General features: G+C 60.3%; 429 protein-coding genes, 4 tRNA genes, 11 pseudogenes and 1 riboswitch (2 of these 445 cut by a window edge). Of the genes and pseudogenes, 246 read left to right on the top strand and 198 right to left on the bottom strand.

The genetic code is table 11. The features are described 5' to 3' along the window. Window positions 1-34 carry the 3' end of a cold-shock protein gene (locus QOM08_RS05430; protein WP_003184959.1) on the top strand. It extends 176 nt beyond the left edge of the window, so 34 of the gene's 210 nt are visible here — the last part of the coding sequence; its start codon lies off the left edge, out of view; its stop codon occupies window positions 32-34. A gap of 177 nt (window positions 35-211) precedes the next feature. On the opposite strand, the gene QOM08_RS05435 is transcribed toward QOM08_RS05430, so the two are convergent. From QOM08_RS05435 to dapE, 3 genes are all read right to left on the bottom strand, one after another. Continuing rightward, window positions 212-589, bottom strand: coding sequence for a hypothetical protein (locus QOM08_RS05435; RefSeq protein WP_047227549.1), 378 nt, complete (start codon window positions 587-589; stop codon window positions 212-214). An 82-nt stretch (window positions 590-671) separates the two neighbouring features. Next, window positions 672-1,481 carry a putative RNA methyltransferase gene (locus QOM08_RS05440; RefSeq protein ID WP_047227550.1) on the bottom strand — a complete coding sequence of 270 codons (810 nt, stop codon included), beginning with the start codon at window positions 1,479-1,481 and terminating at the stop codon, window positions 672-674. Next, the gene (gene dapE, locus QOM08_RS05445) at window positions 1,481-2,632 is read right to left on the bottom strand and encodes a succinyl-diaminopimelate desuccinylase (protein WP_047227551.1); all 1,152 of its coding nucleotides are present in this window, start codon (window positions 2,630-2,632) and stop codon (window positions 1,481-1,483) included. Before dapE ends, QOM08_RS05440 begins: the two co-directional genes overlap by 1 nt. 399 nt (window positions 2,633-3,031) lie before the next feature. Between dapE and tcdA the strand changes: the two genes are divergently transcribed. Further along, on the top strand, window positions 3,032-3,844 hold the full coding sequence (gene tcdA / locus QOM08_RS05450) for a tRNA cyclic N6-threonylcarbamoyladenosine(37) synthase TcdA (RefSeq protein ID WP_003198205.1): 813 nt from the start codon (window positions 3,032-3,034) through the stop codon (window positions 3,842-3,844). A gap of 117 nt (window positions 3,845-3,961) precedes the next feature. Here the strand turns inward: tcdA and QOM08_RS05455 are convergent, their stop codons facing one another. From QOM08_RS05455 to QOM08_RS05470, 4 genes are all read right to left on the bottom strand, one after another. Then, window positions 3,962-4,366, bottom strand: a complete 405-nt coding sequence (locus QOM08_RS05455) for a SufE family protein (RefSeq protein WP_316912668.1) — start codon at window positions 4,364-4,366, stop codon at window positions 3,962-3,964. Continuing rightward, complete coding sequence (locus QOM08_RS05460; protein ID WP_107321566.1) at window positions 4,363-5,568, bottom strand: aminotransferase class V-fold PLP-dependent enzyme; 1,206 nt, start codon at window positions 5,566-5,568, stop codon at window positions 4,363-4,365. The genes QOM08_RS05455 and QOM08_RS05460 overlap by 4 nt, the downstream gene beginning before the upstream one ends. A gap of 76 nt (window positions 5,569-5,644) precedes the next feature. Further along, window positions 5,645-6,679, bottom strand: coding sequence for a 2,3,4,5-tetrahydropyridine-2,6-dicarboxylate N-succinyltransferase (gene dapD, locus QOM08_RS05465; protein WP_173407343.1), 1,035 nt, complete (start codon window positions 6,677-6,679; stop codon window positions 5,645-5,647). Window positions 6,680-6,711: 32 nt separating this feature from the next. Beyond that, complete coding sequence (locus QOM08_RS05470) at window positions 6,712-7,074, bottom strand: ArsC family reductase (RefSeq protein ID WP_047227555.1); 363 nt, start codon at window positions 7,072-7,074, stop codon at window positions 6,712-6,714. 319 nt (window positions 7,075-7,393) lie between these two features. Between QOM08_RS05470 and QOM08_RS05475 the strand changes: the two genes are divergently transcribed. Beyond that, window positions 7,394-9,040 carry a Na+/H+ antiporter gene (locus QOM08_RS05475; protein WP_288912101.1) on the top strand — a complete coding sequence of 549 codons (1,647 nt, stop codon included), beginning with the start codon at window positions 7,394-7,396 and terminating at the stop codon, window positions 9,038-9,040. A gap of 9 nt (window positions 9,041-9,049) precedes the next feature. Here the strand turns inward: QOM08_RS05475 and QOM08_RS05480 are convergent, their stop codons facing one another. Beyond that, window positions 9,050-9,445, bottom strand: coding sequence for a type II toxin-antitoxin system PemK/MazF family toxin (locus tag QOM08_RS05480; RefSeq protein ID WP_210643046.1), 396 nt, complete (start codon window positions 9,443-9,445; stop codon window positions 9,050-9,052). A 483-nt stretch (window positions 9,446-9,928) separates the two neighbouring features. On the opposite strand from QOM08_RS05480, the gene QOM08_RS05485 reads away from it, so the two are divergent. Further along, complete coding sequence (locus tag QOM08_RS05485; RefSeq protein WP_316912669.1) at window positions 9,929-10,291, top strand: DUF6124 family protein; 363 nt, start codon at window positions 9,929-9,931, stop codon at window positions 10,289-10,291. 316 nt (window positions 10,292-10,607) lie between these two features. On the opposite strand, the gene dapC is transcribed toward QOM08_RS05485, so the two are convergent. The 3 genes from dapC to map all read right to left on the bottom strand — a co-directional run bounded on the left by dapC (window position 10,608) and on the right by map (window position 15,468). Further along, window positions 10,608-11,807 (bottom strand): succinyldiaminopimelate transaminase, encoded by a 1,200-nt coding sequence (dapC, locus tag QOM08_RS05490; protein WP_047227558.1) that lies wholly within the window; start codon window positions 11,805-11,807, stop codon window positions 10,608-10,610. Between the two features lie 133 nt (window positions 11,808-11,940). Then, the gene (locus tag QOM08_RS05495; protein WP_316912670.1) at window positions 11,941-14,643 is read right to left on the bottom strand and encodes a [protein-PII] uridylyltransferase; all 2,703 of its coding nucleotides are present in this window, start codon (window positions 14,641-14,643) and stop codon (window positions 11,941-11,943) included. Window positions 14,644-14,685: 42 nt separating this feature from the next. Then, window positions 14,686-15,468: a type I methionyl aminopeptidase gene (gene map, locus QOM08_RS05500; RefSeq protein WP_047227560.1), complete on the bottom strand. Its 783-nt coding sequence runs from the start codon at window positions 15,466-15,468 to the stop codon at window positions 14,686-14,688. A gap of 349 nt (window positions 15,469-15,817) precedes the next feature. On the opposite strand from map, the gene rpsB reads away from it, so the two are divergent. The 23 genes from rpsB to ispD all read left to right on the top strand — a co-directional run bounded on the left by rpsB (window position 15,818) and on the right by ispD (window position 41,989). Beyond that, window positions 15,818-16,555, top strand: coding sequence for a 30S ribosomal protein S2 (gene rpsB, locus QOM08_RS05505; protein ID WP_003198231.1), 738 nt, complete (start codon window positions 15,818-15,820; stop codon window positions 16,553-16,555). A 191-nt stretch (window positions 16,556-16,746) separates the two neighbouring features. After that, window positions 16,747-17,613, top strand: a complete 867-nt coding sequence (gene tsf, locus QOM08_RS05510; protein WP_047227561.1) for a translation elongation factor Ts — start codon at window positions 16,747-16,749, stop codon at window positions 17,611-17,613. A gap of 210 nt (window positions 17,614-17,823) precedes the next feature. After that, window positions 17,824-18,567 carry a UMP kinase gene (gene pyrH, locus QOM08_RS05515; RefSeq protein WP_024779012.1) on the top strand — a complete coding sequence of 248 codons (744 nt, stop codon included), beginning with the start codon at window positions 17,824-17,826 and terminating at the stop codon, window positions 18,565-18,567. After that, complete coding sequence (gene frr, locus QOM08_RS05520; RefSeq protein ID WP_047227562.1) at window positions 18,564-19,121, top strand: ribosome recycling factor; 558 nt, start codon at window positions 18,564-18,566, stop codon at window positions 19,119-19,121. The genes pyrH and frr overlap by 4 nt, the downstream gene beginning before the upstream one ends. Window positions 19,122-19,134: 13 nt before the next feature. Continuing rightward, window positions 19,135-19,890: a polyprenyl diphosphate synthase gene (uppS, locus tag QOM08_RS05525; RefSeq protein WP_047227563.1), complete on the top strand. Its 756-nt coding sequence runs from the start codon at window positions 19,135-19,137 to the stop codon at window positions 19,888-19,890. Then, window positions 19,890-20,696, top strand: a complete 807-nt coding sequence (locus QOM08_RS05530; RefSeq protein ID WP_047227564.1) for a phosphatidate cytidylyltransferase — start codon at window positions 19,890-19,892, stop codon at window positions 20,694-20,696. Before uppS ends, QOM08_RS05530 begins: the two co-directional genes overlap by 1 nt. Next, window positions 20,693-21,883 (top strand): 1-deoxy-D-xylulose-5-phosphate reductoisomerase, encoded by a 1,191-nt coding sequence (ispC, locus tag QOM08_RS05535; protein ID WP_076386735.1) that lies wholly within the window; start codon window positions 20,693-20,695, stop codon window positions 21,881-21,883. Before QOM08_RS05530 ends, ispC begins: the two co-directional genes overlap by 4 nt. 52 nt (window positions 21,884-21,935) lie before the next feature. Further along, entirely contained in the window at window positions 21,936-23,288 is a 1,353-nt protein-coding gene (gene rseP, locus QOM08_RS05540; RefSeq protein WP_316912671.1) for an RIP metalloprotease RseP, read from the top strand. Between the two features lie 74 nt (window positions 23,289-23,362). Continuing rightward, window positions 23,363-25,738 carry an outer membrane protein assembly factor BamA gene (gene bamA, locus QOM08_RS05545; RefSeq protein WP_139051056.1) on the top strand — a complete coding sequence of 792 codons (2,376 nt, stop codon included), beginning with the start codon at window positions 23,363-23,365 and terminating at the stop codon, window positions 25,736-25,738. Window positions 25,739-25,783: 45 nt separating this feature from the next. Then, window positions 25,784-26,287, top strand: coding sequence for an OmpH family outer membrane protein (locus tag QOM08_RS05550; protein WP_047227567.1), 504 nt, complete (start codon window positions 25,784-25,786; stop codon window positions 26,285-26,287). A 3-nt stretch (window positions 26,288-26,290) separates the two neighbouring features. Beyond that, on the top strand, window positions 26,291-27,346 hold the full coding sequence (lpxD, locus tag QOM08_RS05555) for a UDP-3-O-(3-hydroxymyristoyl)glucosamine N-acyltransferase (protein WP_139051055.1): 1,056 nt from the start codon (window positions 26,291-26,293) through the stop codon (window positions 27,344-27,346). A gap of 108 nt (window positions 27,347-27,454) precedes the next feature. Next, entirely contained in the window at window positions 27,455-27,895 is a 441-nt protein-coding gene (gene fabZ / locus QOM08_RS05560) for a 3-hydroxyacyl-ACP dehydratase FabZ (RefSeq protein WP_047227569.1), read from the top strand. After that, window positions 27,892-28,668 (top strand): acyl-ACP--UDP-N-acetylglucosamine O-acyltransferase, encoded by a 777-nt coding sequence (gene lpxA, locus QOM08_RS05565; protein ID WP_047227570.1) that lies wholly within the window; start codon window positions 27,892-27,894, stop codon window positions 28,666-28,668. The genes fabZ and lpxA overlap by 4 nt, the downstream gene beginning before the upstream one ends. Window positions 28,669-28,670: 2 nt before the next feature. Beyond that, on the top strand, window positions 28,671-29,801 hold the full coding sequence (lpxB, locus tag QOM08_RS05570) for a lipid-A-disaccharide synthase (protein WP_316912672.1): 1,131 nt from the start codon (window positions 28,671-28,673) through the stop codon (window positions 29,799-29,801). Window positions 29,802-29,812: 11 nt separating this feature from the next. Beyond that, window positions 29,813-30,457, top strand: a complete 645-nt coding sequence (rnhB, locus tag QOM08_RS05575; protein ID WP_160891751.1) for a ribonuclease HII — start codon at window positions 29,813-29,815, stop codon at window positions 30,455-30,457. Window positions 30,458-30,553: 96 nt separating this feature from the next. Next, window positions 30,554-34,075, top strand: a complete 3,522-nt coding sequence (gene dnaE, locus QOM08_RS05580) for a DNA polymerase III subunit alpha (RefSeq protein WP_305467543.1) — start codon at window positions 30,554-30,556, stop codon at window positions 34,073-34,075. Window positions 34,076-34,226: 151 nt separating this feature from the next. After that, a complete protein-coding gene (locus QOM08_RS05585; protein WP_047227574.1) occupies window positions 34,227-35,174 on the top strand; it encodes an acetyl-CoA carboxylase carboxyltransferase subunit alpha in 948 nt (315 codons plus the stop codon). Between the two features lie 131 nt (window positions 35,175-35,305). After that, window positions 35,306-36,607, top strand: a complete 1,302-nt coding sequence (gene tilS / locus QOM08_RS05590) for a tRNA lysidine(34) synthetase TilS (protein ID WP_316912673.1) — start codon at window positions 35,306-35,308, stop codon at window positions 36,605-36,607. Between the two features lie 298 nt (window positions 36,608-36,905). Beyond that, complete coding sequence (locus tag QOM08_RS05595; RefSeq protein WP_188251266.1) at window positions 36,906-38,537, top strand: CTP synthase; 1,632 nt, start codon at window positions 36,906-36,908, stop codon at window positions 38,535-38,537. 4 nt (window positions 38,538-38,541) lie between these two features. After that, window positions 38,542-39,387 (top strand): 3-deoxy-8-phosphooctulonate synthase, encoded by an 846-nt coding sequence (gene kdsA, locus QOM08_RS05600; RefSeq protein ID WP_188251265.1) that lies wholly within the window; start codon window positions 38,542-38,544, stop codon window positions 39,385-39,387. A 159-nt stretch (window positions 39,388-39,546) separates the two neighbouring features. Then, window positions 39,547-40,836, top strand: a complete 1,290-nt coding sequence (eno, locus tag QOM08_RS05605; protein WP_047227578.1) for a phosphopyruvate hydratase — start codon at window positions 39,547-39,549, stop codon at window positions 40,834-40,836. 170 nt (window positions 40,837-41,006) lie between these two features. Further along, complete coding sequence (gene ftsB, locus QOM08_RS05610) at window positions 41,007-41,285, top strand: cell division protein FtsB (protein ID WP_047227579.1); 279 nt, start codon at window positions 41,007-41,009, stop codon at window positions 41,283-41,285. Beyond that, entirely contained in the window at window positions 41,282-41,989 is a 708-nt protein-coding gene (ispD, locus tag QOM08_RS05615) for a 2-C-methyl-D-erythritol 4-phosphate cytidylyltransferase (RefSeq protein WP_316912674.1), read from the top strand. Before ftsB ends, ispD begins: the two co-directional genes overlap by 4 nt. Window positions 41,990-42,124: 135 nt before the next feature. Here the strand turns inward: ispD and QOM08_RS05620 are convergent, their stop codons facing one another. Continuing rightward, complete coding sequence (locus QOM08_RS05620; RefSeq protein WP_047227581.1) at window positions 42,125-43,021, bottom strand: LysR substrate-binding domain-containing protein; 897 nt, start codon at window positions 43,019-43,021, stop codon at window positions 42,125-42,127. Between the two features lie 107 nt (window positions 43,022-43,128). Between QOM08_RS05620 and QOM08_RS05625 the strand changes: the two genes are divergently transcribed. From QOM08_RS05625 to rpoS, 8 genes are all read left to right on the top strand, one after another. Next, window positions 43,129-44,241: an S-(hydroxymethyl)glutathione dehydrogenase/class III alcohol dehydrogenase gene (locus tag QOM08_RS05625; RefSeq protein WP_139051048.1), complete on the top strand. Its 1,113-nt coding sequence runs from the start codon at window positions 43,129-43,131 to the stop codon at window positions 44,239-44,241. 82 nt (window positions 44,242-44,323) lie between these two features. Next, window positions 44,324-45,178 carry an S-formylglutathione hydrolase gene (gene fghA / locus QOM08_RS05630; protein WP_171061420.1) on the top strand — a complete coding sequence of 285 codons (855 nt, stop codon included), beginning with the start codon at window positions 44,324-44,326 and terminating at the stop codon, window positions 45,176-45,178. A 94-nt stretch (window positions 45,179-45,272) separates the two neighbouring features. Beyond that, window positions 45,273-45,746 (top strand): 2-C-methyl-D-erythritol 2,4-cyclodiphosphate synthase, encoded by a 474-nt coding sequence (gene ispF / locus QOM08_RS05635; RefSeq protein WP_188251263.1) that lies wholly within the window; start codon window positions 45,273-45,275, stop codon window positions 45,744-45,746. Beyond that, window positions 45,743-46,801 carry a tRNA pseudouridine(13) synthase TruD gene (gene truD / locus QOM08_RS05640; RefSeq protein WP_047227584.1) on the top strand — a complete coding sequence of 353 codons (1,059 nt, stop codon included), beginning with the start codon at window positions 45,743-45,745 and terminating at the stop codon, window positions 46,799-46,801. Before ispF ends, truD begins: the two co-directional genes overlap by 4 nt. Beyond that, complete coding sequence (gene surE / locus QOM08_RS05645) at window positions 46,789-47,538, top strand: 5'/3'-nucleotidase SurE (RefSeq protein WP_047227585.1); 750 nt, start codon at window positions 46,789-46,791, stop codon at window positions 47,536-47,538. Before truD ends, surE begins: the two co-directional genes overlap by 13 nt. Window positions 47,539-47,579: 41 nt before the next feature. Next, on the top strand, window positions 47,580-48,215 hold the full coding sequence (locus QOM08_RS05650; RefSeq protein WP_171061419.1) for a protein-L-isoaspartate(D-aspartate) O-methyltransferase: 636 nt from the start codon (window positions 47,580-47,582) through the stop codon (window positions 48,213-48,215). Window positions 48,216-48,441: 226 nt separating this feature from the next. Then, window positions 48,442-49,287 carry a peptidoglycan DD-metalloendopeptidase family protein gene (locus QOM08_RS05655; RefSeq protein WP_047227587.1) on the top strand — a complete coding sequence of 282 codons (846 nt, stop codon included), beginning with the start codon at window positions 48,442-48,444 and terminating at the stop codon, window positions 49,285-49,287. Between the two features lie 106 nt (window positions 49,288-49,393). Next, window positions 49,394-50,401, top strand: a complete 1,008-nt coding sequence (gene rpoS, locus QOM08_RS05660) for an RNA polymerase sigma factor RpoS (RefSeq protein ID WP_047227588.1) — start codon at window positions 49,394-49,396, stop codon at window positions 50,399-50,401. Window positions 50,402-50,897: 496 nt separating this feature from the next. On the opposite strand, the gene fdxA is transcribed toward rpoS, so the two are convergent. The 3 genes from fdxA to QOM08_RS05675 all read right to left on the bottom strand — a co-directional run bounded on the left by fdxA (window position 50,898) and on the right by QOM08_RS05675 (window position 54,962). Continuing rightward, the gene (gene fdxA, locus QOM08_RS05665; RefSeq protein WP_076386173.1) at window positions 50,898-51,221 is read right to left on the bottom strand and encodes a ferredoxin FdxA; all 324 of its coding nucleotides are present in this window, start codon (window positions 51,219-51,221) and stop codon (window positions 50,898-50,900) included. A 142-nt stretch (window positions 51,222-51,363) separates the two neighbouring features. After that, window positions 51,364-53,943, bottom strand: a complete 2,580-nt coding sequence (mutS, locus tag QOM08_RS05670; RefSeq protein WP_316912675.1) for a DNA mismatch repair protein MutS — start codon at window positions 53,941-53,943, stop codon at window positions 51,364-51,366. Between the two features lie 659 nt (window positions 53,944-54,602). Continuing rightward, window positions 54,603-54,962 (bottom strand): DUF6124 family protein, encoded by a 360-nt coding sequence (locus QOM08_RS05675; protein ID WP_316912676.1) that lies wholly within the window; start codon window positions 54,960-54,962, stop codon window positions 54,603-54,605. A gap of 780 nt (window positions 54,963-55,742) precedes the next feature. On the opposite strand from QOM08_RS05675, the gene QOM08_RS05680 reads away from it, so the two are divergent. The 36 genes from QOM08_RS05680 (at window position 55,743) to QOM08_RS05855 (ending at window position 84,800) form a co-directional block, all read left to right on the top strand. Beyond that, window positions 55,743-56,477, top strand: a complete 735-nt coding sequence (locus QOM08_RS05680) for a helix-turn-helix transcriptional regulator (RefSeq protein WP_047230040.1) — start codon at window positions 55,743-55,745, stop codon at window positions 56,475-56,477. A 515-nt stretch (window positions 56,478-56,992) separates the two neighbouring features. Further along, the gene (locus tag QOM08_RS05685; RefSeq protein ID WP_047229987.1) at window positions 56,993-57,343 is read left to right on the top strand and encodes a phage holin family protein; all 351 of its coding nucleotides are present in this window, start codon (window positions 56,993-56,995) and stop codon (window positions 57,341-57,343) included. A 47-nt stretch (window positions 57,344-57,390) separates the two neighbouring features. Further along, window positions 57,391-57,903: a hypothetical protein gene (locus QOM08_RS05690; protein WP_316912677.1), complete on the top strand. Its 513-nt coding sequence runs from the start codon at window positions 57,391-57,393 to the stop codon at window positions 57,901-57,903. A 3-nt stretch (window positions 57,904-57,906) separates the two neighbouring features. After that, window positions 57,907-58,518, top strand: coding sequence for a phage baseplate assembly protein V (locus QOM08_RS05695; RefSeq protein WP_316912678.1), 612 nt, complete (start codon window positions 57,907-57,909; stop codon window positions 58,516-58,518). A gap of 11 nt (window positions 58,519-58,529) precedes the next feature. Then, window positions 58,530-58,862, top strand: coding sequence for a phage baseplate protein (locus tag QOM08_RS05700; protein ID WP_316912679.1), 333 nt, complete (start codon window positions 58,530-58,532; stop codon window positions 58,860-58,862). Then, window positions 58,859-59,854 (top strand): baseplate J/gp47 family protein, encoded by a 996-nt coding sequence (locus tag QOM08_RS05705; RefSeq protein WP_047229991.1) that lies wholly within the window; start codon window positions 58,859-58,861, stop codon window positions 59,852-59,854. The genes QOM08_RS05700 and QOM08_RS05705 overlap by 4 nt, the downstream gene beginning before the upstream one ends. Continuing rightward, a complete protein-coding gene (locus QOM08_RS05710; RefSeq protein ID WP_316912680.1) occupies window positions 59,851-60,486 on the top strand; it encodes a phage tail protein I in 636 nt (211 codons plus the stop codon). Before QOM08_RS05705 ends, QOM08_RS05710 begins: the two co-directional genes overlap by 4 nt. Continuing rightward, complete coding sequence (locus tag QOM08_RS05715; protein WP_316912681.1) at window positions 60,487-62,439, top strand: phage tail protein; 1,953 nt, start codon at window positions 60,487-60,489, stop codon at window positions 62,437-62,439. It begins immediately after the preceding gene. 2 nt (window positions 62,440-62,441) lie between these two features. Beyond that, window positions 62,442-62,870, top strand: a complete 429-nt coding sequence (locus QOM08_RS05720; protein WP_316912682.1) for a phage tail assembly chaperone — start codon at window positions 62,442-62,444, stop codon at window positions 62,868-62,870. 98 nt (window positions 62,871-62,968) lie between these two features. Further along, on the top strand, window positions 62,969-63,178 hold the full coding sequence (locus QOM08_RS05725; protein WP_316912683.1) for a hypothetical protein: 210 nt from the start codon (window positions 62,969-62,971) through the stop codon (window positions 63,176-63,178). Window positions 63,179-63,180: 2 nt separating this feature from the next. Then, entirely contained in the window at window positions 63,181-64,347 is a 1,167-nt protein-coding gene (locus tag QOM08_RS05730; RefSeq protein ID WP_160891670.1) for a phage tail protein, read from the top strand. Then, entirely contained in the window at window positions 64,347-64,853 is a 507-nt protein-coding gene (locus QOM08_RS05735; protein ID WP_047229996.1) for a phage major tail tube protein, read from the top strand. The genes QOM08_RS05730 and QOM08_RS05735 overlap by 1 nt, the downstream gene beginning before the upstream one ends. A gap of 184 nt (window positions 64,854-65,037) precedes the next feature. After that, the gene (locus QOM08_RS05740; protein ID WP_316912684.1) at window positions 65,038-65,613 is read left to right on the top strand and encodes a phage tail assembly protein; all 576 of its coding nucleotides are present in this window, start codon (window positions 65,038-65,040) and stop codon (window positions 65,611-65,613) included. Window positions 65,614-65,741: 128 nt separating this feature from the next. After that, window positions 65,742-67,901: a phage tail tape measure protein gene (locus tag QOM08_RS05745; RefSeq protein ID WP_316912685.1), complete on the top strand. Its 2,160-nt coding sequence runs from the start codon at window positions 65,742-65,744 to the stop codon at window positions 67,899-67,901. Beyond that, entirely contained in the window at window positions 67,901-68,284 is a 384-nt protein-coding gene (locus tag QOM08_RS05750; protein ID WP_316912686.1) for a phage tail protein, read from the top strand. The genes QOM08_RS05745 and QOM08_RS05750 overlap by 1 nt, the downstream gene beginning before the upstream one ends. After that, window positions 68,277-68,489, top strand: a complete 213-nt coding sequence (locus QOM08_RS05755; protein WP_047230001.1) for a tail protein X — start codon at window positions 68,277-68,279, stop codon at window positions 68,487-68,489. The genes QOM08_RS05750 and QOM08_RS05755 overlap by 8 nt, the downstream gene beginning before the upstream one ends. Before the next feature lie 9 nt (window positions 68,490-68,498). Then, window positions 68,499-69,515: a contractile injection system protein, VgrG/Pvc8 family gene (locus QOM08_RS05760; protein ID WP_160891676.1), complete on the top strand. Its 1,017-nt coding sequence runs from the start codon at window positions 68,499-68,501 to the stop codon at window positions 69,513-69,515. A gap of 139 nt (window positions 69,516-69,654) precedes the next feature. Next, window positions 69,655-70,239 carry a hypothetical protein gene (locus QOM08_RS05765; protein WP_274090927.1) on the top strand — a complete coding sequence of 195 codons (585 nt, stop codon included), beginning with the start codon at window positions 69,655-69,657 and terminating at the stop codon, window positions 70,237-70,239. Continuing rightward, window positions 70,236-70,418 carry a DUF2635 domain-containing protein gene (locus tag QOM08_RS05770; protein ID WP_047230004.1) on the top strand — a complete coding sequence of 61 codons (183 nt, stop codon included), beginning with the start codon at window positions 70,236-70,238 and terminating at the stop codon, window positions 70,416-70,418. The genes QOM08_RS05765 and QOM08_RS05770 overlap by 4 nt, the downstream gene beginning before the upstream one ends. Next, window positions 70,418-71,914: a phage tail sheath subtilisin-like domain-containing protein gene (locus QOM08_RS05775; protein ID WP_047230005.1), complete on the top strand. Its 1,497-nt coding sequence runs from the start codon at window positions 70,418-70,420 to the stop codon at window positions 71,912-71,914. The genes QOM08_RS05770 and QOM08_RS05775 overlap by 1 nt, the downstream gene beginning before the upstream one ends. 67 nt (window positions 71,915-71,981) lie before the next feature. Next, window positions 71,982-72,329: a phage tail tube protein gene (locus QOM08_RS05780; RefSeq protein ID WP_003198314.1), complete on the top strand. Its 348-nt coding sequence runs from the start codon at window positions 71,982-71,984 to the stop codon at window positions 72,327-72,329. Then, the gene (locus QOM08_RS05785) at window positions 72,326-72,622 is read left to right on the top strand and encodes a phage tail assembly protein (protein WP_047230006.1); all 297 of its coding nucleotides are present in this window, start codon (window positions 72,326-72,328) and stop codon (window positions 72,620-72,622) included. The genes QOM08_RS05780 and QOM08_RS05785 overlap by 4 nt, the downstream gene beginning before the upstream one ends. Before the next feature lie 130 nt (window positions 72,623-72,752). After that, the gene (locus QOM08_RS05790) at window positions 72,753-74,327 is read left to right on the top strand and encodes a phage tail protein (protein ID WP_316912687.1); all 1,575 of its coding nucleotides are present in this window, start codon (window positions 72,753-72,755) and stop codon (window positions 74,325-74,327) included. Further along, on the top strand, window positions 74,314-75,552 hold the full coding sequence (locus QOM08_RS05795; protein ID WP_316912688.1) for a DNA circularization protein: 1,239 nt from the start codon (window positions 74,314-74,316) through the stop codon (window positions 75,550-75,552). The genes QOM08_RS05790 and QOM08_RS05795 overlap by 14 nt, the downstream gene beginning before the upstream one ends. A gap of 3 nt (window positions 75,553-75,555) precedes the next feature. Next, window positions 75,556-76,596, top strand: a complete 1,041-nt coding sequence (locus QOM08_RS05800) for a phage baseplate assembly protein (protein ID WP_316912689.1) — start codon at window positions 75,556-75,558, stop codon at window positions 76,594-76,596. A gap of 251 nt (window positions 76,597-76,847) precedes the next feature. Then, on the top strand, window positions 76,848-77,357 hold the full coding sequence (locus QOM08_RS05805) for a phage baseplate assembly protein V (protein ID WP_047230010.1): 510 nt from the start codon (window positions 76,848-76,850) through the stop codon (window positions 77,355-77,357). Then, complete coding sequence (locus tag QOM08_RS05810) at window positions 77,357-77,755, top strand: phage GP46 family protein (protein ID WP_047230011.1); 399 nt, start codon at window positions 77,357-77,359, stop codon at window positions 77,753-77,755. Before QOM08_RS05805 ends, QOM08_RS05810 begins: the two co-directional genes overlap by 1 nt. Next, the gene (locus QOM08_RS05815) at window positions 77,745-78,785 is read left to right on the top strand and encodes a baseplate J/gp47 family protein (protein ID WP_316912690.1); all 1,041 of its coding nucleotides are present in this window, start codon (window positions 77,745-77,747) and stop codon (window positions 78,783-78,785) included. The genes QOM08_RS05810 and QOM08_RS05815 overlap by 11 nt, the downstream gene beginning before the upstream one ends. After that, the gene (locus QOM08_RS05820) at window positions 78,773-79,372 is read left to right on the top strand and encodes a YmfQ family protein (RefSeq protein ID WP_047230013.1); all 600 of its coding nucleotides are present in this window, start codon (window positions 78,773-78,775) and stop codon (window positions 79,370-79,372) included. Before QOM08_RS05815 ends, QOM08_RS05820 begins: the two co-directional genes overlap by 13 nt. An 11-nt stretch (window positions 79,373-79,383) precedes the next feature. Continuing rightward, the gene (locus tag QOM08_RS05825) at window positions 79,384-80,547 is read left to right on the top strand and encodes a phage tail protein (protein ID WP_316912691.1); all 1,164 of its coding nucleotides are present in this window, start codon (window positions 79,384-79,386) and stop codon (window positions 80,545-80,547) included. Further along, on the top strand, window positions 80,544-81,053 hold the full coding sequence (locus QOM08_RS05830; RefSeq protein ID WP_316912692.1) for a phage tail protein: 510 nt from the start codon (window positions 80,544-80,546) through the stop codon (window positions 81,051-81,053). Before QOM08_RS05825 ends, QOM08_RS05830 begins: the two co-directional genes overlap by 4 nt. A 26-nt stretch (window positions 81,054-81,079) precedes the next feature. Continuing rightward, on the top strand, window positions 81,080-82,177 hold the full coding sequence (locus tag QOM08_RS05835) for a phage tail protein (protein ID WP_316912693.1): 1,098 nt from the start codon (window positions 81,080-81,082) through the stop codon (window positions 82,175-82,177). Window positions 82,178-82,184: 7 nt separating this feature from the next. Beyond that, a complete protein-coding gene (locus QOM08_RS05840) occupies window positions 82,185-82,745 on the top strand; it encodes a tail fiber assembly protein (RefSeq protein WP_316912694.1) in 561 nt (186 codons plus the stop codon). A 121-nt stretch (window positions 82,746-82,866) separates the two neighbouring features. Then, entirely contained in the window at window positions 82,867-83,766 is a 900-nt protein-coding gene (locus QOM08_RS05845) for a phage tail protein (protein WP_316912695.1), read from the top strand. Beyond that, a complete protein-coding gene (locus QOM08_RS05850) occupies window positions 83,767-84,216 on the top strand; it encodes a phage tail assembly chaperone (RefSeq protein WP_316912696.1) in 450 nt (149 codons plus the stop codon). It abuts the gene before it with no gap. A 20-nt stretch (window positions 84,217-84,236) separates the two neighbouring features. After that, window positions 84,237-84,800, top strand: coding sequence for a glycoside hydrolase family 19 protein (locus tag QOM08_RS05855; protein WP_316912697.1), 564 nt, complete (start codon window positions 84,237-84,239; stop codon window positions 84,798-84,800). On the opposite strand, the gene QOM08_RS29035 is transcribed toward QOM08_RS05855, so the two are convergent. Beyond that, window positions 84,785-85,039, bottom strand: coding sequence for a hypothetical protein (locus QOM08_RS29035; RefSeq protein ID WP_410479126.1), 255 nt, complete (start codon window positions 85,037-85,039; stop codon window positions 84,785-84,787). The genes QOM08_RS05855 and QOM08_RS29035 overlap by 16 nt on opposite strands. A 97-nt stretch (window positions 85,040-85,136) precedes the next feature. On the opposite strand from QOM08_RS29035, the gene rz1 reads away from it, so the two are divergent. The 4 genes from rz1 (at window position 85,137) to recX (ending at window position 87,500) form a co-directional block, all read left to right on the top strand. After that, window positions 85,137-85,271 carry a lysis system o-spanin lipoprotein Rz1 gene (rz1, locus tag QOM08_RS29040; protein WP_410479135.1) on the top strand — a complete coding sequence of 45 codons (135 nt, stop codon included), beginning with the start codon at window positions 85,137-85,139 and terminating at the stop codon, window positions 85,269-85,271. Between the two features lie 116 nt (window positions 85,272-85,387). Next, window positions 85,388-85,888, top strand: coding sequence for a CinA family protein (locus QOM08_RS05865; RefSeq protein WP_047230022.1), 501 nt, complete (start codon window positions 85,388-85,390; stop codon window positions 85,886-85,888). 83 nt (window positions 85,889-85,971) lie between these two features. Beyond that, on the top strand, window positions 85,972-87,024 hold the full coding sequence (gene recA, locus QOM08_RS05870) for a recombinase RecA (RefSeq protein ID WP_047230023.1): 1,053 nt from the start codon (window positions 85,972-85,974) through the stop codon (window positions 87,022-87,024). Between the two features lie 8 nt (window positions 87,025-87,032). After that, on the top strand, window positions 87,033-87,500 hold the full coding sequence (gene recX / locus QOM08_RS05875) for a recombination regulator RecX (RefSeq protein ID WP_107321595.1): 468 nt from the start codon (window positions 87,033-87,035) through the stop codon (window positions 87,498-87,500). Between the two features lie 46 nt (window positions 87,501-87,546). Here recX and QOM08_RS05880 read toward each other — a convergent pair whose 3' ends face one another. Then, the gene (locus QOM08_RS05880) at window positions 87,547-88,665 is read right to left on the bottom strand and encodes a TIGR00730 family Rossman fold protein (RefSeq protein ID WP_139051024.1); all 1,119 of its coding nucleotides are present in this window, start codon (window positions 88,663-88,665) and stop codon (window positions 87,547-87,549) included. 451 nt (window positions 88,666-89,116) lie between these two features. Here QOM08_RS05880 and QOM08_RS05885 point away from each other — a divergent pair, with 451 nt between their 5' ends. Continuing rightward, window positions 89,117-89,311, top strand: coding sequence for a hypothetical protein (locus tag QOM08_RS05885; protein WP_160891688.1), 195 nt, complete (start codon window positions 89,117-89,119; stop codon window positions 89,309-89,311). Here the strand turns inward: QOM08_RS05885 and QOM08_RS05890 are convergent, their stop codons facing one another. Then, entirely contained in the window at window positions 89,312-89,734 is a 423-nt protein-coding gene (locus QOM08_RS05890) for a PA3611 family quorum-sensing-regulated virulence factor (RefSeq protein ID WP_047230027.1), read from the bottom strand. A 181-nt stretch (window positions 89,735-89,915) separates the two neighbouring features. On the opposite strand from QOM08_RS05890, the gene QOM08_RS05895 reads away from it, so the two are divergent. The 3 genes from QOM08_RS05895 (at window position 89,916) to QOM08_RS05905 (ending at window position 91,969) form a co-directional block, all read left to right on the top strand. Then, window positions 89,916-90,659 carry a tRNA-uridine aminocarboxypropyltransferase gene (locus QOM08_RS05895; protein ID WP_316912699.1) on the top strand — a complete coding sequence of 248 codons (744 nt, stop codon included), beginning with the start codon at window positions 89,916-89,918 and terminating at the stop codon, window positions 90,657-90,659. Window positions 90,660-90,883: 224 nt separating this feature from the next. Beyond that, window positions 90,884-91,537, top strand: coding sequence for a response regulator transcription factor ErdR (gene erdR / locus QOM08_RS05900; protein ID WP_047230029.1), 654 nt, complete (start codon window positions 90,884-90,886; stop codon window positions 91,535-91,537). 69 nt (window positions 91,538-91,606) lie between these two features. Further along, entirely contained in the window at window positions 91,607-91,969 is a 363-nt protein-coding gene (locus QOM08_RS05905) for a diacylglycerol kinase (protein ID WP_139051022.1), read from the top strand. An 11-nt stretch (window positions 91,970-91,980) separates the two neighbouring features. On the opposite strand, the gene QOM08_RS05910 is transcribed toward QOM08_RS05905, so the two are convergent. Further along, window positions 91,981-92,907, bottom strand: coding sequence for a LysR family transcriptional regulator (locus QOM08_RS05910; protein ID WP_160891692.1), 927 nt, complete (start codon window positions 92,905-92,907; stop codon window positions 91,981-91,983). Between the two features lie 121 nt (window positions 92,908-93,028). Between QOM08_RS05910 and fpr the strand changes: the two genes are divergently transcribed. Next, entirely contained in the window at window positions 93,029-93,808 is a 780-nt protein-coding gene (gene fpr, locus QOM08_RS05915) for a ferredoxin-NADP reductase (protein WP_003184787.1), read from the top strand. Window positions 93,809-94,015: 207 nt separating this feature from the next. On the opposite strand, the gene tsaA is transcribed toward fpr, so the two are convergent. From tsaA to rimO, 5 genes are all read right to left on the bottom strand, one after another. Continuing rightward, a complete protein-coding gene (gene tsaA, locus QOM08_RS05920) occupies window positions 94,016-94,714 on the bottom strand; it encodes a tRNA (N6-threonylcarbamoyladenosine(37)-N6)-methyltransferase TrmO (protein WP_139051066.1) in 699 nt (232 codons plus the stop codon). A gap of 71 nt (window positions 94,715-94,785) precedes the next feature. Next, window positions 94,786-95,247, bottom strand: coding sequence for a DUF1456 family protein (locus QOM08_RS05925; RefSeq protein ID WP_092401030.1), 462 nt, complete (start codon window positions 95,245-95,247; stop codon window positions 94,786-94,788). Between the two features lie 62 nt (window positions 95,248-95,309). Continuing rightward, window positions 95,310-96,020 carry an rRNA pseudouridine synthase gene (locus QOM08_RS05930; protein ID WP_047230034.1) on the bottom strand — a complete coding sequence of 237 codons (711 nt, stop codon included), beginning with the start codon at window positions 96,018-96,020 and terminating at the stop codon, window positions 95,310-95,312. Window positions 96,021-96,093: 73 nt separating this feature from the next. Then, a complete protein-coding gene (locus QOM08_RS05935; protein WP_047230035.1) occupies window positions 96,094-96,567 on the bottom strand; it encodes a GNAT family N-acetyltransferase in 474 nt (157 codons plus the stop codon). A gap of 157 nt (window positions 96,568-96,724) precedes the next feature. After that, entirely contained in the window at window positions 96,725-98,065 is a 1,341-nt protein-coding gene (rimO, locus tag QOM08_RS05940) for a 30S ribosomal protein S12 methylthiotransferase RimO (protein ID WP_047230036.1), read from the bottom strand. Window positions 98,066-98,399: 334 nt separating this feature from the next. On the opposite strand from rimO, the gene QOM08_RS05945 reads away from it, so the two are divergent. After that, the gene (locus QOM08_RS05945; protein ID WP_410479136.1) at window positions 98,400-100,241 is read left to right on the top strand and encodes a potassium transporter Kup; all 1,842 of its coding nucleotides are present in this window, start codon (window positions 98,400-98,402) and stop codon (window positions 100,239-100,241) included. Window positions 100,242-100,280: 39 nt separating this feature from the next. On the opposite strand, the gene QOM08_RS05950 is transcribed toward QOM08_RS05945, so the two are convergent. The 5 genes from QOM08_RS05950 to QOM08_RS05970 form a co-directional block, all read right to left on the bottom strand. Next, a protein-coding gene (locus tag QOM08_RS05950; RefSeq protein ID WP_316911973.1) for an IS3 family transposase occupies window positions 100,281-101,503 on the bottom strand; the annotation gives its coding sequence in 2 pieces (ribosomal slippage) (window positions 100,281-101,152 and window positions 101,152-101,503; 1,224 coding nt in all). A 253-nt stretch (window positions 101,504-101,756) separates the two neighbouring features. Next, the gene (locus QOM08_RS05955) at window positions 101,757-103,040 is read right to left on the bottom strand and encodes a virulence factor family protein (protein WP_316912701.1); all 1,284 of its coding nucleotides are present in this window, start codon (window positions 103,038-103,040) and stop codon (window positions 101,757-101,759) included. Continuing rightward, window positions 103,040-105,682, bottom strand: a complete 2,643-nt coding sequence (gene mprF, locus QOM08_RS05960) for a bifunctional lysylphosphatidylglycerol flippase/synthetase MprF (RefSeq protein ID WP_316912702.1) — start codon at window positions 105,680-105,682, stop codon at window positions 103,040-103,042. Before mprF ends, QOM08_RS05955 begins: the two co-directional genes overlap by 1 nt. A 152-nt stretch (window positions 105,683-105,834) precedes the next feature. Continuing rightward, window positions 105,835-105,911: transfer RNA gene (locus QOM08_RS05965), tRNA-Met, on the bottom strand. A 254-nt stretch (window positions 105,912-106,165) separates the two neighbouring features. Further along, a tRNA-Met gene (locus tag QOM08_RS05970) sits at window positions 106,166-106,242 on the bottom strand. Window positions 106,243-106,524: 282 nt separating this feature from the next. Here QOM08_RS05970 and dinB point away from each other — a divergent pair. Then, window positions 106,525-107,586: a DNA polymerase IV gene (gene dinB / locus QOM08_RS05975; RefSeq protein ID WP_139051016.1), complete on the top strand. Its 1,062-nt coding sequence runs from the start codon at window positions 106,525-106,527 to the stop codon at window positions 107,584-107,586. Between the two features lie 177 nt (window positions 107,587-107,763). On the opposite strand, the gene QOM08_RS05980 is transcribed toward dinB, so the two are convergent. The 4 genes from QOM08_RS05980 to QOM08_RS05995 all read right to left on the bottom strand — a co-directional run bounded on the left by QOM08_RS05980 (window position 107,764) and on the right by QOM08_RS05995 (window position 112,571). Beyond that, window positions 107,764-108,717 carry a hypothetical protein gene (locus QOM08_RS05980; RefSeq protein ID WP_139051015.1) on the bottom strand — a complete coding sequence of 318 codons (954 nt, stop codon included), beginning with the start codon at window positions 108,715-108,717 and terminating at the stop codon, window positions 107,764-107,766. 17 nt (window positions 108,718-108,734) lie between these two features. Beyond that, window positions 108,735-110,450, bottom strand: a complete 1,716-nt coding sequence (locus QOM08_RS05985; protein ID WP_316912703.1) for a proline--tRNA ligase — start codon at window positions 110,448-110,450, stop codon at window positions 108,735-108,737. Between the two features lie 130 nt (window positions 110,451-110,580). Next, window positions 110,581-112,146 carry an AmpG family muropeptide MFS transporter gene (locus QOM08_RS05990; protein WP_047228430.1) on the bottom strand — a complete coding sequence of 522 codons (1,566 nt, stop codon included), beginning with the start codon at window positions 112,144-112,146 and terminating at the stop codon, window positions 110,581-110,583. Window positions 112,147-112,190: 44 nt separating this feature from the next. Beyond that, a complete protein-coding gene (locus tag QOM08_RS05995) occupies window positions 112,191-112,571 on the bottom strand; it encodes an MGMT family protein (RefSeq protein ID WP_171061418.1) in 381 nt (126 codons plus the stop codon). Window positions 112,572-112,708: 137 nt separating this feature from the next. Here QOM08_RS05995 and QOM08_RS06000 point away from each other — a divergent pair, with 137 nt between their 5' ends. Next, window positions 112,709-113,716 carry a DUF481 domain-containing protein gene (locus QOM08_RS06000; RefSeq protein WP_316912704.1) on the top strand — a complete coding sequence of 336 codons (1,008 nt, stop codon included), beginning with the start codon at window positions 112,709-112,711 and terminating at the stop codon, window positions 113,714-113,716. Window positions 113,717-113,910: 194 nt separating this feature from the next. Here the strand turns inward: QOM08_RS06000 and QOM08_RS06005 are convergent, their stop codons facing one another. Beyond that, entirely contained in the window at window positions 113,911-114,120 is a 210-nt protein-coding gene (locus QOM08_RS06005) for a cold-shock protein (protein WP_002554837.1), read from the bottom strand. Between the two features lie 354 nt (window positions 114,121-114,474). On the opposite strand from QOM08_RS06005, the gene dcd reads away from it, so the two are divergent. Together dcd and QOM08_RS06015 are read left to right on the top strand one after the other, a co-directional pair. Then, complete coding sequence (dcd, locus tag QOM08_RS06010) at window positions 114,475-115,041, top strand: dCTP deaminase (protein WP_003184751.1); 567 nt, start codon at window positions 114,475-114,477, stop codon at window positions 115,039-115,041. A 104-nt stretch (window positions 115,042-115,145) separates the two neighbouring features. After that, a complete protein-coding gene (locus QOM08_RS06015) occupies window positions 115,146-115,361 on the top strand; it encodes a hypothetical protein (protein WP_047228427.1) in 216 nt (71 codons plus the stop codon). 95 nt (window positions 115,362-115,456) lie between these two features. Here the strand turns inward: QOM08_RS06015 and pdeM are convergent, their stop codons facing one another. The 8 genes from pdeM to QOM08_RS06055 all read right to left on the bottom strand — a co-directional run bounded on the left by pdeM (window position 115,457) and on the right by QOM08_RS06055 (window position 124,388). Next, on the bottom strand, window positions 115,457-116,113 hold the full coding sequence (pdeM, locus tag QOM08_RS06020) for a ligase-associated DNA damage response endonuclease PdeM (protein WP_316912705.1): 657 nt from the start codon (window positions 116,111-116,113) through the stop codon (window positions 115,457-115,459). Further along, window positions 116,113-118,599 (bottom strand): ligase-associated DNA damage response DEXH box helicase, encoded by a 2,487-nt coding sequence (locus QOM08_RS06025; RefSeq protein ID WP_316912706.1) that lies wholly within the window; start codon window positions 118,597-118,599, stop codon window positions 116,113-116,115. The genes pdeM and QOM08_RS06025 overlap by 1 nt, the downstream gene beginning before the upstream one ends. Before the next feature lie 223 nt (window positions 118,600-118,822). Further along, window positions 118,823-119,587, bottom strand: coding sequence for an ABC transporter ATP-binding protein (locus QOM08_RS06030; RefSeq protein ID WP_047228424.1), 765 nt, complete (start codon window positions 119,585-119,587; stop codon window positions 118,823-118,825). 13 nt (window positions 119,588-119,600) lie between these two features. Further along, window positions 119,601-120,719 (bottom strand): succinylglutamate desuccinylase/aspartoacylase family protein, encoded by a 1,119-nt coding sequence (locus QOM08_RS06035; protein WP_047228423.1) that lies wholly within the window; start codon window positions 120,717-120,719, stop codon window positions 119,601-119,603. 27 nt (window positions 120,720-120,746) lie between these two features. After that, entirely contained in the window at window positions 120,747-121,457 is a 711-nt protein-coding gene (locus QOM08_RS06040) for an ABC transporter permease (protein ID WP_047228422.1), read from the bottom strand. Then, the gene (locus QOM08_RS06045; RefSeq protein ID WP_047228421.1) at window positions 121,454-122,182 is read right to left on the bottom strand and encodes an ABC transporter permease; all 729 of its coding nucleotides are present in this window, start codon (window positions 122,180-122,182) and stop codon (window positions 121,454-121,456) included. The genes QOM08_RS06040 and QOM08_RS06045 overlap by 4 nt, the downstream gene beginning before the upstream one ends. Before the next feature lie 57 nt (window positions 122,183-122,239). Then, window positions 122,240-123,022 carry a transporter substrate-binding domain-containing protein gene (locus tag QOM08_RS06050; protein ID WP_047228420.1) on the bottom strand — a complete coding sequence of 261 codons (783 nt, stop codon included), beginning with the start codon at window positions 123,020-123,022 and terminating at the stop codon, window positions 122,240-122,242. A 217-nt stretch (window positions 123,023-123,239) separates the two neighbouring features. Beyond that, the gene (locus QOM08_RS06055) at window positions 123,240-124,388 is read right to left on the bottom strand and encodes an acyltransferase family protein (protein ID WP_107321602.1); all 1,149 of its coding nucleotides are present in this window, start codon (window positions 124,386-124,388) and stop codon (window positions 123,240-123,242) included. 462 nt (window positions 124,389-124,850) lie between these two features. Here QOM08_RS06055 and QOM08_RS06060 point away from each other — a divergent pair, with 462 nt between their 5' ends. Next, complete coding sequence (locus QOM08_RS06060) at window positions 124,851-126,761, top strand: hypothetical protein (RefSeq protein ID WP_316912707.1); 1,911 nt, start codon at window positions 124,851-124,853, stop codon at window positions 126,759-126,761. A 36-nt stretch (window positions 126,762-126,797) separates the two neighbouring features. Here QOM08_RS06060 and QOM08_RS06065 read toward each other — a convergent pair whose 3' ends face one another. From QOM08_RS06065 to QOM08_RS06080, 4 genes are all read right to left on the bottom strand, one after another. Beyond that, the gene (locus tag QOM08_RS06065; protein WP_188251224.1) at window positions 126,798-128,489 is read right to left on the bottom strand and encodes an ATP-dependent DNA ligase; all 1,692 of its coding nucleotides are present in this window, start codon (window positions 128,487-128,489) and stop codon (window positions 126,798-126,800) included. Beyond that, window positions 128,486-129,511 carry a ligase-associated DNA damage response exonuclease gene (locus tag QOM08_RS06070; protein WP_316912708.1) on the bottom strand — a complete coding sequence of 342 codons (1,026 nt, stop codon included), beginning with the start codon at window positions 129,509-129,511 and terminating at the stop codon, window positions 128,486-128,488. Before QOM08_RS06070 ends, QOM08_RS06065 begins: the two co-directional genes overlap by 4 nt. A gap of 154 nt (window positions 129,512-129,665) precedes the next feature. Then, the gene (locus QOM08_RS06075; RefSeq protein WP_316912709.1) at window positions 129,666-132,116 is read right to left on the bottom strand and encodes a penicillin acylase family protein; all 2,451 of its coding nucleotides are present in this window, start codon (window positions 132,114-132,116) and stop codon (window positions 129,666-129,668) included. Window positions 132,117-132,274: 158 nt separating this feature from the next. After that, window positions 132,275-132,919, bottom strand: a complete 645-nt coding sequence (locus QOM08_RS06080; protein WP_047228414.1) for a glutathione binding-like protein — start codon at window positions 132,917-132,919, stop codon at window positions 132,275-132,277. 140 nt (window positions 132,920-133,059) lie between these two features. On the opposite strand from QOM08_RS06080, the gene QOM08_RS06085 reads away from it, so the two are divergent. Next, entirely contained in the window at window positions 133,060-133,617 is a 558-nt protein-coding gene (locus tag QOM08_RS06085; RefSeq protein ID WP_316913216.1) for a cysteine hydrolase family protein, read from the top strand. A gap of 177 nt (window positions 133,618-133,794) precedes the next feature. Here the strand turns inward: QOM08_RS06085 and QOM08_RS06090 are convergent, their stop codons facing one another. The 4 genes from QOM08_RS06090 to QOM08_RS06105 form a co-directional block, all read right to left on the bottom strand. Further along, window positions 133,795-133,998 carry an SEC-C metal-binding domain-containing protein gene (locus tag QOM08_RS06090; protein ID WP_047228413.1) on the bottom strand — a complete coding sequence of 68 codons (204 nt, stop codon included), beginning with the start codon at window positions 133,996-133,998 and terminating at the stop codon, window positions 133,795-133,797. A gap of 5 nt (window positions 133,999-134,003) precedes the next feature. Next, the gene (locus QOM08_RS06095) at window positions 134,004-134,489 is read right to left on the bottom strand and encodes an LEA type 2 family protein (RefSeq protein ID WP_047228412.1); all 486 of its coding nucleotides are present in this window, start codon (window positions 134,487-134,489) and stop codon (window positions 134,004-134,006) included. A 67-nt stretch (window positions 134,490-134,556) separates the two neighbouring features. Beyond that, window positions 134,557-135,033, bottom strand: coding sequence for a YchJ family protein (locus QOM08_RS06100; RefSeq protein ID WP_047228411.1), 477 nt, complete (start codon window positions 135,031-135,033; stop codon window positions 134,557-134,559). Window positions 135,034-135,047: 14 nt separating this feature from the next. After that, the gene (locus QOM08_RS06105; RefSeq protein ID WP_316912710.1) at window positions 135,048-135,545 is read right to left on the bottom strand and encodes a DUF6231 family protein; all 498 of its coding nucleotides are present in this window, start codon (window positions 135,543-135,545) and stop codon (window positions 135,048-135,050) included. 192 nt (window positions 135,546-135,737) lie between these two features. On the opposite strand from QOM08_RS06105, the gene QOM08_RS06110 reads away from it, so the two are divergent. The 4 genes from QOM08_RS06110 (at window position 135,738) to QOM08_RS06125 (ending at window position 138,418) form a co-directional block, all read left to right on the top strand. Beyond that, the gene (locus QOM08_RS06110; protein WP_047228409.1) at window positions 135,738-136,433 is read left to right on the top strand and encodes an OmpA family protein; all 696 of its coding nucleotides are present in this window, start codon (window positions 135,738-135,740) and stop codon (window positions 136,431-136,433) included. A gap of 90 nt (window positions 136,434-136,523) precedes the next feature. Further along, window positions 136,524-137,249 (top strand): OmpA family protein, encoded by a 726-nt coding sequence (locus QOM08_RS06115; protein WP_139051004.1) that lies wholly within the window; start codon window positions 136,524-136,526, stop codon window positions 137,247-137,249. 145 nt (window positions 137,250-137,394) lie between these two features. Beyond that, window positions 137,395-137,667, top strand: coding sequence for a DUF1145 domain-containing protein (locus QOM08_RS06120; RefSeq protein ID WP_139051003.1), 273 nt, complete (start codon window positions 137,395-137,397; stop codon window positions 137,665-137,667). Next, the gene (locus QOM08_RS06125; protein ID WP_139051002.1) at window positions 137,660-138,418 is read left to right on the top strand and encodes a collagen-like protein; all 759 of its coding nucleotides are present in this window, start codon (window positions 137,660-137,662) and stop codon (window positions 138,416-138,418) included. Before QOM08_RS06120 ends, QOM08_RS06125 begins: the two co-directional genes overlap by 8 nt. A gap of 124 nt (window positions 138,419-138,542) precedes the next feature. Here the strand turns inward: QOM08_RS06125 and QOM08_RS06130 are convergent, their stop codons facing one another. Continuing rightward, entirely contained in the window at window positions 138,543-139,007 is a 465-nt protein-coding gene (locus QOM08_RS06130; protein ID WP_047228405.1) for a CopD family protein, read from the bottom strand. Between the two features lie 99 nt (window positions 139,008-139,106). Here QOM08_RS06130 and dinG point away from each other — a divergent pair, with 99 nt between their 5' ends. From dinG to pdxH, 4 genes are all read left to right on the top strand, one after another. Beyond that, on the top strand, window positions 139,107-141,251 hold the full coding sequence (gene dinG / locus QOM08_RS06135) for an ATP-dependent DNA helicase DinG (RefSeq protein WP_047228404.1): 2,145 nt from the start codon (window positions 139,107-139,109) through the stop codon (window positions 141,249-141,251). Between the two features lie 161 nt (window positions 141,252-141,412). Further along, window positions 141,413-142,558, top strand: a complete 1,146-nt coding sequence (locus QOM08_RS06140) for a serine hydrolase domain-containing protein (RefSeq protein ID WP_047228403.1) — start codon at window positions 141,413-141,415, stop codon at window positions 142,556-142,558. A gap of 116 nt (window positions 142,559-142,674) precedes the next feature. Beyond that, window positions 142,675-143,787, top strand: a complete 1,113-nt coding sequence (locus QOM08_RS06145) for an OmpA family protein (RefSeq protein ID WP_316912711.1) — start codon at window positions 142,675-142,677, stop codon at window positions 143,785-143,787. 24 nt (window positions 143,788-143,811) lie between these two features. Further along, window positions 143,812-144,459: a pyridoxamine 5'-phosphate oxidase gene (gene pdxH, locus QOM08_RS06150; protein ID WP_047228401.1), complete on the top strand. Its 648-nt coding sequence runs from the start codon at window positions 143,812-143,814 to the stop codon at window positions 144,457-144,459. Here pdxH and QOM08_RS06155 read toward each other — a convergent pair. Further along, the gene (locus QOM08_RS06155; RefSeq protein ID WP_107321608.1) at window positions 144,456-144,692 is read right to left on the bottom strand and encodes a hypothetical protein; all 237 of its coding nucleotides are present in this window, start codon (window positions 144,690-144,692) and stop codon (window positions 144,456-144,458) included. The genes pdxH and QOM08_RS06155 overlap by 4 nt on opposite strands. Before the next feature lie 172 nt (window positions 144,693-144,864). Here QOM08_RS06155 and QOM08_RS06160 point away from each other — a divergent pair, with 172 nt between their 5' ends. Next, window positions 144,865-145,329 carry a glycine zipper 2TM domain-containing protein gene (locus QOM08_RS06160; protein ID WP_047228399.1) on the top strand — a complete coding sequence of 155 codons (465 nt, stop codon included), beginning with the start codon at window positions 144,865-144,867 and terminating at the stop codon, window positions 145,327-145,329. A gap of 1,058 nt (window positions 145,330-146,387) precedes the next feature. On the opposite strand, the gene nhaA is transcribed toward QOM08_RS06160, so the two are convergent. Beyond that, on the bottom strand, window positions 146,388-147,578 hold the full coding sequence (nhaA, locus tag QOM08_RS06165) for a Na+/H+ antiporter NhaA (RefSeq protein ID WP_047228398.1): 1,191 nt from the start codon (window positions 147,576-147,578) through the stop codon (window positions 146,388-146,390). A gap of 263 nt (window positions 147,579-147,841) precedes the next feature. Between nhaA and QOM08_RS06170 the strand changes: the two genes are divergently transcribed. After that, complete coding sequence (locus QOM08_RS06170) at window positions 147,842-148,939, top strand: PLP-dependent cysteine synthase family protein (RefSeq protein WP_171061417.1); 1,098 nt, start codon at window positions 147,842-147,844, stop codon at window positions 148,937-148,939. A 154-nt stretch (window positions 148,940-149,093) separates the two neighbouring features. Here QOM08_RS06170 and QOM08_RS06175 read toward each other — a convergent pair whose 3' ends face one another. The 3 genes from QOM08_RS06175 to QOM08_RS06185 form a co-directional block, all read right to left on the bottom strand. Beyond that, window positions 149,094-150,707, bottom strand: coding sequence for an NAD(P)/FAD-dependent oxidoreductase (locus QOM08_RS06175; protein WP_047228396.1), 1,614 nt, complete (start codon window positions 150,705-150,707; stop codon window positions 149,094-149,096). 74 nt (window positions 150,708-150,781) lie between these two features. Beyond that, window positions 150,782-151,456, bottom strand: a complete 675-nt coding sequence (locus QOM08_RS06180) for a COG3650 family protein (protein ID WP_047228436.1) — start codon at window positions 151,454-151,456, stop codon at window positions 150,782-150,784. Window positions 151,457-151,515: 59 nt separating this feature from the next. Continuing rightward, entirely contained in the window at window positions 151,516-152,115 is a 600-nt protein-coding gene (locus QOM08_RS06185; RefSeq protein WP_188252306.1) for a short chain dehydrogenase, read from the bottom strand. A gap of 104 nt (window positions 152,116-152,219) precedes the next feature. On the opposite strand from QOM08_RS06185, the gene QOM08_RS06190 reads away from it, so the two are divergent. Then, window positions 152,220-153,134: a LysR family transcriptional regulator gene (locus tag QOM08_RS06190; RefSeq protein WP_316912712.1), complete on the top strand. Its 915-nt coding sequence runs from the start codon at window positions 152,220-152,222 to the stop codon at window positions 153,132-153,134. A 125-nt stretch (window positions 153,135-153,259) separates the two neighbouring features. Here the strand turns inward: QOM08_RS06190 and QOM08_RS06195 are convergent, their stop codons facing one another. The 9 genes from QOM08_RS06195 to QOM08_RS06235 all read right to left on the bottom strand — a co-directional run bounded on the left by QOM08_RS06195 (window position 153,260) and on the right by QOM08_RS06235 (window position 160,917). Next, a complete protein-coding gene (locus QOM08_RS06195; protein WP_139050994.1) occupies window positions 153,260-153,736 on the bottom strand; it encodes a DoxX family protein in 477 nt (158 codons plus the stop codon). Further along, window positions 153,733-154,503, bottom strand: a complete 771-nt coding sequence (locus QOM08_RS06200) for a DUF2063 domain-containing protein (protein WP_139050993.1) — start codon at window positions 154,501-154,503, stop codon at window positions 153,733-153,735. Before QOM08_RS06200 ends, QOM08_RS06195 begins: the two co-directional genes overlap by 4 nt. Then, the gene (locus tag QOM08_RS06205; RefSeq protein WP_139050992.1) at window positions 154,500-155,369 is read right to left on the bottom strand and encodes a DUF692 domain-containing protein; all 870 of its coding nucleotides are present in this window, start codon (window positions 155,367-155,369) and stop codon (window positions 154,500-154,502) included. Before QOM08_RS06205 ends, QOM08_RS06200 begins: the two co-directional genes overlap by 4 nt. A gap of 25 nt (window positions 155,370-155,394) precedes the next feature. Then, a complete protein-coding gene (locus QOM08_RS06210; protein WP_139050991.1) occupies window positions 155,395-155,700 on the bottom strand; it encodes a DUF2282 domain-containing protein in 306 nt (101 codons plus the stop codon). Window positions 155,701-155,917: 217 nt separating this feature from the next. Beyond that, window positions 155,918-156,619, bottom strand: coding sequence for an ABC transporter ATP-binding protein (locus QOM08_RS06215; RefSeq protein ID WP_047228389.1), 702 nt, complete (start codon window positions 156,617-156,619; stop codon window positions 155,918-155,920). Continuing rightward, entirely contained in the window at window positions 156,620-157,387 is a 768-nt protein-coding gene (livG, locus tag QOM08_RS06220; protein ID WP_047228388.1) for a high-affinity branched-chain amino acid ABC transporter ATP-binding protein LivG, read from the bottom strand. Next, a complete protein-coding gene (locus QOM08_RS06225; protein WP_139050990.1) occupies window positions 157,384-158,640 on the bottom strand; it encodes a high-affinity branched-chain amino acid ABC transporter permease LivM in 1,257 nt (418 codons plus the stop codon). Before QOM08_RS06225 ends, livG begins: the two co-directional genes overlap by 4 nt. Continuing rightward, window positions 158,637-159,560 carry a high-affinity branched-chain amino acid ABC transporter permease LivH gene (gene livH / locus QOM08_RS06230; RefSeq protein ID WP_047228386.1) on the bottom strand — a complete coding sequence of 308 codons (924 nt, stop codon included), beginning with the start codon at window positions 159,558-159,560 and terminating at the stop codon, window positions 158,637-158,639. Before livH ends, QOM08_RS06225 begins: the two co-directional genes overlap by 4 nt. Window positions 159,561-159,789: 229 nt before the next feature. After that, the gene (locus QOM08_RS06235) at window positions 159,790-160,917 is read right to left on the bottom strand and encodes a branched-chain amino acid ABC transporter substrate-binding protein (RefSeq protein ID WP_092397014.1); all 1,128 of its coding nucleotides are present in this window, start codon (window positions 160,915-160,917) and stop codon (window positions 159,790-159,792) included. Between the two features lie 339 nt (window positions 160,918-161,256). On the opposite strand from QOM08_RS06235, the gene QOM08_RS06240 reads away from it, so the two are divergent. Next, entirely contained in the window at window positions 161,257-161,562 is a 306-nt protein-coding gene (locus tag QOM08_RS06240; RefSeq protein WP_047228384.1) for a DUF2288 domain-containing protein, read from the top strand. A gap of 297 nt (window positions 161,563-161,859) precedes the next feature. On the opposite strand, the gene QOM08_RS06245 is transcribed toward QOM08_RS06240, so the two are convergent. Continuing rightward, entirely contained in the window at window positions 161,860-164,037 is a 2,178-nt protein-coding gene (locus tag QOM08_RS06245; protein WP_047228435.1) for a hypothetical protein, read from the bottom strand. A 364-nt stretch (window positions 164,038-164,401) separates the two neighbouring features. Between QOM08_RS06245 and QOM08_RS06250 the strand changes: the two genes are divergently transcribed. Then, window positions 164,402-165,751 carry a spinster family MFS transporter gene (locus tag QOM08_RS06250; RefSeq protein WP_107321615.1) on the top strand — a complete coding sequence of 450 codons (1,350 nt, stop codon included), beginning with the start codon at window positions 164,402-164,404 and terminating at the stop codon, window positions 165,749-165,751. A gap of 138 nt (window positions 165,752-165,889) precedes the next feature. Here the strand turns inward: QOM08_RS06250 and QOM08_RS06255 are convergent, their stop codons facing one another. After that, the gene (locus tag QOM08_RS06255; protein WP_171061415.1) at window positions 165,890-167,425 is read right to left on the bottom strand and encodes an MDR family MFS transporter; all 1,536 of its coding nucleotides are present in this window, start codon (window positions 167,423-167,425) and stop codon (window positions 165,890-165,892) included. Window positions 167,426-167,476: 51 nt separating this feature from the next. After that, a complete protein-coding gene (gene pobA / locus QOM08_RS06260; protein ID WP_139050987.1) occupies window positions 167,477-168,667 on the bottom strand; it encodes a 4-hydroxybenzoate 3-monooxygenase in 1,191 nt (396 codons plus the stop codon). Between the two features lie 163 nt (window positions 168,668-168,830). Here pobA and QOM08_RS06265 point away from each other — a divergent pair, with 163 nt between their 5' ends. Next, on the top strand, window positions 168,831-169,724 hold the full coding sequence (locus tag QOM08_RS06265) for a helix-turn-helix domain-containing protein (RefSeq protein WP_139050986.1): 894 nt from the start codon (window positions 168,831-168,833) through the stop codon (window positions 169,722-169,724). Window positions 169,725-169,731: 7 nt separating this feature from the next. On the opposite strand, the gene QOM08_RS06270 is transcribed toward QOM08_RS06265, so the two are convergent. The 6 genes from QOM08_RS06270 to arcD (QOM08_RS06295) form a co-directional block, all read right to left on the bottom strand. Then, on the bottom strand, window positions 169,732-169,908 hold the full coding sequence (locus QOM08_RS06270; RefSeq protein WP_188252312.1) for a hypothetical protein: 177 nt from the start codon (window positions 169,906-169,908) through the stop codon (window positions 169,732-169,734). A 231-nt stretch (window positions 169,909-170,139) separates the two neighbouring features. Next, on the bottom strand, window positions 170,140-170,499 hold the full coding sequence (locus tag QOM08_RS06275; protein ID WP_316912713.1) for a DUF5064 family protein: 360 nt from the start codon (window positions 170,497-170,499) through the stop codon (window positions 170,140-170,142). Between the two features lie 64 nt (window positions 170,500-170,563). Next, a complete protein-coding gene (gene arcC, locus QOM08_RS06280) occupies window positions 170,564-171,493 on the bottom strand; it encodes a carbamate kinase (RefSeq protein WP_047228379.1) in 930 nt (309 codons plus the stop codon). A gap of 180 nt (window positions 171,494-171,673) precedes the next feature. Continuing rightward, window positions 171,674-172,684, bottom strand: coding sequence for an ornithine carbamoyltransferase (locus QOM08_RS06285; RefSeq protein WP_047228378.1), 1,011 nt, complete (start codon window positions 172,682-172,684; stop codon window positions 171,674-171,676). A 71-nt stretch (window positions 172,685-172,755) separates the two neighbouring features. Then, on the bottom strand, window positions 172,756-174,012 hold the full coding sequence (gene arcA / locus QOM08_RS06290; RefSeq protein ID WP_076386060.1) for an arginine deiminase: 1,257 nt from the start codon (window positions 174,010-174,012) through the stop codon (window positions 172,756-172,758). Between the two features lie 31 nt (window positions 174,013-174,043). Further along, the gene (arcD, locus tag QOM08_RS06295) at window positions 174,044-175,471 is read right to left on the bottom strand and encodes an arginine-ornithine antiporter (RefSeq protein WP_047228376.1); all 1,428 of its coding nucleotides are present in this window, start codon (window positions 175,469-175,471) and stop codon (window positions 174,044-174,046) included. 395 nt (window positions 175,472-175,866) lie between these two features. Between arcD (QOM08_RS06295) and arcD (QOM08_RS06300) the strand changes: the two genes are divergently transcribed. After that, entirely contained in the window at window positions 175,867-177,294 is a 1,428-nt protein-coding gene (arcD, locus tag QOM08_RS06300) for an arginine-ornithine antiporter (protein ID WP_047228375.1), read from the top strand. Window positions 177,295-177,382: 88 nt separating this feature from the next. Here arcD (QOM08_RS06300) and QOM08_RS06305 read toward each other — a convergent pair whose 3' ends face one another. The 7 genes from QOM08_RS06305 to gap form a co-directional block, all read right to left on the bottom strand. Beyond that, window positions 177,383-178,729: a CoA transferase gene (locus QOM08_RS06305; RefSeq protein WP_316912714.1), complete on the bottom strand. Its 1,347-nt coding sequence runs from the start codon at window positions 178,727-178,729 to the stop codon at window positions 177,383-177,385. 27 nt (window positions 178,730-178,756) lie between these two features. After that, a complete protein-coding gene (locus QOM08_RS06310; RefSeq protein ID WP_107321622.1) occupies window positions 178,757-179,191 on the bottom strand; it encodes a YbaN family protein in 435 nt (144 codons plus the stop codon). A 135-nt stretch (window positions 179,192-179,326) separates the two neighbouring features. Next, window positions 179,327-179,917 carry a biliverdin-producing heme oxygenase gene (locus QOM08_RS06315; RefSeq protein WP_139050982.1) on the bottom strand — a complete coding sequence of 197 codons (591 nt, stop codon included), beginning with the start codon at window positions 179,915-179,917 and terminating at the stop codon, window positions 179,327-179,329. A 167-nt stretch (window positions 179,918-180,084) separates the two neighbouring features. Beyond that, complete coding sequence (locus QOM08_RS06320) at window positions 180,085-182,679, bottom strand: TonB-dependent receptor (RefSeq protein WP_316912715.1); 2,595 nt, start codon at window positions 182,677-182,679, stop codon at window positions 180,085-180,087. Between the two features lie 118 nt (window positions 182,680-182,797). Then, window positions 182,798-183,703, bottom strand: coding sequence for a FecR family protein (locus tag QOM08_RS06325; protein WP_218575611.1), 906 nt, complete (start codon window positions 183,701-183,703; stop codon window positions 182,798-182,800). A gap of 169 nt (window positions 183,704-183,872) precedes the next feature. After that, entirely contained in the window at window positions 183,873-184,391 is a 519-nt protein-coding gene (locus QOM08_RS06330) for an RNA polymerase sigma factor (protein WP_188252316.1), read from the bottom strand. Between the two features lie 171 nt (window positions 184,392-184,562). Further along, window positions 184,563-185,564, bottom strand: a complete 1,002-nt coding sequence (gap, locus tag QOM08_RS06335) for a type I glyceraldehyde-3-phosphate dehydrogenase (protein WP_047228368.1) — start codon at window positions 185,562-185,564, stop codon at window positions 184,563-184,565. Window positions 185,565-185,783: 219 nt separating this feature from the next. Here gap and edd point away from each other — a divergent pair, with 219 nt between their 5' ends. From edd to QOM08_RS06390, 11 genes are all read left to right on the top strand, one after another. Further along, window positions 185,784-187,610, top strand: a complete 1,827-nt coding sequence (gene edd, locus QOM08_RS06340; protein WP_047228367.1) for a phosphogluconate dehydratase — start codon at window positions 185,784-185,786, stop codon at window positions 187,608-187,610. Then, entirely contained in the window at window positions 187,607-188,566 is a 960-nt protein-coding gene (locus QOM08_RS06345) for a glucokinase (RefSeq protein WP_139050979.1), read from the top strand. Before edd ends, QOM08_RS06345 begins: the two co-directional genes overlap by 4 nt. A 178-nt stretch (window positions 188,567-188,744) precedes the next feature. Beyond that, on the top strand, window positions 188,745-189,476 hold the full coding sequence (locus QOM08_RS06350) for a response regulator (protein ID WP_047228365.1): 732 nt from the start codon (window positions 188,745-188,747) through the stop codon (window positions 189,474-189,476). Then, window positions 189,466-190,935: an ATP-binding protein gene (locus tag QOM08_RS06355; RefSeq protein WP_047228364.1), complete on the top strand. Its 1,470-nt coding sequence runs from the start codon at window positions 189,466-189,468 to the stop codon at window positions 190,933-190,935. The genes QOM08_RS06350 and QOM08_RS06355 overlap by 11 nt, the downstream gene beginning before the upstream one ends. Before the next feature lie 244 nt (window positions 190,936-191,179). After that, the gene (locus tag QOM08_RS06360) at window positions 191,180-192,439 is read left to right on the top strand and encodes an AGE family epimerase/isomerase (RefSeq protein ID WP_188252318.1); all 1,260 of its coding nucleotides are present in this window, start codon (window positions 191,180-191,182) and stop codon (window positions 192,437-192,439) included. Between the two features lie 116 nt (window positions 192,440-192,555). Further along, on the top strand, window positions 192,556-193,857 hold the full coding sequence (locus QOM08_RS06365) for an ABC transporter substrate-binding protein (protein WP_047228362.1): 1,302 nt from the start codon (window positions 192,556-192,558) through the stop codon (window positions 193,855-193,857). A gap of 117 nt (window positions 193,858-193,974) precedes the next feature. After that, complete coding sequence (locus tag QOM08_RS06370) at window positions 193,975-194,883, top strand: carbohydrate ABC transporter permease (protein ID WP_047228361.1); 909 nt, start codon at window positions 193,975-193,977, stop codon at window positions 194,881-194,883. Then, window positions 194,876-195,721: a carbohydrate ABC transporter permease gene (locus QOM08_RS06375; protein ID WP_047228360.1), complete on the top strand. Its 846-nt coding sequence runs from the start codon at window positions 194,876-194,878 to the stop codon at window positions 195,719-195,721. Before QOM08_RS06370 ends, QOM08_RS06375 begins: the two co-directional genes overlap by 8 nt. Window positions 195,722-195,723: 2 nt before the next feature. Further along, window positions 195,724-196,884, top strand: coding sequence for an ABC transporter ATP-binding protein (locus QOM08_RS06380; protein ID WP_047228359.1), 1,161 nt, complete (start codon window positions 195,724-195,726; stop codon window positions 196,882-196,884). Window positions 196,885-197,028: 144 nt separating this feature from the next. Continuing rightward, window positions 197,029-198,375 carry a carbohydrate porin gene (locus QOM08_RS06385; protein ID WP_047228358.1) on the top strand — a complete coding sequence of 449 codons (1,347 nt, stop codon included), beginning with the start codon at window positions 197,029-197,031 and terminating at the stop codon, window positions 198,373-198,375. 282 nt (window positions 198,376-198,657) lie between these two features. Continuing rightward, a complete protein-coding gene (locus QOM08_RS06390; protein WP_047228357.1) occupies window positions 198,658-199,512 on the top strand; it encodes a D-hexose-6-phosphate mutarotase in 855 nt (284 codons plus the stop codon). Window positions 199,513-199,653: 141 nt separating this feature from the next. Here the strand turns inward: QOM08_RS06390 and QOM08_RS06395 are convergent, their stop codons facing one another. After that, window positions 199,654-200,514, bottom strand: coding sequence for a MurR/RpiR family transcriptional regulator (locus tag QOM08_RS06395; RefSeq protein WP_171061416.1), 861 nt, complete (start codon window positions 200,512-200,514; stop codon window positions 199,654-199,656). Between the two features lie 196 nt (window positions 200,515-200,710). On the opposite strand from QOM08_RS06395, the gene zwf reads away from it, so the two are divergent. From zwf to QOM08_RS06410, 3 genes are read left to right on the top strand one after another with little or no spacing between them, the layout of a single operon-like run. Next, window positions 200,711-202,180, top strand: coding sequence for a glucose-6-phosphate dehydrogenase (gene zwf, locus QOM08_RS06400; RefSeq protein ID WP_047228356.1), 1,470 nt, complete (start codon window positions 200,711-200,713; stop codon window positions 202,178-202,180). After that, window positions 202,167-202,880 carry a 6-phosphogluconolactonase gene (pgl, locus tag QOM08_RS06405; RefSeq protein ID WP_316912716.1) on the top strand — a complete coding sequence of 238 codons (714 nt, stop codon included), beginning with the start codon at window positions 202,167-202,169 and terminating at the stop codon, window positions 202,878-202,880. The genes zwf and pgl overlap by 14 nt, the downstream gene beginning before the upstream one ends. Window positions 202,881-202,897: 17 nt before the next feature. After that, entirely contained in the window at window positions 202,898-203,563 is a 666-nt protein-coding gene (locus QOM08_RS06410) for a bifunctional 4-hydroxy-2-oxoglutarate aldolase/2-dehydro-3-deoxy-phosphogluconate aldolase (RefSeq protein WP_047228354.1), read from the top strand. Window positions 203,564-203,806: 243 nt separating this feature from the next. On the opposite strand, the gene QOM08_RS06415 is transcribed toward QOM08_RS06410, so the two are convergent. Together QOM08_RS06415 and QOM08_RS06420 are read right to left on the bottom strand one after the other, a co-directional pair. Continuing rightward, the gene (locus QOM08_RS06415; protein WP_316912717.1) at window positions 203,807-204,994 is read right to left on the bottom strand and encodes an aminotransferase class V-fold PLP-dependent enzyme; all 1,188 of its coding nucleotides are present in this window, start codon (window positions 204,992-204,994) and stop codon (window positions 203,807-203,809) included. A 12-nt stretch (window positions 204,995-205,006) separates the two neighbouring features. Beyond that, window positions 205,007-205,243: a DUF3820 family protein gene (locus tag QOM08_RS06420; protein WP_047228352.1), complete on the bottom strand. Its 237-nt coding sequence runs from the start codon at window positions 205,241-205,243 to the stop codon at window positions 205,007-205,009. A gap of 205 nt (window positions 205,244-205,448) precedes the next feature. Between QOM08_RS06420 and QOM08_RS06425 the strand changes: the two genes are divergently transcribed. From QOM08_RS06425 to QOM08_RS06440, 4 genes are all read left to right on the top strand, one after another. After that, a complete protein-coding gene (locus QOM08_RS06425; protein WP_047228351.1) occupies window positions 205,449-205,913 on the top strand; it encodes a ferritin-like domain-containing protein in 465 nt (154 codons plus the stop codon). 160 nt (window positions 205,914-206,073) lie between these two features. Next, on the top strand, window positions 206,074-208,074 hold the full coding sequence (locus QOM08_RS06430; protein ID WP_316912718.1) for an FUSC family protein: 2,001 nt from the start codon (window positions 206,074-206,076) through the stop codon (window positions 208,072-208,074). Continuing rightward, window positions 208,061-208,267 (top strand): DUF1656 domain-containing protein, encoded by a 207-nt coding sequence (locus QOM08_RS06435; RefSeq protein ID WP_047228349.1) that lies wholly within the window; start codon window positions 208,061-208,063, stop codon window positions 208,265-208,267. Before QOM08_RS06430 ends, QOM08_RS06435 begins: the two co-directional genes overlap by 14 nt. A gap of 10 nt (window positions 208,268-208,277) precedes the next feature. Further along, the gene (locus QOM08_RS06440) at window positions 208,278-209,141 is read left to right on the top strand and encodes an HlyD family secretion protein (RefSeq protein ID WP_316912719.1); all 864 of its coding nucleotides are present in this window, start codon (window positions 208,278-208,280) and stop codon (window positions 209,139-209,141) included. 170 nt (window positions 209,142-209,311) lie between these two features. On the opposite strand, the gene QOM08_RS06445 is transcribed toward QOM08_RS06440, so the two are convergent. Together QOM08_RS06445 and QOM08_RS06450 are read right to left on the bottom strand one after the other, a co-directional pair. Then, a complete protein-coding gene (locus tag QOM08_RS06445; protein ID WP_003184579.1) occupies window positions 209,312-209,782 on the bottom strand; it encodes a MaoC family dehydratase in 471 nt (156 codons plus the stop codon). A 40-nt stretch (window positions 209,783-209,822) separates the two neighbouring features. Beyond that, window positions 209,823-210,767 carry an alpha/beta hydrolase gene (locus QOM08_RS06450; protein ID WP_316912720.1) on the bottom strand — a complete coding sequence of 315 codons (945 nt, stop codon included), beginning with the start codon at window positions 210,765-210,767 and terminating at the stop codon, window positions 209,823-209,825. A gap of 246 nt (window positions 210,768-211,013) precedes the next feature. On the opposite strand from QOM08_RS06450, the gene fadD2 reads away from it, so the two are divergent. Next, window positions 211,014-212,702 carry a long-chain-fatty-acid--CoA ligase FadD2 gene (fadD2, locus tag QOM08_RS06455; protein WP_047228346.1) on the top strand — a complete coding sequence of 563 codons (1,689 nt, stop codon included), beginning with the start codon at window positions 211,014-211,016 and terminating at the stop codon, window positions 212,700-212,702. Window positions 212,703-213,070: 368 nt separating this feature from the next. Continuing rightward, window positions 213,071-214,762: a long-chain-fatty-acid--CoA ligase FadD1 gene (gene fadD1 / locus QOM08_RS06460; RefSeq protein ID WP_076386040.1), complete on the top strand. Its 1,692-nt coding sequence runs from the start codon at window positions 213,071-213,073 to the stop codon at window positions 214,760-214,762. 216 nt (window positions 214,763-214,978) lie between these two features. Here the strand turns inward: fadD1 and QOM08_RS06465 are convergent, their stop codons facing one another. Further along, window positions 214,979-215,356, bottom strand: a complete 378-nt coding sequence (locus QOM08_RS06465) for a hypothetical protein (protein WP_030139341.1) — start codon at window positions 215,354-215,356, stop codon at window positions 214,979-214,981. 195 nt (window positions 215,357-215,551) lie between these two features. Between QOM08_RS06465 and QOM08_RS06470 the strand changes: the two genes are divergently transcribed. The 3 genes from QOM08_RS06470 (at window position 215,552) to def (ending at window position 217,405) form a co-directional block, all read left to right on the top strand. Further along, window positions 215,552-215,743, top strand: a complete 192-nt coding sequence (locus QOM08_RS06470) for a CsbD family protein (RefSeq protein ID WP_047228344.1) — start codon at window positions 215,552-215,554, stop codon at window positions 215,741-215,743. Window positions 215,744-215,918: 175 nt separating this feature from the next. Then, the gene (locus QOM08_RS06475; RefSeq protein WP_047228343.1) at window positions 215,919-216,863 is read left to right on the top strand and encodes a YihY/virulence factor BrkB family protein; all 945 of its coding nucleotides are present in this window, start codon (window positions 215,919-215,921) and stop codon (window positions 216,861-216,863) included. Window positions 216,864-216,865: 2 nt separating this feature from the next. Further along, complete coding sequence (def, locus tag QOM08_RS06480; protein ID WP_047228342.1) at window positions 216,866-217,405, top strand: peptide deformylase; 540 nt, start codon at window positions 216,866-216,868, stop codon at window positions 217,403-217,405. A gap of 121 nt (window positions 217,406-217,526) precedes the next feature. Here the strand turns inward: def and QOM08_RS06485 are convergent, their stop codons facing one another. From QOM08_RS06485 to QOM08_RS06495, 3 genes are all read right to left on the bottom strand, one after another. Next, window positions 217,527-217,949 (bottom strand): GNAT family N-acetyltransferase, encoded by a 423-nt coding sequence (locus tag QOM08_RS06485; RefSeq protein WP_139050969.1) that lies wholly within the window; start codon window positions 217,947-217,949, stop codon window positions 217,527-217,529. 281 nt (window positions 217,950-218,230) lie between these two features. Continuing rightward, window positions 218,231-218,785: a hypothetical protein gene (locus tag QOM08_RS06490; RefSeq protein ID WP_076386038.1), complete on the bottom strand. Its 555-nt coding sequence runs from the start codon at window positions 218,783-218,785 to the stop codon at window positions 218,231-218,233. A 159-nt stretch (window positions 218,786-218,944) separates the two neighbouring features. Then, the gene (locus QOM08_RS06495) at window positions 218,945-219,976 is read right to left on the bottom strand and encodes a LacI family DNA-binding transcriptional regulator (RefSeq protein WP_139050967.1); all 1,032 of its coding nucleotides are present in this window, start codon (window positions 219,974-219,976) and stop codon (window positions 218,945-218,947) included. Between the two features lie 215 nt (window positions 219,977-220,191). On the opposite strand from QOM08_RS06495, the gene QOM08_RS06500 reads away from it, so the two are divergent. Together QOM08_RS06500 and QOM08_RS06505 are read left to right on the top strand one after the other, a co-directional pair. Beyond that, window positions 220,192-220,725 (top strand): gluconokinase, encoded by a 534-nt coding sequence (locus QOM08_RS06500; protein WP_076386036.1) that lies wholly within the window; start codon window positions 220,192-220,194, stop codon window positions 220,723-220,725. A 92-nt stretch (window positions 220,726-220,817) separates the two neighbouring features. Next, window positions 220,818-222,170: a GntP family permease gene (locus QOM08_RS06505; protein ID WP_047228337.1), complete on the top strand. Its 1,353-nt coding sequence runs from the start codon at window positions 220,818-220,820 to the stop codon at window positions 222,168-222,170. A 158-nt stretch (window positions 222,171-222,328) separates the two neighbouring features. Here the strand turns inward: QOM08_RS06505 and alaC are convergent, their stop codons facing one another. Continuing rightward, window positions 222,329-223,546: an alanine transaminase gene (gene alaC / locus QOM08_RS06510; RefSeq protein ID WP_076386034.1), complete on the bottom strand. Its 1,218-nt coding sequence runs from the start codon at window positions 223,544-223,546 to the stop codon at window positions 222,329-222,331. Between the two features lie 210 nt (window positions 223,547-223,756). On the opposite strand from alaC, the gene QOM08_RS06515 reads away from it, so the two are divergent. Next, window positions 223,757-224,422, top strand: a complete 666-nt coding sequence (locus QOM08_RS06515; protein WP_188252324.1) for a LysE family translocator — start codon at window positions 223,757-223,759, stop codon at window positions 224,420-224,422. 75 nt (window positions 224,423-224,497) lie between these two features. After that, a complete protein-coding gene (locus QOM08_RS06520) occupies window positions 224,498-224,986 on the top strand; it encodes a GyrI-like domain-containing protein (RefSeq protein ID WP_047228334.1) in 489 nt (162 codons plus the stop codon). A 133-nt stretch (window positions 224,987-225,119) separates the two neighbouring features. Here QOM08_RS06520 and QOM08_RS06525 read toward each other — a convergent pair whose 3' ends face one another. Beyond that, window positions 225,120-225,605 carry a GNAT family N-acetyltransferase gene (locus tag QOM08_RS06525; protein ID WP_139050966.1) on the bottom strand — a complete coding sequence of 162 codons (486 nt, stop codon included), beginning with the start codon at window positions 225,603-225,605 and terminating at the stop codon, window positions 225,120-225,122. Window positions 225,606-225,747: 142 nt separating this feature from the next. Between QOM08_RS06525 and QOM08_RS06530 the strand changes: the two genes are divergently transcribed. The 4 genes from QOM08_RS06530 to QOM08_RS06545 all read left to right on the top strand — a co-directional run bounded on the left by QOM08_RS06530 (window position 225,748) and on the right by QOM08_RS06545 (window position 228,333). Then, a complete protein-coding gene (locus QOM08_RS06530) occupies window positions 225,748-226,182 on the top strand; it encodes a YybH family protein (protein WP_047228332.1) in 435 nt (144 codons plus the stop codon). A 67-nt stretch (window positions 226,183-226,249) separates the two neighbouring features. Beyond that, window positions 226,250-226,594 (top strand): YciI family protein, encoded by a 345-nt coding sequence (locus QOM08_RS06535; RefSeq protein ID WP_173407298.1) that lies wholly within the window; start codon window positions 226,250-226,252, stop codon window positions 226,592-226,594. A gap of 27 nt (window positions 226,595-226,621) precedes the next feature. Next, the gene (locus tag QOM08_RS06540; protein ID WP_047228330.1) at window positions 226,622-227,098 is read left to right on the top strand and encodes an SRPBCC family protein; all 477 of its coding nucleotides are present in this window, start codon (window positions 226,622-226,624) and stop codon (window positions 227,096-227,098) included. Next, on the top strand, window positions 227,098-228,333 hold the full coding sequence (locus tag QOM08_RS06545; protein WP_188252326.1) for an RNA polymerase sigma factor: 1,236 nt from the start codon (window positions 227,098-227,100) through the stop codon (window positions 228,331-228,333). Before QOM08_RS06540 ends, QOM08_RS06545 begins: the two co-directional genes overlap by 1 nt. Before the next feature lie 213 nt (window positions 228,334-228,546). Here the strand turns inward: QOM08_RS06545 and QOM08_RS06550 are convergent, their stop codons facing one another. From QOM08_RS06550 to QOM08_RS06565, 4 genes are all read right to left on the bottom strand, one after another. Continuing rightward, window positions 228,547-229,881 (bottom strand): imelysin family protein, encoded by a 1,335-nt coding sequence (locus QOM08_RS06550; RefSeq protein WP_047228328.1) that lies wholly within the window; start codon window positions 229,879-229,881, stop codon window positions 228,547-228,549. Window positions 229,882-230,145: 264 nt separating this feature from the next. Further along, on the bottom strand, window positions 230,146-232,197 hold the full coding sequence (locus tag QOM08_RS06555) for a putative bifunctional diguanylate cyclase/phosphodiesterase (protein ID WP_047228327.1): 2,052 nt from the start codon (window positions 232,195-232,197) through the stop codon (window positions 230,146-230,148). Between the two features lie 305 nt (window positions 232,198-232,502). Continuing rightward, on the bottom strand, window positions 232,503-233,099 hold the full coding sequence (locus QOM08_RS06560) for a superoxide dismutase (protein ID WP_047228326.1): 597 nt from the start codon (window positions 233,097-233,099) through the stop codon (window positions 232,503-232,505). A 175-nt stretch (window positions 233,100-233,274) separates the two neighbouring features. After that, entirely contained in the window at window positions 233,275-233,877 is a 603-nt protein-coding gene (locus QOM08_RS06565; protein WP_047228325.1) for a LysE/ArgO family amino acid transporter, read from the bottom strand. A gap of 97 nt (window positions 233,878-233,974) precedes the next feature. On the opposite strand from QOM08_RS06565, the gene QOM08_RS06570 reads away from it, so the two are divergent. The 3 genes from QOM08_RS06570 to QOM08_RS06580 all read left to right on the top strand — a co-directional run bounded on the left by QOM08_RS06570 (window position 233,975) and on the right by QOM08_RS06580 (window position 236,911). After that, window positions 233,975-234,868: a LysR family transcriptional regulator ArgP gene (locus QOM08_RS06570; protein WP_047228324.1), complete on the top strand. Its 894-nt coding sequence runs from the start codon at window positions 233,975-233,977 to the stop codon at window positions 234,866-234,868. Between the two features lie 57 nt (window positions 234,869-234,925). Continuing rightward, entirely contained in the window at window positions 234,926-235,918 is a 993-nt protein-coding gene (locus QOM08_RS06575; protein ID WP_047228323.1) for an NAD-dependent epimerase/dehydratase family protein, read from the top strand. Between the two features lie 108 nt (window positions 235,919-236,026). Further along, window positions 236,027-236,911 (top strand): ATPase, encoded by an 885-nt coding sequence (locus tag QOM08_RS06580; protein ID WP_047228322.1) that lies wholly within the window; start codon window positions 236,027-236,029, stop codon window positions 236,909-236,911. A 231-nt stretch (window positions 236,912-237,142) separates the two neighbouring features. On the opposite strand, the gene rapA is transcribed toward QOM08_RS06580, so the two are convergent. Then, complete coding sequence (gene rapA / locus QOM08_RS06585; protein WP_316912721.1) at window positions 237,143-239,989, bottom strand: RNA polymerase-associated protein RapA; 2,847 nt, start codon at window positions 239,987-239,989, stop codon at window positions 237,143-237,145. Window positions 239,990-240,237: 248 nt separating this feature from the next. Between rapA and QOM08_RS06590 the strand changes: the two genes are divergently transcribed. The 3 genes from QOM08_RS06590 to ccoM all read left to right on the top strand — a co-directional run bounded on the left by QOM08_RS06590 (window position 240,238) and on the right by ccoM (window position 241,098). Next, window positions 240,238-240,579 (top strand): hypothetical protein, encoded by a 342-nt coding sequence (locus QOM08_RS06590; protein ID WP_047228320.1) that lies wholly within the window; start codon window positions 240,238-240,240, stop codon window positions 240,577-240,579. 94 nt (window positions 240,580-240,673) lie between these two features. Next, complete coding sequence (locus tag QOM08_RS06595; RefSeq protein ID WP_171061412.1) at window positions 240,674-240,835, top strand: hypothetical protein; 162 nt, start codon at window positions 240,674-240,676, stop codon at window positions 240,833-240,835. Window positions 240,836-240,981: 146 nt separating this feature from the next. Next, window positions 240,982-241,098 carry a cytochrome c oxidase subunit CcoM gene (gene ccoM, locus QOM08_RS06600; protein ID WP_025212288.1) on the top strand — a complete coding sequence of 39 codons (117 nt, stop codon included), beginning with the start codon at window positions 240,982-240,984 and terminating at the stop codon, window positions 241,096-241,098. Window positions 241,099-241,355: 257 nt separating this feature from the next. Here ccoM and QOM08_RS06605 read toward each other — a convergent pair whose 3' ends face one another. After that, window positions 241,356-242,831, bottom strand: coding sequence for an inorganic phosphate transporter (locus QOM08_RS06605; RefSeq protein WP_047228319.1), 1,476 nt, complete (start codon window positions 242,829-242,831; stop codon window positions 241,356-241,358). Window positions 242,832-243,193: 362 nt separating this feature from the next. Then, window positions 243,194-243,394, bottom strand: coding sequence for a hypothetical protein (locus QOM08_RS06610; RefSeq protein ID WP_047228318.1), 201 nt, complete (start codon window positions 243,392-243,394; stop codon window positions 243,194-243,196). A 562-nt stretch (window positions 243,395-243,956) separates the two neighbouring features. Between QOM08_RS06610 and pcaR the strand changes: the two genes are divergently transcribed. From pcaR to pcaC, 10 genes are all read left to right on the top strand, one after another. Then, window positions 243,957-244,799, top strand: coding sequence for a pca regulon transcriptional regulator PcaR (gene pcaR / locus QOM08_RS06615; RefSeq protein ID WP_092397150.1), 843 nt, complete (start codon window positions 243,957-243,959; stop codon window positions 244,797-244,799). A 292-nt stretch (window positions 244,800-245,091) separates the two neighbouring features. Continuing rightward, on the top strand, window positions 245,092-246,438 hold the full coding sequence (locus QOM08_RS06620; RefSeq protein ID WP_316912722.1) for an MFS transporter: 1,347 nt from the start codon (window positions 245,092-245,094) through the stop codon (window positions 246,436-246,438). 292 nt (window positions 246,439-246,730) lie between these two features. Further along, window positions 246,731-247,588: a CoA transferase subunit A gene (locus tag QOM08_RS06625; protein WP_047228315.1), complete on the top strand. Its 858-nt coding sequence runs from the start codon at window positions 246,731-246,733 to the stop codon at window positions 247,586-247,588. Beyond that, the gene (locus QOM08_RS06630) at window positions 247,585-248,367 is read left to right on the top strand and encodes a CoA-transferase subunit beta (RefSeq protein WP_171061413.1); all 783 of its coding nucleotides are present in this window, start codon (window positions 247,585-247,587) and stop codon (window positions 248,365-248,367) included. Before QOM08_RS06625 ends, QOM08_RS06630 begins: the two co-directional genes overlap by 4 nt. Beyond that, window positions 248,364-249,569 (top strand): 3-oxoadipyl-CoA thiolase, encoded by a 1,206-nt coding sequence (gene pcaF, locus QOM08_RS06635; RefSeq protein WP_171061411.1) that lies wholly within the window; start codon window positions 248,364-248,366, stop codon window positions 249,567-249,569. Before QOM08_RS06630 ends, pcaF begins: the two co-directional genes overlap by 4 nt. Before the next feature lie 37 nt (window positions 249,570-249,606). Continuing rightward, window positions 249,607-250,311 carry a protocatechuate 3,4-dioxygenase subunit beta gene (pcaH, locus tag QOM08_RS06640; protein ID WP_316912723.1) on the top strand — a complete coding sequence of 235 codons (705 nt, stop codon included), beginning with the start codon at window positions 249,607-249,609 and terminating at the stop codon, window positions 250,309-250,311. A 1-nt stretch (window position 250,312) separates the two neighbouring features. Next, a complete protein-coding gene (gene pcaG / locus QOM08_RS06645) occupies window positions 250,313-250,879 on the top strand; it encodes a protocatechuate 3,4-dioxygenase subunit alpha (protein WP_047228311.1) in 567 nt (188 codons plus the stop codon). Between the two features lie 210 nt (window positions 250,880-251,089). Then, window positions 251,090-252,454: a 3-carboxy-cis,cis-muconate cycloisomerase gene (locus QOM08_RS06650; RefSeq protein WP_076386018.1), complete on the top strand. Its 1,365-nt coding sequence runs from the start codon at window positions 251,090-251,092 to the stop codon at window positions 252,452-252,454. 12 nt (window positions 252,455-252,466) lie between these two features. Continuing rightward, the gene (gene pcaD / locus QOM08_RS06655) at window positions 252,467-253,267 is read left to right on the top strand and encodes a 3-oxoadipate enol-lactonase (protein ID WP_316912724.1); all 801 of its coding nucleotides are present in this window, start codon (window positions 252,467-252,469) and stop codon (window positions 253,265-253,267) included. 11 nt (window positions 253,268-253,278) lie between these two features. Then, complete coding sequence (pcaC, locus tag QOM08_RS06660; RefSeq protein WP_139050959.1) at window positions 253,279-253,671, top strand: 4-carboxymuconolactone decarboxylase; 393 nt, start codon at window positions 253,279-253,281, stop codon at window positions 253,669-253,671. 476 nt (window positions 253,672-254,147) lie between these two features. Here the strand turns inward: pcaC and QOM08_RS06665 are convergent, their stop codons facing one another. From QOM08_RS06665 to QOM08_RS06680, 4 genes are all read right to left on the bottom strand, one after another. Continuing rightward, window positions 254,148-255,401, bottom strand: coding sequence for an OprD family porin (locus QOM08_RS06665; RefSeq protein ID WP_316912725.1), 1,254 nt, complete (start codon window positions 255,399-255,401; stop codon window positions 254,148-254,150). A 1,480-nt stretch (window positions 255,402-256,881) separates the two neighbouring features. Then, window positions 256,882-258,339, bottom strand: coding sequence for an AdeC/AdeK/OprM family multidrug efflux complex outer membrane factor (gene adeC / locus QOM08_RS06670; protein WP_047228033.1), 1,458 nt, complete (start codon window positions 258,337-258,339; stop codon window positions 256,882-256,884). Beyond that, window positions 258,336-261,500 carry an efflux RND transporter permease subunit EmhB gene (emhB, locus tag QOM08_RS06675; RefSeq protein WP_139050950.1) on the bottom strand — a complete coding sequence of 1,055 codons (3,165 nt, stop codon included), beginning with the start codon at window positions 261,498-261,500 and terminating at the stop codon, window positions 258,336-258,338. The genes adeC and emhB overlap by 4 nt, the downstream gene beginning before the upstream one ends. Window positions 261,501-261,503: 3 nt before the next feature. Then, window positions 261,504-262,661, bottom strand: coding sequence for an efflux RND transporter periplasmic adaptor subunit (locus tag QOM08_RS06680; RefSeq protein WP_188252078.1), 1,158 nt, complete (start codon window positions 262,659-262,661; stop codon window positions 261,504-261,506). 265 nt (window positions 262,662-262,926) lie between these two features. Between QOM08_RS06680 and QOM08_RS06685 the strand changes: the two genes are divergently transcribed. Beyond that, complete coding sequence (locus QOM08_RS06685; protein ID WP_139050948.1) at window positions 262,927-263,559, top strand: TetR family transcriptional regulator; 633 nt, start codon at window positions 262,927-262,929, stop codon at window positions 263,557-263,559. Between the two features lie 211 nt (window positions 263,560-263,770). On the opposite strand, the gene QOM08_RS06690 is transcribed toward QOM08_RS06685, so the two are convergent. The 4 genes from QOM08_RS06690 to QOM08_RS06705 form a co-directional block, all read right to left on the bottom strand. Continuing rightward, window positions 263,771-264,277, bottom strand: coding sequence for a hypothetical protein (locus QOM08_RS06690; RefSeq protein WP_316912726.1), 507 nt, complete (start codon window positions 264,275-264,277; stop codon window positions 263,771-263,773). Between the two features lie 328 nt (window positions 264,278-264,605). Then, complete coding sequence (locus tag QOM08_RS06695) at window positions 264,606-265,655, bottom strand: alkene reductase (protein WP_076386007.1); 1,050 nt, start codon at window positions 265,653-265,655, stop codon at window positions 264,606-264,608. A gap of 32 nt (window positions 265,656-265,687) precedes the next feature. Beyond that, window positions 265,688-266,854, bottom strand: coding sequence for an MFS transporter (locus tag QOM08_RS06700; protein ID WP_047228027.1), 1,167 nt, complete (start codon window positions 266,852-266,854; stop codon window positions 265,688-265,690). Between the two features lie 17 nt (window positions 266,855-266,871). Then, complete coding sequence (locus tag QOM08_RS06705; protein ID WP_047228026.1) at window positions 266,872-267,174, bottom strand: ArsR/SmtB family transcription factor; 303 nt, start codon at window positions 267,172-267,174, stop codon at window positions 266,872-266,874. 156 nt (window positions 267,175-267,330) lie between these two features. Between QOM08_RS06705 and QOM08_RS06710 the strand changes: the two genes are divergently transcribed. Then, window positions 267,331-267,915 (top strand): ACP phosphodiesterase, encoded by a 585-nt coding sequence (locus QOM08_RS06710; protein WP_047228025.1) that lies wholly within the window; start codon window positions 267,331-267,333, stop codon window positions 267,913-267,915. A gap of 144 nt (window positions 267,916-268,059) precedes the next feature. On the opposite strand, the gene QOM08_RS06715 is transcribed toward QOM08_RS06710, so the two are convergent. Next, window positions 268,060-268,851 carry a lysophospholipid acyltransferase family protein gene (locus QOM08_RS06715; RefSeq protein WP_047228024.1) on the bottom strand — a complete coding sequence of 264 codons (792 nt, stop codon included), beginning with the start codon at window positions 268,849-268,851 and terminating at the stop codon, window positions 268,060-268,062. After that, entirely contained in the window at window positions 268,851-269,606 is a 756-nt protein-coding gene (gene olsB / locus QOM08_RS06720) for an L-ornithine N(alpha)-acyltransferase (protein ID WP_047228023.1), read from the bottom strand. The genes QOM08_RS06715 and olsB overlap by 1 nt, the downstream gene beginning before the upstream one ends. Before the next feature lie 145 nt (window positions 269,607-269,751). On the opposite strand from olsB, the gene QOM08_RS06725 reads away from it, so the two are divergent. From QOM08_RS06725 to QOM08_RS06745, 5 genes are all read left to right on the top strand, one after another. Beyond that, the gene (locus tag QOM08_RS06725; protein ID WP_139050945.1) at window positions 269,752-270,624 is read left to right on the top strand and encodes an acyl-CoA dehydrogenase; all 873 of its coding nucleotides are present in this window, start codon (window positions 269,752-269,754) and stop codon (window positions 270,622-270,624) included. Between the two features lie 169 nt (window positions 270,625-270,793). Next, window positions 270,794-271,888, top strand: a complete 1,095-nt coding sequence (locus QOM08_RS06730) for a serine hydrolase (protein WP_316912727.1) — start codon at window positions 270,794-270,796, stop codon at window positions 271,886-271,888. Then, a complete protein-coding gene (locus tag QOM08_RS06735) occupies window positions 271,885-272,196 on the top strand; it encodes an amidase (RefSeq protein ID WP_316912728.1) in 312 nt (103 codons plus the stop codon). The genes QOM08_RS06730 and QOM08_RS06735 overlap by 4 nt, the downstream gene beginning before the upstream one ends. Before the next feature lie 100 nt (window positions 272,197-272,296). Then, window positions 272,297-272,887: a YceI family protein gene (locus tag QOM08_RS06740; RefSeq protein WP_047228019.1), complete on the top strand. Its 591-nt coding sequence runs from the start codon at window positions 272,297-272,299 to the stop codon at window positions 272,885-272,887. Window position 272,888: 1 nt separating this feature from the next. Continuing rightward, window positions 272,889-274,046 (top strand): phospholipase D-like domain-containing protein, encoded by a 1,158-nt coding sequence (locus QOM08_RS06745; protein ID WP_047228018.1) that lies wholly within the window; start codon window positions 272,889-272,891, stop codon window positions 274,044-274,046. A 126-nt stretch (window positions 274,047-274,172) separates the two neighbouring features. Here QOM08_RS06745 and bglX read toward each other — a convergent pair whose 3' ends face one another. Next, window positions 274,173-276,464: a beta-glucosidase BglX gene (gene bglX / locus QOM08_RS06750; RefSeq protein ID WP_188252083.1), complete on the bottom strand. Its 2,292-nt coding sequence runs from the start codon at window positions 276,462-276,464 to the stop codon at window positions 274,173-274,175. A 262-nt stretch (window positions 276,465-276,726) separates the two neighbouring features. Between bglX and QOM08_RS06755 the strand changes: the two genes are divergently transcribed. The 6 genes from QOM08_RS06755 to QOM08_RS06780 all read left to right on the top strand — a co-directional run bounded on the left by QOM08_RS06755 (window position 276,727) and on the right by QOM08_RS06780 (window position 281,390). Continuing rightward, a complete protein-coding gene (locus QOM08_RS06755; protein ID WP_047228016.1) occupies window positions 276,727-277,335 on the top strand; it encodes a LemA family protein in 609 nt (202 codons plus the stop codon). 107 nt (window positions 277,336-277,442) lie between these two features. Further along, entirely contained in the window at window positions 277,443-278,150 is a 708-nt protein-coding gene (locus QOM08_RS06760) for a TPM domain-containing protein (protein WP_171061409.1), read from the top strand. A gap of 28 nt (window positions 278,151-278,178) precedes the next feature. Then, window positions 278,179-278,796, top strand: coding sequence for a TPM domain-containing protein (locus tag QOM08_RS06765; protein ID WP_076386005.1), 618 nt, complete (start codon window positions 278,179-278,181; stop codon window positions 278,794-278,796). Window positions 278,797-278,946: 150 nt separating this feature from the next. Beyond that, a complete protein-coding gene (locus QOM08_RS06770; protein ID WP_160891792.1) occupies window positions 278,947-280,164 on the top strand; it encodes a class I SAM-dependent methyltransferase in 1,218 nt (405 codons plus the stop codon). Between the two features lie 231 nt (window positions 280,165-280,395). Then, entirely contained in the window at window positions 280,396-280,977 is a 582-nt protein-coding gene (locus tag QOM08_RS06775; protein ID WP_047228012.1) for a DJ-1/PfpI family protein, read from the top strand. 68 nt (window positions 280,978-281,045) lie between these two features. Next, window positions 281,046-281,390 carry a YegP family protein gene (locus tag QOM08_RS06780; RefSeq protein WP_047228011.1) on the top strand — a complete coding sequence of 115 codons (345 nt, stop codon included), beginning with the start codon at window positions 281,046-281,048 and terminating at the stop codon, window positions 281,388-281,390. A gap of 96 nt (window positions 281,391-281,486) precedes the next feature. On the opposite strand, the gene QOM08_RS06785 is transcribed toward QOM08_RS06780, so the two are convergent. Beyond that, window positions 281,487-282,506, bottom strand: coding sequence for a DUF4917 family protein (locus QOM08_RS06785; protein ID WP_316912729.1), 1,020 nt, complete (start codon window positions 282,504-282,506; stop codon window positions 281,487-281,489). Between the two features lie 140 nt (window positions 282,507-282,646). Here QOM08_RS06785 and yiaY point away from each other — a divergent pair, with 140 nt between their 5' ends. Then, window positions 282,647-283,795 carry an L-threonine dehydrogenase gene (gene yiaY, locus QOM08_RS06790; RefSeq protein ID WP_316912730.1) on the top strand — a complete coding sequence of 383 codons (1,149 nt, stop codon included), beginning with the start codon at window positions 282,647-282,649 and terminating at the stop codon, window positions 283,793-283,795. Here yiaY and QOM08_RS06795 read toward each other — a convergent pair. Then, window positions 283,792-284,955, bottom strand: a complete 1,164-nt coding sequence (locus QOM08_RS06795; RefSeq protein WP_316912731.1) for an MFS transporter — start codon at window positions 284,953-284,955, stop codon at window positions 283,792-283,794. The two genes, yiaY and QOM08_RS06795, sit on opposite strands and share 4 nt — an antisense overlap. Window positions 284,956-284,967: 12 nt before the next feature. Then, window positions 284,968-286,203: an aminotransferase class I/II-fold pyridoxal phosphate-dependent enzyme gene (locus QOM08_RS06800; protein WP_047228007.1), complete on the bottom strand. Its 1,236-nt coding sequence runs from the start codon at window positions 286,201-286,203 to the stop codon at window positions 284,968-284,970. 267 nt (window positions 286,204-286,470) lie between these two features. On the opposite strand from QOM08_RS06800, the gene QOM08_RS06805 reads away from it, so the two are divergent. The 5 genes and pseudogenes from QOM08_RS06805 to QOM08_RS06825 all read left to right on the top strand — a co-directional run bounded on the left by QOM08_RS06805 (window position 286,471) and on the right by QOM08_RS06825 (window position 290,233). Continuing rightward, window positions 286,471-286,887, top strand: a complete 417-nt coding sequence (locus QOM08_RS06805) for a VOC family protein (RefSeq protein WP_076385997.1) — start codon at window positions 286,471-286,473, stop codon at window positions 286,885-286,887. Window positions 286,888-286,900: 13 nt separating this feature from the next. Then, window positions 286,901-287,020, top strand: a pseudogene (locus tag QOM08_RS06810) (LysE family translocator); the annotation flags it as partial. Window positions 287,021-287,105: 85 nt separating this feature from the next. Beyond that, window positions 287,106-288,455 (top strand): diguanylate cyclase domain-containing protein, encoded by a 1,350-nt coding sequence (locus QOM08_RS06815; RefSeq protein WP_047228038.1) that lies wholly within the window; start codon window positions 287,106-287,108, stop codon window positions 288,453-288,455. 289 nt (window positions 288,456-288,744) lie between these two features. Next, on the top strand, window positions 288,745-289,248 hold the full coding sequence (locus QOM08_RS06820; protein ID WP_288912355.1) for a DUF4142 domain-containing protein: 504 nt from the start codon (window positions 288,745-288,747) through the stop codon (window positions 289,246-289,248). Between the two features lie 76 nt (window positions 289,249-289,324). Next, window positions 289,325-290,233, top strand: coding sequence for an SDR family oxidoreductase (locus tag QOM08_RS06825; protein WP_173407280.1), 909 nt, complete (start codon window positions 289,325-289,327; stop codon window positions 290,231-290,233). Between the two features lie 47 nt (window positions 290,234-290,280). On the opposite strand, the gene QOM08_RS06830 is transcribed toward QOM08_RS06825, so the two are convergent. After that, complete coding sequence (locus tag QOM08_RS06830; RefSeq protein WP_047228003.1) at window positions 290,281-290,694, bottom strand: low affinity iron permease family protein; 414 nt, start codon at window positions 290,692-290,694, stop codon at window positions 290,281-290,283. A gap of 166 nt (window positions 290,695-290,860) precedes the next feature. Between QOM08_RS06830 and QOM08_RS06835 the strand changes: the two genes are divergently transcribed. After that, the gene (locus QOM08_RS06835) at window positions 290,861-291,007 is read left to right on the top strand and encodes a hypothetical protein (RefSeq protein WP_316912732.1); all 147 of its coding nucleotides are present in this window, start codon (window positions 290,861-290,863) and stop codon (window positions 291,005-291,007) included. 137 nt (window positions 291,008-291,144) lie between these two features. Here the strand turns inward: QOM08_RS06835 and QOM08_RS06840 are convergent, their stop codons facing one another. Both QOM08_RS06840 and QOM08_RS06845 read right to left on the bottom strand, forming a co-directional pair. After that, window positions 291,145-291,555, bottom strand: coding sequence for a type II toxin-antitoxin system HicB family antitoxin (locus tag QOM08_RS06840; RefSeq protein ID WP_047228002.1), 411 nt, complete (start codon window positions 291,553-291,555; stop codon window positions 291,145-291,147). 182 nt (window positions 291,556-291,737) lie between these two features. Further along, window positions 291,738-292,367, bottom strand: a complete 630-nt coding sequence (locus QOM08_RS06845) for a LysE family translocator (protein ID WP_316912733.1) — start codon at window positions 292,365-292,367, stop codon at window positions 291,738-291,740. 145 nt (window positions 292,368-292,512) lie between these two features. On the opposite strand from QOM08_RS06845, the gene QOM08_RS06850 reads away from it, so the two are divergent. The 3 genes and pseudogenes from QOM08_RS06850 (at window position 292,513) to QOM08_RS06860 (ending at window position 295,108) form a co-directional block, all read left to right on the top strand. Then, window positions 292,513-292,992, top strand: coding sequence for an Lrp/AsnC family transcriptional regulator (locus tag QOM08_RS06850; protein WP_047228001.1), 480 nt, complete (start codon window positions 292,513-292,515; stop codon window positions 292,990-292,992). 6 nt (window positions 292,993-292,998) lie between these two features. Next, a pseudogene (locus QOM08_RS06855) lies at window positions 292,999-293,220 on the top strand (hypothetical protein); the annotation flags it as partial. A gap of 676 nt (window positions 293,221-293,896) precedes the next feature. Next, window positions 293,897-295,108, top strand: a complete 1,212-nt coding sequence (locus QOM08_RS06860) for a hypothetical protein (protein WP_316912734.1) — start codon at window positions 293,897-293,899, stop codon at window positions 295,106-295,108. 112 nt (window positions 295,109-295,220) lie between these two features. Here the strand turns inward: QOM08_RS06860 and QOM08_RS06865 are convergent, their stop codons facing one another. Then, window positions 295,221-296,213 carry a TerC family protein gene (locus tag QOM08_RS06865; RefSeq protein WP_076385991.1) on the bottom strand — a complete coding sequence of 331 codons (993 nt, stop codon included), beginning with the start codon at window positions 296,211-296,213 and terminating at the stop codon, window positions 295,221-295,223. A 179-nt stretch (window positions 296,214-296,392) separates the two neighbouring features. Here QOM08_RS06865 and QOM08_RS06870 point away from each other — a divergent pair, with 179 nt between their 5' ends. Continuing rightward, complete coding sequence (locus QOM08_RS06870) at window positions 296,393-296,815, top strand: hypothetical protein (RefSeq protein ID WP_316912735.1); 423 nt, start codon at window positions 296,393-296,395, stop codon at window positions 296,813-296,815. A gap of 113 nt (window positions 296,816-296,928) precedes the next feature. Here the strand turns inward: QOM08_RS06870 and QOM08_RS06875 are convergent. Continuing rightward, a pseudogene (locus QOM08_RS06875) lies at window positions 296,929-297,357 on the bottom strand (GNAT family N-acetyltransferase); the annotation flags it as partial. 214 nt (window positions 297,358-297,571) lie between these two features. Here QOM08_RS06875 and QOM08_RS06880 point away from each other — a divergent pair. Both QOM08_RS06880 and QOM08_RS06885 read left to right on the top strand, forming a co-directional pair. Further along, a complete protein-coding gene (locus tag QOM08_RS06880; RefSeq protein WP_160891802.1) occupies window positions 297,572-297,985 on the top strand; it encodes a hypothetical protein in 414 nt (137 codons plus the stop codon). A gap of 503 nt (window positions 297,986-298,488) precedes the next feature. Beyond that, the gene (locus tag QOM08_RS06885) at window positions 298,489-298,935 is read left to right on the top strand and encodes an NUDIX hydrolase (protein ID WP_160891804.1); all 447 of its coding nucleotides are present in this window, start codon (window positions 298,489-298,491) and stop codon (window positions 298,933-298,935) included. Window positions 298,936-298,980: 45 nt separating this feature from the next. On the opposite strand, the gene QOM08_RS06890 is transcribed toward QOM08_RS06885, so the two are convergent. After that, window positions 298,981-299,343, bottom strand: a complete 363-nt coding sequence (locus QOM08_RS06890; protein WP_173407270.1) for a DUF6124 family protein — start codon at window positions 299,341-299,343, stop codon at window positions 298,981-298,983. A 753-nt stretch (window positions 299,344-300,096) separates the two neighbouring features. Between QOM08_RS06890 and QOM08_RS06895 the strand changes: the two are divergent. Further along, window positions 300,097-300,312: pseudogene (locus tag QOM08_RS06895) on the top strand (IS3 family transposase); the annotation flags it as partial. Between the two features lie 61 nt (window positions 300,313-300,373). On the opposite strand, the gene QOM08_RS06900 reads toward QOM08_RS06895, so the two are convergent. Continuing rightward, window positions 300,374-302,245, bottom strand: a complete 1,872-nt coding sequence (locus tag QOM08_RS06900; protein ID WP_160891808.1) for a UvrD-helicase domain-containing protein — start codon at window positions 302,243-302,245, stop codon at window positions 300,374-300,376. Further along, window positions 302,242-304,539, bottom strand: a complete 2,298-nt coding sequence (locus QOM08_RS06905; protein WP_160891810.1) for an AAA family ATPase — start codon at window positions 304,537-304,539, stop codon at window positions 302,242-302,244. Before QOM08_RS06905 ends, QOM08_RS06900 begins: the two co-directional genes overlap by 4 nt. A gap of 145 nt (window positions 304,540-304,684) precedes the next feature. On the opposite strand from QOM08_RS06905, the gene QOM08_RS06910 reads away from it, so the two are divergent. Together QOM08_RS06910 and QOM08_RS06915 are read left to right on the top strand one after the other, a co-directional pair. Continuing rightward, window positions 304,685-305,719, top strand: coding sequence for a DUF6685 family protein (locus tag QOM08_RS06910; protein ID WP_256676720.1), 1,035 nt, complete (start codon window positions 304,685-304,687; stop codon window positions 305,717-305,719). Window positions 305,720-305,831: 112 nt separating this feature from the next. Beyond that, window positions 305,832-306,329 (top strand): hypothetical protein, encoded by a 498-nt coding sequence (locus QOM08_RS06915; RefSeq protein WP_160891812.1) that lies wholly within the window; start codon window positions 305,832-305,834, stop codon window positions 306,327-306,329. 35 nt (window positions 306,330-306,364) lie between these two features. Here the strand turns inward: QOM08_RS06915 and QOM08_RS06920 are convergent, their stop codons facing one another. From QOM08_RS06920 to QOM08_RS06980, 13 genes and pseudogenes are all read right to left on the bottom strand, one after another. Further along, on the bottom strand, window positions 306,365-307,855 hold the full coding sequence (locus tag QOM08_RS06920) for a Shedu immune nuclease family protein (RefSeq protein ID WP_160891814.1): 1,491 nt from the start codon (window positions 307,853-307,855) through the stop codon (window positions 306,365-306,367). Window positions 307,856-308,297: 442 nt separating this feature from the next. Then, a tRNA-Gly gene (locus QOM08_RS06925) sits at window positions 308,298-308,371 on the bottom strand. Between the two features lie 258 nt (window positions 308,372-308,629). Next, the gene (locus QOM08_RS06930) at window positions 308,630-309,514 is read right to left on the bottom strand and encodes an alpha/beta fold hydrolase (protein WP_281459465.1); all 885 of its coding nucleotides are present in this window, start codon (window positions 309,512-309,514) and stop codon (window positions 308,630-308,632) included. Between the two features lie 309 nt (window positions 309,515-309,823). Then, the gene (locus QOM08_RS06935) at window positions 309,824-310,516 is read right to left on the bottom strand and encodes a pseudouridine synthase (protein ID WP_316912736.1); all 693 of its coding nucleotides are present in this window, start codon (window positions 310,514-310,516) and stop codon (window positions 309,824-309,826) included. Between the two features lie 36 nt (window positions 310,517-310,552). Next, window positions 310,553-310,771: a cysteine-rich CWC family protein gene (locus QOM08_RS06940; RefSeq protein ID WP_316912737.1), complete on the bottom strand. Its 219-nt coding sequence runs from the start codon at window positions 310,769-310,771 to the stop codon at window positions 310,553-310,555. Beyond that, window positions 310,764-311,375, bottom strand: a pseudogene (locus tag QOM08_RS06945) (GGDEF domain-containing protein); the annotation flags it as partial. The gene QOM08_RS06940 and the pseudogene QOM08_RS06945, both read right to left, overlap by 8 nt. Window positions 311,376-311,676: 301 nt before the next feature. After that, the gene (atzF, locus tag QOM08_RS06950) at window positions 311,677-313,461 is read right to left on the bottom strand and encodes an allophanate hydrolase (RefSeq protein WP_316912738.1); all 1,785 of its coding nucleotides are present in this window, start codon (window positions 313,459-313,461) and stop codon (window positions 311,677-311,679) included. Between the two features lie 22 nt (window positions 313,462-313,483). Continuing rightward, the gene (uca, locus tag QOM08_RS06955; protein ID WP_316912739.1) at window positions 313,484-317,113 is read right to left on the bottom strand and encodes an urea carboxylase; all 3,630 of its coding nucleotides are present in this window, start codon (window positions 317,111-317,113) and stop codon (window positions 313,484-313,486) included. Between the two features lie 303 nt (window positions 317,114-317,416). Then, window positions 317,417-318,058 (bottom strand): urea amidolyase associated protein UAAP2, encoded by a 642-nt coding sequence (locus QOM08_RS06960; protein WP_107322078.1) that lies wholly within the window; start codon window positions 318,056-318,058, stop codon window positions 317,417-317,419. A gap of 11 nt (window positions 318,059-318,069) precedes the next feature. Next, window positions 318,070-318,795 (bottom strand): urea amidolyase associated protein UAAP1, encoded by a 726-nt coding sequence (locus QOM08_RS06965; protein ID WP_316912740.1) that lies wholly within the window; start codon window positions 318,793-318,795, stop codon window positions 318,070-318,072. A 13-nt stretch (window positions 318,796-318,808) separates the two neighbouring features. Beyond that, window positions 318,809-319,597 (bottom strand): ABC transporter ATP-binding protein, encoded by a 789-nt coding sequence (locus tag QOM08_RS06970; protein WP_047227987.1) that lies wholly within the window; start codon window positions 319,595-319,597, stop codon window positions 318,809-318,811. Then, complete coding sequence (locus tag QOM08_RS06975) at window positions 319,594-320,409, bottom strand: ABC transporter permease (RefSeq protein ID WP_047227986.1); 816 nt, start codon at window positions 320,407-320,409, stop codon at window positions 319,594-319,596. The genes QOM08_RS06970 and QOM08_RS06975 overlap by 4 nt, the downstream gene beginning before the upstream one ends. 15 nt (window positions 320,410-320,424) lie before the next feature. Continuing rightward, the gene (locus QOM08_RS06980) at window positions 320,425-321,492 is read right to left on the bottom strand and encodes a putative urea ABC transporter substrate-binding protein (protein ID WP_139050921.1); all 1,068 of its coding nucleotides are present in this window, start codon (window positions 321,490-321,492) and stop codon (window positions 320,425-320,427) included. A gap of 60 nt (window positions 321,493-321,552) precedes the next feature. Next, a riboswitch (guanidine-I (ykkC/yxkD leader) is annotated at window positions 321,553-321,654 on the bottom strand. A 305-nt stretch (window positions 321,655-321,959) separates the two neighbouring features. On the opposite strand from QOM08_RS06980, the gene QOM08_RS06985 reads away from it, so the two are divergent. Beyond that, window positions 321,960-322,364 carry a hypothetical protein gene (locus QOM08_RS06985; RefSeq protein WP_107322081.1) on the top strand — a complete coding sequence of 135 codons (405 nt, stop codon included), beginning with the start codon at window positions 321,960-321,962 and terminating at the stop codon, window positions 322,362-322,364. Between the two features lie 197 nt (window positions 322,365-322,561). On the opposite strand, the gene QOM08_RS06990 is transcribed toward QOM08_RS06985, so the two are convergent. After that, entirely contained in the window at window positions 322,562-323,674 is a 1,113-nt protein-coding gene (locus QOM08_RS06990; protein WP_047227984.1) for an enoyl-CoA hydratase/isomerase family protein, read from the bottom strand. A gap of 131 nt (window positions 323,675-323,805) precedes the next feature. Between QOM08_RS06990 and ung the strand changes: the two genes are divergently transcribed. Then, entirely contained in the window at window positions 323,806-324,498 is a 693-nt protein-coding gene (gene ung, locus QOM08_RS06995; protein ID WP_047227983.1) for a uracil-DNA glycosylase, read from the top strand. A 111-nt stretch (window positions 324,499-324,609) separates the two neighbouring features. Here the strand turns inward: ung and QOM08_RS07000 are convergent, their stop codons facing one another. The 5 genes from QOM08_RS07000 to QOM08_RS07020 all read right to left on the bottom strand — a co-directional run bounded on the left by QOM08_RS07000 (window position 324,610) and on the right by QOM08_RS07020 (window position 328,866). Beyond that, window positions 324,610-325,647, bottom strand: a complete 1,038-nt coding sequence (locus QOM08_RS07000; RefSeq protein ID WP_047227982.1) for an AbrB family transcriptional regulator — start codon at window positions 325,645-325,647, stop codon at window positions 324,610-324,612. Beyond that, window positions 325,640-327,154, bottom strand: coding sequence for a tripartite tricarboxylate transporter permease (locus tag QOM08_RS07005; protein ID WP_139050920.1), 1,515 nt, complete (start codon window positions 327,152-327,154; stop codon window positions 325,640-325,642). Before QOM08_RS07005 ends, QOM08_RS07000 begins: the two co-directional genes overlap by 8 nt. 1 nt (window position 327,155) lies before the next feature. Then, window positions 327,156-327,614 (bottom strand): tripartite tricarboxylate transporter TctB family protein, encoded by a 459-nt coding sequence (locus tag QOM08_RS07010; protein ID WP_092397315.1) that lies wholly within the window; start codon window positions 327,612-327,614, stop codon window positions 327,156-327,158. Between the two features lie 57 nt (window positions 327,615-327,671). Then, complete coding sequence (locus QOM08_RS07015) at window positions 327,672-328,649, bottom strand: Bug family tripartite tricarboxylate transporter substrate binding protein (protein ID WP_047227979.1); 978 nt, start codon at window positions 328,647-328,649, stop codon at window positions 327,672-327,674. A gap of 91 nt (window positions 328,650-328,740) precedes the next feature. Next, window positions 328,741-328,866, bottom strand: a complete 126-nt coding sequence (locus QOM08_RS07020) for a hypothetical protein (protein WP_316912741.1) — start codon at window positions 328,864-328,866, stop codon at window positions 328,741-328,743. A gap of 235 nt (window positions 328,867-329,101) precedes the next feature. On the opposite strand from QOM08_RS07020, the gene QOM08_RS07025 reads away from it, so the two are divergent. Then, window positions 329,102-329,773, top strand: a complete 672-nt coding sequence (locus tag QOM08_RS07025) for a response regulator (protein ID WP_047227978.1) — start codon at window positions 329,102-329,104, stop codon at window positions 329,771-329,773. Then, complete coding sequence (locus tag QOM08_RS07030) at window positions 329,766-331,157, top strand: sensor histidine kinase (RefSeq protein ID WP_047227977.1); 1,392 nt, start codon at window positions 329,766-329,768, stop codon at window positions 331,155-331,157. Before QOM08_RS07025 ends, QOM08_RS07030 begins: the two co-directional genes overlap by 8 nt. Before the next feature lie 135 nt (window positions 331,158-331,292). Here the strand turns inward: QOM08_RS07030 and QOM08_RS07035 are convergent, their stop codons facing one another. Then, window positions 331,293-332,114 carry an HDOD domain-containing protein gene (locus tag QOM08_RS07035; protein WP_047227976.1) on the bottom strand — a complete coding sequence of 274 codons (822 nt, stop codon included), beginning with the start codon at window positions 332,112-332,114 and terminating at the stop codon, window positions 331,293-331,295. A gap of 36 nt (window positions 332,115-332,150) precedes the next feature. Continuing rightward, window positions 332,151-333,092 carry a folate-binding protein YgfZ gene (locus QOM08_RS07040; protein ID WP_316912742.1) on the bottom strand — a complete coding sequence of 314 codons (942 nt, stop codon included), beginning with the start codon at window positions 333,090-333,092 and terminating at the stop codon, window positions 332,151-332,153. A 149-nt stretch (window positions 333,093-333,241) separates the two neighbouring features. Between QOM08_RS07040 and QOM08_RS07045 the strand changes: the two genes are divergently transcribed. Together QOM08_RS07045 and QOM08_RS07050 are read left to right on the top strand one after the other, a co-directional pair. After that, window positions 333,242-333,496 (top strand): succinate dehydrogenase assembly factor 2, encoded by a 255-nt coding sequence (locus QOM08_RS07045; protein ID WP_007930227.1) that lies wholly within the window; start codon window positions 333,242-333,244, stop codon window positions 333,494-333,496. Next, window positions 333,480-333,932, top strand: a complete 453-nt coding sequence (locus tag QOM08_RS07050; protein ID WP_316912743.1) for a protein YgfX — start codon at window positions 333,480-333,482, stop codon at window positions 333,930-333,932. The genes QOM08_RS07045 and QOM08_RS07050 overlap by 17 nt, the downstream gene beginning before the upstream one ends. On the opposite strand, the gene nadB is transcribed toward QOM08_RS07050, so the two are convergent. Further along, the gene (gene nadB, locus QOM08_RS07055; RefSeq protein ID WP_316912744.1) at window positions 333,901-335,517 is read right to left on the bottom strand and encodes an L-aspartate oxidase; all 1,617 of its coding nucleotides are present in this window, start codon (window positions 335,515-335,517) and stop codon (window positions 333,901-333,903) included. The two genes, QOM08_RS07050 and nadB, sit on opposite strands and share 32 nt — an antisense overlap. 554 nt (window positions 335,518-336,071) lie before the next feature. Between nadB and rpoE the strand changes: the two genes are divergently transcribed. From rpoE to QOM08_RS07075, 4 genes are all read left to right on the top strand, one after another. After that, window positions 336,072-336,653: an RNA polymerase sigma factor RpoE gene (gene rpoE, locus QOM08_RS07060; RefSeq protein WP_003172477.1), complete on the top strand. Its 582-nt coding sequence runs from the start codon at window positions 336,072-336,074 to the stop codon at window positions 336,651-336,653. Window positions 336,654-336,683: 30 nt separating this feature from the next. After that, a complete protein-coding gene (locus QOM08_RS07065; protein ID WP_047227972.1) occupies window positions 336,684-337,271 on the top strand; it encodes a sigma-E factor negative regulatory protein in 588 nt (195 codons plus the stop codon). Between the two features lie 9 nt (window positions 337,272-337,280). Continuing rightward, a complete protein-coding gene (locus tag QOM08_RS07070) occupies window positions 337,281-338,228 on the top strand; it encodes a MucB/RseB C-terminal domain-containing protein (protein ID WP_139050917.1) in 948 nt (315 codons plus the stop codon). Between the two features lie 226 nt (window positions 338,229-338,454). Further along, entirely contained in the window at window positions 338,455-339,882 is a 1,428-nt protein-coding gene (locus QOM08_RS07075; protein WP_047227970.1) for a DegQ family serine endoprotease, read from the top strand. Window positions 339,883-339,945: 63 nt separating this feature from the next. Here QOM08_RS07075 and QOM08_RS07080 read toward each other — a convergent pair whose 3' ends face one another. Continuing rightward, on the bottom strand, window positions 339,946-341,379 hold the full coding sequence (locus tag QOM08_RS07080; protein ID WP_076385958.1) for a M48 family metalloprotease: 1,434 nt from the start codon (window positions 341,377-341,379) through the stop codon (window positions 339,946-339,948). A gap of 98 nt (window positions 341,380-341,477) precedes the next feature. Here QOM08_RS07080 and QOM08_RS07085 point away from each other — a divergent pair, with 98 nt between their 5' ends. Both QOM08_RS07085 and QOM08_RS07090 read left to right on the top strand, forming a co-directional pair. Beyond that, window positions 341,478-341,717 carry a sulfurtransferase TusA family protein gene (locus QOM08_RS07085; protein ID WP_047227968.1) on the top strand — a complete coding sequence of 80 codons (240 nt, stop codon included), beginning with the start codon at window positions 341,478-341,480 and terminating at the stop codon, window positions 341,715-341,717. A gap of 29 nt (window positions 341,718-341,746) precedes the next feature. Further along, window positions 341,747-342,817, top strand: coding sequence for an AI-2E family transporter (locus QOM08_RS07090; RefSeq protein ID WP_274090342.1), 1,071 nt, complete (start codon window positions 341,747-341,749; stop codon window positions 342,815-342,817). A 128-nt stretch (window positions 342,818-342,945) separates the two neighbouring features. Here QOM08_RS07090 and QOM08_RS07095 read toward each other — a convergent pair whose 3' ends face one another. Then, window positions 342,946-343,419, bottom strand: coding sequence for a peroxiredoxin (locus tag QOM08_RS07095; RefSeq protein ID WP_047227966.1), 474 nt, complete (start codon window positions 343,417-343,419; stop codon window positions 342,946-342,948). Between the two features lie 10 nt (window positions 343,420-343,429). Further along, complete coding sequence (locus QOM08_RS07100; protein WP_047227965.1) at window positions 343,430-343,990, bottom strand: glycine cleavage system protein R; 561 nt, start codon at window positions 343,988-343,990, stop codon at window positions 343,430-343,432. Window positions 343,991-344,306: 316 nt separating this feature from the next. Here QOM08_RS07100 and dapA point away from each other — a divergent pair, with 316 nt between their 5' ends. From dapA to QOM08_RS07125, 5 genes are all read left to right on the top strand, one after another. Then, window positions 344,307-345,185, top strand: a complete 879-nt coding sequence (dapA, locus tag QOM08_RS07105) for a 4-hydroxy-tetrahydrodipicolinate synthase (protein WP_076385956.1) — start codon at window positions 344,307-344,309, stop codon at window positions 345,183-345,185. A 17-nt stretch (window positions 345,186-345,202) separates the two neighbouring features. Beyond that, complete coding sequence (bamC, locus tag QOM08_RS07110) at window positions 345,203-346,318, top strand: outer membrane protein assembly factor BamC (protein ID WP_047227963.1); 1,116 nt, start codon at window positions 345,203-345,205, stop codon at window positions 346,316-346,318. A gap of 4 nt (window positions 346,319-346,322) precedes the next feature. After that, window positions 346,323-347,081, top strand: a complete 759-nt coding sequence (locus QOM08_RS07115; protein ID WP_047227962.1) for an MBL fold metallo-hydrolase — start codon at window positions 346,323-346,325, stop codon at window positions 347,079-347,081. A gap of 28 nt (window positions 347,082-347,109) precedes the next feature. Beyond that, on the top strand, window positions 347,110-347,823 hold the full coding sequence (gene purC / locus QOM08_RS07120; RefSeq protein ID WP_025212375.1) for a phosphoribosylaminoimidazolesuccinocarboxamide synthase: 714 nt from the start codon (window positions 347,110-347,112) through the stop codon (window positions 347,821-347,823). Between the two features lie 83 nt (window positions 347,824-347,906). Next, window positions 347,907-347,996: transfer RNA gene (locus tag QOM08_RS07125), tRNA-Ser, on the top strand. A gap of 173 nt (window positions 347,997-348,169) precedes the next feature. On the opposite strand, the gene QOM08_RS07130 is transcribed toward QOM08_RS07125, so the two are convergent. Next, window positions 348,170-348,586, bottom strand: coding sequence for a type II toxin-antitoxin system YafO family toxin (locus QOM08_RS07130; RefSeq protein WP_316912745.1), 417 nt, complete (start codon window positions 348,584-348,586; stop codon window positions 348,170-348,172). A gap of 296 nt (window positions 348,587-348,882) precedes the next feature. Then, window positions 348,883-349,149, bottom strand: coding sequence for a short-chain dehydrogenase (locus QOM08_RS07135; protein WP_316913217.1), 267 nt, complete (start codon window positions 349,147-349,149; stop codon window positions 348,883-348,885). 346 nt (window positions 349,150-349,495) lie between these two features. On the opposite strand from QOM08_RS07135, the pseudogene QOM08_RS29045 reads away from it, so the two are divergent. The 3 genes and pseudogenes from QOM08_RS29045 to QOM08_RS07145 form a co-directional block, all read left to right on the top strand. Continuing rightward, window positions 349,496-350,269, top strand: a pseudogene (locus tag QOM08_RS29045) (MCP four helix bundle domain-containing protein); the annotation flags it as partial. 78 nt (window positions 350,270-350,347) lie between these two features. Then, window positions 350,348-351,127 carry a methyl-accepting chemotaxis protein gene (locus QOM08_RS29050; protein WP_372241368.1) on the top strand — a complete coding sequence of 260 codons (780 nt, stop codon included), beginning with the start codon at window positions 350,348-350,350 and terminating at the stop codon, window positions 351,125-351,127. Between the two features lie 11 nt (window positions 351,128-351,138). Beyond that, entirely contained in the window at window positions 351,139-351,912 is a 774-nt protein-coding gene (locus QOM08_RS07145) for a phytanoyl-CoA dioxygenase family protein (RefSeq protein WP_316912746.1), read from the top strand. 32 nt (window positions 351,913-351,944) lie between these two features. Here QOM08_RS07145 and QOM08_RS07150 read toward each other — a convergent pair whose 3' ends face one another. The 3 genes from QOM08_RS07150 to QOM08_RS07160 all read right to left on the bottom strand — a co-directional run bounded on the left by QOM08_RS07150 (window position 351,945) and on the right by QOM08_RS07160 (window position 353,561). Then, window positions 351,945-352,316 (bottom strand): cupin domain-containing protein, encoded by a 372-nt coding sequence (locus tag QOM08_RS07150; protein ID WP_316912747.1) that lies wholly within the window; start codon window positions 352,314-352,316, stop codon window positions 351,945-351,947. Window positions 352,317-352,418: 102 nt separating this feature from the next. After that, entirely contained in the window at window positions 352,419-353,225 is an 807-nt protein-coding gene (locus QOM08_RS07155; RefSeq protein ID WP_316912748.1) for an AraC family transcriptional regulator, read from the bottom strand. Between the two features lie 144 nt (window positions 353,226-353,369). Then, on the bottom strand, window positions 353,370-353,561 hold the full coding sequence (locus QOM08_RS07160; protein ID WP_047227955.1) for a YegP family protein: 192 nt from the start codon (window positions 353,559-353,561) through the stop codon (window positions 353,370-353,372). A gap of 337 nt (window positions 353,562-353,898) precedes the next feature. On the opposite strand from QOM08_RS07160, the gene QOM08_RS07165 reads away from it, so the two are divergent. The 5 genes from QOM08_RS07165 to QOM08_RS07185 all read left to right on the top strand — a co-directional run bounded on the left by QOM08_RS07165 (window position 353,899) and on the right by QOM08_RS07185 (window position 358,632). Continuing rightward, window positions 353,899-354,867 (top strand): glycosyltransferase family 2 protein, encoded by a 969-nt coding sequence (locus tag QOM08_RS07165; protein WP_139050911.1) that lies wholly within the window; start codon window positions 353,899-353,901, stop codon window positions 354,865-354,867. 2 nt (window positions 354,868-354,869) lie between these two features. After that, the gene (locus tag QOM08_RS07170; protein ID WP_139050910.1) at window positions 354,870-355,577 is read left to right on the top strand and encodes a class I SAM-dependent methyltransferase; all 708 of its coding nucleotides are present in this window, start codon (window positions 354,870-354,872) and stop codon (window positions 355,575-355,577) included. Next, entirely contained in the window at window positions 355,574-355,957 is a 384-nt protein-coding gene (locus QOM08_RS07175; protein ID WP_076385942.1) for a GtrA family protein, read from the top strand. The genes QOM08_RS07170 and QOM08_RS07175 overlap by 4 nt, the downstream gene beginning before the upstream one ends. Then, entirely contained in the window at window positions 355,954-358,038 is a 2,085-nt protein-coding gene (locus QOM08_RS07180) for a DUF6311 domain-containing protein (RefSeq protein WP_316912749.1), read from the top strand. The genes QOM08_RS07175 and QOM08_RS07180 overlap by 4 nt, the downstream gene beginning before the upstream one ends. Before the next feature lie 228 nt (window positions 358,039-358,266). Next, the gene (locus QOM08_RS07185; protein WP_047227950.1) at window positions 358,267-358,632 is read left to right on the top strand and encodes a 5-carboxymethyl-2-hydroxymuconate Delta-isomerase; all 366 of its coding nucleotides are present in this window, start codon (window positions 358,267-358,269) and stop codon (window positions 358,630-358,632) included. A gap of 106 nt (window positions 358,633-358,738) precedes the next feature. Here the strand turns inward: QOM08_RS07185 and QOM08_RS07190 are convergent. After that, window positions 358,739-359,041, bottom strand: a pseudogene (locus QOM08_RS07190) (LysR family transcriptional regulator); the annotation flags it as partial. Window positions 359,042-359,563: 522 nt separating this feature from the next. On the opposite strand from QOM08_RS07190, the gene QOM08_RS07195 reads away from it, so the two are divergent. The 8 genes from QOM08_RS07195 to QOM08_RS07230 all read left to right on the top strand — a co-directional run bounded on the left by QOM08_RS07195 (window position 359,564) and on the right by QOM08_RS07230 (window position 368,072). After that, window positions 359,564-360,946, top strand: coding sequence for a glutamine synthetase family protein (locus QOM08_RS07195; protein WP_139050908.1), 1,383 nt, complete (start codon window positions 359,564-359,566; stop codon window positions 360,944-360,946). Window positions 360,947-361,137: 191 nt separating this feature from the next. Then, window positions 361,138-362,787, top strand: coding sequence for a phosphoethanolamine transferase (locus QOM08_RS07200; protein ID WP_139050907.1), 1,650 nt, complete (start codon window positions 361,138-361,140; stop codon window positions 362,785-362,787). Between the two features lie 70 nt (window positions 362,788-362,857). Next, window positions 362,858-363,499, top strand: a complete 642-nt coding sequence (locus QOM08_RS07205; RefSeq protein WP_047227946.1) for a class I SAM-dependent methyltransferase — start codon at window positions 362,858-362,860, stop codon at window positions 363,497-363,499. 121 nt (window positions 363,500-363,620) lie between these two features. Further along, window positions 363,621-364,754: a ribonuclease D gene (rnd, locus tag QOM08_RS07210; protein WP_139050906.1), complete on the top strand. Its 1,134-nt coding sequence runs from the start codon at window positions 363,621-363,623 to the stop codon at window positions 364,752-364,754. Further along, the gene (locus tag QOM08_RS07215) at window positions 364,751-365,044 is read left to right on the top strand and encodes a YcgL domain-containing protein (protein ID WP_047227944.1); all 294 of its coding nucleotides are present in this window, start codon (window positions 364,751-364,753) and stop codon (window positions 365,042-365,044) included. The genes rnd and QOM08_RS07215 overlap by 4 nt, the downstream gene beginning before the upstream one ends. A gap of 122 nt (window positions 365,045-365,166) precedes the next feature. Beyond that, on the top strand, window positions 365,167-366,099 hold the full coding sequence (locus QOM08_RS07220) for a D-2-hydroxyacid dehydrogenase (RefSeq protein ID WP_316912750.1): 933 nt from the start codon (window positions 365,167-365,169) through the stop codon (window positions 366,097-366,099). 262 nt (window positions 366,100-366,361) lie between these two features. Then, window positions 366,362-366,811, top strand: coding sequence for a YcgN family cysteine cluster protein (locus QOM08_RS07225; protein ID WP_047227942.1), 450 nt, complete (start codon window positions 366,362-366,364; stop codon window positions 366,809-366,811). A gap of 31 nt (window positions 366,812-366,842) precedes the next feature. Then, window positions 366,843-368,072 carry a hypothetical protein gene (locus QOM08_RS07230; RefSeq protein WP_274090336.1) on the top strand — a complete coding sequence of 410 codons (1,230 nt, stop codon included), beginning with the start codon at window positions 366,843-366,845 and terminating at the stop codon, window positions 368,070-368,072. 98 nt (window positions 368,073-368,170) lie between these two features. On the opposite strand, the gene QOM08_RS07235 is transcribed toward QOM08_RS07230, so the two are convergent. From QOM08_RS07235 to QOM08_RS07250, 4 genes are all read right to left on the bottom strand, one after another. After that, window positions 368,171-368,548 (bottom strand): DUF2892 domain-containing protein, encoded by a 378-nt coding sequence (locus QOM08_RS07235; RefSeq protein ID WP_047227940.1) that lies wholly within the window; start codon window positions 368,546-368,548, stop codon window positions 368,171-368,173. A gap of 76 nt (window positions 368,549-368,624) precedes the next feature. After that, window positions 368,625-369,095: an RNA methyltransferase gene (locus QOM08_RS07240; RefSeq protein WP_003198862.1), complete on the bottom strand. Its 471-nt coding sequence runs from the start codon at window positions 369,093-369,095 to the stop codon at window positions 368,625-368,627. Between the two features lie 253 nt (window positions 369,096-369,348). Continuing rightward, window positions 369,349-369,723, bottom strand: a complete 375-nt coding sequence (locus tag QOM08_RS07245; protein ID WP_003184246.1) for a YajD family HNH nuclease — start codon at window positions 369,721-369,723, stop codon at window positions 369,349-369,351. A 48-nt stretch (window positions 369,724-369,771) separates the two neighbouring features. After that, complete coding sequence (locus QOM08_RS07250) at window positions 369,772-370,458, bottom strand: spermidine synthase (protein ID WP_047227938.1); 687 nt, start codon at window positions 370,456-370,458, stop codon at window positions 369,772-369,774. Window positions 370,459-370,536: 78 nt separating this feature from the next. Here QOM08_RS07250 and QOM08_RS07255 point away from each other — a divergent pair, with 78 nt between their 5' ends. Further along, complete coding sequence (locus QOM08_RS07255) at window positions 370,537-370,821, top strand: hypothetical protein (RefSeq protein ID WP_316912751.1); 285 nt, start codon at window positions 370,537-370,539, stop codon at window positions 370,819-370,821. Window positions 370,822-370,980: 159 nt separating this feature from the next. On the opposite strand, the gene QOM08_RS07260 is transcribed toward QOM08_RS07255, so the two are convergent. Both QOM08_RS07260 and QOM08_RS07265 read right to left on the bottom strand, forming a co-directional pair. Continuing rightward, window positions 370,981-371,454 (bottom strand): cyclic nucleotide-binding domain-containing protein, encoded by a 474-nt coding sequence (locus tag QOM08_RS07260; RefSeq protein WP_047228036.1) that lies wholly within the window; start codon window positions 371,452-371,454, stop codon window positions 370,981-370,983. 150 nt (window positions 371,455-371,604) lie between these two features. After that, complete coding sequence (locus QOM08_RS07265; protein ID WP_047227936.1) at window positions 371,605-373,659, bottom strand: S9 family peptidase; 2,055 nt, start codon at window positions 373,657-373,659, stop codon at window positions 371,605-371,607. Window positions 373,660-373,838: 179 nt separating this feature from the next. Here QOM08_RS07265 and QOM08_RS07270 point away from each other — a divergent pair, with 179 nt between their 5' ends. The 3 genes from QOM08_RS07270 to QOM08_RS07280 are packed head-to-tail and all read left to right on the top strand — an operon-like array spanning window position 373,839 to window position 375,702. Then, the gene (locus tag QOM08_RS07270) at window positions 373,839-374,336 is read left to right on the top strand and encodes a hypothetical protein (RefSeq protein WP_047227934.1); all 498 of its coding nucleotides are present in this window, start codon (window positions 373,839-373,841) and stop codon (window positions 374,334-374,336) included. Between the two features lie 33 nt (window positions 374,337-374,369). Then, entirely contained in the window at window positions 374,370-375,146 is a 777-nt protein-coding gene (locus QOM08_RS07275) for a class II glutamine amidotransferase (protein ID WP_047227933.1), read from the top strand. A 13-nt stretch (window positions 375,147-375,159) separates the two neighbouring features. Further along, window positions 375,160-375,702 carry a DUF2937 family protein gene (locus QOM08_RS07280; RefSeq protein WP_047227932.1) on the top strand — a complete coding sequence of 181 codons (543 nt, stop codon included), beginning with the start codon at window positions 375,160-375,162 and terminating at the stop codon, window positions 375,700-375,702. A 109-nt stretch (window positions 375,703-375,811) separates the two neighbouring features. Here QOM08_RS07280 and QOM08_RS07285 read toward each other — a convergent pair whose 3' ends face one another. The 3 genes from QOM08_RS07285 to QOM08_RS07295 all read right to left on the bottom strand — a co-directional run bounded on the left by QOM08_RS07285 (window position 375,812) and on the right by QOM08_RS07295 (window position 379,090). Then, entirely contained in the window at window positions 375,812-376,990 is a 1,179-nt protein-coding gene (locus QOM08_RS07285; RefSeq protein WP_316912752.1) for a VWA domain-containing protein, read from the bottom strand. Window positions 376,991-377,026: 36 nt separating this feature from the next. Beyond that, on the bottom strand, window positions 377,027-377,872 hold the full coding sequence (locus tag QOM08_RS07290; RefSeq protein ID WP_003184225.1) for an AAA family ATPase: 846 nt from the start codon (window positions 377,870-377,872) through the stop codon (window positions 377,027-377,029). A 141-nt stretch (window positions 377,873-378,013) separates the two neighbouring features. Beyond that, window positions 378,014-379,090: a DUF748 domain-containing protein gene (locus tag QOM08_RS07295; protein WP_047227930.1), complete on the bottom strand. Its 1,077-nt coding sequence runs from the start codon at window positions 379,088-379,090 to the stop codon at window positions 378,014-378,016. A 129-nt stretch (window positions 379,091-379,219) separates the two neighbouring features. Between QOM08_RS07295 and cysK the strand changes: the two genes are divergently transcribed. Continuing rightward, complete coding sequence (cysK, locus tag QOM08_RS07300; protein ID WP_047227929.1) at window positions 379,220-380,194, top strand: cysteine synthase A; 975 nt, start codon at window positions 379,220-379,222, stop codon at window positions 380,192-380,194. A gap of 169 nt (window positions 380,195-380,363) precedes the next feature. Here cysK and QOM08_RS07305 read toward each other — a convergent pair whose 3' ends face one another. Further along, a complete protein-coding gene (locus QOM08_RS07305) occupies window positions 380,364-381,281 on the bottom strand; it encodes a DMT family transporter (RefSeq protein ID WP_076385920.1) in 918 nt (305 codons plus the stop codon). Window positions 381,282-381,411: 130 nt separating this feature from the next. On the opposite strand from QOM08_RS07305, the gene aceK reads away from it, so the two are divergent. The 7 genes from aceK to QOM08_RS07340 all read left to right on the top strand — a co-directional run bounded on the left by aceK (window position 381,412) and on the right by QOM08_RS07340 (window position 392,503). Beyond that, window positions 381,412-383,133: a bifunctional isocitrate dehydrogenase kinase/phosphatase gene (gene aceK / locus QOM08_RS07310; protein WP_139050903.1), complete on the top strand. Its 1,722-nt coding sequence runs from the start codon at window positions 381,412-381,414 to the stop codon at window positions 383,131-383,133. Window positions 383,134-383,340: 207 nt separating this feature from the next. Continuing rightward, entirely contained in the window at window positions 383,341-387,252 is a 3,912-nt protein-coding gene (gene hrpA, locus QOM08_RS07315) for an ATP-dependent RNA helicase HrpA (RefSeq protein ID WP_316912753.1), read from the top strand. Between the two features lie 324 nt (window positions 387,253-387,576). Then, window positions 387,577-388,698 (top strand): beta-ketoacyl-ACP synthase III, encoded by a 1,122-nt coding sequence (locus QOM08_RS07320; protein WP_047227926.1) that lies wholly within the window; start codon window positions 387,577-387,579, stop codon window positions 388,696-388,698. 163 nt (window positions 388,699-388,861) lie between these two features. Continuing rightward, window positions 388,862-389,473 (top strand): RNA polymerase sigma factor, encoded by a 612-nt coding sequence (locus QOM08_RS07325; protein WP_047227925.1) that lies wholly within the window; start codon window positions 388,862-388,864, stop codon window positions 389,471-389,473. Next, on the top strand, window positions 389,467-389,703 hold the full coding sequence (locus QOM08_RS07330; RefSeq protein WP_316912754.1) for a zf-HC2 domain-containing protein: 237 nt from the start codon (window positions 389,467-389,469) through the stop codon (window positions 389,701-389,703). The genes QOM08_RS07325 and QOM08_RS07330 overlap by 7 nt, the downstream gene beginning before the upstream one ends. 221 nt (window positions 389,704-389,924) lie before the next feature. Continuing rightward, entirely contained in the window at window positions 389,925-391,235 is a 1,311-nt protein-coding gene (locus tag QOM08_RS07335; protein WP_316912755.1) for an OprO/OprP family phosphate-selective porin, read from the top strand. 143 nt (window positions 391,236-391,378) lie between these two features. Next, window positions 391,379-392,503, top strand: coding sequence for a GNAT family N-acetyltransferase (locus QOM08_RS07340; protein WP_316912756.1), 1,125 nt, complete (start codon window positions 391,379-391,381; stop codon window positions 392,501-392,503). A 16-nt stretch (window positions 392,504-392,519) separates the two neighbouring features. On the opposite strand, the gene aqpZ is transcribed toward QOM08_RS07340, so the two are convergent. The 5 genes from aqpZ to QOM08_RS07365 all read right to left on the bottom strand — a co-directional run bounded on the left by aqpZ (window position 392,520) and on the right by QOM08_RS07365 (window position 397,748). After that, window positions 392,520-393,209, bottom strand: coding sequence for an aquaporin Z (aqpZ, locus tag QOM08_RS07345; protein WP_316912757.1), 690 nt, complete (start codon window positions 393,207-393,209; stop codon window positions 392,520-392,522). 312 nt (window positions 393,210-393,521) lie between these two features. Next, complete coding sequence (locus QOM08_RS07350; protein ID WP_076385916.1) at window positions 393,522-395,354, bottom strand: ABC transporter ATP-binding protein; 1,833 nt, start codon at window positions 395,352-395,354, stop codon at window positions 393,522-393,524. An 84-nt stretch (window positions 395,355-395,438) separates the two neighbouring features. After that, window positions 395,439-396,002 carry a peptidylprolyl isomerase gene (locus QOM08_RS07355; protein WP_076385914.1) on the bottom strand — a complete coding sequence of 188 codons (564 nt, stop codon included), beginning with the start codon at window positions 396,000-396,002 and terminating at the stop codon, window positions 395,439-395,441. A gap of 4 nt (window positions 396,003-396,006) precedes the next feature. Then, on the bottom strand, window positions 396,007-396,810 hold the full coding sequence (locus QOM08_RS07360) for an alpha/beta fold hydrolase (RefSeq protein WP_047227918.1): 804 nt from the start codon (window positions 396,808-396,810) through the stop codon (window positions 396,007-396,009). A gap of 14 nt (window positions 396,811-396,824) precedes the next feature. Further along, a complete protein-coding gene (locus QOM08_RS07365; protein ID WP_107322098.1) occupies window positions 396,825-397,748 on the bottom strand; it encodes a LysR family transcriptional regulator in 924 nt (307 codons plus the stop codon). Window positions 397,749-397,798: 50 nt separating this feature from the next. Between QOM08_RS07365 and QOM08_RS07370 the strand changes: the two genes are divergently transcribed. The 3 genes from QOM08_RS07370 to QOM08_RS07380 all read left to right on the top strand — a co-directional run bounded on the left by QOM08_RS07370 (window position 397,799) and on the right by QOM08_RS07380 (window position 400,079). Further along, a complete protein-coding gene (locus QOM08_RS07370; protein ID WP_047227916.1) occupies window positions 397,799-398,113 on the top strand; it encodes a hypothetical protein in 315 nt (104 codons plus the stop codon). A 151-nt stretch (window positions 398,114-398,264) separates the two neighbouring features. After that, entirely contained in the window at window positions 398,265-398,864 is a 600-nt protein-coding gene (locus QOM08_RS07375) for an FMN-dependent NADH-azoreductase (protein ID WP_047227915.1), read from the top strand. A gap of 348 nt (window positions 398,865-399,212) precedes the next feature. Next, window positions 399,213-400,079 (top strand): carboxylate/amino acid/amine transporter, encoded by an 867-nt coding sequence (locus QOM08_RS07380; protein WP_139050898.1) that lies wholly within the window; start codon window positions 399,213-399,215, stop codon window positions 400,077-400,079. A 117-nt stretch (window positions 400,080-400,196) separates the two neighbouring features. Here the strand turns inward: QOM08_RS07380 and QOM08_RS07385 are convergent, their stop codons facing one another. Next, window positions 400,197-401,495, bottom strand: coding sequence for a mechanosensitive ion channel family protein (locus QOM08_RS07385; RefSeq protein WP_316912758.1), 1,299 nt, complete (start codon window positions 401,493-401,495; stop codon window positions 400,197-400,199). Window positions 401,496-401,688: 193 nt separating this feature from the next. Here QOM08_RS07385 and QOM08_RS07390 point away from each other — a divergent pair, with 193 nt between their 5' ends. Continuing rightward, window positions 401,689-403,035, top strand: coding sequence for a DEAD/DEAH box helicase (locus tag QOM08_RS07390; protein WP_188252111.1), 1,347 nt, complete (start codon window positions 401,689-401,691; stop codon window positions 403,033-403,035). Window positions 403,036-403,271: 236 nt separating this feature from the next. Here the strand turns inward: QOM08_RS07390 and QOM08_RS07395 are convergent, their stop codons facing one another. Continuing rightward, entirely contained in the window at window positions 403,272-403,547 is a 276-nt protein-coding gene (locus QOM08_RS07395; RefSeq protein ID WP_139050863.1) for a hypothetical protein, read from the bottom strand. A 290-nt stretch (window positions 403,548-403,837) separates the two neighbouring features. Here QOM08_RS07395 and QOM08_RS07400 point away from each other — a divergent pair. Continuing rightward, window positions 403,838-404,755, top strand: a pseudogene (locus tag QOM08_RS07400) (ShlB/FhaC/HecB family hemolysin secretion/activation protein); the annotation flags it as partial. A 33-nt stretch (window positions 404,756-404,788) separates the two neighbouring features. Further along, the gene (locus QOM08_RS07405; RefSeq protein WP_188252112.1) at window positions 404,789-405,154 is read left to right on the top strand and encodes a hypothetical protein; all 366 of its coding nucleotides are present in this window, start codon (window positions 404,789-404,791) and stop codon (window positions 405,152-405,154) included. 62 nt (window positions 405,155-405,216) lie between these two features. On the opposite strand, the pseudogene QOM08_RS07410 reads toward QOM08_RS07405, so the two are convergent. Continuing rightward, window positions 405,217-406,110 (bottom strand): annotated as a pseudogene (locus QOM08_RS07410) (IS4 family transposase). Between the two features lie 255 nt (window positions 406,111-406,365). Between QOM08_RS07410 and QOM08_RS07415 the strand changes: the two are divergent. Next, window positions 406,366-406,635 (top strand): hypothetical protein, encoded by a 270-nt coding sequence (locus tag QOM08_RS07415; RefSeq protein WP_054916221.1) that lies wholly within the window; start codon window positions 406,366-406,368, stop codon window positions 406,633-406,635. Between the two features lie 113 nt (window positions 406,636-406,748). On the opposite strand, the gene QOM08_RS07420 is transcribed toward QOM08_RS07415, so the two are convergent. The 4 genes from QOM08_RS07420 to QOM08_RS07435 form a co-directional block, all read right to left on the bottom strand. Further along, a complete protein-coding gene (locus tag QOM08_RS07420; RefSeq protein WP_188252113.1) occupies window positions 406,749-407,048 on the bottom strand; it encodes an addiction module antidote protein in 300 nt (99 codons plus the stop codon). After that, window positions 407,041-407,343 carry a type II toxin-antitoxin system RelE/ParE family toxin gene (locus QOM08_RS07425; protein WP_188252114.1) on the bottom strand — a complete coding sequence of 101 codons (303 nt, stop codon included), beginning with the start codon at window positions 407,341-407,343 and terminating at the stop codon, window positions 407,041-407,043. The genes QOM08_RS07420 and QOM08_RS07425 overlap by 8 nt, the downstream gene beginning before the upstream one ends. Before the next feature lie 117 nt (window positions 407,344-407,460). Further along, window positions 407,461-407,733 (bottom strand): hypothetical protein, encoded by a 273-nt coding sequence (locus tag QOM08_RS07430; RefSeq protein WP_003198952.1) that lies wholly within the window; start codon window positions 407,731-407,733, stop codon window positions 407,461-407,463. Between the two features lie 409 nt (window positions 407,734-408,142). Further along, window positions 408,143-408,874 carry a DUF899 domain-containing protein gene (locus QOM08_RS07435; protein ID WP_188252115.1) on the bottom strand — a complete coding sequence of 244 codons (732 nt, stop codon included), beginning with the start codon at window positions 408,872-408,874 and terminating at the stop codon, window positions 408,143-408,145. 187 nt (window positions 408,875-409,061) lie between these two features. Between QOM08_RS07435 and QOM08_RS07440 the strand changes: the two genes are divergently transcribed. Then, window positions 409,062-409,454 carry a transcriptional regulator gene (locus QOM08_RS07440; RefSeq protein ID WP_076385904.1) on the top strand — a complete coding sequence of 131 codons (393 nt, stop codon included), beginning with the start codon at window positions 409,062-409,064 and terminating at the stop codon, window positions 409,452-409,454. 136 nt (window positions 409,455-409,590) lie between these two features. On the opposite strand, the gene QOM08_RS07445 is transcribed toward QOM08_RS07440, so the two are convergent. From QOM08_RS07445 to QOM08_RS07455, 3 genes are all read right to left on the bottom strand, one after another. Next, on the bottom strand, window positions 409,591-410,457 hold the full coding sequence (locus tag QOM08_RS07445) for a DUF6279 family lipoprotein (RefSeq protein ID WP_188252116.1): 867 nt from the start codon (window positions 410,455-410,457) through the stop codon (window positions 409,591-409,593). Between the two features lie 96 nt (window positions 410,458-410,553). Beyond that, window positions 410,554-411,270, bottom strand: a complete 717-nt coding sequence (locus QOM08_RS07450; RefSeq protein WP_076385900.1) for a TorF family putative porin — start codon at window positions 411,268-411,270, stop codon at window positions 410,554-410,556. A gap of 194 nt (window positions 411,271-411,464) precedes the next feature. Then, entirely contained in the window at window positions 411,465-411,653 is a 189-nt protein-coding gene (locus QOM08_RS07455) for a hypothetical protein (RefSeq protein ID WP_018607615.1), read from the bottom strand. A 352-nt stretch (window positions 411,654-412,005) separates the two neighbouring features. Here QOM08_RS07455 and QOM08_RS07460 point away from each other — a divergent pair, with 352 nt between their 5' ends. Both QOM08_RS07460 and QOM08_RS07465 read left to right on the top strand, forming a co-directional pair. Further along, window positions 412,006-412,842, top strand: coding sequence for a S1 RNA-binding domain-containing protein (locus tag QOM08_RS07460; RefSeq protein ID WP_047227905.1), 837 nt, complete (start codon window positions 412,006-412,008; stop codon window positions 412,840-412,842). Between the two features lie 421 nt (window positions 412,843-413,263). Then, complete coding sequence (locus QOM08_RS07465) at window positions 413,264-414,709, top strand: NCS1 family nucleobase:cation symporter-1 (protein ID WP_076385898.1); 1,446 nt, start codon at window positions 413,264-413,266, stop codon at window positions 414,707-414,709. Here the strand turns inward: QOM08_RS07465 and QOM08_RS07470 are convergent, their stop codons facing one another. After that, complete coding sequence (locus QOM08_RS07470; RefSeq protein WP_188252117.1) at window positions 414,710-415,882, bottom strand: MFS transporter; 1,173 nt, start codon at window positions 415,880-415,882, stop codon at window positions 414,710-414,712. Between the two features lie 103 nt (window positions 415,883-415,985). Here QOM08_RS07470 and ptrR point away from each other — a divergent pair, with 103 nt between their 5' ends. Further along, window positions 415,986-416,879, top strand: coding sequence for a putrescine utilization regulator PtrR (gene ptrR, locus QOM08_RS07475; protein ID WP_316912759.1), 894 nt, complete (start codon window positions 415,986-415,988; stop codon window positions 416,877-416,879). A 140-nt stretch (window positions 416,880-417,019) separates the two neighbouring features. Beyond that, window positions 417,020-417,148 carry a PA1414 family protein gene (locus QOM08_RS07480; protein WP_256222727.1) on the top strand — a complete coding sequence of 43 codons (129 nt, stop codon included), beginning with the start codon at window positions 417,020-417,022 and terminating at the stop codon, window positions 417,146-417,148. A gap of 313 nt (window positions 417,149-417,461) precedes the next feature. Here QOM08_RS07480 and QOM08_RS07485 read toward each other — a convergent pair whose 3' ends face one another. The 4 genes from QOM08_RS07485 to speB form a co-directional block, all read right to left on the bottom strand. Then, window positions 417,462-418,850, bottom strand: a complete 1,389-nt coding sequence (locus QOM08_RS07485) for a sodium:solute symporter (RefSeq protein ID WP_316912760.1) — start codon at window positions 418,848-418,850, stop codon at window positions 417,462-417,464. Window positions 418,851-418,984: 134 nt separating this feature from the next. Beyond that, window positions 418,985-420,499, bottom strand: coding sequence for a cytosine permease (locus QOM08_RS07490; protein ID WP_316913218.1), 1,515 nt, complete (start codon window positions 420,497-420,499; stop codon window positions 418,985-418,987). Window positions 420,500-420,550: 51 nt separating this feature from the next. Further along, entirely contained in the window at window positions 420,551-420,976 is a 426-nt protein-coding gene (locus QOM08_RS07495; protein WP_076385888.1) for a YybH family protein, read from the bottom strand. Between the two features lie 9 nt (window positions 420,977-420,985). Continuing rightward, on the bottom strand, window positions 420,986-421,936 hold the full coding sequence (gene speB / locus QOM08_RS07500) for an agmatinase (RefSeq protein WP_003198979.1): 951 nt from the start codon (window positions 421,934-421,936) through the stop codon (window positions 420,986-420,988). Between the two features lie 341 nt (window positions 421,937-422,277). On the opposite strand from speB, the gene QOM08_RS07505 reads away from it, so the two are divergent. Then, window positions 422,278-423,171, top strand: coding sequence for a LysR family transcriptional regulator (locus QOM08_RS07505; RefSeq protein WP_047227898.1), 894 nt, complete (start codon window positions 422,278-422,280; stop codon window positions 423,169-423,171). A gap of 9 nt (window positions 423,172-423,180) precedes the next feature. Further along, on the top strand, window positions 423,181-423,777 hold the full coding sequence (locus tag QOM08_RS07510; protein WP_310663045.1) for a tRNA-uridine aminocarboxypropyltransferase: 597 nt from the start codon (window positions 423,181-423,183) through the stop codon (window positions 423,775-423,777). Window positions 423,778-423,929: 152 nt separating this feature from the next. Here the strand turns inward: QOM08_RS07510 and QOM08_RS07515 are convergent, their stop codons facing one another. The 3 genes from QOM08_RS07515 to QOM08_RS07525 form a co-directional block, all read right to left on the bottom strand. After that, complete coding sequence (locus tag QOM08_RS07515; protein ID WP_316912761.1) at window positions 423,930-425,294, bottom strand: HlyD family type I secretion periplasmic adaptor subunit; 1,365 nt, start codon at window positions 425,292-425,294, stop codon at window positions 423,930-423,932. 68 nt (window positions 425,295-425,362) lie between these two features. After that, complete coding sequence (locus tag QOM08_RS07520) at window positions 425,363-427,522, bottom strand: type I secretion system permease/ATPase (RefSeq protein ID WP_188252119.1); 2,160 nt, start codon at window positions 427,520-427,522, stop codon at window positions 425,363-425,365. A gap of 27 nt (window positions 427,523-427,549) precedes the next feature. Further along, window positions 427,550-428,908 carry a TolC family outer membrane protein gene (locus QOM08_RS07525; RefSeq protein WP_047227895.1) on the bottom strand — a complete coding sequence of 453 codons (1,359 nt, stop codon included), beginning with the start codon at window positions 428,906-428,908 and terminating at the stop codon, window positions 427,550-427,552. Between the two features lie 452 nt (window positions 428,909-429,360). Between QOM08_RS07525 and QOM08_RS07530 the strand changes: the two genes are divergently transcribed. Then, entirely contained in the window at window positions 429,361-436,476 is a 7,116-nt protein-coding gene (locus QOM08_RS07530) for a retention module-containing protein (protein ID WP_316912762.1), read from the top strand. Between the two features lie 126 nt (window positions 436,477-436,602). Here QOM08_RS07530 and QOM08_RS07535 read toward each other — a convergent pair. The 3 genes and pseudogenes from QOM08_RS07535 to QOM08_RS07545 form a co-directional block, all read right to left on the bottom strand. Continuing rightward, a pseudogene (locus QOM08_RS07535) lies at window positions 436,603-436,710 on the bottom strand (DUF6124 family protein); the annotation flags it as partial. Between the two features lie 27 nt (window positions 436,711-436,737). Further along, a complete protein-coding gene (locus tag QOM08_RS07540; RefSeq protein WP_316912763.1) occupies window positions 436,738-437,133 on the bottom strand; it encodes a YbaN family protein in 396 nt (131 codons plus the stop codon). Window positions 437,134-437,141: 8 nt separating this feature from the next. Further along, complete coding sequence (locus QOM08_RS07545) at window positions 437,142-437,729, bottom strand: YecA family protein (RefSeq protein ID WP_047226200.1); 588 nt, start codon at window positions 437,727-437,729, stop codon at window positions 437,142-437,144. Window positions 437,730-438,149: 420 nt separating this feature from the next. On the opposite strand from QOM08_RS07545, the gene recQ reads away from it, so the two are divergent. From recQ to QOM08_RS07560, 3 genes are all read left to right on the top strand, one after another. Further along, window positions 438,150-440,276 (top strand): DNA helicase RecQ, encoded by a 2,127-nt coding sequence (gene recQ, locus QOM08_RS07550; protein ID WP_107322112.1) that lies wholly within the window; start codon window positions 438,150-438,152, stop codon window positions 440,274-440,276. A gap of 118 nt (window positions 440,277-440,394) precedes the next feature. Then, complete coding sequence (locus tag QOM08_RS07555; protein ID WP_047226202.1) at window positions 440,395-440,829, top strand: MarR family transcriptional regulator; 435 nt, start codon at window positions 440,395-440,397, stop codon at window positions 440,827-440,829. A 93-nt stretch (window positions 440,830-440,922) separates the two neighbouring features. Then, window positions 440,923-442,848, top strand: a complete 1,926-nt coding sequence (locus QOM08_RS07560; RefSeq protein ID WP_316912764.1) for a FimV/HubP family polar landmark protein — start codon at window positions 440,923-440,925, stop codon at window positions 442,846-442,848. A 126-nt stretch (window positions 442,849-442,974) separates the two neighbouring features. Here the strand turns inward: QOM08_RS07560 and QOM08_RS07565 are convergent, their stop codons facing one another. Continuing rightward, on the bottom strand, window positions 442,975-445,176 hold the full coding sequence (locus QOM08_RS07565; protein WP_316912765.1) for a patatin-like phospholipase family protein: 2,202 nt from the start codon (window positions 445,174-445,176) through the stop codon (window positions 442,975-442,977). Window positions 445,177-445,247: 71 nt separating this feature from the next. Between QOM08_RS07565 and QOM08_RS07570 the strand changes: the two genes are divergently transcribed. Then, window positions 445,248-445,535, top strand: a complete 288-nt coding sequence (locus QOM08_RS07570; protein WP_047226205.1) for a SelT/SelW/SelH family protein — start codon at window positions 445,248-445,250, stop codon at window positions 445,533-445,535. Here the strand turns inward: QOM08_RS07570 and QOM08_RS07575 are convergent. Continuing rightward, the gene (locus QOM08_RS07575; RefSeq protein WP_076385870.1) at window positions 445,529-446,422 is read right to left on the bottom strand and encodes a DMT family transporter; all 894 of its coding nucleotides are present in this window, start codon (window positions 446,420-446,422) and stop codon (window positions 445,529-445,531) included. The genes QOM08_RS07570 and QOM08_RS07575 overlap by 7 nt on opposite strands. A gap of 92 nt (window positions 446,423-446,514) precedes the next feature. Continuing rightward, complete coding sequence (locus tag QOM08_RS07580) at window positions 446,515-447,264, bottom strand: helix-turn-helix transcriptional regulator (RefSeq protein ID WP_076385868.1); 750 nt, start codon at window positions 447,262-447,264, stop codon at window positions 446,515-446,517. Window positions 447,265-447,398: 134 nt separating this feature from the next. Between QOM08_RS07580 and QOM08_RS07585 the strand changes: the two genes are divergently transcribed. Next, a complete protein-coding gene (locus QOM08_RS07585; RefSeq protein ID WP_047226208.1) occupies window positions 447,399-448,217 on the top strand; it encodes a UDP-2,3-diacylglucosamine diphosphatase in 819 nt (272 codons plus the stop codon). A 123-nt stretch (window positions 448,218-448,340) separates the two neighbouring features. Here the strand turns inward: QOM08_RS07585 and QOM08_RS07590 are convergent, their stop codons facing one another. Continuing rightward, window positions 448,341-448,931: an HD domain-containing protein gene (locus QOM08_RS07590; protein ID WP_188251126.1), complete on the bottom strand. Its 591-nt coding sequence runs from the start codon at window positions 448,929-448,931 to the stop codon at window positions 448,341-448,343. 20 nt (window positions 448,932-448,951) lie between these two features. After that, window positions 448,952-449,263, bottom strand: coding sequence for a DUF962 domain-containing protein (locus tag QOM08_RS07595; RefSeq protein ID WP_047226210.1), 312 nt, complete (start codon window positions 449,261-449,263; stop codon window positions 448,952-448,954). 161 nt (window positions 449,264-449,424) lie between these two features. On the opposite strand from QOM08_RS07595, the pseudogene QOM08_RS07600 reads away from it, so the two are divergent. Further along, a pseudogene (locus QOM08_RS07600) lies at window positions 449,425-450,481 on the top strand (AraC family transcriptional regulator). On the opposite strand, the gene QOM08_RS07605 reads toward QOM08_RS07600, so the two are convergent. After that, a complete protein-coding gene (locus tag QOM08_RS07605; RefSeq protein ID WP_076385864.1) occupies window positions 450,438-451,892 on the bottom strand; it encodes a TrkH family potassium uptake protein in 1,455 nt (484 codons plus the stop codon). The pseudogene QOM08_RS07600 and the gene QOM08_RS07605 sit on opposite strands and share 44 nt — an antisense overlap. Window positions 451,893-452,075: 183 nt before the next feature. On the opposite strand from QOM08_RS07605, the gene QOM08_RS07610 reads away from it, so the two are divergent. Next, window positions 452,076-452,645, top strand: coding sequence for an NAD(P)H nitroreductase (locus QOM08_RS07610; protein ID WP_139050839.1), 570 nt, complete (start codon window positions 452,076-452,078; stop codon window positions 452,643-452,645). Between the two features lie 97 nt (window positions 452,646-452,742). Here QOM08_RS07610 and QOM08_RS07615 read toward each other — a convergent pair whose 3' ends face one another. From QOM08_RS07615 to QOM08_RS07630, 4 genes are all read right to left on the bottom strand, one after another. Continuing rightward, on the bottom strand, window positions 452,743-453,936 hold the full coding sequence (locus QOM08_RS07615; RefSeq protein ID WP_076385860.1) for an amino acid aminotransferase: 1,194 nt from the start codon (window positions 453,934-453,936) through the stop codon (window positions 452,743-452,745). Then, window positions 453,936-454,292 (bottom strand): 4a-hydroxytetrahydrobiopterin dehydratase, encoded by a 357-nt coding sequence (locus QOM08_RS07620; protein WP_003184087.1) that lies wholly within the window; start codon window positions 454,290-454,292, stop codon window positions 453,936-453,938. The genes QOM08_RS07615 and QOM08_RS07620 overlap by 1 nt, the downstream gene beginning before the upstream one ends. A gap of 99 nt (window positions 454,293-454,391) precedes the next feature. Continuing rightward, on the bottom strand, window positions 454,392-455,177 hold the full coding sequence (phhA, locus tag QOM08_RS07625) for a phenylalanine 4-monooxygenase (protein WP_047226214.1): 786 nt from the start codon (window positions 455,175-455,177) through the stop codon (window positions 454,392-454,394). 147 nt (window positions 455,178-455,324) lie between these two features. Next, window positions 455,325-455,516, bottom strand: a complete 192-nt coding sequence (locus QOM08_RS07630) for a hypothetical protein (protein ID WP_188251127.1) — start codon at window positions 455,514-455,516, stop codon at window positions 455,325-455,327. On the opposite strand from QOM08_RS07630, the gene QOM08_RS07635 reads away from it, so the two are divergent. Then, window positions 455,515-456,143, top strand: the beginning of a protein-coding gene (locus tag QOM08_RS07635; RefSeq protein WP_076385858.1) for a sigma-54-dependent transcriptional regulator. Its footprint extends 931 nt past the window's final position; 629 of the gene's 1,560 nt are visible here — the first part of the coding sequence; its start codon is at window positions 455,515-455,517; the stop codon falls past the right edge of the window. The genes QOM08_RS07630 and QOM08_RS07635 overlap by 2 nt on opposite strands.

The following is a 456,143-nucleotide window of genomic DNA, read 5'->3' on the forward strand; positions in this document are numbered from 1 at the left end:
GGGCTTGCAGGCTGAGGATGTGGTGGGGTTGTAACCCGCATTCACTGGCGACACAAAACCCCTTGTGGGAGCGAGCCTGCTCGCGATAGCGGTGTGTCAGTCACTTCTAATCTGGCTGATCTACCGCTATCGCGAGCAGGCTCGCTCCCACATGGGTTGTGCTTTTACCTTTGTATCTGCGGCGGGCATCGCGAGGGTGGCCCTCAGATAGTCACGCCGTCTTCCAGGTAATCTCTTCTTCCCCATCGGCGCTGATGCGAATCCAGCGATCCGCCGACTCTTCACCTTCTTCCTCCACCCACGACCCAGGTGCGCAGCGCACTTCGACGTTCAGCGCGGCAAAGGCTGCACGGGCGCAGGCGATGTCGTCTTCCCACGGGGTCTGGTCGCTTTCCAGGTACAGGCTGTTCCATTTACCCACAGCCTTGGGTAGCCAGGTCACCGGGATATCGCCGGCCTTGCACTTGTAAGTCTGGCCTTTCTGGACCCAGTCGCTGCACGGGCCCAGGGCCTGGCCGAGCCACGCGGCAATGGCCTTGTGATCGACGTCGGCGTCTTTGAGGTAAATCTCGATATCGGGTTGGCGCATGGATGTCCTCACTGCGGTCTTGAAAAATCCATTCGCGGATTTAACTGGCCTCTGGCGGTTGCCCGAGGCCGGGAATTAAAAGTTATTGAAGAACGAAATAATCGTAGCGCATCGACACGGTGACCTCGAACGGCTCGGCCTGCTCGATCACGCTGGCGCGGCGTTCGGCACTGGCGCGCCAGCCGTGGGGCGTCATCGCCAACAGGTTGGCGCGGTCCTGGCCACTTATGAGTGTGAGCTTGAACTCGAGGGTTTCGCTGTGATCGAGCACCATGCCCGACGGCACCAGGGCCAGGTGTTTGTCATCCGTGTACTGGCGCACTTCGTCGTACAGTCGCTCGCGCAATTCCATCAGGTGGCCGCTGGTCGGGCCGACCTTCATCAGGCCGCCACCGGGGCTGAGCAGGCGTTTGGCCTCCTGCCAGTCCAGCGGGCTGAACACGCTGGCCAGAAACTGGCAGCAGCCGTCCGCCAGCGGTACGCGGGCCATGCTGGCGATCAACCAGGTCAGCCGTGGATCGCGTTTGCAGGCGCGTTTGACCGCCTCGCGGGAAATGTCCAGGGCGTAGCCATCGGCATCCGGCAAGGCGTCGGCGATCTGCGCGGTGTAGTAACCCTCGCCACAGCCGATGTCCAGCCAGCGACCGGGCGCGCGCTCGGCGGCCAGTTCGGCCAGGCGCCGGGCGACAGGGGCGTAATGCCCGGCGTTGAGGAAGTCGCGGCGGGCTTCGACCATCGCCTGGTTGTCGCCGGGATCGCGGCTGTTCTTGTGCTGCACCGGCAGCAGGTTCAGGTAACCCTGCCGCGCGCGGTCGAAGCGATGGCCGGCCGGGCACACCACGCCGTTGTCCACCGCGTTCAGCGGTTCACTGCAGATCGGGCAGGCGAGCATCAGGCGAGCAACTTGATCAGCGTCTTGTAGTAGATCTCGGTCAGTACGTCGAGATCGGCCGCCAGCACGCGCTCGTTGACCTGGTGGATGGTCGCGTTGACCGGCCCCAGTTCCACCACTTGGGTGCCCATGGTGGCGATGAAGCGGCCATCGGAGGTGCCACCGCTGGTGGAGGCTTTTGTCTCGCGACCGGTGACATCCTTGATGCTCGAAGACACGGCATCCAGCAACGCGCCTGGTTCGGTGAGGAATGGCAGGCCCGACAACGCCCAATCGATGTGCCAGTCCAGTTGATGCTTGTCGAGGATATCGGCGACGCGTTTTTGCAAGCCTTCGACGGTGGACTCGGTAGAGAAGCGGAAGTTGAACACCGCCACCAGGTCGCCAGGGATCACGTTGGTCGCGCCAGTGCCGGCGTTGAGGTTGGAAATCTGGAAACTGGTGGGCGGGAAGAAGTCGTTGCCGTGGTCCCAATGCTCGGCGGCCAACTCTGCCAGGGCCGGCGCGGCCAGATGGATGGGGTTCTTCGCCAGGTGCGGATAGGCCACGTGGCCTTGCTTGCCGCGCACCGTCAGTTTGGCGCCGAGGGAGCCGCGGCGGCCGTTCTTGACCACGTCACCCACCAGGGTGGTGCTCGACGGCTCGCCGACGATGCACCAGTCCAGGCGTTCCTGGCGGGCCTTGAGGCGCTCGACCACGGCCTTGGTGCCGTGGTGGGCCGGGCCTTCTTCGTCGCTGGTGATCAGAAAGGTGATCGAGCCTTTGTGGTCCGGGTAGTCGGCGACAAACCGTTCCGCTGCCACCACCATAGCCGCCAGGCTGCCTTTCATGTCTGCCGCGCCACGGCCACAGAGCATGCCGTGTTCATCGATGACCGCATCGAACGGGTCGAGCTGCCAGGCTTGAACCGGACCGGTCGGCACCACGTCGGTGTGCCCGGCGAAACACAGCACCGGGCCGTCATGCTTGCCATGGCTGGCCCAGAAGTTATCCACATCCTCGATGCGCATCGGTTCGAGCGTAAAGCCCGCGCTGCCCAGGCGCTGCATCATCAGTTTCTGGCAATCGGCATCCACCGGCGTCACGGACGGACGGCGGATCAGGTCGCAGGCGAGTTGCAGGGTCGGCGAGAGGTCGGCGTGGGCCGTCATGGAAAACTCCGAAAGCTGGAAAGGAGATCACAGTCCATGTGGGAGCGGGCTTGCTCGCGAAGCTTTTAGCGTCAGTGATGACGCCTTCGCGAGCAAGCCCGCTCCCACAGGTCCTGAGTTCGACCGTTGGATTGTATTCGGTCGAGGCTTACAAAATGGCGGTTATCTTATAGCAAAACGACCCCGGTGGGCCCCTGGTGCTGGTCAGTTGGACCACGAAACCTGTGGGAGCGAGCTTGCTCGCGATGGCGTCGGATCAGCCGCATCAATATTGACTGACACACCGCTATCGCGAGCAAGCTCGCTCCCACAAGGGAAATTGGTCGGATTCATTTCGCGACCGGCTCGAATTGCCGCAGCAAAGCCCTATAATGCGCGCCGGTTTTTGGGGTAATGGTCATGAGTACAGAAGATCCACGGTTTGCCGGTATCGCCCGTTTGTATGGCATCGAAGGCCTGGAGCGCCTGCGGGCGGCCCATGTGGCGATTGTCGGGGTGGGCGGCGTTGGTTCCTGGGCGGCGGAAGCCATCGCCCGTTGCGGCGTGGGCGAGATTTCGCTGTTCGACCTGGATGATGTCTGCGTCAGCAATGCCAACCGCCAACTGCACGCCCTGGACAGCACCGTCGGCAAACCCAAGGTCGAGGTGATGGCCGAGCGCCTGCGCGGCATCAACCCCGACTGCACGGTGCATGCCGTGGCGGATTTCGTCACCCGCGACACCATGGCCGAATACATCACGCCGAACATCGATTGCGTGATCGACTGCATCGACAGCGTCAACGCCAAGGCGGCGCTGATCGCCTGGTGCAAGCGCCGCAAGATCCAGATCATCACCACCGGCGGCGCGGGCGGGCAGATCGACCCGACGTTGATCCAGGTGTGCGACCTGAACCGCACGTTCAATGATCCGCTGGCCTCGAAAGTGCGTTCTACCTTGCGCCGCGATTACGGTTTTTCCCGTACCGTGACCCGCCATTACAGCGTGCCCTGCGTGTTCTCCACCGAGCAACTGCGCTACCCGAAACCGGACGGCAGCATTTGCTTGCAGAAGAGCTTTGTCGGCGATGGCGTCAAGCTCGACTGCGCTGGCGGGTTTGGTGCGGTGATGATGGTCACGGCGACGTTCGGCATGGTCGCGGCGACCAAGGCTGTGGATAAGATTGTGGCGGGTGTGCGGCGGCCGGCGGACCGGGTTAAGCCTCAGGTTTGAGCACTGGGGCTGATGGCCTCATCGCGAGCAGGCTCGCTCCCACATTGGATCTCATGGAACACAAGTTTTGTGTACGACACGGATCCCCTGTGGGAGCGAGCCTGCTCGCGATGGCGATCATTCAGTCAACTCAAACATCCGCTTCAACACCGCATTCAAACCATTGCTGCGCGAAGGCGACAACTGCCGTGACAATCCCAACTGATTGAACCACCCCGGCAAATCCACCTGCTGCAACTCGTCAGCCGACAAGCCGTTGACCCGCGCCAGCAGCAACGCCACCAGCCCACGAATCAACCGCGCATCGCTGCTGGCGGCAAACTGCCAATGTCCGTCCTGCAGCCGTCCCACCAACCACACCTGACTTTCACAACCATGGACGAGATTGGCGTCGCACTTATCCGCATCGCTCAAGGGCGGCAGGCGCTCGCCCCATTGCATCAGTAGCCGGGCGCGTTGTTCCCAACCCGATGCGTCCTGAAACACTTGCAGCGCTGTGGCCGCGTCGGCCGGCAGGCTCATCGGAGCATCTCCAGGGCCTGGTCCAGAGCCTCGAAGAAGCGTTCGATATCGGCGGAGTCGTTGTACAGCGCCAGCGACACGCGAATCGCCCCCGACAGCTTCAGATGTTTGAACAGCGGCATGGCGCAGTGATGCCCGGCGCGTACAGCGATGCCTTGTTCGGTCAGCAAGTGGGCCAGGTCGGCGTTGTGCACGCCTTCGACCACGAAGCTGACCAGGGCCAGGCTCGGATTGCCCACCAGGCGGACGCCATTGCGCGCCAGCAGCCCGTGGAGCAGGTAGTCATGCAATGCAGTTTCATGGTCGCTGACTGCCTGCGGGTCGAGGCCGGACAGGTAGTCGAGGGTCGCGCCCAGGCCGATCACACTGGCAATCGGCGGCGTGCCGGCTTCGAAGCCCAGTGGCGCCGGACGGAACGTGGCGCTGTGGTAGTCGGCCTGTTGCACCATCTCGCCGCCGAACTGCCAATGACGCAGTTGATGAAGCGCTTCGGTGCGGCCGAACAACACGCCCAGTCCTTCGGGGCCATAGAGCTTGTGGCTGGAAAATACATAAAAGTCGCAGCCCAGTGCCTCCACATCGTGACGGCCATGAACCACACCCTGGGCGCCATCGATCACCGTCAGCGCGCCTTGGACCTTGGCCAGGGCCAATAGCGCTGGCAAGGGCTGCCAGGTGCCCAGCACGTTGGACAGCTGGCTCACCGCCAGCAGGCGCGTACGTGGGCCGATCAGTTCGGCGGCGGCGCTGATATCGATCACCCCGTCGGCACCCAGCGGCAACACCACCAGCGTCAACGCACGACGCTCGGCCAGTTGTTGCCACGGCAGCAGGTTGGCGTGGTGTTCCAGGGCGCTGATGACGATTTCATCGCCCGGATTGAAAAGATGTTCCAACCCATAGGCCAGAAGATTCAGCGCCGAAGTGGCGCCATGGGTGAAGACGATTTGCCCGCAATCCCCGGCATTGAGCCATTGCGACACTTTGAGTCGGCTGTCTTCGAATGCTTGGGTCGCATGGGCGCCCGGCAGATGCTGTGCGCGGTGCACGTTGGCCGCGCCATTGGCGTAGTAATGCGCCAGGGCGTCCAGCAGGGCTTGGGGTTTTTGCGTGGTGGCGGCGTTGTCCAGGTAAGTCTGGCCTTGCCGTTGCAAGGCGGCGATGGCCGGGAAGTCGGCGCGCCAGGGAGAGGGAATCAACATGCTTTCGGGCCCTGCTGGAGTTACGCCGGACCCTGTGGGAGCAAAGTTGCTCCCACAGGTGATGGTGTGAAGCGGCTTAGTTGTGGGCGTGCAGTGCTTCGTTCAGCTCGATGGCCGATTTATGGGTTTTGCATTCCACCGCGCCGGTCTCGGAGTTGCGGCGGAACAGCAGATCGGGCTGGCCGGCCAGCTCGCGGGCCTTGACCACCTTGACCAGTTGGTTGTTCTCGTCCAGCAGCGCCACCTTGGTGCCGGCGGTCACGTACAGGCCCGACTCCACGGTGTTGCGGTCGCCCAGCGGAATGCCGATGCCGGCGTTGGCACCGATCAGGCAGCCTTCACCGACCTTGATCACGATGTTGCCGCCGCCCGACAGGGTGCCCATGGTCGAGCAACCGCCGCCCAAGTCCGAACCCTTGCCAACGAACACGCCAGCCGATACACGGCCTTCGATCATGCCCGGGCCTTCGGTGCCGGCGTTGAAGTTGACGAAACCTTCGTGCATCACTGTGGTGCCTTCGCCTACGTAGGCGCCCAGGCGGATCCGCGCGGCATCGGCGATACGCACGCCGGCCGGGACCACGTAGTCAGTCATTTTCGGGAACTTGTCCACCGAGAACACTTCCAGCAGCTCGCCGCGCAGACGGGCTTCGAGCTGGTGCTCGGCCAGTTCGCCCAGGTCGATTGCGCCCTGGCTGGTCCAGGCCACGTTCGGCAGCAGCGGGAAAATACCGGTCAGGTTCAGGCCGTGAGGCTTGACCAGACGGTGGGACAACAGATGCAGCTTGAGGTAGGCCTCGGGCGTGGTGCTCAGTTGGGCGTCTTCAGCCAGCAGAGTGGCGACCAGCGGCTTGTGGCTCTCGGCCAGACGGGTCAGCAACGCGGCTTGCCCGGCATCGACGCCCTTGAGCGCGTCAGCCAGTTGCGAAGCCTGGGCGGTGGTGAAGGTGATGGCCTGGTTGCCTTCGCTATAGCCCAGAATCGGCGCGATGGCCTTGACGATCTCGGCCGAAGGGTTGAGCAACGGTTGGGCGTAGAACACTTCCAGCCAGCTACCTTGACGGTTTTGCGTGCCGACACCGAAGGCCAGGCTGAACAGAGTATTGGACATGAAATTACCTCTACAAAATGGACTGGGCAGGCTTACTTGATTTCTGCCGCATATATATCTGGCTTGAAGCCAATCAGGGTTCGGTCACCGAGATCAAGCACCGGGCGCTTGATCATCGAGGGTTGGCCGAGCATCAGTTCGATGGCTTTCGTCTGGTCGAGATCGGCTTTGCGTTCGTCGTCGAGTTTGCGAAAGGTCGTACCGGCACGGTTCAACACCACTTGCCAGCCATGCTCGTTGCACCATTGGGTCAGGTGCTCACGGTCGATGCCGGCGGTCTTGTAATCGTGAAAGTCATAGTTGACAGCGTGTTCATCGAGCCAGGTGCGCGCCTTTTTCATCGTGTCACAGGCTTTGATACCGAAAAGGTGCAACGTTTTACTTGAATCGGTCAAGGAATTGCCCCCTTTGCAGGTGCTGGAAATAAAAGGTCAAGGATTATGCCATGACCGGACGGTTTCGCGACGCCAGATCGGCATGCACCCAAACCTGTGGGCGAGTCTGTGGGAGCAAAGCTTGCTCGCGATACAGGCGACACGGTTCAACTGCAAGACTGCGCCATCGTTCATCGCGAGCAAGCTTTGCTCCCACAGGCTCATTCCACAGGGCTGACTGCGACATAGGTGTAACGGCCAAGTTAATGCTAGGCGGTTAATATGGCACTTCAACGGCAAGCTGTTGCCGGATGTGTGTCGCTGTAAATGGAAACTCGTTATGCAAAGCGCTTATACCGTGCTGATTCTGTTGACGCTGGTGGGTGTTTCGCGGCTGATCGGACGGTTGATTCCGCTGCCGTTGCCCTTGGTGCAGATCGGCGCAGGGGCGTTGCTGGCCTGGCCATCCCTGGGTTTGCATGTAACGCTCAATCCGGAGTTGTTCCTGTTTTTATTCCTGCCACCGCTGCTGTTCTCCGACGGCTGGCGTATGCCCAAGCGCGAATTCTGGCGCCTGCGCGGGCCGATCCTGACGCTGGCGGTGGGGCTGGTGCTGTTTACGGTGGTGGGCGCCGGTTATTTCATTCACTGGCTGCTGCCGAGCATCCCGCTGCCGGTGGCGTTTGCCCTGGCGGCGGTCCTGTCGCCGACCGACGCGGTGGCGGTGTCGGCGATTGCTCGCGACCGCTTGCCCGGCCCCCTGATGCACATGCTCCAGGGCGAAGCGCTGATGAACGACGCCTCGGGCCTGGTCACCTTCAAGTTCGCCCTGGCGGCGGCCATCACCGGGGTGTTTTCCCTGGCCAACGCGAGCCTGGCCTTCGTGCTGGTGGCGATCGGTGGACTGCTGGTCGGCGTGGCCTTGAGTTGGCTGGTGGGCCGTATGCGGGCCTGGATGATCGGGCGCGGCTGGGACGACCCGGCCACCCACGTAGTGTTCATGTTGCTGTTGCCATTCGCGGCCTATGTGCTGGCTGAACGTTTGGGCGCTTCGGGGATTCTCTCGGCAGTGGCGGCCGGCATGATGCAGAGCTGGCTCGACCTGCTGCCGCGCCAGACCGGCACGCGGTTGCTCAACCGCAGCGTCTGGTCACTGCTGGAGTTCGCCTTCAACGGCTTGATCTTCCTGCTGCTGGGCCTGCAATTGCCGGACATCGCCAAGGCGGTGACCAGCCACGAAACCACATTGTGGCCGACGCTGTTCTACCGCTGCCTGGACGTGGTGGCGATTTTCCTGGTGTTGCTGGTGCTGCGGTTTGTCTGGGTGCAAAGCACCTGGCGCCTGTCCGGGCTATTGCGCCGCTGGCGTGGCAAGGGCGAGCTGACGCTCGTGCCGACTGCGCGCTCCTGCTGGTTGCTGACCTTCGGCGGGGTGCGCGGAGCGGTGACACTGGCGGGCGTGCTGTCGGTGCCGATGCTGTTGGCGGCGGGTGAGCCGTTTCCCGAGCGAGACTTGCTGATCTTCATTGCCGCCGGGGTGATTCTGCTGTCATTGATCGCCGCCTGCATCGCCCTGCCATTGCTGCTGCGAGGTATCGAGAAAAGCCCCGATGACAAGCGCCGCCACGAAGTGCGCGATGCCTGGCGCAAAACTGCTGAAGCGGCGATCCATGCATTGGAAGTGGACGGAACGAGCGAGGCTGCCAGCGCGCCCGACGCGACCCAAGCGGCGCTGGCGACCGAGGTCAAGGCGCGGTTGATGTCTGAATATCGCCATCAGTTGGAGGTGTTCAACGACTCCGCCGAAGCCCAGGCGCTGGCGTTTGAGATGGACCTGCTGGAACGCCGGCTGCGCTTGAAGGCCTATCGGGCGCAGCGGCTGGAGTTGTATCGCCTCAGCCGTCATCACCAGATTGGGGATGATGTGCTGCGAGAGGTGCTGGGGGAGTTGGATCTGGCGGAGGCGAATTTGGGGTTGGGTAAATAACGGTTGGGGTTAGAGCGGAAGGTAGGCCTTCACACCGGCGATCACGCCTTGCATGTCTTCAGAGCCCAGGCGAGGAACGAAGTACTCTCGGCCCTTGGATCGAGTCTTTTTATGCAGCTTGTCCAGACGTTCAAAACTCACGGTATAAATCATGTCGCACTTCACCCACAGCTCTTTGTAGCCATCGGACTGGAGGGGGTTGGTGCGGAGCAGGTGGTGCCAGTCCTGCTGAGTTTGTGGAGTTGTGGAGGAAATCGGCACCACAGTGCAGAGCTTGCGACTGTGTGTGGCAGTAGGAGAGATCACCACCACCTTGCGGATCTTCAGCATTTCAGGCGCAACAAAGCCCCGCGTGAAGTCGCAAAGAAGAACATCGCCTTGCTTGGGATGGTAATAAAGAGGCATTCCTTATCCTCATAAAAAAGCAAAGCCGCCCGAAGGCGGCTTCAATCGACACGCAGTTGAGCTTGCTTCGCCCTTTCTGCGCCGCTGGGTCAACCTCGAGAGGGACCCAGACTCCTGCCAGCTTTCGCTGGTGACGGGGAGGATTATGGCTACAGGGGATAGCGAATTCAAGCCAGCTTGAACCCTCGTAACAGGGTTGAATGAGATCTTTCGGTGTACAAAGTAAGCGAAATCAACGGCTTGGCGTTCGCGGTACGTTTATGTCTTTTCTTGTCTGAGCAGACAGACCGTGGTCTGTCAGACGCGCCGAAGTTTCCGACAAGTTTTTAAGGTTGTCCGTCGGAAGCGAGGGCTCTAGCCTCTGGGTGTCGCTGCCAATTCAGCGACCGGACGTGAGAATCCGAACAAAACCTCTAGGAGCACGGGCTTCTGCGCTATCCAAGCGCGGGGCTTTACATACTTCAGCTCTAGGGAGCAATTTTGATGGACAACAAAGAGACTCAAAACGCACCAAAGCCCGCATCCACTTTCCCCTACGGCGATTACGCACCCGAAAAACTGCAAGAAGCCGCTGATCGTGTGCTGGATCACTATCTCAAACCTGACGACAGCGAGTCAGAATCCAAGCCCTCAGTACAGCTATTCACTGTGGCTGACGGTATCGACACCGAAGTGTTGCTGGCCAATCTCAGCGAAACCCTGGCTTCGGCCAATGCAATGCTCAATGACCTTGCCTTCGATCAGGACGGCTCGCGACGACATGTAGCATTGGGAGTGGCCCAGATGATTGAGTTGGGGATGTTGTTGGCGAACAAGTGCCTGGATCGGGTAGAGCTTCGGGCTTGATGTAATAGTGCCGTCCTCATCGCGAGCAAGCTTTGCTCCCACAGGATCCGGTATCGATCACAAACTTTGTGAACAACACCAAACCACTGTGGGAGCAAAGCTTGCTCGCGATAAATCGAAAGGCAAACACAAAAATCCCGGCAGAGCACTAAACCTGTGGCGAGGGAGCTTGCTCCCGCTGGGGCGCGAAGCGGCCCTGAAACCGCACAAATCGGTATGTCAGGCAGATTGAGTTGACTGCTTTGGGGCCGCTACGCAGCCCAGCGGGAGCAAGCTCCCTCGCCACAACAGCGTCCGCTTCGGCGGGATATAGCCATCAACCCCGACGCTGAATGAACGCGCGAATCCGCTCCGCCGCTTCCACACATTCAGCCAATGGCGCGACCAGGGCCATGCGCACGCGTCCGGCGCCTGGGTTGACGCCATCCACTTCGCGGGACAGGTACGAGCCCGGTACCACGGTCACGTGTTCCTGTTCGAACAGGTCACGGCAGAACGCCGCATCATCGCCCGCTACGTTCGGCCACAGGTAGAAGCTACCGTCGGGGCGTTGCACGTCCAGTACCGGGCTGAGGATTTCCAGTACCGCGTCGAACTTTTCCCGGTACAGCGCGCGGTTGGCCCGTACGTGCACTTCGTCGTTCCATGCGGCGATGCTCGCCAGTTGGGTCTGAACCGGCATCGCGCAGCCGTGGTAGGTGCGATACAGCAAGAAGCCCTTGAGGATGTCCGCATCGCCGGCCACGAAACCGGAGCGCAGGCCTGGCAGGTTGGAGCGTTTGGACAGGCTGTGGAACACCACGCAGCGCTTGAAATCCTGGCGGCCGAGCTCGACGCAGGCGCTGAGCAGCCCTGGTGGCGGGGTCTGTTCGTCGAAGTACAGCTCGCTGTAGCACTCGTCCGCGGCAATCACGAAGTCGTGCTCGTCGGCCAGGGCAATGAGCCTCTTCAGCACATCCACCGGGATCAGCGCACCGGTCGGGTTGCCCGGGGAGCACAGGAACAGGATCTGGCAGCGTTTCCAGATGTCCGGCGAGACCGCATCGAAATCCGGATTGAAGCCGTTTTCGTCCAGGCACGGCAGGTAGTGTGGCTTGGCTCCGGCCAGGAACGCGGCGCCTTCATAGATCTGATAGAACGGATTCGGGCTGACCACCAGGGCGTCGTCGCCACGGTTGACCACGGTCTGGGTGAAGGCAAACAGAGCTTCACGGGTGCCATTGACCGGCAGCACGTGGCGCGCCGGGTCCAGCCAGCCGTTCGGCACGTTGAAGCGGCGCTCGCACCAGCCGGTGATGGCTTCACGCAATTCCGGGATGCCGAGGGTGGTCGGGTACACGGCCATTTTTTCCAGATTGCTGGCCAGGGCTTCAGCCACAAAGCTTGGCGAGCGGTGCTTGGGCTCGCCGATGGACAGCGCGATGGGGCGTTTGTCCGGGTTGGGCGTGACGCTGCCCAGCAGGGCGCGGAGCTTTTCGAACGGGTAGGGCTGCAACTGGTTCAGAGCGTTGTTCATCGGGGGCCTCGTCAATGTGGGCGCGGTCCTTGTGGGAGCGAGCTTGCTCGCGATAGCGGTGGGTCAGCAGAATCGATGCCGGATGTTCCGTCGCTATCGCGAGCAAGCTCGCTCCCACAGGGGGAGCGTTGATTCAGATATTGATACGCGTCAGGTTGGCATCAGGTTCCTGGTTGACGCTCAACTGCCGGACAATCGCGTCCTGCAAGCGGCTGCACAGCTGCGGATCGGACAGCGGCTGGTTATGCGCGTCAGTGATGAAGAACACGTCTTCCACCCGTTCGCCCAAGGTGGCGATCTTGGCGTTCTGCAACGACAGGTCGAACTCCAGGAATATATGTCCGACCCGCGCCAGCAGGCCCGGGCGGTCCGGGGCGCTGAGCTCCAGCACCGTGACCTGACGCTGGGCGTCGTTGTGGATCGTTACCTGGGGAGCGAAGGCGAAGTGCTTGAGCTGGCGCGGGACCCGGCGCTGGATGATGGTCGGGTAATCCGCCGGGTTGCGCAGGGCCTCGGTGAGACCGTCGCGGATCTGTTTGACCCGCGTCGGGTTGTCGCCAATCGAATCGCCATCGGTGTCGAGCACAATGTAGGTGTCGAGGGTGAACTGGCTGCTGGAGGTAATGACCCGGGCGTCGTGAATGTTGAGGTTGAGCTGGTCCATCGCCGCCACAGTCACGGCGAAGAAGTCGTGCTGGTCCGGGGCGTAGATGAAAATCTGCGTGCCGCCCTCGAACTCGCGCTGGGTGGTTTCCTTGATCAGCACCAACGGCCCGCCATCGGCCGGTTGCTGCAGAATCGCGTCGCTGTGCCAGGCGACGTCGCCGGCAGTGTGGCGCAGGAAATAGTCATCGCCCAACTGCGACCAGAGCTGTTCGACGTCGTCCGGATCGGTGCCGCCGCGCACCAGGATGTCCAGGGCGGCAGTCTGGGTGCGACGGATCTGCTCTTCGCGGTCCACCGGGTTTTCCAGGCCGCGGCGCAGGGCACGCTTGGTCTCGGTGTAGAGCTGGCGCAACAGGCTGGCGCGCCAGGAGTTCCACAGGCTCGGGTTGGTGGCATTGATATCGGCCACGGTCAGCACGTAGAGGTAATCCAGACGTGTTTCATCACCGACGATCTGGGCGAAGTCGTGGATCACCTGCGGGTCGGACAGGTCCTTGCGCTGGGCGGTGGTCGACATCACCAGGTGATTCTGCACCAGCCAGACGATCAGCCGGCTGTCCCATACCGGCAGTTGATGGCGCTGGCAGAACGCCTCGGCATCCACCGCGCCGATCTCGGAGTGATCGCCTTGGCGACCCTTGCCGATGTCGTGGTAAAGCCCCGCCATGTAGATCAGTTCGGGCTTGGGCAGCTTGCCCATGAGCTTGCTGGCCAGTGGGAATTTTTCCGATACCTGGGTGTATTGCAACTTCCGCAGGTGCTTGATCAGGTTCAGCGTGTGGGCATCGACCGTATAGATGTGGAACAGGTCGTGCTGCATCTGACCGACGATGAAACCGAACTCCGGCAGGTAGCGCCCCAGAATGCCGTAACGGTTCATCCGCCGCAGGTTGCGATGCACCCCGATCCTGCACTTGAACAGCTCGATGAACAGGCTGGTGTTGCGGATATCGTGGCGGAAGTCGTCATCGATCAGGTGACGGTTTTCCCGCAGCAGGCGAATGGTGTCGGCGCGCACCCCCTTGATTTCCGGCTGCTGGGCCATGAGCACGAAAATCTCCAGCATGGCGAACGGCGTACGGCGGAATACATTGGCGTTGCGCGCTTCGATGTAACCATCGTGGAGCTGGAAGCGTGAGTTGATCGGCTGCGGCGGTTCTTCGTCTTCGGGGGCGAGGATGACCTCTTCGAAGTGCTGGATGATCAGTTCGCTGAGCTGGGCGATGCTCATCACCACCCGGTAGTACTGCTGCATGAAGTTTTCGATGGACTGCTTGGCATCCTGGCCCTCGAAACCCAGCAAGCCCGCGATGGAGCGCTGGTGATCGAACAGCAAGCGGTCTTCGGAGCGCCCGGCAAGCATGTGCAAGGCGTATCGCACTTTCCACAGGAATTCCTGGGACGAGGCCAGCAGGGCATTTTCGCTTTCCACCAGGAAGCCTTCGCCAGCCAGGGCGCGCAGGTTCAGGGTGCCGTACTGGCGACGGGCAACCCACAGGATGGTCTGGATGTCCCGCAATCCGCCAGGGGAGCCTTTGACGTTGGGTTCCAGGTTGTATTCGGTGTCGTTGTACTTGTGGTGGCGGGCCTTTTGTTCGGCGTGCTTGGCCAGGAAAAAGTCCTTGCTGGGCCACATGTGCGCGGTGCTGGTGACTTCGAGCATACGCTGGCGAAGGCGCTCGGGACCGGCGATGGTGCGGCTTTCCATCAGGTTGGTGATCACCGTCAGGTCGGCGCGGGCCTCGTCGGCGCATTCCTGCACCGAGCGCACGCTCTGACCGACTTCCAGGCCGATGTCCCACAGCAGTGTCAGGAAACGCTCGATGGAGTCGCGGAAAACTTCATGGTCGGCGCTGTCCAGCAGGATCAGCAGATCGATGTCGGAGTAAGGGTGCAGCTCACCGCGCCCATAGCCGCCCACCGCCACCAGGGCAATGTCGGCATCTTCGCTCCAGTTGAACTGCTCCCAGGCCTTTTGCAGGATGTTATCGACGAACCAGGCACGGTCTTCGATCAGCCGGCGAATATCCCGGCCACTGCGAAAGCGCTGGTCGAGCACTTCATGAGCCTGGCGGATCGCCTTCTTGAAGGCCGATATGGGGCTTGCCTTCAGGGCCAGTTCAGCCTGGAACTGGCCGCGGTCGAAGAGTTCGGGATCCACCTGCGGCATCGAATGGCTTTCCTTTCTTTCTATCTATAGCTGGGTTGTGGATCAGGCGGAAACGCGAGCGATGGTGTCATCGCTGCGCAGGGTGAAGATCTCGTACCCAGTCTCGGTAACCAGCAAGGTATGTTCCCACTGGGCCGACAGCTTGCGGTCCTTGGTGATGGCGGTCCAGCCGTCGCCCAGTACCTTGGTGTCGGCGCGACCCTGGTTGATCATTGGCTCGATGGTGAAGGTCATGCCCGCTTGCAGCTCCATGCCGGTGCCGGCACGGCCGTAGTGCAGGATCTGCGGTTCTTCATGGAACACTTTGCCGATACCGTGGCCGCAGAATTCGCGCACCACCGAAAAGCCGTTCTTCTGCGCGTGTTTCTGGATCACTTCACCGATGTCTCCCAGGCGGCAGCCCGGTTTCACCAGTTCGATGGCCATGTACATGCATTCCTGGGTGACTTTCGACAGGCGCTGGGCCCATTCCGGCACGTTGCCGACATGGAACATGCGGCTGGTGTCACCGTGGTAGCCATCCTTGATGACGGTAACGTCGATGTTCAGGGTGTCGCCATCCTTCAACGGCTTTTCGTTGGGGATGCCGTGGCAGACCACGTGGTTGATCGAGGTGCAGATCGACTTGGGAAAGCCTTTATAGTTGAGCGGGGCAGGGATGGCTTTCTGCTCGTTGACGATGTAGTCGTGGCAGATCCGGTCCAGTTCTTCGGTGGTAACGCCCGGCTTGACGTGTTCGGCAATCATTTCCAGCACGTCGGCGGCGAGTTTGCCGGCGACACGCATTTTTGCGATGTCCTCGGGGGTCTTGAGGGTGACGGTCATACAGGCTCTCTCTGCGCCCGGCGGCGCTGTTCAAAACGAAATGGGCGGCGGATGATGAGCAGCCGGCCCTGAAAGAGGCGATTCTAACAGACGATCAGCGCAATGAACCCTATCGCCTGGATGGAACTCTGTGGCGAGGGGATAAAACCCCTTCCATAGGGGGTTTCAGAATCCGTGTTCCGTTTTCGCCCTTGCTGTGGTATAAAATGCGCCGCTTTCCGGGGATGACCCCGCAAGCTTAAATCCACACACGTGTCGACACGATGACCTGGGTGCCTTCGGCTTATATAGGCCGCTGGTTGGTCATTGGGATACGTGGAGGCCAAACCCGACTTATCAAGGAACTATCATGTCCCAAGTCAACATGCGCGATATGCTGAAGGCCGGTGTGCACTTCGGTCACCAGACCCGTTACTGGAACCCGAAAATGGGTAAGTACATTTTCGGCGCGCGTAACAAGATCCACATCATCAACCTTGAAAAAACCCTGCCGATGTTCAACGAAGCACTGACCTTCGTAGAGCGCCTGGCCCAGGGCAAAAACAAGATTCTGTTCGTCGGCACCAAGCGTTCCGCTGGCAAGATCGTTGCTGAAGAAGCAGCACGTTGCGGTTCGCCGTACGTCGATCACCGCTGGTTGGGCGGCATGCTGACCAACTTCAAGACCATTCGCGCTTCCATCAAGCGTCTGCGTGACCTTGAAGTGCAGTCCGAAGACGGTACTTTCGCCAAGCTGACCAAGAAAGAAGCGCTGATGCGCACTCGCGATCTTGAGAAGCTGGACCGCTCCCTGGGCGGTATCAAGGACATGGGCGGTCTGCCTGACGCACTGTTCGTGATCGACGTTGACCACGAGCGCATCGCGATCACCGAAGCCAACAAGCTGGGTATCCCGGTCATCGGCGTTGTCGATACCAACAGCAGCCCGGAAGGCGTTGACTACATCATCCCAGGCAACGATGACGCCATCCGCGCCATCCAGCTGTACATGGGTTCGATGGCTGACGCTGTTATCCGTGGTCGCAACAATGTTAATGGCGGCACCGAAGTCTTCGCTGAAGAAGCTCCGGCAGCAGCCGCTGAGTAATTGACGCCCTGGCGTTGACTCAGTAAGCAAAAAGGGGGCTTGGCCCCCTTTTTGCCACCTCGAAAACCATTTGTCAGCAGCGCAGCTACAGCATCTGTAACGTGCAGCGGCTAACAAGGGTGGTTCGGGAAGAATTGCACGCCCGTTCAATCGGGTGGAATGGTTGAAAACCTATCCAAGAGGATTTTGAAATGGCAGAGATTACTGCAGCGTTGGTCAAAGAACTGCGCGAGCGTACCGGCGAAGGCATGATGGACTGCAAGAAGGCCTTGACCAAGGCTGGCGGCGACATCGAGAAAGCCATTGATGACATGCGTGCTTCGGGCGCCATCAAGGCTGCCAAGAAAGCCGGCAACGTCGCCGCTGAAGGCGCCATCGCCATCAAGGACGACGGCAAGGTCGCCGTTCTGCTGGAAGTCAACTCCCAGACCGACTTCCTGGCTCTGCAGGATGACTTCAAGGCATTCGTCGCTGCCAGCGTCGAAAAAGCCTTTGCTGACAAACTGACTGATGTCGCTCCGCTGATCGAAGCTCGTGAAGCTGATCGTCTGGTTCTGGTCGGCAAGACCGGCGAGAACGTCAACATCCGTCGTCTGGCTCGCGTTGAAGGTGACGTGGTCGGTACTTACCTGCACGGTAACAAGATCGGTGTTGCAGTTGTCCTCAAGGGCGGTTCCGTTGAACTGGCCAAGGACATCGCCATGCACGTAGCGGCCAGCAACCCTGAGTTCCTGCTGCCATCGCAAGTTTCCGCTGAAGCCATCGAACGCGAAAAAGCCGTGTTCATGAGCCTCAACGAAGACAAGATGAAAGGCAAGCCAGCTGAAATCGTTGAAAAAATGATCGGCGGCCGCATCAGCAAGTTCCTGGCTGAAGCCAGCCTGGTTGAGCAAGCTTTCGTCAAGGACCCGGAAATCACCGTGGGTGCCCTGGCCAAGAAAGGCGGCGCTGAAATCGTTTCCTTCACTCGCTTTGCGGTAGGTGAAGGCATCGAGAAGCCAGTCGACAACTTCGCTGACGAAGTTGCTGCTCAGGTAGCGGCTGCTTCCAAGCAATAAGACGGTTTTTTTAACTGTCGCCCTGAAGAGGCTGCCCGCTTACGCGCGCAGCCTCTTTTTGGATGGGATGCCGATTTTTATTGGTTTCCTGTCGGAACTGGCTTACAAAGCCGTGTTTCGATGGCGCTGTGTCAGCGTCAAGCTAGAGTGAACGCAGGCTGCAAACAGCCTGAAAGAATTTTCGAAAATACGCCGCAGGAGAGATTCGCAATGGCTCAGCAGGGCAGTGGTTATCAGGCTCGCTATAAACGCATTCTACTCAAGCTTAGCGGCGAGGCCCTGATGGGCTCGGAAGAGTTCGGGATCGATCCGAAAGTGCTGGATCGCATGGCGCTGGAAGTCGGCCAGTTGGTCGGAATTGGCGTTCAGGTCGGCCTGGTTATCGGCGGCGGCAACCTGTTCCGCGGCGCAGCGCTGAGCGCGGCCGGCATGGATCGGGTTACGGGCGACCACATGGGCATGCTGGCCACTGTGATGAACGCCCTGGCTATGCGCGATGCGCTGGAGCGTGCCAATATCTCGGCCATCGTAATGTCGGCCATTTCCATGGTCGGCGTGACCGATCACTACGACCGCCGCAAAGCCATGCGCCACCTCAATGCCAAGGAAGTGGTGATTTTTGCCGCCGGCACCGGCAATCCGTTCTTCACCACGGATTCGGCCGCCTGCCTGCGAGCGATCGAGATCGATGCCGATGTCGTGCTCAAGGCAACCAAGGTCGATGGCGTCTATACCGCTGACCCGTTCAAAGATCCGCATGCCGAGAAGTTCGATCATCTGACCTACGATGAAGTACTGGATCGCAAGCTGGGTGTCATGGACCTGACGGCTATCTGTCTGTGCCGCGACCACAAGATGCCGCTGCGCGTCTTTAACATGAACAAGCCCGGCGCCCTGCTGAATATCGTGCATGGCGGCGCCGAAGGAACACTGATCGAGGAAGTACAACAATGATCAACGAAATCAAGAAAGACGCTCAAGAGCGCATGCAGAAATCCGTGGAATCGCTGGCACACAACTTCGGTCGCATTCGTACCGGCCAGGCGCACCCAAGCATTCTCGAAGGCGTGATGGTGCCGTACTACGGCGCTGATACGCCGATCAAGCAAGTGGCCAACATCACCGTCAAGGATGCCCGGACCCTGCAAGTCGTTGCCTTTGAGCGCAACATGCTGGGCGCGGTCGACAAGGCCATCGGCAGTGCCGGCCTGAACCTGAACCCGACCAACCTGGGTGAGTTGCTGCTGATTTCCATGCCGGCCCTGACCGAGGAAACCCGTAAGGGCTTCACCAAGCAGGCCCGTGATGTGGCTGAAGACGCTCGCGTCGCCGTGCGCAACATCCGTCGTGATGCCAACAGCCAGCTCAAGGATCTGGTCAAGGAAAAGGAAATCAGTGAAGACGAAGAGCGTCGCGCCGCTGGCGAGATTGATGATCTGACCAAGAAGTACGTGGCTAAGATCGATGCGGATTTGGCGCAGAAAGAAAAAGACCTGATGGCCGTATAAGGGTCTCGTTTTCATGGAAAAGACCAAACAGGCCGTGCCGTTTGCGATTCCGCGTCACGTGGCGATCATCATGGATGGCAATAATCGCTGGGCCAAGAAGCGCTTTATGCCTGGCGTGGCCGGGCACAAGGCGGGGGTCGATGCAGTTCGCGCGGTCATCGAGGTGTGTGCCGAGGCCGGGGTCGAGGTGCTGACCCTGTTCGCCTTCTCCAGCGAGAACTGGCAGCGTCCGGCCGATGAAGTCAGCGCCTTGATGGATCTGTTCCTCAAGGCTCTGCGGCGTGAGGCCAAGCGCCTCAACGACAACAGCATCAGCCTGCGCATCATTGGTGACCGCTCGCGCTTTCATCCCGAGTTGCAGGCTGCGATGCGCGAAGCCGAGGCCGCCACGGCGGGTGCCAATCGGTTCGTCCTGCAAATTGCCGCCAACTATGGCGGCCAATGGGACATCGCCCAGGCAGCCCAGCGGCTGGCGCGGGAGGTCCAGGCCGGGCATTTGCGGCCGGAAGACATCACGCCTGAGCTGCTGCAGACCTGTCTGGCCACTGGCGACTTGCCGTTGCCGGACCTGTGCATTCGTACCGGTGGCGAGCATCGCATCAGTAACTTCCTGCTCTGGCAGCTGGCTTACGCCGAGCTGTATTTCTCCGACCTGTTCTGGCCGGACTTCAAACACGAAGCCATGCGCACGGCGCTGGCCGATTTCGCTTCCCGTCAGCGTCGTTTCGGTAAAACGAGCGAGCAGATCGAAGCTGGAGCCCGGGTTTAATGCTTAAACAACGAATCATCACCGCTCTGATCCTGTTGCCCATCGCCCTGGGTGGATTTTTCCTGCTTGAAGGTGCCAGTTTCGCGCTGTTCATCGGGTTGGTCGTGACCTTGGGGGCATGGGAGTGGGCGCGCTTGGCGGGCTTCCCGGCGCAGTCTGCGCGCGTGGCCTATGCCGTGGCCGTGGCGGCGATGCTGTTCGTCATGTACCTGGTGCCGGGTATCGCGCCCTGGGTTCTGGGGGCAGCGGTATTGTGGTGGGCCACGGCGACCTTCCTGGTGTTGACCTATCCGCGGACCACGCATCATTGGGCAGGTGCTGCCGCGAAGCTGGTGATTGGCCTGCTTATCCTGCTGCCGGCCTGGCAAGGGCTGATCTGGATCAAGCAAGGCCCGTTGGGCAACTGGCAGATCATGGCTGTGATGGTGTTGGTCTGGGGGGCGGATGTCGGTGCCTATTTCTCCGGACGGGCGTTTGGCAAGCGCAAGCTTGCTCCCAAGGTCAGTCCCGGCAAGAGCTGGGAAGGGGTCTATGGAGGCCTGGCCTTGAGCCTGGTGATCACAGCGGTGGTCGGCGTCGTGCGGGAGTGGAGTGCCGGGCAGTTGCTGATGGGCCTGTTTGGGGCTGCTCTCATCGTATTTGTATCGGTGGTCGGCGACCTGACCGAAAGCATGTTCAAGCGTCAGTCCGGCATCAAGGACAGCAGTAATCTGCTGCCCGGCCATGGTGGCGTGCTGGATCGCATCGACAGCCTGACCGCTGCGATTCCGATCTTTGCCGTGCTGCTATGGATGGCGGCATCGTGAGTCGCCCTCAACAAATTACCGTCCTGGGTGCTACCGGTTCGATCGGCCTGAGTACGCTTGATGTCATCGGCCGTCACCCGGAGCGCTATCAGGTATTTGCCCTCAGTGGTTTTACTCGCTTGAGTGAGCTGCTGGCGCTGTGCATACGCCATACCCCGCGTTTCGCCGTGGTGCCTGAGGCTGGCGTTGCCCGAGCCTTGCAGGACGACTTGCGCGCGGCAGGCTTGCCTACCCGTGTGCTGGTGGGGGAGGAAGGGTTGTGTCAGGTCGCCTCCGATCCTGAAGTCGACGCGGTGATGGCGGCGATTGTCGGCGCGGCGGGTTTGCGTCCAACGCTAGCGGCGGTAGAGGCAGGTAAAAAAATCCTGCTGGCCAATAAAGAAGCACTGGTCATGTCCGGCGCGCTGTTCATGCAGGCCGTGCGCAAAAGCGGTTCGGTGCTGCTGCCCATCGACAGCGAGCACAATGCGATTTTTCAATGCATGCCGCAGGACTTTTCCCGCGGCCTGGGCGCAGTGGGGGTCCGGCGGATTTTGCTGACGGCTTCCGGCGGTCCGTTCCGGCAGACTCCGCTGGAAGAGTTGGTGCATGTTTCACCCGAGCAGGCTTGTGCTCACCCGAACTGGTCCATGGGTCGCAAGATTTCCGTGGATTCGGCCAGCATGATGAACAAGGGCCTGGAACTGATCGAGGCCTGCTGGTTGTTCGATGCCAAGCCGTCCCAGGTGGAAGTGGTGATTCACCCGCAGAGCGTGATTCACTCCCTGGTGGATTACATAGACGGTTCGGTGCTGGCTCAATTGGGCAACCCGGATATGCGTACTCCGATCGCCAATGCACTGGCCTGGCCTGCGCGGATTGATTCGGGCGTGGCGCCGCTGGACCTGTTCGCCATTGCCCGCCTGGATTTCCAGGCGCCTGATGAGCAGCGCTTTCCATGCCTGCGTCTGGCGCGACAAGCGGCTGAGGCAGGCAACAGTGCTCCGGCCATGCTCAATGCTGCCAATGAAGTGGCGGTTGCAGCGTTTCTCGACGGACGTGTCCGTTACCTCGAGATCGCGAGTATCATCGAGGAGGTCTTGAACCTCGAGGCTGTGGTTTCGCTCGATGACCTCGATGCGGTATTCACGGCGGACGCCAGGGCTCGTGAGCTGGCGGGCCAATGGTTGAAGCGCCACGGGCGTTGAGGCTGCGGTACGTTAGCCAGGGTTGTCCTGGGCAGGATTGCGGAGAAAACAGATGAGCGCGCTCTATATGATTGTCGGCACCCTGGTTGCATTGGGGGTGTTGGTCACTTTTCACGAATTCGGTCATTTCTGGGTCGCGCGGCGCTGTGGCGTCAAGGTTCTGCGTTTTTCCGTCGGTTTCGGCATGCCGCTGCTGCGCTGGCATGACAAAAAGGGCACCGAATTCGTTGTGGCAGCCATTCCGCTGGGCGGCTACGTGAAGATGCTCGACGAGCGCGAAGGTGAAGTGCCGGCCGATCAGGTCGACCAATCCTTCAACCGCAAGACCGTCCGTCAGCGTATTGCCATCGTGGCGGCGGGGCCGATAGCCAACTTTTTGCTGGCCATGGTTTTTTTCTGGGCCCTGGCCATGCTGGGCAGCGAGCAGGTGCGTCCGGTCATCGGTGGGGTGGAGGCCGGCAGCGTCGCCGCCCGTGCCGGGCTGGGTGTCGGGCAGGAAATCGTTGCCATCGATGGGGAGCCGACATCGGGCTGGGCGGCGGTCAACCTGCAACTGGTGCGTCGCCTGGGTGAGAGCGGTTCGTTGCAATTGATGGTGCGCGAGCAGGGTTCCACGGTGGATTCGCCTCGCGAACTGATCCTGGACAACTGGCTCAAGGGCGCCGACGAGCCGGATCCGATCCGTTCCCTGGGGATCAAGCCATGGCGTCCGGCCTTGCCGCCGATACTCGCCGAACTCGACCCGAAAGGCCCGGCCCAGGCTGCAGGCCTGAAGACCGGTGATCGGCTGCTGGCGCTCGATGGCCTGCCGGTCAGTGACTGGCAGCAGGTGGTCGATTCGGTTCGTGTACGTCCGGACAGCAAGATAGTGCTGCGCGTCGAGCGCGATGGTGCGCCGATCGACGTCCCGGTAACCCTGGGCGCCCGTGGCGAGAGCAAGGCGCCGACCGGCTATCTGGGTGCCGGCGTCAAGGCTGTCGACTGGCCGCCGGAAATGATCCGCGAGGTCAGTTTCGGCCCTGTGGCGGCGATTGGCGAGGGCGCGCGTCGTACCTGGACCATGAGCATCCTGACCCTCGATTCGCTCAAGAAAATGTTGTTCGGCGAGCTCTCGGTAAAAAACTTGAGTGGACCGATAACCATTGCTAAAGTGGCGGGCGCTTCTGCCCAGTCGGGCGTCGCTGATTTCCTGAATTTCCTTGCTTATCTGAGCATTAGCCTGGGGGTTCTGAATTTGCTGCCCATTCCGGTACTGGATGGGGGGCATTTGTTGTTTTATCTGATCGAGTGGGCGCGTGGTCGTCCCTTGTCGGATAGGGTGCAAGGTTGGGGGATACAGATCGGTATCAGCTTGGTGGTCGGGGTGATGTTGCTTGCCTTGGTCAACGATCTGGGTCGTCTGTAACGCTTCGCTGAATTGCGAATCTGCCGCATTTTGCGGCAGTTTGTTTATTGCCAGTTGGAATAAGAAAGGACTTCATGAAACGTCTGCTGCTAACTGCGGTTCTCACCGTATTGATGATCGCCGAAGTTCACGCCGAGTCCTTCACTATCTCTGATATTCGCGTCAATGGCCTCCAGCGGGTCTCCGCGGGTAGTGTCTTTGGTGCCTTGCCGTTAAACGTCGGCGAGCAGGCGGATGATCGGCGTCTGGTGGAATCCACTCGCGCGCTGTTCAAAACCGGCTTCTTTCAGGATATCCAGCTGGGTCGTGATGGCAATGTACTGGTCATCACGGTAGTTGAGCGTCCATCGGTTGCCAGTATCGAGATCGAAGGCAACAAGGCGATCTCCACTGAAGACCTGATGAAGGGCCTCAAACAGTCCGGCCTGGCCGAAGGCGAGATCTTCCAGCGCGCCACCCTCGAAGGTGTTCGTAACGAGCTGCAACGCCAGTACGTTGCCCAGGGCCGTTACTCGGCCACCGTCGACACCGAAGTGGTGCCGCAGCCGCGCAACCGCGTAGGCCTGAAGGTCAACATCAATGAAGGCACGGTGGCGGCGATCCAGCACATCAACGTGGTGGGCAACACCGTTTTCCCTGATGAAGACCTGATCGACCTGTTCGAACTCAAGACCACCAACTGGCTGTCGTTCTTCAAGAACGACGACAAGTACGCCCGTGAAAAGCTCTCCGGTGACCTGGAACGTCTGCGTTCCTACTACCTGGACCGCGGCTATATCAACATGGATATCGCTTCGACCCAGGTGTCCATCACCCCGGACAAGAAGCACGTCTACATCACCGTCAACGTCAACGAAGGCGACAAGTACACCGTTCGTGACGTCAAGCTCAGCGGCGACCTGAAGGTGCCGGAAGACCAGGTCACCTCGCTGCTGCTGGTGCAGAAGGGCCAGGTGTTCTCGCGCAAGCTGATGACCACCACTTCCGAACTGATCACCCGTCGTCTGGGTAACGAGGGCTACACCTTCGCCAACGTCAACGGCGTGCCGCAACCGCACGATGAAGACCATACCGTCGACATCACCTTCGCCGTGGATCCGGGCAAGCGTGCCTACGTCAACCGCATCAACTTCCGTGGCAACACCAAGTCCGAAGATGAGGTGCTGCGCCGTGAAATGCGCCAGATGGAAGGTGGCTGGGCGTCGACCTACCTGATCGACCAGTCCAAGACCCGTCTGGAGCGCCTGGGCTTCTTCAAGGAAGTCAACGTCGAGACCCCGGCAGTACCGGGCGTCGATGACCAGGTCGATGTGAACTACAGCGTTGAAGAGCAGGCGTCCGGCTCGATCACCGCCAGCGTCGGTTTCGCCCAGAGCGCCGGCCTGATCCTCGGTGGTTCGATCACCCAGAACAACTTCCTGGGTACCGGTAACCGGGTCAGCGTTGGCTTGACCCGCAGCGAATACCAGACCCGCTACAACTTCGGTTTCGTGGACCCCTACTGGACTGCTGACGGTGTGAGCCTGGGCTACAACGCCTTCTATCGCACCACTGACTATGATGAGCTCGACTCCGACATCTCCAGCTATGCCGTGGATAGCCTGGGTGCAGGCGTAAACGTGGGTTATCCAATCAGCGAGACTTCGCGTCTGACGTTCGGTCTCACCGCACAGCAGGACGAGATCAGCACCGGGCGTTATACCGTTGACGAGATTTTTGACTTCGTTGAAAAGGAAGGCGACAAGTACCTGAACTTCAAGGCGTCTGTCGGTTGGTCCGAATCGACCCTGAACAAAGGTGTGCTGGCGACCCGTGGTCGTTCCCAGAGCCTGGTATTGGAAACTACCACCCCTGGCAGCGACCTCTCGTTCTTCAAGCTCGACTATCGTGGCCAACTGTTCCAGCCGCTGTCTGATAATTACACCATGCGCCTGCACACTGAGCTGGGTTATGGCGACGGTTATGGTTCCACCGACGGCTTGCCGTTCTACGAGAACTACTATGCTGGTGGTTTCAACTCGGTCCGTGGCTTCAAGGACAGCACCCTTGGCCCGCGCAGTACGCCAAGCAAGGGCACCAACCCGGGAACCATACGTGATCCGGACCAGGATCCGCTGCCGTTCGGTGGTAATGTCCTGATCCAGGGCGGTGTCGAGCTGTTGTTCCCGATGCCGTTCGTCAAGGATCAGCGCTCCTTGCGTACCTCGGTATTCTGGGACGTGGGTAACGTATTCGACTCTTCGTGCGAGGACACCACCAACGCCGACGGCACCAGGTCCAATACCAAGTGCAACGACATCAGCCTGAGCAACATGGCAAGTTCCGTGGGCGTGGGTGTGACCTGGGTCACCGCGCTCGGTCCATTGAGCTTCGCCCTGGCGATGCCGATCAAGAAACCGGATGACGCTGAAACCCAAGTGTTCCAATTCTCCCTCGGCCAGACGTTCTAAGCGTCTGACCCAAGATAACGACAATGGATTTTGTAGGAGTACATCGTGCGTAAGTTGACTCAATTGGTTCTCCTGGCGACCTTGATGGTCGCAGGTCCGGCTTTTGCCGACATGAAGATTGCCGTACTGAACTATCAGATGGCCCTGCTGGAATCCGACGCGGCGAAGAAATACGCCGTGGATGCCGAGAAGAAGTTCGGCCCGCAACTGACCAAGCTCAAGAGCCTGGAGAGCAGCGCCAAGGGTATCCAGGATCGTCTGGTCTCCGGTGGCGACAAAATGGCCCAGGGCGAGCGTGAGCGTCTGGAGCTTGAGTTCAAGCAAAAGGCTCGTGACTTCCAGTTCCAGTCCAAGGAGCTGAACGAAGCGAAAGCCGTTGCCGACCGCGAGATGCTCAAGCAGCTCAAGCCAAAGCTCGACCGGGCGGTGGAAGAAGTCATCAAGAAAGGTGGTTTTGACCTGGTGTTCGAGCGTGGTGCAGTGATTGACGTCAAACCCCAGTACGACATCACGCGCCAGGTTATCGAGCGCATGAATCAGCTGAAGTAATCCATGACAGCGATTATCAAGCTCGGCCAACTGGCTGAGTTCCTCGGCGCCACCCTGCGTGGCGACCCGGAGAAGGTCATCACTGGGCTAGCCACTTTACAAGAGGCTGGCCCAGCTCAGTTGAGCTTCCTGGCAAATCCTCAATATCGCAAATACTTGGCCGACAGCCGGGCCGCAGCGCTGTTGCTCAAGCCTGCCGATGCCGACGGGTTTGCAGGCGATGCGCTGATCGTGCCGGATCCCTATCTGGCGTATGCGCGGATTTCCCACCTGTTCGACCCCAAGCCCAAGTCGGCCCCCGGCATTCATCCCAGCGCGGTCATCGCGGCGGATGCGGTGGTTGATCCCACGGCCAGCATCGGTCCTTTTGTCGTCATTGAAAGCGCCGCCCGGGTCGGCCCGGGCGTCACGCTGGGCGCCCATTGCTTCATCGGTGCGCGCTGCGAGATCGGTGAGGGTGGCTGGCTTGCTCCGCGGGTCACGTTGTATCACGACGTGCGTATCGGAAAGCGGGTGGTGATCCAGTCGGGCGCGGTACTGGGCGGTGAGGGTTTCGGTTTTGCCAAGGAGAAGGGGATCTGGCAAAAGATCGCCCAGATCGGCGGCGTGACCATCGGTGATGACGTGGAAATCGGTGTCAACACCGCGATCGACCGTGGTGCCCTGTCTGATACGGTCATCGGCAATGGCGTCAAGCTCGACAACCAGATTCAGATCGCTCACAACGTCCAGGTCGGTGATCACACCGCCATGGCCGCCTGCGTAGGCATTTCCGGCAGCACCCGGATCGGCAAGCATTGCATGCTCGCCGGTGGTGTGGGGCTGGTGGGGCACATTGATATTTGTGACAACGTATTCCTCACCGGAATGACCATGGTGACCCATTCGATCACCGAGCCGGGTGCTTATTCTTCCGGCACGGCGATGCAACCGGCGGCCGAATGGCGCAAGAGCGCGGCCCGAATCCGCCAGCTCGATGACATCGCGCGGCGTTTGCGTCAGTTGGAAAAGCGTGTAGGGGACGTGACCCCTGACGGTAATGCTTCATCAGATGGCTGATACCATTTCCATATCAAGTGTGCACAGCCGCTAGACTGCCTCCTTGATTTGCTAGAGGGGCGCGCGTCGATCGTGCGCTTCCAATCTTTACATAGGCTTCCCCCCGAAATGATGGACATCAACGAGATTCGCGAATACCTGCCTCACCGTTACCCGTTCCTGCTGGTGGACCGGGTGGTGGAACTTGACGTTGAAGGCAAGCGGATTCGCGCCTACAAGAATGTCAGCATCAACGAACCGTTCTTCAATGGTCACTTTCCCGCGCATCCAATCATGCCCGGCGTGCTGATCATCGAGGCAATGGCTCAGGCTGCCGGGATCCTTGGTTTCAAAATGCTCGACGTGAAGCCTGCCGACGGCACGCTTTACTACTTCGTGGGCTCCGACAAGCTGCGTTTTCGCCAGCCGGTCACCCCGGGCGATCAGCTGATCCTCGAAGCCACATTCATCAGTTGCAAGCGCCAGATCTGGAAGTTCGAATGCCAGGCTTCGGTCGACGGCAAGCCAGTCTGCTCCGCTGAAATCATCTGTGCGGAACGCAAACTATGAGTTTGATTGACCCTCGCGCAATCATCGATCCGGCGGCAGTCCTGGCCGCCGATGTCGAGGTCGGCCCATGGTCGATCATCGGCCCAGGTGTGGAAATCGGCGAGGGTACGGTGATCGGGCCACATGTAGTTCTCAAGGGTCCGACCCGGATCGGTCGGCACAACCGCATCTACCAGTTTTCTTCGGTAGGCGAGGACACGCCCGATCTCAAGTACAAAGGTGAAGAAACCCGGCTGGTCATTGGCGATCACAACGTGATCCGCGAAGGCGTGACGATTCACCGTGGCACCGTTCAGGATCGTTCCGAAACGACTCTGGGCAACCATAACCTGATCATGGCCTACGCCCATATCGGTCATGACAGCGTCATTGGCAACCATTGCATCCTGGTCAACAACACCGCGTTGGCTGGCCACGTGCATGTGGACGACTGGGCGATCCTGTCCGGTTTCACCTTGGTCCATCAATATTGTCATATCGGCGCCCACAGCTTCTCGGGCATGGGCACCGCCATCGGCAAGGACGTACCGGCCTATGTCACTGTGTTCGGTAACCCGGCCGAAGCCCGCAGTATGAATTTCGAAGGCATGCGCCGTCGTGGTTTCAGCGAAGAGGCGATCACGGCATTGCGGCGCGCCTACAAGGTTGTGTACCGCCAGGGGTTGACCGTCGAACAGGCCCTTGTCGAGCTGGCCGAGGCTTCGGCGCAGTTCCCGGAAGTTGCGATATTCCGTGACTCCATCCAGTCCTCGACTCGCGGCATCACTCGCTAACCATGGCTAACTTGCGTATAGCACTGGTGGCGGGAGAGGCTTCCGGTGACATTCTGGGTGCCGGTCTGATGCGCGCGCTCAAGGCGCAGCACCCAGCAGTGGAGTTCATCGGTGTCGGTGGCCCCTTGATGCAGGCCGAAGGGCTGGCGTCATATTTCCCCATGGAACGCCTGTCGGTGATGGGGCTGGTTGAGGTGCTCGGACGTCTGCGCGAACTGCTGGCTCGCCGCAAGAAGCTGATCGCGACACTGATCGACGAAAAACCGGATGTATTCATCGGCATCGATGCGCCGGATTTCACTCTCAATATCGAACTCAAGTTGCGTCAGGCCGGTATCAAGACGGTGCATTACGTCAGCCCCTCGGTCTGGGCCTGGCGGCAGAAGCGCGTGTTGAAAATCCGCGAAGGCTGCGACCTGATGCTCACGCTGCTGCCGTTCGAAGCCCGATTCTACGAAGAGAAGGGCGTGCCGGTACGGTTTGTCGGCCATACCCTGGCCGATACCATTCCCCTGCAAGCGGATCGTGACGCGGCGCGTCAGACGTTGGGCCTGCCCGACGGCCCGCTGGTGGCCTTGATGCCCGGTAGCCGTGGCGGCGAGGTCAGTCGCCTGGGAGGCTTGTTCTTCGACGCCGCCGAGCGTCTGCGAGCAATGCGTCCCGGCGTGCGTTTTGTTCTGCCCTGTGCCAGCCCGCAACGACGGGCTCAGCTTGAAGCGCTGCTGGCCGGGCGCGATCTGCCTGTCACATTGCTCGATGGCCGCTCTCATCTCGCACTGGCTGCGTGTGACGCCGTGTTGATTGCTTCCGGCACTGCTACCCTTGAGGCGTTGCTGTACAAACGCCCGATGGTGGTCGCCTATCGCTTGGCGCCGTTGACGTTCTGGATCCTCAAACGCATGGTCAAGAGCCCTTACATCTCCTTGCCCAATCTGTTGGCCCAGCGCTTGCTGGTGCCTGAATTGCTGCAGGACGAGGCAACCGCCGATGCGCTGGCCAGTACGCTGTCGCCCTTGATCGACGGTGGCCAGGAGCAGACCCGGGGCTTTGATGACATTCACCGTACCTTGCGCCGCGATGCCTCCAACCAGGCCGCCGACGCAGTATTGACCCTGATCGGCGCCAAACCATGAGTAACGTGAAATTGCAGATGGGCCTGGACTTCAATCTGGTGGCTGAAGTTGAAGAACTGGTGGCCGGTGTTGATGAGGTCGGTCGTGGTCCGTTGTGCGGCGCAGTGGTGACGGCAGCAGTGATTCTCGACCCGAACCGACCCATTCTGGGTCTCAACGACTCCAAGAAGCTCACCGAAGCCCGTCGCGAAAAGCTCTACGACGAAATCTGTGAGAAAGCCCTGAGCTGGTGCATTGCCCGGGCTGAAGTGGAAGAGATCGACGAGTTGAATATCCTGCACGCCACCATGCTTGCGATGCAGCGTGCCGTGGAAGGCCTGCACATCACCCCGAAACTGGCGATGATCGATGGCAATCGGTGCCCGAAGCTGTCTATGCGCGCCGAAGCAGTCGTTCAGGGGGACGGCAAGGTGCCGGCCATTGCGGCGGCATCGATTCTGGCCAAGGTCAGCCGTGATCGGGAAATGAGTGCCTTTGAATTGATTTACCCGGGCTACGGCATCGGCGGCCACAAGGGCTACCCGACGCCCGTTCATCTGGAAGCGCTGGCGCGCCTTGGGCCAACGCCGATCCATCGGCGCTCGTTCGCGCCGGTGCGGCTGGCTTATGAAGCCCGTGAGGGTTTGATCGTAAGTCATCAGACTGCGGTCTCTTGATGCAGGCTTTTGTGGCAAGGCAATCATGCTGATGTTTTACCCAAGGCTCGGTACAATCCGGGCCTTGTTGTTTTCATGACTTAACGCAGGATCACTATGCCGGCTTCATTCGTTCATCTACGCCTGCACACTGAATACTCCCTGGTCGATGGCCTGGTGCGGATCAAGCCACTGGTCAAGACCCTGGTGGGCATGAACATGCCTGCTGTGGCGGTCACCGACCAGAACAACATGTGTTCGCTGGTCAAGTTCTACAAAAATGCCATGGGCGCCGGGATCAAGCCGATCTGCGGGGCCGACCTGTGGCTGTCGAACAAAGACCCGGACGCGCCGCTGAGCCGCATCAGCCTGCTGGTGATGAACGCCGTGGGTTACCGCAACCTCACCGAGTTGATCTCCCGCGGTTTTATCGATGGCCAGCGCAACGGCTCGATCATCATCGAGCGCGAATGGGTAGCTGAGGCCAATGAAGGTTTGATCATGCTGTCGGCGGCCAAGGAAGGTGAAATCGGCCTGGCCCTGCTCAGTGGCAATCCAGAAGAAGCCGAAGTGCTGGCCCGCGATTGGATGGCGGTGTTCCCGGACCGCTTCTACATTGAAGTGCAACGCACCAATCGCCCTAACGACGAAGAACACCTGCATGCCGCCGTGGCCCTGGCCGACCGGATCGGCGCGCCGCTGGTGGCGACCAACGACGTGCGCTTCATCAAACAGGAAGATTTCGAAGCTCACGAAACCCGCGTCTGTATCGGTGAAGGCCGGGCGCTCGATGATCCGCGTCGTCCGAAAAACTACAGCGATCAGCAATACCTCAAAAGCGCCGAGGAAATGGCCGAGTTGTTCAGCGACCTGCCGGAAGCGCTGGAAAACACCGTCGAGATTGCCAAGCGCTGCAACATCGAAGTGAAGCTGGGCAAGCACTTCCTGCCCAACTTCCCGATCCCCGATGGCATGACCATCGACGAGTATTTCCGCAAGGTGTCCTTCGATGGCCTGGACGAACGTCTCAGCGTTCTCTTGCCCAAGGACACCACCGAAGATTACGAGGCCAAGCGCCAGGTCTATGTCGACCGGTTGAATTTCGAGCTGGATATCATCATCCAGATGGGCTTCCCCGGTTACTTCCTGATCGTGATGGACTTCATCCAGTGGGCCAAGAGCAACGGTGTGCCGGTGGGGCCAGGCCGGGGGTCGGGTGCAGGCTCCCTGGTGGCTTACGTGCAGAAGATCACCGACCTCGACCCGCTGGAATATGACCTGCTGTTCGAACGTTTCCTCAACCCGGAACGGGTGTCCATGCCCGACTTCGACGTCGACTTCTGCATGGACGGTCGCGACCGGGTGATTGATTACGTGGCCGAGAAGTACGGTCGCAATGCGGTGAGCCAGATCATCACCTTCGGTTCCATGGCCGCCAAGGCTGTGGTGCGTGACGTGGCGCGGGTGCAGGGCAAGTCCTACGGTTTGGCGGATCGTCTGTCGAAGATGATCCCGTTCGAAGTCGGCATGACCCTGGAAAAAGCCTACGAGCAGGAAGAAATCCTGCGGGACTTCATCAAGGTCGATGAAGAAGCCGCGGAAATCTGGGAGATGGCCCGCAAGCTTGAAGGCGTGGTGCGTAACGTCGGCAAGCACGCCGGGGGCGTGGTGATCGCGCCGACCAAGCTGACTGACTTCTCGCCGATCTATTGCGATGAAGAGGGCGACGGCCTGGTGACCCAGTTCGACAAGGATGACGTCGAGGCGGCGGGCCTGGTGAAGTTCGACTTCCTCGGCCTGCGGACCCTGACGATCATCGACTGGGCGCTGAAAACCATCAACCGTGATCGGGCCAAGGTCGGCGATGCGCCGCTGGACATCGCGTTTATTCCGCTGGATGACAAACCGACCTACAGCCTGTTGCAAAAAGCCGAAACCACGGCGGTGTTCCAGCTTGAATCCCGGGGTATGAAGGAGCTGATCAAAAAGCTCAAGCCCGACTGCCTCGAAGACCTGATCGCACTGGTGGCCCTGTTCCGTCCGGGCCCGCTGCAATCGGGCATGGTGGATGACTTTATCAATCGTAAGCACGGGCGCGCCGAGCTGGCGTACCCGCACCCGGATTATCAGTACGACGGCCTCAAGCCGGTACTGGCGCCGACCTACGGCATCATCCTGTACCAGGAACAGGTGATGCAGATTGCCCAGGTGATGGCCGGTTACACCCTCGGCGGCGCGGACATGCTGCGTCGGGCGATGGGTAAGAAAAAGCCCGAGGAAATGGCCAAGCAGCGCGGCGGTTTCATTGAGGGTTGTGCGAACAACGGCATTGATGCGGACCTGGCCGGTAACATCTTCGACCTGGTGGAAAAATTCGCCGGTTACGGCTTCAACAAATCCCACTCGGCCGCCTATGGTCTGGTGTCGTACCAGACCGCGTGGCTGAAGGCCCACTACCCGGCGCCATTCATGGCCGCGGTACTGTCGGCGGATATGCACAACACCGACAAGGTCGTGACCTTGATCGAAGAAGTGCGGACCATGAAGTTGCGCCTCGACGCGCCGGACGTGAACGCTTCGGAGTTCAAGTTCACGGTGAACGACGAAGGCCGCATCATTTATGGACTGGGGGCGATCAAGGGCGTGGGTGAAGGACCGGTGGAAGCCATCACCGAAGCCCGTCAGGACGGACCGTTCAAGGACCTGTTCGATTTTTGCGCCCGGGTCGATCTCAAACGCATCAACAAACGTACCCTCGACGGTTTGATCCGCAGCGGTGCATTGGACCGTCTGGGCCCGTACTTCCAGGATGAACCCAAGGCCTACCAGGCCAACATCGACCGCAACCGCGCGGTGCTGCTGGCGGCCATGGAAGAAGCGATCAAGGCGGCCGAGCAAACCGCTCGGACCCATGACAGTGGTCACGCCGACCTGTTTGGCGGGTTGTTTGTCGAGGAAGATGCCGATGTCTACGGTAATCACCGCAAGGCCAAGGAGCTGACGCTCAAGGAGCGTCTCAAGGGTGAGAAAGACACCTTGGGCCTGTACCTCACGGGTCACCCGATCGACGAGTACGAAGGCGAGATCCGCCGGTTCGCCCGTCAGCGCATCATTGATCTGAAGCCGGCGCGTGACACGCAGACCGTCGCCGGTATGATCATTGCCCTGCGGGTAATGAAAAACAAAAAGGGCGACAAGATGGGCTTTATCACCCTCGACGACCGCTCCGGGCGCATCGAGGCGTCGTTGTTTGCCGATGCGTTCCATTCGGCCCAGTCGCTGTTGCAGACTGACGCGATGGTTGTGGTGGAAGGCGAAGTCAGCAACGACGATTTTTCCGGTGGCCTGCGGCTGCGGGTCAAACGGGTGATGAGCATGGAAGATGCCCGGACCAACCTGGCCGAGAGCCTGCGCCTGAAATTGCAGACCCAGGATCTCAAGGGCGATCAGCTACGCTGGCTGGGGGAGTTGTTCAAGCGCCATCGCGGTGCTTGCCCGATTACCATGGAGTACGTGCGCCCCGACGCCAAGGCTGTGCTGCAGTTCGGCGAAGGCTGGCGGATCGATCCGGCGGATGCGTTGATTCAAGCCTTGCGTGACCAGTTCGGCAAAGACAACGTCTTCCTCCAATACCGTTGACGGCCAGGTGCCACTCCTGAACCTTGGAGCGGCCCTGATCTCGACCCGAATTTTTAATCTCGACCTGAACGCGCCTCTCCCTTAAGGTAGGGCGCGAATAGACAACCGGCCGGCCCAAGCTCTCTTGGACGTCGACCCAAGACGGACGCCTATGAACCCGAATTTTCTAGATTTCGAACAGCCGATCGCCGACCTGCAAGCCAAGATCGAAGAGTTGCGCTTGGTCGGTAATGACAATTCGCTGAATATCGGCGATGAAATCTCTCGTCTGCAGGACAAAAGCCGCACGCTGACCGAAGACATCTTTGGCAAGCTGACCAGCTGGCAGATCGCCCGCCTGGCGCGTCATCCGCGTCGTCCCTACACCCTGGACTATATCGAGCACATCTTCACTGAGTTCGATGAGCTGCACGGCGATCGGCATTTCTCCGACGACGCCGCGATCGTGGGTGGCGTCGCCCGTCTGGACGACCAGCCAGTGATGGTCATCGGCCATCAGAAAGGCCGCGAAGTCCGCGAAAAGGTGCGCCGCAACTTCGGCATGCCGCGTCCGGAAGGCTATCGCAAGGCGTGCCGCCTGATGGAAATGGCCGAGCGCTTCAAGATGCCGATCCTGACCTTCATCGACACGCCGGGCGCTTATCCGGGCATCGACGCCGAAGAGCGCAACCAGAGCGAAGCGATCGCCTGGAACCTGCGCGTAATGGCACGACTGAAAACCCCGATCATCGCCACCGTGATCGGCGAAGGCGGTTCCGGCGGTGCGCTGGCCATTGGTGTCTGCGATCAGCTGAACATGCTGCAATACTCCACCTACGCGGTGATCTCGCCGGAAGGCTGCGCCTCGATTCTGTGGAAAACCGCCGAGAAGGCGCCGGATGCCGCCGAAGCCATGGGCATCACCGCTGAGCGTCTCAAAGGCCTGGGTATCGTGGATAAAGTGATCAGCGAGCCTGTAGGCGGCGCTCATCGTGATCCGGCCGCGGCTGCGGCGCTGATTCGTGCCGAGCTGAGCTCGCAACTGTCGATGCTCAAGAAGTTCGACAACGAGGCGCTGCTGGCCCGTCGCTATGAGCGGCTGATGAGCTACGGTCTCTGATCCGACCGCAATACCCATGTGGGAGCGAGCCTGCTCGCGATACGGTTTAACATTCAACAAATGAGTTGACTGATATACCGCCATCGCGAGCAGGCTCGCTCCCACAGTTGTTTGTGCCAAGGCTGACTCCTATGAACTCAAGCGCGGATCTGCCAACCCGGCTCCTCACACAGCTATCCCCCTGGCGCAACGCCGTCACCTGGCGCATCGCCTTCTCCGGTGGCCTCGATTCCACCGTCCTGCTGCACCTGCTCGCGTCTCTCTCCAAAACCCAAACCCTGCCACCGCTACGTGCTGTCCATGTCCATCATGGCCTTCAGGCTGTGGCCGATGCATGGCCGGACCATTGTCGCTCGGTCTGCAAGGCCCTTGGGGTGCCGCTGGAAGTAGTGAACGTGCAAGTCCGGGCCGGTGCCAGCGTCGAGCGTGCCGCCCGGGAGGCGCGTTATGCCGCCTTCGTGGCGCTGCTCCACAGCAATGAAGTGCTGCTCACCGGTCAGCATCGCGACGATCAGGCTGAAACTCTGTTGTTTCGTTTGTTGCGCGGGGCAGGGGTGAGGGGCTTGTCGGCGATGCCTCGGCAGCGTCCTCTGGGCCAGGGGTACTTGCTGCGACCCTTGCTCGATGTGTCCCGGGCGGAGCTGGAAGCCTACGCGACGCAACAGGGCTTGAACTGGATCGAAGACCCTTCCAACGACGATCACCGGTACGCGCGCAATTTCCTGCGCCAGCGAGTTTTCCCGGTATTGACCGAGCAGTGGCCCCAGGCCTCGACGACCCTCGCTCGCAGCGCTGCGCACCTGAGTGAGGCGCAAGGCTTGCTGGATGACCTGGCGCGAATCGATCTGGATCGAGCCATCACGCCCTGCGCGTTCGACTGGCTTGGGTTGCGGTCGCTTGAGTTGGCCCCGTTGCGAGCCTTGTCGCCGGCCCGTCAGCGTAATGCGTTGAGTCATTGGCTGGTTTCAATGACAACGCTGCCCGACAGTGATCATTGGTCTGGCTGGGACTCGTTGCGCGATGCAGCGGACGACGCCCGGCCGATCTGGCGGCTGGCCGGTGGTGAACTGCACCGCGCCGGCGGACGCGTCTGGTGGTTATCCGACCGCTGGCTGCGACCGGCCGCAGGCCCCGTAGAATGGACGCTGACTGCTCAAGCATTGACCCTGCCAGACAACGGCACGGTGGCCCTCGACGGTAAAATGCCCGACGGACCGCTCTGCGTCCGCTATCGTCAGGGAGGTGAAGCCATGATGTTGCCTGGTCGTGGTCACCGGGACCTCAAGCGTTTGCTCAACGAAAGAGGCGTGCCGGCGTTTGCGCGCGGTCGATTGCCGCTGCTGTATCGGGACGAGCAATTGCTGGCAGTGGCTGGCTTGCCAGGACTCGACAGCGGCATTGATGGCAACTGGCAACTGATCTGGCAGCCATGAAACCAAGATCTGGGTTTGAGCTGAAAGGGGCTTTCCGGTAGACTACGCTCCCTTCTTGATACAACTTCTGTGGATTCGCCTGAATTGCAGGAGTTGCCGATTACCAAGCAGTCTTTGCTGGGCGATTCCAAAAAATGTGTAGCGAGCAACGTACCGGTGATTTCACTTCCGGTCTGTCCCAACGCGGCGGTTTTTTTGAAAGGTGCACTGTGATTAATGCAGGTGATCGGGGGCTTCGGCCTTCCTTCGCTTTCCCCGGCGGCTCGGACCGCTTTAACGCAGACTTCTAGGGTTTTTCATGACGCGCTACATATTCGTCACGGGCGGTGTTGTTTCTTCATTGGGGAAAGGCATTGCCTCGGCTTCATTGGCGGCCATCCTGGAGGCGCGGGGACTTAAGGTCACCATGCTCAAGCTGGACCCGTACATCAACGTCGACCCGGGCACCATGAGCCCGTTCCAGCACGGTGAAGTGTTCGTCACCCACGACGGCGCCGAGACCGACCTGGACCTGGGCCACTACGAGCGGTTCATCCGCACGACCATGACCCAGAACAACAACTTCACCACCGGCCGTGTCTACGAGCACGTGCTGCGCAAAGAGCGCCGTGGTGATTACCTGGGGGCGACCATCCAGGTCATCCCGCACATCACCGACGAAATCAAGCGCCGCATCATCAAGGGTGCCGGCGACGCCGACGTGGCGATGGTCGAAATCGGCGGCACTGTGGGTGACATCGAGTCCCAGCCGTTCCTCGAAGCCATCCGCCAGTTGCGTTTCGAAATCGGCGCCAAGCGCGCGATGCTGATGCACCTGACCCTGGTTCCGTACATCGCCACCGCTGGCGAAACCAAGACCAAGCCCACCCAGCACTCGGTCAAGGAACTGCGCTCCATCGGCCTGCAGCCGGATGTGCTGATCTGCCGCTCCGACCACCCGATCGATATTTCTTCGCGGCGCAAGATCGCCCAGTTCACCAACGTTGAAGAGCGTGCGGTGATCGGCCTGGAAGACGCTGACACTATCTACAAGATCCCGGGTATCCTGCACTCCCAGGGCCTGGACGATTTCGTCGTCGAGCGTTTCGGCTTGCAGTGCGCCAGCGCCGACCTGTCCGAATGGGAAGCGGTGGTCGATGCCAAACTCAACCCGGAACACGAAGTCACCATCGCCATGGTCGGCAAGTACATGGAGCTGCTGGATGCCTACAAGTCGCTGATCGAGGCGATGAGTCACGCCGGTATCAGCAACCGTACCAAGGTCAACCTGCGCTATATCGACTCTGAAGACATCGAGAACCAAGGCACCGGTCTGCTCGAAGGCGCCGATGCGATCCTCGTGCCGGGCGGCTTTGGCCTGCGGGGCGTGGAAGGCAAGATCACCGCTGTTCAATACGCTCGCGAAAACAAGGTGCCTTACCTGGGCATCTGCCTGGGCATGCAAGTGGCGGTCATTGAGTTCGCCCGTAACGTGATGGGCTGGAAGGACGCCAACTCCACCGAATTCGATCGCGCCAGCGGTCACCCGGTCGTGGGCCTGATCACCGAGTGGGAAGATGCCACCGGCGCTGTGGAAATACGCACCGAAGCCTCCGACCTGGGCGGCACCATGCGTCTCGGTGCCCAGGAATGCCTGCTTGAAGCCGGCTCCAAGGTGCACGATTGCTACGCCAAGGATGTGATCGTCGAGCGTCACCGCCATCGCTACGAAGTGAACAACAACCTGCTGCCGCAACTGATCGAGGCCGGCCTGAAAATCTCCGGTCGTTCCGGTGACGGCGCGCTGGTGGAGGTGGTCGAAGCCCCGGATCATCCATGGTTCGTTGCTTGCCAGTTTCACCCCGAGTTCACCTCGACGCCACGGGACGGCCACCCGCTGTTCAGTGGTTTCGTGAAAGCCGCATTGGCTCAACACCAGAAGAAGGCATAAAACGATGGCCCAGAAGATCATTCGCGTCGGCGACATCGAGATTGCCAACGACAAGCCCATGGTGCTGTTCGGCGGCATGAACGTACTGGAAAGCCGTGACATGGCGATGCAGGTCTGCGAGGAGTACGTGAAGGTCACCCAGAAGCTGGGCATCCCTTATGTCTTCAAGGCCAGTTTCGACAAGGCCAATCGCTCGTCCGTGACCTCTTACCGTGGCCCTGGCCTGGAAGAGGGCATGCGCATCTTCCAGGACATCAAACAAGCCTTCGGCGTGCCGATCATCACCGACGTCCACGAGCCTGAGCAGGCCGCGGTGGTCGCCGAGGTCTGCGACATCATTCAGTTGCCGGCCTTCCTGTCGCGCCAGACCGACCTGGTGGTCGCGATGGCCAAGACCGGTGCGGTGATCAACATCAAGAAAGCCCAGTTCCTCGCGCCCCAGGAAATGAAGCACATCCTGAGCAAATGCGAAGAGGCCGGCAATGACCAGTTGATCCTCTGCGAGCGTGGTTCGAGCTTCGGCTACAACAACCTGGTGGTGGACATGCTTGGCTTCGGCATCATGAAGCAGTTCGAATACCCGGTGTTCTTCGACGTGACCCACGCGCTGCAAATGCCCGGTGGTCGTTCCGATTCCGCAGGGGGGCGGCGCGCCCAGGTCACCGACCTGGCCAAGGCCGGCATGAGCCAGTCCCTGGCAGGTCTGTTCCTCGAGGCCCACCCGGACCCGGACAATGCCAAGTGTGACGGCCCTTGTGCCTTGCGCTTGAACAAGCTGGAACCCTTCTTGTCTCAGCTCAAGGCGTTGGACGAACTGGTCAAGAGTTTTCCGACGATAGAAACCGCGTAACGCGGTTTTCTCCGGTAAAGTACCGCTCGATTATCGCTCTGGCCCGCTGGCCGCACTGCTTTTGTGGGAGCATGGCTTGCCAGCGATGACGTCCTTCGGGACCGTCGTCGGCAAGCCTTACTGTTACAGCGTTTCGTCAACTTTGGAGTGTTTACAACAATGGCAAAAATCGTCGACATCAAAGGTCGTGAAGTTCTCGACTCCCGTGGCAACCCCACTGTTGAAGCGGACGTGCTTCTCGACAACGGTATCATCGGCAGCGCCTGCGCGCCGTCCGGTGCTTCCACTGGCTCGCGCGAAGCGCTGGAGCTGCGTGATGGCGACAAGAGCCGTTACCTGGGCAAGGGCGTGCTCAAAGCCGTCGCCAACATCAACGGTCCGATCCGTGACCTGTTGCTGGGCAAGGATCCTGCCGACCAGAAAGCCCTTGATCACGCGATGATCAAGCTCGACGGTACGGAAAACAAAGCCACCCTGGGCGCCAACGCGATCCTCGCCGTGTCCCTGGCCGCTGCCAAGGCTGCCGCCCAGGACCAGGACCTGCCGCTGTACGCACACATCGCCAACCTCAACGGTACCCCGGGTGTCTACTCGATGCCGGTGCCGATGATGAACATCATCAACGGTGGCGAGCACGCCGATAACAACGTCGACATCCAGGAATTCATGGTCCAGCCAGTGGGCGCCAAGTCCTTCTCCGAAGGCCTGCGCATGGGCACCGAGATTTTCCATCACCTCAAGGCTGTGCTGAAGGCCCGTGGCCTGAGCACTGCCGTTGGCGACGAAGGCGGTTTCGCACCGAACCTGGCGTCCAACGAAGACGCGCTGAAAGTGATCTCCGAAGCCGTGGCCAACGCCGGTTACAAGCTGGGCACCGACGTGACCCTGGCCCTGGACTGCGCGGCCAGTGAGTTCTTCGAAGACGGCAAGTACAACCTGTCCGGTGAAGGCCAGGTGTTCACCGCCGAAGGTTTTGCCGACTACCTCAAGGGCCTGACCGAGCGCTACCCGATCATCTCCATCGAAGATGGCCTGGACGAGTCCGACTGGGCCGGCTGGAAAATCCTCACCGACAAGATCGGCGAAAAAACCCAGCTGGTAGGCGACGACCTGTTCGTAACCAACACCAAGATCCTGAAAGAAGGCATCGACAAGAAGATCGCCAACTCGATCCTGATCAAGTTCAACCAGATCGGCACCCTGACCGAAACCCTGGAAGCCATCCAGATGGCCAAGGCCGCCGGCTACACTGCCGTGATCTCCCACCGCTCCGGCGAAACCGAAGATTCGACCATTGCCGACCTGGCCGTGGGCACTGCGGCAGGCCAGATCAAGACCGGTTCGCTGTGCCGTTCCGATCGCGTCTCCAAGTACAACCAACTGCTGCGTATTGAAGAGCAGTTGAACGGCAAGGCCAAGTACAACGGTCGTGCCGAGTTTCGCGGTTAAGCGGTAGATGGTAAAAAGACACCGGATGATGTCGAAAAAGTCGCAATAGCGGCGGTTTTGCCTCTAATCTGATGCCTTATCAAGCACAAGCCTGGTTTTTCCAGGCTTCGTGCTATCAGACGCTTCAAAGTGTGGCATGGCTGTCTTTTTCACTGGAAACCTGAGATTCGATGCGCAGTCCCAATTGGTTGTTTCTTGTCTTGCTCCTGTTGCTGGCTGGCCTGCAGTACCGCCTTTGGGTGGGTAATGGCAGCCTGGCGCAAGTGGCGGACCTGACTCAGCAGATTGCCGAACAGCATGCCGAAAACGAGGCGTTGCTGGAGCGTAACCGGGTGATGGACGCCGAAGTCAGTGAACTGAAAAAAGGCATGGAGACCGTTGAAGAGCGGGCTCGCCATGAACTGGGCATGGTTAAAGAGGGCGAAACCCTCTACCAGTTGGCCCAATGAGTATCCGTTTGCCGGCCTTCTGGGCCGTGATTCCTGCCGCGGGCGTTGGAGCCCGTATGGCTGCGGACCGTCCCAAGCAATACCTGCAACTGGGCGGACGCACAATTCTCGAACACAGCCTTGGCTGTTTCCTCGATCATCCGACCGTAAAAGGCGTGGTGGTCAGTGTTGCCCACGATGACCCTTATTGGCCGACCCTGGCCTGCGCCAGCGATACACGCATCCAGCGCGTGGACGGTGGCGAACAACGTTCGGATTCGGTGCTCAATGCCTTGCTGCATCTTCACGGACAGGGTGCCGATGATCACGACTGGGTCTTGGTGCACGACGCCGCCCGGCCCAACCTGGCCCGGGACGATCTGGACACATTGCTCAGGGAACTGGCGAATGATCCGGTCGGCGGCCTCCTGGCTGTGCCGGCGCGTGACACCCTCAAGCGAGTCGACAAGCACGGCCGTGTAGTGGAAACCGTTGACCGCAGCGTCATCTGGCAAGCCTATACACCGCAAATGTTTCGTCTCGGTGCCCTGCACCGGGCCCTGGCGGACAGCCTGGTGGCCGATGCCGTGATTACCGATGAAGCGTCCGCCATGGAATGGGCAGGGCAAGCGCCACGCCTGATCGAAGGGCGGGCCGATAACCTCAAGGTCACACGCCCTGAAGATCTGGAGTGGTTGCGCCAGCGTTGGGCGAATCGCCATTAAGTGGAATCGCCATCGCGAGCAGGCTCGCTCCCACAAGGGACTTTGGCTGTACACAAAATTTGTAGCCGCTGAAGATCCAGTGTGGGAGCGAGCCTGCTCGCGATGGCAATCGCTCAGGTCACATGAAAACCAGTGTTACCCCCGATACTCCGGCCGCTGCGCCAACCCCTCCTTCAAGTAATCCACCAACTTGCGCACCTTCGGCGACAAATGCCGTTGCTGCGGATACAACGCCCACACCGCTGTATTCGGCGGCTGGTGAGCCTCTAACAGCGATATCAACGCCCCGCTGTGCAAATGCTCCAACACGTAATAATCCGGCAACTGACACAATCCCACCCCTTGCAAAGCCGCATCCAGCACCGCCTGCCCGCTGTTACAACGCCAGTTTCCCTGCACTCGTTGGGAAAATTCCCGCCCGTTCTGCTCCAGTTGCCAGAGGTCGGAGCTGCCGATCAGGCAATTGTGGCGGCTCAATTCCGACAAGCTATGGGGGCGACCGTAGCGCTCCAGGTAGGACGCCGATGCGCACAGGTACATGCGCCGTGGCGCCAGGCGCGTGGCAACCAGGCGCGAGTCCTGCAAACGGCCCAGGCGAATCGCCAGGTCCAGGCCTTCGTGAACCAGATCGAGGGGGCGGTTGCTCAGTTCGATGTCCACCCGCAATTGCGGATAAAGCGTCATGAACCGTGTCACCAGCGGCACAATGAACCGCTCGCCGTAGGCCACGGCACAGGTCATGCGCAACATGCCCTTGGGTTCGCTGGTGAGGTCGCCCACCGCTCGCAGTGCTTCTTCACGTCCGTCCTGCAGGCGCTGGCAATGCTGCAAGAACGTCTGGCCGGCCTCGGTCAGGGTGACCCGGCGGGTACTGCGATACAGCAGTCGTGTCTGCAGACGCTCTTCAAGCCGTACGATTTGTCGACTGATGTGGGAAGACGAAACGCCCAGGCGTTCGGCTGCGGCGGTGAATTGGCTGCATTCGGCCACGGCGACGAATTCGTCAATGCCCTCCCAGCGGTTATCGGACATGAATGATTATCCCTGTGCAGCAATAATGTTTTGCTTTTGGTTGGATTATTCATCGTCCGGTGAGGGATTACACTCCCTGTCTTGTTTTTATTTGCTGGAGACTCCCCATGATCAAGTCACGCGCGGCCGTTGCCTTCGAGGCCAAGAAACCCCTGGAAATCGTTGAAGTCGACGTCGCCATGCCCAAGGCGGGCGAAGTGTTGCTGCGCGTGGTGGCCTCGGGTGTCTGCCACACCGATGCCTACACCTTGTCGGGCGCCGACCCGGAAGGGATCTTCCCGTCGATCCTCGGCCATGAAGGCGGCGCCATCGTCGAAGCTATCGGCGAAGGCGTGACGTCGGTTGCGGTGGGCGATCACGTCATTCCGCTGTATACGCCGGAGTGCGGCCAGTGCAAATTCTGTAAGTCGGGCAAGACCAACCTGTGTCAGGCGATTCGCGCCACCCAAGGCAAAGGCCTGATGCCAGATGGCACCTCGCGCTTTTCCTACAAGGGTGAGACGATTTTCCACTACATGGGGACCTCGACGTTCTCCGAATACACCGTATTGCCAGAAATTTCCGTGGCGAAAATCCCCAAAGAAGCGCCGCTGGAAAAAGTCTGCCTGCTGGGTTGCGGCGTCACCACCGGTATCGGCGCGGTCCTCAACACCGCCAAGGTCAAGCCGGGTGACACCGTGGCGATCTTCGGCCTGGGCGGCATTGGCCTGTCGGCGGTGATTGGTGCGGTGAAAGCCAAGGCATCGCGCATCATTGCCATCGACATCAACCCGGCCAAGTTCGAAATCGCCAAGCAACTGGGTGCCACCGATTGCGTCAACCCGAAGGATTTCGACCGTCCGATCCAGGAAGTCATCGTCGACATGACGGACGGCGGCGTGGACTTTTCCTTCGAGTGCATCGGCAATGTGCAACTGATGCGCGCCGCATTGGAATGCTGCCACAAGGGCTGGGGCGAGTCGGTGATCATCGGTGTGGCCGGGGCCGGCCAGGAAATCGCCACCCGTCCATTCCAGTTGGTGACCGGGCGCGTCTGGCGCGGTTCGGCGTTTGGCGGCGTGCGCGGGCGCAGCGAATTGCCAAGCTACGTGGAAATGGCCGAGAAGGGCGAGATTCCGCTGGATACCTTCATCACCCACACCATGGGCCTGGAAGATATCAACAAGGCGTTCGACCTGATGCATGAAGGCAAGAGCATCCGTACCGTTATTAATTTCTAAGGAGCAGCCATGAGCTTCAAGCCACAAGCTGCAAGTCGGTACACCGCCACTTGCCGCTTGAAGCTTGTCGCTTGCAGCTGAAATGCCAATGAACCTTGAAAACATTTCCTGCCAGAAAAGCTTCGGCGGCTGGCACAAGCGTTACCGGCATCGTTCCGAAGTGCTTGGTTGTGACATGGTGTTTGCCGTGTACCTGCCGCCCCAGGCCGAGCAGGGCGGCAAGTTGCCTGTGGTGTATTGGTTGTCCGGGTTGACCTGCACCGACGAGAACTTCATGCAAAAGGCCGGCGCCCAGCGCATGGCTGCCGAACTGGGCCTGATTATTGTCGCGCCGGACACCAGCCCGCGCGGCGCCGACGTGCCGGGCGATCCGGACGGTGCCTGGGACTTTGGCCTGGGTGCGGGGTTTTATCTGAACGCCACGCAGGAACCGTGGGCGCGGCACTATCGGATGCATGACTACGTGGTGCAGGAATTGCCGGCCTTGGTCGAAGCGCATTTCCCGGCCTCGGATAAGCGCGGCATCAGTGGTCACTCCATGGGTGGCCACGGCGCGCTGGTCTGCGCTTTGCGTAACCCAGGGCGTTACCGCTCGGTGTCGGCATTTTCGCCGATCAACAATCCGATGGATTGCCCGTGGGGCCAGAAGGCGTTTTCTCGTTATCTGGGGGAAGACCGCTCGAAGTGGCGTGAGTGGGATGCCTGTGCATTGATCGCCGAAGCTGGCGAAAAGCTGCCGTTGCTGGTGGATCAGGGCGATCGCGATGATTTCCTGGCCAACCAGCTCAAGCCCGAAGCCTTGCAGCAAGCGGCCAAGGCTGCCGGTCATCCGTTGGAGCTGCGCCTGCAACCGGGCTACGACCACAGCTACTTCTTCATCGCCAGCTTCATTGAGGATCACTTGCAACATCATGCCCACGCTTTAGGGGGCTCTTAGTCCGTTTCCCCTTGGCGAGGGAGCTAATTGAGGGCGCTCCCCACGCTGAATGCAGGTAGAATCACGCCCTGACAAAAATCGGGGCGTTTTTTTTATGCGTATTGGCCACGGCTACGATGTTCACCGTTTCGCTGAAGGCGACTTCATTACTCTGGGCGGCGTGCGTATTGCACACAGCTTCGGGCTGCTCGCGCATTCTGACGGTGACGTCCTGCTGCACGCCTTGAGCGACGCCTTGCTTGGCGCGGCCGCGCTGGGGGATATTGGCAAACATTTCCCCGACACCGACCCGCAGTTCAAGGGCGCCGACAGCCGGGTGCTGCTGCGCCATGTGGTCTCGCTGATCCAGGCCAAGGGCTGGAAAGTCGGCAATGTCGATAACACCATCGTCGCCCAGGCGCCAAAAATGGCGCCACACATCGAAACGATGCGTCGGTTGATTGCCGAGGACCTGCAAGTTGAGCTGGACCAGGTCAACGTGAAAGCCACCACCACCGAGAAACTTGGTTTCGTCGGTCGCGAAGAAGGCATTGCCGTTCATAGCGTTGCCTTGTTGCTGCGCCCATGACCGAACTGGAACTATTAGGCCCCCGTGCCTACGGCGAGTCGCTGGGCAGCGCAGTACTCAAGGCCACTGCTGAAGATTTTCAGGTCGACGAAGTGCTCGACATCCCGCTCACGGGCGAAGGCGAGCACTTATGGATCTGGGTTGAAAAACGCGGTTTGAACACTGAAGAAGCGGCTCGGCGAATTGCCAAGGCCGCTGGCGTATCGTTGCGCACCGTCAGTTATGCCGGTCTCAAGGACCGCCAGGCGCTGACCCGCCAGTGGTTCAGCGTCCAGTTGCCGGGCAAGGCCGACCCGGACCTGTCGGCGGCAGAAAACGAAACGCTGAAGATCCTCAAGACCGGTCGCCATAAACGCAAGCTGCAACGCGGCGCGCACTCGGCCAATGGCTTTACTTTGCGCCTGACCCAGTTCAAGGGCGACCCAGCGGCGATCGATGCGCGTCTGCAACAGATCGCCCGTCTGGGCATTCCCAATTATTTCGGCGCCCAGCGCTTCGGGCATGACGGCGGTAACCTCGTCGATGCCCGCGCCTGGGCGGCGCGCAAGGCTTTGCCGGAACAGCGCAATGTGCGTTCGCGGCTGTTGTCCACCGCCCGCAGCTTTCTGTTCAACCGGGTGTTGGCGGCTCGGGTGGCCGATGGCACCTGGCAGCACGCGCAAGTGGGCGACTTGCTGGCGTTCACCGACAGCCGCAGTTTTTTCCCCGCCGGCGAGGCCGAGTGCAGTGACCCACGCCTGGCGATTCTCGACCTGCACCCCACCGGGCCGCAGTGGGGCGAGGGACCTTCGCCTGCCGCCGGCGCGGTCCATGATCTGGAGCAGGCCATCGCCGAGGCGGAGGCCGATCTGCGCGACTGGTTGATAAACGCGGGAATGAGTCACGAACGTCGCATCCTGCGACTGCCCATTGGCGGCCTGTCGTGGCATTATCCCTCGCCTGACATTCTGCAACTGGAATTCGTCCTGCCGGCCGGATGTTTCGCCACTGTCTTGGTGCGCGAACTCGTCGATCTGGTGCCGGTGGGGCAGACGGACAGCCCATGCGTATTCTGATTTCTAACGACGACGGGGTGACAGCACCCGGCCTTGCCGCGCTTTATGCTGCGCTGGCGGATTTTGCCGAATGCGTGGTCATCGCCCCGGACCAGGACAAAAGCGGCGCGAGCAGTTCGCTGACGCTCGACCGACCATTACACCCGTGCTACCTGGATAATGGTTTCATCAGCCTCAACGGCACCCCGACCGACTGCGTGCACCTGGGCCTGAACGGCTTGCTGGAGCGCGAGCCGGACATGGTGGTTTCGGGCATCAACCTGGGGGCCAACCTGGGGGATGACGTGCTTTATTCCGGCACCGTGGCCGCCGCCCTTGAGGGCCGTTTCCTCGGGCATCCGTCGTTTGCCTTTTCGTTTGTTTCGCGGCAAGTCGATAATCTGCCTACTGCCGCCTACTTCGCCCGCAAGTTGGTCGAGGCCCATGGCGAGCTGGACCTGCCACCGCGCACGGTGCTGAACGTGAACATTCCGAACCTGCCACTGGATCACATCCGAGGCATCCAGCTCACTCGCCTGGGGCATCGTGCCCGCGCGGCCAAACCCATGCAGGTGGTCGATCCCCGGGGCAAGGCCGGTTACTGGATCGCCGCCGCCGGTGATGCCGAGGATGGCGGGCCAGGCACCGATTTTCATGCAGTGATGCAAGGCTATGTCTCGATAACGCCGTTGCAGCTGGATCGGACCTTCAACGATGCTTTTCGAACGCTCGATGGCTGGCTGGAGGGGCTGCGCTGATGGCTCGCGAGCAAGACGATATACTGCGCCGCGGAATCGGCATGACCTCCCAGCGTACCCGGGAGCGCCTGATTCAACGGCTCTATGAAGAAGGCCTTTCCAACGCCCAGGTGCTGGAAGTGATTCGCCGCACCCCACGGCATTTGTTCGTCGATGAAGCCTTGGCCCATCGCGCCTACGAAGACACCGCATTGCCGATCGGCCACAACCAGACCATTTCCCAGCCTTATATGGTGGCCCGCATGAGCGAGTTGCTGCTGGAGGCGGGGCCGCTGGACAAGGTGCTGGAGATTGGCACCGGTTCGGGTTACCAGACGGCGGTGTTGTCGCAGCTGGTGGAGCGGGTATTTTCCGTGGAGCGGATCAAGGTGCTGCAGGATCGCGCCAAGGAACGCCTGGTGGAACTGAACCTGCGCAATGTGGTGTTTCGCTGGGGTGATGGCTGGGAAGGCTGGCCGGCCCTGGCACCTTATAACGGCATCATCGTGACCGCCGTTGCCACTGATGTGCCCCAGGCCTTGCTGGATCAACTGGCTCCCGGCGGCCGGCTGGTCATTCCGGTGGGGGCTGGTGAAGTCCAGCAGTTGATGCTGATCGTGCGCGAAGAACAGGGTTTTTCTCGCCACGTGCTGGGGGCGGTTCGGTTCGTTCCGTTGCTTAACGGGCCATTGGCCTGAGCATTTATAAACAGACGCTGAATTCCGTGGCGTGGGTTGTGTCTTACACCGGCGCTGATCAATTTACCGTTGATTGGTTAAACGGATTGCAACGGCGTCGAGCAAACGTGTGCGGCAGCACCTCGCGCTTCATTAATAGAGGTGGGGTTGCGGCCAGCTGTATTTGTAATACCGTTGCCTGCACAGGCAGTTTCCAATTTTTCAACCACCACAAAGGGAGCGGCGGGTGAGTCTCACAGTCATTGCGCAGCGTATGGGTATCACGAGCTTTCAGCGCCTGGTGACTGGCCTTGTCTTGAGTACCTTGCTGGTCGGTTGCTCCAGTACCCCGTCGGGTAACGTCCGGGTTGTCGATCGCACCAACGCGACGCCTCAACGTCCTACAGTAACGACCGGTCAGTATGTAGTCCGTCGCGGTGATACGCTGTTTTCCATCGCTTTTCGCTATGGCTGGGACTACAAAGCCCTCGCAGCGCGAAACAACATTCCTGCGCCTTATACGATTCATCCGGGTCAGAGAATTCGCTTTGATGGGCGCAGTGGTTCAACGCCTACCGCGGTGGTGACTCAGTCCGGTTCGACGGCTTCGTCGTCGAGTAGAACCACGGTGATTCAACGTCCGGTCGGTGCCGCAACGGCAACAGTACCGTCCGTCGCGAGCAAACCGACACCTGCTCCTACCCCCGCGCCAGGCCCCAGCCCGAGCGGCTGGGGATGGCCTTCTAATGGCGTTCTGATTGGAAAATTCTCTTCAAACGGTAGTTTGAATAAAGGAATTGATATCGCCGGGGATTTGGGACAGCCTGTTTTAGCCGCGTCTGATGGCACGGTTGTGTACGCCGGGAGTGGTTTAAGGGGCTACGGCGAACTCGTGATCATCAAACACAGCGATACCTACGTCAGTGCCTACGGTCACAACCGCAGGCTGTTGGTTCGGGAGGGGCAGCAGGTCAAGGTCGGGCAAAAAATTGCCGAAATGGGATCAACGGGAACGGACCGGGTGAAACTGCATTTTGAGATTCGCCGACAAGGTAAGCCAGTCGATCCGCTGCAATTCCTGCCACGTCGTTGATTTGATTGTCAGCCTGTTCCGTCACGTAGAGGGAACAGGCTCCAGCGTTGCCAAGGATAAAGGCGTCGCTTGAGCTTGAGGTCGAACTCACCAAAGGACTATAACAATGGCTCTCAGTAAAGAAGTGCCGGAGTTTGACATCGACGATGAGGTTCTCCTTATGGAGACCGGCATCGCTATGGATTCGATGTCGAATGATGAAGGGGCGACTCCACCTTCCGTTCGTGCCAAATCCAGACACTCCGCTTCGCTTAAACAACATAAGTACATCGACTACACACGGGCGCTGGACGCCACTCAGCTGTACCTCAACGAAATCGGCTTCTCGCCGCTGCTCTCCCCCGAGGAAGAAGTTCATTTTGCGCGTCTGTCGCAAAGTGGCGACCCGGCCGGGCGAAAACGCATGATTGAAAGCAACCTGCGCCTGGTGGTGAAAATCGCCCGACGCTACGTCAATCGTGGCCTATCGCTGCTGGACCTGATCGAAGAGGGTAACCTGGGGCTGATTCGCGCTGTCGAGAAATTCGACCCCGAGCGAGGCTTCCGTTTCTCGACCTACGCGACCTGGTGGATTCGCCAGACCATCGAACGGGCGATCATGAATCAGACCCGGACCATCCGGTTGCCGATCCATGTGGTCAAGGAGCTGAACGTCTACCTGCGGGCTGCCCGTGAACTCACCCAAAAGCTCGACCACGAACCCTCACCCGAAGAGATCGCCAACCTGCTGGAGAAACCGGTGGGCGAGGTCAAGCGCATGCTTGGGCTCAACGAGCGGGTTTCTTCGGTTGATGTCTCGCTGGGGCCGGACTCGGATAAGACCCTGCTGGACACGCTCACCGATGACCGTCCTACCGACCCGTGCGAACTGCTCCAGGACGATGACTTGTCCCAGAGCATCGACCAGTGGCTCTCGGAGCTCACGGACAAGCAACGGGAAGTGGTGATTCGCCGCTTCGGCTTGCGCGGTCATGAAAGCAGCACCCTTGAAGATGTGGGCCTGGAAATTGGGCTGACCCGTGAGCGGGTCCGGCAGATTCAGGTCGAAGGCCTCAAGCGTCTTCGGGAGATCCTGGAGAAGAACGGCCTGTCGAGCGAGTCGTTGTTCCAATAACGGGAACGCACGCGTAATAAGAAAAGCCCCGACTGGTTCGGGGCTTTTTCGTTTCTGTGGCGGCTGTTGCAGCGCTTACTCTGTTTGCCGGCTTGGCGTGTAAGCTTTTGCCTAGTGTTGCGTAAGCGTTTGGTTTCCCGTCGAAGGGATAGACGACTATAAAGGCCGTCGTATTTTTCGTATCTTATTGATATATAACTATATTTTTATGTATTTCAGTCCTGTGACGAGGCGCAGCGACGGCGTTTGGCCAATTGCACTCGCTGGGGAAAATACTAATATCAGTCCTGTGTCGACGGACAGACACACCTGTCACGGACGATGGGGAAGGAAGGACATCGCAGGATGCGATTCATCAGGACGATGAAAAGGATCAAAGGGATTAGGGAAAAAATGTGGGCGGGTCAAACCGCCCCTTTTTTTTGCCTGCGATTTATTGAATACGAGAAAACAAAAAGGCCCGCAAGGGGCCTTTTTCAACGAGCGCAGGGTGATATCAGCGTTCGAGGTCTTTGAGCTTGTCTGGTTTGCCATCCCACTCTTTGGCGTCTGGCAACTCGTCTTTCTTTTCGGTGATGTTTGGCCAGATGTCCGCCAGTTCAGCGTTCAGCTCGATGAAGTTCTCCATGCCGGCCGGCACTTCGTCTTCCGAGAAGATGGCATTCGCCGGGCATTCCGGTTCACACAGGGCGCAATCGATGCACTCGTCCGGGTGAATGACCAGGAAGTTCGGCCCTTCGTAAAAGCAGTCCACCGGACAGACTTCTACGCAGTCGGTGTACTTGCACTTGATGCAGTTGTCGGTGACGACGAAGGTCATTTCTAATTCTCTCCTCAGGCGGCGGCAGCGGAACCCCTTCACGGTGGGCTCGCCAGGTTCGGGAGCGATAGTCTGCGGACCAGGCTAATAGTCCGCAGCATCCCAAACCGCGCGAGATTCTACCAGCTTGAACGCCAGTGCGTTAGATCCGTGTCTTCAATGAATAAAGCAATTCAAGTGCCCGACGTGGCGTCAGGTCGTCCAGATCCACTTTGGCCAGTTCATCAAGCACCGGATGCGGCAGGCTGGCGAACAGGTCGCTCTGCTGCGGAGCCGCCGGTTTGCCTTTGCTCGGGCGCGGTGTTTCGTGGGGCAGGCTGGTGGTTTCCAGACGGCTCAGGTGCTCGCGCGCACGGCTGATCACTTCGCTGGGGACGCCGGCCAGTTGCGCCACCGCCAGGCCGTAGCTCTGGCTGGCCGGGCCGGGCAGCACATGGTGCAGGAATACGATGCGCTCGTTGTGCTCGGTGGCATTGAGATGCACGTTAGCCACCAGTGGCTGGCTTTCCGGCAGTACGGTGAGTTCGAAATAGTGGGTGGCAAACAGCGTGTACGCCCGCAGGTGCGCCAGCCGTTCGGCCGCTGCCCAAGCCAGGGACAGGCCGTCGAAGGTGCTGGTGCCGCGTCCGACCTCGTCCATCAGCACCAGGCTCCGTTCGGTGGCGTTGTGCAGGATGTTCGCGGTTTCGCTCATTTCCACCATGAAGGTCGAACGCCCGCCGGCCAGGTCATCGCTGGAACCGATGCGGGTAAAGATCCGGTCCACCAGGGACAATTCGCAACTGGCTGCCGGCACGAAACTGCCAATGTGGGCCAGCAGCACGATCAAGGCGGTCTGACGCATGTAGGTGGATTTACCGCCCATGTTCGGACCGGTGATCACCAGCATGCGGGTGTTGTCATCCAGGCTCAGGTCGTTGGCCACGAACGGCGTGGTCAATACCTGCTCAACCACCGGGTGACGACCCTGGGTGATGCGCATGCACGGCTCGCTGACAAACCGCGGGCAGTTGAGGTCCAGGTTCAGCGCGCGTTCGGCCAGGTTGCTCAGCACGTCCAGCTCCGCCAAGGCGCCGGCGGTGTCCTGCAGCGGCGGCAGTTGGCTGATCAAGTCTTCGAGCAGCGCCTCATAGAGCATCTTTTCCCGGGCCAGGGCGCGGCTCTTGGCCGACAACGCCTTGTCTTCGAACGCCTTGAGTTCCGGGGTGATGAAACGCTCGGCGCCTTTGAGCGTCTGGCGACGAATGTAGTCAGCTGGCGCCTGTTCGGCCTGTTTGCTCGGCAATTCGATGAAGTAACCGTGGATACGGTTGTAACCGACCTTGAGATTGGCCAGGCCGGTACGGGCTTTTTCCCGGACTTCGAGGTCGATCAGGAACTGCCCGGCGTTCTCGCTCAGCGATTGCAACTCGTCGAGTTCGGCGTCGTAGCCGGTTTTCAGCACACCGCCGTCACGGATCACCGCTGGCGGGTTGTCGATAATGGCCTTTTCCAGCAGCGCAGCCAGCTCCGGGTAAGTGCTGGTGGTGCGCGCCAGTTGTTGCAGGTGCGGCGCTTCCAGGTCGGTCATCGCCACCTGAAGCTCGGGCAGGGCGCCGAGGGCATCGCGCAGGCGCGCCAGGTCACGGGGGCGGGCGTTGCGCAGGCCGATACGCGCCAGGATCCGCTCGATGTCCCCGATTTCCTTGAGCTGCGGTTGCAACTGCTCGAAGCGATAACGATCCAGCAGGCAGGTAATGGAGCTCTGACGCGCCAGCAGCACCGTCAGGTCTCGCAGCGGACGGTTCAGCCAACGGGTCAGCAGACGGCTGCCCATGGCGGTCTGGCAGCGATCGACCACCGATTGCAGGGTGTTGTCGCGCCCGCCGGCCAGGTTGGTGTCCAGCTCCAGGTTGCGTCGGCTCGCGCCGTCCAGCACCACGGTGTCATCCAGGCGCTCATGACGCAGGCTGCGCAAGTGGGGCAGGGCGGTGCGCTGGGTTTCCTTGGCGTAAGCCAGCAGGCAGCCGGCAGCGCCAATGGCCAGGGTCAGGTTTTCGCAACCGAAGCCTTTAAGGTCCTGAGTGGAGAACTGCTGGCAGAGACTTTTCAGCGCCGAGTCGCGCTCAAAATCCCACGGCGCCCGGCGCCGAACGCCACGGCGTTTTTCCGCCGGCAGGTCTTTGGGCCAGTCATCCGGGATCAGTAATTCCACCGGATTGACCCGCTCCAGCTCCGCCAGCAGGTTTTCCCAGCCCTTGATTTCCAGCACCGAGAAATTGCCGCTGGTGATGTCCAGCACCGCCAGGCCGAACAGGCGCTCATCGCCCAGCACGGCGGCGATCAGGTTGTCCCGGCGTTCATCCAGCAAGGCTTCATCACTGACCGTGCCCGGCGTGATGATCCGTACGACTTGGCGTTCCACCGGTCCTTTACTGGTAGCCGGGTCGCCGACCTGCTCGCAGATCACCACCGACTCGCCGAGCTTGACCAGCTTGGCCAGGTAACCTTCCGCCGCGTGGTAAGGAATCCCACACATCGGAATCGCCATGCCCGCCGATTGCCCACGCGCCGTCAGGGTGATGTCCAATAGCTTGGCGGCTTTCTTCGCGTCCTCGTAGAAGATCTCGTAGAAGTCGCCCATGCGGTAGAACATCAGCTGATCGGGGTGCTGATTCTTCAGGCGCCAGTATTGTTGCATCATCGGCGTGTGGCTGGAGAGGTCGTTTACGGCTGTATTCATGGGTGTCAGGGAGGCTCGTTGAAAGGTGTGGGGCAAAAGGAGGGGCATTGGCCCGGCTTTTCCGCGATGGGCGCAAGGTTAACATGGGCGGTCGGGGGGGACCCAGGGATGAGTGTTGTTGGGATCGTATGTATATCCGTTGCTGCGGTAACGGCTGCTTATGGTTCCGCCCTTACGGCGGGTCACTTTCGAAAAGCGCGAAAGTAACCAAAGCGCTTCTGCCCCACCACTCGGTGCCTCGCTTAGGCTCGGCATGCCTGAACGAAGGCATTGCTCCGTGGGCCGCCGCGAAGGGCCATCCATGGCCCAGCGCGGCTAACCCGGCATCCATGCCGGGTTGCCCACTGCGCAATGCCTTCGTTCAGCCAGCGTGGTTAATGGGGCGCCGAGATCAACGTCCACCGCGAGGCGGCCTGATAGCCGACCTGGTTCTTGGTGGGTTCGCGTTTCTCCTGAGGGAGCGAGCCTGCTCGCGAAGGCGGTCTGACAGCCGGCCTGGTGCTCTGGCTGTACGCCGATCCAATTGTGGGAGCGAGCCTGCTCGCGATGACGGCTGCCAATACAACTTAGTTATAACTGGACTACCGCTATCGCGAGCAAGCTCGCTCCCACAGTGATTACTCGGGCTTCTCTTAGGTCTCGGCTTGCATCATGAATGCCTACCTCGGCTCAACCACATCCAGCGTCCGATTCGCCAGCAACTGCCCCAGTTCGATCATCTGCTGGACCCCCAGCGCGATATGCCGTCGCGAGCCCTCCAGGTCGAACGCCAGATCACTGACCATGGCGTTGGCCGAGGCCAGGGTTTCGCTGAGGTTGGCGAGCAGGCATTCGGCGTCGATGTTGGGGGCGATGACGTAAAGGGTGTCGAGTGTGTCGGATGCTTCTTTGTCGGCTGGCGGCTTGAGGTAGCAGTCCAGAGCGCGGGTGGCGGCTTCGTCGAGTTTTTTGGCTTTGGCCGATTGGGTGCGGGCGATGTGATCGTCTGAAGTTGGGGGATTTGGAGTGTTCTTGAACATGCTTTTGGATCCTTGAGGTTGAGCCACCACTCACTCGCGACTAAACGAGGGGGGGGCAGCTGTACGCAGGTTAGTCGACCGGGGATCCAAGGAACCGGCGCGCCCGAGGGCGCCCTGCGCACAGCCACCATCAAGTGCAGGAATGGGGATACCTGACTGAATGGAGCAATGAGCACCTTGGAATACCGAGCGACTAAACCCGATCACTGATGGGCAGTGACGGGATCAAAAGTACTAATTGGATCCAAGGTGGACAAGCCGGCGGATTCTGGCGCAGTTGTAGGCAGAGGCGCAAGGCGACGTAGCCCGGCCTCGCAAATTTGAAGGACGCAGATCGGGCGGTTTCCCACGAGGTTGTAGGGGGTTTCCAAGCGCTGACAATAGCTGACACCAGCCCAGCGCGTTAGGGCCGTCTGCATCGGTGTTGAATGTGCCGCCGTCATCGCGAGCAGGCTCGCTCCCACAGTTTTACCGAGTCGTTCACAGACCTCGCATACACCCCAAATCCCCTGTGGGAGCGAGCCTGCTCGCGAAAGCGGTGGATCAGCTTGCATTAATGTTGAATGTGCTGTGGTCTTCGCGAGCAGGCTCGCTCCCACAGTTTTACCGAGTCGTTCACAGACCTCGCATACACCCCAAATCCCCTGTGGGAGCGAGCCTGCTCGCGATAGCGCTGGGTCAGCTTGCATTGATGTTGGACGGAAACACTTCACCATCGATATGCACACTTATGCAAAACAGCATTTGTCTTCTGCAAAAAGAACCCGCATCATGCGCGTTATGCAAAAACGCAACGTTTCTACCGTATTAAGAGCATTGCTCGATCAGCACGGGATCTCCCCCACGGAGCTTCACCGTCGTACCGGCGTGCCTCAGTCAACCCTGTCGCGGATTCTCAGTGGCAAGATTGTCGATCCTTCGGATAAACACATCTCGAAGATCGCCGAATACTTTGCCGTGAGTACCGATCAGTTGCGCGGGCGCGCGGACATTGCGTCTGCCGGCCATCCGCGCCGCGACGAGCCGCATTCCGAACTCAAGGACATAAGCCTGTGGGATGACGACACTCCCGTCGAAGAAGACGAGGTGTCGGTCCCTTTTTTGCGTGAGGTTGAATTGGCTGCTGGATCAGGAAGATTCGTCATCGAGGAAAGCGAGCGCTCAAGCCTGCGCTTTGGCAAGCGCAGCCTGCGTCATAACGGCGTGCAGTTCGACCAGGCCAAATGCGTGACGGTACGCGGCAACAGCATGTTGCCAGTGTTGCGCGATGGCGCCACGGTCGGGGTGAACGCAGGCAAATGCGGGATCGGCGACATCGTTGACGGCGATCTCTATGCCATCAACCACAACGGTCAACTGCGGGTGAAGCAGCTTTATCGTTTGCCCACCGGCATCCGCCTGCGCAGCTTCAACCGCGACGAGCATCCGGATGAGGACTACACCTTCCAGGACATGCAGGATGAGCAAATCGTCATCCTCGGCCACGTCTTCTGGTGGGGCATGTACGCCCGCTAACCCCTCTACTGTCAGATAAAACCCGCCATCGTGCGGGTTTTTTTACGCCTGTGAAAATTCCCTGACCCCTGTGTTTGCTGGACTTTATGCGTCTATGCATTCGCTGCGCATAAATAAATGCATTTGCGCATTGACTGTATATGCATCCATGCATATTCTGTGTCCAAGCCGCTCGACAAAGCGGCTGGCAACGAAGCTCTTTAGTTCCACCAACAGGCAGCGATGAACCGGCCTTAACGGTTCAGAGGGTTGGCAACTGACCCGGGTGTGCAGCGTAAAGCACCAGAAGCAGTTATCCGGCGGGCAGGGACCGCGGTCGGAAAAACAATTTGAATGGATCCGTACCGCGCCAGTCGCGCCGAAAGATCAACTTCCTTCTGGCCATCGGCCAGGGAAGGCGAAGGACCGCATTACTGAAAAGCCCGGTTCACCCCGGGCTTTTTGGAATGCCTACCTCAAGAGACATCGTTTGAACCCAACACACATTTCTCATCCATCACCCCAGGAGGCGTGACATGACAAACGAGCAACAAGCGTTGCTGGACATGCCGATCTGGCTGGTCATCGTGCTCGCCCTGGTGGGCGGCGTGACCGGCGAGATGTGGCGTGCCGACAAAGAGGGCGCCCGCGGCTGGTCGCTACTGCGTCGCCTGGCCCTGCGTTCCGGCGCCTGCATGGTCTGCGGCGTCTCGGCGATCATGCTGTTGTACGCCATGGGCCTGTCGATCTGGGCCGCAGGAGCCTTCGGTTGCCTGACGGCGATGGCCGGGGCGGACGTGGCCATCGGGCTTTACGAACGCTGGGCCGCCAAGCGGATGGGCGTCAGTGAGCTGCCGCCGCGTGATTCCCGTTCCGACCAACATTGATCCCTCGCTGCTGATCTACGTGCCGCCATAAAAAACAGGAGACCTTGATGCCTGCCGCCCTCGAAAAACCGTCGCAGCTGTTCTTCGCCATTGCCCAGACGCTACGCGCCACTTATCCCACTTTGAAAATCGGCAGCCCCCAGGAGTTCGATGGCACCGACGACCAACCCTGGGTGCTGATTGCCCTCGAGCGTGATGCGTCAGGCAACCGCGCCAACGACGGACGTATCGCCCATGTCCTGACGGTTTCCCTGCAAGTGGTCATGGCCGTTGCGGGATGGGAGGCGTGCGATCTCGCCGGTGAGCTGAAACATCTGGTGGTGGATAACCGCTGGGGGCTGTCGGGCGATCAATGTGATCTGCCCACGGAGATCGATGGCCTTGCATCCACGTTCACCCAAGAAGCCCGGGCATACACCGCCTGGACCCTTTCCTTCACTCAAACCCTGTACCTCGGCCCGACGCTGCTGGAGGACCCGTTGGGCATCCCGAAATTTGCCCGGACCTGGGAAGTCTCGAACATCGATGACCCGGCTCAATACACCGCACTTGAGGGCTGACCCATGTTTGATGCGCTATTACGGATGCATCTGGGGCCGCTCATCGAGCGTCTGGCCGAGATGGAAACCGAGCTGGAAGACCTGCATCGGCGCGCCGACAGTTTCTGTCGCATCGGCGTTTGTCAGGAAGTCGATGCGGCCAGCAACACCTGCAAGGTCAGCCATGGCGAATTGCTGACCCCGGCGATCCGTTTTTTCAATCCCAGTGCTGGCGAACAGAGCGAGTCGCGGATTCCCTCCGTGGGCGAGCAGTGCCTGTTGCTGAACCACGGCGGCGGCGAGGGCGGTGGGCAGTCGGTTGCGTTGTTCGGCCTCAATGGCGGTCAATTCCCGCCTGTGTCCACACAGGCATCACTGACGCGCCGCCGCTATCAGGACGGCACGGAAAACGGCTACGACCACGCCAGCCATGTCCTGCACTGGCAAAACGGCCCGACGGCATTCACCGGTTCCCGTGAGTCCCTCGACTTAAGCATTGGCCCGGCGCGGCTGGCGATGACGCCGCAGGCCATCGAATTGCAACTGGGCGCCGTCGGCATACGGCTCGACGCGTCCGGTGTGCACCTGAGCGGCCCGGTGGTGGATCACCAGGGGCGCGTCATCAGTACCGCATAAGAGATTTCCTCATGATTGGAATCGATCGAAATACCGGCGCCACGGTCGACGACTGGCTGCAGTTCGTGCAGCGCGCCACTCGAGCATTGACCACGCCGTTGGGCACTCGCCAGAAGCGCCCTCTGTATGGCTGCGCCCTCACGCAATTGCTCGGGCAGAACCTCGGCGATGACCTGCTGATCCTTGCCCAGAGCCACGCGGCCCAAGCGTTCTACAACCCGGACAACGGCATTGGCGACTTCGAGCCGCAGGTCATTGTCGCCAGCCGACACTGCGCCGGCTTGTTGTTGCGCTTCGCCGGCACCTGGAAAAACCGCAAACAAACCTTCGAGGTCGTGACATGAGCATGTTGATCCCCGGTCAGAACCAGCTAGCCGAACCTGCAATCGTCACTGTCGAAGCGTTCGAGGATCTGCTCGCCGAATTCAAAACCTTTGTGGTCGAGTACGTCGGCGCTCGCTCTCCCGCCAGCGCGGCGAAGCTGGTGGACAGCCTGGAAAACGAAAGCGAACTGCTGACCCTGGCCCTCGAGGCGTTCTGCGTCCGCCTGCAAACCCACGAACGCAAATACAACGCTCGCATCAAGCAGATGTTGGCGTGGTGGGCCACCGGCACCAACCTCGATGCGCGCCTCGCGGACATGGGCCTTGAGCGTCAGTTGCTCGACCCGGGCGACCCGGCAGCGTTCCCGCCCATCGCCCCGGTCTACGAGAGCGATGATGACGCAAGGTTGCGCTATTACCTCGCGCCGCATGCCCCGGCGGCCGGCTCGCGCATGCAGTATCGGCGAGAGATTTTCACTCTGGGGGAGCGACCGGTGGTGAAGGTGGAGAACGCCACGACGGGTGTCGTGACGGTTACCTACACCTTCAACCCGGATGGCTATGCGGCGCAGGTCAAGGACGGCAACGGACGCCGCACCGCGCCGGGCGAAGTCACGGTCACGGTGCTGTCCCGGGAGGGCGATGGCACACCGTCCGAGACACTCCTTGAGGGTGTTCGTCAGCACTTCGCTCGTCCTGATGTGCGACCGGAGACGGATCACGTCATCGTCCAGGCTGCGCAAATCAAACCCTACAAAATCCGCGTTGTGGCGAAGATCAATGCCGGCCCGGATTCGGGCTTGACCCAGGTTGCGGCACAACAGCAGCTGCAGGCGTACGCCGAGGCCTGTCATCACTTGGAGGGCCGGGTGGACCCGAGTTGGATCGACTACACGCTGCACAGCGCGGGGGCGGTTCAGCTGCAGATTCTCGAACCGCTCGAGCCGATTGTGACAACGGCTTTTCAAGCTCCGTACTGCACGGGTGTCGAGGTCGAGGTGGATACGTTATGAGTGACGACACACCTCGCCCAAGCCTGCTGCCGGCCAACAGTTCGCCGTTGGAAAGGGGACTTGATCTGGGTTTCGCTCGGTTGCTGGAACGTATCGATCCGCCGTTTCCCGAGTTGATGAATCCGGCAGCCACGCCTTTGGCGTTCCTGCCCTATCTCGCGGCGGATCGCGGGGTCAGTGAATGGAGTTCCTCAGCGCCCGAAGCTGAAAAGCGCCTGACGGTTGAACTGGCCTGGCCCACCGCACGGCAAGCCGGGACGCGAAAGGCGCTGGAAAACGCCGCCAAGGGTTTGCAACTGATGCCTGAGGTGCGCGCCTGGCATGAGCAAACGCCCCCCGGCCCACCCTACAGCTTTTCTGTCAGGGCGTTTACCGAACAGCCCTACAGCGAAGCCATCGACGCCCGTCTCGACCGCCGTCTGGCCGATGCCAAAAGCGAGCGCGACACCTTGACGGTCTCTGTCGGCTTGAGTGCGTTCGGCCGTCACGTCATCGGCGCCGCCACGGTGTGCGGCGAACTCACCACGGTTTATCCGATTGTCATCGAAGGGCTAGAAGCCTCGGGCCGGGCCTCCATGGCCGCCGCGCTCTACGCCGTCGAAACCTCCACTATTTATCCACAGGGGTCCTAAATGGCCGACTACTACACCCTGCTCACCGATGCGGGGATCGCCTACGAAACCGCCTGCAAGGCGGCGGGCACACCGATCAAGCTGTCGCAGATTTCTGTCGGTGACGGCGGCGGCGAAGTTTACAACCCGGCCGCAACCGCCACGGCGCTCAAACGCGAAGTGTGGCGCGGGCCACTCAATGCGCTGTTCCAGGATGAGAAAAACCCGAGCTGGTTGCTCGCTGAAATCACCATCCCGCCAGACGTGGGTGGCTGGTATGTGCGGGAGGCCGGGATCTGGACCGATACCGGGATTCTGTATGCGATCGTCAAATATCCGGAGTCGTTCAAGCCGGTGTTGGCGACGTCGGGTTCGGGGAAAGAGTTTTATATCCGGTCGATTTTCGAGACCAGTAATGCTGAGTTGGTGACGCTGCTGATTGATGACACGGTGGTCAAGGCGACGCGGGCCTGGGTGGCCGGTTATGTGGCCGACGAACTCGCCAAGCTCGACAGGAAGCAGTCTGTACGGGTGGCGACGACGGCTAACATTGTTTTAAGTGGTGCCCAGGCGATTGACGGTGTTGCCGTGGTTGCCGGGAATCGGGTGCTTGTTAAATCCCAGACCTTGGCGAAAGACAACGGTATCTACGTTGCCGCGAACGGCGATTGGGTTCGGGCAAAGGATGCTGATGCGAACGCCAAGGTTACTTCGGGATTGAGTGTTCCGGTCGAAGAGGGGGCGACGCTTGCTAATACGATTTGGCAGTTGGTTACGGATGGCGGGATTGTTCTGGGCACTACGGCGCTAACTTTTCAGAATGTGACGCAGGGGTTCGCGCTACTTAATTCCCCGGCCTTTTCAGGCACACCAACGGCCCCGACTGCACCGCTCAGCAATAATAGTCAGATGCTCGCCAATACCGCGTTTGTGCAACGAGCTCTTGGCAATCATTCGGGGATTGGTGGGCTTGACGCAAGTACTGTGCTGACAGCCGATGCGTTCGGGAGATCGTTCATTATCAACTCGACAAACCCGATCAATATCACGTTGCCCCGGGCCAATACGGGGTTCAACGGCGGCACCATAACCTTCGTAAACGTCTCAACCGGCGCCGCGACCATTATCCTGCAAGGCACGGATTATGTGGCGGGCATGGCTGCGAGTCAGCTTGTGTTAAAGACGATGGACAGCATCAGTTTGTCGACGGGGGCGGGCATTTCCTGGTATGCGGAGGATGGGTCGATCCGAGACGTGTTGTCTACAGCGTTCAAGGATCTGATGGCTGGGAAAATCAGTGTTGGGCAATTTGGTTTGGGGGGGATTGGGACCCCGCTGACTACATTCAAATCAATTACGCCCGGTGGGTTGTATCAGGCTTATGGTGCGCTTGTTCCAAACGCGGCGACTCCGGGGGCACCTCCCAAGAGCGGTAACAGACTCATAGGCGTTCTGGCAATTACGCCTCGTAGTGATGCCACTTATTATCTTGCTGTTGAGCATGCTTCTGATAGCAATGATCGCCGGTTCTGGCTCGGTCAATATACTTCAACTACCGATACTCTGTTTTGGTCTTGGCTATTGAGCGACGAACAAATTGCGACGCAAGCACAAGTAGATGGGGGTGTATTAGACGATGTTGTAGTCTCGCCGAAGAAAATGCGCTGGGGATTTGCTGTTAGCTTTACCTCTAATGGTTATATAGCTTTCCCATCGTGGCTGGGTGGCTTTATCATTCAATGGGCTAACGGGCAAGTTAATGCAGGCGCAGGTACTGCCCATATAAACTTGGCCATGGCTTTTCCCTCTTCACTTCTCGCTTACTCGATTAGTACGTCAAGCCCTGGGACAATGATGAGCTGTCAGTCAGCGTCTGTTAATGGGATTGACGTTCTGGCGCGTACTGTAAGCTCAGGGTCTATTGCAGTTCCTGCCGGTGTCGCTGGATATACCTTTATTTGTCTTGGGAGATGATCATGCGTAAGTACAGTCGCACAACGGGGACTTGTTACATAGTCGGCCTTCATTCAGTAATTCCCGCCGATGCTGTGGATATTCCCGATGATCGCTATAACCAAGTGATTGCCAATCCAGCCTCAGGTAAGGTCCGCAGCCATGACGTAGACGGTCTGCCGACTCTGATAGATCCGTTACCTGTTTCGACTTATGAGTTGGCAGCGGTTGAGCGCAGATGGCGAGATGCCGAGATCGAGAGCGTTCGATGGCTGCGTGAGCGTCATCGTGACGAAGTAGATTCTGACCGGCTCACGACCCTGACGATTGAGCAGTCCGCGGAGCTGCTGGACTATTTGCAAGCCTTGCGCGATTGGCCGCTGTCACCAGACTTTCCAAGCGACAAACTACGCCCGGCTGCACCCCCTTGGCTCGCTGACCAACCCCAATAACACGCCCCGCACCGACGGGGCGTTTTCTTTTCCGCAACATCACAAACCTGACAACAGCCCCGCACACACGGGGCTTTTTCGTATCTGGAGAACCCCAAATGGCACTACGCCAAACCTACACCGTGCTCCTCCCATTCCCCACCGGCGGTGGCCACTGGTCAAGCGTCGGCCAGGAACTCGACCTGCTCGACGTCGAGGCCAATGCCTGGCACAGCGCCGGTCGTCTGCAACTGAAAAAAACCGGAGCCGTCGAGTCGGCTTCCACATCCACCCCGGCCAAAAAGGCCACAACCAAAAAGGCTGAATAACCATGGCTGAGGTTTTGAACTTCGAGCACAACGGCATTACCGTCAATGCCACTGAATCTCCCGAGGCCATGGGTGGCCTGGGTGATAACGTCATCGGTCTGGTCGGCACCGCGCCGAATGCCAACCTGTTGATTCCGAAAAACACCCCATTTCGCATCAACAGCTTCACCACTCAGGCCCAGTTGGACCCGACCGGTGCTGAGGCGGGGACGCTGTTTCAGGCGGTTTACCAGATCCTCAAAGTGGTCAAGGTGCCGGTCTACGTGGTCATCGTCGAAGAGGGCGCCACACCGGCCGATACGCAGAACAACGTGATTGGCGGCATCGAGGCCGAGACCGGGCGCAAACTCGGTCTGGCGGCGCTCAGTGGGGTCGCTGAAGACCTGACCATCATCGGCGCGCCAGGCTTCACCGGCACCAAGGCGGTGGCGAGCGAGTTCGCCTCGTTCGGCAAGCGTATCAAGGCGCGCGTGGTGCTCGACGGCAAGGACGCGGCAGTTGCTGATCAAGTGACCTACAGCCAGGAACTGGGCGGCGCGGACCTCGGTTTCGACCGTTGCCTGGTGGTGCACAACATGCCGGCGGTCTACTCGAAAGCGGCGAAGAAAAATGTCTTCCTGGCGCCGTCGAGCCTGGCCATCGCCGCGCTGGCCAAGGTCAAGCAATGGGAGAGCCCGGGCAACCAGGTGACCTATGCCGAAGACGTCTCGCGCACCGTGGAATACAACATCCTCGACACCTCCACCGAAGGCGATCTGCTCAACCGCTACGGCGTTTGCTACTACGCCCGGACCATTCTCGGCGGCTTCTCGCTGCTGGGTAACCGCTCCGTCACCGGCAAGTTCATCAGCTACGTCGGCCTTGAAGATGCCATCAGCCGCAAGCTGGTGAAAGCCGGCCAAAAGGCCATGGCCAAGAACCTGACCAAATCCTTCATGGACCAGGAGGTCAAACGCATCAACGACTGGCTGCAAACCCTGGTCGCCGACGAAACCATCCCCGGCGGCAGCGTGTACCTGCACCCGGAATTGAACAGCGTCGAGAAGTACAAGAACGGCACCTGGTACGTGGTCATCGACTACGGCCGCTACGCGCCGAACGAACACATGATTTATCAACTCAATGCCCGCGATGAAATCATCGAGCAGTTCCTGGAGGACGTTCTCTAATGTTTACCAACCGCGTAAGACAGGCCATCGCGGCCACCCTGCAAGGCCTGCCGTTGTCGGCGACGGTGGAAGAGTTCAGCCCGCCGAAGATCGAATTCGACATGGAGGCGATGGTCGGTGGACGCTTCATTGCCGAAGAAATGGCCAAGAGCGGCAAGGTGCTGAACGCTACCCTCGTACTGCAAGGGGCCGGGCCGGAAATCATGCTCGCCCTGGGTGTGCAACTGGGCGATGACATTCTGCTGAACGTGCGTGAAGCCGGTCAGGATCAGGATGGCAACACCTGGTTCACCTACCACACCGTCGGCGGCAAGCTCAAATCCCTGGAAGAGGCCAAGCTGAAGATGGGCGACAAACCCACCACGACACTTGAGCTGGCCTGCCGTACCTACAACCGTCTCGAAAATGGTGTCCCGGTGATCGACATCGACGTGCGCACCCAGAAGTTCGTGCTCAACGGCGTCGACATCCTCGGTGATGCGCGCCGTGCGGTGCTGTTGCCTTAACCACCCCTCAGCCGGCTGAACAAAACCCCTGTGGGAGCGAGCTTGCTCGCGATAGCGGTGAGTCAGCCAACATCAATGCTGACTGATCCGAGGCTATCGCGAGCAAGCTCGCTCCCACAGGGGCACATCTTGACTGACCGGCGTTGCGCAACCCCTCCCCAGTATCCACCAAGGAATTCATTTCATGTCCTGGACACCTCCTGTTCACGTCTTGCTGTCGCCGATCACCGGTGATGACGGGGCGCAAATCGAGCAGCTTCAGCTCAAGCCGCTGCACTACGCCGCACAGAAAGACGCCCTGGCCCGTGCCGGCGACGATGAGGACGACCAGTTTTTTGAGCTGGCCAAATTGGCCACCGGCCTGTCGGTCAAGGAGCTGGATCAGCTCAAGCGCCCGGACTACGTGAGCATCGCGCAATACGTGCACGAAATGTCCACTCGCCCGACGTCCCACTTCCTGGAATCGACGGATGGCGCAGCAGTCGACCCCGACCAGGTGCAACTGCTCCAAACGCTCAACGTCGCTGGCCGCAGCCTGACCTCGCTGACCCTGGAAATGCCCGTGCTGCGAGCGACCAAGGCGATGAAAAAACTGAAGGCGGCCAAGGAACGCGCCGAGTTCATCACCGCCCATTGCACCGGCCTGATGATTCCCGATCTGGACCTGCTGACCGTGCCCGACTGGACACAGCTTCAGGTACGCATCGACGATTTTTTAAACAAACCGGCGGACTTCTTTCGGAGCGCGACATCGAAGTGATCCTCGATGTGGTGCCGCTCATTTACCCGGTAAGTGAAGCGGAAATTCTGGAGTGGGACGTCGGCAAGGCATTGCGTCGTTACGACATCGCGATGACTCGCCTTGGCGTGAAAAAGGAGTAGGGCCGAATGGCGGACGATAAATATTCGCTCAAATACGCAGCCTTCAATGAGAGTGGGTTGGCGTTCGGTAATACCAGCCTCACGAGTGGTGTGGCAGCGCAAGGTGCGTTCGCCGGGGATCAACTGTCGGGCCTCGATCGGGTGCTGGAAGAGCTCGGGCTCAAACTCGGGTTGCTGACGACGGCGATCGAGTCGCTGACCGTGAAACTGTCGGCGCAACGATTGTTCTCCCAAACGATGGGCGCCGGCGCCAAGGGTGAGTCAGCCAGTGAGCCTAAGGGTAAGTCGGGTGGCGGGATCGAACCACCGGTGCTGCTCAAACCGGCGATAGCGATGGATTCGGCCATGGCCGATCTGAAAAAGGCCAGCCAATTCGGGCCGCGTCAGATTCAGCAGGTGGCTGAGTCAACCCCGCAGATCGCCACCGCACCGCTGGTGGCGGGCGGGGGCACCACGGCGGTTGAAGTGGTGAGGATGCAAAGCCTGGCGGCCAGGAAAGGCATCGGTAGCGATGTGCACGATGCCTCGGAGCGACAGTTGGTCCTGTCGAACTTCGCCTCGGATGCTGGCGTCACCGCGGCGGCGTTCGAGATGCCGGCCATGAAGGCCGCCGAAATGCTGGCCGACTGGCGCATCTCCATGAAGCTCAGCGGCGCGCAAGCCTTTGACCTGGCGGATGCCGCTAACCAATTGGGCAAATTACCCAACGGTGCGAAAGCGGCTGAGATCGGTGCGGTCTTGCAGCGTGAAGGTGCCGCTGCGACGACGGCGGGCCTGGCCCCTGCACAAGCCGCCGCGTTGACGGCGGCATTGCTCAATACCGGTACCCAACAAGCTGAAGCCGGGGTGGCGCTGGATAGTTTCACGACGGCCCTGGGCAAGGGTGACCAGGCCTCCGCCACCGAGCAAACGGCCTGGAAACAGCTGGGTCTGGCGCCCACGGCGGTGGCGAGCGGCTTGCGTGACAAGGACACGGCGTCTGGCACGGTGATGACGGTGCTGGCGGCCTTGAACGCGCAACCGGCCGACAAGCGCTCGGCCCTTGCCGGCACGCTCTTCGGCAATGGCGATGAGGCGGTGCTGCGCATGGCGCAGAAACTGCCTGATGTGAACGCAGCCTTCTTGCAGGTGAAAGACCCAGGCCAATATGCCACGTCGCAATTGGGCAACGACGGCTCGGTGCGGCAGGACGCGTTGGCGCTGTCGAAAACCCAACAAGGCCAGCTGAACATCCTCAACGCCCGTAGCGAGCGTTTGTCGGTGGCTACGGGAAATGCCCTGATGCCTTCGGCGGATACCTCGTCCCAGTGGCTGGGTTCGCTGGCCGATGGCATGAGTGAATTGGCTGAATCCTCACCTAAAGCCACCGCTGCAATTGTGCTTGTTGCCGCAGCGATCAAACCGCTGGTGGGTGTGCTGCTCAAGGCCGTAGTGGATGAAATGTCCAGTCAGGTGGCCAAGCGAGTGCTGGGTAGGGCCGCCCCGCACCTTCCCGGCCGATTGGGTGAGGTGATCTCCGAAGATCTCAGAAATCCTCGTGTGGGCAAGCTGGATACAAGCAATGCCAACCAGCGTCCCGAATCCACGAGAAGGCCACGAGGCTCACAGGGAGGCGCAGGGCGTTTTTCACTCGCGCCAACGGCCTCATTGCGCTCGATGACTCGCAAGGCGCCCGGCCCGTTGAAAGTCGTCGGCGCCGTCGCTGATGTAGCCGAGGGAGTGCTCACCGGCGACAAACGGATGATGGGCGCAGGCCTGGGAGCCGCAGGTGGCGGCTGGGCAGGCGCTGCCGCAGGTTCCGCGGCCGGTGCCGCTTTGGGCAGCGTCGTTCCGGTGATCGGCACTGCCATTGGTGGGCTGATCGGCGGACTGCTGGGCGGTTGGTTGGGGAGCGATGCCGGGGCGTCTCTGGGCGAAAAACTCGTCGCACCCACCGACAGACTCGCCGCTCCAGAGCAGGTCAGCAAAGACCTGACCAGCACCCCGACAAGCACTCATCAGAACACCATGACCGCAAACATCTACATCAACGGCCAGGACCAGGCCAGTGCCAGTCAGTTGGCCAACCTGGTTGTGCAACAGCTCTCGGGCCAGTTCGGCCTGACAACCATGCCCAACTCACTCGCCATGCGCAGTGATGCGGCGCTGACTGACGGAGGTACGTGATGCGTCAGCAAATGGCACTGGGCAGTTTCATTTTCGGTCTGTCCAGAAACTTCGCCTACCACTCCTTGGTTCGCACCTCGGATGGCGGTTGGAAAAGCATCGACATCCTCACCAGCAAACCCAAATCCAGTCAGCTCGGTCAAGGGCTGCAAGCGCTGACGATCACCGGCAAGTCGATGTACGCCACTGCCATGGACCGACTCGATGAGCTGCGTGCATTACAGGCCCGACGCGCTCCGGTGCCGTTGGTTGACGGCATCGGCCGCAACTGGGGCCTGTGGCAGATCAACAAGGTGTCGGAAACCCAGACCGAGGTCATTGATGACGGCACCGCGATGGTGGTCGGCTGGGTGATTGAATTGACGGAGTTCGCCAATGCGTAGGGTTCGAAGTATCGCCGGTGATTCGGTGAATCTGTTGCTGTACCGCGAGCTGGAGCGTTGTGACGATGCCGCCGAAGAGGCGCTCTGGCGACTCAATCCGAAGCTGGCCGAGTGGGGGCCGGTATTGCCGGCGGGTGTATGGATTGTCCTGCCGGAAGTGGATCTACAGCCCGTCGCACCCACACCGGTTTCGGCCTGGGATTAAGGAGGCAATATGTCACTGGGTTTCACGCCAGCGGTGGAAATCTACGGTGCGAACGCGGCGCTGCTCAACGAACGCTTGCTCAGTTGGACGCACATCGACGCGGCGGGGATTGAGTCCGATCAACTGACGCTCACCATCAGCCTGGAAGGGCTTGAAGGATTGCCCAGCCTGGGCGGGAAAATCGGCCTGCGGGTCGGTTATCTGGAGTCGGGGCTGGTGGATAAAGGTGAGTTCGTCGTGACCCGGCGCACGCCGACGCTGTTTCCCCTGCGCCTGACGCTTGTCGCGACGGCGGCGCCGTTCAGTGCGGCCGATCAGACCGGTTTCAAGCAACGGCGATCCGTCAGTCATGGTCCGACGACCCTGGGCGTGCTGTTTCGTCAGTTGACCTCCAGACACGGGTTTTCCCCGCGTGTGGCGCCGGACCTGGCGCTGATAAAAATCGAGCACATCGATCAGTCCAACGAAACCGACATGGGTTTTCTAACGCGACTGGCTCACCGTTATGACGCCGTCGCCAAGCCGGTCAACGAGCTGTATGTGCTGGCGCGCCGGGGGCAGGCGAAGTCTTTGTCGGGCAAAGTCCTGCCCGAGACAAAACTGTCGGTGACGACGAATAACCGCCCAGGCGACAACGCCTTTATCTCCGCCGTTCTGGATGATACCGCCCGTGCGAAATACCAGGGCTGCAAGGCCAGTTGGTGGGATGCGGCGGCAGGGAAAATGCGCGTCGAGGAGAGCGGCATCGCGCCGTTCAAGACCCTTCGCCAGCGCTTTCAAAGCGCCAACGATGCTCGCGCCGCCGGTGAAGGCGAGGTACGCCGGATGATGCGCGAAGCACTCAAGGTGGCGATCGAATGCCCCGGCAATCCAGGCTTGTGCGCCGAAGGCATCGTGCTGCTGGACGCCTCCTGGCCGGACTTCATGCGCGGTCGCTGGTCGATCGACAAAGTCACCGCCAGCGGCGACCGGGAAAAAAGCTATCGCAGCAGGATTGATGCGACCTGCCTGGATGCCAGGGCCTAAACACCACTCCCCTGTGGGAGCGAGCCTGCTCGCGATGAGGCCGTCATAGCCAGCATTGATGTTGCCTGACACACCGCCATCGCGAGCAGGCTCGCTCCCACAGTTCTGACTGCGCCTTCCATATAACTGGAGCACCTCCATGAAGATCACTCCGATCCTCACGCAACTGCGTGAGCAATGTCCTGCGCTCGGCAATCGCGTGGCAGCAGGGTTTGACCTCGCCACGTTGCAAGCTGACACACCGCTGCAAAACCCCTGCGCCTATGTCCTGCCAAGCGCCGACATTGCCAGCAAGAACGCCGCCCAGAACGCCACGCTGCAAGCGGTGCGTGACCGTTTCGACACCGTACTGGTGCTCGACGCCACCGATGCGACAAAAGCGCTGGATCTGCTGCACGACCTGCGCGCCGAACTGTGGCGGGCGCTGGTGGGGTTCAAGCCCGGTGGTGACTACACCGGCATCGAGTATGACGGCAGTGAACTGGTTTCCATCAACAGCAGCCGTGTGTTGTACCGGCTGCACTTTTTCGCCGAGTTCCAGCTGGGCCGCAATCTGGCGAGCCAGCCTGCCGAAAGCTGGCACGAGCGTGAACTGGACGGCTTGTCGTCCTTTACCGGGGCCACCGTGCGGGTCGATGCCATCGACCCGGCGGACCCCAACCTGAAACGTCCCGGCCCTGATGGGCGCGTGGAACTGACCTTCTCTGGAGACGTAACCCCATGAGCAAACGCATCACCGTGCTGCCGGCCCCGGGCCGTGCCGTACCGGACCCGGAAGCGGGCGATCTGTTGCCCCTCGAGGGCCGTGAAGTACCGGACAGCGCCTGGTGGCGTCGACGTCTGGCCGATGGCGATATCACTACCAAAACCGTGAAAGCGGCAAAACCACAGGGAGCCAAATAATGGCGATCGGATTCAGCAACATTCCCGCGGACATTCGTGTTCCGCTGTTCTACGCCGAAATGGACAACTCGGCGGCCAATAGCGCGTCGTCGGCCATGCGCCGGTTGATCGTGGCCCAGGTCAACGACAACGTGGCCCCGGCCGAGGTCGGTAAACTGGTGCTGGTGTCCAGCGTTGCGCTGGCCAAAAACATCGGCGGTCAAGGTTCGATGCTCGCCTCGATGTACGAAACCTGGCGCAAGACCGACCCGCTGGGCGAGATCTGGTGCCTGCCGCTGCACAACGTCGAAGGTGCCATTGCCCAGGGCGTGCTGACCCTGACCGGCGCCGCCACTCAAAGCGGCATGCTCAATCTGTATGTGGGTGGCGTGCGCGTTCAGGCGGCCATCGTCAATGGAGCGACGGCCGCTCAAGCCGCCACTGCGCTGGCCTTGAAGATCAACGCGGCGGCCGATCTGCCGGTGATTGCTGCGGCTGCCGAGGGTGTTGTGACCCTGAGCGCCAAATGGACCGGCGACAGCGGTAACGACATCAGCCTGCAATTCAATCGCCTGGGCAAGAGCAATGGTGAAGACACCCCTGCCGGCCTGACCACAGCGATCACGGCAATGACCGGTGGGGCCGGTGTGCCGGACCAGACCGCCGCCGTCGCGGCGCTGGGTGACGAGCCGTTCGAATTCATCGCGATGCCGTGGTCCGATGTGGCAAGCCTCAACACCTGGCAAGCGGTCATGGACGACAGCACTGGTCGCTGGTCCTGGGCCAAGCAGTTGTTCGGCCATGTCTACAGCGCCAAGCGCGGCACCATCGGCACCCTGGTGGCGGCCGGTCAGGCGCGCAACGACCAGCACATGACTATCCAGGCCCTGGAATTGGGTGTGCCGCAACCGTTCTGGGTCCAGGCCGCTGCATTGGCCGCCCGTACTGCGGTGTTCATTTCCGCCGACGCCAGCCGTCCGACCCAGAGCGGCAGTCTGCCAGGCCTGGATCCGGCGCCGGCCAGCGAACGTTTCACCCTGACCGAGCGTCAGTCGCTGCTCAACTACGGTATCGCCACGGCGTACTACGAAGGTGGCTACGTGCGCATCCAGCGTTCGATCACCACCTATCAGAAGAACGCCTTTGGCCAGGCTGACAATTCCTACCTGGACAGCGAAACCATGCACCAGTCGGCGTTCATCGTGCGTCGCCTGCAAAGTGTGATCACCAGCAAATATGGGCGCCACAAACTGGCTGCCGACGGCACTCGTTTTGGCGCCGGCCAGCCCATCGTGACGCCGAGCACCATTCGCGGCGAGTTGATCGCCCAGTACGCCAAGCTGGAGCTGGAAGGCCACGTGGAAAACGCCGAGCTGTTCGCCGAGCACCTGGTTGTCGAGCGTGACAGTCAGGACCCGAGCCGGGTCAATGTGCTGTTCCCGCCGGACTACATCAATGGTTTGCGGGTGTTCGCACTGCTCAACCAGTTCCGTCTGCAATACGACGACGCCGCCTGAAAGTCGCGTTTGAACGTATGAACTGCGCCCACCTCGTGTGGGCTTTTTATTTGAAGGGAGAAACACCATGGGTCAACTGATTGCGGGCACCTGCTACGTCAAAGTGGACGGCGCTCAACTGACCATCAACGGCGGCTGCGAAGCGCCACTGATGTTCACCAAACGCGAAACCGTCGTACCGGGTTTCTACAAGGAAACCGACATTGCCCCGTCCTTCAAGGTGACGGCGCTGCACACCGCGGACTTCCCGCTCAAGCAACTGGTCGCCGGCACCGACATGACCGTCACCTGCGAATTCAACAACGGCAAGGTTTACGTACTGGCCGGCGCCTATCTGGTGGAAGAGCCGGTGTCCAAGGGCGACGACGCCACCATCGAACTGAAATTCGAAGGCATCAAGGGGACCTGGCAATGAGCGATGTCGTGACGCTGCGCGTGGCCATCGAGGCCCACGGCGAGCCGCTGAGCGAACTGACCCTGCGCCGTCCGACGGTGCAGGAGGTCCGGGCGATCAAGGCGCTGCCGTACAAGATCGACAAGAGCGAGGAGGTGAGCCTGGACATGGACGTCGCGGCCAAATACATCGCGGTCTGCGCCGGCATCCCGCCGTCGTCGGTCAACCAGTTGGACTTGGCTGACCTCAACGCACTGAGCTGGGCCGTCGCGAGTTTTTTCATGAGTGCGGCGTCGCAGCCATCGGCGACCTGATCGCAGCCGCCTATGACCTGGCCTGGTTCTGGAAGGTTGACCCCGAACAGATGATGGCCAGGCCACTGGATGTGCTCCGCGAGTCCCTGGAGCACGCGCAACGGATCAATGCGATGCAGCAGGTGCAGTGATGGCAGAGACACAAAAGGTAGAGAAAAAAGCGGTGCTGCTGACCGGCATCGATGAGCTGTCGCCCAAGCTTGCCAGTCTTCGAGCGAAGGTCGCCAGCTTCAAGCAGAACCTCGATGCCACGGGCCTTGGCAGCCTGGATATTTCCGCTCTGCTCCCCGAGGGCGGCCTGGCCAAACCGTTCATGGAGGGGCTCACGTCAGCAGAGGCTTTCAAAGGTGAAGTGGGCGCGGCGAACGCGGCGGCCAGCAGCTTGAAGGCACCTGAAGCGCCGCGTGTGGCGGCACAAAGCCTGGATGGATTGAAAACTTCCATCAGCAATGTGTCGGTGCAGTTCGGTTCGGCCCTGGGGCCGGCGGTCAACGCGGCGGCAGCCAGCTTGCAGCCGATGGTCACGGGTGTGGCCCAGGTGCTGCAGGATAACCCGCAATTGGTGCAGGGCCTGGCGACTGGCGTCGTGGCGTTCAATGCGATTCAAACGGCGGTCAGTGGTGCGAGCCAGGCGCTGGAAGTGGTCAACCTGGCCTTGAAGATGAACCCCATCGGCTTGATTGCCATGGGCATCGCCTTGGCGGCCGGAATGATCATCGCCCATTGGACACCAATCTCGGCGTTCTTCGCCGGGCTTTGGCAGAAGCTAGCGCCGATCGTCATGCCGATGGTCGAGTTCTTCAAGACGATGTTCGCTTTCACCCCGATGGGGCTGATGATCAGCAACTGGGGCCCGATCAGCAGTTTTTTCGGCGCGCTCTGGAATGTGATCGTGGCGGCCGCAACGCCGGTCATCGGTTTCATGCAGACGCTGTTCGCCTGGTCACCGTTGGGTTTGATCATCGGCAACTGGGCGCCCCTGACCGGGTTGTTCGCAGCGAGCTGGGATCTGCTCAAGGCGTTGACGGTGCCGGTAATGGACGCGCTGAAAGGTCTGTTCGACTGGACGCCGCTGGGGCTGATCATGGCCAACTGGGGCACGATCGGGGAAGTCTTCGCCGGGATCTGGGAAGGCATTCGTAATCAGGTGTCGATCATGCTGGCGGTGTTCAGCGGTTTGTTCGACTGGTCGCCCATTGAGGGCCTGACCCGACAGTGGGGGCCGGTGGGTGAATGGTTCAGCCAGTGGTGGGACGAACTGCAGGGCGTGATTGCACCGATCAAGGCGTTCTTCAACGGCGACTTCGGCGAAATCATCACCTCGTTCACCGGCAAGGTCGAAGGGTTGACCGAGGCGCAGCGCCAGACCAATGCCGAAGGCAAGGGCGAGCTGGCGCCGGCGTTTTTTGGTGGGGCCAGTGAGCCGCCTGCGGGCCTGTCATCCAGCCTTGCGCCGGCGTCCGGCAACCTGCCGATGAAAACCTCATTGACGCCAGGCGCATTGCCGCAAACCTCCAGCGCCCTGGTGCAACAAAGCGCCGCCAACAATCGCACGCAGCTCGAAGGCGGCCTGACCGTGCGCTTCGAAAACGCGCCGGCCGGTTTGCGCGCCGATCCGCCACAGACCAATCAACCGGCCCTGGCGGTGAGTTCGCGCATCGGCTATCGCTCACTTTCCACAGGAGGTTCCAATGAGCTGGCGTGATCGTTTGTTGCCGGCGTCGTTTCGTGGTGTCGGGTTCTGGGTCGATCAGGCGAAAACCCCGGTCGGCCACAAGGGCCAGTTGCATGAATATCCCCAGCGTGACCAGCCGTTCTTCGAAGGTCTCGGTCAGCAAGCGAAGATTCATGAGCTGACCGCGTTCATCGTCGGCCCCGATTGCCTGGAGCAGCGCGACAAGTTGCTCAAGGCCCTGGAGCAGGGCAGCGGCGAACTGGTGCATCCGTGGTTGGGGCGCCTGCAGGTCAAGGTCGGTGAATGCGACATGACCCACACCCGCCAGGACGGTGGCCTGGTGACCTTCGCTCTGAAGTTCTACCCCGACCAGCCGCTGCAATTCCCGTCGGCCGCGATCAACAGTCAGAAACTGTTATTGGTGTCGGCTGACAGTTTTCTGGGGGCGGCGGTGCGGCGCTTCGAAGAGGCCATGACGCTGATCAAGGCCGCGCGGATCGGCATCGCTGACCTGCGCAACAGCCTCAAGGATGTCTACGGCGTCATCGAGCAGGAACTCAAACCGTTGATCGAGACTTATCGGCAACTCAGCGATCTGGTCAAGGCGGTGAAGGAGCTGCCCAAGGAAGTGGCGGCCGAGTTCAAAGGGTTGCTGGGGGACATCCGGGAATTGAAGGACTTTGCCCGTGACGGCTATCGCGGCGTGATTGCCAGCGTGTCGCAACAGGTCGAGGCGATTCGCACGGCGGACGCCCCCAAACTCACCACTGGCAAGGACACCACGGCGGCGGCCCAGGCCGTGGCCGATCTGGTCCAGGACACGCTGTTGGTGCAGGCCGCGCAATGGATTGCGGCGATGCCGGTGGCCGCACCGGCGGTCAAGTTGGGCGCCACCCCATCGGTGGCGCAGCAGGCGGTGCAGCCGGTCCAGCGTCGTGACGTGCCGGTGGCCGACGATGTGCTGGCCCTGCGCGATGCCCTCAACGAGGCCATCTGGCAAGCCTCGCTCAAGGCCGATCCGGATCACTACCAGGCGATGAACAATTTGCGTCAGCAGATGGCCGCGCACCTGACGGCGGTAGCGTCGTCGGGCGTAAGGCTGATCAACCTGTCGTTCAAGCAAAGCCTGCCGGCGTTGGTGGTGGCGTATCAGCAATTTGCCGATGCTACCCGGGTCACCGAAGTGACCCAGCGCAATGGCGTGGCTCACCCTGGTTTCCTGCCGCCCAACGACCTGAAAGTCTCGGGGGAATAAACCATGAACGAGCTCGACAACGCTGTCTCGCTCACCGTCGGCGGGCTGGATTACGGCGGCTGGAAAAGCGTGGAAATCAGTGCGGACCTGGAGCGGCAGTTCCGCACCTTCAAACTCGACATCACCTGGCAATGGCCGGGGCAGACTCAGTCGGTGCCGATTCGACCTGGGGATGAATGTCAGGTGCGCATCGGTGCCGACCTGGTGCTCAGCGGCTACGTGTTCAAAGCCCCGGTCAGTTATGACGGGCGCCAGATCAGCCTGAGCATCGAGGGTGGTTCCAAGACCCAGGACTTGGTGGACTGCGCGGCGATCAATCGCCCGAGCCAATGGCGCGGGCAAACGGTGCTGAGCATCGTCCAGGCCCTGGCCTCGCAATATGGCGTGGGAGTGATCAGTGAGATCCCTGAAACCGCTCGGTTGAGCGAACACAGCATCGTGCCGGGGGAAACGGTCTTTCAATCCATCGACCGTCTGCTGACGTTGTTCCGGGTGTTTTCCACTGACGATGCCGAAGGCCGCGTGTTGCTGGCCAAACCCGGGAGTGGCGGGCGAGCCAGTGATGTGCTGGAACTGGGGAAAAACATTCTCTCGGGCAATGCACCGATGGACTACAGCCAGGTGTTCTCCGAATACCGGGTCATCGGCCAGCACAAAGGCAATGACCAGCAGAGCGGGGCGGCGGTGAGCGAAGTCTGCGGCACCGCGACCGACCTGGGCTTCAAGCGCAAGCGGGTCACGGTGATCAGCGAAAGCGCGCAATTGACCTTCGAGCTGGCCCAGCAACGGGCCGATTGGGAAAGCGCCATCCGCACTGGCAAGGCCCTGACCACGACCTACCGCGTGCAGGGCTGGCGTCAGGCCAATGGTGATTTGTGGCGACATAACACTCTGGTGCGAGTGATCGACCCGGTGCTGGGGTTTGACGGCGACATGCTGATCTCCAAAGTGACGTATTCACTGTCCGCCCAAGGCTCCGTCACCACCCTGCAGGTCGCGCCGCCCCATACGTTCGACGCGAACCCGGTGCCGCCCAAAACCTGAGCCCAACGCAAAACTCCTTGTGGGAGCGGGCTTGCTCGCGAAAGCGGTGGGTCAGCTTGCCTCAATGTTGAATGAGCCCAGGCCATCGCGAGCAGGCTCGCTCCCACAAGGGATCTCCAGTGGATACAAGTTGTGTGTTCGGCACAGATCCCCTGTGGGAGCGAGCCTGCTCGCGATGGCGTCGGTACAGCCAACAGAAGTTATGGCCAATAAACACCGCTTTCAAACTTCCGATTCCGAAGGAAACCTCAATGAGCCTACTGACCCGACTCCTGGCGCGCGGCACTGTCGTGCTCGCCAATTCGGCCACCAAGTTGCAATCGCTGCAAATGCGCCTCACCGCCGGTGAAGTGAACGACGACATGGAGCACTTCGAACCCTACGGCTTCACCAGCAACCCGTTGGCGGGTGCCGAGGGCATCGCCACGTTCCTGGGCGGTGACCGTTCCCATGCCGTGGTGCTGGTGGTCGCCGACCGTCGTTTCCGCCTCAAGGCCCTGGCCCCTGGCGAAGTGGCGATCTACACCGATGAAGGCGACAAGATCCACTTCAAGCGCGGTCGGGTCATCGACATCGACACCGCGACCTTGAACATCCGCGCCAGCAGCGCGGTGAATATCGACAGCCCGGTCATCAACCACACCGGCAAGTTCGTTTCCCAGGGCGACCAGATCGCCGGCGGCATCAGCCAGATCAAGCATGTGCACGTCGGCGTGCAGGCCGGTAACGGCCAGACCGGCGTGCCGGCGGGAGGCCAATGATGTTCATCAGCCAGAACCTGCACGCCGCGCTGACCCGCTCGGTGCTGATCAGCCTGTTCACCTGGCGCCGCGCCGCTGACGACGATGCCGTGGATGACGAGCAACGTTTCGGCTGGTGGGGCGACACTTTTCCCACCGTCGCCGACGACCGCATCGGTTCGCGGCTGTGGCTGTTGCGCCGGGTCAAGCTGACCCGGCAGACCCAGCTCGACGCCGAATTCTATGCCCGCGAAGCCTTGCAATGGCTGATCGACGACGGCCATTGCAGCGCCATCGACATCATCAGCGAACGCCTCGACGCCCAGCGCCTGAATCTGCGCACGGTTTTGACCCTGGCCGACGGCGAGCGCCTGGACATCAACCCCGATAACAGTTGGCAGGTGACCTATGCCGTTTGAAACCCCTTCGCTGCCGGTGCTGATCAAGCGCGCCCAAAGCGACCTGGCCAGCGATTCGCTGCGCCAGTCCGATGCCCAAGTGTTGGCCCGCACCCTGGGTGGCGCCGCCTATGGCCTGTATGGCTACCTGGATTGGATCGCTGAGCAGATCCTCCCGGACAAGGCCGACGAATCCACCCTGGAGCGCATCGCCGCCCTGCGCCTGAACCAGGCGCGCAAAGCGGCCCAGGTGGCCAGCGGCAGTGTCAGTTTCACCGCCACCGCGGGTGCGGTGCTGGATGTCGACACGCTGCTGCAATCCAGCGATGGGCGCACCTACAAAGTGACCAGCGCCCGCACCACCAGCAATGGCCTGAACAGCACCACTGTCGCCGCGTTGGACGCCGGTAGCCTGGGGAATGCCGATGCCGGCCTGGTGTTGACGCCGGTGCAGCCGATCCTTGGGATCGGCAACAGCTTCACCGTGCTCGCGCCCGGGCTGACCGGCGGTCTCGCCCGGGAAAGCCTCGAATCCCTGCGGGCCAGGGTGATCCGTTCCTACCGCATCATTCCCCACGGCGGTTCCGCGCAGGACTATGAAACCTGGGCCCTGGAATGCCCTGGCATCACCCGCGCCTGGTGTCGCGGCAGCTACCTTGGGCCCGGCACCGTTGGCGTGTTCGTCATGCGTGACGACGATCCACTGCCGATTCCCAACACCGAACAACTGGAAGAAGTCTGGGCCTATATCGAGCCGCTGCGCCCGGTCACCGCCGAGGTGCATGTGCTGGCGCCAACCCAGGTGCCGGTGACCTACCGGCTGCGCATTACCCCGGACACCAGCGCCGTGCGCGCCGCCATCGAAGCGCAACTGCGCGACCTGCATAACCGCGAAGCTGGCCTCGGCGAAACCCTGTTGCTGACCCACATCGCCGAAGCCATCAGCAGCGCCACCGGTGAAACCGACCACAAACTCACCGCGCCCATCGCTGACGTGGTCGCCGCCAGCAATCAGTTGCTGACCTTCGGAGGCTGCGTATGGCTGGAATAAGAACCGCCGAGCAGTACCAGGCCCAACTGCGCAGCCTGCTGCCCAGCGGCCCGGCGTGGGACCCGGAGCGTGTGCCGGAACTGGAAGAGGTGCTCGAAGGCATCGCCCAGGAATTGGCGCGTCTCGACGCCCGCGCCGCCGACCTGCTCCACGAAATGGACCCGGCGGGGGTGAGTGAGCTGGTGCCGGATTGGGAGCGGGTGATGAACCTGCCCGACCCGTGCCTCGGCGCTACACCGCTGTATGACGATCGCCGGTTGGCGGTGCGTCGGCGGTTGTTGGCGGTGGGCAGTCAGGCCATCGCTTATTACGTGGAAATCGCCAAGAGCCAGGGCTACCCCAACGCCACCATCACCGAACTCAAGGCTCCCCGCATGGGCCGCGCCCGCTTCGGCGAAGCGCACTTCGGCACCTGGCAGGCGCAATTCATGTGGACCCTCAACACCGGCGGCCGCCTGCTGCTCGGCCGACGTTTTGGCGCCAGCTATTGGGGGGAGCGTTTCGGCGTCAATCCGGGTTCGGCGCTCGAGTGCCTGATTCATCGTAGTGCGCCGGCGCATACGAAGGTTCACATCAATTATGACTAGGGAGTAGATGAATGGATTATCCGAAGAGTGTGCCCAGCGCCGGGCTGGTGAATGGGAAGTTCGTGGATGAAAACCCGTTGACCGGGACGCCGGGGTCGTTGATTCCGGCGGCCTGGGGGAATGGGGTGACGCAGGAGATTGTGAATGTCATCAAGGCGGGGGATCTGGCGCCAGATGAAACCCAAAACGATCAATTACTCGAAGCGATTCAGTCGGTCGCCGCCAAGGGCTGGAACCAGGATCTCGCGCTTCCGATCGCTGCTTTGCCGCTGCCAACCATCGCCACAGCCGATGCTCGTGTACCCGTCACTCCAGCTGCAATATCAACAAGTGGTGGGAGAGTTTCGATCCCGGCGGGTGTGTATATCAGCATCGGCCAGGAAGTGGTGAGTGGGCGGTTGGGCCGGTCACGTACCTTTGTAACCTCGGCCTGGAGCAGTGCCGATTTATTGCCAAGCACCGGCTATTTTTTAAGAGCGCAGGTGACGGGCGATTTGCTGACCTTTTATATGCAGCGTGGAAGCCTTTACGACGTCGCCCCAGAGTCGCTGAAGGGCACTATAAATGGTGCTTCGGGCGGTGGATTCCAGTCCACGCCCCTGGATATGTGCCTGGCTTGGGTAGCAACCGGGGCGCCGGGTTCCTTGCCTACGATTCGCTCGATTTACAACCGTGCGCAGTTGAGCTGGACTCAGACTGTTAACGGCACTGGCGTGGTGTATTTGCCGCTTGATCCGCATGCGCGTGCCGGGCGTCTCGTTTCGGGTAACCCCACGCCCTCTTCAAGTGCCTTGACTTCGCTGGCCTTTGCCCAGGCCGGGTGGGTTGGGGGGAACTACAGCTATCTAAGCCCAGCCTCGACAACTATTGTCAACCAGCCAAATGGCTGGACCAACCCCGCAAGTCCTGCGATGTGTGTGCTGTCCTCCAATAACGTTATCAACGACGTGATGGTCTCTACGATCACGGCCAGTTTTGATCATTCCCAGTCGCGTTCGCTTTGGCAGTCGTACCAGGCCGAGCACACATTGGGCGCCACCAATGCCGATAGCGACGAGTTGCTATTGAGCATGGGGATCAAGGGGCACCAGGCCCTGACGGATTACAGCGTGGGCATCGCCGTCAACTTTACCAACGCAGTCAATGTTCACCTGTCTTGGGAGCTGATCCGATGAAAGTCATTCAAGAGCTGCACCAATACGAAGATGGACTTCGCTCGCCTTCACCTTCTTCTGCCCATATCTGGGAGGACGGTACATGGGTGCTTAGCGAGGAAAGTGCTGCAGAGCTTTTGCACCAGGAAGCCGAACGCCTGTGCGCCAAGGTCGATGCCGCTACCGACAGCGCCCGCCGCACGTTGGCCGGTGATCCCTTGCGTGCCTTGGAATACCAACAAGCCGCCCTGGAGGCGCAGGCCTTCAAGGATCAGGGCTACCCGAAAAAATTGGTTCCGTTGTCCGTTTCTGCGTGGGTCGTCAAAGGGCGCACCGCCAAGCAGGCGGCGGATCAGATTCTCGCCAAGGCCGCCGAATTTGAAGCAAACCTGCTGGCGCTTCGCGAACTGCGTCTCAAGGCCAAGGCACAGATTCGTGCACACATTGCCAAAGGCAAGGCGGATCTTGCCAGCCAAGCCGTTGATGATGTGCTCGCGACTATCCGGGCGCTACCTCTTCGCGCTTGAGACCCACCTCATAGAGAGCAGTAAAAATGGACTATCCAAAAAGTGTTCCCAGCGTTGGGCTGGTGAACGGTCGGTTTGTGGATGAAAACCCGTTGGCGGGCACGCCTGGATCGCTGATTCCGGCGGTCTGGGGCAATAGCGTCACCCAGGAAATCCTGGGCGTGATCGACGCCGCTGGCATCACACCGTCTGAAGCGGACACCGGCCAGTTGATCAAGGCGTTGCAGGCTATTCTCGGGCGTAGCAGCCCGATGCGTTCGGTGGTGACGCGGTTAACGGCTTCTAAAGCGCTGACAGCCGACGAGCTGGGGCTGGTGCTGATTGACGCCAGTGCTGGTGCGAACACAGTGACGCTTCCTGCGGCCAATGCGGCGCTTGGCATTCGTGATGTGATTGTGAGGCGTGTGGATAACAGTGGTAACCGTTTGACAGTTCGGGCCTCCGGTAGCGACAGGATCCGGTTTCACACTCATCTGGCGGCCAGCGGTTATCCGTTTCTGGTATTGATGGGCAGCGGTGACTGGTGGCATCTGCGCAGTGACGAAGCTGGGGTTTGGTGGCCGGTGGGGCGGTTCGATGCGACGGCCTTGGGGCGTATTTCCTTTGAGAGCACGCGTCAGGTCATTCCCGGTGGGTATGCGGTGCTTAATGGCAATTTGCTGGTGCGTAGCGATTGGCCGTGGTTGTGGGATTACGCGCAATCGTCTGGTGCGTTAGTGACGGAGGGTTCCAGAGGATGGAACGAGGGCGCGTGGACCAGCGGTGACGGTGCTACGACTTTTCGACTTCCGGATATTCGCGGTGAATTCTTGCGCGTGCTGGATGAGGCCCGCGGAGTGGATGTCGACCGTTCGGCGGGAAGCAGGCAAATGTATGCCCTTGAAAGACACAACCACTATTTGCCCACTAGTTCAGGTAGCGCGATTCGTCCAGCCCCTAGTATTCCTGATGGCGTCTGGGACATGACGCACGACGTAAACGCGGCACCTGCAGCAGGGATTCGCGGTACGACTTTTCCCAATCCGGCTTTTTCGGGCGGAGACGACGTAGGCGATATCGGGACATACAGCACCGAAACCCGTCCCAGAAACATCGCCTATCCCGCCCGAATCAAGCTGATCTGAGGTAACTATGTTTATTTATCTGTTCGATGACGCCGGTGTTCTATCTGGCCCGGTAGATCTCTTCGTAACTCCCGGGATGGGCATTCAAATTCCCAGTAACGGCATCCAACTTTCCTTCGAACTTCCAGCCGCCCAAGATCATCATTCGTGGGTTATGGTGAACGGCGTTCCGCGAGAAATGGTGGACTGGCGCGGTTCGGTTTATCGCAAGGACAACGGCGCTCATCTGGAGTGGACCGAGTTCGGCCAATTGCCGGACATATACACAGCCGAACCGTGGCCAGGCAATTACTATGTATGGCGCGATAACATCTGGGTGTTTGACGAGATGCTGCAGTTGGCCGACCTAAAGCGCGAAGCCCTGTTAAAGCGCGAGAAATTGCTGCGCGAAGCCGTTCAGAAAGTCGCTCCTTTCCAATACGCCGAAGACATCGGCGACGCCAACGACCAGGAACAACTGGCCCTGATGGAGTGGAAGCTCTACTGCGTCGAGTTGAACCGTATCCAGCACCAAACCGGTTTTCCAACCGACATCAACTGGCCGGTCGTGCCTGAGTCGGCGGCTTAAAGCGCCACGGACCAAACCGCTTAAACCTTCTCATTTTTTTTTCGGGCTCTGTTGGGCGAATCAACAGGCGCAGTTTTCTATTGCCTGTTTTTTGGCCGTTTGAGTATCAAGGGAGGACAATGTGGACTATCCAAGAAGTGTGCCCAGTGCGGGTTTGGTGAATGGCAGGTTTGTGGATGAGGATCCCTTGACCGGGACGCCGGGATCTTTGATCCCCGCCAGTTGGGGCAATGGCGTCACGCAGGAGATGCTCAATGTCATTCAAGCCGCCGGGCTGACGCCCTCGGAACAACTGAGCAATCAACTGTTGACGGCGTTGCGTGGCAACGGGTTATTTACCACCGCCGCGCAGTTTGACAATGACGGGTCCGTAGCAACCACGGAATTCGTGAGACGTAGCGGGCTGCAGTATTCCGGTTTTGCTGCGTACGCAACCAATACCGCGTTGACATTGGCGCACATAGGCGGAGCCGTCAGTTTTGCCAGTGCTACGCCGATCAGCGTCACGCTGCCTGGCACTACCGGGATCATGCATGGGGCGACGCTGACACTTATCAACGTTGGTGTCGGCGTGGTCACCATATCGACGGCCTCGGCTGCCGATACGATAGGTTCGTCAAGTGCCGCCTTGGGGCCAATCGATCTGGGGCGGGGTGAAACGGCGGAGTTCGTCAAACTCGACAACCAATGGCGGCTGATCGGCGGCACCATTGTGCTCAAGTACACCTCGTTGTTTTCAGGTCACCTCGGTAATCCGGGTTATCAAAAATACGCCAGTGGGATTATCGATCAATGGGGAGCCGGCACGACCGATGCTAACGGCGATGTGTTTGTCACTTTTCCTATTTCATTTCCAACCGCTTTTGCTTCTGTTGTAGCCAACCATGTCGGCGGTGATGGTGCGGTGGTTATTCTCGTTGGAGGAAGCGGTACTAAACAGGGTTGTCGTTTCCGGGTTCGCAATATGGATGGACAGGCGATGGCCGGGTGGGGTGTATATTATTTTGCGAAGGGGTATTGAGTGAACGAATTCACTGTGTTGTTCAGTCCAAGTACCTGCGGCGCTTATGTCCCGGGTATCAATACTTCGGATATCCCAGAAGATGTCATCGAAGTCCCCAGGGCCTATTGGCTATCGTTGCTTCAGCAACTGGCTATGTCGCCCAAGAAAATTTCAGTCAATCCTGACAATGGTTATCCCATCCTCGTAGATCCACCTCCTCTGACGTCAGGCCAAGCTGCTGAAAACGAGTATGCGTGGCGCAATGCCCAGCTATCGGCAACGGACCGTCTCGTCGCGCGGGATCGCGATGAAATGGACGACGGTAGCGGCACCACACTGGACCAGACGCAATACACACAACTGCAGATGTACCGACGGGCCCTCAGGGACTGGCCGCAGGATGAGCTTTTCCCTGCGGCCGAATATCGTCCGGCCGCGCCACCCTGGCTGGCCGAGCAACATCTATAACGCCTTCGATGAACTGACCTATGGAAGTTACCCAACAGCAACTCATCAACATCATGCCCAACGCCCGCGCCCAAGCGGGCGTTTTTGTTTCCGCGCTAAACACCGCGATGTCGCGCCATCGTGTCGACACACCCAAACGCATGGCCGCGTTCCTGGCCCAGGTTGGCCATGAATCAGGGCAATTGCGCTATGTGCGCGAACTCGGCAGTGATCAATATCTCAGCAGGTACGACACGGGATCGTTGGCCGTTCGCTTGGGCAATACGCCCCAGGCCGACGGTGACGGTCAGCAATATCGTGGTCGCGGCCTGATTCAGATTACCGGGCGTGACAATTATCGGCGTTGCAGCCTGGGTTTGTTCGGCGATGAACGACTGCTGGCGTTGCCGCAACTGCTGGAGCAACCGCAATGGGCGGCTGAGTCTGCCGCCTGGTTCTGGAATCAGAACGGTTTGAACGAACTGGCCGACCGCGATCAGTTCAACACCATCACCCGCCGTATCAACGGCGGTTTGAATGGCTTGCAGGATCGCCTGCAACTCTGGGCACGGGCGAGGGCGGTGTTATGTCAGCCTTCGGTTTGATGCCTTTTTCTTCCCGCACCCTTGGCGTCGCTGTGTTGCTGGCGTTGGTGGCCGGCGGCCCGGCGGTGTTGGCCTGGCAAGTCCAAACGTGGCGTTATGACCGGAAACTGGCGCAAGCGGCCCAGGTCCAGGCGCAGACGCTGAATCAAATAACCCAGGCGGCAGCTATTGAGCAAAAGGCCGAGCAAGACAAGCGCCTGGCTTTGGAACAACAACTCTCCGCCAGCGAACAATCCCATTACCGAGCCTTGAGCGATGCCCAACGTGACCAGGATCGCCTGCGCGATCGCCTTGCTACTGCCGATGTCCGGCTGTCAGTCCTCCTCGACGCCGACGATGTTGCCGCCGGTTGTGCAGTGCCTGCCACCGCCGGCGCCGGCGGCGTGGATCATGGCCCCCCACGCGCCCGACTTGACCCGGCGCATGCTCAACGAATTATCGCCATCACCGACGCAGGGGATCGCGGATTGATCGCTCTGCAGGCCTGTCAGGCGTACGTCAGGGCATTGGGGCGCTGATCCGGCGAGCCTTGCAAGCCTGGAATGCTCGTGTACGGTAGGGCCCTTGCATCGAATCAGGAGAGCATCATGGACGACATTACCGAATTGGCCGCTGAACTGGGCCGACGCCTGCAGCGGGTCAATGCCCATGTGAGCACGGCCGAATCCTGTACCGGAGGCGGGATTGCCGAGGCGATCACCCGCATTCCCGGGAGTTCGGCGTGGTTCGAGGCGGGTTATGTCACCTATTCCAACCGCCAGAAGACTCAGCAGCTGGGTGTGCCGGCCGAGCTGTTCGCAACGGTGGGGGCGGTCAGTCGCGAGGTGGTCGAGGCAATGGTGCGGGGCGCGCAGCAAAAAAGCCTGGCGCGTTTTGCCGTGGCGGTCAGCGGCGTGGCCGGCCCTGATGGCGGCACGCCGAACAAACCAGTGGGGACTGTATGGCTGGCCTGGGGCGTTGGCGAGACGGTCATCAGTGAGCAGCGATTCTTCCCGGGTAACCGCGACGAGGTCCGCCGACAAACGGTGAAGGCCGCGCTAGAGGGGCTGTTGCAACATGCCGCTGTAGAAATCTCAAATCAGGGGTAGGCGATCTGTAATCGCTGTGGAATAATACTGGCTACTTATACAGGTGTTGGCCGTCAGGCCTTATTGATTACGTGAGGACTTTAATGGACGACAACAAGAAGAAAGCCTTGGCTGCGGCCTTGGGTCAGATCGAACGTCAATTCGGCAAGGGTGCCGTAATGCGTATGGGCGATCAGGACCGTCAGGCTATTCCTTCCATCTCCACCGGCTCCCTGGGCCTGGACATTGCGCTTGGCATCGGCGGCCTGCCAAAAGGCCGTATCGTTGAAATCTATGGTCCTGAATCTTCCGGTAAAACCACGCTGACCCTGTCCGTGATCGCCCAGGCTCAAAAAGCCGGTGCGACCTGCGCCTTCGTCGATGCCGAACACGCCCTGGACCCGGAATATGCCGGCAAGTTGGGCGTTAACGTCGATGACCTGCTGGTTTCCCAGCCGGACACCGGTGAACAGGCCCTGGAAATCACCGACATGCTGGTGCGTTCCAATGCCGTTGACGTGATCATCGTCGACTCCGTGGCTGCACTGGTACCAAAAGCGGAAATCGAAGGTGAAATGGGCGACATGCACGTGGGCCTCCAGGCTCGTCTGATGTCCCAGGCCCTGCGCAAGATCACCGGTAACATCAAGAACGCCAACTGCCTGGTGATCTTCATCAACCAGATCCGCATGAAGATCGGCGTGATGTTCGGTAGCCCGGAAACCACCACCGGTGGTAACGCGCTGAAGTTCTACGCTTCGGTTCGTCTGGATATCCGCCGCACTGGCGCCGTGAAAGAAGGCGATGAGGTTGTCGGCAGTGAAACCCGCGTCAAGGTTGTGAAGAACAAGGTCGCTTCGCCGTTCCGTCAGGCGGAGTTCCAGATTCTTTACGGCAAGGGTATCTACCTTAATGGCGAGATGATCGACCTGGGTGTGTTGCACGGTTTCGTCGAAAAATCCGGCGCCTGGTATGCCTACAACGGCACCAAGATCGGTCAGGGCAAGGCCAACTCGGCCAAGTTCCTGGCGGATAACCCGGAAATTGCAGCAACCCTCGAGAAGCAACTGCGTGACAAGCTTCTGAGCCCAGTTGCGGACGTCAAGTCGGTGGCTAACCGCGAGACTGCAGACGACCTGGCTGACGCTGACATCTGATCGATTCGATGACCGTCGTACTCGATAACCTCGTCGCGGTGCGGCGAACCGCGATGGACCTGCTCGCCAGGCGCGAGCACGGTCGAGTCGAGCTGACGCGTAAGCTGCGTCAGCGCGGCGCTCCAGATGAGTTGATCGACACGGCCCTCGACCGTTTGACGGAAGAGGGCTTGTTGTCGGAGTCTCGTTACCTTGAGAGCTTTGTCTCTTATCGCGCTCGCTCTGGATACGGCCCCTTGCGAATTCGTGAGGAACTCGGTCAGCGTGGCTTGCAGCGCCCGGATATCGAACTGGCCTTGCGCGAAAGCGGTATCGATTGGCAGGCGCAACTGATGGACACTTGGCGCCGCAAGTTCTCAGGGCATCTGCCCATCGATGCTAGGGAGCGAGCCAAGCAAGGACGTTTCCTGGCATATCGAGGATATTCCATGGAAATGATCAACCGTTTATTCAGCGGGCGCGGCATGGACGACTAAATAACAATGGCCCGCTATTTTGATAGCGGGCCGTTTTTTTATGGACTCAGGTCACCTTGATCGGCTCCCAGGTGAGGGGTTGGGCCTTGGTGGCGGGCTGGGCCCAGTTTTCCGACAGGTTGATGTAATCCACCAGTTCCCTCAAACGACCGTGATCGCGGGCATTGAAGGTAAAGGCCAGTCGGGTCAGATGGCTGAAACGGGCCTCGTCGTGTTCCTCGCCGGCGTAGGCGTGTTGATGAAAACAATCGTTGAGGCACAGGTCGGCAAACTCCGCCTGCAAATGCCCAAGGGCCTGCTCGTTCAGCTTGTGATTCATACGGATCACGAATTGATGTTTGAGCCAGCGGCTGGAGTGGAAGTTGCTGTAAAACTGATTGATCTCCTCTACTGCCTCTTGAGCGCTGTACACCAGGCGCATCAACTTCATATCGGTGGGCAGGATGTAGCGGTTTTCTTCCAGTTGCTCACGGATGAAGTGCAGGGCGCCTTGCCAGAACTTGCCTCCCGGTACATCCAGCAGCACCACCGGCACCAGCGGGCTTTTACCGGTTTGCACCAACGTCAGGACTTCCAACGCTTCATCGAGGGTGCCGAAACCGCCCGGGCAGAGCACCAGTGCGTCGGCCTCTTTGACGAAGAACAGCTTCCGGGTGAAGAAAAAGTGGAACGGCAGCAGATTCTGCGTGCCGTCAACGGTCGGATTCGCATGCTGTTCGAAAGGCAAGGTGATGTTGAAACCCAGGCTGTGGTCCCGGCCAGCGCCTTCATGGGCGGCCGCCATGATGCCACCGCCGGCGCCAGTGATGACCATCATGTCCGAGCGTGCCAACTCCGCCCCCAGTTCCCGGGCCAGGCCGTACAGCGGATGTTCGATGGGCGTTCGGGCCGAACCGAAGACCGTGACCTTGCGTCGGCCCTTGAATTGTTCGAGCGTGCGAAAAGCGTGCTCCAGTTCTCGCAAGGCCTGCAGCGTGATCTTGGCATTCCAGCGGTTGTGATCTTCCTGGGCCATGCGCAGGACGGTCAGGATCATGTCTCGGTAGATGGGGAGGTTCGGGCTGTTGGGGGAGACCAGGTTGAGTTGCTCTTCGACCTTGCGGGTGAGGTCGTGTCCATGGTTCTCAAAATGACGACTCAGCAAGTCATTCGGTTTGTAAGGCATTCAGCTTCTCCTTCTTGGCAAAACCCCAGCCCGAACGAGAGATTCGTCAGGGCCACGACACTCCGTGTGTCGTTGTCAGCCCAGGACCGTGCCTGGACGTTCGACCTGGTTCGACGCGGCGTGCGACAGGCGACCAAGCCATCCTGCGGGTTCTGCGTTTCCCTTGTATGAAAGAACTGTCACGCGCAAAGGTGTCGGTAGGGCAGCCTCGTTCTGCCTTAAGCAAAAGAGATACTTTTGAATCTAGTCCCTCGCGCGGATCTTCGCTGTCTTGATCATGGCGCTCAAAAAATATCGTTGGCAACCGCTCAAATGTCATGCCGCTCGTCAGATTGCCAACTAGGTGCGTGCCGCTCTGATTAACTGATTAGCAAGCATTCAATGCTATGGCGCGTCCAGGACTGGACGCTGCGCGATGGATTGAAGTGGATCGGGCATGGAGGCGGGACTGATGACCAGAGTAACTTTGGAGCTCGACAAGCAGTTATACCTGACGCTGTTGAAAGCGGCTCATGCTAATCGGGTAAGCCTCGAGGAGGAGTGCTGTCGCCGGTTGGAAGGCCGAGCATGGCGCTCGCGCTACCTGCAGGCGCTGGTGGCGGAACTGCGCGCCGACGATGAGCAGCGGCGCGCCAGTTCGGGTTGATTATTTTTTGGTCTTGGCCGGTTTCGGGCAGTCGGATTCCTGGAAGCGCTCAGTCGCAATGGGGCGATTGGTCTTAACTTCGGTGAACTCGTAGCGCATGGTCGCGCCTTGGGCCATCAATTTGCGCAAGCCTGGGTTGGTACACACGGTGGCACCCAGCTGGAAATATACGGCCTTGGGGTCGGCCCGCATTTTCTGGGCGTGGCTGCTTTGCACGCTCAGATGATTGATCAGCTCAGTGCCTTCTACGGTATAGCCCTGGTCGAGAATGTCCTCGTTGATTGCCCGGGGCGTGCCGGCGCTGCTTTGCGCGGCTACATTGCGCAGCATCTTATTCAGTTCGAGTTCTTTCAGCGAAGCGGCCTGTGCGGTGACGGACGTCGCCAGTAGCACGGCAACGGTGGGGACGATAAGGCGCAGCATGAAACTCTCCTGGTTCAGTGACTGGTGGTTCGACCGGTCACATGGCTGTGCGTTCAGTGGTGGCGAATTATAGGGTAGGCCGGGTGGACGGTACAGGTTTGCGCGCTCTGGTAGACTGCCGGCCTTTATCCTGCCGAGTTTTGTTCGTGTCGATTTTCCCTGCCTGTCGGCGTCGCCTGCGATGAACCATGCCCCTAACGCCGTAGCCCGTCTGCGCGACCTGCGCATCGATGAAGGTATCAAGCCGATTCAGGCCCGTGGCTGGCGCGCGCCCCGTTGCAGCGCCTGCCGGGTGATCGAGAGCCATTGCCTGTGCGCCTGGCGTCCGAGCGTCGAGGCTCGTTCGGGTGTCTGCCTGATCATGACCAACAAGGAAGTGTTCAAGCCGAGCAACACGGGTTGGCTGATTGCTGACGTAGTGCGCGACAATCACGCGTTCATCTGGTCACGCACCGACGTCGACGAACAACTGCTGGCGCTGCTCAACGACCCGCAATGGCAGCCATATCTGGTGTTTCCCGGTGAGTATGTCGACCCATCGCGGGTCACACATACCGTCAACCTCGATCAGGGCAAGCGTCCGTTGTTCATTCTGCTGGATGCGACCTGGACCGAGGCGCGCAAGATTTTCCGTAAAAGCCCGTATTTCGACCGTTTGCCGATTCTGAGCCTGCTGCCCGACAGGCTGTCGCGCTACCGCTTGCGCCGCTCGACTCGCAGCGAGCATCTGTGCACCGCCGAAGTGGCGGCGTTGTGTCTGGAACTGGCTGGGGACAGTGACGCTGCCTCGGCCCTGGATGCCTATTTCGATGTGTTCAGCCAGCATTACCTGGGTGCCAAACGACAGCAGGAGGTGGATGTGTCCACTGCGGCCCACGCTGAGTTGCAGCCCTTTATTCGTACGGCGCAGCCAGTGTTGGCTTAATAGTGGCCCATACTGAACACGGTAGCGGCCGTGCTGCTTGACCACCCCGGTTTCGCTGGGCATGCTTGGCGCCGATTAGGGTACGGCCAAGGTTTGAAACGCCGTGTTTTTACGTGTTGGCGTTGAACGTACCCCTTTGATGCCGCGGCATGTCGGTATCTTGAGTTGCTTGGGCAAGGCGTGAGTGCATCAGGCCTGCCATTAAAAACAGGATCATTTGAAAAATGGCCACATACGAAATCCTGATAGCCGATGACCATCCGCTCTTTCGCAGCGCGTTACATCAGGCGGTGACCATGGGGCTGGGCCCCGATGTCCGACTCACGGAAGTGGCCAGTATTGCGGAACTGGAGGCCCGGCTGACTGAAAAGGCCGATTGGGATCTTGTGCTGCTGGATCTGAACATGCCGGGCGCTTATGGTTTTTCCGGGCTGGTCTTGCTGCGCGGCCAATACCCGCAAATTCCTGTGGTGATGGTATCGGCCCAGGAAGAAGCTTCGGTGATGGTCAAGGCCCGGGAGTTCGGCGCCAGTGGCTTCATTCCTAAATCCAGTTCCCTTGAGATGATCCAGGTAGCCGTCAAGGCGGTCCTGGATGGCGATGTGTCCTGGCCTCCCCAGGCATTCGAAGCTGTGAGCGTGTCCGACGAAGCCAAGGCCGCCAGCGAAGGGCTGGCCAGCCTCACTCCGCAGCAGTTCCGCGTGTTGACCATGGTGTGTGAAGGCCTGCTGAACAAGCAGATTGCCTATGAGTTGAACGTGTCCGAAGCCACCATCAAGGCCCATGTCACTGCAATCTTTCGTAAACTGAATGTGCGCACCCGGACCCAGGCGGCCTTGCTGCTGCAGCAACTTGAGTCCATTTCACCGCAATCGTAGCGTTTTGTTCACGCTTTTTTGACCGGGTTTGAATTAGCTTCTCCACCCCTTTTGATCAGTTGCCCACTTATGTCGCCTTTTAAAGGCCAAACCGGCCTGAAACGCATCCTCAACGCCTCCGGCTATTCTCTGGACGGCCTGCGCGCGGCCTTCGTTGGTGAAGCCGCGTTTCGTCAGTTGGTCTTGCTCAACGTCATCCTGATTCCGTTGTCGTTCTTCCTGAATGTCAGCCGTGTCGAGCAGGCGCTGCTGATTGCGGTCTGCCTGCTGGCATTGATCGTGGAGTTGCTCAACTCGGCGGTGGAGGCGGCCATCGACCGCATTTCCCTGGAGCTGCACCCGTTGTCGAAAAATGCCAAGGACATGGGCAGTGCCGCTCAGTTCGTTGCTTTGAGCATGATTGCCTTGGTGTGGGGCCTGATTTTGCTCTAGTGCCCCGGCGCTCAGGCAATGGGGGGCAGGACGATTTCGTCGCTGCGCTGCACGCCAGCGGTGAATGCCCGGCACAGTTCGAGGAATTCGCGCATGGCCGACGTCTGGTATTTTTGTTTGTGCCAGATGAAATAAAACTGCCGGGCCAGGTCCATGTCCGGGGTTTCCACGGCTACGAGACTGCCGCGCCGGAAGGCGTCACGCAGGGCCAGGCGTGAAATGCAGCCAATCCCCAGGCCCGATTCCACGGCTCGCTTGATGGCTTCGGTGTGTTCCAGTTCCAGACGCACGTTCAGCGCACTGCGATGGTGACGCATGGCCTGGTCGAAGGTCAGGCGGGTGCCGGAACCTTGCTCCCGCAGAATCCACGCCTCATGGGTCAGTTCCTCCATGCTCGCCTGGCCGCGTTTGGCCAGCGGATGTTGAGGGGCGCAAAACACCACCAGTTCATCCTCGACCCAGCTCTGGACCTCGATGTCCGGATGGCTGCAGTCGCCTTCGATTAGACCCAGATCAATTTCATAGTGAGCAACCTGGTGCACGATATTGGCAGTGTTTTGCACATGCAGCTTCACCTGGCTTTCCGGATGACGCTGCATGAAACTGCCGATCAGCAAGGTCGCCAGGTAATTGCCGATGGTCAGGGTGGCGCCCACCGCCAGTGAGCCGAAACCGGACTTGCCGTTGAGCAGGTCTTCGATCTCCTTGGATTGGTCCAGCAGCGCCACGGCCTGGGGCAGCAGTTGTTTGCCCAAGGCATTGAGACTCAGGCGTTTACCGGCGCGGTCGAACAATTGGCAGCTGGACTGGCGCTCCAGTTCGGTGATGGAGGTGCTGGCCGCCGACTGCGAAAGATTGAGCAGGCCCGCGGCACGGGACACGCTCTCTTGCTGGGCGACGGCGACGAAGACTTGAAGTTGACGTAGAGTAAATCGCATATCGATATAACCGATAACCCTTATCTTAATAATTCATTTAACAGATATTGTCGCCGCCATTAGAATGCGATGCAATTGCGCAAATTAACGACGCAGGCATCATTCCCAGGAGTCCCCGTACATGAGCAACATGAACCACGAGCGTGTCCTCAGTGTTCATCACTGGAACGACACTCTGTTCAGCTTCAAGTGCACCCGTGATCCGGGCCTGCGCTTCGAGAACGGTCAGTTCGTGATGATCGGCCTGCAGCAGCCCAACGGCCGCCCGCTTATGCGCGCTTACTCGATCGCCAGTCCGAACTGGGAAGAGCATCTCGAATTTTTCAGCATCAAGGTGCCTGACGGCCCGTTGACTTCCCAGTTGCAGCATCTGAAGGAAGGCGACGAGATCATCATCAGCAAGAAGCCCACCGGCACCCTGGTGCTGGACGATCTCAAGCCTGGCAAGCATTTGTACCTGCTGAGCACCGGCACTGGGCTGGCGCCATTCATGAGCGTGATCCAGGATCCGGAAACCTACGAGCGTTTCGAAAAAGTGATCCTGTGCCACGGCGTACGGTACGTCAATGAAGTTGCCTACCGCGAGTTCATTACCGAACACCTGCCGCAGAACGAATTCTTCGGCGAAGCGCTGCGTGACAAACTGATCTACTACCCGACCGTTACTCGCGAACCATTCGAGAACGAAGGCCGCCTGACCGACCTGATGCGCAGCGGCAAGCTGTTCCGCGACATCGGCCTGCCGCCGATCAACCCGCAGGACGACCGCGCCATGCTGTGCGGTAGCCCGAGCATGCTCGACGAGACCAGCGAAGTGCTCAACAGTTTCGGCCTGACTGTTTCGCCACGCATGCGTGAGCCGGGTGATTACCTGATCGAGCGGGCGTTTGTAGAGAAGTAAGCCTCGGTTTATGCGGTGGTTGATCGATCGCCATCGCGAGCAGGCTCGCTCCCACAATGGAATATGTGGGAACACAAATCTTGTGGCCACTGAAGTTCAAAGGTGGGAGCGAGCCTGCTCGCGATAGCCGCAACCCGGTCTGCAGTTACCCATGAAAAAGCCCGCGCTACCTGAAGAAGGCAGCGCGGGCTTTTTCGTTTCTGGCGGTTACGATTTCGCCGGAATCACTTCCAGCACCTTGATCACCCCGGGCTGCGGATAATGCCAACGCACATCCAGATCCCAGAACTGCGCACCATATTCCCGTTCGGGCGTGGGAATCTGGTACGCCGGACGTGGGTCTTGGGCCAGGCACTGTTCGATCAGCTCCACCAGGGGTTCTTCCAGGCGCTTGGCGTGGTCGCGGGCCTGATGCAGGGCAGAGCTGGCCCATCGCACCGCAATCAGCTCAGGCGCTGCGCTGGCGATGTTGTTGTGCGCCGAGCCGATGATGTCTGCGTAGGGCACGTAGGGTTTGATATCCAGCACTGGGGTTCCGTCCAGCAAGTCGATGCCCGAGATCCACAGGCGCCCGGCTTCGACCCGCTCCAGTTTCACCACCGACTGGCCGATGCCGTTGGGGCGATGGGTGGCGCGAGTGGCGAACACCCCCATGGACTTATTGCCGCCCAGACGCGGCGGGCGCACTTTCAGCCGTGGCTTGTCTTCCAGGGCCTGGTGGAACAGGAACAGCAGCCAGACATGGCTGACCTGCTCCAGGCCCTGCACCGCATCGCCCTGATCGAATGGCGCCACCAACTCCAGCACACCGCGCGCGGCCGGGGCCAGTTGCGGTTGACGGGGAATGGCGAACTTCTCCTTGAAGCAGGAGCGGACGTAGCCGATGGGGGAGACGTTGTAGGCCATTTCAAGAGCTTCAAGTTGCAAGCTGCAAGCTGCAAGTTATGAACTTGTCGCTTGAAGCTTTTAGCGGTTGTTTAAGCTCTGACGCGCAGCGTCAGCCCCTTGAGGAAGTTGCGCAGTAACTGGTCACCGCACGGGCGGTAGTTGGTGTGGCCGAACTTGCGGAACAATGCGCTCAGTTCCGGCTTGGACACCGGGAACTCCGCGGCCTTGAGGATGGCGTGCATGTCGTCTTCCTTCAGTTCGAAGGCCACCCGCAGCTTCTTGAGGATGATGTTGTTGGTGACCGGCACTTCGATTGGCTGCGGTGGACGGCTTTCGTCCTTGCCGCGCTTGAAGATCACCAGGCCGTCGAGAAAATGCGCCATGACTTCGTCAGGGCAGAACACGAAGCCTTCTTCCTCGTCTTTCTTGAGGTAACCCACCAGATCCGCCATGGGCACTTCCAGGCCACCCAGTTTGATGATCTCGATGACTTTTTTGTCGCTGATGTCGAGCATGTAGCGCACGCTGCGAAGTACGTCGTTGTGAACCATGTGTGCAATCCTGATCAATCGGCAGTGGGCACCGCAGCTCGGTGCGGCGCCGGAAAAAGAAACTAGAACTTCTCTTTGGTGGACAGGTAACGCCACTGGCCCAGGGGCACCTTACCGATGGACACGCCGCCAATGCGGATGCGCCGAATGGCCACCACCTTGAGGCCGACCGCCTGGCAAAACAGCGCGATCACCCCCGGTTGCGGGTTCTTCATGGCAAAGCGCAAGCGGTTCTCGTTCTGCCAACTGGCCTTGACCGCCGGCAACTCCTTGCCTTTGTAGGTCAGGCCATGGTTCAGGCGATTGAGGCCATGGGCGACCATTTCGCCTTCGACTTCCACCACGTATTCCTGCTCGATCTTGGCGGCATCGGCGGTGAGCTTGCGCAGAATCTTCCAGTCCTGGGTGAACACCAGCAACCCACTGGCGTTGGCCTGCAGGTCGGCACTGGCGGTCAGGCGCAGAAAATGGCCCTTGAGGGGGCGCTTGCCGAAGCGGTGTTCTTCGCTCAGGGTCTGTGGTCCAAGGGACGCCATCGCCGTGTCTGCATCCATGCCCGCCGGGGCGTTCAACAGAAGGGTGACCGGCTCTGGCGCGGTGGCCTTGGCCTCGGGGTCGAGTTCGACTTTCTGGGTAGTGACCTTGAACTGCGGTTCGTCGATCACTTCGCCGTCCACGGTGACCCAGCCGCCCTCGATGAACAGCTCAGCCTCCCGACGGGAACAGCCGACGAGTTCGATGAGGCGTTTGGAGAGACGAATCGGGTCAGTCATGACAGGGCCGTAACAAAAAGAGGGTGGGCATTGTACCTGCCTGGCGCCGGTTAATCGCGGGTCCATTTGCCTTTTAGCCGCGTTGGACCTTCAGGTCGGGCTGTTTGTAGCGCATGTGCAGCAACGGGTACGGCTGGTTCATGCCGTCCTTTGCCGAACGGCCGACCACTTCGAAGCCTTGCTTGAGGTAAAAACCCAAGGCTTGCGGGTTCTGTTCGTTGACATCCAGTTGATCGGCGTTCATGTGCTCCATGGCATAACGCAACAGCTGTTTGCCCAGGCCCTGGCCACGGTGTTGCGGGTCGATGAAAAGCATCTCGATCTTGCCGGCTGCGACGCCGGCGAAACCGGTAATGCGCTGGCGAGTGTCCCGGGTGCAGATGAGCATGACCGCGTCCAGATAACGGGTGAGCACCAGGTTCTTCAACAGTTCGATGTAGCTGTCCGGCAGAAAATCGTGGGTGGCGCGTACCGAGGCCTCCCAGACCCGGGTCAGTTCCTGATAGTCGCTGGATTTCGGTGTGTGGATGACCGAATGCTGACGCATGCCCGCCTGCTCCTTGTGCTGGATATCTCCATACGATAGCTGCAAAAAAGCCTCGCATCTTGTGAGGATGGCGAGGCTCTTCAATTTTTCGGCCTGTAAAAGAACCTGTGGGAGCTCGGCTCCCACAGGTATCACATTGAGTCTGTGAAGCAGCAGCTCAACCGATCTGTTCAGCCCACAGATCGTATTCGTCAGCGTCGGTCACCTTGCACCAGACCTTGTCGCCCGGCTTGAGATTGCTGCCGTTGTCGATGAATACGTTGCCATCGATTTCCGGGGCGTCGAAGAAGCAGCGGCCCACGGCGCCTTGTTCATCCACTTCATCCACCAGTACTTCGATTTCACGGCCGATGCGCATTTGCAGGCGCGCCGAGCTGATGGCCTGCTGGTGCGCCATGAAACGCTCCCAACGATCCTGCTTGACCTCGTCCGGCACCACATCCAGGTCCAGGTCGTTGGCCGGTGCGCCTTCGACGGGCGAATACTGGAAGCAACCGACGCGGTCGAGCTGGGCTTCGGTCAGCCAATCCAGCAGGTACTGGAAGTCTTCCTCGGTTTCGCCAGGGAAGCCGACGATGAAGGTCGAGCGAATGATCAGGTCCGGGCAGATCTGGCGCCAGTTCTTGATGCGGGCCAGGGTCTTGTCTTCGAAAGCCGGGCGCTTCATGGCCTTGAGGACTTTCGGGCTGGCGTGCTGGAACGGGATGTCCAGGTACGGCAGGATCTTGCCGGCGGCCATCAGCGGGATCAGTTCGTCGACATGCGGATACGGGTAGACGTAATGCAGGCGGACCCACACGCCGAGGGTGCTGAGGGCTTCGCACAGTTCGGTCATGCGGGTTTTCACCGGCGCGCCGTTCCAGAAGCCAGTGCGGTATTTCACGTCGACGCCATAAGCGCTGGTGTCCTGGGAGATCACCAGCAGCTCTTTGACGCCGGCCTTGACCAGGCGCTGGGCCTCATCGAGCACATCACCCACCGGGCGGCTTACCAGTTTGCCGCGCATCGAGGGGATGATGCAGAAGCTGCAACTGTGGTTGCAGCCTTCGGAAATCTTCAGGTAAGCGTAGTGGCGCGGGGTCAGCTTGATGCCTTGCGGCGGCACCAGGTCGATCAGCGGGTTGTGGTCCTGGCGGGGCGGCACTACGTCGTGCACGGCATTGACGACCTGCTCGTACTGCTGCGGACCGGTCACGGCCAGCACGCTGGGGTGCACGTCGCGGATATTGCCTTCTTCCACACCCATGCAGCCGGTCACGATGACCTTGCCGTTTTCCTTGATGGCTTCGCCGATCACTTCCAGGGACTCGGCCTTGGCCGAATCGATGAAGCCGCAGGTGTTGACCACTACCACGTCGGCGTCCTGGTACGTGGATACGACGTCATAACCTTCCATGCGCAGCTGGGTCAGGATGCGCTCGGAGTCGACCAGAGCCTTCGGGCAACCCAGGGATACGAAGCCAACCTTGGGGTTGGCCGGCGCGGTAGTGGTGGACATGTCTAACCTCGGTGTAGGGGAGATCGTCTCTTGTGGAGACAGGACGCTTGACGCGCCTCTGATCAAAAAGTGCGCAATTCTAGCGGTGCTGGAAGCGCTTGACCAGCTTTATACGGGGAAAAACGACGAGTGCTGCGCTATGCTTCGCGCCGTCCAGCGCAACTGAATCTCTACAGTCAATCATTTGTCTGTAACAGGAAGTAAGGTGGCGTGGACGCAAGGTCAATCAGGGTGCTTCTTTCCAGCGGCGCGGATCAGGTAGTGGGAGTGTTGGATGGAGCAGGCAGAGAGTCAGGTGTCGGGTGCCGGGCATGCAGCGGCCAGGCCCGTGGGAATGTTGGTGGCCGCCGCGGGGGTGGTCTATGGCGACATCGGCACCAGTCCCTTGTACACCATCAAGGAAGTGTTTTCCGGTCAATATGGTGTGCAGGTCAACCATGACGGAGTGTTCGGGATTCTGGCGCTGATCTTCTGGTCGCTGGTCTGGGTCGTCTCGATCAAATACGTGCTGTTTATCCTGCGCGCCGACAACCAGGGCGAAGGCGGCATCATGTCGTTGACCGCGCTGGCCCGGCGGGCGTCCACCCCTTATCCCCGGTTGCGTTCGGTGCTGGTGATTCTCGGGCTGATTGGCGCCTCGTTGTTTTACGGTGACAGCATGATCACCCCGGCCATTTCCGTATTGTCGGCCGTGGAGGGTCTGGAAGTGGCCTTTGATGGGCTGGATCACTGGGTTGTGCCGATGGCGCTGGTGATTCTGGTGGCGCTTTTCCTGATCCAGAAACACGGGACCGATCGGATCGGTAAATTGTTCGGGCCGGTCATGGTGCTGTGGTTCGTGGTCCTTGGCGGCCTGGGCATTCATGGCATTGTCCAGCATCCGCAGGTGCTCGAGGCGTTGAACCCAGCCTGGGGCGTGCGCTTTTTCATGGTGCATCCGGGGGTTGGCGTTGCGATCCTGGGGGCCGTAGTACTGGCCTTGACCGGCGCCGAAGCCTTGTATGCGGACATGGGGCATTTCGGCCGCAAACCGATTGCCCGGGCCTGGTTCGTCCTGGTGTTGCCAGGACTGGTGCTCAACTATTTCGGTCAGGGCGCCTTGCTGTTGGAGAACCCGGAGGCCGCTCGTAACCCGTTTTATCTGTTGGCCCCAGGCTGGGCGCTGGTGCCGCTGGTGGTGCTCTCGACCCTCGCCACGGTGATCGCATCCCAAGCGGTGATTTCCGGCGCGTTTTCCCTCACACGCCAAGCCATCCAGCTCGGCTATATCCCGCGCATGTACATCCAGCACACCTCCAGCGCCGAACAAGGGCAGATCTACATCGGCGCGGTGAACTGGGCGTTGATGGTTGGCGTGATCCTGCTGGTGCTTGGCTTCGAGTCGTCCGGCGCGTTGGCCTCTGCCTATGGCGTGGCAGTGACCGGCACCATGCTGATCACCAGCATCCTGGTGTCGGCGGTGGCGTTGCTGCTGTGGAAATGGCCACCTCTGCTGACGGTGCCGTTGCTGGTCGGTTTTCTATTGGTGGACGGCCTGTTCTTTGCCGCCAATGTCCCGAAAATCCTGCAGGGCGGCGCATTTCCGGTGTTGGCGGGGATCGTGTTGTTCATTCTGATGACCACGTGGAAGCGCGGGAAGGAACTGTTGGTAGATCGGTTGGATGAAGGCGCTCTGCCGTTGCCGGTATTTATCAGCAGCATCCGCGTCGAACCTCCCCACCGGGTCAAGGGCACGGCGGTTTTTCTCACTGCCCGCCCGGATGCCGTGCCTCACGCGTTGCTCCATAACCTGTTGCACAACCAGGTGCTGCACGAGCAAGTGGTGCTGCTGACGGTGGTGTACGAAGACATCCCCCGGGTGCCGCCGCAACGGCGCTTCGAGGTGGATTCCTACGGCGAAGGTTTCTTCCGGGTGATCCTGCACTTTGGTTTCACTGACGAACCGGACGTGCCACAGGCGCTCAGGCTGTGTCATCTGGATGAGCTGGACTTCAGCCCGATGCGCACCACCTACTTCCTCAGCCGCGAAACAGTCATCGCTTCCAAGCTTGAAAGCATGGCCCGATGGCGCGAAGTGCTATTCGCCTTCATGCTGAAAAACGCCAACGGCAATTTGCGCTTTTTCAATTTGCCGCTGAACCGGGTGATTGAACTGGGGACCCAGGTGGAAATGTAGCCTGTCTAGTCCTGAAATAGGTTTACACCTGTTTCAGTCTCAAAACGCCCGATGCACCGCATCGGGCGTTTTGTATTTCAGGGCCAAATGAGGTCGCTTACGGTTATAGATTTCTATCGATTCCTCAACCATGCGCTTGGCTTGGGCGAGGTCTTTGGGACGGTGTAAAAGAAATTCTGTTTTCAGAATCCCATTCACTCGTTCCGCTAGGGCATTCTGGTAGCAGTCGTAGCCATCCGTCATCGAACACCTGACGCCATGCTTGGCGTGCAGCTTTTGGTAGAGATCAGAGCAGTATTGCGAGCCCCGATCGGAGTGATGTACCAGTGGCTGATTGGTTCTTCGGTGTCGAAGAGCTTTCGTCATCGCCCGGATGACTGACTCGGTATGCAGGCTTTCATGCACATGATGGCCGACTATTTTGCGCGAGAACGCATCAGTGACCAGACTTACGTAAGCGACGCTTTGCTCGGTCGGTAAATAGGTTATATCCGCCACCCACACCTGTTCCGGGCCGGTGGCAGTGACTTGGTCAGGGCCGGGCTTGAGCCGATTCGGATGTCGACGGAAGCGATGATGACTGTCGGTAGTCTTGTGATAAGCGCGTTTGCGTGGGACCAGTTGTCGATGGTCTCGCAGAATATCGAACAATCGATCTCGGCCTACCGTTTGCGTTAGTTCAGGTTCGGCTTGCATTAGCCCATGCAGCTTACGGGTGCCCAACCGAGGCATTTCAAGGCGTGCCTCCAGCACAAATCCCAGCACCTTTTGCGCATGGCTAGTTTGCGCGTCGTAAGCTCGATTGCGCTTGTAATACGCCTGCCGTGAGATGCCCAGAAACTGGCAAGCCCTGGTGACACTCAGGCCTTCGATTTGCCCTTGGCTGAGGACTTGCCGGATCGCTTTTTTACGACAGAAACACCGTAATCGTTTTTCAGCACGTCAACGACAGCTTCAAAAAATTGGGCTTTCTGGTTGGCAAGGGCCAGCTTTTCTTCCAGCTCCTTGATTCGCTGCTCTGGTGTCAGCGGCAAATTTGGCTCGGCCATCGGTCGGTTCCTCTGGGCACGAATGGAGGCGCCTTGGCTCCAGTCCTGCCGCCCATGCTTGCGTAACCATACCAACACAGTCGACCGGCCCTGAATCCCATAACGCCGTTGAGCCTCTTTATAACTCAGTTCGCCCTTTTCAACCTGATCGACAACCGCCAATTTAAAGCCCAGCGTGTAATCACGCTGACTACGCCTTCTTCCTGAATCCATTGGTTCCTCCTGAGGAGAGGTCAGAAGGTGTAAACCTTATTCAGGACGAGACAGCCCAAACAAAAAAGCCCCCGTTGCCTTGTGGCAGCGGGGGCTTTTTGGTGGATCACACAATACCGATACCTACGCTAAACCCTTGTGGGAGCGAGCCTGCTCGCGATAGCGGTGGATCAGTTGATGGCGATGTTGACTGTGCTGTCGATATCGCGAGCAGGCTCGCTCCCACCTGGGTGGATCAAATAAACCCATCTGCTCACGGTTGGGTCGCCTTGTTCTGACGTTTGTTGATTTCGTCCACCAGGCGCTTGGCCAGCGCCGGATAGTTCTCGTCGAAATGATGGCCACCAGGCAGCTGGATGGCTTCGCCCACCGCGGTCTTGTCGGTGCAGCCACTTTCAGCCGCTTCTTCTACGCCGTAGATGCACACCACTTTGTCGGCGGGCAGCTTGGCCATTTCCGGGCCCGTGGCAGCTTCGGTGCCGGCATTGCCGAGCCAGCCTTCGACTTCGATCTCGAAGCTGCCGGTGCGCGCGAAGGCCAGCAGGATGATTGCGTCGACCCCTTGCTGCTCGCTGGCCGGAAGGCGATTGTAGATTGCCGGCAGTACGTCGGCGCCAAAGGAATAACCGGTCAGGATGAAGTGCTTGGTGCCCCAGACCTGACGGTAGTGCTGCATCAGTTCGGTGAGGTCCTGGGCGCTTTGTTCCGGGCTCTTGTGCTGCCAGTAGTAGCGCAGGGTGTCGATGCCGACGACCGGGTAACCGATCTTGGCCATTTCTTCGGCCACGTCCCGATCCAGATCCCGCCAGCCGCCGTCTCCGGAGAGAAACAGCGTCACGGTGTCCCGGGCCTGGCTGGCCGGCACTTCCACTACGGGAATGCTCAGGCCGCTCTGGTCGGTGCCTACCAGGATCTTGTGCAGTTCGTTGTTCAGCACCTGTGGCAGGTTGATGTCGTAGTTGCTGATGCTGGTTTCAGCGTTCGGTTGATCCCGTACGAAACCGGCGCTGGTGTCGTCGGGGTTGTCATTCCAGGCCACCAGCCAGTGGCCGTGGGCCGCGCTTTTAGGCAGCAGGTGGGTGCAGCCGGGTTTTTCCAGGGCCAGGTCCACCGAGACGGCCTGGGCCTTGTCGTTCTTCTGCTCCGCCAGCCAGCGCCAGGCCAGCACGGCTCCGGGGCCGATACCGCTGACCAGCGTTGCCGGCCCCTGGAGCTGCTTCAGGCCGGCCTGCAGGGCACGGCCTTGCAGCATGCAGTCCTTGGGCAGGATCACCTGGACGATTTGCGCCGAGCCGCTGCGGCTGAGGGTCAGCAATTGCGTGTCGCTGAGTTTTTGCTCTTCGTTGACCGCCACCAGCACTTGGGCGCGGGGCGGGGTGCCGGGAATGATCCGGGTCATGGGGGCACCGTCGACCGGCGTCAGCTGTTCAAGGGGCGGTTGCGGGGCAGGGCGGTTCCAGTACCAGTAACCGCCACCGAGAATCACCGCCACCACCAACAGGGTGGCCACTACGTATCGCCAGGAGCGTTGCATCATCAGCGTTTCACCAATCCAGTCAGGCCGCCTGCAATCAGGGCGGCGGTATCGGCCAGGGCTACCAGCGGATCGAGTCCGGCGGGCACGGCCATGTAACGAGGTTCCCAGTCAGGCTGGAATTTATCTTTGAAACGGCGCAGGCCCTGGAAGTTGTAGAGCTGTTCGCCACGGCGGAACACCATCGAACCCAGGCGCTGGGTCAGCGGTGCGCCGCGTCGCGGTTGCAGGCCCGACAGGGGGACCATTCCGAGGCTGAAGCGGGCATAGTCGTGGGCTTTGTAATGCTGAATCAGCCCGACCATCATGAATTCCATGGTCAGTTTCGGGGCGTCGGGATGGGCGCGCATCAGGTCGAGACTGGCCAATTCATGGCTGTGGGTCTCCAGCAGATTGGCGAACGCCACCGGGCGGCCTTCGAAACGAATCACTGCGATGCGAAAATGCTTGAGGTAGTCGTCGCTGAACCGGCCAAGTGAAAAGCCTTTTTCCCGCACGTTCTTGCCGGTCAGCCAGGCGTCGGAAATGACCTTCAGCTCATCCATCGGTGCCTGGCCCGGTTCGTGGATCTCCAGCGACAGGCCGTCCCGGGTGCCGCGGTTCCAGGTGTAGCGCAAGTCCTTCATCTCTTTGCCCTTGGCTTCGAGATCGAAATGCTTGAGGTCGACCCGTGCTTCTTCACCCAGCTTGATCGCGGTCAGGCCGATGTCCATGTAATACGGCAGGTTCTCGGCGCGAACCTGATAGAACACCGGGCGCGCATGATGGATATCGCACAGGTCGCGGAACTGCCAGATCATTTCTGCGCGTTGCTGGGTAGGGCCGATCGGGTCGTACAATGCCACCAGACTGCGGCCACGGCGGGCATACATCAGAAATGCTTCGTCGTTGGGATGAAACAGCAATGCCTTGTCACCGGTCAGGGCCAGGCCGCCATCGGCTTGTGAAGAGGCCATGAGAATCTTTTTGGCTCGCTCCAGTTCTTCTGCCGCCGGCAGCTGGATCACCGGGCGGGCGGTACGCAGCAGCCAGGTAAGGGACACCACCACCAGCAGCACCGCCGCGCCCAGTAGTGAGCGCAGACCACGAGGGGCGTCGGCATCGAGGGTGAATTGCCACCACAGTTCATGGCTGTAGGGCACGTCCTGGTATGCAAACAGCAACAGCCAGATTGACGCGCCGAGCACGCATAGGCTGGCAATCAGAAACAACGGCGAAAATGGCAACTCGGTCAGGCGACTCGGACGATAAAACGAACGCCGGAACACCGCCAACAAACTGGCCGTCAGCGTCAGCAGCGTGGCCTCTTCCCAATCGAAGCCCTTGAGCAGTGAGAGCAGGGCGCCCACCAACAGTAAAACGGTGGTCAGCATCCAGGCGGCGGACAAGCGACGGCGCAGACCCTGGGCGAGCAATAGGCACAACACGCCCACAAGGCTGGCGCCCAGGTGCGAGGCGTCCACCAGCCGATGAGGGATCAGGAAACCAATGTGCTCCAGGCGAGTATCGATTTCCGGGGTCACGCCGGAAAACAGCAGCACCACGCCCGAGAGGAACACCAGCACCGCCAGGATCGGCGCCGCCAGGCCCGACGCTACCCGCAGGGACTGGCGGGCCTGGAACAGCCGTTGCGCCTCATTGATCAGCAACAACACACAGGCCACCAGCATCGGCAGCAGGACATAGATCAAGCGATACAAAAGCAGGGCGGCGGCCAAAGGCGCAGCCCCCAGTTTGTCGGCGAAGGCCGCCAGCAGGATCGCTTCGAACACCCCGACCCCGCCCGGTACATGACTGAGTACGCCGGCTGCCAGCGCCAACAGGTACACCAGCAGGAATGCGCCGAACGGTGGTGTTTCGGGCAACAACAAGTACAGCACCGTGGCGGCCGCCGCGACATCCAGCGTGGTGATGATCAGTTGCAGGAGCGTCAAGCGTCGGCCCGGCAGGCGCAGGGTGCGGCGCCCGGCCTTGATCAGCAGGCTGTCCCGATAGGGCTGTTCTGGCAGGCGCCGACGATAGATGCCGATAGCCAGCGCACAGGTGAGTAGCAGCACCGCGACGCAGATCGCTCCCAGCCAGGTGGCCGGCAAGTGCAGGGCGGCGGAAGCGGCGGGCAGATCACTGAGGGTTGCCAGGGCTGCCAGCGGCGGCAGTGCACAGCCCAGGGACAGGCTGGCGAACAGGGTCATGTGGGCGACATCTGTCGCGCCCAGGCCATGGCGGGCATACAGCCGGTAGCGAACCGAGCCCCCCGACAATAACGAGAGCCCGATGGCGTTGCCGATGGCAAAAGCGCTGAATCCGCCCAGGATCAGCGTTTTCGCGGGCAATTTCACACCGGCATAACGGCTGGCGGACCATTCATAGCCCAGCAAGATGACGAATCCGACGACCGTCGCGGCGACTGCACCGAGCAGGGCTGAGCGCGGCACCTGCATGATCGAGTCGTGCAGGGCGTACAGATCGAGCTCGCTCAGCAGGTGGCGACAGGCAATCAATGCAAGGGCGAACAACAACAGTGTGACGGCGAGGCCGATAGGCTGACGGTACTGACTGATACGCTCCAGCCAGCGCAAGCGCCCGGCCTTGATCGGTTGTACCGCAGTAACAGTGTCTTGTGGGGCAGACGAGTGAGCGCGCATCAATCACCTCTTGAGCTATGCGCGACAGGATGGGGGCAACCCGCTCAGTTACCAATCCCTGCTGAAAAAAATAATTACAAAATATTTGTCATGAAAACTTTTTTCGACAGGCGCAAAAAAGGCCACTCTTTCGAGTAGCCTTTCTTGATGTTTGGTTGCGGGAGCCGGATTTGAACCGACGACCTTCGGGTTATGAGCCCGACGAGCTACCAGACTGCTCCATCCCGCGTCTGTGTGGCGGCATTCTACAGGCGAACGCCTGAGTGTCAACCGTTAAAAGGTGGTGAGGTCAAATAAACGGCCAATTCGTCGCCAACCGAGCTAAACACAAGAAATCAAAAGGAAATTGTCCTACAAGCAGGCAGTCTGCATTGCGTCGCCGTGGGGTTGGGCGAGGTTCGCAGGTCTTCTCTTCACGGCGCCCTGCTCAAAAACAAACGGCCACAAAAAAGGCCACTCTTTCGAGTAGCCTTTCTTGATGTTTGGTTGCGGGAGCCGGATTTGAACCGACGACCTTCGGGTTATGAGCCCGACGAGCTACCAGACTGCTCCATCCCGCGTCTGTGTGGCGGCATTCTACAGAGGATCGGCTGGCTGTCAACCCTGGCGCCAGGAAAATCTGTTCAGCTTCAATTGCTTAGCCTAAGTCCTGAGCATTGTGACAGCGCTGTGACGCAAGCCTGGCAAGGGCTGGCGCTCTATTGGACGCTTCGCAACGATTGAAGAAATAAATTCACGTAGGCTTTTTCCAGCCGCAGTGAAGGATCTTTTCAACTACTGGTGCTATATACAGTTGTCGGTGCGATACTGGCGTTCCGACTTGTCGCACATCCGCTTCTCTTATGACGCAACGCAAAATCATCCACGTCGACTGTGACTGCTTCTACGCCGCTATCGAGATGCGCGATGACCCGCGGCTGGCCGGCAAACCCCTGGCGGTCGGTGGTTCGGCGGACCGGCGCGGGGTCATCGCGACTTGTAACTACGAGGCTCGGGCCTACGGTGTGCGCTCGGCCATGTCATCCGGGCACGCCTTGAAGCTCTGCCCCGACTTGACCATCGTCAAGCCGCGGATGGACGCCTATCGGGAGGCGTCGAAGGAAATTCATACGATCTTCAGCGATTACACTGACTTGATCGAGCCGCTGTCCCTGGATGAGGCCTACCTGGATGTCTCCGCCAGTACCCATTTCGGTGGGAGCGCCACCCGCATCGCCCAGGACATTCGGCGGCGGGTTTCCAATCAACTGCACATCACGGTGTCCGCCGGCGTCGCCCCCAACAAGTTTCTGGCCAAGATCGCCAGCGATTGGAAAAAGCCCAACGGCTTGTTCGTCATTACCCCGGATCAGGTCGAAGACTTCGTTTCGGCCCTGCCGGTGAGCAAGCTGCATGGGGTGGGTAAAGTGACCGCCGACAAACTGAACAGGCTCGGCATTGTCGATTGCCTGCAGTTGCGTCAATGGGACAAGCTGGCGCTGGTGCGCGAATTCGGCAGTTTCGGTGAGCGACTCTGGAGCCTGGCCCGTGGGATTGATGAACGTCTGGTGCACAATGACAGCCGTAGACAGTCCATCAGTGTGGAAAATACCTACGACGTCGATCTGCCTGATCTAACAAGCTGCCTCGATAAACTGCCGGAGCTGATGCAGTCCCTGAGTGGGCGCATCGCCCGGATCGACAGTAGTTATCGACCGGGCAAGCCGTTCGTCAAAGTGAAATTCCACGACTTCACTCAGACCACCTTGGAGCAGGCCGGGGCAGGGCGCGATCTGGGCAGTTACCAGTTGCTATTGACCCAGGCATTCAACCGCGGCGGCAAGCCGGTGCGTTTGTTGGGGATAGGGGTACGGCTGGAGGATCTGCGAGGCGGGTTTGAGCAGTTGGAATTGTTTGAGCGGTGAGGCTGCCACTTACATGAAGGCTTTGCCGGCTCTTGTGGCGAGGGAGCTTGCTCCCGCTGGGCTGCGCAGCAGCCCCAGAAACAGTTGATTCAACTTATCTGGCACACCGAGGTGGCAGGTTTGAGGGCCGCTGCGCGCCCCAGCGGGAGCAAGCTCCCTCGCTACAAGGTTTTGCTGCTAGTTCGCTCCTGGATCCGCCACCAAGCGCCCGCCATCATTGGTCAGGGCTTTGAGGAATTCGGTCTGTAACTCCGGATCATTGCGGGTCAGTTCGATCAGGCTCTGTTCCAGCTCGCTGGCCTCTTCTTCAAGCCCCAACTCCGACAGCCGCTTGACCCGATGAACCCACTGGCTCACCTCGTCATCTTCCAGATCGTCGTAGATCAACCCATGGGCTTCCACCAGCTTGCTGCGCAACGTGCTGCTGATGCTCAGGGACGAGTCGGTGTGTACCTCATCCAGGGCGTCCGTCACGCTGATCTGCAACTTGCCGAAGTGGCTCAGATCATGCTCGGCGAACGGGCTTTCCAGCAGATTCAAACGCAACACGCCATTGCGGTCGGTGCTCAGTTCGAAGGTTTGCCGGGCAGCCTTGACCTGTACCGGGCGTTCGCTCCAGGGCAGGCTCGTGTGTTCGACGCGTTTGTCGCGTTGCACTTCGTCGATTCCGGCCAGGTTCTGCTGGGCGCGGCCATGGGACGGCACGTTCATGAATGGATTGAGCCCGGCGAAGCCGTAGCTGATCCAGTCTCGAGTCGCGCTCTCTGGGAGGTTGCCAAGAGCGAACACATTGACCACATTGGCGCCGACACCCGCCACCACTGCCACCGCGCCCAGCGGAATTTCGTAAACTTCGCGCCAGGGCTGATACGGCGTATAGCGATCATAATGGCGGGTGACTTCGAATTCGGTGACTTCGAAGGTCTTCTGCTCATTGATCCGCACCCGACGTTGCGGCAGTTCGAGTACTTTGGGCTCGCCCACTTCGATATGCAGGCTATGGTCGAGCAGTTTGCGCTCGACCCGCTCTTCGTGCTCGCTGCGTTGCGACATTTGGTTGGCACAGCCGCTGACCAGCAGGGCGCCGCACAGCGCGGCGCCCCCGAGGCCTAAGGTGTTTCGCTTGAACATGACGTCTCTATCTGGTGTCAGCGGCGGATACGGGCCTGGAGGAACGACAGCACGTCAGCGACCGGCAGCGCTTGCGGCTCGGCCTCGGTGCGACTTTTGTATTCCAGGTTGCCTTCGGCCAGGCTGCGGTCACTGACGACGATCCGATGCGGGATGCCGATCAGCTCCATATCTGCGAACTTGATGCCGGGGCTGGTTTTTTTGTCGCGGTCGTCCAGCAGCACTTCGAAGCCGGCCGCCGTCAGTTCGGCGTAGAGCTTGTCGGTGGCTTCGCGAACCAGTTCGGTCTCGTAGCGCAGCGGCACCAGGGCAATCTGGAATGGCGCCAGGGCGTCGCTCCAGATGATCCCTTTCTCGTCGTTGTTCTGCTCGATGGCCGCGGCGACCACGCGGGATACGCCGATCCCGTAGCAGCCCATTTCCAGGGTCACCGGCTTGCCATTCTCGCCCAGCACTTCGCACTTCATGGCTTTGCTGTACTTGTTGCCCAGCTGGAAGATGTGCCCGACTTCAATGCCGCGCTTGATTTCCAGGACACCTTTGCCGTCCGGGCTCGGATCTCCGGCCACAACGTTGCGCAGGTCGGCCACGGCCGGAACCGGCAGGTCGCGCTCCCAGTTCACACCGAAGTAGTGCTTGTCATCGATGTTGGCGCCGATGGCAAAATCGCTCATCAGCTCCACCGAGCGGTCGATGATGATCGGCAGCGGCAGGTTCAGCGGGCCGAGGGAGCCGGCACCGGCGCCGATGGCATCGCGCAGCTCGGCGTCGGTGGCCATGACCAGGGGGCTGGCAACACCAGGCTGGTTGCCGGCCTTGATTTCGTTCAGCTCGTGATCGCCGCGGATGATCAGGGCGATCAGCTTGCCTTCTTCTTCGGCGCGCACGATCAGGGTCTTGATGGTGCGTTCGATCGGTAGGTTGTAGCCTTCCACCAGTTGAGCGATGGTCTTGGCGTTTGGCGTGTCCACCAGGCGCAGTTCTTCGGTCGGTGCAGGGCGGGAGGTTTCCCGTGGCACGGCCTCGGCTTTCTCGATGTTGGCGGCGTAGTCGGAGCCGTTGCTGAAGACGATGTCGTCTTCGCCGGACTCGGCCAGTACGTGGAACTCGTGGGAGCCGGCGCCACCGATGGAACCGTTGTCGGCTTCAACCGGGCGGAATTTCAGGCCCAGGCGGGTGAATACGTTGCAATACGCCTGGTGCATGCGGTCGTAGGTGACTTGCAGCGATGCCAGGTCGGTGTGGAACGAGTAGGCGTCCTTCATGATGAATTCGCGGCCGCGCATCAGGCCGAAGCGTGGACGGATTTCATCACGGAATTTGGTCTGGATCTGATACAGGTTGATAGGCAGCTGCTTGTAGCTGCTCAACTCGTTGCGCATCAGATCGGTGATCACTTCTTCGTGAGTCGGGCCTGCGCAGAAGTCACGACCGTGACGGTCTTTGATACGCAGCAACTCCGGGCCGTACTCTTCCCAGCGCCCCGATTCCTGCCACAGTTCGGCCGGCTGGGTGCCCGGCATCAACACTTCCAGAGAGCCGGCGGCGTTCATTTCTTCGCGAACGATGGCTTCTACCTTGCGCATCACACGCAGACCCATCGGCAGCCAGGTGTACAGGCCCGAGGCGAGTTTGCGGATCAGGCCGGCGCGCAGCATCAGCTGGTGGCTGATCACGACGGCGTCGGAAGGCGTTTCTTTCTGTGTGGCGAGCAAAAATTGACTGGTGCGCATGGTTGGCCGTTGTCGGTTGCTGATGACGAGAAGTGACGGAGCATTGTACGGGCGAGATGCCTTGGCGTACAGGCGCGTGGCCGGTCGCCAGGCATGAGCGCCGGTTTCGCCGGCGCTTGCTGGAAGTTTCCTACGATTCTTGCGCAGGTCGCGTGGGTGTCGGCTCCGGCTCCGAAGCCGAGCCTGAACCCTGGCGGCGGTTTTCCTGATACCAGTGCAAGGCAATCAGTAACAGGGTCGGAACCCCCAGCAAGGCGGTGATCAGGAAGAAGTCGTGATAGCCGAATTTCTCCACCATCACCCCTGAGTACCCGCCGATCAAGCGCGGCAGCAACAGCATGATCGAACTCAGCAGGGCGTATTGGGTAGCCGAGAACTTCAGGTTGGTCAGGCTCGACAAGTAGGCGACGAACGCCGAAGTGGCCAGGCCGGAGCTGAAGTTGTCCAGGGAGATGGTGACAACCAGCATCTGCAGGTTGGCGCCCATGTCGGCGAGCATCAAAAACAGGATATTGGTGCCGGCGGAGGCAACGCCGCCGATAAACAGGATCGGCAGGATACCGAAACGCACGATCAACAAGCCGCCCATGCCGGCGCCGACGAGCGTCATGATCAGCCCGAAAATCTTGCTGACGCTGGCGATCTGGTCCTTGGTGAAGCCTTGGTCGATGTAGAACACGTTGGCCATGACGCCCATGACCGTGTCGGACATCCGGTAGGTGGCAATCAGCCCAAGCAGCAACAGGGCCTGCCAGCGGTAACGCAGGATGAAATCGTTGACCGGTGTCAGCACCGGTGCCAGCCCGCGACGCCCCATGGCCGACAGGCACAGGGCGGTCAGGGTGATATAGAGGATGGCCCGCAGGAAGGCGCGGTCTTCGAGCAGCAGGTCCAGCAGGCTGACGCCTTCGAACAGGACACTGGCAAAGTCGGTGTTATAGAGCTGGGTGAACATCGCCGGTACCGACACCAGCAGCACGATGAGTACGAACACCGAGGCCAACTGGTGGACGAAGCTATAGCGACCGGCCTGCAGCTGGGTGCGTAGCGGCACCGGCGGTTCGCGCATGAATAGCGAGGTGAGCAGCGCAGGGACCATCAGCACGCCGAACAACAGATAGGTGCCTGCCCAGGCCGAGTGCTTATAACTGAAACCGGTGGAGCCGAACCCTTCGGCGAAGAACAGTGCGCCCGCGGTGGCCAGCAATGCCGCGATCCGGTACCCGGACATGTAGCTGGCGGCGAGGGCCGCCTGGCGGGTGTCGTCGGCGATCTCCAGGCGATAGGCATCGACGGCAATGTCCTGGGTGGCCGACGCGAAAGCCACGATCACGGCGATGGCGATCAACCATGACAGGTGCTTTTGCGGGTCGCAGAAGCCCATGCCGATCAGGCCGAGGATCACCAGAGCCTGGGAGAGCACCAACCATGAACGCCGACGGCCGAGTTTGCCCAGCAGCGGCAGGCGCCATTGGTCGAGCAGGGGCGACCAGACCCATTTAAAGGCATAGGCCAGGCCGATGAGGCTCGCGTAGCCAATAGTCTCGCGGGCCACGCCAGCTTCGCGCAACCAGACCGAAAGCGTGGAAAACACCAGCATGTAGGGCAGGCCGGCGGCGAAGCCAAGCAGCAACAGCACGAGCGTCGAGGGACTGGCATAGGCGGCGAGGGCGGCGCGCCAGGTTTTACGGGGCATGGGCTGGAGTCTGCCTCAAAAATTGCGAAAACAAAGCGCGCACTCTAACCGCTGTGCTCTACCGGGCGCCAGCCATGGCGCTGAATATCAACACGATTATTCAGGACACTCACCCCTTCCGTGCGCAGGCGCGCGCGTTGTTCATCCCCTGAAGCGCTGCCGGCCGGCAGGCTGATCCGACCGCCGGCAGCCAATACTCGATGCCATGGCAGCTTTGTGTCGTTCGGCAACTGACTGAGGGTACGCCCTACCCAGCGCGCCGCTCGGCCCAGACCGGCCATCTCGGCGAGCTGACCATAGGTCACGACCTTGCCGGCCGGCACTTGTGCCAGGGTCAGGTACAGGGTGGTGCGGCGGATCTGGGCGGCGTTCTCGGGGGCCGCGGGAGCATCAGTCACGTTCAGGTGTCCTGGGCAAGGGCGTATTGCCGTTTGTAGATTAAATCCCACAAGGCTGGTTGAGAAATGAACTCATTACAAATACTTCGGTCAGTCCTTGCTAAGGTGTCGTCCCGGGGGATAATGCCGCCTTTTTACCGCAAACTTGAGCTCTTTATACGCTTATGTTGTCTAGAACCCTGCTATGCCTAGCTGTCACCAGCGCCTCCATGCCATTGCTTGCCGATACCGTTTGGTTGAAGAACGGCGACAAGCTCAGCGGCAAGATCACCGTTTTCGATGGCGGCAAGTTGCTGATCCAGACCGATTACGCCGGCGCGATTCCCATCGACTGGAAACAGGTCAAGACCCTTGAGAGCGACCAGCAATTGCTGGTCAAGCAGGATGCCTACACCGGCGAAAAAGCCAAGGCGCTGCAGGCTGCCGAGGACGGCAAGGTGACCCTGGCCAACGGCGACGGACCCAAAACCGTCGAGTTGGCCAGTATCCAGCAAATCCTCAAACCCAAACCGGTGGTCGAGGATCTGGTGTGGAAGGGCAATATCGATGCTGCCCTGGATTATCAGCGCGCGGAAAACGATACCGATGATTACGACATCGATTTCAAGACATCGGCACGCCACGGCAGATGGCGGCATACCGCTGAAGGCGAATACAACCGTGAATTCCAGGATGACGTGGTTTCCACCGACAACTGGGCCATGGAGTATTCCCTCGACCGCTTCCTGACGGAAAAGTGGTTCTGGCAAGGGCGCCTGAATTACAAGCGCGACAAAGTCGAAGAGCTGGCTCGCCAGCGCGTGGTGGGTACCGGTCCGGGCTATCAGTTCTGGGATGACGAACTGGGGGCTTTCTCGTTGGGTTCGCTGTTCAACCGCACCGATTACGAATACCGCGATGGTGGCACCGACAACTTCTATTCCATCGCCATGAAGTGGGACTACAACCGCTACCTGATTGGCAAGCGCGTCGAGTTCTTCACCAATGGCGAAGTCGGCAAGCCGCTGTCCAGTGTTGCCGAATATGCCTACGACGCCGAGGTGGGGCTGCGCTACAAAGTTACCGACTGGGCTTCGCTCAACCTCAAGGCCGAGAAAGATGTCATTGAGGGCACCGAAGACAGCGACTTGAGCAAGACGCGCTACACCGCCGGGTTTGGCGTGACCTGGTAATCCCGGGCTAGCAACCAACCCGTGTGGGAGCGAGCTTGCTCGCGATAGCGGCGGATCAGCAACATCAACGTTGACTGACACGCCGCTATCGCGAGCAGGCTCGCTCCCACATTTTTTTGTGCATGGGCAAAAACACACAGGCACAAAAAAGCCCCGCTTTTGAGGGCGGGGCTTTTTACTAAAGCAAGGACAAGTTAGATAACTTGAACTTCTTCAGCTTGCATGCCTTTCTGACCGCGGGTAGCGATGAAAGAAACCTGTTGGCCTTCTTTCAGGCTTTTGAAGCCGTCGGATTGGATTGCTTTGAAGTGAACAAACAGGTCGTCACCGGATTGTGGAGTGATGAAGCCGAAGCCTTTTTCATCGTTGAACCACTTAACGGTACCAGTTTGGCGATTAGACATGGTGTAACTCCTTGAACAAAGATAACTGCGACTCAGGAAGAACCCTGGCCGAGACTGAGTGCAAAGAGCAGGAAAAATTCTTGTAGATGGTTGGATCGAAATTCAACATATCGTGTAGAGATTCTCAGTGACACAAGCAACACAGTGACGTCACCTTAACCCTTTTTCCTGAATGTGCCAATGGTCTTTGCGAAGGTTTCTCGGTTTTGGTGACTGACGGCCAGCGGTATTGCCGTCAGGACCAGGAAATCAAGGTGGATCGGCGAGATTTACGTCCCGCACTTTGAACCCGGCCTCGCGCCCCGGTAAGATGCCGGACGTATTTTTTCCACCTCGCTATTTCAGGAAACCGCCATGAGCATCAAATCGGACAAGTGGATTCGCCGCATGGCGCAAGAGCACGGCATGATCGAGCCCTTCGTCGAGCGCCAGATGCGTGGCGAAGGCGCCGATCGGCTGATTTCCTTCGGCGTCTCCAGCTACGGCTACGATGTGCGCTGCGCCGATGAATTCAAGGTGTTCACCAACATCAACTCGGCCACCGTGGACCCGAAGAACTTCGACGAGAAGAGCTTCGTCGACGTCAAGAGCGACGTCTGCATCATTCCACCGAACTCATTTGCCCTGGCACGCACCGTCGAGTATTTCCGTATCCCGCGCAACGTGCTGACCATCTGCCTGGGTAAAAGCACGTACGCGCGCTGCGGCATCATCGTCAACGTCACGCCGCTGGAGCCTGAGTGGGAAGGCCATGTGACCCTGGAGTTCTCCAACACCACGACCTTGCCGGCAAAAATCTATGCCAACGAGGGTGTGGCGCAGATGTTGTTCCTCGAGTCCGATGAGGAATGTGAAGTGTCCTACAAGGATCGTGGTGGTAAATATCAGGGCCAGCGCGGCGTAACGCTACCGCGTACCTGATTCTGACGAACAGTTTGAATTCCTGGGCGGGCAGGCACTCTATGGGGTGTACTGCCCGTTTTTTTTTGCCTCAGCGCAGCGGGCCTTCGCCCAGGAGTTGCTCTATGAAGATCGATCCGCGAATCAGTGCCGAACTGGCAAAGCTTGAGCCCAATCAGATCGGTGTCATGGCTTGGTCATTGCTGGCCCACCCTGCCGAAGCGGCGGGCGGTATTCCAGGCCAGCCTGATCCCGATACCCCCAACGAACAGCCCCTCGAACCCAGCGAACCCGGTGAACCCACCCTGCCGGATGAGCCGCCTCCTGCGCCTGTTGCCTGACCTCAGTTAGAAGCTACCAGCGGCAAGCTGCAAGTGGGCACGTTGCTTGCCTGCACGCTTGCAGCTTGCAGCTTGCAGCTTGCAGCTTCACGCTGTCAGCTGATCGGCCATATTTCGTTATCCCCAATGACAAATATCCTGCAGTCATTGTCCTGTTCGACCCGATGACCCCCTGTGAATGCGCCAAAGGCCGGTAGCAGGCTGATGTCGCTGGCGAGCCGGAAGCAGGCCAGGCGCAGCCGTTGCCGTCCTTTGCCGCTCAGGTGGTAGACGGGATGGACATGGCCCGCCAGGACGTGGCGGCTGGGATGCGGATCGGGCTCATGTTGTACGGCGAAAGGTCCGAGCAACAAAGGCTCCGGCACGACCCGGATGTTCAGCGCTGGCGGCGGGTCGCCGGCACGTTTGTCGTGATTGCCGCGAATCAGCGTCATGGCCAGGTGCTGATGTCGTTCACGCCAGCTACAAAGGGCCTTCAAGGTGCCTGGGGCATGGGAACCTGGACCGTGGAGAAAGTCGCCTAGGAAGATCAGCTGGCGACATGGCAGGCTCGCCAGTAGCCCGTCCAGCACGGCGATGTTGCTGGCCGTCGTACCATGGGGCACCGGTTGGCCAAGGCTGCGATAAGCAGCGGCCTTGCCGAAATGCACATCGGCGACCATCAGGGTTTGCTGGGCAGGCCAGTACAGGGCTTTTTCCGGCAATAACCAGAGTTCTTCGCCGGCCAGGCTGACGGGATAGGGCGCCGGCATCAGGCGTCACCACGATCAGCGGTCGTTTCCAGTTCGCTGACCATCCGCCGGATGCGATCAGCGAGCTTCTCCGAACTCATGCTTTCCCTGAATCGCTCCACCAGCAAGGGGAATCCCAGTGGGGTGGGCCGTTTAATGGCATGCAGGTCGAGTTTCAAGGTATTGAGGCGTTCCAAGGTCTGCTCCAGTCGGCGTATATCCAATTCTTCACGCAGGACTTCTTCCCCGGCCTGGGCCAGCAAGAGGTTGTCGGCGTCGTATTGCTTGAACACCTGAAAGAACAACCCGCTGGACGCCTGGACTTGACGGGTACTTTTTGGCGCGCCGGGATAGCCGGCAAATACCAGTCCGGCGATCCGCGCGATTTCGCGAAAGCGTCGAAGCGCCAGCTCTCCGGCGTTCAGGCTCGCCAGCACATCGGCCAGCAGGTTGTCGACGCTCAGGAGTTCCGGCCCCAGGTGCTGCGTCCAGTCCAGTGCCGTGGCACTGAGCAGTTCCAGGCCGTAATCGTTCACCGCGATGGAAAACGTCACCGGCTGTTGTCGGCTGACGCGCCAGGCCAGCAGGCTCGCCAACCCCAGATGAACCTGGCGCCCGGCAAAGGGATACAGAAACAAATGCCAGCCCTCGCGGGATTTGAGGCGCTCGGCCAACAATGTTTCTTGCGTGGGTAAACCGGACCAGCGTTGTTGGATCGATAACAAGGGCTGCACGGCGCTCATCTCCGGGCCCTCGAAGCGGCCCGTGGCGGCCTCGCTCAGACGGGCCACGACGGCGCCGGCCAGCTCGCTGGAAAGCGGCATCCGCCCGCCGTTCCAGCGCGGCACGGCGGCTTTTTTGGCCTGGCTGCGTCGCACGTAGGCGGTCATGTCTTCGACGCGGACCAATTCCAGCAAGCGTCCGGCAAACAGAAAACCATCTCCAGGCCGCAAGCGAGCGATGAAGCCTTCTTCCACGCTGCCCAAGGTCTTGCCGCCACCGCCTTTGCTCCAGAACTTCAATTGCAGGCTGGCGTCGCTGACGATGGTGCCGATGCTCATGCGATGTCGTCGGGCCAGTCGCGCATCGGGGACTCGCCACACGCCGTGTTCGTCCGGCTCGACCCGCCGGTAGTCGGGATAGGCGGTCAATGACAGCCCACCATGGCGCACGAAGGCCAGGGCCCAGGCCCATTCGGCTTCGTTGAGGTCCCGATAGGCCCAGGCGCCGCGCACTTCCTCAAACAGCTCGTCAGGCAGGAAACCGCCGCCCAGGGCCATGCTGACCAGATGCTGGACCAATACATCCAGCGGCTTGTGGGGCGATTCCCGGGGTTCGATGCGCCGCTGAGCCACGGCGTCTTGTGCGGCGGCGGCTTCGATCAGCTCCAGGCTGTGGGTCGGCACCAGCGTGACCCGCGAGGTCCGCCCCGGCGCATGACCAGAACGCCCGGCGCGCTGCATCAGCCGCGCCACGCCTTTGGCCGAGCCAATCTGCAGGACCCGTTCGACTGGCAAGAAGTCCACCCCCAGATCCAGGCTGGAGGTGCAGACCACCGCCTTGAGCTGCCCGTCCTTGAGGGCCTGCTCTACCCAGTCGCGAGTTTCCCGGGACAATGAACTGTGATGCAGCGCGATCAGCCCGGCCCAGTCCGGCCTGGCTTGGAGAATGGCCTGATACCAGATTTCCGATTGCGCCCGGGTGTTGGTGAAAACCAGGCAACTGCTGCTGGCGTCTATTTCAGCAATGACCTGGGGCAGCATCTTCAGGCCGATGTGGCCGGCCCACGGAAAACGTTCGAGGGCCGGGGGGAGCAGCGTATCGACCCGTAGCGCCTTGCCGTTGGCCCCCTGCACGCTGATGCCATTGCCTTGCGGGATTAATACCTGTTCGGCGTGGGCCTGGTTACCCAAGGTGGCGGACACACCCCAGACGATGAGTTGGGGATGCCAGCGCCGCAAGCGCGCCAATGCCAATTGCAACTGCACCCCCCGTTTGTTGCCGAGCAACTCGTGCCATTCATCCACCACGACCATGCGCAGCGTCGAAGTGGCCGTTTGCGCATCGGCACGGGCGAGCATCAGGGTCAGGCTTTCGGGCGTGGTGATCAGCGCGGTGGGCAGACGCCGACCCTGGCGGGCGCGTTCGCTGGCGCTGGTGTCGCCGGTGCGCAGGCCGACGCTCCATGGAATCTGCAGCTCTGCCAGTGGTGTCTCGAGGGCTTTGCCTGTATCGGCGGCCAGCGCGCGCATCGGCGTGATCCACAGGACCGTCAGCGGTTCGGTCACTGGTTTGCGTTTACGGGGTTTATCCGGCGGTGGCGCCGAGCGGGCGAACCGGTTGAGCGCCGCGAACCACACGGCGTAGGTCTTGCCGGCCCCGGTGTTGGCGTGCAACAGCCCGGATTCGCCGCGTTTGACGGCAGCCCATACTTGTTTTTGAAAGGCGAACGGCTTCCAGCCGCGGGCGCTGAACCACTGGTTTGCGTAGTTGTTGGATGTCGCCATACCCGCCGCGTGCGCCCTGAAAGTCCTCTTTCAGTGACCGCGGTGAGGGATGAAAGGTTTAATGAAGAAAATCGTGGCGAGGGCGCTTTTGTGGCGAGGGAGCTTGCTCCCGCTGGACGCGCAGCGTCCCCAGCAGTGTGTCATCCAGCGCCTGGGGGCTGCTTCGCAGCCCAGCGGGAGCAAGCTCCCTCGCCACAGAAGCAGTCTTTCAGGTTTGTCGGGTTTATTTCAGGTTGCCACTGAGAAACTGCTGGAGCCGCTCGCTTTTGGGATTGCCCAGCACGTCTTCCGGCGCGCCTTCTTCTTCCACCAGGCCCTGGTGCAGAAACAGCACCTGATCAGACACCTTGCGAGCGAAGCTCATTTCGTGGGTCACCATGATCATGGTCCGGCCTTCTTCGGCCAGGCCCTGAATCACCTTCAAGACTTCTCCCACCAACTCCGGGTCAAGGGCCGAGGTGGGTTCGTCGAACAGCATCACCTCCGGCTCCATCGCCAGTGCGCGGGCGATGGCCACGCGCTGTTGCTGACCACCGGAGAGGAACGCCGGGTACTGTTCGGCCACTCGCGCCGGCAGGCCGACCTTGTCGAGATAACGACGGGCACGGTCTTCGGCTTCCTGCTGACTGACGCCCAACACCCGGCGCGGCGCCATGGTGATGTTTTCCAGTACGCTCATGTGGCTCCACAGGTTGAAGTGCTGGAAAACCATGGCCAGGCGGGTGCGCAGGCGCTGCAGTTCCTTTTCGTCGGCCACGCGCATGCCGTGGCGGTCGTTGATCATGCGGATCGCCTGGCCGTCCAGGCTCATTGCGCCGTCGTTGGGTTGTTCCAGAAAGTTGATGCAGCGCAAAAAGGTACTTTTGCCCGAGCCGCTGGCGCCGATCAGGCTGATGACGTCGCCGGTCCTGGCCTTGAGCGAAACGCCTTTGAGCACCTGATGTTCGCCATAGCTCTTATGCAGGCCTTCGATGGTCAGTTTGTACATGGGGCATGCATCCTCAAGGCGAAAGTAGGTAGCCGCTGCGGTAGGCTTCGGCGCCGGCGACATGGGCGATCACCATGCCGGCAGTGGCCATGCGACGCAGCGAGCGGGCGTACAGCAGCCCGGCATTGCAGCAATGAACGGGGGTGACGGTGTCGTTGATGGGGTCGATGATTTGCGCCACCAGTTGCCCCGCCTCCAGGTACTCCCCGGGCACGGCGCTGTAGACCAGCAGGCCGCCGACCGGTGTCGCCACCGGCTCCACGCCGGCCAGCGGCGTAGCCGGGTAGGGCAGGTCGGGCAAGGGCATCGGTTCGCCGTCAATGGCACCGAAGCGGATCAGGTATTCGATCAGGGCCTGGCAGTCGAGACTCGCCAGGTCGTGGGTGACGTCGCCCTGGCCGCGCAGTTCGACGGTGACCGAAAAACTGCCCAGGGGAATCTCGAATTGTTCGCCGAAGCGCTCCTTGAGTTGCCACCAGAGCAGGGTGAAGCATTCATCGAACGACTGACCGCCCGAATCCGTTGCCAGCAGGCTCGCTTCGGCGCCGATGTAGCGGGCCAGCGGCTCGACCTGAGGCCAGGCTTCGGGGGTGGTGTAGAGATGAGCGACCGCTTCGAAATCACAATGCAGGTCCAGCACCATGTCGGCGTCGCAGGCCAGCCGTTGCAGAACCAGGCGCTGGGATTGCAATTGCGTGCTGGCGGTCTGGCGGGCGAGGGCGTCGCGCAGGTGTTCGCGGATCAGCATCAGGTTGTGCTGTGGATCATCCGTGAGCTGGCCTTCGATCTGGTTGCCGATCTCTTCGCTCAGGTCGACGAACCGGCGGTTGAAATTCTGCCCGCTCTCCATTTCGTAGCGGCCCAGCGGCACGTCCATCAGCACTTGTTCCAGGCCGATGGGGTTGGCCACGGGCACCAGCACGATTTCGTGCCGCAGGTGACCGGATGCCTCAAGCTCGGCCAGACGCTGCTTGAGGTGCCAGGCCACCAGCATGCCGGGCAACTCATCAGCGTGCAGGGACGACTGGATGTAGATTTTGCCGACGGCTTCTTCCGGGCCGAAGTGAAAGCTGTGGATCTTGCGTGCGGTCCCCGGCAGTGGGGCCAGCAGGTCATGAATCTGGTGGCGCATTTGCGTGTATGTCCTGGAACAGAAGCCCTAGTGAGTCGGCCCGAGAAAGGCCAGCCAGCGGCGTTCGGCGAGGCGGAAAAGGCCCACCAGTGCAAAGGTCACGGTCAGGTAGATCAACGCGGCGATACCGAACGACTGGAAGGTCAGGAAGGTGGCCGAGTTGGCGTCCCGGGCGACTTTGAGCACGTCTGGAACGGTAGCGGTGAACGCCACGGTCGTCGAGTGCAACATCAGGATGACTTCGTTGCTGTAGTACGGCAGCGAACGTCGCAACGCCGACGGCATGATCACGTACGCGTACAGCTTCCAGCCCGTCAAGCCATAAGCCTTGGCCGCTTCGACTTCGCCATGGTTCATGCTGCGAATCGCCCCGGCGAAGATTTCCGTGGTGTAGGCGCAGGTGTTCAGGGCGAAGGCCAGGATCGTGCAGTTCATCGCATCGCGAAAGAAGCTGTCGAGCAGGGGCTGGGCGCGCACGGCTTCGAGGCTGTAGATGCCGGTGTAGCAGATCAATAGCTGTATGTAGAGCGGCGTGCCGCGGAACAGGTACGTGTAGAACTGCACTGGCCAGCGTACGTAGACTTTGGGGGAGACCCGGGCGATGGACAGCGGGATCGAGATCACGAAGCCGATCAGCAGCGAGGCGCTGAGCAGCCACATCGTCATGGCCAGGCCAGTGATGTGATTGCCGTCGCTGTAGAGGAACGGTCGCCAGTATTCCTGAAGAAGTTCGATCATCGCACCGCCTCCCGTGCACCGGCGGCGTAACGGCGTTCAAGCCAGCGCAGCACGACATTGGACGCGCTGGTGATCAGCAGATAGATCAGCGCCGCGAGCACGAGGAAGTAAAACAGTTGGTAGGTGCTTTTGCCGGCATCCTGGGCGGCCTTGACCAAATCGGCCAGGCCGATGATCGACACCAGCGCGGTGGCCTTGAGCATCACCATCCAGTTATTGCCGATGCCCGGCAGGGCAAAGCGCATCATTTGCGGAAACACCACGAACCGGAAACGCTGGCCACGCTTGAGGCCATACGCCGTGGCGGCTTCGACCTGACCCCGGGGCACCGCGAGAATCGCCCCGCGAAAGGTCTCGGTGAAGTACGCGCCATAAATGAAGCCCAGGGTGATGACCCCGGCGCCGAATGGGTTGATCTCGATGTATTCCCATTCCATGAAGTCGGTAAAAGAGGTCAGCCAGGTTTGCAGGCTGTAGAAGATCAGCAGCATCAGCACCAGGTCCGGCACGCCGCGAATCAGCGTGGTGTAGAGCTGGGCCGGGATACGCAGCAGTTTGACGCTGGACAGCTTGGCGCTGGCCCCCAGCAGGCCGAGCAAAACGCTCAGTAACAAAGACAGGACCGCCAGCTTGATGGTCATCCAGGTGCCCTGCATCAGCAGCGGGCCGAAGCCCTGCAGGCTGAAGGCGCTGAGCCCCAGATTTTGTAGGAGTTGTTCGAACATGGAAGAGGCCTTTGGCAGAAAAAAAGCGCCCATCCGAGGCCGGATGGGCGCTGCGCATTATTTGCCGCTGTACAGATTCAGATCGCCAAAGTGTTTCTTCTGGATCTCGGCGTACTTGCCGTCTTCGTGTAACGCTTTGATACCTTTATCCAAAAGAGCCTTCAGCTCTTTGTTACCTTTCTTGATACCGATGGCGGTCTTGGAAGGCAGCAGTTCGCTGTCCACGGGTTTGCTGACTTCATAGTCACCACCTTTTGGCGATTTCAAGAAGCCCAGTTCGGCCTGCAGCATGTCCTGGATCGACGCATCGAGGCGGCCGGAGGTCAGGTCGGCATAAACCTGGTCCTGGTTCTGGTAGGCCTGGGTCTTGACCCCAGCCTTGTCCAGTACGGTTTTGGCATAGGTTTCCTGGATGGTGCCTTGCTCGTAACCGACGGTCTTGCCTTTGAGGGACGCGACATCTTCGCTCAGGCCGGAACCCTTCTTGAACACATACGAGGTCGGGCCGGAGAACAGCTCGTTGGAGAAGTCGATGACTTTTTCCCGGGCCGGGGTCACGGTCATGGACGAGATCACGCCGTCGAACTTATTGGCCTTCAGGCCAGGGATCATGCCGTCGAAATCGCTTTCGACCCAGCGGCACTTGACCTTCAATTCTTCGCAGATTGCATTGCCCAGGTCGATATCGAAACCTACCAGGCTACCGTCGGCGGCCTTGGATTCAAACGGGGCATAGGACGGGTCGACACCAAAACGCAGTTCCTTGTATTCCTTGGCCGTGGCGACGCCGGCGGCCATGCACAACGCCAGTGCAGAAAGGGTCAGCAGTGCTTTTTTCATTATTCAATCCCTAAAACCAATATGAGCGCTTGTGGCGCGTAAGTATTGTTACCGGTGAAGGCGAGAACGGTATGACGGCATAAAGGTAGCAATTTCCGAACCAGAGTGCCGAACAAGCGTTTTAAAAACTTTGGCGGCAGCCAGCGGGACGTGATGGTGCGCGGGGATGAGCAGGCATTAAAAGATGCACCAGGATGGCGCGGACGCTGCTGTTTTTTCACGCCTCGGTATCAGGCCTCAATACCGGACCGCTGTGCGAGGGGGTGTTGCTAAGCGCTCGGCCAAGGGATTGCCCGGTCATTTCGACATATCGGTAGGTGAACATCGACACCAGGACTACCGATCCCGTTACCAGCAAAGCGATGAGGTTGTTGAGCAGTACATTACCGAGGTCCAGGTAGCGAGTCCCGTCGATCACCGGTGCAATGTCAACGCCAACGATTTTCTTCGCCACCATGAATGCCGACACTACGCAAAACAGAACGGCCGCGTGGGTCAGGTAGATGGAATAAGACAACTTGCCGAGAAAACCGAAGCCACGGCCCGCCAACAGCCGCGACACGGCGCCACGATCAAAGGCGAATATCACAACGATGACAGCGAACAACGGACTGGCCCACAACTGCTTGCCTGCAAAATCGTTGATCACGAAAATCAGCGCCACTGTCACAGCCGCCACTTCAAGCGTGCTCAATAACCAGGTCTGGGCCCGGCTGGGCTGAGGGAGCCTCAGGTACACGGCGTAAGCCAGACAGCCAGTGAAAAAGTAAGCGAGGCCGCGCAGCGACTCGATGGTGAAGAAGGTATTACCGGCATACATCAGCGCCAAGGCCAGGAGCATCACCGTCGCCCATATCCATGTCCTGATGCCGAAAGCGATACACACGATCAGGGCGAAGATCATGTAGGTGTAATACTCGATACTGATGCTCCAGGACGGATAGTTGAATGACAGTGGGTTAGTCAAATGCGTCCAGGATTGCAACAGCAGTGCATTCGGCAGGATTTCAGAAGGGGCGAACTTTCCTGAGAATGGCGCATTGTTGAAGTCCATGCCTTTTTGCGCAGCCCAATATCGACCGCACTCTAACAGTATAAAGACGCCCAACATAAAGAGGTGCAAGGGAAGCAAGCGGAAGGTTCGTGAAATGAAGAACTTTCTAAAGTTAAATTTTACCGAGCTGCCATAGGCGTGCGTCAATACAAAGCCACTCAATACAAAAAAGAAAGATACAAATACTTCAGCGTGACGGAATAACAACCATTCGGTGAAACTACCGCTGACGCGCAAGTGATAGAGCATTACTGAAATGGCCATCAATCCCCTGAAACTGTCCAGTGAATGAAACCGCTGCTCTGCGCGCATGTCAGGCTCCCTTGCTTGTACGATTGGCACGTCTTGGGTTTCACTCCGGTCGCCACGTCATTGGGGCAGCACCCTGGGAGGGCGGCTGCCCACTCCCTGAATGAGGGTATCCCCGTCACTGTTGCATGAAGGGCCTGGCGCAGGATCTGGACGGTTTAAGACACTTAAATAAATAGTGGGCTCTGATGTCACGTTAGCATTGCTCTTTAAAAGAGCAAGTCGGTTTTTTATTGTCGTGATAGATACCCTGATGACGCAATTACGGCGTCAGAAAAACTGCTAGTGGGCGGGACATCAATAGTTTTTTTAGAAGCGCATAAAACGCCATCTGAATACATATCTTCAAATGCCGTTCATCGACGATTCACACTATTTTTCTCACGCCTGTTACACAGCGACTACTGTATAGAACGATGATGGCAGAGCGCCAACGCGCCTCAGTTAGATGGTGAAAAGGACATTATGAAACGCATCGCCGTGATATTAACGCTGGCGTTCAGCAGCCTGGCCCAGGCCGCGCCAATGCGCTGGGGCGATGTGCGTGACGGCAGCCTCTATTTGCAGGCAGGGCGCGACGACACCTTGCGCGTCAGTTGGGTGCCGGCCTGGCAAACCGACGCTAATGAAGAACGCATCTACTTGCTCGACGGCCAGGGGCAACTGCGCGACGAGCGTTTTATTCCCGCCAGCGAAGGGAGCGGCAAACAAGACTGGGCATTGCCCGCCAGCGCCGCCAGTTACCGTGTCGAAGTCCCGGGCTATAGCTTCAGGCGCTATCGCTTCGAGCACGACGACAAGACCGTCGCCCTGTTCGCGCCGACGAAAGTGCACTTCAGCGTCGAGACCGCCGCCAACGTCGAGTTGTATTTCAAGGTCCGCGGTGGCGAGCAGGCGATCTTGGCAGGCAAGTATTTCGGCGGCGTCAGGGCTCTGAATGCCGAGCGCCTGGGCGATGGCAAAACAGTCGAACTGAGGCTCAAGCCCTACCAGGAGTACCCGAAGTTCGACCAGGTTGCCTTACCCGTCAGCGATAGGGATCAAGACTGGCGCCTGCGCCTGCAAGGTAGAGGTAAAGCGGCCTTCTGGCTGGACGGCACCGCCAACCTGTTCGCCCAGCGCCCGCAGCACCTGCAGCCGCTGCGGCAGGACAGCGGCCGCACCGAACTGGCCCTGCACCCCGACATGCTGGGCCCCACGCCGCGCCTGGGCTTGGCCTTGCCCTACCTGCTTCCACCGCCGGCAAGCTACAGCGCGCTCGACGCGCTCAAGCCCCGTGCGGGCAGCTTTTACAGCGCCGTCGACATCATGGCCGCTGACCCCCATTACGAAGATGCCTTCAGACGTTTTTATCTGGAACGCGGTGGCATTGATACGAACATCACCTTGCTGGCCGCCACTGGGCGTAAGGCCGACCTGAAGGCCAACAGCCAGAGCAACGCCGGCCTGAACGCCTGGCTGGCGGCCACCGTAGCCCTGGGTAGCGGCACGCACTACCTCTCGTTTGCCGACGAACCCAATTACAACTATCCCGACTATGCGACGTACAAGCACTTCTTCGACGCCATGTATCGCCAGGTGCTCGACTACCCGGGGGCGCGGGAGGCCGGCGTGCGCATCGCCATGCCCGCCAGCTCGCGTTTCGTCAATGGACCGTTTACGCGACGAGGCGCCCAGCACCGTGGCATCGACTGGGCTCGGCGGATGCTCGACGAATCGGCAGCACAAATCGATGCCTTGGCCTGGCACGAGTGGATGATTCGCGACCTGCTGGCCACGCGGGTCTACCGCGACTCCGTGCGCCGGGCCGCCGAAGTCGTCGGCCTGCAAGCCGATGGCCGGCCACGCAAGGCGTTGTTGCTGGACCAGACCAATATCTCCAGTGGCTCAAGCGTGAGCCCCTACGAACAGGAGACGCACTTCGCATCGCTCTGGTGGGCCTCGGTTGCGATCAACTCAGCCCAGGATGGTTTGCTCGACGTGCTCAACTGGTTTCAGGCCGCTGACGATCCGCACCACCTCAAAGGCATGATCCGCCTGCCAGGACCCGATCGCTTCGAGCTCAAACCGGTAGGCTTGGCGCAGCAATTCATCCAGTCGCACTGGCTCGATCAGGTTCTGCGTATGGACAACAGCGCGTTCGAGGTCGATGCCCTGGCGATGGCCCGCGGCAACGAACGCAGCGTGCTGGGGGTAAACAAGGGCGACCGTCTGCAACGGATCAGCCTGCAGGGCGCAGGCACTGCCTGCCCATCCCTCGCCCTTTTCGGTCCTGATAGCCGCCAGCGCGATGCCCCTGTCCAGTGCCGGGATGGACGCATACGTTTTGAAGTACCGGGTGAAAGTATTTTCGCCTTGATGTGGAGGGCGTCATGACACGGGCCGACGCTGGCCCTGTTCGGAGGAGAACGGTCAACCTTTCAACAGATCCTGAAGCGTCGCCAGCGTGTCAGCCTCCTCGACGCTTTTGTCCTGGCGCCAGCGCAGCATCCGCGGGAAGCGCACGGCGATCCCGCTCTTGTGGCGTTTGGACAAGGCTATACCTTCGAAGCCCAGCTCAAAAACCAGGGTCGGCGTGACGCTGCTCACCGGGCCGAACTTTTCCACGGTGGTCTTGCGCACGATGCTGTCGACCTGACGCATTTGGTCATCGGTCAGCCCCGAATACGCCTTGGCGAACGGCACCAGTGTGCGTTCACGGCTGCCCGGCGGGTTGTCCCAGACGGCGAAGGTGTAGTCGCTGTACAAGCTGGCGCGGCGGCCGTGCCCGCGTTGCGCATAGATCAGTACCGCGTCGACACTGAACGGGTCGATCTTCCACTTCCACCACACGCCCATGTCCTTGGTCCGGCCAACGCCGTACAGCGCGTCGCGGGCCTTGAGCATCATGCCTTCGACGCCGAGGCTGCGGGACGCTTCGCGCTGCCGGGCGAGGTCGAACCAATCCTTGCCGGTGATGATCGGGGAGGGCAGCAGCACCGCGCTGCGGCAGTGGGCAATCAGGGTCTGCAGTTGTTCGCGGCGCTCGGTCTGCACACGACTGCGCCAGTCCTCGCCTTGCCATTCCAGCAGGTCGTAGGCCATCACCACCACGGGGGCGTCTTCGAGGACTTTCTTGCCCAGGGTTTTGCGGCCGATGCGTTGTTGCAGCAGGGCAAAGGGCTGCACCCTCGGTTCCAGCGGCGTATCCGGATCGAAGGCATCCGCGGTGGATGGCGGCGCGGCTTTCCATACCACGATTTCGCCGTCGATCACCGTGCCGTCGGGCAACGCCTGCGCCAGGCTGTGCAATTCGGGGAAGCGCTCGGTGACCAGCTCTTCGCCCCGGGACCAGACCCACAAATGGCCATCGCGCTTGACCACCTGGGCGCGGATTCCGTCCCACTTCCATTCCACCTGCCAGTCACTGGCCGGTCCCAGCGTCGTGTCGAATTGCTCCACCGCTTGCGATAACGCATGAGCCAGGAAGAACGGATAAGGCTGGCCGCCGCGCTGGGCGTGCTCATCAGCGGATTCGGCAGCGATGAGCTTGAGGTAGCCTGCAGCGGTCGGACGATGGGACAGGTCGGTATACCCCACCAGCCGCTGGGCGACCCGTTTGCTGTCCAGCCCGGCCATGGCCGCCAGCGCGCGCGTGACCAGCAACTTGGACACGCCCACGCGGAAACTGCCGGTGATGAGTTTGATGCACAGCATCAGGCTGGCTCGGTCGAGTTGCGCCCACAACGCCGGCAACCGCACCGCCAGCACCTCGGGCGATTCACCGCGCAGCGGCAGGAGTTTCTCTTCGATCCACAGCGCCAGGCCTTCGTCGGAACGCTGAGGTGATTCTGGCAGGACCAGTGAGATGGTTTCAGCCAGATCACCCACGGCTTGATAGCTTTCTTCGAACAGCCACAGCGACAACCCGGATATCTGCACCGCCAGTTCCCTCAAGGTCTTGACCGGTACCAGTTGTCGCGGGCGCCCTCCAGACAGGAAATACACGGCCCACGCTGCGTCCTGGGGCGGGGCCTTGGTGAAGTAATCCTGCATGGCGGCGAGCTTGGCATTGCTGGAGGTGGTGGCGTCCAGTTCGGCATACAACTGGGCGAAGGCTTTCATGACGCGTCCTCGTCGGTGGCGCTGCCTGAGTCTTCTTCATCGTCACCGTATTCGGTGCTGAAGCCTTGGGCATCCAGGCCTTGCTCGCACAAATGGCGCACCAGTACGCCCACTGAACCGTGGGTGACCATCACCCGCTCGGCGCCGGTCTGTTCGATGGCCCAGAGCAAGCCGGGCCAATCGGCGTGGTCGGACAGCACAAAGCCGCGATCCACGCCGCGTCGCCGACGGGTGCCCCGCAGGCGCATCCAGCCGCTGGCGAAGGCGTCGCTGTAGTCACCGAAACGGCGCATCCAGGTGCTCCCACCGGCAGAGGGGGGAGCGATGATCAGCGCCTGGTTCATGATCGGGTCGTTCTTTTTGATGTCGCCGGCATAGACCGTCGCTGGCAAACGGATCCCGGCCTCGCGATAGACCCGGTTCAGGGGTTCTACCGCACCGTGGGCCAGGATCGGACCCAGGCTCGCGTCAATTCCGTGGAGAATCCGCTGGGCTTTGCCGAAGGAATAGCAGAACAGCACGCTGGCCCGGCCGACGGCAATGTTGCCGCGCCACCACTGATTGATTTCGTCGAAGACCTGCGCTTGAGGCTGCCAGCGATAGATCGGCAGGCCGAAGGTGGATTCGGTAATGAACGTATGACACTTCACCGGTTCGAACGGCGCGCAGGTGCCGTCGGGTTCGACCTTGTAGTCCCCGGACGCCACCCAGACCTCGCCTTTATATTCCAGGCGCACCTGGGCCGAACCCAGCACGTGGCCGGCAGGATGAAAACTCAAGCTCACGCCGTGGTGCAGCAAGCGCTCGCCGTAGGCCAGGGTTTGCAGGTTGATGTCCTGGCCCAATCGCGAACGCAAAATGCCTTCGCCGGGGGCCGCTGCCAAGTAGTGTTGGTTGCCACCACGGGCGTGATCGCCGTGGGCGTGGGTGATGACCGAATGTTCCACCGGGCGCCAGGGGTCGATGTAGAAATCTCCGGGCGGGCAGTACAGGCCTTCGGGGCGGGCAATGACAAGATCCATGCATTCACCGGGAAGATGGGCTTGTCTGGTAGAGGCGGGGGCGGGAGGAGAAGTTCTATCGGGTTTGGTGCGGCAGGATCAGGTGGCAGGGCGGACAAATGTGGCGAGGGGGTTTAGCCCAGCGGGGATAAATTCCCTCGCCACACAGGACAGCCTACTTACCGGGCACCAGGGTCAAGCGCGCCTTGCCGTACGCCCGCTCAAAGTTCTGCGGCTGCAATGGCAGGTTCTGATAGTTCCCCTTGATCCACGGATCAATGCCATTGACGTAGTTCGGGCTGGCGGGGTTGCCAGACTGGCCGGTGCCGCCCTGGATCATCAACGGCTCGGGCTGGCCGAAGTCGACGATGAACCGCATGGCCGGCGCCTGGGTGGTGTTGAAACTCTCGCCCCAGACGAATGCCGAGCTGTTGAGCGTGGAGGCATCGCCGCCGGCGGGCAGGGGGCCGCGGACGATTTGGCCGCTGCTGTTCTTCCATTCGTAGCGATGCAGCTTGCCCCACTGCCAAGCCTTGTGGTCACCGCCCAACTGGCTGTCGCCAGCAGTGATGGCCGCTGCCAGGCTGCGGGCCAGGATCACGGATTTGTCTTCCTTCTGCGGTGTGCGCACGTCATCCCAGAACGGGCTGTCTTCGCGACCGAGCAAGTGATCGGCCTGGGCCGAGTAGGACAACTGACCGTTGGCGAGCAGCGCTTTCCACGCCGGGCTGCTGTCCGGACCCAGTTCGTCGAGGAAGATCTGCTTCATGCTTTCCTGCAGAAACAGTTCATAAATCGCCGCGTCGGCGGAGCCTGGGCTGAGCCGGCCATCGAAAGCCATCAGCCGGGTATAGGCCTCGCGAGCCTTGGCCCGGTCCGCCACTGGTAGCGCGTCGATCGCCTGCTTGAGCGGTTGGGCCATGCCCGGGGCTTCGAAGACTTTCTTGAGCTTGGCGGCAAAGGTCGTGGTCTGGTCATATTGCATGGCAGTCAGGCTGCGGCTGTCGTGCTTGCCGGCCCCGGCCAGCTCGGCCATACGCTCGCCGCGCTCCGGTGCGCCCCAGGAATTGGACAACTGCATGCCGTAGCCGTCGGGAATGACTCGCTGGTTGGCGGCGCCGAGCCAGCCCTGGGCCGGATCCTGATCGTAGGGGTGCAGCATCGGGTCGGCGTAGCCATCCCAATCGTAGCGACCTTCCCAACCGGGCGATGGCAACAGGCCTTCGCCTTCGCGGCGGTTCGGATAGCGCCCGGTGACTTGCCAGCCAATGTGGCTGGCGTCGGCAAAGATCATGTTCACCGCGATGGCGCGGATTTCACGGCTGGCATCGGAGGCTTTCTCGACATTCTGCGCTCGGGACAAGTCGAAGAACGCGTCCAGGGTTTTGTCGTCGCTAAAGCCCGGCGTCTGCAAGGCCAGGCCAAGACCGTTGGCCATGGCCGAGCTCTGGACGCTGTTGAGCAGCGGGCCGTGGCGGGTCTCATACACCGCTTCGCGAATCGGTCGCTGGCCTTTGATGAAGTAGGTTTCGTTGCGGACCATCACCGGTTGCCATTTGCCGTTGGCCTCGTAGGACAGACCATTGCCCTGGCGTCGGATTTTTTCCAGGAACAGGTCCTGGTTGTCGCCCAACACGCTGCTCATGCTCCAGGCCACTTTGCCGTTGAACCCCGCCAGAATCATCGGGATGCCCGCCACGGAAACCCCGGCGGCCTGATACTTGGGCGCACGAATCTGCACGGGAACCCACAGTGACGGCACGCTCAATGGGCCATGGCTGTCGCTGGCCAGCAGGCTCTTGCCGTTGCGGCTGCGCTGCGGGGCGATGGCCCAGTTGCTGGAGGAAGCAATATTCAGCAAATTCAGTTCGGACAACTGAGCGCTGGCCTTGCTGACTTCGTTGAGGCCCGGGACCTGACCGCTGAGCCGCAGGCCCTGGAGCTTATCGGCCTCGGCCATCGGCAGTTGTTCATCCGGGTACGAGGGGCTCAGCCAGGCCAGTTTGTCCTGGGTGACCGTCTGGGCCAGCACCAAGGCGGCGATTTCTTCCGGCAGGTTGGCCGATTGGCTGAAATTGAGCAGGCAAAACATCAGCGCCGAATCTTGCGGTTTCCAGTATTCGGGTTTGTAGCCGTTGGCGGCCAGGTCCGGCGGCAACTTGTCGCGATAGCGGAACAGGTACGCGTTGACGCCGCGGGCATAGACTTCGAAGAAGCGTTTGAGCCGCGGCGAGGAGGCTTTGTACAGCTCGTCGGCGCTTTTCTTCAGGTTGACCGCACGCATGTAGCGATCGACGTCCAGTCGTTCGGCGCCGGACATTTCTGCCAGACGACCCTGAGCCAGCAGGCGCATGGTCACCATCTGGCTGATGCGGTCGCTGGCATGGACGTAGCCGAGGCTGAACAGGGCGTCATGGAAATTGTTGCTCTCGATCAGTGGCATGCCCATGGCATTGCGTCGAACCGAGACGTTCTGCGCCAGCCCCTTGAGCGGTTGCACGCCGGACGTCGGAGGAACCGTGTCCTGGGCGTTCCAGGTCTGGCAACCGCTCAGACCGAGCACACTGGCCACTGCGGCGGCAACGCCGAGCCGGGGGAAGGGAAAAATAGAGGCTGGCGAGGCCATGGCAAAGCTCCTGCGGGAGGGGGGGACACCGATAAAGGCGCTACGTTAGTGAGCAGGAGGAGGGCGCGCAAGCGGGGGCAGGGGTTATTTGTTGATTTGGCGATGAAAGCCTGCTGTGAGGCTTACCCACAGCAGGGTTTTGGGTGTATCAGGAGGGCTCAGGGCTTGGGCGGGTTGACCTTGTCCACCAGGGCATAGGCCTTGGCAGTGGCCGGGCGCTCCTTGATGCGATTGAACCAGCGCTGCACGTTCGGGAAGTCTTCCAGCCGCTGGCTTTGCCATTGGTGTGAAACGGTCCAGGGATAAATCGCCATGTCGGCAATGCTGTACTCGTTGCCCGCTACAAATTCACGGTCCGCCAGGCGGCGATCCAGCACACCATACAGACGAGCGGTTTCGTCGACATAGCGTTTGATCGCGTAGGGGATTTTTTCCGGGGCGAACCGGCTGAAGTGATGATTCTGCCCGGCCATCGGCCCCAGGCCGCCCATCTGCCAGAACAGCCACTGCAACACTTCTTGCCGTCCGCGCAAATTCTCTGGAATGAACTGGCCGGTTTTTTCCGCCAGGTACAGCAGGATCGCGCCCGACTCGAACAGCGAAATCGGCTCGCCACCATCGGCGGGTTTGTGGTCGATGATCGCCGGAATGCGGTTGTTGGGGGCGATTTTCAGGAAATCGGGCTTGAACTGCTCTGCCTGGCCGATGTTGATCGGGTGCACCTTGTAGGGCATGCCGGCTTCTTCAAGGAACAACGAGATTTTATGGCCGTTGGGCGTGGTCCAGTAATACAGGTCGATCATGGAGGGCTCCAGATAAGACAGCGTGATGGATGGACAACACATGACGGCGGGAGGTCGTCCTGATTGCCGAAAGGCTTGCCTGTAGGAAGAGGTGATGCTCAAGTGTGGAAAATTCAATGACCGAACACGAGAAAACCGGCATGGAGTTACAGAAAAACGCAGCGTTGATTCTTATCGATCAACAAAAAGGCATCCTTCACCCCAGGCTAGGCCCTCGCAACAACCCCGATGCGGAACTGCGCATGCTCCAGTTGCTCGATTTCTGGCGACAATCGGCACGGCCGGTGATTCATGTCCACCACCTGTCCCGCTCGCCGGACTCAGTATTCTGGCCCGGGCAATCGGGCGTGGAGGTTCAGGAGCGGTTCGAGCCGTTAGCTGGGGAAAGGCTGGTTCAAAAGCAGGTGCCGGATGCGTTCTGCGGCACGCGCCTGGAGGCGGACCTGCATGAAGCGGGGATTGGGCAATTGGTGATCGTGGGCGTGGCGACGAACAACTCGGTGGAGTCCACGGCGCGTACGGCCGGCAATCTGGGATTCGACACTTGGGTGGCCGAAGACGCGTGTTTTACCTTCGACAAGGCGGACTATTTTGGCCATGCCCGTTCGGCTGGCGAGGTGCATGCCATGTCGCTGGGCAACTTGCATGGCGAGTATGCGACGGTGGTCAGCGTGAAGCAGATTCTTGGGGCGGGTTGAAACCGAGTGTGTGGGGTTGCCCCAGCCGGTATGGATTAGCCTCAAACGCCCCATCGCGAGCAGGCTCCCACAGGGCTCAGTAGTGAATCCAGATTTTGTGTTCGCCGCAGGCCCCTGTGGGAGCGAGCCTGCTCGCGAGGACGATTCAATAGGCGAAGATTATCTTCGCCCGGATCATCAAGCGCCGTGGCACTTCTTGAATTTCTTGCCATTGCCGCATGGGCAAGGGTCGTTGCGGCCGACATCCTTCAGGGTGTTGCGCACCGGTTCCTGGTGGGCGTGGCCACAGTTCGGGCCATGGACATGTCCGTGATCATGATCGTGGTGATGGTCATGATCGTGGTTGCAGTCAGGGCCATGGACGTGGGGTTGCTGGGTCATCGGGGTTACTCCGCAATAAAATCGGCGGCGATTATCACGCCATTGCGCCTCAGGTGCACGTAGTGGGCGATGAATAAACCGGTTTCCAGCTCACCTTCCAGGCGATAGGGGATCTGCTGGCGAGGTTTTTCGAGCATTTTCACCAGCTTGCGCACTTGCGGCCACAGGTTGGTGCGGATCGGAACCCTGAAGTAGCGGCTATGCCCGGGACGCACCGTGAACCAGTGCTCGTGCTCTCCTTCGGTCAGCAACAGGTCGCCCAGATGAATGCGGTAGGTTATGCCGCGCACGGTCAAATCACTGTCGTCGGGGTTGTCCACACGAAAGTGCAGCATGAACTTCTGCTCCACCAGCCGCGCCCGTACCACCTCGACCTTGGTCAGATGCACCTGCGGTTCAGGGGCCTCATCACCTCGCCAGGACGCACAACTGCCGAGCCCGATGAACAGCAGCAGGCAGGTGATGCGCAGCAGATGTGATGAAAGGGTCATGTCCGTGCCTCTGGTTTATCCCAGTCTAGCCTGCTGGCGAGCGCAGCAGTGTCGGACGATTCCGATATCAGCGATTAAAGTAGCCTGCGCAGCACTTCTTGAATTTGTGCCCACTGCCGCACGGGCAGGTGTCGTTGCGTCCGGTCTTGACTGGCACTGTCGGGTCGATGAAGTACCAGCGTGCGCCGTTCTGTACGAAGGATGACTGTTCGCGGTGGCTGTGTTCCCCCTGGCCGTCGTGCCAGCGCGCGGTGAAGGTGACAAAGGCGTGTTCGGGTTGGCCACCGAATACTTCGCTGCTTTCCACCTCCAGTCCGAGCCATGTGCTTTTGGCGCTCCACTCGCTGATGGATTGGCGATCCAGGCCGTCCTGCTGGGCGGGCAAGGTCGTGGCTACCAGATAGTCCACCAATCCCAGCACGTAGGCACTATAACGCGAACGCATCAAGGCTTCGGCGCAGGGCGCCGGGTGACCATCGTGGTAATGGCCGCAGCAGGCGTCCAGTGGGTTGCCACTGCCGCACGGGCAAATGGTTGTGTGCATGCTTGTGTTCACGGCTACCACCAGTATTTTCCAAAGTTTTCCGGGTTGGCCCAAAAGCGTGAGTTGAGCCAGTCAGGGACTTGTTTGTATTCAAGCAGATCGTAGGTAAACAGGGTCAGCACCTGTTCCTCGCGCTGGAATCGCTCACTGGCCTGCAGGGCCAGGGAAAAGAAATCAGTTTCTTGCCAGCCGCAGGCATTGAGGTCCGCCAGCACGGCGATACGGCTGGCGTTGAGATTGCGGATGCCCCCCAACAGATTCAGACCGTCGCGTTTGGGCAAATGCTCCAGGCAATCAAGCGCCAAGGCCAGGTCGAAACGCCGGGCCGCCACGTCCGCCGCAAGGGCGCCAGGGGCGGCGTGGACCACTTCAGTATCAGGATGCGCTTGCTGGAACGCCCCAAGGGCAGGGAAGCTGCTGGCCCCGATCAACAGCAGTTTTTTCGGGGCATAACGGTCCAGCACGGCAGCCAGGGCTTGCTGGGGCGTACGGGAAGAAATGGCAACGGTCATCGAAGTTCCTCTGTCAGAGCCGCCACGATAGCCTGCGCGGACCCCATGGCCTAGAGCGGTTTGTGCTTAAACGTATCGATCTACGGCAAATAGGGGGCAAAAACCGCGATAGCGTGATGCTGGCGCGGATGCGGAGTCGGGTCTTTACTCCCCTGAATCGGCGCAAAGCCGATCCCACAAGGAGAAAACCCAATGAGCATAGTTCGCACAGCGTTACCCTTGGTTCTGCTGACCGGTGTGTTGACTGGTTGCGCAGGTTTGCAGAAAACCGATTGGCCGACCTGCGCGGCGGTTGGCGGTGTGACGGGCGCTGGATTGGGCGCCATCGAAAGCACCTCCTGGGCCGGCGGTGGTGCATTGTTTGTCGGCACCATGGCGGCGGCTTATTGCTGGGTGCATGGCGACGGCGATGAGGATGGCGATGGCGTGCCGGACAGCCGCGACAAATGCCCGGGCACGCCTAAGGGCGTGCAAGTCGATGCCGACGGCTGCCCGCCACCGGCACCGGCGCCGATGGTTGAAGAAGTCGTGGTGGTCCAGGAAGAAACCATTGTGATCCGTGACGTGCATTTCGAATTCGACAAGGCCACGCTGACGGCGGCAGACAAGGAGGTCCTGAGCACGATTGCAACCCGACTCAAACAGGAAACGTCCACCGCGCAACTGCGCGTCACCGGCCACACTGACAGCGTCGGCAGCGATGCCTATAACCAGCGCCTGTCTGAACAACGGGCCAACGCGGTGGTGCAATACCTGGTTGAGAGCGGCGTGCCCCGTTCCAGCTTCGTTTCGGTGGAGGGTGCCGGTGAGAGCCAGCCGGTGGCGGACAACAGCACCGCCGATGGTCGGGCCATGAACCGCCGCACGGAGATCAAGATAAATCGCTGAAGCCCCCGTCATCCGCGGCTTGTACAGTCGCGGATGCGGGTCTTTACTCCTGTGTGACCGGTATGGGCCGGTAACACAGGAGCATTCACCATGAACGTTCTACTCAGGGCCGCCTTACCGGTACTGCTGGCGGGCAGTCTGTTGTCAGGTTGTGCCACTCACAGCGATGGCGGCGCACCGCTCAATCAACGCACCTGGCCAGTCTGTAGCTTGATCGGCGGTCTGGTTGGCGGCGGCCTGGGGGCCCTCGAAAGCAGCGGTTGGGCGGCGGGCGGTGCTGCGCTGGGGCTGTTGACCGGCGGCCTGATCTGCTACGCCCAGGATGGCGACGAGGACGATGACGGCGTGTTCGACCGCCGTGACCGTTGTCCCGACACGCCGGCCAATACCCCGGTTGAACATCATGGTTGTCCGTTGCCGCAATACCCGGCCAGCGCTCCGCCGGTTGAACCTCAGGCACCGGCCACGGAAGTGATCACCCTCAACGATGCCGGCAAGGTGCTGTTCGACTTCGATAAATCCGATCTCACTCAAGACGCGCGAAGCCAACTCGATGGGCTGATGAGCAAATTGAGTCATGCCAATGTCGCCAGCATCCGCGTGGTGGGGCACACCGACAGCGTCGGCACTGATGCCTACAACCAGGGGCTGTCCGAGCGCCGAGCAAGCAGCGTGGTGGAATATCTGCTTACTCAGGGGCTTTCACCGGACAAGCTCACCAGTGAAGGCAAGGGTGAAAGCGAGCCGGTGGCCGACAACGAGACCGATGAGGGGCGGGCGCAGAATCGTCGGGTTGAGTTGCATATCCAGCGCTGAGCCGCGTGCCAGAGCCGTCGGGTCGCCAGTGGGGCGACCCGACGAGTCGAGGTTTGCGTCAGATTAAATTTGCCCTGGCCTCTGGCTTATTCTGCGCGCAAGCCGTTACTGTGCGTGCAAAGAATAATACTTACCGGGGGGATGTATGAAGCTGTTATGGGCGCTGGGGCGCTTGTTGACCCTGCTGTTCTGGCTGGTGGTGCTGGTCAACCTGGTCATGCCGTTCGTTCATCCGCTGCATCTGCTGGTCAATTTTGGCGCAGCGATATTGCTGGCGATCCATTTGCTGGAACTGGTGTTGTTTCGAGCCAGCTTGCGCGGCCGGCCAGCTTCAGGCCGTGATCGCCTGCGAGTGCTGCTGTTCGGCATCTTCCACCTGCAAACCCTCCCGATCGCCGCCGAGGCTTCCCATGCGTAAATTGTGTCTGCTTGTCGCACTCGTGTGCCCCTGGGCCAGTGCCCAAGTGATCCAGGTCGAAACCCATTCCTTGATGCGCCTGCCCAATACCACCAGCGCCCTGACACTGGAACGACTGGAGGTGGCCGATTACGGCACGTTGCTGGTGCCTGCCAACGTCACTGAGTTGACCATTGGCCAACTGCACCTGGGGCGCGAAGCACGGATCGCCATCGTGCCTGGGCAACAGACACTGCAGATAAAAGTTGCCGAGGGCGAACTGGCCGACGGCAGTCAGATCACGGCTCGGGGCGCGCCCGGAACCTATACCAAAGCGGCACGAGCGGGACGTGATCTCAATCTGCGCTTCAATGCCTTGAATGCGCCATTGTTGTCGGTGGATGCCCGCGGTGGAACCGGTGCGCCAGGTTACGTGGGCCTCGATGGCGCCAACGGCCAGGCGCCGGGTTGTACGTGGGGGGCAGCCGGTCGCGGTGCCGACGGCAGCAATGGCAGTGACGGCCAGCCGGGTGCGGCGGGTGCGCAGGTGCGTCTCGAACTGCCCCGTGATTATCCCGATGAGCAGATCAAGGTTACGGTGGAGGGTGGCGCGGGCGGCGCCGCTGGAGCCGGAGGTAAACCCGGCGCTGGCGGCAAGGCCAAGGGGTGCTTCGTCTATACCGCCGACGGTGGCAAAAGCGGTCGCCCTGGTGCCGATGGCCAGCCGGGACCAGCCGGAGCAGCGGGGGCGGTGACGGTGCAGCGATTCTAAGAGGACTGAGCTCGAGACCTGTGGGAGCGAGCCTGCTCGCGTTGGCAGGGTATCAGTCAACCTTGATGTGACTGACCCACCGTTATCGCGAGCAGGCTCGCTCCCACCAGGGGATACGCTAAGTTCAGAACATCGGCCGCGCCGCGCCAATCGCCACCACCAGCAACCCGATCAACAGATTAATCCCCACCAACTGCCGGATTTTCCCCAGTACCGCCGCGCCCGTCGGCCAGTCCTGGGCTGCTACGGCCTTGCGCAGGGCCGGCAATTGCAATCCCTGGATGCGGATAAACAGCGCCGTCATCACCACATACAAGCCGATCATGATCTGCACATAACGTGGCGCGGTCTCGAAGCCGGCAAAGCGCATGTGGATCAGGCCCACGCCGCTGATCGGCAAAAGCACCACTGCGACCCAGACCCAAACGAAAAAACGCTGAAACACTTCTGTCCATAATTTGAGCCGGGCCGGCCCCTCAAGGGCCGCGATTGCGGCGGGGCGCAGGATCATCCAGGCGAAGAACATACCGCCGACCCAGACCAGGGCCGCCAGTAAATGCAGGGTGTAGACGAGGGCAAAGGGTGTCATTGAGTTACTCCGTTCTGCGCAGGATTGATTAGCGGGGTATGATAGCCGCCGATCCGAACCACTGAAAATTTATCCAGCGTTTTTAGCGCCCGACCATTCATGATCAGCACCGAACTCAAAACCACGATCCAGGGCGCCTATTCGCGTTTTCTCGAAGCCAAGAGCCTCAAGCCGCGATATGGCCAGCGCCTGATGATTGCCGAAGTGGCAAAAGTCCTGGGTGACATCGACACCGACGACGAAGGCCGGCGCAGTGGCGAGCCTGCCGTCGTGGCGGTGGAGGCCGGCACCGGCACCGGCAAGACCGTGGCCTACAGCCTGGCGGCAATCCCCACCGCCAAGGCCGCCGGCAAACGCCTGGTGATCGCCACGGCCACGATCGCCTTGCAGGAGCAGATCGTTTTCAAGGACCTGCCTGACCTGATGCGCAACAGCGGGCTGAATTTCAGCTTCGCCCTGGCCAAGGGCCGTGGGCGCTACATGTGCCTGTCCAAGCTCGACATGTTGCTCCAGGAAGGCCAGGCGCAGACCGCCACGGCCCAGTTGTTCGAGGAAGAAGGCTTCAAGATCGAAGTCGATGAGGCCAGTCAGAAGCTGTTTACCAGCATGATCGAAAAACTGGCCGGCAATAAATGGGACGGCGACCGCGACAGCTGGTCCACCGCCCTGGAAGACGCCGACTGGTCACGCCTGACTACCGATCACAGCCAGTGCACCAACCGTCATTGCCCGAACTTCGGCCAGTGCGCCTTTTACAAGGCCCGCGAAGGCATGGGCAAGGTCGACGTCATTGTCACCAACCACGACATGGTCCTGGCCGACCTGGCCCTGGGCGGTGGCGCGGTGCTGCCGGATCCGCGTGACACGATCTATGTGTTCGACGAAGGTCACCACCTGCCGGACAAGGCCATCGGCCATTTCGCCCATTACACCCGGCTGCGTTCCACCGCTGACTGGCTGGAAACCACCGCCAAGAACCTCACCAAGCTGTTGGCCCAACACCCGCTGCCGGGTGACCTGGGCAAGTTCATCGAGCAGGTGCCCGAGCTGGCCCGTGAAATCAAGACGAACCAGCAGTTCATGTTCAGTGCCTGCGAACAAGTGGCGGATTTCAAGCCCGGCGAAGACGTCGAGGGTCGTGATCGACCTCGCCATCGCTTTGTCGGCGGCGTCATACCCGAGCACATGCGCGAGATGGGCATCGAGCTCAAGAAAGGCTTTGCCCGCCTGACCGACCTGTTCACCCGTCTGACCGACCTGCTCAAGGAAGGCATGGATGGCGAGGTCAATATCGGTATCGCCAGCAACCAGGCCGAGGAGTGGTACCCGTTGTTCGGCAGTCTGCTGTCCCGCTCCCAGGGTAACTGGGAGTTGTGGACCGCGTTCACGACTGAAGACCCGGAAGACAACCCGCCGATGGCGCGTTGGTTGACCCTGGCCGAAAGCGGCTCGCTGTTCGACATCGAGGTCAATGCCAGCCCGATCCTGGCGGCGGAAATGCTGCGTCGCAACCTGTGGAATGTCGCCTACGGCGCGCTGGTGACTTCCGCCACGCTGACCGCCCTGGGCACGTTCGACCGTTTCCGCATGCGCGCCGGCCTGCCGAAAAAAGCCGTGACCGCCGTGGTTCCGAGCCCCTTCCATCATGCCGACGCCGGCGTGCTGCGGGTCCCGGACCTCAAGGCTGATCCGCGGGATGCCGCCGCCCACACTGCGGCAATCATTCGCGACCTGCCGGAACTGGTGGAAGGCTCGCGGGGCACCCTGGTGCTGTTTTCCTCGCGCAAACAGATGCAGGACGTGTTCGACGGCCTCGACCGCGACTGGCGCAAGCAAGTGTTCATCCAAGGCAACCTGTCCAAGCAGGAAACCCTGAACAAGCACAAAGCGCGGGTCGATGGCGGCGATTCCAGCGTGCTGTTCGGCCTGGCGAGTTTTGCCGAAGGCGTGGATTTGCCCGGTGCCTACTGTGAGCATGTGGTGATCGCCAAGATCCCGTTTTCGGTTCCGGACGACCCGGTGGAAGCCGCGTTGGCCGAATGGATCGAGGCCCGCGGTGGTAACCCGTTCATGGAGATCTCCGTGCCGGACGCCTCGCTGAAACTGGTCCAGGCCTGTGGTCGATTGCTGCGCACCGAAGAAGACCGCGGCACCATCACCTTGCTCGACCGCCGACTGGTGACCCAGCGCTACGGCAAGGCGATCCTCAACGCCCTGCCACCGTTTCGGCGGGAGATATCCTAGCCTCCCGGTGATTTTTGACTGAGGAGGTCTCTGTGGCGAGGGGATTTAGCGAAACGGGCTGTGTCAGTCCGGTCAGCGGTCTTGCGGCGGTTCCCAAAAACCTCAATGGCTGAAACAATGCAGGCCACTTCAAAAAAGTGTTTGTTTCAAGGGAGTTGCGGGTGCAGATTCAAGGCCATTATGAGCTTCAATTCGAGGCGGTGCGTGAAGCCTTCGCGGCGCTGTTCGACGATCCTCAGGAGCGCGGCGCGGCGTTGTGCATTCAGGTTGGTGGCCGCACGGTCATCGATCTGTGGGCCGGCACGGCCGACAAGGATGGCAGTGAAGCCTGGCACAGCGACACCATCGCCAATCTGTTTTCCTGCACCAAGACGTTCACCGCCGTCACCGCCCTGCAACTGGTGGCCGAAGGCAAGCTGCAGCTGGACGCCCCTGTCGCCCGCTACTGGCCTGAGTTCGCGGCCGCCGGCAAGCAAGCCGTCACGCTCCGTCAGTTGCTTTGCCACCAGGCCGGGTTGCCGGCGTTACGTGAATTGCTGGCGCCCGAAGCACTTTATAACTGGCAGACCATGGTCGATGCTCTGGCCGCTGAAGCGCCCTGGTGGACGCCGGGAGACGGTCACGGCTACGCGGCGATCACTTATGGCTGGCTGGTCGGCGAACTGCTGCGCAGGGCTGACGGTCGTGGACCGGGGGCATCCATCGTGGCCCGTATTGCCAAGCCGTTGGGCCTGGATTTCCACGTCGGCCTGGCTGATGAAGAGTTTCATCGCGTGGCCCACATCGCTCGCGGCAAAGGCAATGTGGGGGACGCGGCGGCCCAGCGCCTTTTACAAGTGACGATGCGCGAACCCACGGCCATGACTACCCGGGCCTTTACTAACCCGCCCTCGATCATGACCAGCACCAATAAGCCAGAGTGGCGGCGCATGGAGCAACCGGCGGCCAACGGCCATGGTAACGCCCGCAGCCTGGCCGGGTTCTATGCCGGCCTGCTGGACGGCAGCCTGCTGGAGGGCGAAATGCTCGACGAACTGACTCGCCAGCACAGCTTCGGCGAGGACAAGACATTGTTGACCCAGACCCGTTTCGGCCTGGGTTGCATGCTCGATCAGCCGGATGTACCGAACGCGACCTACGGCCTCGGCCCTCGGGCATTCGGTCATCCTGGGGCAGGGGGCTCCATCGGTTTTGCCGACCCGGAGCACGATGTGGCTTTTGGCTTTGTGACAAACACCCTCGGGCCATACGTTTTGATGGATCCGCGGGCGCAGAACCTTGCGCGGGTACTTGCCACTTGTCTATAAAACGTTAGCGAAGGCGGCGGGCACAGGAACCTCGTGTTCCTTTCAGTTTCCAACCGTCTGTTTATGCGGCCCGAACATGGCCTTTGTTTTTTTTTACATCATTTTGTGGATATCCAATGTCATTGAATAAATCTTTCGCTCTGGCGCTGTGCTTCGCTATCACCGGTTGCGCACAAACCCCACAAAATGATGCCGAGGGCGGCAGTGGCTGGTGGCCGTTCGGCGCCTCCGACAAGGTCGCGGCCAAAGAACCGACGTCAGCGGCGCCGCTGAAACCGGCTGCCGTCGCGCCACAAGCCAAGGCCGAGGGTGCCACTCACTGGTGGTGGCCGTTTTCTTCCGATGACGCCGCCGACGGCGTCGCCAAAAAAGTCGACGCCAAACCTGAAGTCAAGACGCCGGTTACCGTCGCCAAGGCTGAAGCTGAAAGCAACGGCAAGTGGTGGTGGCCATTCGGCGGTAAAGATCAGGAAACCGCCAAGACGGTGCCGATGCCGGATCCGAAAGTCACCCAGGCTTGGCTCGACGACTACGAGCCGAAATTGCGCACGGCCATCAAGGACAGCAAGCTCGAACTTGAACGCCGCGACGACGTGCTGGTGGTCACCGCACCGGTGGACGGCTCCTTCAACCCGGATCGTCCGGCCATGCTGCTGCCGGTGAGCCTCGGCCCGTTCACCCGCGTTGCGAAAATTCTGGAAGCTGATCCGAAAACAGCCGTGCTGATCCTCGGCCACGCCGACACGTCGGGCGCCGCGCCGGTCAACCTGAAGCTCAGCCAGGAACGCGCCCAATCCGTGGCGGCGATTTTCCGTCTCAGCGGCTTGCAGCGTGATCGCCTGATGCTGCGTGGCATGGGTTCGGTTGCGCCCCGTGCCGCCAATGACAGCGTTGAAGGTCGCGCTTTGAATCGTCGTGTCGAGCTGCTGGTCACGCCGCAAAACACCATGGTTGCGCTGCTGAGCAAGTACAACATGCCGGCCCCGGCGCCAGTAAGGTTGGTGGCGGTCCAGGACGTGAAACCTGCGGCTTTGGCGCCAGCGCCCGCGCCGGCGGCTAAAAAATCCAAGGCCGTTGCCAGCAAAAAAGCGCCGGCCAAGAAGGCCGCCGCCAAGGCTCCTGCCAAAAAAGCCCCGGCCAAGAAAGCGCCGGTGGCGAAGAAGCCGCAACCGACCAAAGCCGCTACCGATGCCAAGAAAGTCGCGGCTGCCGATGCATCCAAGCAGTGATGGGCTAACTACAAGGAACGCGCCATGACCCAGACGCTGGCTGATATGCGCCGCGACTACACCCGCGATGGCCTGACCGAGGCGCAGGCCCCGGCCGAGCCGTTCGCGCTGTTCCACCAGTGGTTCGCCGACGCGGTGAAAACCGAACAGGCGCCGGTGGAGGCCAACGCCATGACCTTGGCGACCGTGGATGCCGATGGGCGCCCGCACTGCCGGATCCTGCTGCTCAAGGGGCTCGATGCCCAAGGCTTCACGTTCTTCACCAACTACGAGAGCGCCAAGGGGCAGCAACTGGCCGCGAACCCGTTCGCGGCCATGACATTTTTCTGGCCGACGCTGGAGCGTCAGGTGCGTATCGAAGGCAAGGTGCAGAAGGTCACGGCGCAAGAGTCGGACGCCTATTATCAGGTACGGCCATTGGGCAGTCGCCTCGGGGCCTGGGCTTCACCTCAAAGCCGGGTGATTGCGGGTCGAGGTGAGCTGGAAGACTTGCTCAAGGCCACCGAACAACGCTTCAGTGACAGCCAGCCTCACTGCCCGGAGCATTGGGGGGGCTATCGTCTGCTGCCCGAGCGTATCGAATTCTGGCAGGGACGGGCCAGCCGTCTGCATGATCGCCTCAACTACCGCCTGCAAGAGGCGAGCTGGATCCGCGAGCGTCTGGCGCCTTAGCCCTGGGTATACCCTGCCGCCGCGGCCTGAAGCCATTGCGGCAGGTCGCGCCGCTTGATCCCTTGCTTCTGGGCGTGGGCCAATTGTTGCAGCATGTAAGTTTTTTTCAGCTCATCCTGCCCCGCCAAAGACAGCGCCAGATCGCGGTCCATCCAGCGTTTGATCCGCACGTACAGCCACCAATGAAAGTACAAACCGGCGACGGTGGTAGCGGCTATGATGAAATAATCCATGAGAAATCCTCAGGCCAGTGACGCGGATAGCGGAAATTGGCGCTACTGTTTGGGTGAATTTTTCGGGCGAGTCTGTATCCCACCTGAATGAAAACAATTTTATCCCGGCGAGGCCGTGACAGGCGTCAAGCTGCGGAGTTTAATGAATACCTGTCTTTTGGAGTTTGATGCTATGCGTAAGTCTGTTTTGCTGGTTGCTTCCTTTTCCACGATGGCGATGTTGCTCACTGGCTGTCAGTCGAGCCTGACCGGTGACTCCTATTCCCGTGACGAAGCGCGTCGCGTGCAGACGATTCGCATGGGGACCATTGAAGCCTTGCGTCCGGTCAAGATCGAAGGCACCAAGACCCCGATCGGCGGCGCGGCGGGTGCGGTGGTAGGTGGTGTGGGTGGCAGCGCCATCGGTGGTGGCCGTGGCAGTATCGTTGCTGCCGTGATCGGCGCCGTGGCCGGCGGCCTGATCGGCTCCGCGACCGAAGAAGGCCTGACCCGTACCCAGGGTGTGGAAATCACCGTTCGTGAAGACGACGGCAGCATGCGCGCCTATGTGCAGCAGGTTCAGGAAAACGAAGTGTTCCGTGTGGGTGAGCGGGTTCGTATTTCCACTGTGGATGGTACGAGCCGCGTATCGCACTAAGCTGGAATCGCTAAGAGAAAATCGCGCTTTTTCCTGAACGGGGAGGCGCGATTTTTTTTATGGCTTCGTTTCGGGGGGCGCGCGGCGTGTATATCCGTTTCTTCGGTAACGGCCACTGGCGGTTCCGCCCTTACGGCGGGTCACTTTCGAAAAGCGCGAAAGTAACCAAAGCGCTTCTGCCCCACCACTCGGCACCTCGCTTAGGCTCGGTGTGCCTGAACGAAGGCATTGCTCCGTGGGCCGCCGCGAAGGGCCATCCATGGCCCAGCGCGGCTAACCCGGCATCCATGCCGGGTTGCCCACTGCGCAATACCTTCGTTCAGCCAGCGTGGTTAACGGGGCGTCCAAGATCAACGTCCACCGCGAGGCGGCCTTATAGCCGGCCTGATTCTTGGTGGGACCGCGTTTCTCCTGTGGGAGCGGGCTTGCTCACGCAAGCGGTATCACAGTCGATGAAGATGTTGGGTGTGTTGGCCTTTTCGCGAACAAGCCCGCTCCCTCAGTGGTTCTGTGTTGGATATAAATTTGTGCTCACTGAAAGATCGAATGTGGGAGCGAGCCTGCTCGCGATGACGGCATCCAATTCAATCGCTATGTAACTGAACTATCGCAAGACTGAGAAGGCGGCTACACAGTTGACGAAGATGTTGCATGTGTCGACCTCTTCGCGAGCAGGCTCGCTCCCACAGGAAAAACGCGATCATCAAAAAAAACAGGTCGGCTATAAGGCCGCCTCGCGGAGGATGTTGATCTCGGACGCCCCGTTAACCACGCTGGCCGAACGCAGGCATTGTGGAGTGGGTATCCCGGCATGGATGCCGGGATAGCCGCGCTGGGCCATGGATGGCCCTTCGCGGCGGGCCCACGGAGCAATGCCGGAGTGAGGGCACACCGAGCCTAGGCGAGGTGCCGAGTGGTGGGGCAAAGCGTTTTTGGTTACTTTTGGCGCTCTTCCAAAAGTGACCCGCTGTAAGAGCGGAACCATAAGTGGCCGTCATCGAAGAAACGGATAAACACACCAATAAACACACAACAAACATCACCCCGATCAGGTAATTTTAGTTGGCTTTAAATGCTGTCTGCTTACGACTAGCCGCCGCTGTCACCGCATAACCCAGCAACGCCGCCAGGATCGAGCCAGTGAGAATACCCATCCGGTCCATACCGGCATACTCACTGGTACCGGGCGCGAACGCCAGGGAGCCGACGAACAGGCTCATGGTGAAGCCGATGCCGCACAGGATTGCCACGCCCAGTATCTGCCCCCAGTTGGCGCCGGCGGGCAGGCTGGCGATACCGATCTTGACCGCCAGCCAGGTCAGGCCGAAGACGCCGACGGTCTTGCCCAGCAACAGGCCGATGGCGATGCCCATCGGCACGTGATGGGTGAAGCTCTCGACGGTGACGCCGCTCAGGGACAGGCCGGCGTTGGCGAAGGCGAAGAGCGGCAGGATGCCGTAGGCCACCCAGGGGTGCAGGGCATGTTCCAGGGTCAGCAGCGGCGAGGTCTCGGCATTTTTTGTGCGCAGCGGAATGCAGAACGCCAGGGTCACACCGGCCAGGGTGGCATGGACACCGCTCTTGAGTACGCAGACCCAGAGAATCAGGCCGACAACCATGTAGGGGCCGAGCTTGACCACTCCCGCGCGGTTCATCGCCACCAGCGCGGCGATGCAGGCGGCTGCCAATACCAGTGACAAGGTCGACAGGGCGCCCGAGTAGAAGATGGCAATGATGATAATGGCGCCCAGGTCGTCGATGATCGCCAGGGTCATCAAAAACAGCTTGAGCGACACGGGTACCCGTTTGCCCAGTAGGGCCAGCACGCCAAGGGCGAAGGCGATGTCGGTGGCCGTTGGAATCGCCCAGCCTGCGAGGGCGGCCGGATTGTCGCGGTTGAGGAACCAGTAGATCAGGGCGGGGACGACCATGCCACCGATCGCTGCCGCACCCGGCAAGACGATCTGCGAGGGTTTCGACAGCTGTCCGTCGAGAACCTCACGTTTGACTTCGAGGCCGATGAGCAGAAAGAACATGGCCATCAGGCCGTCGTTGATCCACAACAACGCCGGTTTGGCGATTTTCAGCGCCCCGATCTGGGCCACCACAGGGGTGTCCAGAAAGTCCGTATAGAGCCACGACAGCGGTGAGTTATTGAGTATCAGGGCCAGCACGGCGGCGGCGATCAATAGCAGGCCGCTGGCAGCTTCCAACTGAAGGAAACGGGTCAAAGTATTACGTAGAGGCACGGTTGCTCTCCATGGATCAAATCAAAAAGATGGTCCACCCTAACCGGTACCGTTAGTTGTTAAAACAAAAGTTATATTCTTTTTTGTTATATGTCGTTACAACGCATGCAACGCGTGGTCAGGCAGTGACAGGCCATATTGGACCTTAGCTGTACCTGTGCGCGATGTCGGTTTTTTCCTAAGCTTGCGACTGGTTTTTCCGAGACAAGTCGTGCCTGCCTGTACGTCAGGTTCCTCGCGTCGCATTGATCCAGTGAGAAGACATCATGAATGACCACCGCCAGTGGGCGCGTGAAGCGATCCGTATCATCGAGGCTGACTTCCAGCGCAGCGCCGACACCCATCTGATTCCACTGGCGTTGCCAGGGCTGCCGGGTATCGAGTTGTACTTCAAGGATGAGTCCAGCCACCCCACCGGCAGCCTCAAGCATCGACTCGCCCGCTCGCTGTTTCTCTACGCGCTGTGTAATGGCTGGCTCAAGCCTGGCGCCCCGGTGATCGAGGCTTCAAGCGGATCGACGGCCATTTCCGAGGCTTACTTCGCGAGGCTTTTGGGCTTGCCCTTTATTGCTGTGATGCCGGCGACCACCTCCCGGGAAAAAATCGCACAGATCGCCTTCTATGGTGGCCAGAGTCACCTGGTGGACGATCCTACGCAGATCTACGCCGAGTCCGAGCGTTTGGCCCGTGAGCATGACGGCCACTTCATCGACCAGTTCACCTACGCCGAGCGCGCCACGGACTGGCGCGCCAATAACAACATTGCCGAATCGATCTTCCAGCAGATGCGTTTCGAGCGGCATCCGGAGCCGAGCTGGCTGATTTCCAGCCCCGGCACCGGCGGCACCACCGCGACCCTGGGTCGTTACGTACGCTACCGCCAGCACTGTACCCGTGTGCTGTGTGCCGACGCCGAGCGTTCGGTGTTTTTCGACTATTACCGCAGCGGCGATGCGAGCCTGCGCCTGGATTGTGGTTCGCGGATCGAAGGTATCGGCCGGCCAAGGGTCGAAGCGTCGTTTTTGCCCAAGGTGATCGATGCGATGGTCAAAGTGCCGGATGCCCTGTCGCTGGCGGCCATGCACTACCTGGCCCAGCGATTGGGCCGACGGGTCGGCGGATCCAGCGGCACCAACCTGATCGGCGCGCTGATCGCCGCCAGGCAGATGGTGCAGGCAGGTGAGATGGGCTCGATCGTGGCAATCTTGTGTGACGGCGGTGAGCGCTATGCCACGACCTATTACGATCCGGCGTGGCTCAAGGCCCAGGGCTATGAGCTGAGTGGATTGATGGACGCCGTGGCGGCGAGTGTGGAGCGGGGTGAGGCGCTGCCGGAAAGTGTGCTCCGAGCCAATATCTGAACACTGGAAAACACTGAATTTCCTTGTGGCAGCGAGCTTGTGTGGGAGCTGGGCTTGCCCGCGATAGCATCACCTCGGTTCACCTGATAGACCGAGCTGCCTGCATCGCGGGCAAGCCCAGCTCCCACAAAGCTTCTCCCGCAGTGGGTAGGGGTCAGGCCTTGAGGCCCAGGATATCCCGCGCCACCGCCTCGGCAATCCGGATTCCGTCCACGCCCGCCGAGAGAATCCCGCCCGCGTAGCCGGCGCCTTCGCCAGCCGGGAACAAGCCCTTGACGTTCAGGCTTTGCAACGTTTCGTCGCGGGTGATGCGCAGCGGCGACGAGGTGCGGGTTTCAATGCCGGTCAGCACGGCGTCATGCAGCGAGTAGCCGCGAATCTGCTTTTCGAACGCCGGCAGGGCTTCACGGATGGCTTCGATGGCGAAGTCGGGCAGGGCCAAGGCCAGGTCGCCCAAAGACACTCCCGGTTTGTAGGACGGCTCGACGCTGCCCAGCGCCGTAGACGGTTTGCCGGCAATGAAGTCGCCCACCAGTTGTGCCGGGGCTTCGTAGTTGCTGCCACCGAGCACGAAAGCGTGGGATTCCAGACGCTCCTGCAATTCGATGCCCGCCAAGGGGCCGCCCGGGTAATCCACTTCAGGCGTAATGCCCACCACGATGCCGGAGTTGGCGTTGCGCTCGTTGCGTGAATACTGGCTCATGCCGTTGGTCACGACGCGGTTCGGCTCGGAGGTGGCCGCCACTACGGTGCCGCCCGGGCACATGCAGAAGCTGTACACCGAGCGACCGTTCTTGGCGTGGTGCACCAGTTTGTAATCGGCGGCGCCAAGCTTCGGGTGGCCGGCATATTTGCCCAGGCGCGCGCTGTCGATCAGCGATTGCGGGTGTTCGATGCGGAAACCCACCGAGAACGGCTTGGCTTCCATGTACACGCCGCGGCCGTGGAGCATGCGGAACGTGTCCCGGGCGCTGTGGCCCAGGGCCAGAATCACATGTTTTGAATGAATACGTTCGCCACTGGCCAGTTCAACACCGACCAACTGGCCGTCCTCGATCAACACATCCGTGACCCGCTGCTGGAAGCGAACTTCGCCGCCCAGGGCGCGAATCTGCTCACGCATGTTTTCCACGACGCCTGTCAGACGGAACGTACCGATGTGCGGCTTGCTGACGTAGAGGATTTCTTCCGGCGCGCCGGCCTTGACGAATTCGTGCAGGACTTTGCGACCCAGGAACTTGGGATCCTTGATCTGGCTGTAGAGCTTGCCGTCGGAGAACGTCCCCGCACCGCCTTCGCCGAACTGCACGTTGGATTCGGGGTTGAGCACGCTTTTGCGCCACAGGCCCCAGGTGTCCTTGGTGCGCTGGCGCACTTCGGGGCCGCGCTCGAGGATGATCGGTTTGAAGCCCATCTGTGCCAGCAACATGGCGGCGAAGATCCCGCACGGGCCGAAGCCGACCACGATCGGCCGTTCGCTCAGGTCAGCCGGTGCCTGGCCCACCACTTTATAGCTGACATCCGGCGCCTGGTTGACGTTACGGTCATCGGCGAACTTGCGCAGCAAGCCGGCTTCATCGCGCACCGTCAGGTCGATGGTGTAGATGAAGCACAGTTCGGAGGACTTCTTACGCGCGTCGTAGCTGCGTTTGAACAGGGTGAAGTCGAGCAGGTCATCGCTGGCGATGCCCAGGCGCTGCACGATGGCTGGGCGCAGGTCTTCTTCGGGGTGGTCGATCGGCAGCTTGAGTTCGGTGATTCGTAACATGACAGGATCCGGTTCGCGGGACGCACAACTGCGCCAGGGCGTGAGCCGGCGATTATAAGCCAAAAACCTTCGAATCAGTCGTTACGCGCACCGCCGAAGTAAGCGCAGCCGCGCTGGACCTGACCGTTGACCCGCAGCTCGGCGCTCATGTGTTGCACGCTGCCGGTCACGCTGTCGACGCAGCGCTGGGGAGTGACCCAAAGCTCGACCTTCTGACCGTTGGCTTCGGTGCCGAGATTGAAGCGGCCATCACCCAGTTGTTCCTCAACGAAAGGCACTGCCAGAGGCGGCTGGCCCTCACGTTCGAGCACCAGGCCTTTGCCGCTGGCGTTCAGATTCCACTCGGGGCCATGGCCGGTGGCGCGCAGGAGCAGCCGCTTGAAGTCGGCGTCGTCGCAAGCGCTGCCCGAACGCTCCAGGCGATACAACTGCTCAAGATTCAACTGGCTGTCGGTACCGGCCGCTGCGCTGGTGACGATATGGCCGCGCACATCGGCAAACAGTTTGCCCTGATCATCGGCCAGGCTGGCGGCCTGTTGCAGTACGCTGGTGCCGCCGCTGTCGTTGACGATGTAGCGACGCTGCTCCTGGCAGGGCTGGAACACCAGCTTGCCATCGGCCGCCGTAAGTTCGCCCTGCATGCGCATCTGGCCGGCATGGGAAACGCTCTGGGGTGGAGCGTCGAGCAACTGGCAGCCGGCGAAAAGCGGCAGGAGGGCGACAAACAGCAGGGAACGGGCGGCACGCATCATTGAGTCTCCAGACAAGTGCCGCCACGTTACGCAGACTGATCCTGCATCACAAGAGGTCAACCGACGTGAAAGGTCTGGCCAGTCTGCAGGCCTTCGACACTCTTGGCGTAGGCCAATGCGACATCGGCGGCTGGTACCGGCTTATAGCCACGGAAGTACGGGGCATAGTTGTCCATGGCTTCGAGCAGCACGTTCGGACTGACCGAGTTGACCCGCAAGCCCCGGGGCAATTCGATTGCCGCGGCACGCACGAAACTGTCCAGGGCACCGTTGACCAGCGCCGCCGACGCACCGCTTCTGATCGGATCGTGGCTGAGCACGCCAGTGGTGAAGGTGAAGGACGCACCGTCATTGGCGAATTCGCGGCCGATCAGCAGCAGGTTGACCTGGCCCATCAGTTTGTCTTTCAAACCCAGGGCGAAGCTGTCCTGCGTCATCTCGTCCAAGGGCGCAAAGGTGACGTTGCCCGCGGCGCAGACCAGTGCATCGAAGCGACCGGTTTTCTCGAACAGGGCACGGATCGAAGAGTTGTCACTGATATCCACGTGCAGGTCGCCGCTGTGACGGCCGATGCGCACAATCTCGTGACGCGGCGACAGTTCTTTATCAATGGCCGAACCGATGGTGCCGCTGGCGCCGATCAACAGGATTTTCATTAGCTGTTCCTCAATGGGCTGGATGAGATTGCAGTCTAGAGAGGTTCTTTCTCTTGATAATCGTGGTAATAGGCAACCTTTGGTTTTCAATTGGAAACAATCCGATGAGCGAAATGGACGACCTGGCGGCGTTCGCCGTGTTGATCGAGGCCGGTAGTTTCACCCTGGCGGCCCAGCAATTGGGCTGCAGCAAGGGCCAGTTGTCCAAGCGCATCAGCCTGCTGGAGAGTCGGTTTTCGGTGGTGTTGCTACAGCGCACCACGCGGCGCTTGAGTCTCACGGCAGCGGGGGCGGCGTTATTGCCCCAGGCCCAGGCGTTATTGGTGCAGGTGCAAAGGGCGCGTCAGGCCCTGGCTCGCCTGAAGGATGAAATTTCCGGGCCGGTGCGTATGACGGTTCCGGTGTCGTTGGGCGAAACCTTCTTTGAGGGTTTGCTGACGGAGTTCGCCCAGCGTTACCCCGACGTGCAGATCGAACTGGAGCTCAACAATGGCTACCGGGATCTGTCCCGTGATGGTTTCGACCTGGCGATCCGCTCCGACGCTGCCCTCGATGAGCGCCTGGTGGCGCGTCCGCTGCTGGCCTGGCATGAGCTGACCTGCGCCAGCCCGGCCTACCTCGAACACTACGGCGAACCCCTGACGCCCCAGGGCCTGGCCGAACATCGTTGCCTGCTCAACAGTCATTACAGCGGCCGCGAGGAATGGCTCTATCACCAGCAACACGAATTGTTGCGGGTGCGGGTATCGGGACCGTTCGCCAGCAATCACTACAGCCTGCTGAAAAAAGCCGCCCTGGCCAACGCCGGGATCGCCCGGTTGCCGTCCTATCTGTTGCATGAGGAATTGGCTGACGGACGTTTGCGCTGGTTACTCAGGGATTTTCAGACCCGTCGCATGCCGATGTACCTCGTGCACCCGTACCAGGGCGGTTTGCCCAAGCGCACCCAGGTGCTGGCCGATTATCTGATCGACTGGTTCAAGCGCAGTGGCGAGGCGCTGGATCGACTTCAGCGATAGCAAGGCATCACACGAACCTTGTGGGAGCGAGCCTGCTCGCGATAGCGGTGGGTCAGGCAACAATTGTGCTGAAGCTGACACTGCTATCGCGAGCAGGCTCGCTTCCACAGGAGTCCCGATCTTGATCAGCGAGCGTAGTGCCTGGCGATCAGGTGGTCGAGCGACAGCTTGCCCGGCCCGCGCGCCATCAGATAAAGCAGTACCGCCGCCCAGGTGCCATGGGTCGGATAGGCGTCGGGGTAGACGAACAGTTGAATGGTCAAGGTCATGCCCAGCAGGGCCAGGGCCGAGAAGCGTGTCGCCAGGCCAAACAGGATCAGGATCGGGAACACATGCTCGGCCACTGCCGCCAGATGCGCTGCCAGTTCTGGCGACAACAGCGGCAAGGCGTATTCGCTTTTGAACAGGGGAATGGTCGAATCGGCCAGTCGCGGCAGGCCGAGCTGGAAGGTGCCGTCGATCAGGTCGATGGCCAGGCCTTCGATTTTGGTCTGGCCGGATTTCCAGAACACCGCCGCGATGCAAAAGCGCCCAACGAAGGCGATCAGGCTGTGAGGGATTTTATCCAGCCATTCAATGGAGCGAGTGATCAGGGCGTTCATGGCAATACCTGCTCGGCTAACAGATGGGTGACGGCTTGATGGCTGATGAGCTGCGCCAGGGTGTGCTCCAGTTCCAGATCGCTGTCGCGCCTGGTTGCAGCATCAATGGCCGCGCTCAGGAAACAACCTTGCAGCAGGTCCTTGATGAAATCATGGGCGCCGGGACTGATCGCAAACACTTCCACGTCCAGGTTGTTGCGCAGCACCAGGGCGCATTGCGGCGTGAAGGGGTCGACCGGCATGACGGGCTCTTGCTGATGGGCGGCCCAGATCGCCACCACGGCGAAGGGCGATTGCAACAGGTGCAGTGACGGATGAAGGCCAACCCTCAGATGATCATGGGATGCCGGCGATGACAGCACTTGCATGACCCGTTCTGCATCCATGGGCCGGGCGTCGGCGGCGTGCCAGGCTTGCACCTGCAGGCGCTCCAGTCGGGCGACATCCGCCAGATACGGCACGCTGGCGGCGGGTTCGAAATGTTCGATGAACCCGGCAAAGTCGGCACCGTAGTCACTCATGACTGGGCTTCGCGGTGCGGCGCACTGGACGTACATTCCGGCCATGGCGCCGAAGAACTCCTCGCCCACCAGTTGCGCCACCACCGGATAGTTGTCGGCCAGGGCGTTGATCAATGAGCTGAGCACGTTGTTGCGATACACCGCGAACCGGCTCTCTGGATCGGCGCCGGTGGCGCAGGTCAAACCCTGCGGACAAGCTTTGCGCGGGTCGAGCAGGGCGGCGGCGAATTCGCTGTAGCGGCTCATGGCTGGACCCTGGCGGCGTTTAATAGTTGGTCGGCCTGACCGGCTTCGGCCAACAGCACTGCCAACGCCGGGATGTGGTTGTCGCGCTCGATCAGCGTGGCGACTGGCCCGGTCCGCGCCAGTACCGTGCGATACAAGCGCCAGACCTCGTTATCGATTGGCGCACCGTGGTCATCGATCAGCAAACGCTCGCCCAGGCTGTCGGAATCTTCGGCAAACCCGGCCAGATGAATTTCGCCGGTGGCCTGCAGGGGCAGTGCGTCGAGGTAAGCCTGGGGATCACGGCAATGGTTGATGCATGAAACGTAGACGTTGTTCACATCCAGCAGCAGTCCGCAGCCAGTGCGACGGATGACTTCACTGATGAAGTCAGGCTCGTCGAGGGTCGAGTCCTCGAACGCCAGATAAGTGGCCGGGTTTTCCAGCAGCAGTGTGCATTTGAGGCTGGACTGGACCTGATCGACGTGTTCGCAGACGCGCCTGAGCGTCGTTTCATCGTAGGCCAGGGGCAGCAGATCGTTGAGAAACACCGGGCCATGGCTGGACCAGGCCAGGTGTTCGGAAAAAGACTGGGGCTGATAGCGTTCGATCAGTGTGGCCAGGCGCTGCAAATGCGCAACATCCAGCGGCCCCTCTCCACCGATCGACAGGCCGACGCCGTGCAGTGACAGCGGATACTGTTCGCGTATCCGCCCCAGGAAGTGATGAAACGGCCCGCCGGCCACCATGTAGTTTTCCGCGTGCACTTCGAAGAAACCCAGATCCGGTCGGGTCTGGAGCACTTCACGAAAATGCTCGGTCTTGAGCCCCAACCCAGCCCTTGGCGGTAGCCGGGTATCGGTGGCGAGGGAGGGGGCTTTCGACATGGAGATTGGCCTCAGGCAGATGCGATCAAGACTTGGCTTTGAACGCTTCGAGCTGGCCGAAACCAGTCGGGGAGGTTTTGCTTTCCATGGTGGTGCAAGTGCCTTTAGGGACCGATTTCCAAGCGTTGGCCTGATAGTCCATTTTCGCGGTGCCGGCACAGGTGGTGCCAGCGCCGGCGGCGCAGTCGTTCTTGCCTTTGAGAGCGACACCGAAGCATTTTTCCATGGTGTCGTCGGCGGCATGGACAGTCGAGACGCCTGTCATGCTCAAGGCAGAGCCAAGTGCCAGGGCCAGGGCGGCGGCGGACAGGGTGCGGGTCGAAGCAGTCATGATGATTCTCCAGTTTCAGGAAATGAACCGGCGTTAGCGCCGGTCTGCTGAACTAGAGAGGGGGTAGGGGAATGCGTTACAGCAGGTTCTCGATTTTTTTTGTTTGTTTCGAAATCCATTGTGGCGAGGGGATAAATCCCCTCGCCACAACAGCATTCACTTGAGAACTGGGCAAAAAAAAACGGCCCGAAGGCCGTTTTCTCATGCAGCAACAGACTCAACCGCCCAGATACGCCTCGCGTACTTTCGGGTCGGTCAACAGCGCCTCACCCGTGCCTTGCATCACCACGCGGCCGTTCTCCAGCACGTACGCCCGGTCAGCGATTTTCAGCGCCTGGTTGGCGTTCTGCTCCACCAGGAATACCGTCACGCCATCCTTGCGCAGTTGTTCGATGATGTCGAAGATCTGCTGGATGATGATCGGCGCCAGGCCCAGGGACGGTTCGTCGAGCAGCAACAACTTGGGCTTGCTCATCAGCGCACGGCCGATGGCGAGCATTTGCTGTTCGCCGCCGGACATGGTGCCGCCGCGCTGGCTAAAGCGTTCTTTCAGGCGGGGGAAAAGGTGCAGCACCTTGTCCATTTGCTCCTGAAAATCACCCTTTTCGGTGAAAAAACCGCCCATGGCGAGGTTTTCTTCCACGGTCAGTCGGGCAAATACCCGACGGCCTTCCGGCACCACGGCGATGCTCTTGCGCATGATTTGCGAAGAGTCCTGGCCCACCAGTTCCTCACCCATGTAGCGGATGCTGCCACTGTGGGCCTGGGGCGAACCGCAGAGCGTCATCAGCAGGGTGGATTTGCCGGCACCGTTGGCACCGATCAGCGTCACGATTTCGCCCTGGCGGACTTCGACGTTGACGCTGTGCAGGGCCTGGATCTTGCCATAGAAGGTGGAAACGTTTTCGAACTGCAGCATTTACGCTTCCCCCAGGTAGGCTTTGATCACTTCAGGATTGTCGCGGATCTGTTCCGGCGAACCGTCGGCCAGCGGCGTGCCTTGGTTGATCACGACGATATGGTCGGAAATGCTCATGACCAGCTTCATGTCGTGCTCGATCAGCAGCACGGTGACATCGTGCTCCTCGCGCAGCACGCCGATCAGCGCTTTGAGGTCTTCGGTTTCCTTCGGGTTCAGGCCAGCGGCCGGTTCGTCGAGCATGAGGATCCGCGGGCGGGTCATCATGCAGCGGGCGATTTCCAGACGCCGTTGCTGACCGTAGGCCAGGGTGCCGGCGGTACGGTTGGCGAACTCCTTGAGATTGACCTTCTCCAGCCAGTACTCGGCGAACTCCATGGCCTCGCGTTCGCTCTTGCGGAACGCCGGGGTCTTGAACAGACCGGCAAAGAAGTTGGTGTTCAGGTGGCGATGCTGGGCGATCAACAGGTTCTCGACCGCCGTCATGTCCTTGAACAGCCGCACGTTCTGGAAGGTGCGCACCACACCCTTGCGGGCGATGTGGTGACCAGGCAGGCCCTGGATCGGCTCGCCGTCCAGCAGGATCGTGCCGCCGGTAGGCTGATAGAAGCCGGTCAGGCAGTTGAACACGGTGGTCTTGCCCGCGCCGTTCGGCCCGATCAATGCAACGACCTGTTTCTCTTTCACGGTCAGGGCCACGCCATTGACCGCCAGCAAGCCGCCGAAGCGCATGCTCAAGTTTTCGACTTTCAGGATCTCGCGGCTCATTTGCGCAGCTCCATGTGCGGGCGTTGCATAGGCAGCAGACCTTGAGGACGCCAGATCATCATCAGCACCATCAAGGCGCCGAACATCAACATGCGGTATTCGCTGAATTCACGCATCATTTCAGGCAACAGGATCATCACGATTGCCGCCAGGATCACACCCAGCTGCGAGCCCATCCCACCCAGCACCACGATGGCGAGGATGATCGCCGACTCGATGAAGGTGAAGGATTCCGGCGTCACCAGGCCCTGACGGGCAGCAAAGAAGCTACCGGCGAAACCGGCGAAGGCGGCACCGAGGGTGAAAGCCGAAAGCTTGATCACGGTCGGGTTCAGACCCAGGGCACGGCAGGCGATCTCGTCTTCACGCAGCGCTTCCCACGCACGGCCGATAGGCATGCGCAGCAGGCGGTTGATGACGAACAGCGCAGCCAGGGCCAGCAACAGCGCAACCAGGTAGAGGAAAATCACCTTGTTGATCGAGTTGTAGGGCAGTCCGAAGTACTCGTGGAAGGTCTGCAGACCTTCGGCGGCTTTGCGTTCGAAGGTCAGGCCGAAGAACGTTGGCTTCTCGATGTTGCTGATGCCGTTCGGGCCGCCGGTGATGTCGGTCAGGTTGCGCAGGAACAGACGGATGATCTCGCCGAAACCCAGGGTCACGATTGCCAGGTAGTCACCGCGCAAGCGCAGCACCGGGAAACCCAGCAGGAAACCGAAGGTGGCGGCCATCATCCCGGCAATTGGCAGGCAGATCCAGAAGCTCAAGCCGAAGTAATGGGACAGCAGCGCGTAGCTGTAGGCGCCGACGGCATAGAAGCCGACGTAACCCAGGTCCAGCAGACCGGCCAGCCCTACCACGATGTTCAGGCCCAGGCCCAGCATCACGTAGATCAGGATCAGGGTGGCGATGTCCACCGCACCGCGAGAGCCGAAAAACGGCCAGACCAACGCGATGACGATCAGGCCCAGGATGATCCAGCGCTGGGTAGTCGGCAGGGTCAGGAAGTTGCTGGCCTTGGCCGGGACTATCGGAAGGCCTGGCGAGGCCTTCCAGGCGGCGCTGATCTGCGTGCTGAACAACACCCGCAGGAACATCAGCACCGAACACACGGCGATGGTCGCCAGGATGGCGGGGCTGGTGCCGTGCACTTCTAGGTCGATGCCCACGATGGTCAGTTTCAGGCCGAGTACCGGGTACGCGACCGCCCAGACCAACAGCGCGCTGAAGAGCGCCGATTTAAGATGTTTAGTCATACCTTCTCAACCTCCGGACGGCCCAGGATGCCGGTCGGCCGGAACAGCAGCACCAGAACCAACAAGCCGAACGCCACGACGTCCTTGTATTGATCGCCGAAGATGTCGGCACCAAAGGCTTCCGCCACGCCCAGCACCAGCCCGCCGAGCATGGCTCCGGGGATGCTGCCGATGCCGCCCAGTACCGCAGCGGTGAAGGCCTTCAGGCCCACGAGGAAACCGGCGTTGGGGTTGATCACGCCGTATTGCATGCTCAGCAGCACGGCGGCGATGGCCGCCAGGGCCGCGCCGATGACGAAGGTCAGGGCAATGATGTTGTTGGTGTTGATGCCCAGCAGGTTGGCCATCTTGATGTCCTCGGCGCAGGCGCGGCAGGCGCGGCCCAGGCGGGAACGGGAGATGAACAGCGTCAGGCCGAGCATGGCGACCAGGGTCACCACGAACACCACGATTTGCATGTAGGAAATCAGCACTTCCTGTGCCCCCCCTGGCCCGAAGGTAAAGTTACCCGGAATCAGGTTGGGAATGGATTTGTCCTTGGAGTCTTGCGACAGCAGAACGGTGTTCTGCAGGAAGATCGACATGCCGATGGCCGAAATCAGCGGGATCAGACGGTTGCTGCCGCGCAAGGGGCGGTAGGCGATCCGTTCGATGCTGTAGCCATAGGAACTGGTCACCACGATGCTCGCGATGAACGCCGCGGTCATTAACAGCGGGACACTGTCGAGTCCCATCATGGCCAGCCCGGCGATGGCGATGAACGCCACGTAGGAGCCGATCATGTACACCTCGCCGTGGGCGAAGTTGATCATTCCAATGATGCCGTAAACCATCGTATAGCCGATGGCGATCAGGGCATACGTGCTGCCAACGGTCAGGCCGTTAACCAGCTGTTGGAAGAAGTGATAGATGTCAGGCATTACAGCGCTCCTAAAAACCTGATACGCATTTCACTGGTGGAGTCATTTTCCCGCCCGGCCCCGTGGATCTGCATCCACTTCGAGCACGAGGTTTGCCAGCGAACCGCTGATGACGGTTTTGAGATTTTCAGGTGGGGAGACTGGCGGATCACGCCAGCGCGGCCCAATACATTTAAAACAAAGCCCACGGCACGCCGTGGGCTTTATTGGCAGTCAGTCAGGCCAGGCCTTACTGAGGCGAAGCTTCGGTTTTAGGTTTGCCGAAATGCCACTGGTAAACCACAAACTTGAAGTCCTTCAGGTCGCCCTTGTCGTCGAAGCTCAGGTCACCGGTCGGGGTCTTGAAAGTACCGGCGTGGATGGCTTCAGCCACTTTTTCCGGGTCTTCGCTCTTGGCTTCGGTGATGGCCTGGGCAATCACTTGAACGGCCGAGTAGGACGGGAACACGAACGGACCGCTCGGGTCTTCCTTCTTGGCTTTGAACGCGTCAGCCAGGGCGATGTTGGCCGGATCCTGGTCGAAGGATTTCGGCAGGGTCACCAGCAAACCTTCGGAAGCTTCCTTGGCGATCTGCGAGATCGAGTCGTTACCCACGCCTTCCGGACCCATGAACTTGGCGTTCAGGCCTTTTTCCTGGGATTGACGCAGGATCAGGCCCAGCTCCGGGTGGTAGCCGCCGTAGTAGACGAAGTCGACGTTGGCTTGCTTGAGCTTGGCGATCATCGAGGAGAAGTCTTTGTCGCCGGCGTTCACGCCTTCGAACACGGCGACTTTAACGCCTTTCTTCTCAAGGGTCGTTTTCACGGCACTGGCGATACCTTCGCCGTATTGCTGCTTGTCGTGCAGGACCGCAACGACTTTCGGCTTGACGTGGTCGGCAATGTAGTTACCGGCGGCAGGGCCCTGGGCGCTGTCCAGGCCGATGGTGCGGAAGATCATCTTGTAGCCGCGAGCGGTGATGTCCGGGCTGGTAGCGGCTGGCGTGATCATGATCACGCCTTCGTCTTCATAGATGTCCGAAGCCGGTTGGGTGGAGCTGGAGCACAGGTGGCCGACCACGAACTTGACGCCGTCGTTGACGACTTTGTTCGCCACCGCGACTGCTTGTTTTGGATCACAGGCGTCATCGTATTCAACGGCGACCAGTTGTTTGCCGTTGACGCCGCCCTTGGCGTTGATCTGCTCGATGGCCATTTTGGAGCCACTGAATTGCATGTCGCCGTACTGGGCTACGGGGCCGGTTTTTGGGCCGGCGATGCCGATCTTGATGGTGTCGGCGGCGAACGAATGGCTGGCAACCCCGGCCAGAACCATAGCGGCAAACAGTTTGGAAATCTGCTTAGTAGCCTTAGTCATAGTGCTCCACTCATGCTGTTGTAGTTTTTATAGTCCTGGCGCCGAAGCAGCAGAACCGGGTCAGATATCTTGGATATCCTCGCGGAAAATGCCCCCGGCAACTGTACCGGTACAGTGTAGAGCGCCGATTGTTGGCAAGGGAAGCTGGCGCTTGGGGGCAAAACCTGAGGGTGTCGCTTAATTGAAAGAAAAAGACAGAATGGCGGCGGGGTTCGTCCGGACAAATCGGCAATCCCTGGCTTTCCTGCGCTTTCCAATCGGTACTCCAATTGCTACCGGGTTTTTCTGCCAGACCACCGACGTTATCATTCGCGCCGATTTCTTTTCCGGACAGCTCCCATGAATCAAGAACCTAGCACCCTCTATGCCAAACTGCTTGGTGAAACCGCATCCATCACCTGGAAGGAGCTGGAGCCGTTCTTTGCCAAGGGTGCCCTATTGTGGGTCGACCCGGCCCTGGATCTGATCGCCGCGGCCGAGGCCGTTGCCCAGGACGAAGGTACCAAAGTCGCCGCCTGGCTGGCTGCCGACCAGTTGGCCAAGCTGTCTGAAACGCGGGCGCTGGACTTTTTCGAACGCGATCCGCAGCTATGGGCGGTAGTGGTTTCACCGTGGATTATGGTCCAGGAAAGGGCATCGGTTTGATGCCTGCACCAAGTTGGTTCGTATTTTCTGCAGAGTAAAAGTGTGTAGGTGAGTAGCGTGATGGCATCCTGCCGTGGTGAAACGCCACAGCGGAGGGTGACGTATACGTAACGGGAACAGTTTATTGGGCAGCCGGTGGGCTGCTTAATTGTTTCTGAATGTTGATTTTGTGTTGTGGTCAAGGCCGCCAATCGCGAGCAGGCTCGCTCCCACATTAATCGCGTTCTTTCTGAGAAACGCGGTTCACTGTGGGAGCGAGCCTGCTCGCGATTGGCGCGACGCGGTCCTGCGCCAGCCTCAATAAGTCTTGCCCGTATGGTTATTCAGGGAAATAACCTTGGTCTTGCCGATGCGGTGACGGTAGATCTCACGCAAATACTTGATCGCCTTTTTCACGCAGTCGCGGGACAGGCGGATGTCATTGATCGAGACAAACTTGTCTTTGTCGCTGATCAGCTCGCGGTATTTCTTCTCGTACATCGGCTTGATCGCGTACCAGTTGGTGTCGAGGATCTTCGCCGGGTTTTCGAACTCGTTGAGCAGATCGTCGATGCGCTCTTCGTCGAAGTCTTCGTTGATGATGAAGTCCAGGATCGAGTTGTCCAGGGTGTCATCGAAGCGATACGGGGTGCGGGCAAAACAGCGCTTGATGAACGCCACGATCAGGGTCAGGAAGTCATCCGACAGGCAGGGGCTCTTGGCGATCAGGGTGGTCAGCGACAGGTTGGCCGAGGCACCGATCACCAGCGCGTAACGCTTGAGGGTGGTGTTGGGGAACAGGCTGTTGAGGTGGGTCTTGAGCCGGTTCAGGTCCATGTAGGACAGCTTGTAGTCCTTGGGCAACGAGACGATCGACACCACCGACGAGCAGTTCTTGAAGAAGTGCAGGTCATGCAGGGCCGCGGCGTCGTAGCCGGAATTCTTGTACTGCTCCAGCGAGGCGCGGTAGCGCTTGGATTCGATCGGCAACAGGCTGATGCCTTCGATGGCCTGGGTGACTTTGTTGAAGTGCGGCAGGTCGATGGAGCGGAAGAACAGGTCGTCGATGTTCAGGCGCGGCGGCTCCTTCTCGAACACCTTGAACTTGTCGCCGCTGGGCGCTGGGGTTTCCGGAACGACGGACTCGGCGTAGGCAATCGCCACCGGGCCGGCCAGGCTCATGAACAGGTCGTTGGCGTCCAGGCGAATGGTTTCGCCAATGTCGATGCCGGCGCGACGGAAGTAGTTCTGGTCGTAGTCGGTGGTCACTGCCTGGGCGGTCAGGATGTTGAAGATCTGCTGGGAGATGTACTGGTTGGCGTGCTTCTCCATGGCATTGACATCGATGTTCTGGATGTTGCCGTCATCGCTCTCTTCGGCGTAGCGCATGATGTCGTTGGAGATCAGCATCATCGCGTTCCAGGGCCGGATGCGGCCCATCACGCTGGCTTCGCTGCTGTCTTCGTTGGCGAAGTTGTACGAGAAATCCCATTCTTCCGACAGGTACTTGCACAGCAGGCGTCCGGCGTTGATGTGCAGCGCCTCGGACATTTCGCTGCGGTGATCGGAAATGTTAGGCAGTACGCAAATGCCGCTGGTGAAGATCGGCTCGAAGACGAAGGAATGACCGCTCTTGCTGTCGTGTTCGTCCATCGGCTTGGTGTCGAACGTCTTGTTCATGTACGAGTACTGCTGAGCCAGGCCGAACTCCGAGGCCATGCCCGAACCGGTACCGCCACCGGCACTGAAGATCGAGAAGTACAGGCGCGACTGGTTGGCCTTGATGCCGCAGCTGTCGATCAGGTACGAGTGGATCATCTTCCAGTCGGGGCTGGAGAAACGCTGGGTGTCCTTGTTCAGGATGATCTTGGCCAGGTACTGGCCCAGGATCGGCGCGTTACCGGCGCCCCCGGCATGGACTTCCGACAGGTCCATGATTTTCATTTTGCTGTAGTCGCGCAAAAAGCCGCTTTTTTCGCCTTTGCGCGAAAAACGGATGCGTCCGGCGATGTCCTTGTCCAGGTCGCCGAGCATCACCAGCGGCTCAACCAAAAACACCGGCTTGCTCACCTTGCTGGTGCCCAGGCGCAAATTGTTGCGGATCCACTGCGCCGGGCTGTAACCCTTGTCGCTGTAGCCCTTGTCTTCGGCATTGAATTCGTTGAGGTAGAACTTGCGGGCGTTGTACACCAGCTCGGCTACGTCCAGGGCGATGTTGGAGCCACAGCGACCCAGGCCGATCAGGCATACGGACGGGAACTCCTGCTGATCGCGTTCGCTTTCGTCGTCCACCAGGTGCGGCGGGCGCGGGAACACGCTGTCACGCAGGCCGTCGAGGTTGTCGAGGATGCGGTCGGTGTTGGTTTCGGTGAAATACAGATACTGCTGAGTCGACAGGGAACGTGAGCGCCTCGGCGGCTTCGGGGTTTCAGGACCGTTGGCGGCCGGGCTCAACGTAAGATCGGATACTGCAGTGGCTGTTTTTTTAGAGGTCATTGTGCGCCATATGCCTGAACTGGTCGGTTCGATGACCACTGTCATCAAACCATCGCGGATGGGAGCTCGCGTCCTTGACGGCGCGAAGGTCGGCCCAAGCGTTCAGGGGGGGCAGCCTGAGCAGCGCTCGGGAAAATCTTTCCTGATAGGTTGAATCGGCCATCGGAAGGCGATCTTTAGTCGAAATAAGGCAAAATGATGTCAATTGCTTCAGGGAATTGACCATAGTCACTAAACACGCCGCCCGCCATGGCCGGGTATCAGTCATGCGAATGATTGGAGACAGTCTGCGCGCCGCTGTCTAGATTGCAGACTCCGGGTTCGGATGCCTCGCCGTGCCCCATAACAATAAAGAGACGGACCCATGCAGAACTCGACCCAAGCGGCGAATGCCTGGCGCATTCTGTTCCTGCTGTTCCTGGCCAACCTGTTCAACTTCTTTGACCGCACCATCCCGGCGATCATCATCGAGCCGATCCGTATGGAGTGGAGCCTCAGCGACTTCCAGATCGGCATCATCGGCACCGCCTTCACCATCGTTTACGCCATCGCCGGGCTGCCGCTGGGGCGCATGGCCGATACCGGTTCGCGCAGCAAGTTGATGGGCTGGGGCCTGGCGACCTGGAGCGGGCTGACGGCGGTCAATGGCTTGGTGGGCAGTTTCTGGGCGTTTCTGGTGGTACGCATGGGCGTGGGGATCGGTGAAGCCAGTTACGCGCCAGCGGCCAACTCGCTGATCGGTGATCTGTTTCCGGCCCACCGTCGGGCGCGGGCCATGGGCATTTTCATGCTGGGCCTGCCGATCGGTCTGCTGCTGGCGTTCTTCACCATCGGGGCGATGGTCAAGGCCTTCGACAGCTGGCGCGCGCCGTTCTTTATCGCGGCGGTGCCGGGGCTGGTGCTGGCGGTGTTCATGTTTTTCATCAAGGAGCCCAAGCGCGGCGCGGCGGAAGCGGTGCAGATCTCCCAGGAAAAAATCGACAAGCCGATCCGTCGGGTGCTGGCGATTCCTACTTTTCTGTGGCTGGTGTTGGCGGGGCTGTGTTTCAACTTCGCCACCTATGCCTGCAACTCGTTCCTGGTACCCATGTTACAGCGCTATTTCCTGATGCCGCTGCACGACGCGGCGGTTGCCACCGGGATCATGGTGGGCGTGACCGGGCTGTTCGGGTTGACCCTGGGCGGCTGGATTGCCGACAAGATTCATCAACGGGTGCCCAACGGACGCCTGCTGTTCGCCGCGTTCAGCCTGGTGATCTCCACGGCCACCACCGCTTGGGCGTTGTATGCCGGACGGATTGAAATTGGTGTGTTCGTTGCGGTGTTCAGTGTCGGCTGGCTGTTTGCCTATACCTTTTATACGTGCGTATACACGGCGATCCAGGACGTAGTCGAACCGCGTCTGCGGGCCACGGCGATGGCGTTGTTCTTTGCCGGGTTGTATCTGTTGGGCGGAGGCATGGGGCCGGTGGTGGTGGGTGGCTTGTCTGACTACTTTGCCCATGCGGCCATGGCCGCGACCGGCGCCTCGCAGATGACCGAGGCGTTCAAGGCCATTGGTTTGCATGACGCGATGTTCCTGATTCCGGTGGCGCTGTTCCTGACCATGGTGTTCCTGTTCCTGGCGTCGCGCTGTTTCGTGCGCGATGCCAAGCGGATGAAGGATGGGATGAGTGGGGTGGCGCCGCTGGAGGGAGTGGTGGCGCCGGCTTGAAGAGATTTTGTGGCAATGATGCTTTTGTGGCGAGGGAGCTTGCTCCCGCTGGGCTGCGAAGCGGCCCCAAAAATGTTGCGGTCGCTGCGCAACCGAGCGGGAGCAAGCTCCCTCGCCACAGAGATCGTGTGTTACAGGTTATTGAGCCTTGTCATCCCGCCCACGCAACACGCGATTGGGCATCGCCACTGCCGCCGCCAGCCCCAACAACGACACCGCGGCGCTGATCAGCAACAAATGCCGGAACGTCGTCTGCAATTGCTGACGCAAGGCGTGTTGTGCTTCGCCGGGGGCAGCGTTCAATCCATCCAGCAAAACATTGCCGGAATGCCCTTCACCCAACGGCGACGAACCGGCGAATTGGGCAACGCTTGAGTCCTGCAGCAAGGCCAGCAGCAACGCCGACATCAGCGCTACACCCACGGCGCCGCCGAGGGAGCGGAACAGGTTGGTGGTGCTGGTGGCGACCCCGATGTCCTGTTGTTGCACCGAATTTTGCGACCCCACCAGCGAAGTCGGGAACTGCATGCCGGAAGCGATACCGCTGAGCAGCATGAACAGGCTGCTGAGCCAGAACGCGTCGGGCGGGGTGAAGGCCATGCCGAGGATCGCAAACGGGAAGAGCAGGGCGCCGCTGAGGATCATCGGTTGGTAGTGGCCAGTGATCGAGGTACGGCGTCCGGCGAAATAAGCACCTATGGGCAACCCCATCGCCAGCGGCAACAAGTGCAACGCTGCGCTGTCGGCGCCAGCCCCGGTCACGCTCTGATAGCGCAACGGCACCAGCACGGTCAGGGAAATCGCCTGGAAACTGGTGAAAAACACCGTGCACCAGCACAACACGGCGTTGCGGTTGACGAACAGGTGCATCGGTAACAACGGTTCCCGAGCCCGGCGCTCCTGCCAGATGAACACTGACAATGCCACCACGGCGCAACCCAGCAGCCCCAGTACCTCTCTGCTGTGCCAGGCGTGGCCCTGGCCAACCTCGGTGATGCCCAGCAGCAGCGCGGTCAGGCCGATGATCAACAGCACGGTGCCCAGGTAATCGATGATCGGCTTACGGTGCGGCACCGGCAACCCGACGAGGGTGCGCCGGGCAATCAGCCAGGCCCCCAGGCCCAAGGGCAGGTTGATCAGGAACACCCAGCGCCACGACAGGTACTCGGTCATGTAGCCGCCCAATACCGGCCCCGCCACACTGGCCAGCGCATACATGCTGCTGAAATAGCCCTGATAACGGCCACGTTCGCGGGGCGGCACGATGTCGCCGATGATCGCCTGGCTCACCGAGATCATCCCGCCGGCGCCGATGCCCTGGAAAATGCGCGCCAGCACCAGTTGCTCCATGTTTTGCGCCAGCCCACAGAACAGTGAGGCCAGGGTGAACAGCCCCATGCCGAACAGCATCAACGGCCGCCGACCGTAGAGGTCACCGAGCTTGCCGTAGATCGGCACCGCCACGGTCATGGCGACCATGTAGCCGGAAATCACCCAGGCCAGCAGGCCGACATCACCCAATTGGGCGGAAATGGCCGGCATCGAGACGGCGACGATGGTCTGGTCCAATGCGCCGAGAAAAATCGCCAGCATCAGGGCCACCAGCACACTACGGATGGCAGGCTGTGGGGCTTGGGAGGTATGGAGTTGAGTCAAGGCAGAACCTGCGGGCATCACGCCTGGGGGGCGAATAGGACTGAGCCCGCAGTTTAAGTCGATAGCCGGCTATTCGATAGCCTCGTAAGGAAGTCCGACGTAGTTTTCCGCGATGGTTTTTCGACCCGCCTCGGAGTCGACGAAATATTCCAGCTCCGCTTCGCTGATGCGCTGGTTGAAGGCGTCGTCGTCGAAGCGGTGCAGCATGGACGTCATCCACCAGGAGAAACGCTCGGCTTTCCACACCCGTCGCAGGCAAATGGCGGAATATTTTTCCAGCAAGTCCGTACGGCCGTCGCGATAGACCTTGAGCAGAATGTTGAACAGCGTGCTGACGTCGCTGGCCGCCAGGTTCAGCCCCTTGGCGCCGGTGGGCGGAACGATGTGGGCCGCGTCCCCCACCAGGAACATCCGTCCATACTGCATTGGCTCGACCACGAAGCTGCGCAGCGGCGCGATGCTTTTCTCGATGGAGGGACCTGTCACCAGGGCTTGGGCCAGGTCGGCTGGCAGGCGGTTTTTCAGTTCAGACCAGAAGCGCTCGTCCGGCCAATCGGCCACTTGCTCCTCGGCGGGCACTTGCAGGTAATAACGGGTGCGAGTCTTGGAACGCATGCTGCACAGGGCAAAACCGCGTTCGTGACGGGCGTAGACCAACTCCTCGTGAACCGGTGGGGTGTCGGCCAGGATGCCGAGCCAGCCAAACGGGTAGACCCGCTCGAAGACCTTGAGTTTTTCCGCGGGGATCGACTGGCGCGCCACACCATGGAAACCGTCACAACCGGCAATGTAGTCGCAGTCCAGGCGCCAGGTTTGCCCTTGGTGCTCGAAGGTCACGAAGGGGTTGTCGGTCTGCATGTCGTGGGGCTGGGCATCGCCGACCTGATAAAGCGTGCGGGCGCCGGCGGCTTCTCGGGCGGCCATCAGGTCGCGGGTGACTTCGGTCTGGCCGTAGATCATGACGTTTTTACCGCCAGTCAGCCCCTTCAGATCGATGTGCACCCGACGACCGTTGAGCGCCAGCTCAAAGCCGTCATGGGGCAGTCCCTCGGCGTCCATGCGCTGGCCGACGCCGGCCTGGCGCAGCAGTTGGGCCATGCCTTGCTCCAGCACACCGGCGCGGATGCGGCTCAGCACATAGTCCGGGGTCTGGCGTTCGAGGATCACCGTGTCAATTCCAGCGTTGTGCAACAACTGGCCGAGCAGCAGCCCAGAAGGGCCGGCACCGATAATGGCAACTTGGGTCTTGAGGGTTTTCATTGTTGTTATGACTCGCACGAAGCACCTGACCAGGGTCGGTGTTGATTGGGGTGCTTGCATTTTTCGCTTGCGGACCTGTCAATTGAAGGGGAAAACTGAGCCGATACCTGTACTTTCTACCAATCGGTGCGATTATCGCCCGCAACCCAGGCCGATCCTCGTGATGAAAAAAACAGACCTGCCTTCAATCCCGGTATTCAAGCTCTACGGCGAGAGCCAGGATTGGCCGACTCCGGACCTGCTGCACTGTGAAACCATTTCCAAGCGCAGCCGAGAGCACCAATGGGAGATCAAACCCCATCGGCACGCCGATCTCTGTCAGTTGTTGTTTGTCTTCAAGGGCCAGGCGGAGCTGGAAATCGAAGGCCAGCGCACCCGGCTTGACGAGCCGGCGGTGCAGATCCTGCCGCCGTTGTCGGTGCATGGCTTCCGTTTTTCCGAGGATGTGCAGGGTTACGTGGTGACCCTGGCCGCACCGCTGGTGACGCACCTGCAATCGCAGCTGGGTCATTCGGTCAACGTGCTGGCCCAGGCCGAAAGCTACCCGGCCCTGGAAGATGCCGAGTACCTCAATAGCCTGTTCAGCGCCCTGCAGGCTGAATACGGTGGGCATCAGCCGGCCCGGGAAATGCTGATGCATGCCTTGGTCAGCGTGATCATGGTCTGGGTCAGTCGTCAGGTGATGCAGCGGCGCACGCAGGCCCAGCGCCCACAACGCGCGCGGGAGTACCTCAACGGGTTCATTCAGTTGGTGGAAGAAACCTATCGCCAGCATGTCAAGGTCGAAGACCTGGCCCATCGTCTGGGCATCTCCGTGTCGCACCTCAACGGCACCTGTCGGGAACTGGCGGGGCAGCCGGCCCTGCAGATCATGCATGAGCGCCAGCTGCTGGAGGCCAAACGGCTGCTGACGTACACCGGCATGACGATCTACGAGATCTCTGAAATGCTCGGCTTTTCCGACCCGACCAATTTCACCCGGTTGTTTCGCCGGCGGGTTGGCATCTCTCCCAAGGCATTCCGGGACCGGCTCAAGACCGATCAACCGGACGACTGAACACGCCTCAGCGCAAGGCGTTCAGGGTCGCGGTGTGAGGAATGCAGCGTTCGAAGTTGCAACTGGCGTATTCACGCGGCAGTTGCCTGGTCTGTTCGACCCGATAGGCCGCCGTGCCATACAGCGCAAGCGTGGCGGTGCAGGTGACAAAAATGGCGAGGCGTCTTTTTGTTTTGATGTTCATGGCGATGACCTCTGAACGAATACCCGTGGGTACTACTTTCAGCATAGGTCAGCCGTAGCGGGTTGCCAGCCAGTCAGTGGTTTGATGTAACCGATATTCAGGACGCTGATAACCCTTTGTGGGAGCGGGCTTGCTCGCGAATGCGGTGGGTCAGCCCCCATTGATGTTGACTGTTGCACCGCTATCGCGAGCAGGCTCGCTCCCACAGGGAATTGGGGGCTTTGAACCAGGTTACTCCAGGTGTTCAGGCTTCATCGGGTCGCCCGGCTTGACGTCCAGTTGCTTGCGCACGTCTTCGAACATCTCGTCGTAGTACTTGTGCATCGAGCCGATGCTGGCGGTCTTGGGCAGGCCGTATTTCTGGGCGATGCGCGTGGCATGGCGGGCGAAGTCGAAGGCTTGGTCCTTGGCCAGGAAAAATTCTTCGTCCAGGGGCTTGTCTTCAACGGTGCCATGCACCCGGAACGACATGCCCGTGCCCTCTTTTTTGTTCTGGTCGACCTTATAGTCGATGCACAGGTTATAGCTGAAATCATCCTTGTTCAGTGCATGGCGTTCCATGTGCAGGTGACCGGGTTCGAACATGGCCATAAACGACTCTCCTTCGAAGGCGTGGGTGTAGGGCAGACCGCGAATCTGCCCCGCAAGTTTCCTGTTATCGATAAGCGATGCCAAGTTGGGCCGTGCTGATGCGGGTGCCGGCGGTGCCTTGGACGATCGCTTCGATGTCCGAGAGTGAGCCGATCACCGCGACCTTGCCAGTGTTGCGGGCAAATTCGCAGGCGGCCTGGACTTTCGGCCCCATGGAACCGGCGGCGAACCCCAGCTTGTCCATTTCATCGGGGTGGGCCTGGGCAATGGCTTTCTGGGTCGGCTTGCCGAAATCGACAAACGCGGCGTTGACATCGGTGGCAATTACCAACAGATCGCTTTCCAGTTGTTCAGCCAGCAGCGCCGAGCACAAGTCTTTGTCGATCACCGCTTCCACGCCCCGTAGCTTGCCGTCGGCGTCGTACATCGTCGGGATACCACCCCCGCCAGCGCAGATCACGATGCTGCCTTTTTCCAGCAGCCACTTGATCGGGCGGATTTCGAAGATGCGCTTGGGGCGCGGGCTGGCGACCACGCGGCGGAACTTGTCACCATCCGGGGCGATGGACCAGCCTTTTTCGGCCGCGAGTTTTTCCGCCTCAGCCTTTGTGTAGACCGGGCCAATGGGCTTGGTGGGGTTCTGGAAACCTGGGTCGTTGGCGTCCACTTCGACCTGGGTCAACAACGTGGCGAACGGCACTTCGAAGTCCAGCAGGTTGCCCAGTTCCTGTTCGATGATGTAACCGATCATGCCCTCGGTCTCGGCGCCGAGCACGTCCAGCGGATACGGCGAGACCGAGGTGTAGGCCGCGGCCTGCAGCGACAACAGGCCGACCTGGGGGCCATTGCCGTGGGCGATGACCAGCTCGTTGCCGGGGTGGATTTTGGCGATCTGTTCGGTCGCCGTGCGGATGTTGCTGCGTTGATTGTCGGCGGTCATGGGTTCACCCCGACGCAGAAGGGCGTTGCCGCCCAGGGCTACGACGATGCGCATAATGCTGTCCTCTGACAGAGAAATAATGGACGACTCGCTCCCCTTGTGGGAGCTGGCCTGTGGGAGCATGGCTTGCCCGCGATGGCAGCGCCTGGTCCATCAGCTACACCCAGGTGTCTGCATCGCGGGCAAGCCTTGCTCCCACAGTTCTGCTCCAGAACGCGCGAGTTGCCTGAGGTTCTAGATATCCGCCAGCGCCGACACCAGGATCGCCTTGATGGTATGCATGCGGTTTTCCGCTTGCTCGAAGGCGATGTTGGCCGGGGATTCGAACACCTCCTCGGTCACTTCCACGCCATTGGCCAGGTTCGGATAGCGCGCGGCGATGTCCTTGCCGACCTTGGTTTCGCTGTTATGGAACGCCGGCAGGCAGTGCATGAATTTCACCCGCGGGTTGCCCGAGGCCTTCATCATTTGCGCGTTGACCTGGTAGGGCAGCAGTTGCTCGATGCGCTCGTCCCAGGCTTCCACCGGCTCGCCCATGGAGACCCAGATGTCAGTGTGGATGAAGTCCACACCCTTGACGGCTTCCTTCGGGTCCTCGGTGATGGTGATGCGTGCGCCGCTTTCGGCGGCGAAGGCCTGGCACTGGTCGATGAAATCCTGGTGCGGCCACAGGGCCTTTGGCGCACCGATGCGTACGTCCATGCCCAGTTTGGCGCCGATCATCAGCAGCGAATTGCCCATGTTATAGCGGGCATCGCCCAAGTAGGCGTAGCTGATGTCGTGCAGCGGCTTGTCGCTGTGCTCGCGCATGGTCAGGGTGTCGGCGATCATTTGAGTGGGGTGGAATTCAGCGGTCAGGCCGTTGAACACCGGCACGCCAGCGAACTTGGCCAGCTCCTCGACAATCTCCTGCTCGAAGCCGCGATACTCGATGGCGTCGAACATCCGTCCCAGCACCCGGGCGGTGTCTTTCATGCTTTCCTTGTGGCCGATCTGCGACGACACCGGGTCGATGTAGGTGACGTGGGCACCCTGGTCATGGGCCGCGACTTCGAAGGCGCAGCGGGTGCGGGTCGAGGTTTTCTCGAAGATCAGCGCGATGTTCTTGCCCTTGAGGTGTGGCTGCTCGGTGCCGGTGTACTTGGCACGCTTGAGGTCGCGGGACAGGTCCAGCAGATAGTGCAGTTCGCGGTTGGTGTGGTGCATCAAGCTCAGCAGGCTGCGGTTGCGCATGTTGAAAGCCATGATTTGGATCTCCTTGGGTTTCGGTTATCCCCTGGGCCGGTATTGGGTGAATACCGGCCCAGGCTCAAAGGTCAGTAGTCGATCGGGTCGCGAATGATCGGGCAGGTCATGCAGTGACCACCGCCGCGGCCGCGGCCCAGTTCGCTGGCGCTGATGGTGATGACTTCCACCCCGGCCTTGCGCAGCAGGGTGTTGGTGTAGGTGTTGCGGTCGTAGCCGATCACCACGCCCGGTTCCAGGGCCACCACGTTATTGCCGTCGTCCCATTGTTCGCGTTCGGCGGCAAAGCTGTTGCCGCCGGTTTCCACCACCCGCAGCGCCGGCAGCTTGAGGGCCGCGGCGACGGTGTCGAGGAAGCTGCCTTCTTCGCGACGTACATCGATGCCGCCGGGCTTGCTCTCGTCTGGGCGCAGGGAGAAGGCGACGATCTGGCTCACCACTTCCGGGAAAACCGTCACCAGGTCGCGATCGCAGAAGCTGAACACGGTGTCCAGGTGCATGGCGGCGCGGGATTTCGGCAAGCCGGCGACGATCACCCGTTCCACGGCCTTGTGCTTGAACAGGTTCAGCGCCAGTTGACCGATGGCCTGGCGCGATGAGCGTTCGCCCATGCCAATCAGCACGACCCCGTTGCCAATGGGCATCACGTCGCCGCCTTCGAGGGTCGCGTTGCCGTGATCCTGGTCCGGGTCGCCGTACCAGATCTGGAAGTCGGCCTGGGTGAACTCGGGGTGGAACTTGTAGATGGCGCTGGCCAGCAGGGTTTCCTGGCGGCGTGCCGGCCAGTACATCGGGTTCAGCGTCACGCCGCCATAGATCCAGCAAGTGGTGTCGCGGGTGAACTGGGTGTTGGGCAGCGGCGGCAGGATGAAACTTGAGTGCCCGAGAAAGTCGCGGAACATCTGGATGGTTTTCCCGCCGAAGCTGTCCGGCAGGTCATCGGCCGAGACGCCGCCGATCAGGAATTCGGCGATATGGCGTGGCTCCAGGCTGCGCAGCCAGGAACCGACTTCATTCACCAGGCCCAGGCCCACCGAGTTGGCGGTGATCTTGCGCTGCAGGATCCAGTCCAGGGCTTCGGGGATGGCGACGATGTCGGTCAGCAGGTTGTGCATTTCCAGCACGTCGATGTCACGCTCGCGCATCTTGGTGACGAAATCGAAATGATCGCGCTTGGCCTGGTTGACCCAGATTACGTCGTCGAAAAGCAGCTCGTCGCAGTTGTTCGGGGTCAGCCGCTGATGGGCCAGGCCTGGGGAACACACCATGACTTTACGTAATTTACCGGCTTCGGAATGAACGCCGTATTTCACTTTTTCCGTGGTCATTACAAATCCTCCAGTTAAGACAATCAGCCAGCTACAAGGTCAGGAAGCCGTCGTAGAGCCCATAGGCGGCCACCAGGGCGCCTGCGATCACTGCGGCGAAAATCAGCTTCTCGACAGAGGTGAAAATCGGTTTGCCCAGCTCGCGCTTGGCCTTGGCGAACAGGATCGCGCCGGGGGCGTAGAGCAGGGCGGAGAGCAGCAGGTATTTGATCCCGCCGGCATACAGCAGCCACACCGCGTAGATCAGGGCGATAGCCGCCACGGTCAGATCCTTGCGGCGGTCGGCCAGGGCGTTTTCGTAGGTCTCGCCGCGTACCGCCAACAGCACGGCGTAAGCCGCCGACCACAGGTAGGGCACCAGGATCATCGAGGTGGCGAGGTAGATCAGTGACAGGTAAGTGCTGGCCGAGAACAAAGTGATGATCAGGAACAGCTGGACCATCGCATTGGTCAGCCACAGGGCGTTGGCCGGTACGTGGTTGGCGTTCTCCCGGCGCAGGAACTCGGGCATGGTGTGGTCCTTGGCCGCGGCGAACATGATCTCGGCGCACAGCAGCACCCAGGACAGCAGGGCACCGAGCAGCGAGATGATCAGGCCGACGCTGATCAGTACCGCGCCCCAATGGCCGACGACGTGCTCCAGCACGGCGGCCATGGACGGGTTCTGCAACTTTGCAAGTTCAGGTTGGGTCATGATCCCCAGGGACAGCACGTTCACCAGCACCAGAAACAGCAGCACGGTGATGAAACCGATCACGGTCGCCTTGCCTACGTCTGTGCGTTTCTCGGCGCGGGCGGAAAATATGCTCGCCCCTTCAATGCCGATGAACACCCACACGGTGACCAGCATCATGTTGCGCACCTGATTCATCACGCTGCCCAGGTCCGGGTTCTTCAAGCCCCAGATATCGGCGGTGAAGATATCGAGCCTGAAGGCGAACACCGCGATCAGCACGAACAGCAACAGCGGCACCACCTTGGCGATGGTGGTCACCAGGTTGATGAACGCCGCTTCTCTGATGCCCCGCAGGACCAGCCAATGCACCGCCCAGAGCAGCACTGATGCACCGATCACCGCCGCGACGGTATTACCCTCGCCAAACACCGGGAAGAAGTAGCCCAGGGTGCTGAACAACAGCACGAAGTAACCGACGTTGCCCAGCCAAGCGCTGATCCAGTAACCCCAGGCCGACGAGAAGCCCATGTAGTCACCGAACCCGGCCTTGGCATAGGCATATACACCCCCGTCCAGATCGGGTTTACGGTTGGCCAGGGTCTGGAATACGAAAGCCAGGGTCAGCATGCCGACGGCGGTAATGGCCCAGCCGATGAGCACGGCGCCGACATCGGCACTGGCCGCCATATTTTGCGGCAAGGAAAAGATTCCGCCGCCGATCATCGAACCGACGACCAGGGCGACCAGTGCACCCAATCGAAGTTTTGCGGGGGTATCAGACATTTGCGAGACTCCAGCGCAGGAGAAGAGAATCAACAGACTAAGTCGATTTGAAAGTTGAATAGCTGATCTGGATCAGTGCATGACAACATTCCATTGTTAATGAAGGCGTTAACGGCGTCCGTAGGCGTCTGTAGTTGTGCGAAAGGCCCACTCTATGGGCCGTTCGGCAGGGGAATATAAAGTTTCCTTCCCTCGGGATTATTCACGCTAGTTGATTTTCAATGAGTCGCAACTATTTTGTAGGCTGCTGACATGACAAAAATAATCTTGCCACATGGACTTTTTAATTGATGCCATTGGACAATGGTCGGTCCATAAGTATTTGGACTTTTCGTGGATGGCGTTATTCAAAAACGTTATGTCGCTTTATTTACTTATTTAAATAGTGAGAGAACATGCCGCAGCCCATCGAAAAGTTACCCCTCGGCGCCCTGATCGCATTGGTGGTGGGGTCGATGATCGGTGGAGGGATCTTTTCCCTGCCGCAAAACATGGCGGCTCGGGCGGATGTCGGAGCGGTGCTCATTGGCTGGGCCATTACCGCCGTCGGCATGCTGACCCTGGCCTTTGTGTTCCAGACCCTGGCCAATCGCAAGCCGGAACTGGACTCGGGCGTGTATGCCTATGCCAAGGCCGGGTTCGGTGACTACATGGGTTTTTCGTCCGCCTGGGGGTACTGGATCAGCGCCTGGATGGGCAACGTCGGTTACTTCGTGCTGCTGTTCAGTACCTTGGGCTATTTCTTCCCGGTGTTCGGCCAAGGCAATACGCCGGTGGCCATCGGCTGTGCATCGTTGCTGCTGTGGGCGGTGCATTTCCTGGTGCTGCGGGGCATCAGAGAAGCGGCGTTCATCAACCTGGTGACCACCGTGGCCAAGATCGTGCCGCTGTTGATGTTCGTTGTAATGGCCGGGGTGGCCTTCGAGGCCGAGATTTTCACCCGCGATATCTGGGGCACACTGAGCCCGGACCTGGGCAGTGTGATGGACCAGGTCCGGCACATGATGCTGGTCACGGTGTTCGTGTTCATCGGTATCGAAGGCGCCAGTGTGTATTCGGCGCGGGCAGAAAAACGCGCGGACGTAGGGCGTGCGACAGTGATCGGATTCCTCGGGGTGTTGGCGTTGCTGGTGCTGGTGAATGTGCTGTCCCTGGGGGTCATGAGCCAGCCTGAACTGGCGCAGTTGCAGAACCCATCCTTGGCCGGCGTCCTGGAGCATATCGTCGGGCCGTGGGGCGCGTTGCTGATCAGTGTGGGACTGGCGGTGTCACTGCTCGGCGCGCTGCTGTCCTGGGCGTTGTTGTGCGCGGAAATTCTTTACGCCACCGCCCGGGACAAGACCATGCCGGCATTCCTGACCAGGGAAAACGCCAACCATGCGCCGGTCAATGCGCTGTGGCTGACCAATGGCATGATCCAGCTGTTTTTGTTGATCACGCTGTTTTCCGCCGGTACCTACACCAGCCTGATCTATCTCGCCTCGTCGATGATTCTGGTGCCGTATCTGTGGTCGGCGGCCTATGCGGTGCTGCTGTGCGCCCGTGGGGAAACCTATGAACAGGCCTCGGCCCGGCGCATGAAAGACCTGTGCATCGGTGGCGTTGCCCTGTGCTACGCGGTGTGGCTGTTGTATGCCGGTGGCGTGAAATACCTGCTGTTGTCGGCGCTGTTGTATGCCCCCGGGGTGATTCTGTTTGCCCAGGCCAAGCGCGAACAGGGGCAGCCCTTGTTCACTCACGTTGAGAAGGGGGTCTTTGCGTGCGTGATGGCTGGGGCGGGCATGGCGGCTTATGGGTTGTACAGTGGGTTTTTGGCGCTTTGAGGCGAAGGTCACTGTTTGGGGGGAGTTGAGGGGGGCTATGGGAGCGAGCCTTGCTCCCACATAAATCCCCTCGCCACACGGACGGTCGTCACCAACGGGCCCGATGCGCGCCCAATTCCGCCGCCGGCAAGGTCCATTGCAGGGGTGTTCCGGTGATTTTCAAGGGCACCTGCAGACGATGGGCCGGTCCCCACGGCGTCTGTTCGACCACCAGTCCCTGATCATCCTCGGCCTCGGCCCGCAATGAGGTCGGATCCCCCGCGCCACGTTCGATCAAGAGCTTTGCCGTGCGCGCCAGTGACAAGCGTGCCGAGCCGCCCTGGCCGCTCATCAATCGTCGGGACAGCAACACAATCGCGCTGGCGGCCATCAGGTATCCGGTGCCGTGGTCCAGGGCTTGCACCGGCAGCGGGGTTGGCTTGTCTGTGTGTTTCCAGCCCATGCCGGCTTCGGCGATGCCGCTGCTCATTTGCACCAGGCTGTCGAAGCCGCGCCGGTTCTGCCAGGGGCCGCTCCAGCCGTACGCGTTGAGGCTGACATCGATCAGGCCCGGGGCGATTCGCTGGCGTTGTTCTGCACCGTAGCCCAAACGTTCCAGGGCGTCGGCGCGGTAGCCATGCAGGAGGATGTCGGTGTCCTTGAGCAGAGCCTCGAAGGCCACGCGATCTTCAGCTCGGTGCAAATCCAGGCGCGCGCAGCGTTTGCCGAGGGTGACCTCCGGCACCACGCCGGGCTCGTTCCAGGTCGGTGGGTCGATGCGCAGCACGTCGGCTCCCAGGCCTGCGAGGAACCGGCTGGCGATAGGGCCTGCCAGTACGCGGGTCAGATCCAGTACCTTGAGGCCCGCCAGTGGCTGGGTCACGGAGCCGAGCCAGGGCTTGCGCTGCTCTCCAGTCGTTTCACTCAGGTGCACCAGCGGCTCGGCATTGACTGCCAAGCCTTGAGGGTGGGTTTGCCACGCTTGCCATGAACGCATCTCGGCGGCGCAACCGCCCGCCTCGACCACCGACTGCTCCAGCTCGGCCTTGTTCCAGCGGGCCACCCTGGCCGCCATGTCGGCGCGGTCGGTGCAGGTGCCGAGGACTTTTTCCGCAGCAAGGCGATGATGCGGCGCATTGGTGTGCAGGCGAATCCAGCCGTCGGTGGTTGGGTAGTCGCCGGCTACCGGATCCCACATCGGCGGTACGCTCCAGCCGATGGGGCGCAAGGAGGTGGAGAACCAGAACGACGCCAGCCGTCGGTCGACCTCCAGGGCCGGCAGACGGCCGGTTTGCTGGTGGATGAGCTCGGCGGCGGCTTGGCCGGCTGCGGCGATACTGGCGCAGGCCAGCTCCGTGACGGCGAACGCCGACGGCAGGGCGCCGACGCCGGTGAAGGTGATCGGGGTCGTGGGCAAACCAAGCGCGGCTTGCATGGACGTGAGCAGATCTGACATCGAAAGCCCTCCGGAACGAGAGGGCGATCATAGTTCAAAATCGCGTTGGGGGCCGCTTTGCGGCCCAGCGGGAGCAAGCTCCCGCACTTGTTCCGGGCGGAACCAGATCCACAGGTTACCCAGGACCATGCCGGCCAAGGCCAGATACACCGGCCAGCCGTGGTCGAGCATCACCAGCATCAGCCCGGCGCAGAACAGCATGCTGGCGGTGGCACCGACCTTGGTCCGGCGCGGGATGACCTTGCCGTTGCGCCAGTTGTGCAGCATCGGCCCGAACAGCCGGTGATTTTCCAGCCAGGCGCTCAGTCGCGGCGAACTGCGGGTGGCGGCCCAGGCTGCCAACAGGATGAACTCGGTGGTCGGCAGGCCGGGCACGACGATGGCGACCAGGCCGATGGCCAGGCTGGTGTAGGCGAGCAGGGCGAAGAGTAGTTGGGCGGTTTTCGAGGCTGGACAGTTCATGAACTTCTTTCAGGCCTACGCATTTCCTTGTGGGAGCGAGCCTGCTCGCGATAGCTGTGTGCCAGGCGCCATCATTGGAGGCTGACACACCGCAATCGCGAGCAGGCTCGCTCCCACAGGCAGTGGTGGTGAATTTCAGGCCAGTTCAGCTTCATAGGCGTGCTCGAGCAACACCGTAAACCGATTGAAGGCATCCAGCGCGCCTTTGTCCGCTTCGGCTTCCTGCTGTTCAGTGAAGGCCAGGCCGTCGAGGGTGCGGATGAAGGTTTTCCAGCCTTCAGCACGACCGCCGGCAGGTTCTGCCAGGTGCCGAGCGCCGAAGGTTTCGCTCAGGCCCAGGCCGACGGCGCGCTTGATCAAAAATGCAGCACCGAGCTTGGAGCCTTCGGAGACAAACAGCCAACCCAGGGCCTCGGCCTGGGTCGGATTTTTTACCGCGCCGGCTACTGGCGCGGGGACGTCGGTGTCCAGGTCCGCAAGATCTGCCTTGGCCGCTTCTGCCCGGCAACGGGCCGGCAGGTCGGGGATCAGGCTGGACAGTTCGGCGTCGTTGTACAGCGCCACCAGTTCCGATTGGAACAGGTACTGGGCCACGACGAAGCGGGCGAAGTTGGCCTTGGTTTCGAACGGGGCGTGGGCCTTGACCAGTGCATCGAGCCTGCTGTGGGGCTCGTGGGTGATCTGGTTCAAGCGTTGGGAGCGTAAAACGGGGTGTTGGGTAGTCATGAAAAACTCCTTCGAATGAGCACATTGTGGCGAGGGGCTGTGGGAGCAAAGCTTGCTCGCGAACAGGCGCCTCGATTCCTGGAAGACCGCATCACCTTCATCGCGGGCAAGCCTTGCTCCCACATGACGCTCCTCGCCACAGGTATTTGTTTTGCCTGGCAACCGAGTCAGATATCCCAGATCAGATTGACCGCGAAATTACGCCCGGGCTGGGTCAGACGGTCGAGGTTGGCGGGGCTCAGCACCGCTGCTTCGCCAACGCTGTCGTAGCCACGCACGTCATCCCACAGCCAGTACTTCTTGTCGGTGAGGTTGTAGAGACCACCGCTGACGGTGACGTCGTGGGTCACCTTGTAGAAACCGGTCAGGTCGAGGATGCCGAAGCCCGGGGTCTTGAACTGGCTGCTGACGCCATCGGGCGAGTTGAAGTTGCTGTCGTCGACGCGGTCTTTTTTCTTGACCAGGGTCCAGCTGAGCAACGTGCCGAACCGGTCCTGCTCGTAACCCAGGCCGAACACGCCGGTGAGCGGGTTGACGCTGTTGATCGGCTCGCCTGTGTCGTTATTGCGACCGTAGGCATAGGCCACCGAACCTTGGGTGTACAGGCCTTGCGGTGCGCCGAACAGATCCAGGTTCAGGCGTCCCTTGACCTCGGCGCCCTTGATGGTGGCGTGCTTGATGTTGTTGCTCTGGAAGGTCAGCGCATCGGCCCCGGGCGTGATCGCATCTTCGTTGATGAAGTCGCGATACTTGTTGTAGAACACCGCCACATCGAACGAACCGGAGTCGAAACGGCCCCGCAGGCCAGTCTCATAGCTTTTGCTTTTTTCCGGTTCCAGATCGGGGTTGGGTTCCACGCTGTAGCCGGCGCCGGGATTGTCAAAGCGACCATACAACGCCTTGGCGGTTGGCGTGCGGAAGCCTTCGGCGTACTGGCCGTACCAGGTGTACTGGTCGCTCAGGGCGTAGGTCAGGCCGAATTTGGGCGAGACGCGATGCCAGGTCTTGTTCTTGTCGCTGACTTGACCGCCGCTGGTGGGGTCCACGGTGTTGAGGAATGCCTCGGTCAGGTGCGGCTTGAGCCGCGTGTAGTCGTAACGCAGGGCTGGCGTGAAAGTCCATCGGTTCCAACTGATCTGGTCCTGGGCGAACAGGCTGTAGGTGTTGATGGTCGGGTCCGGGAAGTCGCTGGCTTTTTCCAGCACGTCCCGGGTGCTGATGGCACCGACGGCTGAGCAACCCACGCCGACGGCCAGACAGACGCCATTGCCACTGCGCGAACCGGTGACTTTCTGCTGCTTGATCGTGGTGCCGTAGGTCAGCGCGTGATCGGTGTCGGCGAGGCTGAAGGCCTTGTCCAACTGGGCGTCGAGAACCCACTGTTTTTCTTCGTAGAGGGTCTCTCGTGTGCGTAGCACCTGGCGGGTGATGGGGAAGTAAAACTCGGCGGTGCTCTGGTCGGTCTTGGCGATCTGGTGGTTCAGGCTCCACTTCACGTGGTCGGCCAGCAGGCTGTCGAGGGCGAAGCTGTGCTCCAGGCCGAAGCGCTCGCGGCTGATGGTGTCGTTACCGGTGCGCCACTGATACATGCCGCCGGGCAATACAAAGTCAGGAATTGCCGGCTGGCCGTCGGAGTAGGGGCCGCCATAGGCACTTTTCAGATCGGTGTCCCGGCCATCCTTGTACTTCTCGTAGACCAGGCCCAGGCGCGAATCATCGTTGTAGTTCCAGCCGAGCTTGGCCAGCACATTGTGGGTGCGCACGTCTTCAGGGTTGGCCGCGGTGCGGTCCAGGCCGGTGCCGTTGTTATTGCCATAGGATTGGGTTTCATGACCGTCGCGCTGGCTGTAATGCAACAGGCCGTCGAACGGCCCACTGCGACCTGCGAGGGTGGCGGATTTGAGCCAGCTTTCGTCGGCGGAGCTGTAGCCGGTCTTCAGGCGGGCGCCGACGTCGTTACCCGGTTTGATGATGTCGTCCGGATCAAGGGTGAAATAGCTGACGGCGCCGCCGATGGCATTGCTGCCGTACAGCACCGAGGCCGGGCCGCGGAGGATCTCCACGCGCTTGACGATTTCCGGGTCCACGTAATTGCGCTGGGTCTTGGCGTACGGGCCGTTGAAGAAACCCCCGGGAATTTCCACACCGTCGACCTGCGTCAGCACCCGGTTGCCGTCGATTCCGCGAATGTTGTAGCCGCTGATGCCGCCGCGCTGGCCTGCCCCACCCACTGAAACGCCGGGTTCATAGCGCACCAGATCCTTGAGGGTGTTGACGTTGTTGCGGTCCAGTTCCTGCCGGTCGTGGACGCTGACGCTGCTGGGTACGCTGACGATGTCCTGTTCCTGGCGTGTGGCGCTGATCGTCACCTGTTGCAGGTTCAGTACGCTGCTGGTGCTGTGCTTTTGCAGAACAATGCTGGTGTTGCCCAGTTTGCGGTAGCTCAGGTTGGTCCCCACCAACAGGCGCTCCAGGGCTTTTTCCGCTGGCAGCGAGCCGTTGACGCCAGGCGACGCGACGCCTTCGGCCAGTTCTGCGGGCAAGCCGACCTGCCAGCCCGTGACCGCGGTGAACGCATTCAGTGCCGAGACCAGCGGTTGCTGGGCAATGGTAAAGGTGTAATCACCGATATTGCGCGCAGGCGGCTGCACGGTGGTGGCGGCGAGGGCGGTCGGCGCGGTGCCGGCGATCAGGATGGCGGCGGTCAGCAATGACAGTGTGCACGCAGGGGCAAGGGACCGGCGGGTAAGGCGAGAGGACATCGATAGCGCTCCGTGTCGCATCTGTTATAGGTGCAGATGATGTCGCTGGATGCGAATCAATTGCATTGGCTATAACGAGACGAACCAGCGAAGCCTATCGAGTAAAAATAATTCTCATTTAGTTCAGGATCACCAGCGCCGGGAATTCCTGGAGGCGCGCAGAGGTGATGTGGGCCAGAGAACGGACCACGTCCAGCGGCTGATCGAGGCGATAATTGCCGGTCACTGCAACCTGGGCCAACTGTTCATTGTTGTTGATGATCCAGCCAGGGTAGTAGCGTCGCAGCTCGGCCAGTACCTGGTTCAGCGGTCGATTCTCGAACACCAGTCGTCCCTGGACCCACGCCAGATCGGTGCTGGCATCCATCCGTGCAGGGCGGTCGAAGCCGTTGGGGCCGATGCGGATGCTTTCCCCGGCCGACAGCCTGACATGGGCGTCATAACGCGTGGCCCGCAAATCCACATCACCGCGCTGCACCTGCACTTGCGTCACGCCATCGAGGTAGCGCACCGCGAAGGTGGTGTTGCTGACGCTGGCGATGACCGGCCCGGCGTCGATTTGCAGAGGCAGGGTGCGTGTGTCCGGGACTTCGAAAAACGCCTCGCCTTTGTACAACCGAGCTATGTGCCGTTGGTCGTTGAACGTGCTGGAAAAGGCCGAGTCGGTGTTGAGCAGGACCTTGGAGCCATCCTCCAGTTGCAGGCGCTGGCGTTCACCGACCACGGTCAGGTGATCGGCCTGCAGACGCAGGGGCAGGTCGCTGAAGTTGAACAGGCCCAGAAACAGCACGGCAGCGGTGGCCAAGGGTTTCCAATGGGCGCGCAAGCGTGACAGTGCACTGGCTTGGGGGCGGCCTTTGAGTTGCCGGGCGCTTTGCATCACTTGCGGGCCGTTCCAGATCGCCTGGGCCCGCTTGAATGCCTGACCATGGCGCGGATCGGCCGCCAGCCAGGCCTGGAACTGCCGGGTCTGCTCCTCGCTGGGGTTGTCCAGCAGAATGAGCCAGTCCAGCGCCTGTTCCATGGCATGGGCGGTGTCCTGCGCCGCAGCGTGCTCAGGGGCACGTTGTTTGTCTGTCACGGTGGTTCCTCGCAGTGTCTTTTGCACGGCTATTTAGCGTCAGCGACCAAGCCTAGCAGGGTCGCAGGCCAGCGCAATCGGCGACGGCCTCTTAGAGAAAATCCTTACAGGTTCAGTCGCCACCAAGGCGTTCGGCCACGCCCACACAGATCGCCATGATCAGCTTCAGTTCCTTCTGCACGGTGCTCAGCGACACGTCCAGCCGTTTAGCGATGTCCTGGTAACTGTGACCGTGCAACCGGCTGAGGATAAAAATCTGCTGCTGTCGCGGGCTCAGCGCTTGCAGGCGGAGATTGAGGCGTTCGAGCATCTGCTCGGCATGGGCCGCGTCTTCGGCGCTGCTTTGGGGGGCGGCCACGTTGTGGACAACTTCCTGCGGCACGTCGTCCAGCAGGGTCCGGGACTGAATACGCCGCGCACGCAAGTGGTCCAGCGCCAGGTTGCGGGCGGTCTGGAAAACGAAGGGTTCGAGGTGCTCGACCGTGCGCTCGCCCAAGGCGCGAGTGACACGCAGGTAGGTTTCCTGAAGCAGGTCTTCGGCGGTGCTGGGGTTGTTGACCATGCGCTGGAGGGTGCGCAGCAGTGGCGTGCGCTGGGCAAGGAAGACGTGATGAAAGCGCGATTGACTCACGGTAGGGCCCGATTCGATTTGACTAGATGATAATGCTTATCATCTAGTTGATGGGTCAAGCCCTCATTTCACCACCCCGATTCCATGTGGGGAGCAAGCCTTGGAAGCAGGCCTGTGGAAGCAAACCTGTGGGAGCAAAGCTTGCTCCCACATTACCGGCTGCGCGGTGAGTTACTCGGCGTTACACAACGCCAGGCAGTTATCCAGCATGCGGTTGGAGAAGCCCCATTCGTTGTCATACCAGGCCAGTACCTTGAGCAGCTTGCCGCTGGCCTTGGTGTGGTTGGCGTCGAAGATCGACGACAGCGGGTTGTGGTTGAAATCGCTGGAGACCAGCGGCAGGGTGTTGTAGCCGAGAATCTTCGAATGCTGGCTAGCCTGGCGCAGCAGTTCGTTGACTTCTTCGGCCGACGCTTCACGCTTGAGCTGCACGGTCAAATCCACCAGCGACACGTTGATCACCGGCACGCGCACGGCCATGCCGGTCAGCTTGCCCGCCAGTTCCGGCAGCACCAGGCCCACCGCCTCGGCGGCACCGGTCTTGCTCGGGATCATGTTCTGCGTGGCCGAACGGGCGCGGTATGGGTCGCTGTGGTAGACGTCGGTCAGGTTCTGGTCATTGGTGTAGGCATGGATCGTGGTCATCAGGCCGCTTTCGATGCCCAGCTCGCGGTGCAGCACCTGGGCCACCGGGGCCAGGCAGTTGGTGGTGCACGAAGCGTTGGAGATGATCTGGTGGGACTGGCGCAGGATGTCGTGGTTCACGCCATACACTACGGTGGCGTCGGCACCCTTGGCCGGGGCCGAAATGATCACCTTGCGGGCGCCGGCGCTGATATGGGCGGCGGCCTTGGCGCGGTCGGTGAACAAACCGGTGCATTCGAACACGACGTCGATTTTTTCGGCGGCCCAGGGCAGTTCGGCCGGGTTGCGGATGGCGCTGACCGAGATACGGTCACCATTGACCGTCAGGCTTTCGTGATCGTGCTGCACGTCGGCATCGAAGGTGCCGTGAACCGTGTCGAACTTGAGCAGATGAGCATTGATTGCGCTGTCGCCCAGGTCGTTGATGGCGACGATCTGCAAGTCGCGACGATAACCTTGGGTATACAGTGCACGGAGGACGTTGCGGCCGATGCGGCCAAAACCATTGATTGCGATTCGAAGAGTCATTAACTGCGCCGCCGTCGATTTGTTGTTGGAATTACAAGATTATTCGCATAAAAATAGAAAACAAGCCTTTTTAGTGGCAATATTTTGTTTTATCTACAACGAGTGACCTGAATCAACTGGTCCGAATGGTCAAGAAATCCGCTGTTGCCCAATGCGTGGCGGGGTTTTGACCAGCATAGACAATCAGGTCGCCACACCCGTTAGCCTGGAGTTCTACACATGCATCCCCGCGTACTTGAGGTCACCGAACGGCTTATCGCCCGCAGCCGCGCCACGCGTCAGGCTTACCTTGCATTGATCCGCGGTGCAGCCAGCGACGGTCCGATGCGCGGTAAGTTGCAATGCGCCAACTTCGCCCACGGCGTGGCCGGTTGCGGTACCGAGGACAAGCACCACCTGCGGATGATGAACGCCGCCAACATCGCCATCGTGTCTTCCTACAACGACATGCTCTCGGCCCACCAGCCCTACGAAACCTTCCCGGAACAGATCAAGAAAGCCTTGCGCGAGATCGGCTCGGTCGGCCAGTTCGCCGGTGGCACGCCGGCCATGTGCGATGGCGTGACCCAAGGTGAGGCGGGGATGGAACTGAGCCTGCCGAGCCGCGAAGTGATCGCGCTGTCGACGGCGGTCGCGTTGTCCCACAACATGTTCGACGGCGCACTGATGCTCGGCATCTGTGACAAGATCGTGCCAGGCCTGATGATGGGCGCGCTGCGTTTCGGTCATTTGCCGACGATTTTCGTGCCAGGCGGGCCCATGGTCTCAGGCATTTCCAACAAGCAGAAAGCCGACGTGCGCCAGCGCTATGCCGAGGGCAAGGCCACCCGCGAAGAGCTGCTGGAGTCGGAGATGAAGTCCTACCACAGCCCCGGCACCTGCACCTTCTACGGCACGGCCAACACCAACCAGTTGTTGATGGAGGTAATGGGCCTGCACTTGCCGGGTGCCTCGTTCGTCAACCCGAACACGCCGTTGCGTGATGCGCTGACTCGCGAAGCGGCGTTCCAGGTCACGCGCCTGACCAAGCAGAGCGGCAACTTCATGCCCATCGGCGAAATCGTCGACGAGCGGTCGCTGGTCAATTCCGTTGTCGCGCTGCACGCCACCGGCGGTTCCACCAATCACACCTTGCACATGCCGGCCATTGCCATGGCCGCAGGCATCCAGCTGACCTGGCAGGACATGGCCGACCTCTCCGAGGTGGTGCCGACCCTGAGTCACGTCTATCCGAACGGCAAGGCCGACATCAACCACTTCCAGGCGGCGGGCGGCATGTCGTTCCTGATCCGCGAATTGCTGGAAGCCGGCTTGCTCCACGAAAACGTCAACACCGTGCTGGGTCACGGCCTGAGCCGCTACACCCAGGAACCGTTTCTCGAAGACGGCGAGCTGGTATGGCGCGAAGGCCCGATCGAAAGCCTCGATGAAAACATCCTGCGCCCGGTGGCCCGCGCGTTCTCGGCCGAGGGCGGGTTGCGGGTGATGGAAGGCAACCTGGGGCGCGGCGTGATGAAAGTCTCGGCGGTGGCCCTGGAAAACCAGGTCGTCGAAGCCCCGGCCATGGTCTTTCAGGATCAACAGGACCTGGCCGATGCGTTCAAGGCCGGCCTGCTGGAAAAAGATTTTGTCGCGGTGATGCGCTTCCAGGGCCCGCGCTCCAATGGCATGCCGGAGCTGCACAAGATGACACCGTTCCTCGGTGTATTGCAGGATCGCGGTTTCAAAGTGGCGTTGGTGACGGACGGACGCATGTCCGGCGCGTCGGGGAAAATTCCGGCGGCTATCCACGTCAGCCCCGAAGCCTACGTTGGCGGCGCATTGGCCCGCGTGCAGGAGGGCGATATCATCCGCGTCGATGGCGTCAAAGGCACCTTGGAGTTGAAGGTGGACGCCGAGGAATTCGCCGCACGCACACCGGCCAAGGGTTTGTTGGGCAACAACATTGGCACCGGTCGCGAGCTGTTTGGTTTCATGCGCATGGCCTTCAGCTCGGCAGAGCAGGGCGCCAGCGCCTTCACTTCTGCCCTGGAGACGCTTAATTGAAACTGGCTTTGGTCGGTGACATCGGTGGGACCAATGCGCGGTTCGCCTTGTGGAAGAACCACAACCTGGAAAATATCCAGGTGCTGGCGACCGCGGATTACGCCTGCCCCGAAGATGCCATCAAGGTTTACCTGAGCGGCGTGGGCCTGAAGCCGGGTTCGATCGGTTCGGTGTGCCTGTCCGTGGCGGGGCCGGTCAGCGGCGATGAGTTTCGCTTCACCAACAATCACTGGCGCCTGAGCAATCTGGCCTTTTGCAAGACCCTTGAGGTCGAGAAGCTGCTGCTGGTCAATGACTTTTCGGCCATGGCCCTGGGCATGACGTGCTTGCGTCCCGATGAATACCGGGTTGTCTGCGAGGGCACGCCGGAGCCGTTGCGTCCGGCGGTGGTGATCGGTCCTGGCACCGGGCTGGGTGTGGGCACGTTGCTGGATTTGGGCGGCGGTCGTTTTGCGGCATTGCCGGGGGAGGGGGGCCATGTCGACCTGCCCATGAGCAGCCCGCGGGAAACCCAGCTGTGGCAGCACATCTACAACGAGATCGGTCATGTCAGTGCCGAAACCGCCCTGAGCGGCAGTGGGTTACCTCGGGTGTACCGCGCCATCTGCGCGGTGGATGGCCATACGCCGGTGCTCGACACGCCCGAATCCATCACCGCCGCCGGCCTGGCCGGAGACCCCATTGCCCTGGAAGTGCTCGAGCAATTCTGCCGCTGGCTGGGGCGAGTGGCCGGTAACAATGTGCTGACGGTGGGTGGGCGTGGCGGTGTATACATCGTCGGCGGGGTGGTCCCGCGCTTTGCCGACTTCTTCCTCGAAAGCGGTTTCGCCCGTTGCTTCGCCGACAAGGGCTGCATGAGCGATTATTTCAAGGGCATTCCGGTCTGGCTGGTGACGGCACCGTATTCCGGGCTGATGGGCGCGGGTGTGGCGTTGGAGCAGTCGACTCCAGTTTGAAATGTGATCCCCTGTGGGAGCGAGCTTGCTCGCGATGACGGAGTGTCAGTCGCCATTGATGTTGACTGATACACCGCTATCGCGAGCAAGCTCGCTCCCACAGGGGTTTTGTAGTGTGTTTGTAGTCCTCATCCATCAGGCATAATCGCCCCAACCCAAACAACAAGGACGAGGCCCCGTGAGTTCAGTGAACAAATCGATTTTGTTGGTCGACGACGACCAGGAGATTCGCGAGCTGCTGGACACTTACCTCAGTCGCGCGGGTTTTCAGGTACGTACTACCCCTGATGGCGCCGGGTTTCGCCAGGCACTTAACGAAGCAGCCAGCGATCTGGTGATCCTCGACGTGATGTTGCCCGACGAGGACGGCTTCAGCCTTTGCCGCTGGGTTCGTCAGCACCCGCGCCAGGCCCACGTACCGATCATCATGCTCACGGCCAGTTCCGACGAGGCCGACCGGGTTATCGGCCTTGAGCTGGGAGCCGATGATTACCTGGGCAAACCTTTCAGTCCGCGTGAACTCCAGGCGCGCATCAAGGCGCTGTTGCGTCGTGCGCAGTTTGGCCAGGAACGCTCCGGCGGCGAAGTGTTGGCCTTCGACGAGTGGCGGCTGGACATGGTCAGCCATCGGCTGTTCCACACCGACGGCGAAGAAGTGATCCTCTCCGGCGCCGATTTCGCCTTGCTCAAGCTGTTTCTTGACCATCCCCAGGAAATCCTCGACCGCGACACCATTGGCAACGCCACTCGCGGTCGGGAGTTGATGCCCCTGGACCGAATCGTCGACATGGCGGTCAGTCGTCTGCGCCAGCGCCTGCGTGACACCGACAAGCCACCACGGTTGATCCGCACGGTGCGCGGCAGTGGTTATCAACTGGCGGCCAGTGTGATTGCCAGCAATGGTCATTGATTGGATCAAGAAAATAGCCCGACGGGTGCCGGTGCCGCGTTCGTTGCTTGGAAGAATGCTGCTGCTGACCCTGCTGGTGGTGCTGTTCGCCCAGACCTTGTCCAGCCTGATCTGGGTCTCGCAACTGCGCGCCACCCAGCTCGAAGGCCTGGTCACCAGCGCCCGTAGCCTGGCTCATTCGATGACCGCCAGTGTCAGCTATCTGCGCTCGTTGCCGGTGGCTTACCGGCCATTGGTGCTGGATCAATTGCGCAGCATGGGCGGCACGCGGTTTGTCGTCACGCTCAACGACAAACCCCTGGGCATGGACGTGCTGCCGGTTACGCCGCGCAAGCTGGCGGTGCTCAAGGCGGTGGATGACGTACTGCGAAAATCCCTGGGCAACAGCGCCGACATCTCGGTGAAGTTTGTCAGCCCCGAAGACCTGCGGATTTTCAACGGCGGCCTGAAGCTTGATGAATTGCCGCGCTCCTGGGCCCACTACGCCTTGACCCTGGAGCCGGTGAACCCGCCGGTGCTGGTCACGCAAATCCAGATGGCGCCGGGCGAATGGCTGTACATCGCTTCGCTGCTCCCAGAGCCCTACACCAGCCTTGAAGAGCAGAGCCTGCCGACGCAGCAGGTCGGTTTCATCGTGCTGACCAGCAGCCTGTTGTTGCTGTTCATCGGTTTGCTGGTGCATTGGCAGAGCCGGCCCCTCAAACGCCTGGCCCGCGCGGCACGCGACATGTCCCTGGGCGCCGAAGTGGAACCGGTAGCTGAAGGCGGCGGCAGCGAAGTGGTGGAAGTGGGCAGGGCATTCAATGCCATGCGTGAACGCATCAGCCGTTACCTGACCGAACGCAGCCAATTGTTCAGCGCGATTTCCCATGACCTGCGCACGCCGATCACGCGGCTGCGCTTGCGGGTCGAACTGCTGGAGGACGAAAACCTGCAGGCCAAGTTCGGCCGCGACCTGGACGAACTGGAGTTATTGGTCAAAGGTGCGTTGCAATGTGTCAAGGACACCGACATTCACGAAAACATCGAGCCGGTGGACCTCAACCATGTGCTCGATTGCCTGGTCGAACCGTACCTGGCGCCCAACGGCAATGGCCGGGTAACCCAGGATGGCCGCGCGTTGGCGCCGTATCCCGGCAAGCCGCTGGCCCTCAAGCGCTGCATCGGTAACCTGATCGACAATGCGCTGAAGTACGGGCAAAACGCCCACCTGCACATCGATGACGATGACACCGCGTTCATCCTGCACGTCGACGACGAGGGGCCAGGTGTGCCGGAGCAACGTCTGGAGCAAGTCTTCGAACCGCACTTTCGCCTGGCCGGGCAGCAGCAGGGCTATGGCCTGGGCCTGGGCATCGCCCGCAACATCGCCCATAGCCATGGCGGCGAAGTCAGCCTGCAGAACCTGCGCGAGGGTGGGTTGCGGGTGACGTTGCAGTTGCCTCGCAGTGTGGATTAGCCGGACCGCGTTCTCGTTGATCGCGAGCAGGCTCGCTCCCACAGGATTCGGTGGTGGCCACAAAAGTGGTTTATTCCCTGGCGCCAATGTGCGAGCGAGCCTGCTCGCGATGATGCCGTCAGCTTCAGCACATCGCTCAAGTGAATGTCACAAGTCGGTGACATAACTCGCCCCTTTCGTTACCTGCCACCCGCCATCCCTTGTTTAGACTCCCTGCGTCAAAACAACAAAAAAAGGTACTCCCATGGACACCTTCCAACCGGCCTTCAGCAGTTGGCTGAATGCGCCTGCCCACCAGCAATGGCTTGCCGCCGAAGGCTTGCGTCTGCTGGCGTTCGCCAAGGCTTCGAAGCTGCCGGACGGCTTTGGCAACCTGGACGAGCAGGGTCGCCTGCCGGACGATGCCCGGGCTGAAACCATGAACACCGCACGCATGACCCATAGCTTCGCCATGGCCCATATCCAGGGGCTGCCGGGGTTCTCCGAGCTGGTGGACCACGGTGTCCAGGCCCTCAGCGGCCCTCTGCGGGACGCCGAGCACGGCGGCTGGTTCGCCACGGCGCAACCCCATGAGAACGACACCGGCAAGGCCGCCTACCTGCACGCATTTGTCGCCTTGGCGGCCAGTTCCGCGGTGGTGGCCCAACGTCCTGGCGCCCAGGCGTTGCTGGATGAAGCCGTGCGGGTGATCGATACGCACTTCTGGAGCGAAGAGGAGGGCGCCCTGCGCGAGTCCTTCAACCGCGACTGGAGCGACGAAGAAGCCTATCGCGGCGCCAACAGCAACATGCACGCCACCGAAGCCTTCCTGGCCCTGGCCGATGCCACGGACGAGCCCCGCTGGCTGGTCCGCGCGCTGCGTATCGTTGAGCGGGTAATCCACGGCCACGCCGCCGCCAATGACTACCTGGTGGTGGAACACTTCGATCGTCACTGGCAGCCGCTTCGCGAGTACAACCACGACAACCCCGCCGACGGTTTTCGCCCTTACGGCACCACGCCCGGCCATGGTTTCGAATGGGCGCGGCTGCTGTTGCACCTTGAGGCTGCACGGGTGCAGATTGGCATGTTGACCCCGGGCTGGCTGGCCCAGGATGCGCAAAAACTTTTTGACCAGAATTGCCGCCACGGTTGGGAGGTCGACGGCGCCCCAGGCCTTGTCTACACCCTGGACTGGGACAATCGCGCGGTAGTTCGCCATCGCCTGCATTGGGTGCATGCCGAAGCAGCCGCCGCCGCCAGTGCCTTGCTCAAACGCACCGACGAGGCGCAATACGAAGCCTGGTACCGGCGGTTCTGGGAGTTCTGTGACAAACATTTCATCGACCGTTGCAATGGCAGTTGGCACCACGAGCTCGATCCGCAAAATCGCCCCAGCGCCGACATCTGGCCGGGCAAGCCGGACCTGTATCACGCCTGGCAGGCCGTGCTGATCCCGCGTTTGCCCCTCGCCCCCAGCATGGCGACGGCGTTGGCGAAACTCTCCAGTCCCGCGCCTGTGTAACCATGCCGTGACATTTACGCGTCCCTTCGTTACCTGCGAAGGGATTTCCCCTGTTTAGAATCCATGCAGCGCAAGCACCAGACTTGCATGCATAACAACAAGAAAGGTACTTCTAGATGAATGCGATTTCTCGCCTCGCTACTGTCATTTCTCTTGCTTCCCTGCTTCCCGTCGCAGCATTCCCTGTCAGCGCCCTTGCCGCCGAATCCAAAGGCAGCGTGGAAGTCGTTCACTGGTGGACGTCCGGTGGCGAAAAAGCCGCGGTCGATGTGCTCAAGGCCCAGGTAGAGAAAGACGGCTTTACCTGGAAGGATGGCGCTGTTGCCGGTGGTGGCGGCTCAACTGCCATGACCGTGCTCAAGAGTCGTGCCGTGGCCGGTAACCCACCGGGTGTGGCCCAGATCAAAGGCCCGGACATCCAGGAGTGGGCGTCTACCGGACTGCTCGACACCGACGTCCTGAAAGACGTTGCCAAAGAAGAGAAGTGGGACAGCCTGCTCGACAAGAAAGTCTCCGATACCGTGAAGTACGAAGGTGACTACGTTGCCGTGCCGGTGAACATCCACCGCGTCAACTGGCTGTGGATCAACCCGGAAGTCTTCAAGAAAGCCGGCATCACCAAAAACCCCACCACCCTCGAAGAATTCTACGCCGCCGGCGACAAGCTCAAGGCAGCAGGCTTCATTGCGCTGGCCCACGGCGGCCAGCCTTGGCAGGACAGCACGGTGTTCGAAGCCGTGGTGCTCTCGGTCATGGGCGTCGATGGCTACAAGAAAGCCCTGGTCGATCTGGACAACAAGGCCCTGACCGGTCCGGACATGGTCAAGGCGTTGACCGAGCTCAAGAAAGTCGCGACCTACATGGACGTGGACGGCAAGGGGCAGGACTGGAACCTGGAAGCGGCCAAGGTCATCAACGGCAAGGCCGGCATGCAGATCATGGGTGACTGGGCCAAGAGCGAATGGACCGCCGCGAAGAAAGTCGCCGGCAAGGACTACGAGTGCGTAGCTTTCCCGGGGACCGACAAGGCCTTCACCTACAACATCGACTCCCTGGCGGTGTTCAAGCAGAAAGACGAAGGCACCGCGGCCGGTCAGAAGGACATCGCCAAGGTCGTGCTGGGTGAGAACTTCCAGAAAGTCTTCAGCATCAACAAGGGTTCGATCCCGGTGCGCAACGACATGCTGGCCGACATGGCCAAGTACGGTTTCGATTCCTGCGCCCAGACCGCTGCCAAGGACTTCCTGGCGGACGCCAAGTCCGGCGGCCTGCAGCCGAGCATGGCGCACAACATGGCGACCACGTTGGCAGTACAGGGCGCGTTCTTTGACGTGGTGACCAACTTCATCAACGACCCGAAAGCCGACCCAGCCGACGCCGCCAAGAAACTTGGCGCAGCGGTTCAGTCTGCCAAGTAAAGCAGTTAGAAGCTACAAGCTACAAGCTACAAGCTGCAAGGGGGCACTGCTTATCTTGCCGCCTGCAGCTTGTCACTTGTAGCTGCCCCTAGTCTTTCTCTTGTACTGGATCTTCCCATGAGTTCTGTTGCTGTGTTCAGCAAGGCCTCGCCGTTCGATGCATTGCAGCGCTGGCTCCCAAAACTGGTGCTGGCGCCGAGCATGTTCATCGTTCTGGTGGGCTTCTACGGTTATATCTTGTGGACGTTTGTTCTGTCGTTCACCACCTCGACCTTTCTGCCGAACTACAAGTGGGCGGGCCTGGCGCAATACGCGCGGCTGTGGGACAACGACCGCTGGTGGGTGGCGAGCAAGAACCTGGCGCTCTTTGGCGGCATGTTCATCGGCATCACCCTGGTGATCGGCGTGCTGCTGGCAGTGTTTCTTGACCAGCGCATTCGTCGTGAAGGTTTCATCCGCACCATTTACCTGTATCCGATGGCGCTCTCGATGATCGTCACCGGTACGGCCTGGAAGTGGTTGCTCAACCCGGGCATGGGCTTGGACAAATTGTTGCGTGACTGGGGCTGGGAAGGTTTTCGCCTGGACTGGCTGATCGACCCGGACCGTGTGGTGTATTGCCTGGTGATCGCCGCGGTGTGGCAGGCCTCGGGTTTCATCATGGCGATGTTCCTGGCCGGCCTGCGTGGGGTGGATCAATCGATCATCCGGGCTGCGCAGATCGATGGCGCGAGCATGCCGCGCATCTACTGGAAAGTGGTGCTGCCGAGCCTGCGTCCGGTGTTCTTCAGCGCCGTAATGATCCTGGCGCACATCGCGATCAAGAGCTTTGACCTGGTGGCGGCGATGACAGCCGGCGGCCCGGGTTACTCCTCTGACCTGCCTGCCATGTTCATGTACTCCTTCACATTCAGTCGCGGCCAGATGGGCATGGGCTCGGCCAGTGCGATTCTGATGCTCGGTGCGATTCTCGCAATCATCGTGCCTTACCTGTACTCCGAGCTGAGGACCAAGCGTCATGACTAGTCTCGCTGCCAAACCTTCCATCAGCCTGAGTCGCATCGCGATCTACGCGGTACTGATCCTTGCCGTATTGCTTTACCTGGTGCCGCTGGTAGTCATGCTGTTGACCAGCTTCAAGACCCCGGAAGACATCAGCACCGGCAACCTGCTGAGCTGGCCGACCGTGGTCACCGGCATCGGCTGGGTCAAGGCCTGGGCCACGGTTGACGGGTATTTCTGGAACTCGATCAAGATCACCGTCCCGGCGGTGCTGATCTCCACCGCGATCGGTGCATTGAACGGCTACGTGTTGTCGATGTGGCGCTTTCGCGGTTCGCAGTTGTTCTTCGGCCTGCTGCTGTTCGGCTGCTTCCTGCCGTTCCAGACCGTCTTGCTGCCGGCTTCGTTCACGCTCGGCAAGATGGGCCTGGCCAGTACCACCACGGGGCTGGTGTTCATACATGTGGTCTACGGCCTGGCGTTCACCACGCTGTTTTTCCGTAACTACTACGTGAGCATTCCCGATGCGCTGGTGAAAGCGGCGCGACTGGACGGTGCGGGTTTCTTCACCATCTTCCGGCGGATCATCCTGCCGATGTCCACCCCGATCATCATGGTCTGCCTGATCTGGCAGTTCACCCAGATCTGGAACGACTTCCTGTTTGGCGTGGTGTTCTCCAGCGGCGATTCGCAGCCCATCACGGTGGCGCTGAACAACTTGGTCAACACCAGTACCGGGGCCAAGGAATACAACGTTGATATGGCGGCGGCGATGATCGCCGGGCTGCCGACCCTGCTGGTCTATGTGGTGGCAGGCAAGTATTTCGTGCGCGGTCTGACGGCCGGCGCAGTCAAGGGGTAATCATGGCAACGCTCGAACTTCGCAATGTAAACAAGACCTATGGTGCCGGCCTGCCGGACACCCTGAAGAACATCGAGTTGTCGATCAAGGACGGTGAGTTCCTGATCCTCGTCGGCCCTTCGGGCTGCGGCAAGTCGACGCTGATGAACTGCATCGCCGGCCTTGAAACCATTACCGGCGGCGCGATCATGATCGGTGACCAGGATGTCAGCGGCATGAGTCCGAAGGATCGCGACATCGCCATGGTGTTCCAGTCCTACGCGCTGTACCCGACCATGAGCGTGCGGGAGAACATCGAGTTCGGTCTGAAGATTCGCAAGATGAGCCAGCCGGCCATCGACGAAGAAGTCACCCGCGTGGCCAAGCTGTTGCAGATCGAACACCTGCTCAATCGCAAGCCCGGCCAGCTTTCCGGCGGCCAGCAACAGCGCGTGGCCATGGGCCGGGCGCTGGCGCGGCGGCCGAAGATCTACCTGTTCGACGAACCGCTGTCCAACCTCGACGCCAAGCTGCGGGTCGAGATGCGCACTGAAATGAAACTGATGCACCAGCGCCTGAAGACCACCACGGTCTACGTCACCCACGACCAGATCGAAGCCATGACCCTGGGCGACAAAGTGGCGGTGATGAAGGACGGCATCATCCAGCAGTTCGGCACGCCGAAAGACATCTACACCAACCCGGCCAACCTGTTCGTGGCGAGCTTCATCGGTTCGCCACCGATGAACTTCATCCCCCTGCGCCTGCAACGCAAGGACGGCCGTCTGCTGGCCTTGCTCGACAGCGGCCAGGCTCGTTGCGAGCTGCCGATGGGCATGCAGGATGCGGGTCTGGAAGACCGTGAAGTGATCCTCGGCCTGCGCCCGGAACAGATCATGCTGGCGGGCAACGAGCCCAATGGTTTGCCGACCATTCGCGCCGAAGTCCAGGTCACCGAACCTACCGGACCGGACACGCTGGTGTTCGTCAACCTGAACGACACCAAGGTCTGCTGCCGCCTGGCGCCGGACGTGGCGCCGCAGGTGGGGGAGACCCTGACGCTGCAATTCGATCCTTCGAAAGTGCTGCTGTTCGACGCCAAGTCCGGCGAACGCCTGGGCGTGGCCGGCCAAGTGCAGACAGATGCCCGGACCGCAAACGTAGCGCAGTTCAAAGGCCGATGAAGAACCAATGGGGGAGGGGGCTTTGCTCCCAAACAAGCTCTCTCCCACAAGGGAGTATGCGGTGAGTGGGGGACCATTCGCCGCAATCGTTGTAAACCGCGTTAGATAAAAACAGTTAATAACAATAAAGACGAGGATGTAGGGATGAAGAAGAACAACAACGCCCGGCGTGTCTGCCAATTGTCCGCTGTTGCGGCGATGATGCTGGCCGGTAGTGCGCACGCGGCCGAGGCTTTCAGCGCCGATTCGCAGTGGATGACGGGCGACTGGGGTGGCGAGCGGACCAGGCTGATCGAGCAAGGTATCGATATCAAGGCTGATTTCGTCGGTGAGATGGGGGCCAATCTCGACGGCGGTTACAACGATGACAAGACTGCGCGTTGGTCCCAGCAGTTTGGCTTGGGTGTAGCCCTCGACCTGGAGAAACTGGCAGGTTGGGGTGATACCACGGCCAAGATTCAATTCACTCGCCGTGACGGTCGCAACATCTCCAACGACCGTATCGGTGATCCACGTGCCGGCACCCTCAGCTCTTCCCAGGAAGTCTGGGGCCGTGGGCAAACCACCCGTCTGACGCAGTTGTGGATCAAGCAGCAGTATTTCGACAGTAAGCTGGATGTCAAAGCCGGTTATTACGGGGTCGGTGAAGATTTCAACAGTTTCCCGTGCGAGTTCCAGAACCTGGCGTTCTGCGGTTCGCAAGCGGGTAACTGGGCAACCGGCATCTGGTACAACTGGCCGATCATGCAGGCGGCGATTCGCGTCAAGTACAACCTCACGCCCGAACTCTATGCGCAGATCGGTGCTTACAACCAGAACCCTTCGCAGCTGGAAAACGGAAACCGCTACAAGCTCAGCGGCAGTGGCACCAAGGGCACGCTCATTCCGGTCGAGTTGGTCTGGTCGCCCAAGCTCAATGGCCTGCCAGGCGAATACCGTGTCGGTTACTACAAAAGTACGGCCAAGGCTGACGACGTGCGCGAAGACGACAATGGCCAGGATGCCGCGACAACCGGTAACGCCTACCGCAGCCACAGCAGCAAGGATGGCTACTGGTTCGTGGTGCAGCAACAGCTCACCACCCACAACGGTGATGCATCGCGCGGTCTGAACATTGCGGCCAACGCCACCTTCCATGACAAGGAAACCAACGTCGTCGACAACTACCAGTCGCTGATGTTCGTGTACAAGGGGCCGTTCAATGCGCGTCCTAAAGATGACGTCGGGATTGGTTTCTCCCGCATCCATGTCAACGAAGATGTGAAGAAAAACGCCGAGCTGGTCAACGCGGCCAATGGTGTCAGCGACTACGACGATCCGTTGTTCTCGCCGTTGCGTGGCACCGAATACAACTACGAAATCAACTACGGTTTCCACGTGACCAACTGGCTGACCGTACGCCCTAACCTGCAATACATCACTCATCCGGGTGGTGTGAATGAAGTCGACGACGCGCTGGTCGCCGGTCTGAAAATTCAGTCGGTGTTCTAACGCTGTTGCGATAAGCTCCTCTCTATGTGCGCATATTTGCGGATGGCCAAGGCTGTCCGCTTTTTTTTGCGGAGTGTGCTTGGTTGACGCTGGACTTGTGGCGAGGGAGCTTGCTCCCGCTGGGTTGCGAAGCGACCCCAAAGCCATTCACTGCGGTGCCTCAGCCAGGCCGCATTTGCCTTGTTTACGACTGCTTCGCAGCCGAGCGGGAGCAAGCTCCCTCGCCACAAAAAATGCGTTGCAAACAGATGAGTAACTCAATGATTTCCAGGACCGCAGCTCATGCATGAGCATCCGCTACAACGCTTTTTCAGATCCTTGCGCGAGCGCCCGGTGTTTGCGTGGGAGCGCTATCAGCAACGTGATGTGTTGGTGATCGATCATCCTCTGTGCCAGGCGGTGTTCAGTCGCCAGGGCGCGCAGCTGTTGCACTTTCAGCCGCGGGGTCAGAAACCCTGGTTGTGGTGTGCGGCCAAGTGGCCACAAGTCGGTGCGATCCGCGGCGGGGTGCCGGTGTGCTGGCCGTGGTATGGCCGTCATCCCAGCGAAAACGCCTGGCCGTCCCATGGCTGGGCACGGTTGATCGACTGGAAACTGCTCGACAGCCGCAGCGATGAAGACGGTGTGCACCTGCACTGGCAGCTCCAGTTGTGCGACTGGCAGGTCGATCTGTACGCCGATCTGGGCGAACGCATGGAATTACGCTTGAGCACCGAGCATCAAGACAGCCTGCCGTGTCAATTGAGCCAGGCTCTGCACGCCTATTGGCGTATTGGTGACGTTGGTGAGATAGCGCTGTCTGGGCTTGAAGGCGCGCTGGGCTACGACCAGTTGAACCGTGCAGCCTGCCAGCAGGAAGGCGATTTGCGGGTCGAGGGCGGTTGTCAGCGGGTGTTCCAGCATGAGGGTGAACTGCAGCTTAAAGACCACGCCTGGCAGCGTGAGCTGTGCATCGACACCGGCGCCAGTGCCGATACCGTGGTGTGGCATCCCGGTGCCCGGCCTTTGCTGGGGGTGAGCTGGGATGAGGTGTCGGAGTTCGTCTGCGTCGAAGCGGCCAGCGGCGGCACCGACAGCCTGTGCCTGGCGCCGGGGGAGCGGGCGCATTTGAGTTTGCAGGCGCGGGTGGGGGCTTAGTTCGGGATCTGGAGTGTTGCTGCTGGCCCCATCGCGAGCAAGCTCGCTCCCACAGGGGGCTTGTGAACGCCAAAGATCCAGTGTGGGAGCGAGCTTGCTCGCGATAGCGGTTTATCAGGCGACAAGATACCCAAGGTCGAATCAGTTGAACTCATCCCCCACCGGATACCGGCTGGCATTCAGGCTTTCCTTGATCTTGCGCAGATGCGGCTGGAAGTCCACACCGCGGCGCAAGGTCATGCCGGTGGCGAGCACGTCCAGCACAGTGAGCTGGATGATCCGCGAGGTCATCGGCATGTAGATGTCGGTGTCTTCGGGCAGCGGGATGTTCAGGCTCAGGGTGCTGGCCTTGGCCAGGGGCGAGCCTTCGGCGGTCAGCCCCAGTACCGACGCGCCGTTCTCCCGGGCGATGCGTGCGACTTCCACCAGCTCGCGGGTACGGCCGGTGTAGGAAATGATCACGAACAGCTCGCCCGTGTGGGCCACTGACGCGATCATCCGCTGCATCAGCACATCGGCGTGGGCGGTCACCGCCAGGTTGAAGCGGAAGAATTTGTGCTGGGCATCCAGCGCCACCGGTGCCGAGGCACCGAGGCCGAAGAAGTGAATCTGCCGGGCCTGGATCAGCAGATCCACGGCACGACTGATCAAATTGGGATCAAGGGCCTGGCAGGCGCTGTCCAATGAGGCAATGGCACTGCCAAAGATTTTCCGGGTGTAGGCTTCCGGGTTGTCATCGGCCTCCACTGCGCGACTGACGTAAGCGGCGCCGCTGGCCAGGCTTTGGGCCAGTTGCAGCTTGAGTTCCGGGTAGCCGCTGACGCCGAATGAACGGCAGAAGCGGTTGACGGTGGGTTCGCTGACCGAAGCGGCCTGGGCGAGGGCGGCGATGCTGAAGCGGGTGGCCTGCTGTGGGTTGAGCAGGATCACTTCGGCCACTTTGCGTTCTGCCTTGTTCAGGTCTTCAAGGCGACTCTGGATCTGTTCCAGTAAATTTCGCACGCGGTCCATACAAGATTCCTAGAAAGACGGGTCTTTGATACGACCCTTTGCGGTGGCCTATCCTACTGATGGCTCCGGTGTACCACCACTCGGAATCGGTATTTTCGAAAAATGTTGTGGTTATTACTACATTTTTCCTTGAGTGATGCCTTGAAAAAAGGTATTTGTAGCTTAACTTGATAAAAGAACAAACATCATGCATTCGATTACGGTTGAACCGTGCACCTTCGCCTTGTTCGGCGCGTTGGGCGACCTGGCCTTGCGCAAGCTGTTTCCTGCCCTTTATCAGCTCGATGGCGCGGACCTGTTGCACGAGGACACGCGGATCATTGCCCTGGCCCGGGAGCCGGGTAGCGAACAGCAACACCTGGCGTTCATCGCCGCTGAGTTGCGCCGCTACGTGGGCGACAAGGATCTGAACGAGACCGTGGTTGAACGCTTCCTCGGGCGACTGACTTATCTGCACGTGGATTTCCTCAAGGCCGAGGACTATGTCGCCCTGGCCGAGCAGGCCGGTTCAGCCCAGCAAGTCATTGCCTATTTTGCCACCCCAGCGGCGGTGTATGGAGCGATCTGCGAGAACCTGGCGAAGGTCGGCTTGTGCGAAAACACCCGCGTCGTGCTGGAAAAACCCATCGGCTCGGACCTGGAATCGTCGCGCAAGGTCAACGACGCCGTGGCGCAGTTCTTCCCGGAAAACCGCACCTATCGCATCGACCACTACCTGGGTAAAGAGACGGTCCAGAACCTGATCGCCCTGCGGTTCGCCAACAGCCTGTTCGAAACCCAGTGGAACCAGAATTACATTTCCCATGTGGAAATCACCGTCGCCGAGAAGGTCGGCATCGAAGGCCGCTGGGGCTATTTCGACAAGGCCGGCCAACTGCGCGACATGATCCAGAATCACCTGTTGCAGTTGCTTTGCCTGATTGCCATGGACCCGCCCGCCGACCTGTCCGCCGACAGCATCCGTGACGAGAAGGTCAAAGTGCTCAAGGCCCTGGCGCCCATCAGCCCGGAAGGCCTGACCACCCAGGTGGTGCGCGGCCAGTACATCGCCGGCCACAGCGAGGGCAAGTCGGTGCCGGGTTACCTGGAAGAGCCCAACTCCAACACCCAGAGCGATACCGAAACCTTCGTGGCCCTGCGCGCCGACATTCGCAACTGGCGCTGGGCCGGGGTTCCGTTTTACCTGCGCACCGGCAAGCGTATGCCGCAGAAACTGTCGCAGATCGTCATTCACTTCAAGGAACCGTCCCACTACATCTTCGCCCCCGAGCAGCGCTTGCAGATCAGCAACAAACTGATCATCCGCCTGCAGCCGGACGAAGGGATTTCCTTGCGAGTGATGACCAAGGAGCAAGGCCTGGACAAGGGCATGCAATTGCGCAGCGGTCCGTTGCAACTCAACTTTTCCGACACCTATCGCAGCGCGCGGATTCCCGATGCCTACGAGCGGTTGTTGCTGGAAGTCATGAACGGCAATCAGAACCTGTTTGTCCGTAAAGATGAAATTGAAGCCGCGTGGACGTGGTGTGACCAGTTGATTGCCGGATGGAAGAAATCCGGCGATGCGCCCAAGCCGTATGCGGCCGGGTCCTGGGGGCCAATGAGCTCCATTGCACTGATCACGCGGGACGGGAGGTCATGGTATGGCGATATCTGAAGTGAAACTACCGCAGGGCGTCAGCGCCCACGAATTCAAAACCCCGGTGCTGCTGGCCGAGGGCTTGGCGTTGAAGGTGGCCGAGCAATTACGCGAGGCCATCGAGGCGCGCGGCACGGCGACCCTGGTGGTCTCCGGCGGTCGCAGCCCCGTGGCGTTTTTCCAGAGCCTGGCCAAACAGGCGCTGGACTGGTCGAACGTGGTGGTGAGCCTGGCCGATGAGCGCTGGGTGCCGGTTGAACACGCTGACAGCAACGCCGGTCTGCTCAAGCGTTACCTGCTCCAAGGTGCGGCGGCCAAGGCCCAGTTCCTGAGCCTCTACAGCGCCAGCGCTGATCTGGAAGCCGCAGCCGAGCAGGCCGATCGTTTGCTGGCCGAGCTGCCGCCCATTGACGTACTGATACTGGGCATGGGCGATGACGGGCACACCGCCTCGTTGTTCCCCGACAGTCCGAACCTGGCTCAAGCCTTGGATGCCAATGGCGCTCGCCGCTGCTGGCCGATGCTGGCGCCCACCGTGCCGCACCAGCGCCTGACCATGAGTCGCGCTTTGCTGGCCTCGGCGAAACACAAAGTGCTGTCGATTTCCGGTCAGTCGAAATTGACCACCCTGAACGCTGCGGTGGCCGGTGACAATGTCGCCGAAATGCCGATCCGCGCGTTTTTGCGACCTACGTTAGAGATTTACTGGTGCCCATGAACCAAGGATCAGCCGCTATGACAAACCCATCCCCGACCGTTTCCATGGCGGACAAAGTTACCCTGATCGACAGCCTCTGCGCCAAGGCGCGGATCCTGCCGGTGATCACCATCGCCCGTGAGCAGGACATCCTGCCGCTGGCCGATGCCCTGGCCGCCGGCGGCCTGACGGCGCTGGAAGTGACCTTGCGTTCCCAATACGGCCTCAAGGCCATCCAGGTGCTGCGCGAGCAACGTCCGGAACTGGTGACCGGGGCCGGTACGGTGCTGGACCGCCATATGCTGGCCGCTGCCGAGGCTGCCGGTTCGCAGTTCATCGTCACCCCAGGCATCACCCGTGATCTGCTGGAAGCCAGCGTCGACAGCCCGATCCCGTTGCTGCCGGGCATCAGCAACGCCTCCGGCATCATGGAAGGCTACGGCCTGGGTTATCGCCGCTTCAAACTGTTCCCGGCGGAAGTCAGCGGCGGTGTCGCGGCCATCAAGGCCCTGGGCGGCCCGTTCGGCGAAGTGAAATTCTGCCCGACCGGCGGCGTAAGCCCGGCCAATATCAAGAGCTACATGGCGTTGAAAAACGTGATGTGCGTGGGCGGTAGCTGGATGCTTGATCCTGAGTGGATCAAGAACGGCGACTGGGCCCGCATCCAGGAGTGCACCGCCGAGGCGCTGGCGCTGCTGGACTGATTGTCTTACCGAACCTTCGTTGGGTGTTCTACGGTTTTACGGTGCGCTTGGTCGGCGCGCCGTTTTTTTTTTGCCTGGGTTTTATCGTACCGCGCTGGATGAACGCTGGATTTGTGGCGAGGGAATTATCCCCGCTGGGGCGCGCAGCGGCCCCGAAACCTGACATCTCGGTGCGTCAGATAGGTTAAGTCCTCCTTGCTGGGCTGCTGCGCCGCCCTGCGGGGATAAATCCCCTCGCCACAACTACATTCGGCTCAGGTTAATCAGCGCCGCAGTCAACCGCTCGATATCCTTCGCCAAGGTGATCAACCCTGGGGTAATGCGAATACACGGCCCGACACTGGTGTTGCGCACCACGGTGAAGATCCCGTAGTCATTGAGCAGTCGATCGGCCATCGCCTGTTGATCGGGCTGGGCGGTGAAGCGCATCGACGTGATGCCACAGTACAGGCGCGGATCGTCCGGCGTCATGATTTCGATCCCCGGTACATCACGCACGGCGTTCACCCACAGGTCGCGCAGATAACTGAGCCGCACGCCCTTGGCCGATGCGCCACCCAATGAGCGGTGCTCCTCCAGGACCAAGGGCAGGGTGAGCAAAGCCGGGATATTGGGCGTGCTGTGGGGCGTTCGCGAGCGCACGTCTGCGGCTGGATAATGATCTTCGTCCATGTCCGGGTCGATGTCGGCCAGCCGTTGCGGTGCGATGTATAAAAAGCCCAGGGCCAGCGGCCCGCCGATCCACTTCTGCAGGTTGAACCCGGCGAATTCGATACCGAGCTTCTTCAGATCGAAATCGATCTGGCCCAGGGCATGGGCACCGTCGAGAATGATATCGACGCCAAACTCACGGGCGGTTTCGGCAATGGCCTGGACCGGCATCACCAGCCCAGTGAGGTGGTTGACGTAGGTCAGCGCCATCAGCTTGAGGCGCGGGTAACGAATGAACGCTTGGCGATAAGTGCCCACCAGGCTTTCGAAACTGGCGGGGTGCGGGTGGACGAGTTCAATCACCTCTACGCCACGCTGCCGGGCCAGCCAGCGCATTGCGCTTTTGACCGACGCGTATTCCAGATCACAGATCAGCACCTGATCGCCAGGCTTGAGACCGTTGTAGTTGCGAATCAGCGTTTGCAGGGCGTCTCCGGCACTGTTGGCCAACGCTACGCCAGTGGGGGATGCGTGGATCAGTTGCGCCACTTGCTGGCGAATCGCTTCGCCATGGTCCCGGTCGAAATGCTGGCGCACGTACACCGAGTTACCGCGATTGACGAACTCAATATTGCGTTGGTACTCCTCGACCACGGTCCGGGACATGCGGCCGAAGTAGCCGTTTTCCAGATTGAGCGGCCCATTGGGGTCGACATCGTAGCGACCCACAAAAGTTTCCCAGAAAGCTTCATCGTGGGCGCGCAGGGTGTTCTCGGGCATGGCGAGGCTCAATCAATGTTGGGGCTTGGGTTTGCCGTGTTTGGCACGCAGGGGGTCAAGCAGATCCGACAGACCGTTGTGGTCGATCTCCTGCATCAGCGCCAGCAAACCGCCCAGTTCCCCGTGAGGAAAACCCTCGCGAGCGAACCAGTTCAGGTATTGCCCGGGCAGGTCGGCCAGGATTCGGCCTTTGTATTTGCCGAAGGGCATCTGGCGTGTCACCAGCAGTTCGAGCTTTTCCGGGTTCATGGTAGGGGTCTTGATTCAGTCAGCCTGGAAAATACAGGCATTCTGCATGCAGGCCAAATGACAGATCATGCAAAGAACACGGATACAGTTATCGAACGATTGATTAAGTTATTGATTTTCAATGTTTTTATTTGTGATTGCGGCTGGCACGACCGATGCAATATTCCTTGTAGGTTTTTTATTCACCAAGCAAAGGAATTGAAAAATGACCGACATCAACAAAGAATCCATCTCCGTCCTGAACGACCTGATCGAGACCAGCAAAGATGGTCAGGAAGGTTTCAAGACTTGCGCTGAAGACATCAAGCATCCACAACTCAAGGATTTGTTCGTCCAGCGCGCCGCAGACTGCGCTGCCGCCGCGGCTGAGCTGCAAGCTGCCGTACGGGCCCTGGGTGGCGATCCGGAAACCTCCACCAGCGTTGCCGGTGATATGCATCGCCGTTGGGTGGACGTGAAATCCATGTTCACTGGCAAGGACGAAGAAGCGGTGCTCAACGAAGCCGAGCGCGGTGAAGACCATGCCCTTAAGGCTTACAAAGAAGCCATGGAGAAAATCAGCAAGCACAACCTGGTTGGTATTCGCGATCTGGTTGAGCGTCAGTATCATGGTGTGCAGCGCAACCATGACCAGGTAAAAGCCCTGCGTAACCAGGCGCGCGCCAGCTAAACAAGCGCGCTGTACAAAAAAACGCCAGCCTGTCTGGCGTTTTTTTATGCCGATCATGTAACGGTGGCTCTGGACTCAAATAGATAGCCAGCTAATAATTGCACCCTCCATCACCCTTTATTGCATCTATCGTTACTGCGTCCCCATAAGAGTTTTTCGCGTGCCCATTACTTTCCAGGCCCTGTTCGCTCCCGACCGCCTCGCTGTGCAATTCGCCATCAAGACCGTGCTTGGTGGCGGCTTGGCGCTTTGGCTGGCCTTGCGCTGGGGCCTGGAGCAGCCTTCATGGGCGTTGATGACCGCGATCATCGTGGCGCAACCGCTGTCCGGGATGGTGGTGCAGAAAGGTTTGGCGCGATTGGTCGGCACCCTGGTGGGCACCGTCATGTCGGTGGTGTTCATGGGGCTGTTTGCTCAGGCACCCTGGTTGTTCCTACTGGCGCTGGCCGTGTGGCTGGGCTTGTGCACGGCTTGCTCCACACTGCTGCGCAGCGCCTGGTCCTATTCGTTCGTGCTGGCCGGTTACACAGTGGCAATCATTGCCTTGCCGGCCATTTCCCATCCGCTGGGGGTGTTCGATCAGGCCGTGGCGCGCTGTACGGAGATCAGCCTGGGCATTGTCTGCGCCACGGCGGCCAGCGCGTTGCTCTGGCCGTTGCGGGTCGAGCGGCAATTGGCCGATCAGGCCCGTGTCGCCTGGCAGAGCGGCATGCAGGCGGCCCGTGCCACCCTGACGGGCGATGCCCAGGCCCGTAAAGGACTGCTGGAAATCCTCGGCAAGATCGTCGCCGTGGACGCCCAGCGTGAACACGCCTGGTTCGAAGGCAGCCTGGGTCGGCAACGGGCTCGGGCCATCAGCGCTCTGAGCCAGAAACTGTTGATGCTGCTGCGCATCTCCCGCTCGGTACGGCGGCAATGGAAACAACTCGATCCTGAGGAAGCCGAGGCCCTCAAGCCGTGGATGAGCGAGGTGCAACAAGCCCTCGACGCCGACAGCGCGACCCTGCAAGCCTTGCGACCACGGGTGCTGGATGCATCCCACGATCCACTGATCAGCCCGGCGCAAAGTTATTGCCTGGCCCGCTTCGCCTTGTTGCTCGATACCGCCCTGGCTGCCTGCGCAGCCTTGAAGGCGGTGCAAGAGGGCAGGGAGGCGGTGGATCCGCCGCGCACCCTGGCGCCCCATCGTGACCTGCCCCTAGCCATGGTCTTTGGTGCGCGTAGCGCCCTGGCGTTTCTGGCGGTCGCCTGTTTTTGGCTGGCGACTGCCTGGCCTGCCGCCTCAGGCGCGCTGGTGCTCACCTGCGTGGTGTGCAGTCTGTTCGCCAGTCGTGAAAACGGCGCGCAGATCGGCATGAGTTTTCTTCGGGGAATTCTGTTGGCGGTGCCGACGGCGTTTGTCATCGGTGAGATTTTGCTGCCGCAGTGGAGCAGTTTTGCGATGTTGTGCATGGCCATGGGCGTGCCGCTGTTCCTGGGGGCGCTGGGCATGGCCAAGCCGCAGATTTTCGCCACGGCCACCTCGTTCTGTCTGCATTTCGTGGTGCTGATATCGCCGCTCAATGCCATGAAATATGACGTGGCGGCGTTCTTCAACAATGCTCAAGCGATGATGATCGGTGTGGGTGCGGCGGTGTTGGCATTCAACCTGCTGATTTTGCGCGATCCGGCCTGGCATAGCCGGCGCCTGCTGGCCGCCACGCTGGATGATCTGGTGCGGTTGACGCGCCGTAGCCTGCGGGGCGCCGAGAGCTGGTTCGGCGGACGCATGGCTGATCGGCTGTTGCAACTGGCGCGGCACTATCCCGAACTGCCGGTGCCGGCGCGTAGCCGTTGGGATGACGGATTGCTTGGCCTGGACATGGGTGACGAGTTGCTGCACCTGCGTTTGAGTCTGGCCGTCGCCCAAATGCCCGACAACCGGGCCCAGCGCCGTTACTTCGATGCGCTGGAGCAGGTGCTTGAGCGCGGTCCGGCAGTTGATCAGGCCGAAGCACTCGGCCCGGCGAGCAACGAGTTCCTGAAGGTGTTGTCGACGCAACCGCCCGGCGATGCGCTGAAACTGGCCCAGGGTGCGGTGGTGCAATTGCAGAACAGCTGGCGCGCCTGGTGCCGTCAGCACGAACCTGAACAACGGGAGCAGAGCCATGGGCTTGCGTGAGTGGTCGATAGGCGGGGTATTGCTCAGCCCGTTCTTGATTTATGTGGTGCTGGCCTTGCTGGTGACCGGTGGGCTTCGCCTGTTGCTCAGCCTCGTGCCGGCCGGGCGCTGGATCTGGCATGAAGCCTTGTTCGACTGCGCCCTGTATGTCTGTGTCCTGACTGTTATTACCGTGGTCCTCGGACCGCTATAAGGAGTTGAACATGCGTACTTCCGTACGTGTTGCCGTCACGCTGAGCGTGGTGGCCGTGGCGATCTTCGCCGGGTTTCATCTGTGGCAGTACTACATGCTCACGCCCTGGACCCGGGATGCGCGGATTCGCGCCGACGTGGTGGTGATCGCCCCCGACGTGTCAGGTTGGGTGCGCGAGCTCAAGGCGGTGGATAACCAGCAGGTCAAGGCCGGCGATGTATTGCTGAGCATCGACCGCGAACGTTTCGAGGCCGCGCTGGAGAAAGCTCGGGCGGTGGTCCAGACCCGGCAGCAGCAACTGAGTTTGCGTGAACACGAAGCCAGTCGACGCGCCGCTCTGGGGCCCCAGGCTATCAGCGCCGAGTTGCGGGAAAACGCCCAGATCAACGCCGGCATCGCCCGGGGCGAACTGCGCGAGGCCCAGGCCGAGGCCAAGGTCGCCGAACTCAACCTGGCCCGCAGCCAGGTCCTGGCCCCACGGGGTGGCCATATCACCAACCTGCGCCTGGCCGAGGGCAACTACGTGAATGCCGGGCAACCGGTCATGGCGCTGATCGACGATTCAACGTTTTATGTGCAGGCCTATTTCGAAGAAACCAAACTGCCCAGGATCCGCGTGGGCGATCCGGTCAAGGTCTGGTTGATGAGCGCCGGTCATGCCCTGCAAGGCCACGTCGAAAGCATCAGCCGCGGCATCACCGACCGCAATACCAATCCCGATGCGCAGTTGCTGGCGGAGGTCGAGCCGACCTTCAATTGGGTGCGCCTGGCCCAGCGGATTCCGGTGCGGATCAAGCTGGACAAGGCGCCAGAAGGGGTAAACCTGAGCGCGGGGATGACGGCGAGCGTGCAGGTGCGTGAAGACCCGCAATAACCTTTGTGGCGAGGGGATTTATCGAAACGTCGCACCGCCCCGCTGGGGCGCGAAGCGGCCCCAATATCTCAAGACCTCTGAGGTGTGTCTGCCCGAGTGCAGGGGGCTGCTTCGCAGCTCAGCGGGGATAAATCCCCTCGCCACAGGTCATTCACTTTAGATAGTGGTAATCAGCCGACAGTAATCGCCGGCAGCGTCGGCAAGGTCACGGTCTGCTGCTTGCGTGGCGCGAGGATTTCCGCTTCGCCGTCCACCACCAGCTCGTCGCGCTGATTGAACACGCGAGTGGCAATGCGTACGCGAAATTTCGGCAGTTTCTCCAGGATTTCCAAGCGCACGGTCAGGGTGTCGCCAATCTTCACCGGCTTCTGGAAGCTCATCTGCTGGCCGATATAGATGGTGCCCGGCCCAGGCAGCTCGCAGGCCACCGCCGCGCTGATCAGTGCACCGCTGAACATGCCATGGGCGATGCGCTCCTTGAACATGCTCGCCGCAGCGAATTCGGCATCCAGGTGCACCGGGTTGTGATCGCCCGACATGGCGGCGAACAGCTGGATGTCGCGCTCTTCGACGGTCTTGCTGTAGCTGGCGGTCTGGCCGACTTCGAGGGCTTCGTAGGGGATGTTGGTAACCTGGGTCATCTATCAAATCCTGTGACGAGTAAAGGAAAACGCTGCAAACCTATTCGCTGCGTGGCGGTCGCTTGTGACTCAGGGCCTGGGCAATCCAGGCCAGCACGTCGGCCGTCACTTCATCGCGGTTGGTTTCATTGAACAGTTCGTGCCGGGCTTGCGGGTAAATCGTCAATTGTAAGTGCTGGCCGCCGGCGCCGCGCAGGGCGTCGGCCAGATCCTTGAGACGTTTGCCTTCACTCACCGGATCACATTCACCGCCGATCACCAGCAGGGGCAGGCCCGGATCGATCTGGGCGAGATTGGACGCTTTGCTGATCTGCTGCAACCCGCCGAGCAGGTCGACCCACAACTGATTGGTGCAACGAAAGCCGCACAGCGGGTCGAGGCGGTACTTGTCGACCTCGGCCGGGTCGCGGCTGAGCCAGTCGAAGGGGGTACGCGTGGGTTTGAATTTCTTATTGAAACTGCCGAAGGACAGCCACTCGATCAGGGCGCTGCGGCCCTTGGGACCCTGGCGCTTGCGCTCGAAACAGGCGATCAGGCGCGCGGCACGATAGAGCGCCACGGGCTGGAAATTCGAACCGCTGAGAATCGCCCCGTGCAGACTGGCACTGTGATGCAACAGGTAACCCTGGGCGATGTAGCTGCCCATGCTGTGACCCAGCAACACGATGGGAACATCGGGGTGCTGCTGGCCGATGTGTTGATTGAGGCTGGCCAGGTCGCCGACCACCTTGGCCCAGCCATCCTCGTCGGCAAAATGGCCGAGCGTCGCTGCTTCGCCGGTTTTGCCATGGCCGCGCAGGTCCGGCGCGTAGACACCGTAGCCTGCATCGCACAGCGCCCGGGCCAGACGCGCGTAGCGGCCGCTGTGTTCGGCCATGCCGTGGGCCAGCATGATCACCGCTTCAGGGGCGGTTTCAGGCAGCCACTGATTGACGAACAGGCGGGTGTGGTCGGTGGCGGTGAGCATGAACGTTTGGTGGATCATGGTCATTCCTTTACTCACGGGCATACACAAGGGCAAACACAGCGTCGCTGCATTGTATAGCGCATCCGTTGCGTCTCGCCTGATCAAGTCACGTTACGTTACGTCGTGGCAGGTAGATTCACACAATCTATGAAGCAGGTTGCCATATTTGCCTGATTGGCCATAGCTGCTAGTGTCCCAAGAGCACCGCCTGTGCAAGAGCCACAGAAGCGGCCCGGACACGTTCAGGTAAAGAGGATAAAAACAATGCAGCCTGATTTCTGGAATGACAAACGCCCGGCCGGCGTGCCCCTGGACATTGACGTGGGGGCCTACAAATCGGTGATCGAGGTGTTCGAGCGTTCCTGCAAGAAATTCGCCGACCGTCCGGCGTTCAGCAACATGGGGGTTACCCTGACCTATGCCGAACTCGAGCGCTACAGCGCTGCCTTCGCCGGTTACCTGCAAGCCCATACCGACCTGGCGCCTGGCGATCGTATCGCGGTGCAGATGCCCAATGTCCTGCAATACCCCATCGCCGTGTTCGGTGCCTTGCGCGCCGGGCTGATCGTGGTCAACACCAACCCGTTGTATACCCCGCGGGAAATGCGCCACCAGTTCAAGGACTCCGGCGCCCGGGCACTGGTGTACATGAACCTGTTCGGACAGAAAGTCCAGGAGGTGCTGCCCGACACCGATCTGCAGTATCTCATCGAGGCGAAGATGGGCGACCTGATGCCAACTGCCAAGGGCTGGCTGGTCAATACGCTGGTGAGCAAGGTCAAGAAGATGGTCCCTGACTATTCGCTGCCCCAGGCCGTTTCCTTCAAGAGCACGTTGCGCCTGGGGCGGGGCCATGGCATCAAACCGCTGAAAGTCAGCCTCGAGGACATCGCGGTGCTGCAATACACCGGCGGCACCACCGGCCTTGCCAAGGGAGCGATGCTGACCCATGGCAACCTGGTAGCGAACATGCAGCAGGCCCGGGCATGCCTGGGCCAGTTCGGCGACGACGGCCAACCGTTGCTGCGCGAAGGCCAGGAGGTGATGATCGCGCCGCTGCCGCTGTACCACATCTATGCCTTCACGGCGAATTGCATGTGCATGATGGTCACCGGCAACCACAACGTGTTGATCACCAACCCGCGGGACATCGGTGGCTTTATCAAGGAGCTGAAGAACTGGCGTTTTTCGGCGCTGCTGGGGCTCAACACGCTGTTCGTGGCGCTGATGGATCATCCGGATTTCAAGACCCTGGATTTCTCCAGCCTCAAGCTCACCAACTCCGGTGGTACTGCGCTGGTCAAGGCCACCGCCGAGCGTTGGGAACAGCTCACCGGCTGCCGGATCACCGAAGGCTATGGCCTGACCGAAACCTCGCCGGTGGCCTGCACCAACCCTTATGGCACCAAGTCCCGGCTGGGCACGGTGGGGCTGCCGGTGCCGGGCACGCTCATGAAAGTGGTCAGCGACGACGGCGCCGAACAGCCACTGGGCGAGCGCGGTGAGTTGTGCATCAAGGGCCCGCAAATCATGAAAGGCTACTGGAACAAACCCGAAGCCACCGCCGAGGTGCTGGACAGCGAAGGCTGGTTCAAATCCGGTGACATCGCGGTGATCGACCCGGACGGTTTCGTGCGCATCGTCGATCGCAAGAAAGACATGATCATCGTCTCGGGTTTCAACGTATACCCCAACGAAATCGAAGACGTGGTAATGGCCCATCCGAAAGTTGCCAACTGCGCGGTGATCGGTGTGCCGGACGAACGTTCGGGGGAGGCGGTGAAACTGTTCGTGGTGCCACGCGAGACGGGCGTCAGCCTTGAAGAGCTCAAGGCTTACTGCAAGGAGAACTTCACCGGCTACAAGATACCCAAGCACATCGTGCTGCGAGAGTCGTTGCCGATGACGCCAGTGGGCAAGATATTGCGGCGGGAGTTGCGGGATATCGCCTGAGGCCGGCCATCCTTTGGAATAAACCCTGTGGGAGCGAGCCTGCTCGCGATGGCGGTGTATCAGTGACAGAGATGTTGACTGAGGCGCCGCCATCGCGAGCAGGCTCGCTCCCACGGTTTTTATGTATTCGCAGTGATTAACCAGCGCTTAGTATTTTTACTCTAAAAATGACCACTACATATTCTTGAGTCAGATTTATGACTGTAGGGGCCATTTTTGGCTCTAGGCGACCCTTGGCAAAGCTGCTACTCTCGGCGCGCTTTTGTGACTTCTCGGCGTTGAATTAGGCCAGATTCACCAATAAACACACACCAATAATAATCGCATCAAATGCGGTGAGAATTCGCGTTGCTGAGGAGTGGGCTTCCATGATCGAAGACTTTTGGAAGGATAAGTACCCAGCTGGGATTGCTGCCGACATCAATCCAGACGAGTATCCGAATATTCAGGCGGTGTTGAAGCAGTCCTGCCAACGCTTCGCCGACAAGCCGGCATTCAGCAACCTGGGCAAGACAATTACCTACGGGGAACTGTATGAATTGTCCGGTGCCTTTGCTGCGTATCTGCAACAGCATACCGACTTGCAGCCTGGCGATCGAATCGCCGTGCAACTGCCCAACGTTCTCCAGTACCCGGTTGCCGTGTTCGGTGCGATTCGCGCCGGCCTGATCGTGGTCAACACCAACCCGCTGTACACCGCGCGGGAAATGGAACACCAGTTCAATGACTCCGGTGCCAAGGCGCTGGTGTGCCTGGCGAACATGGCGCACCTGGCCGAGGCTGTGGTGCCCAAGACGGGCGTCAAGCATGTGATCGTCACCGAAGTTGCCGATTTGCTGCCGCCACTCAAGCGTCTGCTGATCAACAGCGTGATCAAGTACGTCAAGAAGATGGTCCCCGCTTATCACTTGCCCAAGGCCATCAAGTTCAACGATGTGCTGAGCAAGGGCCACGGCCAGCCAGTGACCGAAGCCAACCCCACCAGTGACGACGTGGCCGTGTTGCAGTACACCGGCGGCACCACTGGCGTGGCCAAGGGCGCGATGCTGACCCATCGCAACCTGGTGGCGAACATGTTGCAGTGCAAGGCGCTGATGGGGTCCAACCTCAACGAAGGTTGCGAGGTCCTGATCACGCCGCTGCCGCTGTATCACATCTACGCCTTCACCTTCCATTGCATGGCGATGATGCTGATCGGCAACCACAATATCCTGATCAGCAACCCGCGCGACCTCCCGGCGATGGTCAAGGAACTGTCGAAGTGGAAGTTCAGCGGTTTTGTCGGCCTCAACACGTTGTTCGTGGCCCTGTGCAACAACGAAGCCTTCCGCAACCTGGATTTCTCGGCAATGAAGGTGACGTTGTCCGGTGGCATGGCCCTGCAACTGGCGGCGGCCGAGCGCTGGAAAGAGGTTACCGGCTGCCCGATCTGCGAAGGTTACGGCATGACCGAAACCAGTCCGGTCGCCACGGTCAACCCGATCCAGAAAATCCAGATTGGCACCATCGGCATTCCGGTGCCGTCGACGCTGTGCAAGATTATCAATGACGCCGGCGAAGAACTGCCATTGGGCGAAATCGGTGAACTGTGTGTGAAAGGTCCACAGGTCATGAAGGGCTACTGGCAGCGCCAGGACGCCACCGACGAGATCCTCGACAGCGAAGGCTGGCTCAAGACCGGCGATATCGCGCTGATCCAGCCGGACGGCTACATGCGCATCGTCGATCGCAAGAAAGACATGATCCTGATCTCCGGTTTCAACGTATACCCCAACGAGCTGGAAGACGTGCTGGCGACCCTGCCGGGCGTCCTGCAGTGCGCGGCCATCGGTGTACCGGACGAAAAATCCGGCGAGGCAATCAAGATTTTCATTGTGCCCCGCCCGGGTGTCACGCTGACCAAAGAGCAGGTGATGGAACACATGCGCGCCAACGTCACGGGCTACAAAGTGCCCAAGGCGGTGGAATTCCGCGACGCGCTGCCGACCACCAACGTGGGCAAGATCCTGCGACGCGAGTTGCGTGATGAAGAACTGAAGAAGTTGGGTCTGAAGAAGTAAAACCGCTGCCAATAAAAAGCCCCGCCAGTGCGGGGCTTTTTATTACGCGGCAATTCTGGGGCGTGGCAGCTGTTGTGGCGAGGGAGCTTGCTCCCGCTGGGCTGCGCAGCAGCCCCTCCGATCCAACTGATCCACTGCAAGGGGCCGCTACGCGTCCAGCGGGAGCAAGCTCCCTCGCCACAATAGCGCCTCTGCGCCACCCACCTGTGTAGAGCGTTACAACCGAAACTGCGCAAAATCCAGGTTAGTGCCACCCGGGCGCATGTCCTGCAGGTACGAATCCTTGTCGGCGCTCAGCTCCAGGCTCAGGGCCGCCTTGCGCTTGCCCTGGTTGCGTACTTCCAGGCCTTCCATTTTTTCGCGCAGGAACACGGTCGGCACCTTCAGGTGCAGCAGCTCATCGGTGGCCGGCGTGTGCAACAGCAGGTGAATCCATTCGTACTGACCGATGGCCAGGCGTGCCACCGGGATATCGAACCAGAAGATGTTGCGGTTGCGGTTCAATTCGCTGAAGTGGCAGTTATTGACGCCCAGTACGGCGCCGCCCAGTTCCTGGTTTCTGCGGGCGATGGCCTGCTTTTTATCGAGTTTCATAACGTTCCTACGAGATTGGAGCTTCAGGTCGCAGCCTGAATACGTGGGGCATTCTCGGGGGTGGATCGGCAAACATAAAGCGCAACCTGCATCTGACGATGAAATGCGCTGCTGAAAAAATGAAACTCCCCGCAAACGGCCTCGGTCAACCCTTATGTAATGACTTTTCGTACAGTTGTTCACAGGAGAGACATCATGGGTAGCACGAGCGATAAAGTGAAGGGCGTTGCCAACGAAGCCGTCGGCAACATCAAGCAAGGCGTCGGCAAGGCCACCGACAATGACCGCATGCGCGCTGAGGGCGTGGTCCAGGAGAAAAAAGGTGAGGTTCAGCAAAACGTGGGCAAGGCCAAGGACGCAGTCAAGAAAGGCGTTGACGAGGCATAACCGGCCTGCTGAATAACCGATTGGAACGGCCATCCGCGGGTGGCCGTTGTCATGTCTGCTCGAACTTGCACCGGGGAAATTGTTCCAAAGTCGCCAAACAGGTTACTTTTGTCTTGGATAGCAACCCCGAGAGTCGCCAGGCGACCTTCCTTTTTTGCGGCGAAAGGAGACGCACATGATGTTCCCGGCCTTGAAAGGCTTACCCTTGCATCGTGTGATGATGCGTACCGTGACCGAGTTTCTCGACGACGAGATGTCGACCTACGCCTCGGCATTGGCCTACCAGATGCTGTTTTCGCTGTTCCCCTTCATTCTGTTCCTGATCGCACTGATCGGTTTCCTGCATTTGCCGGACTTCTTCTCCTGGCTGCGCCTGCAATCGGAACTGGTGTTGCCGCCCCAGGCCCTGGAGCAGGTCAACCCGGTGATCGACCAGCTTCAGCAATCCAAGGGGGGGTTGTTGTCAGTGGGTATCGTCATTGCGTTGTGGACTGCCTCGGCCGGTGTCCGATTGATGATGAGCGCGATGAACGCCGCCTACGATGTGGTAGAGGGCCGTCCGATCTGGAAGCGCTTTCCGCTGTCGATTTTCTACACCATCGGCATCGCCGGCATGTTGTTGGCCGCCGCGGCGCTGATGGTGCTCGGGCCGCAGGTGATGGGCTGGATCGCGGCCCAGGTCGGGCTGGAGGAGTTCATCGTCACACTCTGGACCATCGTGCGCTGGCCGGTGATCGTGTTTTTGCTGATGGTGGCCGTGGCGTTGATCTATTACGTGATGCCCGACGTCAAACAGGAGTTTCGCTTTATTACGCCGGGGTCGGTGCTGGCGGTGGTGGTGTGGATCATCGCGTCCCTGGGCTTTGCGTTTTACGTCAAGACCTTCGCCAACTACAACGCCATGTATGGCAGTATCGGCGCGATTATTGTGCTGTTGCTGTACTTCTACATTTCTTCGGCGGTGCTGTTGCTCGGTGCCGAGATGAACGCGGTGATCGAGCACATGTCCGCCGAGGGCAAGGACCGTGGTGAAAAGAGCCCGGGCGAGCACGAAAAACAGCATGTGTCGGGCCTGGGCCGTGACCATTCCATTCCTCACCCCCACACTGACGAAACCTGACCATGATTCGTGAAATCCTGAAAATGGGCGACGAACGCCTACTGCGTATTGCCCCGCCGGTGCCGCCGGAAATGTTCGACAGCCCAGAGTTGTGGCAGTTGATCGACGACATGTTCCAGACCATGGAAAGTGTGGGCGGCGTCGGCCTGGCCGCGCCGCAGATCGGTGTCGACCTGCAACTGGTGATCTTTGGCTTCGAGCACAGCGAGCGTTACCCGGACGCCGAGGCGGTGCCCCAGACGATCCTGATCAACCCGCTGATTACGCCGTTGGGCCCACTGATGGAGGAGGGGTTCGAGGGCTGCTTGTCGGTGCCGGGCCTGCGCGGTGCGGTCGATCGCTATCAGCACATTCGCTACGAAGGCTTTGACCCCAAAGGCGAAGCCATTGTGCGCACGGCCTCGGGCTTTCATGCGCGGGTAGTGCAGCATGAGTGCGACCACCTGATCGGGCGGCTGTACCCCTCGCGCATCACCGATTTCAGTAAGTTCGGCTTTACCGAGGTCATGTTTCCGGACCTGGACCCTGCGGCGGACGACTAGCCTACGCAAACCCTCTGTGGGAGCGAGCCTGCTCGCGATAGCGGTGAGTCAGCTATGAAGCTGTTGACTGACACGCCGCTATTGCGAGCAGGCTCGCTCCCACATTGGATTGTGATGCGCTTCAGGAGAGTGTTTTAGGTTCCATCCCCATCGCAATCATCGGCTTGCTGCGTGCATAACGACTCAGGCGCTCGGCCATCGCATAAGGCAGCACGGGGTCGAAGCTGAACCCCTGCCGCTCATAAAAGCCGCGCAAATCAGGATGGCAGAACAACCAGACCGGTCCTTCCACGCCTTTCACCGCTTCGTCGATCAAGCGCGCCGCGATCCCCTGCATGCGATACGTCGGGTCGACAAACAACCCCGTCAGCCAATGCCCACCCGATACCGCTCGCAAGCACAGGGCCGCGATGATTTCATCCTGCCGCGCCACCCACAACTGCGCTTCACGCACCGCTTTCATTGAAGATTGGTGGGCGCGATAAAACTTGTTCATCAGCGGCCACAAGGGTTCATCGAGCCGCGTGTAGTGGGTCTGGGACATGGCAAAGTCAGGGGCGGTGAAGGGGAGGGTGATTATAAAAGAACATGTCGGCGGCGATAGGTGTATACCTGACTTCACATCCCGTATGAGTGGAGTACGTATCATGGCCAAAGGCATGGATTCAAAAAAAGCGGCAAAGAAAAAACCGGCGAAGACCGCCGATGAAAAGCGCGCCGACAAAAAGGCCAAGAAGGTGAATCTGTTCGGTCATTGAATCGACGCCAGCGGGCGATAGGCCAGGGATGCATCCCGGCCATCGGCCCGCTGACCCCCGCAGCCTATCAAAGCGAGGCGAGGAACATGTCCGTAGCCGGGTCTTTGCCGGAAGTGCGACTTTCCTGGTCCTTCTCGACCTGCGCCATCGCCGTCTTGTCCTGCATGCGCTGGGCAATCTCCTGACTGACCGCCAATTGCTTCTCGGGCGGCATCGCCTCGAACTCCTCCTGGGTGATGCCCATCTCTTCAAGAATGCTGTCGCGCAGACGCTCTTCAGGCGTCTTGCTCATGTAGTCCTTGAATGCGTCCAGAGCAGAGCTGCCCTGTGTCTTGGCCTCATCGGAGGCTGATGAAGCAACGGTCTGCAACTGAACCCGGGTCTTGGCAAACGCTTCATCAACCTTGTCGCTGATGGCGGTGGCGGCATTGACCTGCTGTGTGGCTTGTCGCGCGATCGAAGCCTGCACCTGCGTGCTGCCCTGGCTGGCCTGAGCCTGGACGTTATCGCGCAATGCCTGCAGCGCGGCGCTTTGCAGGCCGCTGGCGGCTTCTGCGGTGGGATCCTCGCCCGGACGCTTGGGCAGCAAAATCATCGTTTGCTGTTGTGCACTGACCAACATGATGGATACCTGCGGTTATGGCTGAGCCATGTGCAGGAGCAAATCCCATGCCGCCGTCGCGAGCCCTGGATCCAAAGGCCTGTGTAGCATCTGCCGGCGATCATGGCGGCCAATCCTTGCCATCGGACGGCATGAATCGACCGCTCATGACCGTCGGGCTCAGGTACTTTCGCGAACCTTGAGTTCAAATCCCATGTCCACCACCGGCTGAGCGATGCGGTTGCCGGCCATCAACGTGAGTATCTGTTCGGCGGCGCGCTGGCCGATGGCTTCCCGTGGCGTGCTGATGCTGCTCAGGCGCGGCACCATGTGGGCCGAGGCGGGCAAATCGTTGAAGCCCAGGACTGCAACCTGTTCGGGAATCTTGATGCCACAGCGCAGGGCTTCGAACAGCGCGCCGTGGGCCAGGTCGTCGTTGCCGAAGAAGATTGCATCGACGTCCGGATGGCTGGCGAGTAACTGCAGGAACAGTTCGCCGCCCAGGCCCACCGAGGATGGCCGTGGGGTCAGCAGTTCCAGATCCGGGTCGTACAGGCCGGCTTTCTGCAGAGCACGGCGAAAACCTTCGCCACGCAGCAACGTGCGCTGGTCCAGTTGCGCGCCGACATAGGCCAGGCGCTTGCGACCCCGGGAGATCAAGTGCTCGGCCGCCGTCTCGCCGGCTTTGAGTTGCGAAAAACCGACGCAGTTAAGGCCCGCACCGGGGTCCAGTTCCATCATGTACACGCAGGGAATGTTGCTGGCCTCGATCATGCGCCGGGCGCTCTCGGTACGGTCGAAGCCGGTCAGCAACAGACCGCGTGGCTGATAGGCCATGTAGTTGCGCAGCAGGTCTTCTTCTTCGTCCCGGGAATAGTGATAGTTGCCGATCACCACTTCGAAGCCCTTGGGCCTGAGCACACGATGAATGGCTTCCAGGGTGTCGATGAACAACAGGTTGGACAACGACGGCACCAGCACCACCACCGAATGGCTCTGGGCCGAAGCCAGGGCGCGGGCGGCGGGGTTGACCACGTAGTTCAGGTCGCGGGCGGCCTGGCGGACTTTTTCCACCAGGCTTTCGGCAACGGTGCTGACGCCGCGCAGGGCACGGGAGGCGGTGATAGGACTGACACCGGCCAGGCGTGCGACTTCGTTGAGCGTGGGGCGACCGGTGGTGCGGGTATTCTTATCGTTTTTAGTGACGGTCATCAGGGCGGCTTGCCAAACAAAAATCAAGGCACTAAGGTAGCGCTGTCTCGACGCGGCTGCAAATGCGTGAGCGGGGTTTGCCTGAGCCCTGACCGTTAGCGTTGTGAACGAACATGCTGCAACCACAAAAATGACAAGAAGGCGTCGGCAACTTCTGCTTTTGCTCTGGTGTCACAACTTGCAAAGGTAGCGCTGTCTGCGCGCTGAGGTGTTACATGAATAATCCCATCACCGCCCTGGTCATCATGGGCGTTGCCGGTTGCGGCAAGACTTGCGTCAGCCAGGCCCTGTGCCAGTTGAGCGGCGCCACCGCCATTGAAGGCGACACTTTCCACCCTGCGGCCAACATCCAGAAGATGAGCGCCGGTATCCCCTTGAACGACGACGACCGTGCCGGCTGGCTTGACAGCCTGTGTGATGAGTTGCGCCGTGTCGATGCGATGGGCGAGCGTCCGGTGCTGACCTGTTCGGCCCTCAAGCACAGTTATCGCGAGCGTCTGCGCAGTGCCTTGCCGGGCCTGGGCTTCGTATTTCTTGAGTTGACCCCTGAAGTGGCCGCCGACCGCGTGTCCCATCGTCCGGGGCATTTCATGCCGTCGACCCTGATCGACAGCCAGTTTGCCACCCTTCAATCCCCTGTTGGCGAGCCCCTGACCCTGGCTCTGGATGCATCCAGCCACAGCGTCGATGAACTGGCTCATCAGGCTTATGTCTGGTGGGTGGATCACGGTTTGAAGCTGGCCAGTTGAGTTGCAAAAAATTTGCGTCAGAAAGATAGCGCTGTCCCGACGGCTTACAAATAACCGCTTCAATAACAACAACAAATCAGGAGACACCTCCCATGTTCGGCATGTCCCACGAGACGTTTCTGCTGCTTGATGCAGTGGTTACGGTGATCGGACTTATCGTCCTTATCACCAAGTTCAAACTCCACCCGTTCATTGCACTGACCATCGCGGCCGCTTTTCTGGGCCTGACCTCGGGCATGCCGATCGGCACCATCATCAAGGCGTTCCAGGACGGCTTCGGTGGCGTGCTGGGCTTTGTCGGCATCATTCTGGCGTTGGGTACGATGCTCGGTAAAATGATGGCCGAATCGGGCGGGGCCGATCAGATCGCCCAAACCCTGATCCGCGCCTTCGGCAAGGATAAAGTGCAGTGGGCCATGATGTTCGCCGCCTTCCTGGTGGGCATTCCGCTGTTCTTCGAAATCGGTTTCGTGCTGCTGATCCCGCTGGTGTTCATCGTGGCGCGTCGCACCGGTGTCTCGATTATCAAGATCGGTATCCCGCTGCTGGCCGGTCTTTCCGCGGTCCACGGCCTGGTGCCACCGCACCCGGGCCCGCTGCTGGCGATTGGCGTATTCGGTGCCGACATCGGTAAAACCATTCTCTATGGCCTGATCGTGGCGCTGCCGACGGCCATTATTGCCGGGCCGATTTTCGGTACATTCATTGCCAAGCATATCCCCGGCCATCCGAATCAGGAGCTGGTGGACCAACTGGCACGTGAGACCGATTCTGCCGATCTGCCGAGCTTCAACATCACGCTGATCACCGTGCTCTCGCCGGTGTTCCTGATGCTGCTCAAGACCTTTGCCGATGTGGTGTTGCCTGAAGGCAATTTCTTCCGCACGTTCATGGACCTGATCGGGCATCCGATTTCTGCACTTCTGTTGGCATTACTGCTGTCGCTGTACACCTTCGGCTACAAGCAGGGCATCGGTTCGAGCCAGATACTCAAGTGGCTGGACGCGAGTCTGGCACCGACTGCGGCGATCATTCTGATCATCGGTGCAGGCGGTGGCTTCAAGCAGATGCTGGTCACCAGCGGTGTGGGTGATGTGATCGGTCACATGGCGGTGAGTGCGCAGATTTCACCGATCCTGTTGGCCTGGCTGGTGGCGGCGGTGATTCGCATCGCCACAGGCTCGGCGACCGTGGCAACCATTACGGGTGCCGGGATCGTGGTACCGGTGGTCGGGATGATTCCGGGCGTGAACCGTGAGCTGCTGGTCCTGGCGACCGGTGCCGGTTCGCTGATCCTGTCTCACGTCAACGATGCCGGCTTCTGGCTGGTCAAGCAGTACTTCAACATGACCGTGGCCGAAACCTTCAAGACCTGGACCGCGATGGAAACCATCCTGTCCGTGGTAGCGCTGATCTTCATCCTGTTGCTGTCGCTGGTGATCTAAGCGACGACGCATCACCCATTGTGGGAGCGAGCCTGCTCGCGATAGCGCACTGACCGTCAGCAACGACATGCCGCTATCGCGAGCAGGCTCGCTCCCACATTGGCTTCTGGTGATCTGAAGATCCAGAGTGGGAGCAAACTCCCACATTGATTTTGGTATCAGGCGTTCGGTTTGCTGACCAACCCATCCGCCCGGAACATCCCGCGAATGCCGCGAACGGCCTGGCGAATCCGGTCCTGGTTTTCGATCAGTGCAAAGCGCACGTGATCATCGCCATATTCACCGAACCCCACCCCCGGCGAGACGCAGACCTTGGCTTCGGCCAACAGTTTCTTGGCAAACTCCAGCGAACCCAAGTGTGCATAAGCCTCGGGGATCTTGGCCCAGACGTACATCGACGCCTTGGGGTTTTCCACCATCCAGCCCAGTTCATGCAGGCCCTTGACCAGCACATTGCGGCGCTGGCGGTACTGTTCGGCGATATCCCGCACGCACTGCTGGTCGCCTTCGAGCGCGGCGATGGCCGCCACTTGCAGCGGTGTGAAGGTGCCGTAGTCGTGGTAGCTCTTGATCCGCGCCAGGGCGTTGACCAGTTCCGGGTTGCCCACCATGAAGCCGATACGCCAGCCGGCCATGTTGTAGCTTTTGGACAGGGTGAAGAATTCCACGGCAATGTCTTTTGCACCCGGCACCTGCATGATCGACGGGGCTTTCCAGCCGTCGTAGACGATATCGGCGTAGGCCAGGTCGTGGATCACCAGCACGTCGTACTGTTTGGCCAAGGCGATGACCCGTTCGAAGAAATCCAGCTCCACGCATTGCGCGGTAGGGTTGGACGGAAAGCCCAGGATCATCATTTTCGGCTTGGGAATCGAGCCGCGAATGGCGCGCTCCAGCTCGTCGAAGAAATCCACCCCCGGCACCAGTGGCACCGAACGCACCTGGGCGCCGGCGATCACTGCGCCGTAGATGTGGATCGGATAGCTGGGATTGGGCACCAGCACGGTGTCGCCCTGGTCCAGGGTCGCCAGCATCAGATGCGCCAGGCCTTCTTTGGAACCGATGGTGACGATGGCTTCGGTTTCCGGGTCGATGTCCACCTCGTAGCGGTCCTTGTACCAGCGCGAAATGGCGCGGCGCAGGCGCGGTATGCCTTTGGAGGTGGAGTAACCGTGGGTGTCTTCACGCTGGGCGACTGTGACCAGCTTTTCCACGATATGTGGCGGTGTGGCGCCGTCGGGGTTACCCATGCTCAAGTCAATGATGTCTTCGCCGCGCCGACGCGCAGCCATCTTCAGCTCGGCAGTGATATTGAATACATACGGGGGGAGTCGATCGATGCGCGCAAAGCGGCGCGGCGAACCTTGGTTGGCCATTATTGCCTCGAGATACGTGAGCGCCCGGAACCGTCCGAGCGACGTTGGCCACTGCGGTGGCCTGCGGCGCAAGATAAAGGGGCTGATGGCCAATTGTCCAGTAGCGGCGCGCAACTATTTTCGACGACACTGTCGATCCGCTCAGGGGACTTTCAGTAACACCTGCGCACTGCACGACTCGCCCTGTTCAAAAAACGAATGGACTGAATGATGGAATTTTCCAGCGGTTTCCTGCTGAGCCTTTCTTTGTGCCTGGACATTGGCGTGGCCAATATCGCGATGATTACCCTGGCCATGCAACGTGGCTATTTCCAGGGTTTCGCCCTGGGCCTGGGCACATGTGTGGGGGACCTGGTCTACGCGGTCCTGGCCTTGGCCGGCATGACGGTGCTGCTGCAATACGAAACGGTGCGCTGGGTGCTGTGGATCGGCGGCTCGGTGGTGCTGCTGTATTTCGCAGCGAAGATGATTCATTCGGCGATCTACCACCATACGGCGTTGGCCGAGGCTGGCGAGGTGCGGAGTCATTCATCCGGGCAGGAGTTTTTTCGCGGGATTTTCCTGGCGATGTCGTCGCCCAGTGCCATTCTCTGGTTCGCGGCGGTGGGCGGCACATTGATCGCTCGCTCGGGCGGCGGAACGATCCTCAGCTCGGCGCTGTTCCTGAGTGGATTTCTCTGTGCCGGACTTCTCTGGTGTGCAGGCCTGTGCCTGGCAGCAACCCAGGGCGGCAGGCTGCTGGGGGATAAACTGTTGCGCTATTGCTATTGGGCATCGGCCGCCATCTTCTGCTATTTCGCGGTGTACGTGATTGTTTCTGGCTACAACGAGTTTATCGGGAAAGTGGCGCCGGCCGTTGTGCCTGGACTCGGATAAGCGAAACGGGCCTGGCAATCTTCATCAGGCTTCTATACTGCAACACCCGACCTCACGTTTCTGGAGTGTTGACGCATGGAAAAGCACGAACCCGATAACGCAGCCGAACCACGCTTCGAACACGGACGTTTTCAGATAATCGCCGGTTTTGGTGGCTGTTTTACCCCGGACACCGCCGAGGATATCCCGCTGCTCTGGGAAAAGTTTTTGCCCTGGCTCGGTAAAGTGCCAGGGCAGAAAGATGAGGTCACCTATGGCGTGTGTTGCAATCCGGACGGAAAGGGTGGGTTTGAATACATTGCCGGCGTGGAAGTCAGCCGGCTCGATGATTTGCCTGAACAGTTGCGCTGGATCGAAATACAGCCTGCGCACTACGCAGTGTTCGAACACAAAGGTCCGTTGAAAGCCCTGCCGCAGACGTTCCACTACATCTGGAAAGAGTGGCTGCCGCGATCCGGCCACACAGCTGCCGAGGCCCCGGAGTTCGAACGCTACAGCGAAGACTTCAACCCCAGGACCGGCGAAGGCTCTCTGGAGATCTGGATTCCTCTCAAACCGAGCTGATTGCCATTCTTTCGGCAATGCAAACCGGTGGGAGCGAGCCTGCTCGCGATAGCGGTGCCATATCCAACATCAATGCAAGCTGGCCCACCACAATCGCGAGCAGGCTCGCGCTCACAGACAGGTTATGTCCTGGTCAAAACACCAGCCCCATCCGCCGCTCATAACCGATGCGGCCCTTGTACGCTTCGCCACTGTCGACCCAGCCCAGCCGGGTATACAGGCCGATGGCCGAGACATTATCGGCGTCGACCGAAAGCTCCAGTCCTCTGATTTGCGGCCATGCCGCCCGAGCCACGGCAGGAAGCGCTAGCAGGCAGGCCTTGCCGTAACCCTTGCCCTGGGCCCGATAATCGACTTGCAGGGCGTGCAGGGTGGCGCTGTGTTCGTTGGCCCAGGCGGGCAGTACTGGCGGGCGCTTGAGTAACAGGAACGCCACGGGCACCTCGCCAGCCAGCAACGCAAACCCTTTGACGCCAGGGCCGGGCCTGGACAACAGCGTGTGCAGTGCGCCGTGGATATCGCCGGCGAACTTGATCTGTTCGGGGTGGATTTCGATGGCTTCGACCTGCGTGCGCTGCAGCTCGGTGAGGTCTTCGTAGGGTACGAGCTGAGCGGTCACAAAAGCATCCGTTGTTTGCCGACAGAATGGGCCTGGGATTCTAGCGAATTTTTTTCTTTGAATTATTTTTGTTTGGGTTGTCGATTCGCAGTTTCTCTAAACGACAAAGGGTGTCTTCAACAAAAACCTGCGGAGAATCACCATGAATACCCAAGCCACCGAAACCGAAATCAAGGCCTTGATCGAGACTTATCGCCAGGCTGTCATGGAAAAAAATGTTGAAAAAGTCATGGCGCTCTATGACGACAACATCGTTTCGTTCGATGCCATCCAGGCCCTGCAATTCAAGGGCAAAGTCGCTTACCGGGCCCATTGGCAGGCGTGCATGGAGATGTGCCCTGGACCGCACAAGTTCGACTTCCATCAGATCGAGATTACCGCAGCTGACACGATCGCCTTCGCTCACTGGCTGGCCTATTGCGGCGGCACCAACGACAAAGGTGAAGAGCAGGCTTGCTGGATGCGCACGACCGCCTGCTATCAACGGGTGGCCGGGCAATGGAAGATTGTCCACGAACACTGGTCCGCGCCGTTTGATCCGATGGCCGGTACGGTGATGTTCGACCTGCAGCCCTGATCGTCGGTTTTTTCGCTGAGCGCTTTTCTGCGGTCCATAGTTGATCAGTTCGATCACGGAGCTTTCCATGAAGTACTTATGCCTGGTCTATAGCAACGAGCATGCGCTGCACAACTCACCCGACAGCCCGCAGGACGCTGAATGCATGGCCTACGCCGAGTCGGTCCAGGGCAGCGGTCGTATGATTGCCGCCGAGGCCCTGGAGTCGGTGCAGACCGCTACCACGGTGCGCATGCGCGGCGGCAAGTTGTCGATCACGGACGGTCCGTTTGCCGAGACCAAGGAGCAACTGGCGGGCTTCTACCTGATCGACGCCAAAGACCTGAACGAAGCCCTCCAGGTCGCCGGCAACATTCCGGCGGCCCGGGTCGGCTGCGTCGAGGTCCGACCGGTACGCCAACTGAGTCCCTGAACAACAATCACAAACAGGATTTCATTCATGAACCTCAAACCTGCCGCGTTCGAGTTATCCATCAGCCGAGTGATCGACGCCTCGCGCCAGAAGATTTTCCGCGCCTGGACCGAGCCGGCGCTGCTTGTCCAATGGTGGGGACCCCACGGCATGACTACGCCGGAGTGCGAAATGGAGCTGTGGGTCGGTGGTCAGTTTCGCACCCTGATGCGTGCCCCGGACGGCAGTGAGTATCCGACCATGGGCGTGTTCCTGGAAATCGTCGCCCCGCAGCGGCTGGTCTTCACCGATGCGTTTGTGCCCGGCTGGATCCCCTCCGGCAAAGCCTTCATGACCGGCGAAGTGTTGCTTGAGGAGATGGGCGATAAAACCCTTTACACCGCCCGCGCCCTGCACTGGAACGAAGAAGACCGCCAGGCCCACGAAGCCATGGGCTTTCATGACGGCTGGGGCCAGAGCCTGGATCGGCTCGAAGCGCTGGTGACCCAGGGCATGCCCGACTGATGTCGGCCGAAGAAGTCAGTGCACGGGTCGAGCAGGTTTATCGGCAAGACTCGCGGCGCATCCTGGCGACGCTGATTCGCCTGCTGGGGGATTTCGACCTTGCTGAAGAGGCCTTGCACGAGGCCTTCTTCATCGCGGTCGAGCGCTGGCAGCGCGACGGTGTGCCGGACAATCCTCGGGCCTGGCTGGTATCGGCCGGGCGCTTCAAGGCCATCGACAGTTTGCGCCGGCGCGCTCGCTTCGCGGCGAGCCGGCCGATGCTGATTGCCCAGCTCGAAGAACTGGAGCAGAGCGACTGGAGTGATGAGGACGTGGAAGACGATCGCCTGCGGCTGATCTTCACCTGTTGCCACCCGGCCCTGGCCGCTGATGCCCAGGTGCCGCTGACGTTGCGGGAAGTGTGCGACCTGACCACCGAAGAGATCGCCCGGGCTTTTCTCGCCGCCCCGGCGGCCATCGCCCAGCGCATCGTGCGGGCCAAGGCAAAAATTCGCGATGCGAAGATCCCCTATCAGGTGCCGTCCCGCTCGGAACTGCCCGAGCGGCTGGACAGTGTGTTGCGAGTGATCTACCTGGTATTCAACGAAGGCTATTCGGCCTCGATGGGGGCTGAGGTGACGCGTGAAGATTTGACCCGCGAAGCCATCCGCCTGGCCCGCCTGTTGATGGAGCTGTTGCCTGAAGCCGAGGTCATGGGGCTGTTGGCGTTGATGCTGCTGCACGAGTCGCGGCGGCGAGCACGAACTTCTCCCGGCGGTGAACTGATCCTGCTGGATGAGCAGGACCGGTCCTTGTGGGACGCCGACATGATCGCCGAAGGCTGCGCCCTGGTGGAAGCCGCGCTCAATACCCGAAGGTTCGGGCCTTATTGCCTGCAAGCTGCGATTGCGGCAGTGCATGCCGAAGCCCCCACGGCGCAGGAGACCGACTGGCCGCAGATCGTCGGCCTCTATGACGTGTTGCTGCGTGCGGTGCCTTCACCGGTGATCGAACTCAACCGCGCCGCGGCCCTGGCCAAACGCGATGGACCGCAAGCGGGCTTGCAGCGGATCGACGCGATTCTGGACCGGGGCGAGTTGCTCGATTATCACCTGGCCCACTCGGCGCGGGCAGAACTCTGCCGGCAGTTGGGACGCGTGGAGGAGGCGAGGGCGGCATATCGACGCGCGCTTGAATTGACTCAGCAATTGCCGGAGAGGCGGTTTATCGAGGGGCGGCTTGCGGGGTTGCGGTGATCACCACAAGCGATGAAATCCTGTGGGAGCGGGCGTTGTGGTGTGCATCGTATTTATGAACAGCTGAAACCACTGTGGGAGCGAGCCTGCTCGCGATAGCGTCATGTCAGTCACATTGCTGTTGGCTGAAACATCGCTATCGCGAGCAGGCTCGCTCCCACAGGGTTTTATGGCTTGGCTGACGGGCATAACCCGTCAGTCAACCAGCCTTGATCAGAACTCGTGATCAGCGCTGTCCGGGTTCAGGTCGCTGATGCCCAGTTTGCCCGCGGCCTGTTCGATCGCGCCGGTTTGCTTGACCAGTGCGGCAATGGCGTCGCGCACGACCTGGTTGCCAGCGGTGTTGCCCGCAGCGATCAGTTGGTCGTAGTGCTCACCCTTGTTGGCGTGATCGACCATGACCTGGATCTTGGCTTCGGTGTCGGCCAGGTCGGCCTTGAGGGCGTTGTCAGCGGCCGGGTCAGCCTTGGCCACCAGGGACGACAGGCTGGCGCCGGTCATCTTGGTGCCGTCGACGCGGGTGTATTCGCCCAGGTAAACGTTGCGTACGCCTTTGGCGTCGTAGAAGTGCGAGTTGTGGGTGTTGTCGCTGAAGCAGTCCTGCTCGTCTTCTGGCGAGTTGGCTTCCAGGGACACCTTCATGCGTTCGCCCGCCAGTTCACCCAGGGACAGGCTGCCCATGCCGAACAGCATCTTGCGCAGGCCGGTTTCGGCAGGCTCGGCTTCCAGGGTGGCGCGGTAGTTGTCAGCCACGTTTGGCTTCCAGTTGCCGACCATTTCTTCCAGATCGCTGACCAGCAGTTGGGTCACGGCCTTGAGGTAGGCGCGACGACGGTCGTTGTGACCGCCAGTAGCCCCGGCACCTTCCAGGTAATCGGAGGCCGGACGCTTGCCGGCACCAGGGCCGGTGCCGTTGAGGTCTTGGCCCCACAGCAAAAATTCGATGGCGTGGTAGCCGGTGGCGACGTTGGCCTCGGAACCGCCCAGCTCGTTCAGGCTGGCGAGTTTCTCCGGGGTGATGTCTTTCACGTCGACCTTGTCTTCGCCTACCTGGACCTCGGTATTGGCGATGATATTGGCGGTGGCGCCCGGGTTACCCAATGCGTGCGCGTAGGAGGTGTCGACGTAGTCGATCAGGCCTTCATCCAGCGGCCAGGCGTTCAATTGGCCTTCCCAGTCGTCGATGATGGTGTTGCCGAAGCGGAACACTTCGCTTTGCAGGTAAGGGACGCGCGCAGCGACCCAGGCGGCCTTGGCGGCGTTGAGGGTCTCGTCGTTCGGTTTGGCCAGGAACGCATCGATCGCGGTTTGCAGGGTTTTCGCGGTGGATTCGGCATCGCTGTAGACCGCATGGACGATGTCGGCGTAGTGCGCGACAACGGCCTTGGCAGCGGCTTCGTCGATTTTGCCGGCTGCGGCTGGGGCGGCGGTGCTGGCTGCAGGCGTGGGCGCTTGCGGCGCGGCGGCCTTGTCTTTGCCTTCGCCGCAACCGGCGAGGGAAATAGCGATGGCCAGCAAACTGGCGGTAGCCAGAGGCATACGAATCATGGCGAACATCCTGCTTCGGTGATGGATGGGACAGGCGCGAGGTGCGCAAAGCTGCGACATAATGCGAAAGATTTGCATTATGTGTAAAGGGTTGTAGCTGTAAATATTTCTTATTTGTGATGCGGCGCGGGCAGCCTTCCGTAGGCGCCGCCGAGCTAAGCGAGGCTGCGATCTTCCCCCAGACACTTGAAGCTCAAGTGAACAAACCAAAGAGCGCAGGCTTCGCCAGCGCCTGCAGAAGCATGACCACCCAGGGAGAAAGAATTAGATGATGGAGACTTTGCTGCGCTGCGCCTGCTTGAGATAGATGCCCAACTCCCGTGCCGGCAGCGGTTTGCTGTAGTAGTACCCCTGACCTTCATGGCAGCCCTCGGAGATGATGTAGGCTTCCTGCTCGACCGTCTCCACCCCCTCGGCGATTACCTGCATCCCCAGGCTCTTGCCCAACTGGATGATGGCCCGGACGATGGTCGCGTCATCCTCGTCATCGAGCAGGTCCTGGACGAAGCTCTTGTCGATCTTGATCTTGTCCAGCGGCAGGCTCTTGAGATAACTCAGGGACGAATAACCGGTCCCGAAGTCATCGATGGCAATCAGCGCGCCGGAGCGGCGCAGGCTGAGCAAATGCTGGGCGGCTGTCGTGATGTCTTCCATCAGGCCGGTTTCCGTGACCTCCAGCTCCAGGCTGCGCGGCGGCAGGCGGTACATCTGCAGCAAGTTGTTCACCACCCGCGGCAGTTCGGCATGGTGCAATTGTACGGTGGACAGGTTGACCGCCATGCGCAGGTCAACGAAGCCCTGGTCATGCCATTCGCGCAACTGTTTGCAAGCCTGATCCAGGACCCATTCACCGATGGCGATAATGGTGCCGTTCTGTTCGGCCAAGGGAATGAACAGGTCCGGCGGCACGAGGCCGTGTTCGGGGTGATGCCAGCGAATCAGCGCCTCGGTACCCACCACTCGCAGGTCGCGATAGCTGACCTGCGGCTGGTACACCAGGCTGAACTGCTCGAGGAGCAGAGCCTCGCGCAGGTCTTTTTCCAGTTCGCGCCGGCGGCGCATTTCACTGTCGACGCTGGCGATGTAGAACTGGTAGCGATTGCGCGAGCGGGCCTTGGCCAGGGTCATGGTCTGCTCGGCTTTCTGCAATAGCTTCTCGGTGCTGTCCCCGTCCTCGGGAAAGAGGGTGATGCCAATGGTCGCCCGTAGGCGGATTTGCTGATCATCGAGGATGAACGGCGCCTCCAGGTCATCGAGGATGCTCTGGGCCAACTCGGCGGCTTCGTAAGGTTGTTCGATATCGGCCTGGACCAGGGCGAACTGGTCGCCCCCCAGTCGCGCCAGCGCGCCAAGGCGTCCGCTGTGGGCTCGCAGCCTATCTGCCAGGGCCAGCAGCAACTGGTCACCGGTTTGATAGCTGAACTGTTCGTTGATGCCCTTGAAGTCATCCAGCCCCACACACAGTACGGCCACCCGGCGTTGCAAGCGCCCGGCATCCACCAGGATCTTGTCCAGTTGCTGTTGAAGCTGTTGACGATTGGGCAGGCCGGTGAGGAAGTCATACTGGGCCATGCGCAGCAGGCTGTTTTCCGCCTCGTGGCGCAGGTGTGTATTGCGCTCGATGGAGGCGAGCAATTGGTTGGCGGTGTTGATCCAGAGCCCCAACTCATTTTGTTCGTGGCCGCGTAGCTGCGGGATCTTGTGTTCACTCGGCCGGTCGGGGTTGATTTCGGTCAGGTGTTCGATGATCCGCGACAGTGGTTTGGTCAGCAGCCAGTGATAGACCAGGTACAACACCAGGCCCATCGCCAGGGCTCGCAACATGCCCGATATAAAAATGATTACGGAGTTGACGATGAAACTCTGGCCGTAGGTGGCGGTGTCGAGAGTGATGCTCAGGTCACCGTAATATTCACTGTAAGGCCCGCGACCCACCAGTTGCGTGGTGAATGTGCGTTCCTTGCCAAGGATCAGGTCGGTCAGCCAGCGACTTCCAGAGTGCTGCAAAGGCCGGGTTTTTTCGGCAAGCATGGTCTCTTGAGGGTGACCGATAGAAGCCATGCGCACCGCTTGGTCCTGAAACAGCCCCTCGATCACTTGCATGCCCATCTCCCGGTCAAGGCTATAGACGGCCTGGGTCGAAGGGTCCCGGAACATATCAAGAATTCGTTGGGCATCGCTGGCGACGGCATGGTCGGTTTTGTAGGCATCGAAAACGATCTGGGCGCAGCTCAATACCACGCCGACGATCAATGCCGAAAGGAGCACGACCCGGAGCAACTTCACAGACAAGCTGTTCTTGAGTTCCAGCTTCAAAGAGGGGGTTCCTTGTTCCGTGCGAGTAGCGTCAAGTTGCCATGAGTATTGGCAATCCTGTGATGTCAGTCAAAGGGACAATCAAACACAAGGGTCTTCGCCTGAAACCTGGCCGTTATACGGTGTTTCCAGAGTTATTGCTCTACGACCATTGTGTCGGATGGAAGGGCCCCCAACTTGAGGCCTGGGTTTGATTTTTGTTGGATTTCAGACACGAGGTAGGGGGGCCGGACAAGATCCCGGGGCTTTGTGCCAGCTAAAAAAAACCCGGCAAAGCGCCGGGTTCTTTTGTCTGGCATTACGGATCAAGCGGTGAAGGTCTTGCCTTCGAACTGCTCGGCCACGAACTTCCAGTTGACCAGGTTCCAGAACGCTTCGACGTATTTCGGACGAAGGTTGCGGTAGTCGATGTAGTAGGCGTGTTCCCAAACGTCGCAGGTCAGCAGCGGGGTGTCGCCGCTGGTCAGCGGGTTGCCGGCGCCGATGGTGCTGGCCAGGGCCAGGGAACCGTCAGCCTTTTTCACCAGCCAGCCCCAACCGGAACCGAAGGTGCCGACGGAAGTCTTGGTGAATTCTTCCTTGAACTTGTCGAACGAGCCGAACGCACTGTTGATGGCGTCGGCCAGCGCGCCGGTAGGTTGACCACCGGCGTTTGGCGCCAGGCAGTTCCAGTAGAAGGTGTGGTTCCAGACCTGAGCGGCGTTGTTGAAGATACCGCCCGAGGAAGTCTTGACGATTTCTTCCAGGGTCTTGCCTTCGAACTCGGTGCCAGGTACCAGGTTGTTCAGGTTCACGACGTAGGTGTTGTGGTGCTTGTCGTGGTGGAATTCCAGAGTCTCTTTGGAGATGTGCGGCTGCAGTGCATCGTGTGGATAAGGCAGCGGCGGCAATTCGAAAGCCATGGTGATTCTCCTAATCAGGTCAGTTGCGGTGAGCGCAAGGCCGATCACGGGCGGCCAGACTAGCGCCGGGGAGTTTGTACTCATTGCGGCGCAGGAGTCGGATCATAGCACCGGGGGAACGGCATAACCACGCAACAACTGTGTGGGATAGAGGTTCCAGAGCGGTTTGGAATAATCAGCCAGAGACGATCAACTGTATGGCCACGCTGAACATCATCGTTGCCACCAGCACGTCCAGTATCCGCCAGGTACTCGGCCGGGCCAGCCACGGTGCCAGCCATGCCGCACCGATTGCCAGTGTGAAGAACCACAGCAACGAGGCACTGGCCGCTCCCACGACATAGGCGCCAGGCACGCTTTGCTGGGCCCCGAGGGAACCGATCAGCAACACGGTGTCGAGATAGACGTGGGGGTTGAGCAGGGTCACCGCCAACGCACTGAGCAGCACCGCCCGTAACGAGCGCACTACCTGTTTTTCATCTTGTTGCAGGCTTTGTTTCGAACAGGCCCGACGCAACGCCAGGCTGCCATACCAGAGCAGGAACCCGGCGCCGCCCCAGCGGGCTATTGAAAGCAGCAACGGGCTTTGGGCCAGCAGTGTCGCCAGCCCGAACACCCCGGCGGCCACCAGCAACGCATCGCAAGTTACACACAGGGCGGCGACCGGCAAGTGATGTTCGCGGCGCAGGCTTTGCGCCAGCACGAAGGCGTTCTGAGCGCCGATGGCCATGATCAGCCCGAGGGCCACCAATAGTCCGTTCATGTAGCTTTGCCACATAAATTACTCCCCGAGTAGGTATGAATGCGGGTGTCATTCTCTGGTGCAAAGCGGTATAAGAAAAACCAATATTGCTGATTGCTCATTAGGAAAACTGATGTTCGATTACAAATTGCTTTCCGCTCTGGCGGCGGTTGTCGAACAGGCCGGATTCGAGCGTGCCGCCCAAGTGCTGGGTTTGTCGCAGTCGGCGATTTCCCAGCGGATCAAACTGCTGGAGGCGCGGGTCGGCCAGCCGGTGCTGGTGCGCGTCACGCCGCCGGCACCGACCGAAATCGGTCGCCGCTTGCTCAACCATGTGCAGCAGGTGCGGCTGTTGGAGCGCGACCTGCAAAGCCTGGTGCCAGCGCTGGATGAGGAGGGGCTGCCTGAGCGCCTGCGGATCGCCTTGAATGCCGACAGCCTGGCCACTTGGTGGGCGGTGGCCGTTGGAGATTTCTGCGCCGAACATCATCTGTTGCTCGATTTGGTGGTGGAAGACCAGACCGTCGGCCTCAAACGCATGCGTGCCGGTGAGGTGGCGGCGTGCGTCTGCGCCAGTGAACGTCCGGTGGCTGGTGCCCGTAGTGTGTTGTTGGGGGCCATGCGCTACCGGGCGTTGGCCAGCCCGGCGTTCATCGCCAGGCATTTCCCCGATGGGGTGCGCGCCGATCAACTGGCGCGCACGCCGGCGCTGGTGTTCGGCCCGGATGATTTCCTGCAGCATCGCTACCTTGCTTCCCTGGGGGTCGAAGGCGGTTTCGAACATCATCTCTGCCCGTCGTCCGAAGGTTTCATTCGGCTCGCCGAAGCGGGGCTTGGCTGGGGACTGGTGCCGGAGTTGCAAATGCGTGAGCAACTGGAGCGGGGCGAGTTGGTGGAATTGCTGGCAGATAAACCGATTGATGTGCCGTTGTACTGGCATCATTGGCGCAATGGTGGGCAGTTACTGGGTTTGTTGACTGAACGATTGATCAAGGCGGCAAGCAGCAAGCTCCAAGCGGTAAGTTGAAAAGCGATTGGCTTGAAGCTTGTAGCTTGAAGCTCGAATCTGATTTTAGGAGTCTTCATGAAAATTCTGGTTACCGGCGCAAGTGGCTTCATTGGCGGGCGCTTTGCGCGTTTCGCTCTGGAGCAGGGCCTGGATGTACGGGTCAACGGTCGCCGGGCCGAGAGCGTTGAGCACCTGGTGCGTCGCGGGGCGCAGTTCATTCAGGGGGATCTGAGTGACCCGTTGCTGGCTCGCGACCTGTGCCTTGATGTTGACAGCGTCGTGCATTGCGCCGGTTCCGTGGGGCTTTGGGGTCGCTATCAGGATTTTCACCAGGGCAACGTCCAGGTCACGGAAAACATTGTCGAGGCCTGCCTCAAGCAGAAGGTCCGGCGCCTGGTTCATCTGTCATCGCCGTCTATTTACTTCGATGGCCGGGACCATCTGGACCTGACCGAAGAACAAGTGCCCAAACGCTTCAAACATCCCTACGCTGCCACCAAATACCTGGCTGAACAGAAAGTCTTCGGGGCCCAGGAGTTCGGTCTCGAAGTACTGGCTCTGCGCCCGCGCTTTGTCACCGGCGCCGGCGACATGAGCATTTTTCCCCGGCTGTTGAAAATGCAACGCAAGGGCCGCTTGGCCATTGTCGGCAACGGGTTGAACAAGGTGGATTTCACCAGCGTGCAGAATCTCAACGAAGCGCTGCTCAGCAGTCTTTTGGCCGGCGAATCGGCCCTTGGCAAGGCTTACAACATCAGCAACGGCACGCCGGTGCCGTTGTGGGATGTGGTCAATTATGTGATGCGACAGATGGAAGTCCCACAGGTCCGGCGTTATCGTTCCTACGGGCTGGCCTACAGCGTCGCCGCCCTGAATGAAGGTTTTTGCACGTTATGGCCGGGCCGTCCCGAACCGACGTTGTCGCGCCTGGGCATGCAGGTCATGAACAAGAATTTCACCCTGGACATCAGCCGGGCCCGGCATTATCTGGATTACGATCCACAGGTCAGCCTGTGGACCGCTCTTGATGAGTTCTGCGCCTGGTGGAAAGCCCAGGATGCCCGCTGATCGCCCCGTCATGAACCGAGTGCCAGGTTCGGGGTCAATCGGTGCGGCGGGCGAGGGGGTTATACTCGCTGCATCAAGCCAACACCGGTTTCCCAAAGGTTGAACCCAATGCCCATGCGTAACGATTCCAACGACGACTTCGATGATATACCGAGCTTGCGGATGCGGGCCGACATTCCCGATGACGATGACTTTCTGCCTGAGCGCGAACGCCCGCCCCACGTGCAAGCGCGCCCGGCACCCGTTGCGGCGGCCAAGGTCAAGGGGGCCAGTACCGGGCCACTGTGGGCACTGGTCGGTGCGCTGTTGTGTGCGCTTGCCTTCCTGGCGTGGTGGAGCTTCCAGCAGATTTCCTTGATGGAACAGCAGCTGGTGGCCACCCAGGAAAGTTTCGCCCGTATCAGTGAAGACGCGGCGGGGCGCTTGCAGGACATTTCCGGCAAGGTGGTAGCCGGTCAGTCCAATGTCATGAGCGACAGTGAAGCCTTGAAGTTGCAGATCAAACAGCTGGAAGGCAAGCTCCAGGAGCAGGGCAAGCAATTCGAAAGCAAGCTGCAGGAGCAGTACAAACAACAGATGGTCGCGTTCGGTCCGTCCGCCGACCTGGACAAGGAGCTGGCCCAGATCATTGCCCAGACCACTGAGCAGCAGAACGCCAGCACTCAGTTGCAAGCTTCCAACAAGGAACTCCAGGACCAGGTCAAGGCGCTGGCGGCTGAAGTTTCCGCCCTGAAAAACCAGGGCGAGGATGGTGCTCTCGATGCCCGGCTCAAGAGCATCGGTGCCGACATCACCGCCCTGAAACGCGCCACTTCCAATTCTGCCATCGAGCGTCTGGAGCAGGACGTGATCGTGCTCAAGAGCCAACAGGACAACGGGGGCAGCAACACCGCCGAGTTCGACGCCTTCCGCGGCCAGGTCACCCGCAATATCAACACGCTGCAAGCGCAGATCCGCAACCTGCAGCAGCAACTTGGCAGCCGAGCTCAGTGACGAGGCTGTAGTCGCGAGCGGTGGGTCAGTCAGTTTGCATCAATGGCTGATGTGCCACCGCCATCGCGAGCAGGCTCGCTCCCACATTGTGAGTCGTGCGCCTGCAAAGTGTTCAGCCGCTGCAAACCGGTGGGCTTGCCGATCCTTGCGCTGATCGGCAAGTAGGACCAGACAAATGCACAAAAAAAGGCCCGCATCGCTGCGGGCCTTTTGTTGAGTAGCGGCGGCAATTCAGCCCGCCACCAACACCCGTATGGCCTCCAGGCGCAGCGCCGCCTTCTCAAGCATCGCCAGACCTTGCTCACGCTGTTGGCGCAGAGCCACCAGTTCGCTGTCGCGTACCGTCGGGTTGACCGCTTGCAGGGCGGTCAGGCGCGCCAGTTCTTCGTCGGTATCGGCTGCCAGGCGGCGCTGGGCTTCGGCCACGCGTTCGGCGTGACGCGGGGCGATCTTCTCTTCACCGGCGTTGATCCGTGGCGAGAGCTGGTCACGCTGGGCCTGGATGAACTTGTTGGCGCTGGCCCGAGGCACGCTTTCCAACTGATCGTTCAAAGTCTCGAACGAGACTCGGGCGGCGAGGTCGTTGCCGTTGGCGTCCAGCAGGCAGCGCAGGGCGGCCGGCGGCAGGTAACGGCCCAGTTGCAGGGAGCGCGGGGCAACCACTTCACTGACATAGAGCAGTTCCAGCAACACGGTGCCGGGCTTGAGGGCCTTGTTCTTGATCAGCGCTACGGCGGTATTGCCCATGGAGCCGGACAGCACCAGGTCCATGCCGCCTTGCACCATCGGGTGCTCCCAGGTAATGAACTGCATGTCTTCGCGAGACAGCGCCTGGTTGCGGTCGTAGGTGATGGTCACGCCTTCGTCGTCGCCCAGCGGGAAGCTGGCGTCGAGCATTTTTTCGCTCGGCTTGAGGATCAGCGCGTTGTCCGAATGGTCCTCGCTGTCGATGCCGAACGCATCGAACAGGGTTTCCATGTAGATCGGCAGGGCGAACTGGTCGTCTTGTTCGAGAATGGCCTCTACCAAGGCATCGCCTTCACCCGCGCCGCCAGAGTTGAGCTCCAGCAGACGGTCGCGACCGGTGTGCAGCTCGGCCTCCAAGCGTTCGCGTTCGGCGCGGGCTTCGTCGATCAGTGCTTGCCACTGGCCGTCATCGGCTTCTTCCAGCAATGGCAGCAGGCGCGGGCCGAACTGATGCTGCAAGGCGTTGCCGGTCGGGCAGGTATTGAGAAACGCGTTCAGGGCCTCGTGATACCACTGGAACAGCCGCGCTTGCGGGCTGGTTTCCAGGTACGGCGCATGCAGCTCGATGGTGTGTTTCTGGCCGATCCGGTCCAGACGGCCAATACGCTGTTCCAGCAGGTCCGGGTGCGAGGGCAGGTCGAACAGCACCAAATGGTGGGCGAACTGGAAGTTGCGGCCTTCGCTGCCGATTTCCGAGCAGATCAGCACCTGGGCGCCGAACTCTTCGTCGGCGAAATAAGCCGCCGCACGGTCGCGCTCCAGGATGTTCATGCCTTCATGGAACACCGTGGCCGGGATGCCGGAACGTACGCGCAGGGCATCTTCCAGGTCCATGGCGGTTTCGGCGTGGGCGCAGATCACCAGCACTTTGGTGCGCTTGAGCATCTTCAGGGTGTCGATCAGCCACTCGACCCGTGGGTCGAAACGCCACCAGCGCTGTTCTTCGTTGGCGTCCGGCTGAGCCTGGAAGCTGACTTCCGGGTACAGCTCGGCGTGATCGCCTAGCGGAAGTTCGAGATATTCGTCCGGGCACGGCAGCGGGTAGGCGTGCAGCTTGCGCTCCGGGAAACCCTGTACGGCGGCGCGTGTATTGCGAAACAGCACGCGGCCGGTGCCGTGGCGGTCCAGCAGTTCGCGGACCAGGCGGGCGCTGGCTTCGACATCGCCATCATTGACGGCGGTCAGCAGCGCTTCGCCCTCGTTACCCAGGAAGCCGTGAATGGTCTTGTGCGCCTCGGGTGAGAGACGGCCCTTGTCCAGCAGCTCCTGCACGGCCTCGGCCACCGGGCGATAATTCTCGCTCTCGGCGCGGAAGGCCTTGAGGTCATGGAAGCGGTTCGGGTCCAGCAGGCGCAGGCGGGCGAAGTGGCTGTCCTGGCCCAGCTGTTCCGGGGTCGCGGTCAGCAGCAGTACGCCGGGAATCGTTTCGGCAAGCTGTTCGACCAGAGCGTAATGCGGGCTGACCTGATCTTCGTGCCAGACCAGGTGATGGGCTTCGTCGACCACCATCAGGTCCCAGCCGGCGGCAAACAGCGCGTCCTGGGCCTTCTCATCGTCCACCAGCCACTCCAGCGCCACCAGGGCCAGTTGGGTGTCTTCGAACGGGTTGCTGGCATCGCTTTCGATGAAGCGTTCTTCGTCGAACAAGGCGACCTGCAGGTTGAAACGCCGTCGCATTTCCACCAGCCACTGATGCTGAAGGTTTTCCGGTACCAGGATCAGCACGCGGCTGGCGCGGCCGGAGAGCAGTTGGCGGTGGATGATCAGGCCGGCTTCGATGGTCTTGCCCAGGCCCACTTCGTCTGCCAGCAATACCCGTGGCGCGATGCGGTCGGCCACTTCACGGGCGATGTGCAATTGGTGGGCGATGGGCTGGGCACGTACGCCACCCAGGCCCCAGAGCGGCGACTGCAACTGGCGGCTGGTGTGTTCCAGGGTGTGGTAGCGCAGGGAAAACCATGCCAGCGGGTCAATCTGGCCGGCGAACAGACGGTCACTGGCCAGGCGGAACTGGATAAAGTTCGACAGCTGGGTTTCCGGCAGGGAGACAACCTCGTTCTGCCCATTGAGGCCGTGGTAGACCAGCAGCCCATCGACATCGTCGACTTCGCGCACGGTCATTTTCCAGCCTTCGAAGTGAGTGATCACATCGCCCGGCGAAAACCGCACGCGGGTGAGGGGCGCATTCCGTAGCGCGTACTGGCGAGTGTCGCCAGTGGCCGGATAGAGCACGGTCAACAAGCGGCCGTCCTGTGCCAGAACGGTGCCTAAACCCAGCTCGGCTTCGCTGTCACTGATCCAGCGTTGCCCCGGTTGATACTGCTGCGCCATGCTGCCTGACTCCCGCCTTGAAAAAGCCGGTTATCTTAACGGAATGATCCCTCAGACCAAAGGATTTACGTAGACATCGGGTCGCCATGGGCATTGATTAGTTACCGGCGGTGCGGAACTTAAGTGTGCGGAGTGATCAAACAAGCTCGGCCCGGCCTATTGTGATAATGCCAACCGGGTCACAAGTTTCAGACCAGCGGTTCAAGCTGTCCTTCGCTCAGCCGACAACCTGAAGACAGGAGACCTTTATGTTGCCACCCATGCTCCCTTTGAGCGCCGTACCCATCACCGCTCAACAGGATCCGGTCCGCCAGCGACCGGACATACCGCCCGTGGTCCCGGTGCAGCAAAGCTCCAACGAAAGCACCATCGACCTGAAGAATCGCGACCCGGAGGAGGCTGCGCTGTTGCTGCGCGAGGAGCAACAGCGCCAGCAGGAGCGCAACAAGCGCCGCCGCGAAGCCGACGAAGATCCCGAAGCGCACCTGGCCGTACCGGGCACTGAACTGAACGCCGATAACACCGTGCCTGTGGTGCCGTTGGTGGAAGGGGAAGAGCGTCAGGGCTTGTGGGTCGATATCCAGGTCTGATCCAGGCTTTTGTCGACGCATGCAGGCTGGTCAACCCGCTCGACAGCCTTCATCATGAGAGCATCCGCAGTTCACCGTACGATGCCGACACGCCATGAGCCAAGACGACAAACTGATCGACCTCAGTGCTGAGCGCGCCAAGCGCGTTCACGACCTCAACGAAAAACGCCTTAACGAAGTCCGCCAGGCTTTTGAGCAAGCCATGCCATTGGGCAAAGCCCAGAAAAAACCGAAGAAAAAACCCAAAAAGCGCTGACTCCCCCCTCTATCCATTGATACAGATCAGTTATTTCCCTTCCTTTTCGCCGCGTCGCGAGCGTTATTGACCCCGGTCAATTTTCATCCAGGCCTGATTGGTTAACGTGCACCCATCGCAACAGGGGCAAGACCAGGAGGCCAGTCATGTTTTTCGATAATGTGGTGTTTGCCGGAGTGTTGACCGTCGGCCTCATGTTCGTGTTTTTCGCCGGCTTTGGATTATTCATCTGGAAAGATGCACACAAGCGCAAAAAGCCGTAGGTCTTTCCAGCTAAAACGAGCACGCAAGGCATTTTGGGCGACTTCGGTCGCCCTTTTTTTTTTGAGCAGATTTCCCCTGTTCCACACAAGCCCATTGTGGGAGCGAGCTTGCTCGCGATAGCGGTATGTCTGTAGATACATGTGTTGACTGACCCGGCGCCATCGCGAGCAAGCTCGCTCCCACAGTAGTCAGGTGTCCGGGCATAAAAAAAGGTGCGATCCGCCAGGACCGCACCTTTTTTTATTAGCCGCTGATATCAGCTGCCGATGGCCTTGGACGCCAGCCAGAACAGCGCGGCCGAGAGGGCCACTGTCGCCGGCAGGGTCAGTACCCAGGCCAGCAGGATGGTCCGTACCGTGCCACCTTGCAGACCGCTCTTGTTGGCGACCATGGTGCCCGCCACGCCGGACGACAGTACGTGGGTGGTGGAAACCGGCAGGCTGAAGATGTTCGCCGCACCGATCATGCACGCCGTGGTGATTTGCGCCGACATACCTTGAGCGTAGGTCATGCCTTGCTTGCCGATCTTCTCACCAATGGTCAGCACCACACGCTTCCAGCCGACCATGGTGCCCAGGCCCAGGGCCAGGGCGACTGCCAGAATCACCCAGAACGGGGCGTATTCGGTGGTGGCGGTCAGGTCCTTGCGCAGCTTGTTCAGGTCGTCTTTTTCCCGAGCTGCCAGGCCTGGCAGTTTGCCAACCTTCTTCGCCGTGTCATCCAGGCAGAGCAGGTAGCGGCGAACCTCGATGCGGCTTTCCGACGGCAGCGATTGGTAATCCGCCACGCCTTTGAGGGTGTCGAGCAGCGCCGCAATGGTGGGCTCGGTCTGCTGCGGGTTGCAGCGGAATTTCTCTGGCAGATCGCCCTTCACGCTTTTGCCCAGCGCCAGATATTCACCCAGCGATTCGCTGTTGCGCTGGTAGAACTGGCTCAGGTGCAACGTCGCGTCGCGGGTACGTTCGATCTGGTAGGTGGTGCTGTTCAGGTCAAGCACGAACTGCGCCGGTACGATACCGATCAGCACCAGCATGATCAGGCCGATGCCTTTCTGACCATCGTTGGAGCCGTGGACGAAGCTGACGGCCATGGCTGAAATGACCAGCACCAGGCGATTCCAGAACGGGGGGTGTTTCTTGTCATCGATCTTGCGGCGCTGTTCCGGCGTCTTGTGCATCTTCGACAGCGGACGCCACCACTTCAGACTGATCAATACCAGTGCGGCAATCAGGAAGCCCGCCATGGGCGAGAACACCAGGGAGGCACCGATATCGATTGCCTTTTGCCAGTTCACTCCGTCGGCCAACGGGATATCGTTGATCAGCGCGTTGGCCAGGCCCACGCCGAGGATCGAACCAATCAGCGTGTGGGAGCTGGAGGCTGGGATACCGAAATACCAGGTGCCCAGGTTCCAGGTGATGGCCGCTGCGAGCAGCGAAAACACCATGGCCAGCCCGTGTCCGGTGTTCACATTGATCAGCAGCTCTACCGGCAGCAGGTGAACGATGGCATACGCCACGCCCACACCGCCCAGCAGCACGCCGAGGAAGTTGAACACACCGGAAAAGAACACCGCCAGATGAGGCGGCATGGCTTTGGTGTAGATAACAGTGGCCACCGCGTTTGCGGTGTCATGAAAGCCGTTGATGAACTCGAAGGCGAGGACAAAGGCCAGGGCGAGCAAGAGGCTCACAAGCACCCAAGCATCCAGTCCGCTAAATAAATCGATCATGAAGGTTTTCTGACCCGGTCGTAAGGGGGCGCGATTATGCCAGAAAACCTCGGTAATCGATGCATTGCCTGCTCATCGGTAACATTCTTCAACGAAATAATTTGCAGGCACCCCTTCGAACCCTGGCTTTTAGCGGGTTGCGCAAGCCATTGATTCGGGAGCGGAAAGCGCGCCAGGCAGGGGGCCGCTCGTCGTTGCAAGAGCCTCAAGCGGTTGTGCGAAAAATCCGAAAAGAAGGTAAGCCAGGGCCATTCCTCGACCGTTGTCGGGGAAATGGCGGCCCGCTCATGGCGGGCGTCCGGTACGGGGCCGGCCGGGGTGTCGGCCGGATACCGCTTCACAAGAACATCAAGCGCTGAGCATTACCGCTCTTCCGCTTTGAGTTCCTGTTCCATTTTCTGAAGTTCCTGGGTAAAGGCCTGGTCCTGAACGGTGGCGCGTTTACGCCAGGGTTTGCGTTCCGGTTCAGGTTGCGCGGCGTAGGTGGTGATTTCCCCGCCGTAAACTTCCTTGTAACGTTGTTCCTGGCGCTCAAGTTCCGCGCGCAGTTCGTCTTTCGTCACAGTATTACCTAATGGATTGAATTGGATCTGGTGATACGCACTGCATGTAGACATGCAGACGGCCACGGCACCAGAGCTGACAGCTGACGTAGCATCAGGAGTTTCGTATACCGCCGATACGGGGAAGCGCCATCCGGGTGCTTCGGGCACCGGCTGCCGGCACCACGCAGGATAGAAACCTGCAATGCCTGCGGACGGGAGCGGTCGATTGCCGCACCGTCACTGAGGTGCATTATAGCGGCCTGCCCGAAGAACACTATCGGGAAAAGTTAAAAGAATCTGTTGTTGTGTGAATCAATATTTGTATGTGCAACTTGTGGCAATTAGGTTTCAGGCAATGCCAGACAATGTCGCTATCCACTCTGCTGGCGCGAACTACGTTCAATACTCGTGTCGTCTTACTTATTTATCAACCCTTCACACAGAAGCAAGAGGGGGGTAGGGTGCCTTGATTGCGATTATCGGTTGATGGTTCGATAATCGAACGGTGCTGACAGCCAGCCCTTGTCTGCTCAGCGGGCAGCCGCTTGTAATAGCCGCCATTCCCCGGGAAGGACCAGATATGAACGACCAATTGCGCAACGCCTTTGCTTCTGTAGCGCCACCCATCGTTGCTTCGCCGGCCAAGCGCATCCAGGCCCTGACCGGTGACCCGGACTTCATGACGTCCCTGGCCCGAGGGTTGGCCGTGGTCCAGGCGTTTCAGGAGCGCAAACGGCACCTGACCATCGCTCAGATCAGCCACCGCACGGAAATTCCCCGCGCCGCCGTCAGACGTTGCCTGCATACCTTGATCAAACTCGGCTACGCCACCACCGACGGACGAACCTATTCGCTGCTGCCCAAAGTATTGACCCTGGGCCATGCCTATCTGTCATCGACGCCTCTGGCCGTGTCCGCGCAGCCGTATCTGGATCGCATGAGCGAACAGCTGCATGAGGCCTGTAATATGGCGACGCTTGAAGGCGACGACATTCTTTATATCGCCCGTTCGGCCACCACCCAGCGGCTGATATCCGTGGACCTGTCCGTCGGTGGACGTCTGCCGGCCTATTGCACCTCGATGGGCAGGATTCTTCTGGCGGCACTGGACGACGCTTCCCTGCGTGATTACCTCGACCATGCCGACCTGCAGGCCAAGACCAGCCGGACCCTGCACACTCCCCAGGCTTTGCTGGAGTGTTTGCAAGAGGTGCGGCAGCAGGGATGGTGCATCGTCGATCAGGAACTGGAGCAGGGGCTGCGCTCGATTGCCGTGCCAGTCTACGACGCCTCCGGCCAGGTGGTGGCGGCGCTGAATGTCAGTACCCATGCCGGGCGGGTCAGCCGCAATGAACTGGAACAGCGCTTCCTGCCGGGGCTGTTGGGAGCCAGCCGCGACTTGAGCGCGCAACTGTTCACTTAAGCTGTTCGATAAACGCACAGAGTCGCCTCTGACGAATTGACGGTATTTGCCTCGGATCATTAATGTCGCGGCAGCGTCATCCGACGTGAGCGAGCCTGACTCGACCGATGGATGGCGGCCCAATAATAATGAGAGGCACACCTGCCATGTATACCTTCCTCGGCCTTCACCTTGACGATCGACCGACCTGTCTGTCCCGGATCGCCCGCTAACCAACACCTTTTCTGCAGCCTTGCGGTTTATTTGCCGGGCCTCTGTTCGCCTGCGTTTTCTTGCGTGGAATAAAAACAAGATGAACCAACCCCAGACCTCCGTAGGCAATTGCCTCGACGTGCAGTCCTTCATCAACGCTCAACCCATCTCGCGCTATCAATGGCGGGTAGTGATCCTGTGCTTTCTGATTGTTTTTCTCGACGGCCTCGACACTGCGGCCATGGGCTTCATCGCTCCGGCGCTCTCCCAGGACTGGGGCATTGATCGGGCCAGCCTCGGTCCGGTCATGAGTGCGGCGCTGATCGGCATGGTCTTCGGTGCTCTTGGCTCCGGTCCGTTGGCAGACCGTTTCGGCCGAAAAGTTGTGCTGGTAGGCGCGGTCGTGCTGTTCGGCGCGTTCAGCCTGGCATCGGCTTACAGCACCAACATCGATCAATTGCTGGTGCTGCGCTTTCTGACCGGCCTGGGGTTGGGCGCCGGCATGCCGAACGCAACTACCTTGCTGTCGGAATACACCCCGGAGCGTAAAAAGTCGTTGCTGGTGACCAGCATGTTCTGCGGCTTCAACCTGGGAATGGCCGGTGGCGGGTTTATCTCGGCCAAGTTGATACCGGCGTTCGGTTGGCACAGTCTGCTGCTGATCGGCGGGATCCTGCCGTTGATCCTGGCGGTGGTGCTGGTGTTCTGGTTGCCGGAGTCGGCACGTTATCTGGTGGTGCGCAATCGCGGCACAGACAAGGTGCGCAAGACCCTGGCCCCGATCGATCCGCACACCGTCGCCCAGGCGGCGAGTTTCAGTGTGCCGGAACAAAAAACCGTTAAAGCCCGCAACGTGCTGGCGGTGATTTTCTCCGGCACCTACAGCGCCGGGACGCTCTTGTTGTGGCTGACCTATTTCATGGGGCTGGTAATTGTTTACCTGTTGACCAGTTGGTTGCCGACGCTGATGCGCGACAGCGGCGCGAGCATGGAGCAGGCGGCGTTTATCGGGGCGTTGTTCCAGTTCGGCGGCGTATTGAGCGCGGTTGGGGTGGGTTGGGCGATGGACCGGTTCAATCCGCACAAGGTCATCGGCATTTTCTACTTGATGGCCGGGGTATTTGCCTACGCGGTAGGGCAGAGTCTGGGCAACATTACCTTGCTTGCCACGTTGGTGCTGGTGGCCGGCATGTGCGTCAACGGCGCGCAATCGGCGATGCCGTCGCTGGCGGCGCGGTTCTATCCGACCCAAGGCCGGGCCACCGGAGTCTCATGGATGCTGGGCATCGGCCGGTTCGGCGCGATCCTCGGCGCCTGGATGGGCGCGACGCTGTTGGGCCTGGGCTGGAACTTCGAACAGGTCCTGACCGCCCTGGTCATTCCAGCGGCCCTGGCGACTGCGGCGGTGGTGATCAAGGGCATGGTCAGTCATGCGGATGCGACGTGAGGCAATGATCTGAACCTTGCGGCAGACCGGTGGGAGCGAGCCTGCTCGCGATAGCGGTGGGTCAACTTGCATAAGTGTTGACTGACCCACCTCAATCGCGAGCAGGCTCGCTCCCACAGGATCAGGGTGTCTGGGAAATCGATAGCCAAACAACAATCTGTTCGATAAACGAACGCTCAGTCGATTATCGGATTGTTTGGCTGTCACCCCGAGCTTAATCTTCAGTCACTCCGGCGCTTAACCTCGCGCCTTTTTCTTCATCTTGGTCTACTGAAAAACGGGAGCCTGCCCCATGGCTGAAATCCTTTCGCTGCACGACGCAGTGAAGCAATTCGTCAATGACGGCGATACCGTCGCGCTCGAAGGCTTCACTCACCTGATTCCGACGGCGGCGGGTCATGAAATCATTCGCCAGGGCAAGAAAGACCTGACCCTGGTGCGGATGACACCCGACCTGATCTACGACCAGTTGATCGGCGCCGGTTGTGCTCGCAAGCTGATTTTCTCCTGGGGTGGCAATCCTGGGGTGGGCTCCCTGCACCGGCTGCGCGATGCCGTGGAAAAACAATGGCCGCAGCCGCTGGAGATCGAAGAGCACAGCCACGCCGACCTGGCCAATGCCTACGTCGCCGGGGCCTCGGGCCTGCCATTCGCGGTGCTGCGGGCCTACGCCGGCTCCGACCTGCCAAAGGTCAATCCGTTGATCAAAACCGTGACCTGCCCCTTCACCGGGGAAGTGCTGGCCGCCGTGCCATCCGTGCGCCCGGACATTACAGTGATCCACGCTCAAAAAGCCGACCGCAAGGGCAACGTCCTGTTGTGGGGCATTCTCGGCGTGCAGAAAGAAGCCGCCCTGGCCGCCAAGCGCTGCATCGTCACCGTGGAAGAAATTGTCGATGACCTCAACGCACCGATGAACGCCTGCGTGCTGCCGACCTGGGCGCTGAGCGCGGTGTGCCATGTACCGGGCGGCGCTCATCCTTCCTACGCGCACGGCTACACCGAACGTGACAACCGTTTCTATCAGGCGTGGGATCCGATCGCCCGGGACCGTGAGACCTTTACCGCATGGATCAATGAATACATCCACGCAACGAAAGATTTCAGTGAATTCCAGGCCCGACTGGCTGCCACTTCGCAGGTGAAATAATGACGTACTCCACCAATGAAATGATGACCGTCGCCGCAGCCCGTCGATTGCAGAACAATGCTGTGTGCTTCGTGGGCATCGGCCTGCCATCGAAGGCAGCCAATCTGGCGCGGCTGACCTCGTCGCCGGATGTTGTGCTGATCTACGAGTCCGGTCCGATCGGGGCCAAACCCAGCGTATTGCCACTGTCTATCGGTGATGGTGAGTTGGCTGAAACCGCGGACACTGTCGTACCCACCGGTGAGATTTTTCGCTACTGGTTGCAGGGTGGACGCATCGACGTCGGCTTTCTCGGTGCAGCTCAGGTCGACCGGTTCGGCAACATCAACACCACGGTGGTGGGCGACTACCATCAACCGAAAGTCCGCTTGCCGGGCGCCGGTGGGGCACCGGAAATCGCCGGTTCGGCCAAGAGCGTGCTGATCATCCTCAAGCAGTCGGCGCGCTCGTTTGTCGACAAGCTGGATTTCATCACCTCGGTCGGTCACGGCGAGGGCGGGGATTCGCGTAAACGCCTGGGCCTGCCGGGCGCAGGTCCGGTCGGTATCATCACCGACTTGTGCATCATGGAGCCGGAAGCCGGCAGCCATGAGTTCGTGGTCACTGCGCTGCACCCCGGCGTGACCCGCGAGCAAGTCGTTGCCGCCACCGGTTGGGCGATTCGTTTTGCCGACCAGGTGCAAACCACCGCCGAGCCGACCGAAACAGAGCTGCGCGCACTGCGCGACCTGGAAGCTCGCACTGCCGCGGCCCACGGCCAGGCACCGGGAGAAGCGTGATGCGCGACGTTTATATCTGTGATGCGATTCGAACCCCCATCGGTCGCTTCGGTGGCGGTTTGTCCGCAGTGCGCGCCGATGACCTGGCCGCCGTACCGATCAAGGCGCTGATGGAACGCAACCCATCGGTGGACTGGACTGCCGTGGACGAAGTGTTTCTCGGTTGCGCCAACCAGGCCGGGGAAGACAACCGCAACGTGGCGCGCATGGCGCTGCTGCTGGCTGGCCTGCCGCAGAGCATTCCCGGCGTAACCCTCAACCGCCTCTGCGCCTCGGGCATGGACGCCGTCGGCACGGCGTTCCGCGCCATCGCCAGCGGCGAAATGGAGTTGACCATCGCCGGCGGCGTGGAGTCGATGTCCCGCGCACCGTTCGTGATGGGCAAGGCCGATGCCGCGTTCTCCCGCAACATGAAACTGGAAGACACCACCATCGGCTGGCGCTTCATCAACCCGTTGATGAAAGCCCAGTACGGTGTGGACGCGATGCCCCAGACCGCCGATAACGTGGCCGATGATTACGCGGTGTCCCGCGCTGACCAGGATGCTTTCGCCTTGCGCAGCCAGCAGCGCACGGCAGCAGCCCAGGCCGCAGGGTATTTCGCCGAGGAAATCGTCCCGGTGCGCGTAGCCCACAAGAAAGGCGAAACCGTGGTCGAGCAGGACGAGCATCCTCGCGCCGACACCACGCTGGAGACCTTGAGCAAACTCAAACCGGTCAACGGTCCAGACAAAACCGTCACGGCCGGCAACGCCTCGGGCGTGAATGATGGCGCGGCGGCTATGATCCTGGCTTCGGCCGAAGCGGTGAAGAAACACGGGCTGACGCCTCGGGGTAAAGTGTTGGGCATGGCCAGTGCCGGCGTGGCCCCACGGGTGATGGGCATTGGCCCGGTGCCCGCGGTGCGCAAACTCACTGAGCGCCTGGGGCTGGCGGTCGCAGACTTTGATGTGATCGAACTCAACGAAGCCTTCGCCAGCCAGGGCCTGGCGGTGCTGCGCGATCTGGGTCTGGCGGACGACGCGCCGCAGGTGAACCCCAATGGCGGCGCCATCGCCCTCGGCCATCCGCTGGGTATGAGCGGAGCACGGCTGGTGCTGACGGCGTTGCATCATCTGGAAAAGACCGGCGGCAAGAAAGGCCTGGCGACCATGTGTGTCGGCGTCGGCCAGGGTCTGGCGTTGGCAATCGAACGCGTCTGACACGTCGTTCCACTAATAAGAAACCGAGGAATGCTTCATGACTGACAAGCCTGGTTATCGTCGCCCTCAAGCGGGCACCCAACCGGAGTACCTGCACCCGCCGTACCAGTCCACCAACCTGCGTTCGCCTTCAAAGCCGTTGGTGTACTTGCCCCATTCACTGTCGGAAATTACCGGTCCGACCGTAGGTGCCGATCGCCTGCAGGAGAAGGACAACGACCTGACTGCCCAGCATGCCGGCGAGCCACTGGGGGAGCGAATCATCATTAACGGGCGCGTGCTGGATGAGCATGGCCAACCCGTGCCTGGCATCCTGGTGGAGATCTGGCAGGCCAACGCCGCCGGTCGTTACAACCATGACCGCGACCTGCACGACGCACCGCTGGACCCGAACTTCACCGGCACTGGTCGCACCGTCACCGACGCCGATGGCTGGTACCAGTTCCAGACTATCAAGCCCGGCGCCTACCCGTGGGGCAACCATCACAATGCCTGGCGCCCGGCGCACATCCATTTCTCACTGTTCGGCCCGAGCATCCTGACGCGCCTGGTGACGCAGATGTATTTCCCCGGCGACCCGCTGCTGGCCTACGATCCGATCTACAACTGCGTGCCGGACACCAGTGCCAAGGAACGTCTGATCGCCCGTTTCGACCTGGAAAAAACCATTCCTCACTACGCCCTCGGTTATCGCTGGGACATCGTATTACGCGGCCGCGATGCCACGCCGATGGAGAAATAAGATGACGCTCACTGCCACCACCTCCCACACCGTTGGTCCTTACTACCACATCGGCCTGACCTGGCTGAACCGCGAAGACCTGACCGTCGCCCAAACCCTAGGCCAGCGCGTGGCGATCACCGGGCAGGTGATCGACGGCAACGGCGAGTTCGTCAATGACGCGATGCTGGAAGTCTGGCAGGCCAACGCCGCCGGCAAATACGCACACCCGGAAGACGACCAGGACAAGCCCCTGGACCCGAATTTCGAAGGCTTTGGCCGGGTGCCGGTGGATGCCGAAGGGCGTTTTCGTTTCACCACCATCAAGCCGGGCTCCGTGCCGGGCCTTGGCGGCACGACCCAGGCGCCGCATCTTGTCGTGCTGGTGTTCGCCCGCGGTCTGGTCAAGCATTTGCTGACGCGAATCTACTTCGATGGCGAGCAGGCCAACGAAACCGACCCGCTGCTGGCCTGCGTGCCCGAGGAACGTCGCGCCACTATCGTGAGCAAGCCCGATGCTTCGGGCGTGTATCAGTGGAACGTGGTTTTGCAGGGGACGGATGCCGAGACGGTGTTCTTCGACTACTGATTGAAACCCGTGTGGCGAATGCTCTTGGCCCAGCCCTGTAACAACGGTGGGGCGTGGGTTGTACAAAATACTGATGACCCTGTTCCACCCGAAGGCGTAGGGTTGGCCTGTGCGGGTGATGAATAGGATGTGCGACAACCCACGTATTTACGTTGCAGCTTTTGACCCAACCGCGTCAGGCCGGCAGACCTGCACACCCAAGGACTTTTTATGAGCGAACGACCGGGTAATCAGCTCTTTGATGCCTACTTCACCACCCGCCACATGCGCGAGGTGTTTTGTGATGCGGGCCGGGTGCAGGCCATGCTCGATGTCGAGGCGGCGCTGGCCCGGGCGGAAGCGAAGGTGGGCTTGATCCCTGTCAGTGCAGTGGCTCCGATCGAGAAGGCCTGTGACGCGCAGTTGTACGATTTTTCGGCGTTGAGCGAGGCGATTGCCACGGCGGGTAATTCGGCGATTCCACTGGTCAAGGCCCTCGGCAAGCGCATTGCCGCGCAAGACGCCGAGGCTGAGCGCTACGTGCACCTGGGGGCTACCAGTCAGGACGTGATGGACAGTGGGTTGGTGCTGCAACTGCGCCAGGCATTGGCTTTGATTGAAGGCGAACTGGCGCAACTGGCCACGATTCTCGCCCGCCAAGCCGAACGCTACGCCGCCACGCCATTGGCTGGGCGCACTTGGTTGCAACACGCAACACCGGTGACCCTGGGCATGAAAATCGCCGGTTGGCTGGGAGCCATCACCCGTAGCCGCCAGCGCCTGAATGAGCTCAAACCGCGCTTGCTGGTGTTGCAGTTCGGTGGTGCCTCCGGAACGCTTGCCGCACTGGGTGAGCAGGCCTTGCCCATCGCCGAAGCCCTGGCCGCCGAGCTGCAACTGAGCTTGCCGGAGCAGCCGTGGCACACCCAACGCGATCGCCTGGTTGAGTTCGGTTCGGTACTGGGGTTGATCGCCGGCAGCCTGGGCAAACTGGGCCGCGACATCAGCTTGTTGATGCAGACCGAGGCCGGTGAAGCGTTCGAACCCTCGGCGCCGGGCAAGGGCGGTTCATCCACCATGCCGCACAAACGTAACCCGGTGGGCGCGGCGGTGCTGATCGGTGCGGCGACCCGAGTCCCTGGCCTGTTGTCGACGCTGTTCAGCGCCATGCCCCAGGAGCACGAACGCAGCCTGGGCCTGTGGCACGCCGAATGGGAAACCTTGCCGGAGATCTGCTGCCTGGTGTCCGGCGCCCTGCAACAGGCGCGGCTGCTGGCCGAAGGTCTGGAAGTGGACGCGGCGCGCATGGCTCGCAATCTGGAACTGACCCAAGGGTTGGTGCTGGCCGAGGCGGTGAGCATCGTCCTGGCCCAGCGGGTCGGACGCGACACCGCGCATCATCTGTTGGAGCAATGTTGCAAACGCGCCGTGGCTGAACAACGTCATTTGCGGGACGTGTTGGGGGACGAGCCCCAAGTCACTGCGCAGTTGTCTGCCGCTGAGCTGGATCATTTGCTCGACCCCGCCCACTACCTCGGCCAGGCCCAGACCTGGGTCGCGCGCGCGGTGGCTGAACACCTTGCCTTGAACGCCTGAAAGGAGACTGTTGTGGGATTCGTCAAACTCGCCGAAGGCGAACTGAACTATTGTTTCGATGGACCGCAGGATGGCCCGGTGCTGGTGCTCTCCAACTCCCTGGGCACCGACCTGCACATGTGGGACGAGCAGATCGCCGCCTTCAGTGAACACTTTCGCGTGTTGCGTTTTGACACGCGCGGGCACGGTCAATCCTTGGTGACTGAAGGGCCGTACAGCATCGACCAACTGGGCCGCGACGTGCTGGCGATGCTCGATCAGCTGAACATCGACAAGGTGCATTTCTGTGGGTTGTCCATGGGCGGATTGATCGGCCAATGGCTGGGGATCAATGCCGGTGAGCGGCTGCACAAACTGGTGGTGTGCAACACCGCCGCCAAGATCGGCGACCCATCCGTATGGGACCCGCGGATCGAAACCGTACTGCGTGATGGCAAGGCGGCGATGGTCGCGCTGCGGGATGCCTCGATTGCTCGTTGGTTCACGCCGGACTTTGCCCAGGCTCATCCAGAGAAGGTCAGGAGAATCACCGACATGCTCGCCGCCACGTCGCCCCAGGGCTACGCGGCTAACTGCGCGGCGGTGCGCGATGCCGATTTCCGCGAGCAGTTGTCGTCGATTCGCGTGCCGCTGCTGGTGGTCGCCGGCACCGAAGATGCCGTGACCCCACCGTCGGGCGGGCACTTTATCCAGGAGCGGGTCAACGGCGCCGAATACGCCGAATTCCATGCCGCGCATCTGTCCAACGTCCAGGCCGGTGCCGCGTTCAGCGAGCGGGTGCTGGCTTTCCTGCTAGGTTCCAGTCGTTCTTGAGGGAGTATTTTGTGGACGAGAAACAACGTTACGACGAAGGCATGCAAGTACGCCGCGCGGTGCTGGGCGATGCCCACGTCGACCGCAGCCTGAATGCCTTGACTGAGTTCAACAGCGAATTCCAAGAGATGATCACCCGTCATGCCTGGGGCGACATCTGGACCCGCCCCGGCCTGCCGCGCCACACCCGCAGCCTGATCACCATCGCCATGCTGATCGGCATGAACCGCAGCGAAGAACTCAAACTGCACTTGCGCGCTGCTGCCAATAATGGTGTGAGCCGCAGCGAGATCAAGGAAGTGATCATGCAGAGTGCTATCTATTGCGGCATCCCTGCGGCCAACGCCACCTTCCACCTGGCCGAGTCGGTGTGGGATGAACTGGGTGTCGAGTCCCGGACTTAAGCATCACCCTAACCCTGTGGGAGCGAGCTTGCTCGCGATAGCGGTGGGTCAGTTTGCATCGATGTTGAATGTGATGACGCCATCGCGAGCAGGCTCGCTCCCACACTGGATCTTCAGTGAACACAAATTTTATGCTCGACACTGATCCCCCTGTGGGGGCTTGCTCGCGAAAGCGGTGGGTCAGCTTGCATCGATGTTGAATGTGATGACGCCATCGCGAGCAGGCTCGCTCCCACACTGGATCTTCAGTGAGCACAAATTTTATGCTCGACACTGATCCCTTTGTGGGAGCGAGCCTGCTCGCGAAAACGGTGGGTCAGCTTGCATCGATGTTGAATGTGATGACGCCATCGCGAGCAGGCTCGCTCCCACACTGGATCTTCAGTGAGCACAAATTTTATGCTCAACGCTGATCCCCCTGTGGGAGCGAGCTTGCTCGCGATGATGCCGGTACAGCCTCCACCCATGTTTGGCTTTTACAACAAGCTGATCGGATAGCTGACGATCAGCCGGTTCTCATCGAACTCATTGGTGCTGTAATCCCGACGCATCGTCGAATTACGCCATTTCACATTGAGGCTCTTCAACGCACCGCTTTGTACGGTGTAGGCCAATTCGCTTTCGCGACCCCATTCCTTACCGTCGGTGATGGTGCCGGTGTGTACGTTGTCACCGCTGATGTAGCGGTTCATCAGGGTCAGGCCCGGTACGCCGACGGCGGCAAAGTTGAAGTCGTGGCGCACTTGCCAGGATTTTTCCTGGGCGTTGTCGTAGCTGGAGTTGTAGCTGTCGTTGGCCAGGGTGCCGCCGCTGGTGCCGTTGACGCGCATCCAGCCATCGTCGCCGCTGAGTTTTTGCAGGCCGACGTAGAAGGTGTTGCCACCGTATTTGGCCGAGAGCATGGCGAAGGCGGTTTTGTTGTCCAGGTCGCCCGCCAGGGCACTGCCTTCTTCCTTGCCGATGAAGTAGCCCAGGTTGGCGCCCAGGGTCCAGTCACCGATGGGCTGGCTGTGGGTCAGGTTGAAATATTTTTGCTGGTAGATGTCCGACAGTTCCGCGTACCAGACGCCGACCTGGGTGCGCTTGTCGTTGAAGGCGTATTCGCCGCCGCCGAAATTGAAGCGGTCGGACGTGAACGCGCCGCGGCCGTTCATCGACATGTCTTCCATGCTCGCGTCGTTACGCGGGCTGTTGGCGCGGAACTGGCCGCCGTACAGGCTCAGGCCGTTGATCTCGGTGGAGGTGACCTGACCACCGCGGAAAGTCTGCGGCAGGGAGCGACCGTCGTCAGAGCGCAGGATTGGCAGCACCGGCATCCATTCGCCCACCTTCAATTCGGTTTTCGACACCTTGGCCTTGAGTGCGACACCCAGGCGACCAAAGTCATCGGCCGGACGGCCATCGTCATGCACCGGCAACAATCCGGTATTGGCGGTGCCGCGACCACCGTCGAGCTTGAGCGAGTACATGCCCAGCACGTCCATACCGAAACCCACGGTGCCCTGAGTGAAGCCGGACTTGGCGTCGAGAATGAAACTCTGGGTCCATTCCTCGGCTTTGCCTTGGGCGTTAGCCGGGTTGGTGAAGTTGCGGTTGATGTAGAAGTTGCGCAGGTTGAGATTGACCTTGGCGTCCTCGACAAAACCCGACTCTGCGGCCAGGACGGGCAGGGTGGCGCCAGACAGGGCGATAGCGATAAGACTGGGGAATAAATGCTGTGTAGGTTTCATGGGCATGTCTCTAGTTTTTGTGGGCAAAGCGGGTCGCTGCCGCAACCTTGGGTTGCAGTCGGCACTGTGGAGCTGGACGGTAAGGCGATCGAAGGATCAGCCGGATGAGGCGGGGTCTATGGGCATGGCATCGAACCTGTTGTTATTGGTTTTGTGCGAGCGATGGTGAAGGGCCGGCTGGGATCGGTTCAATTGCCGTTTGCGGGTTTTGGGCGATTATCGAACGGCAAAAACTGATTGGATCTTTGTGGGAGTGAGCCTGATCGCGATGGCGGCCTACAGTCGGCCAGGATGTTTTTGACTGAGTACATATCCATTTTCGCGGTAACGGCGACTTAGGGTTCCGCCCTTACGGCGGGTCACTTTCGAAAAGCGCGAAAGTAACCAAAGCGCTCTTGCCCCACCACTCGGCACCTCGCTTAGGCTCGGTGTGCCCTCACTCCGGCATTGCTCCGTGGGCCCGCCGCGAAGGGCCATCCATGGCCCAGCGCGGCTATCCCGGCATCCATGCCGGGATGCCCACTCCACAATGCCTGCGTTCGGCCAGCGTGGTTAACGGGGCGCCCGAGATCAACGTCCACCGCGAGGCGGCCTAGTAGCCGACCTGATTCTTCCGGTCGTACACCTGTCAGATCTGTGGGAGCAAGCTTGCTCGCGAGGCGGCCTGATAGCCGACCTGGCTCTCCCGGTCGTATCCCGGTCCAACTGTGGGAGCAAAGCTTGCTCGCGAGGCGGCCTGATAGCCGACCTGGCTCTCCCGGTCGTACGTCGGTCAGAACTGTGGGAGCAAAGCTTGCTCGCGAGGCGGCCTGATAGCCGACCTGGCTTTCCCGGTCGTACGCCGGTCAGAACTGTGGGAGCAAAGCTTGCTTGCGAGGCGGCCTGATAGCCGACCTGACTCTCCCGGTCGTATCCCGGTCCAACTGTGGGAGCGAGCTTGCTCGCGAAGGCGATGGCACAGTCGATGAATAATGTTGAATGTTCCAGCCTCTTCGCGAGCAAGCTCGCTCCCACAGGAGGAACGCGATCACCAAAAAATCAGGTCGGCTATAAGGCCGCCTCGCGGTGGGCGTTGATCTCGGCGCCCCGTTAACCACGCTGGCCGCACGCAGGCATTGCGCAGTGGGCACCTCGGCATGGATGCCGAGGTAGCCGCGCTGGGCCATGGATGGCCCTTCGCGGCGGGCCCACGGAGCAATGCCGGAGTGCGGGCATGCCGAGCCTAGGCGAGGCACCGAGTGGTGGGGCAGAAGCGCTTTGGTTACTTTCGCCTGGGCCGGCTTCCGGATTTTCGAAAGTGACCCGCCGTAAGGGCGGAACCCTAAGTGGCCGTTACCGCAGAAACGGATATGTACGCAATCAACAAAACCCTGGCCGACTGTCAGGCCGCCATCGCGGGCAAGCCTTGCTCCCACACAGCGTGCACAAACAAAAAGCCCACCATCCGGTGGGCTTCGTGTTTCAGCGTTCAGGCATCAAGTCAGAACAATTTCAGCGGCGGCGCTTTCTCCGCCACCGGTTCGTTCTTGCCGGGTTCGGCATTCCAACCACCGCCCAACGCCTTGTACAGATTGACCTCGCTGGTCAGTTGCGCCAGGCGGTCGGTGATCAGCGATTGTTGGGCGCTGAACAACTGACGTTGGGCGTCGAGGAAGGTCAGGTTGCTGTCGACACCGATGCGATAGCGACGCTCGGCCAGGCTGTAGTAGTCCTGGTTGGCGGCGACGAAGGCGGTCTGGGCCTGCAACTGTTCATTGTAGGTCCGGCGTGCGGCCAGGCCGTCGGAGACTTCCTGAAACGCGGTCTGAATCGACTTCTCGTAATTGGCGACGTTGATGTCTTTCTGGATTTTGGCGTAATCCAGGCTTGCCCGCAGGCTGCCGGCGTTGAAGATCGGCAGGTTGATTTGCGGGGCGAAGGTCCAGGTGCCCGAACCGCCCTTGAACAGGCCGGACAGGTCCGGGCTCAGGGTGCCAGCGTTGGCCGTCAGGCTGATGCTGGGGAAGAACGCGGCCCGTGCGGCGCCGATGTTGGCGTTGGCGGCCAGCAGGTTGCGTTCGGCCTGGAGGATGTCCGGGCGACGTTGCAACAGGTCTGACGGCAACCCCGCCGGCACTTCGCTGAGCAGGTCATCGCTCAGCGGTTGGGTGCTCAGGTTGGACGGCAGGCCGGTGCCCAGCAGCAGGGTCAGGCTGTTTTCATCCTGAGCCACCTGGCGGGTGTAGCGCGCCAGTTGTACGCGGGCGTTTTCCACTGCCGTGCGTGCCTGGCTCAGGTCCAGGGCCGAGGCCACGCCGACTTCGGCGCTGCGGGAGGTCAGCTTGAGGCTTTGCTCGTAGGTGCCCAGGGTTTCCTGGGTCAGCTTGAGCAGTTCCTTGTCGGCCTGCCAGGTCAGGTAGGCGTTGGCAACGCTGGCCACCAGGCTGATCTGGGTACTGCGACGGGCCTCTTCGGTGGCGAAGTAGCTTTGCAACGCTTGCTCGCTCAGGCTGCGCACCCGGCCGAACAGGTCCAGTTCATAAGCACTGATGCCCAGGGTCGCGGAGTAGGAGCTGCTGATGGCCGCCTCACCGGTTTGCGACGCCCGTGCCGGCACTCGCTGACGGCTACCGGAACCGGTGGCCGAGACCGCTGGGAACAGGTCCGCCCGCTGGATGCGGTATTGCGCGGCGTAAGCATCGATATTCAGCGCCGCGACGCGCAGGTCGCGGTTGTTTTCCAGGGCAACCTGGATCAGCTGTTGCAAGGCCGGGTCATGGAAAAACTGTTTCCAGCCCTGTTCGGCGGCGGCCTGGCTGGCCGCCTTGGCCGGCTCGTAGGCCGGACCTTGCGGGTACTGCGTGGCGACCGGTGCTTCGGGCCGCTGATAATCGGGGATCAGCGAGCAGCCGCTGAGCACGACGGCGGCGATGGTCAGAGAGAGGAGCGACTTGCTCATTGGCCAGCCTCTTTAGAAGTTTCAGGAGTGTCGTCCTGGTCGATATTTTTGCGACGGCCTATCGACGACACAGTCACGAAGAACAATGGCACCCAGAAAATCGCCAGGATGGTGGCGGTCAACATACCGCCGATCACACCGGTGCCGATGGCGTGCTGGCTGCCTGAACCTGCGCCGGTGGAAATCGCCAACGGCACCACGCCGAGAACGAACGCCAGGGAGGTCATGATGATCGGCCTTAGACGCATCCTACAGGCTTCAATGGCGGCTTCCACCAGCGTGCGGCCCTGCTCGTGGAGTTCCTTGGCGAATTCCACGATCAGAATAGCGTTTTTCGCCGCCAGACCGATGGTCGTCAACAAGCCCACCTGGAAGTACACGTCGTTGGACAGGCCGCGCAGGCTGGTCGCCATCAAGGCACCGATGATCCCCAGTGGTACCACGAGCATGACCGCGATCGGAATCGACCAGCTTTCATACAGCGCCGCCAGGCAGAGGAATACCATCAGCAGCGACAAGGCGTACAACGCAGGCGCCTGGGAGCCGGAAAGACGTTCCTCGTAGGACAGGCCCGTCCAGGAAATACCGACGCCGGCCGGCAGTTTCTGGGCGATGGCCTCGACTTCGGCCATGGCTTCACCGGTGGAGTAACCCGGGGCCGGCGACCCCAGAATTTCCATTGCTTCCACGCCGTTGTAACGGGCCAGTTTCGGCGAGCCGTAGACCCATTCGCCCTTGGCGAATGCGCTGAACGGCACCATAGTCCCGGCGCTGTTGCGCACATACCACTTCTGCAGGTCTTCGGGGCTCATGCGTGCATTCGGCTGACCCTGGACGTACACCCGCTTCACCCGACCACGGTCGATGAAGTCGTTCACGTAGCTACTGCCCAGGGCAATCGACAGGGTGTTGTTGATGTCCGAGAGGGTAATGCCCAGGGCGCTGGCCTTCTCGTCATCGATCTCCAACTGGTACTGCGGCTCGTCATTCAGGCCGTTCGGACGCACCTGGGAGAGAATCTTGCTTTGGGAAGCCATGCCCAGGAACTGGTTGCGGGCTTCCATCAGCTTCTCATGGCCGATGCCGGCGCGGTCCTGCAGGAACACGTCGAAACCGGTGGCGTTACCCAGTTCCATCACCGCCGGCGGAGCGAAGGCAAACACCATTGCGTCGCGGAAGGTGAAGAAGTGTTGCTGGGCGCGGCCAGCGATTTTGAACACGGTGTTCTCAGCGTCACGCTCTTCCCACGGCTTGAGCATGATGAACGCCAGGCCGGAGCTCTGGCCACGACCAGCGAAGTTGAAGCCGGTCACGGTGAACACCGAGGCCACGCCATCGCCTTCACCGCCATCCTTGCTTGGACGCAGCAGGAACTCGCGCATGTTGTCCACCACCACCTGGGTCCGTTCGGCGCTGGAACCCGCCGGGGTCTGCACTTGGGCAAACAGCACGCCCTGGTCTTCTTCCGGCAGGAACGCCGTCGGGATGCGGGTGAACAGCCAGACCATGCCAACCACGATGATCACATAGGCCAGCAGGTACGGCGCCTTGTGCTTGAGCATGTTGCCCACGCCGCGCTCGTAGCTTCGGACGCCGCGGTCGAAGGTGCGGTTGAACCAGCCGAAGAAGCCGCGTTTCGGCGTGCCGTGCTCACCCTTGGGAATGGGCTTGAGCATGGTGGCACACAGGGCCGGAGTGAAAATCAGGGCCACCAGTACCGACAGGGCCATGGCCGAGACGATGGTGATGGAGAACTGCTTGTAGATCACGCCGGTGGAGCCGCCAAAAAACGCCATCGGCAGCAGTACCGCCGAGAGCACCAGAGCGATACCCACCAGGGCGCCCTGGATCTGGCCCATGGATTTCTTGGTGGCTTCCTTGGGTGACAGGCCTTCTTCACTCATGACCCGTTCGACGTTCTCCACCACGACGATGGCATCGTCCACCAGCAAACCGATGGCCAGCACCATGCCGAACATGGTCAGGGTGTTGATGCTGAAGCCGAATGCCGCGAGGATCCCGAAAGTGCCAAGCAGTACCACCGGCACCGTCATTGTGGTGATGATGGTGGCGCGGAAGTTCTGCAGGAACAGGAACATCACCAGGAACACCAGGGCAACCGCTTCGATCAGGGTTTCAACCACACCCTTGATCGACTCGCTCACCACCGGTGTGGTGTCGTAGGGGAACACCACTTCCAGGCCTTGCGGGAAGAACGGCTTGAGATCTTCGACGGTCTGGCGCAGGGCCTTGGCCGTGTCGAGGGCGTTGGCACCGGTGGCCAGTCTCACTGCCAGACCGGAGGCCGGGGCACCGTTGAACTGGGCATTGATGCTGTAGCTCTCGCCGCCCAGGGCGACATCCGCCACGTCGCCGACGCGCACTTGCGAGCCATCCGGATTGACCTTGAGCAAGATGGCCTTGAACTGTTCGGCGGTCTGCAGGCGGGTCTTGCCAATAATGGTGGCGTTCAGTTGCTGACCGGGCAGGGCAGGCAGGCCGCCGAGTTGGCCGGACGCGATCTGGACGTTCTGCGCGGAAATGGCGTTGGTCACATCTACCGGGGTCAGGCTGTAGTTATTCAGCTTGGCTGGGTCGAGCCAGATTCGCATTGCGTACTGGGCACCGAAGACCTGGAAGTCACCGACACCGGCTGTGCGCGAGATCGGGTCCTGCATGTTGGACACGATGTAGTTGGACAGGTCTTCCCGGGTCATGCTGCCGTCGCGCGACACCACGCCGATCACCATCAGGAAGTTTCTCACTGACTTGGTCACGCGGATGCCCTGTTGCTGCACTTCTTGCGGCAGCAGCGGAGTGGCCAGGTTCAACTTGTTCTGGACCTGGACCTGGGCGGTATCGGAGTTGGTGCCTTGTTCGAAGGTCGCCGTGATGGTCATGCTGCCGTCGGAGTTACTTTCCGAGGAGACATAACGCAGGTTATCGATGCCGTTGAGCTGTTGCTCGATGACCTGCACCACGGTGTCCTGCACGGTCTGCGCGGATGCGCCCGGGTAGGTGACCTGGATCGCAATGGCCGGCGGCGCGATGCTGGGGTATTGGTTGATCGGCAATTTGAGGATCGACAGGGCCCCGACCAACATGATCACCAGGGCGATAACCCAGGCGAAAATCGGACGGTCGATAAAAAATTTCGACATGGTTTACTCCCCTTTGCCGCCGGCGGCTTTGTCAGCTGCCTGTGCGGGGGCCGGGTTCTTTGCGCCAACGTTGGTGGCCTCAGTGGCTTTGACTTCCACCCCTGGCCGTACGTACTGCAACCCTTCGGTGATCAGGCGATCGCCAGCCTTGAGCCCGTCTTCGATCAGCCACTGGCTACCGACGGTACGGCTGGCCTTGAGCTGGCGCAGCTCGACCTTGTTGTCCGGGCCCACCACCAGGGCGGTCGGCATGCCTTTGAGGTCGCGGGTCACGCCTTGCTGCGGCGCGAGAATCGCCGCGCTGTCCACACCGGCCTGCAGTTGTGCGTGGACGAACATGCCCGGCAGCAGGGTGTGGTCAGGGTTAGGGAACACCGCGCGCAGGGTTACCGAACCGGTGGTTTGGTCGACCGACACTTCGGAGAACTCCAGCTTGCCCTCATGGGCATATTGGCTGCCGTCTTCCAGGGTCAGTTTGACCATGGCGGCGTTGTCGCCAGCCTTCTGCAGGCGGCCGCTTTCCAGTTCACGGCGCAGTTGCAGCAGTTCCACGGAACTCTGCGTCACGTCGACGTAAATCGGGTCCAGTTGCTGAATGGTTGCCAGGGCATCGGCCTGACCGTTGCTGACCAGCGCACCCTCGGTCACCGAGGAGCGACCTATGCGACCGGAAATCGGCGCGTAAACCTTGGTGTAGCGCACGTTGATCCGGGCGGTTTGCAGATTGGCTTCCGACTCCAGGCGGTTGGCCACGGCGGTGTCGTATTCCTGGCGGCTGACGGCCTGTTCGTCCACCAATTGTTTATAGCGATCGGAAATGGACTTGGTTGAGCGCAGGTTTGCTTCGGCGCTTTTGAGGGTCGCTTCGTACATGGCCGGGTCAATCTGATACAGCTGCTGGCCGGCCTTGACGTCGGCACCTTCCTTGAACAGACGCTTGAGGATGATGCCGTTGACTTGCGGACGAACTTCCGCGATGCGGAACGCGCTGGTGCGACCGGGAAGCTCCGAGGTCAGGGTGAACGGCTGGGTCTTGAGGGTTACGACGCCGACCTGAGGAGCCGGTGCGGCAGGTGCCGCCTCTTCCTTTTTACATCCGCTGAGCAGCGATGCCAGGGCGATGGCGGTAACCAGAGCGGTAACAGCTGGCTTGAATTGCATGGAAATCCTCGGGTCCAGGCGCGTAAGAGGCGCACAAGAAAGTGGAAGGTGAAAAAGAGCGAGATAAACAATTAGTAGGATGCTAAGAAATATACTTACGTACACGGTTGTTTGTAAACACCCAAATTGCGTACCATCGGTATTTACAAAAGCCTGACAAAAGGCCTGCGCAGGTCGCAGAAGCGTTGTGAAAAACGCCGCCTCACATTTTGTTCAGTTGATCCTTACGCATTGCTTACGCATCCTGATTGAGGTGTTTACTGCCATGGTCCGTCGTACCAAAGAGGAAGCTCTGGAGACTCGCAGCCAGATACTCGAAGCGGCCGAAAAAGCCTTTTTCGAGCGCGGTGTGGCCCGCACGACACTGGCTGACATCGCGACGCTGGCCGGTGTAACGCGCGGTGCCATCTACTGGCATTTCAGCAATAAGGCGGACCTGCTCCAGGCCATGCTCGATACGTTGCACGAGCCGCTCGACGATTTGGCCCGCGCCAGTGAAAGTGAAGAGGAGCTTGACCCCCTGGGTTGTGTTCGCAAGCTGCTGGTGCGGTTGTTCCAACAGGTGGCCCTGGACCCGAAAACCCGACGCATTAATGAGATTTTGTTTCATAAGTGCGAATTCACCGATGAAATGTGCGATTTGCGCCAGCAGCGGCGCCAGGTCAGTCTCGATTGCAACGTGCGTATCGCGTTGTCGTTGCGCAATGCGATGAAGCGTGGCCAGTTGCCGGGCGATCTGGATCCCGAAAGGGCAGCAGTCGCCATTCATGCCTACATCGACGGCATTTTGTACCAGTGGCTACTGGCTCCCGACAGCTTCGCACTGGCGGGTGAGGCCGAGCGCTGGGTGGAGATCGGGCTGGATATGCTGCACCTGAGCCCCAACCTGCGCAAATAAAACAAAATGCTCAATTTCATCGGTTTGTGTCAATAGCTGAACGGCGAGGACCCCGCCGGGCCTTGATCCCGGCAGAGTCATTTATAGACGAACTGCAGACACGTTGATCGCTCGCGATTCGCGATTGTGCAGGAGGATTATGGCGTGTTGATGTACCGGCGCCATTGAGGCGCCTGTACTTGTCGTGCCGGCCTGTTACCGACCCTCCGGTTTATTCAACAATGAGGCGCACGGAATAGTTGAAAGGGGGTTCGAGCATCTTCTGAAAGATTTCCGAGCGGCAGGTGTATTCACCATTGCCGGTATACGCAGTTTTGCTTTTCCTGTTTGGCCTGTAACTGGATTCCAGGACGCCAAAACCGATGGGGGCTTCAAAGCGGGTTTGCATTTGGCAGCCGAAGTTGAAGGTGCTCATTTGATAGGAGAGAACTAATTCAATCGGTTTGATTTTTCTCAGCGTCGGTTGCCAGCCAGCAGCGGGATAAGTGAATTTCCTGTTATGGGCGAAATAGAATTCGCGGGTTGTTTTGGCGGGGACATCATAAGCGCTCAAGAACATGTCCGGGGGCGTGGGTTGCTCACTTAAAATGTTGGTCATTTCCAAGGCGTGAGAAGTTTTGTTTACCAGCTCCACGGTGATGCCGGTGTTGGCCAGGCTGGTGGCGACGGCTGCCGGTCCCAGTAGCAGAGCGAGGATTAAGTTTTTCATCATGTTCATTGTAATGTGTCTCTCATGTATTACGAGGCGCGCTAAAGCCTGCGTAAGATAATGGCGCGTAATTGAAGTTGCTCGGTTTAGTGTTGTTTTTTACAAGAATTGAAGTTGCTTATTAAGTTTGATAAATGTCGGTTAAATCCATTGGTTGAGTGGGTTGTTGTTCGGGCTTATTATTAACGCTGTACGGTGTGTTAATCCATAGTGAGTAAGTGTGGTGTTGTTATTTGATGTTTCGATGTCTGCGGAGTTTGATTGCGTCAGCCGTCAACAGATGTAAAAAAGCCCCGGCTCTTGCGAGTCGGGGCTTTTTGTAAGGCCGGTTTTTTATTTACATCACGGGGTAATCGATGTAACCCACCGGGCCTTTCCCATAGAACGTTTCCGGATGCGGCTCGTTCAGCGGTGCGTCAGCTTTCAAGCGCGCCGGCAGGTCCGGGTTGGCAATGAACGGCACACCAAAGGCAACGGCATCCGCTTTGCCCTCGGCCAGCCAGGCGTTGGCGCTGTCCTTGGTGAAACGTTCGTTGGCAATGTACGGGCCACCGAAAGCTTGCTTGAGCTGCGGGCCGATGCTGTCTTCGCCTTCCTTTTCACGGGAGCAGATAAAGGCGATGCCACGCTTGCCCAACTCGCGGGCCACATAGCTGAAGGTTTCCAGGCGGTTCTCGTCGCCCATGTCATGGGAGTCGGCGCGTGGCGCCAGGTGCACGCCAACCCGGCCGGCGCCCCAGACTTCAATGGCAGCGTCGGTCACTTCCAGCAGCAGGCGGGCACGGTTTTCCAGGGAGCCGCCATAGTTGTCGGTGCGCTGGTTGGTGCTGCTTTGCAGGAACTGGTCGAGCAGGTAGCCGTTGGCGCCATGGATTTCCACGCCGTCGAAACCGGCGGCCTTGGCGTTCTCGGCGCCTACGCGGTAAGCCTCAATGATATCGGCGATCTCCTCGGTTTCCAGCGCGCGTGGCGTCGGGTAGTCGGCCAGCGGACGCACCAGACTTACATGGCCCTTGGGCTGGATGGCGCTGGGCGCCACCGGCAATTCGCCGTTCAGGTAAGACGGATGGGAGATCCGGCCCACGTGCCACAGTTGCAGGAAAATCTTGCCGCCGGCGCCGTGGATGGCCTTGGTCACGTTGCTCCAGCCGCGCACCTGGTCGTTGGACCAGATGCCGGGGGTATCGGGGTAGCCCACGCCCATGGGCGTGACAGAGGTGGCTTCGCTGAGGATCAGGCCAGCGGAGGCACGCTGCACGTAGTACTCGGCCATCAGCGCGTTGGGCACACGGCCGGCGTCGGCACGGCAGCGGGTGAGCGGTGCCATGATGATGCGGTTCTTCAGCTCGATGTCGCCGAGTTTGATTGGATCGAAAATAGTCGTCATCAATTACAACCTCGAAAGTTAAGGGTTAAAAGTCAGTGAGTGGCAGGGGCCAGGTCGGCATTGCCGCCCTGGCGGAAAGTGATCAGGGTGACCAGCAGCGCCAGCACGGCCAGCGCACCGGCGGCCAGGGGCACGCTGGTCAGGCCCAGGCCGTGGTCGATGACACTGCCGCCGACCCAGGCGCCCAAGGCGTTGCCGATGTTGAAGGCGCCGATGTTCAGGGTGGAAACCAGGTTTGGCGCGTCTTTGCCGAAGGTCACCACGTTGACTTGCAGGGCCGGCACGGCGGCGAAGCAGGCGGTGGCCCAGAGGAACAGGGTGATTTCAGTGGGGATCAGCGCGACGCTGGTCCAGCTCAATACGGTGGACACCACAGCCATGGTGGTGAAAACCCCCATCAGCGTGTTCGCCAGGCTCTTGTCCGCCAGCTTGCCGCCGATGATATTGCCCAGAGTCAGGCCCAAGCCGATCAGCACCAGGGTCCAGGTCACGCCGCGGGGCGATACGCCAGTGACTTCTCCCAGCAGCGGGGCGACGTAAGTGAACAGGGTGAACACCGAGGCGGAGAACAGCGCGGTCATGCTCAGGGACAGCCACAGGCCTGCGCCCTTGAGGGCGACGAGTTCCGAGCGCATGTCGAGTTTTTCTTCATCGCGCTTGGCCGGCAGAAAGCGGATCAGGCCGATCAGTGCAATTACGCCGATGACGGTCACGGCCCAGAAGGTCGAGCGCCAGCCGGCTTCCTGACCCAGCGCGGTGCCCAGCGGTACGCCGAGTACGTTGGCCAGGGTCAGGCCGGTGAACATCAGGGCTACGGCCGAGGCGCGCTTGTTGGGTGCCACCAGGCCGGCGGCCACCACCGAACCGATGCCGAAGAACGCGCCATGGCACAGGGCGGTGACGACCCTGGCGAACATCAGCACGTTGTAATCACTGGCGATGGCGCAGAGCAGGTTGCCGACGATGAAGATCCCCATCAGCGCGACCAGGGCGGCCTTGCGCGGCAACCGTGCGGTGGCCAGGGCCATGAACGGTGCCCCGATGGCTACGCCCAGGGCGTAGCCGGTCACCAGCCAGCCGGCGCCGGGAATCGATACACCCAGGTCGGCCGCCACCTCAGGCAACAGGCCCATGATGACGAACTCGGTGGTGCCGATGGCGAAGGCGCTCAGGGCCAGGATGAGAAGTGAGAGGGGCATGGTGGATCCTTGTCGGGTCAGAGCTCTTGGCTCATTTGCTTGAGGAACTGCTGGATCACGTCCTCGTTGCGTTTGAAGAAATGCCATTGACCGACCTTCTGGCTGGTGATCAGCCCCGCCCGTTGCAACACCGCCAGATGGGCGGACACCGTGGACTGCGACAGGCCGCAACGCTGGTCGATCTGCCCGGCGCAAATGCCGAATTCGTGGTTGTGCAACTGTTCGGGGAACTGGACCTTGGGGTCTTTGAGCCAGTTGAGGATGTCTCGCCGTACTGGGTGTGCCAGGGCTTTTATTATTTCGTCGAGGTCGAGGGGCATGGTTGGCTGCTCGGAATGAGTAAAACGCTATATCGCGATGGGGCGAACTTTAAATCGTTATTTCGCGATACACCAATATGGATTTGATCTGAAAACCGAATAAATCGCTATATCGGGTTATAACGATATTGGCGCGGCGGTGCTAAGCTTCGCGCCATGAACTATCTCGCACACCTGCACCTCGGCGGCCCCGGCCGGGAACGACTGCTCGGCAGCCTCTACGGCGACTTCGTCAAAGGGCCGTTGCAAGGGCTGTACGATCCGCAGATCGAAGCGGCGATTGCCCTGCATCGACGCATCGACATGTACACCGACCGCCACCCCGTGGTGGATATCGCTTTGTCGCGCTTTTCCACCGTACGGCGGCGCTATGCCGGAATTGTGCTCGACGTGTTTTTTGATCATTGCCTGGCCCGGGACTGGGCGCTGTATGGCGAAGGGCCGTTGATGGACTTCACCTCCCAGGTCTACCGAGTGCTCGCCGCCGAGCCGCAGTTGCCTGGGCGTCTGGCGCAAATCGCGCCTTACATGGCGGCGGATGACTGGCTGGGGTCTTATCGAGAATTCGATGTGCTTGGGCAAGTATTGCGGGGGATTTCCCGACGCCTGTCCCGGCCGGAGGAACTGGCCGGGGCCATGGAAGAATTGATCAGGCTCTATGAACCGTTGAGCGAAGACTTTCAGCTGTTCTACCCGCAGTTGCAGGATTTTGCGTTGAGCCAGACAACACGGCAGGGGTGATGTTGGAGGCGGTTCTTGCCGTCACTGAAGTTCAAATGTGTGAGCGAGCCTGCTCGCGATGAGGGCCTGGCAGTCAAGAACCAACTGACTGACCGCTATCGCGAGCAGGCTCGCTCCCACAAGGGCTCTGCACAGGGCTCAGGATCAGGCCGCGATCGCAGGCCGCATCGGCACTTGCTGCTTTTGTGGGATTTCGCCAAACAATGCCTTATGCACCGCCTGTTGCGCCTGGAAGGCCAGGGCAGCTCGCTCCTGGCCGTGGCAGGCAATCGGTTCCAGCAGATGGATGTGCACCTCGCCCCGGTCATTGGCGAACAGGCGCATCAGGTGCGACAGCAAATCATCATCGCCAACGAACGGCGCCAGCGAGTCCGGTTCACCGTTGCGCAGGTAGCGGATCGCCACCGGTTGCAGCGCCACGTCCGCATCGATGGCCGCCGACAATAAACGACCGTGGAAAGTGCGCAGGGAGCGGCCATCGGTGGTGGTGCCTTCGGGAAACATCAGCAGCGGATGGGCCTGTTCCAGGTGTCGGCTCATTTGCTTGCGGATCAACTGGCTGTCGCCCGAGCCGCGCCGGATAAACAGGCTGCCAGCCTTGGCCGCCAACCATCCGGCCACTGGCCAAGTGCGTACTTCGGCCTTGGACAGGAACGACATTGGCGTGAGCATGCCCAGCAGCGGGATATCGGTCCAGGACACATGGTTGCTGACCCACAGCATGGGCTGTTGCGGCATTTGCCCGTGCACCGTCACGCAGAAGGGCAGGGCATTGCTCAGGCGCGCCATGAAAAAACGCGACCAGCGCTGGCGGCGCACCATGGAGTTGGCCACACCCAACCGTTCGAACAGCCCGAATACGCTGGCCATGCTCAGACCCAGCGTCACCACCAGCAACACTCGCGCGATTCGCGCGTACACCCGCAACCGACTCATCACACCGCTGCCTTGAAGTGGCGGGCGTAGCGTGGGCAGAGTTCGTCACGCTTGAGCAGGATGAACACGTCGGCCACCTGGAAATCCTCATCCCAGCACGGCTCACCGCAAATCTTCGCGCCCAGGCGCATGTAAGCCTTGAGCAGAGGCGGCATTTCGGCGATGACGTTGGACGGTACGTCCAGGGCCGGCAACGGTTTTTTCGGCACCGCCCGCAGGTGTTCGGTGCACAGATAACGTTCGCGCAGACGCTGCATGATCGCTTGGGCCTGGACGCCGCCGTCCTGCATTGGAATGCTCGCGCATCCCATCAGGTAGCTGTAGCCGCCCTCGTTCAGCACCTCGGCCAGTTCGCCCCACAATACAGCGATGGTGCCGCCGTTGCGGTAGGCCGGGTCGACGCAGGTGCGGCCGATTTCCAGGATCGGGCCCTTGAGATGGACCAGGCCGTGAAGGTTGAACTCTTCTTCACTGTAGAACCGGCCCAGGCTGCTGGCGGCGTGGTGATCGAGCAGGCGTGTCGTCGCCACGAGTCGGCCGGTATTCAGGTCGCGTACGCCGATGTGGGCGCAGTGAACATCATAGTCATCCATGTCCAGACCCATTTCCGCGCCTTTGAGCTTGGCGTTGAATTCGCCGCTGAAGACGTTGAAGCGCAGGGCCTGGGCTTCTTGCAAAGCCTTGGCGCCAATCAGGCGTTCGGCTTGCAGGCGGCGTTCATTGCCAGTGTCGCTGATGCGGGCGATCTGAGTCATAGCGAATCTCCGTGCGGGCTGTTCAGTTGCAGCCGATCGACTTTCTTTATGCAGCCATGTTGTGCAAAGTCAGGCTATGTAGCCCCGGTGTCATCGCCATGAAGCTTTGGTGATGCTTATATGACAGCCCATTAAGGAGCCTCCTATGCCCTGGCAAAACCTGATCGAACGCGGCGAACGGTTGCCCGCCCATCCGGACCTGGCTGAGGGTTATGCGGCCTTGCTGCAACGCCTGGGGCCGGTTACGCCGTTCGAACTGGCCGTCATGGGGGCGCGATTGATGGCAACGCCGGGGTTGGCTTTTCTGGTGGGGTATCAGGCGGCGCTGCGGGTGCTTTGGCCGAGCGCGCCCCAGAGCCTGGGCGCCTTGTGCGCCACGGAGCAGCGCAGCCTGCGCCCGGCGGACATGCAGACTCGCATCACCGACCTGCGATTGAACGGGCGCAAGGATTTCGTTACTGCGGGCGATGCCGCCGAGTGGCTGCTGATTGCCGCCCGCAGCGAAGCACCCGGCGAGCCGCCGCGGTTGAATCTTGCGGTGGTTTATCCCGGAGAGCCGGGCGTGACCCTGGAAAAACTCCCGGCCATCGCCCTGATGCCAGACATCAGCCATGGCCGGGTGCTGCTTGATGGCGCGCTGTGCGAGTTGTTGGCCGGGGACGGCTGGGACGCCTACGTCAAACCGTTCCGCACCCTGGAAGACCTTTATGTGCTCAGTGCCATGGCCGCCTGGCTGTATGGCGTGGGGCAGGAGTGCGCTTGGCCCCAAGCCCTGCAGCTGCGTCTGCTGGGATTGCTGGCCGGTTGCGCTGAAGTGAGCCGTCACAACCCGTCCAGCGCGGCCGGGCATGTGCTGCTGGGTGGGTTGTTCGCCCAGTTCAACGGGCTCGATGAAGAACTGAACGACGCCCTGGCCGCCGGCCCGGCGGTGTGGCGCGAGATGTGGACGCGAGATAAAGCCGTGATGGACATGGCGGCGGGTGCGCGGGCCAAGCGGTTGGCCAAGGCGTTGGGATAACCCTTTGTGGGAGCGAGCCTGCTCGCGATAGCGGAGTGTCAGTTGACATCAATGCTGCTGAGCCAGCGCTATCGCGAGCAGGCTCGCTCCCACAGGGAAATGCCACCCATACCCAAATTGTCATCAAGTCTGAATAGGCTCCGAAGGTTCAATCCTGCGAGCCCCGAGCATGTCCAAAGGCTGGTTCCTGATCCCGCTGCTGTTGCTCAACCTGTACGCCCAGGCTGAAGACTGGCCCGGTGAGCAATGGCCAAGTGGCCCGACCCCCACCGGGCCGGCCATCGAAGCCCTGGAGCAATACGCCTTCCCACCCCGCGACGATGCCACTCGCCAGGGCATCCGCACCGATGCGCTGCTGGTGATCCTGGACGGGCGGCTGGTTTACGAGCGTTATGCCGGGCCCACCCGTGCCGACACTGCGCACCTGACCTGGTCGATCAGCAAAAGCCTGATGGCGACGGTGTTTGGCGTGGCCTATGGGCAAAAGCTGTTCAGTCTGCAGGATCCTGCCGCCAGGTATTACCCGGCGTTGAGCAAGCATCCGGACATGACCTTGGCCGATCTGTTCCATTGGGCCTCGGGACTGGATTGGCAGGAAGATTACGAATACGCACCGCTCAAGTCCTCGGTGGTGGCGATGCTTTATACCCGTGGGCGTCATGACATGGCGGCGTTCACTGCGCAGCATGAGCGCTACAGTCCGCCGGGGCAGGTGTTTCGTTACTCCAGTGGTGACAGCAACCTGCTGGCCGCGGCATTGAAAAATATCGTTGGCCCGGCGCGGTATGCCGATTATCCCTGGACGGCCCTGTTCGAGCCGCTGGGTATCCGCCACGCCACCTGGGAAACCGACGCCGCCGGCACGTTTGTCGGGTCCTCCTATGCCTACCTCACGGCGCGGGACCTGGCGCGTGTGGGGCTGTTGATGCAACGCGAGGGGCGCTGGGGCGAGCGGCAACTGATCCCGCAAGCCTGGGTGGCGTTCAACCGCGAGCCCTTCGCCCGCTTCCGGGCCGGCCAGGATGAAGCGGTGCCCGGTGGGCATTGGTGGCTCAACCGCGCGGCCGACCCGGCCATCCACCCGTGGCCCGATGCGCCGCCGGATACGTTTGCCGCGCTGGGCCATTGGGGGCAGGCGTTGTACGTGATCCCCAGCGCCCGGTTGGTCATCGTGCGCTACGCTGATGACCGCGACGGCAGTTACCGCCACAACGAATTGCTCAAGCGGGCCATGGCGGCGTTCGCCGGGACGGTGCAGCCATGAGACGCAGACCGTTGCTCACGCTGATGTCGGTGCTTGTTGTGACGCTGCTCGGCTGGATCTGGCTCGAGCGGGTGGCGCTGCGGGCCTTCCCCGACATCATCAGCGCCTACACCGCCAAGGAATATTGCTCGTGTCGCTACGTGATGGAGCAACCGGCTGACTATTGCCGTGGCTATGTAAAGCAGTCGGTGCCCATCAGCGATTTTCTCGAAACGCCTGAAGCGAAACGCATCACCGTCGCCGGGCTGGGGCGAAGCAATAGCGCACGATGGCTGGGGGAGCGGCGGGGCTGTCGGTTGGAGCCGTGACCGGACCTGTGTATTCCCATTGAGGATTGAAACAGAAGGTTTGCAAGTGCCCTCGGCCCGGTTAAGGTTCGCCACAGGTTTATCTGCCCTCCGAGTGTGTATGTTCAAGCGGTCTTTTTCTCACGCTGTCGCGACCTTGCTGCTGGCCTGCGCCGCGCTGCCGGTCCAAGCCAATTGGTATCTGGACGGCGAATCGTCGCGGCTGTCGTTTATCAGCAGCAAAAATGGCAACGTTTCCGAGGTCCAGCGTTTCCTGGTGCTTCATGGTCAGGTCCAGCCCAAGGGGATGGTCCGGCTGGAAGTGGAGCTGGAGTCGGTCAACAGTGGCATTCCCCTGCGTGACGAGCGCATGCGCGCCGAGTTGTTCGAGATCAAACAATTTGCCGACGCCGCCATTACCGCGCAGCTCGACCTGTTACCGATCCAGGACCTGGCCAACGGCGCTCAACTGGAACTGCGCTTGCCGCTGACCGTGGACCTGCACGGCAAGCAACATGTGTATCAGGCCGAACTGCTGGCAACGCGCCTGGATGAACGACGGTTCCAGGTCGTGACCCTGGAGCCGGTGGTGCTCAATGCGGCGGATTTCGATCTGGCGCCGGGATTGGAGAAGTTGCGCAAACAGGCCGGGCTGTCGGCCATCAGCCTCGCAGTGCCGGTGAATGCGGTGCTGATTTTCACGGCGCGCTGACATGGGAGGCCCGGTATTTCCGTGGCGCGAGGGCAATCGCTTCGAGCTGTTGATCGATGGCCCGCAGTTTTTCCCGCGCATGCTGGTGGAAATTGCCCGCGCCCAGGAACAGGTCGAGCTGGAGCTGTACCTGGTGGAGGCGGGAACTTGCGCCGAGGCGATGGTCCAGGCACTCGTCCAGGCTGCCGAGCGCGGTGTTCGCGTGCGTTGCCTGTTCGATGACTACGGCAGCCTGGCGTTTACCCAGGACCTGCGCCACCGCCTGATCGAGGCGGGCGTGGAGCTGCGTTTTTACAATCGCCTGAGTTGGCGCCGCTGGGTACGGAATTTATATCGGGACCACCGCAAGCTGCTGTTGGTGGACCAGCGCCTGGCGGTGGTTGGCGGCACCGGGGTCACCGATGAGTTCTGGAGCCCGCTGGATGACCGCTGCGAGTGGCACGAGGTCATGGTGGAAATCGTCGGCCCCTTGGTGCTCGACTGGCAGTTGCTGTTTGACCGCCAATGGCTCGCCAACCGCCATCGCCGTGCCTGGAAACCGGCTTCCAACTTCGGCTTGCCGCGCTTGCCCCGGGTTCCGCCGATGGGTGAGGGCATGGGGCGGGTGGCTTATGCCGATGCCCGCCAGAATCGCGACATCCTGCAATCGTTGTCCCGGGCCCTCAACAGCGGCCAGAAGCGGATCTGGATGGCGACCCCGTATTTTTTGCCGACCTGGAACGTGCGTCGCTCCTTGCGCAAGGCTGCCGCCCGGGGCATCGATGTGCGCCTGCTGCTCACCGGCCCGCGCACCGATCACCCGTCCGTGCGCTACGCCGGGCACCGGTATTACCCGCGTCTGCTCAAGGCTGGGGTGAAAATCTTCGAATACCAGCCGTGTTTCCTGCACCTGAAGATGGTGCTGGTGGACGACTGGGTCAGCATCGGCTCCTGTAATTTCGATCACTGGAACCTGCGCTTCAATCTGGAAGCCAACCTCGAAGCCCTCGACTCCGCACTCAGCACGGCAGTGGCGGCGAGTTTCGAGCGAGACTTCGCCCAGAGCCTGGAGGTCAGTCTCGACACCTGGAAGCGCCGGCCGCTGTGGAAACGGGTCAAGCAACGGGTGTGGGGATTGGTGGATCGGTTGGTGGTGAATGTGCTGGGGCGGCGGGGTTAAGGTTCAGCAAAAACAATGTGGGAGCTAGCCTGCTCGCGATGGCGGCCTGACAGTCAATGATGCGGTGACTGGTAGGCCTTCATCGCGAGCAGGCTCGCTCCCACGGTTATTTGCGCTGTTGATGAATCAGAGCAACTCGAAACTCTGTTGCTTCACATCCTGGGAATCCAGGCCGATCTGGACGTTGAACTTGCCCGGTTCAGCGGCGTATTTGAGCTGGGCGTTGTAGAACTTCAAGTCGTCTTCGGTGATGGTGAAGTGAATGACTTTCTTCTCGCCAGCCTTGAGCATCACCTTGCGGAAGTTCTTCAGCTCCTTCACTGGGCGGATGATCGAGCCGGTCACATCCTGGATATAGAGCTGCACCACGGTTTCGCCGTCACGCTCACCGGTGTTTTCCAGGGTCACGCTGGCATCGAGCTTGCCGGTCTTGTTCAGCGTGGTGGACGACAGGGCCATGTCCGTCAGGCTGAATTCGGTGTAGCTCAGGCCGTAGCCGAACGGGTAGAGCGGGCCTGTGGTGTCATCGAAGTATTGCGAGGTGTAGTTGCCCGGCTTGCCCGGCGTGAACGGTCGACCAATGCTCAGATGGTTGTAGTAGGTCGGAATCTGTCCTACCGAGCGCGGGAAGGAGATCGGCAGTTTGCCCGACGGGTTGTAGTCGCCGAACAACACGTCGGCGATGGCGTTGCCGCCTTCGGTGCCGCTGAACCAGGTTTCGAGGATCGCATCGGCCTGTTGCTTTTCATCCACCAGCGCCAGCGGGCGGCCGTTCATCAGCACCAGCACCAGTGGTTTGCCGGTAGCCTTCAGGGCCTTGATCAGCTCGCGCTGGCTGGCGGGGATGCTCAGTTCCGTGCGGCTCGAGGATTCGTGGGACATGCCGCGCGACTCACCCACGGCGGCCACCACCACATCGGCATCCTTGGCAGCTTTTACCGCTTCGTCGATCAACACCTGGGCAGGGCGCGGGTCATCCACCACTTCCGGGGCGTCGAAGTTGAGGAAGTTCAGGTAGTCGAGCACCTTCTTGTCGCCGGTGATGTTGGCGCCACGGGCGTAGATCAGTTTCGATTCTGCGCCCAGTGCGCGGGTCATGCCGTCGAACAAGGTCACCGATTGCGCAGGGCGCCCGGCAGCGGCCCAACTGCCCATCATGTCGATCGGAGCCTTGGCGAGCGGTCCGACCAGGGCGATTTTTGCGTTTTTGTTCAGGGGCAGGGTCTGGTTGCGGTTTTCCAGCAGGACCAGGCTGCGGCGGGCCACGTCACGGGCATCGTCGCGGTGCAGGCGGCTTTCAGCGTAGGTGTCGGCCGGGTCGTCCTCGGCCTTGCCGATGCGCAGGTACGGATCCTTGAACAGGCCCATGTCGTATTTGGCGGCGAGGACTTCGCGCACCGCATTGTCGATGTCGCTCTGCTCGATTTCACCGGCCTTGAGCAGTCCAGGCAGCTCCTTGCCGTACAGCGAGTCGTTCATGCTCATGTCGATGCCGGCCTTGATCGCCAGCTTCGCCGCTTCGCGACCGTCCCGGGCCACGCCATGCTTGATCAGTTCGAAGATGGCGCCGTGGTCACTCACTGCCAGGCCCTTGAACCCCCATTCCTTGCGTAACAGATCGTGCATCAGCCAGGTGTTGGCGGTGGCGGGCACGCCGTTGATGGAGTTCAGCGCGACCATCACCCCGCCGGCACCCGCATCGATGGCGGCGCGGTAGGGTGGCAGGTAGTCCTGGTACATTTTCACCGGGCTCATGTCCACGATGTTGTAGTCCCGGCCACCTTCCACCGCGCCGTACAGGGCGAAGTGCTTGACGCTGGCCATGATGCTGTCGGCCGCGTTGGCGCCACTGCCCTGGAACGCTTTGACCATCACCCCGGCGATGCGCGACACCAGGTAAGTGTCCTCGCCAAAGCCCTCGGAGGTCCGGCCCCAGCGGGGGTCGCGGGAAATATCCACCATCGGCGCGAAGGTGATGTCCAGGCTGTCGGCCGCCGCTTCCTTGGCAGCGACGCGGCCGGAGCGGTAGATGGCGTCCATGTCCCAGCTGGAGGCCAGGGCCAGGGGGATCGGGAAAATCGTGCGATGGCCGTGGATCACGTCATAGGCGAAGAACATCGGGATCTTCAGCCGGCTGCGCATGGCCGCGTCCTGCATCGGGCGGTTTTCATCCCGGGTGATGGAGTTGAACGTACCGCCGATGTTGCCGGCGGCGATTTCCTTGCGAATCATCTCCCGAGGCATCTCGGGGCCGATGCTGATCAGGCGCAACTGGCCGATCTTTTCCTCGAGGGTCATCTGCTTCATCAGGTTGCTGATGAAGGCATTCTTGTTCTCTATCGGGGTTGGCAGGTTGTCGGCTAATACGGATTGACTGGCCAGTGTGACGAACAGGCCCAGCAAACACAGCTTCTTCATGAATGGTTTCTCGCAAGCCTAAGGGCGGTAATCAGGACTCGCCGGTCAGCAAAATGTGAGGAGCGGCTATTGTTGTTCGAGTATTGTCTGAATATGAGCAGCACTGTTTTCGAACGCACGCGGATGAACTTAGTTTCGCACCGGGCATCTTTTAGCCCATCGACCCGATTCAATCCCGTGGCGGCGGCAGATTATGCCCCAGACGCTGGTGAGATAGGTGGCTGTGTTTTCTTCAATGGACTGTATAGGGGAGTTTCAACCGATGAATCTACGACTCGATCACCTTCGCCACCTGCCAATACTGGCGCTGATGCTGTTCACCACGCTGCTGGCCGGTTGCGGCATCAACAATATTCCAACCCTGGACGAACAGGCCAAGGCCGCCTGGGGACAGGTGCAGAACCAGTACCAGCGCCGAGCCGACCTGATCCCCAACCTGGTGGAAACCGTCAAGGGCTATGCGCAGCACGAACAGGAAACCCTGACGGCGGTGGTCGAGGCGCGGGCCAAGGCCACGTCCATCCAGGTCGATGCCGGTACCCTGGACAACCCGGAAAAACTCAAGCAGTTCCAACAGGCCCAGGACCAGTTGAGTGGTGCGTTGAGCCGGCTGATGGTGGTGGTCGAGCGTTATCCGGACCTCAAGGCCAACCAGAACTTCCTGGCCTTGCAATCACAACTCGAAGGCACCGAGAACCGCATCGCCGTGGCTCGTCGCGACTTCATCCTGGCGGTGCAGAAATACAACACCGAAATCCGCACCTTCCCCGGTCGTTTGTGGCACAGCGTGCTGTACAGCGATCTGCCGATCCGCGAAACCTTCGAAGCCACCAGCCCCAACGCCGAAAAAGCCCCTGAGGTGAAGTTTTGATGGAGCAGCTGCAAGCTTCAAGCTACAAGCCTCAAGCACAGTCAATACGCACTGCTTTTGCTTATAGCTTGAAGCTTGCAGCTTGCAGCTGCGCCTTGCTGCTCTGCATGTTTGCCATCACGGCCCAGGCCGAGTTGAGTTTTCCGGCACTGACCGGGCGGGTGGTGGACACTGCCCAGATGCTGGAACCCTCGGTGCGCACGCAACTGGATGCACAGCTCAAGGCCCATGAACAGGCCACCGGTGAACAGGTGGTCGTGGTCACGCTGGCGGACCTGCAAGGCAGCAGCATCGAAGACTTCGGTTATCAACTGGGGCGTCACTGGGGCATCGGGCAGAAGGATAAAAACAACGGCGCGCTACTGATCGTGGCCCGGGATGACCGTAAACTGCGGATCGAAGTGGGCTATGGTCTGGAAGACCGCCTGACTGACGCCCAGAGTTCGGTGATTATCAATCAGGTGATCACTCCGGCGTTCAAGGCCGGCAATTTCAACAAAGGTATCAGCGACGGCGTAGCGGCGATGCTGATGGTGCTGGGCGGCAATGCGCTGGATGAGCCGGCTGCGGTGTACGGTGCCGACGGCCAGGAAGAGGGCGATTTCGTCGGGCGCCATCCGGGGCTGTTCGTGTTGTTGGTGCTGCTGTTCATCGTAACGGTGTTCGTGTGCCAGATGCTCGGTATCCTGCCGGCCGGACGCGGTGGTTCCGGGGGCGGTTATGGCGGTGGCGGCGGTTTTGGCGGCGGCGGTGGCGGCGGCTTCAGTGGCGGTGGGGGCAGTTTCGGGGGCGGCGGTTCGTCGGGCGGCTGGTGACAATAATAATGAGCAGGCACTTTTAACCATGGCATTACTGACTGAACACGAACAACGCAAGGTCGCCGAGGCCATCGCCCGGGTGGAGCGCGATACCGATGCCGAGCTGGTCACCGTGCTTGCTGCCCGCGCCGACGACTACGCCTACATCCCGCTGCTGTGGGCCAGCCTGCTGGCCTTGGTGGTGCCCGGCATGGTGCATTACCTCACGGGCTGGCTGAACATGCACAGTCTGCTGCTGGTGCAGTGGGTCCTGTTTATCGTGCTGTGCCTGGCGTTTCGCATTCCTGCAATCACCACTCACCTGATCCCCCGTTCCGTGCGCCACTGGCGCGCCTCCAATCTGGCGCGCCGGCAGTTTCTCGAGCAGAACCTGCACCACACCGTCGGCGGCACAGGAATGTTGATTTTCGTTTGCGAGGCCGAGCGGTATGTGGAAATCCTGGTGGACGAAGGCATTTCCAAGCGTCTCGACAACACGCGCTGGGAGGCCATTGTCGCCACCTTCACCCAGCAGGTCCGCCAAGGACAGACGTTGCAGGGTTTTGTCACCTGCATCGAGGCCTGCGGCGAATTGCTCAAGGAGCATGTACCCGTGACTCACGCGCGCAATGAGCTGCCGAATCGGCTGGTGGTGCTGGGCTGAAAAAATTTCTGCCAGCACAAGCCTGTGGGAGCAAAGCCTTGCTCCCACAGGGGATACTGCTCGCCACACGAACTTTTCCGTGCCCTCACTGCCCATCCCCCCTAAAATAACCGCCATTCCCGATCCGCCCGCCCCGAGGCCGCTTTTTCCATGTCTGTCACCGCTACCCCCGCCCGTCCTGCGCCGGATCACCACGCCCAGTTCATCGAGCTGCTGCAAAGCAGCCTTGAGCAGAACGCCTTCATCAAACTGGTGCTGGCCAAGTACGTCGGTGACGAAGCGGACTTGCAACGGCTGATCATCAAGCAGTTGACGGTCAAGGATCAGCCCTGCCTGTCCTTCGTTTACCGCTACAAAACCCGCGACATCACCAAGAATTTCCCGCTGGCCGAAGGCGTGGCGACCATCGCTGCGTTGTTGCCGGTGTCGTTCAAGAACGCGCACCTGCTGGCTGTCACCGACGAAGCGCAGCTGGAATACAGCAAAAAGGGCAAAAGCTCGCTGTTCAAGAGCAAGCCCCAGCAACTGCGAGAAGTGCCATCGGCCGAGCACAATCGCGAGAAAAACCGCTTCCTCGACCTGAACCGCCCGTTCCTGGCGGATTTGGGCGTGACCAACCATAAGCACGAGCTGATCCCGGCGATGTCGCGCAAGTGGAAGCAGATCAACAAGTTCATCGAAGTCTTCAGCCATGCGCTGACATCTTCGCCGCTGGCCTTGGATCAGCCGGTGCGGGTGTCGGACTTTGGCTCGGGCAAGGGTTATCTGACGTTCGCCATCCATGACTACCTGCGCAACACCTTGCAGGCTGAAGGGATCGTGACCGGCGTCGAACTGCGAGAGGACATGGTCAAGCTGTGCAACGAAGCTGCCGCGCGGCTGGAGCACCCGGGCCTGAGCTTCCAGCACGGCGATGTGCGCAGCGTGGCGCCGGCCGCGGTGGATGTGATGATTGCCTTGCATGCTTGTGATATCGCCACCGATTACGCGATCCACATGGGCATTCGCTCGGGCGCTTCGATCATCATGTGCTCGCCGTGTTGCCACAAGCAGATCCGCTTGCAAATCCAGAGTCCGGCGTTGCTCAAGCCGATGCTGCAATATGGCCTGCACCTGGGCCAGCAGGCAGAAATGGTCACTGACAGTCTGCGGGCGCTGTTTCTGGAGGCATGCGGCTACGAAACCAAGGTGTTCGAGTTCATTTCCCTGGACCACACCAACAAGAACAAGATGATCCTGGCGGTCAAACGCGCCGAACCGGTGGACCCGGCAGAGCTGCTGGCGAAGATCCAGGAACTCAAGGCGTTCTACCACATCACCGAGCACTGCCTCGAAACCCTGCTGCGCGCTGACGGTTACCTCGCCTGAGTGACTGACACATTACCCTGTGGGAGCGAGCCTGCTCGCGATTGAACGATGACGCGGTGTACCTGAAAAACCGCGTCGCCTGAATCGCGAGCAGGCTCGCTCCCACACGTTGCATTCAGCATCCAGCGATGTGCAGCCCGTCAGGTAATCGCCGCTTATCCCTCATCTACCGACGTACCGGTCTACCTTTAATGCGTTCACCCCCTACGCATTTTTCAAGGAGTCCACCCCATGGCCGCAAAGAAAATCCTCATGCTGGTCGGCGATTACGTCGAAGACTATGAAGTCATGGTGCCATTCCAGGCCTTGCAGATGATCGGCCACACCGTTCATGCCGTGTGCCCGGACAAAAGCGCCGGGCAGACCGTGCGCACGGCGATCCACGACTTCGAGGGCGACCAGACCTACAGCGAAAAACCGGGGCATCTGTTCGCACTGAATCATGATTTCGTCGGTGTCGAGGCCGCTGATTACGATGCGTTGCTGGTGCCGGGCGGACGTGCGCCGGAATATCTGCGCCTGAATGAGAAAGTCCTGCAACTGGTGCGCGAATTTGACCAGGCGGGCAAGCCGATTGCAGCGGTATGCCACGGTGCGCAATTGCTGGCAGCGGCGGGTATCCTGGAAGGGCGTGAATGCAGCGCCTATCCCGCCTGTGCCCCGGAGGTGCGTCTGGCGGGAGGGACCTTTATCGAGTGCGCGGTCACCGAAGGCCACGTTCAAGGCAATCTGGCGACCGCGCCCGCCTGGCCGGCACATCCGAACTGGCTGGCGGGGTTCCTGACGTTGCTGGGCACGGCCATCACCTTGTAAGGCACTGGCAGAACAAGCCCAGCGGGTCTTTACTCTTGGGGATGCCTCAACCGCCCAGGAGAAAGAACATGTCCGGATGGTACGAAGTCAGCAAAAGCAGCAACGGCCAGTTTAAGTTTGTGCTCAAGGCGGCGAACGCCGAAACGATTTTGACCAGCGAGCTGTACACGACCCGCAGCGGTGCCGACGGTGGCATCGCTTCGGTGCAGAAGAACAGCCCACTGGCTGAACGTTATGAACTCAAGAGCACCAAGGACGGCCATCCTTACTTCAACCTCAAGGCTGGCAATCACGAAGTGATCGGCAGCAGCGAAAGCTATTCCTCTGACGCCGCCCGGGACAAGGGCATTGCCAGCGTCATGGCCAACGGACCGACGACGGTGATCAAGGACAAGACGCTGGCGGCGCTTTGACAGGACGCCAAAAGCCGAGGGGCAATGTGGGAGCAAGCTTTGCTCCCACCGATAAATCCCTTCCCCACAAGCTACGGGGCCGTGCCTGCCCTGGCTCTAAACCTCCACCGGCACCGACAGTTTCGGGTTGCCCAGCGGATGCGTCTTGGCATCGAAGAACCGCAGTTCAACCGCCAACCCCTGGAACACCTTGGCGTAATGGCGCTTCTGGTGCTGAATGAACGCCTGGCTGCGGGGGTAGATCGAGATTGCCACGGTTTTCGGCGCGGCCTGGCGCAGGGCATGGACGATGTGACTGTCCTGTTCGCCCAAGGCATGGCCGAACAGGCACAGGTTGTCGCCGTGGTGCAGCAACTGGTCGTAGCAGAACGATAGGTAATCAGAGCTGCGAATGGTCTTGAGCTTGTCCTGGCTCGGGCCTTCATTGACGAACAGCGGCACGTCGTCAAGGGTCTTGATCGTATTGTTGATGGCGAAACTGCCCAACAGCGTGCCTTCGGTGGCGGTCAGCTTGCGTGCCGTGCCGTCCTGGTTGCGTACCAAATGCAGGCCACCGTGCAAGTACAGCAGACGTGGTTTGTCCGTGTCTGCCTGGCGCAGATCAAAGCTGTGATCGTTGCCCAGGAACAGGTCGGTGACGGTCTCGGGCGCATGCTGGATCGCCCAGTAGTTGAGCAGATCGTAGTTGGTGGTGAACACCGTGCGATAGCGGCCCAGCTCCTGATTGAGCGTCGCCAGGGTCGAGGGTTCGACCAGTCGCCACGGGATATGCACCGCGTGCACGGTGTTGATCAGTGCTTCCTTGATTGCGTAGTAGCGGTTGCGCGGTGCAGCGGAACTGACGGCCAGGGCCTTGTTGACCCGGCTGGTGGTTTTCAGCGCGCCGAGTACCTGTTCGAAACTGCGTGTCTGCATCGCGTCGAACACACTCATTTCCGACGGGCTCAAGGGTTTTTCTTCGACTGTGCGAGCGTTTTCGAACAGCGAGTCGTAGCCGAAATCGTCCCATACGGCGCGGCTGGCGCCGTTACCCAGCAGCAAGCCGCTGAAAACGGTGCTGGCGCGCAAGGCATCCCAGTCTTCGAGCTGGGCGTCGTATTGCTGGAAGTCGGTCATTGCGAAAGTTATCTCAAAACGTGGTTAAGGCAGGGCGCGACTTTATCACGACCCAGTCTTGAGCCAGATCAAGATGCGCTGTGACCAGTCGGTCATTCTGGTAGCCCTGCCAATCCCGGCCTCTTCCAGGAGCATCTCCCATGAGCAGCACCTTTTTCATTCCCGCCGTGAACGTCATGGGGCTGGGTTGCCTCGACGAGGCCATGACCGCCATCCGTAACTACGGCTTTCGCAAGGCCCTGATCGTCACTGACGCAGGGTTGGCCAAGGCCGGCGTCGCCAGCAAGGTGGCCGACCTGCTGGCGCAGCAGGACATCGATTCGGTGATTTTCGACGGTGCCAAGCCCAATCCCAGCATCGCCAATGTCGAGCGCGGGCTGGGGTTGCTGAAGGAGAGCCAATGCGATTTCGTGGTGTCGCTGGGTGGTGGCTCGCCCCACGATTGCGCCAAGGGCATCGCCTTGTGTGCCACCAACGGCGGGGAAATTCGTGACTACGAGGGCGTTGATCGCTCGAGTAAACCGCAGTTGCCGCTGATCGCCATCAACACCACGGCAGGTACTGCCAGCGAGATGACCCGTTTTTGCATCATCACCGACGAGACCCGCCACGTGAAAATGGCGATTGTCGACCGCAACGTGACGCCGCTCATGTCGGTCAACGATCCGGCGTTGATGGTGGCGATGCCCAAGGGGCTGACGGCCGCCACCGGCATGGATGCGTTGACCCATGCGATCGAAGCTTACGTATCCACTGCCGCCAATCCGATCACCGATGCCTGCGCGCTGAAAGCGGTCACGTTGATCAGCAACAATCTGCGTCAGGCCGTGCGCGACGGCAACGATCTGACGGCGCGGGAGAACATGGCCTACGCGCAGTTTCTCGCGGGGATGGCATTCAATAATGCCTCGCTGGGTTTTGTGCATGCGATGGCCCATCAACTGGGTGGTTTTTATGACTTGCCCCACGGCGTGTGTAATGCCGTGCTGTTGCCCCATGTGCAGAGTTTCAACGCCTCGGTATGTGCCGCTCGGCTGACCGACGTGGCCCATGCCATGGGCGCCGATACACGCGGACTCAGTCCGGAGGAGGGCGCGCGGGTGGCCATTGAGGCGATCCGCAGCCTGGCCCGGGATGTGGATATTCCGGCCGGCCTGCGTGAGTTGGGCGTACGTCTCAACGACGTGCCGGTACTGGCCACCAACGCATTGAAAGATGCTTGTGGCCTGACCAACCCACGGGCAGGGGATCAACGGCAGATCGAGGAGATTTTCCGCAGCGCCTTTTAAGCGACCCGTGGCGGCATGAACCGCACGCACAGCATCGCTGCCACCGCCAGCAGCGTGCACAATGCCGCCAGCGGCCAGGCCTGTTGACTCAACAACAGGCTGGCCATGGCGCCGATCGCCGATGCCATCAGTTGATGCAGGAAACCGCTCAACGCCATGGCATAAGCACCGGCCACCGGTGAACCCTCGTTGGCCAGGGACAGGCTGATGGGGTAATTCAACGATTGGCCGAACACCGCGAAGCAGTACGGCAACCAGAACAGCAGCGCAACACTGCTCAGCGCGACGCTCCCCAGCAGCATGGTTGCGCTGCCACCCAGCACCAGCGCAATGCCCCAGCTCATCAGCCGTCGCTGACCGGTGCGCAGCACAAAGGCGTTTACCGCCAGCGCGCCGAACAGGTACGCCGCACTGATCGGCCAGCCCAGCAGGCCGTACTCAATCGCTGACCAATGAAAGCTTTCCTGCAGGATCAGTGGCGCGGCGGTGTTGAACGCGACGATCACGCCGTAACCCAGGCCACCAGCCAATGCCGGCAGTAAAAAACCTCGGTATCGGAGAATTCTGCCGTAGACGCGCCACGCTGATTGCCCGTGGCTGCTTTCTGTCAGCACTGGAAAGCCGACCCAGGACACTGCCACCGCCATAGCCAGGCTGACCGCACCCAAACCGTAGAAGATCGCTTCCCAGCCGAAGGCAACCTGGATCAAGGAGCCCAGATACTGGCCGATGCCAAGGGCAATCACGAAGGCTATCGAGATCCATGACAGGGCCTTGGCCAGCAGATCGCCGCTGAAACTGTCACGGATCAATACCCTGGCCATCACCGAGATACCGCTGGCGCCGATGCCCTGAATCAACCTGAGCGTCAGGAACGCCTCGACTGTCGTACCCAGCGGTAAGGCCAGGTTGCTCAGGCCGTACAACCCCAATGCCGCCAGCAACACCGGTTTGCGTCCCAGACGCTGGCTCACGCTGCCCCACAGCAACATTGGCAGCGCCATGCCGATCAGGTAAACCGACAAGCCCCAGGAAACCCGGGACGCATCGGCCCCCAGATCCCGGGCAATGTCGGGCAGGGCCGGCAAGTAGATGCTCATGCCCAGTTGTGCCAGGAAGACGGTGGTGCAGGTGATGATCAGGGTCGTACGGTTCTTCATCAAGGCGCTCGTTCAAGGACGGATGTCACGCCCGTGTGCCAGCAGCAGATCGGTGATCCGTTCGCAGAACGAGCGAATCACGTTCGTCTCCATGTCGGCGCGCAGGGTGATGCGGATTGCGGCCTTGTTTTGTGGCACTACGGGGAAAAAGACCGCTGAAGTGAAATACCCCAGGTCGGCCAGTTCGACCGCCAGGCTGTTGGCCAGGGTTGCTTCACCGCATGTCACCAGGCGGATCGCCATGGCATTGCCGAGCTGTTCGGTGCGGATGAGGCTGTCGAAGAGGCGGATATTAGCCTGCAAACGCTCCTGCAAGGCGCTGAATTCTCGACTGCGGTGCAGGCGGATCGAGGCAATGCCGGCGCCAATGGCCGCCGCGTTCAGGCTCTGGGACCAATTGCTCGGCCCGCCGTAGCGCTGCACCAGTGTTTTTTGCCGTTCACTGCCAAACATCGCCAGGCCGCCACTGGCCCCGAATGATTTGGCCAGCGAGGCGACAATCAGCGTGCGCTCGTCCACGGCGTGCAAGCGTGACCGGACCAGGCCCGCTCCGCATTGCCCTACGGCGGACAGCGCGTGGGAGTCATCCAGATAGAGAAACAGGCCATAGCGCTGTTTGAGGTACAACAGGCTGTCCATATCCGTCACCCCGCCCATGCTGTAGGCCCCATCGGCCACATACGCCACGTTGCGCTGTCGTTTGCACACGTCCTCGAGAAAGTCCATGTCGTTGTGGGGCCCGGTGATGACTTGGGTTTCATCGGCGCAGGCAGCCTTGACGTGGTTCATCGAGTAATGGGCATGTTTGTCAAACACCATGACCGGCGGCCGATTGTCGGTGAGCACGCCGCTGGCCAGCAACGGCAGGATCCCGGCGCTCGCTGCGCTGCATGACAGGGCGCTGAGACAACTGGCGCCAAACAACTCCGACAATTGGGTTTCGTATCGGTCCAGGATCGCCAGTTTGCAGCGGTTTTTCGAGTTAGCGACGCGCAAGGTCCCGGTTTCCCACAGGGCCGTCATGGCCCCGTCCAGCAACGCCGGATGGTGATCCAGGCCCAGATAGGACGTGGTACAGAAGTGGTGAAAGGTTCGGCCGTACTGGTCGACCAGGACATTGGGTGTCTTGACCTCGACATTCAGCCCTGAGATTTTTCCGACTTCGGCGCTCTGCCAGTCCTGGTCCGCCAGGGAAATGACCTTACGGTAGTTGGTGTAGCGATGGGTTGGCTGTGCAGTCTGGTTCATGGTGCGCTTACATTCCTTGGTTGAGTGGTGCTGTCCGTGGGTGGTTTCGATATCTGTGTGTTTCCAGACTTTACAGATCGTTATGCAGGGCTTTGAATCGGCCGTTTCCGGCGTGTTTGAGTGTTACCGGAGACTTCTGTGTAGGATCTTGCCTAAGGGGCTGGGCGGGGAATCCATTTGCGCTGTCGGAGCTGGGCAAAGCGATGCTTTCACCCTTGAGCCTGCTGCACTTGACCCATCCGTTTCTTTTCCAAAGGTTGCTTGTCGATGCTCTCAGGCTTCAATCATCTGACACTTGCCGTCACCGAGCTGGACCCCAGTGTGGTTTTTTATAGCGAGCTATTGCAGCTTCGTCTTGAGGCCAGGTGGGACAAAGGGGCCTATTTGTCGCTGCCCGGACTATGGCTGTGCCTGTCTGTTGACCCGTTGCGCAAAAAGGGGGCTGCGGCGGACTACACCCATTACGCATTCAGTATCCGTGCCGAGGACTTCCCGGTGCTGGTGGCGCGGCTCAATGCGGCCCAGGTGGTGACGTGGCGCGACAACCGCAGCGAAGGGGACTCGTTTTACTTTCTCGACCCGGACGGGCACAAACTCGAAATCCATGTGGGAGATCTGACGTCCCGCCTGCAGGCCTGTCGACAGGCGCCTTACGCCGCCATGGAGTTTTTTACGGCTCCCTGATTCTTCGCCTCGCCTGTGCAGCCGTGCCGAGCTGCTGCATGGGTCGATATTGCCATTGCTGATAACAATCAGTTTTTTGGGCGGCCCGTTGGCCTACGCTATCCTCATGGGTATTGTTGGCGCGAATCGGTTGTTGGCCAGCAAGGCGCAGGGCTGACGTGCCGGCTGCGCAGGCAAGGCTTTTTTCAACGATGCATTATCGGAAGACCACCAGCCCCATGGACACTCGCAATCGTGCGCCGCTGGCCAGTTACATGGATCTTTTGCTGGACGCCGTGTGTGCCGTCGACGGCCAGGGGCGTTTCGTGTTTGTCAGCGCCGCTTGTGAACGCATTTTCGGTTACACCCCGCAGGAGCTGATCGGCCAGCCGATGATCGACCTGGTGCATCCTGCCGACCGCCAGCGGACTCTTGATGCGGCGCGGGAGATCATGGACGGCGAACCCAAGCTCAATTTCGAGAACCGCTACCTGCACAAGGACGGTCGGGTGGTGCATATCTTGTGGTCGGCGCGCTGGTCGCCGGCGGACCAGTTGCGGATCGCCGTGGCCCGGGATATCACCGAACGCAAGCAGGCCGAGTCCCGGCAGGCGGCGTTGTATGCGATTTCCGAGGCCGCCCATGCGGCTGCGGACCTGCTGGCGTTGTTCAAGCGCATCCACCTGATCATTGGCGAGTGGCTGCCGGCGCTGAATTTTTCGGTGGCGCTGTATGACGAGCAGTGCGAGCAGTTGAACTTTGCCTATCACGTCGATGACCTGGAACGACAGCCCGATGGGCCGGGCTCGGTCACCAAGCGCCTGTGCGCCGAAGTGATTCGCAGCGGCCAACCAATCCTGCTGACCCCCGGTTGCAGTCAGTTGCCATCGGGGTTTTGCGACCTTGTGGCGCAACCGAACGCTCCCTGCTGGCTGGGTGTACCGCTGATCTCGCAAAACGGCACGATCGGTGCGTTGATCGTCAAGAGCACGCAAGACAACCAGCGCTACACCGAGCAAGACAAGGAGTTGCTGCAATACGTCTGTGCGCAGCTCACCATCGCCATCGAGCGCCAGCAATTGCACGCCCGGTTGCAGCGCATGGCTCAGTACGATCAGTTGACCCAGGTGCCGAACCGCGAATTGCTGCGCGAACGCTTCAAGGCCGCACTGGCCACCGCCCGGACGGCATCTGGGCGCATGGCGCTGCTGTATATCGACCTGGATCGCTTCAAGCAGATCAACGATACCTACGGCCACGCGGTGGGCGACATGTTGTTGCAGGCGGTGGCCAGCCGGCTCCAGGGTTGTGTGCGCGACACCGATACCGTGGCGCGCATTGGCGGCGATGAGTTCGTTGTGCTGCTCCATAGTGTCCAGGCCTTGGAAGATGCCCACCATGTGCAGGAAAAGATCCGTCATGCACTGACCCAGCCGCTGCGCCTGGACGGGCATTGCCTGAGTATCGAGCCGAGCATCGGGGTGGCTTGTTTCCCCGAGCATGGCCTGGAAGATGTCGCACTGTTCCGCCACGCCGATGAGGCGATGTACGCCGCTAAACGCCAGAATCACAAGGCGTTCGATATTTGACCACGGGCCACCGTTCGTCGTGGCACGCAACGAATTTTCAAACCTTTCAGTTCGCGACCCTTTCGAATATCAGGTGGGGCCCGCTCGCCGGAAACATTGCCCTGGATCGAACGAAGGCGTCTGGATCGGGTCGCACATGTGGGAGAACCACCCACTTCATCGTCGTCGAGAGTTACCCGTTGAAGCCGGTATCGGCCGTATTCGGGACAGACGTTTGTCCACATCGTTACAGGTGGTTCTGATTCAGCGGCGAGAAATCTGCCGCAACTTTTTAGAGGAGGGCGTGACCATGAGCCGGATGGCCACCTTTTTACGCAGCACCAGTCTCGTCGTGCTGATGGGCCTGGGGATTAACAGTGCCTGGGCACAATCGCCTGCCGAGTTTATCAATGATGCTTCGGCCAAAGGCATGGCCGACATCGAGGCCAGCCGCATGGCCCACGGCAAGGCCGAGTCCAGGGAAGTCAAGGATTACACCATCATGGTGATCAACGACCGCACCACCGCCAACCAGCATCTGGCCAAGATTGCGAAGAAACTCGACCTGCCTGTCGCGCCACGGGAAGAAGTGGCAGACAAGGCCAAGACGCTGATGCCGCAAGTGCCGGAAGGCGAGTCGTTCGAGGCTGCCTATGCCGCCAGCCAGGTCAAGGCTACCGAGGAAGCCATTGCGCAGATCCAGGAACAGGCCAAGACCACCGAAGTGCCGGAAATCAAGGCGTTCGCCGACGAAACCCTGCCTAAGTTGCAGACCCACCTCGAAATGGCCCGGGCGCTCCAGGCCAGTCGCTGATTCGCCGCACGTTTAACATTCAGGGCCAGGGCGCTTGCGTCCCGGCTCACCTTGCCCGCCGAAAAGGAGAAGCTCGATGTCCACACGCCGAGAACCCAACCAATACGCGATGCAGAACCCGTTGACCCAATATCCCCGTCCCCCTTTCCCCGACCAGCCGCAGTCGCCACCGGGTATCGATCAGGACATGGTGCCCAAGCCCGATCACGGTGAAAAAAGTTACCAGGGTTTCGGGCGCCTGGAAGGGCGCAAGGCTTTGGTGACCGGTGGCGACTCGGGCATCGGTCGCGCCGCCGCCATTGCCTACGCTCGGGAAGGCGCTGATGTTGCGATCAACTATCTGCCAAGCGAAGAGCGTGACGCGCGGCAAGTCATCGAGCTGATCGAGGCCGAGGGTCGCAAGGCGATTGCAATCCCGGGCGATCTGAAGGATGAGCAATTTTGCGTCCAACTGGTGAAAAGCGCCCATGAGCAACTGGGTGGCCTGGATATCCTGGTGAATGTCGCGGGTAAACAGGAAGCACAGAAAGACATTGCCGATATCACCACCGCGCAATTCGATGACACCATGAAAACCAACATCTATGCGATGTTCTGGATCTGCAAGGCCGCAGTACCGCTGATGCCGGCGGGGGCGACGGTTATCAACACCGCGTCGATCCAATCCTACGATCCGTCCGCCACCCTGTTGGACTACGCCACCACCAAAGCGGCCATCGTCGCATTCACCAAGGCGCTGGCGGGGCAGGTGATCAGCAAGGGGATACGGGTCAACGCCGTGGCGCCGGGGCCGATCTGGACCGTGCTGCAACCCAGCGGTGGACAACCCCAGGAGAAAATCCCCACCTTTGGTTCTCAAGTTCCGATGAAGCGCCCAGGCCAACCGGCCGAGTGTGCACCGCTCTATGTGCTGCTGGCGTCACAGGAGTCGAGCTACATCACCGGGGAAGTGTTTGGCGTGACGGGCGGTAATCCGCTGCCCTGACTTCACGCTTGGCCGCGCGAGTGGCGAAGGCTGCTCGCGCGCCAGTCTCAGCACTGATTCAGATCGATCTTGTTTTTTGGCTCCAGGCCTTGCTCGGCACCGAGGTTCTTGGCCTCCTTCTCACCCATGGCCTGGTAGTGCCTTCTCATCGCCTCCAACTGCTTGAGGTCCAACGACTCCAGCCCGAGCATTGCATCGTGCGCATTTTTGTTCGCCCTGATCAATTCGTCGACCTTCAGATGCAAGATGTCGGTATCGCGGTTCTGTGTGTTCTGAATCAGGAACACCATCAGGAATGTGATGATCGTGGTCGAGGTGTTGATGATCAGTTGCCAGGTATCGTTGAACTGGAAAAACGGCCCGCTGACTGCCCAGAGCACCAACAACACCAGCGCCCCCAAAAACGTCTTGGGACTGCCTGCCCACAGGGCCAGTTTTTGTGCGATTTTTGCGAAGTTCATTGCTGCGTTTCCTTCTGGGACTTACCTGTCTGGTGTGACAGCAATGAAGCGATGAAAATTCTACTTACATTTGCCGCGCAGCCTTAAGTTCATTGAGCTGCAAGGTCATCGCAACCATTCACCGTATTCAGAGGTCACTGCTTAAAGCCCTCAATCGGAGTACACCATGAATCTCACGCGCACCTTTTTCCTCACCTGTTGCCTGTTCGCCCTGCAGGGCTGCTTCGACAACTCGGACAACGAGACCAAGGACAACACCGATGGCACCAAGTCGTCGGTGCAGATGCAGGAGTCCGGTTCGGAGGAAAAATAACCGGCTTATTGCAAAAAAACTGTGGGAGCGAGCCTGCTCGCGATGGGCAGATCAGTAGGGTTTGACTGATAGGGCGCCATCGCGAGCAGGCTCGCTCCCACAAGGGTTAGGGCAGGGGATTTAGGGCAGGTTTGTTTTCAACGTCCTTGCTGCAACACCTTCAGCGCCGCCGAGGCCAGAAACCCGGAACGGCTTTTTTCTTCAGGATGGTGCAGCACGTATTCGTCAATACGGTTCAGCAGATAGCCAGGCAAGGTGATGTTGAGCTTCTGCGCCTTGCCCAGATATTTGGTCACATCAATATCCACCAGCGCCCAGGTGCAACCTGCGTATTTCGCATTGGCCGCATGCAAGGTGACTGTATTGGCCGATGGAATCGGCGAGCCGTCCTCAGCCAGAATCTCGAAGTGCCCTTCAATCGCCTCGCGGGCCATCGCCATGGCATCGTCCAGGTCATCGCCAGCAGAAAAACAACCCGGAATATCCGGTACTTCAACACCCCAGGCGTGCTTCTCATCGCCCATGGAAATTGCAATCGGGTAAAGCATGTCAATCGTTCTCCGGGAGGGCAGGGCAACTGGCAAATCGGCTATTCACATCACCTCTGTGTGGTGTGCTTGGTGGTTACTATACCTACTTGATTTTGATGATCAACACTATAACCACCAAAAGTCGGTCGGATTTTCGACTCCGATTGCTGCGCTCTTCTCCAATCAGCCTGTCCAAAGCACTACGACTGCTGCACAAAGCTCAGTCGCACCGCAAACCCAATCAAAAGACTCCCAAATAGCCACTGCTGCAGGCGCTGGGCCGAAGGAGAACGCTGGAGCCAGCGACCGAGCGCCACGCCCACCAGCGCATAGGCGCTATCAAACAATAAGCCGACGCTGACCAACACCACGCCGAGGGTTGCAAATTGCCCAAGCACTGGCCCGCCCTGTGGGTCGATGAACTGTGGCAAAAGCACCGAGCAAAACAGCAGCGCCTTGGGATTGAGCAGGTTGGTCAACAACCCGCGCCGTATCGCCTGGCGCCAATGCCGCTTTCCAGCCTTAACGCCGGCACTTTCAAAACTCGGCAACAACGAAGTCCGCAGGCATTGAAAACCAATCCATAACAAATAAGCGGCACCGGCCAGGCGCACCACGTCAAAGGTCCAGGGCGCGGTCTTGAACAACGCCGAAAGCCCCAACGCTGCCAGCGCGACATGAGACCCCCGAGCGATCCCCAGGCCTACCGCAGTCGCCAGCGCCGCGCCCTTACCCTGACGAGCGCCGGTTTGCAGAAGCAGGATCATGTCCGGCCCAGGCAACAGATACACCACCACTAACGCCATCAAAAACAACCAGAGCTCTGCCACACCACACCCCCTGCATCGACGATTTCGGTAATGCCAGTCTATGGCTGAGGGGCAGGGCAGGTGGTTGCGAAGTCAGCTTCTAAAGCTTATGAAATTGGCATAACCTGCCAAGTAATCGTGAAGTTCAATCGGAAACTACCAATCCATGAAACTGGACGCCTTCGATCGCAAAATCCTCGCCGCGCTGCAACGCGACGGCCGCTTGAGCAACGTGCAACTGGCGGAGGAAATCGGCCTGTCCGCGTCGCCATGCCTGCGCCGCGTGCGGATGCTGGAAGAAGCCGGCGTCATTCGCGGTTATCAAGCCATTCTCGATCGTGATGAAGTGGGGCTCGGGTTGACGATCTTTGTCGGCGTCAAGGTTGAACGGCACAACGACGAACAGGCCGAAGCGTTTCGCCAAGCGGTCACGGCGTTGCCGGAGGTGATTTCAGCGTTTCTGGTCTCAGGCGAATCGGACTTTCTGTTGCAAGTGGTGGTGCCGGACTTGCGGGCCTACGACCGTTTTCTCACTGGCCGGCTGCTGAAGTTGCCGGGGGTGAGTGACATCCGGAGTAATTTTGCAATTCATACGGTGAAGACTCCCGGGGCCCTGCCGTTGGGGCATTTGCCGGGGGGCGGTTGATATTTTCGCAATTGGGCGTACTCAATGACGATCGTAGACCCGAACGGACCTTATCACGTGTTTTTTGAGATACGTCGGGCTGCCAAGGATAAGCCTCAGGACCTGAACCTTGTCGTTGAAAGCGCTTATCATCAAACCGACAAACCGCCTCGATTACTGGGCAGGATGGGCTTTATATTGCTGTGCGGTAAGATCCACATGCGGCAGCCGACATCGACCAAGCGTTAGAGACAGAAACGAAAAAAGACGCCGCAGGCGTCTTTTTATTGTATTCGGTAAAGCAGATCCAGACACCACTTACGAACCGCCTTGCGCGGTTACGACTTTCGTCGCTGGGAAGCGCTCAATCTCATCTGGTCAGTCGCTTCGATGGGGATGAATCTAGAGAGAATTGCCACGTGCGTCAACCCATTTTCTGCTTGTTAGCGGAGGGCTGACGCGAGTGGGGCATTGCATCTCACTTGACCATCTGGACTGGTGAGCCTTGACTCTGATTATCATCCATCACTGTACCTTTTGGCGTAGTGACTCACGGCCTTTAAGGGCCGAGCGGATAGCCTTCAGTCTGGCGCTACGGTACTGAAGGTTCTGATTGAGCACGGTGATGGTTTTTCGACTGACCGGAACCGTGTAAACAATAGGATCCAGCACCCTGCGCATGTTGGCGATGTGTGGCCGGCCCATTTCGCGTCATGCCGCTTGCGCAGGCGGCTTCTTGCAGGCATCCGCGTATTCCCGCTGAATGCCCCTGAGCGCCCGTTACACCGGTTTTGAATTCAGACCCACACTCCAGACACAGTGTTCTATGCTGCTATCAAGCCCCGCGTAGTGATAGTGACCGTAAACGACCGTTCACTGCGGCTCTGTATCCGGCCTTTACCCTTGCCAACGGACGGCGCCTGATATGAACCAGCTGACAAGTTATACCGACACCAACGACCAGCTGAATCAACGCATCTTGAACAACCTGGAAGCGGGGCGGCCTGGCGGTCTGAAAGTAGATCTTTATCTGGGCGACCAACCTACGCTGGATCTGACCACGAATAACCTGACGCTTTTATCGAGCCAGCAATACCCTTACACAGCCCTCGGAACGATAGGCATACGAAAGTTGCTGGATCCGCCCGAGAGTAGCCTGGTCAGCCAGATCGTGAACCGTCACGCCGTCCTTCCGAGCAATTCCAGCGCCGACCAACTCGTTCTACTCGACATGCAGGGCCAACTTGAAATCTCACAGGCACTGAGGCGGGATGCGCGTCATACCCAAGGTAGCGCCCATAGTCATCCGCTGTTCGACTCAACTAATCAGCATGTGCAGTGGATTCGGACGCATCGTGCGCAGATGTTGCTGGCATTCGAGGATATACGGCAGCAAGGGATCGTGCGTCGGCAGGCAAAAGAAGCGTGGGATCACTACGACGCCGTTTCCAGGCTCGACGCCACGACCAGGGAAGCGGTGAACACCTGGCTTCGGGGGGAGGATCACAGCCTCGGCTGGGACCGGTTCAAAAGAAACGATGTCAAATCTGGAAATCGCTTGAGCACCCACTACACGAACCTTCGTGGAGATCTGAAGACCCCGCAGTCTATAACGTCGGCCCGCGGGGAATATGCAGCAAGCAAACTCCTGATCACCGCGTATGGCACGGACTACCAGATGAAAATGGGGAAGTCCGCAAACGGGATGCGCCCCAATGGAATAGACCAGATTTGGGTCAAACGCGACATGCGCACAGGCAACGTAATTGAGTACCTGATTGTTGAAGCGAAAGGAAGCGTCAACGCGACACTGGGTCATCCCAGCACCGGCCAGCAAATGTCACCCAAATGGTTGTTCTGGTGCCTTATCAATATGGCAAGCAAAAACGCATCGTACATAGGGCCTGAAACGAAGACGGATTTACCTGTAAAAATCCTCAACGCATTAATCAACCCAGGGGGGATTCCCGTTCGAGGCATTGTCTTTCACTCGCTCCACGGATCGGCGAATGAAAGCAAGGTCGTGCAGATGAACGATATCGGACTCTACCAATTCGCGTCTGCATTCGAGAACGCATCGAAGGGGGGCGGACTATTCACCAACGCGCCTACACAACAGTACATCGCGTTTAAGTGATGAGGGGCGGCTCACTTTCGGCTGCCCCTCACCCATTCAACGACATCGGCCTATGGCCCCCGATGGCAGTTGCAAATATTGTTTTCGTGTAGCGGCCGCCGCCTGTTTGGATCTAAACCTGCGAGCGAGCAGAGGCCTGGTCGCGGGTTTTCCAAAGCGATAGCAGCACACCGCCCAGCAGCAAAGCCAGGGTCACGCTCAGGGAAATCACCGGCGCAATCTTGCCGATGATGCCGACCAGGAAGATCTTGCCGCCGATAAACACCAGCACAAGCGCCAGGGCGTACTTGAGATAGGCGAAGCGGTGAATCATCGCCGCCAGAGCGAAATACAACGCACGCAGGCCAAGGATGGCGAAGATGTTAGAGGTGTAGACGATGAAGGGATCCTGGGTGATGGCAAAGATCGCCGGCACGCTGTCCACAGCGAACACCAAGTCGGCACATTCAATCAGCACCAGGGCCAGGAACAACGGCGTCACCCAGAGCACGGACTTCCCACTGGCATCCGCCTGGCGGACGAAGAAGCGCCCTTCATGCAAGCGATCGGTCACCCGCATGTGCTTGCGCAGGAACTTCACCAGCAGGTTTTCACTAAGGTCCGGGTGGTCATCGATCTTGCTGAACAGCATCTTGGCCCCGGTCAACAGCAGGAAGATGCCGAACACATAGAGAATCCAGCTGAACTCGGCGATCAGCGCCGCACCTAGGCCAATCATGATCGCGCGCAGCACTATCACACCGAGAATGCCCCAGAACAGCACCTCGTGCTGATACTTACGCGGGATTGAGAGAAAGCTGAAGATCATCGCCATAAGAAATACGTTGTCCATCGACAACGATTTCTCGATCAGAAAGCCTGTGTAGAAATCCATCCCGGCATCACCGCCCTTGACCTGCCAGACCCAGAGCCCAAACAGCAAGCTGGCCGTGATATAGCCAGCAGACAGCAGCAGGCTTTCACGAACGCCGATTTCTCGATGCTCGCGGTGTAGCACCCCGAGGTCGAAGACCAACAGGCTGATAACGATGCTGATAAAAACGAGCCACAACCAAGTGGCGGTGCCGAGAAACTCGGCAAAAAAGAACGGTTCCAGGGCAGTCATAAGCCCCTCCTCTCAGTGTCGAAGTTGTACAAACTGCAACTCCGACATGGCAGCGATTCGCTGTCAGAGGGGCCCGGCGTTGTGGGAAAAAATTTAGAAAAGCGCGTGGGATTTCTCAATCAGGCAAGGGTTGCAAGGTATTTCAGTGTGGGAGGGCGTTGCTGAAGTCGGAATGTCGATTGACGGAAATTGAAGAAACCCTGCGTCCGGTTGCTGGCCTAGCGTGGATATCTTTGCCAGCCTATTGTGCGCACCATGTACCCACAAAAAAATGGAGCCCAATGATGGGGGCAGAACGCTATCGTGTTCGCTTAATGTTCGAATGGGGCGGCGGTTGCCTTTGGTGTGGAAACAATATTGCCCGGGATAAATTTTCTGTAGGGCCTATTGAAGAGAGGCTACCACTCAGTAACCAAGTCCAGGCAATGCTTAACGAGCTTTCACAGTGGCATGACACCTCGCTGAACTGGGATTACCCACCAGATCCCGGCCCTTGGAGTGCAGACGATTACGCAAGATTTGACGAGGCCGCCGCTAAATTACTGAAATCCATCCAACAGGAATTGGGTGAAGAATTCGAGGTGATGTACGAAAAACTTTAGCTTGTCGGTGTGAGCCTTCGACCTGATTCTGATAACGAAAGGATGCAGCTATAGATCGGTAGCCCACCTTTGCAACAGGCCGCAAATGGCCGATAGCTGCCAGAGTCAGAGCTTCTTAGCTGCACGATGTGAGTCGCATGAGCGTCTTGAGTTCGTGTGAAGCCGCAGCGCAGGTAAAAAGTGCTTCCCTCAGAAGTGTCGGTGTAAAGACGCACACTTTCAAAGTGCAAAGCGGCGTGGGCAAGCAAGGCGCTAACCAGTCGCCTGCCAATCTGTTGCCCCCGTGACGCAGGAGTCACATAAACACGCCGCAGCCTTCCTGTGCGGGTATGCGTGAACGGATCAACAGACAGACCTCCAACGCCCACCAGTTGTCGGTCTAGATACGCTGCCATTAGGCATTCGCCTGGCGCATCGAAGCAATTGGTGCCTGAATGCCATTCCGAAGTCAGCCGGGTGATAAACCTGAAACCTTCTGCCACAGCCTCTTTCTCAAGGGCAGAAATTTGTGACGGCATGTGCGTAACTCGTTGAATCTCCATTGCGGTCAGTCCTCCCTGATTGGGTACGAAGCTTCTGAGTTGCTAGGGATCTTGATGTGCGGACTGTGCGCACGCAAGCGGCAGATATCGACCCATTGCTGCCGGTGGCGAAAGGCGGAAAACGGCCAAAAGCGGCCATTTACGCGGAAAAGCAAATCTCCCTTTGATGTGCCGATGATGTTAAAAAAGACAGTTTTTCGGGGAGGGCCAGATTATGGTGGGCGAGGTAGGGTTTTGTGATTGGCGTCCTTGGTCTGAGCGGACAGAACTCGAAGGAAAGAATCTGCCGGGTGTGTACTTCATCGCCCGCAGTAAAAAGAAACCTGACAACTACCGGGTAAACAACGATTTCATCATCTACATTGGCGAGACGACAGGCCAGACACTGGCTGACAGGTTGCGTCAATTCAACACGTCAGCGTTCAGCGAACGTCCCGGACATTCTGGAGGCAATACTTTTAGGTTGACACTTCTCGAAACCACGCCACTTGAGCACCTTTGGGTTTCGGCCTGTCCTGTCGACATGGGCCAACCTTACACCACCGCCTACATCAAGCACTTAGAGCGAAAGCTGCTCTGGGAGTATGTGTGCACGTGGGGAAGATATCCAGATTGCAATCGGTCCTGACTAACGAGCTGGCTGTCCACATGCTGGCAGCACTCGTAGAAGTCGGGAACTGATCACACTGATGTTGCTGACTGTCCGCTATGGCCGATTACGGCCTTTCGCGCCGGACAGCCATCGTCGGACAAACTATATAGCAGAGGGAAATCGGCAAACCGTCCGCCCGTCATACTACCGCTCACCAGCCTATCGACGCTTTGAGGTGCCTGCTGCGCGCAACCTGCGGCGGGTGGCGCGTTGCTGGCGGGGCTGGTGGTGGGTGTTGTGACGCTGATCAGCCACTGGCTTTGTCGGCCAGTTCGAGCCAGCGATTGATTTCGCGCTCACACACGGGGACAAGTGAAATGGGCGAGCTGCTTCCTCATAATTGGCAGCCAGGCTCCGCTTAGAATGTCTGTTCGCACATTGAGTATTGTGGGTCGCGATCTCACTGCTACTGGATTTCATGCGTCATGTTGGGGGAATCCAGTGCCGTCAGCTCATCAAGTCAAAAGGGAATTTTACTCATGTCAGAACCACGCATTCGTGCCCTCGCGCTCTGTATCTTTCATCATCACGGAAAAATACTGGTTAACCAATTCTATGACTCCGTTGAACAGCGAACCCTTTTTCGCCCTATTGGCGGCGGCATTGAGTTCGGCGAACGAGGTATCGATGCCATCGTCCGTGAAGTGCAAGAAGAACTGGCTCTTTCGATCAGTGATGTTCGATTGATTGGCACTTTGGAAAGCATTTTCACCTACGCAGGCAAGCCAGGACACGAAATAGTCCAGGTCTACGATGCAAGGTTTGATGATGTAGACGTCTATGAGCGATCTTGGTTAGACGGTCATGAAACCAATGGTGATTCGTTCAAAGCCACGTGGTGCCTGGGTTCCAGCTTCACCGCTACGTCTGCGCTAGTTCCTGAAGGGCTTTTCGAATTGCTCAAACAGGCTTCGTTGTTGGACTGAATGACTGTTGGGGGGCGCAAGTGCCCCCACAACAATCCCTGGCGATTAGCCAGGCTTGTGGTTATCCAGTACTCGATTGACCGCTAACTCACCCAACATGATGACCCGTTGCAACACCAGCATCGTTTGGCGTCGTGGGCCGTCCGTCAAGTCGGTGAGGTCGCTGACCATCACGCTGGCGGATGCCAAGGATTCGCACGCCTCAACGAGCAACGTTTCGTCATCCACCGCTGCGTCGATGGTGAAGATCGTACTGGGCTTGCGGGGCCGTATCTGCGTTTTCGGCGCCCCCGGGTTCAGGTAGTGCTTGAGTGCGCGGTCTGCCGCCTCTTTCAACTTTTCAGGGTCGAGAGAGTCGCCGTAGAGTACCGAATCGATATCCGGGGGGTTGGGGGTAACCTTGAACATATGTCTAATTCCAGAGTTGGGGCCGCAACCGTTCTCTACTAAAAGAAGGGTGGCGGCTGTGCGCAGGTTAGTAGACCGGTGGAATTAGCAATGCCGGCGCGCCCAGGGGCGCCCTGCGCACAACCACCATCAAGTGCAGGAATAGAAATACCTGACTGAATGGTGCTCATGCACCTTACTAACACCATCCGGGCTACTAAACCCGACCACTGATGGGCAGTGGCAGGTAAACGATAGAGGCCGGGGGTAAAGCGCACAAGCCGGCGGATTCTGACGCACGCGTAAGTAAGGACGCAAGGTCTCGTAGCCTCTAGGGCGTAACGTGGAATGTATTTAAACGTGTCTTCGCCGGATGTGTTTACGAAAATTAAACAGGTCGAGTTTTCTTCGCTCATCCTGGGTCGGTATTACTGCAAGCACTGTGCTTTAAGGGCGGAGCCCAACAAACTGCGGACGAAAAAAAACCGGCCACCAAGAGCCGGTTTTTTAATATCCCCCGCCAAAACCACGCGACGTGAGACCAGAATTCGATTGGAGCGGGTGAAGGGAATCGAACTCTTATAGGACAGATCCGACACCAATCTGTGTAGGTGTGTAGGTGTGTAGGTGTGTAGGTGTGTAGGTGTGTAGGTGGCTTATGCAGGCAAGCCATTGATTTACGTGCCTTGCAGGTCTCGCCTATACGAAATTCTCTATGTTCACAGGTGAGCAATATGTGCATCGTCCGTAGGATTCATGTGAGTGATCCATTGCAACTGTCATGACAACGCCGTGGCCGAGAGCTTTTTCCAGCTTCTAAAGCGGGAACGGATCAAGCGGAAAATCTACACCACGCGGGAAGATGCTCGCAGTGATGTGTTTGATTACATCGAGATGTTCTACAACGCAAAACGCCGGCATGGTTTCAACAATCAACTGTCACCGGTAGAGTTTGAAAAGCGTTACGCAATGAGCTTGCAAGGTGTCTAGAGAATCCGGGGCGCACCTGGCTCTTTAACAATCTGCCTCGAGAAGTCACTACTATGGCAGCTCACAGAAGATCGATCTCTTCAGGCTTGAGCCAACCAGCCTCGGTCACTCGTTGTTTAGCTATCTCAGGTTGAGCGGTGTAAACCACAATTGCGAGACTTTCTTCGGCCCGACTGCAAGTGACATACAGCAGGCGACGAGTGCGAGCCAAGGAATCATCTTTGCCCTCACGTTGATTTTTTATGTCGCTGTCAGAAGCTGGCTTGATGCCCAAGAGCTTGTCGTAACTGAAAAGGAAGCCACCTGCTTCTTCGTCATTGAGGATGACCATGACTCTGGGGAACTCCAGCCCCTTCACACCTTGGTGCGTGTCGAAGGGAGATAGCCCCTCGGTATAGCCAGCGAACGCAGCCATTTCCGAGAAGGGACGCCCAAGTAGAACCTGGTACGCATGGGTTTCTAATGCATCACGATCCGATGTCTCGGGAGGGTCATCAGTCGTAGCGCCCAGCCGTAGAGCGGCTACAAGTCGGTCAGGGAGATCTAGAAGGCCTGTTTGATGCAGCACGTGAGCGACGTCTCCTATCAGGGGATCGTTGTCATTGAACAGCTCACAAAGCGATTCACTAGCGTCTCCCGCTTTCTTAAGCAAGGCTAACTGGTCAGGTGCCTCCTTCATGGATTTAGGGTCGAGAAGTGGAGACTGTAGCCGCACAGCTTCCATAAGACTGAAGTCGTTCGTCTTGGCAGCTTGAAGAATTGGGGCCAGTCTTTCGAAAAACAGTTTCAAGATCGGCAGTGTTCCGTCCAGTAGCCCCGTTCGTAGGTGCTCCACCCTAGACAGCGGTGTAAACACACCCTCGAACCCCATTCGACGTCCAGCCATCTTGTGTTCAAGGATGAGGGTCTTCCTTCCATCCTTACCAGCTGCCCACTGAGCATCGCCGGTGATGGCTGCCATGCGCTGGGCTATGTCTTCCTCTAATTCGAAACCTTGACCTGGTGCCTGCTGGGTGCAAAACATTCGAACCGTGCCCTCTATAGCGCCCGGCTTTGGCGTTTGCTGGTGTCTGTCTCCGCCCGCACGTATTACGTTGATAAGATCAACGACTCGTGTGGGGCAGCGACGGTTCACACGTTTTTCGGGCACGGCCCAGTCTCGAGGGATCGCGTCTTCCAAGCGCACCTTCCCATCGGTGTAGATGCGCTGCATGGTATCGCCGAGAAGCCCGAGACAGAACCGGTCAGGGATGAGGGATTGTGCTCGCAGAAAAGCGTCCATGAGTGGCCCGTAGGTATCTTGGCTCTCATCGATCAAAAGTACCGGGTGCAGATCTGCCATAACGTTCAGCAGTGGCGTCTGTTGAATAAACTCAGCCGCCATTTGGATGACTTCACTGTGATTCAGAGCCTGCCTACCTCGGTTTTCACCAGTAGGGCTGTAAGTGAATGTCGTTATCTCACCCAGCGAATCGAGCCGTCGAGCTTTGCTATCTCTCGAGGCTTGGTTTGCTAGAAATGTCTTGTTCTGCCGTTGGGCCTTCCCAAGCCGTTCATCCAGTTCTCCAATGTCTTTGGTCAGCTTTACTCGAAGCCACTCGCGAATGTCGTCATTGAAGCCCTGAATCATCCTCCAAGAGAAAGCGTGGATGGTTGACACAATCACTAGAGGATCGTGTTCAAGACGGCGGGAAATTTCTTCGGACGCCGCATTGGTATAGGTGATGATCGCGATTTGACGTCCTTCAAATGTCAGTCGTTGCCGCTCCCTGTTCTTTAGATTTTTCACGGCCTCGACTAACGAATGGGTTTTTCCAGAGCCAGCACCGGCGTATAGGAAAAAACTCTTCGGATGGTCGAGATTCAGACAGTCCTGAATAACCTGGTCGGCATCAGGAACATCATCCATCGAAACTTCTGGCTGGGTGCTCATGGCGTCACCTCGACAATCGCTGATGGAATGACCAAGAGCTCTTTGCTTTTTCTTTCGAGCTTGGACTGCAGCCACGTCAGGCCTTCATGGATATAGGTCGGGACGGTCAGTTGGGTAAAATTTGAGTCGCCGAGAACGTGCAGGGCAAACTCAGCCTTATCACCATCCTTAAGTTTGGTGAACAGCCCTGTGCCAAGGTCGAGGGATGTCTCGGCTTCGCGTAGCGCCTTCGCAAAGGATCGCGTCAGCCCGCGTCCCGCCTTGCCTGCAAAATGCTCGGTGTTGCTCAGCACGAGGCTATCTTCAAACGTGTTTGGTAATGCTTCGACGTCCATCCCGGTTTTGGGTAGGCGGATGGTAATGGGCGTTTGATAAGCGATCCTGATCGAAAACAGATCGTCAATTTGTTGAGCTTTACTGTCGAAGGGCAGATCCAGTAGTGAATCCACATCATGACCAAGGCCTGCTGCTCGCATCCAATGACGCACTGTTGGGTTGTTAGTGGATTGGCCTTTTTTCCGCTCGACAGGTTTGCCTACCTGAAGGATTCCTGCGTCCAAGTCGGTTATCACCAGAGTGACAATGCCTAATGCATCAATCAGTGGCCGGAGACGATGCGCGTGGCTTCCCCCGATGTCCAGGATGGTGATGTAGCACTGGTCAAGAAAGCGGAAGTGCTGCCTCAAAAAATGAGGAAGCATCATGCGTTCAGCAGCTCCCTCGACCAGAATCACCGCATCCGCAAAAAATAGGTCGGCATGTTGGGCGCGAAGGTAACGGGTAACAAATTCCTTTGTTTGATTTGGCTTGCCGAAGACGGTACTAAGGTTCGACACAGTAGAGACCGGAATTGGTACCCCGGCCATGCCAGAGGGGAGTCTGCGGAAGTACCTTAGGTTTTCGTAGTCAATCTCATGAGCCACATGGCTGGAGTGTGAACTGACTACTAGCTGTGTTCTGAGATTTGAGTACTTTTCTAACAGTGGGTCGCTGCACAGTACATGGTAGGCGTGTTTTATGAATGCTTGCTGAACCTGGACGTGCAGGTGAGCCTCCGGTTCCTCGATGAGAACTAAGTGGATAGGCTCAACACCTGTTGCGCTTTGCTCTTCAGGACTCCTGTACTTCTTCAGCCATTCATCTCGAAACGCCATCAATCGGAATATCATCGAGATGAGATTTTGATATCCCAGTCCGTTGGACGTCTCGGGAAGCCTGAGAGGCGGCGCTCCAGGAGCTCCTCCGACGGAGTCCAGTTCAAACAGCACAGCGGCTTCATGGTTCATCCCGTCCGTAGGGGCGAGGCGAGTGGCTACTCGGATGGACGGATCGGAGTTATTCGGATATCCCAAGCCAGCCACTTCCTGTAGCGCTGGCGCGAAGCTCGTGCTCAAGCGTGTGTCAAAGGCAGTTTGAGCGGCCTCGATTGCTCTGAGTGCCTCCAAATCTGAAACATCTGGGCTATCACCTGGATCAAGGTGTCTGCTGTAGTACGCTCGTAGTTGCTCCGAGAGTTTCCTGCCCGAGCCATGTCCTCCTTCCAAGACGCCCTCGTCAGCGCTATCACCGAAGCCGCGTTGAGCATTGATCTCATGGATTCGAATCAGGTCAGTAAGGGGGTTGCGCTCAAGTGGCGTTGCAGTGGCCGCGAGCGCTTGCTGGTTCGCTTTACGAGTTACCGGATCGGGGGCTTGGAGCTGGCCTGGATCAAGGCGGTACCATCGAATCTTGAAAGTTCTACCAATTCGTCGATTCAGGTAGTCATGCAAGCTCTGCGGCCAGAGCGGAAGCGACGGTGGTTCCGTACCTTGAGCGGCCTGTTTCTGAATTTCTTGCTGAAGCAGCTTCACACGCTCCCGCTCTTTGCGGTAATCAACAAACAGCGTTGTCATTTCATCCGGTTCCAAGCGGAACCGCATGCCTACATGGCCGCCTTTCCACGTGAAGTTAGGAATGAGGTCGCGGATGTGGTGAAGCTCACCCTGAGATGCTTCGAGCCATACATCCAGCGTTGGCAACCAGTCAGCCCAGTCGTTTGCCACGGGGATTGGAAAGCTACTATCTGCACCCTCCCAAGCTTCTCCAATCGAATCGATTGTGGCGAGATGGCTCAGAGTCAGATCCTGCAGTCTGAAAACCGATGCTTTCGACAATAGGAACTTGCGTAAGGCCAACATGGCAGAGGATTTGCCACTGTTGTTGGCTCCAACGAGGAGGGTAGTCTCAGACGCGAGGTCGATTCGTACAGACAGGAGCTTGCGGAAGTTCGCGATTTCCAGATGCTGAATTTGCATGGTCTCTTCCCTGATGACTGCTCAGCGACTACGCGCCAGGCTGATAGATGACGGAACTCTAGCTGAGCCATCTCAGTGCTCCAACCACTATGATGGAGTTTAGCCATCATTGGCGTATTTTTTGATTTGTAAAGCTCGTAGGGTGATGGGAACGCTGATTGTTATCCGCTGGTTTTGTGATGCCTTTTTCTGCACTCTTGACTCCATCGCCGCTTCACTCGCAACGACACAGGAGCTTGTAATGCTAAGGAAGGCTGTAAAATTTCTTCGAAATTCTCTGCTTGAGGACTTAGGTTATCCGGCCTCACTGATCAACCTCGTGCGCGAAGACAGCGGGTTGAACAGACACCTCGTTGAGCATGAAAAGGGTATCGGTGCATTCGAGATCGTTCGTTGGAATGATTTTGGAAACCTACTGAGTGAAGATCATTTTCACCGTCGGCGTCTCAGTGGCTGGACGCGTTGCCCAGGCGCGTATCACAACTATGGCAGCATAAGCATCGTGCGCGAGGATCTGCTGAATCTCGGCACTGTCATTGAGCAGGAGCAATTGAGATGCGAGATCCAGGAGATTGATGGTTTCTCGGGGTCGAAGTCCGAATTGCACAAGTTCAAGAGTACGGACGCCATGGTTGAGCGAAATTCTCAGGAAATGATCAACCCTGTCACGAAGGAGAAGCTCGAAGAAAACCTCCGCTGGGATGAGATCCGCATCATTTCTCGAGAGAAGACCACTGACCATTTCGCTACGTGGGAATGGGATGGGAGGGTTTTCCTCATCAACAGTGGTGGCTCTCATCACTTCGCAGCAGCCAAGTACATAGCGAAGAGCCTTGAGATCAAAGTGCCTTTGTCCGGCAGATACGTAACGTACGGTATCAACCAAGTAGCCGTGGCAAGCCTTCGCCGCGACTTCGAGATTTTTGTGATGTCCTGGAAAACCGACCACCAATTAGGTTTCCACAAGGCCATGCAAAACTTTGAGGCCACCTACTATTGGAAAGCTCTACCACGCCCTTACACCGAGCAATGTGCGATCTTCTTGCCTAAATCTGAGAAGCGCTCGGCGAAGGTCGCTCGAGTATTGCACGAGGCGGGCTTCCAGGATTTGGGCAAGTACCTAAAAGCGCTTGGTAGCCCGCTGGCGGGGAGAGCTTCCTCTAGGCTAGGAGCGTGCTGAGTCTGAATTTGCAGGTATTACACATCACGTTTTCCTACCTGCGGCCAATGTGGGTGCAGATTGATGCAACACTCGATGCCTGCGCAGGATTAACGGATTTTCTGGAGTAAATATGGACTTGGTTGAAGAGGCTCTCAGGGCAGAGCTGCCGAAGCTGGCAGTAGACTTTTTCGTCGTTTTCTCAAGATTCGAATGCGCACTTAAGCGATCTGGTACCTATGCAATTGGCGACGATAATGGAGTGAGCCCTGATTGGGATAAATTTGCCCGAGATCTTGGCCAGGGATTTCTGGTTGATGTCATCGCCCTAGAAATTGCTCCTGTCCTAGTTGCCAATCCTCCCAAAAAACAAGTGAAGCTCGATGATGGGATGCTTGGGTGGAAAGATACAAATGCTGTGGAACGCACGTTGGATTTATTTCTCGCTATCCGCCGAGTGAGGAACAATCTCGTTCATGGCGCTAAGTATCAAGATGGCGGTGCCGGCCATGCCAATTTCGTCGAAGGCTCTGAAAGGGACGATGCACTTCTTAGTCAATCAATGGCTGTGATGACCTTGGCTCTGAAGGTTCGTCCAGATATTCACGATCATTTTCGGCGTTACGGATGATAGGCGATTCGATGTAAGGCCAATATCGAGCAAATTCAGAAGGGTAAGTCTTCGTCCTCAGTTGGCTCAGGGGCATCTTGGGGTTTCGGCATCAGGGCTTGATGAATGCTTTCGAGTCGAACCTGCAGTTCATCGAACGTCACCACCAAAACGTCCTTCAGACCGTTCCGATATTGCTCAAAGGCGCGCTGTTTATTTTCTTCGTTTGGGGTGCGCCCAATAATCACGATGGCTGCAACCGCATGGGCGTGAACGCGCTCTTCGAGGTCATACGCCAAGCCGTAAATCTCTCGCTGCACATGGCTGCGCTGGCTGATGATCTGGGCGACTGAACCGCTAAGCTCGTAGGACGGGGGAAAGGTCTTTCGGTAGGGTTTTCCGAGCAGGTCATGCTGGGGATGCTTGATTTCTATCAGGGCGAGATTCCCAGTGGCCTTCGCTGCCATGAGGAAGTCAGAATATTGGCCGCCTTGACCATGGAAGCTCTTTCCACCTACATAGGGCTGATCTGCGATTTTCTTTACGGGATACCCAAACGCCATGTCTAGCACAAATGGATTTTCGCTGAGGAAGGTCTGCCATTTGGATTCACTGGCATTGTTATCCATCATCTTCCGATAAACCTCGATGAGCTCGCCAAGTGTGACGAGCTCGATTTCTGCCTTGAGGCTGTACAGGGTGCGAGGCTCGGATTTCGCCAAAGATGGGACACTCTGTTGCGCAAGCTTTGTTATTTGTTGCTGATCTTTCGGAGAAAGCTTAGGGGACGCCGAACCAAGTGAAACGAGGTCGGCCAGCATATCCGGCGCTAATTTCCGGGCGCGGGGTGGGTACAACTCTGGTGCCGATTGGTGAAGCAAGCTTGTGTAGCAAACGAGCTTTTTGTCTGCTGCAGTCTCCCGTTGGTGACGTTGGGTCAGACGATCCAAGCTTTTCTTCAACTGCTCAAGCCGATTAATTCCCAGGTAAAACTCGTTGCCTTTGATCTTTGCGTCGTTGTGACCACTTCCGCCGTGAAGGATAAGGGTGTCTACACCTTCCAATCCGCCCAGTGCTTGAAGTATGTACCGGTATTCGTAGTGAAACCCGAGACCGTAGCGCCAATCCTTCGACAGGCCAGCAGGCAGGCCGTTAAGTAGTTCGTCGACAGCGTATTGGTCGGACGGATGAACATAAGGCTGGTAAACGGGCCTAGTGATTATGATTGACGTGATGGTGTCGTATTTGGGCTGAGCGTACTCAGGATGTCCCGACCGAGTGATGATGGGATAAAGAGTTAGGTAATCTGCAGCGATCTTTAGGATTAGGTGCCATCCAGGCGCATCGTCAGGTAAGGCTACGTCGCTGTAATAGACCCGAGAGATCCCATAGACCTCTTCACTTATCGATTCATACTCGCTGTCTGATTCAATGGCCTCAAGCTCCTCCTCGGTCAGAATCATGGCGTCTTCTAAGTCGAAACGAAGAAATGGGCCACCGTCGGTGCGCTGTTGCATGGCGTATTGTGAGGGGCGCAAAGAAGGCATCTGCTGTCATCCGTGATCATCTTTAAGAGGCCTGGGCGAACCAGGTTTGTACGATGCATCACGCCAGTTTATCGATCTGCGTGGGCTGCGGAAAGCGGCGCAGGATTCCTGAGACGATCCATTAGCTGCTGCAATCTCACGATTGAGCCCAAGAAGCTCGAAAGCAACTCATAGTCTTGAGCTATGCACTGAATGAGGCGTCGGAGCACGGGAGGCGCAAGTGTAGTGGCATCCCTTAGGAGGGGCTGATTGAGGGATTGGTGAGCGGAAATGAGTTGTGGCTATGGATTTACGGGGGGGCACTCTTAATCACAAACCTGCGTGGTTTTACGGCTAGGAAAGAGGAAAAAGGGCTTCTTGTTCACAAGTCGGGATCGGTTGTGACTGGGGGCAAATTTGGTGGTGGGGGAATGCTGGAGCCCGCGAGATACGGGGCTTGGAGTGGAGCGGGTAGAGGGAATCGAACCCTCAACTAAAGCTTGGGAAGCTTTCGTTTTGCCACTAAACTATACCCGCTTTAAGCGTGTTTCTTTGTTCACAAAACGGGTAATCCTATAAGAACCCTCGTTATCAGCTTGGGAAGCTGGAGTAATGCCATTATACGACACCCGCTCAGAGCGGCTGACTTTGTACCAGATGTGGGCGCGGATTTGAAGTTTTTCTTTACGGGCGCAGCGGTGATGCGTCTACGCAAACCTCAAACCAGAGCGGTCGTTCGCGGGCAAGCCCCGTGTCTGTTGGGGCAGAGCGGGGCTTGCTCGCGAGGACTCGGTTTCACATAGCCAGGGCATGGTAGTCCTGCACGTAGTTGTAGCGCGGCCGGCTTTCTTGATGGGGCTGCTTGAGGAAACCCAGCAGGGCATCACGGCTGTCGCGGCAGGCGGCTTTGTGTTCCATGTCCAGGAAATGCCCCGTGGCTTGCAGCGTGCTGAAGGTGCTGTGTTGCACGTGGTCGGCGAAGACCTTGGCATCGCTGGCTGAGGTGTATTCGTCCCATTCGCCGTTCAGGAACAGCACCGGCACGTTGATTTTTTTCGCCGCGTTGACGTAGCACAACCGGTCGCTGTGGAGCACGTCGTTGATGTGGAAATGCATCTGCCCATATTCGTGCTCGGCCAGGCTGCTGACGTGGCGATAGTTGAAGCGCTTGAACAGCGGCGGCAAGTGTTTGCCGATGGTGCTGTTGACCAGGTGTCCCACGCGGTCGCCGTCCAGGCTGCCCAGGTAATCCACGCCGCGTTCCAGGTAGTCGCGCATCGGTGCATTGAGCACTGGGGAGAACGAGCTGATCACCGCTTTTTCGATGCGCCGTGGACGCTGGGCCAAGGCGGTGAGGGTGGCGGCGCCGCCCCAGGAAAAAGACAGCACATGCTCTGCGGCAAAGTGATCGATCAACTCCAGGAGGATCTGGCCTTCGATCTCTTTGGTCAGCATTTTTTCATGGCGGTTGTGGGGCTTGGACTTGCCCGCATAGGGTTGGTCGTACAGCACGACGTTGAATTGCGGGTAGAGGTTTTTGGCGGTCTGTGCAAACGACGCGGTGGTGGCCATCGAGCCGTTGACCAGGATGATGGTCTTTTGCGCGGCGTCTGCGCGATAGAACTCCGTGTAAACCCGATACTGACCCTGTATATCCAGCACAGCGATTTCTGGCCTCATGTCATAAGACTCCTGGCAAGCGGGTATGCGCGCAATGAGATTGCACGAGCAATGTGACAGGTAGGCATACGCCTGAAAGATAAGGCCCATGTCGATCCACGAAAGCCGGTCGACGGGTATTGTTATGGCGGGCAGTTTGCCGGAGTTAAGAAGGAACCCGAGGAGGCTCCGGCCGGCAAAAAGTTTCTTGGAAGTATGTGGTGACTCATCGGTCACATTTCGGCCGACGGTTTGATTCAAGCAGTGGACCGGCCGTCGCGCAAGTGTTGTTTGAAAATTGCCCGACACTTCTGCCGAGCGGTCATACGATCAGATCAGCTGGATCTCTTCAGGGCTCAGGGCACGGTATTGGCCTGGCTCAAGCTCGGCGTCCAGCAGCAGCGGTCCCATGCGTTCACGGTGCAGGCGCAACACCTTGTTGTCGAAGTGGCCGAACATGCGTTTGACCTGGTGATAGCGGCCTTCAACGATGCTCAGTCGCGCCGATCTTGGCCCCAGCAGTAGCAGTTCCGCAGGCTGGGTGGTGAGGTTTTCGAAAGCGAAGTACAGCCCGCGTGCGAAGGTGACGGCGTATTCGGCGGTGATGAGTTGCTCGGTCTCGACGTAATAGACCTTGGGCAGTTTGGTCTGCGGTTGGGTCAGGCGCCGTGACCAACTGCCGTCATTGGTGATCAGCATCAGCCCTGTGGTGTTGAAGTCCAGCCGCCCGGCGATGTGCAGGTCGTCCTTGTCTGGCTCGTCCAGCAGGTCCAGCACGGTGGGGTGCTGCGGGTCGCGGGTGGCGCTGACGCAACCGGGCGGTTTGTGCAGCATGAAATACCGGGGTGGGCGACCGGCTTGCAGCACCTGTTCATCGACTTCGACCCGGCTGAATTCGCGCACCTGCGCATGAGGGTCGCTGATGATCTGCCCGTCGATCCGCACCCGGCGTGCCACCAACAACAACCGGACTTGTTGGCGATTGAAACGCGGCAGATTACTGAGGAAGCGGTCAAGGCGCATGGGGCAGGTCAGGCAAGAGAGCGAAGGGCGGGCATCTTACGCGATCGGCTGCGGCTTGGCCCGCAACTGGGCTTCGACCTGGGCGCAACGTGGGCACAGGCAGGACCGGTCTCGCAGCTCGGCCGGCAATGCTTCAAGCACGGCCGGGTCGATGCTCACGCCGTAACACCAGCAGGCGCGGTCGGCGGTTCGCGGGTCGGCCAGGGTGCAGTCATTGCTGGCGCCACAGGCCGGGCACAGGTCAGGTTTATTCATAGCTGGAGTGAGGCATCTGTACACAGGTTCGGTTGTTCCCGGTTTGCCGGGCGCGTTGCAGCGCATGATCGGTCCGCGACAGCAAGCTGTGCAAGGTATCTTCGTCCTGCAAGGTGGTGAGGCCGATGCTGACGGTGACCCGCAGCTCTTTGCCACTGCAGAAATAACGTTGTTGTTCGATCCGTTGACGAATTTTCTCGGCGATCTTCAGACCGTTCTGCCCGTCGGTGTCCTTGAGCAGCACGATAAACGTCTCGCCACTCCAGCGGCACACGATGTCCGAATGCCGCAGGCTGTCGGTCAAGTCGCGAGCGAACCCGGTCAACAACTGGTCGCTGGCGATGTGACCATGGGTGGAGTCCAGTCGCTTGAACTCGTCCAGTTCCAGCAGCAGCGCCGCCAGGGGTTGGGGTTCACGTTGGGCTTCGTGCAGGGCTTGTGCCGCCAACAGGTCGAAGCCACGGCGGTTGGGAAGTTCCGTCAGGCTGTCGAGGGTCGCCTGGGCGTCGATGCGGCGTTGGTAGCTGCTGATCAATTGATAGAGGATTGCCAACACCGCCAGCGTCACGATCAGGCCGATCAGCAGGTTCAGGTACAGCGTCCTGAGCGTGTGGTCCCGTACCGAAGTGTTGGCAGCGTGGTAGCCCAACAATGAAATGATCAGAAAGCCTGCACCTAGCAGCCCCGCCACGAGCAGGAGCGGCTTGCGCTGGGAATACAACGGCGAACGGAGCGACATGGCGATTTCCTTGGCGCAGACCCAATGAAATCAGTTTAGTGGCCTTGTAGGAAAAGGTGCTCGGATTTGCAGGTTTGTAAAGGGTGGCGAGGGATTTACCGAAGTGCAGCGGCCGCAAAAGCGTCTGCTTCGCAGCCGAGCGGGAGCAAGCTCCCTCGCCACACAATCACAACTGTTTCAGACTATCTAAATAAGCCCGCCATCCCCCCAAATGGCTGATGTCCTGCGCGTCCGTCAAACCATACGGCTCACAAATGAATCCGCTTTCCCAGCGGCCGTCGGCCAGTTGTACCTTGCCCAGCCCAAGCGGCGCGGGGATGCCGGTCAGGAACGAACCGAGTTCACTGCTCGGCAATTCCCAAACCTCCACCTCGATGGCCACGCCGCCTTCACTGACCCGCAGCATGCCGGGACGCAGAGGCGGGCCACCGGCCAGTGCGTAGAGACGGTAATCGGCTGAGCTGTGGGTGGCCTCGACCAGACGGGCTCCGCGTTGCTGGAGCTGCCAGTTCAGTGCCAAACCGTCCAGATGCGCCCCGCACACCACCAGCCGCGCCCGGTCATGGCGAGCCGGGTTGGCCGGCGCTGGCACGGCCGGCGCTTGTTGGCGCTGCAAGGCGTCGGCGACGCTTAACAGGTATTGATCGGTGAAGGCCCGACCGAACAGCGTCACGCCCCAAGGCAAGCCGTTAGCCATGAATGCGCTGGGAACAGCGACGGCAGCGTAGTCCAGCAGGTTCATGAAGTTGGTGTAGTAACCCAGCTCCGAGTTGCGCAGCACCGGTTCGGCGGCCAGTTCGGCGAGGGTCACCGGGCGACCGATGGTCGGGGTGAGGACGCAATCGAGCGTTTCCATGGTGCGATCGCATTGGGCTTTGAGCGCTTGCAAACGGTACTGGGCACGGAAGGTTTGTACGCCATCCACGGTAGGCGCTTTCGCCAATACGGCGCGGATAACTGGCAGTACGGCGTCGGGCTCGCGCTCCATCAACTCCCCGGCAACGCTGTAGCGCTCAGCCACCCAAGGCCCTTCATAAAGGAGCCGGGCGGCTTCCAGAAATGGGGACAGGTCCAGTTCCACCGCTTCGCCGCCCAGGCCCTTGAGGCGCTCGATGGCCGCTTGAAACAGTCGTGGACCTTCATGGCAGCCGAAAAAAGCCAGGTCTTGCCGACGAGGCACGCCGAAGCGAAAGCTGCGTGGCGCGCCGAACGCAGAGCCGTCGTTCCACATCGGATTGCGGCGGCTGTACTCATCGCGTGGGTCGAGACGGGCTGTCAGCGCCAGTAACTGGCTGGCTTCCCGCGCCGTTGCGGTGAAGGTCGTGACGCAGTCCAGCGTGCGACAGGCCGGCACCACACCCGCCGTGGAAATCAATCCCTTGGTGGCCTTCAAACCCAGCAGATTGTTCAGCGCCGCCGGCACCCGACCCGAACCAGCGGTATCGGTGCCCAGGGCAAAACTTGCCACACCCAGGGCCACCGCCAGTGATGAGCCGGCGCTTGAACCGCCGGCCGGATAGTCGGGCAGCACGCTATTGCGACAGGCACCGTAAGGCGAGCGGGTGCCGTTGAGCCCGGTGGCGAACTGGTCGAGATTGGTCTTGCCCAGAGGAATCGCGCCCAAGGCCAGTAGCTGCTCGACAAGGGTGGCCGAACGTTGCGGCACGTAGCTGAACGCCGGGCAGGCGGCCGTGGTGGGAATACCTGCCAGGTCGATGTTGTCCTTGATCGCGAACGGCACGCCATACAGCGGCAGGTTTTCCAGATCCTGGCCCTCCAGCGCGACGAGGTAAGGTTCAAGCTCCTCGGGCGTCAGCAGGTGGATGAACAGGTGGTAGTCCGGGTTCAGCGCCGCGGCTTTTTCCCGCAGGCTCAACAGTAAATTGCGAGGTGTAAGTTCGCCGCTGCGGTAGGCGTCGCGCAAATCGTCCAGGCGTAAAGACGGGGTCATGGCATTAATCCTTTGATTGAGTTCAGTCACGTTCCAGCACCACCACACGTTGTCCGGCGCGCACCGCCGAGCCGGGCTGTACACGAATCTGGCGCACCACTCCGGACACGGGGGCGAGGAGTGGGATCTCCATCTTCATCGACTCCAGAATCACCAGTACGTCACCCGCGCTGACCCGAGCATCCACCTGCACCTGGACCTGCCAGAGATTGCCAGCGATGTGGCTATCGACACTGAGTTGATCTTCGCTCAGCAGCGAATCTTCGCTGGGCGCGGGTGCCGGTTCTTCGCTGTCGAAGTGTGCCTGGCCACTGGCGATCCAGCGCTCGCGCTCGGCATTGAAGGCGCCTTGTTGCTGCGCTCGGAACGCGGCGATGCTGTCCGCCTCCTGCGCCAGGAAGCGCTGGTAATCAGCAAGGTTGAGTTGACCGTGTTCGATGTTCAGGTCGAAGCGGCCCAGCGGGAAGTCCCGGCGGATGCGCAGCAGTTCATCGGCGCTGACCGGGTAGAAGCGGATCTGGTCGAAGAACCGCAACAGCCAGGGTTTGCCGTCGAATGCGGCGACCTCGCGATAACGATTCCACATCTGCAACGTGCGCCCGACGAACTGATATCCACCTGGGCCTTCCATGCCATACACACACATGTACGCGCCGCCGATGCCCACCGAGTTTTCCGCAGTCCAGGTGCGGGCCGGATTGTATTTGGTGGTCACCAGCCGATGCCGAGGGTCCAGTGGCGTGGCGACCGGCGCGCCGAGGTAGACATCCCCAAGGCCCATCACCAGGTAGCTGGCGTCGAACACCGTGCGTTGCACTGCGTCGAGGTTGGGCAGGTCGTTGATACGGCGGATGAACTCCAGATTGCTCGGGCACCAGGGCGCGTCCTTGCGCACCGTGGTCATGTATTTTTCGATGGCCAGCTGGCAGGCCGGATCGTCCCAGGACAGCGGCAGATGCACGATGCGTGATGGCACCTGCAGATCCTGCGCGGCGCACACCGCGTCCCATTCACCGCTGAGGATCTGCAGTAGTTCGGCCAGCGGCAGTTGTTCGGGTTGGTAATGCACTTGCAACGAACGAATGCCCGGCGTGAGGTCGATTACGCCGGGCAACTGTTTGTGCTCCAGCGCCTGCATCAAGGCATGGGCGCGAAAACGCAGCACCAGATCCAGTTCGGGAGCGCCTATCTCCAGCAGCAGGTGCGTGTCGCCGGCCAATCTCGCCACCAGACGGGTATCGTCCTGACCGATATCCAACACCACAGGCGACCCAAACCCCTGTGGGAGCGAGCCTGCTCGCGATGGGGCCAGATCAGACTCCGCAACCACTTCATCGCGAGCAGGCTCGCTCCCGCATTGATTCCATTCCAAGGTCAGAGAGCGGGCGGTCTTCAGGTCCACCGGCACAAACCGCACCCTGTCCCCGGCCTTCAGTTGCCCCAGTTGCCAAAGATCCGCCTCGATCACCGTCACCGGGCAGACGAAACCACCCAGGCTCGGGCCGTCGGGCCCGAGGATGACGGGCATGTCGCCGGTGAAGTCCACGGCGCCGATGGCATACGGGTTGTCATGGATGTTGGATGGGTGCAGTCCGGCCTCGCCGCCGTCGGCGCGTACCCATTCGGGTTTCGGCCCGATCAGGCGCACGCCGGTTCGGCTGGAGTTGAAATGCACTTCCCAGGCCGTGTCGAAGAAGGTGTGGATGTAGCGCTCGGTGAAGTATTCCGGCGCGCCATGGGGGCCGTAAATCACGCGGATCTGGCGCACGTCGGGCAGCTCCAGAGTGGGTTCGCTCGTGTGCGCCACGGTCGCGCGCTCATCCAGGGGCGCCAGGTGCAACACGTCGCCGGTACACAAGGCCCGCCCCCCATGGCCGCCGAACTGGCCGAGGGTGAAGGTGCTTTTACTGCCCAGGTAATCCGGCACTTGCACGCCGCCTTGCAGGCACAAGTAACTGCGCGCCCCGGCGCCGGCGATGGTGCCGATCGCCAACGTGGAACCGGCAGGAATCGACAGGGCAGTGTTCATCGGCACAGCTTCGTCATCGAGGGTCAGCGCAATGACCGCGCCGGTCACGGCCACCCTGGCAGCGCAGTTGAAACGCAGCAACGGCCCGCTCATGGTGATTTCCAGCGCCGCGGCGCCTTCTTCATTGCCCAGCAGGCGATTGCCCAGGCACAGCGAGCGGCTGTCCATCGGTCCCGATGGCGGAACACCCACCGCCCAATAGCCGAGTCGGCCGGGGTAGTCCTGAATGCTGGTCTGGGTGCCGGGGCTGAGCACTTCAAAAGTGTGGGCGCGATAGACCAGCGCCTCAAGGCAGCGAGTCCAGGGCTGGCCGCTGGCAAAGGGTGCATCGAGGAGAATCTGTTGCAGGTAGTCGCGGTTGGTTTCCACGCCGTACAACAGGCTTTCATTCAGCGCTTGATGCAAGCCCAGGCGTGCCTGCTCACGGGTCGGCGCCCAACGAATGACTTTGGCGATCATCGGGTCGAAGTAGGGTGGAATCTGGCAGCCGGCCTCGACCCAGGTGTCGATGCGCAGTTGTTTGCCGTCGGCTGGCGGCCATTGCACAGCGGTCAGCAGCCCCGGGCTCGGCTGGAAGTCCCGGCCTGGATCCTCGGCATACACGCGCGCCTGAATCGCATGGCCCTGGGCTCGCAACCCCTGGCTCAACTCGCTCAGGGGCGGCAGGTCCCCGGCGGCCAGTTGCACCATCCAGCGCACCAGGTCGACGTTCCACACTTGTTCGGTGACGCCGTGCTCCACTTGCAAGCGGGTGTTCACTTCCAGAAAGTAAAAGCGCCCGGCGTCACTGTCGAACACGAACTCCACGGTGCCGGCGCTGCGGTAGTTGACCGCCTGGGCCAGTTGAATCGCTGCTGCGCAGAGCTCCTCGGCCATACCTTCGGGCAAGTTGGGCGCAGGGGTTTCTTCGATGACTTTCTGGTTGCGCCGCTGCACCGAGCAGTCGCGCACGCCCAGTGCGATCACCTGGCCCTGGCCATCGCCGAATACCTGAACCTCAAGATGTCGAGCCCGTTCGATGTACTTCTCGATGAACACGCCGGCATCGCTGAAGTTGTTCTGGCCCAAGCGCTTGACCGCTTCGAATGACTCGCTCAACTCGGCGGCATTGCGACAGACACGCATGCCGATGCCACCGCCGCCAGCGGTGCTTTTGAGCATGACCGGATAGCCGACCTGGTTGGCGGCCAGTAGCGCGGCGTCGAGGCTGTCGAGCAGTTCGCTGCCTTCGAGCAGTGGCACGCCGTGCCGGCGAGCCAGGTCGCGGGCGGTGTGCTTGAGGCCGAACACACGCAGTTGCTCTGGCGTCGGGCCGATGAAAGCGATGCCGGCGGCCTCGCAGGCCTGCGCGAAGGCGGCGTTTTCCGAGAGAAAGCCGTAGCCGGGATGGATCGCCGTCGCGCCGCTGCTTTTGGCGATTGCCAGCAGCTTGTCCACCGCCAGATACGTACCGACCGCCGCACCTTCGCCCAGGCAGTGGGCTTCGTCGGCCTGCAGGATATGCAAGCTGGCCGCATCGGCCTGGGAATACACCGCGACGCCTTCGACCTTCAGCTCGCGCAGGGTCCGCAGGATCCGGCAGGCGATGGCGCCACGGTTGGCGATGAGGATTTTTTTGAACATGGCGTAACCCCCTCAGGCATGACTGTCAGCCTGAACTGGGATGCGGGCCGTCCCGCAGTTTTCGATGGCCGCCGGGGTCGTCCCTGGTGGCGAAACCTCCAAACACCCGACTCCCCTGTGGGAGCGAGCCTGCTCGCGATAGCGGTCTGTCAGTTACATCAGTGTTGGATGTGCTGCTGCCATCGCGAGCAGGCTCGCTCCCACAAGGGTTTGAGGGTGTTCATGAAATCAGTGTTTATTTGATGCACTGCCCCGACCGGCTCTGGCACAAGGCAAACAGCCAGCGGCGCAGGCGGGTGAGTTTCAGTTCCATATCAAAAGCTCCGCTGGCGTGGGGTTGTAGGCGTTGCACGGGTTGTTCAGTTGCGGGCAGTTGGAGATCAGGACGATCACGTCCATCTCGGCCCGCAGGTCGACGTATTTGCCGGGCGCCGAAATCCCGTCCTCGAACGTCAGGCCGCCGTCGGCGGTGACCGGCACGTTCATGAAGAAGTTGATGTTCGGCCCGATGTCGCCCTTGCCCAGACGACCGTCGTGGGCGCAGGCCCGCAGGTAGTTGTCGCGGCAACTGTGCATGTAGCGTTTTTCCAGGGCGTAGCGCACGGTGTTGCTTTCCTGGGCGCAGGCGCCACCGAGGGTGTCGTGGCGCCCGCAGGTGTCTTCAACGATGGTCAGCATGGGCCGGCCGAGGTTGGAATACAGCACGCTCCCGGTGCTCAGGTACACGCTGTTCTGCCGGCGCAGGGTGCGCTGCACGTCGTAGCGTTCCTTGGGATTGGCCAGGCTGTAGAACAGCGTATCGACCGCCTGGTTGCCTTCCAGGTCGAGGATGCGCAGGGTCTGGCCGGCCTTGACCTCCACCAGCCAGGGTTCCCCGGCGGGGATGGTGGCGCGGTAGATGGCGGCGTCGGGCTGCTTTTGCAGGGTGGCGATGGCAAGTGACATGGCAGCGATCCTCAGGCGAACAGGCGGTCGGTGTTGATGAAGCCGCGCTGGTTTTCCGGGCGCGAGTTGCGGCAGTGCTCGGCCACGCTGGGCTCGGCGTTCATCCAGCTGAGCTTGAGCGGTTGCGGGGCGTATTGCGGGTTCGGGTCCATCGGGTGTTGCAGCGCAGTCAGCACCACCAGGGTATCCATCGGTGCGTAGAGCTCGATGTAATCGCCGGCCTGGGAATGGTCTTCAACGAAGTGAAAGTTGCCGGCCTCATCGACATCGACCCGGCTGAACAGGTTGAGGGTCATCAGCAGGTCGGACAGGCCCAACCCCCATTTGCCCAGCTCCACCAACAGGTTGTCGGTGCCGTTGCGGAAGAACCCGTTACGCAGTTCCTGATAGCGGCCCTGGCCGTATTTTTCAGCCACTTCCTCGGCGCAGAGCACACCGCCTAGGCTATCGCTCCAACCGCACGTGTCGGCGGTGATCGCCGCTAGCACCCGGCCCATGTCCGAGTACAGGCAATGGCCGGTGGTGAGTTTGGCGGTGTGTTGGCATTTGAGGCTGTCGGGCAGGTTCAGGCGCTCGGTTTTCTCATTGGCATTGAGCAGCGTCAGGCTCACGTTGGCCCCGCCGCGCAGATCGGTCAGGCGCAGCAGTTGACCGCGCTTGAGTACGAAGGAACGGTGGCCGCCACCGGGCAGCAGCTCTTCGGCGAAGGGAGGAAACAATTGGGTCGAATCGGTCATGGGAAAACTCCTTTCAAGCGATACGCAATGCGCCGGCCAGTTCGGCGGGCAGGGCGTCGACGGCGGCACGGGCGGTGCGGCGGTCGCTGTTCAGTGGAATGTCGTAGGTGATGCGCGCGCCATAGGCGCCGGGGGCATGGGGATCGACGCGAACCTTGTCGAACACCAGCAGGCGGGTGCCGAGGCTGAATCCTTCGGACAGGTCATGGGTGACCATGAACACCGTCAAGCGGGTTTCGCGCCACAGCTCCAGCAACAGGGCGTGCATGTCTTTGCGAATGCCGGGATCGAGTGCGCCGAAGGGTTCGTCCAGCAGCAGGACACGGGGTTTCATGATCAGCGCCTGGGCGATGGCCAGCCGCTGTTGCATGCCCCCGGACAACTGCGCCGGGTATTTGTCCAGTGCATGGCCGAGGCCGACCTTGTTCAGCAGATGCGCGGCCTCTTCACGGGCCTGGCGTTTGGCGCTGCCGAACAGGCGTCCCAGCAGCGGCGAGCGCGGCAGTTCCAGGCCCAGGGCAACGTTGTTCAGCACCGTCAGATGCGGGAACACTGAGTAACGTTGGAACACCACGCCACGGCTGGCATCCGGCTCACCAGCCAGAGGCTCACCGTCCAGCAGAATCTGCCCGCGACTGGCGCGCTCCTGGCCCAACAGCAGCCGCAGAAAGGTCGATTTGCCACAACCCGACGCCCCCACCAGCGTGCAGAACTCGCCTTCGGCGACGCTCAGGTTCAAGCGTTCGAGCACCACCTGATCGGCGTACTGCTGCCAGACGTTATTGACCTTGATGAAGCTCATGCCTTCGCCCCCTCATACCAGGGGAACGCTCGCCGGGTCAGGTGCTTGAGACCCCAGTCCATCAGCCAGGCGAGCAAGGTGATCCACACCACGTACGGCAAGATCACATCCATCGCCAGGTACCGGCGCACCAGGAAAATCCGATAGCCCAGCCCATCGGTGGAGGCGATGGCTTCGGCGGCGATCAGAAACAGCCAGGCCGAACCGAGCATCAGCCGCAGGGAAATCAACAGGCGTGGCAGCAATTGCGGCAGCACCACCCGCAGCATCAGGGTCCAGGTCGAAGCGCCGAGGGTCTGGGCCTTGATCAGCAGCTCGGGCGGAATTTCCCGGGCGCGCTGTTCCAGGTCCCGGGCCAGACACGGGGTGATGCCAATGACGATCAGCATCACCTTCGACAATTCTCCCAGACCGAAGACGATGAACAGAATGGGCAGGATCGCCAAGGGTGGCACCATCGACAGCACGGTGAGCAACGGCGACAGCGGCGCGCCGAACAGCGGCAGCGTGCCGGCGGCGATGCCCAGGCACAGGCCGGCCAAGGCGCTGATGCCCAGGCCGATTGCCAGTCTGCGCAGGCTCGATGCGGTGTCTTGCCAGAGCAGGTAATCGCCACTGCGCACGTCAGCGGTGAAGGCCAGGCGTTTGACCGCATCGGCCATCTGCACCGCGCTGGGCAGCAGCTTGTCGTTGGGGTTGTCCGTCAACCGTTCGGCCGAGCCCATAAAGTAGGCGAACAGCACCAGCGCGAAGGGCAGGATCACCAACAACAGGCGGCTGGGGCGATCCGGATAGCGGTTGATCAGGCGCATGCCAGCTCCTCCGGTTTACAGCTTGGCGTCGGCGGCCAACTGCACGTAGGTCGGGTCAAAGCGCAGTTTGAGGTTGGCCTTGTCGCCGCTGGTCACGCCATTGGCAAACGTCATGCCGACCGCGTCGGTGTCCTTGGCGCCTTCGCCGAGCAAACCGTGCTGGAACGAAAACTCGGCGACCTTGCGCATGGTGGCGGGCAGTTGCTCACTGGTGGCGAAGCTCAGGGCCTCCTTGGGCGTGGCGAACAACTTGGTGGTGTCCAACTGCGACTGGAATCCGGCCAGATCGGTGCCCGAGGCTTTGGCCATGTGTTCGAGTGCGGTCTTGCTGGCGGCGTTTTTTGCATCCATCAGCGCCACCACTTCAAACCAGGCACCGGTCAATGCTTTGCCCAGGGCCGGGTTGTCCTGCAGGGTCTGGGTGTTGACCACCATCATGTCCATGATCTCTCCCGGGATCTGGCTGGAATTGAACACCTCGCTCACGCCGGGCTGGGCCTTGATGTCCGAGAGCATCGGGTTCCAGGTGGTGACGGCCTTGACCTGGTCGGTATTGAAGGCCGCGGAGATATCGGCATCGGAGGTGTTGACGACTTTGAGGTCTTTTTCGGTCAGACCGACCGAGTCCAGGGCGCGGGCCAGCAGGTAATGGGAGACCGACAGCTCCACCAGGTTGACGTCCATGCCCTTGAGGTCGGCGACTTTCTTGCCGTCACCCTTGAGCACGATGCCGTCATTGCCGTTGGAAAAATCGCTGACGATCAGCGCGGTGCTGTCCACGCCGCCGGCGGCGGGAATGGTCAGGGCGTCCATGTTGGTCATGGTGCAGCCGTCGAACTGACCGGCGGTGTATTGGTTGATGGATTCGACGTAGTCGTTGAGCTGCACGACATCGATGGTGATGCCGTATTTTTTCGCCCATTTATCGACAATGCCTTGGCTGCCGGCGTACTCCCAGGGCATCCATCCGGCGTAAATGGTCCAGCAGACGCTGAAATGGTCTTTTTGCGCGGCAGGGGACGAGGGGCTTACGAGGGCCGAGAACGTAGCGAGGAGCAGGGCGCAAAGACGAAGCTTGAGCATGGTGGTTCTCCAGTTGATCAAGGGCGGACAGGAGCAACGCGGCACCGCGAACGGTGGCTTGTCTCCCGGGCTTTTGTCCCGCCGTGTAACCTCAACTGGAGGTCGCCAACTCTCGGACCAGCCACTCGCCAGAGACGAGCCGGAACCCTAGTCAGCCATTGCAAATTGTGGTGCCGCGAACCTGTGATGACTCCTGCACGGAGTTTGTTAAAGCGAGAGCCGTGCCAAGTAGCGTAAAGGCCCGGTCCAAAGCGGGTGGGGGGAGAACAGCGCGGCGTCGCCAGTGGGTTTGTGCATGGTTGTGGTGCTTTATCGCACCGGGATGAGGCACGGGGCACATGTTTCAACTTATTGCCGGGGCGCACCAGATTCGGATTTCGCTGTCAGATTAATCGTCAGTCACCCAATAGATGACTGCCGCCCGCCAGCGTCGCTGATGTGGCTCATTAGCGGTCCAGGAGGCCGCCATGTATCGACGACTTCTGCTCATTGCGTTTCTGGGTTTGACACTTTCGGCATGTGTTCCTTACGACGGAGGCTCAAGCTACTACCGTTCCGAGGTCTACACCTCACCGGCGCCGGTCTATTACGGTGGCGGGAGCTACTACTCGGCACCGCGCGGCTATTACGCTCCGCGGTATTACTCGGCACCGCGTTATTACCAACCGGCACCACGCTATTACTCGGCGCCGCGCTACTACCAACACGGTCCACGCTATTACTCGCCACCGCGCACGGCATACCGGTCTCATCCACACCGGGGCGGCTGGGACGGCCATAACCGGGGCGGCTGGAATGACGACCGTCGTGGTCGAGGCGGACGTGATCATCGGGGACGCGGTGATCATGATGGACGGCGTAACCACCGCTGATTCGTCGGCAGCAAAAAGCGGCGCATTGAGCGCCGCTTTTTTGTGCCTGTAACAAACCCGATGGGATAACACTTGTGGGAGCAAAGCTTGCTCGCGATGACAGGGGGTCAGTCAGCTTCCCGGTGACTGGCATACCGCTATCGCGAGCAAGCTTTGCTCCCACAGATGTCGCTCTCACAGAGTGTCACCCAGGTTCTTTACTCATTAGACAAATCCGCCAGCGGATGCCGCCCTTCCCAGGCCTTGTGAAAATGCGCCTCGACCGCTGCTGCGGGGACATGGTTGATGTCCGGCCAGTGCCAGCGGGGCTTGTGGTCTTTGTCGATCAGCCGCGCCCGCACGCCCTCGCTGAATTCAGGGTGTCGGCAGCAGTTGAGGCTCAAGGTGTATTCCATGCGCAACACACTTGCCAATGACAAATGCCGGGCTCGGGCGATCTGTTCCCAGACCAGATGAGCAGTCAGCGGGCAGCCTTCGGTCATGGTCTTGGCCGCCCGGGCGATCAATGGGTCTGAATGGTCCACCAGCAGGCTGAGGGTTTTCCAGGCGCAACGTACATCGCTGACATCCAGCCATTCGTCGATTTTCTGCCGGCGCGGTAGCCATTGCGCCTCGGGCAACTGGGCGACGGCTTCCTGTTGCAAGGCCTTGAGCAAGCTGTTGAGCTGCATGGGCGTCTGTTCCTGCCAATTGAGTTGCAGCAGGCCTTCGATCAGATCGTCCTGTTGTTCATCCAACAGGAAACGGTCGGCCAGACCCAGGTCAATGGCATCCCGGGCATTCATATGGGCGCCCGTCAGGCCCAGGAACAGGCCAAGCTTGCCGGGCAGCCGCGACAGGAACCAACTGGCGCCGACATCCGGGTACAGGCCGATGCTGATTTCCGGCATCGCCAGGCGCGTGCTCGGTGTGACGATCCGAATATTCGCGCCTTGCAACAACCCCATGCCGCCGCCAAGCACGTAGCCATGGCCCCAGCACACCAAGGGCTTGGGAAAAGTGTGCAGGTTGAAGTCCAGTCGGTACTCCGCGGCAAAAAATTGCGCCGCCAAGGGCGGTACTTCACCTGGTTGAGCGCGGCAGGCCTCTACCAGGCTGCGCACTTCGCCGCCGGCGCAAAACGCCTTGGCGCCGTTGCCACGCAACAATACACAGACGATTTGCGGTTCTCTGGCCCAGGCGTCGAGACGATCGCGCAGGGCGTTGATCATCGGCAAGGAGAGGGCATTCAAGGATTTTTCAGCATCCAGGGTGGCGATGCCGATACGGGCGCCATTGATGCCAGTGAGTTCTTCGAAGTGCAGATTCATCGTGACCTCGATCAGAAATTTGAATGATCAGTATGACCGCTGCGTAGGAAAGTGCCGGTTCTGCGTCAGATCAATTGACAAGCCATGTAGGCTTTCCTAGGGTGCGCCCATTGTTTTTACCGGGTGCAACCATGACTGCTGACGACCGTATCAAACTCGAACCGAGCTGGAAGCAAGCCCTGCGTGCCGAGTTCGACCAGCCCTATATGGCAGAGTTGCGTGAATTTCTGCGTCGGGAGTACGCCGCCGGCAAGGAAATTTACCCACCGGCATCGTTGATTTTCAATGCCCTCAACTCCACGCCGCTGGACAAGGTCAAGGTCGTGATCCTCGGCCAGGACCCTTATCACGGCCCAGGCCAGGCTCATGGCTTGTGCTTTTCAGTGCAGCCGGGCGTGCCGGCGCCGCCCTCGCTGGTGAACATCTACAAGGAATTGAAACGCGATCTGAATATCGACATCCCGAATCACGGCTACCTGCAAAGTTGGGCCGACCAGGGGGTGTTGCTGCTCAACACCACCATGACCGTGGAGCGTGCCAATGCCAACTCCCACGCAGGCAAGGGATGGCAGCACTTTACTGATCGGGTCATTGAAGTGGTCAGTGAGCACCAGCCGCATTTGGTCTTTCTACTGTGGGGCGCTCATGCCCAAGGCAAGCAGAAGCTGATTGATGCCACCAAACACTTGGTGCTGACCTCCGTCCACCCGTCGCCGCTGTCGGCTTACCGCGGTTTCCTGGGGTGCGGGCATTTCAGTCGGGCCAACAAGTTTCTTGAGCAACAGGGCGAAGCGCCGATTGATTGGCGGTTGCCGCCGGTTTAATGCGCCCAGCTGACGGGCCCCATCGCGAGCAGGCTCGCTCCCACACTGATTTGTGTACGCCGCAATATTCTGTGGGAGCGAGCCTGCTCGCGATGAAGGCGCCGCGGACGATCAGACCGAACCCGGCTTGCGAATCCAATACCTGAACAACGGCTCCGCCAGAAACAGCACAAACAGCAGTCGCATCACCTGCAACGCCGTCACCAGCGGTACCGACAGTTGCAGCGTCTCCGCCGTCAGGCTCATTTCCGCAATACCGCCGGGCATCATGCCCAAGGTCAGTGACCGCAAGTCCAGGTGGGTCAGCGTGCTCAGGCCCAGGGCCGCGAGGGTTGCGATCAGCATCGTCAACACCGTGCCGATCAGCGTTCGTCCCATGAACGACGGCGCGCGGCGGAAGAACTGCCGGTTGAAATGACAACCCAATCCGCTGCCGATCAACCACTGGCCGATCTGGCTGCCACCGTCGGGCAGGCCGATGTGCAGATCCCAGCCGATGCTCACCGCCGCACTCACCAGCAACGGTCCGAACAGCCACGGGTTGGGTTGGCGCAAACGCTCCCAGCCCCAGGCGAGCAGGGCGCCCGCCGGGAACAGCAGCGCCAGCCACAGCCAGTCCACCGTGGCAGCGTGCTGCACCGGGGCGCCTTCGCCGAGCAAGTATTTGAAAGCGGCCGGTACGCACAGCACCACCACCAGTACCCGCAGGCTCTGGCCGGCAGCGACGCGGCTCAGGTCGGCGCCATTGCGGGCACCGAGGTTGACCATCTCGCCGGAACCGCCCGGCATGCTGGAGAAAAAAGCGGTGGCGCGGTCTTCGCCGGTGCGGCGCATCAGCCACACACTCACCACGCTGGACACGCTGGTGATCAGCGCGCCGAAGAAGATCAGGCCAAAATGGCTCAGCACCTGCTCCATCACCACCGGGGTGAAGTGCAGGCCGATACCGATGCCGACCACCCACTGGCCGCATTTACGGCCGCCAGGGATTTCCATCAGTTGCCACGGTGTGAGGCAGCGCACCAGGATGATCGCCAGCAACGAGCCAACCATCCAGGGCAAAGGCCAGCCGATCAGGCTGGCCAGATAACCGCCGGCCAGACCGACCAGCGGTGTTCCCCACCATTGTCTGAGTGTTGCTTTAGACATTGGCCAGGGCGCGACGTTGAGCCGAGCGACGGCGCCAGATCCGCAGCAATGGCATCAGCAGCATGATGACGGTCAATACCCAGCAACCGAGGGTGATCGGGCTCGACCAGAGGATTTCCAGCGCACCGTTGGAAATCGACAGCGCACGACGCAGGTTCTGTTCCATCAGGCCTCCGAGGATGAAGCCCAACAGGACCGGCGACAACGGGAAGTCCAGCTTGCGCAGGATGTAACCGAAGATGCCGATGCCGATCATCAGGAACAGGTCGAACGTGGTGGCGTGCACCGCGTAGACGCCGATCCCGGTGATGATCGCGATGACCGGTACCAATGCCCAGTTCGGCACGGCCAGGATACGGGTGAAGACGCGGATCATCGGGATGTTGAGGATCACCAGCATGATGTTGGCGACGAACAACGAGGCGATCAGGCCCCAGACGATGTCAGGTTGTTGCTGGAACAGCAGCGGACCCGGGGTGATGTTGTACAGCGACAGCGCGCCGATCATCACCGCCGTGGTGCCGGACCCCGGAACACCCAGGGTCAGCATCGGCACCAACGCACCGCAGGCGGCGCCGCCGATGGCGGTTTCCGGGGCGGCGAGGCCACGCTTGTCACCTTGGCCGAACGTACCGCTTGCACCGGCGATGCGTTTTTCCGTCATGTACGCCACGGCACTGGCCAGCGTCGCACCGGCACCTGGCAACACGCCCATGATGAAGCCAAGCACGCCGCATCGCATGTTCACCCAGAACACCGACGCCGCTTCCTTGACGTTGAACATCATCCGCCCGGTGGCTTTCACCGCTTCCTGGCCGCGATGGGTCTTTTCCAGCAGCAACAGAATTTCACTGATGGAGAACAGGCCCAGCACCAGCACGACGAACTGGATGCCGTCGGTCAAATGGATATTGTCCCCGGTGAAACGGTAGACGCCACTGTTGGCGTCAATCCCGACGCAGGACAGGAACAGCCCGATCAGCGCCGCGATGAAGGTCTTGAGCGGGCGGTCTCCGGCCATGCCGCCGAGACAGACGATGGCGAACACCATCAGCACGAAGTATTCCGCCGGTCCGAAGGCAATCGCCCATTTGGCCAGCAGCGGGGCGAACAGCACCATGCCGCAGGTGGCAATGAATGCACCGATGAACGAGCTCCATGCCGACAGCGAAAGGGCGACGCCGGCCATGCCTTTGCGGGCCATCGGGTAACCGTCCAGGGTGGTCATGACGGTGGAGGCTTCACCCGGGATGTTGAGCAGGATCGAGCTGATTCGTCCGCCGTATTCGCAACCCAGGTATACGGCCGCCAGCAGGATCAGGGCCGACTCCGGTGGCAGGCCGAGGGCGAATGCAATCGGGATCAGCAACGCCACGCCATTGATCGGGCCCAGGCCCGGCAGCAGGCCGACCACGGTGCCGATCAGGGTGCCGCTCAGGGCGGTAACGAGGTTGTAGGGGGTCAGTGCAACGCCAAAACCCTGGCCGAGATAATTCAGGGTATCCATATCAATTCTCCAGGACGTCGAGCAGGCCCAGGGGCAGCGGCACGTCCATCAGCTTGTCGAACAACAGATAGAGACCGATGGCCATCAGGCTGATGATCACCACGCTCGGCACCCAACGACCGCCATACAGGCGCGCCATCGGAACCCCGACCACAATGCTGGCGAGGATGAAACCCAGGGGTTCGAAGGTCCCGGCGAATATCAGCAGCAGCACTACGCAGATGCCGATTTTCTGCAGGGTCTCGCGATCCAGTTGCGGATCTTCGTCGCTGTGCACGATGGGCGTCGGACGAAACACCATATAAAGCAGGGCCAGGCTCAGCAGCCCGATCATCAGCAAGGGGAAGGCGCGCGGCCCGACCGGTTCATAGGAAAAGGCTGCCTGGTAGGGCCAGGCCATCAGCGCGAGGCCGACGCAAACCAGCAGCAGCACTGAAGCGAAAATACGTTGGATGAGCATGACTAACTCCTGGGCGGCGCCGCAGTGATGCAGGCGCCGCCGCGAGAACAGAGGCGATTACTGGACCAGGCCAAACTCTTTGGCCAGCATCTTGTAGTCGGCCACTTGCTTCTTCACGTAGGTGTCCAGTTCCGGACCGGTCATGGCGAACGGGAACAGTTCGCGCTGGTCACGCAGCTTGGCGAAGTCTTCGGAAGCCAGCAGCTTGTCGAATGCGTTTTTCCACCAGGCGTAGTCTTCATCACTGACCTTCGGCCCGAGGTAGAAGCCACGAACCACTGGCCAGACGATCTCGTAGCCTTGTTCACGGGCGGTCGGGATGTCTTTCATTTCCGGCTCATCCAGGCGCTTCTCGGCGAACACCGCCAGCAGGCGCATGTCGCCGCTCTGGATGTGTGGCATGGAGTCGGAGATGTCCGTACTGCCTACCTGAATATGGCCGCCCAGCAGGGCCGTTGCGATCTCGCCACCGCCTTCGAGCGCCACGTAGCGCAGTTTGCGCGGGTCGATACCGGCGGCCTTGGCGATCAGTGCGGTTTGCATCCAGTCCTGGCTGCCCACGGTGCCGCCGGAACCGATGACCACGGAGCCTGGATCTTTCTTCAGTGCCTGTACCAGATCATCGAGGTTCTTGTAGGGCGAATCGCTCTTGACCGCGATGGCGCCATAGCTGGTGCCAACGGCTGCCAACCAGCGAACGGCGTTTTCGTCGAAACGCCCGAATTTGCCTTGGGCCAGGTTCAGCAGCGAGCCACTGGACCAGGCCACCAGCGTGCCGGCGTCGGCCGGGCGCTGAGCGACCACTGCGTTGTAGGCCACTGCACCGACGCCGCCGGGCATGTAGGTCACACGCATCGGTTTGGTCAGCAGTTTTTCGTTCACCAGGGCGCTTTGGGCCAGTTTGCACGTCAGGTCAAAACCGCCGCCAGGCGCGGCCGGGGCGATGCATTCCGGACGCTTGGGTTCGGCGAGCAACTGCCCGGCGAACATCAGGCAACCAGCGGCCAGGGCTACTTTACGCAGTGATAGGTTCATTTTTGTCTCCACAGGAGTTGTTGTTGTGTGTTGCACATTTGCCGTTGCCGGACCCTTCGGGAATCGACAGCGGGCCATCAGGAGCGATAGGTCACGTGGCATAGACGCACAGGGACGACGGTGCAAGACCGGCGAAAGCGGCGGCGTAAGTGAAGGCGATCTGGTTGAGGCGGGAAGGGCGAGCAGGCGTCGGGGCCTGGGGCTGTATGGACAGCATGGTGAATACTCCGCTCTATTGTTCTTATTTGGCGAAAACGCTTCGGGGCGTTTTTCGTTCGCGAGGTACCTCGCGACCGGCAGTCGAAACTTGCCGTTGGAGGACTGTAACCGGCCAACCTTTCGCTAACCTTTCAAAAGCTTTCACGATGTTTTTGGCTTCACAGAGGTGGATGCGGCTGTAAACTCCGCGCCACAGAATGGTGCCGACCATCCCTGAATCGAGGTGAAATCCAATGCGTGTCCTGCTCGTCGAAGACCATCTCCAGCTGGCCGAAAGTGTAGCCCAGGCGCTCAAGAGCACCGGTTTGACCGTGGATGTGCTGCACGACGGGGTGGCGGCTGACCTGGCTTTGAGCAGCGAGGAGTACGCGGTCGCGATTCTCGATGTGGGGCTGCCACGCATGGACGGTTTCGAGGTGCTGGCCCGGCTGCGGGCCCGCGGCAAGACCTTGCCGGTGTTGATGCTGACTGCCCGCAGCGACGTCAAGGACCGGGTTCATGGCCTGAACCTGGGTGCTGACGATTACCTGGCCAAGCCGTTCGAGCTCACGGAGCTGGAGGCTCGGGTCAAGGCACTGTTGCGCCGTAGCGTATTGGGGGGCGAACGCCAGCAGCGCTGTGGTGGGTTGATTTATGACCTGGACACCCGCCGCTTCACCCTCGACGACGAATTGCTGACCCTGACTTCCCGCGAGCAGGCCGTGCTGGAGGCGTTGATCGCCCGGCCAGGGCGGGTGATGAGCAAGGAGCAGCTTGCGGCCCAGGTGTTCGGCCTGGACGAAGAGGCCAGCCCCGATGCCATCGAAATCTACGTCCACCGCCTGCGCAAGAAACTCGACGGCCATGCCGTGGCGATCGTGACATTCCGTGGCCTGGGCTACCTGCTGGAAACCCGCGATGCATAAGCCCGACAGTTTGCGTTGGCGGCTGCTCTGGAACCTGGCACTGCTGTTGGTGGTATTGATGCTCGCCAGTGGTCTGAGTGCCTATTGGAACGGTCGCGAAGCCGCGGACACGGCCTACGACCGCACGCTGCTGGCCTCGGCCCGGACCATCGCCGCCGGCCTGTCGCAACGCGACGGCAGCCTCAGCGCGGATGTGCCTTACGTGGCCCTGGATACCTTTGCCTACGACAGCGCCGGGCGTATTTACTACCAGGTCAATGACATCCACCAAAAGCTGATTTCCGGCTACGAAAACCTCCCAGGTCCCCCGCCCGGTACGCCGCGTACCGACGATTACCCGGCCCTGGCGCGCTTTTATAACGCCAGCTATCAGGGGCAGGATGTGCGGGTGGTGAGCCTGCTCAAGGCGGTGAGTGAACCGAACATGAATGGCATGGCGGAGATTCGCGTGGCGGAAACCGAAGAGGCGCGGATCAGCATGGCCCGCGGCTTGATGGCCGACACACTGTTGCGCCTGGGTATGCTGGCGGTGGGCGCGCTGCTGATGGTGTGGTTCGCCGTCAGTGCCGCCTTGCGCCCCCTGGAGCGCTTGCGCACGGCGGTGGAGGAACGTCAGCCGGATGATTTGCGGCCATTGCCCCTGGTGGAGGTCCAGCATGAACTCTGGCCACTGGTGCGGGCCCTCAACCATTTCACCGAGCGTCTTCGCGGGCAATTCGAGCGTCAGGCGCAATTCATCGCCGACGCCGCCCATGAACTGCGCACGCCTTTGGCTGCGCTGAAGGCCCGGCTCGAGCTGGGGCTACGCGCCAGCGAGCCGGCAATCTGGCGTGAAACCCTGGAAACCGCGGCCCAAGGCACGGATCGGTTGACCCATCTGGCGAATCAGTTGCTGTCCCTGGCCCGTGTCGAAAATGGTGCCCGGGCCATCGCCGAGGGCGGCGCGCAGTTGCTTGATCTCAGCCAATTGGCACGGGAGCTGGGCATGGCCATGGCCCCGTTGGCCCATGCCCGTGGCGTGGCGTTGGCTTTGGAAGCCGACGAACCGGTATGGCTGCGAGGTGAGCCGACCTTGTTGAACGAGTTGTTGAGCAACCTGGTGGACAACGCCCTGGCCCATACCCCATCGGGCGGCAATGTGATCCTGCGGGTCACAGCGCCTGCGGTGCTTGAGGTCGAGGACGACGGGCCGGGCATCCCGCCGCATGAGCGAGACCGCGTGTTCGAGCGCTTCTATCGACGCAATCAGCAAGTGGCCGGTTCTGGTCTGGGGTTGGCGATCGTCGGTGAAATCTGCCGTGCGCACCTGGCGCAAATCACGCTGCATGATGGGCAGGAGGGTGGTTTGAAAGTTAGGGTGAGCTTTATCCCCGGTTCAGATTGAGAGTCGAACACTATCTTGTGGCGAGGGAGCTTGCTCCCGCTCGACTGCGCAGCAGTCGTACGCTGATGGGGCCGCTTCGCGGCCCAGCGGGAGCAAGCTCCCTCGCCACAAAAACGTTTCTTGCCTCCGGACGTTCTAGTAAAACATCGAGCGCGCTTCTTCGATCTCCGCGCACCGGGCTTTGTTTTCCGGGTCGATGCCCAGCTTATTGAAGGCCGGTACCCCGAAGGCATCGATCCTGCCCAGGGGGTGGTCGGAGTCCTTGTAGCAATACAACGCAGCAACCTGCACCAGGTCGACGTAATCGAGTTGCTTCGAATCTCGGGTGAAGTCCAGATACAGCCCCGGCAGCTTCACCAGTCTTTCTGGAAACTCCCAAACACTGAGCAACTTGTCTCCCAGCACCGGGTGAATCGTCTCGATGACGTGATTGAGACTGACCGGGTCAGACAGCAATTCATTGTTGTCTTCGGCGTAGGTGAGAATCGGCAGTACGCCGATCTGATGCACCAGCCCACCCAGCGCGGCCTGATCGGGTTTGAGTTGCGTATAGATCCGGCACAACGCATAGCAGACACCGGCGATTTCCAGGCTTTTACGCCAGACTTCGCGCATCTTCTGTTCCACCACTTCGGAACGGGCATGGAAAATCTGCTCCATGACCAGGCCGATGGCCAGGTTGCTGCTGTAGTTGACTCCCAGCCGGGTGATGGCTGTGTGCAGGTCAGTGACTTCCTGGGTCGCACGCAGCAGTGGGCTGTTGACCACTTTTATCAGGCGCGCCGAAAGCGCCGTGTCACGACCAATCACCTTGCTCAGGTTGCTGACGCTGATTTCCGGGTCTTCGGCGGCCCGGCGAATCTGCAGGGCCACTTCCGGTAATGTTGGCAGAACCAGGTCATCGTTATCGATGGCCTCCACCAAATCCCGTTGGACCTTATCCGCCAAATCGCTCATTTCGTTTCTCTAGGGTATTACGACAAAATGCTGCGATCAGCGCTGGATTTCGCGGTCGCGGTCCAGTTCGTAAGGCAGGTCGAGCAATTGCAGGCCCGGGCCTTCCAGCGCGCCGAGGTGCAAATTGTCATCTTCTGCAGCTTCGGCCTGTACCACCGCCAGCAGTTCAATGTTTCGTTCGGCGTGAGCGGCCATCACCACTTCACCGATTGAACTGCCGTGCGTGGGTGAAAATAAGGGGGTGCCAGGCTCGGGCAGTTCACCGGCATCCATTTGCAGCCGATACAGGCGCCGCTTGAGTTTGCCCAGGTACTGCATGCGGGCGACGATTTCCTGGCCGGTGTAGCAACCTTTCTTGAAGCTCACGCCGCCAACGGCTTGCAGATTGAGCATCTGCGGAATGAACAGTTCGCGGGTAGCCGGCATGACCTGGCCGATCCCGGCGCGGATCTGACCCAGCAGCCACTGGTTCAGCTCGCCCTCGGTCAACTGTTCGCGCAGCCGGGCTGACAGCGGGGCGGCCTGTTCGGCGGGCGCCCAAAGTTCGGCGCGGTTCGGAGAGACGCGAATGGCAATCAGGCAATCATGACGAACGACGCTGTCGGTCTCGGCCGGCAGCTCAAGGCCCAAGGCTGCGAGCGCCGTGTCGGCGTTCTCCAGGCCGAAGCGAGCCCAGGCGGTGCTTTCATCGGTCAGTCTGGATTTAGAGAACACGGCATACTTTTTCAGGTCCGCCAGTTGCGGTTCGAGCAATTCGCTGGCCATTGCCATCAGTACACCATCGCCTTCGAGCAGGATGCGGAAACTCGATTGCATCCGGCCCTTCTGGGTGCAGCGGGCACCGAGGCTGGCCCGGCTTTCGCTCAGGTAGTTGAGGTTGCAGGTCAATTGGCCTTGCAGGAATTTGCCAGCGTCCACGCCGCGGACCGCGAGAACGCCTTCGTGGGACAGGGTGCAGAAAAAAGCGGAATCAGCCATGGGTCATCGCAGGGTAAAAAGTCTGGTGGACATCATAAGGGGGCGCCCTTGAAATGGGTAGTTCACAAAGGATCGGTGGTGCCCGACCCGAGCCGTCTGTTCCATCGCGGTGGGGCCTGTATACTTGCGCTCTATTTGAGGAGCGCTCCATGGTCGAAGATGTTGAACTGAATCGCCTTTACTGGCACAGCCGCCGCGGCATGCTTGAGCTTGACGTGTTGCTGGTGCCGTTCGTGAAAGAAGTTTATCCCCACCTTAACGACGTCGACCGTGCGTGCTACGTGCGTCTGCTCGAGTGCGAGGATCAGGACATGTTCGGCTGGTTCATGGAACGCAGCGAATCCGAAGACCCGGAGTTGCAGCGCATGGTTCGGATGATTCTGGACCGTGTCCAGCCCAAGTAATCGCTTTGAATGCCGCTGGCAGGCTTCCGGGCAACTGCTGGCGGCCTATCTCCTGGCCCAGGCCTTTGCCTTGGGTTCGTTGTTGCTGTTGTCCGTCCCGTTCTGGTTAATCAGCCTCGGCGTGCTGCTGTGCCTGGCCCATGGTGCCTGGACGCTACCGCGGCATCTATTGTTGACCCACCGTCAGGCTTTTTGCCGGTTGCGTCGTGACGCCGATGGCTGGCAGCTATGGAACAGGGCATCTGGCTGGCAGGCGGTGCAATTGCGCCCTGACAGCCTGGCGTTGCCGATGATTATCGTGCTGCGCTTTCGCCTGCGGGGGGAGTGGTGGGTCCGCTCGCTGTGTGTGCCTCGCGATGCGCTGGCGCCGGATCTGCATCGGCGCCTGCGGGTTCGGCTCAAGTTCAGCCGGCGTAGGTGGGCGGCACCAGAATAGTGTCCAACGCTTCGGGCAGCAGGTCCGGGTAGTCGAGGGTGTAGTGCAGCCCGCGGCTTTCCTTGCGTTCCATGGCTGAACGAATCATCAGTTCAGCGACCTGGGCCAGGTTGCGCAACTCGATCAGGTCGCGGCTGACTTTGTAGTTGCTGTAGAACTCATCGATTTCATCCAGCAACAGCCGCACCCGATGCTGCGCCCTCTGCAGGCGTTTGTTGGTGCGCACGATGCCGACGTAGTCCCACATGAAGCGCCGCAGTTCGTCCCAGTTGTGAGCGATGATCACATCTTCGTCCGAGTCGGTGACCTGGCTGGCGTCCCACGAGGGCAGGGCGGATGGGGCGGCGATCTGCGGCAATTGCTCAAGAATGTCCGCTGCCGCCGAGCGGGCGTAGACGAAACATTCCAGCAACGAGTTGCTGGCCATGCGGTTGGCGCCGTGCAGGCCGGTGAAGCTGGTTTCGCCAATGGCATACAGGCCCGGTACGTCAGTGCGCCCCTGTTGGTCGACCATCACCCCGCCGCAGGTGTAATGCGCCGCTGGTACCACCGGAATCGGTTGCTTGGTGATGTCGATGGAAAATTCCAGGCAACGCTCGTACACCGTGGGGAAATGGCTCTTGATGAACGCTTCGGGCTTGTGGCTGATGTCGAGGTAGACGCAGTCGATGCCCAGGCGCTTCATTTCGTGGTCGATGGCCCGGGCGACGATATCCCGGGGCGCCAGTTCGGCGCGGGAATCGAAGCGCTGCATGAAACGCTCGCCGTTAGGAAGTTTCAGGTGAGCACCTTCGCCGCGCAGGGCCTCGGTGATCAGGAAGCTCTTGGCCAACGGATGGTAGAGGCATGTCGGGTGGAACTGATTGAACTCCAGGTTCGCCACTCGGCAGCCTGAACGCCAGGCCATGGCAATGCCGTCCCCGCATGCGCCGTCGGGGTTGCTGGTGTAAAGGTAGACTTTCGCGGCACCGCCGGAGGCCAGGATCACGAAGCGGGCGCCGTAGGTGTCGACCTCCCCGGTGCCACGGTTGAGCACGTAGGCACCCAGGCACCGATCACCGTCCAGGCCCAAGCGTTTTTCGGTAATCAGATCGACCGCGACGCGTTGCTCCAGAAGCTCGATATTGGGCCGCTGGCGGGCTTGGGCCAGCAACGTCTTGAAAATCGCCGCACCGGTGGCATCGGCAGCGTGAATGATGCGCCGATGGCTGTGACCGCCCTCGCGGGTCAGGTGAAACTCGAAACCACCGTCTTCGGTACCGGATTGCTCGTCACGCGTGAAGGGGACGCCCTGGTCGATCAGCCACTGTATGGCTTCCCTGCTGTGTTCGACGGTGAAACGCACGGCTTCTGGATTGCACAGGCCGCCCCCGGCATTGAGGGTGTCATCGACATGCGATTCAATAGTGTCGGTGTCATCCAGCACGGCCGCGACGCCACCCTGGGCCCAGAATGTCGAACCGTTGGCCAGGTCGCCTTTGCTCAGTACTGCGATGCGCAGATGCTCAGGCAGTGTCAACGCCAGGCTCAATCCGGCGGCGCCGCTGCCGATTACCAGAACATCGTGTTGGAACTGTTGGCTCATTCGAAAGGTTTCCGCTCAAAACGACCCGGGTCGGGGTTGGCGCAAGACTTCCATTTCAATGGGTCAGGCAGCCATGCAGCCCACTAGTATATAGAGAGGGGGATCGGCACAATAGCGGCGTATTCATGGCAATGTGAAACCAGAATGACACAATGGTGACGCTTCGTCGGATCACGATTTTGGTGGATGGGCGACAAGGCGACCGTTTCGAGGATGAAAGGCTGTTTATCTCGTCAGGGTTGCTCGATGTTCCACACACAAGGCTATAAATAGTTGGAACTTTTGCCGAGCGACTGGGTTCAATAGACGGTTGTCTGCAAAAGGGAACAGCGTCGGGTTGGTGCAAGATTAGGATTTGAATCTTTGCCGACAGGCCCGGCGACAGATTATTCGCGCAGCCGGGGAATCTCGTGCTGCGTTTTTCGTGCGTGCCGGATCAGAGCGCGCCGGAAACTTGCTTGGAGGGGAGAACTTTTGCGAAAAGCCCGAGTCTATGGTTGCAAGCCCGGTCGATTAGTAATGCAAGCCTCCTTCGAGCTTATCGAGGAGTGTTCATGCTAACCCAGGAAGAGGATCAGCAACTGGTCGAGCGCGTTCAACGCGGCGACAAGCGAGCTTTCGATCTGCTAGTGCTGAAATACCAGCACAAAATTCTCGGGTTGATCGTGCGTTTTGTGCACGACACCCATGAAGCCCAGGATGTTGCTCAGGAAGCCTTCATCAAGGCTTACCGTGCGCTTGGTAATTTTCGCGGAGATAGCGCGTTTTACACGTGGCTTTACCGCATCGCCATTAACACGGCGAAAAACTATCTGGTTTCACGCGGCCGCCGGCCGCCGGATAGCGATGTGAGTTCTGAAGATGCAGAGTTCTATGATGGCGATCACGGCCTCAAGGATCTTGAATCACCGGAACGAGCGTTGCTGCGGGATGAGATCGAAGGCACTGTCCATCGGACCATCCAGCAACTGCCCGAAGATTTGCGTACGGCTCTAACTTTACGTGAATTCGACGGTCTGAGTTACGAGGACATTGCCAGCGTCATGCAGTGTCCGGTGGGTACCGTGCGCTCCCGGATTTTCCGCGCTCGGGAGGCCATCGATAAAGCCCTGCAACCTTTGTTGCAGGAAAACTGAGACAGCGGCGACAGCCAAGAGAGGAACGCCATGAGTCGTGAAGCCCTGCAGGAATCGCTGTCCGCAGTGATGGATAACGAAGCGGACGAATTGGAATTGCGTCGGGTACTCAATGCCTTCGACGATGTTGAAACCCGTGAGACCTGGGCTCGTTACCAGATCGCCCGGGCTGTCATGCACAAGGACCTGCTGCTTCCGCGTCTGGACATCGCTGCGGCTGTATCTGCTGCTCTGGCTGATGAAGCTGTTCCGGCCAAAGCCTCCCGCAGCCCTTGGCGCAGCCTGGGTCGTCTTGCGGTTGCCGCTTCGGTTACGGTGGCCGTGCTGGCCGGGGTTCGCCTCTACAACCAGGATGAGATCGCCGGTGTGCAAATGGCCCAGCAGTCCAATCAGCCTGGCTTGGCCGCTCCACAGGTCAAGGGCCCGGCAGTGTTGGCCGGTTATAGCGAAAGCTCGGAAGTCGCCGGTCCAATGGCCAACGGTGTGCTGCAAGGCCAACCAGGCTGGCATGATCAGCGTCTGCCCAACTACCTGCGTCAGCATGCCCAGGAAGCAGCCCTGAAAGGTACTGAAAGCGCGCTGCCTTACGCCCGTGCAGCCAGTCTGGAAAACCGCTAAGGAGGACCATTGCGCGCCATACCTCTATTTTCGCTTCTGTTGGGTGGCTGGTGCGTTATCCCAGCCTATGCCGGTGAAGCTCAGGACTGGCTTAATCGTCTGAGTCAGGCCGAGCAACAGCAAAGCTTCCAGGGCACTTTCGTTTACGAGCGTAACGGTAGTTTTTCTACCCATAACATCTGGCATCGTGTCCAGGATGGCAAAGTCCGCGAGCGGTTACTCCAGCTCGATGGGTCGGCACAGGAAGTCCTGCGCATTGATGGACGTACTCAATGCGTAAGCGGCTCCTTGATCGCTGGGGTGGGGAATACGCCTGAAGGCACGGCACGTGCGCTCGATCCGCAAAAACTCAAGAATTGGTATGATCTTGCCGTCATTGGCAAGTCGCGCGTGGCCGGGCGCCCTGCGGTGATTGTGGCGCTGACGCCCAAGGACCAGCATCGTTATGGTTTCGAACTGCATCTGGACCGAGAGACCGGCCTGCCGCTCAAGTCTCTGTTGCTCAATGACAAGGGCCAGCTGCTCGAGCGTTTCCAGTTCACACGTTTGAATATCACGGCACCGTCCGACGCTGATCTGCAAGCCACTGCCGAATGCAAGGTAGTAGCGCAGACCCCAGCTAAAAGTGCCATGGCGAAAACTGCATGGCGTTCGGACTGGCTTCCGCCGGGCTTCGAACTGACCAGCAGTGCGCTGAGAAAGGATCCGGAAACCAACGTTCAGGTCAATAGCCTGATGTACGATGATGGCTTGGCTCGTTTCTCGGTGTTTCTGGAACCGTTGAACGGCGCGACCGTCACCGACACGCGTACGCAGCTCGGCCCGACAGCAGCTGTTTCGCGTCGACTCACGACTCCCCAGGGCGAAATGATGGTCACGGTGGTTGGCGAAATTCCCATCGGCACAGCGGAACGGATCGCGCTCTCCATGCGTTCCGATGCCACGGCGACTCAATAGCTGCCAGGGTGGTTCGATTGGGCAAGAGGCTTACAGCGTCGGGACTTGATCGAAATGCCGAAACTTTCTGTCAGTATTTTCATTTGCAAAACTTCAATTTTTTTTCTATAGGTCAGAGCCGCTCGGCTCTGGCCTTGCCTGTTTGCGGAACAAAAATACCGGCGTATCTTCCCCTGGTATTTCTTGCTCCATATCGCTTAACCACGCTCGTCGTAACGGGAGCCGTATGTCGATACCACGCTTGAAAACCTATCTTTCCATCTTTGCCACTGTGCTTGTGCTCGGTCAGGCCGTTCCCGCTATGGCGGTCGAATTGCCTGACTTCACTGAGCTGGTCGAGCAAGCCTCGCCTGCGGTGGTGAACATCAGTACCACCCAGAAACTGCCGGAACGCCGGGTGATGGATCAGCAGATGCCGGACCTGGAAGGTTTGCCGCCGATGTTGCGCGAGTTCTTCGAACGCGGGATGCCGCAACCGCGTTCGCCCGGCGGTGGCCGTCAGCGTGAAGCGCAGTCCCTGGGCTCGGGTTTCATTATTTCGCCCGACGGTTACATCCTGACCAATAACCACGTGATTGCCGATGCCGACGAGATCCTGGTGCGCCTGGCAGACCGCAGTGAGCTCAAGGCCAAGCTGATCGGCACTGACCCGCGTTCTGACGTGGCGTTGCTGAAGATCGAAGGGAAAGATCTGCCCGTGCTCAAGCTGGGCAAATCCCAGAACCTGAAAGCCGGCCAGTGGGTCGTGGCCATCGGTTCGCCGTTTGGCTTCGACCATACCGTAACCCAGGGCATCGTCAGCGCCATCGGTCGCAGCCTGCCAAACGAAAACTACGTGCCGTTCATCCAGACCGACGTGCCGATCAACCCAGGCAACTCCGGTGGGCCGTTGTTCAACCTCGACGGTGAAGTCGTGGGGATCAACTCCCAGATATATACCCGTTCGGGCGGCTTCATGGGCGTGTCCTTCGCGATTCCGATCGACGTCGCCATGGACGTGTCCAATCAGCTGAAAACCGAAGGCAAGGTCAGCCGCGGCTGGTTGGGCGTGGTCATTCAGGAAGTGAACAAGGACCTGGCCGAGTCGTTCGGCCTGGAGAAACCAGCCGGTGCGCTGGTGGCGCAGATTCAGGAGGGTGGTCCGGCTGCCAAGGGTGGCCTGCAAGTGGGCGACGTGATCCTGAGCATGAATGGCCAGCCGATCGTCATGTCCGCTGACTTGCCACATCTGGTGGGCGCCCTCAAGGCCGGTTCCAAGGCTAATCTGGAAGTGATTCGCGAAGGCAAGCGCACAAACGTCGAATTGACCGTCGGCGCCATCCCTGAGGAAGGCAAGGAGCTGGACTCGCTGGCCAAGTCAGGCGTGGAACGTAGCAGCAATCGTCTGGGCGTGGCTGTGGCGGAGCTTACGCCAGAGCAAAAACGGACCCTGGAGCTGCAAGGTGGTGTAGTGATCAAGGAGGTGCAGGAGGGGCCTGCGGCCATGATCGGCCTGCAACCAGGCGACATCATCACTCACCTGAACAACCAGGCAATCGGTTCGGCCAAGGAGTTCACCGACATCGCCAAGGCGTTGCCGAAGAATCGTTCAGTCTCGATGCGGGTTCTGCGTCAGGGCCGTGCGAGTTTCATTACCTTCAAGCTGGCCGAGTGATCGCTTAGCTGTCCCCAAAAAAAACCGCCTCGAAAGAGGCGGTTTTTTTGTGTCCGAAAAGACTCAGCCCATCATGTCCTTGACCATGCGCTCCTGCTCCATGAGCTCGCGCTGCCTGGCGTCGATGCGTGACGACAGCGGGAAATTGCTGCCCGCGCGCCGTTTGGCGAAGTCCAGTTGCTGGATGGCCTGGCGGTAGTCGCCCACCAGGGCGAAGTATTCGGCGCGGGCCTGGTGCAGGCCGATGATGTTGCCCGACAGTCCGCGGGTCTCTGCCACCATGTACCAGACATCCGGATCGTCTGGACGAGTCTTGAGCAGGTTCTCCAGAGCCTTCTCTGCGTCGGCGGGGCGGTTCTGCTTGAGCAGCAAGTCGACGCGCACCTGATTCAGCGGATAGTTGCCCGGGTACTGGGTCAGCATCCGGTCGACGCGAGCCTGAGCGTCTGGCAGCTTGTTGCTGGTGATATCCAGATCGACCTGGGCCAGGTTATAGATGATCTCGTTGGGCGATTTGGCCAGTAGCTGCTTGAGGTTTTCCCGGGCCTCATTCAACTGGCCACCCTTGATCTGCGCGATCGCCAAGCCATAGCGGGCCACGTCGTTCTTCGGATTTTCATCCAGCTGCGCCCGGAAGCGCTTGGCGCCCAGCCCCGGAGTTTCTTCGTAGATCAACTTGACCCGTGCGCGAATCAATTGATAACGCATGCTGTCTTCGATGCCACCTGGCCTTGCCTGTTCGGCACGGTTGCGGGTGTCGGCGATTCGGGACTCGGTCACTGGGTGAGTCAGTAGGAATTCAGGGGGCCTGGCGTCGAAACGGTACTGGCGCATCAATCGTTCGAACATGGTCGGCATGGACCGCGGATCATAGCCGGCCTTTTCCAGGTTCTGGATGCCGATGCGGTCGGCTTCCTGTTCGTTCTGGCGAGAGAAACGCCGTTGTTCCTGGATGGCTGCCGCCTGGGTGCCGGCAATGGCCGCGATCCCGGCGTCACCCCCACCGGCGGCGGCGATCACGATGCCGGCCAGCAGCGCTGCCATCATCGGCACCTGCATGCGTTGTTGGGCTTCGACGCCCCGGGCAAAGTGGCGTTGCGACAAGTGCGCCAGTTCGTGGGCCATGACCGAGGCGTATTCACCTTCGGTCTGCGCATTGAGGAACAGTCCACCGTTGACCCCGACGATTCCGCCGGGTGCGGCGAAAGCGTTGAGCTGCGGGCTGTTGATCAGGATGAATTCCAGGCGTCGGTCGTTGACCTGGCTGGTCTCCACCAGTTTGTAAACGCTGGACTCGACGTAGTCCTTGAGCTGTGGATCGTTGAGCTGTGAGACCTGACTGCGCAGCAAGGCCAGCCAGGCGCGACCCAACTGGTGCTCCTGTTGCGGCGAGACGATGGCAGAACTGGCGTCGCCAAGTGACGGCAGGTCGTCGGCGAAGCCCGGTGAGGCAAGCAGGCAAGCGAGCGTCAGCAGGGTGGGGCGCAGAAATGTCATGCACGAAGCCTTAGTCGACAAAGACCCTACTGTAGCCGGACACCAGGCCCGGGACCAGATATTCTAAGTCGCTCAACGACCTGCTGCGGAGTGAACCGATGACCGATGCTGTAGCCCCCGATGCCGAACTGGACGCCAGCGGCCTGAATTGTCCGTTACCACTGCTCAAGGCCAAGCTGGAACTCAATCGCCTGGCCAGCGGCGCCGTGCTCAAGGTGACCGCAACGGATGCGGGCTCCCAGCGCGATTTTCGCACCTTTGCCCGACTGGCCGGTCATACGCTGCTGCGTGAAGAAGACGACAACGGCGTCTACCGTTATTGGCTGAAGAAAGCCTGAAAATCAACAGCGGCCCTTAAGGATTTTTAATGTTCAAAGTGTTACGCGACTGGATCCAGCGCTACTTCTCCGACGAAGAGGCGGTGGTGCTGGCAGTGTTGCTGTTCCTGGCCTTCACGGCAGTCCTCACGCTGGGCGGCATGCTCGCGCCGGTGCTGGCAGGGATGGTGCTGGCGTACCTGATGCAGGGGCTGGTCATGACACTGGAACGGATGCGGCTGCCTGGCGCCATGGCGGTAGGGCTGGTGTTCGCCCTGTTCATGGGGGTGTTGGTGGTGTTCGTCGTCGTGATCATGCCGCTGCTCTGGCATCAGTTGGTGACCTTGTTCAATGAATTGCCCGGGATGCTCGTCAAATGGCAGTCGCTGTTGTTGCTGTTGCCGGAGCGCTATCCGCATCTGGTGTCCGATGAACAGGTACTGCAGGCCATAGAGGTGGTGCGGGGCCAGATCGGCAAGTTCGGCCAGTGGGCGCTGACGTTTTCTTTGTCCAGCCTGCCGCTTCTGGTGAACATCATGATCTACCTGGTGCTGGTGCCGATCCTGGTGTTTTTCTTTCTCAAGGATCGGGAAATGATCGGGCGCTGGGTCCGTGGCTATCTGCCTCGCGAGCGGGCGCTGATCACCCGGGTGGCCCAGGAAATGAATCGCCAGATCGCCAACTACATTCGCGGAAAAGTCATCGAGATTTTCATCTGCGGCGGCGTGACCTACATCGGCTTCGTGGCCCTGGGGCTCAATTACGCGGCATTGCTGGCGCTGCTGGTGGGCATTTCGGTGGTGGTGCCGTATGTCGGGACCGTGGTGGTGACCGTGCCCGTGGCGTTGATCGCGCTGTTCCAATGGGGATGGAGCGATCAGTTCATTTATCTGATGGCCGTCTACGGGATCATCCAGGCGCTTGATGGCAACGTGCTGGTGCCGCTGCTGTTCTCCGAGGCGGTGAACCTGCATCCGGTGGTGATCATCTGCGCGGTACTGCTGTTTGGCGGGCTGTGGGGGTTTTGGGGCGTGTTCTTTGCCATTCCCCTGGCAACACTGTTCAAGGCTGTGCTGGATGCGTGGCCGAGCCGTGAGCCGGTGGTGGCGCCGTTGCTGTAGCTTGATTAATCAGGTGATGCTGATGGCCCCATCGCGAGCAAGCTCGCTCCCACAGGATTGATGAGCACCATAAATCCCCTGTGGGAGCGAGCTTGCTCGCGATAGCGCCAGGACAGACAGAGAAAACTTCAGGCCTTGTTCAGAGCCTGCGCCGCCGCCAACACCGCATCCACATGCCCGGGCACCTTCACGCCGCGCCATTCCTGGCGTAGCACGCCATCTTTGTCGATCAGGAACGTGCTGCGATCAACGCCCAGGTATTCCTTGCCGTAGAGTTTTTTCAACTTGATCACGTCGAACAGCTGGCAGACGGCCTCGTCCTTGTCGCTGATCAGCTCGAACGGAAACTCCTGCTTGCACTTGAAGTTCTCGTGGGACTTGAGGCTATCGCGCGATACGCCGAACACTTCGGTGTTGGCAGCCTGGAACTGGGCGTACTGGTCACGAAAACCCTGGCCTTCGGTGGTACACCCCGGGGTGCTGTCCTTGGGATAGAAGTAAATCACCACCTGCTTGCCTTTAAGGGCCGCGAGGCTGACGGTGTGCCCGCTGGTGGCGGGCGCCTGGAAATCGGTAACCGGTTGGTCGATGGCAACGGCCATGAACGCTTCCTTACATTGGGTTTTGGGGGCGCCACGGTTCGATCAGGGCATCGAGGTTCATCGCGTCGGCGAAATCCAGGAACTGATCGCGCAGCCAACTGATCTGGGTGCCGGCCGGCAGTGTCACGGTGAACGTGGCATTGAGCATGGTGCCGCCTGTCTGCGGGGCCTGGTAGGTGTCGCAGGTCAGGTTTTCCAGCTCGACATGGTGGTCCATGAAGAACTGGCACAGCTCGTTGATGATGTCCGGGCGATAGGCCGAACTCACATACGCCACGTAGGGCAGGGCCTGGGGGCGGTTCTCCAGGGCGGCGCTGCGCACCACGTTGACGGTGAAGGCGTGTTTCTTGGCCAGCACCGGCAGGCTCGCTTCCAGGCGGGCCAGGGCGTCCCAGCTGCCGGAAATCTCAAGCACGAGCGCACTGCATTCGCCATGACGGGTCAGGCGTGAAGTTACGACGGCGCAGCGATTTTCATGGCTGGCGCGGCACAGGACGTTAGTCAGCTCCATGGGGTTGGCGCCAAGGGCACTGATAACAAGGAATTGTTCGCGGACTGTGGGGGTGGACATGCAGCATTCCTAAAGCGATGAGCGGTCGGCACTTTTGCAGCTCGGCACGGCGACAGACCGGGATAAACGAACGACTCAAGCCCTGTGCCTGGGGTTGCGCTGCATTCCGGGACGGCGGGAATGCGGCAGGACAAACGCAGGAATGGGGCTTGTGGCGACGAATAACGGAGGCTGGGAACCGGCGTATGAGCTTATCGGTACCGATCAAAGCCTGAAGGGTAGCGAAAACCATCGCCAAGGGGAATGGTAGTTCGCTTGTACAAGCATCTTGGCGCCAGTACCATTACCGCTCTCTTTTTCCGGCAGGAGCGGTTTCATGATTGCGGGCAGTATGGTGGCACTGGTCACACCCATGGATGCACAAGGGCGTCTTGACTGGGCCAGCCTCAGCAAACTCGTGGACTTCCACCTTGAAAACGGCACCCATGCCATTGTCGCCGTCGGTACCACTGGCGAATCGGCAACCCTCGATGTCAACGAGCACATCGAAGTCATCCGTGCCGTGGTCAAGCAGGTCGCTGGCCAGATTCCTGTTATCGCCGGTACCGGCGCCAACTCGACCCGCGAAGCCGTCGAGCTGACCCGCAACGCCAAGGAAGCCGGTGCCGACGCGTGCCTGCTGGTCGTGCCGTACTACAACAAGCCAACCCAGGAAGGCTTGTACCAGCACTTCAAGCACATTGCCGAAGCGGTCGACATCCCGCAGATCCTCTACAACGTTCCCGGCCGCACTTCCTGCGACATGCAGGCCGAGACCGTGATTCGCCTCTCCACCGTGCCGAACATCATCGGTATCAAGGAAGCCACCGGCGACCTGGACCGCGCCAAGGCCATCCTCGCTGGCGTGAGTGATGACTTCATCGTGCTGTCCGGCGATGATCCGACCGCGGTCGAGCTGATCCTGCTGGGTGGCAAGGGCAATATCTCCGTCACCGCCAACGTCGCTCCGCGCGAAATGGCCGACCTGTGCGAGGCTGCGCTCAAGGGCGACGCCGAGACCGCGCGGGCAATCAACGAAAAACTGATGCCGTTGCACAAGGATCTGTTCATCGAAGCCAACCCGATTCCGGTGAAGTGGGCTTTGGTTGAAATGGGCCTGATGCATCAAGGCATCCGCCTGCCGCTCACCTGGCTGAGCGAAGCCTGTCACGAACCGCTTCGGCAGGCCATGCGCCAGTCGGGCGTCCTGGTTTAATTGAGGAAGTACAACGCATGAAGCGAATGGCCGGACTTTCCGCACTTGCCTTGATTATCTCCAGCACCAGTGGCTGCGGATGGGTCTGGGGCCCGGAAGGTTACTTCCGCGACCGTGGTAGCGATTACCTGGAAGCGCAACAGACTGCACCGATGCAACTGCCTCCCGATGTGAATGTCGCCAAACGTCTGGATCCGCTGTTGCCGATCCCGCGTAATGTGGCCGACGACAGCGTCAAGGGCGAATACATCGTCCCCCGTCCACAGCCGCTCTCGGCCATGGCCGATGCCAGCGACTACACCCTGCAGAAGAGTGGCGATTCAAGCTGGGTCATGGCCCAGCATCCACCGGCCGAAGTCTGGCCCGTGGCGATCCAGTTCTTCCAGGACAACGGTTTCCGCCTGGATGAGCAGCGCCCGCAAACGGGCGAATTCACCACGACCTGGCAACGTGCCGATGAGCTGTCCGCCGCCATGGCCAAGCGCCTGAGCGCCGCCGGTGTCGGTGCCGACAGCGAAAGCCGCGTGCGGGTTCGCATCGAGCCGGGCGTGCAGCGCAACACCAGTGAAATCTATGTGGTCAGCGCCGAACGTCCTGCCGGCAGCACCGCCGATGTGGCCTTCACCAACCGTTCAGTCAACACCGGCCTGGACGCTGCGCTGGTGGACGACATGCTCGCCAGCATGAGCCGTACCGCAGAACAGGGCGGTTCGGTTTCGATGCTTGCATCCCGGGACTTCGACGTCCCGAGCCGCGTCAGCTTGAGCGAAGACGGCAGCGGCAACCCGGTGCTCAACGTCGGCTCCGACCTGGATCGCGCCTGGTCGAGCGTAGGTCGTGCGCTGGAACAAGGTGAGTGGCGGGTTGAAGACATCAACCGCAGCCTGGGCCTGTACTACATCAACCTCGCCGAAAAGGCCGAGAAGAAAGATGAGAAGCCTGGCTTCTTCAGCGGTCTGTTCGGCAGCGCGCCGGACAAGGAAGAAATTGAAGCCCGTGCCGAGCGTTATCAGGTTCGCCTGAGCAAGGTGGGTGACAACGTTCAGGTGACCGTCGAGAAAAACATCAACACCGTGGCGCCGGCCGATGTGGCCCGCAAGGTATTGAGCGTGATTCAGGACAACCTGGGCTGATCCGATGCGTTTTGCCGTTCTCGGCAGCGGTAGCCAAGGGAACGGCACGCTGATAGCCAGCGCCGGCACGTATGTGCTGGTCGATTGTGGTTTCTCTTTGCGAGAAACCGAGAAACGCCTGTTGCGGCTGGGTGTGCACCCGGCGCAATTGAGCGCGATACTCGTAACCCACGAACATGCTGACCACGTGCATGGCGTGGGTTTGCTGTCTCGGCGCTACAATCTGCCGGTGTACCTGAGCCGTGGAACACTGGAGGGGCTGCGTAAGCCCATCGAACCTGCTGGCTTCGTCGCCGGTGGCGAGCAACTGCGCATTGGTGCTCTGGAAGTCAGTGTGGTCAGCGTGGCGCACGACGCCCGGGAGCCAACGCAGTATGTGTTCAGCGACGGTGAGCGGCGCTTTGGGTTGCTGACCGACCTGGGTTCGTATTGCGACAGGGTGATGGACAGCTACCGGGATCTCGATGCATTGATGATCGAGTCCAACCATTGCCGTGACATGCTGGCGCGCGGGTACTACCCGTACTTTCTCAAGCAGCGGGTAGGCGGGGAACACGGACATTTGAACAACCACCAGGCGGCGTTCCTGGTGGCCGAGTTGGGCTGGCAAGGCCTGCAACACCTGGTCCTGGCCCATCTGAGCAGCAAGAACAACCTGCCGCAGCTGGCCCGGCAATGTTTCGTCGACACCCTAGGGTGCGACCCGGACTGGCTGCAACTGGCCGATCAAGATTCAGGGCTCGACTGGCGACATATCGCCTAGCCCATCTACTTAGCAAGCGGAGCCCATCATGGAAAAACGTGAAGAACTCTACCGCGGCAAAGCCAAATCGGTTTACAAGACCGACGACGCAGACCGCTTGATCCTGCTGTTTCGCAACGACACCTCGGCGTTCGACGGCAAGCGCATCGAACAGCTGGACCGCAAAGGCATGGTGAACAACAAGTTCAACGCCTTCATCATGCAGAAGCTCGAAGCCGCTGGCGTGCCGACTCAGTTCGACAAGTTGCTGGGCGACAACGAATGCCTGGTCAAGAAGCTGGACATGATCCCGGTCGAATGCGTCGTGCGTAACTACGCCGCCGGCAGCCTGGTCAAGCGCCTGGGCGTGGAAGAGGGCATGAAGCTCAACCCATACACCTTCGAGCTGTTCCTGAAGGACGACGCCAAGGGCGACCCGTTCATCAATGAATCCCACGTTGTGGCGTTCGGTTGGGGCACCGCCGAGCAACTGGCGCGCATGAAGGAGTTGTCCCTCAAGGTCAACGAGGTGCTGACCAAGCTGTTCGACGACGCCGGTCTGCTGCTGGTGGACTTCAAGCTTGAATTCGGTGTGTTCAGCGATGGCTCCATCGTCCTGGGTGACGAATTCAGCCCGGACGGCTGCCGCCTCTGGGACAAGGACACCAAGAAGAAGATGGACAAGGACCGCTTCCGCCAGGGTCTGGGTGATGTCATCGAAGCCTACGAAGAAGTTGCCCAGCGTCTGGGCGTGCCGCTGTAATCGACGCAAGCATCTGATAGCACGGAAAAAATTTCGCCCGGGGGTTCGCTTCCGGCGAATGTGCTGGTATGATGCGCGCCACTGGAGAGATGCCGGAGTGGCCGAACGGGACGGATTCGAAATCCGTTGTACTGGCGACAGTACCTAGGGTTCAAATCCCTATCTCTCCGCCATTATTGAATACGACTAAGCCCCTGAAATGGTTGAACATTTCAGGGGCTTTTTCGTTTCTGGGGGTAGGGCATTTTTAGGGCCAAAAGGCTCGCTATGATGTCGTCCGATGCTAAAGGTCCGAGGGCTGGTCAAATACTCATGGTGAGCCATTTTTGATTAGAGCTATGCGGCGTCACTCATCTAGGTCGGGAAAAATGATTTTTCCTACGATCCAAGGTTCCACAATGTCGCTATGAACCGTACGTAAAAACGATCCCCATTCCTTCCGATTGTGAGCATCTGGTCCAATGATCGTCAGCATTAGGTACGCATCTTTGAAATCATCATAGGCATAGATAAGCCAGAAGTCGTTGTCAGGGTCTTCTGTTAGGGCTGTGCGGTAGTACTGGCGGCCGATTTGAGTCCAACGAGCTTGTGTTTCTGCAGTGCTCGCCAAATGGATGTGACACATATCGCTCAGATCGAGCTGTTCATCTCTGCCAAAGATAGCCGGAAGCTCGCCGCACACCTTGTAGTTATAAAAGTGTGCGGCAATATTTTTCCAGTTCTGTGTTTGTTCAAGAAGTGCGGAAATTTTAACGGCTGGCATCCACGCCTACTTTGTAATAGGAAGCTTGCCAGTGATTACAAAATTATCGAACACTTTCTGACCATCACGTGCAGCTTGTCGAACGTCAAGAAATGTCAGCTCTTCGTGAGTGACTTTTCTGCGCGCTTTCTCGACTTTTTTTGTGGTAGCCATCGGAGCCTCCGAGGTGTGTGTATTCATGCTGATCAGCATATGTGATTAATCGAGTCCGGGCAAACCGGAGGGTTTCAGTGTCATCGAACCATGCTCGTTTCGACGAAATGGGCCCCGTCAGGGGCCCTTTGAACTAGGCCGGACTAGGCCGGCTCTGCATCCAAGCGTCGGGCTATGACATCGAGCACGTCGCAACCATCCCTCAAGGAGATGCAGCACAGCTGTGCAAAGTCCTGAAGGATTACCGAGTCGCTGGGAATGTCCCCGCGCATTGCGAGGTTCTCTAAAAGCTGGGTGACCGCGCGAATTCTATAGCCCGCCGTGTCAAGTAGGATGTGCAAAGGCGCGGAGGTATCGACGAAGAGGGGTTGATCGTCGGCATTACTGGTAAGAGCCATGTATCTATTCACTTCAAACTCCATTTGATTGAGGGCCTTCTTACCATTTGTCATCGGGTCGCCAAACCCTAGCCGCTCTTACGAACGACGCTTGGACTATAGGGCCCTTCTGTAGAAATCATCAATCAGATGATGAGTCAGAAAATTCCCTGAATTATGTGGCCGGGAAATGTCAGAAAAGTCCCCGCAGCAATTGCGTCTCCCCACCTTTTTCGATCCCGGCCAACCCCCTCCACGACCTGCATAACCACAGTGTCTTCCAGGCCGAAAGCTTTGTGTCAATCAGACTAATGGTCTATAGCTCAAGGCATGCCTGCCGATAAGAAGGCTAACCCCCATAGAAGGAGTGCCCCCCATGATGCGGTTCTTTGCCGACCTGGGCTTTCGCTGGAAAATTACCCTGCCGATTGCTTTTCTGGCGCTGTTGTTGGTGTTGATGGGGTGGTCAGGCATGCGAGGCATCGACCAGGTGACGGCGTCCAGCACACAGCTGACCAAGCGTTACTTGCCGGCCATCAGCTTGCTGCTCAATGCCGATCGCGATCTTTACCAGGCTTTTGTTGCCGAGCGTAGTCTGCTCGATGGTCATGCGGACGAGCATCTGACAGCGCTGAGCGCCAGTCATGAGGAGAATGCGAAGCAGGCTTATGATCGCGTGCAGCAATATGCCGCGATGCAGCCCGGTGCCGAGGCGCTGGCGTTGGTCAGTCAGTTCAATGACGCTTTTGTAAAGTGGAAGCAGGTTTCGAGGCGCGTAATGGAGCTGTCCGTGGGGGATATGGAGGCGGCCAGCAAATTGAGTTTTGGTGACGGCGAACGCCTGTTCGAGGCCATGCGTGATCCCATCGACAAGCTTGGCGAGCTGGAAGACCAGGCGTCCCACCGCGAGGGAGACGCGGCGATAGAAAATGGCGAGGAAGTGGGGGTGCATCAGGGCGGCATTCTGTTGATCGGTCTGCTTGGCTGCATTCTGGTCGTTGTTGCCTTGCCAATGGTCGTGCTACGCCCCATGCGTCGTTTGCTCAGCCGCGTCGAGCAGATTGCAGAGGGTGGCGGTGATTTGAAGGCGCGTCTTGAGGTTCGTTCGGCTGACGAGCTGGGCCAGCTCGGCAGCGCATTCAACCGCTTTCTCGACAAACTGCAGCCGCTGATTGCCGAGGTGGGCCGGGTGACCGGGGAGGTCGATGCCGCGGCACGCGCCATGGCCAGTATGGCCGCGACCAATGACCAACTGATCAGCAGCGAGCATGCGGCACTCGATCAGGTCAGCACCGCCGCGACCCAGATGAGCGCCGCCGTGCATGAAGTCGCCCACAACGCGCTGAATGCCTCGGATGCTGCACAACAGGCCACCAGTCAGTCCCGTGATGGTGCCGACGTTGTCAGCAGCACCATCGAATCGATCCGCCAACTGGCCCAGGAAGTGGAAAGCGCGTCGGGAACCATCGAGGCCTTGGCCCAGGAAACCTCCAGTATCGGCGCGGTCCTCGAGGTGATCCGTGGCATCGCTGAACAGACCAATCTGCTTGCACTGAACGCCGCCATCGAGGCTGCGCGAGCCGGCGAGCAAGGCCGCGGTTTTGCGGTCGTGGCTGACGAAGTCAGGGCGCTGGCGGCGCGGACCCAGGATTCGACCAAGGATATCCAGGTCCGTATCGAGCGCTTGCAGTCGGGTGTCGCCAAGGCCGTTCAAGCCATGCACGTCGGTAGCACCAAGGCCCGTGACAGCGTCGAGCGGGCAGCGAGTGTCGATCAGGTGCTCAGCGGCACGGGCGGTTCCATACAGCGGATCAACGATATGGCCGCGCAGATCGCCAACGCTTGCGAAGAGCAGAGCAGTGTCACTGAGGAAATCGCCCGCAACATCTCCGACATCCGCGACCTGTCCAACGAAGCGGCGCAGAACTCTGCCCAGAGCATGCATGCCAGCCAGCAGCTTTCCGGGCTGTCGAGGACATTGGCGGAGTTGACCGGCCGTTTTCGCACCTGAGTCCAGGCGCGATGGTGGCCACCCTCCCAGCCTTGGCGGCGCTCACCGGCGAGCGCTTGCGAGCCCTGCATCAGGACGGTTTCGTCCTGATGCCTGCGGTGTTGAGCACCGCGCAAATCACCGACCTGCGCCATGCAATCGATCGCCTCAAGCCTCAGCACTGGGACTACAGCGGCGTGATCGATCACTACAAATGCGTGTTCAATCGCGATCCGTTCTGGTTGCCGTTTCTCGATATGGAAGGGGTGATCGAGCTGGCCGAGGCGGCTCTGGGGGATGATTGCCACATCATTGGGCAGACTGCCTGGCGGTGCTATCCCGGTTTTGTCGGCGCCCCGTTGCACCTGGATTACCTGGCAATGGCATTGCCACCTCAGCTTCTGGCCGATCCAGCTTTCGAGTTGCCGATGCAGATTTTCACCGCACAGTTTTACCTCGATGACATCAATGCCGAACTGAGCCCCACCTGCGTCATTCCCGGCAGTCATCGGGCGGGGCGGGCGCCCGTGGCGGGCGAAACGCAATGGCAAGGGCGCGTCGCGCAACCGGTATTGTGCCGGGCGGGGGATGTGCTGGTGCTGCGTAGCGAGTTGTGGCATGCCGGCAGCGAGAACCGCAGCGTCGATCGTTCACGTTATATGCTGCAGGTTCACTATGGCCGGCGGATGATCGCGCAGAAGTTCTCGCCTTATCTGTACTGGCAATTCAACCCTGCTGTGCTGGCCGCCGCGACACCTCGCCAACGGCGCCTGTTGGGTGATCATCAGGAGGCTGAGTACGATTGACCTCCTGGCATCGGTTACGTCACGGGGCGAGGTCAGATCCAGACATCATTCACCGCTGTTCGCTCATTGGTTTCATCGCCCGTGTTAATGACACCGCGAGGTTCGATCAACAGCAATTTCACTTCCAGTGCGGCGCTTGGCTTGTGCTCGACACCTTTTTTCACCACGTACATCTCGCCTGGGCCAATCGTCACCGCGCCGTCGCGAAAATCAATGCGAAGCTCGCCTTCCAGCACGATGAAGGTTTCATCGGTACCGGCGTGGGTATGCCAGACGAAGTCACCTTCGAGCCGGACGATCTTGAACTGGTAGTCGTTCATTTCGGCCACGACTTTCGGGGCCCACTGTTCCTGGAAGAGTGTGTATTTCTGAGCGAAATTGATGGGGGAGTAGTGAGTGCTCATGGGGAATGCTCGTCTTGTGAAGGGGGTGAGCGCGACCTTACTGCCTGAGCCTGAGCAGGTATTGGATGATTGTGCAGCTTTTGTGGGGGCTGGCGCCCGACGTCAGCGCAGCATTTTCAGCCAGCGTGCTGGTGAAATGCCGAAAGCCTGGCTATGTAACCGGGTCATGTGGCTCTGATCGAAAAAACCGCACGCCAGGGCCGCTTCACTCAATGGCATGCCCTGGATAACCAGGCGACGGGCTTTATTCAGGCGTCGCTGGTTGATATACCGATAGGGGCTGGTGCCGTACAGCGCTCGAAAGTCCCGGGACAGGCTCCATCGATCCCGGCCACTGGCTTGGACCAGATCATCCAGACTGATGGGCTGGTCAAGGGCATCATGAATGAACAGTCGTGCGCGCTCTGCCGCCGAGTAGTCGATCAATCGCCGCCCACGCCGGTTACCCGCTGCGCTGTCCAGTGCCTGGGCCACATCGTAGATGCCGTCCTCCTCTTCCAGCGGATCGAGTGGATGATCCATGCAGCGCAACAATCTGCGCGTAGCCACATTGAGGTGAGGATCGTTCGACAAACCTCCTTCGATGAAGGGCAAGGGTTTGCCGCCCAGCACTTGCTGGATCACGGAGGGCTCTACATAGAACATCCGGTAACGAAAGCCGTCGCTCGTGCCTGCTTCGCCATCGTGAACTTCGTCCGGGTGCAGGACGATGGTTCCGCCGGGCTGGCTATGGCGTTTTCTATGGCGGTAGTTGAAGCTCTGAACACCGCAAAGCGTGACGCCGATGGCGTAGGTGTCATGCCGGTGAGTGGTGTAACCATGGCCACTGAAATAGGCTTCGATGCGTTCCATTTTCCGCGATTCAGGAGCCCGCACCAGCCAGTCGCGATCACGATTTGATTGAGTCATTTAGACCGGCCTCTCGCTTTTGTCTGCACACGATACCTGCCTGATATGCCTTGGCGCAGTAAAAAGCGAGACCCGGATTCTTCAGGACGCAGAAAGCTGCTCGTTACGCAGGGCGGCTTACTGGTCGTACAGTGCGTCGCTGTTTCAGATTTCTTTCACGGGTGTCTCACCCTGGGCACTCTTGATCAGCCCGATGACGTGAAGGCAGTCAGCCTTGTTCACATAGGATTCGCCGCTGGCGATCGTTTCGTGGTTGCCGGCTCTCAAGCGCCACCGCCATTGGCCTTTTCCAGTGCTCTGGGTGCCTCGGGTCTGCCTGTAGATCTCAAAATACATCGGTTCGCTCCCTGCGATTAATTCATTCAAGACATGCTTTGCACATGTCGCTCCAAGCCTAGCCAAGCTGATAGTTTTGGCTATGGGAAATTCGTTTCCATTCGTTATCAAATATTGCCGATGTGGATTCGGATTTGCTCCGGCGACCCTTTTCAGGAAACAGGTCATCTTGGGGGCGCGGGGCTGGATAAAGTTCCGGTTTCGTTCTTGCGTTGCCTTGTGCGGTCCTGCTTAATACATTCCGATTCAGACGTTTGTCATTGACGTCCGGTCCGGGGAACCCGGGGGCTGGGAGCCCGATGGGACTGGAAAAACCTATAAGAAAAAGAGCCATCAAGTGACTGAATATCCAGGAGCGGATCTGCAAGGATGTCTAGCGCTTTCGCTTGTCATTCCAGTTTTCAACGAAGTCCAGTCCATAGATTTGTTTATCGCCAGAGTCGATCGGGTTTTTGCGAACGAGCCGCTGGTGACCTTGGAGCTGGTGTTCGTCAATGACGGCAGTGTCGACGAAACATTGGTGCTGTTGCTGGAAAAACAGCGAGCCGACCCGCGCATCCGGATCGTCGACCTGAGCCGCAATTTCGGCAAGGAAGCGGCGCTGAGTGCCGGTCTGCAAGCGGCTCGTGGCCAGGCGGTGGTGCCGATCGACGTCGACCTGCAGGACCCGCCCGAGGTGATCCTGCAAATGATCGCCCACTGGCGCAACGGTGCCGAGGTGGTACTGGGCCATCGCATAAACCGTGACTCCGACTCTTGGGCCAAACAGGTTTCCGCCAACGGGTTCTATCGGCTGCACAATAAAATCGCCGACCACAAGCTACCGGAAAATGTCGGTGATTTTCGGCTGATGGATCGTTGTGTGGTCGATGCGCTGCAGAGCCTGCCCGAGTCCCGACGCTTCATGAAGGGCTTGTTTGCCTGGGTAGGATTTCGAACCACCGTCGTGGATTACGTCAGGCCCGAGCGTGCGGCCGGTGAAAGCAAATTCAACGGCTGGCGTCTGTGGAACTTTGCCCTGGAGGGCATCACCAGTTTCAGCACCGAACCGCTGCGTATCTGGACCTACCTGGGGCTTAGCGTCTCGCTGGTGTCCTTTTCGTTTGCGGTGTTCATTGTGCTACGGACGCTGATTTCCGGGGTCGATCTGCCAGGCTACGCCTCCCTGATGGTGGCCGTCACGTTCCTGGGCGGGTTGCAACTGATCGGCATCGGCGTACTGGGTGAATACCTGGGCCGGACCTATATCGAATCCAAACGCCGACCGGTTTTTCTGGTACGGCGCATCTATGACGCCAAGGACTGACAATGGATCTCAAGGAAACCGACATCCTGGGGCCCGATATCGGGCAGCATTGGTACTATCGTTCCAAGGCGCGCGCCATGCTCCACATGCTCAAAGGCACATCGGCCAAAACACTGCTGGATGTGGGGGCCGGATCGGGCTTTTTTTCCCATCACTTGTTGTCCCATACCGAGACGGCCCGGGCCTGGTGCGTGGACATCAGTTACCCGGCCGACTCCGATGCCAGCACCGCCGGCAAACCCGTCCACTACCGGCGCGCCATCGACGCGCTGGACGCGGATCTGGTGTTGTTGATGGATGTGTTGGAACACGTGGACGATGACATGGGCCTGCTCAAGGCTTATGTCGACAAGGTGCCCTCTGGCACCCGCTTCCTGATCACCGTGCCGGCGTTCCAGTTTCTCTGGAGCGGGCATGATGTGTTTTTGGAACACAAACGCCGTTACACCCTCGGGCAACTGGAGGGGGTCGTGGCCCAGGCGGGTTTGCAGGTGCACAAAAGCGCTTACTATTTCGGCCTGGTGTTTCCAATCGCCGCCGCCGTGCGCCTGTTGCAACGCAACACGTCCGGCGCGCCGGCCAGCTCGCTCACTCGGCATCATCCGCTGGTCAATGGCGTGTTGAAGTCGCTGTGCAGCCTGGAGCTTGCGTTTATGGGCGCCAATCGCGTGGCCGGCCTGACGGTGTTCTGTCTGGCACAAAAACCATGATCTGGACGCGGTCGCCGTTGCTGCGACGTGGGCTGCGGTTCGCCATGACGGGCTTGTTCGTGACCGCTGTGCATGTGTTGGCTGCCGTGTTGTTTGTGCACCTGATCCTGGCCAGCCCGCCGTTGGCCAACGGTTTTGCGTTTGTGGTGGCAACCGTGGTGTCTTACCTGATCAACACGCTTTGGAGTTTCTCCAGCCGATTGCATGGCCGCACGCTCGGCCGTTTCGTGGTGGTGTCGATCGGCGGATTCTGGCTGGCGATGCTGGTGGCCTGGGTGGCGCAGAGCGCGGGGCTGAATTACCTGGCGGGCATTGCTGCCGTGGCGCTGATCATCCCGGTGTTTACCTTCATCTTGCATAATTTCTGGACGTATCGATGACCGTTCGTGGCGAGCGTTATCTGGTTTCCCTGTTGCCCGTATTGCTGGGCGTGCTGGCGTTTCTGATGGTCATCGGCCCTCGGGTGTTGAACCCGACGAATATCGCCTGGCTGGGGGAGGGCGATGCGGCGACTCATTATCTGGGATGGGCGTTTTTCCGTGATTCGCCCTGGACCTTTCCGTTGGGCATGAACCCTTCCTATGGCTTGGAGTTGGCCAACGGGATCATTTTTTCCGATTCCAACCCGCTGCTGGCGTTCATATTCAAGCCCTTCAATGCTTGGCTTCCCGAGACGTTCCAGTATTTCGGGCTGTGGCTGCTGGCGTGTTTTGTCCTGCAGGCCTGGTTTGCCTGGAAGCTGGTGGGGCTGCTGACGCCTTCGGTCTGGATCAGGTTGTTGGGGGCCGGGTTGTTCGCGTTTTCGCCCCCGATGTTTCTGCGCATGGGAGGGCATCTTTCCTTGTCCGGGCATTTCCTGATCCTGGCGGCGCTGTACCTGGCGTTGCGGCCCGGTCTGCAAAAGCGACGCCTGGCCTGGGGCGTGCTATTGGCCGCGACGGCGCTGGTGCATGCCTATCTGTTGGCGATGGTGGCATTGATCTGGCTGGCTGATCTGGCCAGCAAAGCCATCAAGGGTCGGTTACCCCGGCGCAATGCCTTGATTGAGCTGGCCGGGCTGTTTCTGCTGGTCGCATTCTGCTGCTGGCAAGCGGGTTATTTCAGTGTGGGCGGCGGGACCGTGGCGGGTGGTTTTGGCTTGTATCGTCTGAATCTCTTGTCGGTGGTGAACCCCAGCGGCTGGTCATACGTATTGCGCGACATGCCCCAGGGACCCGGGGACTACGAGGGTTTCAATTACCTGGGTTTGGGGGTGCTGATGCTGGCGATCTGCGCCGGCGTGGCACTGCTGCAAGGCAACACCGGCCTGGCGGAGGCCGTGCGTCGCAGACCTCTATTGCTGTTGGCGCTGATCGGGCTGACGCTTTTTTCACTGACCAACAAGCTCGGTATTGGCATGCTGGATGTGCATTACTGGTTGCCGAAAACCATCGAGCAGTTGGCGAACGTCTTTCGCGCGGCCGGTAGAATGTTCTGGCCGGTGTTCTACATTCTCGTGTTTACGCTGATCTTTTTGGTGGTCCGGGGCAATAAGCCACGAGCTGCGGTGTGTCTGCTGGCTGTCGCCCTGGTGGTGCAGGTTCTGGATACCCGCAGCGGGTGGGCAGGCCTGCGCAAGAGCCGGATGATGCCGACCGCCGCGAGCTGGCCGACGCCCCTGGCCGATCCGTTTTGGGCCAGCGCGGCAAATCACTACGCCAAGGTCCGGTCGTTGTTGCCGCAGAATCAGCCGGACAACTGGCTGTTGATCAGCCAATACGCCCAGAACCATGGTCTGGAAACCGATAGCGTGTACTTGGGGCGGATGGGCACTCGGGAGATCGAACACGCTCAACGGCACGCAGGCCAAATGCTCGCCACCGGTCAGTATGAAGCGGATTCCCTCTACATTCTCGACAGCCGCACCGCGCTCGAAGCGATCAAAACCGTTAATCGCCAGACCGATCTGCTGACCCGTCTTGATGGCCTCGTGGTGCTGGCGCCGGGATGGAAGACCTGTACCCAATGCCCACCGATAGCGCAGGAGACGCTGGACGTGCAGGTCAAGCCAGGTGAGCGCCAGGTGTTCAACCGAATAAACGCGATGTTGGTCAGCGGCTGGGGGCGCGTCGAAGATTGGGGCACCTGGTCGGAAGGTGCTCAGGCAGAGCTTGTATTGCGTGTACCCCCTGAGGCCCGCGCCCTCTCGATCGAAGCTGCGGCGTTCGTACAGCCCCTGCATACCAGGCAGAGAATCGAGGTCTCGATCAATGGCGTTGCGGCCCTGTCGACGCAACTGACCCGCATGCAGGAGAACACCCTGGAGCTGTCATTGAGCCCGGCCATCCGCGAAGCGATTGCCGCAGATGGGCAGGTGCGTGTGCAGTTTCATCTACCCGACGCGGTCAGTCCCAAGGCGCTGGGGTTGGGGAGCGACGAGCGAGTCATGGCGTTGGGGCTGAAGTCTCTGACGGTGAATTAAGCCGGACGTCTTTATCGTGTGCTTCAAGGTTTTTTGCGCAGCGCTGAATGCACAATTTGAGGCTGTTTTTCGAAACGCTGATACGGCTGGAAGCGTTCATGCGTGAGCGCGCCGGCGCGGTGCAAATTCCGCTGCGCGAAACAAAAACCTGCGTCAGCCAAGTAAAGTCGAGGTATGGTTGCGACGGCTGAAACCACATCGTCATATTTTCGAACAGGAGTCGAACACATGCCTCACCTGCACATGGAGTACACCGCCAACCTGCCCAAGTTTGACGAGGGTGTCGTACTGCTGCGTCTGAATAATACGCTGGTGGCCTCCGGTCAGTTCGCTGCCGAGTCGGACATCAAAAGCCGGGCTGTGAAAATCGAGAATTTCCTGGTGGGCACCCTTTTCGAAAAGCGCGGTTTCGTGCACGTGAAGCTGGCCTTGTTGAGCGGCCGTTCGCCAGAGGTCAAGAAGCAGTTGGCCGAAAAACTGTTGGAGGTGATCCAGGAGGTGGGCGAATGGCCGGCTGACGTTTCCGTGCAACTGTGCGTGGAAATCCTCGACATCGACCGAGGCCCCTATGCCAAGGCTGTCGTCGGCGCCTGAGGGTCAGGTGCTTCGCGTCTTGACGATCCGCTCGCGCAGCCAGGTGCTATCAGCGGCCTGGCTGCACGGGCGTTCACGGTGAATCCCGACAAGCCTTCAAGCGCTTGATGGTTTGCCGGGCGGGATCAACCGTGGCCGCACCGGCATGGCACAGGTTGATACTCTGCAAGATGGCGCGCACATGCTTGTACATGCCCTCGGCTTTATAAGTGGGGCGCATGCCAGTGCGGGTGTTGATGAACAACTCGTCGTCGAAACAGGTCCGCAGTTTCTTGAGGCAGTAGCTGACCGTTGACTGGCTGACACACAACGCCTCGGATACACCGGTGACGCTGCTTTGCTCGTACACAGCGTTAAACACCATGAGGTCTTGCATATCGAGTTTTCTGAGGGAGTTACTGTTCAGCATCCGTTCTGTCTCTCTCTGTGCTCCTTGCGCGGATCTTGCGCAAACCAGACCTTTGATCCTAACGGAACGATCGTCCCAGGAGAATGCCAGGCGAGCGGTTTCACGGTCGCGAGTGGGACAGATAATGTAATGAACACGACGGATCGTTCAGCATTCGATTCTCTGGCCGATTGTTTAGCTCGTTGCGATCCAAGCTCCATCAAATCAAGGTTTAACCGGCTTTGGTGACGTGGGACTCTGCCAGGGTGTGTTTCCTGTGATGTCTTTTATGGACGGTTGGCCCGCAGCAATCCAATACCCTTCATTCGCCGCAATGGGGCCGGTGGGCAGGTTTATGTCCGGGGTCTCTCCCACGCTGTGTGCGCTACCCTCTGAACTGGCTTTTTGGGCACTCTGGCATTGTCGCCACGCCCGTCCTCCAGATACTTGTATTTCCTGTTGATCCTAAACAGTGTTCGTTGATCGCGAGCACAGGCTGACGGTGCTTTGTCGCCCGTCCGACATGAAAATACGAGCGTTCTCATGAGTTCTGCCCACCTCTCTTTTGCCCCCCTGCATCAAGCCCAGGCGTTCCTGGAGCAAAATCCGGATATTGAGCTGTTCGAGCTGTTTATTCTCGACAGCAACGGTGTGCCTCGGGGCAAACTGCTGCACCGGGATGAGTTGCTGGCGCTTTACGAAAGTGGGCGGCCCTTGCCCAGTACCATTCTCGGGTTGACCATCAATGGCGACGATGTGGAAAACTCCGGGCTGGTGTGGGATGTTGGCGACATCGATTGCCGGGCTTATCCCATCAGCGGCAGCTTGCAGCGAATGCCCTGGCGGCTGATCCCCACTGCGGCAGTGCAGGTCAGCATGCATCCTCAGGAAGGCATGCCCGCGACCATCGCCGATCCGCGTTATTTGCTCAGCCAAGTGATCGACGCTTTGCAGGCCGATGGCTATTACCCGGTGATGGCGGCGGAGCTGGAGTTCTATCTGTTGGACGCGCAGCGCGACAGCCAGGGCCGGCCGCAACCGGCGCGGGACGCTGATGGCGGCCGACCCGGTGCCACGCAGGTCTATGGCTTGCGCGAGCTGGAACAGATCGAACCGTTCCTGGCGGACCTCTATTCCGCCTGCAAGTCGCAGGGGATCCCGGCTCGAACGGCCATTTCCGAATACGCGCCGGGCCAGGTGGAAATCACCCTCGAACACCGCACCGATGCCTTGCAGGCCATGGATGAGGCGGTGCGCTACAAACGTCTGGTCAAAGGCGTGGCGCATAAACACGGCATGCAGGCGTGTTTCATGGCCAAGCCTTTCGCGGAACTGGCAGGTTCGGGCATGCACATGCACGTCAGCCTGGCGGATAGCGAGGGCCATAACCTGTTTGCCAGCGAAGCCGCCGATGGCACGCCGCTGCTGCGTCATGCGGTGGGCGGGATGCTCGACACGTTGCTCGACTCACTGCTGATGTTCTGCCCGAACGCCAATTCCTACCGACGCTTCCAGAGCAACAGCTACGCGCCGCTGGCGGCAACCTGGGGCGTGGACAATCGCACCGTGAGCCTGAGGATACCGGGCGGGCCAGCATTTTCGCGGCATATCGAACATCGTATTTGTGGTGCCGACGCCAACCCGTACCTGGCCGCCGCCGCGATACTGGCCGGCATCCATCGCGGCATTCGTGAACAGTGCGATCCCGGTGCGCCAGTGGCGGGCAACGGCTATGCCCAGGCGAGCGAATTGCTGCCCACCGACTGGCTCACCACCTTGCGCACGCTTGAAGCCTCGACCTGGGCCAGGCAAGCCTTCGGCGATGAGTTCCTCAGGGTGTACCTGGCGGTCAAACGCGCCGAATACCGCCAGTTCATGGGCGAGGTCGGAGAGCAGGACTGGCGTTGGTACATCCATCAGGCTTGAACTGAGCCCACAAGCTGCACGTCGGATCGGACGTGCGGCTTGCTACTTGAAAAATTATTTAATGGCAACTTTTTCACGAAAAATTGATAGTGACCTGCCTAAAGTTTGTGTTGCCGTAGCACAGTAGTTTTTCAAACTTTCCTGCGGTATTTGCTTTCCCTAGCGCAACTTCCAGGAAACTTTAAAACCTCATGCTGACCATTAAACCCGTGCGCCCCGAGTGGGTGACGCTGGTCGCCAGTGTCTTTTTATTAGTGGGCTTCAACGTTGTGCTCTGGCAGCACCTGCATACCATTACGGCAGGTGACGGCGGGGGCGTGCTGATCGGCGTGGCGTTTGCGGTGCTGGTGTTGTTCGCCTTCAACCTGATGCTGACAATGGTAGCGTTCCGTGGGCTGCTCAAGCCTGTGCTGATATTGCTTTTTCTGATCAGCGCCGGTGTGGCGTATTTCATGGCTCAGTATGGCGTGCTGATCGATGCCGGCATGTTTCGTAACTTTGCTGAAACCAATGCCACAGAGGTGCGTGATTTACTGTCGTTAAAGTTGTTTGCCTACCTCGGTTTATTAGGCGTGTTGCCGTCCTGGTTGTTATTTAAAACGCCGATCAGCTATCGCCGCTGGCCCAAAGAACTGTTAAGCAAGTTAGTGGTGAGTGGGGTGTCGGCGGCGGTGATCGGCATGGTCGCCCTGGCCAATTACCAAGGGTTGTCTTCATTGTTTCGCAATCATCATGAATTGCATTTGATGGTGGTACCGAGCAACTACATCGGTGCGTCGATCGGGTACTTGCGTGAACAGGTCGCGTCGGCCAAACAGCCCTTCATCACCTTGGGTGAGGATGCGAGTCGTAATCCGGTCTGGCAAACACATGCCCGCAAGTCCCTGACCGTACTGGTGGTGGGGGAGAGCGCCCGTGCCGAGAACTTCGGCATTCTGGGCTATAACCGCGATACCACGCCGCAACTCAATCAAGAAGCCGGCCTGATCGCCTTCACTGATGTGCACTCCTGCGGTACGGAAACCGCGGTATCGGTGCCGTGTATGTTTTCCAACATGGGCCGCAAGAACTACGACGCCAGCAAGGCCAGGAACGAAGAAGGCCTGCTCGATGTGCTCAAGCGCGCCGGGCTGGAGGTGATCTGGCGTGACAATCAGTCGGGCTGTAAAGGCACTTGCGACCGGGTCACTGTGCAGGATGTCAGCAATCTCAAAGACCCGGCCCTGTGCGCCAACAGTGAGTGTCGCGACGAAATTCTGCTCCAGGGCCTGCAGCATTTCATCGACACCCTCGACAAGGACACCGTACTGGTGCTCCACCAAATGGGCAGTCACGGCCCGGAGTACTTCAAGCGCTATCCCAAGCAATACGAACATTTCACCCCAGTGTGCCAAAGCAATGCGCTGAACAATTGCAGCCGCCAGAGCATCGTCAACGGCTACGACAATACGCTGGTGTACACCGACCATGTGTTATCGACCCTGATCGACCTGCTGCGGGCCAATCAGGACAAGGTCGACACAGCGATGCTGTACCTGTCCGACCACGGCGAGTCCCTGGGCGAGTACAACCTGTTTCTCCATGGCACGCCCTACATGCTCGCCCCGGAACAACAGAAACACGTGGCGATGCTGGCCTGGTTTTCCGACAGCTATCAGAAGTCCTTCTCCGTCGACACCCATTGCCTGCAACTGAGCCGGGACAAGCCCTTGAGCCAGGACAATCTGTTTCATTCGATGCTCGGGCTGCTGGAAGTCAACAGCAAGGTCTACAACCGGGACCTGGACCTGTTTGCCGGTTGCCGTGGCGCGGTCATTGACGGGGTATTGGCCCGGCAGTGAGCGCCTCGACTTTTTTTTCACGTACGGGTGGTTAGCCTGTTCCTATTCATCTTTCCCAAGAGCGGTTGGTATGTCTGGGCAACCCCCATCCCCCGTAGAGATCGAGTTCGCCAGGCATCATGACCGGGAACACGCGCGCATTTGCCGTCAAGCGGCGCCCAGGCGACTGCGCCTGGCGTTCTGGCGTGACGAGCAATTGGTCCGCAATGCCTTGAAAGCCGCCGGTGAACCGGGGCTGGTGCTGGATGTGACCTGTGGCGCGGGCCGGTTCTGGCCGGTGCTGGCCGAACATGCCAACCGGGTGATCCTGGCGGCGGACCCCTCGCCAGACATGCTCGATCACGCCCGCACCCACCATGGCGGCGCGTTGCTGGAGCGGGTCACGACCTTTCCCAGTTCGGCATTCACCCTCGGCCTGTCGGCTAACGCTGTGGACTGTATTTTGTGTCTGCAACTGTTTCGGCACGTCAAGGCCAGTGAGCATCGGCTGGCGCTGTTGCGCGAATTTCATCGGGTCAGCCGTGACACGGTGATTGTGTCGGTGCAAATTGAAGGTCGCCTCAACATCGGACCTGCGCCGCACCGCGGCCTGGCGGACAAGGCTGAAGTTGAAGCCGAGTTCCGCCAGGCCGGTTTCACCCTGCTGTGGTACCAGGATTTTCTGCCCGGGTTTGCGCTGACGCGGGTTTATGCGTTGTGCAAGGCCGGTTAATTCCCGATGTAGGACTATTCTTGCCTTCGCGCAGGCGATTTCTCTCAGGCTCCCGCTCTATGGATGCTCGCAATCGCTGACGGCGATATATACTGCGCGCCATTCTTCAAGGGAGAGCCGTGTGGCCATCGATATTCACTGGATTCGCGACAACGATAGCCTCGGTCAGTTTTGCGCCCAATGGCAGCAGTTGCCATTCGTCGCCCTCGACACTGAATTCATGCGGGTCGACACGTTTTATCCCATTGCCGGTTTGTTGCAGATCGGCGACGGCGAGCGTGCCTATCTGATCGACCCCTTGACCATCGACAACTGGAAGCCCCTGGCCGCGTTGCTGGAGAACCCGGCAGTGCTCAAGGTGCTGCACGCCTGCAGCGAAGACCTTGAAGTGCTGCTGCGCTTGACCGGCAGCCTGCCTGCGCCGCTGTTCGACACTCAATTGGCCGCCGCCTACCTGAACCTGGGTTTTTCCATGGGTTATTCCCGGCTGGTACAGGACGTGTTGGGCATCGACTTGCCCAAGGGCGAAACCCGCTCTGATTGGTTGCAAAGACCCCTGTCGGAAACGCAGATCAGCTACGCCGCTGAAGATGCAGTGCATCTGGCGGAAGTTTTCGTACAGCTACGCCCGAAGCTTTCTGACGAAAAATACGCCTGGGTCCTGGAGGATGGCGCCGAGCTGGTGGCCAACCTGCGTCGCGAAGTCGACCCCTATGAGGTTTATCGCGAGGCCAAGCTGGCCTGGAAACTTTCCCGTGCCCAACTGGCCGTGCTGCGCGAGCTATGCGCCTGGCGCGAGCGGGAAGCGCGGGCTCGTGACCTGCCGCGTAACCGGGTCATTCGCGAGCATTCGCTGTGGCCCCTGGCCCGCACTCAGCCGGATAACCTCGGTGCGCTGGCGAAAATCGAAGACATGCACCCGCGTACCGTGCGCCAGGACGGCGAGTTCCTGCTGGAGCTGATCAAACGCGCCGCCAGCGTGCCGCCCGAACAATGGCCGCCAGCCGTGGCCGAGCCCTTGCCCATTGAGGCTTCGGCGCTGGTCAAGCGTCTGCGGGCACTGGGGCAGGTTGAGGCCGAGCGCCTGGGAATCGCCCCTGAACTGATGCTGCGCAAGAAAACCCTCGAGGCGCTGATCAAGAGCGGCTTTCCCGAGGGCCCTTACCAATTGCCCGATTCGCTGCGTGGCTGGCGCCGCGAATTGATGGGCCAGGCGCTGCTCGACAGCCTGGCCACCGCCGGAGAACAGCCTTGAAACGTATCTGCTCGATCTACCGAAGCTCGAAGAAAAACGAGATGTACCTGTATGTGCTCAAAAGCGATGCCCTGGAGCGTGTGCCCGAGCCCCTGATGGCTGCCTTTGGGAAGGCGATCCATGCCTTTGACCTGGTGCTGAGCCCCGAGCGCAAGCTGTCCCGGGAGGACATCAACCTGGTGCTGGAAAACCTCGATACCCAGGGTTATCACTTGCAGATGCCACCGGCTGAAGACGAATACATCGAGCATCTGCCGGAAGAGTTGCTGCGACGCAACGACCCGGTCTGACGGTACCCCGAGGCACCTTTCCCGGGCCTCTTGAACACTGGAATGGTTTATTGGCGATGGCCGCAAGGATGGAGCGACACTCTGTCGGCGGTCGTCTGCATAGTTTTTGAAAGGTTTGATCCATGCGCGTTCTGATTGCCGAACACGATCACGCGGTGTACGCCCAGCTTCTGCGACAGGCTGCACCCGATATCCAAGTCCTGACCAGTGGCGACTCCGCCGAACTGTCGCGACTGGCCGCCGACTGCCCGGTCTGGCTGGGCCAGCCCGATCTGCTGGCCACCCTGTTGCGTCAAGGCCATCAGCCCCAGTGGCTGCAATCGACCTGGGCGGGCATCACGCCGCTGCTGGCCGAGGGCTTGACGCGTGATTATCGCCTGACCCGTGCGGTGGGCATTTTCGGCCAGGTGATGGCCGAGTACGTCCTTACCTATATGCTCGGTCATGAGCGCGAGGTGCTGGCGCGGCTGGTCAGCCAGGTCGAGCGCAAGTGGGACAAACGTCAGGGCCAGAGTCTGGCCGGGCGCAAGGCACTGATCGTTGGGACCGGCGATATCGGCCAGCGGGTAGCGCAGTTCCTGCTGCCGTTTGGTGTGCAGCTGTATGGCATTGCCAGCGAAGCCCGGGAGCTGGCGCCGTTCATTGAGGTCGGGGCGCTGAAGGATCTGCCGCGCATGGTGGGGGAGGTGGATTATGTGATCAACCTGCTGCCCAACACGCCGGACACCCACGATATATACGACGCGACGCTGTTCAGGCAATTCAAACCCACCGGGCTGTTCATCAATGTCGGACGCGGCCTGGCCGTGGTCGATGCCGATCTGGTGCAAGCCTTGAAGGAAGGGCACCTGGCCGGCGCGGTCATTGACGTTTGCCGCCAGGAGCCGTTGCCACAGCGGCATCCTTTCTGGACGGCCTGGGGCCTGCTGCTGACCGGCCATAGCTCGGCACCGACGTCGCCGGCGATGATGGTGCAGTTGTTCCTGGAAAACCTGCGGGCCTACCAGGCCGGCGAAACCTTGCGCGGGGAAGTGGATTTCGATCGGGGATATTAGACCGAGCCAATCAACTTGTGGGAGCGAGCCTGCTCGCGATAGCGGTTTGCCAGTCGGCATCAATGCTGGCTGATCCGGCGCTATCGCGAGCAGGCTCGCTCCCACAGTGATCTTCAGCGGTCACCCCATCGGTGTTCTCGGCCAATCCATTTACGGACTTCGCCAACACAACGCCCTACCGACAGTCGCCCATGCTTGGCCTGAAGAGGCCCCGGCACTAGACTGACGGCCTTTTCACCATCTGATGCTGATTGCTTGAGCCATGGCCGCCAAAGTCGAACCGTTCTGGATACGTAAAACCCTCGATCAGCTTGATGCGCAGGAATGGGAATCGCTGTGTGACGGCTGTGGCCTGTGCTGCCTGCAAAAACTCGAAGACGAAGACGACAACAGCGTCTACTACACGCGCATCGCTTGCAAATTGCTGGACTTGAAAACCTGCCAGTGCACCGACTATTCCCGGCGCCGCGACTTTGTTCCCGATTGCATCCAGCTCACACCGGGCAAGGCCGATGAGTTCAAATGGTTGCCACCGACCTGCGGTTATCGCCTGGTCAGTGAGGGCAAGGATCTGCCGTTATGGCACCACCTGGTCTGTGGCGATCGCGATGCCGTGCACCACGAACGCATTTCCCAATCCGGGCGCATGCTGGCCGAAGGCAGCGTGCCCGAGGACGATTGGGAAGATCATCTGATTTTTCGCGCCGGCTGAATGCCGGGCATCGCACCATCAGGGAGAACCCATGGCAGCAGGATTGAAAAGGATGCTCGCAGCCGGGCTGTGGGCGGTGTGCGGGCCGCTGTGGGCGGCGCAGAAAGTCGATCTGGATTATCACGTGCACCTGTTGCCGCAAAGCGATCAGGCCGAAGTGCGCCTGACCCTGGCGCGGGGTTCGGCAGTGCGCAGCCTGGACTTCGACCTCGGCGATGGCAGCCGCTACAGCCACTTCAAGGCCGACGGTCAATGGCAGCTCATCCCGGGCAAGGACACACGCGGCGTTTGGCGTCCCAGTGCCGACAAGGCGAGCCTGAGCTATCGCGTGCGCATCAGTAATACTCGCAAGAACGGTACGTTTGAAACCCGTATGACCCCGGGATGGGGGCTTCTGCGCGGCGACGATCTTGTGCCGCCGGCCAAGTTGGATCAGCAGGATGGCACTGAGCTGGTGTCACGTTTGCAATTTGAACTGCCCGACGGCTGGAAAAGCATCGAAACGGCCTGGCCGCGCATCGGCAAGCAACGCTTTCGCATCGACAACCCCGCGCGGCTGTTCGATCGTCCCACCGGCTGGATGCTCGCCGGCAAACTCGGCAGCCGGCGCACACGCCTGGGAGAGACCGAGGTGACGGTGGCCTCACCCCAAGGCCAGGGCATGCGCCGGATGGATGTGCTGACGCTGCTGACGTTCGTCTGGCCGCAAGTGCAGGCGTTGGTGCCGCGTCATCCCGGCAAGCTGCTGATCATCGGCGCGTCAGACCCGATGTGGCGTGGCGCCCAGGCCGGGCATGAATCGATTTATCTGCACAGTCGTCCGCCGCTGGTCAGCGAACGCGGCAATAGCCCGATGTTGCGCGAGTTGGTGCAGATGCTGGCGCGGGTCAACGATCGTGAGCGCAGTGACTGGATCAGCGAAGGGCTGGCCGAGTATTACGCCATCGAATTGCTGCGTCGGGCTGGCGGCATGAGTGATGAGCGCTACCAGAGCCTGAACGACCGGTTGGCTCGGGACAGCAAAGGCGTCAGCACCTTGCGTGGCGAGCAGGTCCGCCCGGCGACGGTGGCCAAGGCGGTGTTGCTGTTGCAGGAGCTGGACCGCGAGATTCGTTTGAAAACCCGCAACAAGCGCTCGCTCGATGACGTGCTGCACGCCGCCATGCGTCTGGAGACGGTTGATACCCAGGAGTTTGTCCAGCTCAGCGAGAGCGTTCTGGGGGAGAGTTCTACTGTGCTGGATACTCGGTTACTTCAGTAATACCGCTATCGCGAGCAGGCTCGCTCCCACATTGACCAGCGTTACACTCAAAATGTGGGAGCAAGGCTTGCCCGCGATGGGGCCATCAGCCAGTAAAATCAAAGCCCAACCTTCGGCGAACTCAACGAATCATTCCCCGTCACTGTAGCCGTGCTGGTCGCGGCCTCGGCGCTGGCTTTCATGCGGCTCAGCTCATCACCGGCCTGCTCGATGCGGGCACGGGCGTGGTGCAGGTTCTGACGATTCTTTTCCAGCAAGGTCTTGGCCGAGCAGTGCCCGGTGATGCCGCGCGCCAGGGCCATGCCGCCGATCGCCAGTTGGGCCAAACCGATCACGCCGCCACGGCGCAAGCCCTTGCCCATCATCAGGACTCCGCCGGCCAATGAGCCAATGCGTTCCCAGCCATGCACGTTTTGCGGCGGATGAGACTGGAAAGGGGTGGTCTCAATCGGCTCGAACGGGTTGTTATCGCTCATGATCTGTCTCCGGTGTGGGGTTGGTATAAAACTGACTGCCCGAGCGATTCCCTTGTTCAATCCAATTGCGCACCGATCAGCGGAATTGCGGCCCCGAACGGGTGTTATTGCCTTTGGCCATGCGGTCGTACAACACGACGTTGACCGTGGCCGCCAGGTTCATGCAACCGGTGGTGGGGATGTACACCACGTCTTCGCACCAGTCACGGATGTCTTTATCCAGCGAGCCATCTTCCGGGCCGAAGATATACAGCGCCCGGTCCGGGTGAGTGTATTCGGGCAAGGGACGAGCACCTTCGACCAGTTCCACGGCCACTGGCACACAGCCCAGGGGCAGGATTTTTTTCAGGTCATCGATGCCGATCAACGGGATGTCGTAGTGGACTTTCTTGGTGTCCGTGACGAAGTCCGCGGCGCGCTCATAGCGTTTGCCGGTGTAGAACACCGATGCCACGCCGTAGCAGCCGGCGGCGCGCATGACCGAACCGACGTTTTCCGGAGACTTGGGGTTGAACAGACCGATGCAGCTGTAGCGTTTGTTGGCCACGGGCGGGGTGCCTTTGGGGAAAAGGCGCGATTATACGGGGATTGGAAGAGGGGGGGCAGCTTGTAGATTGATGGTGATCGTTTGATTGCCATCGCGAGCAGGCTCGCTCCCACAGTGGATTCGTGTTGTTCGCAAAATCCTGTGGGAGCAAAGCTTGCTCGCGAAACAGCCGGCTCGGTTTCTGAAAGACCGCATCGGCTTCATCGCGGGCAAGCCTTGCTCCCACATAAATCCTCTCGCCACAAATGGCTGGCTACTCGTCCTTTTTCATCAACCCGGCCAGTGCGGCGAACGGGTTGTGGGTCGCCTTGGCGATTTTCGGGGTGCTCAGGGAGCCGTCGCCGAAATATTGCTGGTCGGTGTAACGCGAGTGTTCGTTGTCGTGGCAGTACAGGCACAGCAGTTCCCAGTTGGAACCGTCCTGCGGGTTGTTGTCATGGTTGTGGTCGCGGTGGTGAACAGTCAGTTCACTCAGGCGCTTGCCGGAAAACTCACGGGCGCAGCGGCCACAGACGTGGGGGTACATTTTCAGGGCTTTGTCGCGGTAACCCATTTCCCGGTCACGCTGGGCATCGGCGAGGATGCGATCCAGCTTGGCGGTGTTGGACGGTGGCGTTGACGAACTCATGGGTTCACCTTTGTAAAAAAGACTGATGACGGTTGAACAGAGTTTAGCTCAGCCCTTGAGCTTCTCGGCAATCCAGATGGTGTGGCGGGTGCCTTTGTTGCCGTGGGCGAAGACTTGCACCTCTTCGGCCTTGAAGCCGGCCTTTTTCAGTTTGTCGGAAAACTGCCGGTCGGCGCTGGCCGACCATACTGCCAGCACACCCTTGGACCGCAGGGCCTTGGCGCAGGCGGCCAGGCCGCCAGCTGAATACAGCCAGCTGTTGGCTTTCTGCGTCAGGCCTTCGGGGCCGTTGTCGACGTCCAGCATGATGGCGTCGAAGCCCTGGGGTTCGGCTTGCAGCACCTTGGCCACATCTTCCATGCGGATCACGGTACGCGGGTCCGACAGTGGGCGACCGGCCTTTTCGCCCAAAGGGCCACGGTTCCACTCCACCACGCCGGGCACCAGTTCGGCCACCACCACTTCGGCATTTTTGCCCAGGTGCTTGAGGGCCGAGGCCAGCGTGAACCCCATGCCGAGGCCACCGATCAGTACGCGCGAGCCGGGACGGCCGGCAACCTTGCGGCAAGGAATCTCGGCCAGGGCGTCTTCGGACCCGTGCATGCGCGTATTCATCAACTGCCCACCGTCACCGCCCTGGATCTTGATGACGAAGTCGTCGCCGTACTCGAACAGGCACAGGGCGCCGCCATTGTCAGGGATGGGGGTGGTGTCCAGTAGAACGAAACGTTTCATGGATGTCTCATGCAAAGGAAGGGCAAAGCGGCGCGGTAAGGACTAGCCTGAAGACAGACAATCGCCACGGAGCCATTGATGAAGCGCACCATTCTAACGGCCATTGCCCTGGCAGCGCTCTCGATAAGTTGGGTGCAGGCCCAGCAGCCCACGATTCCGGTGAGCCCACCGAGCATTCCCGGTGCGCCCGGCACCCCCACACCGATGCCATACCCGCCGGTCACGCCCAGCGGCGTACCCACGCCCGCCCCCGGAAGCGGACCGCCGTTGCTGCCGCCAATCGAAATGCCCAAGCCGCCCAAGGACCAGCCGATACCGGGCATGGAGCCGAAACCACCGAAGGCCAAGTCGCCGGGGGGGTAGGCCCAATGCTTGTTAATGAGATCACTGAATGGCAAAAAACTTGTGGGAGCGAGCCTGCTCGCGATAGCGATAAACCAGTCAACATTGATGTTGGCTGATCCGACGCTATCGCGAGCAGGCTCGCTCCCACAGGTTCTGCATTTCAACTGATAGAGCGAGTCAGACCTGCTGCGACAACAACTGCCCATCGGCCATGCGCAGGCGCTTGGACAGGGAAACGGCGAGGGCGCGGATGATCTTGGCGGCGATCTTCGGTGCATCGTTGAGCATTTTTTCCAGGGAATCCTTGCCCAGGTTCAGCAATTGGCAATCACTGGCGGCGATGCAACTGGCCGAGCGCCGTTCTCCGTCCAGCACCGCCATTTCCCCGAATGCCCGGCCACTGCGCAGCGTGGCGATGGTGACGGGTTGACCGTCGGGGCCGGTTTTCTGCACGGCCACTTGCCCTGAATGGATGATGCACATGAAGCTGCCGGCATCGCCCTCGCGGAAAATCGCTTCCCCTTGGGCAATGGCGCTGATGCTGAAGTAGCCCGACGCCGCGGCGAAGTCGACAGGCTGCAACTGGTCGAACAGGCCGCAGTCCATCAGCCAGTCGCGGATTTCGTTGTTCAGTAAGGTCGGTTCTGACATGTCGTCACGGTCTTTTTCTTGTGTCTGGGGCGGTTGCAAGGGTTTGGATGTAAGGCGATTCCTTTGTGGGAGCAAGGCTTGCTCCCACATTGGGTGGTGGTATCAGAGCCCTGCGCATGCAGCTAAGACCCGGCCATCCCACGGAGTTCCTCAGACCAACCCCAAAACCTTCAAAACAAATGCATATTCGAGGGCTACGTCACGTAACCCCTGGTAGCGCCCGCTCATTCCGCCGTGGCCGGCGCCCAGTTCGGTCTTGAGCAGCAAGGGATTGTCATCGGTCTTGGTGGCGCGCAATTTCGCCACCCATTTGGCTGCTTCCCAATACTGCACGCGGCTGTCGTTGTAACCGGCGATCACCAGCAGCGCCGGGTACGCCTGGGCGCTGACGTTTTCGTACGGGGCATAGGCCCTGATCCGATCATAGACGGCGGGCTCCTCGGGATTACCCCACTCGTCGTATTCGGTGACGGTCAGCGGCAAGTCCGGGTCGAGCATGGTGTTAAGCACATCGACGAACGGCACTTCGGCAATCGCGACCTTGAACAGATCCGGGCGTTGATTGAGCACCGCACCGATCAACAAGCCACCGGCACTGCCGCCGCTGATCGCCAGTTGATCGGCGCGGGTGACGCCATTGGCGATCAAATGCTCGGCGCAGGCGATGAAGTCGCTGAAGGTGTTGTGTTTGTGCTCCTGCTTGCCGGCGCGATACCAGGCTTCCCCCAGCTCACCGCCACCACGCACATGGGCAATGGCAAACGCCACGCCGCGATCGAGCAGGCTCAGCCGCCCATGGGAAAACCATGGATCGAGGCTCTCGCCATAGGCGCCGTAGCCATACAGGTACAGCGGCACCGGCTGGCCGAGGGCCTGGCGCTTGACCACCAGGCTGATGGGCACCTGCGTGCCGTCTGGTGCCGTCGCCCACAGCCGCTGGCTCACGTAGTCATCGGCATCGAATGGACCCAGGACCGGGGTTTGCTTGAGTACGACCTGTTCGCCGCTGGCCAGGTCCAGTTGGCGAATCTGTGCCGGACGGTTCAGCGCCTCGTAGCGCAAGCGAATGCGGGGGCTGACGAACTCCAGGCTGTTCTGCACATGCAGGCTGTAGGCCGCGTCCGGCAGTTGCACCCGATACGCCGGCAAACCCTGTGGGTGAACTTCGATGATGGGCAGGCCGCCTTCACGCAGGCTCAGGGTCATGGCGCTGGCGTTCAGGCTCAGGCCGTCGATCATCACCGTGTCGCTGTGGGGGATCAGGTTCTGCCAGTCGGCCTCGGTCGGCGCCAGGCCCGTGTCGGCAGCCTGGTACAGCGCGAAGTTGATCCCGTCGCGGTTACTGCGGATCAACCAGCTCCACTGACCGTCGAGCAAACCATGGTCGACGTCGTATTCATGGTCTTCCACCCGTGGCGCCAGGCAGGTGAAAGGCTGGTCTGGCTGGGTGGCGTCCAGGACCCAGACTTCACTGGTGGTTTTGCTGCCCAGGGACAGGATCAACTGTTTTTCCGAGCTCGAACGGTAGCAATGCAGGAAAAAACGTCCGTCCGGCTCATGAAACACTTCTTCGGCCGCCGTTCCGTCCAGGCGATAGCGCCACAGTTTGTGCGGGCGATGGGTGTCATCCAGCTCACCAAAGAACAGCGTCAGGCTGTCATTGGCCCAGGTCATGCTGCCGTCGCAATCCTCAAAGGACAGTTCACTGACTTTGTCATTGGCCAGCTCTTTGACGAACAGGGTGTAAATCTCGTCGCCAGTAGTGTCCAGGCTGTAAGCCAGACGCTGGTGGTCGGGGCTGATGCTGAAGGCACCCAGGGAAAAGAAACCGCCGCCAGCCAGCACGTTAGGGTCCAGCAACAATTGCTCGCGGCTTTCATCCACCGTTAGGCTGTCGTCCACCGGACGCGGGCAGCGGTAGTGACGTGGGTATTCGTCCCCGGCCGTGGTGCGGGTGTAGTACAGGTACGGACCCCAAGGCGAAGGCAGGGACAGATCCGTCTCCAGGATCCGGCCCTTGATTTCCTGGAACAGGGTTTCGCGCAGTTCGGCCTGGTCAGCCAGTTGCGCGTCCTGATAGCTGTTTTCAGCCTTGAGGTAGTCGAGCACGGCGTCGGTGTCGCGCTCCTGCAGCCAGGCGTAGGGATCAACACCGGGGTCCCTGCGGGCAATCGGGGCGTTGCAAACGTGGGCAGATAGGGGCATGAAAGGCTCTCGAACGTTGTACGAAATAGGGACTGATGGCCGGTGTGGTTAGTTCGGTCAGCCACCTGCGGCGGCAGAAATTAACCGACAGATACTGCGGCACAGACCACTCGACAGACGCCGGGGCAGCCTGACGAGCGAAAAGCCGTTACTATAAGCGCCTATTTGCCTGCCTTGCCATGGACACCATGACCGAGAACGACTATCTGATCGCCTGGGGCCTCTATGCCTTCGCCGCCCTGGGCTGCCTGCTGGTATGGATGCGCATGACCCGCTGGATCTGGCGCTGGTTGCGCGAGCCCCTGCGCCTGTTGATGGCGGTGTTGCTGTTCAGCCCCACTATCGTCGACCCCGTGAAGGAACAGGTTGCTCCGGCCCTGGCCATCGTTGCCCTGGACGTGCTGTTCAAGGTCGGCAACAACGCCTGGCGTGCGGTATCCGATCTGTTCATGTACGGCATGATCGTCTTTGGTCTTTATTTGATCTTCGTGCTGATCCGCTTCCCCATCGAGCGTGCAGCCAGCGCTCGCAAGGAAAAAGCCGCTGCCGCCAAAGCCGCCGCCGCTGCCGATGAACTACAGGATGAGCAGCCGTTCGGCGTGGCGGGTGATGACCGTTACGGTCGCCCGCCAGTACCGAGCAACCCTCAGCGTTCGCGCATCGAACCGCGGCTGTAGCCAGGCTTGTCCCATTGAAGCGAGGGTCCGAGCATGTGTGAGTTACTGGGCATGAGCGCCAACGTGCCGACCGATATCGTGTTCAGCTTCACCGGGCTGATGCAGCGTGGCGGCAAGACCGGACCGCACCGGGACGGCTGGGGCATTGCCTTCTATGAAGGTCGTGGCCTGCGCCTGTTCCAGGACCCGGCCGCCAGCAGCGAGTCGGAAGTGGCGAACCTGGTGCAGCGCTATCCCATCAAGAGCGAAGTGGTGATCGGGCACATTCGCCAGGCCAATGTCGGCAAGGTCTGCCTGTCCAACACCCACCCGTTCGTACGTGAGTTGTGGGGCCGCAACTGGTGCTTCGCTCACAATGGCCAACTCGCCGATTTCCAGCCGGGCGCAAGCTTCTATCGTCCGGTGGGCGATACCGACAGCGAGGCGGCGTTCTGCGATTTGCTCAATCGCGTGCGCCAGGCGTTCCCGGAACCGGTGGAGGTGGAGCAACTGTTGCCGTCGTTGATCCAGGCCTGCACCGAATACCGCAGCAAGGGCGTGTTCAATTGCATGCTCAGCGATGGTGACTGGCTGTTCTGCTTTTGCTCGACCAAACTGGTCCAGATCACCCGTCGCGCGCCGTTCGGCCCGGCGCGGCTCAAGGATGTGGACGTGATCGTGGATTTCCACGCCGAAACCACGCCCAATGACGTGGTCACGGTAATTGCCACCGAACCCTTGACTGAAAACGAAACCTGGACCCGCTACGAACCGGGCCAATGGAGCCTGTGGCGGCGCGGCGAATGCGTCAGCCATGGCCAGACCGAATAAGGACGTCACGATTATGTTGCTCAGTTATCTACGGCTGGTGTTGTTCGCGGTAGGCCTGTTGGTGGGGGTGCAGGTGCCCGGTTTCATCAGCGATTACGCCAAGCGGGTCGAGGCGCACCTGATCGAAGCGCAGACAGGACTGAAAGGCTTCCAGGGCACCGCCAACCAGTTTTTCAAGGGCGACATGCAAGCGCTGGTGGCTCACTACCGTGCCAGCGAAGACCCGATCTTTCGCAGTGATGCTGACAGCCTGAACACCTTGCTCGTCCGTCAGCAGGCGTTGGACAAGCAATTCCAGGCGATGCAGGGGCCGTGGTACATCCGTTTGCTGCAAGTGGCACTGGCCGCTGACCCGGAAATTCGCAAGGAAACCTGGAACGGCTACAGCTACCAGATTCTCCTGACCCCCGAAGCGATGATCTGGGGCCTCAGTGGCGCCATGTTGCTGTCGTTTGGCCTGGAGTGCCTGTTCCGCCTGATCGACTGGGTGGTGCTGGGCGGCAGGCGTCTGCGCCAGAGCCGACCGATTGAAGAGCGCGATTTGCGCGGGCTGTAACATCGCTCGGAGGCTGAAAGCATCGCGAGCAGGCTCGCTCCCACATTGGACTCGAGACCCTGCGGGAGCGAGCCTGCTCGCGATGAGGCCCTAAAGGGCGGAAAAAATCTTACTTGGAAAGAAACCGCATCCCTTCTTCCAGCCCTCGCAAGGTCAGCGGGAACATGCGGTCCTCCACCAGTTCGCGCACGATGTTGGTCGACGCGGTGTAGCCCCAGGTGTCCTTCGGGTATGGATTGATCCAGATGAGTTTCTTGTACTTCTCCATGAAGCGCTGCATCCAGACATACCCCGGTTCTTCGTTCCAATGCTCGACGCTGCCGCCGGCCTGGGTGATTTCATACGGGGCCATGGCGGCGTCGCCGATGAAGATCACTTTGTAATCGGCGCCATACTTGTGCAGCAAGTCTTGGGTCGAGGTGCGTTCGGAAGTGCGGCGCAGGTTGTTTTTCCACACTGATTCATAGACGAAGTTGTGGAAGTAGAAGTACTCCAGGTGCTTGAACTCGGTCTTGCAGGCCGAGAACAGTTCTTCGCAGATTTTTACGTGGGCATCCATCGAGCCGCCGATGTCGAACAACAACAGCAACTTGACGGTGTTGCGTCGCTCCGGGCGCATCTGGATATTCAGAAGGCCGGCGTCCCGGGCGGTGTGGTCGATAGTGCCATCGATGTCCAGTTCTTCGGCGGCCCCCTGGCGGGCAAACTTGCGCAGGCGGCGCAGGGCGACCTTGATATTACGGGTGCCCAGTTCCACCTGGTCGTCCAGATTCTTGTACTCGCGCTGGTCCCAGACCTTTACGGCTTTGCCCTGGCGCTTGCCGGAGTCACCGACGCGGATACCTTCGGGGTTGAAACCGCCGGAGCCGAACGGGCTGGTGCCGCCGGTGCCGATCCATTTGTTGCCGCCGGCATGGCGTTCCTTCTGTTCTTCCAGGCGTTTCTTGAACTCCTCGATCAGCTTGTCCAGGCCGCCCAGGGACTGGATCTGCGCCCGCTCTTCGTCGGTCAGCGAGCGCTCGAACTCCTTGCGCAGCCAGTCTTCGGGAATCAGCGCCTGGAGATGATCATCGAGTTTCTCCAGGCCATTGAAGTAGGCGGCAAAGGCCCGGTCGAATTTATCGAAATGCCGTTCATCCTTCACCAGGATCGCCCGGGACAGGTAATAGAACTCGTCCATGTCGGCGAAGATCACCCGCTGTTTCAGGGCGTTGATCAGGTCCAGCAGTTCACGCACCGACACCGGCACCTTGGCGGCGCGCATTTCATTGAACAGGTTAAGCAGCATGGCAATCGCCCTCGCTCTTGTTGAAACGAAGAGGGTTCAGCGGGTGCCACGGCGGCTCATGAACGCCAGGCGCTCGAGCAGTTGCACGTCCTGTTCATTCTTGACCAGGGCACCGGCCAGAGGCGGAATGGCCTTGGTTGGGTCGCGCTCGCGCAGCACCGCTTCGCCGATGTTGTCGGCCATCAGCAGCTTGAGCCAGTCCACCAGTTCGGAGGTGGAAGGTTTTTTCTTCAGGCCCGGCACCTTGCGCACGTCGAAGAACACGTCGAGCGCTTCGCTGACCAGGTCTTTCTTGATATCCGGGTAATGCACGTCGACGATTTTCTGCAGGGTGACGCGGTCGGGGAAGGCGATGTAGTGGAAGAAGCAGCGGCGCAGGAAGGCGTCCGGCAGTTCCTTTTCGTTGTTGGAGGTAATGATGATGATCGGCCGCTGTTTGGCCTTGATGGTTTCATCGGTCTCGTAGACGTAGAACTCCATCTTGTCGAGTTCTTGCAGCAGGTCGTTGGGGAATTCAATGTCGGCCTTGTCGATCTCGTCGATCAGCAGAATCACCCGTTCTTCGGACTCGAACGCTTCCCAGAGCTTGCCCTTCTTCAGGTAGTTGCGCACGTCGTGCACCTTGTCCACGCCCAACTGCGAGTCCCGCAGGCGGCTGACCGCATCGTACTCGTAGAGGCCTTGATGGGCCTTGGTGGTGGACTTGATGTGCCAGGTGATCAGGCGCGCGCCGAAGGATTCAGCCAGTTGTTCGGCCAGCATGGTCTTGCCGGTGCCCGGTTCGCCCTTGACCAGCAAGGGACGTTCCAGAGTGATGGCGGCGTTGACGGCCAGCTTCAGGTCATCGGTGGCCACGTAGGCGCTGGTGCCTTCGAACTTCATCTGTAATTTCCTCGAACGTGACGCCGGCCTGACGAGGCGGGGCGCGCGAAATAAATGTCGTGCCCGACTATAACGCGGTGCCCCGCCGACTGTGAACGCAGACGCTGTATTCAGTCTCTGAATGGAGCGTCACATGTTGACTCAGTCGGCCGACGGCGGCGGCTGCTCATACCGGGCATTGAAGGCCTGGACGAAACCGTTGCGCAGGATCTGCAGGAAGGCTTCGAAGGCGCTGATGTCCTGCTGATGGACATTGCCGCTGAGCTCCACCCGGGTGGCAAACTGGTTCTTGCGCTGGTTTTTCAGGGCCGTTTCTCCCGCGCCCACCAAGGCCTCCCAGACCGAACGGAAGATGTTCTTTTTTTCGTTTTCCACATCCTGCTGCCAGTCGAACACGTCAACGTCGCGCAACAGCGGTTTGATGTAGCCGCTGAGCTGGGCGTTCTCGGCTTCTGCCTCCACCACCAGATCGCCATGGCCGGCATTGAAATCGAATTTGCCATAGGCCGCGGCGAAATCGTTGAGGCGCTTGAGTTCGATGTCCCTGGCGCGCAAGCGGAAGTCGAAATCCTCGAAGTCGCTCAACGGGTCGAAGGTCGCCTGCACCTCCAGCGGCGCATGTTCGGCCACCAGGGCCTTGCCCTCGAAACGGGCGTCGCGCTTGCCTTCGGTGTCGACCACGTTGGTCAGGTTATAGAAGCTGGCATTGACGTCGGTAGCCCGCAGGTTCACGGGCGGCTTGGAGTTGAAGTTGCGGAACGTCACCTTACCGTCCCGGATCCGCACTTCGTTGAAGGTAATGGGCAGCAACTTGCTCAGTTGCTCGCGCCAGTTGGTGCCCCGACCGGTCTGGGAGTTCTGCCGGTCGGCTCCGCCGTCGACGAAATTCACTTCGGGACGGACGAACTCCGCCTCGGCCACCACCGCATGGTCGTACCACAGCGAATGCCAGCTGACCGACAAGTCGATCAGTGGCGCCTCGACAAATGGCACAGGAACCTTGCCGTCGACCTTGACGATCTCCAGGCCGTTGATCCGGTAGGCCCCGCGCCAGAGCGCCAGGTCCACATCGGTCACCTGGCCGCGGTAGTCACCCATGTCGGCCAGTTTGTCGTTCAGGTAGTCGCGCACCAGGAACGGCAAGGTGAAATGCAGGGCCACCAGCACCGCAACGATGGCGGCGAAAGTCCACAGTGGCCAGCTGTATCGACGCTTCATTTCAGTCAGTCTCCCGCGTTGTTAAAACATTGACTGTTGTAACAACTGGAACGTTCGGTGCAACTGGACGCCCATGGGCAACAGGCATACCTTTAAGCGCTAAATCCCCGCTGCATTAAGGACCCAGTCATGAGCCGCATATTCGCTGACAACGCCCATTCCATCGGCAATACGCCACTGGTGCAGATCAATCGCATTGCCCCGCGTGGCGTGACCATCCTGGCCAAGATCGAAGGGCGCAACCCAGGTTACTCGGTCAAGTGCCGGATCGGCGCCAGCATGATCTGGGACGCCGAAAGCTCGGGCAAGCTCAAGTCCGGCATGACCATCGTCGAGCCGACTTCCGGCAACACCGGGATCGGTCTGGCGTTCGTAGCCGCCGCCCGCGGCTATAAGCTGATGTTGACCATGCCGGCCTCCATGAGCATCGAGCGGCGCAAGGTACTCAAGGCCTTGGGCGCGGAGCTGGTGCTCACCGATCCGGCCAAGGGCATGAAGGGTGCCATCGAGAAAGCGGCCGAAATCCTCGCCAGCGACCCCGCCAAATACTTCATGCCGCAGCAGTTCGATAACCCGGCCAACCCGGCCATTCATGAAAAAACCACCGGCCCGGAGATCTGGAACGACACCGACGGCGCTGTGGATGTGCTGGTGGCGGGCGTCGGCACCGGCGGGACCATTACCGGGGTTTCGCGATACATCAAGAACACCTGCGGCAAACCGATTCTGTCGGTGGCGGTGGAGCCTGTGGTTTCGCCGGTGATCACCCAGGCGATGGCGGGGGACGAGATCAAGCCCAGCCCCCACAAGATCCAGGGGATCGGTGCCGGTTTCGTGCCGAAAAACCTCGATCTGTCGATCGTCGATCAGGTCGAGCGGGTTACGGATGAGGAGTCCAAGGCCATGGCCCTGCGCCTGATGCAGGAGGAGGGAATCCTGTGCGGCATTTCCTGTGGCGCGGCGATGGCTGTAGCCGTGCGCCTGGCGGAAAAGCCGGAAATGCAAGGCAAGACCATTGTCGTGATCCTGCCGGATTCGGGTGAGCGCTACCTGTCGAGCATGTTGTTCAGTGATCTGTTCACCGAGCAGGAGACTCAGCAGTAATCGTGCCCCCCAGCGACTGGTGAGCGAAGGTTATTGTGGCGAGGGGATTTATCCCCGTTGGACTGCGCAGCAGTCCCCAGAACAGCTCAGTCACCTCGAGGTGTCAGTTATGGGGGGCGCTTCGCAACCCAGCGGGGATAAATCCCCTCGCCACAAGGGTGGGGGATGTTCAGTTGCGCTGGTCTGGGAGCGGCTCCTTGGTCGCGCTCGCCGCTGGTTTCAATACCAGCCACAGCGCCGCCGCAATCAGCACCCCGCCATACAGGTGCGCCATCCCCAACGGCTCATCCAGCAGCAACGCCCCCCATAACACGCCAAACGGCGGGATCAGGAAGGTCACGGTCATGGATTTGACCGGGCCAATGGAACTGAGCAGGCGGAAATAAAGAATGTACGCCAGCGCTGTACACACCAGGCCCAACCCCAGCAGCGACAGCCAGACGCTCCAGCCACCCCAGCTGGCCGGAGGGTGACTGATGACGCTGTAGCCAAACAATGGCAACAGCAACACCGTGGCGCCGAACATGCTGCCCAGGGCCGCGAGACGGCTGTCCAGCCCGCCTTGATGATCAAGCCAGCGGCGGGCAAGGAACCCGGCGAAACCGTAGCAGGTGGTGGCGAGCAGGCAGGAGAGGGCGCCCATCAGCAATTGCAGATCGAAGGCCACCGGCCCCGCGCCGGTCAGGATGCCGACGCCGAACAATCCCAGGAACACACCGCTGACCTTGGTCATGGTGAGTTTTTCGCTGAAGAACAGCGCGCCGATCAACACCCCCATCAAGGGTGTGGTGGCGTTGAAGATTGCCGAGTAACCGGCCGGCAGCACCTGGGCCGCCAGCGAATAAAACGTCGCCGGAATGCCCGAGTTGATCAGGCCCAGCACCATCACGATTTTCAGCTTGCCGCGAAAATTCCAGTCGATACGCATCAACGCCAGGATCACCAGCAAGCCGACAAAAGCGATGGACACGCGAAAAAATGCAGTGGGGATTGTGCCAATGACAGGGGCGATAATGCGCATGAACAGGAAACTGGCTCCCCAGATGGCGGCCAATGACAGCAAACGCAGGATATCAACGGGGTTCACAGCGCATTCCTTCCTTGATCGGGTCGCAAGTGTCGCCTCGCTCAAGACCGATGGCAATGGTTGCGTTGCCGCGCGATTGGCCTCTAAGCTCAGTCGCCAATAACAAGCATGACCCGCCGAGGTTTACCCTATGCCGCAGCCATGGCCCGCCGCCGATATCGCCCGTTCGATCCTCGAAGGCTTTGACGATTACCGTGAGCATTTCCGGCAGATCACCGATGGCGCCCGCGCCCGGTTTGAGCAGGCCCGTTGGCAGGAGGCACAAGAGGCGTCTGCGGCGCGGATCAACTTGTATGAAGAAAAGGTTTTCGAAACCGTCGCCCGCTTGCGCAAGGCTTTCGAAGCCGAGGCGCTGATGGACGTCAGTTGCTGGCCGCTGGTCAAAAGCGCCTACATCAGCCTGATCGACCTGCGTTTCGACGATGAGCTGTCCGAGACCTGGTACAACTCGATCTTCTGCGGGCTGTTCAGCCATGACCTGATCAGCGACGGCACCATGTTCATCCATACCACCCGGCCCAGCCTGCGCCGCGCCCGAGCCGCCCAGACCCGTACCTACAAACCCGAGGGCCAGCTGGACCGGATGCTGGCGGCGATTTTCGCCGATTACCGTTTCAGCGAGGATTACGCCGACTTGCCGGGCGATTTGCAGCGCCTTGAAGCCCAATTGCGGGAGAACCTGCCCGACTGGGTCTGCAAGGACCCGCAACTGACGGTGGAATTGTTTTCGTCGGTGCTCTATCGCAACAAGGGCGCCTACCTGGTGGGCCGGATCTATACGCAGGACGACCAATGGCCGTTGGTGATCCCGCTGCTGCACCGCGAAGGCCGGGGCATCCAGATCGATGCGCTGATTACCGACGAGGCGCAGGTGTCGATCATTTTCTCGTTCACCCGCTCGTACTTCATGGTGGACGTGCCGGTCCCGGCGGAATTCATCGGCTTTCTCAAGCGCATCCTGCCGGGCAAGCACATCGCCGAGCTGTACACCTCCATCGGTTTCTACAAACACGGCAAATCCGAGTTCTACCGGGCGCTGATCAACCATCTGGCGAACACCGACGACCAGTTCATCATGGCCCCTGGTGTACGTGGCATGGTCATGAGCGTATTCACCCTGCCGGGCTTCAACACCGTATTCAAGATCATCAAGGATCGTTTCTCGCCGTCGAAGAACGTCGACCGCGCGACCGTGATCGAAAAGTACCGGCTGGTGAAAAGCGTCGACCGGGTCGGGCGCATGGCCGATACCCAGGAATTCGCCGATTTCCGCTTTCCCCTGAGCAAGTTCGAACCGGCGTGCCTGGAGGAACTGCTGGACGTGGCGCCGTCCACGGTGTCGGTGGAAGGCGACACGGTATTGATTCGTCACTGCTGGACCGAACGGCGCATGACGCCACTGAACCTCTACCTGGAAAACGCCAACCAGGACCAGGTGCGCGAGGCGCTGGAAGACTACGGCCTGGCGATCAAGCAACTGGCGGCGGCCAACATCTTCCCTGGCGACATGCTGCTCAAGAACTTCGGCGTGACCCGCCACGGCCGCGTGGTGTTCTACGACTACGACGAAATCTGCTTTCTCACCGAAGCCAACTTCCGTCACATTCCCCAGCCGCGGACCCCGGAAGACGAAATGGCCTCCGAGCCGTGGTATTCCATCGGGCCGCTGGACGTTTTTCCCGAAGAGTTCCCACCTTTCCTGTTCGCCGACGCGGGGCAACGCAAACTGTTCGATCAACTGCACGGCGAGTTGTACAACGCCGATTACTGGAAGGGCCTGCAAGAGGCGATTCGGGCGGGCAAGGTGATCGACGTGTTCCCCTATCGGCGTAAAGATCTGGACAGCGAATAACCCCGAAGTCAGCGCAAAACCTCTGTGGGAGCGAGCCTGCTCGCGATGGCGGTGGATCAGCCAGCATTAATGTCGACTGACCCACCGCCATCGCGAGCAGGCTCGCTCCCACAAGGGAACAGCGGGCAGGCTGCCATGGGTCGGCGCAGCCTGCGCAAATCTGCGACAATCGGCCCCCTGCACAAACCGACGACCCTTGCGTACCTGATGACTGACCAAGCCCCCGCTATCGACAAGCTGCTGAAAAACCTCGACCACGCCATGCTCGCCGACCGTCACCGGTTGCGGCGTCAGTTGCTCGAGCTGCGCAAGAAACCCGACGAGGCCAAGCTGGCCCAGTGGGTGACGCGCATGCAGGCGTCGTGTGATCAGGTGTTGGCGCGCAAGGCCAGCCTGCCGGTGATTCGTTACGACGACAGCTTGCCGATCGCCGCCAAGCGCGACGAAATCAAGGACGCACTGCTCAAGCACCAGGTGCTGATCATCGCCGGCGAAACCGGCTCGGGCAAAACCACGCAACTGCCGAAAATCTGCCTGGAAATCGGTCGCGGCCAGCACGGTTTGATCGGCCATACCCAGCCGCGCCGGATCGCCGCGCGCAGCGTGGCAAGCCGGGTCGCCGAGGAGCTGGCCACGCCGCTGGGGGCGCTGGTGGGTTACCAGGTGCGGTTCGAAGACCAGAGCGACGCCAACACCCTGATCAAGTTGATGACCGACGGCATCCTGCTAGCCGAAACCCAGAACGACCGTTACCTGGAACGCTACGACACGATCATCGTCGACGAAGCCCACGAGCGCAGCCTGAACATCGATTTTTTGCTCGGCTACCTCAAGACCCTGCTGCCGCGTCGCCCGGACCTCAAAGTCATCATCACCTCGGCGACCATCGACCTGGAGCGTTTTTCCAAGCACTTCGATGACGCGCCGATCGTGGAAGTCTCGGGTCGCACCTTCCCGGTGGACACCTGGTATCGCCCGTTGACCCTGGAGCAGGACGAGGAGGGCAACCGCGTCGAGGACGACTTGACCGTCGACCAGGCGATCCTCGCCACCCTCGATGAAATCGCTGCCTATGAGCGTAGCGAACGCCGCAGCCCCGGTGACGTGCTGGTGTTCCTGCCGGGCGAGCGGGAGATTCGCGACGCGGCGGAAATGCTGCGCAAGGCCCAGCTCAAGCACACCGAAATCCTGCCGTTGTATGCGCGGCTGTCGCCAGCCGAACAGCAGCGGATCTTCCAGTCCCACCCTGGCCGTCGCGTGGTGCTGGCGACCAACGTCGCTGAAACGTCGCTGACCGTGCCGGGCATCCGCTACGTGATTGACAGCGGCACCGCGCGCATCAGTCGCTACAGCTATCGCGCCAAGGTCCAGCGCCTGCCCATCGAAGCCATTTCCCAGGCCAGCGCCAATCAGCGCAAGGGCCGCTGCGGGCGGGTCGAGCCGGGGATCTGCGTGCGGTTGTACAGCGAGGAGGATTTCCTCGGCCGGCCGGAATTCACCGACCCCGAGATCCTGCGCACCAACCTGGCGGCGGTCATCCTGCAGATGTTGCACCTGCGCCTGGGGGAGATTACCGATTTCCCGTTCATCGAACCGCCGGACGGCAAGGCCATCAGCGACGGCTTCAACTTGCTGCAAGAGCTGTCGGCGGTGGACCGCAACAGTCAGTTGACCCCGCTGGGCCGCCAGTTGGCGCGCTTGCCGGTGGACCCGCGCATGGGCCGTATGCTGCTGGAAGCGGCGAAACTGGGCAGCTTGCAGGAAGTGCTGATCGTCGCCAGCGCCATGTCGATCCAGGACCCGCGCGAGCGTCCACCGGAGCGTCAGCAGGCGGCTGACCAGGCCCACGTCCAGTGGAAAGACCCCGACTCGGACTTCGCCGGGCTGGTCAATCTGTGGCGCGGTTTCGAAGAGCAGCGCCAAGCCTTGACCGCCAGCCCGCTGCGCAACTGGTGCCGCAAGAATTTCCTCAACTACCTGCGCCTGCGCGAGTGGCGCGATTCCCATCGCCAGTTGAGCCTGATCTGCCGCGACATGCAGTTGAGCCTCAATAAAGAGCCGGCCGATTTCCCGAAGCTGCACAAGGCGGTACTTTCCGGCCTGCTGAGCCAGATCGGTCAGAAAACCGAAGACGGCGACTACCTCGGTGCCCGCCAACGACGGTTCTGGGTTCACCCCTCGTCAGGCTTGGGCAAGAAGCGTCCGCAATGGCTGATGACCGCCGAACTGGTGGAAACCACCAAGCTCTACGCGCGCATGGTGGCCAAGATCGAACCGGACTGGATCGAACCGCTGGCCGGGCACCTGATCAAGAAAAACCACTTCGAACCCCATTGGGAGAAAAAGCGCGGGCAGGTGGTGGCGTATGAGCAGATCACCCTGTTCGGGCTGATCGTGGTCGGTCGCCGGCCGGTGCATTACGGGCCGGTGGACCCGGTGGTGTCGCGGGAACTGTTCATCCGCGAGGCGCTGGTGCGCGGCGAGATCCAGTCCCGGGCCAAGTGCCTGAGTGCCAATACCCAACTGCTGGAGCAACTCGACGAACTGGAAGCCAAGGCCCGCCGTCGCGACATCCTGGCGGACGAGGAAACCCTGTTCGCCTTCTACGATGCGCGCTTGCCGGCCGAGATCCACCAGACCGCGACCTTCGACAGCTGGTACCGGATCAACAGCCAGAAAGACCCGCAACTGCTGATCATGCGCGAAGAAGACGTGCTGGCCCGCGAGGCCAGTGAAGTCACTGCCGCGTACTACCCCGACACGTTGCGCGTCGGTGAGCTGACCTTGCCGCTGAGCTACCATTTCGAACCCAACCATCCCCGCGACGGTGTGACCTTGCGCGTGCCGGCACCGCTGCTGCCCATGTTGCCGCCGGAGCGTCTGGAATGGCTGGTGCCCGGGATGATCGAAGCCAAGTGCATCGCCCTGGTGCGCAACCTGCCCAAGGCCCTGCGCAAAAACTTCGTGCCCGTGCCGGATTTCGTCAAGGCCGCGCTGCAACGCATCACCTTTGCTGAGGGTTCGTTGCCGCAATCCCTGGGCCGCGAACTGCTGCGCATGACCGGCGCGCGGGTTAGCGACGAAGCCTGGACGGAAGCTGCGCAGCAGGTGGAAAGCCATCTGCGCATGAATCTGGAAATCGTCGATGGCCAGGGCAAGTTTCTCGGCGAAGGCCGCGACCTGGCCGAGTTGACGGCACGCTTTGCCGAAGCCAGCCAGGCCGCCTTGGCCGTGCCGCAGACGGCGAAAAGCCAGGCGCCGGTGGAAGCGAAAATCTTCGCCCCGGTGGCCGAGAAAACCCAACAGAAGATCGCCGGGCTGTCGATGACGGTGTACCCGGCGCTGGTGGAAGAGGGCGGTGTGGTCAAGGAAGGCCGCTTCCCGACCCCGGCTGAAGCCGAGTTCCAGCACCGTCGCGCCTTGCAGCGGTTGCTGATGCAGCAATTGGCAGAATCGGCCAAGTTCCTGCGCGGCAAACTGCCCGGGTTGACGGAACTTGGCCTGCTGTACCGCGAACTGGGACGCATCGACAGCCTGGTGGAAGACATCCTGCTGGTCAGTCTCGACAGTTGCGTGCTGGAAGGCGAGGCGAGCCTGCCCCGTGATGGCGCCGCACTGGCATCCCTGGCCGAGCGCAAACGCGGCGGCTGGACCGAACACGCCGAACGCCTGGCGAAGCTGACCCTGGAGATCCTCAAACTCTGGCACGGCCTGCAAAAACGCTTCAAGGGCAAGATCGACCTGGCCCAGGCCGTGGCCCTGAACGACATCAAGCAGCAACTCAGCCATCTGGTGTACCCGGGATTTGTGCGCGAAACCCCGCATCAGTGGCTCAAGGAGCTGCCACGCTACCTCAAGGCCATCGAGCAGCGCTTGGAGAAACTCGGCAGCCAGGTGCAGAAGGACCGGGTCTGGAGCGTTGAACTGTCGAACCTCTGGGCCCAGTACCAGACCCGCGCCAGCAAACACGCCCAGGAAGGCAAGCGCGACCCGCAACTGGAGCTGTACCGCTGGTGGCTGGAGGAGTACCGGGTGTCGCTGTTCGCCCAGCAACTGGGCACCAAGGTGCCGATTTCGGATAAGCGCTTGAGCAAGCAGTGGGGGCAGGTGGAGCCCTGACCCCGGCGCAAGACCTGTGGGAGCGAGCCTGCTCGCGATAGCGGTGGGTCAGTCAACATTGATGCTGGCTGATCCAGCGCTATCGCGAGCAGGCTCGCTCCCACAGGGTTTGGTTTTGTAATTCACTGAGAATGGGCCAAACGCCAGCGTTTATGGCAAACTTCGCGCCTATAAATGCCGGTCCCGTGGTTTTTAGCGTCGATAATCACGGGCGGATCGGAATAAAGCGCTGCCAGGTCTGCTTCCCCTGGATGGGAAAAGACCCCTTGTGTGTTGGTACGTCGGTGCCAACGCTTTCTGCCTGAACAGATCAGAGACACGACCATGCATAACGTCGTCATCAGCGGCACCGGCCTGTACACCCCGGCCAACAGCATCTCCAATGAAGAGCTGGTGCAGTCTTTCAATACCTACGTCGCGCAATTCAACGCCGACAATGCCCAAGCCATCGAGCGGGGAGAAGTCGAGGCGTTGACCGAATCCAGCGCGGCGTTCATCGAAAAAGCCTCTGGCATCAAGAGCCGCTTTGTCATGGACAAGGATGGCATCCTCGACCCGCAACGCATGACCCCGCGCCTGCCCGAGCGCTCCAACGACGAGTGGTCGGTGCTGTGTGAAATGGCCGTCGGTGCCGCGAAACAGGCGCTGGAGCGCGCCGGCCGCACCGCCGCCGACATCGATGGCGTGATCGTCGCCTGTTCCAACCTGCAGCGTCCGTACCCGGCCATCGCCATTGAAGTCCAGGAAGCGCTGGGCATCGAAGGTTTTGGTTACGACATCAACGTGGCCTGTTCCTCGGCGACGTTCGGCATCCAGGCCGCGGCCAACAGCGTACAACTGGGCCAGGCCCGGGCGATCCTGATGGTCAACCCTGAGGTGTGCACCGGCCACCTGAATTTCCGCGACCGCGACAGCCACTTCATCTTCGGCGACGCGGCCACCGCGGTGATCATCGAACGGGCGGACCTGGCGACCTCGCCGTATCAGTTCGACGTGGTCAGCACCAAGCTGCTCACCAAATTCTCCAACAACATCCGCAACAACTTCGGCTTCCTCAACCGCGCCGGGGAAGAGGGGATCGGCAGCCGTGACAAGTTGTTTGTCCAGGAAGGTCGTAAAGTCTTCCGCGATGTCTGCCCGATGGTGGCCGAACTGATTGGCGTGCACCTGGAAGAAAATCAGCTGAGCGTCGGTGAAGTGAAGCGTTTCTGGCTGCACCAGGCCAACCTGAGCATGAACCACCTGATCGTGCGCAAGCTGCTGGGTCGCGAAGCCACCGAAGAAGAAGCGCCGGTGATCCTCGACCGCTACGCCAACACCAGTTCGGCGGGTTCGGTGATTGCGTTCCACTCCTACCAGGATGATTTGCCCAGCGGTTCGGTCGCCGTACTCAGCTCGTTCGGCGCCGGCTATTCGATTGGCAGCGTGATTCTGCGTAAGCATTGATCCTCTGGCGGCGACGAATTTTTTGTGGAAGCAAGGTCATGTGGGAGCAAAGCTTGCTCACGAAACAGGCAGCGCGGTTTATGAAGGACCGCATCGCGGGCAAGCCTTGCTCCCACATCAGCCCCCTCGCCACAGCCGCGATCTATTCAGCAATGGGCGTTGAATGACCGTCACCGACGACACACAACTGCTCCAACGCCTCCTGGCCGGTGAGCAGCAGGCCTTCAAAGAGTTGGTCAGCACCTACCAGAGCCCGATGCGCGCCGTGGCCTACGCCATCGTGGGCAGTCGGCATGCCGATGAAGTGGTGCAGGACGCCTGGTTGTCAGTGGTGCGCAACCTCAATGGCTTCCAGGGCCGCTCCAGTCTCAAGACCTGGCTGCTGACCATCACCGCCAACGCCGCCAAGGGCCGCTACAAGCAGAACCGTCGGGAGGTGTTGCTCGATGATCTGCCGTCGCCCCACGGGACCCTGGGCGATGATCGTTTCGCCGCGGATGGCCATTGGCTGCTAGCACCGTTCGCCTGGCATCAGGACACACCGGAGGCGCTGCTCACGATGAGTGAGCTGCGCGAATGCCTCGAGCACACGCTGCTCAGTCTGTCGCAACTGCAAAGCAGTGTCTTGACCCTGCGCGAACGTCAGGGCCTGGAACTGGAAGACATCTGTAATCTTCTGGACATCTCGCTCTCCAACGTACGTGTGCTGTTGCATCGGGCACGGCTGAAGGTCTTTGCGACCGTGGAACATTTCGAGGAAACCGGCGAATGCTGACCTGCAAGGAACAAGTGGCGCGCTCCAGCGATTTTCTCGACGGCCAACTGAGTTTTCGTGAGCGCCTTATGGTGCGCCATCACCTGATGTTCTGTGCCACGTGCCGGCGTTTCATTCGCCAGATGCGCCTGATGCAGGCCACGCTCAGAAAGCTGCCTGAATCGCCGGTTCCCAATCTGGATCAGTTGGCTGAAAAACTCGCGGCCGAGCGCAAACGTCACCACCCATAACCCCTTGCACAAGTCGATCGCTCTAACTTGCCGCTTGCAGCTCACCTCTTGAAGCTGCTTCTGGGTTATTCCCTTTCGAAGTAAAAAGTTCCCCTGTCATAAAATCTTTATCTGACAGCAACTGCGCTGACACAACCCATCGCCAAGATCCCCTCCAACACCAGCGGGCTCAGTTCCGCGTGTTTTCTAACGGCATAGACTACCAACAGGGGAATTCTTCGATGATCCGTAAGCACTTCGCAGGTGTTGCCGCCAGCGCACTGGCAATGGCAGTAACCGCCCAGGCTTTCGCCGGCACCGTCACCACCGATGGCGCCGATATCGTGGTCAAAACCAAGGGCGGCCTTGAGGTCGCTACCACCGACAAAGAGTTCAGCTTCAAGCTTGGCGGTCGTTTGCAGGCTGACTACAGCCAGTTCGACGGTCTCTACACCAACAATGGCAACTCGGCCGACGCCGCTTATCTGCGTCGTGCCTTCGTAGAACTGTCCGGCGTGGTGTACACGGATTGGGCCTACACCATCAGCTATGACCTCGCTCACAACGCAGGCAGTTCAGGGGACGGTTACTTCGACGAAGCCTCCATGGCTTATAACGGCTTCAAGCCGGTGTCGATCAAATTCGGTCGTTTCGACCCCGATTTCGGCTTGGAGAAAGCCACCAGCTCCAAGTGGGTCACCGCCACTGAGCGTAACGCTGCCTACGATCTGGTCGACTGGACCATGGACAAACAGAACGGCATGGGCATTCAAGCCTCCAGCACTTTCGCCGATTCGTTCTATGCCTCGGCCGGTGTGTTCAGCAAGGACAGCAACGACACCGACGGCGACAGCGTCAAGCAAGTCAACGGTCGTTTTGTATTTGCCCCAATGCACGACTCCGGCAACGTCCTGCACTTCGGCGTGAACGTGGCCTCCCGTGACGTGTCCGACACCGAGTTCGATGCGCGTTACCGCACCCGTTTGGGCATGCGTGGCGTCGATACCGAAGGCGGCAACGATGCCGGTGATAACGGCCACCGTCCGATACTGGGCGGCGCCAACAACTCGCCGGCTGGCTCGTACGACACTGACACCGCTTTCGGCCTGGAAGCCGCTTTCGCCATGGGGCCAGCCTCGATCCAGGGTGAATACGTCTCGCGCAAAACCAAGGCTGACGACAGCGCCTTCCAAGACATCAAAGGCCACGGTTTCTATGTCCAGGGTGCCTACACCCTCACCGGTGAGTCCCGCGGTTATAAAATCGGCAAGTTCGACGCCATCAAGCCCGCCAACAAGTCTATCGGCGCTTGGGAAGTGTTCTATCGCTACGACAGCCTGACCGTTGAAGACGACAACATCACCACGGCCACCGCGACCCGTGACGTGGGCGATGCCGAAGCCAAGGTGCACAACCTGGGTGTGAACTGGTACGCCAACGAAGCGGTGAAAATCTCCGCTGTTTACGTCAAGGCCAAGGCCGACAACGTGACTAACGAAAATGGCGACGACGATGGCGACGGTTTTGTCATGCGCGCCCAGTACGTGTTCTAAGTCGTGCTGATTTGATTCAACGCTTCATGTTTTATCCGTTATAGCTCCTTTGAACCCCGCCTCTGGCGGGGTTTTTTTTTACGTCCGTCCGCTCAGGATCGGCGATACTCGCCCCATCCGCATTCTGGATATCGGGGAGCCGCATGCCGCTACACGTTCTGGACAGCCTGTCCGCCATCGCGCCGCAAGAGTGGGACGCCCTGGTGCCCGTCAATCAACCTTTCCTGCGCCACGCTTTCCTCACGGCCCTGCAAGACAGTGGCAGCCTGGGCCCGCAATCCGGTTGGCAGGCCGAGCATCTGCTGCATATTGAAGACGGTCGTGTGCTGGCGGCTCTGCCCAGTTATCGCAAGTGGCATTCCTACGGCGAATACGTGTTCGATCACGCCTGGGCCGACGCCTGCGCCCGGGCCGGGATCGACTATTACCCCAAGCTGTTGACGGCGGTGCCGTTCAGCCCGGTCAGTGGCCCGCGGCTGCTGGCGGCGAGTGGGGAGGACGGGTTGGAGTTGCTTGCCAGCCTGCCGGGTTATCTGGAAATCGAATCGCTCTCCAGTGCCCACATCAACTTCACCGATGCCTTCACCGACGCAGCGTTGGCCGGGCAGGAGGGCTGGCTGCAGCGGATTGGTTGCCAGTACCACTGGCGCAATCGCGGGTATCGGGACTTCCAGGATTTTCTCGACGCGCTCAGTTCCCGCAAACGCAAGCAGATGCGCAAGGAACGTGAGCAAGTGGCGGGGCAGGGTATCGAGTTCCAATGGCTGGAAGGTCATCAACTGGACCAGGCCCAGTGGGATTTTGTCTACGCCTGTTACGCCAATACTTACGCGGTGCGTCGGCAAGCGCCGTACCTGACCCGGACGTTTTTCAGTCTGCTGGCCGAGCGCATGCCCGAGGCCATTCGCGTGGTGTTGGCCAAGCAAGGTTCACGGCCGGTGGCGATGGCGTTCAGCCTGGTGGGCGGTGACAGTTTTTATGGGCGTTACTGGGGTTGCCTGGCGGAATTCGACCGTTTGCACTTCGAGACCTGTTTTTATCAGGGCATGGATTACGCCATTGCCCACGGCGTGCAGCGTTTCGATGCCGGTGCCCAGGGCGAGCACAAACTGATTCGTGGTTTCGAGCCGGTGATCACCCGTTCCTGGCACTACTTGCGCCATCCGGGCCTGAAGGCGGCGGTTGCAGACTTTCTGGTCCGGGAGCAGGAGGGCGTGTTGGCGTATGCCGAAGAGGCGAAGACCGCACTGCCTTATCGGCAGTGCTGATCTTCGCCGGCGTGACTCAGCTGTTTTCCTTGCCCAGCCAGCGGTAAGCAACACCGCCGACGATGGCGCCCAGCAGCGGTGCCACCCAGAACAGCCACAATTGCTCGATGGCCCAGCCGCCGACGATCAGTGCCGGACCGGTACTGCGGGCCGGGTTGACGGAGGTGTTGGTGACCGGAATCGAGATCAGGTGGATGAGCGTCAGGGCCAGGCCGATGGCAATCGGTGCCAGGCCGGCTGGCGCACGTTTGTCGGTGGCGCCGAGGATGATCAGGATGAACATTGCCGTCATGACCAGCTCAGTCACAAAGCCGGCCACCATGGAGTACTGACCGGGCGAATGTTCGCCGTAACCGTTCGCTGCCAGGCCGGAAGCGACCAGGTCGAAGCCTTCCTTGCCGCTGGCGATGAAGTAGATCAACGCGGCGGCGAGCACCCCACCAATGAGCTGGGCAATGATGTAGGCAGGCAGTTCCTTGGCCGGAAACCGCCCGCCCACGTACAAGCCCACCGACACGGCCGGGTTCAGGTGGCAACCCGAGATATGGCCGATGGCGAACGCCATGGTCAACACCGTCAGGCCGAATGCCAGGGCAACCCCCAGCACGCCGATCCCGGAAGCGGCCAATACAGCGCTGCCACAGCCGCCCAACACCAGCCAGAACGTACCCAACAACTCAGTCGTTGAACGTTTGAGTAAAGACATAAGCATCCTTGATAAAACAGTCGTGATAATCGGTTATGCATCCAGCAGAATTACGACAGGTTCATCTCCAGAACCTGGGCTGAGTACAGCAGAACGTTGCGACAAATCCAGCGGCATTAAAAAACCGCCAGAGTCATGGACTGTGGCGGTTTCGGCCTTGGACGGTGGGGAGTATGCGGTTGCGGTGTGGGTCAAATCGATCCTGGACAGAATTTTTCAGAAAGGTCTTACTGCACTGACCTTGCGGTTTAAACCCGGTCCTGTGGCCAGGAGCAAGCTCCCTCGCCACGGGTTAGGTGGAGCCTGGTTGATTCAATCAATCCCCACAAACCCACCCGTCTGATGCTGCCACAGCCGCGCATACAACCCGCCATGGGCCAGCAGTTCGGCATGGCTGCCGGTCTCGGCGATGCGGCCGTTTTCCAGCACCACCAGCCGGTCCATTCGCGCGATGGTGGAGAGGCGGTGGGCGATGGCGATCACGGTCTTGCCTTGCATCAGGGTCTCGAGGCTTTCCTGGATCGCCGCTTCGACTTCCGAGTCAAGTGCTGACGTCGCTTCGTCCATAATCAGGATCGGCGCATCCTTGAGCAGCACCCGTGCGATGGCAATACGCTGACGCTGGCCGCCGGACAGCTTCACTCCGCGTTCACCCACATGGGCATCAAAACCGCTGCGGCCTTCAGCGTCCGACAGCAGCGGGATGAACTCATCGGCCCGGGCCTTGTGCACCGCCGCCCAGAGTTGCGCATCGGTGGCGTCGGGTTTGCCGTAGAGCAGGTTGTCGCGAATGGAACGGTGCAGCAGCGACGTGTCCTGGGTGATCATGCCGATGCGCTCGCGCAGGCTTTCCTGGCCCACTTCTGCGATGTCCTGCCCATCGATGAGAATGCGCCCGCCTTGCACGTCATACAGACGCAGCAGCAGGTTGACCAGCGTGGATTTGCCCGCACCGGACGGGCCGATCAGGCCGATCTTTTCCCCCGGCTTGATCACCAGGTTGAGGTCGCCGATCACCCCGCTTTTCTTGCCGTAGTGGAAATCCACATGCTCGAAGCGCACTTCGCCACGGGCCACCGCCAAAGGCTTGGCCTGGTCGCGGTCGGTAACGCTGACGGGCTGGGCGATGGTCTGCAAACCGTCCTGGACCATGCCGATGTTTTCGAAGATGCCATTGACCACCCACATGATCCAGCCGGACATGTTGACGATACGGATCACCAACCCGGTCGCCAGGGCAATCGCGCCCACGCTGATCAGCGACTGGGTCCAGAGCCACAGGGCCAGCGCCGTGGTGCCGACGATCAGCAGCCCGTTCATGCTGGTGATGACCACGTCCATGCTGGTCACCACGCGGCCGGCCAATTGGGCTTTCTCGGTCTGCTCCTGGATGGCTTCGCGGGCGTATTGCTGTTCGAAGTTGGTGTGGGCGAACAGCTTCAGCGTGGTGATGTTGGTGTAGCCGTCGACGATCCGGCCCATGAGTTTGGAGCGGGCATCGGACGATACGACGGAGCGCTCCTTGACCCGCGGCACGAAGTAGCAGAGTGCACCGATGTAGGCGGCGATCCAGATCAGCAGCGGGATCATCAGGCGCCAGTCGGCTTCGGCAAACAGCACCAGTGAGCTGATGGCGTAGATCAGCACGTGCCACAGCGCGTCCACGGCCTGCACCGCTGAGTCGCGCAAGGAGTTGCCGGTCTGCATGATGCGCTGGGCGATGCGTCCGGCGAAGTCGTTCTGGAAAAAGTTCAGGCTCTGCTTGAGCACGTAGCTATGGTTTTGCCAGCGGATCAGGCTGGTCATGCCGGGGCTCAAGGTCTGGTGCACCAGCAGGTCATGCAAGGCCACGAAGATCGGCCGGAAAACCAGCGCCACCACCGCCATCCACGCCAGCTCCAGGCCGTGGAGCTTGAAGAAGTCCACGTTCGGCGTGCCCTGGGTCAGGTCGATGATGCGGCTCAGGTAGCTGAACAGCGCCACCTCGATCAGTGCGCCGATCAGGCCCACCACCAGCAGCACGGCGAAGCTGGGCCAGACTTGTTTCAGATAATAGGTGTAGAAGGGCAGGACGCGGTTCGGTGGTGCCGAGGTAGGGGCGTCGCGGAAAATGTCGATCAGTGTTTCGAAACGGCGATAAACCATGGGTACATAGCCCGGGCCGGGCTCTCCTTTTTTCCTGTGAGCGGCGCGGGATCGCCGCCGCCGCTCAGGCTTGCCCTGTGCTGTTTAGTCGATGCGCTTGGCCGACTTGATGATCACAGGATCGATCGGCACGTTTTGCATGCCTTGTTTGGTGGTGGTCTGGGAGTTGACGATGATGTCCACCACGTCCATGCCCTTGACCACTTTGGCGAACACCGCGTAACCGGCGTCACGGCCCGGGTCGAGGAACGCATTGTCGGCCACGTTGATGAAGAACTGGCTGGTGGCCGAGTTCGGGTTGGAAGTACGCGCCATCGACAAGGTGCCACGAACGTTATGCAGGCCATTGCTGGCTTCGTTCTTGATCGGTGCCTTGGTGTCTTTCTGTTGCATCTGTTGGGTGAAACCGCCGCCCTGGGCCATGAAGCCCGGGATCACGCGGTGGAAAATCGTGTTGTTGTAGAAGCCGCTGTCCACGTACTCAAGGAAGTTCTTGGTACTGATCGGCGCCTTGACCGGATCCAGCTCGATTTCGATCTGACCGTTGGTGGTGTCCAGCAATACGTGGGGCGCCTTGGTCGGCTGCGCGGCCATCAGGTTGGCGGCAAACAGGACGGAGCCGGCGGCGAGGGCGATTTTTTTCAGCATGGGTTCAGTGATCCTGAGTAGTTGAGTCGATTGCGGTCAAAAATTCGAGCAGGGTTTGGTTGAAGCGTTCGGGTTGATCCAGCGGGGTCGCGTGCCGTGAGTCGGCAATGACCACCAGCCGGGCATCGGGCAGCAGTTTCACATAGGCCTCTTTCAAGGCCACGGGGGTGTAGTCGTGGTCGGCGCAAATGACGAGGGTTGGACAGGCCACCTGCGACAGTCGTTCCTGAACCCCCCAGCCCACAATGGCATCGAAGCTGGCGAGATAAGCACGTTTGTCGTTTTTTGCCCAGCGCCGGGCCATTTCCAGGCGTAACTCGGTCTGTTGCGGTTTGGGGAACAACTTGGCGCCCAGGGCCTTGCCAATGGTTTCAAGGCTCAGAAGGCGCATCAGGCTCCAGCGCTTGAACCATTGCCAGCAGTCATCAGGCGTGCGGACTTTGACTTGCGGCGCGCTGTTGACGATGCACAGGCTCTTGACCCGCCCTGGCTCATCCACGGCCAGTTGAAAACAAATCATGCCGCCCATGGACCAGCCCACCAGATGCACCGGGCCCAGGTCCAGGTGTTCGAACAGGGCGATCAGGTCGGCGCTGAAACCTTCGATGCTGTAAGGCCCGCGAGGTTTGTCGGAACGTCCATGGCCGCGCACGTCCACTACGATCAAACGGTAGTGGGCGGACAATACCGGGATCTGTTTTTCCCAGTCGCGGGTGCTCGAGCCCAGCCCGTGGACCAGAATCAAGGGCGCGCCGTGGCCATATTCCTCGTAGTGCAGGTTGCAATCTTCGTGGGCGAAATAGGCCATTGGCAAAATCCTTGTCAGGCTTGTTCAGGGGCGGCGAACGGCGCATCCAGCGGCGCGGTGTCGAAGGTGCGCAGCAGTTCGATGAGGATTTGCGTGGCCGGGCCCAAGGGTTTTTCCTTGTTGGAAAAAAGATAGAAGGTGGAGTTGCGAGTGCCGCCTTGTTCCAAGGGTAGACGCTTGAGCAAGCCCTCCTTGAGTTCCCGCTCGATCATGTGCCGCGGCAGCCAGGCGAAGCCCAGGCCGCTGCCGACGAACGTCGCGGCGGTGGCCAGGCTGCCGACGGTCCAGCGTTGCTCGGCACCCAGCCACCCGACGTCGCGGGGTTGCTGGCGACCGGAGTCGCGGATCACCACCTGCAATTGGCTTTCCAGGTCCTGGAAGTTCAGTTCGCGGTTGAGGCGATGCAGGGCGTGTTCGGGATGGGCCACCGCGACGAATTCAACATCGCTCAGTTCGGCGCCCAGGTAACCGGGAATGCTGAAGCCGCTGATGGCCAGGTCCGCCACGCCTTCGAGCAGCACTTCCTCGACACCCGATAGCACTTCTTCGCGCAGGCGCACGCGACAGCCACGGCTTTGCGGCATGAACGCGGTCAAGGCACGTACGAGGCGGGCGTTGGGATAGGCGGCATCGACCACCAGCCGCACTTCCGCTTCCCAGCCTTGCTCCATGTGATGGGCCAAGTCTTCCAGTTGGCTGGCCTGTTTCACCAATTGACGGGAACGACGCAGCAATACGCCGCCGGCTTCGGTCAACACGGCCTTGCGCCCATCGATACGCAGCAACGGCACGCCGAGCTGGTCCTGCATGCGGGCCACGGTGTAACTCACCGACGACTGGGAGCGGTGCAGCACCTCGGCGGCCTGGGCGAAGCCGCCGTGGTCGACCACCGCTTGCAAGGTTCGCCATTGATCCAGGGTCACGCGGGGCGCTTTCATATTGAGCTCCTCTTGTCCTAAGCTGGCGGTCCCTTGGTGGAGACTGCCTAATGAAAAAAATCTGTTGTGTGGTGCTGGCCCTGTTGCCGCTGACTGCGTTCGCGTACCCGATCGATGTGGAAAAACACCTCAACGGCCTGAGCATCGACTACACCGCCTATGACACCGACGCCGACATCGGCTCCATTCAGGTCAACAACTACGGCGGCACCGACGCGGCCTGCACTGTGGTGTTTCGCAACGGCCCTGAAGCACCACGTACCCGCAAGATCGAAGTCGCCGCCGGCAAGTTCAAGAACGCCACCGCCAAGTTCAACCGCAACATCATCAAGCTGCGCATCACACTGACCTGCCAGCCGAAATAAGTCGGTGACACAGGAGCGAGCCAATCCTTGCTCCGCTTATAAACGAATTTATCGATGTTTTGCAGCAATTATTTGCGCTTTTTGATCGATGTAGCCATGTTTAAGCTTCACTCCATCGACTGACAACATTCTCCGATGGAGGCTACAACCCATGTCCCGCGTTCTGATCATCGAAAGCAGTGCCCGCCAGCAAGACTCGGTTTCCCGTCAACTGACCCAGACCTTCATCAACCAATGGAAAGCTGCGCACCCGGCCGATGAAATCAGTGTTCGTGACCTGGCCATCCATCCGGTACCACACCTGGACGCCAATCTGCTGGGGGGCTGGATGAAGCCCGTCGAGCAGCGCAACGACATCGAAAACGCTTCCCTGGAACGCTCCAACCAGTTGACCGATGAATTGCTGGCCGCTGACGTGCTGGTGATGGCTGCGCCGATGTACAACTTCGCCATCCCGAGTACCTTGAAAGCCTGGCTGGACCACGTACTGCGTGCCGGTGTGACCTTCAAGTACACCCCCACCGGTCCCCAGGGCCTGCTGACCGGCAAACGTGCCTTCGTCCTGACCGCTCGCGGCGGCATTCATGCCGGCGCCAGCTCCGACCATCAGGAACCCTACCTGCGTCAGGTCATGGCCTTCATCGGCATCCACGACGTGACCTTCATCCATGCCGAGGGCATGAACCTGGGAGGTGATTTCCAGGAGAAGGGCTTGAATCAGGCCAACGCCAAGCTGTCCCAGGTCGCCTGATCCGTTAATCCTCAGGTAATCGCCAGGTGGTCTAGTGGCCTGGCGCTCCCTTCAAGCTGTTTTGCGCATCGAACCTCCCTTGGCACTTGTTGCTCCTGAGTGCAGTCGCCCGATTGAACGCTTTAGCGAGATCGGGCTTTTTTTTGCCTGCAATTCCAGGCCAGCCACACAACCCTGTGGGAGCGAGCCTGCTCGCGATTGCAGTGTGACTGTGTAAGAGAAATCACCTGACACTCCGCCATCGCGAGCAGGCTCGCTCCCACAGGGTTCAGTGCCTGGGCTGGCTACTGCGGTTAGCGACAACCGGCAAAAACCGCTATCTTCGCCGCCATCCGAAACGAGGGGCGTATGGGCTATCTACTTTTTGTCACGCTGATTCAGGCGTTTTCCTTCAGTCTGATTGGCGAATACCTGGCCGGGCATGTCGACAGTTACTTCGCGGTGCTGGTGCGGGTTGTGCTGGCGGGGCTGGTGTTCATTCCGCTGACCCGCTGGCGTCAGGTGGAACCGTCGTTCATGCGCGGCATGCTGTTGATCGGCGCCTTGCAGTTCGGCGTGACCTACGTGTGCCTGTACTTGAGCTTTCGTGTGCTGACGGTGCCCGAGGTCCTGCTTTTCACCATCCTGACGCCGCTGCACGTGACCTTGATCGAAGACGCGCTCAATCGTCGCTTCAATCCCTGGGCCTTGATCGCGGCGCTGGTGGCAGTGGCTGGCGCGGCGGTGATTCGTTACGACCGGATCAACCCGGATTTCTTCATGGGCTTTTTGCTGCTGCAACTGGCCAACTTCACCTATGCGGCCGGGCAGGTGCTGTACAAACATCTCGTCGCTCGCCATCCCAGCGACCTGCCGCACTACCGGCGTTTCGGCTACTTCTACCTCGGCGCACTGGCGGTGGCGTTGCCGGCCTTCCTGATGTTCGGCAAGGCGGATTTCTGGCCAGAAGCACCGCTGCAATGGGGCGTACTGATATTCCTCGGCCTGGTCTCCACCGCTTTGGGGCTTTACTGGTGGAACAAAGGCGCGTGCATGGTCAACGGCGGCACGCTGGCGGTGATGAACAACCTGCATGTGCCGGTGGGGCTGCTGGTGAACCTGCTGATCTGGAACCAGCACGAGGCGCTGGGGCGGTTGCTGCTGGGTGGGTCGGTGATATTGGCGGCGGTGTGGATCAGTCGGTTGGGGGTACGCCAGCCGCTGCCTGCACACTGAACCCCTGTGGGAGCGAGCCTGCTCGCGAAGGCGTCGTATCAGTCGCTGTATCTGTTGTCTGACACTGCGCTTTCGCGAGCAGGCTCGCTCCCACAGGGGATCTCTGCGACTTGAAGGTCAAACCACCTGCTTCTGCGGCTCCGGCAGAGGACTGGCCCCCAATGCCGCGGGCAACAGCCCCGAACGCAGATCCATGCCACTGGGCTGTTGATACAGGTTCAAGCCGAACTCCGGCATCACCGCCAGCAGGTAATCAAAAATATCCCCCTGGATACGCTCATAGTCGGCCCACGCAGTGGTGCGGGTGAAGCAGTAGATTTCCAGCGGGATGCCCTGGGCCGTGGTCTGCATCTGGCGGACCATGCAGGTCATGTTTGGCTGGATGTCCGGGTGGCTTTTCAGATACGCCAAGGCGTAGGCGCGGAAGGTGCCCAGGTTGGTCATGCGCCGGCGGTTGGCCGACATCGCCGCGACGTTGCCCTGGGCTTCGTTCCAGGCCTTGAGTTCGGCCTGTTTGCGGCTGATGTAATCGGTCAGCAGATGAACCTGGGTCAGGCGCTCTTCTTCCTCGTCCTGCAAAAACCGCACGCCGCCGGCGTCGATGAACAGGCTGCGCTTGATCCGCCGCCCGCCGGATTGCTGCATGCCGCGCCAGTTCTTGAACGACTCGGACATCAGGCGCCAGGTGGGGATCGAGACGATGGTCTTGTCGAAGTTCTGCACCTTGACCGTGTGCAGCGTGATGTCCACCACATCACCGTCGGCCCCCACCTGAGGCATCTCGATCCAGTCACCGACCCGCAGCATGTCGTTGCTGGTCAGCTGCACGCTGGCGACGAACGACAGCAAGGTGTCCTTGTAGACCAACAGAATCACCGCCGACATGGCCCCCAAACCCGACAGCAGCAATAGCGGTGAGCGGTCGATCAGGGTGGCAACAATGATGATCGCGCCAAACACATACAGCACCATCTTGGTCAGTTGCACGTAGCCTTTGATCGAGCGGGTGCGGGCGTGTTCGGTGCGGGCGTAGACATCCAGAAGGGCGCTGAGCAGGGCGCTGATGGCCAGCACCATGAACAGGATGGTGAAAGCCAGGGCAACATTGCCCAGGAAAATCATGCTGGTCTTGCTCAGTTCCGGCACCAGGTGCAGGCCGAACTGGATGACCAGCGAGGGCGTCATCTGCGCCAGGCGATGGAAAACCTTGTTCTGGCGCAGGTCGTTGACCCAGTGCAGGGCCGGCTGGCGACCCAGCAACTTGGCACCGTGCAGGATCAGGTAACGCGCCACGCGCCCCAGCACCAGGGCAATCACCAGCAGCAGTATCAGTGCAAGGCTGGAATGCAGGAGGGGATGCTTATCGAGAGCACCCCAAAGGTCTTGAATGTTGACCCAGAGCTGTTTGATGTCCATGGACGAAACGGTTCTTCTATAAAGACGCGACGGTGCGATTAGAGCATTTAAGCCAGGTTAAGTGACCCTTGATGACGAATCGGCTCACAAAAAAGCCACTGATTAGCGCCGTTCGTATAAAGAAACTCGGCCTTCGCGCTCGAAACCGTTACCCTATGCAGCTGTTTTTTTGCATTTCTTCGAGGTAGCACCCGTGTTTTCCCAATTCGCCCTGCACGAACGCCTGCTCAAAGCCGTGGCCGAGCTTAAATTTGTCGAGCCAACGCCGGTGCAGGCAGCGGCTATTCCGCTCGCGCTCCAGGGGCGTGATCTGCGGGTGACGGCGCAGACCGGCAGCGGCAAGACCGCGGCGTTCGTGTTGCCGATCCTCAACCGCCTGATCGGCCCGGCCAAGGTTCGTGTCAGCATCAAGACCCTGATCCTGCTGCCGACCCGTGAACTGGCCCAGCAAACGCTCAAGGAAGTGGAACGCTTCTCGCAGTTCACCTTCATCAAGTCTGGCCTGATCACCGGTGGCGAAGACTTCAAGGTCCAGGCCGCCATGTTGCGCAAAGTACCGGACATCCTGATCGGCACGCCAGGGCGGATGATCGAGCAACTGAACGCCGGCAACCTCGACCTGAAAGAAGTCGAAGTACTGGTGCTGGACGAAGCCGACCGCATGCTCGATATGGGCTTTTCCGAAGACGTGCAGCGCCTGGTGGACGAATGCACCAACCGCCAGCAGACCATGCTGTTCTCCGCCACCACCGGCGGTTCGGGCCTGCGGGAAATGATCGCCAAGGTGCTGAACAACCCTGAGCACTTGCAGCTCAACGCGGTCAGCCAGCTGAACTCCACGACCCGTCAGCAGATCATCACCGCTGACCACAACCAGCACAAAGAACAGATCGTGAACTGGCTGCTGGCCAACGAAACCTACGAAAAAGCCATCGTGTTCACTAACACCCGCGCCATGGCCGACCGCATCTACGGTCGCCTGGTGGCCCAGGAATACAAGGCGTTCGTGCTGCACGGCGAGAAGGACCAGAAAGACCGCAAACTGGCCATCGACCGTCTCAAGCAGGGCGGCGTGAAAATCCTCGTCGCCACCGACGTCGCCGCCCGCGGCCTGGACGTGGAAGGCCTGGACATGGTCATCAACTTCGACATGCCCCGCAGCGGCGACGAATACGTGCACCGCATCGGTCGTACCGGACGCGCCGGCAACGATGGCCTGGCGATTTCGCTGATCTGCCATGGCGACTGGAACCTGATGTCGAGCGTCGAGCGCTACCTCAAGCAGAGCTTCGAGCGCCGCACCATCAAGGAAGTCAAAGGCACCTACGGCGGACCGAAAAAGGTCAAGGCCTCGGGCAAGGCCGTTGGCGTGAAGAAGAAAAAGGTCGACGCCAAGGGCGACAAGAAGAAAACCGGCGCCAAGGCCCCGACCAAGCGCAAGATCGCCAACCGCCCGAAGACCGACGCTTTGTCGCTGGTCAGCAAGGACGGCATGGCCCCACTCAAGCGCCGCAAGCCGGAGGCGCCAGCGGCTGAGTGAAGCTGCGTCAGCGCTTGATAAAAGAACCGGACCTTGAGTCCGGTTTTTTATGGATAACTGAATCTGACGCAAAACCCGTGGCGAGGGAGCTTGCTCCCGCTGGGCTGCGCAGCAGCCCCAACAAAGTGGAATTTACAATCATCTAACGAGTTGACGCTTCGATTTCAGGGGGCGCTTCGCACCCAGCGGGAGCAAGCTCCCTCGCCACCAAAGCAAGCTGTGCCCTGCTTCGGGCGTCACCCCGCTTTCTTCTCCGCATTCTTGAGCTCTTGAAGACGCTCATCAATCAACTGGCACTTGTCCGGCACATCTTTGCTGGCGGTCTCCAGGTCCATGGCCTGCAGTTCCTTATTCATTTCCTTAGCCTTCTCCGGGTTCTGTTCGGTGAGCCTGGTCACTTCCTTGGCCAATTGTTCACGCTTGGCGGTGGCTTGCTCGGGCGTGCAAGTGGCCCAGGCAGGCAGGGCGCAGCTGAGGGTGGCGGCGAGGGTGAGTTTGAGGAGGGTTTTCATGGCAGGGGCCTCGTATTCCTTGTTGGGCTGATAAGGGGTTGAGGCCACGCGAGGGTGGAAAGTTCATTGGCTGGATGTTGCGAGGCACGCCCGCGATTGTTTCTGTCCCTCTCGCAGGCAGTTTCCGGTTCCGCATCGGACCTTTCGTACTTCCGTGGGGGAGGCGTCTTATTTCAGATGGATGGTTTCGGTAATAGTCCCGCGGACTCAAACAAATAGTTGACGTCAAAATGATGGCTAATTAGTATCGCGCCACTATTTTGATATCGTTTTTGCTAGAGGGATCTAACATGTCCTCCCCCTTACTTTGGGCGAGGTTGTGCGTAGCTTTGCTGTGCCTTTCTCCGCTTCCCCTTGCTCACGCTGCCCCCACCCCCGGCGAAACCGACCTTATCCGCGAGCGTCAGAACCGCTTGCTCGAAGAGCAGCGTCAACGTCTGGAAGAACTCAAGGACTTACCCGGCAAGGCGGAGAAACCGGCCCAGCCAACAGCGCCTGCCGATGCCCGATGTTTCCCCATCAAGACCATCGAACTCAAAGGTGCCGACAGTCTTTCGGCCAGTGAGCGCGAGCGGTTGCTCAAACCTCACATCGGCCAATGCCTGGGCGTGACGCAGCTCAATGAGCTGCTCAAAGTCATCACCGATCACTACATCGAAAAAGGCCTGGTCACCAGCCGGGCCTATTTACCGCAGCAGGATTTGTCCGGTGGGCATTTAAGCGTGCTGGTGGTGGAAGGACGGCTTGAAGGCTTGAAGGGCGCCGAGAACAGCAAGCTCTCGGACCGTGAATTGGCGATGGCCTTTCCTGGCAAGACCGGCGAGTTGGTCAACCTGCGAGAGATCGAGCAGATGGTCGATCAGCTCAATCGCCTGCCATCGAATCAGGCGAAGATGGAGTTGACCCCCGGCCAGAACGTCGGTGGCAGTGAAGTGCGCGTCACCAACGAAGTACAAAAGGCCTGGCGTGCCGGGCTGTCGCGTAGCAACGACGGCCAGCGCAGCACAGGCGAGCAGCAGTGGGGCACCAGCTTTGAGTGGGACAGCCCGCTGGGCTTGGCCGACCAGTTGATGTTGCGCGGTGGTCACGATGCGATGACCGACCACCAACACACCTCCAACAACGCCATGCTCTATTACAACTTGCCTTTTGGCTGGTGGAACGTCAGTTACACCTACAGTCGGAGCGAGTACCGCTTCAAATCAAGGAACTTTCAAGGTATTTAATCCTGGTAGGCCATAATGAAAAAATCAGAATTTATAGCTTGTGAACGATGTGGAGGGGAGTTGAAGGTTTTTGAAGAGGCTAGTACTCAGGGGTTAAAGTGCACTAATTGCGGGTGGTCGGTAGTGACGACACATATCCCCGATATTAAGGTTGATGAGACGAAGTATGAGGTCTGCTGTAGTGGTGACTATAAAAATGTGGTCCATATTAGAGCTGTGTCTGAGGTGCTGGGTTGTAATTTTTTAACAGCTAGAAAGACACTGGAGCATGGACGTTCTCTCGTGTTTGTCGGACAGGCAGAGGAGGTTTTGCGAGTTCGAAATATTCTTGTTTCGGTTGGGCTGGTCTGCACCATTTCACCTGATTTTAATTGGGGGTAGGTGGGGATGTTTATGTTTGGTCTGTGGAAAACCGGGACAGACCCTGAGGGATCCCCACAAATCTACTCCAATGCCTGCGCCTCTTGATGTACCTCTGCTCGCAACGCGTGCTCAAGCCTCTCCAAGGTGCTTCGAGAATTTGAGCCGCGTCCGCAGCGCCAGTATTCCAAGCCCAGCCGCCACAGCGATAGCACTCGTCGGCGTTTAAGGTTATTGCTTTGAAAGCGACGCTCATGACCCGCCTCGCGGGCCTGCAACCCAGTTAAAAAGCAATGTAATTAGCCAGAGCCGAGATCAGCAAAAGCACTTCGATTCGGCGTGGACAGTGGCTTCGGTGAAGACGATGCCAGAGCGTAGAGGTTTTTAACGGGCAGCCAAGTGTCTGACTCATTTCGGTAGAGATCCCGGTTACGCACGCGCCCCACGTAATACCAGCCTTGCGCCTCGACGGCTTTGATCCATGGCCGGCGAAAACCTGCATCAGCCACAAGGATCGGAACGCAGTCTTTGGGGAGCATTTCGGCAAGCGTTTGTAGCAATCGTTTTTGATATCTGGGACAACCCTCGCGCTCATGAACGCTTTCGTAGATCGGGAACGAGCGTCCTGCCAACGGGATGGCAGCGCGCAACAAAAAGAACTCTCCAGCCGCATCAATGGGTGACCAATCAACCAGGATCAACGGATGCTTCAGCGAGCCCAACAAGGCTCGCAGCATGACCCAGTAGAACAGCGGGCGCTCGGTTTGCAGATGCCGATTACCCAGTAACCGATCCACTCGTTTGATGGTGTGTTTGGGATAGGCTTTGCTTGGCAAGAATCGACCAAGCCCCGTCAGAGTGAGCCGACGTCCTCGCAGTAATGCGCTGACACAACACATCAACGTTTTCAGACGACGAGAATGAACACCAGGAAGTGCTTGGGCTAGCGCGCTGTGTAAGAATCGGATGGCCTGCATGGGGCGGGATCTTGTTTTGTGTGGTGCAACACAAGCTGCCGACTCATGCAGGTCTCTTCAATATTCCAACTTCTTGATTTTGCGTAAGAAAATTCGGGGTCCCTCAGGGTCTGTCCCCGTATTCCCCACGTTATTGAGTACAACGCAGGTAAGGTGATTGGAACAAACGTCTCAGGCGCTCCAACATCGACAATCAAAATAAATGTTCGGGATGGTGTGATTCAGACTGCATTCCCGTACTAGTTAGGAATGGTTATGAGCAGTGGCGGCACACTAATAGAACGATTTGTCGCCCAAGAGTTGGACGACAGCGTTCGCTCTATTTTGAAAGATGCCTTTGATGAGCGGATGTGCTCAAAGAGCGTTCTGCTTAGGGAGTTCGAGTTTAATTGCTTTGACGTTTCTTTGGACTTTGAAAAAGGTATCGTCACATTGCAAGATGTTCTTTCCGCTGGAGAGAGTAGCTTTCTTGATATACCGATACGTGATTTTATCTCTGCTTGCGGTTTGAATGTCTCTTGTTAATTGTAGAAGCCTAGATGTGATCTGACACCGGCCTAGCGGGGGCAGCCCCTTAACCGTGGTCTACGCCCCGTTTTTCCAGTTTTCTTGCCATTTCAGTCACCTTTCCATTAGGACTACGACGCAGTGTGCGTGTGTGGCCGAGCCGTCATATCGACGCCAAGTGCCTTCATGACCGCCAGGAGTGTTTTCAGAGTGGGATTACCATGCTCGCTGAAGGAACGGTATAGCTGTTCGCGCGACAGGCCCGTTTCCCTGGCCAATTCGGTCATCCCCTTGGCTCGTGCGACTACCCCCATCGCTTTGGCGATATAACTTGCATCGCCGGTTTCCAGGGCATCGCTCATGAACTCCGCGATGGCCTCGGGAGTGCTGAGGTATTCTGCGGGATCGAATTCTGTAAAAGTCTCAGTCATTTTGTGCTCTCCACGTCTGCATGATCTGGTGGGCGGTTTCAATGTCGCGGCTCTGACTGCCCTTGTCACCGCCACAAAGCAGAATCACCAGCACGTCGCCCTGCTGGTAGAAATACACCCTGTAGCCAGGCCCGTAGTGAATTCGTAGCTCACTGATACCATGACCGACTGGGGCGACATCGCCAGGTAAACCCTCTATCAGTCGATTGATCCGTGAGGTGATACGAGCTCTGCCGGTGCCATCCTTGAGCTTTTTCAGCCAGGATCGGAATTTGCTAGATTCGATCTTCTTCATGAAATGTAGTCTGTAAAATACAGAAAAAGCAAGGCTGCATATTTAGGGTCAAGCGTGTGCCTTGTTATTCCATTAATTAGAAAGTGAAACGGGCGACCCAGAGGTCGCCCGTTTTCGTTACTCAGCAGCTTGCGCCCGCAGCCGCCTCCCAATCACATCCAACACATCACATCCATCGCGAAGCGATATCGTCAGCAGCTTGCAGAAATCAGAAAGCACCACCGTATCGGAGCTGATATCCGAGCGGAACGCGATGTTTTCCAGCACCTGGGTCACGGTGCGGATGCGGTAGTCGGCGGTTTCGAAAAGGACGTCCAGCGGGGCTTCGGTATCGATGAGCAATGTTGCGGGGACGCAGTCGATGCCAGTGATGGGCATGTATCGATTCATTTTGAAGATCTCTGTTTGATTGGCTGAAAGCCATCACTCAGTCGTCGCCAAACGATTGGGTGGTGGCTGTGCGCAGGTTGGCGAACCGGTTACAGAGAAAACCGGCAGATCCGAAGATCTCCCGCGCACAGCCGCCGTGGAATATAGCGGCTTTGCGGGTGCGTCGGTACCTGCAATCAGCCGGTAGCTTTCGCATTCTCTGTAATCGAGTCGCCAAACCCGAATCGCCTTTTGGGCGACGAGGGACTATAGGCTGGCCCGCTTTAAGGCCACAAGACACCGATTTCCGAGCTCTACGTAGGACGTTTGGCATGGCATTTGTCGGCTTAAAGCAAGCGACTGCTGCGCAGTCGAGCGGGAGCAAGCTCCCTCGCCACAGGGTTCGCGCTCGACTGGGCAGGTTGGCGCATCAGCTGTGGCAGCAGCTATGGGGCTTGGCCTCTTCGTATTTATCGTGATGCCGCACCCAGTCCATGATTTCGTCTTCGTTGCGGCCCTTGGGCGTGAGATCGAGGTAGTTGTAGGTGCCGACCAGGATGTCGAGGCCACGGGCGTAGGTGGAGTAGGTGTGGAAGATATCGCCGGCTTTGTTGCGATAGAAGACGCTCAGGCCGGGGAGTTCGCCTTCGGTGGTGTCGGTTTTTTCGTAGTTGTAGGTGGCTTTTCCGGCGGCGGTGTCTTCGGGGTTGAAGCTGACGCCGAAGTCGTAGTTGAAGTCGCAGCCTTCTGACGAGACCCAGTCGAAGACCCAGCCCATGCGACGTTTGAACGGCTGGAACTCGGCGAACGGCGCGCGGGACACCGCGACCACGGCGACGTCGTGGTGGGCCAGGTGTTGGTTGGCGCCGTCGATGTGGTCGGACAGGAATGAGCAGCCATCACAGCCTTCTGTCCAGCCGGGGCCGAACATGAAGTGGTAGATGATCAGTTGGCTGCGGCCGCCGAACAGGTCGGCCAGGCTCAGTTCGCCGTTGGGGCCCTGGAAACGGTAGGGTTTTTCGATTTTTACCCAGGGCAGGGCGCGGCGTTCTGCGCTGAGTTTGTCGCGTTCGCGGGTGAAGGCTTTTTCGTGGATCAGGTGCTGGCGACGGGCGGTGAGCCATTCTTCCCGCGAGACGACGGCATGATTTTCTACGTTCATGGTGAATTCTCCTGCGTGGCAGAGCCGCTGATTCGGCACTTCTGTCAGTGGTCGTTTGGCCCAGTGTGAATTCGACAGGCCGTTGGTCGGCTTGGGCAATAGCCCACCGGTAAGCCCGGCTGAACGGCAGCGCAGCGCCTGGGTCACACTTTAAGTAGGCATCTCACTCTTTGGAGGATGGACCAGGATGACGACTTATAACTGGGACTTGATCGAACGGTTGTTGCACGAAGTGCAAAACGGCGCCGGCCACAGCTTTACCCCTCGGCCTTATGCGGAGCAGTACGCGGCAGAGAAGGCAGCCGCAGGCGAGCCGATCGAGAACCTCGATCATCTGAAAGCGGTCGCCGGGGAGTACGAAAAGCTGCTGTTGGAGCGTAACTATATCGAGCCTCGGCCGGAGGAAGAGGGCGGTAACGGCGAGAACTTTGTGCTGACGCCCCGTGGCTCGCGGTTGTTGAGCCTGATCGACAGCAGCATCCCGGGCAATGATCATCCGCGCCAGGTGCTGGATGAGCAGGAAGATGCGCTGGATGAGTTTACTTTTGATGAGGTGGCTTCGAAGGCGCAGATTGCCTGACAGGCCTGCACTGAGCCCTGTGGGAGCGAGCTTGCTCGCGATAGCGGTCTGACATCAACAGGTCTGTTGCCTGTTCTGCCGCTATCGCGAGCAAGCTCGCTCCCACATTCGATCTCCCACATGCATCTCAGTGGTGTTATGAGCGTGCTGCCTTCAGGCACTTCAAATCACTGAAATCCTTTTTCACCCGGTCGATCTTCCTCAGCAAGTGTTCGCGTTGCGTCGGGGTGCTGTCGGCCATCACCTCCACCAGCAGGCTGCGGGCCTGGGCTTCGGTTTTGTCGAAGGCCTGGCGGTAGGCGGGGGTCCAGAGGCTTTCGCGGTCGACCAGCAGTTGCTCGATGCGCTTGGGGAAATCGGGGCTGTGGCGTTGCGCCACAGCTTCGCTGAACTGGTTTTGCCAGTGCGCGCGGTTGGCGATCCATTGCTGGTTTTGATCGCCCAAGGCGCGGGACCAGGCCTGCACGCGTTGGCGCTGGGTTTCGCTGAGCGGGCCGAGCCAGTCGTTCAGGCGTTTCTCCATGCGTTCGCTGCGCTCCTGGATTTGCTGCTGCAACGTCGGCTTGAGGTATTGCTGCTGGCGTTTGCGTTGGTCTTTGACGAACGCGGCGTCCATGTCCGCGACCTGATCGTCGTTCAACCCCTGCAATAACTCGATGGCCGACGGGGTGATTTCCCGGGCGGTTTCGGCGATGGCGGCCTTGGCTTCCCGGGTACGCTGTTGCAGGGCCTGGTCGGTCACCTGGTTGGTTTGCACCATGTTCTTCAAGCGGTCCAGCCAGTCAAGGTAGCCGGGCAGTTGTGTGGTGCAATGCCAGTTCAAGTGTTCATTGAGACGGTCGTTGAACCAGTCCTTTTGCTCGCCATTGATGTCCAGATAGTCGTTGAGCGTCCAGGGGATGATCAGGTCGAGGTTGCGGTAGGCCAGGCCCACGCGGCTGCAGGCGGTGACGGTGAGCAGCAGGGCCATGAGCAGGGCGATGCGGGTGAACCAGCGCGACATGAGCGAGTCCTTGCGAAGGCATGGGTTGCGAAGGCGTAACTGTCTTGTTTGAGCATGGCAGGTGCGCGGCAGTTCAGCCGATCGAATAAGTAACGCTTAGTAAAAAGGGTGGGCCATCTTGAGGGTCAGCAGGCCGTCGCATTCGCTGTTGTGGCCGGAGTACGCCGAGCAACGGCTGCCGCTCAGGCTGGAGTCGCTGTAGATCAGGTCCAGGTCGATGCCTCTCCAGGGGCGGGAAATTTTCAACGACCAGTCACTGAAACTGCCTACATAACCGTCCTCCACCGACACGGGTGAGTTGTACTGGTGGGTGGTGTATTTGGCGCTGACACCAATGCCAAACGGCACGTTGCCGCCCAGGTCGGCAAACAAGGTGCTGTTCTGTTTATCCGGGTCGTTGCTGAAGGCCGCGCCGAAACGGCTGCCCAGTACGGTCAGGCCACCGAAGAATTCCTGGCTGTCGAGCGTGTCGAGGGTGGGGTAGCTGTAGTGGATCAGACCGATTTCGTAACCCAGGGTCTGGTCGAAGGGCTGTTTGAAGCCCATGTAGGAATCGACTTCAAGATTGCTCGATGGGCTCAGGCCAACGCTGGGCGACCATTGGCCCACGTACCAGCCGCTGTCGTGGCTCAGGTCCAGGCCGCCATGAAACGAGCCGGTGCTCGACGGCGTGACTAGGCCCTGGGCCATGCTGCGGCTGGGCGTGGTGCCGAGTTTGAGGTCGAAGTCGCCGAGCTCGCGCTGAAACACCTGCCCATGGGCGAAGGGGCACGCCAGCAGGCTGAGCGTCAGGGAGACAATGGGAATGCGCATGCTTCACTCCATGGATAGCGAGGAGCAGGATCGGTCATCAAGCTGAAACACTTGAGCTAGAGAGGTGCAAGCATACCGGCGAAAGCTCGGCAGCGAGGGCCGTTCGTCGATTTTTGCAGGATGAGGGTAAGCGGGGAGGTTCCAGTCCAAGCGCTTCGAAGCTCAAAGCGCTTTGGGACCAGGTGACGCGCGGGTTACTTTTTGCCCAGGCTGATCTGCTTGGACGGGCCGAATGTCTGGCCGCTGACGCCCTTGGCAATTTGCTGGATTTCACCGCCGGACTTGAGGAATGCAGCGATCTGGTCGTTGATAGACTCGCTGGTTTCCACGGCTGGAGCGGGCTTTGCTTTGCTGTTGGATGCTTTTACGCGCATGACGGCCATTAACCTGTAAATAATTAATTGGGCCAGGCATCGTACAGGAAATACTTGACAATTGCTTGGCAAATATACTCCCTCAATTATCACGCCGGGCGCTGGAATAAGGGGCGGTTTATGCCGTCATTATTGCCCTAAGCCACTGTTTTAAATAGCAACCCTTTGGACTGTATAACTTAAAAACGGCTGCCCGAAACGGCCTGGAGGGCCGTTGTCCGCCTGACGAATGGCCGCATACGCGAGGAAAACCCAGGGAAATCAACGGCTGCACAAGGCCCTTCCGGCCGCCCGCGCCAGAGGCCACGAATCACGCCGCAAAACCGGGTAGAATGCCGCCCACGCAATGAGGGTATTGGAAATGGCTTTAGTCGGGCGTTACAACAGTTTGCAAGTGGTTAAACACACTCACTTCGGTTTATATCTGGACGGCGGTGCGGACGGCGAAATTCTGCTGCCCAATCGTTATATCCCCAAGGATATTCCCAGCGAAGATGAAGACTGGCTCAATGTTTTTATTTATCTGGACAGCGACGACAAACTGATCGCTACCACGGAAAAACCCAAGGTTCAGGTCGGTGAGTTTGCCAGCCTGAAAGTGGTTGAAGTCAACAGCATCGGTGTATTCCTGGACTGGGGCCTGCCCAAGGACTTGCTGCTGCCGTATTCCGAAGAAAAGCGCCAGATGACCGCCGGCGAATATTGCGTGGTGCACGTCTACCTCGACAAGCACACCCGCCGCATCACCGCCACGGCGCGTCTGGACCGTTATCTGGACAAGACCCCGGCCAACTACACGCCGGGGCAGGAAGTCGATTTGCTGGTCGCCGAAGCCACCGACATGGGCTTCAAGGCGATCATCAATAACAAGCACTGGGGCCTGATTCACAAGAACGAAATCTTCAAGTTCATGCGCGCCGGCAAGCAGGAAAAAGGTTTCATCAAGGAAATCCGCCCGGACGGCAAGATCAGCTTGAGTTTGCAACCCGTGGGTCAGGAAGCGGCGACCAGCCTCAATGCCAAGATCCTCGCCAAGTTGCGCGAAAACAACGGCACGCTGCCGGTCAGCGACAAGAGCGACCCGGTGCTGATCAGCAGCCTGTTTGGTGTCAGCAAGGGCAACTTCAAGAAAGCCATTGGTGCGCTCTACAAGAATGGGCAAATTGTCATTCATGCTGATCGGATTGAGTTGAGCTGATCTTCAGTCGAGCCACGGCAAATAAGGATTCATGTGGCCAGGGGAGGCCGCTGTGGGAACAAGGCTTGCTCGCGATGGAGACGATGCGGTCTTTCTGATACCGAGGCGCCTGTTTCGCGAGCAAGCCTTGCTCCCACAGCGGTGCGCCGTTCCTCAAAATCTCCTGGCCACAGGAGCGGTGTTCGGCTCTCCTCTGTATACAAAACCCTGCACCTTTAGCATGCACCCGCGCCCTGTTCGTGGGCGCGTGCCTGCTCCTGCCCGGCTTTAGTCCCCGCCACACACCGCAGTTTGTCTCATATTCCCCACCTCTGGCACGCATTCTGCGTAGCAACCCGTATACAAACCATGCCGGCTCCCGTGCGCAGTATGGTGAGCAGGTTGATACGGGGGCACGGCGGTCCTCAAAAGGAGCCTCGCAATGTCCGAGCAACTGCCCAACGGCTACAGCCCTCGTCTCTATAACGAAGACCTGGGTCCGCTGCCGCAGAAATGGAACTGGTACAACATTTTCGCGTTTTGGATGAGTGATGTGCACAGTGTCGGCGGTTATGTGTTCGCTGCAAGCCTGTTCGCGTTGGGGCTGGCGAGTTGGCAGGTGTTGATTGCGTTGCTCTGCGGCATCTGCATCGTGCAGTTGATCGCCAACCTGGTTGCCAAGCCGAGCCAGCAAGCGGCGGTGCCGTATCCGGTGATCTGTCGCCTGGCGTTTGGGGTATTCGGGGCGAATATTCCTGCGGTGATCCGCGGCTTGATCGCTGTGGCGTGGTACGGCATTCAGACGTACCTGGCTTCCAGCGCGCTGATCATTGTGGTGCTGCGGTTTTTTCCTTCCATGGAAGTCTATGCCACGCCGCAATTTGCCGGATTGTCCTACTTGGGCTGGTTCGGTTTCCTCAGCTTGTGGTTCGTCCAGGCGCTGGTGTTCTGGGCCGGTATGGAGTCGATCCGTCGCTTTATCGACTGGGCCGGACCGGTGGTGTACGCCGTGATGTTCCTGTTGGCGGGTTGGATCGTATGGAAAGCCGGCTGGAGCAACATCAATTTCACTCTGGCGGAGAAGTCCTTGTCCGGCTGGCAAGCGTTCGGTCAGGTGATCGTCGCGACGGCGTTGGTGGTGTCGTACTTCTCCGGCCCGACCCTCAATTTTGGTGATTTCAGTCGCTACTGCCGGAGCATGTCGGACGTGCGCCGTGGCAATTTCTGGGGGCTGCCGGTGAATTTCCTGGCATTCTCCCTGGTGACCGTGGTGATTGTTTCCGGGACGTTGCCGGTGTTCGGCGAAATGCTCCATGACCCGATCGCCACCGTGGCGCGTATTGACAACGACGTGGCGGTGTTGCTGGGCGCCTTTGCCTTTGTGACTGCCACCATCGGCATCAATATTGTCGCCAATTTTGTTTCCCCGGCGTTCGACTTCGCCAACGTCGCCCCCAGCAAGATCAGCTGGCGTGCCGGCGGCATGATTGCTGCGATTGCATCGATATTCATCACGCCGTGGAACCTGTTCAACAACCCCGAAGTGATCCACTACACCCTGGACGTGCTGGCAGCCTTCATCGGTCCGCTGTTCGGAATCTTGCTGGTGGATTACTACCTGATCAAAAAGCAGCAGATCGACGTCGACGCGCTGTTCAATGACGGGCCCAGCGGGCGCTATTACTACAGCGGCGGCATCAACTGGACGGCGGTCAAGGCGCTGGTGCCGGCGACGTTGATGGGCGTGGCGATTACCTTCACGCCGATGTTGCAACCGATGGCCAATTTCGCCTGGTTCACCGGTTGCTTCCTGGGCGGGGTGTTGTATTTCGCCTTGGCACGGCGTGACTCAACCGTGCACCTGAGCCCATCGCTCGGCCAGGCCTGATTAACGCAGGGCGGTCTGGGCGCAAGGGCTCACCGTACCCCGGCTGGCGGGCCGCAGTAACAGCCCGCCGGCCAGCAGCAGGCCACTGCCGGCAATGATCAGCGCCGGTTGCAAGCCACCGCTGAAGTGGCTGCTCAACGCCGCCAGCAATGGCCCGCTGAGCTGGCCCAAGGCAAAGCAGGCGGTCAACAGGCCCGCGTTGCGCTGGGTGGCGTGGGGTGCCAGTTCCCGGGAACGCAGCATTACCAGTTGCATGCAGGCCAGGAATGGTGCTCCACACAGGATTACGCCCAGCGCCAGCCCCGGCCCGCTGCCCAGCAGGCAGGCGAATACTCCGGCGGCTTGCAGCCAGAGTGTACCGATCAGCCAGCGACCGGTGGTGTTCGGGTTGGGACGACGCAAGCTGACCAGCAACACGCCAGTGGCGGCGGCCAGACCGAAGCAGGGCCAGAACAGGTCTGCTTGCCATTGCCCGTGGAACTGCGCCGAGGCCATCTGCGACAGGAAGGTGGCGGGAATGATGTAGCCCAAGCCGTACAGGGCATACACCACGCCAAGTCGAGCGATGCCACGGTTCGGCGAGGCGCTGACGGGCGCTGTAGCGGTCGCGGCTGCGGCGGGTTGCGGCAGAATGGGCAGAATCACCAGCAGCATCGCCAATGCCACGCCGGCATACACCAGCCACAGGGTCGCGGAGGTCTGGCCGAGCAGGTTCGAGCCCAAGGCGAGCAAGCCGGTCAGAAAAATCCCCAACCCTGGGCCGGCAAACACCAGGGCGCCGAGCCGTGGCCGTCCCGCCGCCGCAGCCAAGGGTTGGCTCAGGGCGGTGATCATCACCAACACCCAGGCGCTTGCCACTCCGGTACCAAAGCGCAGTGCCAAGTGTGGCCAGAAGCCCCAGGCCCAGAACGAAGCCAGGGTCAGCAGCATGCACAGCCACAGGCCCCCGATCAAACGCCGGCGCACCTGTTCCGGACGGCGGGCGAACATGGCGTCCAGCGCGCCGAGGAAGTAACCCAGGTAGTTGGCAGCGGCAATCAGACCGGCGGCGGTCAAGTCGATCTGACCTTCGCCGATTAAATGAGGTAACTGCGGTGTTAAGGCGAAGCGGCCAATGCCCATGGCCATCATCAGGGCGATGAAACTGCCGAGCAGGCGAATCAGAGGTGACATGGCGGGTCTCCAGCGTTGAGGCGAATGACCGTCAGGCTAGGACTGATTGACTTTCATTAAAAATGAATAATAGTGAGTAACTTGTTCATTTTTGGAGAATGTCGTGGAGTTCAGCCAATTGCGGATTTTCCAGGCCGTGGCCGAGGAAGGCTCCATTACCCGCGCCGCCGAGCGGCTGCATAGGGTGCCGTCGAACCTCTCGACCCGGCTCAAGCAGCTTGAGGAGCAACTGGGCGTAGATCTTTTCCTGCGCGAGCGTCAGCGTTTGCAGCTATCGCCAGCGGGAAAAGTCCTGTTGGACTATGCGATCAAGCTTTTTGCTCTGCACGACGAAGCCCATGCTGCCGTGCAGGGCGGGCAACCGGCCGGGGATTTTGTGTTGGGTACGATGTACAGCACGGCGGCGATTCATTTGCCGGACCTGCTGGCCGGTTATCACCGCACGTACCCGGCGGTGAACTTGCAGGTGCAGTCGGCGCCCAGCGGTGAATTGCTCGAAGGCTTGCTCACCGGGCGCCTTGACGCGGCGCTGGTGGACGGCCCGCTGGAGCTGGCGGGGTTGGACGGGGTGCCGTTGTGCGACGAGCGGCTGGTGCTGATCACCGAGGCCGATCACCCGCCAGTGCGCAGTGCGCTGGATGTCCAGGGCCGCTCGGTATTCACCTTTCGCCAGGGCTGTTCCTACCGCATGCGTCTGGAAGCCTGGTTTGCCCATGACCATGCGGCCATGGGCCGGGCGATGGAGATTGAGTCTTATCAGGGGATGCTGGCCTGTGTGATTGCCGGCTCCGGGGTGGCGCTGATGTCCGAGTCGATGCTCGCCAGCCTGCCGGGCCGCGAGCGTGTGAGGATGCATCCGTTGGCCGAGCCGTTTGCCAGTGCCACGACTTGGCTGATGTGGCGCAAAGGGATGGTGGGGGCCAATCTCACCGCCTGGATTGAACTGCAGCAACAGGCCTGGCCGCGGGCGCCGCTGATGGTGGAACGATCAGCTTGAGCGCCTAGCGTTGGATTTTGATGGATTCAGTAACAGATCATTGCAATGTGTGACGAGCATTGCGTAGGACTTCGGACTATTATCAGTGCGAAGGGGCCACAGAATTTTGCCGCTCGTACCACCCTGAAGGGGGCACCACGATGAAAGAGAAAATCCAGAACTGGCTTCATGACTTGGGTGTCGCGCTCGGCCTGATCGAGCCGCCCATGCAACCGATCCCTATCCGCACCGATGACGAGCAGCGCCGCCGCCAGCCGCGCCGTCGGTAAAAACACCGCGAATATCGGAGAGATCGCAGTCTCAGGCTGTTTCAGTTGAAACAGCCTGAGACTGCGATCTTTTTTTGTTTTGTAGCTAAACCTGTGGCGAGGGAGCTTGCTCCCGCTGGGCTGCGCAGCAGCCCCAAAACAGGGCGCTCAACTTATCTGGCACACCCGAGGTGTCTGGCTTTGGGCGCGCTTCGCGCACCAGCGGGAGCAAGCTCCCTCGCCACGGGGACAGTGTTTGGGCTGGCTGCTTCGGTAAAAAAGCAAAAAAAAAAGGTGTGGCAATCGACGCCACACCCTCGAAGAAAAACTGCTTTCAGACCGCCTTGGCCATCATTTTCGACCGTGGTGACAATAGACTCACCACCACGAAACTCACCAGCGCCACGCTCAGGCTGTAGTAGATCGGCGTATTGGCGTCCAGGCCGTCCTTGATCATGAAGAACAGCGCGGTCAGAAAGCCCAGCGACATGCTGGTGATCGCACCGGCCGTGGTTGCGCGTTTCCAGTAGATGGCGCCGATCAGCGGAATCAGCATGCCGCCCACCAACAGGTTGTAGGCCAGGGTCAGGGCACTGATCACATCGCTCACCACCAGGGCGATGCCCAACACCACCATGCCCAGCAGCAGGGTCGCGATGCGGTTTTCATGAACGTCGCCATTGCCGCTTTCACGACCCTGGCGCAGACGCGGCAGCAGGTCCTGGACCACAGTGGTGGAGGCTGCCAGCAGGCCGGCCGCGGCGGTGGACATCAAGGCCGCGAGGGCGGCGGCGATCACCAACCCGCGAATGCCGTTGGGCAGGCTGGTCTGGACGACGCTGGCAAAGGCGTTGTTGACGTTTTCCAGGTCCGGCAGCAATACCTTGGCGGCCATGCCGATCAAGGCCCCGGCCAGGCCATACAGCACGCAGTACAGGCCTGCGGCGGTACCGGCCACTTTCGCCACGCCTTCGCTACGGGCGGTGAACACCCGCTGCCAGATGTCCTGGCCAATGAAGATGCCGAAGAAGTAGATCAGGAAGTAGGTGAGGATGGTGTCCCAGCCAATCGCGGTGAAATCGAAGTAGCTGGCCGGCAAGGCCGCCACCATCGCGTCCCAGCCGCCCGCATCGCTGATGGACATCGGCATCAGCAGGAACACCAGGCCGACGGTCATGATCAAGAATTGCACGATGTCGGTGAGGGTCAGTGACCACATGCCGCCGATGGTGGAATACAGTACGACGACGCCGCCGCCCACCAGGATCGACACCCAGAACGGCAGGCCGAACAACACCTGCATCACCGTGCCGATGGCGATGGTCGAGGTGGCGCCGATCATCAACGCATAGACCAGCATGATCAGTGCACTGGCGTGGCGTGCGGCGGGGTTGTAGCGGCGCTCCAGCACTTGGGTCACGGTGTAGATCTTGAGTTTGAGCAACGGTTTGGCGAGGAACAGACTCAGGCCGACGATGCCCAGGCCGATGGCGCCGCACAGCCAGAAACCGGAAATCCCATGGACGTAGCCCAGCCGCACGGTGCCGATGGTGGAGGCGCCGCCCAGAACGGTGGCGGCCATGGTACCCAGGTAAAAGCCCGGGCCGAGGTTGCGCCCGGCGACCAGGTAGTCGTCACGAGTCTTGGCACGGCGCATGCCGTACCAACCCAGGGCAATCATGCCGGTGGCATAGATGAGAACGACGATTAAATCCAAAGCCATGATGGCGTGTCTCCGATTGTCTTTTTTATAGTGAAGTCGGTTGGTACCGTGCCCAGGCACTGCAACCTCTGTGTGAACGCGCTTTTGTGGCGAGGGAGCAAGCTCCCTCGCCACGGGTATTTCGTTTGCTCAGGTCAGGCGGTCTGTCTGAGGGAGGGTTTCTCGATTGGCACCGAAGAACCCTTGCTACGCGGATCATCCGGCCCATACACCGCCGCCGGCTCCGGAAACAACCCAAGCAGCACCAGGTAAATCACCGAGGCCAGGCCCAGGGTCACCGGCAGGCCGATGTCGATGCCACCGGCCAGTTCGCCCAGCGGTCCGACGAACTGCCCAGGCAGGTTGACGAAGCACAGCCCCACCAGCGCGCTGGGAATCCAGGCCCCCAGGCCGCGCCAGTTCCAGCCGTGGCTGAACCAGTAGCGCCCGCCGGTTTCGCCACGGGTGAACACTTGCAGATCATCCGGGCAGTAGAAGCCGCGGCGCACCAGCAGGCCGATGATCATGATCACCATCCATGGCGTGGTGCAGGTGATGATCAGCACGGCGAAGGTCGATACGCTCTGCACCAGGTTCGCGGCGAAGCGCCCGATGAAGATGAAGGCAATCGACAGCACGCCGATCAGCAGCGTGGCCTTGACCCGCGACAGAACTCGTGGGAACACGCTGGACATGTCCAGCCCGGTGCCATACAGCGACGTGGTACCGGTGGACATGCCGCCGATCACCGCGATCAGGCACACCGGCAGGAAGAACCAGCCCGGCGAAACCGCCAGCAGGCCGCCCACATAGTTATTGGCTGCGATGTAGTCCGGTGCCTTGATCGCCACGATGGTGGCCGTGGCGAGGCCGAACAGGAACGGGATCAGCGTCGCCAGTTGAGCGGCGATCACCGCCAGCATGATGCGTCGCTTGGGCGTGTTGCGCGGGATGTAACGCGACCAGTCACCGAGGAACGCGCCGAAGGAAATCGGGTTGCTCATGGCGACCAGTGCCGCGCCGATGAACGCCGCCCAGAAGCCCGGCTGGCCGAGGCCGACGGTGCCGGCGAACTGGCTGTCGAAGGTCGGCGCGAAGGCGACGATGCCCAGTAGGAACAGCAGGCTGGCGGCCCACACGGCGATGCGGTTGACCCACAACATGAAGCGAAAGCCGTAGATGCACACCGTCAATACCAGCAAGGCGAACAGGCCGTAGGCCAGGCCCAGGCTCAAGTCGGTTTCCGGTACGCCGATCAAGCGCTTGGCGCCACCGATCAACGCATCTCCCGAACTCCACACCGACAGGGAGAAGAACGCGATGGCCGTCAGCAGCGACAGGAACGAGCCGACGATCCGCCCGTGTACGCCGAAATGCGCCCCGGAGGACACCGCGTTGTTGGTGCCGTTGAGCGGGCCGAACAGGCCCATGGGCGCGAGGATGATCGAACCGAGCACCACCCCCAGCACAATCGCCCAGACCCCGGCCTGGAACGAGAGGCCGAACAGCACCGGGAAACTGCCGAGCACGGCGGTGGCGAAGGTGTTGGCGCCGCCGAAGATCAGTCGAAACAGATCCGTCGGGCCAGCGGTTCGCTCATGGTCCGGGATCTGTTCGACCCCGTTGGTTTCGATTTGCGTAAGGCTTTTGTCATTATTGTTATGCATGATCTGCTCCGATCATAAAGGCGCGCCCATCGTGTGCGAGCGTCGTCTGTTTGGCTAAGGGGGTGGCAGCCCTTCCGGCATAGCGGACAAATGTTCATGGCAGGCCAGCCATAGGCCCTGTTGTTCTTGTGTGCGTCCTTCCTGCTTGCGGAACAGAATGGTTTCGCGCTCCTGGCTAAAGTGTCGCTCCCCTTGCATGCGCAACTCGGTGGCCACGTCATGGATGAAAATCGCCACGTCCCCTTGCAGGCTGACGAAGGCGTTGCTCGAGGTACACGACAGCACCTCGAAGCCATCCTCGGACCGCCAGCGGTCCCACAACGCCTGGTAGGCATCGCGAGACAGCAGAGGCTGTTCGAGGGTGTAGAACACGAAACTCGCGTCGGGTGTGAAGGCGCCGAAGTAGGCGTCACGGTCATTGCGGGCGAAGGCCGACACCAGTTCAGCGGCGGCCTTGAGCACTTGAGCCTGATCGTTCATGACCGCGCCTCAGCGATGGACCACACCGGGCAGTACGCAGAGCATCTCGTACAGCAGGTTGGCGCCCAGCAGCGAGGTGTTACCGGTGGTGTCGTAGGGCGGCGAGACTTCTACCAGATCGCAACCGACCAGGTCCAGGCCCTGGCAGCCACGCACGATTTCGATGGCCTGGATGGTGGTCAGGCCACCGATTTCCGGGGTGCCGGTGCCAGGGGCCCAGGCCGGGTCGATGCCGTCGATATCGAAGCTCAGGTACACCGGGCCGCCGCCGACCTTCTCGCGGACTTCGGCCATCAGTGGGGCGAGGGATTTGTGCCAGCACTCTTCGGCCTGGACTACGCGGAAACCCTGGTTGCGGCTCCAGTTGAAGTCATCGGCGGTGTAGCCCTGGGCCCGCAGGCCGATCTGCACCACGCGGTCGCAATCGAGCAGGCCTTCTTCCACGGCGCGGCGAAAGGTGGTGCCGTGGGCGATTTTCTCACCGAACATGTGATCGTTCACATCGGCATGGGCGTCGATGTGCACCAGGCCGACCTTGCCGTGTTTCTTGTGGATCGCCCGCAGGATCGGCAGGGTGATGGTGTGATCGCCGCCCAGGGTCAGGGGAATGACGTTGTGTTCCAGAATCTTGTGGTACGACTCTTCGATGATCCGCACGGCGTCCAGCAGATTGAAGGTATTGATCGGCACATCACCGATATCGGCCACCGACAGCGAGTCGAACGGCGCGGCACCGGTGGCCATGTTGTAGGGACGGATCATTACCGATTCAGCGCGGATCTCGCGGGGCCCGAAACGGGTGCCGGCGCGCAGGGAGGTGCCGATGTCCAGCGGCACGCCGACGAAAGCAGCGTCCAGGCCGGCAGCGGTTTGTAAATGGGGGAGTCGCATCATGGTGGCGATGCCGCCGAAGCGCGGCATTTCGTTGCCGCCCAGTGGTTGGTGAAGAATCTTGTCCACGGGTAGGGCCTCATCGTTGTTTTATTTATCAGGGGTCGATTCTGCGAAAAGCCTGGGAGTGGAAGAATCGCTGGGGGCAAATACTTAGTTCAGATTTTTCTAAACTAATGCGGGATGGGGCGATAGACTCCGCTTCAGCGCAGTCTTGGGAGACATGATGTCCCCTGTGGCGAGGGAGCTTGCTCCCGCTGGGTTGCGAAGCAGCCCCAAAATCATTCACCTCGGCGCATCAGTTAAATCGCGTCGACAGGTTTTGCGACGGCTGCGCCGTCGAGCGGGAGCAAGCTCCCTCGCCACAAGGGCACGGCAAGTTCTATGCATCGTGTAATCTGGAGTTCTCCATGGCCAACGCTCTACCCGACCTGAAACTGTTGCGCATTTTCGTCAGCGTCGTGCGGCACCAGGGATTCGCCAATGCCCAGCACGAGCTCAACCTTTCCACGTCGGCCATCAGCACCTACATGAGCCAGCTCGAATCGGCCCTGGGCCTGGTGTTGTGTCATCGTGGGCGGGGTGGGTTCAGCCTGACCAGCAAGGGCGAGTTGTTCCACCAGGAGACCCTGCGTCTTTTGGGCGAGCTTGAAGGGTTCGAGCAATACGCCGCCGCGCTGAAGGGTGAGTTGCGCGGCACGCTGAACCTGGGGGTGATCGATTCCACCGTCAGCGACAAAGCCCTGCCGTTCGCCGAAGCCATCGGCGCCTACAGCCAGGAGCATCCGGCAGTCCACCTGCACCTGTCGGTCATGAGCCCGTACGAACTGCAACTGGGCGTGCAGGACAACCGCCTGGACCTGGCCATCGGCGCGTTTTCCACGCGCATGAGCGGCCTGGTCTACATGCCGCTGTACCGTGAGCAGCACTGGTTGTATTGCAGCAACCGTCACCCGCTGTTCAACGAGCGGCGTATCCCTGAGCAACTCATCACCCAGCAACGCATGGTCGGGCGCGGTTACTGGAGCCAGGCCGAACTGGCCCGCCACGGTTTCAAGCACAGCGCGGCGACGGTGGAGAGCATGGAGGCGCAGTTGATCCTGGTATTGTCCGGTGCCTACGTCGGCTATCTGCCCGAACACTATGCCCAGGCCTGGGTGGACAAGGGCGATTTGCGCGTGTTGTTGCCGGCCACTTTTGGTTATCAGGCACCGTTTTCGATGATCGTACGCCGTGGCCGCAGCCGTGAGCCGCTGATCCAGACTTTTCGCGATCTGCTCAAGGCGCAGCTCAACCAGGCCTGAGGTGCCGTCATGTCCAGAATTCATTGTCCGCGCTGCCACAGGCCGCAAAGCCATTGTTTGTGCCCGCTGATCCCCAGCCTCGACAGCCGCACTCGGGTGCTGTTGTTGCAGCATCCCAGCGAGGTGAACCATGCCCTGAACACCGCGCGGCTGGCGGCGTTGGGGCTCAATAATGCCGAGTTGATCGTGGGCGAGGTGTTCGAGGATTTGCCTGGGCTGCTCAATCAACCGGGTTATCAGGCGCGGCTTTTGTTTCCCGGCGAAGAGGCGCAGCCCATGCATGCTTATGCTCTGTCTGAGGATCCGCTGCTACTGGTCGTCCCGGACGGCACCTGGCGCAAGGCGCGCAAGTTGCTGCACCTCAACCCTCTGTTGGCGGCGCTGCCGAGGGTGACACTGGCCGCGGGCAGTGTGTCTCGATACCGCTTGCGCAAGGCGCCAGGGCCAGGGGCGTTGTCGACGGTGGAGGCGGTTGTCCAGGCGCTGCAAACCCTTGAGACACCGGCCCGTTTTGAGCCGTTGCTGAGGCCGTTCGAAGCGTTGATCGAGGGGCAGATTGCTGCGATGGGGGAGGAGGTTTTTCGGCGTAATCATGCGCAGGAATAAGTAGTGACTGTGCTGGCCTCATCGCGAGCAGGCTCGCTCCCACAGTTGATCTCCAGTGCATGCAAAAAATCTGCTAACACCACAGATCCAATGTGGGAGCGAGCTTGCTCGCGATAGCGGTAGCACAATCAACCAAAGTCTCAGCTCAAGGCCTACCGCTCACGCATCGCCTCAGTCCGCGCCTTCAACACCGGCTTGAGCAGGTAATCCAGGACACTTTTCTCCCCGGTAATGATGTCCACCGTCGCCACCATCCCAGGAATGATCAACAACGGTTTGGCATCGCCGCCCAAGTGATTTTTATCTGTGCGCACCTGGATCAGGTAGAAGCTGTTGCCCTTGTCATCGGTGATGGTGTCGGCGCCGATCAGTTCGAGCCTGGCGCTCATCCCGCCGTAGATCGTGTAGTCATAGGCACTGAACTTGACCATGGCTTTCTGGCCCGGATGCAGGAAGGCCACGTTCTGGGGGCGGACCTTGGCTTCGATCAGCAGGTTGTCTTCCAGCGGCACGATTTCTGCCATGTCGCTGCCCGGCTGCACTACGCCGCCGATGGTGTTGACCTTTAGCTGCTTGATCACCCCATGTACCGGCGAGACTACGGTGGTGCGGGTCACGCGGTCGTCGATGGCAATGCTCGAAGCGGTGATTTTTGACAACTCCGTGCGTTTCTCATTGAGTTCCTTGGCCGCTTCGGAGCGGAAGGACTGTTCTGATTCGTCGATCTTGCTCTTGATCTCGTTGATCGCCGATTCGGCCCGAGGAATCGCCAGGGTGGTGGCGTTGAGCGAACCACGGATTTCCACCGCGCTGCGTTTGAGCCGCAGGATTTCCACCGGCGACACCGCCCCGGTGCGCACCAGTGGTGCCGACATGTTCATCTCTTCTTGCAGCAAGGCCAGGCTGGAACTGAACTGGCCCTGCTTGGAGCGAAACTCCGCCAGCTCCTGGGTTTTCTGGCGCAGTTGTTCGGTCAGCGTCCGCTGTTCGCTGGCCAGGCGTCGCTGCCGTTGTTCATACAGCGAGCGTTCGTCCTCGGCCACTTGCGGGGCCTTGCTGATGACTTCAGCGGACAGTTCGAAAGGCCTGCCCTCGGCTTCGGCCGACAAGCGTTCGACCTGGGCGGTCAGAGCATAACGGTCGGCCTCGCTTTCGCCCTTGTTCGACAGAAACCGTGTGTCGTCCAGGCGTAGCAGGGTGTCGCCCTTGTTCACCATCTGCCCTTCGCGCACGAAAATCTCGGTGACGATGCCGCCCTCCAGGTTCTGGATTACCTGAATCTTGCTCGAAGGAATGGCCTTGCCTTCACCGGTGGTGACTTCCTGCAAGACTGCCAGTTTGGCCCACACCAACGCGGTGATGATCAGTCCGGCCGCCAGCCACACCGTGACCCGCGAGCGACGGGGCGAATCCTGCAGCGCGGCACCGGCGGTTTCCGGCATGAACTCGCTTTCGGCGCTTTTGCTGAAACTGCCGAAGTAGCTTCGGGCCGCTGAATCGGGTGTTTGAGCAGACATGGGGATACCCGTCAGTTAAAAGAGCTAAGGTCGGTGCGGCTTTTGTGGTGAGGGGACTGTGTGGGCTGTTACACCGCCGCAGACCCCACCCGTCCTTTACGCAGTGCATCGATCACCGCTTCCTTCGGCCCATCGGCCACAATCCGGCCGTTGTCCAGCACCACCAGCCGATCCACCAGGCTGAGCATCGACGTGCGGTGGGTCACCAGCAGCACCGTTTTGCCCTGCACATGGGTATGGAGCTTTTGCCGCAACACGTCTTCGCTGCTGTTGTCCATGGCGCTGGTGGGTTCGTCCAGCAGCAGGATCGGCGGGTCGAGCAATAGGGCTCGGGCCAGTAGCACGGCCTGGCGTTGCCCACCGGAGAGCAACTGCCCGCGTTCGCCTACCGGGCGGTCAAAGCCCTGGGGATGCTGGCGGGCCAGTTCGGTGACGCCGGTCAGTTCCGCCACTTCCAGCATGCGTGCATCGCTGATGTAGCGGGCGCCGAGGGTGAGGTTGTCCCGCAGGCTGCCGGCCAGCAGCGGCAGGTCATGGGCGACATAGCCGATCTGCTGGCGCAGGTCCGCCACGTCCAGTTGCCGAAGGTCGAGCCCATCGAGCAGCAACTGGCCTTCCTGGGGCTCATAAAATCCCATCACCAGGCGCGCCAGGGTGCTCTTGCCCGAGCCACTGCGACCGATGATCCCGACCCGTTCGCCGGGCTTGAGGCTGAAACTCACATTCGCCAGCGCCGGGGCGTTCTGGCCGTTGTAATGGAAGGTCACGCCGCTGACGTCCAGCGCGCCCTGCAATTGGGTGCGATCCAGCGGCCGTTGTTTGGCATCGCGCTCCTGGGGCAGCGCCATCAGCGCATCGGTGCTGCGCATGGTCAGCTGTGCCTGCTGGTAGCGGGTGATCAGCCCGGCGATCTGCCCCAGCGGCGCCAGCACCCGGCTGCCGAGCATGTAGGTCGCCACCAGCGCGCCGACGCTGAGGTTACCGGCGATGATGCTGTAGACCCCGGCGACGATGGTCGCCATGCCGGCCAGTTGTTGCAAAAACAGCGTGCCGTTGGTGGCCAGCGCCGAGAGGCTGCGGGCGTGGCTGTCCAGGCGGGTGAGGGCGCCGTGGGTGCTTTCCCATTGATGCTGGCGCTCGCTTTCGGCGCTGCAAGCCTTGAGGGTTTCCAGGCCGCCGAGGGTTTCAATCAGCAATGCCTGGCGCTGGGCGCCCAGGGCTAGGCTTTTCTGCACGGTGTCGCGCAGGCGTGCCTGGATGATCATGGCGAAAATAATGGTGAGCGGAAAAGCCACCACCGGAATCACCACCAGCCAGCCACCCAGCAACCCGATCACCACCAGCATCAGCACGGCGAAGGGCAGGTCGATCAGGCTGGTGAGGGTGACAGCGGTCAGGAATTCGCGCAGACCCTGGAAGTCATGGATGCTTTGGGCGAACCCGCCGATGGTCACCGGTTTGGCCTTCATCGCCATGCCGGTGATGCGTTCGAACAGGGTCGCGGAGAGGATCACGTCGGTTTTCTTGCCGGCGGTGTCCAGCAGATGGGCGCGCACCACGCGCAAAACCAGTTCGAAACCCGTGCCGATTAACAGCCCCACGGCCAGCACCCACAACGTCGATGTGGCTTGGTTCGGCACCACGCGGTCGTAGGTCTGCATGACGAACAGCGGCACCATCAGCCCCAGCAGGTTGATCAGCAAACTTGCCAGGATCGCGTCGCTGTACAGCCAGCGTGACAGTTTCAAGGTGTCACGAAACCAGGCCTCGACCCGTGGAACCAAGGGCGCGCGCAGGTCTTCGAGTTCATGGCGCGGCCGGGCGAACAAAGCCTGGCCGCTGTAGACGGCGCTCAGTTCGTCGCGGCTGACCCACTGCTCGCCGCCATCGGCTTCGCTGGGCAGGATCAGCGCCTGGCCGTCCTCACTCCAGCGCCGCAACACGGCGCAACGACCACCGGCCAGAATCAGCATCACCGGCAGGTTGAGTGGCGAAATATCGGCCAGCTCTCGGCGCAGCAAGCGCGCCTGCAAATTGGCCCGGGCCGCTGCGCGCGGCAGCAGGTCCAGGCTCAGGCGTTGGTGCGCCATTGGAAGCCCGGCGCCAAGGCTGGCGCGGCTGACTGTCGCGCCATGGAGTTTGCAGAGGATCAACAGACCGTCCAGCAAGGGATCATCGACATTCAGCCGCGGATCGGTGCTGGGGGTTGCGGGTTCCATGCTGGTCACATTGATCGCTCCCATTTTTTTGGGGGGCTACTTCAGTTCTGGCAGCCGCGCTTCGTTTTTGACTTCTGTTTGAGCGACCGCGTCGGCCGGCAGCACCACCCGCTGTTTGCTCAACAGCTGGCCCATGTTCGCCAATACCCGATACATCGAGTATTCCTCGGTGTAGCGCACTTCGGTGTAGCGACGGTTGGCGTTGTACAGCTCGTTTTCGCTGTCGAGCACATCGAGCAGGGTCCGTTGGCCGAGACCGAACTGATCCTGATAGGCGGCGCGTACACGGGAAGTGGTTTCGGCATATTCCCGGGCGGTGGGGGTCTGCTTGCGGGCGTTGAGCATCGCGTTCCAGGCCAGGCGGGTGTCTTCGTTGAGCTGGCGCAGGGCGTTGTTGCGGATGTCCATGGCCTGGTTGATCTGGTGGGCATTGGACGCCAACCGCGCCTTGTCGCTGCCGCCGCGGAACAGGTTGTAGTTCATCACCACGCCGACCCGCCAGTTGTTGTCGTGGCCTTCTTCGCCGCCGAGGTTGTTATTGGCGCCCACCGCCGCCTCGGCGTCGAACCGCGGATAGAACGGCGACTTGGCCACTTCATACTGGCTTTCGGCGGACTGCACGTCGGCCTGGGCCGATTTCAGGTACGGGTTGTTGTCCACCATGCTTTGCTGGGCTTCGCGCAGGTCAGCGGGCATCTCGCCTTTGGTCGAGGGCGGTGTTTCCAGCTCATCGGGCATGCGTCCGACCACGCTGTAGAAGTTAGCCTCTGCGTCGGCCAGGTCGACCTGGGCGGTGTCGTAGTTGTTTTCCGCCAGGGCCCGGCGAGCATTGGACTGATCGGAGTCGGCGGTGCTGCCCACGCCACGCTCGGTGCGCAGGCCGATCTGGTCGTTGACGCGCAGGTGAGCCTGCAGGTTGTTCTTGGCCAGGGTCACCAGCTCGCGACGCTTGAGCACTTCCAAGTAAACCTCGATGGTGCGCAGCGCCAGGTCCTGGGCGGTGCCTTGGGCGTAGTAGGCGCGGGAATTGACCACGCCTTTGGTGCGTTCCACTTCATTGGCAGTGTTGAACCCGTCAAACAGCATCTGCCGCAGGCGCAGCTCCGACTGGGTGTAAGTCAGGATATTGGTGTGGTGATTGCCCAGCGCCCGGGTGTTGGTGTTGTCGCTGTAGCCGCGCCCGTAGCCGGCATTCAAGTCCACCGATGGGAAGAACCCCCCTCTGGCGACCTTGACGTCTTCATTGGCCGACAGACGGCTATCGACCCGTTGCGCCAGTTCCGGGTGAGTAGCAATGGTGCTCTGGATCGCTTCGGTCAACGACATGGCCTGCGCTGAAGAAGAGCAGGCCATGGCCAGCAAAACCGCGCTGCAGAGGGGGGAAAGAACGCGCATGGGGTGCATCTCCTAAGGTCTGTTGTGCTTCGCTGTCGCCAAAATATTGACGTATTTAAGATCAAAACCGTTTCAAGCTTGTAACAACACAGCTAAGAACATCCTGCGCAAAACCTAAGAAGAATTTCTCATAAGACTTATGCCAAAAAAAACTTATGTGCTTGGAAAAAAGCGGCACATTGTTCAAAGCGAAAGCCTTTGAATCTGCGGGTCCTGACGGATTTTGGGCGTCAATAAAGTTCCATAATCATTTTGAAGCGATGTGAAGAGGTGCCGAAAAGGACGACTTGAAAGGCGATTTTAAGTGACGGTTTTTTGTCATTGTGGCGAATAGCTAGCGCCTTTTACGTCCCCGAAAGCTGGCAGATTTTCCAGATTCCCTGGCTGCCAACCCGAGCACCAATTCTTCACCCAGACAGGTGCCGACTGCGGTTGGCAACGGAGGAATGCACATGGCAGCGCTCATCGGTACCGTCAGCAAGGTGGTAGGACAGGTTTTCGCAGAAGCCGTCGGCGGTCTGCGGCGACCTCTGGTTGAAGGTGATCGGCTCTATGCCGGCGAGCACCTGATCACCGGGGCCGAAGGGGCGGTGGCTGTGCAGTTGCAAAACGGCAAGGAGTTGACCCTGGGCCGCGGAAGTGACCTGACGCTGAGCCCGCAATTGCTCGCCAACCAGGCCTCTGCTAGCGATACGCCTGAGGCCACCACACCCAGTGATGCGCAACTGACCGATGTGCAAAAACTGCAACAAGCCATCGCCGCCGGCGCTGACCCGACCCAGACCGGCGAGGCGACGGCTGCAGGCGCCGAGGGCGGTAATCCGGGGGGCGTGGGTGGCGGGCACAGTTTTGTGTTGCTGGAGGAGGTCGGCGGGGAGGTCGATCCGCAGATCGGTTTTCCCACCGCCGGGTTCAACGGGATACCCGAGTTTCCAGACCTGCGTCTGGCCGGTGATCCGGATGACGGCGGCGACGATGCAATCGTGCCACCGGTAGACCCTGAAACCCCGGACAACCCGGTTACCCTTGATGGCTTGACCGTGGATGGCGGTGAATTGACCGCCAATGAGGCGAACCTGTCTGACGGTTCCGCCAGCAATCCCGGCGCGCTGGTGCAAAGCGGCAGTTTCACCATTTCCGCGCCCGATGGGCTGAGCAGCCTGAGTATCGGTGGAATCGCCGTGATCACCGGTGGCGTGCCCGCAGGTTTTCCCCAATCCATCACCTCGGCGCTGGGCAACACGTTGACCATCACCGGTTACAACCCCGCGACCGGTGTGGTCAGCTACAGCTATACCCTGACGGACAATGAAAGCCATCCCGCCGGGGGCGGGGCCAACAACATCAGCGAGCAGTTCCCCGTCGTGGCCGTCGACAGCGATGGCGACACCGCCACGGGGACCCTGGACGTCAACATCACCGACGACGTACCCCAGGCGATTGACGACAGCCACGCCAGCACCGCATCGGAAAGTCTTGTCACGCTCACCGGCAACGTCTTGCCCAACGATCATCAAGGCGCCGACCGCATCCCCACCGGTCCTGACAGCGGGCCGATCATTGGCGGCACGTTCACCGGCACCTACGGCACCCTGGTGCTGAACCCCAACGGCACGTACACCTACACCCTCAACACCAGCGACCCGCAATTCGTGGCGTTGCACGGCGGCGGAAGTGGCACAGAAACCTTCACCTACACCCTGACCGACTCCGATGGCGATACGAGCACCGCCAACCTGGTGCTACAGGTACACAACAACGACGACCCGGTGATCATCGAAGGCCTGGACACCGAAGGCGGTGAGCTGAACCTTCAGGAGAAAAACCTCAGCGACGGCTCCAGCCCGGACGCTCCAGCGCTGACCCAAAGCGGCACCTTCACCATCACCGCGCTGGACGGTGTACAGACCCTGAGCGTGGGCGGCATCAATGTCGTCACGGGCGGTGTTGCAGCCGGTTTCCCACAATCCATCACCACGGCATTGGGTAACACACTGACCATTACCGGCTTCAACGCCGCCACGGGCGTGGTGAGTTACAGCTACACCTTGCTGGACAACGAAGCCCACGCAAATGCCAACGGCGCCAACAGCCTTAGCGAGCAATTTGCCGTCGTGGTCACCGACGACAACGGCACCACGGCCACCGGCAACCTGGATGTGAATATCGTTGATGATGTGCCTCAAGCCGTGGACGACAGCAACGCCGGCACCGCCTCGGAAACCAACCTGACCCTGACGGGCAGCGTGCTGACCAATGACACCGAAGGCGCGGATCGTGTGGCGTCCGGCCCGGTCACGCCCGGTACCTTCACCGGCACTTACGGCACGCTGGTTCTCAATGCTGACGGTTCCTACACCTACACGCTCAACACCGCCGACGCCGACTTCAAAGGCCTGCACGGCGGCGGCAGCGGTAGCGAAACCTTCACCTACACCCTGACCGACGCCGATGGCGACACCAGCACCGCCAACCTGGTGTTGCAGGTACACAACAACGACGACCCGGTGATCATCGAAGGCCTGGACACCGAAGGCGGTGAGCTGAACCTTCAGGAGAAAAACCTCAGCGACGGCACCAGCCCGGACGCTCCAGCGCTGACCCAAAGCGGCACCTTCACCATCACCGCGCTGGACGGTGTACAGACCCTGAGCGTGGGCGGCATCAATGTCGTCACGGGTGGTGTTGCAGCCGGTTTCCCACAATCCATCACCACGGCATTGGGTAACACACTGACCATTACCGGCTTCAACGCCGCCACGGGCGTGGTGAGTTACAGCTACACCTTGCTGGACAACGAAGCCCACGCAAATGCCAACGGCGCCAACAGCCTTAGCGAGCAATTTGCCGTCGTGGTCACCGACGACAACGGCACCACGGCCACCGGCAACCTGGACGTGAATATCGTTGATGATTTGCCTCAAGCCGTGGACGACAGCAACGCCGGCACCGCCTCGGAAACCAACCTGACCCTGACGGGCAGCGTGCTGACCAATGACACCGAAGGCGCGGATCGTGTGGCGTCCGGCCCGGTCACGCCCGGTACTTTCACTGGCACTTACGGCACGCTGGTCCTCAATGCTGACGGTTCCTACACCTACACGCTCAACACCGCCGACGCCGACTTCAAAGGCCTGCACGGCGGCGGTAGCGGTAGCGAAACCTTCACCTACACCCTGACCGACGCCGATGGCGACACCAGCACCGCCAACCTGGTGTTGCAGGTACACAACAACGACGACCCGGTGATCATCGAAGGCCTGGACACCGAAGGCGGTGAGCTGAACCTTCAGGAGAAAAACCTCAGCGACGGCACCAGCCCGGACGCTCCAGCGCTGACCCAAAGCGGCACCTTCACCATCACCGCGCTGGACGGTGTACAGACCCTGAGCGTGGGCGGCATCAATGTCGTCACGGGCGGTGTTGCGGCCGGTTTCCCACAGTCCATCACCACGGCCTTGGGCAACACGCTGACCATCACCGGCTTCAACGCCGCCACGGGCGTGGTGAGTTACAGCTACACCTTGCTGGACAATGAAGCTCACGCAAACGCCAACGGCGCCAACAGCCTCAGCGAGCAATTTGCCGTCGTGGTCACCGACGACAACGGCACCACGGCCACTGGCAATCTGGACGTGAATATCGTTGATGATTTGCCCACCGCCCATGCTGATTCCGCCTCGGTGGACGAAGGCGGGACGGTCAGCGGCAACGTTCTGAACAACGATGTGGGCGGTGCCGACGGACCCGCCGCAAGCGGCGCGGTGATCGGTGTGCGTGCTGGCAGCGACACCTCAACCTCGGCGGTTGGCGGCCTCAATACCCAGATCAACGGCACCTATGGCTATCTCACGCTGGACGCCAATGGCAACGCCGTTTACCACAGCAACCCGAACACCGTCAGTGCACCGGGCGCCACCGACGTATTCACCTACACCGTGCGCGATGCCGACGGCGATGAAAGCACCACCACCATCACCATCGATGTCTACCACAGCTGCCTCGTTGCCGAAACCGATCAGGACATTACCGTCTACGAAAAAGCCCTGGACCTGAACCAGGACGGCCAGGACCTGGCACCCGGCACTGTCACCGGCAGCGCGCCGAACGCTACCACTGAAACGGCCAGCGGTAGCCTGGTCGGCTCGGTCACAGGTGCAATCGGCGCCGTCACCTTCGCCCTGGTAGGCAACGCCACCGGTGCCTATGGCCAACTGCTGCTCAACCCGGACGGTTCCTACACCTACACCCTGACCTCGCCAGCCACCACCGCACCTTCGGCCAACGATGGTCCGAATGTCCTGAGTGAAAGCTTTACCTATCAAGCCACCGATTCGCTGGGCAATACCGTCACCAGCACCATCGTTATCAACATCGTTGACGACGTACCCAACGCCCATGCCGATTTGGCTTCGGTAGTGGAGGGCGGCACGGTCAATGGCAATGTGCTGGACAACGACGTGCTCGGCGCCGACGGTGGCGCAGTGATCGGCGTACGTGCCGGCAACGACACCTCAAACCCTGCAACAGGTGGCCTCAACACCCAGATCAACGGCACCTACGGCTATCTCACGCTGGACGCCAATGGCAACGCCGTTTACCACAGCAACCCGAACACCGTCAGTGCACCCGGTGCCACCGACGTATTCACCTACACCGTGCGCGATGCCGACGGCGATGAAAGCACCACCACCATCACCATCGATGTCTACAACAGCTGCCTCGTCGCTGAAACCGATCAGGACATTACCGTCTACGAAAAAGCCCTGGACCTGAACCAGGACGGCCAGGACCTGGCCCCCGGTACCGTCACCGGCAGCGCGCCGAGCGCCACCAGCGAAACCGCCAGCGGTAGCCTGGTCGGTTCGGTGACTGGTGCCAGTGGTGCGCTGACGTTCAGTCTGGTGGGCAACGCCACCGGCGCTTACGGCCAGTTGTTGCTCAACCCCGATGGCTCTTACACCTACACGCTGACTTCGCCCGCCACGACGGCGCCCAACGCCAACGACGGCCCAAATGTATTGAGCGAAAGCTTCACCTACCAAGCCACGGACGCCTTGGGCAACAGTGTCACCGGCAACCTGGTGGTGAGCATCGTCGACGACGTGCCCACGGCCGTCGCGTCCGAGCGTTCGGTGACGGCGGTGGAGATCGACTCGAACCTGTTGATTGTGCTCGATGTGTCCGGGAGCATGGCCGACCCCTCGGGTGTACCGGGGCTCTCGCGGCTGGACCTGGCGAAACAGGCCATCAGTGCCTTGCTCGATAAATACGACGATCTGGGGGATGTGAAAGTCCAGCTCGTGACCTTCAGCAGCAGCGCCACCGACCAGACTTCCGTGTGGGTGGACGTGGCGACCGCCAAGTCGCTCCTCTCCGGCCTGTCAGCGGGCGGTGGGACCAACTACGATGCGGCGGTAGCGGCGGCCAAGACCGCGTTTGTCACCTCGGGGCAACTGACCGGCGCACAGAACATTGGCTATTTCTTCTCCGACGGCAAGCCCACGACGGGCCAGGGGATCGATGCGGCGGACGAAGCGGCGTGGAAAGCATTCCTCGACGCCAACGGCATCAAGAACTACGCCATCGGTCTGGGCGGTGGGGTCAGTGACACTCACCTTGACCCGCTGGCCTACGACGGCAGTACCCACACCAACACCGACGCGGTGCTGGTCACCGACCTGAACCAGCTCAACTCGGTGCTCTCCGGCACCGTGCAGGGTGTGCCCGTCACTGGCGGCCTGCTGGGCGAGGGCGGCTCGTTCGGCGCCGACGGCGGGTTTGTCAAAAGCCTGGTGGTCGATGGCACCACCTACAGCTACGATCCGGCCGCCAACGCCGGACAGGGTGCGCTGACCGCCAGCGGCGGGGCCAACCATGGCACCTTCAACACGGCCAACAACACGCTGAGTATCGCCACCGACCACGACGGCACGCTGGTGGTGAATCTCGACACCGGCGAGTACAGCTACACCTCCCAGACCGCCACCAGCACATTGATCACCGAGACCATCGGCTTCACTGTCAGCGACCACGACGGCGACCTGGCCAGTTCCAGCCTGGTGGTCAAGGTTCTCCCCAACAGCCCGCCCGTGGCAGTCGACGACAACATCATCACCAACGTCCTGTCGGGCAACATCGTGATCCCGGGAGAAATGCTGCTGGGCAACGACAGCGACGCCAACGGCGACCCGCTCACGGCGTCGCCCACCGGCTTCAACACCGGCTGGGTTGCCAGGGGCGCAGACTTCACCGGCAGTACCGGCACGGTCAGCTTCACCGGTAACAACGTGCAGTCGATCAACCTCAACCGCGGCGCTTTTGTCGCCAATGCCGCGACCATGACCGCGGTGCTGGTGGTCAGCGGCGCACTGGGGATGGTGTCCAACCACAACACCAACGATGAAGACCGGCTCAACATCAGCCTCAAGCAGGGGGAAACCCTCACCCTGGACCACAACCTGGCGGCCGGACGGATCGCCCTGGAGTACTCCCTCAACGGCGGGCCTTTCATCGCGATCACCGACGGTGCCTCGTTCACCGCGGCGGCGGATGGCAACTACCAGATCCACGTCACCAACATCGCCAATGGCAGTGGTGGCAACCCCAACGGCGCGGAAAACTACCAACTGACCTTGACCGTCAACTACGCCGGCGCCCAGGACAGCACGCCGGATTACCACGGCAGCTACACCGCCAGCGACAATCACGGTGGCAGCGACAGCGCAGCGGTCGGCATCAGCTATCAGGCAGGCCACACCCTGACGGGCACGACAGGGGACGACGTGCTGATCGCCGGCGAGGGGGACAACATCCTCAACGCGGGCGACGGCAACGACATACTCAGCGCCGGTTCGGGCAACAACGCCTTGCACGGCGAGGCGGGCAACGACTTGCTCTACAGCGGCGCCGGCAACGACCTGCTCGACGGTGGCACCGGCAACGACACCGCCAGCTACGCCCACGCCAGTGCCGGGGTTACGGTGAACCTGGGTCTGTTAGCCGCCCAAAACACCGTGGGCGCCGGCATCGACACCCTGGCGGGCATCGAAAACCTGGTCGGCTCGAACTTCAACGACACCCTCACCGGCGATAGTGCCAGCAACCGCATCAACGGCGGCCTGGGCGACGACGTGCTCAATGGCGGTGGTGGCGATGACGTGTTGATCGGAGGCCTGGGCAACAACACCCTGACCGGAGGCAGCGGCGCTGATACCTTCCAATGGCAGGTGGGCAACAGCGGCCATGACCTGGTCACGGACTTCACCCCTGGCCTCGACAAACTCGACCTGTCGCAACTGTTGCTGGGGGAAAACGGCAGCAGCGCGTCCCTGGACGACTACCTGCACTTCAGCGTCACCGGCAGTGGTGCGTCGGTCATGACCAGCATCGACGTCAGCTCCACGGCCGGCGCCGCGCCGAACCAGACCATCGACCTGGCCGGCGTCAACCTCGCCAGCTACTACGGCGTCACACCGGGCGTGGACGGCATGATCGCCGGCGCGGATACAGCGACCATCATCAACGGAATGTTGAATGATCACTCGTTGAAGGTGGACACCGTGTGAGGTGAACTGAAACGACAAAACCCGTCATGTTCAAATAGGACATGGCGGGTTTTGTGTTTTTGAGGGGATGCACGCTTTTGCGTGAACGGCATGCATGCTTTTGTGGTGAGGGAGAAGGTGTGTCGACTAGCGCGGCTCGACGTTATCCAGCGCGCGGTTTGCCAGCAATCCGCCCAGTTCGATCAATTGCTGAATACCCAGCGCCACATGCCGTCGCGAGCCGTCCAGCTCGAAATGGGTCAACGTAGCTTCGCGCCGACTTCAGGACTTATGTAGGGTTTTTTGCTTGAGGATATAAACCGTCACCAGCACCGCACTGGTGAGCATGAACACCCGCGCCCACGGCAGGGGCACCAGATAGCAGGACAACAGGATGCTCACCCACATCAGCCCGATGGCGTAGACCTTGCCCTTGAGCGGGATGCCGTTGCCGCTGAGGTAGTCAGCGATCCAGGGCCCGAGCCGCGGATGGCCCACCAGCCAGCGATAGAAGCGTGGCGAGCTGCGGGCGAAGCAGGCCGCGGCCAGTAGCAGGAAAGGGGTAGTGGGCAATACGGGAATGAAGATCCCGATGACCCCCAGCACCACGCTCAACCAGCCAATGGCCAGCAGAACGTAGCGCAGGATCAGCGAGCGGTTGCCGATGGGCGCGGGCACCCGGTGGCTCAGTGGTGGCGCGGCTTGAGGATCGCCGGTTTCTCGTCCGGGGCGTTGCACAGCAGGTACAGGGCGGTGAGGGCTTCAGGGATCTGCACGATCATGTCGTCCATCAGGTTCGCGTCGGCGGCGATGTCGGAAAACTCCGGTTGCTCGTCGAACAGACCGGAACCGACCATGATCGGCAGCAGCATTTCGCTGACTTCTTCTTCGGCGGTTTCGAACCAGGCGGCTTCGCGCAGGAACACGCCTTCCATGAAACCGATGCACCAGCCACGCAGTTCCGAATCGTCCGGGTCATCGCCCAGGTCCAGCTCGCATGGCAGTTCGAATTCTTCGTCGGAAGCCAACTGACGGGCGATGTGGGCCTTGAGCAACACCAGCGTGGTTTCGATGACCTCACGCTCGGCATCGTCGGCGTAATGCGGCTCTTCGGCGAACAGCGCGTCGATCCACTCACGCTCCGGCACCTGTTCGGAGCAGATGGACAGGGCGGTCAGGTAGCCGTGAGCGGCCACGTAATCCAGCGCCTCTTCGTGCAGCTCATCGGCGTCGAGGAAGACTTGCAGGCGGGTCAGTTGCTCAGCGAAGGACATTACAGGCTACCTTGGGGAATAAACAATGCGGGAATTCTAGGCCTTCTTGAGCGCCCAGGCCAGCCGCGTGGTGTATTTGCCTCTCCAATGCCCGGGGTGGACACAAATTTGCGCTCGCCCACAGATCAAATGTGGGAGCGAGCCTGCTCGCGATAGCGGTGGAGCAGCTTGCATTGATGTTGAATGGGCCGATGTCATCGCGAGCAGGCTCGCTCCCACAGGGACTGATGGCAACCGGAAGACCCCCGACACCTCTTGTCAGCATCACCCTTTACAACGAAACCCTCGGGTATACTGCCGCGTTTTGTGATGCCCTGCGGCGTCCCGGCGTTTCGAAACGCGCACTTACGATTTGCCGGTGCAGCGTTTTTGATTCTGAACCAGCCTTGCAGGGATGTTTCGGTGATTTTTGGAGTTTTTATGCTCGAACAGGCTCAACGCGTCCTCAAGGACATCTTCGGCTACGACAGTTTCCGTGGCCGCCAGGGTGCCATTATTGAGCGCGTGGCCAGCGGTGGCGATGCCCTGGTGCTGATGCCCACCGGCGGCGGCAAATCCTTGTGCTTCCAGGTGCCGGCGCTGTTGCGCAACGGCCTGGCGGTAGTGGTCTCGCCGCTGATTGCGTTGATGGACGACCAGGTCGCGACCCTTGAAGAGCTGGGGGTTGCAGCCGCTTCGCTGAACTCGACCCTCAGCGCCGAGCAGCAACGGGACCTGGCGGCGCGAATCAAGCGCGGTGAAATAAAAATGCTCTACCTGGCCCCGGAACGCCTGGTGCAGCCGCGCATGCTGGCCTTCCTGCAGAGCCTGGAAATCGCTCTGTTTGCCATCGACGAAGCCCACTGTGTGTCCCAATGGGGCCACGACTTCCGTCGTGAATACCTGCAACTGGGGCAACTGGCCGAACTGTTTCCCGACGTGCCACGTATCGCCCTGACCGCCACCGCCGACAAACGCACCCGCGAAGAAATCGTCGAACGCCTGCATTTGCAGAACGCCGAGCGCTTCCTTTCCAGCTTCGACCGCCCCAACATTTTCTATCGCATCGTGCCCAAGGAGCAGCCGCGCAAGCAGTTGCTGGCGTTTATTGCCGAGCGGCGCAGCGATGCCGGCATCGTTTATTGCCTGTCGCGCAAAAAGGTCGATGAAGTGGCGGCGTTTCTCTGCGAGCAAGGCTTTCCGGCATTGCCGTATCACGCCGGCCTGCCCAATGACCTGCGGGCCTATCATCAGAAGCGCTTCCTCAATGAGGAAGGCCTGATCATGGTGGCCACCGTGGCCTTCGGCATGGGCATCGACAAGCCCAACGTGCGTTTCGTCGCGCATCTGGACCTGCCCAAATCCCTCGAGGCGTATTACCAGGAAACCGGGCGCGCCGGCCGTGATGGTTTGCCGGCGGACGCGTGGATGGCCTACGGCCTGCAAGACGTGGTGATGCTCAAGCAGATGCTGCAGAACTCCGAGGGCGACGAGCGCCACAAGCGTCTTGAACAGCACAAGCTCGACGCCATGCTTTCGCTGTGCGAAGAGACCCGCTGCCGGCGCCAGACCTTGCTGGCCTATTTCGATGAAGACATGCCCCAGCCTTGCGGACATTGCGACAACTGCGTCGACGGCGTGGAAACCTGGGACGCCACCGAGCCGGCCCGCCAGGCGTTGTCGGCGATTTATCGCACCGGCCAGCGCTATGGCGTGGGGCATCTGGTGGACGTGTTGCTGGGCAAGGACAACGAAAAGGTGCGCAGTTTTGGCCACCAGCATCTTTCGGTGTTCGGTGTGGGCAAGGCACGCACGGAAAGTGAATGGCGTTCATTGTTCCGCCAGCTCGTGGCCCGCGGGTTGGCCGATATCGACCTGGAAGGCTACGGCGGCCTGCGCCTGAGTGCGAGTTGCCGGCCGTTGCTCAAAGGCGAGGTCTCCCTTGAACTGCGCCGTGATCTCAAGCCGGCAACGGCGATCAAGAACAGCAAGAGCCAGGCCAGCCAACTGGTGCGCGGCGAAGAGCGCGACCAGTGGGAAGCCTTGCGCGCCTTGCGTCGCAAGCTGGCCGAAGAGCATGGCGTGCCGCCGTATGTGATCTTCCCCGACTCGACGCTGCTGGAAATGCTCCGCAGCCAACCCACCTCCCTGGCGGAAATGGCCCGGGTCAGTGGCGTGGGCGCGCGCAAGCTGGAGCGTTACGGCGAAGCCTTCCTCCAAGTGCTGGGCGGCGAGGTCGAGGCGCCGAAAGCGGTGGCCGATGTTCGTCACGAATTGATCACCCTGGCCCGCGCCGGCATGACCCCGTTGCAGATTGCCGGACAACTGCAATGCTCGGAAAAGAACGTTTATACGATGCTGGCCGAGGCCATCGGCAAGCAGCAGTTGTCTTTGGAGCAGGCGTTGGATTTACCCGAGGAGTTGATGGGCGAGGTGCAGGATGCGTTTCTGGACGGCGAAGGCGAGTTGCCAGCGGTGTCGGAAGTTGCAGCACTGTTTGTCGGTCGGGTTCCGGAAGGTGTCCTGTATTGTGTCAGGGCTGCGTTGCAGTCGGAATTTGAAGTCTGATCAGTGAGTTACCTTCCTTTAACGATTCACTACAGGGTAAACCTTGCCTGAATCCGAAGCTCATGCTTAGCTGACTAATAATTAGTTTTTCTCTATTTCAGATCTGATGAGTTTTTTTATGCCGTTAACCGATCAACACCGTTTTGGCATGCAGTTGGCGCAAATGTCTCGAGGCTGGCGTGCCGAGCTGGATCGTCGCCTGGCCGGGTTGGGTCTGTCTCAGGCCCGCTGGCTGGTGCTGTTGCACCTGGCCCGTTTCGAACAGGCGCCGACCCAGCGCGAACTGGCCCAGAGTGTCGCTGTCGAAGGCCCGACCCTGGCCCGGTTGCTCGACAGCCTGGAAGCTCAGGGCCTGGTGCAGCGTCAGGCCGTGGCCGAGGATCGTCGTGCCAAGAAAATCGTGCTTTGTGCACCGGCGCTGCCGCTGATCGAACAGATCGAAACCATTGCCACGCAACTGCGCCGCGAGTTGTTCGAGGGGGTCGATGAAGCCGACATGCGCGTGTGCATGCGGGTCCATGGCACGATTCTGGCCAATCTGGAAAAATCCTGAGGCATATCCCAGGCATCAGACTTTTGAGATTCGGCGGTTCGCGAACTATAACCAGTACTTAGGCGCTCAGTCTGGTAATCAAAAGGGATGCCCATGCTTGTAAGTTTGCAGTGCACGTTGCGCAGTTGGCTCAACGTGTTGGTAGTCGTGGCAGCCATGGGGTATTCGGCGTTGGCATCGGCGCTGGGGCTTGGGGAGATCACCCTCCATTCCGCGCTGAATCAGCCGTTGCGTGCCGATATCGCCCTGGTCGATGTGACCGGGGTAAGTGAAAGCGATTTGTCGGCCAGCCTGGCGAGCGCGGACGATTTCAGCCGTGCCGGCGTGGAGCGGGTGTTCTATCTCAATAGCTTGCGCTTCACGCCAGTGCTGCGCGGCGAGCGCGGCTACATTCGGGTGACCTCCAGCAAACCGGTGGAGGAACCCTTCCTCAATTTCCTGGTGCAGCTCAATCAACCCAACGGGCGTCTGCTGCGCGAATACACCGTGCTGATCGACCCACCGGGCACGCCGGGTATCGTACCGGCGCGGGACGAGCCAGCCGCCGCGGCCCAGGCAACGCCTGCGATCAAGCCGCCTGCGGCTACTCAAGGCAAGCGCTATACCGTCGTGCAGGGAGACAACCCCTGGTCCATCGCCAAACGCCTGCATGACGCCGGCAGCAATGCTTCGGTCAATGAGCTGATGCAGGGCATCCAGGCCCTGAACCCCGGCAGTGACCGGCTTTCCGTGGGCCAGCGTTTATTGCTGCCCGATTCTGCGGTGCTGCCATCAGCGGCAGAAACGGCTGCCGTCCCGGCCTCCGCCGTGTCCGACGAGCAACTGGCCGCCAGCGTGCTGCAAAACGAGCAGCAACAAAAAACCATCGAGCAACTGCAGGCGCTGCTCCAATCCCAGGACGAAGAAATCGCGAGTCAGCGCAAGCAGATCAGCGAGTTGCAGACACAACTGGCCGAGCTCACGCCAGCCCCTGCTGAATCTGCGCAGCCGGAGTCTGTGCCTGCCGCAACCCCCGCGCCGCCAGATCAAGCACCACCCGTCACAGAACCGGTCCCGGAACCAGAGGAGGGCATTAACTGGCTGTGGATAACAGCGCTGGTGGGGCTGTTGGGGTTGCTCGGGTTATTGCTGTTCCTTCGTCGGCGGCAGCAAGAACAGGCGGAAATGGAGCCCCTGCCCGAGCGTCCTGAACCGATGCTGGAAGACGACACCCAAACCTACGCTTCGACCGCCGACACGGAACAGCCTGAGGCCGCCACGTCGTTCAGCAACGGTGATGCACCTTTGGGGGACGTGCTGGAAGGGGTCGGGATTTACCTGACCTACGGTCGTTTCACCGAAGCGGCGGGATTACTGCGCGCCGCGCTGCTGACAGAGCCCGCGCGCACCGACCTGGGCCTCAAGTTGTTGGAAGTGCTGGGCAAGCAGGGCGATACCATCGGTTTCCAGGCCCAGGAACATCATTTGTTGGCGCAGGGCATTGACGTCAGCACACTCGAAGAAATCCGCGGGCGTTATCCGAAGGTCGCCGCGGTGGCCGCGCCCATGGTTACAGAACCTCAGCCGCCGCTGACTGACGTCGCTCCTGCGTCCAGTGACGAGTTCGAACTCGATCTGGATGCGCTGTCCATGGAAACCAGTTGGGACCTTGCCGAGCCGCAGCACAGCACCACTGAAAAAACACCTGTTGCGCCCGAAGGCTTTGGGGACTTGTCGCTTTCGAGTTTCGACGCGCCGGACCTGCAGTGGAGCGCACCTTCGGAAACTGAATCGCTGGACGATGCATTTCTCGACGGGTTTGCCGATGAAGAGCAGTCGCTGGAACTGGAGCCTATGGCCCTCGAACCTGTCCACCAAGAGCCTCAGTTACCGGAACACTCCGACAAGCTGGAGCAAGCGCAGAACTGCATTGACGATGGCGATCTGAAAACCGCCGTCGCACTGCTGGAAGAGTTGCTCGAAGAGGGCAACGAACCTCTCAGGCAAACCGCGCGCGTGCTCCTGGCGGGGATTCGCTGAAGTCCTTTATTAGTGAGCCTGCCGGCCCCTTCGCGAGCAGGCTCGCTCCCACAGGGGATTTGCGGTGAACGCCAAGCCCGCGAACGACACGAAACCAATGTGGGGGCTGCTGCGGATACAGGGCCATCAAAACGTCTGCCCCAGATTCAGATACACCGCCCGCTCGTCATCATCGTTAAACCCATAGCTGAAATTCAGTGGCCCCAATGGCGTATCAAACCCCAGGAAAATACTGGCGGCATTGATGTAGCCGCTGTCGAACTCATTGTCGTTGTTCCACGCCCGGCCGCGTTCCAGGGAGCCGCCGATGTACAGCGGGAAATCCAGCGGCAGGTAGGCTCGCGGTGTGAGCCTGCGGTAATACACAGCGCGCATCAGGCTTATGTTCTGCCCGGAGATGCCGTCTTGGCGAAAGCCCGACAGTTGCCGCGCACCACCGAGGACAAAGCTTGAAGTCACCACTTCAGCGGTGTCCAGGGTACGCCCGTAACGCCCACCGAGGATGAAGGTGTCCGGGCCGTGGCTAAGCGCCTTGTCCAGATTGAGTTCCCATTGGCGGTAACGCTGGTCGGAACCCAATCCCGGCTCATACTGGCGCCAGGTCAGGCCGATGTCTTCGCCTTCATGGGGGAAGTACACATTGTCGAAGGAGTCGAATGAATACTTCAGGTCGTAGAAGCCTTCATTGAAACTTTCGCTGGGCTGGTCGTGATCGCCAATGCGTACATCTGCCTCGCCCCAGGCTTGGCCGACACCGAAACGGATTTCGCCGCTGTTGCCAATCTGCCGGCCCAGGTTCAGGCCAAAGCCATAACGTTCGACGCGGTACTGGGCCACCGGGTCGTTGTCCAGGATGGACTCGACGTTGCGGGATTCGAATTGCCCGTAGGGTGCGATGAAGTAGCGCGAGCCGACATCCAGCGGCTGGTAGAACTCGCTGTACAGCTCCTGCTTGTCGCCAATCTGTGCCCGGGTCAGCCACTCGGCGCCGAGGCGATTGATGCCATTGACCCGATAGCTGGCGCCGAGGTTGAAAGCGCTGTCGCCGCGCATGTCGTCCGACAGGCTCAACCCCAGCCGCAGGTAATCGGTGCCGGTGCGTTTGCCCCGGGCACTGATGACCAGCGTATGGTCCGGGGCCTTGTGCACTACGCGGTATTGCACCTGCTCGAAGTAATCCAGCCCGTACAACGTGCCCATGTCGGTCTGCAAACGACCCAGGTCCAGCGGCTCGCCGACTTGCTGGCGAACGTAATAGCGAATCACGTCGTCACCGACTTTGGAGTCGTTCTCCACGCGAATGGCGGTGATGACCGGCGTGCGCTCGCTTGGGGTACGCGCCGCCATGAGCTCGGGGTCGGCCGGCTCCGTGGGGCGCAGGTGCGCCAGGCGGGCCTCGAGTATTTGGGCTGCACGGTAACCGGCGTCGATCATTTCCTGGGCGCGGCCGAAGTCTGTGGCGCCGAAGCTCGCCAGGGCCGGCTGGATCAGCACATCGTCTTCTCTGAGCGTTGCCAATTGTTCTTCTGAGTTGCGCCGGGTCATCAGGGTGGTCGACTGGTTCAGGACGTCGATCACGGTGACCAATTGCTTGCGGGTGCTCAGCGGGGTGCCGATGTCCACCACGATGGCCCTGTCCACGCCCATTTCCCGGGCCACATCCAGCGGGATGTTGTCGGTCATGCCGCCATCCACCAGCACCCGGCCGTCCAGTTCCACCGGCGCGAATACCGCCGGGATCGACATGCTGGCGCGGATGACCTTGGGCAGGTGGCCCTTGCGAAACACCACCTTCTCGCCACTGGCGATGTCGGTCGCCACGGCGCGGAAAGGGATTGGCAGTTTGTCGAAGTCCCGGGTGTCGCTGGCGTGGGCCAGCAGGCTTTCGAGCAGCAGGGCCAGGTTCTGCCCCTGGATAACGCCCAAGGGCAGGCCGAGGCTGCCGTCATCACGAAAGCTGAGTTTCTGTTTCACCAGAAAGTCCCGGTCATCCTGCTTGCGCCGGAACGGCACGTCCTTGCGCGGCGGAGCGTCGGACAGGGCCTGTTGCCAGTCGATGCCCAAGGCGAGTTTTTCCAACTCGTCGATTTTGTAACCTGAGGCATACAGCCCACCGATCACTGCGCCCATGCTGGTGCCCGCGATGGCGTCGATCTGGATGCCTTGCTCCTCCAGGGCCTTGAGCACCCCGATGTGGGCCAGGCCCCGGGCGGCGCCGCCGGACAGTACCAGGCCGATTTTCGGACGCGGCGCCTCGACGGCGGGCTCGTTGGCATGAACGAGCAGGGGCAGCAGTAGCAGAAGCAGGCAAGGCAGCAGGCGGCGCATCGTCAATCTCGGGGCGGGCAATCAAAGGCAGGTATTATAGCGATGCCTTTGCCCCCAGGAGTTCACCCGCAATGACCGAGCACAAACCGGAAGTCGTCATCACCTATTGCACGCAATGTCAGTGGCTGCTGCGCGCCGCCTGGCTGGCTCAGGAACTGCTCAGCACGTTTAGCGACGACTTGGGCAAGGTGTCGTTGGTGCCGGGCACCGGTGGGGTGTTTCATATCAGTTGCGATGGCACGCAGATCTGGGAACGCAAGGCCGATGGTGGTTTTCCCGAGGCCAAGGTTCTCAAGCAGCGGGTCCGCGACCGGATCGACCCGGAGCGGGACCTGGGCCACAACGACCGGGTTCAGTGAGACGCGGCTTGGGCGCTTACACCCGGTTTCTTTGTGCCGCCACTGAGTTGGCTCGACATCACGATCGCGACGATGATCAGCGCGCCACCCAGCAGCATGCGCAACGTCGGGTTTTCATCGAATAGCAACCAGGCGATGGTGATGCCGTAGACCGGTTCCATGGCAAACACCACCGCCGCCGTGCGGGCCTTGATCACCGCCAGGCTGGCGACAAACAGGCTATGGGCCAGGCCGGTGCAGAACACCCCCAGCAGGGCGATCCACAGCCAGTCGACAGGGCGCACGTCAATCAGTTGCGGCGCTGCCATTGGCAACAGGCAAAAGCCGACCACCAGGTTTTGGCACAAAGCGGCCTGTACCGGCGGCACCCGTGTGGAACCGGCGCGGTTGACCAGCGAAAGCAGCGAGAACAGCAACCCCGAAAGCACGGCCCACAGCAGGCCGGTGGTGGCGCCGCTGGCCAGGTCGAAGTGCGGTGTGACCAGCACCAGGCCGATGCTTACCATTGCCACCAACAGGATTTCATTGGCACGGATCCGCTCGCGGAAAATCAACCCTTCGAGCAGCACCGTGAAGGCCGGGAAGCTGGTAAAGCCCAACGTGGCGATTGCCACACCGGCGACTTTGACCGATATGAAGAAGCTCACCCAGTGCCCGGCGAGCAATAGGCCGCCCAGCAGCAGGCGTCGAAGGTCCTGTGCGTGGAGCTTGTGCCAGCGGGCGCTGCTGGCGAAGCGGGCAAAAAACGCCAGGGCCAGCACGGCGAATACGGCGCGGCCGAACACAATGACCGCTGGCGAGGCGGCGGCGAGCTTGCCGAATACACCGGTCAGGCCAAACATGAGTGCGCCAATGTGCAGGGCGCCGAGGGCGGTACGGGGAGTCATTGCGATCCTTGTCCAACGGTTGAGCGTCTGGGTATTGAACCCGCTACCGGCCGTTCATGTCTGTCGCGATCCTCGCGTTTTTTAGCGCGAAGCTAGCGCTGGCGCCGCAGCTTGCCCGGTGAGGCGCCGAATTCGCGCAGCACTGCGGCGGCAAAGGCGCTTTGCGAGCTATAACCGACCCGGTGGGCGATTTCACCGATGGGCAGTTGCGAATCACGCAGCAGGTCCACCGCCTTGTGTAGACGGCGACTGCGGATGTAGTCCATCGGGGTTTGCCCGCATTCGGCGACGAAGCGTGCATGCAAGCGGGCACTGGAGAGCCCGGCGACCTGGGCCAGGTCCGCCACTTGCAGCGGATAGGCGGCGTACTGGTCAATGTGGGCGTTGAGCGCCGCATAGGGCAGGCGCCGGCCGCCGACGATGTCCTGGCCAGTGCCATTGAGGCTGGCCAGGAGCAGCACGGCCCCTTGTTGGGCGATCACCGGGTCGTCCACCGGGCTGCCCGCCAGCCAGCTGACCAACTGGCTTTGCCCCGCATCCAGGGGCCTGCGCGCGGCATTGTCGAGCAATCGGCGGCTGGCGTCGGCGTGATCACCCAAGGCTTGCCCGATCCAATCATCGCTCGGCACATCCAGCACCAGGCAACGGCTGCCACGGGGGCTGCCGCAGGCGTGATGGGCACCGGCGGGTATCACCACGAAACTCTGCTGCACGACCTGGCTGCCACAACCTTCGACCTCGAAATCCAACAGCCCGGACAACCCGAACACCAGTTGGGCGTGGTCGTGGCTGTGGACAATCAGGTCGTGGCTGTAATGGCGTAGCGTCAGGGTCGGTCTCATCTCGGTCTCCCGGGGCAGGCCGTCAGCATACACCGAGGCCACGCTGCTTCGCGCTGTCATGTAACGGACTTGTGTTTGTCATGGGGTATTAACCGCAGGAAGGCACAGTGGCTAAAACGATCAGAGGGTTGCCCATGACCAGCGCCGAGCTCGCCAGACCCAGCCGCAAACAGCGTGTTCGCACCTTATGGATTTCCGATGTGCACCTGGGCACCCGGGACTGCCAGGCCGAGCATTTGTCGCAGTTTCTCAAGGGCTACCATACCGACAAGATCTACCTGGTGGGTGACATCATCGACGGCTGGAAGCTGCGCGGCGGCATGTACTGGCCACAGGCTCACACCAACGTCATTCGCCGCTTGCTGACCATGAGCAAGCGCGGCACCGAGGTGATCTACGTCACCGGTAACCATGACGAATTTCTGCGGCGATATTCGAAGCTGATCCTGGGCAATATCCAATTGGTGGACGAAGCGGTGCACGTCACCGCGGACGGCCGGCATTTGCTGGTGATCCATGGCGATCAGTTCGATGTCATCACCCGGTACCACCGTTGGCTGGCATTCCTTGGCGATTCGGCCTACGAGTTCACCCTGACCCTGAACCGCTGGCTCAACCATTGGCGGGCCCGTTATGGCTACGGTTACTGGTCGTTGTCGGCGTACCTCAAGCACAAGGTCAAGACGGCGGTCAGCTTCATCAGCGACTTCGAAGAAGCCATCGCCCATGAATGTGTGAAGCGTGAACTGCACGGTGTGGTGTGCGGACACATCCACCATGCCGAGATGCGCAGGGTGGGCGAGGTGGAGTATCTCAATTGTGGCGATTGGGTCGAGTCGTGCACGGCGCTGATCGAGCATTGGGACGGCTCGATCGAGTTGTATCGGTTGGCCGATGCCCAGGCGCGGGAGGCGTTGATCCGGGCTGAGTTGAAAGTCACCGAACCGGCGTGAGCCGATCTGACGCCATCGCGGGCAAGCCTTGCTCCCACAGGTATTCACAGCCTGCGAGAGCAAGCACTACCTGTGGGAGCAAGGCTTGCCCGCGATGGACCGCATAGCGATCCCAGCAATCAGTCAGGCTTGAACCTGTTCAGCCATCGCCGCCTTGTAGATCGACTGCTTCGGTGCGGCAAACAGCCTTTCCAGCATCGGCTCGAAGAAACTCAACGGCAGGGTGTCGTACTCGGCATCGAACGCCGCGGCGTCGTATCGGGCGCAGAAATCAATGGTCGCCTGGTATTGGGGATGCGCTTTGAATTGCTCGCGCAGGTGCCGGTCCATGCCCAGGTGATGGAAGAAGTAATAGCCCTGGAATATCCCGTGTTTCTCCACCATCCACAGGTTTTCGGCGCTGACGAACGGCTTGAGGATGGCGGCGGCAATGTCCGGGTGGTTGTAGCTGCCCAAGGTGTCGCCGATGTCGTGAAGCAAGGCGCAGATCACATATTCCTCGTCCCGTCCGTCACGATAGGCGCGGGTGGCGGTTTGCAGGGAATGGGTCAGGCGATCCACCGGAAAACCGCCGAAATCGCCGTCCAGCAACTTCAAATGGGTCAGGATTCGACCCGGTAATTGCCGGGCATAGGCGCTGAAGTCGGCAGCGATGATTGCCCAGTCTTCCTCAGTACCGTCCTTCATGTGGGTAAAGCGCGCGTGGGAGTTCATGGGCAGTCCTTTGAGAGTGGCTAGAACGCAACTTTGCCCCGCAGCATGTCGCGGTACATGACGAAATCGCCGAGCAGGCTGTAGAACGGGTGCTGGAACGTGGCGGGACGGTTCTTTTCAAAGAAGAAATGCCCGACCCAGGCAAAGCCGTAGCCGGCAATGGGCAAGACGATCAGCCACCAGCCGTTGCCGACGATCAGAGCCAGGGCAACAATCAGGATGACCAGGGAGGTGCCGATAAAGTGCAAGCGCCGGCAGGTGCTGTTGCTGTGTTCGCTGAGGTAATAAGGGTAAAACTCAGCGAACGTATTGAAGCGTCTGGTGTTTTCCACGACTGCGGGCTCTGTGGTTATTGTTCTGTTGGTTCTGGGCGACCAACGGTTTGATTGAAGTCTAGAGCGATCACTTGCAACGACCAGTGACAATGGGCGCCACTTTAGTATCCTTCGCAAATCCAGCCGTACCCTGCGGCTCGTCATGCAAGTAAAACGTCATGAGCGAACGAACGACTTCTTCAAGCTGGGCGATGGGGATTGTCAAGGCACTGGAAATGGACGGCCTGGATTGTCGGATGCTGTTCAAACAGCTGGGGCTGGACTATGACGCGCTGGAAGATCCGGATGCACGTTTCCCCCAGGATTCGATGACCCGACTCTGGCAACGCGCCGTGGAGTTGTCGGGCAACCCGGCCATCGCCTTGAACATGGGTAAAGTGGTGCGCCCGGCGTCGTTTCACGTGGTCGGGTATGCCTTGATGTCCAGCCGCACGCTGGTCGAAGGTTTCCAGCGGCTCGTGCGTTATCAGCGGATCATCGCTGAAAGCGCCGACCTGAGCTTTCGTCAGATGGAGGGGGGCTACGGGTTGGTTCTGACAGTGCATGGCGACCATCTCCCGCCCACCCGCCAGAGTGCCGAGGCTTCCCTGGCTTGTGCGCTGGCCATGTGCAACTGGTTGACCGGACGCACCCTGCACCCGATGAAGGTGCTGTTCCAGGGCGCCGAACCGGTTGATCTGGCGCCTTATCAACAGGCGTTTCCCGCGCCACTGATGTTCGGCGCACCTTACGACGCGTTGATCTTCGAACGTAGTGACATGGAAGCACCGTTACCCACCGCCAACGAGGCCATGGCGCAGCTCCACGACCGGTTTGCCGGTGAATACCTGGCGCGTTTTTCCGAAAGCCGCGTGACCCACCAGACCCGGCAAGTGTTGTGCCGGCTGCTGCCACGGGGCGAGCCTAAGCGTGACGTGGTGGCGCAGACGCTGCACCTGTCCCAGCGCACCTTGCAGCGACGCTTGCAGGAAGAGGGCACCACGTTCCAGAGCTTGCTCGATGATACCCGCCGCGAACTGGCCGAACAGTATCTGGCGCAGCCGGCCCTGACCCTGCTGGAAATCGCCTATCTGCTGGGCTTCGCCGACCCGAGCAATTTTTTCCGGGCCTTTCGACGCTGGTTCGACACAACGCCCGGCGAATACCGGGCGCGGTCAAACGGCCAGCCCGGTCAGTGACGCCAGAACGCCGGGATACACAGCACGAACACGGTGATGATCTCCAGTCGGCCCAGCAGCATGCCAGCCGACAGAATCCACTTGGCCGCATCCGGCAGCGGCGCAAAGTTGCCGGCCGGGCCGATGGTCTCTCCCAGTCCCGGGCCGACGCCGGACACGGTGCTGGCCGCGCCGGTCAGGGCGGTCATCCATTCCACGCCCAATAGCGAGAGCAGCAGGGCGATCACGCAGATGGTGATGGCGAAGAAGAATGAGAAGGTGAGAATCGAGCGTACGATTTCTTCGTCGAGGCGGTGGCCGTTGTATTTCTGCTTGATCACCGCGCGCGGGTGGATCAATTGCTTGAGGTTGGCCCTGAGCAGGATGTAGGCAACCTGGAAGCGGAAGATCTTGATCCCGCCGGCCGTCGAACCGGAACAGCCGCCGACGAAACCCAGGTAGAAGAACAACATCAGCGAGAAATTGCCCCACAGGCTGTAGTCTCCCAGCGCGAAGCCTGTGGTGGTGACGATCGACGTCACGTTCAACGCCACATGCCGCAGGGCCTCCAGCCAGTGCAGGTCGGTTGTCGCCCAATACCAGGTGCCCAGTACCACCCAGGTCACCAGCAGCACCGCCAGCAGGCCTTGGACCTGTTGGTCCTTGATCAGCGCCCGGCGATTGCCCCGCAGTGTCGAGACGTACAAGGCAAACGGCAGGCTGCCGAGAATCATGATGACGATAGTGACCCAATGCACCGCCGGTTCGGTCCATTTGGCCAGGGATTTGTCCGACGTCGAGAACCCGCCGGTGGAGATCGCCGACATCGCATGGTTGATGGCATCGAACAGGTTCATCCCCGCCCACCACAGTGCGAGGGTGCCGAGAATGGTGATGCCTACATAGGACGCCACGATCAGCCGCGCCACCATGTGGGAGCGGGGCATGACTTTCTCCGAGCGGTCGGAGGATTCGGTCTGGAACAGCCTCATGCCACCGATGCGCAACAGCGGCAGGATCGCCACCGCCATCGCAATGAAGCCGATCCCGCCGAGCCAGTGCAACAACGACCGCCACATCAGGATGCCGGGGGACATGTTATCCAGGCCGCTCAGGACCGTGGCGCCGGTGGCGGTGATCCCGGACATGCTTTCGAAAAACGAGTCGGTGTAGCTGATGTGCTGGGTCAGCAGGAAGGGCAACGCGGCAAAGATACACACCACCAGCCAACTGCTGACGGTCAGCAGGTACATGTCCCTGGGCCGCAGATGCACGTGTTCCGGGCGTCCGGGAAGGATCAGGGCCAGGCCGGCGACAAAAGTGATCATGCTCGACCAGAGGAACGATGGCAGGTCGTTGGTGCGCTCGAAGATCAGCAAGGTGGCCATGGGCACGACCATGAAGATCGCCAGGGTGATCAGGAAGATGCCGATGATGAAACCAATGATCCGTAGGGTCGGCAACGCCATGAAGTCCGCTCGGGCTGAAAGGGAAGGGCGTCATTCTACCCGCGACAAGCGGCATGTAAACCGGCACCCGGTGGCGCGTGAGGCCAGTGGCCTGCGTAATGGACTTCTGGTTGCGGAATTTGAGCTAACGAACTCGCCGTACAAGCCACTAGAATAGCTGGACATTTTTTCAGGAGGTGGCCGATGCAGGCTCTCGACGCTTTGCTCAACCGTGTTTCCGTCCCGCGCCTGGTGGACCCGGCGCCTACCGCCGAACAGCGCGAGGTCATGTTCGCCGCGGCGATGCGGGCTCCGGATCATGGCCAGTTGCGGCCATGGCGTTTTCTGACGGTCGAAGGGCAGGCGCGTCATCGCATGGGCGAGCTGCTGGCCGAAGCAGCGCGGTTCAATGATCCGCTGGTAGCCGAGGCCGTCGTGGAGAAGGCGCTCAACGGCCCGCTGCGCGCGCCGCTGGTCGTGGTGGTGATTGCACGGTTGCAGGACCATTTCAAGATTCCCAAATCCGAACAAATGCTGGCGGCCGGCTGTGCGGCCCACGCAATCCTGTTGGCGGCGTATGCCCAAGGGGTGGGCGGAGTCTGGCGTACGGGTGAGCTGGCGTATTCACCTCATGTGGCCAAGGGGCTTGGTCTTGAGGACGGGGAAGAGGTGATCGGTTTTCTCTACTTGGGCACACCGCAGAAAGAAGCACGCACGGCGCCGAAGGAAGACGTCGGTCAGTTTGTCCGGGAGTGGACGGGCCCGCAGGTCTAGCGTCTGGCGCAGCTCTTGTGGTGAAAAGGACTTATCTGTGGCGAGGGGATAAATCCCCCTCGCCACAAGGGGATGTGTTCAGCTATTCAAAGGCTGGTTACTTGCACACGTCAGCAATAGCCTCAGCCAGCAAATCCAGGCGCGTGGCGTCGATGCCTGCCACGTTGGCCCGGCCTGTGCCGACCATGTACACGCTGTGGCGTTCGCGCAGGAGCCTGACCTGTTCCGGCGTCAGGCCGGTGTAGGAAAACATTCCCCGTTGCACGCCGATATGGGCGAAGCGCTCACGCAACCCGTGGGGTTCGAGCGCTTCCAGCAGGCCGCTGCGCAACTGCGCAATGCGCAGGCGCATGGTCTGCACTTCGTCGGCCCACAGGCTTTTGAGGTCCGGGTTGCCCAGGATCGTCGCCACTACCGCCGCGCCATGATCCGGCGGCGTCGACCACAGGTTGCGAGCGATGTTCGCCAGTTGGCTGCGGATATCCACCAGTTTGTCGGCATCGCCGGCGCAGACGATCAGCGCACCGGTGCGGTCGCGGTACAGGCCGAAGTTCTTCGAACAGGAACTGGTGATCAGAACTTCAGGCAGTGCCTGGGCAAACAGCCGGACGGCCCAGGCGTCCTGCTCCAGCCCATCGCCGAAACCTTGATAAGCGAAGTCGATCAACGGCAGCAGGTTGCGGCTGCGCATCACTTCCAGCACCTGGCGCCATTGTTCCTGGGTCAAGTCGAAGCCGGTGGGGTTATGGCAGCAGGCATGCAGCAACACCACATCGCCCTTGGGTGCCTGGCTCAGGGTCGCCAGCATCGCTTCGAAATCCAGGCGGTTGTCGGTGCCTACATAGGGGTAATGGCTGGCCTTGACCCCGGCGGCGGCGAAGATGGTTTCGTGAATCGGCCAGGTCGGGTTGCTCAACCAAACGCCGCGGCCCGGCAGGCACTGGGCAATGAAGTCGGCACTCAGGCGCAGGGCGCCGGTGCCGCCCGGCGTCTGGGTCGCACCGGCACGTTTGTCCTTGATCAGCGTCGAGTCGGCGCCCAGCACCAGTTCATTGATCAACTGGCCGAACGCGGCGTCGCCATGACCGCCGATGTAGGTCTTGGTGCTCTGGCGGTCCACCAGGCGCTGCTCGGCCTGTTTGACTGCCGCAAGAATCGGCGTCAGGCCTTGGGCGTCTTTATAGACGCCCACGCCCAGGTCGAACTTGCCCGGATTGCTGTCCGCCGCGTAAGCCTCCATCAGGCCGAGGATCGGATCGCCGGGCACCCGGCCGATGGCATCGAAATGCATTACTTGCGGCCCTCGGCGGTCTTGGCCACGTCATCGGTGCGGGCGGCCATGATGAAGTCGTTGCGGTGCAAGCCCTTGATGGAGTGGCTCCACCAGGTCACGGTGACTTTGCCCCATTCGGTGAGCAGACCCGGGTGATGACCTTCAGCCTCGGAGATTTCACCGACGGCGTTGGTGAAGGCCAGGGCGTGCTTGAAATTCTTGAACAGGAAGACTTTTTCCAGCTGCATCACGCCGTCGCGCACTTCGATGTTCCAGTCCGGGATCTGCTTGATCAGTACCGGCAGTTCTTCGTCGCTGACTTGTGGCGCGTCGGCGCGGCAGGCTTCGCAATGGGCTTGGTTCAGAGTGTTCATGGTGTGTTCCCGGATCGAATATTTGAAAAACGTCGATGCACTCACGCTAAAGCAAAGCCGCGTTGTGCAACAGACTCAATTGAGATTAAAAGACGCGGTTCACGCAGCTTTTGGCGGAAATTTCGGAGCGTGCAGGCCCAGTTCGCGACCGCGCTTGACCATGCCCATGATGTCTTCGTGGGCCAGGTCGAACAGGCGCTTGAGCTCGGGGAGCACGAAATACACCGGCTGCAGGATGTCGATGCGATACGGCGTGCGCATGGCTTCCAGCGGATCGAAGGCTTGATGCTCCGGCTCGTCCGACAGGCAGTAAACAGTTTCCTTGGGCGAAGACAGGATGCCGCCACCGTAGATGCGTCGGCCTTGCGGGGTTTGCACCAGGCCGAACTCAATGGTCATCCAGTACAAGCGCGCCAGGTAGACGCGTTCTTCCTTGGAAGCCTGTAGGCCGAGTTTGCCGTAGGTGTGGGTAAATTCTGCAAACCAGGGGTTGGTCAGCAGCGGGCAGTGGCCAAATATCTCGTGGAAAATGTCCGGCTCTTGCAGGTAATCCAGTTCTTCGCGGGTACGAATAAACGTCGCGACGGGAAACTGCTTGCTGGCGAGCAATTCAAAAAAGGTCTGGAAGGGGATCAGCGCTGGTACCCGGGCCACTTGCCAACCGGTGGTTTCACCCAACACCTTGTTGATTTCACCCAATTGCGGAATACGGTCGTGGGGCAGGCCCAGCTTGTCGATACCGTCCAGGTACTCCTGGCACGCACGGCCTTCGATGACTTTGAGCTGGCGGGTGATCAGCGTGTTCCACACCGCGTGTTCTTCGGCGGTGTAGTGAATAAAACCTTGCGCATCGGGCTCGCGGGCCACGTATTGCGTCTGCTTCATGCTGCTCTCCTGCTGATTTCCCTCTGGGGGACGGCTTGTTTGTTGTTATGTCCAGCGATGCATTAGAGATAACCCGAAGCAGGGATGTGTGCAGCAGGCAGGCAAGAGTGGGTATCGCGATAAAGGTGTGGTTTCGTAAAGTTTTCGTTACGGCTCCAGCTGTTCTTCGATATTGTCGGGTTTTTCGACTGGGAAATGGCCTACAACTGTCACATAATCTTGACGTTTATTTGCGCTGCCACGCAGAAAAAACTTGTGGCGAGGGAGCTTGCTCCCGCTGGGCGGCGAAGCAGCCCGCTCTCCCATGCTTGCATACACATCGATATCGGGCCTTTTCATGCGCATCAAAGTCCATTGCCAGAACCGCATCGGCATCCTGCGAGACATCCTCAACCTGTTGGTGGAGTACGGCATCAACGTCGCCCGCGGGGAAGTGGGCGGTGAGCACGGCAATGCCATTTATCTGCACTGCCCGAATCTGATCAACATCCAGTTTCAGGCGCTTCGCCCGAAGTTCGAAGGCATTGCCGGGGTCTTCGGCGTCAAGCGGGTGGGGTTGATGCCCAGTGAACGTCGGCACATGGAGCTCAACGCGCTGCTCGGCGCCCTGGAGTTTCCGGTGCTGTCCATCGACATGGGCGGTTCCATCGTCGCCGCCAACCGGGCTGCGGCGCAGTTGCTCGGGGTGCGAGTGGACGAAGTGCCGGGGATTCCACTGTCCCGGTACGCCGAGGATTTTGACCTGCCGGAGCTGGTGCGCGCCAATCAGTCACGCATCAACGGTTTGCGGGTCAAGGTCAGGGGCGATGTGTTTCTGGCGGACATCGCGCCACTGCAATCGGAGCACGACGACAGCGAGGCCATGGCCGGTGCGGTGCTGACGTTGCATCGGGCGGACCGGGTTGGCGAGCGCATTTATAACGTGCGCAAGCAGGAACTGCGCGGCTTCGACAGCATTTTCCAGAG

Source organism: Pseudomonas sp. P105 (assembly GCF_032614175.1).
Taxonomy (GTDB): domain Bacteria; phylum Pseudomonadota; class Gammaproteobacteria; order Pseudomonadales; family Pseudomonadaceae; genus Aquipseudomonas; species Aquipseudomonas rhizophila.

Coding starts and splice junctions, on each gene's coding strand:
- QOM08_RS05435 (WP_047227549.1), bottom strand. CDS start 589: ATGCGCCAACCCGATATCGAGATTTACCTCAAAGACGCCGACGTCGAT.
- QOM08_RS05440 (WP_047227550.1), bottom strand. CDS start 1,481: ATGCTCGCCTGCCCGATCTGCAGTGAACCGCTGAACGCGGTGGACAAC.
- dapE (WP_047227551.1), bottom strand. CDS start 2,632: ATGACGGCCCACGCCGACCTCTCGCCGACCCTGCAACTCGCCTGCGAC.
- tcdA (WP_003198205.1), top strand. CDS start 3,032: ATGAGTACAGAAGATCCACGGTTTGCCGGTATCGCCCGTTTGTATGGC.
- QOM08_RS05455 (WP_316912668.1), bottom strand. CDS start 4,366: ATGAGCCTGCCGGCCGACGCGGCCACAGCGCTGCAAGTGTTTCAGGAC.
- QOM08_RS05460 (WP_107321566.1), bottom strand. CDS start 5,568: ATGTTGATTCCCTCTCCCTGGCGCGCCGACTTCCCGGCCATCGCCGCC.
- dapD (WP_173407343.1), bottom strand. CDS start 6,679: ATGTCCAATACTCTGTTCAGCCTGGCCTTCGGTGTCGGCACGCAAAAC.
- QOM08_RS05475 (WP_288912101.1), top strand. CDS start 7,394: ATGCAAAGCGCTTATACCGTGCTGATTCTGTTGACGCTGGTGGGTGTT.
- QOM08_RS05480 (WP_210643046.1), bottom strand. CDS start 9,445: ATGCCTCTTTATTACCATCCCAAGCAAGGCGATGTTCTTCTTTGCGAC.
- QOM08_RS05485 (WP_316912669.1), top strand. CDS start 9,929: ATGGACAACAAAGAGACTCAAAACGCACCAAAGCCCGCATCCACTTTC.
- dapC (WP_047227558.1), bottom strand. CDS start 11,807: ATGAACAACGCTCTGAACCAGTTGCAGCCCTACCCGTTCGAAAAGCTC.
- QOM08_RS05495 (WP_316912670.1), bottom strand. CDS start 14,643: ATGCCGCAGGTGGATCCCGAACTCTTCGACCGCGGCCAGTTCCAGGCT.
- map (WP_047227560.1), bottom strand. CDS start 15,468: ATGACCGTCACCCTCAAGACCCCCGAGGACATCGCAAAAATGCGTGTC.
- rpsB (WP_003198231.1), top strand. CDS start 15,818: ATGTCCCAAGTCAACATGCGCGATATGCTGAAGGCCGGTGTGCACTTC.
- tsf (WP_047227561.1), top strand. CDS start 16,747: ATGGCAGAGATTACTGCAGCGTTGGTCAAAGAACTGCGCGAGCGTACC.
- pyrH (WP_024779012.1), top strand. CDS start 17,824: ATGGCTCAGCAGGGCAGTGGTTATCAGGCTCGCTATAAACGCATTCTA.
- frr (WP_047227562.1), top strand. CDS start 18,564: ATGATCAACGAAATCAAGAAAGACGCTCAAGAGCGCATGCAGAAATCC.
- uppS (WP_047227563.1), top strand. CDS start 19,135: ATGGAAAAGACCAAACAGGCCGTGCCGTTTGCGATTCCGCGTCACGTG.
- QOM08_RS05530 (WP_047227564.1), top strand. CDS start 19,890: ATGCTTAAACAACGAATCATCACCGCTCTGATCCTGTTGCCCATCGCC.
- rseP (WP_316912671.1), top strand. CDS start 21,936: ATGAGCGCGCTCTATATGATTGTCGGCACCCTGGTTGCATTGGGGGTG.
- bamA (WP_139051056.1), top strand. CDS start 23,363: ATGAAACGTCTGCTGCTAACTGCGGTTCTCACCGTATTGATGATCGCC.
- lpxD (WP_139051055.1), top strand. CDS start 26,291: ATGACAGCGATTATCAAGCTCGGCCAACTGGCTGAGTTCCTCGGCGCC.
- fabZ (WP_047227569.1), top strand. CDS start 27,455: ATGATGGACATCAACGAGATTCGCGAATACCTGCCTCACCGTTACCCG.
- lpxA (WP_047227570.1), top strand. CDS start 27,892: ATGAGTTTGATTGACCCTCGCGCAATCATCGATCCGGCGGCAGTCCTG.
- lpxB (WP_316912672.1), top strand. CDS start 28,671: ATGGCTAACTTGCGTATAGCACTGGTGGCGGGAGAGGCTTCCGGTGAC.
- dnaE (WP_305467543.1), top strand. CDS start 30,554: ATGCCGGCTTCATTCGTTCATCTACGCCTGCACACTGAATACTCCCTG.
- QOM08_RS05585 (WP_047227574.1), top strand. CDS start 34,227: ATGAACCCGAATTTTCTAGATTTCGAACAGCCGATCGCCGACCTGCAA.
- tilS (WP_316912673.1), top strand. CDS start 35,306: ATGAACTCAAGCGCGGATCTGCCAACCCGGCTCCTCACACAGCTATCC.
- QOM08_RS05595 (WP_188251266.1), top strand. CDS start 36,906: ATGACGCGCTACATATTCGTCACGGGCGGTGTTGTTTCTTCATTGGGG.
- kdsA (WP_188251265.1), top strand. CDS start 38,542: ATGGCCCAGAAGATCATTCGCGTCGGCGACATCGAGATTGCCAACGAC.
- eno (WP_047227578.1), top strand. CDS start 39,547: ATGGCAAAAATCGTCGACATCAAAGGTCGTGAAGTTCTCGACTCCCGT.
- ftsB (WP_047227579.1), top strand. CDS start 41,007: ATGCGCAGTCCCAATTGGTTGTTTCTTGTCTTGCTCCTGTTGCTGGCT.
- ispD (WP_316912674.1), top strand. CDS start 41,282: ATGAGTATCCGTTTGCCGGCCTTCTGGGCCGTGATTCCTGCCGCGGGC.
- QOM08_RS05620 (WP_047227581.1), bottom strand. CDS start 43,021: ATGTCCGATAACCGCTGGGAGGGCATTGACGAATTCGTCGCCGTGGCC.
- QOM08_RS05625 (WP_139051048.1), top strand. CDS start 43,129: ATGATCAAGTCACGCGCGGCCGTTGCCTTCGAGGCCAAGAAACCCCTG.
- fghA (WP_171061420.1), top strand. CDS start 44,324: ATGCCAATGAACCTTGAAAACATTTCCTGCCAGAAAAGCTTCGGCGGC.
- ispF (WP_188251263.1), top strand. CDS start 45,273: ATGCGTATTGGCCACGGCTACGATGTTCACCGTTTCGCTGAAGGCGAC.
- truD (WP_047227584.1), top strand. CDS start 45,743: ATGACCGAACTGGAACTATTAGGCCCCCGTGCCTACGGCGAGTCGCTG.
- surE (WP_047227585.1), top strand. CDS start 46,789: ATGCGTATTCTGATTTCTAACGACGACGGGGTGACAGCACCCGGCCTT.
- QOM08_RS05650 (WP_171061419.1), top strand. CDS start 47,580: ATGACCTCCCAGCGTACCCGGGAGCGCCTGATTCAACGGCTCTATGAA.
- rpoS (WP_047227588.1), top strand. CDS start 49,394: ATGGCTCTCAGTAAAGAAGTGCCGGAGTTTGACATCGACGATGAGGTT.
- fdxA (WP_076386173.1), bottom strand. CDS start 51,221: ATGACCTTCGTCGTCACCGACAACTGCATCAAGTGCAAGTACACCGAC.
- mutS (WP_316912675.1), bottom strand. CDS start 53,943: ATGAATACAGCCGTAAACGACCTCTCCAGCCACACGCCGATGATGCAA.
- QOM08_RS05675 (WP_316912676.1), bottom strand. CDS start 54,962: ATGTTCAAGAACACTCCAAATCCCCCAACTTCAGACGATCACATCGCC.
- QOM08_RS05680 (WP_047230040.1), top strand. CDS start 55,743: ATGCAAAAACGCAACGTTTCTACCGTATTAAGAGCATTGCTCGATCAG.
- QOM08_RS05685 (WP_047229987.1), top strand. CDS start 56,993: ATGACAAACGAGCAACAAGCGTTGCTGGACATGCCGATCTGGCTGGTC.
- QOM08_RS05690 (WP_316912677.1), top strand. CDS start 57,391: ATGCCTGCCGCCCTCGAAAAACCGTCGCAGCTGTTCTTCGCCATTGCC.
- QOM08_RS05695 (WP_316912678.1), top strand. CDS start 57,907: ATGTTTGATGCGCTATTACGGATGCATCTGGGGCCGCTCATCGAGCGT.
- QOM08_RS05700 (WP_316912679.1), top strand. CDS start 58,530: ATGATTGGAATCGATCGAAATACCGGCGCCACGGTCGACGACTGGCTG.
- QOM08_RS05705 (WP_047229991.1), top strand. CDS start 58,859: ATGAGCATGTTGATCCCCGGTCAGAACCAGCTAGCCGAACCTGCAATC.
- QOM08_RS05710 (WP_316912680.1), top strand. CDS start 59,851: ATGAGTGACGACACACCTCGCCCAAGCCTGCTGCCGGCCAACAGTTCG.
- QOM08_RS05715 (WP_316912681.1), top strand. CDS start 60,487: ATGGCCGACTACTACACCCTGCTCACCGATGCGGGGATCGCCTACGAA.
- QOM08_RS05720 (WP_316912682.1), top strand. CDS start 62,442: ATGCGTAAGTACAGTCGCACAACGGGGACTTGTTACATAGTCGGCCTT.
- QOM08_RS05725 (WP_316912683.1), top strand. CDS start 62,969: ATGGCACTACGCCAAACCTACACCGTGCTCCTCCCATTCCCCACCGGC.
- QOM08_RS05730 (WP_160891670.1), top strand. CDS start 63,181: ATGGCTGAGGTTTTGAACTTCGAGCACAACGGCATTACCGTCAATGCC.
- QOM08_RS05735 (WP_047229996.1), top strand. CDS start 64,347: ATGTTTACCAACCGCGTAAGACAGGCCATCGCGGCCACCCTGCAAGGC.
- QOM08_RS05740 (WP_316912684.1), top strand. CDS start 65,038: ATGTCCTGGACACCTCCTGTTCACGTCTTGCTGTCGCCGATCACCGGT.
- QOM08_RS05745 (WP_316912685.1), top strand. CDS start 65,742: ATGGCGGACGATAAATATTCGCTCAAATACGCAGCCTTCAATGAGAGT.
- QOM08_RS05750 (WP_316912686.1), top strand. CDS start 67,901: ATGCGTCAGCAAATGGCACTGGGCAGTTTCATTTTCGGTCTGTCCAGA.
- QOM08_RS05755 (WP_047230001.1), top strand. CDS start 68,277: ATGCGTAGGGTTCGAAGTATCGCCGGTGATTCGGTGAATCTGTTGCTG.
- QOM08_RS05760 (WP_160891676.1), top strand. CDS start 68,499: ATGTCACTGGGTTTCACGCCAGCGGTGGAAATCTACGGTGCGAACGCG.
- QOM08_RS05765 (WP_274090927.1), top strand. CDS start 69,655: ATGAAGATCACTCCGATCCTCACGCAACTGCGTGAGCAATGTCCTGCG.
- QOM08_RS05770 (WP_047230004.1), top strand. CDS start 70,236: ATGAGCAAACGCATCACCGTGCTGCCGGCCCCGGGCCGTGCCGTACCG.
- QOM08_RS05775 (WP_047230005.1), top strand. CDS start 70,418: ATGGCGATCGGATTCAGCAACATTCCCGCGGACATTCGTGTTCCGCTG.
- QOM08_RS05780 (WP_003198314.1), top strand. CDS start 71,982: ATGGGTCAACTGATTGCGGGCACCTGCTACGTCAAAGTGGACGGCGCT.
- QOM08_RS05785 (WP_047230006.1), top strand. CDS start 72,326: ATGAGCGATGTCGTGACGCTGCGCGTGGCCATCGAGGCCCACGGCGAG.
- QOM08_RS05790 (WP_316912687.1), top strand. CDS start 72,753: ATGGCAGAGACACAAAAGGTAGAGAAAAAAGCGGTGCTGCTGACCGGC.
- QOM08_RS05795 (WP_316912688.1), top strand. CDS start 74,314: ATGAGCTGGCGTGATCGTTTGTTGCCGGCGTCGTTTCGTGGTGTCGGG.
- QOM08_RS05800 (WP_316912689.1), top strand. CDS start 75,556: ATGAACGAGCTCGACAACGCTGTCTCGCTCACCGTCGGCGGGCTGGAT.
- QOM08_RS05805 (WP_047230010.1), top strand. CDS start 76,848: ATGAGCCTACTGACCCGACTCCTGGCGCGCGGCACTGTCGTGCTCGCC.
- QOM08_RS05810 (WP_047230011.1), top strand. CDS start 77,357: ATGTTCATCAGCCAGAACCTGCACGCCGCGCTGACCCGCTCGGTGCTG.
- QOM08_RS05815 (WP_316912690.1), top strand. CDS start 77,745: ATGCCGTTTGAAACCCCTTCGCTGCCGGTGCTGATCAAGCGCGCCCAA.
- QOM08_RS05820 (WP_047230013.1), top strand. CDS start 78,773: ATGGCTGGAATAAGAACCGCCGAGCAGTACCAGGCCCAACTGCGCAGC.
- QOM08_RS05825 (WP_316912691.1), top strand. CDS start 79,384: ATGGATTATCCGAAGAGTGTGCCCAGCGCCGGGCTGGTGAATGGGAAG.
- QOM08_RS05830 (WP_316912692.1), top strand. CDS start 80,544: ATGAAAGTCATTCAAGAGCTGCACCAATACGAAGATGGACTTCGCTCG.
- QOM08_RS05835 (WP_316912693.1), top strand. CDS start 81,080: ATGGACTATCCAAAAAGTGTTCCCAGCGTTGGGCTGGTGAACGGTCGG.
- QOM08_RS05840 (WP_316912694.1), top strand. CDS start 82,185: ATGTTTATTTATCTGTTCGATGACGCCGGTGTTCTATCTGGCCCGGTA.
- QOM08_RS05855 (WP_316912697.1), top strand. CDS start 84,237: ATGGAAGTTACCCAACAGCAACTCATCAACATCATGCCCAACGCCCGC.
- QOM08_RS29035 (WP_410479126.1), bottom strand. CDS start 85,039: ATGGGATTGTTCGCTGGCGGAGAGTTGTTGTTCCAAAGCCAGGCGCTT.
- rz1 (WP_410479135.1), top strand. CDS start 85,137: ATGTTGCCGCCGGTTGTGCAGTGCCTGCCACCGCCGGCGCCGGCGGCG.
- QOM08_RS05865 (WP_047230022.1), top strand. CDS start 85,388: ATGGACGACATTACCGAATTGGCCGCTGAACTGGGCCGACGCCTGCAG.
- recA (WP_047230023.1), top strand. CDS start 85,972: ATGGACGACAACAAGAAGAAAGCCTTGGCTGCGGCCTTGGGTCAGATC.
- recX (WP_107321595.1), top strand. CDS start 87,033: ATGACCGTCGTACTCGATAACCTCGTCGCGGTGCGGCGAACCGCGATG.
- QOM08_RS05880 (WP_139051024.1), bottom strand. CDS start 88,665: ATGCCTTACAAACCGAATGACTTGCTGAGTCGTCATTTTGAGAACCAT.
- QOM08_RS05885 (WP_160891688.1), top strand. CDS start 89,117: ATGACCAGAGTAACTTTGGAGCTCGACAAGCAGTTATACCTGACGCTG.
- QOM08_RS05890 (WP_047230027.1), bottom strand. CDS start 89,734: ATGCTGCGCCTTATCGTCCCCACCGTTGCCGTGCTACTGGCGACGTCC.
- QOM08_RS05895 (WP_316912699.1), top strand. CDS start 89,916: ATGAACCATGCCCCTAACGCCGTAGCCCGTCTGCGCGACCTGCGCATC.
- erdR (WP_047230029.1), top strand. CDS start 90,884: ATGGCCACATACGAAATCCTGATAGCCGATGACCATCCGCTCTTTCGC.
- QOM08_RS05905 (WP_139051022.1), top strand. CDS start 91,607: ATGTCGCCTTTTAAAGGCCAAACCGGCCTGAAACGCATCCTCAACGCC.
- QOM08_RS05910 (WP_160891692.1), bottom strand. CDS start 92,907: ATGCGATTTACTCTACGTCAACTTCAAGTCTTCGTCGCCGTCGCCCAG.
- fpr (WP_003184787.1), top strand. CDS start 93,029: ATGAGCAACATGAACCACGAGCGTGTCCTCAGTGTTCATCACTGGAAC.
- tsaA (WP_139051066.1), bottom strand. CDS start 94,714: ATGGCCTACAACGTCTCCCCCATCGGCTACGTCCGCTCCTGCTTCAAG.
- QOM08_RS05925 (WP_092401030.1), bottom strand. CDS start 95,247: ATGGTTCACAACGACGTACTTCGCAGCGTGCGCTACATGCTCGACATC.
- QOM08_RS05930 (WP_047230034.1), bottom strand. CDS start 96,020: ATGACTGACCCGATTCGTCTCTCCAAACGCCTCATCGAACTCGTCGGC.
- QOM08_RS05935 (WP_047230035.1), bottom strand. CDS start 96,567: ATGCGTCAGCATTCGGTCATCCACACACCGAAATCCAGCGACTATCAG.
- rimO (WP_047230036.1), bottom strand. CDS start 98,065: ATGTCCACCACTACCGCGCCGGCCAACCCCAAGGTTGGCTTCGTATCC.
- QOM08_RS05945 (WP_410479136.1), top strand. CDS start 98,400: ATGTTGGTGGCCGCCGCGGGGGTGGTCTATGGCGACATCGGCACCAGT.
- QOM08_RS05955 (WP_316912701.1), bottom strand. CDS start 103,040: ATGATGCAACGCTCCTGGCGATACGTAGTGGCCACCCTGTTGGTGGTG.
- mprF (WP_316912702.1), bottom strand. CDS start 105,682: ATGCGCGCTCACTCGTCTGCCCCACAAGACACTGTTACTGCGGTACAA.
- dinB (WP_139051016.1), top strand. CDS start 106,525: ATGACGCAACGCAAAATCATCCACGTCGACTGTGACTGCTTCTACGCC.
- QOM08_RS05980 (WP_139051015.1), bottom strand. CDS start 108,717: ATGTTCAAGCGAAACACCTTAGGCCTCGGGGGCGCCGCGCTGTGCGGC.
- QOM08_RS05985 (WP_316912703.1), bottom strand. CDS start 110,450: ATGCGCACCAGTCAATTTTTGCTCGCCACACAGAAAGAAACGCCTTCC.
- QOM08_RS05990 (WP_047228430.1), bottom strand. CDS start 112,146: ATGCCCCGTAAAACCTGGCGCGCCGCCCTCGCCGCCTATGCCAGTCCC.
- QOM08_RS06000 (WP_316912704.1), top strand. CDS start 112,709: ATGTTGTCTAGAACCCTGCTATGCCTAGCTGTCACCAGCGCCTCCATG.
- QOM08_RS06005 (WP_002554837.1), bottom strand. CDS start 114,120: ATGTCTAATCGCCAAACTGGTACCGTTAAGTGGTTCAACGATGAAAAA.
- dcd (WP_003184751.1), top strand. CDS start 114,475: ATGAGCATCAAATCGGACAAGTGGATTCGCCGCATGGCGCAAGAGCAC.
- QOM08_RS06015 (WP_047228427.1), top strand. CDS start 115,146: ATGAAGATCGATCCGCGAATCAGTGCCGAACTGGCAAAGCTTGAGCCC.
- pdeM (WP_316912705.1), bottom strand. CDS start 116,113: ATGCCGGCGCCCTATCCCGTCAGCCTGGCCGGCGAAGAACTCTGGTTA.
- QOM08_RS06025 (WP_316912706.1), bottom strand. CDS start 118,599: ATGGCGACATCCAACAACTACGCAAACCAGTGGTTCAGCGCCCGCGGC.
- QOM08_RS06030 (WP_047228424.1), bottom strand. CDS start 119,587: ATGTACAAACTGACCATCGAAGGCCTGCATAAGAGCTATGGCGAACAT.
- QOM08_RS06035 (WP_047228423.1), bottom strand. CDS start 120,719: ATGCGCCACCAGATTCATGACCTGCTGGCCCCACTGCCGGGGACCGCA.
- QOM08_RS06040 (WP_047228422.1), bottom strand. CDS start 121,457: ATGATCGAACTTCTTCAGGAATACTGGCGACCGTTCCTCTACAGCGAC.
- QOM08_RS06045 (WP_047228421.1), bottom strand. CDS start 122,182: ATGTTCGAACAACTCCTACAAAATCTGGGGCTCAGCGCCTTCAGCCTG.
- QOM08_RS06050 (WP_047228420.1), bottom strand. CDS start 123,022: ATGAAAAAAGCACTGCTGACCCTTTCTGCACTGGCGTTGTGCATGGCC.
- QOM08_RS06055 (WP_107321602.1), bottom strand. CDS start 124,388: ATGCGCGCAGAGCAGCGGTTTCATTCACTGGACAGTTTCAGGGGATTG.
- QOM08_RS06060 (WP_316912707.1), top strand. CDS start 124,851: ATGAAACGCATCGCCGTGATATTAACGCTGGCGTTCAGCAGCCTGGCC.
- QOM08_RS06065 (WP_188251224.1), bottom strand. CDS start 128,489: ATGAAAGCCTTCGCCCAGTTGTATGCCGAACTGGACGCCACCACCTCC.
- QOM08_RS06070 (WP_316912708.1), bottom strand. CDS start 129,511: ATGGATCTTGTCATTGCCCGCCCCGAAGGCCTGTACTGCCCGCCCGGA.
- QOM08_RS06075 (WP_316912709.1), bottom strand. CDS start 132,116: ATGGCCTCGCCAGCCTCTATTTTTCCCTTCCCCCGGCTCGGCGTTGCC.
- QOM08_RS06080 (WP_047228414.1), bottom strand. CDS start 132,919: ATGATCGACCTGTATTACTGGACCACGCCCAACGGCCATAAAATCTCG.
- QOM08_RS06085 (WP_316913216.1), top strand. CDS start 133,060: ATGGAGTTACAGAAAAACGCAGCGTTGATTCTTATCGATCAACAAAAA.
- QOM08_RS06090 (WP_047228413.1), bottom strand. CDS start 133,998: ATGACCCAGCAACCCCACGTCCATGGCCCTGACTGCAACCACGATCAT.
- QOM08_RS06095 (WP_047228412.1), bottom strand. CDS start 134,489: ATGACCCTTTCATCACATCTGCTGCGCATCACCTGCCTGCTGCTGTTC.
- QOM08_RS06100 (WP_047228411.1), bottom strand. CDS start 135,033: ATGCACACAACCATTTGCCCGTGCGGCAGTGGCAACCCACTGGACGCC.
- QOM08_RS06105 (WP_316912710.1), bottom strand. CDS start 135,545: ATGACCGTTGCCATTTCTTCCCGTACGCCCCAGCAAGCCCTGGCTGCC.
- QOM08_RS06110 (WP_047228409.1), top strand. CDS start 135,738: ATGAGCATAGTTCGCACAGCGTTACCCTTGGTTCTGCTGACCGGTGTG.
- QOM08_RS06115 (WP_139051004.1), top strand. CDS start 136,524: ATGAACGTTCTACTCAGGGCCGCCTTACCGGTACTGCTGGCGGGCAGT.
- QOM08_RS06120 (WP_139051003.1), top strand. CDS start 137,395: ATGAAGCTGTTATGGGCGCTGGGGCGCTTGTTGACCCTGCTGTTCTGG.
- QOM08_RS06125 (WP_139051002.1), top strand. CDS start 137,660: ATGCGTAAATTGTGTCTGCTTGTCGCACTCGTGTGCCCCTGGGCCAGT.
- QOM08_RS06130 (WP_047228405.1), bottom strand. CDS start 139,007: ATGACACCCTTTGCCCTCGTCTACACCCTGCATTTACTGGCGGCCCTG.
- dinG (WP_047228404.1), top strand. CDS start 139,107: ATGATCAGCACCGAACTCAAAACCACGATCCAGGGCGCCTATTCGCGT.
- QOM08_RS06145 (WP_316912711.1), top strand. CDS start 142,675: ATGTCATTGAATAAATCTTTCGCTCTGGCGCTGTGCTTCGCTATCACC.
- pdxH (WP_047228401.1), top strand. CDS start 143,812: ATGACCCAGACGCTGGCTGATATGCGCCGCGACTACACCCGCGATGGC.
- QOM08_RS06155 (WP_107321608.1), bottom strand. CDS start 144,692: ATGGATTATTTCATCATAGCCGCTACCACCGTCGCCGGTTTGTACTTT.
- QOM08_RS06160 (WP_047228399.1), top strand. CDS start 144,865: ATGCGTAAGTCTGTTTTGCTGGTTGCTTCCTTTTCCACGATGGCGATG.
- QOM08_RS06175 (WP_047228396.1), bottom strand. CDS start 150,707: ATGTTACGAATCACCGAACTCAAGCTGCCGATCGACCACCCCGAAGAA.
- QOM08_RS06180 (WP_047228436.1), bottom strand. CDS start 151,456: ATGCGTGCCGCCCGTTCCCTGCTGTTTGTCGCCCTCCTGCCGCTTTTC.
- QOM08_RS06185 (WP_188252306.1), bottom strand. CDS start 152,115: ATGAAAATCCTGTTGATCGGCGCCAGCGGCACCATCGGTTCGGCCATT.
- QOM08_RS06190 (WP_316912712.1), top strand. CDS start 152,220: ATGAGCGAAATGGACGACCTGGCGGCGTTCGCCGTGTTGATCGAGGCC.
- QOM08_RS06195 (WP_139050994.1), bottom strand. CDS start 153,736: ATGAACGCCCTGATCACTCGCTCCATTGAATGGCTGGATAAAATCCCT.
- QOM08_RS06200 (WP_139050993.1), bottom strand. CDS start 154,503: ATGAGCCGCTACAGCGAATTCGCCGCCGCCCTGCTCGACCCGCGCAAA.
- QOM08_RS06205 (WP_139050992.1), bottom strand. CDS start 155,369: ATGTCGAAAGCCCCCTCCCTCGCCACCGATACCCGGCTACCGCCAAGG.
- QOM08_RS06210 (WP_139050991.1), bottom strand. CDS start 155,700: ATGACTGCTTCGACCCGCACCCTGTCCGCCGCCGCCCTGGCCCTGGCA.
- QOM08_RS06215 (WP_047228389.1), bottom strand. CDS start 156,619: ATGCTGCAGTTCGAAAACGTTTCCACCTTCTATGGCAAGATCCAGGCC.
- livG (WP_047228388.1), bottom strand. CDS start 157,387: ATGAGCCGCGAGATCCTGAAAGTCGAAAACTTGAGCATGCGCTTCGGC.
- QOM08_RS06225 (WP_139050990.1), bottom strand. CDS start 158,640: ATGACTAAACATCTTAAATCGGCGCTCTTCAGCGCGCTGTTGGTCTGG.
- livH (WP_047228386.1), bottom strand. CDS start 159,560: ATGCCTGACATCTATCACTTCTTCCAACAGCTGGTTAACGGCCTGACC.
- QOM08_RS06235 (WP_092397014.1), bottom strand. CDS start 160,917: ATGACTAAGGCTACTAAGCAGATTTCCAAACTGTTTGCCGCTATGGTT.
- QOM08_RS06240 (WP_047228384.1), top strand. CDS start 161,257: ATGAATCAAGAACCTAGCACCCTCTATGCCAAACTGCTTGGTGAAACC.
- QOM08_RS06245 (WP_047228435.1), bottom strand. CDS start 164,037: ATGACCTCTAAAAAAACAGCCACTGCAGTATCCGATCTTACGTTGAGC.
- QOM08_RS06250 (WP_107321615.1), top strand. CDS start 164,402: ATGCAGAACTCGACCCAAGCGGCGAATGCCTGGCGCATTCTGTTCCTG.
- QOM08_RS06255 (WP_171061415.1), bottom strand. CDS start 167,425: ATGCCCGCAGGTTCTGCCTTGACTCAACTCCATACCTCCCAAGCCCCA.
- pobA (WP_139050987.1), bottom strand. CDS start 168,667: ATGAAAACCCTCAAGACCCAAGTTGCCATTATCGGTGCCGGCCCTTCT.
- QOM08_RS06265 (WP_139050986.1), top strand. CDS start 168,831: ATGAAAAAAACAGACCTGCCTTCAATCCCGGTATTCAAGCTCTACGGC.
- QOM08_RS06270 (WP_188252312.1), bottom strand. CDS start 169,908: ATGAACATCAAAACAAAAAGACGCCTCGCCATTTTTGTCACCTGCACC.
- QOM08_RS06275 (WP_316912713.1), bottom strand. CDS start 170,499: ATGGCCATGTTCGAACCCGGTCACCTGCACATGGAACGCCATGCACTG.
- arcC (WP_047228379.1), bottom strand. CDS start 171,493: ATGCGCATCGTCGTAGCCCTGGGCGGCAACGCCCTTCTGCGTCGGGGT.
- QOM08_RS06285 (WP_047228378.1), bottom strand. CDS start 172,684: ATGGCTTTCAACATGCGCAACCGCAGCCTGCTGAGCTTGATGCACCAC.
- arcA (WP_076386060.1), bottom strand. CDS start 174,012: ATGACCACGGAAAAAGTGAAATACGGCGTTCATTCCGAAGCCGGTAAA.
- arcD (WP_047228376.1), bottom strand. CDS start 175,471: ATGTCTGATACCCCCGCAAAACTTCGATTGGGTGCACTGGTCGCCCTG.
- arcD (WP_047228375.1), top strand. CDS start 175,867: ATGCCGCAGCCCATCGAAAAGTTACCCCTCGGCGCCCTGATCGCATTG.
- QOM08_RS06305 (WP_316912714.1), bottom strand. CDS start 178,729: ATGTCAGATCTGCTCACGTCCATGCAAGCCGCGCTTGGTTTGCCCACG.
- QOM08_RS06310 (WP_107321622.1), bottom strand. CDS start 179,191: ATGAACTGTCCAGCCTCGAAAACCGCCCAACTACTCTTCGCCCTGCTC.
- QOM08_RS06315 (WP_139050982.1), bottom strand. CDS start 179,917: ATGACTACCCAACACCCCGTTTTACGCTCCCAACGCTTGAACCAGATC.
- QOM08_RS06320 (WP_316912715.1), bottom strand. CDS start 182,679: ATGTCCTCTCGCCTTACCCGCCGGTCCCTTGCCCCTGCGTGCACACTG.
- QOM08_RS06325 (WP_218575611.1), bottom strand. CDS start 183,703: ATGGAACAGGCGCTGGACTGGCTCATTCTGCTGGACAACCCCAGCGAG.
- gap (WP_047228368.1), bottom strand. CDS start 185,564: ATGACTCTTCGAATCGCAATCAATGGTTTTGGCCGCATCGGCCGCAAC.
- edd (WP_047228367.1), top strand. CDS start 185,784: ATGCATCCCCGCGTACTTGAGGTCACCGAACGGCTTATCGCCCGCAGC.
- QOM08_RS06355 (WP_047228364.1), top strand. CDS start 189,466: ATGGTCATTGATTGGATCAAGAAAATAGCCCGACGGGTGCCGGTGCCG.
- QOM08_RS06360 (WP_188252318.1), top strand. CDS start 191,180: ATGGACACCTTCCAACCGGCCTTCAGCAGTTGGCTGAATGCGCCTGCC.
- QOM08_RS06365 (WP_047228362.1), top strand. CDS start 192,556: ATGAATGCGATTTCTCGCCTCGCTACTGTCATTTCTCTTGCTTCCCTG.
- QOM08_RS06370 (WP_047228361.1), top strand. CDS start 193,975: ATGAGTTCTGTTGCTGTGTTCAGCAAGGCCTCGCCGTTCGATGCATTG.
- QOM08_RS06375 (WP_047228360.1), top strand. CDS start 194,876: ATGACTAGTCTCGCTGCCAAACCTTCCATCAGCCTGAGTCGCATCGCG.
- QOM08_RS06380 (WP_047228359.1), top strand. CDS start 195,724: ATGGCAACGCTCGAACTTCGCAATGTAAACAAGACCTATGGTGCCGGC.
- QOM08_RS06385 (WP_047228358.1), top strand. CDS start 197,029: ATGAAGAAGAACAACAACGCCCGGCGTGTCTGCCAATTGTCCGCTGTT.
- QOM08_RS06390 (WP_047228357.1), top strand. CDS start 198,658: ATGCATGAGCATCCGCTACAACGCTTTTTCAGATCCTTGCGCGAGCGC.
- zwf (WP_047228356.1), top strand. CDS start 200,711: ATGCATTCGATTACGGTTGAACCGTGCACCTTCGCCTTGTTCGGCGCG.
- pgl (WP_316912716.1), top strand. CDS start 202,167: ATGGCGATATCTGAAGTGAAACTACCGCAGGGCGTCAGCGCCCACGAA.
- QOM08_RS06410 (WP_047228354.1), top strand. CDS start 202,898: ATGACAAACCCATCCCCGACCGTTTCCATGGCGGACAAAGTTACCCTG.
- QOM08_RS06415 (WP_316912717.1), bottom strand. CDS start 204,994: ATGCCCGAGAACACCCTGCGCGCCCACGATGAAGCTTTCTGGGAAACT.
- QOM08_RS06420 (WP_047228352.1), bottom strand. CDS start 205,243: ATGAACCCGGAAAAGCTCGAACTGCTGGTGACACGCCAGATGCCCTTC.
- QOM08_RS06425 (WP_047228351.1), top strand. CDS start 205,449: ATGACCGACATCAACAAAGAATCCATCTCCGTCCTGAACGACCTGATC.
- QOM08_RS06435 (WP_047228349.1), top strand. CDS start 208,061: ATGGGCTTGCGTGAGTGGTCGATAGGCGGGGTATTGCTCAGCCCGTTC.
- QOM08_RS06440 (WP_316912719.1), top strand. CDS start 208,278: ATGCGTACTTCCGTACGTGTTGCCGTCACGCTGAGCGTGGTGGCCGTG.
- QOM08_RS06445 (WP_003184579.1), bottom strand. CDS start 209,782: ATGACCCAGGTTACCAACATCCCCTACGAAGCCCTCGAAGTCGGCCAG.
- QOM08_RS06450 (WP_316912720.1), bottom strand. CDS start 210,767: ATGATCCACCAAACGTTCATGCTCACCGCCACCGACCACACCCGCCTG.
- fadD2 (WP_047228346.1), top strand. CDS start 211,014: ATGCAGCCTGATTTCTGGAATGACAAACGCCCGGCCGGCGTGCCCCTG.
- fadD1 (WP_076386040.1), top strand. CDS start 213,071: ATGATCGAAGACTTTTGGAAGGATAAGTACCCAGCTGGGATTGCTGCC.
- QOM08_RS06465 (WP_030139341.1), bottom strand. CDS start 215,356: ATGAAACTCGATAAAAAGCAGGCCATCGCCCGCAGAAACCAGGAACTG.
- QOM08_RS06470 (WP_047228344.1), top strand. CDS start 215,552: ATGGGTAGCACGAGCGATAAAGTGAAGGGCGTTGCCAACGAAGCCGTC.
- QOM08_RS06475 (WP_047228343.1), top strand. CDS start 215,919: ATGATGTTCCCGGCCTTGAAAGGCTTACCCTTGCATCGTGTGATGATG.
- def (WP_047228342.1), top strand. CDS start 216,866: ATGATTCGTGAAATCCTGAAAATGGGCGACGAACGCCTACTGCGTATT.
- QOM08_RS06485 (WP_139050969.1), bottom strand. CDS start 217,949: ATGTCCCAGACCCACTACACGCGGCTCGATGAACCCTTGTGGCCGCTG.
- QOM08_RS06490 (WP_076386038.1), bottom strand. CDS start 218,785: ATGTTGGTCAGTGCACAACAGCAAACGATGATTTTGCTGCCCAAGCGT.
- QOM08_RS06495 (WP_139050967.1), bottom strand. CDS start 219,976: ATGACCGTCACTAAAAACGATAAGAATACCCGCACCACCGGTCGCCCC.
- QOM08_RS06500 (WP_076386036.1), top strand. CDS start 220,192: ATGAATAATCCCATCACCGCCCTGGTCATCATGGGCGTTGCCGGTTGC.
- QOM08_RS06505 (WP_047228337.1), top strand. CDS start 220,818: ATGTTCGGCATGTCCCACGAGACGTTTCTGCTGCTTGATGCAGTGGTT.
- alaC (WP_076386034.1), bottom strand. CDS start 223,546: ATGGCCAACCAAGGTTCGCCGCGCCGCTTTGCGCGCATCGATCGACTC.
- QOM08_RS06515 (WP_188252324.1), top strand. CDS start 223,757: ATGGAATTTTCCAGCGGTTTCCTGCTGAGCCTTTCTTTGTGCCTGGAC.
- QOM08_RS06520 (WP_047228334.1), top strand. CDS start 224,498: ATGGAAAAGCACGAACCCGATAACGCAGCCGAACCACGCTTCGAACAC.
- QOM08_RS06530 (WP_047228332.1), top strand. CDS start 225,748: ATGAATACCCAAGCCACCGAAACCGAAATCAAGGCCTTGATCGAGACT.
- QOM08_RS06535 (WP_173407298.1), top strand. CDS start 226,250: ATGAAGTACTTATGCCTGGTCTATAGCAACGAGCATGCGCTGCACAAC.
- QOM08_RS06540 (WP_047228330.1), top strand. CDS start 226,622: ATGAACCTCAAACCTGCCGCGTTCGAGTTATCCATCAGCCGAGTGATC.
- QOM08_RS06545 (WP_188252326.1), top strand. CDS start 227,098: ATGTCGGCCGAAGAAGTCAGTGCACGGGTCGAGCAGGTTTATCGGCAA.
- QOM08_RS06550 (WP_047228328.1), bottom strand. CDS start 229,881: ATGATTCGTATGCCTCTGGCTACCGCCAGTTTGCTGGCCATCGCTATT.
- QOM08_RS06560 (WP_047228326.1), bottom strand. CDS start 233,099: ATGGCTTTCGAATTGCCGCCGCTGCCTTATCCACACGATGCACTGCAG.
- QOM08_RS06565 (WP_047228325.1), bottom strand. CDS start 233,877: ATGTGGCAAAGCTACATGAACGGACTATTGGTGGCCCTCGGGCTGATC.
- QOM08_RS06570 (WP_047228324.1), top strand. CDS start 233,975: ATGTTCGATTACAAATTGCTTTCCGCTCTGGCGGCGGTTGTCGAACAG.
- QOM08_RS06575 (WP_047228323.1), top strand. CDS start 234,926: ATGAAAATTCTGGTTACCGGCGCAAGTGGCTTCATTGGCGGGCGCTTT.
- QOM08_RS06580 (WP_047228322.1), top strand. CDS start 236,027: ATGCCCATGCGTAACGATTCCAACGACGACTTCGATGATATACCGAGC.
- rapA (WP_316912721.1), bottom strand. CDS start 239,989: ATGGCGCAGCAGTATCAACCGGGGCAACGCTGGATCAGTGACAGCGAA.
- QOM08_RS06590 (WP_047228320.1), top strand. CDS start 240,238: ATGTTGCCACCCATGCTCCCTTTGAGCGCCGTACCCATCACCGCTCAA.
- QOM08_RS06595 (WP_171061412.1), top strand. CDS start 240,674: ATGAGCCAAGACGACAAACTGATCGACCTCAGTGCTGAGCGCGCCAAG.
- ccoM (WP_025212288.1), top strand. CDS start 240,982: ATGTTTTTCGATAATGTGGTGTTTGCCGGAGTGTTGACCGTCGGCCTC.
- QOM08_RS06605 (WP_047228319.1), bottom strand. CDS start 242,831: ATGATCGATTTATTTAGCGGACTGGATGCTTGGGTGCTTGTGAGCCTC.
- pcaR (WP_092397150.1), top strand. CDS start 243,957: ATGAACGACCAATTGCGCAACGCCTTTGCTTCTGTAGCGCCACCCATC.
- QOM08_RS06620 (WP_316912722.1), top strand. CDS start 245,092: ATGAACCAACCCCAGACCTCCGTAGGCAATTGCCTCGACGTGCAGTCC.
- QOM08_RS06625 (WP_047228315.1), top strand. CDS start 246,731: ATGGCTGAAATCCTTTCGCTGCACGACGCAGTGAAGCAATTCGTCAAT.
- pcaH (WP_316912723.1), top strand. CDS start 249,607: ATGACTGACAAGCCTGGTTATCGTCGCCCTCAAGCGGGCACCCAACCG.
- pcaG (WP_047228311.1), top strand. CDS start 250,313: ATGACGCTCACTGCCACCACCTCCCACACCGTTGGTCCTTACTACCAC.
- QOM08_RS06650 (WP_076386018.1), top strand. CDS start 251,090: ATGAGCGAACGACCGGGTAATCAGCTCTTTGATGCCTACTTCACCACC.
- QOM08_RS06665 (WP_316912725.1), bottom strand. CDS start 255,401: ATGAAACCTACACAGCATTTATTCCCCAGTCTTATCGCTATCGCCCTG.
- adeC (WP_047228033.1), bottom strand. CDS start 258,339: ATGAGCAAGTCGCTCCTCTCTCTGACCATCGCCGCCGTCGTGCTCAGC.
- emhB (WP_139050950.1), bottom strand. CDS start 261,500: ATGTCGAAATTTTTTATCGACCGTCCGATTTTCGCCTGGGTTATCGCC.
- QOM08_RS06680 (WP_188252078.1), bottom strand. CDS start 262,661: ATGCAATTCAAGCCAGCTGTTACCGCTCTGGTTACCGCCATCGCCCTG.
- QOM08_RS06685 (WP_139050948.1), top strand. CDS start 262,927: ATGGTCCGTCGTACCAAAGAGGAAGCTCTGGAGACTCGCAGCCAGATA.
- QOM08_RS06690 (WP_316912726.1), bottom strand. CDS start 264,277: ATGAACATGATGAAAAACTTAATCCTCGCTCTGCTACTGGGACCGGCA.
- QOM08_RS06695 (WP_076386007.1), bottom strand. CDS start 265,655: ATGACGACTATTTTCGATCCAATCAAACTCGGCGACATCGAGCTGAAG.
- QOM08_RS06700 (WP_047228027.1), bottom strand. CDS start 266,854: ATGCCCCTCTCACTTCTCATCCTGGCCCTGAGCGCCTTCGCCATCGGC.
- QOM08_RS06705 (WP_047228026.1), bottom strand. CDS start 267,174: ATGCCCCTCGACCTCGACGAAATAATAAAAGCCCTGGCACACCCAGTA.
- QOM08_RS06710 (WP_047228025.1), top strand. CDS start 267,331: ATGAACTATCTCGCACACCTGCACCTCGGCGGCCCCGGCCGGGAACGA.
- QOM08_RS06715 (WP_047228024.1), bottom strand. CDS start 268,851: ATGAGTCGGTTGCGGGTGTACGCGCGAATCGCGCGAGTGTTGCTGGTG.
- olsB (WP_047228023.1), bottom strand. CDS start 269,606: ATGACTCAGATCGCCCGCATCAGCGACACTGGCAATGAACGCCGCCTG.
- QOM08_RS06725 (WP_139050945.1), top strand. CDS start 269,752: ATGCCCTGGCAAAACCTGATCGAACGCGGCGAACGGTTGCCCGCCCAT.
- QOM08_RS06730 (WP_316912727.1), top strand. CDS start 270,794: ATGTCCAAAGGCTGGTTCCTGATCCCGCTGCTGTTGCTCAACCTGTAC.
- QOM08_RS06735 (WP_316912728.1), top strand. CDS start 271,885: ATGAGACGCAGACCGTTGCTCACGCTGATGTCGGTGCTTGTTGTGACG.
- QOM08_RS06740 (WP_047228019.1), top strand. CDS start 272,297: ATGTTCAAGCGGTCTTTTTCTCACGCTGTCGCGACCTTGCTGCTGGCC.
- QOM08_RS06745 (WP_047228018.1), top strand. CDS start 272,889: ATGGGAGGCCCGGTATTTCCGTGGCGCGAGGGCAATCGCTTCGAGCTG.
- bglX (WP_188252083.1), bottom strand. CDS start 276,464: ATGAAGAAGCTGTGTTTGCTGGGCCTGTTCGTCACACTGGCCAGTCAA.
- QOM08_RS06755 (WP_047228016.1), top strand. CDS start 276,727: ATGAATCTACGACTCGATCACCTTCGCCACCTGCCAATACTGGCGCTG.
- QOM08_RS06760 (WP_171061409.1), top strand. CDS start 277,443: ATGTTTGCCATCACGGCCCAGGCCGAGTTGAGTTTTCCGGCACTGACC.
- QOM08_RS06765 (WP_076386005.1), top strand. CDS start 278,179: ATGGCATTACTGACTGAACACGAACAACGCAAGGTCGCCGAGGCCATC.
- QOM08_RS06770 (WP_160891792.1), top strand. CDS start 278,947: ATGTCTGTCACCGCTACCCCCGCCCGTCCTGCGCCGGATCACCACGCC.
- QOM08_RS06775 (WP_047228012.1), top strand. CDS start 280,396: ATGGCCGCAAAGAAAATCCTCATGCTGGTCGGCGATTACGTCGAAGAC.
- QOM08_RS06780 (WP_047228011.1), top strand. CDS start 281,046: ATGTCCGGATGGTACGAAGTCAGCAAAAGCAGCAACGGCCAGTTTAAG.
- QOM08_RS06785 (WP_316912729.1), bottom strand. CDS start 282,506: ATGACCGACTTCCAGCAATACGACGCCCAGCTCGAAGACTGGGATGCC.
- yiaY (WP_316912730.1), top strand. CDS start 282,647: ATGAGCAGCACCTTTTTCATTCCCGCCGTGAACGTCATGGGGCTGGGT.
- QOM08_RS06795 (WP_316912731.1), bottom strand. CDS start 284,955: ATGAAGAACCGTACGACCCTGATCATCACCTGCACCACCGTCTTCCTG.
- QOM08_RS06800 (WP_047228007.1), bottom strand. CDS start 286,203: ATGAACCAGACTGCACAGCCAACCCATCGCTACACCAACTACCGTAAG.
- QOM08_RS06805 (WP_076385997.1), top strand. CDS start 286,471: ATGCTCTCAGGCTTCAATCATCTGACACTTGCCGTCACCGAGCTGGAC.
- QOM08_RS06815 (WP_047228038.1), top strand. CDS start 287,106: ATGGACACTCGCAATCGTGCGCCGCTGGCCAGTTACATGGATCTTTTG.
- QOM08_RS06820 (WP_288912355.1), top strand. CDS start 288,745: ATGAGCCGGATGGCCACCTTTTTACGCAGCACCAGTCTCGTCGTGCTG.
- QOM08_RS06825 (WP_173407280.1), top strand. CDS start 289,325: ATGTCCACACGCCGAGAACCCAACCAATACGCGATGCAGAACCCGTTG.
- QOM08_RS06830 (WP_047228003.1), bottom strand. CDS start 290,694: ATGAACTTCGCAAAAATCGCACAAAAACTGGCCCTGTGGGCAGGCAGT.
- QOM08_RS06835 (WP_316912732.1), top strand. CDS start 290,861: ATGAATCTCACGCGCACCTTTTTCCTCACCTGTTGCCTGTTCGCCCTG.
- QOM08_RS06840 (WP_047228002.1), bottom strand. CDS start 291,555: ATGCTTTACCCGATTGCAATTTCCATGGGCGATGAGAAGCACGCCTGG.
- QOM08_RS06850 (WP_047228001.1), top strand. CDS start 292,513: ATGAAACTGGACGCCTTCGATCGCAAAATCCTCGCCGCGCTGCAACGC.
- QOM08_RS06860 (WP_316912734.1), top strand. CDS start 293,897: ATGAACCAGCTGACAAGTTATACCGACACCAACGACCAGCTGAATCAA.
- QOM08_RS06865 (WP_076385991.1), bottom strand. CDS start 296,213: ATGACTGCCCTGGAACCGTTCTTTTTTGCCGAGTTTCTCGGCACCGCC.
- QOM08_RS06880 (WP_160891802.1), top strand. CDS start 297,572: ATGGTGGGCGAGGTAGGGTTTTGTGATTGGCGTCCTTGGTCTGAGCGG.
- QOM08_RS06885 (WP_160891804.1), top strand. CDS start 298,489: ATGTCAGAACCACGCATTCGTGCCCTCGCGCTCTGTATCTTTCATCAT.
- QOM08_RS06890 (WP_173407270.1), bottom strand. CDS start 299,343: ATGTTCAAGGTTACCCCCAACCCCCCGGATATCGATTCGGTACTCTAC.
- QOM08_RS06900 (WP_160891808.1), bottom strand. CDS start 302,245: ATGAGCACCCAGCCAGAAGTTTCGATGGATGATGTTCCTGATGCCGAC.
- QOM08_RS06905 (WP_160891810.1), bottom strand. CDS start 304,539: ATGCAAATTCAGCATCTGGAAATCGCGAACTTCCGCAAGCTCCTGTCT.
- QOM08_RS06910 (WP_256676720.1), top strand. CDS start 304,685: ATGGGAACGCTGATTGTTATCCGCTGGTTTTGTGATGCCTTTTTCTGC.
- QOM08_RS06915 (WP_160891812.1), top strand. CDS start 305,832: ATGGACTTGGTTGAAGAGGCTCTCAGGGCAGAGCTGCCGAAGCTGGCA.
- QOM08_RS06920 (WP_160891814.1), bottom strand. CDS start 307,855: ATGCCTTCTTTGCGCCCCTCACAATACGCCATGCAACAGCGCACCGAC.
- QOM08_RS06930 (WP_281459465.1), bottom strand. CDS start 309,514: ATGAGGCCAGAAATCGCTGTGCTGGATATACAGGGTCAGTATCGGGTT.
- QOM08_RS06935 (WP_316912736.1), bottom strand. CDS start 310,516: ATGCGCCTTGACCGCTTCCTCAGTAATCTGCCGCGTTTCAATCGCCAA.
- QOM08_RS06940 (WP_316912737.1), bottom strand. CDS start 310,771: ATGAATAAACCTGACCTGTGCCCGGCCTGTGGCGCCAGCAATGACTGC.
- atzF (WP_316912738.1), bottom strand. CDS start 313,461: ATGACCCCGTCTTTACGCCTGGACGATTTGCGCGACGCCTACCGCAGC.
- uca (WP_316912739.1), bottom strand. CDS start 317,113: ATGTTCAAAAAAATCCTCATCGCCAACCGTGGCGCCATCGCCTGCCGG.
- QOM08_RS06960 (WP_107322078.1), bottom strand. CDS start 318,058: ATGTCACTTGCCATCGCCACCCTGCAAAAGCAGCCCGACGCCGCCATC.
- QOM08_RS06965 (WP_316912740.1), bottom strand. CDS start 318,795: ATGACCGATTCGACCCAATTGTTTCCTCCCTTCGCCGAAGAGCTGCTG.
- QOM08_RS06970 (WP_047227987.1), bottom strand. CDS start 319,597: ATGAGCTTCATCAAGGTCAATAACGTCTGGCAGCAGTACGCCGATCAG.
- QOM08_RS06975 (WP_047227986.1), bottom strand. CDS start 320,409: ATGCGCCTGATCAACCGCTATCCGGATCGCCCCAGCCGCCTGTTGTTG.
- QOM08_RS06980 (WP_139050921.1), bottom strand. CDS start 321,492: ATGCTCAAGCTTCGTCTTTGCGCCCTGCTCCTCGCTACGTTCTCGGCC.
- QOM08_RS06985 (WP_107322081.1), top strand. CDS start 321,960: ATGTATCGACGACTTCTGCTCATTGCGTTTCTGGGTTTGACACTTTCG.
- QOM08_RS06990 (WP_047227984.1), bottom strand. CDS start 323,674: ATGAATCTGCACTTCGAAGAACTCACTGGCATCAATGGCGCCCGTATC.
- ung (WP_047227983.1), top strand. CDS start 323,806: ATGACTGCTGACGACCGTATCAAACTCGAACCGAGCTGGAAGCAAGCC.
- QOM08_RS07000 (WP_047227982.1), bottom strand. CDS start 325,647: ATGTCTAAAGCAACACTCAGACAATGGTGGGGAACACCGCTGGTCGGT.
- QOM08_RS07005 (WP_139050920.1), bottom strand. CDS start 327,154: ATGGATACCCTGAATTATCTCGGCCAGGGTTTTGGCGTTGCACTGACC.
- QOM08_RS07010 (WP_092397315.1), bottom strand. CDS start 327,614: ATGCTCATCCAACGTATTTTCGCTTCAGTGCTGCTGCTGGTTTGCGTC.
- QOM08_RS07015 (WP_047227979.1), bottom strand. CDS start 328,649: ATGAACCTATCACTGCGTAAAGTAGCCCTGGCCGCTGGTTGCCTGATG.
- QOM08_RS07020 (WP_316912741.1), bottom strand. CDS start 328,866: ATGCTGTCCATACAGCCCCAGGCCCCGACGCCTGCTCGCCCTTCCCGC.
- QOM08_RS07025 (WP_047227978.1), top strand. CDS start 329,102: ATGCGTGTCCTGCTCGTCGAAGACCATCTCCAGCTGGCCGAAAGTGTA.
- QOM08_RS07030 (WP_047227977.1), top strand. CDS start 329,766: ATGCATAAGCCCGACAGTTTGCGTTGGCGGCTGCTCTGGAACCTGGCA.
- QOM08_RS07035 (WP_047227976.1), bottom strand. CDS start 332,114: ATGAGCGATTTGGCGGATAAGGTCCAACGGGATTTGGTGGAGGCCATC.
- QOM08_RS07040 (WP_316912742.1), bottom strand. CDS start 333,092: ATGGCTGATTCCGCTTTTTTCTGCACCCTGTCCCACGAAGGCGTTCTC.
- QOM08_RS07045 (WP_007930227.1), top strand. CDS start 333,242: ATGGTCGAAGATGTTGAACTGAATCGCCTTTACTGGCACAGCCGCCGC.
- nadB (WP_316912744.1), bottom strand. CDS start 335,517: ATGAGCCAACAGTTCCAACACGATGTTCTGGTAATCGGCAGCGGCGCC.
- rpoE (WP_003172477.1), top strand. CDS start 336,072: ATGCTAACCCAGGAAGAGGATCAGCAACTGGTCGAGCGCGTTCAACGC.
- QOM08_RS07065 (WP_047227972.1), top strand. CDS start 336,684: ATGAGTCGTGAAGCCCTGCAGGAATCGCTGTCCGCAGTGATGGATAAC.
- QOM08_RS07075 (WP_047227970.1), top strand. CDS start 338,455: ATGTCGATACCACGCTTGAAAACCTATCTTTCCATCTTTGCCACTGTG.
- QOM08_RS07080 (WP_076385958.1), bottom strand. CDS start 341,379: ATGACATTTCTGCGCCCCACCCTGCTGACGCTCGCTTGCCTGCTTGCC.
- QOM08_RS07085 (WP_047227968.1), top strand. CDS start 341,478: ATGACCGATGCTGTAGCCCCCGATGCCGAACTGGACGCCAGCGGCCTG.
- QOM08_RS07090 (WP_274090342.1), top strand. CDS start 341,747: ATGTTCAAAGTGTTACGCGACTGGATCCAGCGCTACTTCTCCGACGAA.
- QOM08_RS07095 (WP_047227966.1), bottom strand. CDS start 343,419: ATGGCCGTTGCCATCGACCAACCGGTTACCGATTTCCAGGCGCCCGCC.
- QOM08_RS07100 (WP_047227965.1), bottom strand. CDS start 343,990: ATGTCCACCCCCACAGTCCGCGAACAATTCCTTGTTATCAGTGCCCTT.
- dapA (WP_076385956.1), top strand. CDS start 344,307: ATGATTGCGGGCAGTATGGTGGCACTGGTCACACCCATGGATGCACAA.
- bamC (WP_047227963.1), top strand. CDS start 345,203: ATGAAGCGAATGGCCGGACTTTCCGCACTTGCCTTGATTATCTCCAGC.
- QOM08_RS07115 (WP_047227962.1), top strand. CDS start 346,323: ATGCGTTTTGCCGTTCTCGGCAGCGGTAGCCAAGGGAACGGCACGCTG.
- purC (WP_025212375.1), top strand. CDS start 347,110: ATGGAAAAACGTGAAGAACTCTACCGCGGCAAAGCCAAATCGGTTTAC.
- QOM08_RS07130 (WP_316912745.1), bottom strand. CDS start 348,586: ATGCCAGCCGTTAAAATTTCCGCACTTCTTGAACAAACACAGAACTGG.
- QOM08_RS29050 (WP_372241368.1), top strand. CDS start 350,348: ATGGCCGCGACCAATGACCAACTGATCAGCAGCGAGCATGCGGCACTC.
- QOM08_RS07145 (WP_316912746.1), top strand. CDS start 351,139: ATGGTGGCCACCCTCCCAGCCTTGGCGGCGCTCACCGGCGAGCGCTTG.
- QOM08_RS07150 (WP_316912747.1), bottom strand. CDS start 352,316: ATGAGCACTCACTACTCCCCCATCAATTTCGCTCAGAAATACACACTC.
- QOM08_RS07155 (WP_316912748.1), bottom strand. CDS start 353,225: ATGACTCAATCAAATCGTGATCGCGACTGGCTGGTGCGGGCTCCTGAA.
- QOM08_RS07160 (WP_047227955.1), bottom strand. CDS start 353,561: ATGTATTTTGAGATCTACAGGCAGACCCGAGGCACCCAGAGCACTGGA.
- QOM08_RS07170 (WP_139050910.1), top strand. CDS start 354,870: ATGGATCTCAAGGAAACCGACATCCTGGGGCCCGATATCGGGCAGCAT.
- QOM08_RS07175 (WP_076385942.1), top strand. CDS start 355,574: ATGATCTGGACGCGGTCGCCGTTGCTGCGACGTGGGCTGCGGTTCGCC.
- QOM08_RS07180 (WP_316912749.1), top strand. CDS start 355,954: ATGACCGTTCGTGGCGAGCGTTATCTGGTTTCCCTGTTGCCCGTATTG.
- QOM08_RS07185 (WP_047227950.1), top strand. CDS start 358,267: ATGCCTCACCTGCACATGGAGTACACCGCCAACCTGCCCAAGTTTGAC.
- QOM08_RS07195 (WP_139050908.1), top strand. CDS start 359,564: ATGAGTTCTGCCCACCTCTCTTTTGCCCCCCTGCATCAAGCCCAGGCG.
- QOM08_RS07200 (WP_139050907.1), top strand. CDS start 361,138: ATGCTGACCATTAAACCCGTGCGCCCCGAGTGGGTGACGCTGGTCGCC.
- QOM08_RS07205 (WP_047227946.1), top strand. CDS start 362,858: ATGTCTGGGCAACCCCCATCCCCCGTAGAGATCGAGTTCGCCAGGCAT.
- QOM08_RS07220 (WP_316912750.1), top strand. CDS start 365,167: ATGCGCGTTCTGATTGCCGAACACGATCACGCGGTGTACGCCCAGCTT.
- QOM08_RS07225 (WP_047227942.1), top strand. CDS start 366,362: ATGGCCGCCAAAGTCGAACCGTTCTGGATACGTAAAACCCTCGATCAG.
- QOM08_RS07230 (WP_274090336.1), top strand. CDS start 366,843: ATGGCAGCAGGATTGAAAAGGATGCTCGCAGCCGGGCTGTGGGCGGTG.
- QOM08_RS07235 (WP_047227940.1), bottom strand. CDS start 368,548: ATGAGCGATAACAACCCGTTCGAGCCGATTGAGACCACCCCTTTCCAG.
- QOM08_RS07245 (WP_003184246.1), bottom strand. CDS start 369,723: ATGAGTTCGTCAACGCCACCGTCCAACACCGCCAAGCTGGATCGCATC.
- QOM08_RS07250 (WP_047227938.1), bottom strand. CDS start 370,458: ATGAAACGTTTCGTTCTACTGGACACCACCCCCATCCCTGACAATGGC.
- QOM08_RS07255 (WP_316912751.1), top strand. CDS start 370,537: ATGAAGCGCACCATTCTAACGGCCATTGCCCTGGCAGCGCTCTCGATA.
- QOM08_RS07260 (WP_047228036.1), bottom strand. CDS start 371,454: ATGTCAGAACCGACCTTACTGAACAACGAAATCCGCGACTGGCTGATG.
- QOM08_RS07265 (WP_047227936.1), bottom strand. CDS start 373,659: ATGCCCCTATCTGCCCACGTTTGCAACGCCCCGATTGCCCGCAGGGAC.
- QOM08_RS07270 (WP_047227934.1), top strand. CDS start 373,839: ATGGACACCATGACCGAGAACGACTATCTGATCGCCTGGGGCCTCTAT.
- QOM08_RS07275 (WP_047227933.1), top strand. CDS start 374,370: ATGTGTGAGTTACTGGGCATGAGCGCCAACGTGCCGACCGATATCGTG.
- QOM08_RS07280 (WP_047227932.1), top strand. CDS start 375,160: ATGTTGCTCAGTTATCTACGGCTGGTGTTGTTCGCGGTAGGCCTGTTG.
- QOM08_RS07285 (WP_316912752.1), bottom strand. CDS start 376,990: ATGCTGCTTAACCTGTTCAATGAAATGCGCGCCGCCAAGGTGCCGGTG.
- QOM08_RS07290 (WP_003184225.1), bottom strand. CDS start 377,872: ATGAAGTTCGAAGGCACCAGCGCCTACGTGGCCACCGATGACCTGAAG.
- QOM08_RS07295 (WP_047227930.1), bottom strand. CDS start 379,090: ATGAAGCGTCGATACAGCTGGCCACTGTGGACTTTCGCCGCCATCGTT.
- cysK (WP_047227929.1), top strand. CDS start 379,220: ATGAGCCGCATATTCGCTGACAACGCCCATTCCATCGGCAATACGCCA.
- aceK (WP_139050903.1), top strand. CDS start 381,412: ATGCCGCAGCCATGGCCCGCCGCCGATATCGCCCGTTCGATCCTCGAA.
- hrpA (WP_316912753.1), top strand. CDS start 383,341: ATGACTGACCAAGCCCCCGCTATCGACAAGCTGCTGAAAAACCTCGAC.
- QOM08_RS07320 (WP_047227926.1), top strand. CDS start 387,577: ATGCATAACGTCGTCATCAGCGGCACCGGCCTGTACACCCCGGCCAAC.
- QOM08_RS07325 (WP_047227925.1), top strand. CDS start 388,862: ATGACCGTCACCGACGACACACAACTGCTCCAACGCCTCCTGGCCGGT.
- QOM08_RS07330 (WP_316912754.1), top strand. CDS start 389,467: ATGCTGACCTGCAAGGAACAAGTGGCGCGCTCCAGCGATTTTCTCGAC.
- QOM08_RS07335 (WP_316912755.1), top strand. CDS start 389,925: ATGATCCGTAAGCACTTCGCAGGTGTTGCCGCCAGCGCACTGGCAATG.
- QOM08_RS07340 (WP_316912756.1), top strand. CDS start 391,379: ATGCCGCTACACGTTCTGGACAGCCTGTCCGCCATCGCGCCGCAAGAG.
- aqpZ (WP_316912757.1), bottom strand. CDS start 393,209: ATGTCTTTACTCAAACGTTCAACGACTGAGTTGTTGGGTACGTTCTGG.
- QOM08_RS07350 (WP_076385916.1), bottom strand. CDS start 395,354: ATGGTTTATCGCCGTTTCGAAACACTGATCGACATTTTCCGCGACGCC.
- QOM08_RS07355 (WP_076385914.1), bottom strand. CDS start 396,002: ATGCTGAAAAAAATCGCCCTCGCCGCCGGCTCCGTCCTGTTTGCCGCC.
- QOM08_RS07360 (WP_047227918.1), bottom strand. CDS start 396,810: ATGGCCTATTTCGCCCACGAAGATTGCAACCTGCACTACGAGGAATAT.
- QOM08_RS07365 (WP_107322098.1), bottom strand. CDS start 397,748: ATGAAAGCGCCCCGCGTGACCCTGGATCAATGGCGAACCTTGCAAGCG.
- QOM08_RS07370 (WP_047227916.1), top strand. CDS start 397,799: ATGAAAAAAATCTGTTGTGTGGTGCTGGCCCTGTTGCCGCTGACTGCG.
- QOM08_RS07375 (WP_047227915.1), top strand. CDS start 398,265: ATGTCCCGCGTTCTGATCATCGAAAGCAGTGCCCGCCAGCAAGACTCG.
- QOM08_RS07380 (WP_139050898.1), top strand. CDS start 399,213: ATGGGCTATCTACTTTTTGTCACGCTGATTCAGGCGTTTTCCTTCAGT.
- QOM08_RS07385 (WP_316912758.1), bottom strand. CDS start 401,495: ATGGACATCAAACAGCTCTGGGTCAACATTCAAGACCTTTGGGGTGCT.
- QOM08_RS07395 (WP_139050863.1), bottom strand. CDS start 403,547: ATGAAAACCCTCCTCAAACTCACCCTCGCCGCCACCCTCAGCTGCGCC.
- QOM08_RS07405 (WP_188252112.1), top strand. CDS start 404,789: ATGAAAAAATCAGAATTTATAGCTTGTGAACGATGTGGAGGGGAGTTG.
- QOM08_RS07415 (WP_054916221.1), top strand. CDS start 406,366: ATGAGCAGTGGCGGCACACTAATAGAACGATTTGTCGCCCAAGAGTTG.
- QOM08_RS07420 (WP_188252113.1), bottom strand. CDS start 407,048: ATGACTGAGACTTTTACAGAATTCGATCCCGCAGAATACCTCAGCACT.
- QOM08_RS07425 (WP_188252114.1), bottom strand. CDS start 407,343: ATGAAGAAGATCGAATCTAGCAAATTCCGATCCTGGCTGAAAAAGCTC.
- QOM08_RS07430 (WP_003198952.1), bottom strand. CDS start 407,733: ATGAATCGATACATGCCCATCACTGGCATCGACTGCGTCCCCGCAACA.
- QOM08_RS07435 (WP_188252115.1), bottom strand. CDS start 408,874: ATGAACGTAGAAAATCATGCCGTCGTCTCGCGGGAAGAATGGCTCACC.
- QOM08_RS07440 (WP_076385904.1), top strand. CDS start 409,062: ATGACGACTTATAACTGGGACTTGATCGAACGGTTGTTGCACGAAGTG.
- QOM08_RS07445 (WP_188252116.1), bottom strand. CDS start 410,457: ATGTCGCGCTGGTTCACCCGCATCGCCCTGCTCATGGCCCTGCTGCTC.
- QOM08_RS07450 (WP_076385900.1), bottom strand. CDS start 411,270: ATGCGCATTCCCATTGTCTCCCTGACGCTCAGCCTGCTGGCGTGCCCC.
- QOM08_RS07455 (WP_018607615.1), bottom strand. CDS start 411,653: ATGGCCGTCATGCGCGTAAAAGCATCCAACAGCAAAGCAAAGCCCGCT.
- QOM08_RS07460 (WP_047227905.1), top strand. CDS start 412,006: ATGGCTTTAGTCGGGCGTTACAACAGTTTGCAAGTGGTTAAACACACT.
- QOM08_RS07465 (WP_076385898.1), top strand. CDS start 413,264: ATGTCCGAGCAACTGCCCAACGGCTACAGCCCTCGTCTCTATAACGAA.
- QOM08_RS07470 (WP_188252117.1), bottom strand. CDS start 415,882: ATGTCACCTCTGATTCGCCTGCTCGGCAGTTTCATCGCCCTGATGATG.
- QOM08_RS07480 (WP_256222727.1), top strand. CDS start 417,020: ATGAAAGAGAAAATCCAGAACTGGCTTCATGACTTGGGTGTCGCGCTC.
- QOM08_RS07485 (WP_316912760.1), bottom strand. CDS start 418,850: ATGGCTTTGGATTTAATCGTCGTTCTCATCTATGCCACCGGCATGATT.
- QOM08_RS07495 (WP_076385888.1), bottom strand. CDS start 420,976: ATGAACGATCAGGCTCAAGTGCTCAAGGCCGCCGCTGAACTGGTGTCG.
- QOM08_RS07505 (WP_047227898.1), top strand. CDS start 422,278: ATGGCCAACGCTCTACCCGACCTGAAACTGTTGCGCATTTTCGTCAGC.
- QOM08_RS07510 (WP_310663045.1), top strand. CDS start 423,181: ATGTCCAGAATTCATTGTCCGCGCTGCCACAGGCCGCAAAGCCATTGT.
- QOM08_RS07515 (WP_316912761.1), bottom strand. CDS start 425,294: ATGTCTGCTCAAACACCCGATTCAGCGGCCCGAAGCTACTTCGGCAGT.
- QOM08_RS07525 (WP_047227895.1), bottom strand. CDS start 428,908: ATGCGCGTTCTTTCCCCCCTCTGCAGCGCGGTTTTGCTGGCCATGGCC.
- QOM08_RS07530 (WP_316912762.1), top strand. CDS start 429,361: ATGGCAGCGCTCATCGGTACCGTCAGCAAGGTGGTAGGACAGGTTTTC.
- QOM08_RS07545 (WP_047226200.1), bottom strand. CDS start 437,729: ATGTCCTTCGCTGAGCAACTGACCCGCCTGCAAGTCTTCCTCGACGCC.
- recQ (WP_107322112.1), top strand. CDS start 438,150: ATGCTCGAACAGGCTCAACGCGTCCTCAAGGACATCTTCGGCTACGAC.
- QOM08_RS07555 (WP_047226202.1), top strand. CDS start 440,395: ATGCCGTTAACCGATCAACACCGTTTTGGCATGCAGTTGGCGCAAATG.
- QOM08_RS07560 (WP_316912764.1), top strand. CDS start 440,923: ATGCTTGTAAGTTTGCAGTGCACGTTGCGCAGTTGGCTCAACGTGTTG.
- QOM08_RS07565 (WP_316912765.1), bottom strand. CDS start 445,176: ATGCGCCGCCTGCTGCCTTGCCTGCTTCTGCTACTGCTGCCCCTGCTC.
- QOM08_RS07570 (WP_047226205.1), top strand. CDS start 445,248: ATGACCGAGCACAAACCGGAAGTCGTCATCACCTATTGCACGCAATGT.
- QOM08_RS07575 (WP_076385870.1), bottom strand. CDS start 446,422: ATGACTCCCCGTACCGCCCTCGGCGCCCTGCACATTGGCGCACTCATG.
- QOM08_RS07580 (WP_076385868.1), bottom strand. CDS start 447,264: ATGAGACCGACCCTGACGCTACGCCATTACAGCCACGACCTGATTGTC.
- QOM08_RS07585 (WP_047226208.1), top strand. CDS start 447,399: ATGACCAGCGCCGAGCTCGCCAGACCCAGCCGCAAACAGCGTGTTCGC.
- QOM08_RS07590 (WP_188251126.1), bottom strand. CDS start 448,931: ATGAACTCCCACGCGCGCTTTACCCACATGAAGGACGGTACTGAGGAA.
- QOM08_RS07605 (WP_076385864.1), bottom strand. CDS start 451,892: ATGGCGTTGCCGACCCTACGGATCATTGGTTTCATCATCGGCATCTTC.
- QOM08_RS07610 (WP_139050839.1), top strand. CDS start 452,076: ATGCAGGCTCTCGACGCTTTGCTCAACCGTGTTTCCGTCCCGCGCCTG.
- QOM08_RS07615 (WP_076385860.1), bottom strand. CDS start 453,936: ATGCATTTCGATGCCATCGGCCGGGTGCCCGGCGATCCGATCCTCGGC.
- QOM08_RS07620 (WP_003184087.1), bottom strand. CDS start 454,292: ATGAACACTCTGAACCAAGCCCATTGCGAAGCCTGCCGCGCCGACGCG.
- phhA (WP_047226214.1), bottom strand. CDS start 455,177: ATGAAGCAGACGCAATACGTGGCCCGCGAGCCCGATGCGCAAGGTTTT.
- QOM08_RS07630 (WP_188251127.1), bottom strand. CDS start 455,516: ATGAAAAGGCCCGATATCGATGTGTATGCAAGCATGGGAGAGCGGGCT.